The 431233-nt window shown below is 43.2% G+C and carries 386 protein-coding genes, 12 pseudogenes and 2 riboswitches (1 of these 400 only partly in view); of the genes and pseudogenes, 210 read left to right on the plus strand and 188 right to left on the minus strand.

Going from position 1 to position 431233, the window contains the following annotated elements; translation table 11 throughout:
- The 4 genes and pseudogenes from Q0852_RS00485 to Q0852_RS00500 all read left to right on the plus strand — a co-directional run.
- Nucleotides 1-285: pseudogene (locus Q0852_RS00485) on the plus strand (IS1 family transposase); it begins 403 nt to the left of the window's first position.
- Between the two features lie 216 nt (nucleotides 286-501).
- Entirely contained in the window at nucleotides 502-855 is a 354-nt protein-coding gene (locus Q0852_RS00490) for a tRNA-binding protein (protein ID WP_299012915.1), read from the plus strand.
- Entirely contained in the window at nucleotides 855-1202 is a 348-nt protein-coding gene (locus Q0852_RS00495) for a hypothetical protein (RefSeq protein ID WP_299012916.1), read from the plus strand. Before Q0852_RS00490 ends, Q0852_RS00495 begins: the two co-directional genes overlap by 1 nt.
- A 114-nt stretch (nucleotides 1203-1316) precedes the next feature.
- Entirely contained in the window at nucleotides 1317-1793 is a 477-nt protein-coding gene (locus Q0852_RS00500; RefSeq protein WP_299012917.1) for a hypothetical protein, read from the plus strand.
- A gap of 133 nt (nucleotides 1794-1926) precedes the next feature.
- Here Q0852_RS00500 and Q0852_RS00505 read toward each other — a convergent pair whose 3' ends face one another.
- The gene (locus Q0852_RS00505) at nucleotides 1927-3609 is read right to left on the minus strand and encodes an RluA family pseudouridine synthase (RefSeq protein ID WP_299012919.1); all 1683 of its coding nucleotides are present in this window, start codon (nucleotides 3607-3609) and stop codon (nucleotides 1927-1929) included.
- Between the two features lie 230 nt (nucleotides 3610-3839).
- On the opposite strand from Q0852_RS00505, the gene modA reads away from it, so the two are divergent.
- From modA to Q0852_RS00525, 4 genes are all read left to right on the plus strand, one after another.
- Nucleotides 3840-4610, plus strand: a complete 771-nt coding sequence (gene modA / locus Q0852_RS00510) for a molybdate ABC transporter substrate-binding protein (RefSeq protein ID WP_299012920.1) — start codon at nucleotides 3840-3842, stop codon at nucleotides 4608-4610.
- Between the two features lie 2 nt (nucleotides 4611-4612).
- The gene (gene modB / locus Q0852_RS00515; RefSeq protein ID WP_299012922.1) at nucleotides 4613-5305 is read left to right on the plus strand and encodes a molybdate ABC transporter permease subunit; all 693 of its coding nucleotides are present in this window, start codon (nucleotides 4613-4615) and stop codon (nucleotides 5303-5305) included.
- On the plus strand, nucleotides 5299-6378 hold the full coding sequence (gene modC / locus Q0852_RS00520) for a molybdenum ABC transporter ATP-binding protein ModC (protein ID WP_299012923.1): 1080 nt from the start codon (nucleotides 5299-5301) through the stop codon (nucleotides 6376-6378). Before modB ends, modC begins: the two co-directional genes overlap by 7 nt.
- Before the next feature lie 527 nt (nucleotides 6379-6905).
- On the plus strand, nucleotides 6906-7550 hold the full coding sequence (locus tag Q0852_RS00525) for a CAP domain-containing protein (protein ID WP_299012924.1): 645 nt from the start codon (nucleotides 6906-6908) through the stop codon (nucleotides 7548-7550).
- 230 nt (nucleotides 7551-7780) lie between these two features.
- Here Q0852_RS00525 and Q0852_RS00530 read toward each other — a convergent pair whose 3' ends face one another.
- The 3 genes from Q0852_RS00530 to malT all read right to left on the minus strand — a co-directional run bounded on the left by Q0852_RS00530 (nucleotide 7781) and on the right by malT (nucleotide 11774).
- Nucleotides 7781-8062, minus strand: a complete 282-nt coding sequence (locus Q0852_RS00530) for a D-fructose-6-phosphate amidotransferase (protein WP_299012925.1) — start codon at nucleotides 8060-8062, stop codon at nucleotides 7781-7783.
- A gap of 220 nt (nucleotides 8063-8282) precedes the next feature.
- Nucleotides 8283-8960 carry a DUF4336 domain-containing protein gene (locus Q0852_RS00535; RefSeq protein WP_299012926.1) on the minus strand — a complete coding sequence of 226 codons (678 nt, stop codon included), beginning with the start codon at nucleotides 8958-8960 and terminating at the stop codon, nucleotides 8283-8285.
- A 105-nt stretch (nucleotides 8961-9065) separates the two neighbouring features.
- Nucleotides 9066-11774: an HTH-type transcriptional regulator MalT gene (gene malT, locus Q0852_RS00540; RefSeq protein ID WP_299012927.1), complete on the minus strand. Its 2709-nt coding sequence runs from the start codon at nucleotides 11772-11774 to the stop codon at nucleotides 9066-9068.
- 487 nt (nucleotides 11775-12261) lie between these two features.
- Between malT and Q0852_RS00545 the strand changes: the two genes are divergently transcribed.
- The 4 genes from Q0852_RS00545 (at nucleotide 12262) to Q0852_RS00560 (ending at nucleotide 21024) form a co-directional block, all read left to right on the plus strand.
- Nucleotides 12262-14721, plus strand: a complete 2460-nt coding sequence (locus Q0852_RS00545; RefSeq protein WP_299012928.1) for a glycogen/starch/alpha-glucan phosphorylase — start codon at nucleotides 12262-12264, stop codon at nucleotides 14719-14721.
- Between the two features lie 87 nt (nucleotides 14722-14808).
- On the plus strand, nucleotides 14809-16992 hold the full coding sequence (gene malQ, locus Q0852_RS00550) for a 4-alpha-glucanotransferase (protein ID WP_299012929.1): 2184 nt from the start codon (nucleotides 14809-14811) through the stop codon (nucleotides 16990-16992).
- 53 nt (nucleotides 16993-17045) lie between these two features.
- Nucleotides 17046-19193, plus strand: a complete 2148-nt coding sequence (glgB, locus tag Q0852_RS00555; RefSeq protein WP_299013428.1) for a 1,4-alpha-glucan branching protein GlgB — start codon at nucleotides 17046-17048, stop codon at nucleotides 19191-19193.
- Between the two features lie 253 nt (nucleotides 19194-19446).
- Nucleotides 19447-21024 carry a PAS domain-containing methyl-accepting chemotaxis protein gene (locus Q0852_RS00560; RefSeq protein WP_299012931.1) on the plus strand — a complete coding sequence of 526 codons (1578 nt, stop codon included), beginning with the start codon at nucleotides 19447-19449 and terminating at the stop codon, nucleotides 21022-21024.
- Nucleotides 21025-21117: 93 nt separating this feature from the next.
- On the opposite strand, the gene Q0852_RS00565 is transcribed toward Q0852_RS00560, so the two are convergent.
- The 4 genes from Q0852_RS00565 to Q0852_RS00580 all read right to left on the minus strand — a co-directional run bounded on the left by Q0852_RS00565 (nucleotide 21118) and on the right by Q0852_RS00580 (nucleotide 25625).
- Nucleotides 21118-21789, minus strand: a complete 672-nt coding sequence (locus Q0852_RS00565; RefSeq protein WP_299012932.1) for a hypothetical protein — start codon at nucleotides 21787-21789, stop codon at nucleotides 21118-21120.
- A 179-nt stretch (nucleotides 21790-21968) separates the two neighbouring features.
- Entirely contained in the window at nucleotides 21969-22850 is an 882-nt protein-coding gene (locus tag Q0852_RS00570; protein ID WP_299012933.1) for a lipase secretion chaperone, read from the minus strand.
- A gap of 2 nt (nucleotides 22851-22852) precedes the next feature.
- Nucleotides 22853-23767, minus strand: a complete 915-nt coding sequence (locus Q0852_RS00575) for a triacylglycerol lipase (protein WP_299013430.1) — start codon at nucleotides 23765-23767, stop codon at nucleotides 22853-22855.
- A gap of 211 nt (nucleotides 23768-23978) precedes the next feature.
- The gene (locus Q0852_RS00580; protein ID WP_299012934.1) at nucleotides 23979-25625 is read right to left on the minus strand and encodes an ABC-ATPase domain-containing protein; all 1647 of its coding nucleotides are present in this window, start codon (nucleotides 25623-25625) and stop codon (nucleotides 23979-23981) included.
- Between the two features lie 248 nt (nucleotides 25626-25873).
- On the opposite strand from Q0852_RS00580, the gene Q0852_RS00585 reads away from it, so the two are divergent.
- Nucleotides 25874-26113, plus strand: coding sequence for a hypothetical protein (locus Q0852_RS00585; RefSeq protein ID WP_299012935.1), 240 nt, complete (start codon nucleotides 25874-25876; stop codon nucleotides 26111-26113).
- 148 nt (nucleotides 26114-26261) lie between these two features.
- Here the strand turns inward: Q0852_RS00585 and Q0852_RS00590 are convergent, their stop codons facing one another.
- From Q0852_RS00590 to Q0852_RS00600, 3 genes are read right to left on the minus strand one after another with little or no spacing between them, the layout of a single operon-like run.
- A complete protein-coding gene (locus tag Q0852_RS00590) occupies nucleotides 26262-27599 on the minus strand; it encodes an ATP-binding protein (RefSeq protein ID WP_299012936.1) in 1338 nt (445 codons plus the stop codon).
- Complete coding sequence (locus tag Q0852_RS00595; RefSeq protein WP_299012937.1) at nucleotides 27589-28248, minus strand: response regulator transcription factor; 660 nt, start codon at nucleotides 28246-28248, stop codon at nucleotides 27589-27591. The genes Q0852_RS00590 and Q0852_RS00595 overlap by 11 nt, the downstream gene beginning before the upstream one ends.
- Nucleotides 28245-28595 carry a PepSY domain-containing protein gene (locus Q0852_RS00600; protein ID WP_299012938.1) on the minus strand — a complete coding sequence of 117 codons (351 nt, stop codon included), beginning with the start codon at nucleotides 28593-28595 and terminating at the stop codon, nucleotides 28245-28247. Before Q0852_RS00600 ends, Q0852_RS00595 begins: the two co-directional genes overlap by 4 nt.
- A gap of 255 nt (nucleotides 28596-28850) precedes the next feature.
- On the opposite strand from Q0852_RS00600, the gene Q0852_RS00605 reads away from it, so the two are divergent.
- Nucleotides 28851-30743 carry a methyl-accepting chemotaxis protein gene (locus Q0852_RS00605; protein ID WP_299012939.1) on the plus strand — a complete coding sequence of 631 codons (1893 nt, stop codon included), beginning with the start codon at nucleotides 28851-28853 and terminating at the stop codon, nucleotides 30741-30743.
- 61 nt (nucleotides 30744-30804) lie between these two features.
- Here the strand turns inward: Q0852_RS00605 and Q0852_RS00610 are convergent, their stop codons facing one another.
- Nucleotides 30805-31710, minus strand: a complete 906-nt coding sequence (locus Q0852_RS00610; protein WP_299012940.1) for a DNA ligase — start codon at nucleotides 31708-31710, stop codon at nucleotides 30805-30807.
- Between the two features lie 279 nt (nucleotides 31711-31989).
- Here Q0852_RS00610 and Q0852_RS00615 point away from each other — a divergent pair, with 279 nt between their 5' ends.
- From Q0852_RS00615 to Q0852_RS00625, 3 genes are all read left to right on the plus strand, one after another.
- Entirely contained in the window at nucleotides 31990-33042 is a 1053-nt protein-coding gene (locus Q0852_RS00615; RefSeq protein ID WP_299012941.1) for a PTS transporter subunit IIC, read from the plus strand.
- Nucleotides 33043-33338: 296 nt separating this feature from the next.
- Nucleotides 33339-33959 (plus strand): chromosome segregation ATPase, encoded by a 621-nt coding sequence (locus tag Q0852_RS00620; RefSeq protein ID WP_299012942.1) that lies wholly within the window; start codon nucleotides 33339-33341, stop codon nucleotides 33957-33959.
- Between the two features lie 79 nt (nucleotides 33960-34038).
- Nucleotides 34039-34356: a cupin domain-containing protein gene (locus tag Q0852_RS00625; protein WP_299012943.1), complete on the plus strand. Its 318-nt coding sequence runs from the start codon at nucleotides 34039-34041 to the stop codon at nucleotides 34354-34356.
- A gap of 673 nt (nucleotides 34357-35029) precedes the next feature.
- Here the strand turns inward: Q0852_RS00625 and Q0852_RS00630 are convergent.
- From Q0852_RS00630 to Q0852_RS00640, 3 genes and pseudogenes are all read right to left on the minus strand, one after another.
- Complete coding sequence (locus Q0852_RS00630; RefSeq protein WP_299012944.1) at nucleotides 35030-35311, minus strand: hypothetical protein; 282 nt, start codon at nucleotides 35309-35311, stop codon at nucleotides 35030-35032.
- 235 nt (nucleotides 35312-35546) lie between these two features.
- Nucleotides 35547-35726 (minus strand): annotated as a pseudogene (locus tag Q0852_RS00635) (IS3 family transposase); the annotation flags it as partial.
- A 179-nt stretch (nucleotides 35727-35905) separates the two neighbouring features.
- Nucleotides 35906-37408 (minus strand): NAD(P)-binding protein, encoded by a 1503-nt coding sequence (locus Q0852_RS00640; protein ID WP_299012946.1) that lies wholly within the window; start codon nucleotides 37406-37408, stop codon nucleotides 35906-35908.
- Between the two features lie 335 nt (nucleotides 37409-37743).
- Here Q0852_RS00640 and Q0852_RS00645 point away from each other — a divergent pair, with 335 nt between their 5' ends.
- From Q0852_RS00645 to Q0852_RS00655, 3 genes are all read left to right on the plus strand, one after another.
- Nucleotides 37744-38748, plus strand: a complete 1005-nt coding sequence (locus tag Q0852_RS00645) for a response regulator (protein ID WP_299012947.1) — start codon at nucleotides 37744-37746, stop codon at nucleotides 38746-38748.
- 3 nt (nucleotides 38749-38751) lie between these two features.
- Nucleotides 38752-39186, plus strand: a complete 435-nt coding sequence (locus Q0852_RS00650) for a PAS domain-containing protein (protein WP_299012948.1) — start codon at nucleotides 38752-38754, stop codon at nucleotides 39184-39186.
- 226 nt (nucleotides 39187-39412) lie between these two features.
- The gene (locus Q0852_RS00655) at nucleotides 39413-40423 is read left to right on the plus strand and encodes an OmpA family protein (protein ID WP_299012949.1); all 1011 of its coding nucleotides are present in this window, start codon (nucleotides 39413-39415) and stop codon (nucleotides 40421-40423) included.
- A 64-nt stretch (nucleotides 40424-40487) separates the two neighbouring features.
- On the opposite strand, the gene Q0852_RS00660 is transcribed toward Q0852_RS00655, so the two are convergent.
- Nucleotides 40488-41279, minus strand: coding sequence for a M48 family metallopeptidase (locus Q0852_RS00660; RefSeq protein ID WP_299012951.1), 792 nt, complete (start codon nucleotides 41277-41279; stop codon nucleotides 40488-40490).
- 129 nt (nucleotides 41280-41408) lie between these two features.
- On the opposite strand from Q0852_RS00660, the gene Q0852_RS00665 reads away from it, so the two are divergent.
- The 4 genes from Q0852_RS00665 to Q0852_RS00680 all read left to right on the plus strand — a co-directional run bounded on the left by Q0852_RS00665 (nucleotide 41409) and on the right by Q0852_RS00680 (nucleotide 44050).
- Nucleotides 41409-41843 carry a hotdog fold thioesterase gene (locus Q0852_RS00665; protein WP_299012953.1) on the plus strand — a complete coding sequence of 145 codons (435 nt, stop codon included), beginning with the start codon at nucleotides 41409-41411 and terminating at the stop codon, nucleotides 41841-41843.
- 3 nt (nucleotides 41844-41846) lie between these two features.
- A complete protein-coding gene (locus Q0852_RS00670) occupies nucleotides 41847-42077 on the plus strand; it encodes a DUF3389 domain-containing protein (RefSeq protein ID WP_299012954.1) in 231 nt (76 codons plus the stop codon).
- Between the two features lie 403 nt (nucleotides 42078-42480).
- Complete coding sequence (locus tag Q0852_RS00675; protein ID WP_299012955.1) at nucleotides 42481-43377, plus strand: phosphotransferase; 897 nt, start codon at nucleotides 42481-42483, stop codon at nucleotides 43375-43377.
- Between the two features lie 64 nt (nucleotides 43378-43441).
- Complete coding sequence (locus Q0852_RS00680) at nucleotides 43442-44050, plus strand: RimK/LysX family protein (protein WP_299012956.1); 609 nt, start codon at nucleotides 43442-43444, stop codon at nucleotides 44048-44050.
- Nucleotides 44051-44110: 60 nt separating this feature from the next.
- On the opposite strand, the gene Q0852_RS00685 is transcribed toward Q0852_RS00680, so the two are convergent.
- From Q0852_RS00685 to Q0852_RS00695, 3 genes are all read right to left on the minus strand, one after another.
- Nucleotides 44111-44938, minus strand: a complete 828-nt coding sequence (locus tag Q0852_RS00685; protein ID WP_299012958.1) for a DUF2797 domain-containing protein — start codon at nucleotides 44936-44938, stop codon at nucleotides 44111-44113.
- Between the two features lie 104 nt (nucleotides 44939-45042).
- A complete protein-coding gene (gene bcsG / locus Q0852_RS00690; RefSeq protein WP_299012960.1) occupies nucleotides 45043-46659 on the minus strand; it encodes a cellulose biosynthesis protein BcsG in 1617 nt (538 codons plus the stop codon).
- Between the two features lie 177 nt (nucleotides 46660-46836).
- Nucleotides 46837-48318 carry a BcsE family c-di-GMP-binding protein gene (locus Q0852_RS00695; RefSeq protein WP_299012961.1) on the minus strand — a complete coding sequence of 494 codons (1482 nt, stop codon included), beginning with the start codon at nucleotides 48316-48318 and terminating at the stop codon, nucleotides 46837-46839.
- Nucleotides 48319-48717: 399 nt separating this feature from the next.
- Here Q0852_RS00695 and Q0852_RS00700 point away from each other — a divergent pair, with 399 nt between their 5' ends.
- The 6 genes from Q0852_RS00700 to Q0852_RS00725 are packed head-to-tail and all read left to right on the plus strand — an operon-like array spanning nucleotide 48718 to nucleotide 59170.
- Complete coding sequence (locus tag Q0852_RS00700; RefSeq protein ID WP_299012963.1) at nucleotides 48718-48900, plus strand: hypothetical protein; 183 nt, start codon at nucleotides 48718-48720, stop codon at nucleotides 48898-48900.
- 26 nt (nucleotides 48901-48926) lie between these two features.
- On the plus strand, nucleotides 48927-49739 hold the full coding sequence (locus Q0852_RS00705; protein WP_299012965.1) for a cellulose synthase operon protein YhjQ/BcsQ: 813 nt from the start codon (nucleotides 48927-48929) through the stop codon (nucleotides 49737-49739).
- Nucleotides 49720-52326: a UDP-forming cellulose synthase catalytic subunit gene (gene bcsA, locus Q0852_RS00710; protein ID WP_299012967.1), complete on the plus strand. Its 2607-nt coding sequence runs from the start codon at nucleotides 49720-49722 to the stop codon at nucleotides 52324-52326. The genes Q0852_RS00705 and bcsA overlap by 20 nt, the downstream gene beginning before the upstream one ends.
- Nucleotides 52327-54567 (plus strand): cellulose biosynthesis cyclic di-GMP-binding regulatory protein BcsB, encoded by a 2241-nt coding sequence (gene bcsB / locus Q0852_RS00715; protein ID WP_299012968.1) that lies wholly within the window; start codon nucleotides 52327-52329, stop codon nucleotides 54565-54567. It begins immediately after the preceding gene.
- Entirely contained in the window at nucleotides 54564-55679 is a 1116-nt protein-coding gene (gene bcsZ, locus Q0852_RS00720; RefSeq protein ID WP_299012969.1) for a cellulose synthase complex periplasmic endoglucanase BcsZ, read from the plus strand. Before bcsB ends, bcsZ begins: the two co-directional genes overlap by 4 nt.
- Nucleotides 55670-59170: a cellulose synthase subunit BcsC-related outer membrane protein gene (locus Q0852_RS00725; RefSeq protein ID WP_299012971.1), complete on the plus strand. Its 3501-nt coding sequence runs from the start codon at nucleotides 55670-55672 to the stop codon at nucleotides 59168-59170. Before bcsZ ends, Q0852_RS00725 begins: the two co-directional genes overlap by 10 nt.
- A 48-nt stretch (nucleotides 59171-59218) precedes the next feature.
- On the opposite strand, the gene Q0852_RS00730 is transcribed toward Q0852_RS00725, so the two are convergent.
- The 3 genes from Q0852_RS00730 to Q0852_RS00740 form a co-directional block, all read right to left on the minus strand.
- Nucleotides 59219-61588, minus strand: coding sequence for a fatty acid cis/trans isomerase (locus Q0852_RS00730; protein ID WP_299012972.1), 2370 nt, complete (start codon nucleotides 61586-61588; stop codon nucleotides 59219-59221).
- A 134-nt stretch (nucleotides 61589-61722) separates the two neighbouring features.
- Nucleotides 61723-62979 carry a winged helix-turn-helix domain-containing protein gene (locus Q0852_RS00735; RefSeq protein ID WP_299012973.1) on the minus strand — a complete coding sequence of 419 codons (1257 nt, stop codon included), beginning with the start codon at nucleotides 62977-62979 and terminating at the stop codon, nucleotides 61723-61725.
- Nucleotides 62980-63283: 304 nt separating this feature from the next.
- The gene (locus tag Q0852_RS00740; RefSeq protein WP_299012974.1) at nucleotides 63284-63736 is read right to left on the minus strand and encodes a DUF3069 domain-containing protein; all 453 of its coding nucleotides are present in this window, start codon (nucleotides 63734-63736) and stop codon (nucleotides 63284-63286) included.
- A 275-nt stretch (nucleotides 63737-64011) separates the two neighbouring features.
- Here Q0852_RS00740 and Q0852_RS00745 point away from each other — a divergent pair, with 275 nt between their 5' ends.
- From Q0852_RS00745 to Q0852_RS00770, 6 genes are all read left to right on the plus strand, one after another.
- Nucleotides 64012-64950, plus strand: a complete 939-nt coding sequence (locus Q0852_RS00745) for a diguanylate cyclase (RefSeq protein ID WP_299013431.1) — start codon at nucleotides 64012-64014, stop codon at nucleotides 64948-64950.
- Nucleotides 64951-65232: 282 nt separating this feature from the next.
- Complete coding sequence (locus Q0852_RS00750) at nucleotides 65233-65895, plus strand: DUF480 domain-containing protein (protein WP_299012975.1); 663 nt, start codon at nucleotides 65233-65235, stop codon at nucleotides 65893-65895.
- 87 nt (nucleotides 65896-65982) lie between these two features.
- Nucleotides 65983-66309 carry a GIY-YIG nuclease family protein gene (locus tag Q0852_RS00755; protein WP_299013432.1) on the plus strand — a complete coding sequence of 109 codons (327 nt, stop codon included), beginning with the start codon at nucleotides 65983-65985 and terminating at the stop codon, nucleotides 66307-66309.
- Nucleotides 66310-66313: 4 nt separating this feature from the next.
- Entirely contained in the window at nucleotides 66314-66673 is a 360-nt protein-coding gene (locus Q0852_RS00760; protein ID WP_299012976.1) for a hypothetical protein, read from the plus strand.
- Between the two features lie 61 nt (nucleotides 66674-66734).
- Nucleotides 66735-67274, plus strand: a complete 540-nt coding sequence (locus Q0852_RS00765) for a YaeQ family protein (RefSeq protein WP_299012978.1) — start codon at nucleotides 66735-66737, stop codon at nucleotides 67272-67274.
- 92 nt (nucleotides 67275-67366) lie between these two features.
- Entirely contained in the window at nucleotides 67367-68014 is a 648-nt protein-coding gene (locus tag Q0852_RS00770; RefSeq protein ID WP_299012979.1) for a YdcF family protein, read from the plus strand.
- A gap of 126 nt (nucleotides 68015-68140) precedes the next feature.
- On the opposite strand, the gene Q0852_RS00775 is transcribed toward Q0852_RS00770, so the two are convergent.
- The 9 genes from Q0852_RS00775 to Q0852_RS00815 all read right to left on the minus strand — a co-directional run bounded on the left by Q0852_RS00775 (nucleotide 68141) and on the right by Q0852_RS00815 (nucleotide 76748).
- Entirely contained in the window at nucleotides 68141-68809 is a 669-nt protein-coding gene (locus tag Q0852_RS00775) for a glutathione binding-like protein (protein WP_299012981.1), read from the minus strand.
- Between the two features lie 12 nt (nucleotides 68810-68821).
- Nucleotides 68822-69433: a glutathione S-transferase family protein gene (locus tag Q0852_RS00780; RefSeq protein ID WP_299012982.1), complete on the minus strand. Its 612-nt coding sequence runs from the start codon at nucleotides 69431-69433 to the stop codon at nucleotides 68822-68824.
- Between the two features lie 165 nt (nucleotides 69434-69598).
- Nucleotides 69599-70267 carry a thiaminase II gene (tenA, locus tag Q0852_RS00785; protein WP_299012984.1) on the minus strand — a complete coding sequence of 223 codons (669 nt, stop codon included), beginning with the start codon at nucleotides 70265-70267 and terminating at the stop codon, nucleotides 69599-69601.
- Between the two features lie 34 nt (nucleotides 70268-70301).
- The gene (locus Q0852_RS00790; RefSeq protein WP_299012986.1) at nucleotides 70302-71243 is read right to left on the minus strand and encodes an ABC transporter substrate-binding protein; all 942 of its coding nucleotides are present in this window, start codon (nucleotides 71241-71243) and stop codon (nucleotides 70302-70304) included.
- Nucleotides 71244-71331: 88 nt separating this feature from the next.
- Entirely contained in the window at nucleotides 71332-72090 is a 759-nt protein-coding gene (locus Q0852_RS00795; RefSeq protein WP_299012987.1) for an ABC transporter permease, read from the minus strand.
- Entirely contained in the window at nucleotides 72083-72871 is a 789-nt protein-coding gene (locus Q0852_RS00800) for an ABC transporter ATP-binding protein (RefSeq protein ID WP_299012989.1), read from the minus strand. Before Q0852_RS00800 ends, Q0852_RS00795 begins: the two co-directional genes overlap by 8 nt.
- Nucleotides 72868-73704, minus strand: a complete 837-nt coding sequence (gene thiD, locus Q0852_RS00805; protein WP_299012990.1) for a bifunctional hydroxymethylpyrimidine kinase/phosphomethylpyrimidine kinase — start codon at nucleotides 73702-73704, stop codon at nucleotides 72868-72870. The genes Q0852_RS00800 and thiD overlap by 4 nt, the downstream gene beginning before the upstream one ends.
- A gap of 72 nt (nucleotides 73705-73776) precedes the next feature.
- A riboswitch (TPP riboswitch) is annotated at nucleotides 73777-73874 on the minus strand.
- A gap of 229 nt (nucleotides 73875-74103) precedes the next feature.
- Complete coding sequence (locus Q0852_RS00810; protein WP_299012992.1) at nucleotides 74104-74691, minus strand: lipoprotein; 588 nt, start codon at nucleotides 74689-74691, stop codon at nucleotides 74104-74106.
- Nucleotides 74692-75152: 461 nt separating this feature from the next.
- Nucleotides 75153-76748 carry an FAD-binding oxidoreductase gene (locus Q0852_RS00815; RefSeq protein ID WP_299012994.1) on the minus strand — a complete coding sequence of 532 codons (1596 nt, stop codon included), beginning with the start codon at nucleotides 76746-76748 and terminating at the stop codon, nucleotides 75153-75155.
- A gap of 273 nt (nucleotides 76749-77021) precedes the next feature.
- Between Q0852_RS00815 and Q0852_RS00820 the strand changes: the two genes are divergently transcribed.
- Nucleotides 77022-77687, plus strand: coding sequence for a hypothetical protein (locus Q0852_RS00820; RefSeq protein ID WP_299012996.1), 666 nt, complete (start codon nucleotides 77022-77024; stop codon nucleotides 77685-77687).
- A 55-nt stretch (nucleotides 77688-77742) separates the two neighbouring features.
- Here Q0852_RS00820 and Q0852_RS00825 read toward each other — a convergent pair whose 3' ends face one another.
- A complete protein-coding gene (locus Q0852_RS00825) occupies nucleotides 77743-78315 on the minus strand; it encodes a PhnA domain-containing protein (RefSeq protein ID WP_299012997.1) in 573 nt (190 codons plus the stop codon).
- Between the two features lie 383 nt (nucleotides 78316-78698).
- Here Q0852_RS00825 and Q0852_RS00830 point away from each other — a divergent pair, with 383 nt between their 5' ends.
- Nucleotides 78699-79187 carry a hypothetical protein gene (locus Q0852_RS00830; RefSeq protein WP_299012998.1) on the plus strand — a complete coding sequence of 163 codons (489 nt, stop codon included), beginning with the start codon at nucleotides 78699-78701 and terminating at the stop codon, nucleotides 79185-79187.
- Nucleotides 79188-79389: 202 nt separating this feature from the next.
- The gene (locus Q0852_RS00835; protein ID WP_299012999.1) at nucleotides 79390-80556 is read left to right on the plus strand and encodes a trypsin-like serine protease; all 1167 of its coding nucleotides are present in this window, start codon (nucleotides 79390-79392) and stop codon (nucleotides 80554-80556) included.
- An 80-nt stretch (nucleotides 80557-80636) separates the two neighbouring features.
- On the opposite strand, the gene Q0852_RS00840 is transcribed toward Q0852_RS00835, so the two are convergent.
- Nucleotides 80637-81923, minus strand: coding sequence for a cytosine deaminase (locus Q0852_RS00840; RefSeq protein ID WP_299013001.1), 1287 nt, complete (start codon nucleotides 81921-81923; stop codon nucleotides 80637-80639).
- A 349-nt stretch (nucleotides 81924-82272) separates the two neighbouring features.
- On the opposite strand from Q0852_RS00840, the gene Q0852_RS00845 reads away from it, so the two are divergent.
- Together Q0852_RS00845 and Q0852_RS00850 are read left to right on the plus strand one after the other, a co-directional pair.
- Nucleotides 82273-83904: a methyl-accepting chemotaxis protein gene (locus Q0852_RS00845; RefSeq protein ID WP_299013003.1), complete on the plus strand. Its 1632-nt coding sequence runs from the start codon at nucleotides 82273-82275 to the stop codon at nucleotides 83902-83904.
- 747 nt (nucleotides 83905-84651) lie between these two features.
- A complete protein-coding gene (locus tag Q0852_RS00850; protein WP_299013004.1) occupies nucleotides 84652-85311 on the plus strand; it encodes a response regulator transcription factor in 660 nt (219 codons plus the stop codon).
- 40 nt (nucleotides 85312-85351) lie between these two features.
- Here Q0852_RS00850 and Q0852_RS00855 read toward each other — a convergent pair whose 3' ends face one another.
- From Q0852_RS00855 to Q0852_RS00870, 4 genes are all read right to left on the minus strand, one after another.
- Nucleotides 85352-85615 (minus strand): Lpp/OprI family alanine-zipper lipoprotein, encoded by a 264-nt coding sequence (locus Q0852_RS00855; protein ID WP_299013005.1) that lies wholly within the window; start codon nucleotides 85613-85615, stop codon nucleotides 85352-85354.
- A 177-nt stretch (nucleotides 85616-85792) separates the two neighbouring features.
- Nucleotides 85793-86383, minus strand: coding sequence for an SCO family protein (locus Q0852_RS00860; RefSeq protein ID WP_299013006.1), 591 nt, complete (start codon nucleotides 86381-86383; stop codon nucleotides 85793-85795).
- Nucleotides 86380-86841 carry a hypothetical protein gene (locus Q0852_RS00865; protein ID WP_299013007.1) on the minus strand — a complete coding sequence of 154 codons (462 nt, stop codon included), beginning with the start codon at nucleotides 86839-86841 and terminating at the stop codon, nucleotides 86380-86382. Before Q0852_RS00865 ends, Q0852_RS00860 begins: the two co-directional genes overlap by 4 nt.
- Nucleotides 86842-86991: 150 nt before the next feature.
- The gene (locus Q0852_RS00870) at nucleotides 86992-87903 is read right to left on the minus strand and encodes a DUF368 domain-containing protein (protein WP_299013008.1); all 912 of its coding nucleotides are present in this window, start codon (nucleotides 87901-87903) and stop codon (nucleotides 86992-86994) included.
- Between the two features lie 616 nt (nucleotides 87904-88519).
- On the opposite strand from Q0852_RS00870, the gene Q0852_RS00875 reads away from it, so the two are divergent.
- On the plus strand, nucleotides 88520-88918 hold the full coding sequence (locus tag Q0852_RS00875) for a VOC family protein (RefSeq protein WP_299013010.1): 399 nt from the start codon (nucleotides 88520-88522) through the stop codon (nucleotides 88916-88918).
- A gap of 82 nt (nucleotides 88919-89000) precedes the next feature.
- On the opposite strand, the gene Q0852_RS00880 is transcribed toward Q0852_RS00875, so the two are convergent.
- Both Q0852_RS00880 and Q0852_RS00885 read right to left on the minus strand, forming a co-directional pair.
- Nucleotides 89001-89165: a hypothetical protein gene (locus Q0852_RS00880; protein WP_299013012.1), complete on the minus strand. Its 165-nt coding sequence runs from the start codon at nucleotides 89163-89165 to the stop codon at nucleotides 89001-89003.
- 344 nt (nucleotides 89166-89509) lie between these two features.
- Nucleotides 89510-89821: a DUF3081 family protein gene (locus tag Q0852_RS00885; RefSeq protein WP_299013014.1), complete on the minus strand. Its 312-nt coding sequence runs from the start codon at nucleotides 89819-89821 to the stop codon at nucleotides 89510-89512.
- Between the two features lie 256 nt (nucleotides 89822-90077).
- Between Q0852_RS00885 and Q0852_RS00890 the strand changes: the two genes are divergently transcribed.
- Nucleotides 90078-91259, plus strand: coding sequence for an amino acid aminotransferase (locus Q0852_RS00890; protein WP_299013015.1), 1182 nt, complete (start codon nucleotides 90078-90080; stop codon nucleotides 91257-91259).
- A 3-nt stretch (nucleotides 91260-91262) separates the two neighbouring features.
- Here the strand turns inward: Q0852_RS00890 and Q0852_RS00895 are convergent, their stop codons facing one another.
- The 4 genes and pseudogenes from Q0852_RS00895 to Q0852_RS00910 all read right to left on the minus strand — a co-directional run.
- Nucleotides 91263-92996, minus strand: coding sequence for an ATP-binding protein (locus tag Q0852_RS00895; RefSeq protein ID WP_299013017.1), 1734 nt, complete (start codon nucleotides 92994-92996; stop codon nucleotides 91263-91265).
- Between the two features lie 2 nt (nucleotides 92997-92998).
- A complete protein-coding gene (locus Q0852_RS00900) occupies nucleotides 92999-93538 on the minus strand; it encodes a heme NO-binding domain-containing protein (RefSeq protein ID WP_299013019.1) in 540 nt (179 codons plus the stop codon).
- A gap of 165 nt (nucleotides 93539-93703) precedes the next feature.
- The gene (locus Q0852_RS00905) at nucleotides 93704-94216 is read right to left on the minus strand and encodes a hypothetical protein (protein WP_299013020.1); all 513 of its coding nucleotides are present in this window, start codon (nucleotides 94214-94216) and stop codon (nucleotides 93704-93706) included.
- Between the two features lie 82 nt (nucleotides 94217-94298).
- Nucleotides 94299-94700, minus strand: a pseudogene (locus tag Q0852_RS00910) (nitroreductase family protein); the annotation flags it as partial.
- Between the two features lie 589 nt (nucleotides 94701-95289).
- On the opposite strand from Q0852_RS00910, the gene Q0852_RS00915 reads away from it, so the two are divergent.
- The 7 genes from Q0852_RS00915 to Q0852_RS00945 all read left to right on the plus strand — a co-directional run bounded on the left by Q0852_RS00915 (nucleotide 95290) and on the right by Q0852_RS00945 (nucleotide 100475).
- Nucleotides 95290-96321, plus strand: coding sequence for a sensor histidine kinase (locus Q0852_RS00915; RefSeq protein ID WP_299013021.1), 1032 nt, complete (start codon nucleotides 95290-95292; stop codon nucleotides 96319-96321).
- A complete protein-coding gene (locus Q0852_RS00920) occupies nucleotides 96321-97115 on the plus strand; it encodes a LytTR family DNA-binding domain-containing protein (protein WP_299013022.1) in 795 nt (264 codons plus the stop codon). Before Q0852_RS00915 ends, Q0852_RS00920 begins: the two co-directional genes overlap by 1 nt.
- A gap of 275 nt (nucleotides 97116-97390) precedes the next feature.
- Nucleotides 97391-98113 (plus strand): ABC transporter ATP-binding protein, encoded by a 723-nt coding sequence (locus Q0852_RS00925; RefSeq protein ID WP_299013023.1) that lies wholly within the window; start codon nucleotides 97391-97393, stop codon nucleotides 98111-98113.
- Complete coding sequence (locus Q0852_RS00930; protein WP_299013025.1) at nucleotides 98101-98667, plus strand: hypothetical protein; 567 nt, start codon at nucleotides 98101-98103, stop codon at nucleotides 98665-98667. Before Q0852_RS00925 ends, Q0852_RS00930 begins: the two co-directional genes overlap by 13 nt.
- Before the next feature lie 176 nt (nucleotides 98668-98843).
- The gene (locus Q0852_RS00935) at nucleotides 98844-99632 is read left to right on the plus strand and encodes a hypothetical protein (protein WP_299013028.1); all 789 of its coding nucleotides are present in this window, start codon (nucleotides 98844-98846) and stop codon (nucleotides 99630-99632) included.
- A gap of 193 nt (nucleotides 99633-99825) precedes the next feature.
- Nucleotides 99826-100311: an acyl-CoA thioesterase gene (locus Q0852_RS00940; protein ID WP_299013029.1), complete on the plus strand. Its 486-nt coding sequence runs from the start codon at nucleotides 99826-99828 to the stop codon at nucleotides 100309-100311.
- A gap of 32 nt (nucleotides 100312-100343) precedes the next feature.
- Nucleotides 100344-100475 carry a DUF6363 domain-containing protein gene (locus Q0852_RS00945; RefSeq protein ID WP_299013030.1) on the plus strand — a complete coding sequence of 44 codons (132 nt, stop codon included), beginning with the start codon at nucleotides 100344-100346 and terminating at the stop codon, nucleotides 100473-100475.
- Between the two features lie 99 nt (nucleotides 100476-100574).
- On the opposite strand, the gene Q0852_RS00950 is transcribed toward Q0852_RS00945, so the two are convergent.
- Nucleotides 100575-101057 (minus strand): GreA/GreB family elongation factor, encoded by a 483-nt coding sequence (locus Q0852_RS00950; RefSeq protein ID WP_299013031.1) that lies wholly within the window; start codon nucleotides 101055-101057, stop codon nucleotides 100575-100577.
- 116 nt (nucleotides 101058-101173) lie between these two features.
- Between Q0852_RS00950 and Q0852_RS00955 the strand changes: the two genes are divergently transcribed.
- The 3 genes from Q0852_RS00955 to Q0852_RS00965 all read left to right on the plus strand — a co-directional run bounded on the left by Q0852_RS00955 (nucleotide 101174) and on the right by Q0852_RS00965 (nucleotide 104299).
- Nucleotides 101174-101719, plus strand: a complete 546-nt coding sequence (locus Q0852_RS00955; RefSeq protein WP_299013032.1) for a peptide-methionine (S)-S-oxide reductase — start codon at nucleotides 101174-101176, stop codon at nucleotides 101717-101719.
- A 200-nt stretch (nucleotides 101720-101919) separates the two neighbouring features.
- Nucleotides 101920-102282: a cupin domain-containing protein gene (locus Q0852_RS00960; RefSeq protein WP_299013033.1), complete on the plus strand. Its 363-nt coding sequence runs from the start codon at nucleotides 101920-101922 to the stop codon at nucleotides 102280-102282.
- A 439-nt stretch (nucleotides 102283-102721) separates the two neighbouring features.
- Nucleotides 102722-104299: a BCCT family transporter gene (locus Q0852_RS00965; protein ID WP_299013034.1), complete on the plus strand. Its 1578-nt coding sequence runs from the start codon at nucleotides 102722-102724 to the stop codon at nucleotides 104297-104299.
- Nucleotides 104300-104367: 68 nt separating this feature from the next.
- Here Q0852_RS00965 and Q0852_RS00970 read toward each other — a convergent pair whose 3' ends face one another.
- The 3 genes from Q0852_RS00970 to Q0852_RS00980 all read right to left on the minus strand — a co-directional run bounded on the left by Q0852_RS00970 (nucleotide 104368) and on the right by Q0852_RS00980 (nucleotide 107854).
- Nucleotides 104368-105108 (minus strand): 3'-5' exonuclease, encoded by a 741-nt coding sequence (locus tag Q0852_RS00970; RefSeq protein ID WP_299013036.1) that lies wholly within the window; start codon nucleotides 105106-105108, stop codon nucleotides 104368-104370.
- Entirely contained in the window at nucleotides 105108-106988 is a 1881-nt protein-coding gene (locus Q0852_RS00975) for a DUF294 nucleotidyltransferase-like domain-containing protein (RefSeq protein WP_299013037.1), read from the minus strand. Before Q0852_RS00975 ends, Q0852_RS00970 begins: the two co-directional genes overlap by 1 nt.
- Nucleotides 106989-107110: 122 nt before the next feature.
- Nucleotides 107111-107854: a helix-turn-helix transcriptional regulator gene (locus Q0852_RS00980; protein WP_299013038.1), complete on the minus strand. Its 744-nt coding sequence runs from the start codon at nucleotides 107852-107854 to the stop codon at nucleotides 107111-107113.
- Between the two features lie 438 nt (nucleotides 107855-108292).
- Here Q0852_RS00980 and Q0852_RS00985 point away from each other — a divergent pair, with 438 nt between their 5' ends.
- From Q0852_RS00985 to Q0852_RS00995, 3 genes are all read left to right on the plus strand, one after another.
- On the plus strand, nucleotides 108293-109345 hold the full coding sequence (locus tag Q0852_RS00985; protein WP_299013040.1) for a hypothetical protein: 1053 nt from the start codon (nucleotides 108293-108295) through the stop codon (nucleotides 109343-109345).
- 73 nt (nucleotides 109346-109418) lie between these two features.
- Nucleotides 109419-110513, plus strand: coding sequence for a hypothetical protein (locus tag Q0852_RS00990; protein WP_299013041.1), 1095 nt, complete (start codon nucleotides 109419-109421; stop codon nucleotides 110511-110513).
- A gap of 348 nt (nucleotides 110514-110861) precedes the next feature.
- On the plus strand, nucleotides 110862-111596 hold the full coding sequence (locus Q0852_RS00995) for a metal-dependent hydrolase (RefSeq protein WP_299013043.1): 735 nt from the start codon (nucleotides 110862-110864) through the stop codon (nucleotides 111594-111596).
- A gap of 162 nt (nucleotides 111597-111758) precedes the next feature.
- Here Q0852_RS00995 and Q0852_RS01000 read toward each other — a convergent pair whose 3' ends face one another.
- The 4 genes from Q0852_RS01000 to Q0852_RS01015 form a co-directional block, all read right to left on the minus strand.
- Nucleotides 111759-112121, minus strand: a complete 363-nt coding sequence (locus tag Q0852_RS01000; RefSeq protein ID WP_299013044.1) for a hypothetical protein — start codon at nucleotides 112119-112121, stop codon at nucleotides 111759-111761.
- Between the two features lie 70 nt (nucleotides 112122-112191).
- On the minus strand, nucleotides 112192-112506 hold the full coding sequence (locus Q0852_RS01005) for a hypothetical protein (protein WP_299013045.1): 315 nt from the start codon (nucleotides 112504-112506) through the stop codon (nucleotides 112192-112194).
- Between the two features lie 164 nt (nucleotides 112507-112670).
- Nucleotides 112671-113699, minus strand: a complete 1029-nt coding sequence (locus Q0852_RS01010; protein WP_299013046.1) for a DUF2235 domain-containing protein — start codon at nucleotides 113697-113699, stop codon at nucleotides 112671-112673.
- A gap of 122 nt (nucleotides 113700-113821) precedes the next feature.
- Complete coding sequence (locus Q0852_RS01015) at nucleotides 113822-114325, minus strand: prepilin-type N-terminal cleavage/methylation domain-containing protein (protein WP_299013048.1); 504 nt, start codon at nucleotides 114323-114325, stop codon at nucleotides 113822-113824.
- Nucleotides 114326-114724: 399 nt separating this feature from the next.
- Here Q0852_RS01015 and Q0852_RS01020 point away from each other — a divergent pair, with 399 nt between their 5' ends.
- On the plus strand, nucleotides 114725-115357 hold the full coding sequence (locus tag Q0852_RS01020; protein ID WP_299013049.1) for a porin family protein: 633 nt from the start codon (nucleotides 114725-114727) through the stop codon (nucleotides 115355-115357).
- Nucleotides 115358-115486: 129 nt separating this feature from the next.
- Here Q0852_RS01020 and Q0852_RS01025 read toward each other — a convergent pair.
- The 3 genes and pseudogenes from Q0852_RS01025 to Q0852_RS01035 form a co-directional block, all read right to left on the minus strand.
- A pseudogene (locus tag Q0852_RS01025) lies at nucleotides 115487-115904 on the minus strand (IS4 family transposase); the annotation flags it as partial.
- Between the two features lie 163 nt (nucleotides 115905-116067).
- Nucleotides 116068-116589, minus strand: a complete 522-nt coding sequence (locus tag Q0852_RS01030) for a GNAT family N-acetyltransferase (protein ID WP_299013433.1) — start codon at nucleotides 116587-116589, stop codon at nucleotides 116068-116070.
- Nucleotides 116586-116858, minus strand: coding sequence for a DUF1778 domain-containing protein (locus Q0852_RS01035; RefSeq protein ID WP_299013051.1), 273 nt, complete (start codon nucleotides 116856-116858; stop codon nucleotides 116586-116588). The genes Q0852_RS01030 and Q0852_RS01035 overlap by 4 nt, the downstream gene beginning before the upstream one ends.
- Nucleotides 116859-117083: 225 nt before the next feature.
- Here Q0852_RS01035 and Q0852_RS01040 point away from each other — a divergent pair, with 225 nt between their 5' ends.
- From Q0852_RS01040 to Q0852_RS01055, 4 genes are all read left to right on the plus strand, one after another.
- Nucleotides 117084-117389, plus strand: coding sequence for a hypothetical protein (locus Q0852_RS01040; RefSeq protein WP_299013052.1), 306 nt, complete (start codon nucleotides 117084-117086; stop codon nucleotides 117387-117389).
- A gap of 398 nt (nucleotides 117390-117787) precedes the next feature.
- The gene (locus tag Q0852_RS01045) at nucleotides 117788-118078 is read left to right on the plus strand and encodes a YkgJ family cysteine cluster protein (RefSeq protein WP_299013053.1); all 291 of its coding nucleotides are present in this window, start codon (nucleotides 117788-117790) and stop codon (nucleotides 118076-118078) included.
- A 359-nt stretch (nucleotides 118079-118437) separates the two neighbouring features.
- Nucleotides 118438-118692 (plus strand): IS1 family transposase, encoded by a 255-nt coding sequence (locus Q0852_RS01050; RefSeq protein WP_299013434.1) that lies wholly within the window; start codon nucleotides 118438-118440, stop codon nucleotides 118690-118692.
- 501 nt (nucleotides 118693-119193) lie between these two features.
- The gene (locus Q0852_RS01055; protein WP_299013055.1) at nucleotides 119194-120909 is read left to right on the plus strand and encodes a S8 family peptidase; all 1716 of its coding nucleotides are present in this window, start codon (nucleotides 119194-119196) and stop codon (nucleotides 120907-120909) included.
- Between the two features lie 46 nt (nucleotides 120910-120955).
- On the opposite strand, the gene Q0852_RS01060 is transcribed toward Q0852_RS01055, so the two are convergent.
- The 5 genes from Q0852_RS01060 to Q0852_RS01080 form a co-directional block, all read right to left on the minus strand.
- Nucleotides 120956-121708, minus strand: coding sequence for a hypothetical protein (locus Q0852_RS01060; RefSeq protein WP_299013056.1), 753 nt, complete (start codon nucleotides 121706-121708; stop codon nucleotides 120956-120958).
- A gap of 325 nt (nucleotides 121709-122033) precedes the next feature.
- Complete coding sequence (locus tag Q0852_RS01065) at nucleotides 122034-123629, minus strand: BCCT family transporter (RefSeq protein WP_299013057.1); 1596 nt, start codon at nucleotides 123627-123629, stop codon at nucleotides 122034-122036.
- A gap of 334 nt (nucleotides 123630-123963) precedes the next feature.
- Nucleotides 123964-125754, minus strand: a complete 1791-nt coding sequence (locus Q0852_RS01070; protein ID WP_299013058.1) for a Na/Pi cotransporter family protein — start codon at nucleotides 125752-125754, stop codon at nucleotides 123964-123966.
- Nucleotides 125755-125897: 143 nt separating this feature from the next.
- Complete coding sequence (locus Q0852_RS01075) at nucleotides 125898-126152, minus strand: hypothetical protein (protein ID WP_299013059.1); 255 nt, start codon at nucleotides 126150-126152, stop codon at nucleotides 125898-125900.
- A gap of 252 nt (nucleotides 126153-126404) precedes the next feature.
- Complete coding sequence (locus tag Q0852_RS01080) at nucleotides 126405-127901, minus strand: aldehyde dehydrogenase family protein (protein ID WP_299013060.1); 1497 nt, start codon at nucleotides 127899-127901, stop codon at nucleotides 126405-126407.
- 679 nt (nucleotides 127902-128580) lie between these two features.
- On the opposite strand from Q0852_RS01080, the gene Q0852_RS01085 reads away from it, so the two are divergent.
- Complete coding sequence (locus Q0852_RS01085; RefSeq protein ID WP_299013061.1) at nucleotides 128581-129096, plus strand: hypothetical protein; 516 nt, start codon at nucleotides 128581-128583, stop codon at nucleotides 129094-129096.
- 112 nt (nucleotides 129097-129208) lie between these two features.
- On the opposite strand, the gene Q0852_RS01090 is transcribed toward Q0852_RS01085, so the two are convergent.
- Both Q0852_RS01090 and Q0852_RS01095 read right to left on the minus strand, forming a co-directional pair.
- Nucleotides 129209-129421: a cold-shock protein gene (locus Q0852_RS01090; RefSeq protein ID WP_299013062.1), complete on the minus strand. Its 213-nt coding sequence runs from the start codon at nucleotides 129419-129421 to the stop codon at nucleotides 129209-129211.
- A 515-nt stretch (nucleotides 129422-129936) separates the two neighbouring features.
- Entirely contained in the window at nucleotides 129937-130188 is a 252-nt protein-coding gene (locus tag Q0852_RS01095) for a hypothetical protein (protein ID WP_299013435.1), read from the minus strand.
- A 407-nt stretch (nucleotides 130189-130595) separates the two neighbouring features.
- Between Q0852_RS01095 and Q0852_RS01100 the strand changes: the two genes are divergently transcribed.
- Both Q0852_RS01100 and Q0852_RS01105 read left to right on the plus strand, forming a co-directional pair.
- Entirely contained in the window at nucleotides 130596-131003 is a 408-nt protein-coding gene (locus tag Q0852_RS01100) for a hypothetical protein (protein WP_299013064.1), read from the plus strand.
- A gap of 633 nt (nucleotides 131004-131636) precedes the next feature.
- Nucleotides 131637-134273 (plus strand): VCBS repeat-containing protein, encoded by a 2637-nt coding sequence (locus tag Q0852_RS01105; RefSeq protein WP_299013065.1) that lies wholly within the window; start codon nucleotides 131637-131639, stop codon nucleotides 134271-134273.
- Between the two features lie 402 nt (nucleotides 134274-134675).
- On the opposite strand, the gene gcvP is transcribed toward Q0852_RS01105, so the two are convergent.
- The 3 genes from gcvP to Q0852_RS01120 all read right to left on the minus strand — a co-directional run bounded on the left by gcvP (nucleotide 134676) and on the right by Q0852_RS01120 (nucleotide 139509).
- Entirely contained in the window at nucleotides 134676-137573 is a 2898-nt protein-coding gene (gene gcvP / locus Q0852_RS01110) for an aminomethyl-transferring glycine dehydrogenase (protein ID WP_299013067.1), read from the minus strand.
- A gap of 128 nt (nucleotides 137574-137701) precedes the next feature.
- The gene (gene gcvH / locus Q0852_RS01115) at nucleotides 137702-138082 is read right to left on the minus strand and encodes a glycine cleavage system protein GcvH (RefSeq protein WP_299013068.1); all 381 of its coding nucleotides are present in this window, start codon (nucleotides 138080-138082) and stop codon (nucleotides 137702-137704) included.
- A 131-nt stretch (nucleotides 138083-138213) separates the two neighbouring features.
- The gene (locus Q0852_RS01120; protein ID WP_299013070.1) at nucleotides 138214-139509 is read right to left on the minus strand and encodes a serine hydroxymethyltransferase; all 1296 of its coding nucleotides are present in this window, start codon (nucleotides 139507-139509) and stop codon (nucleotides 138214-138216) included.
- Between the two features lie 575 nt (nucleotides 139510-140084).
- Here Q0852_RS01120 and Q0852_RS01125 point away from each other — a divergent pair.
- The 3 genes from Q0852_RS01125 (at nucleotide 140085) to Q0852_RS01135 (ending at nucleotide 142416) form a co-directional block, all read left to right on the plus strand.
- Entirely contained in the window at nucleotides 140085-140720 is a 636-nt protein-coding gene (locus tag Q0852_RS01125) for a helix-turn-helix domain-containing protein (RefSeq protein ID WP_299013071.1), read from the plus strand.
- 139 nt (nucleotides 140721-140859) lie between these two features.
- Entirely contained in the window at nucleotides 140860-141993 is a 1134-nt protein-coding gene (gene gcvT, locus Q0852_RS01130) for a glycine cleavage system aminomethyltransferase GcvT (protein ID WP_299013436.1), read from the plus strand.
- Nucleotides 141994-142143: 150 nt separating this feature from the next.
- Nucleotides 142144-142416 (plus strand): hypothetical protein, encoded by a 273-nt coding sequence (locus tag Q0852_RS01135; protein ID WP_299013073.1) that lies wholly within the window; start codon nucleotides 142144-142146, stop codon nucleotides 142414-142416.
- Nucleotides 142417-142425: 9 nt separating this feature from the next.
- Here Q0852_RS01135 and Q0852_RS01140 read toward each other — a convergent pair whose 3' ends face one another.
- The 3 genes from Q0852_RS01140 to pdsR all read right to left on the minus strand — a co-directional run bounded on the left by Q0852_RS01140 (nucleotide 142426) and on the right by pdsR (nucleotide 146394).
- Nucleotides 142426-143043: a hypothetical protein gene (locus Q0852_RS01140; RefSeq protein WP_299013075.1), complete on the minus strand. Its 618-nt coding sequence runs from the start codon at nucleotides 143041-143043 to the stop codon at nucleotides 142426-142428.
- A 471-nt stretch (nucleotides 143044-143514) separates the two neighbouring features.
- A complete protein-coding gene (pdsS, locus tag Q0852_RS01145) occupies nucleotides 143515-145698 on the minus strand; it encodes a proteobacterial dedicated sortase system histidine kinase (RefSeq protein ID WP_299013077.1) in 2184 nt (727 codons plus the stop codon).
- A gap of 9 nt (nucleotides 145699-145707) precedes the next feature.
- A complete protein-coding gene (pdsR, locus tag Q0852_RS01150) occupies nucleotides 145708-146394 on the minus strand; it encodes a proteobacterial dedicated sortase system response regulator (protein WP_299013079.1) in 687 nt (228 codons plus the stop codon).
- A gap of 229 nt (nucleotides 146395-146623) precedes the next feature.
- Here pdsR and pdsO point away from each other — a divergent pair, with 229 nt between their 5' ends.
- Together pdsO and Q0852_RS01160 are read left to right on the plus strand one after the other, a co-directional pair.
- Nucleotides 146624-147397, plus strand: coding sequence for a sortase-associated OmpA-like protein PdsO (pdsO, locus tag Q0852_RS01155; RefSeq protein WP_299013081.1), 774 nt, complete (start codon nucleotides 146624-146626; stop codon nucleotides 147395-147397).
- Between the two features lie 13 nt (nucleotides 147398-147410).
- Complete coding sequence (locus tag Q0852_RS01160; RefSeq protein ID WP_299013083.1) at nucleotides 147411-147638, plus strand: hypothetical protein; 228 nt, start codon at nucleotides 147411-147413, stop codon at nucleotides 147636-147638.
- Between the two features lie 129 nt (nucleotides 147639-147767).
- Here Q0852_RS01160 and Q0852_RS01165 read toward each other — a convergent pair whose 3' ends face one another.
- Complete coding sequence (locus tag Q0852_RS01165) at nucleotides 147768-148706, minus strand: chemotaxis protein CheV (RefSeq protein ID WP_299013084.1); 939 nt, start codon at nucleotides 148704-148706, stop codon at nucleotides 147768-147770.
- 586 nt (nucleotides 148707-149292) lie between these two features.
- Between Q0852_RS01165 and fdhF the strand changes: the two genes are divergently transcribed.
- Nucleotides 149293-153447 carry a formate dehydrogenase subunit alpha gene (gene fdhF, locus Q0852_RS01170; RefSeq protein ID WP_299013086.1) on the plus strand — a complete coding sequence of 1385 codons (4155 nt, stop codon included), beginning with the start codon at nucleotides 149293-149295 and terminating at the stop codon, nucleotides 153445-153447.
- Nucleotides 153448-153940: 493 nt separating this feature from the next.
- Nucleotides 153941-154324 carry an NADH:ubiquinone oxidoreductase gene (locus tag Q0852_RS01175; RefSeq protein ID WP_299013087.1) on the plus strand — a complete coding sequence of 128 codons (384 nt, stop codon included), beginning with the start codon at nucleotides 153941-153943 and terminating at the stop codon, nucleotides 154322-154324.
- Nucleotides 154325-154503: 179 nt separating this feature from the next.
- On the opposite strand, the gene Q0852_RS01180 is transcribed toward Q0852_RS01175, so the two are convergent.
- Both Q0852_RS01180 and nagA read right to left on the minus strand, forming a co-directional pair.
- Nucleotides 154504-158157, minus strand: coding sequence for a hypothetical protein (locus tag Q0852_RS01180; RefSeq protein ID WP_299013088.1), 3654 nt, complete (start codon nucleotides 158155-158157; stop codon nucleotides 154504-154506).
- A 690-nt stretch (nucleotides 158158-158847) separates the two neighbouring features.
- Nucleotides 158848-159972 carry an N-acetylglucosamine-6-phosphate deacetylase gene (gene nagA / locus Q0852_RS01185; protein ID WP_299013089.1) on the minus strand — a complete coding sequence of 375 codons (1125 nt, stop codon included), beginning with the start codon at nucleotides 159970-159972 and terminating at the stop codon, nucleotides 158848-158850.
- Between the two features lie 305 nt (nucleotides 159973-160277).
- Here nagA and Q0852_RS01190 point away from each other — a divergent pair, with 305 nt between their 5' ends.
- Nucleotides 160278-161045 carry a DmsC/YnfH family molybdoenzyme membrane anchor subunit gene (locus Q0852_RS01190; protein ID WP_299013090.1) on the plus strand — a complete coding sequence of 256 codons (768 nt, stop codon included), beginning with the start codon at nucleotides 160278-160280 and terminating at the stop codon, nucleotides 161043-161045.
- A gap of 108 nt (nucleotides 161046-161153) precedes the next feature.
- Here Q0852_RS01190 and Q0852_RS01195 read toward each other — a convergent pair whose 3' ends face one another.
- Entirely contained in the window at nucleotides 161154-161693 is a 540-nt protein-coding gene (locus tag Q0852_RS01195; protein WP_299013092.1) for a hydrolase, read from the minus strand.
- A gap of 180 nt (nucleotides 161694-161873) precedes the next feature.
- Complete coding sequence (locus Q0852_RS01200) at nucleotides 161874-163418, minus strand: glutamate synthase-related protein (protein ID WP_299013093.1); 1545 nt, start codon at nucleotides 163416-163418, stop codon at nucleotides 161874-161876.
- A 216-nt stretch (nucleotides 163419-163634) separates the two neighbouring features.
- On the opposite strand from Q0852_RS01200, the gene Q0852_RS01205 reads away from it, so the two are divergent.
- Together Q0852_RS01205 and ppiC are read left to right on the plus strand one after the other, a co-directional pair.
- A complete protein-coding gene (locus Q0852_RS01205; protein WP_299013094.1) occupies nucleotides 163635-164321 on the plus strand; it encodes a VC0807 family protein in 687 nt (228 codons plus the stop codon).
- A 147-nt stretch (nucleotides 164322-164468) separates the two neighbouring features.
- On the plus strand, nucleotides 164469-164750 hold the full coding sequence (gene ppiC, locus Q0852_RS01210; RefSeq protein WP_299013095.1) for a peptidylprolyl isomerase PpiC: 282 nt from the start codon (nucleotides 164469-164471) through the stop codon (nucleotides 164748-164750).
- A 31-nt stretch (nucleotides 164751-164781) separates the two neighbouring features.
- On the opposite strand, the gene Q0852_RS01215 is transcribed toward ppiC, so the two are convergent.
- Together Q0852_RS01215 and Q0852_RS01220 are read right to left on the minus strand one after the other, a co-directional pair.
- Entirely contained in the window at nucleotides 164782-165075 is a 294-nt protein-coding gene (locus Q0852_RS01215) for a hypothetical protein (protein WP_299013097.1), read from the minus strand.
- A gap of 116 nt (nucleotides 165076-165191) precedes the next feature.
- Nucleotides 165192-166517: a winged helix-turn-helix domain-containing protein gene (locus Q0852_RS01220; RefSeq protein ID WP_299013098.1), complete on the minus strand. Its 1326-nt coding sequence runs from the start codon at nucleotides 166515-166517 to the stop codon at nucleotides 165192-165194.
- A 355-nt stretch (nucleotides 166518-166872) separates the two neighbouring features.
- Between Q0852_RS01220 and Q0852_RS01225 the strand changes: the two genes are divergently transcribed.
- Nucleotides 166873-168129, plus strand: coding sequence for an autotransporter outer membrane beta-barrel domain-containing protein (locus Q0852_RS01225; RefSeq protein WP_299013099.1), 1257 nt, complete (start codon nucleotides 166873-166875; stop codon nucleotides 168127-168129).
- A 76-nt stretch (nucleotides 168130-168205) separates the two neighbouring features.
- On the opposite strand, the gene Q0852_RS01230 is transcribed toward Q0852_RS01225, so the two are convergent.
- Entirely contained in the window at nucleotides 168206-169330 is a 1125-nt protein-coding gene (locus Q0852_RS01230) for a hypothetical protein (protein WP_299013100.1), read from the minus strand.
- Between the two features lie 304 nt (nucleotides 169331-169634).
- On the opposite strand from Q0852_RS01230, the gene Q0852_RS01235 reads away from it, so the two are divergent.
- Complete coding sequence (locus Q0852_RS01235; RefSeq protein ID WP_299013102.1) at nucleotides 169635-169913, plus strand: hypothetical protein; 279 nt, start codon at nucleotides 169635-169637, stop codon at nucleotides 169911-169913.
- 173 nt (nucleotides 169914-170086) lie between these two features.
- Here the strand turns inward: Q0852_RS01235 and Q0852_RS01240 are convergent, their stop codons facing one another.
- From Q0852_RS01240 to Q0852_RS01265, 6 genes are all read right to left on the minus strand, one after another.
- Nucleotides 170087-171013, minus strand: a complete 927-nt coding sequence (locus tag Q0852_RS01240) for a hydroxymethylglutaryl-CoA lyase (RefSeq protein ID WP_299013105.1) — start codon at nucleotides 171011-171013, stop codon at nucleotides 170087-170089.
- Nucleotides 171014-173224 carry an acetyl-CoA carboxylase biotin carboxylase subunit gene (locus Q0852_RS01245; RefSeq protein ID WP_299013107.1) on the minus strand — a complete coding sequence of 737 codons (2211 nt, stop codon included), beginning with the start codon at nucleotides 173222-173224 and terminating at the stop codon, nucleotides 171014-171016. It abuts the gene before it with no gap.
- Complete coding sequence (locus tag Q0852_RS01250; protein WP_299013108.1) at nucleotides 173217-174056, minus strand: enoyl-CoA hydratase-related protein; 840 nt, start codon at nucleotides 174054-174056, stop codon at nucleotides 173217-173219. The genes Q0852_RS01245 and Q0852_RS01250 overlap by 8 nt, the downstream gene beginning before the upstream one ends.
- A 32-nt stretch (nucleotides 174057-174088) precedes the next feature.
- Nucleotides 174089-175693, minus strand: a complete 1605-nt coding sequence (locus Q0852_RS01255; protein ID WP_299013110.1) for a carboxyl transferase domain-containing protein — start codon at nucleotides 175691-175693, stop codon at nucleotides 174089-174091.
- Nucleotides 175694-175703: 10 nt separating this feature from the next.
- A complete protein-coding gene (locus tag Q0852_RS01260) occupies nucleotides 175704-176873 on the minus strand; it encodes an isovaleryl-CoA dehydrogenase (protein ID WP_299013112.1) in 1170 nt (389 codons plus the stop codon).
- 66 nt (nucleotides 176874-176939) lie between these two features.
- Nucleotides 176940-177317 (minus strand): MerR family DNA-binding transcriptional regulator, encoded by a 378-nt coding sequence (locus Q0852_RS01265; RefSeq protein ID WP_299013114.1) that lies wholly within the window; start codon nucleotides 177315-177317, stop codon nucleotides 176940-176942.
- A gap of 338 nt (nucleotides 177318-177655) precedes the next feature.
- Between Q0852_RS01265 and Q0852_RS01270 the strand changes: the two genes are divergently transcribed.
- The 7 genes from Q0852_RS01270 to Q0852_RS01300 all read left to right on the plus strand — a co-directional run bounded on the left by Q0852_RS01270 (nucleotide 177656) and on the right by Q0852_RS01300 (nucleotide 185512).
- Nucleotides 177656-178885: a thiolase family protein gene (locus Q0852_RS01270; protein WP_299013115.1), complete on the plus strand. Its 1230-nt coding sequence runs from the start codon at nucleotides 177656-177658 to the stop codon at nucleotides 178883-178885.
- 113 nt (nucleotides 178886-178998) lie between these two features.
- On the plus strand, nucleotides 178999-180492 hold the full coding sequence (locus tag Q0852_RS01275) for a CoA-acylating methylmalonate-semialdehyde dehydrogenase (RefSeq protein WP_299013117.1): 1494 nt from the start codon (nucleotides 178999-179001) through the stop codon (nucleotides 180490-180492).
- A gap of 8 nt (nucleotides 180493-180500) precedes the next feature.
- Entirely contained in the window at nucleotides 180501-181670 is a 1170-nt protein-coding gene (locus Q0852_RS01280) for an acyl-CoA dehydrogenase family protein (RefSeq protein ID WP_299013119.1), read from the plus strand.
- Between the two features lie 67 nt (nucleotides 181671-181737).
- Nucleotides 181738-182520, plus strand: coding sequence for an enoyl-CoA hydratase (locus Q0852_RS01285; RefSeq protein ID WP_299013120.1), 783 nt, complete (start codon nucleotides 181738-181740; stop codon nucleotides 182518-182520).
- 88 nt (nucleotides 182521-182608) lie between these two features.
- On the plus strand, nucleotides 182609-183769 hold the full coding sequence (locus Q0852_RS01290) for an enoyl-CoA hydratase/isomerase family protein (protein WP_299013121.1): 1161 nt from the start codon (nucleotides 182609-182611) through the stop codon (nucleotides 183767-183769).
- A 27-nt stretch (nucleotides 183770-183796) separates the two neighbouring features.
- Nucleotides 183797-184708, plus strand: a complete 912-nt coding sequence (mmsB, locus tag Q0852_RS01295) for a 3-hydroxyisobutyrate dehydrogenase (protein ID WP_299013122.1) — start codon at nucleotides 183797-183799, stop codon at nucleotides 184706-184708.
- A gap of 45 nt (nucleotides 184709-184753) precedes the next feature.
- Nucleotides 184754-185512 carry an SDR family oxidoreductase gene (locus tag Q0852_RS01300; RefSeq protein ID WP_299013123.1) on the plus strand — a complete coding sequence of 253 codons (759 nt, stop codon included), beginning with the start codon at nucleotides 184754-184756 and terminating at the stop codon, nucleotides 185510-185512.
- Between the two features lie 79 nt (nucleotides 185513-185591).
- On the opposite strand, the gene Q0852_RS01305 is transcribed toward Q0852_RS01300, so the two are convergent.
- The 4 genes from Q0852_RS01305 to Q0852_RS01320 all read right to left on the minus strand — a co-directional run bounded on the left by Q0852_RS01305 (nucleotide 185592) and on the right by Q0852_RS01320 (nucleotide 188437).
- Nucleotides 185592-185699: a 3-ketoacyl-ACP reductase gene (locus Q0852_RS01305; protein WP_299013125.1), complete on the minus strand. Its 108-nt coding sequence runs from the start codon at nucleotides 185697-185699 to the stop codon at nucleotides 185592-185594.
- Between the two features lie 35 nt (nucleotides 185700-185734).
- Nucleotides 185735-186250, minus strand: coding sequence for an NUDIX hydrolase (locus tag Q0852_RS01310; RefSeq protein ID WP_299013126.1), 516 nt, complete (start codon nucleotides 186248-186250; stop codon nucleotides 185735-185737).
- Between the two features lie 79 nt (nucleotides 186251-186329).
- A complete protein-coding gene (locus tag Q0852_RS01315) occupies nucleotides 186330-187382 on the minus strand; it encodes a GGDEF domain-containing protein (RefSeq protein ID WP_299013128.1) in 1053 nt (350 codons plus the stop codon).
- 125 nt (nucleotides 187383-187507) lie between these two features.
- A complete protein-coding gene (locus Q0852_RS01320; RefSeq protein WP_299013129.1) occupies nucleotides 187508-188437 on the minus strand; it encodes an alpha/beta hydrolase in 930 nt (309 codons plus the stop codon).
- A gap of 250 nt (nucleotides 188438-188687) precedes the next feature.
- Here Q0852_RS01320 and galE point away from each other — a divergent pair, with 250 nt between their 5' ends.
- Complete coding sequence (galE, locus tag Q0852_RS01325; protein ID WP_299013131.1) at nucleotides 188688-189704, plus strand: UDP-glucose 4-epimerase GalE; 1017 nt, start codon at nucleotides 188688-188690, stop codon at nucleotides 189702-189704.
- A gap of 64 nt (nucleotides 189705-189768) precedes the next feature.
- Here the strand turns inward: galE and Q0852_RS01330 are convergent, their stop codons facing one another.
- Entirely contained in the window at nucleotides 189769-190374 is a 606-nt protein-coding gene (locus tag Q0852_RS01330) for a DUF2238 domain-containing protein (protein WP_299013132.1), read from the minus strand.
- A 241-nt stretch (nucleotides 190375-190615) separates the two neighbouring features.
- Between Q0852_RS01330 and Q0852_RS01335 the strand changes: the two genes are divergently transcribed.
- Nucleotides 190616-191956: a DEAD/DEAH box helicase gene (locus Q0852_RS01335; RefSeq protein WP_299013133.1), complete on the plus strand. Its 1341-nt coding sequence runs from the start codon at nucleotides 190616-190618 to the stop codon at nucleotides 191954-191956.
- An 85-nt stretch (nucleotides 191957-192041) separates the two neighbouring features.
- Here Q0852_RS01335 and Q0852_RS01340 read toward each other — a convergent pair whose 3' ends face one another.
- Genes Q0852_RS01340 through pdhA form a run of 3 tightly spaced genes read right to left on the minus strand, consistent with a single transcriptional unit; the run spans nucleotide 192042 to nucleotide 195242 of the window.
- A complete protein-coding gene (locus Q0852_RS01340) occupies nucleotides 192042-193181 on the minus strand; it encodes a dihydrolipoamide acetyltransferase family protein (RefSeq protein WP_299013134.1) in 1140 nt (379 codons plus the stop codon).
- Nucleotides 193178-194161, minus strand: a complete 984-nt coding sequence (locus Q0852_RS01345) for an alpha-ketoacid dehydrogenase subunit beta (RefSeq protein ID WP_299013136.1) — start codon at nucleotides 194159-194161, stop codon at nucleotides 193178-193180. The genes Q0852_RS01340 and Q0852_RS01345 overlap by 4 nt, the downstream gene beginning before the upstream one ends.
- Nucleotides 194154-195242 (minus strand): pyruvate dehydrogenase (acetyl-transferring) E1 component subunit alpha, encoded by a 1089-nt coding sequence (gene pdhA, locus Q0852_RS01350; RefSeq protein WP_299013137.1) that lies wholly within the window; start codon nucleotides 195240-195242, stop codon nucleotides 194154-194156. Before pdhA ends, Q0852_RS01345 begins: the two co-directional genes overlap by 8 nt.
- A gap of 358 nt (nucleotides 195243-195600) precedes the next feature.
- Between pdhA and Q0852_RS01355 the strand changes: the two genes are divergently transcribed.
- Together Q0852_RS01355 and Q0852_RS01360 are read left to right on the plus strand one after the other, a co-directional pair.
- On the plus strand, nucleotides 195601-196032 hold the full coding sequence (locus tag Q0852_RS01355; RefSeq protein ID WP_299013138.1) for a hypothetical protein: 432 nt from the start codon (nucleotides 195601-195603) through the stop codon (nucleotides 196030-196032).
- Nucleotides 196033-197061: 1029 nt separating this feature from the next.
- Nucleotides 197062-198714, plus strand: coding sequence for an EAL domain-containing protein (locus tag Q0852_RS01360; RefSeq protein ID WP_299013139.1), 1653 nt, complete (start codon nucleotides 197062-197064; stop codon nucleotides 198712-198714).
- Nucleotides 198715-198758: 44 nt separating this feature from the next.
- Here Q0852_RS01360 and nagZ read toward each other — a convergent pair whose 3' ends face one another.
- On the minus strand, nucleotides 198759-199763 hold the full coding sequence (gene nagZ, locus Q0852_RS01365; protein ID WP_299013140.1) for a beta-N-acetylhexosaminidase: 1005 nt from the start codon (nucleotides 199761-199763) through the stop codon (nucleotides 198759-198761).
- Between the two features lie 380 nt (nucleotides 199764-200143).
- Here nagZ and Q0852_RS01370 point away from each other — a divergent pair, with 380 nt between their 5' ends.
- The 3 genes from Q0852_RS01370 (at nucleotide 200144) to Q0852_RS01380 (ending at nucleotide 205224) form a co-directional block, all read left to right on the plus strand.
- A complete protein-coding gene (locus tag Q0852_RS01370) occupies nucleotides 200144-200629 on the plus strand; it encodes a DUF1097 domain-containing protein (RefSeq protein ID WP_299013141.1) in 486 nt (161 codons plus the stop codon).
- 317 nt (nucleotides 200630-200946) lie between these two features.
- Entirely contained in the window at nucleotides 200947-202068 is a 1122-nt protein-coding gene (locus Q0852_RS01375; protein ID WP_299013143.1) for an efflux RND transporter periplasmic adaptor subunit, read from the plus strand.
- A gap of 3 nt (nucleotides 202069-202071) precedes the next feature.
- Nucleotides 202072-205224: an efflux RND transporter permease subunit gene (locus tag Q0852_RS01380; protein ID WP_299013144.1), complete on the plus strand. Its 3153-nt coding sequence runs from the start codon at nucleotides 202072-202074 to the stop codon at nucleotides 205222-205224.
- Nucleotides 205225-205297: 73 nt separating this feature from the next.
- Here Q0852_RS01380 and Q0852_RS01385 read toward each other — a convergent pair whose 3' ends face one another.
- Nucleotides 205298-206404: a trypsin-like serine protease gene (locus Q0852_RS01385; RefSeq protein ID WP_299013145.1), complete on the minus strand. Its 1107-nt coding sequence runs from the start codon at nucleotides 206402-206404 to the stop codon at nucleotides 205298-205300.
- A 249-nt stretch (nucleotides 206405-206653) separates the two neighbouring features.
- Between Q0852_RS01385 and Q0852_RS01390 the strand changes: the two genes are divergently transcribed.
- From Q0852_RS01390 to Q0852_RS01410, 5 genes and pseudogenes are all read left to right on the plus strand, one after another.
- The gene (locus Q0852_RS01390; RefSeq protein ID WP_299013147.1) at nucleotides 206654-207088 is read left to right on the plus strand and encodes an excinuclease; all 435 of its coding nucleotides are present in this window, start codon (nucleotides 206654-206656) and stop codon (nucleotides 207086-207088) included.
- A gap of 23 nt (nucleotides 207089-207111) precedes the next feature.
- Nucleotides 207112-207660, plus strand: a complete 549-nt coding sequence (locus Q0852_RS01395; RefSeq protein WP_299013148.1) for a nucleotidyltransferase family protein — start codon at nucleotides 207112-207114, stop codon at nucleotides 207658-207660.
- A 227-nt stretch (nucleotides 207661-207887) separates the two neighbouring features.
- Nucleotides 207888-208190: a hypothetical protein gene (locus tag Q0852_RS01400; protein ID WP_299013149.1), complete on the plus strand. Its 303-nt coding sequence runs from the start codon at nucleotides 207888-207890 to the stop codon at nucleotides 208188-208190.
- A 334-nt stretch (nucleotides 208191-208524) separates the two neighbouring features.
- Nucleotides 208525-208785, plus strand: a pseudogene (locus Q0852_RS01405) (transposase); the annotation flags it as partial.
- A gap of 132 nt (nucleotides 208786-208917) precedes the next feature.
- Nucleotides 208918-209247 (plus strand): DUF1840 domain-containing protein, encoded by a 330-nt coding sequence (locus tag Q0852_RS01410; protein WP_299013151.1) that lies wholly within the window; start codon nucleotides 208918-208920, stop codon nucleotides 209245-209247.
- 35 nt (nucleotides 209248-209282) lie between these two features.
- On the opposite strand, the gene Q0852_RS01415 is transcribed toward Q0852_RS01410, so the two are convergent.
- The 4 genes and pseudogenes from Q0852_RS01415 to Q0852_RS01430 form a co-directional block, all read right to left on the minus strand.
- Complete coding sequence (locus Q0852_RS01415; protein WP_299013152.1) at nucleotides 209283-209924, minus strand: DJ-1/PfpI family protein; 642 nt, start codon at nucleotides 209922-209924, stop codon at nucleotides 209283-209285.
- A gap of 236 nt (nucleotides 209925-210160) precedes the next feature.
- Nucleotides 210161-211696 carry a YfcC family protein gene (locus Q0852_RS01420; RefSeq protein ID WP_299013154.1) on the minus strand — a complete coding sequence of 512 codons (1536 nt, stop codon included), beginning with the start codon at nucleotides 211694-211696 and terminating at the stop codon, nucleotides 210161-210163.
- A gap of 305 nt (nucleotides 211697-212001) precedes the next feature.
- Nucleotides 212002-213892 (minus strand): annotated as a pseudogene (locus tag Q0852_RS01425) (bifunctional UDP-sugar hydrolase/5'-nucleotidase).
- A gap of 287 nt (nucleotides 213893-214179) precedes the next feature.
- Entirely contained in the window at nucleotides 214180-214734 is a 555-nt protein-coding gene (locus Q0852_RS01430) for a hypothetical protein (RefSeq protein ID WP_299013155.1), read from the minus strand.
- 308 nt (nucleotides 214735-215042) lie between these two features.
- Between Q0852_RS01430 and Q0852_RS01435 the strand changes: the two genes are divergently transcribed.
- Genes Q0852_RS01435 through Q0852_RS01445 form a run of 3 tightly spaced genes read left to right on the plus strand, consistent with a single transcriptional unit; the run spans nucleotide 215043 to nucleotide 218798 of the window.
- Nucleotides 215043-216386, plus strand: a complete 1344-nt coding sequence (locus tag Q0852_RS01435) for a diguanylate cyclase (protein WP_299013157.1) — start codon at nucleotides 215043-215045, stop codon at nucleotides 216384-216386.
- Nucleotides 216379-217749: a glycosyltransferase gene (locus Q0852_RS01440; RefSeq protein ID WP_299013159.1), complete on the plus strand. Its 1371-nt coding sequence runs from the start codon at nucleotides 216379-216381 to the stop codon at nucleotides 217747-217749. Before Q0852_RS01435 ends, Q0852_RS01440 begins: the two co-directional genes overlap by 8 nt.
- Complete coding sequence (locus tag Q0852_RS01445; RefSeq protein ID WP_299013160.1) at nucleotides 217749-218798, plus strand: HlyD family efflux transporter periplasmic adaptor subunit; 1050 nt, start codon at nucleotides 217749-217751, stop codon at nucleotides 218796-218798. The genes Q0852_RS01440 and Q0852_RS01445 overlap by 1 nt, the downstream gene beginning before the upstream one ends.
- 75 nt (nucleotides 218799-218873) lie before the next feature.
- Here Q0852_RS01445 and Q0852_RS01450 read toward each other — a convergent pair whose 3' ends face one another.
- The 3 genes from Q0852_RS01450 to Q0852_RS01460 all read right to left on the minus strand — a co-directional run bounded on the left by Q0852_RS01450 (nucleotide 218874) and on the right by Q0852_RS01460 (nucleotide 222556).
- Nucleotides 218874-219962, minus strand: a complete 1089-nt coding sequence (locus Q0852_RS01450) for an endonuclease/exonuclease/phosphatase family protein (RefSeq protein ID WP_299013162.1) — start codon at nucleotides 219960-219962, stop codon at nucleotides 218874-218876.
- 172 nt (nucleotides 219963-220134) lie between these two features.
- The gene (locus tag Q0852_RS01455; protein ID WP_299013164.1) at nucleotides 220135-220929 is read right to left on the minus strand and encodes a family 16 glycosylhydrolase; all 795 of its coding nucleotides are present in this window, start codon (nucleotides 220927-220929) and stop codon (nucleotides 220135-220137) included.
- Between the two features lie 172 nt (nucleotides 220930-221101).
- Nucleotides 221102-222556: a DUF3131 domain-containing protein gene (locus tag Q0852_RS01460; RefSeq protein ID WP_299013165.1), complete on the minus strand. Its 1455-nt coding sequence runs from the start codon at nucleotides 222554-222556 to the stop codon at nucleotides 221102-221104.
- A gap of 555 nt (nucleotides 222557-223111) precedes the next feature.
- On the opposite strand from Q0852_RS01460, the gene Q0852_RS01465 reads away from it, so the two are divergent.
- Nucleotides 223112-223927 carry a hypothetical protein gene (locus Q0852_RS01465; protein ID WP_299013166.1) on the plus strand — a complete coding sequence of 272 codons (816 nt, stop codon included), beginning with the start codon at nucleotides 223112-223114 and terminating at the stop codon, nucleotides 223925-223927.
- Nucleotides 223928-224011: 84 nt separating this feature from the next.
- On the opposite strand, the gene Q0852_RS01470 is transcribed toward Q0852_RS01465, so the two are convergent.
- The gene (locus Q0852_RS01470; protein ID WP_299013168.1) at nucleotides 224012-225001 is read right to left on the minus strand and encodes a hypothetical protein; all 990 of its coding nucleotides are present in this window, start codon (nucleotides 224999-225001) and stop codon (nucleotides 224012-224014) included.
- A gap of 230 nt (nucleotides 225002-225231) precedes the next feature.
- On the opposite strand from Q0852_RS01470, the gene Q0852_RS01475 reads away from it, so the two are divergent.
- From Q0852_RS01475 to Q0852_RS01520, 10 genes are all read left to right on the plus strand, one after another.
- Nucleotides 225232-226491, plus strand: a complete 1260-nt coding sequence (locus Q0852_RS01475) for a fused response regulator/phosphatase (RefSeq protein ID WP_299013169.1) — start codon at nucleotides 225232-225234, stop codon at nucleotides 226489-226491.
- Nucleotides 226443-226775 (plus strand): STAS domain-containing protein, encoded by a 333-nt coding sequence (locus tag Q0852_RS01480; protein WP_299013170.1) that lies wholly within the window; start codon nucleotides 226443-226445, stop codon nucleotides 226773-226775. The genes Q0852_RS01475 and Q0852_RS01480 overlap by 49 nt, the downstream gene beginning before the upstream one ends.
- A 17-nt stretch (nucleotides 226776-226792) precedes the next feature.
- Complete coding sequence (locus tag Q0852_RS01485; protein WP_299013172.1) at nucleotides 226793-227959, plus strand: NDP-sugar synthase; 1167 nt, start codon at nucleotides 226793-226795, stop codon at nucleotides 227957-227959.
- Nucleotides 227960-228020: 61 nt separating this feature from the next.
- Entirely contained in the window at nucleotides 228021-228476 is a 456-nt protein-coding gene (locus Q0852_RS01490; RefSeq protein WP_299013173.1) for an ATP-binding protein, read from the plus strand.
- Between the two features lie 14 nt (nucleotides 228477-228490).
- The gene (locus Q0852_RS01495; RefSeq protein WP_299013175.1) at nucleotides 228491-230641 is read left to right on the plus strand and encodes a glycoside hydrolase family 2 protein; all 2151 of its coding nucleotides are present in this window, start codon (nucleotides 228491-228493) and stop codon (nucleotides 230639-230641) included.
- A gap of 142 nt (nucleotides 230642-230783) precedes the next feature.
- Nucleotides 230784-232646 carry a glycosyltransferase gene (locus Q0852_RS01500; protein WP_299013176.1) on the plus strand — a complete coding sequence of 621 codons (1863 nt, stop codon included), beginning with the start codon at nucleotides 230784-230786 and terminating at the stop codon, nucleotides 232644-232646.
- On the plus strand, nucleotides 232636-233955 hold the full coding sequence (locus Q0852_RS01505; protein ID WP_299013177.1) for a DUF3131 domain-containing protein: 1320 nt from the start codon (nucleotides 232636-232638) through the stop codon (nucleotides 233953-233955). The genes Q0852_RS01500 and Q0852_RS01505 overlap by 11 nt, the downstream gene beginning before the upstream one ends.
- A 23-nt stretch (nucleotides 233956-233978) precedes the next feature.
- Nucleotides 233979-235373, plus strand: a complete 1395-nt coding sequence (locus tag Q0852_RS01510) for a DUF3131 domain-containing protein (RefSeq protein ID WP_299013178.1) — start codon at nucleotides 233979-233981, stop codon at nucleotides 235371-235373.
- 28 nt (nucleotides 235374-235401) lie between these two features.
- On the plus strand, nucleotides 235402-236784 hold the full coding sequence (locus Q0852_RS01515) for a DUF3131 domain-containing protein (protein ID WP_299013181.1): 1383 nt from the start codon (nucleotides 235402-235404) through the stop codon (nucleotides 236782-236784).
- On the plus strand, nucleotides 236781-237956 hold the full coding sequence (locus Q0852_RS01520; protein WP_299013182.1) for a hypothetical protein: 1176 nt from the start codon (nucleotides 236781-236783) through the stop codon (nucleotides 237954-237956). Before Q0852_RS01515 ends, Q0852_RS01520 begins: the two co-directional genes overlap by 4 nt.
- A 53-nt stretch (nucleotides 237957-238009) precedes the next feature.
- Here the strand turns inward: Q0852_RS01520 and Q0852_RS01525 are convergent, their stop codons facing one another.
- The 3 genes from Q0852_RS01525 to Q0852_RS01535 all read right to left on the minus strand — a co-directional run bounded on the left by Q0852_RS01525 (nucleotide 238010) and on the right by Q0852_RS01535 (nucleotide 242788).
- Nucleotides 238010-240433, minus strand: a complete 2424-nt coding sequence (locus Q0852_RS01525) for a hypothetical protein (protein WP_299013184.1) — start codon at nucleotides 240431-240433, stop codon at nucleotides 238010-238012.
- Nucleotides 240434-240435: 2 nt separating this feature from the next.
- The gene (locus Q0852_RS01530; RefSeq protein WP_299013185.1) at nucleotides 240436-241167 is read right to left on the minus strand and encodes a protein-L-isoaspartate(D-aspartate) O-methyltransferase; all 732 of its coding nucleotides are present in this window, start codon (nucleotides 241165-241167) and stop codon (nucleotides 240436-240438) included.
- A gap of 352 nt (nucleotides 241168-241519) precedes the next feature.
- The gene (locus tag Q0852_RS01535; protein ID WP_299013187.1) at nucleotides 241520-242788 is read right to left on the minus strand and encodes an O-acetylhomoserine aminocarboxypropyltransferase/cysteine synthase family protein; all 1269 of its coding nucleotides are present in this window, start codon (nucleotides 242786-242788) and stop codon (nucleotides 241520-241522) included.
- A gap of 159 nt (nucleotides 242789-242947) precedes the next feature.
- On the opposite strand from Q0852_RS01535, the gene Q0852_RS01540 reads away from it, so the two are divergent.
- Together Q0852_RS01540 and Q0852_RS01545 are read left to right on the plus strand one after the other, a co-directional pair.
- Nucleotides 242948-245995: a PAS domain S-box protein gene (locus Q0852_RS01540; protein ID WP_299013188.1), complete on the plus strand. Its 3048-nt coding sequence runs from the start codon at nucleotides 242948-242950 to the stop codon at nucleotides 245993-245995.
- 242 nt (nucleotides 245996-246237) lie between these two features.
- Nucleotides 246238-247200, plus strand: a complete 963-nt coding sequence (locus Q0852_RS01545) for a PleD family two-component system response regulator (protein ID WP_299013189.1) — start codon at nucleotides 246238-246240, stop codon at nucleotides 247198-247200.
- Nucleotides 247201-247316: 116 nt separating this feature from the next.
- Here Q0852_RS01545 and rodA read toward each other — a convergent pair whose 3' ends face one another.
- Nucleotides 247317-248399 carry a rod shape-determining protein RodA gene (rodA, locus tag Q0852_RS01550; protein WP_299013191.1) on the minus strand — a complete coding sequence of 361 codons (1083 nt, stop codon included), beginning with the start codon at nucleotides 248397-248399 and terminating at the stop codon, nucleotides 247317-247319.
- Between the two features lie 76 nt (nucleotides 248400-248475).
- On the minus strand, nucleotides 248476-248970 hold the full coding sequence (locus Q0852_RS01555; protein WP_299013192.1) for a hypothetical protein: 495 nt from the start codon (nucleotides 248968-248970) through the stop codon (nucleotides 248476-248478).
- A 245-nt stretch (nucleotides 248971-249215) separates the two neighbouring features.
- Here Q0852_RS01555 and Q0852_RS01560 point away from each other — a divergent pair, with 245 nt between their 5' ends.
- Nucleotides 249216-249677, plus strand: coding sequence for a glycine zipper 2TM domain-containing protein (locus Q0852_RS01560; RefSeq protein WP_299013194.1), 462 nt, complete (start codon nucleotides 249216-249218; stop codon nucleotides 249675-249677).
- A 116-nt stretch (nucleotides 249678-249793) separates the two neighbouring features.
- Nucleotides 249794-250456 carry a carboxylesterase gene (locus Q0852_RS01565; RefSeq protein ID WP_299013195.1) on the plus strand — a complete coding sequence of 221 codons (663 nt, stop codon included), beginning with the start codon at nucleotides 249794-249796 and terminating at the stop codon, nucleotides 250454-250456.
- A 63-nt stretch (nucleotides 250457-250519) separates the two neighbouring features.
- Here the strand turns inward: Q0852_RS01565 and Q0852_RS01570 are convergent, their stop codons facing one another.
- Both Q0852_RS01570 and Q0852_RS01575 read right to left on the minus strand, forming a co-directional pair.
- Nucleotides 250520-250900: a PH domain-containing protein gene (locus tag Q0852_RS01570; protein WP_299013196.1), complete on the minus strand. Its 381-nt coding sequence runs from the start codon at nucleotides 250898-250900 to the stop codon at nucleotides 250520-250522.
- Nucleotides 250901-250916: 16 nt separating this feature from the next.
- Nucleotides 250917-251546, minus strand: coding sequence for a PolC-type DNA polymerase III (locus Q0852_RS01575; RefSeq protein ID WP_299013197.1), 630 nt, complete (start codon nucleotides 251544-251546; stop codon nucleotides 250917-250919).
- Between the two features lie 604 nt (nucleotides 251547-252150).
- Between Q0852_RS01575 and Q0852_RS01580 the strand changes: the two genes are divergently transcribed.
- Entirely contained in the window at nucleotides 252151-255342 is a 3192-nt protein-coding gene (locus tag Q0852_RS01580; protein ID WP_299013198.1) for an ImpA family metalloprotease, read from the plus strand.
- A gap of 97 nt (nucleotides 255343-255439) precedes the next feature.
- On the opposite strand, the gene Q0852_RS01585 is transcribed toward Q0852_RS01580, so the two are convergent.
- Nucleotides 255440-255862, minus strand: coding sequence for a DUF3859 domain-containing protein (locus tag Q0852_RS01585; RefSeq protein ID WP_299013199.1), 423 nt, complete (start codon nucleotides 255860-255862; stop codon nucleotides 255440-255442).
- A gap of 130 nt (nucleotides 255863-255992) precedes the next feature.
- Nucleotides 255993-256415 (minus strand): Hsp20/alpha crystallin family protein, encoded by a 423-nt coding sequence (locus Q0852_RS01590; protein WP_299013200.1) that lies wholly within the window; start codon nucleotides 256413-256415, stop codon nucleotides 255993-255995.
- 234 nt (nucleotides 256416-256649) lie between these two features.
- On the opposite strand from Q0852_RS01590, the gene Q0852_RS01595 reads away from it, so the two are divergent.
- Entirely contained in the window at nucleotides 256650-257786 is a 1137-nt protein-coding gene (locus tag Q0852_RS01595; protein ID WP_299013202.1) for an ethylbenzene dehydrogenase-related protein, read from the plus strand.
- A gap of 44 nt (nucleotides 257787-257830) precedes the next feature.
- Here Q0852_RS01595 and Q0852_RS01600 read toward each other — a convergent pair whose 3' ends face one another.
- Nucleotides 257831-257983, minus strand: coding sequence for a hypothetical protein (locus Q0852_RS01600; protein ID WP_299013204.1), 153 nt, complete (start codon nucleotides 257981-257983; stop codon nucleotides 257831-257833).
- A gap of 207 nt (nucleotides 257984-258190) precedes the next feature.
- On the opposite strand from Q0852_RS01600, the gene Q0852_RS01605 reads away from it, so the two are divergent.
- Nucleotides 258191-258982: a Mut7-C RNAse domain-containing protein gene (locus Q0852_RS01605; RefSeq protein ID WP_299013205.1), complete on the plus strand. Its 792-nt coding sequence runs from the start codon at nucleotides 258191-258193 to the stop codon at nucleotides 258980-258982.
- Between the two features lie 38 nt (nucleotides 258983-259020).
- Here the strand turns inward: Q0852_RS01605 and Q0852_RS01610 are convergent, their stop codons facing one another.
- Nucleotides 259021-260127 (minus strand): M20/M25/M40 family metallo-hydrolase, encoded by a 1107-nt coding sequence (locus Q0852_RS01610; protein WP_299013207.1) that lies wholly within the window; start codon nucleotides 260125-260127, stop codon nucleotides 259021-259023.
- A 223-nt stretch (nucleotides 260128-260350) separates the two neighbouring features.
- Here Q0852_RS01610 and Q0852_RS01615 point away from each other — a divergent pair, with 223 nt between their 5' ends.
- Complete coding sequence (locus Q0852_RS01615) at nucleotides 260351-261112, plus strand: VIT1/CCC1 transporter family protein (RefSeq protein WP_299013208.1); 762 nt, start codon at nucleotides 260351-260353, stop codon at nucleotides 261110-261112.
- A 92-nt stretch (nucleotides 261113-261204) separates the two neighbouring features.
- Nucleotides 261205-261867 carry a site-specific DNA-methyltransferase gene (locus Q0852_RS01620; RefSeq protein ID WP_299013209.1) on the plus strand — a complete coding sequence of 221 codons (663 nt, stop codon included), beginning with the start codon at nucleotides 261205-261207 and terminating at the stop codon, nucleotides 261865-261867.
- A 102-nt stretch (nucleotides 261868-261969) separates the two neighbouring features.
- On the opposite strand, the gene Q0852_RS01625 is transcribed toward Q0852_RS01620, so the two are convergent.
- Complete coding sequence (locus Q0852_RS01625; RefSeq protein WP_299013211.1) at nucleotides 261970-262254, minus strand: hypothetical protein; 285 nt, start codon at nucleotides 262252-262254, stop codon at nucleotides 261970-261972.
- Between the two features lie 82 nt (nucleotides 262255-262336).
- On the minus strand, nucleotides 262337-262507 hold the full coding sequence (locus tag Q0852_RS01630) for a DUF1737 domain-containing protein (RefSeq protein WP_299013213.1): 171 nt from the start codon (nucleotides 262505-262507) through the stop codon (nucleotides 262337-262339).
- Nucleotides 262508-262793: 286 nt separating this feature from the next.
- Here Q0852_RS01630 and Q0852_RS01635 point away from each other — a divergent pair, with 286 nt between their 5' ends.
- Entirely contained in the window at nucleotides 262794-263006 is a 213-nt protein-coding gene (locus Q0852_RS01635; protein ID WP_299013214.1) for a hypothetical protein, read from the plus strand.
- 103 nt (nucleotides 263007-263109) lie between these two features.
- On the opposite strand, the gene Q0852_RS01640 is transcribed toward Q0852_RS01635, so the two are convergent.
- Nucleotides 263110-263460: a hypothetical protein gene (locus tag Q0852_RS01640; protein ID WP_299013216.1), complete on the minus strand. Its 351-nt coding sequence runs from the start codon at nucleotides 263458-263460 to the stop codon at nucleotides 263110-263112.
- 251 nt (nucleotides 263461-263711) lie between these two features.
- Between Q0852_RS01640 and Q0852_RS01645 the strand changes: the two genes are divergently transcribed.
- The 5 genes from Q0852_RS01645 (at nucleotide 263712) to Q0852_RS01665 (ending at nucleotide 269498) form a co-directional block, all read left to right on the plus strand.
- Nucleotides 263712-263966 carry a hypothetical protein gene (locus tag Q0852_RS01645; protein WP_299013217.1) on the plus strand — a complete coding sequence of 85 codons (255 nt, stop codon included), beginning with the start codon at nucleotides 263712-263714 and terminating at the stop codon, nucleotides 263964-263966.
- A 432-nt stretch (nucleotides 263967-264398) separates the two neighbouring features.
- Complete coding sequence (locus tag Q0852_RS01650) at nucleotides 264399-266297, plus strand: alpha-amylase family glycosyl hydrolase (RefSeq protein WP_299013437.1); 1899 nt, start codon at nucleotides 264399-264401, stop codon at nucleotides 266295-266297.
- Between the two features lie 87 nt (nucleotides 266298-266384).
- Nucleotides 266385-266708: a divalent-cation tolerance protein CutA gene (gene cutA, locus Q0852_RS01655; protein ID WP_299013218.1), complete on the plus strand. Its 324-nt coding sequence runs from the start codon at nucleotides 266385-266387 to the stop codon at nucleotides 266706-266708.
- Between the two features lie 257 nt (nucleotides 266709-266965).
- Nucleotides 266966-268123, plus strand: coding sequence for a phosphotransferase (locus tag Q0852_RS01660; RefSeq protein ID WP_299013220.1), 1158 nt, complete (start codon nucleotides 266966-266968; stop codon nucleotides 268121-268123).
- Nucleotides 268104-269498, plus strand: coding sequence for an MATE family efflux transporter (locus Q0852_RS01665; protein ID WP_299013221.1), 1395 nt, complete (start codon nucleotides 268104-268106; stop codon nucleotides 269496-269498). The genes Q0852_RS01660 and Q0852_RS01665 overlap by 20 nt, the downstream gene beginning before the upstream one ends.
- Nucleotides 269499-269599: 101 nt before the next feature.
- Here Q0852_RS01665 and Q0852_RS01670 read toward each other — a convergent pair whose 3' ends face one another.
- Nucleotides 269600-271246, minus strand: a complete 1647-nt coding sequence (locus Q0852_RS01670) for an electron transfer flavoprotein-ubiquinone oxidoreductase (RefSeq protein WP_299013222.1) — start codon at nucleotides 271244-271246, stop codon at nucleotides 269600-269602.
- Nucleotides 271247-271381: 135 nt separating this feature from the next.
- On the opposite strand from Q0852_RS01670, the gene Q0852_RS01675 reads away from it, so the two are divergent.
- The 3 genes from Q0852_RS01675 (at nucleotide 271382) to Q0852_RS01685 (ending at nucleotide 274603) form a co-directional block, all read left to right on the plus strand.
- Nucleotides 271382-272131, plus strand: a complete 750-nt coding sequence (locus Q0852_RS01675) for an electron transfer flavoprotein subunit beta/FixA family protein (RefSeq protein WP_299013223.1) — start codon at nucleotides 271382-271384, stop codon at nucleotides 272129-272131.
- Nucleotides 272131-273060 (plus strand): FAD-binding protein, encoded by a 930-nt coding sequence (locus tag Q0852_RS01680; protein WP_299013224.1) that lies wholly within the window; start codon nucleotides 272131-272133, stop codon nucleotides 273058-273060. The genes Q0852_RS01675 and Q0852_RS01680 overlap by 1 nt, the downstream gene beginning before the upstream one ends.
- A 157-nt stretch (nucleotides 273061-273217) precedes the next feature.
- The gene (locus tag Q0852_RS01685) at nucleotides 273218-274603 is read left to right on the plus strand and encodes an MATE family efflux transporter (RefSeq protein ID WP_299013225.1); all 1386 of its coding nucleotides are present in this window, start codon (nucleotides 273218-273220) and stop codon (nucleotides 274601-274603) included.
- A 100-nt stretch (nucleotides 274604-274703) separates the two neighbouring features.
- Here the strand turns inward: Q0852_RS01685 and Q0852_RS01690 are convergent, their stop codons facing one another.
- Nucleotides 274704-275108 carry an SPOR domain-containing protein gene (locus Q0852_RS01690; RefSeq protein WP_299013226.1) on the minus strand — a complete coding sequence of 135 codons (405 nt, stop codon included), beginning with the start codon at nucleotides 275106-275108 and terminating at the stop codon, nucleotides 274704-274706.
- Nucleotides 275109-275379: 271 nt separating this feature from the next.
- Between Q0852_RS01690 and Q0852_RS01695 the strand changes: the two genes are divergently transcribed.
- The 3 genes from Q0852_RS01695 to Q0852_RS01705 all read left to right on the plus strand — a co-directional run bounded on the left by Q0852_RS01695 (nucleotide 275380) and on the right by Q0852_RS01705 (nucleotide 277421).
- Complete coding sequence (locus Q0852_RS01695; protein WP_299013227.1) at nucleotides 275380-275763, plus strand: LexA family transcriptional regulator; 384 nt, start codon at nucleotides 275380-275382, stop codon at nucleotides 275761-275763.
- Nucleotides 275764-275776: 13 nt separating this feature from the next.
- Nucleotides 275777-277081, plus strand: coding sequence for a Y-family DNA polymerase (locus Q0852_RS01700; protein WP_299013228.1), 1305 nt, complete (start codon nucleotides 275777-275779; stop codon nucleotides 277079-277081).
- A 196-nt stretch (nucleotides 277082-277277) separates the two neighbouring features.
- Nucleotides 277278-277421: a hypothetical protein gene (locus Q0852_RS01705; protein WP_299013229.1), complete on the plus strand. Its 144-nt coding sequence runs from the start codon at nucleotides 277278-277280 to the stop codon at nucleotides 277419-277421.
- 106 nt (nucleotides 277422-277527) lie between these two features.
- Here Q0852_RS01705 and Q0852_RS01710 read toward each other — a convergent pair whose 3' ends face one another.
- The 5 genes from Q0852_RS01710 to Q0852_RS01730 form a co-directional block, all read right to left on the minus strand.
- Entirely contained in the window at nucleotides 277528-278475 is a 948-nt protein-coding gene (locus Q0852_RS01710) for a putative sulfate exporter family transporter (protein WP_299013230.1), read from the minus strand.
- 103 nt (nucleotides 278476-278578) lie between these two features.
- On the minus strand, nucleotides 278579-278911 hold the full coding sequence (locus Q0852_RS01715; protein ID WP_299013232.1) for a YdbL family protein: 333 nt from the start codon (nucleotides 278909-278911) through the stop codon (nucleotides 278579-278581).
- Nucleotides 278912-278929: 18 nt separating this feature from the next.
- Nucleotides 278930-279145 (minus strand): YnbE family lipoprotein, encoded by a 216-nt coding sequence (locus Q0852_RS01720; protein ID WP_299013233.1) that lies wholly within the window; start codon nucleotides 279143-279145, stop codon nucleotides 278930-278932.
- A 45-nt stretch (nucleotides 279146-279190) separates the two neighbouring features.
- Nucleotides 279191-282493, minus strand: a complete 3303-nt coding sequence (locus tag Q0852_RS01725; protein ID WP_299013234.1) for a YdbH domain-containing protein — start codon at nucleotides 282491-282493, stop codon at nucleotides 279191-279193.
- 300 nt (nucleotides 282494-282793) lie between these two features.
- Entirely contained in the window at nucleotides 282794-283153 is a 360-nt protein-coding gene (locus Q0852_RS01730; RefSeq protein ID WP_299013235.1) for a hypothetical protein, read from the minus strand.
- 318 nt (nucleotides 283154-283471) lie between these two features.
- Here Q0852_RS01730 and Q0852_RS01735 point away from each other — a divergent pair, with 318 nt between their 5' ends.
- A complete protein-coding gene (locus Q0852_RS01735) occupies nucleotides 283472-284125 on the plus strand; it encodes a hypothetical protein (protein ID WP_299013237.1) in 654 nt (217 codons plus the stop codon).
- A 159-nt stretch (nucleotides 284126-284284) separates the two neighbouring features.
- On the opposite strand, the gene Q0852_RS01740 is transcribed toward Q0852_RS01735, so the two are convergent.
- Complete coding sequence (locus Q0852_RS01740) at nucleotides 284285-285088, minus strand: DUF4344 domain-containing metallopeptidase (RefSeq protein ID WP_299013238.1); 804 nt, start codon at nucleotides 285086-285088, stop codon at nucleotides 284285-284287.
- 153 nt (nucleotides 285089-285241) lie between these two features.
- Here Q0852_RS01740 and Q0852_RS01745 point away from each other — a divergent pair, with 153 nt between their 5' ends.
- Nucleotides 285242-286135: a LysR family transcriptional regulator gene (locus tag Q0852_RS01745; protein WP_299013239.1), complete on the plus strand. Its 894-nt coding sequence runs from the start codon at nucleotides 285242-285244 to the stop codon at nucleotides 286133-286135.
- A 47-nt stretch (nucleotides 286136-286182) separates the two neighbouring features.
- Here the strand turns inward: Q0852_RS01745 and Q0852_RS01750 are convergent, their stop codons facing one another.
- Nucleotides 286183-288876 (minus strand): bifunctional acetate--CoA ligase family protein/GNAT family N-acetyltransferase, encoded by a 2694-nt coding sequence (locus Q0852_RS01750; protein WP_299013240.1) that lies wholly within the window; start codon nucleotides 288874-288876, stop codon nucleotides 286183-286185.
- Nucleotides 288877-289072: 196 nt separating this feature from the next.
- Entirely contained in the window at nucleotides 289073-289582 is a 510-nt protein-coding gene (locus Q0852_RS01755; RefSeq protein WP_299013242.1) for a DUF2301 domain-containing membrane protein, read from the minus strand.
- Nucleotides 289583-289732: 150 nt separating this feature from the next.
- Between Q0852_RS01755 and Q0852_RS01760 the strand changes: the two genes are divergently transcribed.
- The 4 genes from Q0852_RS01760 (at nucleotide 289733) to Q0852_RS01775 (ending at nucleotide 292569) form a co-directional block, all read left to right on the plus strand.
- Nucleotides 289733-290350 carry an SPOR domain-containing protein gene (locus tag Q0852_RS01760; RefSeq protein ID WP_299013243.1) on the plus strand — a complete coding sequence of 206 codons (618 nt, stop codon included), beginning with the start codon at nucleotides 289733-289735 and terminating at the stop codon, nucleotides 290348-290350.
- 283 nt (nucleotides 290351-290633) lie between these two features.
- On the plus strand, nucleotides 290634-291623 hold the full coding sequence (locus Q0852_RS01765; protein ID WP_299013244.1) for a D-alanine--D-alanine ligase: 990 nt from the start codon (nucleotides 290634-290636) through the stop codon (nucleotides 291621-291623).
- A gap of 141 nt (nucleotides 291624-291764) precedes the next feature.
- Nucleotides 291765-291938 carry a YhfG family protein gene (locus Q0852_RS01770; RefSeq protein WP_299013245.1) on the plus strand — a complete coding sequence of 58 codons (174 nt, stop codon included), beginning with the start codon at nucleotides 291765-291767 and terminating at the stop codon, nucleotides 291936-291938.
- Nucleotides 291928-292569, plus strand: coding sequence for a putative adenosine monophosphate-protein transferase Fic (locus tag Q0852_RS01775; RefSeq protein ID WP_299013247.1), 642 nt, complete (start codon nucleotides 291928-291930; stop codon nucleotides 292567-292569). The genes Q0852_RS01770 and Q0852_RS01775 overlap by 11 nt, the downstream gene beginning before the upstream one ends.
- An 84-nt stretch (nucleotides 292570-292653) precedes the next feature.
- Here Q0852_RS01775 and Q0852_RS01780 read toward each other — a convergent pair whose 3' ends face one another.
- Entirely contained in the window at nucleotides 292654-293625 is a 972-nt protein-coding gene (locus Q0852_RS01780) for a tyrosine-type recombinase/integrase (RefSeq protein WP_299013248.1), read from the minus strand.
- A 251-nt stretch (nucleotides 293626-293876) separates the two neighbouring features.
- Between Q0852_RS01780 and Q0852_RS01785 the strand changes: the two genes are divergently transcribed.
- Nucleotides 293877-294236, plus strand: a complete 360-nt coding sequence (locus Q0852_RS01785; RefSeq protein WP_299013250.1) for a DUF3319 domain-containing protein — start codon at nucleotides 293877-293879, stop codon at nucleotides 294234-294236.
- A gap of 155 nt (nucleotides 294237-294391) precedes the next feature.
- Here Q0852_RS01785 and Q0852_RS01790 read toward each other — a convergent pair whose 3' ends face one another.
- Both Q0852_RS01790 and Q0852_RS01795 read right to left on the minus strand, forming a co-directional pair.
- Nucleotides 294392-294901, minus strand: coding sequence for a RimK/LysX family protein (locus tag Q0852_RS01790; protein WP_299013252.1), 510 nt, complete (start codon nucleotides 294899-294901; stop codon nucleotides 294392-294394).
- Between the two features lie 150 nt (nucleotides 294902-295051).
- Nucleotides 295052-295660 (minus strand): HAD family phosphatase, encoded by a 609-nt coding sequence (locus tag Q0852_RS01795; RefSeq protein ID WP_299013253.1) that lies wholly within the window; start codon nucleotides 295658-295660, stop codon nucleotides 295052-295054.
- Nucleotides 295661-295780: 120 nt separating this feature from the next.
- Here Q0852_RS01795 and yciH point away from each other — a divergent pair, with 120 nt between their 5' ends.
- Nucleotides 295781-296104 carry a stress response translation initiation inhibitor YciH gene (yciH, locus tag Q0852_RS01800; RefSeq protein WP_299013254.1) on the plus strand — a complete coding sequence of 108 codons (324 nt, stop codon included), beginning with the start codon at nucleotides 295781-295783 and terminating at the stop codon, nucleotides 296102-296104.
- 292 nt (nucleotides 296105-296396) lie between these two features.
- Here yciH and Q0852_RS01805 read toward each other — a convergent pair whose 3' ends face one another.
- Nucleotides 296397-296765 carry a DUF3693 domain-containing protein gene (locus Q0852_RS01805; RefSeq protein WP_299013256.1) on the minus strand — a complete coding sequence of 123 codons (369 nt, stop codon included), beginning with the start codon at nucleotides 296763-296765 and terminating at the stop codon, nucleotides 296397-296399.
- A gap of 119 nt (nucleotides 296766-296884) precedes the next feature.
- On the opposite strand from Q0852_RS01805, the gene Q0852_RS01810 reads away from it, so the two are divergent.
- The 8 genes from Q0852_RS01810 to Q0852_RS01845 all read left to right on the plus strand — a co-directional run bounded on the left by Q0852_RS01810 (nucleotide 296885) and on the right by Q0852_RS01845 (nucleotide 303813).
- Nucleotides 296885-297103: a hypothetical protein gene (locus tag Q0852_RS01810; RefSeq protein ID WP_299013257.1), complete on the plus strand. Its 219-nt coding sequence runs from the start codon at nucleotides 296885-296887 to the stop codon at nucleotides 297101-297103.
- A gap of 2 nt (nucleotides 297104-297105) precedes the next feature.
- The gene (locus Q0852_RS01815) at nucleotides 297106-299199 is read left to right on the plus strand and encodes a replication endonuclease (RefSeq protein ID WP_299013258.1); all 2094 of its coding nucleotides are present in this window, start codon (nucleotides 297106-297108) and stop codon (nucleotides 299197-299199) included.
- Nucleotides 299200-299213: 14 nt separating this feature from the next.
- On the plus strand, nucleotides 299214-299543 hold the full coding sequence (locus Q0852_RS01820; protein WP_064604225.1) for a hypothetical protein: 330 nt from the start codon (nucleotides 299214-299216) through the stop codon (nucleotides 299541-299543).
- 315 nt (nucleotides 299544-299858) lie between these two features.
- Nucleotides 299859-300119, plus strand: coding sequence for a hypothetical protein (locus Q0852_RS01825; RefSeq protein ID WP_299013264.1), 261 nt, complete (start codon nucleotides 299859-299861; stop codon nucleotides 300117-300119).
- A 138-nt stretch (nucleotides 300120-300257) separates the two neighbouring features.
- Complete coding sequence (locus tag Q0852_RS01830; protein ID WP_299013265.1) at nucleotides 300258-301787, plus strand: hypothetical protein; 1530 nt, start codon at nucleotides 300258-300260, stop codon at nucleotides 301785-301787.
- Entirely contained in the window at nucleotides 301787-302179 is a 393-nt protein-coding gene (locus tag Q0852_RS01835) for a DUF2523 family protein (RefSeq protein ID WP_299013268.1), read from the plus strand. The genes Q0852_RS01830 and Q0852_RS01835 overlap by 1 nt, the downstream gene beginning before the upstream one ends.
- Before the next feature lie 2 nt (nucleotides 302180-302181).
- Complete coding sequence (locus Q0852_RS01840) at nucleotides 302182-303600, plus strand: zonular occludens toxin domain-containing protein (RefSeq protein ID WP_299013270.1); 1419 nt, start codon at nucleotides 302182-302184, stop codon at nucleotides 303598-303600.
- Between the two features lie 15 nt (nucleotides 303601-303615).
- Nucleotides 303616-303813, plus strand: a complete 198-nt coding sequence (locus Q0852_RS01845) for a hypothetical protein (protein WP_299013272.1) — start codon at nucleotides 303616-303618, stop codon at nucleotides 303811-303813.
- Nucleotides 303814-303828: 15 nt separating this feature from the next.
- On the opposite strand, the gene Q0852_RS01850 is transcribed toward Q0852_RS01845, so the two are convergent.
- Genes Q0852_RS01850 through Q0852_RS01860 form a run of 3 tightly spaced genes read right to left on the minus strand, consistent with a single transcriptional unit; the run spans nucleotide 303829 to nucleotide 304424 of the window.
- The gene (locus tag Q0852_RS01850) at nucleotides 303829-304023 is read right to left on the minus strand and encodes a hypothetical protein (protein ID WP_064604208.1); all 195 of its coding nucleotides are present in this window, start codon (nucleotides 304021-304023) and stop codon (nucleotides 303829-303831) included.
- Nucleotides 304020-304220 carry a hypothetical protein gene (locus Q0852_RS01855; protein ID WP_299013274.1) on the minus strand — a complete coding sequence of 67 codons (201 nt, stop codon included), beginning with the start codon at nucleotides 304218-304220 and terminating at the stop codon, nucleotides 304020-304022. Before Q0852_RS01855 ends, Q0852_RS01850 begins: the two co-directional genes overlap by 4 nt.
- Before the next feature lie 12 nt (nucleotides 304221-304232).
- A complete protein-coding gene (locus Q0852_RS01860) occupies nucleotides 304233-304424 on the minus strand; it encodes a hypothetical protein (RefSeq protein WP_064604200.1) in 192 nt (63 codons plus the stop codon).
- Between the two features lie 535 nt (nucleotides 304425-304959).
- On the opposite strand from Q0852_RS01860, the gene Q0852_RS01865 reads away from it, so the two are divergent.
- The 3 genes from Q0852_RS01865 to Q0852_RS01875 all read left to right on the plus strand — a co-directional run bounded on the left by Q0852_RS01865 (nucleotide 304960) and on the right by Q0852_RS01875 (nucleotide 306842).
- Nucleotides 304960-305667 (plus strand): phospholipase D family protein, encoded by a 708-nt coding sequence (locus tag Q0852_RS01865; protein ID WP_299013276.1) that lies wholly within the window; start codon nucleotides 304960-304962, stop codon nucleotides 305665-305667.
- 315 nt (nucleotides 305668-305982) lie between these two features.
- Complete coding sequence (locus Q0852_RS01870) at nucleotides 305983-306372, plus strand: hypothetical protein (protein WP_299013278.1); 390 nt, start codon at nucleotides 305983-305985, stop codon at nucleotides 306370-306372.
- A complete protein-coding gene (locus Q0852_RS01875; RefSeq protein ID WP_299013279.1) occupies nucleotides 306372-306842 on the plus strand; it encodes a hypothetical protein in 471 nt (156 codons plus the stop codon). Before Q0852_RS01870 ends, Q0852_RS01875 begins: the two co-directional genes overlap by 1 nt.
- Nucleotides 306843-306981: 139 nt before the next feature.
- On the opposite strand, the gene Q0852_RS23935 is transcribed toward Q0852_RS01875, so the two are convergent.
- Complete coding sequence (locus tag Q0852_RS23935; protein ID WP_367278103.1) at nucleotides 306982-307212, minus strand: DUF3653 domain-containing protein; 231 nt, start codon at nucleotides 307210-307212, stop codon at nucleotides 306982-306984.
- A gap of 399 nt (nucleotides 307213-307611) precedes the next feature.
- Between Q0852_RS23935 and Q0852_RS01885 the strand changes: the two genes are divergently transcribed.
- Nucleotides 307612-307974 (plus strand): hypothetical protein, encoded by a 363-nt coding sequence (locus tag Q0852_RS01885; RefSeq protein WP_299013282.1) that lies wholly within the window; start codon nucleotides 307612-307614, stop codon nucleotides 307972-307974.
- Entirely contained in the window at nucleotides 307965-308276 is a 312-nt protein-coding gene (locus Q0852_RS01890) for a hypothetical protein (protein WP_299013283.1), read from the plus strand. Before Q0852_RS01885 ends, Q0852_RS01890 begins: the two co-directional genes overlap by 10 nt.
- 23 nt (nucleotides 308277-308299) lie before the next feature.
- Here the strand turns inward: Q0852_RS01890 and Q0852_RS01895 are convergent, their stop codons facing one another.
- On the minus strand, nucleotides 308300-308683 hold the full coding sequence (locus tag Q0852_RS01895; RefSeq protein WP_299013284.1) for a DUF3653 domain-containing protein: 384 nt from the start codon (nucleotides 308681-308683) through the stop codon (nucleotides 308300-308302).
- Between the two features lie 204 nt (nucleotides 308684-308887).
- Between Q0852_RS01895 and Q0852_RS01900 the strand changes: the two are divergent.
- Together Q0852_RS01900 and Q0852_RS01905 are read left to right on the plus strand one after the other, a co-directional pair.
- A pseudogene (locus tag Q0852_RS01900) lies at nucleotides 308888-309378 on the plus strand (helix-turn-helix domain-containing protein); the annotation flags it as partial.
- A 133-nt stretch (nucleotides 309379-309511) separates the two neighbouring features.
- Nucleotides 309512-310138, plus strand: a complete 627-nt coding sequence (locus Q0852_RS01905; protein ID WP_299013286.1) for an isoprenylcysteine carboxylmethyltransferase family protein — start codon at nucleotides 309512-309514, stop codon at nucleotides 310136-310138.
- A 61-nt stretch (nucleotides 310139-310199) separates the two neighbouring features.
- Here Q0852_RS01905 and Q0852_RS01910 read toward each other — a convergent pair.
- Nucleotides 310200-311377: pseudogene (locus Q0852_RS01910) on the minus strand (IS3 family transposase).
- A 211-nt stretch (nucleotides 311378-311588) separates the two neighbouring features.
- Nucleotides 311589-311720: a hypothetical protein gene (locus tag Q0852_RS01915; RefSeq protein WP_299013287.1), complete on the minus strand. Its 132-nt coding sequence runs from the start codon at nucleotides 311718-311720 to the stop codon at nucleotides 311589-311591.
- A gap of 947 nt (nucleotides 311721-312667) precedes the next feature.
- Here Q0852_RS01915 and rpoS point away from each other — a divergent pair.
- The 3 genes from rpoS (at nucleotide 312668) to Q0852_RS01930 (ending at nucleotide 314579) form a co-directional block, all read left to right on the plus strand.
- Nucleotides 312668-313543: an RNA polymerase sigma factor RpoS gene (rpoS, locus tag Q0852_RS01920; protein WP_299013288.1), complete on the plus strand. Its 876-nt coding sequence runs from the start codon at nucleotides 312668-312670 to the stop codon at nucleotides 313541-313543.
- Nucleotides 313544-313733: 190 nt separating this feature from the next.
- Complete coding sequence (locus tag Q0852_RS01925) at nucleotides 313734-313958, plus strand: hypothetical protein (RefSeq protein ID WP_299013290.1); 225 nt, start codon at nucleotides 313734-313736, stop codon at nucleotides 313956-313958.
- A gap of 78 nt (nucleotides 313959-314036) precedes the next feature.
- Complete coding sequence (locus tag Q0852_RS01930) at nucleotides 314037-314579, plus strand: DUF1439 domain-containing protein (RefSeq protein ID WP_299013291.1); 543 nt, start codon at nucleotides 314037-314039, stop codon at nucleotides 314577-314579.
- Between the two features lie 104 nt (nucleotides 314580-314683).
- Here Q0852_RS01930 and Q0852_RS01935 read toward each other — a convergent pair whose 3' ends face one another.
- Entirely contained in the window at nucleotides 314684-314830 is a 147-nt protein-coding gene (locus tag Q0852_RS01935; RefSeq protein ID WP_299013292.1) for a hypothetical protein, read from the minus strand.
- A 704-nt stretch (nucleotides 314831-315534) separates the two neighbouring features.
- Here Q0852_RS01935 and Q0852_RS01940 point away from each other — a divergent pair.
- Together Q0852_RS01940 and Q0852_RS01945 are read left to right on the plus strand one after the other, a co-directional pair.
- Complete coding sequence (locus Q0852_RS01940) at nucleotides 315535-316461, plus strand: LysR family transcriptional regulator (RefSeq protein WP_299013294.1); 927 nt, start codon at nucleotides 315535-315537, stop codon at nucleotides 316459-316461.
- Between the two features lie 87 nt (nucleotides 316462-316548).
- Nucleotides 316549-317097 carry an OmpA family protein gene (locus tag Q0852_RS01945; protein ID WP_299013295.1) on the plus strand — a complete coding sequence of 183 codons (549 nt, stop codon included), beginning with the start codon at nucleotides 316549-316551 and terminating at the stop codon, nucleotides 317095-317097.
- Between the two features lie 47 nt (nucleotides 317098-317144).
- Here Q0852_RS01945 and Q0852_RS01950 read toward each other — a convergent pair whose 3' ends face one another.
- Nucleotides 317145-318251 carry a 1-acyl-sn-glycerol-3-phosphate acyltransferase gene (locus Q0852_RS01950; RefSeq protein ID WP_299013297.1) on the minus strand — a complete coding sequence of 369 codons (1107 nt, stop codon included), beginning with the start codon at nucleotides 318249-318251 and terminating at the stop codon, nucleotides 317145-317147.
- Between the two features lie 274 nt (nucleotides 318252-318525).
- Here Q0852_RS01950 and Q0852_RS01955 point away from each other — a divergent pair, with 274 nt between their 5' ends.
- Nucleotides 318526-319212 (plus strand): AraC family ligand binding domain-containing protein, encoded by a 687-nt coding sequence (locus Q0852_RS01955; protein ID WP_299013298.1) that lies wholly within the window; start codon nucleotides 318526-318528, stop codon nucleotides 319210-319212.
- A gap of 64 nt (nucleotides 319213-319276) precedes the next feature.
- Here the strand turns inward: Q0852_RS01955 and Q0852_RS01960 are convergent, their stop codons facing one another.
- Nucleotides 319277-319741 (minus strand): hypothetical protein, encoded by a 465-nt coding sequence (locus Q0852_RS01960; protein ID WP_299013300.1) that lies wholly within the window; start codon nucleotides 319739-319741, stop codon nucleotides 319277-319279.
- Nucleotides 319742-319856: 115 nt separating this feature from the next.
- Nucleotides 319857-320390 carry a nicotinate-nicotinamide nucleotide adenylyltransferase gene (locus Q0852_RS01965; protein ID WP_299013301.1) on the minus strand — a complete coding sequence of 178 codons (534 nt, stop codon included), beginning with the start codon at nucleotides 320388-320390 and terminating at the stop codon, nucleotides 319857-319859.
- Nucleotides 320391-320573: 183 nt separating this feature from the next.
- On the opposite strand from Q0852_RS01965, the gene nadE reads away from it, so the two are divergent.
- Nucleotides 320574-321413 (plus strand): ammonia-dependent NAD(+) synthetase, encoded by an 840-nt coding sequence (gene nadE, locus Q0852_RS01970; protein ID WP_299013302.1) that lies wholly within the window; start codon nucleotides 320574-320576, stop codon nucleotides 321411-321413.
- A gap of 60 nt (nucleotides 321414-321473) precedes the next feature.
- On the opposite strand, the gene Q0852_RS01975 is transcribed toward nadE, so the two are convergent.
- The 10 genes from Q0852_RS01975 to Q0852_RS02020 all read right to left on the minus strand — a co-directional run bounded on the left by Q0852_RS01975 (nucleotide 321474) and on the right by Q0852_RS02020 (nucleotide 330913).
- Nucleotides 321474-321989: an HD domain-containing protein gene (locus Q0852_RS01975; RefSeq protein ID WP_299013304.1), complete on the minus strand. Its 516-nt coding sequence runs from the start codon at nucleotides 321987-321989 to the stop codon at nucleotides 321474-321476.
- A gap of 174 nt (nucleotides 321990-322163) precedes the next feature.
- Nucleotides 322164-322337, minus strand: coding sequence for a YoaH family protein (locus Q0852_RS01980; protein WP_299013305.1), 174 nt, complete (start codon nucleotides 322335-322337; stop codon nucleotides 322164-322166).
- Nucleotides 322338-322403: 66 nt separating this feature from the next.
- Nucleotides 322404-323642 (minus strand): NnrS family protein, encoded by a 1239-nt coding sequence (locus Q0852_RS01985; RefSeq protein ID WP_367278104.1) that lies wholly within the window; start codon nucleotides 323640-323642, stop codon nucleotides 322404-322406.
- A gap of 89 nt (nucleotides 323643-323731) precedes the next feature.
- Nucleotides 323732-324595 (minus strand): DUF2861 family protein, encoded by an 864-nt coding sequence (locus Q0852_RS01990; RefSeq protein WP_299013307.1) that lies wholly within the window; start codon nucleotides 324593-324595, stop codon nucleotides 323732-323734.
- Entirely contained in the window at nucleotides 324595-325260 is a 666-nt protein-coding gene (locus tag Q0852_RS01995; RefSeq protein ID WP_299013308.1) for a response regulator transcription factor, read from the minus strand. Before Q0852_RS01995 ends, Q0852_RS01990 begins: the two co-directional genes overlap by 1 nt.
- The gene (gene vxrA, locus Q0852_RS02000) at nucleotides 325235-326674 is read right to left on the minus strand and encodes a sensor histidine kinase VxrA (protein ID WP_299013309.1); all 1440 of its coding nucleotides are present in this window, start codon (nucleotides 326672-326674) and stop codon (nucleotides 325235-325237) included. The genes Q0852_RS01995 and vxrA overlap by 26 nt, the downstream gene beginning before the upstream one ends.
- A gap of 167 nt (nucleotides 326675-326841) precedes the next feature.
- The gene (gene pntB / locus Q0852_RS02005; protein ID WP_299013310.1) at nucleotides 326842-328218 is read right to left on the minus strand and encodes a Re/Si-specific NAD(P)(+) transhydrogenase subunit beta; all 1377 of its coding nucleotides are present in this window, start codon (nucleotides 328216-328218) and stop codon (nucleotides 326842-326844) included.
- A 10-nt stretch (nucleotides 328219-328228) separates the two neighbouring features.
- Nucleotides 328229-329785, minus strand: coding sequence for a Re/Si-specific NAD(P)(+) transhydrogenase subunit alpha (gene pntA, locus Q0852_RS02010; protein WP_299013311.1), 1557 nt, complete (start codon nucleotides 329783-329785; stop codon nucleotides 328229-328231).
- 451 nt (nucleotides 329786-330236) lie between these two features.
- Nucleotides 330237-330515 carry an HlyU family transcriptional regulator gene (locus tag Q0852_RS02015; protein WP_299013312.1) on the minus strand — a complete coding sequence of 93 codons (279 nt, stop codon included), beginning with the start codon at nucleotides 330513-330515 and terminating at the stop codon, nucleotides 330237-330239.
- A gap of 206 nt (nucleotides 330516-330721) precedes the next feature.
- A complete protein-coding gene (locus Q0852_RS02020; RefSeq protein ID WP_299013313.1) occupies nucleotides 330722-330913 on the minus strand; it encodes a hypothetical protein in 192 nt (63 codons plus the stop codon).
- A 267-nt stretch (nucleotides 330914-331180) separates the two neighbouring features.
- On the opposite strand from Q0852_RS02020, the gene Q0852_RS02025 reads away from it, so the two are divergent.
- Both Q0852_RS02025 and ribB read left to right on the plus strand, forming a co-directional pair.
- Nucleotides 331181-332107: a hypothetical protein gene (locus Q0852_RS02025; RefSeq protein ID WP_299013314.1), complete on the plus strand. Its 927-nt coding sequence runs from the start codon at nucleotides 331181-331183 to the stop codon at nucleotides 332105-332107.
- 166 nt (nucleotides 332108-332273) lie between these two features.
- Nucleotides 332274-332463, plus strand: a riboswitch (FMN riboswitch).
- A gap of 178 nt (nucleotides 332464-332641) precedes the next feature.
- A complete protein-coding gene (gene ribB / locus Q0852_RS02030; RefSeq protein WP_299013315.1) occupies nucleotides 332642-333319 on the plus strand; it encodes a 3,4-dihydroxy-2-butanone-4-phosphate synthase in 678 nt (225 codons plus the stop codon).
- A gap of 619 nt (nucleotides 333320-333938) precedes the next feature.
- Here the strand turns inward: ribB and Q0852_RS02035 are convergent.
- Together Q0852_RS02035 and Q0852_RS02040 are read right to left on the minus strand one after the other, a co-directional pair.
- Complete coding sequence (locus Q0852_RS02035) at nucleotides 333939-335696, minus strand: bifunctional UDP-sugar hydrolase/5'-nucleotidase (protein WP_299013316.1); 1758 nt, start codon at nucleotides 335694-335696, stop codon at nucleotides 333939-333941.
- A gap of 390 nt (nucleotides 335697-336086) precedes the next feature.
- Entirely contained in the window at nucleotides 336087-336482 is a 396-nt protein-coding gene (locus Q0852_RS02040) for a VOC family protein (protein ID WP_299013317.1), read from the minus strand.
- A 225-nt stretch (nucleotides 336483-336707) separates the two neighbouring features.
- Between Q0852_RS02040 and Q0852_RS02045 the strand changes: the two genes are divergently transcribed.
- The 5 genes from Q0852_RS02045 (at nucleotide 336708) to Q0852_RS02065 (ending at nucleotide 342268) form a co-directional block, all read left to right on the plus strand.
- Nucleotides 336708-338378 carry an ATP-dependent endonuclease gene (locus Q0852_RS02045; RefSeq protein ID WP_299013318.1) on the plus strand — a complete coding sequence of 557 codons (1671 nt, stop codon included), beginning with the start codon at nucleotides 336708-336710 and terminating at the stop codon, nucleotides 338376-338378.
- A gap of 160 nt (nucleotides 338379-338538) precedes the next feature.
- Nucleotides 338539-339555, plus strand: coding sequence for a sensor domain-containing diguanylate cyclase (locus Q0852_RS02050; RefSeq protein WP_299013319.1), 1017 nt, complete (start codon nucleotides 338539-338541; stop codon nucleotides 339553-339555).
- Between the two features lie 388 nt (nucleotides 339556-339943).
- Nucleotides 339944-340492 (plus strand): diaminobutyrate acetyltransferase, encoded by a 549-nt coding sequence (ectA, locus tag Q0852_RS02055; RefSeq protein ID WP_299013320.1) that lies wholly within the window; start codon nucleotides 339944-339946, stop codon nucleotides 340490-340492.
- Nucleotides 340492-341787, plus strand: a complete 1296-nt coding sequence (gene ectB, locus Q0852_RS02060; protein WP_299013321.1) for a diaminobutyrate--2-oxoglutarate transaminase — start codon at nucleotides 340492-340494, stop codon at nucleotides 341785-341787. The genes ectA and ectB overlap by 1 nt, the downstream gene beginning before the upstream one ends.
- Before the next feature lie 58 nt (nucleotides 341788-341845).
- The gene (locus Q0852_RS02065; RefSeq protein WP_299013323.1) at nucleotides 341846-342268 is read left to right on the plus strand and encodes an ectoine synthase; all 423 of its coding nucleotides are present in this window, start codon (nucleotides 341846-341848) and stop codon (nucleotides 342266-342268) included.
- Nucleotides 342269-342312: 44 nt separating this feature from the next.
- On the opposite strand, the gene Q0852_RS02070 is transcribed toward Q0852_RS02065, so the two are convergent.
- The 10 genes from Q0852_RS02070 to rlmF all read right to left on the minus strand — a co-directional run bounded on the left by Q0852_RS02070 (nucleotide 342313) and on the right by rlmF (nucleotide 352032).
- Nucleotides 342313-342852, minus strand: a complete 540-nt coding sequence (locus Q0852_RS02070) for a DUF3833 family protein (protein ID WP_299013324.1) — start codon at nucleotides 342850-342852, stop codon at nucleotides 342313-342315.
- Nucleotides 342853-342882: 30 nt separating this feature from the next.
- Nucleotides 342883-344112, minus strand: a complete 1230-nt coding sequence (locus Q0852_RS02075) for a cyclopropane-fatty-acyl-phospholipid synthase family protein (protein ID WP_299013325.1) — start codon at nucleotides 344110-344112, stop codon at nucleotides 342883-342885.
- Between the two features lie 69 nt (nucleotides 344113-344181).
- Nucleotides 344182-344949, minus strand: coding sequence for a DUF1365 domain-containing protein (locus Q0852_RS02080; RefSeq protein ID WP_299013326.1), 768 nt, complete (start codon nucleotides 344947-344949; stop codon nucleotides 344182-344184).
- Complete coding sequence (locus Q0852_RS02085) at nucleotides 344942-346294, minus strand: NAD(P)/FAD-dependent oxidoreductase (protein WP_299013327.1); 1353 nt, start codon at nucleotides 346292-346294, stop codon at nucleotides 344942-344944. Before Q0852_RS02085 ends, Q0852_RS02080 begins: the two co-directional genes overlap by 8 nt.
- A complete protein-coding gene (locus Q0852_RS02090; protein ID WP_299013439.1) occupies nucleotides 346291-347022 on the minus strand; it encodes an SDR family NAD(P)-dependent oxidoreductase in 732 nt (243 codons plus the stop codon). The genes Q0852_RS02085 and Q0852_RS02090 overlap by 4 nt, the downstream gene beginning before the upstream one ends.
- Before the next feature lie 2 nt (nucleotides 347023-347024).
- A complete protein-coding gene (locus Q0852_RS02095; RefSeq protein ID WP_299013328.1) occupies nucleotides 347025-347456 on the minus strand; it encodes a nuclear transport factor 2 family protein in 432 nt (143 codons plus the stop codon).
- Between the two features lie 52 nt (nucleotides 347457-347508).
- Nucleotides 347509-348954: a deoxyribodipyrimidine photo-lyase gene (phrB, locus tag Q0852_RS02100; RefSeq protein WP_299013329.1), complete on the minus strand. Its 1446-nt coding sequence runs from the start codon at nucleotides 348952-348954 to the stop codon at nucleotides 347509-347511.
- Between the two features lie 9 nt (nucleotides 348955-348963).
- On the minus strand, nucleotides 348964-349785 hold the full coding sequence (locus tag Q0852_RS02105) for a MerR family transcriptional regulator (protein ID WP_299013330.1): 822 nt from the start codon (nucleotides 349783-349785) through the stop codon (nucleotides 348964-348966).
- Nucleotides 349775-350722, minus strand: coding sequence for a DUF1722 domain-containing protein (locus Q0852_RS02110; RefSeq protein WP_299013331.1), 948 nt, complete (start codon nucleotides 350720-350722; stop codon nucleotides 349775-349777). The genes Q0852_RS02105 and Q0852_RS02110 overlap by 11 nt, the downstream gene beginning before the upstream one ends.
- 305 nt (nucleotides 350723-351027) lie before the next feature.
- Nucleotides 351028-352032: a 23S rRNA (adenine(1618)-N(6))-methyltransferase RlmF gene (gene rlmF / locus Q0852_RS02115; RefSeq protein ID WP_299013332.1), complete on the minus strand. Its 1005-nt coding sequence runs from the start codon at nucleotides 352030-352032 to the stop codon at nucleotides 351028-351030.
- A 292-nt stretch (nucleotides 352033-352324) separates the two neighbouring features.
- On the opposite strand from rlmF, the gene Q0852_RS02120 reads away from it, so the two are divergent.
- From Q0852_RS02120 to pelG, 7 genes are all read left to right on the plus strand, one after another.
- Nucleotides 352325-355054, plus strand: coding sequence for an endo alpha-1,4 polygalactosaminidase (locus tag Q0852_RS02120; RefSeq protein WP_299013333.1), 2730 nt, complete (start codon nucleotides 352325-352327; stop codon nucleotides 355052-355054).
- 64 nt (nucleotides 355055-355118) lie between these two features.
- Nucleotides 355119-358649, plus strand: coding sequence for a tetratricopeptide repeat protein (locus Q0852_RS02125; protein ID WP_299013334.1), 3531 nt, complete (start codon nucleotides 355119-355121; stop codon nucleotides 358647-358649).
- Between the two features lie 8 nt (nucleotides 358650-358657).
- A complete protein-coding gene (locus Q0852_RS02130; protein WP_299013335.1) occupies nucleotides 358658-359179 on the plus strand; it encodes a hypothetical protein in 522 nt (173 codons plus the stop codon).
- A gap of 28 nt (nucleotides 359180-359207) precedes the next feature.
- Entirely contained in the window at nucleotides 359208-360551 is a 1344-nt protein-coding gene (locus Q0852_RS02135; protein ID WP_299013337.1) for a PelD GGDEF domain-containing protein, read from the plus strand.
- Nucleotides 360514-361482: a hypothetical protein gene (locus Q0852_RS02140; RefSeq protein ID WP_299013338.1), complete on the plus strand. Its 969-nt coding sequence runs from the start codon at nucleotides 360514-360516 to the stop codon at nucleotides 361480-361482. The genes Q0852_RS02135 and Q0852_RS02140 overlap by 38 nt, the downstream gene beginning before the upstream one ends.
- The gene (gene pelF / locus Q0852_RS02145) at nucleotides 361479-362993 is read left to right on the plus strand and encodes a GT4 family glycosyltransferase PelF (protein ID WP_299013340.1); all 1515 of its coding nucleotides are present in this window, start codon (nucleotides 361479-361481) and stop codon (nucleotides 362991-362993) included. Before Q0852_RS02140 ends, pelF begins: the two co-directional genes overlap by 4 nt.
- The gene (pelG, locus tag Q0852_RS02150; protein WP_299013341.1) at nucleotides 362974-364347 is read left to right on the plus strand and encodes an exopolysaccharide Pel transporter PelG; all 1374 of its coding nucleotides are present in this window, start codon (nucleotides 362974-362976) and stop codon (nucleotides 364345-364347) included. Before pelF ends, pelG begins: the two co-directional genes overlap by 20 nt.
- Nucleotides 364348-364438: 91 nt before the next feature.
- On the opposite strand, the gene Q0852_RS02155 is transcribed toward pelG, so the two are convergent.
- From Q0852_RS02155 to Q0852_RS02170, 4 genes are all read right to left on the minus strand, one after another.
- Entirely contained in the window at nucleotides 364439-365212 is a 774-nt protein-coding gene (locus Q0852_RS02155; RefSeq protein ID WP_299013343.1) for a slipin family protein, read from the minus strand.
- A gap of 3 nt (nucleotides 365213-365215) precedes the next feature.
- The gene (locus Q0852_RS02160; protein ID WP_299013345.1) at nucleotides 365216-366643 is read right to left on the minus strand and encodes a nodulation protein NfeD; all 1428 of its coding nucleotides are present in this window, start codon (nucleotides 366641-366643) and stop codon (nucleotides 365216-365218) included.
- Nucleotides 366644-366920: 277 nt separating this feature from the next.
- A complete protein-coding gene (gene viaA / locus Q0852_RS02165; protein WP_299013347.1) occupies nucleotides 366921-368369 on the minus strand; it encodes an ATPase RavA stimulator ViaA in 1449 nt (482 codons plus the stop codon).
- A 14-nt stretch (nucleotides 368370-368383) separates the two neighbouring features.
- Entirely contained in the window at nucleotides 368384-370039 is a 1656-nt protein-coding gene (locus Q0852_RS02170) for an ATPase RavA domain-containing protein (protein ID WP_299013349.1), read from the minus strand.
- 579 nt (nucleotides 370040-370618) lie between these two features.
- On the opposite strand from Q0852_RS02170, the gene Q0852_RS02175 reads away from it, so the two are divergent.
- Both Q0852_RS02175 and Q0852_RS02180 read left to right on the plus strand, forming a co-directional pair.
- Nucleotides 370619-371482: a GGDEF domain-containing protein gene (locus Q0852_RS02175; RefSeq protein ID WP_299013350.1), complete on the plus strand. Its 864-nt coding sequence runs from the start codon at nucleotides 370619-370621 to the stop codon at nucleotides 371480-371482.
- Between the two features lie 286 nt (nucleotides 371483-371768).
- Entirely contained in the window at nucleotides 371769-371939 is a 171-nt protein-coding gene (locus tag Q0852_RS02180; RefSeq protein ID WP_299013351.1) for a hypothetical protein, read from the plus strand.
- A 53-nt stretch (nucleotides 371940-371992) separates the two neighbouring features.
- Here Q0852_RS02180 and Q0852_RS02185 read toward each other — a convergent pair whose 3' ends face one another.
- Nucleotides 371993-372844, minus strand: coding sequence for a sulfurtransferase (locus Q0852_RS02185; protein WP_299013352.1), 852 nt, complete (start codon nucleotides 372842-372844; stop codon nucleotides 371993-371995).
- A 143-nt stretch (nucleotides 372845-372987) separates the two neighbouring features.
- Here Q0852_RS02185 and Q0852_RS02190 point away from each other — a divergent pair, with 143 nt between their 5' ends.
- Nucleotides 372988-373980: a lipid A deacylase LpxR family protein gene (locus tag Q0852_RS02190; protein ID WP_299013353.1), complete on the plus strand. Its 993-nt coding sequence runs from the start codon at nucleotides 372988-372990 to the stop codon at nucleotides 373978-373980.
- A 7-nt stretch (nucleotides 373981-373987) separates the two neighbouring features.
- Here the strand turns inward: Q0852_RS02190 and Q0852_RS02195 are convergent, their stop codons facing one another.
- Both Q0852_RS02195 and nhaD read right to left on the minus strand, forming a co-directional pair.
- The gene (locus Q0852_RS02195) at nucleotides 373988-374638 is read right to left on the minus strand and encodes a hypothetical protein (RefSeq protein WP_299013354.1); all 651 of its coding nucleotides are present in this window, start codon (nucleotides 374636-374638) and stop codon (nucleotides 373988-373990) included.
- A gap of 126 nt (nucleotides 374639-374764) precedes the next feature.
- On the minus strand, nucleotides 374765-376192 hold the full coding sequence (gene nhaD / locus Q0852_RS02200; RefSeq protein ID WP_299013355.1) for a sodium:proton antiporter NhaD: 1428 nt from the start codon (nucleotides 376190-376192) through the stop codon (nucleotides 374765-374767).
- 283 nt (nucleotides 376193-376475) lie between these two features.
- On the opposite strand from nhaD, the gene Q0852_RS02205 reads away from it, so the two are divergent.
- The 4 genes from Q0852_RS02205 (at nucleotide 376476) to Q0852_RS02220 (ending at nucleotide 380084) form a co-directional block, all read left to right on the plus strand.
- On the plus strand, nucleotides 376476-377318 hold the full coding sequence (locus Q0852_RS02205; RefSeq protein WP_299013356.1) for an ABC transporter ATP-binding protein: 843 nt from the start codon (nucleotides 376476-376478) through the stop codon (nucleotides 377316-377318).
- Complete coding sequence (locus Q0852_RS02210) at nucleotides 377315-378259, plus strand: ABC transporter ATP-binding protein (protein WP_299013357.1); 945 nt, start codon at nucleotides 377315-377317, stop codon at nucleotides 378257-378259. The genes Q0852_RS02205 and Q0852_RS02210 overlap by 4 nt, the downstream gene beginning before the upstream one ends.
- Nucleotides 378256-378726, plus strand: a complete 471-nt coding sequence (locus tag Q0852_RS02215; protein WP_299013358.1) for a hypothetical protein — start codon at nucleotides 378256-378258, stop codon at nucleotides 378724-378726. The genes Q0852_RS02210 and Q0852_RS02215 overlap by 4 nt, the downstream gene beginning before the upstream one ends.
- Nucleotides 378727-378896: 170 nt before the next feature.
- A complete protein-coding gene (locus Q0852_RS02220) occupies nucleotides 378897-380084 on the plus strand; it encodes a serine hydrolase (protein ID WP_299013440.1) in 1188 nt (395 codons plus the stop codon).
- A 72-nt stretch (nucleotides 380085-380156) separates the two neighbouring features.
- Here Q0852_RS02220 and sgrR read toward each other — a convergent pair whose 3' ends face one another.
- On the minus strand, nucleotides 380157-381851 hold the full coding sequence (gene sgrR, locus Q0852_RS02225) for an HTH-type transcriptional regulator SgrR (RefSeq protein WP_299013360.1): 1695 nt from the start codon (nucleotides 381849-381851) through the stop codon (nucleotides 380157-380159).
- A 204-nt stretch (nucleotides 381852-382055) separates the two neighbouring features.
- Complete coding sequence (locus tag Q0852_RS02230; protein WP_299013362.1) at nucleotides 382056-382571, minus strand: hypothetical protein; 516 nt, start codon at nucleotides 382569-382571, stop codon at nucleotides 382056-382058.
- 348 nt (nucleotides 382572-382919) lie between these two features.
- On the opposite strand from Q0852_RS02230, the pseudogene Q0852_RS02235 reads away from it, so the two are divergent.
- Nucleotides 382920-385316: pseudogene (locus Q0852_RS02235) on the plus strand (Ig-like domain-containing protein); the annotation flags it as partial.
- Between the two features lie 234 nt (nucleotides 385317-385550).
- Here the strand turns inward: Q0852_RS02235 and Q0852_RS02240 are convergent.
- Both Q0852_RS02240 and Q0852_RS02245 read right to left on the minus strand, forming a co-directional pair.
- Complete coding sequence (locus Q0852_RS02240) at nucleotides 385551-385805, minus strand: DUF3297 family protein (protein ID WP_299013442.1); 255 nt, start codon at nucleotides 385803-385805, stop codon at nucleotides 385551-385553.
- 358 nt (nucleotides 385806-386163) lie between these two features.
- Nucleotides 386164-386403: a nickel-binding protein gene (locus Q0852_RS02245; protein ID WP_075762109.1), complete on the minus strand. Its 240-nt coding sequence runs from the start codon at nucleotides 386401-386403 to the stop codon at nucleotides 386164-386166.
- Between the two features lie 361 nt (nucleotides 386404-386764).
- Between Q0852_RS02245 and Q0852_RS02250 the strand changes: the two are divergent.
- Nucleotides 386765-387076 (plus strand): annotated as a pseudogene (locus Q0852_RS02250) (transposase); the annotation flags it as partial.
- A 34-nt stretch (nucleotides 387077-387110) separates the two neighbouring features.
- Here Q0852_RS02250 and Q0852_RS02255 read toward each other — a convergent pair.
- The gene (locus tag Q0852_RS02255) at nucleotides 387111-387686 is read right to left on the minus strand and encodes a rhomboid family intramembrane serine protease (protein WP_299013365.1); all 576 of its coding nucleotides are present in this window, start codon (nucleotides 387684-387686) and stop codon (nucleotides 387111-387113) included.
- Nucleotides 387687-387848: 162 nt separating this feature from the next.
- Entirely contained in the window at nucleotides 387849-388655 is an 807-nt protein-coding gene (locus Q0852_RS02260; RefSeq protein ID WP_299013367.1) for a crotonase/enoyl-CoA hydratase family protein, read from the minus strand.
- Nucleotides 388656-388888: 233 nt separating this feature from the next.
- Here Q0852_RS02260 and Q0852_RS02265 point away from each other — a divergent pair, with 233 nt between their 5' ends.
- Complete coding sequence (locus Q0852_RS02265; RefSeq protein WP_299013368.1) at nucleotides 388889-390319, plus strand: hypothetical protein; 1431 nt, start codon at nucleotides 388889-388891, stop codon at nucleotides 390317-390319.
- Nucleotides 390320-390427: 108 nt separating this feature from the next.
- Nucleotides 390428-390613, plus strand: a complete 186-nt coding sequence (locus Q0852_RS02270) for a hypothetical protein (RefSeq protein ID WP_299013369.1) — start codon at nucleotides 390428-390430, stop codon at nucleotides 390611-390613.
- Between the two features lie 114 nt (nucleotides 390614-390727).
- Here the strand turns inward: Q0852_RS02270 and arsB are convergent, their stop codons facing one another.
- Complete coding sequence (gene arsB, locus Q0852_RS02275) at nucleotides 390728-391765, minus strand: ACR3 family arsenite efflux transporter (RefSeq protein ID WP_299013370.1); 1038 nt, start codon at nucleotides 391763-391765, stop codon at nucleotides 390728-390730.
- A gap of 40 nt (nucleotides 391766-391805) precedes the next feature.
- Nucleotides 391806-391991, minus strand: a pseudogene (locus Q0852_RS02280) (ArsR/SmtB family transcription factor); the annotation flags it as partial.
- A gap of 176 nt (nucleotides 391992-392167) precedes the next feature.
- Here Q0852_RS02280 and Q0852_RS02285 point away from each other — a divergent pair.
- From Q0852_RS02285 to Q0852_RS02360, 16 genes are all read left to right on the plus strand, one after another.
- Complete coding sequence (locus Q0852_RS02285; RefSeq protein WP_299013371.1) at nucleotides 392168-392686, plus strand: DUF4136 domain-containing protein; 519 nt, start codon at nucleotides 392168-392170, stop codon at nucleotides 392684-392686.
- A gap of 431 nt (nucleotides 392687-393117) precedes the next feature.
- Nucleotides 393118-393315, plus strand: a complete 198-nt coding sequence (locus Q0852_RS02290; protein WP_299013373.1) for a Flp family type IVb pilin — start codon at nucleotides 393118-393120, stop codon at nucleotides 393313-393315.
- Nucleotides 393316-393378: 63 nt separating this feature from the next.
- Nucleotides 393379-393885 carry a prepilin peptidase gene (locus tag Q0852_RS02295; RefSeq protein ID WP_299013374.1) on the plus strand — a complete coding sequence of 169 codons (507 nt, stop codon included), beginning with the start codon at nucleotides 393379-393381 and terminating at the stop codon, nucleotides 393883-393885.
- 21 nt (nucleotides 393886-393906) lie between these two features.
- A complete protein-coding gene (locus Q0852_RS02300) occupies nucleotides 393907-395247 on the plus strand; it encodes an AAA family ATPase (protein ID WP_299013376.1) in 1341 nt (446 codons plus the stop codon).
- The gene (gene cpaB / locus Q0852_RS02305; protein ID WP_299013378.1) at nucleotides 395234-396007 is read left to right on the plus strand and encodes a Flp pilus assembly protein CpaB; all 774 of its coding nucleotides are present in this window, start codon (nucleotides 395234-395236) and stop codon (nucleotides 396005-396007) included. Before Q0852_RS02300 ends, cpaB begins: the two co-directional genes overlap by 14 nt.
- Nucleotides 396008-396025: 18 nt before the next feature.
- A complete protein-coding gene (locus Q0852_RS02310) occupies nucleotides 396026-397543 on the plus strand; it encodes a type II and III secretion system protein family protein (protein WP_299013380.1) in 1518 nt (505 codons plus the stop codon).
- 13 nt (nucleotides 397544-397556) lie between these two features.
- Nucleotides 397557-397805: a hypothetical protein gene (locus Q0852_RS02315; RefSeq protein ID WP_299013382.1), complete on the plus strand. Its 249-nt coding sequence runs from the start codon at nucleotides 397557-397559 to the stop codon at nucleotides 397803-397805.
- A 37-nt stretch (nucleotides 397806-397842) separates the two neighbouring features.
- Nucleotides 397843-399180: a pilus assembly protein TadG-related protein gene (locus Q0852_RS02320; RefSeq protein WP_299013384.1), complete on the plus strand. Its 1338-nt coding sequence runs from the start codon at nucleotides 397843-397845 to the stop codon at nucleotides 399178-399180.
- On the plus strand, nucleotides 399177-399626 hold the full coding sequence (locus Q0852_RS02325; protein ID WP_299013386.1) for a TadE family protein: 450 nt from the start codon (nucleotides 399177-399179) through the stop codon (nucleotides 399624-399626). Before Q0852_RS02320 ends, Q0852_RS02325 begins: the two co-directional genes overlap by 4 nt.
- Complete coding sequence (locus Q0852_RS02330; protein ID WP_299013387.1) at nucleotides 399626-400111, plus strand: TadE/TadG family type IV pilus assembly protein; 486 nt, start codon at nucleotides 399626-399628, stop codon at nucleotides 400109-400111. The genes Q0852_RS02325 and Q0852_RS02330 overlap by 1 nt, the downstream gene beginning before the upstream one ends.
- Before the next feature lie 8 nt (nucleotides 400112-400119).
- Entirely contained in the window at nucleotides 400120-401349 is a 1230-nt protein-coding gene (locus Q0852_RS02335; RefSeq protein ID WP_299013389.1) for an AAA family ATPase, read from the plus strand.
- Between the two features lie 2 nt (nucleotides 401350-401351).
- A complete protein-coding gene (locus Q0852_RS02340) occupies nucleotides 401352-402716 on the plus strand; it encodes a CpaF family protein (protein ID WP_299013390.1) in 1365 nt (454 codons plus the stop codon).
- Complete coding sequence (locus Q0852_RS02345; protein WP_299013392.1) at nucleotides 402716-403687, plus strand: type II secretion system F family protein; 972 nt, start codon at nucleotides 402716-402718, stop codon at nucleotides 403685-403687. The genes Q0852_RS02340 and Q0852_RS02345 overlap by 1 nt, the downstream gene beginning before the upstream one ends.
- A gap of 1 nt (nucleotide 403688) precedes the next feature.
- Nucleotides 403689-404654: a type II secretion system F family protein gene (locus tag Q0852_RS02350; protein WP_299013394.1), complete on the plus strand. Its 966-nt coding sequence runs from the start codon at nucleotides 403689-403691 to the stop codon at nucleotides 404652-404654.
- Between the two features lie 30 nt (nucleotides 404655-404684).
- Nucleotides 404685-405779, plus strand: a complete 1095-nt coding sequence (locus tag Q0852_RS02355) for a tetratricopeptide repeat protein (protein ID WP_299013396.1) — start codon at nucleotides 404685-404687, stop codon at nucleotides 405777-405779.
- A 163-nt stretch (nucleotides 405780-405942) separates the two neighbouring features.
- Nucleotides 405943-407199, plus strand: a complete 1257-nt coding sequence (locus tag Q0852_RS02360; protein WP_299013397.1) for a GGDEF domain-containing protein — start codon at nucleotides 405943-405945, stop codon at nucleotides 407197-407199.
- 95 nt (nucleotides 407200-407294) lie between these two features.
- Here the strand turns inward: Q0852_RS02360 and aroG are convergent, their stop codons facing one another.
- Nucleotides 407295-408359, minus strand: a complete 1065-nt coding sequence (gene aroG / locus Q0852_RS02365; protein ID WP_299013399.1) for a 3-deoxy-7-phosphoheptulonate synthase AroG — start codon at nucleotides 408357-408359, stop codon at nucleotides 407295-407297.
- Between the two features lie 361 nt (nucleotides 408360-408720).
- Between aroG and Q0852_RS02370 the strand changes: the two genes are divergently transcribed.
- The 4 genes from Q0852_RS02370 to Q0852_RS02385 are packed head-to-tail and all read left to right on the plus strand — an operon-like array spanning nucleotide 408721 to nucleotide 412052.
- The gene (locus Q0852_RS02370; protein ID WP_299013400.1) at nucleotides 408721-409458 is read left to right on the plus strand and encodes an amino acid ABC transporter ATP-binding protein; all 738 of its coding nucleotides are present in this window, start codon (nucleotides 408721-408723) and stop codon (nucleotides 409456-409458) included.
- Between the two features lie 6 nt (nucleotides 409459-409464).
- A complete protein-coding gene (locus Q0852_RS02375; protein WP_299013402.1) occupies nucleotides 409465-410283 on the plus strand; it encodes an amino acid ABC transporter permease in 819 nt (272 codons plus the stop codon).
- A gap of 41 nt (nucleotides 410284-410324) precedes the next feature.
- Complete coding sequence (locus tag Q0852_RS02380) at nucleotides 410325-411134, plus strand: transporter substrate-binding domain-containing protein (RefSeq protein ID WP_299013403.1); 810 nt, start codon at nucleotides 410325-410327, stop codon at nucleotides 411132-411134.
- A 27-nt stretch (nucleotides 411135-411161) separates the two neighbouring features.
- The gene (locus tag Q0852_RS02385; protein ID WP_299013444.1) at nucleotides 411162-412052 is read left to right on the plus strand and encodes an amino acid ABC transporter permease; all 891 of its coding nucleotides are present in this window, start codon (nucleotides 411162-411164) and stop codon (nucleotides 412050-412052) included.
- Between the two features lie 48 nt (nucleotides 412053-412100).
- Here Q0852_RS02385 and Q0852_RS02390 read toward each other — a convergent pair whose 3' ends face one another.
- Genes Q0852_RS02390 through Q0852_RS02400 form a run of 3 tightly spaced genes read right to left on the minus strand, consistent with a single transcriptional unit; the run spans nucleotide 412101 to nucleotide 414438 of the window.
- Complete coding sequence (locus Q0852_RS02390; RefSeq protein ID WP_299013404.1) at nucleotides 412101-413585, minus strand: cobyric acid synthase; 1485 nt, start codon at nucleotides 413583-413585, stop codon at nucleotides 412101-412103.
- A gap of 10 nt (nucleotides 413586-413595) precedes the next feature.
- Complete coding sequence (locus tag Q0852_RS02395) at nucleotides 413596-414219, minus strand: histidine phosphatase family protein (RefSeq protein WP_299013405.1); 624 nt, start codon at nucleotides 414217-414219, stop codon at nucleotides 413596-413598.
- 60 nt (nucleotides 414220-414279) lie between these two features.
- Nucleotides 414280-414438, minus strand: coding sequence for a bifunctional adenosylcobinamide kinase/adenosylcobinamide-phosphate guanylyltransferase (locus Q0852_RS02400; protein WP_299013407.1), 159 nt, complete (start codon nucleotides 414436-414438; stop codon nucleotides 414280-414282).
- A gap of 335 nt (nucleotides 414439-414773) precedes the next feature.
- Here Q0852_RS02400 and Q0852_RS02405 point away from each other — a divergent pair, with 335 nt between their 5' ends.
- Both Q0852_RS02405 and Q0852_RS02410 read left to right on the plus strand, forming a co-directional pair.
- Nucleotides 414774-415142 (plus strand): YgiW/YdeI family stress tolerance OB fold protein, encoded by a 369-nt coding sequence (locus tag Q0852_RS02405; RefSeq protein ID WP_299013446.1) that lies wholly within the window; start codon nucleotides 414774-414776, stop codon nucleotides 415140-415142.
- 187 nt (nucleotides 415143-415329) lie between these two features.
- On the plus strand, nucleotides 415330-416130 hold the full coding sequence (locus Q0852_RS02410; RefSeq protein WP_299013448.1) for an alpha/beta hydrolase: 801 nt from the start codon (nucleotides 415330-415332) through the stop codon (nucleotides 416128-416130).
- A gap of 80 nt (nucleotides 416131-416210) precedes the next feature.
- On the opposite strand, the gene Q0852_RS02415 is transcribed toward Q0852_RS02410, so the two are convergent.
- The 4 genes from Q0852_RS02415 to Q0852_RS02430 all read right to left on the minus strand — a co-directional run bounded on the left by Q0852_RS02415 (nucleotide 416211) and on the right by Q0852_RS02430 (nucleotide 419528).
- Nucleotides 416211-417023 (minus strand): alpha/beta fold hydrolase, encoded by an 813-nt coding sequence (locus Q0852_RS02415; RefSeq protein WP_299013408.1) that lies wholly within the window; start codon nucleotides 417021-417023, stop codon nucleotides 416211-416213.
- 118 nt (nucleotides 417024-417141) lie between these two features.
- A complete protein-coding gene (locus Q0852_RS02420; RefSeq protein WP_299013410.1) occupies nucleotides 417142-418485 on the minus strand; it encodes an MATE family efflux transporter in 1344 nt (447 codons plus the stop codon).
- A 10-nt stretch (nucleotides 418486-418495) separates the two neighbouring features.
- Nucleotides 418496-419074, minus strand: coding sequence for a nucleoside triphosphate pyrophosphohydrolase family protein (locus Q0852_RS02425; protein ID WP_299013411.1), 579 nt, complete (start codon nucleotides 419072-419074; stop codon nucleotides 418496-418498).
- Between the two features lie 97 nt (nucleotides 419075-419171).
- Nucleotides 419172-419528, minus strand: a complete 357-nt coding sequence (locus Q0852_RS02430) for a YibL family ribosome-associated protein (protein WP_299013413.1) — start codon at nucleotides 419526-419528, stop codon at nucleotides 419172-419174.
- Nucleotides 419529-420380: 852 nt separating this feature from the next.
- Between Q0852_RS02430 and Q0852_RS02435 the strand changes: the two genes are divergently transcribed.
- Nucleotides 420381-421673 (plus strand): DEAD/DEAH box helicase, encoded by a 1293-nt coding sequence (locus tag Q0852_RS02435; RefSeq protein ID WP_299013415.1) that lies wholly within the window; start codon nucleotides 420381-420383, stop codon nucleotides 421671-421673.
- Nucleotides 421674-421736: 63 nt separating this feature from the next.
- Here the strand turns inward: Q0852_RS02435 and Q0852_RS02440 are convergent, their stop codons facing one another.
- Together Q0852_RS02440 and Q0852_RS02445 are read right to left on the minus strand one after the other, a co-directional pair.
- Nucleotides 421737-422579 carry a PfkB family carbohydrate kinase gene (locus tag Q0852_RS02440; protein WP_299013417.1) on the minus strand — a complete coding sequence of 281 codons (843 nt, stop codon included), beginning with the start codon at nucleotides 422577-422579 and terminating at the stop codon, nucleotides 421737-421739.
- 248 nt (nucleotides 422580-422827) lie between these two features.
- Nucleotides 422828-424678, minus strand: a complete 1851-nt coding sequence (locus tag Q0852_RS02445) for a beta-ketoacyl synthase (RefSeq protein WP_299013419.1) — start codon at nucleotides 424676-424678, stop codon at nucleotides 422828-422830.
- A 119-nt stretch (nucleotides 424679-424797) separates the two neighbouring features.
- On the opposite strand from Q0852_RS02445, the gene Q0852_RS02450 reads away from it, so the two are divergent.
- Nucleotides 424798-425775 carry a GlxA family transcriptional regulator gene (locus tag Q0852_RS02450; protein WP_299013421.1) on the plus strand — a complete coding sequence of 326 codons (978 nt, stop codon included), beginning with the start codon at nucleotides 424798-424800 and terminating at the stop codon, nucleotides 425773-425775.
- 118 nt (nucleotides 425776-425893) lie between these two features.
- Nucleotides 425894-426412, plus strand: coding sequence for a hypothetical protein (locus tag Q0852_RS02455; RefSeq protein WP_299013423.1), 519 nt, complete (start codon nucleotides 425894-425896; stop codon nucleotides 426410-426412).
- Between the two features lie 94 nt (nucleotides 426413-426506).
- Here Q0852_RS02455 and Q0852_RS02460 read toward each other — a convergent pair whose 3' ends face one another.
- The 3 genes and pseudogenes from Q0852_RS02460 to Q0852_RS02470 form a co-directional block, all read right to left on the minus strand.
- Complete coding sequence (locus Q0852_RS02460; protein ID WP_299013424.1) at nucleotides 426507-426788, minus strand: hypothetical protein; 282 nt, start codon at nucleotides 426786-426788, stop codon at nucleotides 426507-426509.
- Nucleotides 426789-426953: 165 nt separating this feature from the next.
- Nucleotides 426954-430991: a pullulanase-type alpha-1,6-glucosidase gene (gene pulA / locus Q0852_RS02465; protein ID WP_299013425.1), complete on the minus strand. Its 4038-nt coding sequence runs from the start codon at nucleotides 430989-430991 to the stop codon at nucleotides 426954-426956.
- 73 nt (nucleotides 430992-431064) lie between these two features.
- A pseudogene (locus tag Q0852_RS02470) lies at nucleotides 431065-431233 on the minus strand (IS982 family transposase); the annotation flags it as partial.

The raw sequence follows: 431233 nt of genomic DNA on the forward strand, positions 1-431233 counted from the left end.
GCTTTTGGTTGACGCAGTGAGGAAACACTGCATACCCTGCTAGAGCTATTAAAACCATTTGCAATCAATTTCTTCTGTACAGACAACTTCAGAGTTTATTCATCAAACCTACCATCAGAAAAGCACATTACTGGGAAGTTATTTACCCAACGTATAGAACGGCAGAATCTTACATTGAGAACAAGATTAAAGCGGCTCAACCGCAAAATTATAGGCTTCTCTAAATCAGAAGATATGCATGACAAGGTGATTGGTACATTCATTGAGCGAGAATTCTACAAATGAGAGTTCAACAAGTTGGCGTCATAACTGAATTTTTTATTCTAAATATTAATTGTCATGTAATCGTCATAATAGTGTCATATTTAATCGTTCGAAGTTGATATTGAGGTTTTTGATATCAGCCTAATTTCTGTGCATCGAGTCATTGAATTTGCATCAAGTTGTATGATAAATGTGTCCTCTTGTTTTTATACTTTTGAAACGGTGATAGGAGGAAGAATGGAAGCTGCACCAATTAAACCGACGATTAGTTTTGATGATTTTACAAAAGTCGATATCCGCGTCGGAACCATAGAGCGGGTAGAAGATGTTGAAGGTGCGGATCAGCTTGTCCGCCTTATTGTCGATTTTGGTGATCACAAGCGTAAGATTCTGTCCGGTATTAAGCAGGAGCGAGAAAATCCGGCTGAAATCGAAGGTTCGCAGGCTCTGTTTGTTGTTAACCTGCCACCAAGAAAAATCCGTGGTGAAGTTTCAGAAGGCATGCTTTTTGATATAGGTTTTGAGGACGGTATCCTTCCAGCTCTGGCAATGCCAGAAAGACCTGTACCAAATGGTTCTCGTTTAGGTTAATGATGGATGAGCTAAGTACATATATCCGGGCTATTCATCAGCGTAATCCTTCGCTAACTGTTAGAAGTCAAGATACAGCCAAGAATAGTTATCAGGATGGTGATATCGAAGTGAACAAGGTAGAAACGTTGTTCACCTTCGACAATGGCGTTGTTCTTTGTTACTCGGTTGAGCGTGACGACGCTTCATTAGATTCTTCTAATGGGGTTAATCAACTTGTATGCGAAGAGTGCTGGATTAGCTATGAAGTTATTGATGGTGCTGAACAGGTTATCCGTCCGCGCCGGAAGATCTTTTACAATGCCTGCCAGGAAAAATTTTACATTAAGTTGCTTATGGGGCGGTAAGTTAACCTATTAAAGGCAAATGATAATTGATATCATTAGTGGCGTTTTTGTCATTCGTTCGCGCTGTGTATGAATGAGTACTGTATACGATTTAATAGGTTAAAAAAATAAGACATGAGAACTGCTTTTTTTCTTCTCGCTATAGTTCTTACTGCATTCCAGGCAAATGCCGCTCTTGAACTTAAAGATGAATATGGAGCCTGGAGTCATTACGAGTCTCAGGATGTAACCACCGGAGAGCCGGTGATCATCGGGGTTTCTGATGCTAAGAGTGACGGTAACGTTGAAACCGTTGCACTTCGCTGTACTTATGAAGGGGTGAATCTTTTATTCTTTAAATCGCTAAAGCGTGAAGAAAACGGTTATCAGGCAAAATCCCATATTGATAATGGCGATACTTTCGATATGGATGTTTGGGTTAAGGGTAGCACCCATTGGGCTACCATTCCCGAAAAGCAAATTGAATCAGCAATTAAAGGAAAGCAGCTAAGCGTTACACTTGAAGGTATATCAGGCAAAGAAGTGGTGACTGTGCCGTTGAATGGTTTCGGGAAAATGTATCAGGCACTGATTCCAACTTGTAAAGAGTAATTGTGAAGTTTGAGCTTAGTGCTTATTCTGTTCATGAATGAAGAACTTCTGTTACTTCTTAATTAAAGACGAAGCAGCCAATTGGCTGCTTCTTTGTTATCCGAGTAGATTAATGTCCATGAAGAAAATGAGATCAGAACTCAGCTTCAACCTGGAATCGCATTTGTTCATGGCTAATAGGGTGGTGTAGTTCTAGCATCTCTGCATGGAGATGAAGGCGATCCGCTTTAACACCATAAAGATCATCGCCAACCATAGGTGTTTGTAATCCCTGGATGTGGGCACAATGGACTCGTAACTGGTGGGTGCGGCCTGTTTTTGGGTATAGATGTACCTTTGTTTTATTGTTTACCCGTTCGATGACTTCCCACGTAGTTTCTGCCGGCTTACCGTGTTGATAGCAAACTAATTGGCGTGGTCTGTCGTTCAGGTCTCCGCGAAGTGGCAGGTTGATGATGCCTGCATCCTGTTCGATAACACCGTCCAGCAGAGCGACATAACGCTTCTGTACTGTGCGCTGGATAAACTGCTTCTGCAGGCTCTTGTTGGCTCTTTTTGTTAGGGCAATGACCATTAATCCCGATGTAGACATATCTAATCGGTGGACGATAAGCGGGCCTGTGGCTTTCGGGAAGCGTTGCTTCATTCGCCGGTAAACGGAATCTTCGATTGTTTTTCCTGGTACAGATAAGAATTCGGCCGGTTTGTTGACCACCGCCATGTCCGCGTCTTCATAAATCACTTCAACCTGCTTACCTTCCCCCGGATTGGTCAGCAGCGGGTTTTCATCAACGTCTAAACCAACCAGCATATGTGCCAGAATCGGCTGGCACTTACCTTGGCAGGCTGGGTAGAAGTTCTTGTGTTGTCTGATTTCCGATTTCGGCGACGAACCCCACCAAAATTCAGCCATCGCCAGTGGTTTCATTCCCCACTTAAATGCATATTGAAGCAGCTTAGGGGCGGCACACTCGCCAGCAGCAGCCGGTGGTACACCCTGCGCGGTGTTGACGAAAAGCTCACCAAGATCTTTTTCCTCACCGAGGATATTGAGAAAACGGTATTGCTCAAATAGTCTTTTCTGTAAATCAGCAGACAGATTTTTGCGTTTTTCTTTAAGTTGTTCGATTTCTTTAGTCAGCAATTCAAGCTGCTGCTGAGCGTGTTGAATACTCGCGTCACATTCCAGCTTCAGATCCCGTAGCTGAAGTTTTTCGATGATACTTTCCTGACTGAGCTGGTTTTTAACTGTCTCAAGCTCTTCACCACATAGTTCAGCTTTCGCTGCCGCTCTTTTCGCCTTTCTGGTTTTTCGGGCTTCGATCATTTTACTGCGGTGAGCTTCAATCTGTTCATTGGCTGTTTGTTGTGCCATAGACAGCGCTTGCGTTAGCTCATTGAGTTGCGGATTAGCTTCCAGCGTTTTTATCTGAGCGTTAATACCGTTGATCTCATCTTGCCCGGTCAGGAAAAAGCTGTTTTCGGTCAGCATGTCGAACACTGGTGGAACAAAATGCGGCAACAGGTTTTTCTCTGCCATTTTGCCGGAAAAAGCCGATAAATAGCCGATCTCACCATGTTTATTCTCCACCAGAAGCACACCAAACATTTTACCGACCGCAGTGCCAGTATCACCATTAAGACCAAAGTTATGCTGCCAGTTGGTTTGAGTTTCCAGGTGCTCTTGAAGCTCTTTTGCTGCCAGCATACATAACGGGTGAGGCTCATAGTAAAACGGGAAAGTGAACCGTTCCGGCATATTGAATGAGTCGATAGTGGCTTTAAAAGGTGTAAAGCAGTGTTCCGGGGAGTGCATAGGCTGATCTATTGTGATGAACGTTTAGCCACACAAGACAATGCTTGATTGGCGATTAAGACTGGCAATTCTAACCTTTCATTGGTGAGATAGCACTAAGGGATGTTTTTCTAATTTAATTCTTCTTAAATCAATCTTTATTTTAAAAATCCAACTCGGATCTGTTTTCAATATGCGATATATACTTTACTATATATCGCATATTGAGTGTACTGACATTAGAGGAAGTTATGAATAAGCGCTTGTTAACCTGCCTGTTTTCTGTAAGTTGTGTTCTTGGTGTGTCGAATCCGGCATGGGCTGCGGATAAGGTGACTATCTTTGCTGCGGCATCGTTGACTAACGCTATGAATGAAGTGGCGGCGGTATACAAGGAAAAAACAGGCATGAAGTCAACGCTTTCATTTGCTTCGTCATCTACCCTTGCCAGACAGATTGCGCAAGGGGCACCTGCTGATATTTATTTATCTGCGAATGAAAAGTGGATGGATTATGTTGAGAAGCAACAAGCCATTGAGCCGCAGTCGCGTAAAAGCCTGCTGAAAAACAGCTTGGTGCTGGTGGCTCCTGATGCTTATCCGGCCGATAAAATTGAAGTAAATGCTTCGTGGGATATAGCTAAGGCACTCGATGGAACGCGTTTAGCGACGGGCGATCCGAAGCATGTGCCAGCTGGTATCTATGCTAAAGAGTCACTGGAAAATATTGGACTATGGCAGAAGGCATCGCCATTGCTGGCGCGGGCAAATAATGTTCGCTCGGCATTGTTATTGGTAGAAAAACAGGAAGCGATGCTTGGGATCGTGTATAAAACAGATGCCTTGATTTCCGATAAGGTAAAAGTGGTTGCTGAGCTGCCGAATAATAGCCATGCTGCGATCACATACCCTATCGCTATAGTGAAAGATAAGTCTGACGAACAAGTTGAAGCTTATTATGAGTTCCTACAGTCTGATCAAGCGCGCGAGATTTTTGAGAAATACGGCTTTGGAGTTAACTAAGCGTGCTAACAGAATACGAGCTGCAGGCCCTGCAGCTTAGTTTGAAAATTTCGGGAGTGGCAGTGCTGGTAAGCCTGCCACTTGGCATTTTATGTGCGTGGATGCTGGCTCGTTGTCAGTTTTATGGAAAAGCAATTTTAGATGGCATTGTTCATTTGCCGTTGGTTCTCCCTCCTGTTGTTATTGGATACCTGCTGCTTTCTTTGATGGGGCGTCAGGGAGTAATAGGTAAAACCTTGTATGACTGGTTCGGGCTAACGTTTAGTTTCAGTTGGCGCGGGGCGGTGATTGCTGTGGCGGTGGTTTCTTTTCCTTTAATGGTGCGGTCTATTCGGCTGGCTCTCGAAAGTGTAGATCTCAAACTGGAGCAGGCAGCCCGTACACTGGGTGCTAGCCCGCTGAAAGTATTTTTCACTATTACTTTACCGCTGACATTACCGGGAATTTTAACCGGTGCTATTCTGGCCTTTGCCCGAGCGTTGGGTGAATTTGGAGCCACGATCACGTTCGTATCGAATATTCCCGGCGAGACACAGACAATCCCTCTGGCTATGTTTTCCTTTATTGAAACGCCGGGAGCCGAAACCGAAGCTGCCCGTTTGTGTGTTATCGCCATTGTTATAGCGCTGGCTTCTCTGCTGGTGTCTGAACTTCTTGCCCGAATTGCCCGTAAGCGGTTGGAAACGCAATGTTAGCAATAGATGTACAAAAACAGCTGGGTGATCTTCAGCTTGATATAAAACTGGATCTCCCAATGCAGGGGATCACGGCAATATTTGGTCGCTCCGGTACTGGCAAGACGTCCCTTATTAATGTACTCAGTGGTTTGAGTAAGCCTGACAGTGGCTCAATTAAGCTTGGCGACCATGTATTGTGTGATAGTGATAAAGGGATTTTCCTACCACCGGAAAAACGCCGTATCGGGTATGTATTCCAGGACGCCCGTTTGTTTCCTCATTATACCGTTGCCGGTAACCTGACTTACGGCTGTCGTGATAAAGATGAAGTACACTTTGACGATGTGGTTCGATTGCTGGGTATTGAGGGTTTATTGCAACGTTACCCTTCATCATTGTCTGGCGGTGAAAAGCAACGGGTGGCTATTGGGCGGGCATTGCTGACAAAGCCGGATATGTTGTTGATGGATGAACCCTTGGCTTCTCTGGATTTGCCGCGTAAGCAGGAGCTGATGCCATATCTGGAGAAGTTGGCGAAAGAAGTGAACACGCCAATTATTTATGTTACCCATAGCTTGGATGAGATTTTGCGACTGGCCGATCATATGGCGATGATTAATCAGGGTAAGGTCGTGATTTCAGGCCATGTAAACAGTGTGTGGGGATCTCCTGAGATGAGGCCATGGTTACCTGCCAGGGAGCAGAGCTCACTGATCACTGCCAGGGTAAATCATAACCATCCGAAATATGCTCTAACTCAGGTGATGCTTAACCATAATGCTTGTTTGTGGGTGAGTAAGCTAAGTCGTGCCCGTGGTGAGTGGGTGAGGGTACGTATTCACTCGAATGATGTCTCGATCACTAAGTTGAAGCCAGGACATACCAGTATCCGTAATATCCTTGACGGTCGTGTTGATAAGATTCTACCTGTTGATGATGATGAAAAGGTGGCAGTTCGCCTGCGTGTGGGTGAAGCCAATATATGGGCGAACATTACGCTTTGGGCGGCGGATGAGCTAGAGCTTACGGTCGGTGATGAAGTGTTTGCTCAAATAAAAGGGGTAAGTGTTACCCAGGATGATTTGGCATAAGGCAATTTAAGACTGTGTTATTCACTCAATACTAAAAAAGTGAGAGACTTTTTTGTATAGACCACAAATAATCACCATCAATTATTTATCGAGGTGTATTATTTTGTGGTCTTTTTAATGCTGCAATATATAGCATAGTGCTAACTTTTAATTTGCCACTTTTATTTTATGACATAATCAAGGATGTCATTTACTATCATTTTATACATCAATGTATAAATTAAAATACATTGTGTGGAAAATAATTTCTTTTAATTAATTGTTTGAATTATATAGTTTTAAAAATTTGTTTTGTGATCTTGAACAATACAATTGTTTGTAAATTGTTTGTCAGGATACTTAAAAAGTAACCGTTGCATATTGAAGTGTTCAGCTCTGAGTCAGTATATTGTCCCCACGTTGATACTGATGCGAATATTAGTATCAAAACTAATCTAAGTTTTCTTAATATACTTTTTTGCTGTTAGATACCCATATAAGTTTATTTTGAAATCATTGGTTCAATAAGACATATACTGGATGTACCCATGCGAAAACTATCACTTCTATTAATTTCGATGTTTGTTGTAACTGGTTGTGGTTCAGGCGGTGGTTCTGAGAGCGGCACAGTTACAGATAATGGTTCATCAAATACAAGCTCTAATGTAGTCAATTCTGGTGATACTAATACCGGTGGTAGCAGCAGCGGTTCTTCCAGTAGCAATGATGGTAATACACCATCTAACCCAACCATTCCAACACCAGATCCAAACAGTAGCTTAGCTGATCAGATGCTAGCTGCGGTGAATGCGGCACGCGCTCAGGCTCGAAGCTGTGGTGGTGAGATGATGCCGGCAGTAGGGCCACTGACATGGGATTACTCTTTAGAGCAGGCTGCATTTGTTCACTCAAGCAACATGGCTAACTACAACTTCTTTAGCCATACGGGGCAAGATGGTACTCAGCCAGCCGACCGTGTAAGCGCTCAGGGTTATAACTGGCGTTCTGTAGGTGAAAATATTGCGGCAGGGCAGAAAGATGTTAGTGCTGTTATGACTTCATGGCTGAACAGCCCCGGCCACTGTAAGAACATCATGAGTGCTAACTATACTCAGATGGGCGCAGCATCAGTGACTAACTCAGGTTCGCAATACGGTATTTATTGGACGCAGAATTTCGCTCGCCCACGTTAATATCCGACAAGTCGTTGAGTAACATTTAGTCTCAACGACTATCCAGTATTATGATTTAAGTGCTTTAGAAAGCAGAATCACTTGGCCGTCACTAAAATAGTGGCGGCTTTTTTAATGGGCGTTGGGACAGAAATAGTATGGAGGGGGGAGATGATATCGAGGTATTTTCCTAATAGGCTGGACATATTTGAGCCTGGAGTTGTTACTCCAGGCCAAACATTGCTTTTAAGTTAGTGGCTGGCACTGGCTTTTCTTGCCGCTTCCAGACGGAACGCTTTGACTTCTGAAACCCATTGCGGACGGTTGATAAATTTACCGATGAAGTAAAACGGGATCAGGAAGACAAATAGCGGGATAGATTCGTGAAGATACGTTGAGGCTAAAGCTTCTTCATGGGAGAAATAATTAAGCACAGCCAAAACGTCAAAAATCATTGCCAGAGTTACTAAAATGGCGGAGATAACCAAGGCGAGGCCAAGAATATCCCTAAAGTACAGCTTAGATGCTTTCATATTTGTTCCCTCAATACATTGCAACTAAATAAATATACCCTCAATCGCATATTAAAAATTGAGATATGTCATACAATAATGAGAGGAAAATGAAAACATAGATTTAACGTATGTTACATGAGCCGCAAAAAAGAGTTATTTGGCTTGTTTTAAAGCCAGAGGTTGTGGGCCTCTGCCTGAGGTTCATTATTGAAATAGGTGGTTTAACGGAAAAATCGGCTTACAGTGCCCATCTGAATGCTTGATGAAATATAGATTTACCATTATTACTGATGACTTGGCCATGTGAGAGGATTACACGGTCAAAGGGCCAGGTAAGTATTTCTTGTAATGATTGCCGCAGACGGGTTTTATCTTTGAAGGTCATCCGCCAGTAAAGAGGCATTCCCGGTGAATGATAGCAGCCATTTATCAGCGCAAGGGCGGTTGTCAGAATACTTGGTGAGGGCTTTAACCAGGCCAGGGTGTCACCGACGATCAAAGTTTGTGACTCGGGATCGCAAAAGACCACCTCCTCCATTTGATCGCTTCCCCTCAGTAGAGTTTGGTATAGCTGGTGGCGCCACAGGGTTGGGGTTTGTGCGCTTAAGGCATCGTCAAACGCCAGATCGGTCCGTTTATGCTGAAGGCCGGGTGGGGCAAAGAAATAGGCTTCCGGATAGGCCAGCCACCATTCTGAAAGGAAAAGGTGGTGGTTCATATTGGGGGTGACAATAGCGTAGACCTGTCCAAGCTTGCTCAGTTCCAACTGAAGTTGGGTCGTGAGTTGAATGGGGGAGTGGATCAGCAGCTTGCCATTACCCAGCCGGATGATGGTCATACGGGCACCGACAGGAATGCCGTTCACTTTGAACGGCATGTCCTGATACCAGATTCGATTGTTGCTCCATTCAATCATAGGTCATCCTTAACCTTTGATACCAATTAGCATAAGTATTTGATTTTTCTTGCGCAACTATCTGAACACCTACTTATCCAGATTGGTATGTTGAGCTTCGAAAAATCAGAAGCCCATTAGCTTGAGTAAGTTTTCCGCTGTCTCTATCGCTTGCTGGCGGTTTGCAATATTCAGCTTTTGGTAGAGGTTACGGATATGAGTTTTAATGGTGGTTGAGGCCACATCAAGCTCAGAGGCAATTTGTTCATTGCTATAACCAGTATAAATCAGCCCGAGTACCTGCCATTCTCGCTGGGTTAGCGGGCTGGTTCGGATGAGTTCAGGGACATCCGGTAGGTTCAGTAGTTTTTCAACAAAACTTTCATCAAAGTGAACCGAGCGATTGCGCTCTTTACTGGTCATTTCCCGTAGCAGTTGTCGCGCTCGGTGTAGTTCAAGTTCGTTAAGAGCTCGGGTGTCAACTAACTCTTGCAGCAGATCGTAGATTTCACTGCCGTCACAGAGGAAAATCCCTACCATCCCCGTGCTATTGGTTAGAATCAGCGCCTCTTTAAGTTGTGTAAGTGCATCTTCGCGACTTCCCATACGCTTGCTTAACACCGCTTGTACCACAAGGTTACGATTTTTGTCTGTGATCAGATTGTGATTATCACAATGTTCCTGCAGCATTTTTAATATGCTTTGCGAGCGTTCCTGCTCACCCACGTTCAGGCAGGCGCGGGCAATATTACGCCACTGGAGCTGTTGGAAGTGGTTGCATGCACCTTCCGGTTCCTCGGCTTGCTTCAGCCAAGTCTGGATACTGTCCACCGTGCCGGTATTTTGCCAGTGGAACAGGTTTGCTAGATCGGTATTGGCACGCCAGTCGATATGGTAATCGGTGCGCTCCATCATGCTATTACAGAGCTCCAGATATCGGGCGGCTTTGTCTTGCTCGCCACGGGTAACGGCGATTCGTGCCAGCATAGAGTAAGCGTGAAGTGATTTGGTCTCATCGAAAGGAGCCAGGACTTCCAGGCTTTTCAGCGCCGCCTCTTCAGCTTCGTCAAGACGGTTCCAGCACCATAGAATTTGGGCGCGGAGGCGTAGAAGGAACTCGTGCAACGGTACTTGTTGCAGGTGTTGTTCCTTAACCAGTTTGAATGCCTGTTCCAGCAGTTCATAGGCAGACTGAACATACCCTTGGGCCAGTAGAATTTCACTCTGCTGAAGGATTGCCCAAAGAGCCTGGTGGTAAACATGATACTGACGAGCCATTTTTTCAGTCTGCTGCATCATTGGCAGCGCCCGGCTAAGGTTACCCAGGCAGTGGTGTACTTCACCGACTACCGAGGTAGCTACGATCCGGCTACGGTAGGTCGTTGAAGGTAGTTGGCCCAAGGCCAGTTCAGACAGAATAAGGGCATCTTCAGGTTTGCTCTGGTTAATTGCAACCTGAGCTCGCAGGGCATTGAATTCCCCTTGTAGCGCATCATCCAGTGTGATGTTGTGCTTATGCATTTCAGCTTCTGCTTCAGCGATAAGATCGCCTACATCGTTATAGCGATGCTGGCTCTGGATCAGCCAAAGTCGAAGCAGGGCAAGGCGGGGAGTGCTGAATAGTTTGTCTCTGCTAAGGGCGTCAATAGAGTCTTGTAACAGCTTCAACTCGCCATGATGGAACATTTCCCAACCGTGTTCGGAGAGGATCTGGATTGATAGCTCTTCATTTTCACTCTTCTGTGCATGTAAAAGTGCTTGTTGCGGAGAGTGTTGTTTCAGCCAGGCTTTGGCTGCCAGGGTGTGAAGCTCAGAACGTTGTTGCGGGATTTGTGAGTAGCGCTGGTGGCGTAAGAATTCTGCAAATAAATTATGGAAACGATACCAGTTATTGTCGCCTTCTAGTGTGTTGAGGAATAAACCAAACCGGTTTAATGACTCCAGCATTGCCAGGGCGTCGCTACGGCCGGTGAGATCGGTGACGAGCTGGGCATTGAACATATCTAATACCGAGCACTGTAATAAGAATTGCTGGGTTTCTTGATCTAGCTGGTCAAAGACTTCTTCTGCCAGGTAATCCCACAAGTGACCTCGGTTGAAGCTGGCGACTGAAACTGCAGATTCAACCAGGTTATTCGGTCGTTGCTGGGCATGAAGGGCAATCAATTGTAATGCAGAAGGCCAGCCCTCGACCTGTTCGCGCAGAGTTTTGAGGACGTCGGACTCAACGGTATTGCTAACGCGCTTATCAAAGAATCGTTCTGTTTCTTCTTCATCGAAGGCTAGCAGGTCGTTGTCGACTTCTATGAGCAAGTCTCTAACCCGCAAGTTAGCCGTGCCCAACGGCGGCAAAGTACGGCTGGTAACCACGAGGGTAATGTTATCAGGCATGTTTTTCAGGAAGAAACGCATTCCGTCATGGATATCGTCGTTGTTAATGACGTGGTAGTCATCTAGAACCAGATAGGTTTGCTCGTGATAATCGCTCAGTTCACTGAATAATTCGCTAAACAGGGTCGACAGGCAGGCAAATTGCCGGCGCTCTGCCATTGCCTGGGTTTTCAGGCATGTGTTGTTACTTGCTTTGTTGATAGATTGAAGCAGGTAATTGGCGAATCGGAATGTGTCGTTGTCGTTCTCGTCGATGTTAAACCAGCCTGTATGAGGATGGTCATTTAACCATTGTGCCGCCATGGTGGTTTTGCCGTAGCCGGCAGGAGAGCGGAATAGCACAAGACGATAAAAAGGAGCCTGCTCAAGTGCTTCCAGCAAACGAGGGCGAAGTATTGCATTATGAAGACGTGCCGGCCGAGTCAGTTTAGATGGTATCCACATAGTCTTGCTATCTTATGTAAGGTTTCAGGTTCCGTTGAAAGCTCTTAGGTATTATTTCCCATCATATTGCGGGGTGGCTTATATGAGCTTTATGCAATGCTGTTTCCAAAATCATGCATGAAATTTTTTTCACGACGTTTGATCTGGGCCATAACTTTAACCCTGTACAACGTGAATTTAGTAATTCTATGTTCTCTCATCCCTGGAAATATGAGCCGGATCACACATGTTGAAATATTCTTTAATAAATAAACTTTTGTTTGCGCATATAATTTAACCTACCCATGTGAAAATGGTTGCACTTTGTTGGGTGGTGGTAGCTATCTCCGCCTCGAAATTTTGCAGGATGTCACACTAGGGGAGGGAATTGGGTAACTACGCCCCTACCACTCATCCCTAATCCTCCCCTCGGTGGGAGGATGTTTTAACTGACAGACGAAGGCAACATAGGCAGCAGTTGGAAATAATCCTAGAGAGAGATTGAACCATGACTACAAATGGTCAGACACAACAATTTGACAAGGCAGCATTCAAGGCGGCTGTAGAAAAACATCTAACAACGACTTATGCAGTTACATCTGAAACTGCAAATTTACGTAACTGGTATATGGCAATGGGCCGTGCGCTGGCTGAAATCAGCACTGGTAACTTGCTGGAAACAGAAAAGCAGCTTGCTGAAGAAAAAGCACGTAGCGTTAACTACCTTTCTCTTGAGTTCCTTATTGGTCGCCTGACAGGTAATAACCTGATCAGCATGGGTCTGTATGAAGACGTTGCGGCTGTAATGGAAGAAATGGGTCAGAACCTGTCTGACCTTCTGGAAGAAGAGCGCGATCCTGCTTTGGGGAATGGTGGTCTGGGCCGTTTGGCTGCATGTTTCATGGACTCGCTGGCTGCTCAGGAATACCCTGCAGTAGGTTACGGCCTGCACTATGAATATGGCCTGTTCCGTCAGTCTTTTGAAAATGGACGTCAGGTTGAATCACCAGATGCATGGCGTGGCATTGAAGGTTACCCATGGGAAGTGGTTCGTCCTGAACTAAACCAGACTGTTAACCTGTACGGTCACGTTGAATCATACATCGACGAAAACGGCAGTACTTGCCGTCGCTGGGTTCCTGCAATGACTGTTGAAGGTGTTGCGTGGGATCTGCCTATTATCGGTTATGATAACAATAGTGTTTACCCACTACGCCTTTGGGAATGCCGTTCAAATGCACCGTTTAACCTGGCGCGCTTCAATGATGGTGACTACGTAGGTGCTCAGTACTCATCACTGGAAGCGGGTAACGTAACTAAAGTTCTATATCCAAACGACAACCACGACCAGGGTAAAGCTCTGCGTCTGATGCAGCAGTACTTCCACTGTGCATGTTCGGTTGCCGATATCCTTCGCCGCCACATCGGTTCAGGTAACAAGATTGAAGATCTGGCAAAGCTAGAAACTATCCAGCTGAACGATACTCACCCAACCATCGCTATTCCTGAATTGATGCGTGTTCTGCTTGATGAATACAAGCTAGGTTGGGATGCTGCTTGGGACATTTGTTCTAAGACCTTTGCTTATACTAACCATACACTACTTCCTGAAGCACTGGAAACATGGTCTGAATCACTGATCGCTCAAATGCTTCCACGCCACATGGAAATTATTTTCGAAATCAACCACCGTTTCATGAAGCTGGTTGAGAAAACCTGGCCTGGCAACAACGAAGTGAAGCGTAAGCTTTCTATTATTGAAGAAGGCCCTCAGCGCATGGTTCGCATGGCTAACCTGTGTGTAGTTAGCACTTATGCGGTAAACGGCGTAGCGGCACTTCACTCTGAACTGGTTAAGCGTGACTTGTTCCCGGAGTTTAACGAAGTGTTCCCTGGTCGTCTGACCAATGTAACTAACGGTGTAACGCCACGTCGCTGGATTAAGTACTGTAACCCAGGCCTTTCTGCGCTGATCAGCGAGAAAGTGGGTGATGACTGGCCGAAGAAACTGGAAAAAATTGCCGGCCTTGAGAAATTTGCTGACGATAAAGCGTTCCAGAAGCGCTATATGGCAGTGAAGAAAGAGAACAAGCAGCGTTTGGCCAACTGGGTTGAAGAGAACATGGGGATCGATTTGGATACCAATGCAATCTTTGATATCCAAATCAAACGTCTGCACGAATACAAGCGCCAGCACCTGAACCTGCTTCACATTCTGTCGCTGTACCACCGTCTGATCAACGATCCGACATTTGATATGCATCCTCGCGTCTTCTTCTTCGGTGCGAAAGCTGCACCAGGTTATGCGCTGGCTAAAGACATTATCTTCGCTATCAACAAAGTTGCAGAGAAGGTAAACAACGACCCTCGTCTGGGCGGTAAGCTGAAAGTTGTCTTTATCCCTGATTACCGCGTAAGCCTTGCAGAAATTCTGTTTCCGGCTGCTGATGTTTCAGAGCAGATTTCAACTGCAGGTAAAGAAGCATCTGGTACAGGTAACATGAAGTTTGCTCTGAACGGTGCTTTGACTATCGGCACAATGGACGGTGCAAACGTAGAAATGCGCGAAGAAGTTGGCGATGAAAATATCTTCATCTTCGGCCTGCTGGTAGATGAAGTACAGAAATTGAAATCAGAGGGTTACGACCCTTACCGTTATTACCACGCTGATAGCTTACTGCGCGCAGCACTGGATTTATTGGAAACTGATGAGTTCACACCAGGCCACCCAGGCCAGCTAGCGGCGATTCGCCATAATCTGCTGGAAGGTGGTGACCCATACCTGGTACTGGCTGACTTTGCCGACTACGTGAAAACTCACGAGAAAATCGATGCTGAATACCGTGACCAGGCTAAATGGGCACATAAAGCAATTCTAAATACAGCATTGATGAGCAAGTTCAGCTCAGACCGTAGTATTCGAGACTACGCCAATAACATCTGGAAACTAGAAGCAGTGAAGCGTTAATTCACCCCTTTGGTGATTTAGAGTCTGAATTGATATCAGCAAAACCCTAACATCGTAGCGGCCGCAAGGCCGCTATCGGAGAGAACGATGAAAGACGATCAAGTATTAAAACAAGTTGCTGACATGGTAGGTCTTGCAGATAGCTATGTCAGTGCTTGGGGAGACGAAGCTAAGGTTGAAGACGAGACGATCCGTTGTCTATTGGCTGCCCTTGGTTATGATACGAAGAACGATGAAGCATTGCTTGAGTCTGCCAACAAGAAGTACCGCCCAGATGTACTGGCAGCGGTACAGGTAGTACGAAGCGGGGAGCCAATGCGCATTGCTATGCACCTTGGCCAGAGTGCACGTATCAGCGATTTCAGCTGGCACCTGGAAACAGAGCAAGGCGAGGTGATGGAAGGCTGGTTGCAATCTCAGTTAATCAGCGATGAGCGTGCGGAAGGTGGCTCGTTGGTATTCGCACTGCCGGATGATCTTCCTTGGGGTTACCACAAGCTGCAAGTGTTCCGTAAGCGTCGTAAATCTCCTTTTGAAATGACTCTGATCGTTACTCCTCAATCTTGTTATAAGCAGGAAGCACTGCTAGATGGTAAGAAAGTGTGGGGAACCAGCGTTCAGCTGTATTCAATTCGCACTAACCATAACTGGGGGATTGGTGATTTTGGTGATCTGAAACAATTGGTTGCTGATGTTGCTGCTCGTGGTGGTGATTTTGTTGGTCTGAACCCGATCCACTCATTATTCCCGGCAAACCCTGAAGGCGCGAGCCCGTACAGCCCGTCTTCCCGCCGCTGGCTTAATCTGATGTACATTGATGTAAGTTCTGTATGTGAATTTGCTCAGTGTGACGAGGCTCAGCAGTTGGTGGGTAGCCCAGAGTTCCAGCAACGCCTTGTTGAGGCCCGTAATTCAAACTGGGTTAACTATAGCGAAGTGTCTTGCCTGAAAATGGCTGTACTTCCGTTGTTGTTCGACACTTTCTGTGAGCGTCATCTGGACAACAACACTGCACGTGCGCAGAAATTCCAGCAGTTTGTTGAAGAGGGTGGCGATAGCCTGCTTCATCAGGCAGCATTCGATGCGCTACATGCTGAACTGAAGAAAGAAGATGATTCTGTATGGGGTTGGCCTGTATTCCCTGAAGAATACCGTCACTTTGACAATTCAGCCGTGCAGACATTTATTAAGAAGAACTTCAAGAAAGTTCAGCTATTTATGTACCTTCAGTGGCTGGCCGATACTCAGCTTGCAGAAGTTCATGAACTGGCAGACGAAAAAGGCATGGTTATGGGCCTATACCGAGACCTTGCTGTTGGCGTCTGTGATTCAGGTGCTGAAACCTGGGCTGACCACGGCGCGCTGTGTCAGGACGTCAGTGTGGGTGCGCCGCCAGATATCCTTGGTCCTCTAGGCCAGAACTGGGGCTTGCCACCGCTAAACCCACAGGTACTGCAAGAAACAGCCTATGACCCGTATATTCAGCTGCTTCGCGCTAACATGCGCAGCTGTGGTGCTCTGCGTATTGATCATGTTCTTGGCCTGTTACGCCTATGGTGGATCCCTAAGGGTGAAGGTGCTAAAAAAGGGGCGTACATGTACTACCCTGTGGATGATATGATGGCCATTCTGGCGCTGGAAAGTCATCGTCACCAATGTACTGTTATTGGTGAAGACTTGGGTACAGTACCTGATGAAATTGTTGAGAAACTGTCTACTGCAGGCATTCACTCGTACAAGGTGTTCTTCTTCGAAACAGCAGAAGACGGCGGTTTCTACTCTCCGGTTCATTATCCGGACCAGTCAATGGCGGCACTGTGTACTCATGATATGCCAACTCTTCGTGGTTTCTGGCATTGTGATGACCTGAAGATGGGTGAAGAGCTAGGCTTGTACCCAGATAAAGAGCAGCTCAACGGTTTGTTCGATGGTCGTGCTGAGAGCAAACAAAAAATTCTTGATAGTTTGGCCTGGCATGGTTATCTTCCTGAAGGTGTTGGGCATAATGCTGCATATGTGCCCATGGACAGTTACCTTAGCGAAGGGATGCAAATGCACTTGGCTGCAAGTTCAAGTGCCCTGCTAAGCCTTCAGTTGGAAGACTGGCTGGAAATGGATAAGCCGGTGAACATTCCGGGTACTGTCGACGAATATCCAAACTGGCGTCGTAAACTATCAACGACGTTGGACGATATCTTTACACGTCAGAATATTATTGATCTAACTAGACGTTTAACTGAAACACGAGAAAAAGCTTCACAAAAACAATAATCAGGAGTAATGCGTTGGACACATCTACCGTGACCCGCAGTGATAAGGAATATATGCAGCTTGAAAGAGCTGCATTTTCGGACCCATTTTCATTTTTAGGCCCTCAATATCAGTCTCAGGAGATTGCACTTCGCGTGTGGATGCCTGGGGCTGAAACTGTTGAAGCATTAACTGAAAAAGGAGAGCGTTTCACGCTGACCCGCGAAGCTGACAGTGGCTTTGTATTAGAAGGTGATACGGATTTTACCACTGCACTATATCAACTTATCGTTCACTGGCCACATGGCGAACAAACCCTTTACGATCCGTACCAATTCCACAATCTGCTGCCATCAGGCGATGCCTTGACTTCTCCGTCTCAAATGCACAGTGAGATGGGTGCACAGCTGATCACTCTGAACAAGGGCAATACGCCTGTATCAGGTGTTCGCTTTCTGATTTTTGCGCCAAATGCGTCAGCAGTGAGTGTTGTAGGTAACTTCAATGCGTGGGATGGACGTCGCCACCCGTTGCAGAAGCTGGATGACGGTTTGTGGGGATTGTTTGTTCCTGGTCTTGAAGAAAATGAGCTGTATAAGTTTGAACTGAAAGATTCTTCAGGTAATGGACTACCGCACAAAGCGGATCCTTGGGGTTATTACTCCGAGCAGTATCCGTCGTTTTCCTCAAAGGTTTATGACCAGTCGCGTTATCGTTGGAATGATGAAAAATGGCAGAACCGTCCGGTGACAGCCAAACACCAGGAAGCTTTGTCATTTTACGAGCTGCATGCCGGTTCGTGGCGTATCAAGGAGAACGGTGATTTTCTTACATACCGAGAGCTGGCTGGTGAGCTGATCCCTTACCTGACGGAAATGGGTTATACCCATGTTGAATTGATGCCGATTTCTGAGCATCCATTCTACGGTTCGTGGGGCTACCAGCCGATTGGCCTGTTTGCACCTTCAAGCCGTTATGGCTCCCCGGATGACTTTAAGTATTTCGTTGATCAGTGTCACCAGGCAGGGATTGGTATCGTGCTTGACTGGGTACCGGCTCACTTCCCTTCGGATGAGCATGGTTTGGCGAATTTTGATGGTACGGCGTTGTTTAATGATCCGGATCCTCGCCGTGGCTGGCATCAGGACTGGCAGAGTTATATTTATGACTATGGTCGTGATCATGTTCGTCGCTTCCTTGTGTCTAATGCACTGTTCTGGTTTGAGCACTACCACATTGATGGTTTGCGTGTCGATGCTGTCGCTTCAATGCTTTACCTTGATTATTCGCGAGAACATGATCAGTGGATCCCTAACCATGAAGGCGGCAACGTTAACTTTGATGCGGTAAGCTTACTGCGTTGGATGAACGAGGAAGTTTACCGTCATTATCCGAATGCGATGACTATCGCCGAAGAATCGACGGCTTATCCTGGTGTTTCTAAGCCGACGGATATGGGTGGCCTTGGTTTTGGTTTTAAGTGGAACATGGGGTGGATGCACGATAGCCTTTCTTATATGAAAGAAGAACCGGTGCATCGCAAATATCACCACAATACAATTACCTTCCCGTTGATTTATGCCTTCAGCGAGAACTATGTTTTGTCTCTGTCTCACGATGAAGTAGTGTACGGTAAAGGTTCGTTGCTGAATAAAATGCCGGGCGATGAGTGGCAGCAGACGGCAAACTTGCGAGCCTTTATGGGCTATATGTATGGTCAGCCAGGTAAGAAGCTCAATTTCATGGGGGCTGAAATCGCGCAAAGTGCGGAATGGGCCCATGAAGGTCAGCTGGAATGGCATTGGCTGCAATATCCAAGACACAGTGGTATGAAAGCGCTGGTAAAAGACCTGAACCAGCTTTACACCTCAACCCCAGCACTCTACGAGCAGGATTGTAGTCCTGAAGGCTTTGAGTGGCGGGTACAGGATGATGCCGAGAACAGCATTCTTGCTCATGAGCGTTTTGCTCTGAATGGCGATAAGGTACTCGTTGTCTCTAACTTTACCCCAGTGTCGCGCGAAGGTTATACCCTGGGTGTGCCGGAAGCTGGTGAATATCAGTTGTTATTGAATACTGATGATGAAAAGTATTGGGGAAGTCAGGCTTCGGTGAAGCAAGTTGCCGAAGTCACTGATGAGCCAAGTCATGGTTTGGAGTATTCGATCAAGCTTGATTTACCACCGCTATCAACGTTAGTTCTTTCTTTTTCCAAGGCATAAGAATGCTTATATGAAACTAGCCCATGATTTATATCATGGGCTTTTTTTGTTATACATATCCCTATTCATTAAAGCAGTTTAGAATCGGCTAATTTGTCAATATTGATTTATTCCTTTGTTACAATTGTGTGCAGGTTGATTTACATCAATTTGTTAAATGGAATAAATATCACAATAGTGCTGAAAATTTGTTTCATGTTTGAGGTTGAGACGATCCAACCTGAAAAGATTCCCAAAAAGATTAGAGATAATAATGACAAAAAATGTAAACCCAGCCTCAATCAACAGTGGAGGGAAGGCTGTTGATTACTTTGCTGAGCTAGATTTAATTTCGACGACTGATCCGAAGAGTATCATTACTTATGCGAACCAGACTTTCTGTGACGTTGCTGGTTACAGTGAAGATGAGTTGGTTGGCCACCCTCATAATATGGTTCGTCATGGTGATATGCCAAAGGCGGCATTTAGACAGCTATGGCAATACATCCAAGCAGGTAAAAGCTGGATGGGTATTGTCAAAAACCGATGTAAAAATGGTGATTATTATTGGGTGTCGGCTTTTGTTACTCCAATTACGGATGAAAATGGCCAGGTTATCGAGTATCAGTCGGTTAGAAGTCGCCCGAGTGAAGAAGAAGTTCAGCGAGCGGCTGAAGCGTATAAGACCCTGGATAATGGTGCGGCGGGGAACCCTTTCCGTTTTCGTCAGGGGGTATGGCTAAATGTAATTCTCGTTCTTGCCTTGCTGGTTTCTGTTGTTCAAGGAATGGTGGATAGTAGCCCTTGGCTGTCAACTCTGGTGCCTGTGCTGTTGCTAGCTGGTTTGGGGATCAGTAGTCATGGACAATCGCGTCTTCATACATTGAAGGAGCATGCCAGAAAAGCGTACGATAACCCGGTAATGGAGCCGATTTATACCGGTAAAAGAGATGATTACTCTGAAGTAGAGTTGGCATTGCGGATGCGCCGTGCTGAATTAAGGGCGATTGTAGGTCGTGCCAGTGAGACTTCCGGTGATATTTTGCTGTCGGCGGAAGATGAATTTGCTAACACTCAGCAGATCAAAACGAATCTGGCCCAACAGGCTGAGGCAACTGAGCAGGTTGGTGTGGCAATGGGACAGATGTCAGCCACAGTGAAAGAAGTTGCCGAAAGTGCTGCACAGGCTTCGGAGTTGACTACCCAAGCTCAGCAAATGGCAGCGAGCGGACAGACGAGTGTTGAAAGTACGATTGAGTCAGTACACTCACTACATAGTGAGTTGGATAACTCAAAACAGGTTATCAATGCTTTGTCTGAAAGCAGCCGTCAGATTGAGGGTATTCTGGATGTAATTGGCTCTATTGCCGATCAGACTAATCTGTTAGCTCTTAATGCCGCGATTGAAGCAGCGCGTGCCGGTGAAGCCGGCCGAGGCTTTGCCGTTGTTGCTGATGAAGTTCGCTCTCTGGCTCAGAAAACCCAGTCTCAGACCGGTGAGATCCACCAAATGATTAACCGTTTGCAAAAAACGGCCAAGCAGGCGGTGGAAGCTGTTGAACGTGGCGGTGATCTTTCTGACCATTGTCGTCAGCAGGCAATAGAAACTGGTGAGCGTTTAAGTGAAATCAATGAAATGCTTAACCTGGTAACTGACAGCAGTCATCAGATTGCTTCGGCGGTAGAAGAGCAGGCGGGAGTGAGTGGTGAGATAGTCCGAAATGTTGAACATATCGGTGAGCTGACATCTCTTACATCTCAGACTAGTGACATGTCTGTTGAAAGTACCCGAATGCTGGTAGAGCGTTTGGAAGCATTGCAACGCCTGATGGTTCAGTTTAAACGCGGTTGAGTCGATTATCGTTAAAGCCAATAAAAAACAGCGGATTTATCCGCTGTTTTCATATGTATTACAAATACCTTAATGCAAATCGCCTGAAATTCGTTATTGCTTCGGATGGGTCTCTGACAGTTTAGAACGGTAACATTCTTCGACACCGCCGATACTATGTTGCGGTGATTCTTTTTCATTACCGATTTTGATTTTTCCGTTAGCCATTTGCTGCTCTGTTATTGAATCGAGCTCTCCTAAATTTTTAAGCTTAGTTGCTGTATCTTGGATTATAGATTCCATTAAAATTATTGATTTGGGTTCTAGAGTCTTATTCTCTTCAGCTTCAAATTGAAATAGTAGTAATTGGTTCAAAAAATTATTAACAATGTCATGGACTGTGTTCATAGTTGCTCGTAGTGTTTTCACTCGTTCTTTTTCCACTTCAAGCTTATGTTTATCTTTGGTTATTTCTCCATGCTCAATGATCTTAGGTAGCCACTTCCGAATACCTATAGCTAACAACATGAAACCCAAAAGGTAGCCAACGCCCTTCTCCAAAAAGGCCTGAGTTTCAGTATCGCCAATGATTACAAATTGGTTTAATTCTTCGAAGTTATCGGTGATATCAATCAATGTACCAAAAAAGATAAAGGCAAAACCGGCCACAATGGTTCGCCACCCGCTAATTTGGCTTAATTCTTTGGTCTGTTGTGCTTTGAGAAGGGAAAAAATTATCCCTCCGACCATAACAGCTCGCAATATTTCGATGATGATATCAGTCATTACTCATCCTTCTTTTTTTAATTGGAGCATATGCACTATAGTTAGTAATGTATTGTTTTTACAAATTGAATACTCGAAAGTCACTTATTAGCCTTTTGATGCCACAAGGTAATAATTTTGTTTACCATATTTTATGGGTAAAGAGTGGAATAATTAATGTAATACTCGTTTTACCGGGCTTACAGAAACTCGGGCAAACCTTCGATGCCTCCTTGCTCATCGTGAATAGATTCAAGTGCTTTTATGCGCCGTTGCTGATTTTGTGAAAAGGTTGTTTTCCTTAGTTCACTAATGGCTTGTTTCTGTTCGTCAGTGGTTAGACTGTCGTCGGCCTGAATCTCTGCCCGCAGAGAGAGGTATTGCGTGAATGAGTGCTGAAATGCTGCTCGTTTCTCTGTCAGTTCTTCTAAACGGTTTGCAGCTTCTGTTCCCACTAGCTCCTGGTTTGCCAGGAAACGCTCTTGTGTATCCATTGTTTTGGTCCCTTGCAACTGTGACAGGAGTTGCGCGTTTTGGTAGCTCTCTTGCAGGGGGAGAGGCAAGTTATCGATTTCCTGTTGCCATTGGTTCTGAAAGTCTTCGAGGCTGTTGGCTTGCTGTTTCAGTTCAAGTTGCTTGAGTGCCAGCGTTCGTAATTGGTTTTCTTCGGCAAATAGCTGGGTTTGTTCTTCTGTGTTGAAATACTGAAGTTGTAACGAGATGATTTGATCATGTAGCCGCCGGAGCGAGGTAAGATCAAGTCGTTCAAATGTTTGCGGCTCCAGAGCCTGAAGGGCTGTTTTGTATTGGATGAATTTTTCGAATAAATGTTTGTTGTGCCTATAGGCTTCAGCTTGCTGGTTGTTATAGGACTGAAAGTGCTGTTTCAGGGTATTTAGATCAGCTTCGCCAAGACCAGAGAGGAAATACTCGAATGTATCACGGGATGATTCGGTATCAACCTTAGTATCTTGTTGCGAAGCGACCTGAATAGCGGGCTCATCGGTTGTAATGGTGTGATAGTAAAAGACCGCACCTGCTGTCCCGGCTATACACAGTAAAACAAATGCGATCTTTTTCATTGTTATAGTCCTTGTTGTTGCAGGCGGTTTGCGTGTTGACGGTAAATCGTTGTTGGTGCCGTTTCGAACAGGTGGGTAATACCTAGCATACCGTTGATTTCATCTAGGTGATTCATCTTGTAGTCATCACGGATCACCTTGCCAAGGTGGGTACTACACTGGCCCACAAGGCCATCATTAGGCTCATCAAAAGCCAGCCCTAGTACGACCATTGCTGCATCAGTAGGATCCAGAAGGTTTGTAAAATTGCTGGTACCGGTCCACGAGTAATAGTACACGCCATTATCTGCCAGGAATTCGCCTTCACCGCAGTAGGTAGATGGCACACCTTCAGGGTATTTCTGGTTGAATTCCATTAGTCCTATGGTGGTTAGTGCATCCAGTGATGCAAGCGGATCCTGAGGAAGGTGGCTGCCGCCTGATAGCAGGTTAATCAGAGTAGTCAGGCCTTCGGCTAGTTTTACTCCAATGCCTTCAGGAAAAGAGCCTTCAGGAACGGTGTTACGGGTAAGATCGGCGATAAGTGAGCCTTTGTTGACACCACCAATGCTGGTGACGGAGGCAACTAGCTCAGGTGCGACAGAAGCAACATAGCGGGTGGTTGGTCCGCCATGGCTATGGCCGATCAGGTTAACTTTTTCGGCTCCGGTAACAGCGAGCACTTCCTGTACCTGAGCGAGTAGTTGTTCACCACGCACTTCGGTGCTGTTGGTGGCTGAAATTTGGGCCACATAAACCTTAGCGCCGCTTTTAGTCAGTGTTTGCGGAATACCGTAGAAGTAATCCATACCAGCCAGAGAGTCAAATCCGAACAGGCCATGAACAAGCACAATCGGATATTTTGTCTGGGTGTAACCTTGTTGGTTTATTCCGTCTGTTGTGGTACCAGCCTGAGAAGCAAAAGAAAATAGCCAGATGACGATAAAAGAAATGAGACGTTTCAATTTTTATTCTCCTTGATAGTTCACCGATGAGTATATTCAATCGTAGTCATATTGGTATTGTCTCGCTGAATAAATGCTCTAATTGTGATCTGTCGCTTACTCTCTGTTATTTAAGTTTTTATAATTTACAAGCATAAAAAAAGCGTCCCTTATTTGGGACGCTTATTCTTTATTAAGCCGGATATTATTTGAATTCGGCTCTACGCATGCGGTTGAGTACTGCCATAACCTCAATAACGCGAGGTTTTGCTAAATCACCGAAGTTTGGCATCATGCGGAACCAGTCATCGTGAAGCATATGCAGGAACGCTTTGCTTGGGTTGTTTTCCCATCCTTTGCCTTGAGAAAGTTGGAACCACAGCCAGCCAACGGCATGAAGCTGGCTTGAATCGGAAACCTGTTCCAGTGCTTGTAGGTCGATAAACTCTCGGCCGAAACGTAATGATGTTTTATCTTTCACCTGAATACGGAATTTACCGTCTTCCATCATGGTTTGCAGGGCTGAGCGGCTTACTTTACGCGTACGCGGTCGGTTGATTTCAGAACTACCTTCAAGCTGGCGACGAGTAGGGTGCGAGGCGACGACTTCACGCGCTTTGGCGGTTACATCGACGGCTTCATAGTTATGCATCTGGATTACAGTATCAGCCACATCCAGGTAGTCTCCTGAGCCACCCATAACTAAAAGTACTGATACATTTAATTGGTCACGTAGGAGCGAGATGCGATCTACCAGCGGTGTAATAGGTTCATCTGTTTTAGCAATCAGGGATTGCATACGCTCATCACGGATCATGAAGTTTGAAGCGGACGTATCTTCATCGATCAGCAAGACTTTGGCACCGGCTTCCAGTGATTCCTGAAGCCAGGATGCCTGAGAGGTTGAACCTGATGCGTTTTGGGTGCTGAATGCGCTGGTATCTTTACCCATAGGCAGGTTGGATATGTAAGGTGTCAGGTCAACTTTGTGCACGCAGCGGCCGTCTTCTGCACGGATTTTGGAAGCCGTATCATCGGTAACGATGAATTCGCGGCCGTCACCCGGAATATGGTCGTAGACGGAGTTTTCAATCGCATTCAGGAGCGTTGATTTACCGTGGAAGCCGCCACCGACAATCATGGTGATACCTTTCGGGATCCCCATACCGCGGACAGTACCCTTATGCGGGGCTGTCAGTTCGATAGCCAGATTGTCCGGGCTGACAAAAGGCACGGCGTCGGTCATTGGCTGATCACAGTTACCGGCCAGACGCGGCAGGATACTTTCATCAGCGACGAATGCCATCAGGCCATTTTCGTCAAGCTGACTGCGCAGTGCTACTTGATCTTCTACTGTTTCACAGTGGCGCTTCATTTCATCGATCGGCAGCTCACGGGCAATCGTGGCACGACGGATGATTTTTGGCATGGTAAAGGTCAGCAGGTTTGCAGTCTTTTTGGCAATGATGGTACGGCCATCTGCTGGTAGGTTGATCCGGAAACGAAGTTCGATGGCATCGTCATCAAAGACGACAGCGGTACGATCCAGGATTGTTTGACCCGGTCGGTCAATTTGAATCTCATTAATTTGCTGCGCAAGATCAGCAAATTGGCGCGCAATAAAATCACGAGCAGCACGCTGGTAATCACCAGATTGTTCTTTTAACCATTCAAGGTCGGTTAATGACCATTTACGGCGAGCACGAACACGTGATGCAGGTGCATAAGGGTCGGCCTGTGTCGTATCGATATAGAAGTCGAAGTCAACGAATTGATATTCTCCGCGTAGGCTTGAATAGCTGCGGTAATTATGACGGTCAATTTTATGTAATTTTGCTTCGAGTAATTGCATATCGCCTCGATATCGTTCGTTGATAATTCCGGGGGCTGGATTCTACACGAAAGGTATAAGTATCGGTATAAATATCTACGGTAAATCTTTAGGCATGAAACACATAGTTGCATCTTCCTTTTTTACGTTTTCTTTTTGCCTTTGGATGTCTTGGCTGATTGATAGTCCTACTTTGGTCTAATTGAATAATTCTTCATGCTCGCGCTATATTGATAATAGAATGAATGCCCAGAAAGAAAGGAGTAGTGATGCTGGAAACGATAACGAATGTTGCGGAGATTTTGTTGCTTGTCTTCGGGCTTATGTTTATCACTATGGGGGTAGGCCAGTATGGCTGGCGTACAGCTGACTGGGGAGGGGTTGTTAAAATGTTCTATCAGCGGATTTGTATGAATACTTCTGAGTATAAATGGTATCGGCTGGGAGTAAGTAGTTTCGTGTTTGGTGTGATTGTCCGGATTGTGAATCTTACCATTTGGCCTGTCTGACCGAGGATAAGCAGCATAAAGCTGCTTTTTTAGGGGCTGCTTATCTGTCATTTTTCGACAGTTTCGGCTTTGAAAGGCGATCGGGCTTTGTGTATGCTGCCGATTGGCTGTGTTCGCGGTAGATTGGTATCTTCACGCAGATATCGCATTAAATACGGGGTAGGGGTAAGGATAGTTCTGCTTTTAGCCCGCCTAGCTCACTGCGACCTAAAGTCAGGTTTCCCCGGTAGCTGTGCGCGAGTTCACTCACTATATTGAGACCTAGGCCAGTACCAGGGGTCGTTTCATCAAGGCGAATGCCGCGTTTGAGTACAGGCTCATACATACTTTCATCAATACCGGGGCCATCATCTTCAATAATGATGGAAACTTGTTGATCGCTGATATCGGTTTGGTGAACCCGAATGAGTTGGTTTGACCACTTATAACTGTTTTCGATCAGGTTTCCAATAATTTCATCGAGATCGCGTTTTTCTACCGCGACGTTGAGATCGCTGTCCAGTTCATTCACAAGTACGACATTGCGATGGGCATAGACTTTATCCATAGCCATAGAAATGGCATCGACCCGAGTTGCGGGAGCGGTTCTTGCTGCCAGAATGTTGGCTGCACCTGCCATACGGGCGCGACCGAGATGGTAGTCGATATGCTGCTGAAGTTGCTGCAGGGGCGGCGTTAGTTTGCATTGTTTTTCCTTCTCAAGTAAGCCGACTTCGTTATTCAATACTGCAATGGGTGTTTTTAAGGCGTGTGACAGGTTTCCGGCATGGTTTCTTGCCCGTTCCAAAAGTTCCTGGTAGTGAAAGAAGAGCGCATTGAGGTCGTCAATGACCGGTCGGACTTCGACTGGGTAGAAACCTGTGAGCTCTGTTGATACACCTTCTCGAACTTGCTTAAGGTTGTTTTGTAATTTTTTTAGTGGCCAGAGCGACCAGCTAACCTGGAGCCAGGTCAGGATCAAAATACCGACGGCCATAATCAGTAATATGATCCACAGTCCGTGGGTGAGCTTCATGATCGTAGCGAGCAGTTTGTCTTGGTTGGCTGCGATAGCAAGCTCGACCGGTTCATCGATTTCAGGTAACAGGAATTTTCGTGTTACAACCAGCAGTGATTGGTTGTTGGGGCCGGTATATCCCTCTTTTTCATTGCCTGTGATTCGGGTATCCCATAGTGATCGGGAACGAAGCTGAGTACCGTTAACAGTTAGTGCCCAGTAAAGGCCACTGTAGGGGGACTGGAATCTGGGATTAGACAGCCTGCTAGGTAGGGAAAAGCGACCGTTGGCGTCGACATCGACCTGTGCGGTGAGTTCATCAAGATAAAGGAAAAGTTGCTGTTTTTCCTGATCGACTAGATAGCTTTTAATAAAGTTGGGTACCAGGTAGCCTGCAGCTAGGATGGTGACAGATAACCAAACAGCCGCTGCAATAAGCAAGCGGCTTCGAAGGCTTGGGAGATGTTTCGTTTTGGCACTAATCAGCATTGATGCGGTATCCGAGACCTCGAACGGTTTTAATCACATCGCCACCGATTTTACGGCGGATCCGCCCGATGAAGACTTCGATAGTATTTGAATCACGGTCAAAATCTTGTTTGTAGATATGTTCAACCAGCTCGGAACGAGAAATAACCTTATCGGTATTATGCATCATGTAAGACAGTACTTTGAACTCCAACGCAGTAAGATCAATGACCTGGCCTTGATAGAGTACTTTGGAGGTTCGGGTATCCAGGCTCACGCCACTTGCCTGGAGAACTGGCGATGCATTGCCGGATGAACGGCGGATTTGCGCTCGTAACCGGGCAACCAGTTCGACCATCTGAAAAGGTTTAGTAAGGTAATCATCAGCACCTGCATTCAAGCCCTCAACGCGTTGGGTTAGTTCATTTCGCGCACTGAGGATCACAACTGGGCAGTTAACGTTTTCATCACGGATGCCTTTAAGAACAGTTAGACCGTCGAGTTTGGGTAACCCGAGATCTAGGACGATTGCATCCCATGGTTCCGATGTAGCCCGATAGAGGGCATCAATACCATCACTTGCCAGTTCGGCGACCCAGCCACTTTGTTCCAATCCGGATATAATTTGCTCGCCTAGAGTAATTTCGTCTTCAACGACAAGAATTTTCATTTTGATACCTTGATGATATTTTCCAGCTTTCGGCCTTTGATTTCGATAATAGAAAGTGTTTTGGCTTCATATTTGACTTTAATAATATTGTTATTGGCGTCGATAAGCTTTAGTTCATACACCCATATATCGTCATCCTCATCGAGTTCGACCTTGATGATCCGTCCGTTTATCTCCCGGGCTACTTTTTCCTGAAGTTCAGAAAAAGGTTGAATCAAACCTTGCTCAACAGCTTTCATGACATCGTCATGGTCTTCCTCTATTTCAAGGTGAGGAGAAGCGTTGGCGTTAAGCGCCAATAAACCTATCAATCCGAGCAATGCAGAGTAACGATATTTTTTCTTCATATTTATTAATTTTACTGGGTGTTTATGAACATCAAATGAATGCCTGATGGGAGGATGTTTCAGGCAAAAAAATCACTTCTTATTGACTAAAAAAACTGTATGATCACCACGAAAGTGGGTCAAAATAAACCCAAAGAGCGATCTTGTGTTCAACGTTTTATACATCTTGCGCTCATCATTTTATACGCCTTGTGTCGTATGTGACACGGTTCATTATATTCGTGAATTAGAATGATAATTCTAATAAGGGAATTTATGCGTCTTAGTTTAAAAATGAAGCTTGTGTTAGCAAGCGTATCACTGATTTTTCTTACCATCCTTGTTTTAGGTGGCATTTCTTACCAAACACTTGAAGATCAAGCATGGTCTGCAATTGAGAGTGAGAGTCACAATACAGCTGATGCATATAGCAAGGGAATCGGTGATTGGTTCGAAGGGCGCCAGAGCGCTGTTTCAGCGACAGTGAATGCCGTTGAACGTGACCCACAACTTGATATTGTTGGACACTTGAAGCAAACCTTAACATCTGGCGGTTTTGGCCTGAGCTATTATGGAACCAAAGAAGGGGTAATGTACCGCCATGATCCTTCTTTGAACAAAGCTGGTTATGATCCTCGCGCTCGCGGTTGGTATAAGCAAGCTTCTTCTGCGGGTAAGCAAATCACTACTATGCCTTATGTCAGCCATACAATGCAGACACTGGTGGTAACCTTGGCTGAGCCAGTATATCGCAGTGGTGAAATGTTGGGTGTCGTTGGTTCGAACCTGGCACTGGGCCACCTGATGAAAGATGTGTTGGATATTTCTGTTCCGGGTGATGGTTATGCCATGCTATTGGATATCCGTAACAATTTGGTAGTCGCTCACCCTAATCAGGACAGGCAGATGAAGCCGCTGTCTGATTTGGGCCAAGGGGTTAATGCACGGAGCCTACAGCAAGTCATTGCTTCAAAAAAATTATATTTTACTAAGCTTGATGGTCGCGAAAAGGCGATTGCAGTAAATGCGATTCCAAATACGTCTTGGGCAATAGCTCTTGTGATGGATAAGGAAACACTGGAAGCACCGTTGAATGCGATGCTGATGAAGCAGTTTTTGATCGGTTTTGGGATCATGCTGTTTGTATCTGCGTTTACAGCTTGGTTGGTTTCCCAGCTATTCCGCGGGCTGAATAACGTATCGGCGGCATTGTCAGATATCGCAAACGGTGAAGGTGATCTGACGGTTCGTATTGATGTTCAATCTGATGACGAAGTGGGTGAGCTGGCGGAAAACTTTAATCAGTTTGTGTCTCGTTTACATACGATGGCATCAAACCTGCGTGATATTACTTTGCAGCTTAACCATTCAGCTGCTGATTCTGCTGATTCTGCATCAGAACGTAGTAATCGTATTCGTTACCAACAGGATGAAATCACTATGGTGGCAACGGCTGTGACTGAAATGGCCAGTGCGACCCAAGAGATTGCCGGTAACGCAGAGAATACCGCAAAAACAGCTGAGCAAGCCGTAGCAATGACTGGGGAAGGTCATGCTCAGGTAGGCCAGAGCCAGTCATCTATCGGTAATTTGGCGAAAGAAGTAAACAGCGCTGTGAATATCATTGAAGATCTGAACGGCCATGCTCTGAAAATTAGCTCTATCCTGGCTACAATCCGTGATATTGCAGAACAAACCAACCTGTTGGCACTGAATGCGGCTATCGAAGCGGCACGTGCGGGTGAGCAGGGACGTGGCTTTGCGGTTGTTGCCGATGAAGTGCGAGTGCTGTCGCAGAGAACTCATACTTCGACGGAAGAGATCCAGAGCATGATTGAAACATTACAGTCAACAACAAGTCAGGCAGTAACTGTGATGTCAGACAGTCATCAGTTGGCTGAAACCAGCGTTCAGGACGTTGATGCTGCGGGCGTGAGTATTAGTAATATCGCTAGTGAGATTAACGTGATCAGTGATATGGCTACTCAGATTGCTTCGGCGGCGGAAGAGCAGTCAAGTGTTACAGCTGAAATCAGCCGCAACACTGAAGGTGTTCAGGAAGTTGCTAACCAGCTGGCGAGTGAAGCTCAGGAAGCAGCAAACCAGGCTGAAGGGTTGAAAGGGTTGGCTGATCAGCTGGAGCAAGAAGTTAAACGTTATAAACTTTAAGTTCTAGTTTACAGTTACTTCTATGATTGAAAGCCGCTCGATTGGGCGGCTTTTTTGATTCTTATATATCAGGTGTAGGGCGGTTTCGGATAAAACGCGCAAAACGAGGAATACCGCTTTTTGTATAGCCGTTATAGCGATAGTTGATGATAGTACCGAGTGCCGGAGGGTTGTCACGATCTGCATCGCTAAAGCCAGAGCCAATTTTGAATTTGATGTTATTTGAGCTCAGAACCCAGACAGCGCCCATCTTCCCGAGGTATTTCCCCTTCCCATTTTCATATCCGATAACGACGGCTTCGGCATCATGAAAGTCTTTGAGTTTCAGAAGATGATCAGAACGACCATGGTGATAAAGGTTATCTTGATGATGCAGCATCAGACCTTCACCGTTATTTTTGCTGATGCTCGCTTGGTAGTCGTTTAGCGCGGTAAGGCTATTAAATTTCTGTTGTGATACAGCCTGAATGTAAGCTCGGTCAATATCGTTAATCAGAGAGGTTAGTTGTTTGAGTCGTAACTCAAACCTTTCGGTGCCTGTGGGGATGTCGAAGACCATGTATTTTATAGCTTGCCATTGTTTATCGTTTGGATGCTTATCCATGACAGTTGCGGCAACTTGCTGGAACTCCCCTCGGCCAGCCCATAGCTCGCCGTCTAGCTCGGTATTTTCCGGAAGGCCTGCGGTAAACCACGCTGGTGCAGATATAACTTTACCCGAACGAGTGATTAACTCACTTCCTGTCCAGAATGCACGGATACCATCGAGTTTTTCACTGACGTAATAGTTGGAAATCTTGTCGCGATTTGAAGCGGTTTCGGAAAAAAAGTCCGGGTCATAGACAGCCGCTTTCATTACATCAGGGACATCTGCCGCTTGAAGCATAAAAGGGCTGACAATAAGGGTAATGGTTGCGGCAAGGCGGCTCAGTGTTAAGTCGGGTTTGATTGGTGGGCAATCAGGCATGATGTTATCTCCGGTGGTATTTGAGGTATCACGCTATGGTTGAGGTTGGACTGAAGTAAATATTGTTGGCAATTAAATTTCGTAATCTGGGGGATAGTTTGAGTTTCTCGTATGTTAACCGCTATCTGCTTGGTATAGCTTGCGAGTCATATCAGATAGGTGTTTTGTCAGTATTGGGTTGAATATGGTTCATTTGTGCATAGTCATGTAGAATTTGCGACTTTGATTTTCACCAGGTCAATATTTTAGAAACAGCTTTTTATACAGTGACGTATTACGATGCAGTTAGCACAGAATCAAATTAGCGGCTTTTTAAGTCGAAAAAACATCGATCTTTCCGCCCGGACTTATTTTGTCCATGCTATGAGCTTTATGGCTCTGGGTTTATTCTCATCATTATTGATTGGTTCAATTCTTAATACCTTGGGCACTAAGCTAGGTATCCCTCTTTTTTCGGAAACATTATGGCCAATAGCCAGGCAGATGACAGGGCCTGCTATAAGTGTAGCCATTGCCTATGCACTCAAGGCTCCACCGTTAGTGCTATTTTCTGCCACAACGGCTGGTGCTGCCGGTGCGGCATTAGGTGGCCCAGTTGGTGCTTATATTGCTGCTGTTGTTGCTACGGAGTGCGGGAAGTTAGTTGCCAATGAAACCAAGATTGATATTTTGGTTACGCCAGCAGTAACCGTTATTGTCGGCGTTGCCGTAGGGAGCCTTGTTGGTCCTCAGGTGGCGGCAGTCATGACGGCATTGGGTGATGTTGTGATGTATGCCACCCAGTTGCAGCCGTTTTTGATGGGAATCATTGTTGCGGTATTGATGGGAATGGCCCTGACTTTGCCAATTAGTAGTGCCGCTATTGCTATTATGCTGAGCTTAAATGGTTTGGCTGCGGGGGCCGCAACTGTTGGCTGCTGTGCTCAGATGGTAGGTTTTGCTGTGATGAGCTACCGTGAGAACCGCTGGGCAGGTGTCGTTGCACAAGGATTGGGAACATCAATGTTGCAAATGCCAAATATTGTGAAGAATCATAAAGTTTGGATTCCGCCAATTTTGACATCGGCTATCCTTGGTCCGATTGCGACATTGGTATTTAAGATGGAAAATACGCCATTAGGTGCAGGGATGGGAACTTCTGGTTTTGTTGGCCAGATCCAATCATTTATCGCACTGGATACTGTCGGATGGCAAAGTGGTGAAATATACACTGTAATTCTGCTGATGCATTTGGTGTTACCCGCCGTGATTACATTGTTTCTTGCTGAAATCCTGCGGAAAATCGGTTGGATAAAACCAGGTGATTTGAAGTTGAATTTGATTTCGAAGTAAGTGTCGAAAAGCAATGGTTGATAGGCGCAAATTAGTTTGCGTCTTTTTCATGAGGTTATGTTTAGTTTCGTAAAACAAACTTAGTAATTTATTACGTTTTATCCCTATTTTGATATAAACATGACACAAAGAGATTATCTTGCTGATATTATTCATATATCGATAGTACCCGGTGTCTTGTGGCTGCTTACATGGGTATGGAAGGTTGACTTGTAGTAATGGAGTGCCTGTTTGGAAGGGCGGGTTCAAAGTATATGCTGAGATCTTGGAAAGTATCGTTATTTGTAGGTTTTGTTGTGGGAAGCGTTTTAGCTTCTGCTGTATGGAATCGAAATCCTGGACCTAGCCAGGAGGAGTATGATCTTTTATTACAAAAGAATGCGCAGTTAGCTGAGAACAAGCAGGCATTGCAGGAAAGCTTCGAAGCTTACGAGACTCAGAAGGCCTTGGAGCTTGAAGATGTGTTTAAGCAACTGGAACAGAAACAATCTGAGCTGGAAAAACAGAAATCTGATTATGAGAAACAGATTGCAAAGTTAAAGCAGCAACAGAAAAAGCTGGCGGTTACTAAGAAGAAGTTAGATACCAAGGTTGTTGAGTTAAAAACTACAGCTGAAAAACAGCAGGTTGTTTTAACTAACTCCAAAGAGCTTTACCAGCAACAGTTAGTGTTGCAAAAGCAGGTCGTCGGTGCTGAAGCTGATGTGAAAAAAGCTCAGGGTGTAGCCAAAGATTTTAAGCAAGCTTGTGATGAGTTCAAAACAGGATCTGGCTGGAACTGGGTTTCTCAGGCCGATTGTGACAAGTATGAAGCGAAGTTGACTTTAGTTGCAGAAGAAGAAGCACAGTTAACTGCATTGAAAGCTGAACTTGAAGCATTAAATAAGAAGATTGAAGTCAGTTTGCCAAAGAATTGATTTATAAATAGACCTAAATATTGAGGTCATTGGCTAATAAAAAGGCGAGGTAATTCCTCGCCTTTTTTCTAGAGGAATTATGATCAACTTATTCAGCAATATCCCGACTAATCTGCCGGAAGAAATTTTTGAAGATATCATCAAAACGCCTCATGTCCGCATTGAGAGAATAATTTCGAAAGGACATACCACTCCTGTTGATGATTGGTACGATCAAGATGAGCATGAATGGGTGTTAGTGGTAAAAGGAGAAGCGAGAATTCGGTTTGCGGATAAAGAGTGTGAAGTCCACCTACAAGAGGGCGATCATATTAATATTCCGGCCCACCAACGGCACCAAGTCTCATGGACAGATCCTGAGCAGGAAACAATCTGGCTTGCGGTGTTCTATTCATAAAGAAGAACGGCTCCATCAGGAGCCGTTTTTTTTACTGTGATCGTTGAGGCGGTACTTCGTTGAAGTATGGATTCGCTGAGGGCGTATTAGAAAGTAACAGCTCCTGTCGTCAGGCTGTAAATCGCACCAGCTGCAAGCAAGGTGAGCAACAATATCCCCATGGCTTCTCGCTTATTTTGGATAAACGATTGTTGTTGCTCTCTTCGTGCCCAGCACATCACAAGCAGGCCTGGGAAATAGAGCAGGGCGACAAGTAGCAGGTAATGCAGGCCTGCTGTATAAATTAATCAGATCCCGTAGATTGTCGCAATTGTCCCACCAGCCAAATCAAGGAAACGTGTTTTTTTGTTTCCCTTATAGCTGTCGTTTTTGACCGCGACTTTCAACCCGTATGCGGCTAAAGCCTGGGTCTCACTTTACTCTGAAGTTGGTTTTATTATCCATACAAAGCAATCAAGGTGACCTGTTACACTCGTCGGTTTTGGTTTGGAGTTCGGTGTGCTTGGCTGGTTCGGTGGGGCACACCTTATTGCGGGCGTTAGCCCGTAATGGTCCTATCGATGATTAATCACAATAAATCAACGTAAGGTTTGACAGTGTCATTTTGCGAAAAGTGTAGTGTAGAAACTGAACATAAGAGAGCATTAAGGTAAAAACATTGAAATTGCTATATTCAAGAAGCAATTCTGTTGTTACGAACAAGAGCTCTACGTATGTTTTTACACATTTTTCCGAATTTCGAGAGTTCATCGAATGTAGGTGGCAATCCGCGATTTATTTGGTGTTGCCAGTAAGTTAATTCAGAATCTACAATTTCCATTAGTTTTTTGGGGCAACCAATACAACTGTTATCTGGGCCGCACACAAAAGTATCGGATTGGTATAGCGGAAAGTCTTGTTTGACTGCATCAATGATTTGCTGCATAGCTGTGATTCTGTCTGGCTTCTTGCTCACAAAATAAGCTCCTAAAGAAGTTCAAGCGAGCATTATAGATTTTATGAAAAATAATACCAGACCGAAAAAGAGTAATTCATTTATAGCGACATGGCAGACAACGACTATGGCGTTAACAGATAAATTTTAAGCTGTTTTTTCACCCCATAAAGTGCCATCTCTTAGCATTGAATTTATGATGATAACCATCTTCCTGACACAGGCAATGATGGCTACTTTGTAGTGGCCAACCATTTCCGGACAGTAAATTAGTTTGATTCTCAGCTTTTGCCGGTGGAATACCTCCATTGTATTTATGAGGTCTGTAATAGCCCATCAGGTAATGGCTGATATCTATTGATGCCTCGGTCTTTGTCATATACCCCATAGCCGGAACCCATTCCGTTTTCAGGCTTCGGAATAAGCGCTCCATTGGCTGGCGCGGACAATGGAGTATTCACTCTAGTGATTCAATGAATTAGCGGAATATGCTGAGTAAGTAGTTAAAAAATACAAATCTATGAATATTTATGGGCTGAAGGAATGTAAAGTCAGGCTTTTATTGATGAGGTTTATACCAATAAAGAGCGGTTTTCAGCTCTTTATTGGTAATTTCTAGATAATTTCGTATCTGACTGGGCGGGCAAGTTCTTCGGGGTAAGAGCGTGAAGATGCAAGTTTTTCCGCCATCACAACAACTGTGTTCAGATCTAACCCCGATGTGACCGGAAGCTGCGCTTCCAGAGCTAGCGTTGATAATTGAGGTATTTTAGGGAGCAGCCCTTCGCATTGCAGCTGTTCTAAAACTTTATCTGCTGCAGATAAAGCTGACGAAGCTTTAACTATTTCACTGCGGGCATAACGTTTTCCGGCAAATGATATATCTGCTGCACGCAGGGATGGGTCACCACCGGGGATTTGTTGTGCTCCGAATAAGGGGTTTCCTCCTACTGTAGCAGAGCGATAGGTGGGAAGTAGTTTAGCCACGTGCTCAATAGCTCTTTCCGTTCTGGTATGGATATCGCAGCTTTTCCAGCCGGATTTGATTTTGCTTGTAAGCGGTTCACTAAGCCGAGGTTGCGCACTGTTGCCAGTGGTTGTGGCGAGTCCCTGCCGAAATAACGTGATATCTTCCGTCATGCCGTGTAGCTGGAAATAACCGCCAGGGTAGGGAGTTAGCTGCGCCATGCCATTCGGAGTGCCACGTTCGCCGTGAAAGATCACTTCTGGCCAGATCCCTTCACATTCTGCCCAATGAGTTACATAAGCCGCTTTAAACTCAACCATTCGTTTACGTGTCAGGTTTGCCATATCATCAATGGTACCGGTCCGATAGCCACAAGCGTTAACAAGGTAGTCAGCACTGGTTGTATGGGTGATGTGATCTTTAATTTTTCTGTCATACTGCTGGTAGGTTATTGACCAAGCGTAACTTTTACTATCTTGTTTAATATCAATAACTTTTGCGTTCGTATGCAGCGAAATGTCTGGTAATTTCTCGGCAGCCAAGTTGGCTATTGAAGCCAGTCGGAAGATACTCAGGCCATATTCCTGTACCAGAATTAAGGGGTATTTAAATTCATTCAGGCTCAGATTTTTAGCAACTGGGATCATCCAGTCATCGAGAGATGTCGGCGTAGTAGGGAGCGGGTACTGGGCTAGCTGCTCAAGATCATCTTGGTAGTACAACTTGAAATAATGTTCTGGCTGACCAAGCACTTGGTTTTTGGGATCGTTTTCGACCAGAGTTTTATAGGTGTTTTGTAACAGATCCAGACGATTAAGAAGAGCCTTGGGATCACCTTGATCACGTTTGGGAATGGCGATAACCGTCGGGCGAATATTTGTTGTTTGTGGGAAAACTCGCAGTGTATCAATGGATTGTTTAAGTAAAGCCTGGCATTGCTGATTTGAAATTTCACGATAGAGGTTACCACCGGCGTGTAAATGACAAATGGGCGGGCCATTAACCAGGCTGCTGCCTTCTTCAAACAATTTTACTTGGATACCAAGTTCAGCAAGGCGGAGGGCAATGGTTGAGCCGGCAATTCCGCCACCGATAACACCGACCGAGAAAGGTTTGTGCCCTTCAACGTGATGGGCTTCATGAACATTCATATAGGGTGACAAGTCGTTTACGTCATATAGTGATAATGGTTAGCATTCTACTGTGCCTTTGTTATGTTTTAAATAGCCGTGTTAATCGGAGAGTTGCCATCAAAGAAATATTTACATTGTAAATATAGAATGCTGTAGCGGTTTCAAAAAGAAGATTTCAGATTGCCGAGCATCGTGACGCTGTCACTTTGTTTCGTGAGGTCTTACCTGAGAGGTATTGTTGATGCTTTTCACGTATTTCAGCAGACCCGATACTATTCAACTGTTATTATCGTTGAGTTACATAAGAATATTAGAAAAGCGCTCCGAGAAAGAAGAAGCGCCAAGGAGCTAGCATGGCAACTTCAATTTTGATCTGCGATGATTCAGCGTTAGCCCGTAAGCAGATGGCCCGTGGACTACCTGCTTCGCTTGATGCTGAAGTTACTTTTGCTGTTAATGGCGTAGAAGCGTTACAGCATTTGAATAAAGAAAAGTTTGCGTTGATGTTTCTGGATCTGACAATGCCTGAAATGGATGGTTATCAGACACTAGAAGCTATCAATCGACAAGGAATAGATATTAAAGTTATTGTGGTCTCGGGGGATATCCAGCCACAAGCTCAGGCCCGGGTTAAGGCCCTTGGGGCGATCGAGTTTTTGAAAAAGCCGATAGATAAGGCACATTTGAAAGACTTGCTCAAGACGCTGATCCCATCCGAACCACTTGCATTTGATGCCGTTATCCAGCGGGTCGCGATACCAGCCCTCCGTCGTCGTGATATCTATCTGGAAGTGGCTAACGTTGCTATTGGCCGTGCCGCGGACTCATTGGCACGACATTTCGATGTTTTTGTAAATCTGCCGCTGCCGAATGTCAATGTCTTTGAAGTTAGTGAACTTCATATGACGATGCGCCACCTGTCGACAAGCAGTACTATGTCTGGGATCTGCCAGGGATTCAGTGGCGAGGGTATTGCGGGTGAGGCACTGGTTTTACTTAGTGATTCCAGTGTTAATGATCTGATGTCGATGATGAAATATCCTGTTGCGGAGGGGGGAGACTCTGAGCTGGAACTTTTGATGGACGTCAGTAATATTTTGGTCGGTTCGTTTCTTAAGGGACTGGGGCAGCAGGCGGAAGTCAAGTTTTTCCAAAGCCACCCTGTATTGTTAGGACAACATATCCCGATTGAAAATATGATTGAGCAAACGGAAGGTAACTGGCGTAGAACCATGACATTTGAGGTGAGTTACGGTATAGAAGGGACAGGCATTAAATGTGATTTGTTACTGATGTTTGTGGATGAATCACTGCCGTTACTTGATAACAAATTGTCGTATTTGATGGATGAGGATTAAGCCATGTTTTCTTTACCAGCCGAGTTTGAGCAGTTTCACTGGATGGTTGACATGGTGCAGCATGTCGATGTCGGGCTTGTTGTACTGGATAAGGATTTCAATATCCATGTCTGGAATGGCTTTATGATCCACCATAGTGGTAAGCAGGCCCATGAAGCGATTGGCAAGAACCTGTTTGAGATTTTTCCTGAAATTCCAGAAGAGTGGTTTGTGGCAAAGTCAAAGCCTGTTTTTGAACTCGGTTGCCGCAGCTTTCTTATCTGGCGTCAGCGTCCGTATTTGTTTAAATGCCGGAATGTCAGGCCAATTACCCAGCAAGCGTCATTTATGTATCAGAACGTGACGCTTAACCCGATGACATCGCCAAAGGGAGTGGTGGATTATCTCTTTATGGCGGTGGAAGATGCTACTGCTGAGGCGTTAGCTGAAGGACGGTGAACCGATAAATAATTACCATAAAAAGCTCACAGTCGTGGGCTTTTTTCTTATCTGCATTATTCATATTTTATTTTCACGTTTACCTGATTATTAATAGCTCTATCACCTTGCTGTATTTTTTGTATATGAAAAAGAAGGATTTTTTTGTGTTTCTATATTTGTAAATTATTTTGTTTAGATCTAGACATAAGGTGTAGTGGCAAAAAACAAATAAAGGACTATTCATATGACAAAGCTATACAAATTCCTCTCGCTAGCCTTGCTTGTTTCTGGCGTTACTCAAGCTGCAACCGATAATCCGTGGTATGTAGGTGCACGAATTGGTGGTACTAACTTTGATAGTTTTGACGGTGCTCTTGATGGTCGTGAAAGTGCATTTGAACGTGATGACTGGGGTGGTGGTGCCTTTATTGGGTATAACTATAATTCCTGGTTTGGCGTCGAAGGTGGCTATACCTACTTGGGCCAGGCCGATTTCAAACAGGGAAATAGCGGTTTTGAAGTTCAAGGGCTAGATCTTGTTGGTAAGTTCACCTGGTCGGCAACGTCCGATATCGATATTTTTGGTAAGGCTGGTGGTTATTTTTTTGATGTTGATAACGGGGTCAACAACGAAGATGAAAGCGGCATTTCCGGCACGGTTGGTGTCGGAGCTGAGTATTTCTTTAATGAGGATCTTTCAGCACGAGTTGAGTACCAATATTATAATCAGGTTGGTGATAACGACCCGGGTGAGAGTGATGTCCATTTTTACGGTTTGAGCCTGGTATATCATTGGGGAGCACAGCCGACAGTCGCCATTGAACCTGCGCCTGAACCTGTCGCAGAGCCAGCACCGGAACCAGAACCTGTTCCTGTTGAGCCTGAAGTTATTGAGATTGAAGCTCTTAGTTTGGCACTACCTTTTGCCTTTGACAGTAACGCGCTTTCTCAGGCTGATATAGATAGATTGAAACCAATAGGTGACCGCTTAGTAGAATATCCAGGCCTTAAATTGTATGTCATTGGGCATACCGATAGTCGAGGATCCGAAGAGTATAACCAGAAACTCTCTGAAGAACGGGCTGCTATGGTTGCCAGTTATTTAGGCACCCATTTCGGTGTTGAGAAAGATCGTGTAATTGTCCAGGGACGTGGTGAAACAGACCCTGTTGCACCGAATGATTCTGAAGACGGTCGTGCCCAGAATCGCCGTGTTCAGGTTTATACACCAGGTTTTGAGTTGACTGAAAGCTAACAAAGCTAGAAGTAAAAAAGCGCCGTTTGGCGCTTTTTTATGTTATCGGTGTTTTGATATATGACTACAGTTGGCACTGTGGATGTGGGGCATTATAAGCCGGTAGGCGTCCGATCTCGGCTTTCAAGTCGCCAATACGCGTCGCATGAGATGGGTGAGTTGAAAGAAGCTCTGGTGGTTGATTACCGCCAGAAGCTTTATTCATATTTTGCCACAGGGTAATACTTTCATTCGGATTGAATCCAGCTTCAGCCATTAGGCGCAGACCGATAATGTCGGATTCAGACTCTTGTGCACGGCCGTAAGGCATCAGCACACCATATTGAACACCAAGCCCGAGTCCGGCCATTGCTGCATCATAATATTCAGTACCGCTTATCGCCATACTTGATAATTGAAGGCCAACATTGGCTAACTGTGTGCGGGACAGGCGCTCGTTGCTGTGTTCGGCCATAACATGGCCGATTTCATGGCCAATGACGCTAGCAAGCTGATCCTGATTATTGGCAACATCTAGTAAACCGGTGTAGACCCCGATTTTTCCGCCCGGTAGGGCAAAAGCGTTGACTTGATCGCTATCAAAAACGACGACTTCCCACTGGCTGAAGCCATTCCTTGGATTTAGTTTTGACGTCAGGGTGTTGGCGACACACTGTACATATTGGTTGGTCTTGGGGGCCGTGTTGATTTTTTCTTGTTTTTTCAGTTCTTCAAAAGACTGCGCACCAAGTTGCGACATATCTTGGTTGGAAAACAGCAAAACCTGCTGACGGCCAGTAGGAGAGCTGGAGCAGGCAGTAAGCGCCATTGTTGAAGCTAGTAGCCCTGTTATGATCAGAGGGTGAAAATGACGCATATGAGTAATTCCTTTCATCCAATTATAGGCAAGATTAAACGCAGGATCATACTATGGCAGTGAGATTGTTTATAGTCGCCAAGGAGCCAGAATGTTATTCTGGTCGGGAATTGGATAACAGGTAACTTCATGAGTATGTGGAAAAAACCGTTCACGTTGGATAGCTTGAACCAGACATCGGTTAATACGTTAGTCGAGCATTTGGGGATTGAGTACTGTGAGTTTGATGATAATAGTTTGAGTGCTGTTATGCCTGTTGATGCCCGTACCCATCAGCCTTTAGGAATGTTGCATGGTGGTGCATCAGTAGTGTTGGCCGAAACACTTGGCTCCCTGGCTGCCAATATGTGTGTAGATGATGGAAAGTATTGCGTTGGTTTAGATATCAATGCTAATCATGTACGTGCTGTACGGAGCGGTATTGTTAAGGGAAAAGCTGTCCCGCTTCATCTAGGGGCAACCACTCAGGTGTGGCAAATTGAGATCACCGATGAACGAGGCCGATTAGTCTGCACTAGCAGACTGACGATGGCTGTGATGAAACATAAGAAAAAAGAAGCTTAATTAATGAATTTAACGTTTTCTGAAGGTCGAATTATTGCCAACCAGCATGAGTTAGTTATTCGCCTGAACGGCAGTGCACGAGTGACATTGCAAGCTTTAGTCGATGATGTGAATTTGATTGGTGGAGCCAATGTGATCACAGCGATGGGAAGTGGTGTTAACTGGTCTGTTCGGCTTGATAATGAAGAGCAATTACGTGAAGTATCTGAAGTTATCGGTATTGCTATTCAGTAATTGTTGATGCCGTGTGCTAATACGGCATTTTAGTTTTTGATTCTGGATTTTTTTCCCGCTATTGTCGTTATCTTCCTGCTTGATGAAAACAAGAACAACGGGTACCTCATATAGGGAAACTGCATATGAAATTCCTTTGAGGTAAGCGAGGTTTTTTATCTTAACTTAATGATTTTAATGTTTCTTTGGTGATGATTATCATTTAATCGTGGTTTGACTTTTCTTGCGCCTGTTTTTTATTCTGCGGTAAATCATTAGATACATTTTAGTGAGAGCGCGAGCTCAGAATTTACTATTTTGACCCAAAATCCTAGCTTGAAGAGGCCAATTGTTGCACTCTAAACATGAGAAACAAGACTGATATTTTGGTGATGAGTGCCGGGTATTTGTACAGGGAATGCTGATGATAAAACCACAACTTAAGCAGATAGCTGAAAGCGCTTATCAGACGATTTTTGGCCAGCGTCCTGATTTATGTAATTTTCAGGAAACATTTTATGGCTGGGTTGTGTTTGTTGCGTCACCACACGGAGCTAAGGTTGTCGTTAAGTTTTCAAGGGAGATCGGTCGCCAGGCGAAAGAGATCCAAGGGTTATCTCGTTTAAGTAAAGTGTTGGCATGTCCTGTCCCTGAAGTCTTGTTTTTCGGACGAGAAGAAGGGTATGACTATATTATGCTGGAGTGGGTCAAAGGAGAGTCTGCACATAAGTTACCCAATGATCCGGCTGCGGTAGAATCTTTTCGTGAGAGTTATACTAATCTATTGCTAGCTTTACATGAACATCAGGCTTCAGAAGGATTCGAAGTAGTCGAGAATGAGTTTACTCCTTGCTTGATAAAAGCCTATGAAAGCTGGATGTCACCTGTATTGCGTTATGTACAGAGTAGTTGTTCACCTTTTTCTTCCGAGCTCAAAGATATCTATTCGACTTTATGGGAGAGAAAAGAAGAGATTTTGTCACCGATAAATCATCATTCTTCTTTGGTTCACGATGATTGTCATGTGGGGAACATACTGTTTGACCAGAAAACTTATCAGGTTTCAGCCATCGTAGATCCGTGTGATGTCGGTTATAAGCATCGTGAGTTTGACCTTTTTCATCTTTATGATGTCCGCCCGGATTTACAGCTTGTTGAAAGATACCAAGAGAGTGTTCAACTAGCTGAGGGATTTGATTGTCGCCGATGGTTTTTAAGTTTATGGGACGATGCCAAACATAGCCGGAATATGGGGTGGTATGACGAGCAGTGGTTGCTGTCGAAGGCAAATCGGTTTGAAGAGAGTTATTCTTGCCGTTAAATTTGCTACTAGATGATTTATCTGCGTATTATTTTTGTAGTTAGATAGCACAAGGGATCGCAAAATGAGAACAGTAGCAGCCTGTTTTATCGCTCTTTTACTGGTTGGTTGCGCCCAGCAGATCTCTCGGGAACCTGAGCCTGTTCCTGAACCTGAAGTTAGTGGTGAAGTTAAGCCTGTAGAGCCTGTTGTAATTGTACCGGAGCCAGAGGTTAAACCTGTTCCGGAAGTGACGCCGAAACCAGAACCCAAACCTAAGCCAGTTCCTGTTGTTACCAAGACGAAAGATGGAAAACTAATTTTGGGGGCAGAGGAGTGGGTATGGCTAGCCCCGGCTAAAAAGCATGTGAGGGTAAAGGTCGATTCTGGAGTAAAACTTTCTACTATTGGTGTTTCTGATGTTCAGGAATTTGAGCGTGATGGTAACGATTGGGTTAAGTTCAAGGCAGGAGGACAGCCTGTAGAATTGCCTGTTGAAAGATGGTTGAAAAGTAAAAATGGCAGCAAGGAAAGGAAGGCCGTCGTTAAATTACGGGCGAAGTTGGGTGAATTGAATGAACTGACTGAGTTTGCTCTTACCGCAGGAAAGGGCATTGTTCTCGGCATTAACTTTATCCGGGATGTTGCAATCGTAGATGGTAATCGTAAATATGTTCAGCCAAAGGTCAAATGAATATAGATATAAACAAGGCGGCCAAGTACCGCCTTGTGTTGTTTAGGAGCCAGTTTAGGGCTATGGTGTTTCGACGCAGACTTCGTAGCTGGTGAATTTACGGATGTTGATCACCCCTGTATCAAAGATAAGGTATTGTCCCTTGATACCAAGAAGAGTACCTTCTACTACAGGCTCTTTATCAAAATTGTGTGAACTAATTTTCGTAGGGTATTGAGTCACAGGGTATTGAATTGCTAAAAGTTCTTCATCGAGCCTTTCAACAGCATCATCACCATACAGTTCAAGCAGTTCATTTAGTCGATTTTCAATGGCCGGTAATAAACGATCTGCTTCTTGTTTTAGGTCAATGTCATTGTTGTCACCTTTGAGCATCGCACGCCAGTTTGTCTTATCCGCAACCATTTCAGCGAGAGCAATTTCGACCAAGCCAGACAGTTGTCTGGTTTTGACTTTCAGGATTGCCAGGCCTTGGGTTGCCCCCTGGTCAATCCAGCGGGTTGGCAGTTGCGTATGACGGGTAATCCCAACTTTTAGCCCTGAAGTATTTGACAGGTATACATAATGAGGGACCATACAGTGAGTATCTCCCCACTCAGGCTCTCGGCAAGTTCCTTTGGCATAATGACAAGTCTCAGGTTTCATTATGCACATATCACAGCGAGCGAGCTTTTTCATACAAGGGTAGCAATGACCTTGTGAGTAGCTTTTCTTCGTTTTTTTACCGCAGGCATCGCAGAAAATATTGCCTGTGTAGCTCACCTTCAGCTTTTTGCCGATTAATGGATTTAAGGGGAGAAAGTCATCACCGACAGGAAGTAGGTATTCCACTTCTTTGTCGAGAGATGATTTCATTTTTTTCAGTGTACCAAGCATGACTTTGCTCATTTATTTGTCATATGTAATCCGATTTTATCATCTGCAAAAAGAAATATCTGAGCAGATTGTAAATACGTTTGTGCATAGTGATCCCTGAATTGTAGGGGAGAATATTATTCTGAGTATTGAATCCAGTTCTTATTGTCAAGGGTCAGATAATAAGAACCTTGAACATTCATCATAGTTGTGCCTTGGTTTTGGGAAAGAAACTCAACATGGTCAAGGTCGTTTACAAGTTCTGTAAGGTGGAATGGTTTTCCAGAAAAAATATCATGAGTAATAATATTTCCGATTAAATCTGAGATGGCTAAATAACTACTAGGTTGATTCAGTTTTATTGAACCACCTTGAAGGTTAAGTTTTGACCCTAAAAGTTTTATTCCAACAGGAACATGAGTGATTATTCTGGTCGGAATTTCTCTCATACCCTGGATCTGCATTTTATCACCGCGAAGGGCCGCTCCATGTTCAGGGACAAAAACAACAACAAAGTTGCGTTGGGATTTTTTTAATTGATCCATAAAGTTATATAAATCGTCTAGAATGTTTTTCTGTTGTTTCTTATAGCTTAATAGACTTCCATTTGTATCATTTCGAATGATTCTATTTCCATCATGCGCAGATATCGAATTATATAACGTTATTGTTGGTGCATTTTGTGGTGAACTATATTCTGTTAACCACTTTGTGAGAATAGTAAAGTCTCGGTAAATACTAGAACCATCAAAACTTTTTTGATAGGGCTGTAGTGATTTTAAGTCGACTTTGGATTTTATACCACCAACATTATTGCTAATGTGAGTCATGAAGTTTCCGAAGTTACCATCGTGATTTAAAATCAGTTCATTTTTAAATCCAATCTTTTCTAGGTTTTGAAATAGTAAGCACTTCTTATTGTTCGGAGGCGAGAATAGATCTGTATGCTCTTGTTGTCCACAGCTAGCACGAAGAAGGCGGATGATTGCGGGTCCACTGTAAGAGGTTGCAGAATTAAAATTCTCAAAAAAAATGTCGAATTCATCAAACAATGGATGGTTAATTTGTCCAGTAAGGTCTAAATCATCCCAAGCTATTGAGCATATATTAAGTAAAAGAATGTCGAAATTGCTGCCTAAGGAAAGTTTGCTATGGAGTGTTGATGTTTTAGACTCTTCATTTATAAAAAAGTCTGATTTTAATTGATTTAAATCTAAATCACTTTGACTCTCGTTTTTCTGTTTAACTAATGTGTTTGTTGTTGACTGTAAAGTGTGTCGAGGTGCCTGCTCTGATTGAATAAAGAATGGCTGAGATTGTTGTATGAATGATATGTATAACATAGCAATAAGTACAAAACTTGTGACTTTGAAAATCTTATTTGCAAGGTAGTATGTGATTGAAAGAAAGGCAAAAAACACTAAAGTGTCTTGGTCGATGAATCTGAACAATATTTCGATGAGATAAGTACTGTCAAACTGTTGCAGTTGTGAAAATTGTTCAACAAAACGAGCAAGTGGCGGTAGAAAAGAATCGTAATATAAACAAGATATAGCCAAACAAAAGCCGATGAAATTTTTAAGTATTTCAGGCATTCCTTTTTTTGTAGGAATGAGAAAAAAAACAAAAAGTGTAAAGTTATATAATGGGGAGAAACCTATAGAACCCTTAATGCTCATTATAAGTTTGGTGATAAAATATAGATTCCAAATACCTATATTAAATGAAAGTGTTTTTATTTTGTCCGGTTCCACAATAAAATCCCTGCCATTATTTCGTTTTATTTACATTATACTCTTTGAAATGTTTGAGCTTTCTACGTTTTTGTTGTTGGTAATTATTGAATTTCACAATACTATCTTTAAAAAAAACACCACAAACAATGCCTAATGATATGCTCACCAATACCGTGAGTAAAAAGTCGCTTAAGTTCATGATGATACCTTATGTTGGACTCTTTCTAATGGGGTGCGTTTAGCATGACGATGATTAATGTTTTTATTATATAATTCACGCTCTCTAATATTGGGGGGGGGGCTTATGTTTTTGGCAGGTGTAGAGTTGAACTTTAGTTTACTTAACTCAATATTGACATCACTACTGTTTGATATAGTGGTTCTTTGTGTGAATAAAAGCTCCGCTTTAAATTTGAAAATATTATATAGTGCTTGGTCTATATCATTGTGTCTCGTGGCACTAAAAAAAATATAAATTCTATTTTCATAAGTTGTTAACAGGTCACCATTGCGATTTATCTGGCATAATGATAAACATTGTTCTGTGGTAATATCTGTGAGAGGTTTTAGTTTGATTAATGCAAAATCCAGGTGATGATTAATATGATAAGAGATCAGTGACTTGACGTGAAACGTAAATTGCTCCGTATCAAAAACTCCACGAGTATTAAATATTGGCTTTCGACTTATTAAGTCGTTATAGCTTATATTACAGGAGATTTGATGAGTCATTCTTTTTACTTGATAGCAGAAATTGATAAGTTCAGAAAATGGTAATAGTGATGGAATTACTAGGTTAACACCTGATTCAAATAAGAAAATCTTGTCAATATAACGCATGCGACAATTAACTTCTCGGACAATTATTCTCATTTCATTACCCAGTGTCATTCTTAACCTGAAGGTTAACTTGGATATTTTATCTATATCATGATGTGACTGATATGGGAAAATTACGAGGGCGTTTTTTTTTGACTTTGCCTCTTTAAATAACTTGCTCTTGTTTTTCAGTGCTCGATATTGTGGTGGTAAAAATTCGTTGTCTTTAAGTAGATCACGTGTCGTAAGTATATGTTCAGCATCATTTTCAATGTAAGGTACAGGTGTTTTACTATTTACGTGAAGTTTTTTAGGCTCTGTTGGATTGTGAGTGGACGGAAGCAATATTATATGTTGTTTATTAGTAGTGATACCTTGTTTTGTATGCTTGAAAATAATATTGTGAATCACTTGGTTAATATTATTGGTATATAATGTAGAAAGGCTTTTAATATAATTGCAAAGGGAATTCATTAACGGTTTTATATGGCTATCAATATTTTGACCGTAGATGAAAAAGGAAAGTTCAGTTTTTGTGTTTTCTAGTAGCTGGTTTAATCCCACAAAAAATTGAACCAGTTCTGTATGTTCTATACCGATAAATATTCTATCTTCAGTTAGTAAGTGAAGATTAACGTTATTATTTGATTTGATAATCTCTAAATCTGCAGCCATTTCCCTAAGAGTGATGATATGTTTACTGTCCGTTGTGAAATAAATTCTATTATACATCGATTCAAGATTATGATTGTTTGCATTAAATGAAGTTATAAACTCTTCAGTTGTCATGTTAACTACTAATGTATCATTATTTATACTCTCAGCTTTAGATGATGAGTCAGTGTTATAGGTAATCATGAAATTGCATATTAACTGCTTGTCGTTGGATGTGATAATTTTAATCATAATCGTGATGATTTTATTGTTGTGTTTTTGACAATAACTTAATGTTAGTCGACGATATAAAAGTTTCCACTTTTGATGCTTATGAAGACAAAAAAATAGGTTTTTTTGAAAAATTATTTTGTGAATAAACATGAAATAGTCTACCAGACTTGGAAAATTCAGCTTTTCTAGTACTAAAGTATAATAAATATAGCAAATTGTGGTTGTATTTGGTGCTTATGCTACGCTTTTATTAATGATTGTTGGTGCTTATTGATAATAATAAAAGTGTGGTTATAAATAAATGATCTATTGGTAGTATTAATTTGATTGAGCTTTTATGCTTATTTATGACAAAAAAAGACTATAAAAATGAATGCTAAATCGGACGTGTTATATATAGTTAATTCGTATTATGTTGAAGATGATGAGTTTGACTATAAAGAAATACTTGAAGATGAGAAGGAGCAGAAGATTAATCGCCGTTGGGCCATTTTTTCCGAAAATAAAAAAGATTATAGTCATGGACTGGTTATTGACGATCTTAATAGCTGAGTGTGTAGCAAAGGGAAGGTTAATATTTGATAAAATTAATAGCAGTTTCAGGTATAAAAGGAGGTGTGGGGGCTGCATCTGTAGCGGCTAATCTGACTTGTGCTTTCCATCAACTGGGTCAGAAGGTTGTTGTTGTTGATCTTGACTGCAGAAATTGTATTCGTACCTCTTTCTCAATGGCAATGTCAGATCAAGATGGTTGGGCTGTACGCCTACACCATCGGGAAGACTGGACGCTAGCATTTCATCAAAGTCCAGAAGGCATATTTTTTCTTCCTTTTGGTGATTTGTCAGAATCTACACTTCGATTGGAACCATGTGAAGGTACGGACACATTTTTTGATGCAGATATGGCCTATAATCTTATTGAAACTCAACCTTCGGAGATTATCGACACATTAGGTTGCCATTTCGATTTTATTATTCTTCACTTACCTACAATTACATTTCATCCTGATTTTAGTGATCTTTTGCGATCTCTGCACATTAGCATTGATTTGCACTTCATGGTGTTAAATCCTGATGTTGCATGCTATTCAATTTTAAATACGAAAGGAAAGTTGTTGCGATGCTTTCCAAATCTTAAGTTATTGTCCAATAGATGTTTTTTGAATAGTAAAGTCAGCGGGGACTTTATCTTTGAATTGCAACGGCATTGGGATGATTTCTTAGTGTCTGAGCATATACATTATGATGAATCATTATCTGAGGCTGCTGCAAATTTGCAAACAGTAGGGTGTTATTCGCCTGATAGTCAAGCGGCTATTGAATTTAAATCACTAGCCTTATGGAGCCTTTCATGTCTTAGCCGGGTTAATCATGTTCAAAAAATTGTATGAAATTAGTACAGGGTTGGTGTTCAAGCCTCTTGAAATAAGACGGCTTCGTAAAAGGTATGCTGTTTATGTGAATGCGGCAAATCCTAGTATTTTAGGTCGACTAACGTTGTGTTTTTGGTTTGTTATATGTTTGGTTTTTTTACAGCCTAGAGTAGGAACACAAAGAACATGGGCCTTACCGATTTATTATTTTCCGCATGTTCAGTTTAAAAAGCCTGGTTTAGTTGATTTATTTAGTTTTGTTTTTCAGTTGTTTTGGTTGTTCTTAGTAAAGCAAGATAGCAAATCAAATATTAACTTTTTGAGTTTTCATAAATATAATTTTTTATCTGGTTGTATTAGTAAGCTTGCAGCATTTATGATGCCAATGATTACATGGTTTATAAAATATTTTGAAAGAGAAAATGATAAAACGAATATAGAGAATAAAAACAAGAGTAAACTTTTTGAAGTGATAAGTTTGTTAGTATTGGCTTCTGTTATGTTGCTTTCTATTTTATTTCTCACTATTCCATTTAATTGGAAGTCTCAAGCTATTTTTGTGTTCCTTCTTTGGTTAGTGGCAATGCTGGTTAAAAATGTTTCTGGTAGACTTCCTGTTTTTCTTTTAATTATACTTTCATTAACAGCCTCATGTCGCTATATATGGTGGCGTTATACATCAACTCTAAATTGGGATGATTCGTTAGATTTGGTTATGGGGCTAATATTATTATTAGCAGAAACATATTCATGGCTGGTATTAGTGTTGGGGTATTTCCAAAATATTTGGCCATTGAAACGAAAGCCTGTTGTTTTACCAGAGGCTACCATAGCCTGGCCTACGATTGATTTAATGATCCCAACATACAATGAAGATCTTGATGTGGTAAAAACTACGGTTCTTTCTGCATTAGGTGCTGATTGGCCAAAAGACAAGCTCAATATTTACATTCTAGATGACGGGCATCGTGATGATTTTAGAATTTATGCTAAGCAGGTAGGAGTCAATTATTTATCCAGGCCGACAAATGAGTATGCAAAGGCGGGAAATCTGAACTATGCCCTAAAGCATTCGAGTGGGGAGTTTGTCGCTATATTTGATTGTGATCATGTACCAACTCGAGCATTTTTTCAGATGACGATGGGAGCCTTTCTTCATGATCAAAAGTTAGCCTTAGTTCAAACACCACACCATTTTTTTTCTCCAGATCCATTTGAACGGAATCTGGCTAATTTTAGAAAAGTTCCCAATGAAGGGCATCTTTTTTACGGTTTAGTTCAGGATGGAAATGACTTATGGGACGCAACTTTCTTTTGTGGTTCATGTGCCATATTACGCCGCTCAGCACTTGAAGAAGTTGGTGGAATTGCTGTTGAGACAGTGACAGAAGATGCACATACTTTTTTAAAGATACATCGTCGTGGCTATAAATCGGCCTACTTAAGAAGGCCGATCTCTGCTGGTTTAGCTACTGAAACATTATCGGCTCATATCGGACAGCGTATACGTTGGGCGAGAGGAATGGCGCAAATTTTCAGGATAGACAATCCGCTTACAGGTAAAGGATTAAAGTGGCATCAAAGGCTGTGTTACTTAAATGCGATGATGCACTTTCTTTCTGGGATCCCAAGATTGGTGTTTCTGGTTGCACCGCTAGCTTTTTTAATATTTCATGCGAATATCATCTATGCACCAGCTTTAGCGATTGTTTTGTATGTTATTCCTCATATGCTTCATGCCAATTTAGCGAATTCGAAAATTCAGGGACAATATCGTCACTCATTTTGGGGAGAGATTTATGAAACAGTTTTGGCTTGGTATATAGCTATTCCGACTACTGTTGCTTTGTGTGCCCCTAAGAAGGGTAAGTTTAATGTAACTGAGAAAGGTGGACTTATCGAACAGTCACATTTTGACTGGAATATATCTAAACCTTATTTATTATTAATATTGTTGAATGTTGCTGGTGTCTGTTTTGGTTTACATCGGATAGGGTGGGGGCCTGATGATGAAGTTGCTACAACCATTATTAATTTACTATGGACATTTTACAATTTGCTTCTTTTAGGTGGAGCAATAGCTGTTGCTGATGAGGTTAAACAAGTTAGAAAGCATCATCGTATTGATGTTGAAATGCCTGCGATTATTAAACTGGAAACAGGACATTTATATCCGGCTACTGTAAAGGATTATTCTTTGGGTGGTTTGCGAGTAAAAATGAAAGATAACCGTATTCTATCTGGCGTGGAAAAGATTGACATAGTATTGAAGCATTCTTCAGACGAGTTTGCATTTCAATGTCATGTTGTTCATTGTGCTAAATATGTCGGTCTGAAGCTTGATCTGCCAACAACACAACAGCAAATAGATTACGTTCAATGTACGTTCGCTAAGGCTGATAATTGGTATAGATGCCAGCAAAGGTATCAAACAGATAGGCCATTAGTTAGTCTTAAAAATGTCATTTTAGTAAGCTTTAATGGATATAAGACTTTGTTTAATAACTGTCCGAAAGTTATTAGGTTGCCATTTACATATGCTTTAGCTGCTTGGGATTTTATTTTATTAACTAGGCCTAAAGTTGTTATGTCTAGAGAGGTTTAAATGGATAGAATCTCTATAAAAATACTCATTCTATTTTTTAGCTTAGTACTTTCTTTGTTTGTAGAATGTAAAGAGAAGAATGATGTTCTTTCTTTTGTCGATAATAAGGAAATTACGTTTTCTCAACTCGGTATTAATCAGTCAATAACATTGGCAGGTAATGCGAGTACAGCATACTTAAGTTTTGGTTCTCGACTAGATGAGATTGTTTCTAAAGCTTCATTAGAATTTAGTTTTATGCCTTCCCCTTCATTAGTTGCTTCTGTTTCTCATATGAAAGTTTATTTGAATGATGAGCTTATGGGCGTGATTGTGATTTCTGATGATAAGTTGGGAGAAAAAGTAAATGCATCATTGCCATTGGATTCTAGGTTTATCAGTAATTTCAACCAGTTGAAATTTGAATTGATAGCCTCAAATAATAGTGTTAATCGACAACGTGATGATTCAAGTATCTGGGTTGATATAAGTAAGTCTGGTCGTGTCAGTCTGCAGGTGCAAAAATCGATTTTAGCTACAGATTTGTCTTTGTTTCCTGTCCCATTTTTTGATGAAAGGGATTTTTCTCATGTTTCCATTCCATTTGTTTTTCCAGTGGAACAAGATGTAGCAGAATTAACTGCAGCGGGAGTTATGGCGTCATATTTTGGCGCTATGGCAAATTGGAGAGGCGTCAGTTTCCCTGTTTATATTGATAAGCTACCTAATCAACATGCGATTGTTTTTGCAACGAATGAACATAAGCCTGCATTTATTCATGATTTGCCTAATGTCTCAGGGCCTATGCTCCAGTTAATCACTCATCCTACGAATGAGTATGCCAAGCTATTATTGGTATTAGGACGTGATGCAAGTGATTTAACGATGGCTGTACAAGGCCTGATTCTTGGGAAGAGTTTGCTAACTGGGCCAATAGCCAGAGTAAATAGTGTAACTGACTTAAAGCCAAGGAAGCCTTATGATGCGCCTAATTGGGTTAGTACCTCTCGCCCCGTGACTTTTGCGGAGTTAGTTGATGGACCTTACCAATTAGAAACTGAAGGGCGTACATCTTCACCGATTAGTGTTTCGTTTAATTTACCACCTGATTTATTTGCGTGGCAGTCACGTGGTATTCCTGTCAAATTAAGTTATCGATATTCACCTATGCATAACGAATCCGGGGCAAGGATGAGTTTTTTGGTTAATGGGCAATTTGTAGAAGCTTTTAATCTTTCAGAAAAGGGAAGAAGCACAGAAGATACAGGGATTCGAATCCCGTTAATGGACGATCTTAGCATTGATAATAACACCGTATCACATATTCCAGGATTTCGTATTGATAGTGAAAATACGATGAAATTTGAGTTCAGCTTTTCTTCTTCGATAAATGCTACTAATTATTCAGCTCGTCAAAGCCATCACTATGCAGTTATGGATGCAGATTCAACATTAGACTTTTCCGGTTTCTCTCATTATATAAAGATGCCTAATTTAAGAGCTTTTGCTAGTTCTGGTTATCCATTTTCACGAATGGCTGATTTATCTGAAACTGTGGTGGTAATGAATGATACCCCGTCGTTACCTGAGATTTCACTGATGTTAGATACATTGGGATTGATAGGCTCTAAAACTGGTTATCCTGCCTTTAAAGTGATGATGCTTAATAACTTGTTACCTGAGTCTTTAAATGACAAGGATATTTTAACTATAGGATCTTTATTGTCCTCGAACACGGATGTAAGTTTCCCTGATGGGGCAAAGTTAATTTTAAATGAAACATCTCGCCAGCTAGCGCTACCTGTTAATAATAATAAGTTAGGTTGGGCGACATGGTTTAAGTCTTTGGAGGAAGACTCTGATATAACTGGTGTTGTTGATGTGACGTCATCCGGGCCATTTGCAAGTATGGTTGCGATGGAATCGCCATATAGCTCTAACCGAAGCCTTATCTCGCTTGTTGCTTCGACAGAAAAAGATTTATCCCTGATTGCTGAGGCGCTGAATGACAGTGGAAAAGTAGCTCATATGTTTGGTTCTGTTGTGACCATTCAATCAGGACAGGTAGCTAGTTTTGATGTTGGAAATACTTTTTATGCCGGGCAGCTACCTGTTGTTGATTTAATCTTATTTCATTTTTCTTTTCATCCGGCTCTACTAGCCTTGTGTGTTCTTGTTATTGCATTTTTGTTGTCGGTAGTCTTGTTGCGTACATTGCGCCAAATTTCAGCACGAAGATTAGCCGCAGGAGGGGAGAAATGAAGCGGTTGACGATACTATTGTTTGGAGTGGTATTTAGTTCTCAGCTCTGGAGTCAGCAGTGTGATTGGCCCCTGTGGGATACATTTAAGACAACCTATATTCAGGATAGTGGCCGTGTTCTTGATGGGTCAGATAAGAGACAGATCACGACTTCTGAAGGTCAGTCATATGCCTTATTTTTTGCTTTAGTGGCAAATGACCCCGATACGTTTCAGCAATTATTTAATTGGACGCAAAAGCACTTAGCTAAAGGGGATTTAACTGCCCGCCTTCCGGCCTGGCTATGGGGGAAAGATAAGCAAGGACGTTACACTATTCTGGATGATAATTCTGCTTCTGATTCAGATCTTTGGATTGCCTATACTTTGTATGAAGCTGGCCGTCTTTGGAATAATGATTATTACCAGAATATGGGATATTTATTGGCAAGCCGGATCTTGAGAGAGGAAACGGTTAAATTAAGTACAGATGAACGCCAATTATTACCTGCACCTGAGGGATTTGTCTTAGGGAGTAATGTCTACCGTTTAAATCCTAGTTATGTTCCCATTCAACTAATTGAAAAGATGGCAACAGTTTTCACTCATCAAGACTGGAGTGCTTTAAGAAAAGGCAGTGAAAACCTTATTATCCAATCAATGCCAAAAGGTTTTAGTCCCGACTGGGTTGTGTATTCATCGAAAGGATATGCCAGCGATAAGAAAACAAAAGGTAAAGGGAGTTATAACGCCATTCGGACATACCTGTGGGCCGGAATGCTCGCTGATGATGATCCATTTAAGCCAAAAGTATTGAAAAAGATGCAACCAATGGTTGCTGCAAATATCCGACAAGGGAAACCACCTCAATTTGTTAATTCACGCAATGGAACTTATAAAGGTCAAGGCTCTCCTGGGTTTTCAGCTTCAATGTTGCCGCTATTAGTATCTTCAGGGAAGGAAGAATTGGCGAACAATCAGTATCAGCTTGTGGAAAAAACGCTTCGAAGTCTTCAGGATGATTATTATTACGATAATGTATTGGCCTTGTTTGGCCGTGGTTGGTATGAAAACCGCTATCGATTTACAAGTGATGGTAGCTTACAAACATATTGGGAGACACAATGCTTGTAAAATATGTACTACGGACGGTTATTGTATCCATCATATTATCTTGTTTTATCTATAGCGGGACGGTTTGGTCATTGTCGGCGAAACAGCGTGCACAAATTTACGCAGACTCATCTGAATCAACACATCCTCCTAGAAATATCGGAACAGTTAAGTCTACTGAATGGTTACATAGTCAGATTTATATTGCCGAGTTAATGTACCGGGATGACATAGTTGAAGCTGCGCTAGACCGCTTATTAGCCATTGATTCGAAGGATGTGATTGGATTAGCTGCTCAAGCTAGGCTGGATGTTCAAAGAAATAACATTACTAATGGGAAACAAGTTTTAATTGATTTATTGAAATTATATCCTAAAAAACGTTCAGTATTGTTATTACAGACATATTTGTCTGCTCATACGGATAATAGTGCTGAATACAGGCAAATAAAATTACTCACTAAGCTTGGGCGCACCCAAGATGCTATAGAAAAGTATGAGGCGATTTTCCCATATGGAATGCCAACAAACCTGATTAAGTTAGATTATCTTTCTTTGCTTGGTGAAAAAGATGCTAACTGGACTCGGGTAAAAAATGAATTGGAACAAATGAACTATCAATTTCCAGGTGTTCCCATTCTGCAGCTACATTTGGCCACTCATTTGAGAAAGCGTGAGCCCGCCAATACTTGGGTATTATCTACATTACAGAGGTTGTCAGTTGATCCGAAATTAGGAAGGCAAGCCGCAGATGCTTGGTTGAGGTCATTGTCTGATATGCCTGTAACGGCCTCATGGGCGAAGTATCATGCTTTGCTAGCAAGTTATTTTCCTGATGATTTAGAAATTCAGCAAGCTAATATTTCAGCACAATCACGTTGGCGTCAAGAGCAGGAATGGTTAAAAGATCCGACGTATATAGCTAAACTACGTGGGATTGCCTTAATGAAGTCTGATGATCCCAAGAAGTTACCTTCTGCTTATAAGCAACTTAGTTATGCTCTGACTACCCGTCCCAAAGATTCTGAATTATTAGAAGCTATGGGGAAATATTATTTACGTAAGGGGAAATCAGAAAAAGCACTTTCTTATTTTAAACGAGCAAAACGTTATGATGACGATCCGGATAATTTAAGCAAATATAATTCACTGATTCATACTTCTCAATATTGGACCTACTTGGAACGCGGTGATTTACAAGTCGAAAAAGGTAACTTTACTGAAGCGAAAAAAAACTATCTAAAGGCTCTGGGCTTATCGCCTAATATTGTCTATGGATATAATCGCCTGGCAAGCCTGGCTCTTTTGGGGTTGAATTACACATCAGCCGTTTCACGTTATAAACAAGCTATAAAAAAGGTACCGCTAAATAAAACCGCGCTACGAGGGATATTAAGAACCTATAGCAAACAGGGGCAGTATAAAACAGCCTTGCAACAGGCTGAAGCCTTCTCAATTGCTCAGAGAAAGGTTGTTCGTGATGATATAAGTGCGCTGAGAGTAAAAATATTAGCTCAGAAATTGCAGGGATACTCAGTTGACGATGACAAGCTGAAAATTGCGAAGGTCATTGATGAGTTAATTAAAGTGAGCCCGAAAGACCCATGGATCAGAGCTGATATTGCAGATTATTTATTCGATAATGGTCTGATAACACTGGCTAATAACTTGATGGAGGATTGGTCGAAATCGAGTCGGGATCCTGAAATGGCTTTTGCTTATGGAGAGTTCTTATCTAAACAGGCACGTTTGGAAGAAGCTATTGTAGTAATGGACGCTGTTCCGAAAGCTCAACGTTCTGTTGAAATGGACGAAACGCTCAAACGCTTTACATTTCAGTTCAAAGTAAATAGTGCAGTTGCCTTATATGAGCAGGAACCCGATAAAGCGGTTGAGCTTTTGCAAAGTTATACACGGCCTGATGAAATAGAAGGCCAATTAGAGTTGGCCTCTGCTTGGATATTTTTTGGCGATCAAGAAAAGGCTAGAGCTGTTATTGGTTCTCCGGACCTTTCTGAAATGAGTACTGAGTTATTATTACGCTACGGCAAAATATTGGTTGATATTGAGGATGAGGAATCTTTTCAACAGTGGCGTCTTGTAGTGAGGGAGCAGCACCCTCTTTTTACTTATGCACATCAGGTGAAATGGGCGACAGTGCTTTACGATGCTAATGAAGGGCAAGAGGCAACACAGTTGTTAGCTCAATTGACAGATCGGAAAGATGGTAGCGTGGTTGATAAATGGAAATCGCTAACTGTCGCTATGGAAAATCAGCAATGGGAAACGGCAGAGACGTTAGCTTATCAAACACTGCTAGCCGACAGGCAGGAAAAGCAACCATTGCCTGAAGGTGAAGGTGAAGGTGAAGGTGAAGGTGAAGGTGAAAAGACATTGTCGCTAGAGACAATGTATATTGAAGCTGATGATTATTGGTTAACTCGAAACGTAAAATCCGATATTGATACATTACGCGCACGGGAAGATGGCCATATAAAAATGGGTTTCGATTTCGGCTTTCAAGATGGCGAAAACCAAGAGCTACAAGTACCGTTTGAGGCAAGAGTTCCATTTTCTGAGTATGACGGACATCTGGTTGTCAAGGTTGATTATGTTCAATTAAGTTCTGGAAAACAGACATTTTACGATAGTGATGTCAGCTTTGATCATGATGATAGCGGGACGGCGGTGGGACTTGGTTGGGAAGCAAACGACTGGCGCGCAGATATAGGAACAACGCCAATGGGTTTTCTAAATACAGAACTAGTTGGCGGTATAGAAAAAAATTATGACCTTGATAGCTACTCTCTTCGTGCTGTCTTGTCCCGTCGCCCTGAAACAAGTACCACGGTGTCATATGCCGGCATGGTTGTAGAGGATTTACAAAGTAGTCAGGAATGGGGAGGTGTATTAAGCACCGGTGTAAATATAGGAGTGTCATGGGATGAAGGAGGGCCTTATGGTGGATGGTCCAGTATTCAATATCATTCTTTATCCGGTGAAAATGTGGCAGATAACACTCGTTTTGCTTTGCTGGGCGGCGGGTATTGGAAGCTAATTAATGATGATGACGAGCGCTTGAGTATTGGAGCCAGTGCGTTTTATATGAGTTACGACAAGAACCTGGGGGAATATGCGCTAGGGCATGGTCCATATTATAGCCCGCAGTCGTACTTTTCCCTTTCTCTACCGATCAGTTATTACGGTCGATATCAGAATATTTGGGCGTATTCTGCTTATGCCTCTGTGTCAAATTCATGGAGTGAATTAGATGCACCATATAAGCTAAATGGCAGTAAAGATACAGGAGGTGGCTTTGGCTATACATTGCGCCTTGCCGTAGAAAAGCGAATTGCCCCGAAGTGGTATTTAGGTGCCATGTTGGATGCTGAGCGTTCTGACTCCTATGATCCAAACCATTTTCAGTTGTATGCCAAGTATACGTTTAGTAATCGCTGGCAGCCTATTCAGAGTCCGCCTGAACCAATTACTTTATATGCGGGCTACTATTGAAAAATAAAAGCCTGTAAATTGCAGGCTTTTATTCGTCAGGCTAAATTTTTAACGGTTTTCGATTCGGTTGTAATCGAGCAAGCCAGATTCAATCGGATAATTAGAGCGGTATAGCTGGTTCAGTTTGTCACTGAACGACCAGAAATCCGAACTGGTTCTGCGTACACCGAACTTATCGAGCAATTCTCGGTAATCATCTTCAGACTGGATCGCTTGAACCTGAGATGCCAACTGAGGCAGTTGTGCTTCAGGGATATGCCAGAACGCCCCCGGATAACTGCCGAGAAGTCCTTTCACTAATGAAACGTTATCATTTTCCGGTAATCGATTTGATTCTTCGTCAAACAGGCTTGAGATGTTCTTGTGGGCACTATTTCGAACCAAAGTGAACAGCTGTGCTTTGACATTGCGGTTGCTTGGTTCAACCATAATGAATGTCAATTCAGGGAATAATGTTGCCTGTTTACCCTGAAGCTTACCGATAGTTTCAAGTGCAGCGATACTGTCCGGTGCTAATTGAGTATTAGTCAGTTCATACCTTTCAGAACTGACGCCATCCAATCGCGCTTGTAGCATACCCAGCAATTCTTTTTTCGGATTGTCAGTTGAGTATTTAACCCCGGTTGGCTGGTTAAATTCGTTGATATCTCCCTGAATAAAATTGCTCAGGTGCTGGTTTGAATCCTGATACCAATCAGCAAGTTCTTCGCGTCTCGTTTCTACCGGTAGTAGTGACAGAAAGTTGGATTCGCCTTCCATTCGAAGGAAGTCCATGTACATCCGGGTTACTAATTGATGGCCGAAGTTACCATAGACATCAAAGCCGGCAACCAGTAGGTAATGGATGCGCTCAAGCAGTGAATAGTCGAGAACCCAAGCTGTTTTGGGTGGCTCACCAACCAAGCCTTTGGCAACAGTGGCGCTGTCAAAGTGGCGTAACACGGTTAGTGTGGCGTTATCGTTGTGGTTATCGCCATCCCAAATTAGTTCGGTTGTCAGGTGCTCACCGTTTTCAAATGCCTGGTTAAGGAGGTTATTTTTGGCTCGCAGGAAACGACCTTGTTGTTTGGCATAGGAAACCCAATTGGTAATCGGTAGGGTTGTACTGTCTTTTTCCGCCGGTAGGCGCAGGTTCTCTGCTTGAGCCTGGTAGAAGCTGTTGACACTAGGAATATCTGCCATATCTGGATCAACGAAGAACACCCAGAAGCGGTCATTAATTACGTTTAATGCCAACTGTCCGCGGCAAACCGGTCCTTTAATGAAGCCCATAATGGTATTTTGCGAATTATCGATCATAAAGCGATAGCGGGCATTTACCGGTAGTTGCTGAAATGACATCAGCGGGTTTGCTGCTAGTTCTGGTGCATAGCCTGGTAGCGCGTGAACAGTATACTCCGGTTCGAAGAACAGTGATTTAAAGCGCATCATTTTTTCTGCACTTAATGCATATGGCATATGGGTTTTGTCGACGATAGTTTCGCGAACTTGTACCAAGCGGTAGTACACTCTGTCAATGCCAGGATCATCAAATGGTCGGCGTGTGGCGATGACATCAACAGGTTTTCCCGGTGCAGTTCGTGAGCGAACGATGTTAAAGAAAACAGGCTCTTTTTCATCAGAAAAATACAGATGCGAGACAAACAAATGCTCGAAGATATAGCGGCTGACGAGTTGCTCTTTCAATGAATCACCGTTGAGGAAGCTTTCCCATTTCTTAACTTTTTCCAGAGTGGCTGTTGAAGGAGGCGCAACACCTGTCATTGGTGATCCGGCAGCCAGCCATTCCATCAGTGTATCGTTTTCACTTTGGCTGATTTGCGGAAGGCCATAAGGCATTCCCCATTCCGGGTAGTCATGCTCATATTGACTCATTTCCTCGATCGTCGGACATTGCTGATCCCTATCCAGCGAGAAGTCCCAGCTATCATGGTCGAGAATTTTTTGATCGGGTAGTGGATGCGCTTGTTTGAGTTGAAGCATTCTGGCCATAACGCCGGCTTGAGTATTGGCTTCGGGCGATTGTTCGCGCTCGTTGAGAATCGGTGTAAATCCTTTCTCACGCCATTCAGCCGTTGACTGAGCATCAATGAACATACGCGTAGTCTTTGCCGCCAGAAGTCGTGTGCCTTCATAGACTTTTTCTTTGTTGGCACCGCGATCGATACCTTCTGCTGATGATAGTTTCAGCTGGCAAGGGGCATCGTAACAGGCATGGCAAACCACGCAGCGGTTTTCAATGATCGGCTTAACATCTCTCAGGTAGCGCTGGGCGACAGGTGTTGATGTCGGGAACATGCGTTCCTGAGGTTCAGGCGTTCCATAGAGCTGGTCATAATTAAAGCCAGCGTAGACGGCACACCCGGAGAAGACAAGTGTAGTTAATATTGCTACGGCACGTTTGGTATGCTTCAACAAGGGTAAACTCATGAAATTATTATGGTTAGCAAAACGGTATAGCTACATTTTATAGGCTGGCTATCAATGATAACAAGTTATTATTGATACGATGTTCAATTAACCGGTTACTGTTCAGGTTTTGATTGCAAACTTTAACCGTTAAACAACTTGTTGTAGCTGGTACTGTTATTAACCCAGTAAATGCCGGTGTCAGCGTAGAAAACCAGATTAAGAAATGGTTGTTGGTACAGTAAGTAGCTGTAGACGATACGCTTTTTTTTGAAATCTTCACGCATTCGGGATTCTGTCATCAGCGCGGTTGATTTGTCCTCGATAATAATATCGTTGGGCTGGTATGCCCAATGGAACATATCAGGCTTCAGTTCGGCGGTAGCCAGAAAAGGAGAGTGGTTTTCAACAACGGAAATTGTTGCAGCCCTTACAGATAAAGCATGGTGAAAATCAGTTTCTTTTTCAGTAATAAAAGACATATAAGAGTAGCTGAAATTACCCGGTGAATTGTTCGATATATAGTAGTGAACAATCTTAGATTGGATACCTGAATCATCCATGTAGTTCATATATACTTGCGACGTTGGTTCCCGCGCCATGTCTGTCTGGATGATAGGCGATTCACGAAAGGTCTGTGTACTGGTGACTAAAAATTGTGAGAATTTTTCCCAGTCGTTCTCTTCTATTGTATATGCGAAATCGGTGTTCGGCAGGCACGCTTTCTCTTTATCTACCTGGCACCATGCAACAGAGTAGATATCATGCCCTTTATAGGCATAGGCTTTAATATTTTGGATTGTAGGCTGCTTGAAACGTGCAGTATGCTCACGATAGATATCGCTAAGCTTTTGTTTTATATCGTTTAGGTCTGTTTGATTGCTGGCAATAAACATCAGTTTGTTATTATCCCAAGCTTCTGTCTCTGTTAGGAAGTTAATTTGTGCGGGTGTTTGGAAATGATTGCCTTTCCAATAAATAGAGGCGCTGGTAACAAGAACTGATGCAGCAAGTAGAGAGTAAGTAACTACCTGTTTTCTTATACGCTTCTGTCGGTCAGTAGCGATTTTTTTCATTGGGTATAGCAGGCGTTCAAATTGGGTGATTTGATAGCCGACACGAGGCAATGTCTCAATTACATCGCCTTTTCGTCTTTCCTGTAGTTTAACCCTTAGTGCACGGATTACCTGAAACAATGAAGCTTCTGAGACAATCCGATCAGGCCATCCGGCCTTTAACAGTTCACCTTTGGTGACTGGCCGATGATTGTTAATCAGAAAAGTGAGGATGTTCTGTTCAGAAAGGTTAAGCTTTTGTGTTGAATCAGCAGATTGGATTATGCCCAGGCTCGGAATGAAGTAAACTTCAGTTCGAAATTTAATCTGTTCGTTGCTTGACATTTATACCTCTGCTTTTCGGAGAAAAAGCGTAACTTTAAATATAAAAGTAGCCCCAATCACTTTAGTGAGGGCGTACTTGAAATTGCCCTTTAACACTAGCGGTTTCAAGAGTGTTAAGTGCGGGGGCATTTAACAAAATATGGGCAATGTTCATTAATGTTTTACGTCGAAAAACAAGTTTACCATGAAAAATTGTGATTGGTATAAGTAGTTTGATTCGTAGGTTTTATTCTAATGAGTCAGTTCGGGATGTTTGTACGGAAAGAGAAGGGAGGTATGTTCCTCCCTTGGGTAAACAACAAGATTATTTCTTGAAGATTTCTTGGAACTCGCGTTTCATTGGCGGGTTGCGACGAGCTTTTTTAAGCTGTTTGCACATGTCTTTAACGCAGTTGAAAAGTACTTTATCCAGCATTACAGCTTTGTACTCTGCGAATTCGTCATCAGACATATCTGCAGGTTTTTCTGATTCCTGCATTTCGCCCAGGAAGTCAACGCCTGAGTAGCTTTGGCTTAGAGCGATTAGAGAGTGAAACTGCTCGAAGTTATCAAGTACGTTTTGCGCACTTGCTGGCAGTTGGTCCCATGCCTGACGAGAAGTGTCTTCTGATGCTTTGTATACGTTTACCAGCATATCCAGAAGCTCTTCTGGCACTTCTTCAAATTCAACAACTTGGCGTAGTTCAGGAGAACAGTCGTCAAGAGTGATTTTCACTTCTTCTACTGTTTGCTCTTCTTTTTTTTCGATTTCAGACATCGCTATTTCCTACAGCATGAATAGTTAAGGAGGGGAATCCTATAGTCCTGTCAATAAAAGTCAACATAGTAATGATAGCGGAGCTTTCATCAGGATAATTTATCCGATGATTTGAATGAAAATACCAACATTGTTTAGAAACTTGTTAACATAGTCACGTTAGTGCAGATGTGGTGAAGTTAAGCTCATATAAACTTTGGTGTTTATATGTCTGTGCTATAAATTAAAGACAGGACAATTGATTCTAGAACAACGGGATGCTTTACATGGAAGCAATGCGGATCTTATTAGTCGATGATGTTCATTTGGAACGTATGCAGCTTGCAATGCGGTTACAGCGTTTGGGGCATGTTGTCGAGGCGGTTGCCTCCGGCCATGAAGCGATAGATAAATATCCGTTATTTGATCCGGATCTGATATTGCTCGATGTCAGTATGCCGGATATGAGTGGAACTGAAGTTGCCGAGCAAATCCGTTTGAATCACCATGACTGGGTGCCGATTATTTTCTTGAGTGGCCATGATGAGCCTGAAATGATTGCCAAAGCGATCGATATGGGCGGGGATGACTACCTGGTTAAACCTGTAAATAAGATTGTACTGGCATCTAAGCTAAAAGCGATGCAAAGAATTGCGCATATGCGTCACCAGCTCAAGGAGACAACGGTACAACTAGAGCAGGCGAATGAGCTGCTATCGCAGCAAGTTAATGAAGATGGCCTGACAAAGCTTGCTAACCGACGTTATCTTGATCAGAAGCTCGTTGAATTTATTGCCTGGCACGGACGTCATAACCTTTCTCTGACAGTGATTATGATCGACGTTGACCACTTTAAATTCTATAACGATTACTATGGTCACCTCGAGGGGGATCGCTGTTTACAAGCCGTTGCCCGAGAGCTGAAAGGGACTTTCAGCAGAGCTGGAGAATTAGCTGCCCGTTATGGCGGTGAAGAGTTTGTCGTACTGATTAGCAATTGTGATAAAACCCGAGCAGTGCGTGAGTGCAGTAGATTAAAGGATTGTATTCAGCAACTTGCTATTCCACATGCCAGATCAACGACGTCCGATGTTCTGACGATTAGTCAGGGGATGGTTTCATGGGTGCCGACAGGTTTGGAGACGATAGAGAATATGTACCAAATCGTTGATAAGGTTTTATATAAAGCGAAAGAGCAGGGACGTAATCGTTTCGTTGCTGCTGAATTCACCTAACCCTTTAACTATCATGTCTTTAATCTCGCCAGTTTCACGAAGTCGTTTTATTTCAATCAGCTGGCGTAATCTCTCAAGAATAATTACCAGTTGATTGATTTTTAGGCGAACAGAGACTGTGGCGCTTGTCGTTCAGGCAAGTCATGCTAATCTCCCTACAGGTCAGTGCTGATCCCATTGTTTTGCATACAGGGCTATAGGTAATACCAAACGGAATAATAACCTGCTGCATAATAATGGAATCAGTATTGGTAAGAAAAATAAGAAGGGTGAGGGAAGATCATGGAAATTTGCTTTTCACAAAATGAAGCGCGTGTGGTTGGCTGCTTGTTAGAAAAAGAGGTCACTACTCCGGATCAATACCCATTGACATTAAATGCATTAACAACGGCCTGTAATCAGAAAAGTAACCGGGATCCGGTAATGTCGCTGGATGAAGCGACGGTACTCGATACGATCGAAGCTTTGAAGGCTAAGCGGATTGTTCAGGAAGTGACGGGGTTTGGTAGCCGTGTTGCGAAGTTCCAGCATCGGTTTTGTAATACCGAGTTCAGTACATTGCAGTTTACCCAGCAAGAAAAGGCAATTCTTTGTGTAATGTTATTGCGCGGGGCTCAAACGCCCGGTGAAATCCGTACTCGAACAAATCGTCTTTGTGATTTCACCGATGTGAAAGAAGTAGAAACAGTGTTGTCTGAGATGGCGGAAAGTGAAAAAGGCCCGTATATCGTCAAACTGCCTCGTGAGGCAGGAAAACGGGATTCGCGATACATGCATCTGTTCTGCGGTGAGGTTGATATAGAAACTTTGGCCACCCAAGCTGCTCCTGAGGCTGTGGGAGTGTCACCGACGATAGAGCGAGTGGCGCAGCTTGAAGCTGAGGTTGCAGAGATGAAGCAGGAAATAGCAGAACTAAAAGAGTTAATTGAATCTCTGACCTCCTAATTAGAAAAAAGAGTATAAAGGGCTTAGTGGCTGCTGAGCTCTTTCTTTATCATGAAAAACATAGCAATGATAAGCGATATTACCGAGATGCCCGCGCTTTTTGAGGTTGTGGAGAAAAAGGATAAAGCCCAACTCAAAGCTGCAGAGTGGTGGGTTTACTTGATTAGAACAGCTTCTGATCACCTCTATTGTGGTGTGACAACGGATGTTGAACGTAGGTTCAGAGAACATCAAAATAGTAAGAAAGGAGCCAAGTTTCTGAAAGGTAAAGGACCTTTGGTGCTGGCCTGGTCGGAGCTGGTGGGCGATAAGAAAAAAGCCATGCAGTTGGAATATCGAATAAAGCGTTTATCCAAAGCTAAAAAAGAGTCGATTGTTGATAAAAACCTGCAAGTAAATGCCCTGATGGAATAAAACGTTGTTTTTAAGCTATGTGCTTGATCACATAAATCGGCAGGTATTAGATAACGGATCACGTATTATTCAGTTATCTATATGTCTGAGGTTTTGGCTGTGTTGGGTAGAGTGTGGTGTTTGTGCTTTCGAGAATTATGGCAAACTTGCCCATGATTACATTCAGGAAGGAAAGCGTCTGCTTAATGAAGAGCTATCCGCTGTTGAAATGATTGGGTGGAAGACCTCACTGGCCAATGCCAGGCAACATTATCAAAAGAAGTTCAGCCAACTGCCGATGCCTGAACTCAAGATGGAATGTCAGCAGCTGGCAAGAGATATGGCCACTATTAATAAGCAGGTTATTGCCTTGAAAAGCCAATAGAAATTGAACTCTGGTCTTATTCTTACTACACTTCAGGCATTTTCAACCTAGGTAATTTGTTATGGCACAGAAAGCCACCATTTATAAGGCCCAGTTCAACGTCGCTGATCTGGACCGACACGTCTATCTTGATAAAACTCACACTTTAGCCTGTCATCCATCGGAGACGATTCAGCGGCTTATGCTCCGCCTTGTTGCCTGGGGTTTAAATGCGGATGAAGAGTTGCTTTTTACTAAGGGACTTTGTGATACCGACGAGCCGGATCTTTGGACTAAAAACCTGAATGATGAAATCGAGTTGTGGATTGAACTTGGTTTGCCGGAAGAAAAGCGTATCCGAAAAGCTTCCCACCGCTCAAAGAAAGTTGTTATTTTTGCTTATGGGGATAATGCTGCGCCAGTTTGGTGGCAACAGAACAAAGGCAAAGTTATGCAATATGACAATGTTTCTGTAGTGTATATTAACGATGCGACTTTGGCTGAGCTTGAAGCGATGGTTGAACGTACTATGCAGCTTCAGTTAACTATCGAAGGTGAGCAGGGCTGGTTAAGTGCTGGTGATGCTAGCTGTAATATTGCCCCTGAATGGTGGCAGCGCTAGCGTTAGACAGCATAGAACAATTCTTTGTAAGGCTCCGTTTTTCGATTGTTAGCATTTACTGATTCGGGATAGGTAAGAGAAGGGATATTTATATGGTTTCAAAGATACACCTACAAGCAAAACGTATCTGGGACTACCATTTGCTCAGTGATTCGCTGGAGAAGAGCGATTGTATTTTTGTGCTGTGTAGTAATGATGTCCGTGTTGCTGAGCACGCTGCTCGTTTGTATCTTGAAGGCTATGCGCCGTATATTGTTTTCTCCGGCGGAGTCGGTGAGTTAACGAAGGGGCTTTATCCCGGCTCAGAAGCAGAATGGTTTGCCAGTATTGCTGCCGATATGGGGGTTCCCCAAGAGCGAATCTTTGTTGAAACGCAATCGGGCAATACCGGCGAGAATGTACAGTTTACCCGGAGCTTGCTGGAAGCCAAAGGGTTGGAGCCGGAGCGTCTGATTCTGGTTCAAAAGCCTTTTATGGAAAGAAGGGCGTATGCCACTTTTATGAAGCAGTGGCCTGGTAAACAAGTGCTTGTCGCATCACCTCCGTTGAGTTTTGATGAATATCCGAATGAGCAATTGACTTACAGTGATGTTATTAATGTGATGCTGGGTGATCTTCAGCGCATCAAATATTACCCTGAGCAAGGCTTTGCGATTGCGCAAGAGATCCCTGATGATGTCTGGACGGCGTTTGAATCGCTGGTCAAGCTGGGTTTTGATGAGCATTTGATAACGGTTTAGCCTTTAGTCGATAAGAATATGAAAAGCCTCGGGCAGATGATGTCCGGGGCTTTTTCTTAAGTGACATTATGGTAGATAATTAATTCAAATTGATTGGAGAAGATCATAGGTCAGCTTGCTATACGTTTAGCGTGTGACCATCTTACGTATTTCTTCCGCTTTTTCTTCATCACTGAGTTCTGATGGTGGCGGAATAAGAATACCTTTCTGGCATGCAGGGCGTTCGGCTATTTCTTTCAGCCAGCGCTGAAGGTAGGGCAACCCGTTGATATCAATTCCGCTCCATTCATAGATACGTACCCACGGCCAGGTTGCTATATCGGCAATAGTATATTCATCGCAGGCCAAGTAGGCATTTTTAGCTAACTGGGTGTCCATGACTTCAAAAAGCCGTCGCCCTTCGTGTTGGTAGCGATCTATAGCTGCCGGGATTTTTTCGGGGAAATAGCGATAGAATACATTGGCCTGACCCATGATGGGGCCGACACCTCCCATTTGGAACATCAGCCATTGAATGACTCTTGAGCGCTTGTCTGGATCTACAGGCATGAATTGGCCAGTCTTTTCTGCCAGATAGATCAAAATTGCACCTGATTCAAAGACAGCAAAGTTGTCGTGATCTGTATCAATGATGGCTGGTATTCGCCCGTTGGGGTTGATGGTAAGAAACTCGGGTTGTTTTTGCTCGCTAGCCATTAAATCCAGTGCATGAACTTGGTACTCCAGTCCCATTTCTTCCAAGGCGATAGAGATTTTATGACCGTTGGGGGTTGCTGCGGTGTAAAGCTCGATCATGGCTATCTCCGGTTAACCTTTTATTGATGGGCGTTCACAAATTTGCTGGTACCATTCTTTGAGGTTGGGGAGGGTATCATCCACTCCAATTTCAAGGTTTTTCATAAAATCGCACAGAACAATGGCAGTGATATCGGCAATGCTAAATTTATCGCCGGCAATAAATGGTGAGGTGGCGAGTTGGTTATCAATGGTTGGCAGGAAGTCGATAAGCCTCTGTCGAGATTCATCTCCCCATTCAGCAATACATTTTTCCCGATCCTGGTAGATGCCGGTGATATTACGAAATGCCTGCATGGCAACTAATAGCCCTCTCAATTCAATTAATCGTTGCCACATTTCGATATGTGCTTTCTCCAGTGCTGTATCGCCAAAGAGGGCGTGATCTGATGGATAGGCTTCATCAAAATAGCGGCAAATTGCAACAGATTCACAGATGGTTGTACCATCATCCAGCTCTAATACCGGTACTTGGCCGTTGAGGCTTTTAGTTTTGAATTCGTCACTAAGATTTTCTCCTCCTAAGATATCGACAGGGATACGTTCCACTTCGATGCCTTTTTCTGCCAGGAAAATGCTGACACGACGAGCACTTGGAGCCGGTCCGAGTTCATAGATTTTCATGATGGCCCTCTTTAATTGAACTGCTTGATTATTCATTTTGGTATTAAAAACTTATGCAGTAATGGGACTATCAGTCAAGGAGAGAGGGAAAGAATATGATTTAGTGGTTGTGACTCATTTATATCAAGGTGGAAAACACACCCTCAAGTGAGGGCGTGATACGAGTTAATTAGTGGAAGCGTTTAGCCCCTGTTGCCAGAAAGCGACTTCCATTCTTGTTGCCGTTTTGAATATCTCGCATAAGCGCTGTCCACGCTGGCTGTGTAATGGAATTTCATTAAGCATGTGGTTAAGGCGTTCAATGGTATCCTGAACACCGGACTGAAATTCTTCGCCACTGTAAAGATCAATCCAGCTTTTATACGGGTTGCCTTCTCTTTTTGTTTCATCCCAGTTTGCCAGTTGGTTTCCTATCTCGGCATAGCCGATAGCACAAGGTGCCAAAGCAGCAAAAAGATCGATTCGATCGCCTGCCATACCAGTATCCAGCACATAGCGGGTATAACAGACAGTACCGAAGTCTTCTGGTTCTGTTTCCATGTCTGATTCAGTCAACCCCCACTTAGAACAGTACTCGATATGGTGGCTCATCTCTGAATTGAGCAGGGCATTTAGTCCTGGCAGTGGTTCTCGCATCTCTTCCAAGGTGTTGGACTTGAAAATTGCCAGTGCGTAGGCGCGCGCATAATGCTTTAAGAAAAGAAAGTCTTGTTTTAGGTAATGAAGATACGCTTTTGCGTTTAGCTCCGCTTTAGCAAGAAGGGTGACAAAAGTATGCTGGGTGTAGTTTCCCCAGTCTTGCTGACAGGCGTTGATTAAATCTTGGTGATTCACAGTCTTTCCTTCGAATTCAAGTAATATCTGGGTGCTAGTACGTCAGGACGTAATCTTTCGCTTTGGGTAAGGTGTTGATGATGTTGTGCTGTTTCATGAACTCGGCATATTCGTCATAACGTTTTAGTTCAGCCGCTCCTGGACGCAGAGCAAAACGAGTCAGGGTGTCTTCCCATGCTCGGTGGTTAAGATCGTTATTCAGGGTTTCTGGCGAATAAGCAATGAATTCCTGCCACGCTTTTTTAGGGTGGTTAATCAGGTAAACTGTTGCTTTTTTGATAGCCGTATTGAATTTCTTGATAGTTTCTGGATTGTATTTATATGGGTTGGTAACAATAATCAGTTCATCGTATGGCGGCACACCGTGTTCTTCAGGAAAGAATGCGGTTGCCTTATAACCTTCAAGTTCCAGCTGATTGAGTTCGAAGTTACGCAAGCCGCCCCAGATAGCATCGACTTTGCCTGAAGCAAGCGACGAAGAAAGTGCCCAACCCACATTAATGATTTTTACTTTGTCCATGCTGATACCGGCAGAACGTAACATAGTGCCGATGGTGGCCTCTTCATTGCCACCGATAGCGACACCAATGTTTTTGCCGCTAAGATCTGCCAATGATTTGATCCCGGATTTGTCCAGAACGATGAGAGAGTTTAATGGCCCCGATATCAGAGTGGCTGAACGCACCAGAGGTAAACCTGCTGCAGCACTTGAAATGAGAGTACTTTGATAGGAAACGGCCATGTCAATTTTGCCGGCAGCAACCAGTTTGTCCGGGATGCTAGGGTCGGCAGGCTCTTGGAGCTCGATTTCCAGTCCTTGTTCGTTAAACCAGCCTTTTTCTTGTGCCAGGATAATCGGGCCGTGGTTAGGGTTTACAAACCAGTCCAGCATCAGGCTCAATTTTTCTGCTGTCGCATTAAATGAAGCCACCGAGAGTAAAAAGGTTGCGATGCTGTGCAGTAACAGTTTTTTCATTAAGTATTCCTTTATATAGTTTTACTTATTAATAGCTTATTGTTATACGAGTCTGAAATTCATATTCACTGTGTTATTTCAGCTAGTGTCATTTGTCTTGCCACGGAATTGCTTTTTTCAAGAGCCGATCGGCAGTGAAATAAAGGCTGATTGAGAAGAATGCCAGGATGAAAAGGGCGGCAAACATTTCATCCACGAACATACGGGCATTTGCCTGAAGCATTAAATAACCAAGTCCTTCGCTGGAACCCACCCACTCGCCAATAACAGTACCAATAGGTGCAACAACGGCAGCGACACGGATCCCGGATGCCAAGGTTGGTAATGCCGCTGGTAATCTGATTTGCCAAAGTAGCTGCCAACGTGTAGCTCCCATGGTTTTAGCCAGATCCAGATAGCCGCTTGGTGTTTGGCGCAGGCCGTCGTAGCAGCAGGTTGTAACCGGGAAAAAGATGATTAAGGCCGCCATGACCACTTTTGATGCTACACCGTAACCGAGCCAGAGCATCAGGATTGGAGCGATCGCAAAGACAGGAATCGCCTGACTGGTTATCAGAATAGGAAGCAGCCAGCGTCGCAACGGAGCAAATAGCAGCATCTGCAAGGCGAAAAACAGTCCCATGAAAAGCCCGAGTAGTAATCCCATTATGATTTCAGATCCAGTCACCATCGCGTGGATCCATAAGATGTCGTAGCGTTCAACAAGTTTGCTGAATACCGCAACAGGCCCGGGTAAGATGAATGATGGAAGTTCAAATAGCACGATGGCGACTTGCCATAGAGCCAACATGCCACTGCCGCTAATTAAAATGCGCAACATGCGTTTCGATAGTCGAAAATCAGCCATAATCCTGCTCCAGTAACTCGATGATAGCTTGCTGATGAACTGCCGTTTCGGCATTAAATGTCCTTGGTGGGGGTGTGAGCGGGACCTCCAGACTGGTTAGCTGCGCGGGCTTACCGGACATAACATAGATACTATGTCCTAGACGTAATGCTTCCTGGGGATCATGAGTGATCAGCAGTACGGTACAACCTTTTAACAGCTGAGCTGAAAGATTCTGCAGTTTATAGCGGGTAACGGCATCTAAAGCAGAGAAGGGTTCATCCATCAGCACCAGCGATTTGTTCTGCATCAGTGTTCTGGCAAGGGCAACCCGTTGGCGCATTCCCCCTGAGAGTTGTTGCGGCATTGCTGATGCGTATTGTTTAAGATCAATAGCTTCTAGTAGTTCAATGGCTTTATCCGTTTCTGATTTCGTCGCTGAAGCTTGGTTTGGACGAATGCCCAACCGTTGACTTAAACATACGTTATCTAACACAGTGAGCCATGGCAGCAGGAGATCTTGCTGTGCCATATAGGCAATACGGTTCGATAATGGTTGGTTATCTGAGGTAATAAGCTCGCCGCTCCAGTTGATCTGAGCGTCGAGCAAGCCAGCAACGTGTCGTAGCAACGTCGTTTTTCCGCAACCACTTTTGCCCAGCAGACATGTCCACTGACCAGAAGGTAACCTCAGGTTAAGATTTGAAAACAGCGCTTGTTCGGAATCATTGTAAGTCAGAGACAAGTTTTTGAGGTGTACATCAGTGGCGAGTCCGGAATGGGCTGATATATGTTGATTCATTGTTGCTGCTCTGGCTTGAAGTGTCCGGCAAAAAAATGATGGACAGGGCCGTGACCCGACCCGACCTCAAGGTTATTTGCATGTTGAATTGCTTGGGTGATATAGGTTTTTGCATGCTGAACAGCGTCGATGAGCTCAAAGCCTTGAGCCAGGAATGAGGCTGTCGCGGCTGACAGGGTACAGCCGGTGCCATGGGTGTTGCGGGTATTGATGCGAGGTGTACTCATACGGAGCACGTCATCAGCAAGGATCAAAAAATCTGTACTGTTTTCTTCTTGTTCAAGATGACCACCTTTAAGAAGTATTGAGCGGGCTCCGACTTTTCGTAAAGCTGCGATCATGTTGCTCATTTCCTGCTCATTTAGTGGCAGATCTGCACCAAGCAGTGCTGCGGCTTCAGGTAGATTAGGGGTGATCACATCAGCAAGAGGTAACAGTTCAGATTTGAGGGTTGAAATGGCCTCTTGGTGTAATAAAAGATCACCGCTGGTGGCGACCATTACAGGATCAACAACCAGAAAGTCAGGTTGGTATTGGTGAAGTTTTTTGGCAACAGAACGGATGATATCGGCATCGCTGAGCATGCCGATTTTGACAGCCTTGATATCAAGATCGCTGAAAACGGCATCAAGCTGTTGTTCGATAAAGCTCGGTTCAACAGGATAGATACCAGATACACCTTGGGTATTTTGCGCTGTCAGGGCAGTGATCACTGAGCAAGCATATCCGCCGGTTGCTGAAATGGCCTTGATATCGGCCTGTATACCAGCACCGCCACCGCTGTCGGAGCCTGCAATTGTTAACGTAATAGGTGTGTTGGATGGAACTGCCATAGCGACTACCTTTTTGTAGTAGTGCGCAGGGTAGCAGGTATCGCAGACAGGGCTGCCTGGAAAGCGCCTGTATTGATACGATTGCTAGTTCCCTACGCCATTATTAAATGGATCAGGTTCAACGGGTCCCACCAGAGTGGTCTCAGCCAAAGGCTCCCCGACTAACATATAAATTCTTTTCTGAACTTTGCAATTATCCCAATTGATATTAAACAGCAGCTTATGCTGTTATCAATTGGTTGGCTATTCTAACCATGTTTTTTATGAGAGGGCAAATAGGAAAGGCGCAAATTGTTGTTCAGTTTGGTATTAATTGAACAAGATGAGGTGTGATTGAGTGATTTTTCGCAGTAGGAAAGAGGCGTTGGGCTGCTAGTGAAACTAGCAGCCCAAGTACGATTAGTAGGCAACTGTTGTGTGTTTGCAGCGGTAGATATCTGCAACAACAGATGTTGGCTTATTACCGTTTGAATCAATAATTTTCGTGATATGGAAACGGTTGCCACCCATCATGTATGTTTCATTAGAAAGTTCAATCTCAAGGTTATCCGGAGATGTTTTTTCAACAACGTGGGTGTTCAGGATTTTACATTCGTTATTTTCAATTTCGGTGAACGTAATTGGTTTTACGCTATATGCTCCAGGCAGAAGTTCAACATTGCCTGCAGGTTTTGCTTTGTATGGTGATGGGCAGTTATATAACTCAGCTACAACACTGCTTGGGCGAGAGCGGTGGGTATCTAATACTGCCACGATACGGTAGCGGTTACCGCCTGCCATGTAAGCTTCGTTTTTCAATTCACGTTCAACGTTATTAGGGTGCGCATCATCGATAGTATGTGTACCAACGATTTGGCAGTTTAATTGTTGTACGCCGATTTCTGAAATTGCAGTAACGGTACGGGCTTCCGGTTTTACTGGTACTTTTCTAGTCACGCACCCCGAAAGAATAAAAGCAGATAGGAGTAAAAGAGTAATTTTTTTCATGTCGAACCTATAAAATAAGATGTATTAGAATACTAAGCACTCAAAAACATCTATGCCCTAACACCGATGCAACCACTGAATTTAGCCAGCCTTACAACGGTAAAGCGCTATTAGCGTGGGTTTACATTACTGTAACAGGCTAATGAGTCATTAATTAGCCTATTATATACATTAATCATCTAATAGAACATTGTTAAATTTGACATTTTTACTAGTGAAGTTGCGTATAAATATGATTTTTGGTGAATTTTTAAACATGGTAGATCCAGCCCTACATGTTTTGGGTTAATTGAACTTAGAAGCTACTTAGTAACATTCCTAATATGGAAAAAAGGCCGGGAGGTAATAGCAATTAGTCTTGTCATGCGTTGGTTACGGGGCTGGGTAAATCGAGCCTCTATCATTTTAATTAGATAGAGGCTTGTCTGTTATTATAAATTGTTTGCAAAGTATCGGTTTGGTTAAATGGTATTACTCAAAGTTGGCTCAGCTGAAGTAACCTTGTTTGTGCTCGATTTACCAATTTTTAGCTTCGAGCCGTTAGATTCTGAGTAGCCGTCTAGCCAGTATTTACCCGGAGACAAAATATGATTTGGATCCAGGGCACTCTTTAGAGTATTGAGAAGCTCGAGATTCGTGTTATCAATATAAGGTTTGATCGCATCAAACATACCTGAACCGCTGCGGTATGGGCAGAAACCCGCTGATAGCAGGGCGTTGTCCAGTTCCTTATGGAAATCTCTGGCTTTCGCTATTTCTTCTTCGCTTTTACCAAACCGGATATTTGCTATCATCACGACGGCACGCTCGTTAACATTAGTCATGCTATATCTTTCTTCATAACCATATTTTTGAAAAACTTGATGGCATATAGACAGCATCTCTTTAATCTCCGTTTTCGAGAAACTGCTGACGGCACAAATCCAACGGAAGCAAGCGGGAAATTCTGAGGTTTTCATTTCAGATGTGGCTTCTCGGTGATCAAGCAGTGTTTTTATTGCGTCATCAGAAGGAATACCTTTTTTAAGGTCTATAACCAGTTGGAGCCCAGACAGGGCTGGGGATTTAAGGTATTGATTTAATTTACAAAGGAACTGCCAGCGGAAATCATCCATCATGAAGACACGGGCATGAGGAATGTTGCGCTTAATTGCTTGCTTAAAGTACTTATAGCGAGCTTTTACAATTGCTTTAGGCCCAGCCAGGGATGTGGTCAGTACCCATGCACCGGCAGCTTTTGCAGCTAACTCACCAACGGCACGCGTCATGCTTACGGTATGTACGCCACTGGTAATCACGCCTTTTAGTTTCAAATCAGCGATAGTCGCAACCATATCAGGGGCATCGGATTCATTTTTGCACATTACCATTACCGTCGTTTGATATTCTGGTTTTGGTTGCAGAGCAATGGTCATCTCAAGCACAACGCCAAGATTTGATTGTGAAAAAAGGCCATTAAGCACTGGCCCAATCCCGTAAGGGTATAGGTGTTCAGCCTTACTTGTCTTGAACATACCCATCCCGGTAGTAATAACTTCACCTGTTGGTAGGAGTACACGCATTGAAAGAACACTACCAAAGCGATCACTGTAGTCAGTATGGCCAAAACCGCGCTCAAGTATGTTACCTACAATACTGGTATGTGAGCCAGCGGCTGTAATATCAAGTTGTAGGGATGAGTTGCTATCGACTAAGGCTTGATATAGCTGGAATTGGGTTATACCTGGTTGAACACGAACATAGGCATGATCTTCGTTAATCTCCAGAACCTGAGACAGGCGGTTCAGGTTGATAATTACTTGGTGGGGCTGAGTGCCTTGTGCTGTACCGTAGCCCCAGTTACGTCCCTGGGCAACCGGGTGAACTTCAAACCCGTGTTCGTTGGCACCTATCACTGTTGCAATTAGCTGTTCTTCTGTTTCTGGCCATACGATGGCAGTAGGGGGAGTGATGCTTCCGTTGAGCGCTAAGCCGTATTCGCGAAGGGTTGCCTCGTCATGGGCTATTTGTTGGTGAGAGTAAATGTTGGAAAGTACTGTGAGTAAAGCAGAATCCATGTTTGATATCCCTACTGATAGTTGTTTCACACATATGCCATGTCGTTTATGTTTTATTTAACAATGGCTTAGTCATGTTATTGTGCCGCAAAATATAAAAGATACAGTTAAAAAAGCAGTGATATGTGAGCTTCTTTGCATAAATGCTGGTAAGTATCTGACAGCAGTAGATTAATTTGGATAATGCAAAGTAACAGGAATAAAGGACAATAAAATCTCGCTGAACAAGCATCTTTAGGTTACTTGGCTATACACTGAAAATTTGGAATTCTTATGCAATATGACAGCCTGACGAACCACGTTTGTCGTACCGAAGAAGAAAAAATCACTGCTTATAATATTCGTTATCAAGCTTATACAACCGTTGGATATAACCCAGTTTGTACGAGAGGGTTATTTACCGACAAGTATGATGAAAAACCGAATAACATATCTTTTTTGCTTAAAGATAATGGTAAGCCTTTTGCTACGGTAAGGGCGAGTATATTGCACCGACCATTGGGGTGGGTCGATATTCCTTGCAAGGGAGGATTTGAATCTGAATTTGCCGAGCTTGAGAAAGAGTATGACACTATTATTGAAATGGGTCGTTTAGCGGTTATACCGGAAAAGCGAGGGTTGGAGTCAGTCGCACCTCTGGCGTTATTTAGTAATATTTATATGATTGATGAGCGATTTGGCCGAACGGCAATAGTTTGTGGTTCAAGTAAAAAACATAAACGGTTTTATGAGCGCTTAGGAATGAAAAGTCTTTGCGGGTTTGCTCCTCGTCCCAATACAGCCATCGATTTGACGTTAATGGCAAAAGATCTGGACCTGGATGAGTTTATTAGTCGCGGTTATTTAGATGAATATACGATTAGACGCCTTATTCCAACGTTTCCTGATGATGTGATAAAAAAAATTAGCCAGCCAGAGCAGCTTGTTGTTGAAGTATGAAAGAAAAAAGGCGCTTAAACGCGCCTTTTTCATACCGTTCTTGCTGTAAATATAATTACATTTTTTTACAGTAAGCTGCGATGATAACCATATTTGTACCAGCTGCTTTACCAGAGACATGCAGAGGGTTATTAGTCAGGCGAATACCACGAACCGCAGTACCTTGCTTAATTACAAGGCTAGAACCTTTTACTGGTAGATCTTTGATGATAGTAACGTTGTCACCAGCCTGTAGTGGAGTACCGTTTACATCTACAGTTTGTACTGAATCAAGTTCTTCAGCCGCGATACCTTTTTCAGCCCACTCAATGGTGTCTTCTTCCAGGTACATCATATCCAGCAGATCTTGAGCCCAGGTTTCAGAAGAAAGACGTTTTAGCATACGGTAAGCCATTACCTGAACTGCAGGCACTTGGCTCCACATGCTGTCGTTCAGACAACGCCAGTGGTTCTGATCCATAGTGTCAGCATTTTCGATTTGACTACGGCAAGTGCCACAGACCATTACACAGCTACCTGCAGTAGTGTCAGGAGAAGCTGGTACTTCAAATACGCTCAGATTGTCTTCAGATGAACAAAGCTCACATTTAGAGCCAGAGCGCTCTTTAACGATATTTTCGATAGTCATAAGGAATAGTCCGTAGATTTGTTGTGGCAATATTATGCCCAGCATTTAGTGATAAGGGAAGAATTCCGGCTAGAGATCACAGTTATTCATCACACATATGTGTTTTTCAGTATAGTTAATGACCATTTTTGACTGTTGGGCTGGTATTTTGTATTAAATGGCAAGAACTGTAATTGTGTAAAAAAAGAAAGTTTAACTCGGTGTTTCTTATCTAAAATAATTAACTGCTCATGCAATTTAGTTTAGGTGCAACAGTTTGTAATTGCGTTGATTCTTGACATTAATGGTGGTTTATATGGCTTGTTGGGGTAAGTTTGGAATAATGTTAAATAAAAGCTAATATTAAATGAGCTAATTAAATATAACTAAACAAGGGAATGATAATGAACAAGGTTGTATATTTATTATCTGTATTGGCGCTAGTAGGGTGTAATGAGGACGATCTTACAGATTTAGTACAAGGGAATACAAAAGTATTTACTGTAACCGGGGCGAATGTTCAAAGTAAGTTGGGAGCTATTGACCCTGGTTATTATGATATTAATTCAATAACAAACGGGATGGGTAGTACACCTGATAATCTACCGGTTGCTTCAAAAGCTACTTTAGAGAATTTGGGTATTAAAGTTGAAGGCGAAGGATGTGGAAAAATAGAGATAACACATCCATTATGTTTCGAAGACGGTAATACTAATAGTTGTCTTCCATCAGAAATAAATATGCTTGGTCTTGCTGTTTATACGATTGATTTAGATAAAGTGAAAATGGCCAGTGATAATGGATTTTATCCAACGCTAGCGACAGATGTTGGTGGTTTGTATGTTGATATAAAGTATCAGGAAGTGAATTGTTCTTATTTAAGTAGTCTGTAATTAATGTATGTCACATTTTAATTAAGAATTAACTCAATAGTAATGAACCAGTTTTTGCGAGAGACTTCTAAGTTGTGGTTTCTTGATATTTTATTTGCAGCAATAGAGAAATGAAGTCGTTCGCATTATTTTTTATTTCATTATCTTAAGTGTTACCTGAGTGATAGTTTGATTGCCATTTCTATACCTTTGGTGGTGCTTAATGAAAATGAAATCGCTGTCGGTCGTTGCCTTATTATCGTCGTTAATACCTAACACTTATGCTTTTGATGCTTCTCCGTTTGTGGTTGGAGGAATGCCGTTTGAACCACAACCAACTGAAAACTGGATGGTTTCGTTACGAGATACAAAAAATGGTAATAGTCATTTTTGTGGAGGTTCAATTATAGATGACCATTGGGTGTTAACCGCAGCGCACTGCGTCGTCCGTCCGAGAGAATCAGGTTATTATGTTAAGCAGCCATCACAAATAAACGTGATGGCTGGTGTATCGGATAACAAAATAACAAATGTCGGAAATCTTTATTCGGTTTCTCATGTTATTGTTCATAAGGATTACTCTCCTGATGTGATAATTCAGCAGCAAACGGTGCCTGGTGGCAGTACTACTGTTGAGTTGAAATCAACAGCGTTGGATAATGATGTTGCGCTGATTCGGGTTGAAAGTCCTTTTACTGATGTTGCGTCTATTAAACTTGCAACTCCCAATGAGGCTGATGAGATAGATAAAAGGCTAGGAAAAGAGTGGAATGAGCATTCCAGGCCTGAGAATACAATTATATCCGGGTGGGGAGCGATAGACACTGCCTCGACAATATTCGAAAATCAATTATTAGCTGCTCATTTGTCTTTTGTTCCTATACTTGACTGTTATAACCGTTTAGAGCTTGGTAGTGAGTTAAATACAATTATCGGCAATCCTGCAATCAAAACTAAAATTTGTACTTTGCCGCCGACAGTGATTAATAGCGAAGAAAGTGATTTAGTTTACGGACCTAGCCCATGTAAAGGTGATAGCGGTGGACCGTTATTAGCGCAAAAAGTCAATGGTGAATGGGTGCAGATAGGAATTGTCAGCGGAGGATCTGCTGGTAAATTAGTGTGTGGTTCTATAACGCGACCAGGTTTTTATGCTCGTGTTGGTACATACCATAGCTGGATTGAGCTTTATAAGGGAACTAAACCACGTAAATCGGTGATAGCGCCAGAGATCATTACTAATAGTAAGGAAAAAAAATGCACTCCTGGTGTCGACGGGATAGCACATACCAATTGTGCAATGATTGAGGGCGATGGTGGTTCGTGGTCATGGATAGGGCTGTTGTTTTTGTCTTTAGTCGGTTTTTATCGTCGTAAACAGCCTTATTAATGTAATCATACCTATAACGATTTATTTTAATGCCACCGCTATTGCGGTGGCATTTCTTTAAAGTCGACTCGTGGTAAAAATTAACGTTTAAATGTCACTATTTCGTTTCTATCGCCAAGATTAAGCTGAGTTATCTGTGGTTGGGTTTGTGCAATGATTTGCCCATAGCGTACTGAATAGCGAACGGGAATCTGGCGGCGTATCGCGTCAAAACCATTATCGGCGGGAAGGATCAGAAGGTTGCCAGGTTTACCTACCTCGATACCATAATGCTTATCTATATTCATTGCTCGGGCGGAATTTCGGCAGATCAAATTAAGTGCATGGTCTATTTGTTCGTATCCCATGATTTGGCAGATATGAAGACCCATGTGAAGTACTTGCATCATGTTAGCTGTGCCCAGTGGGTACCAGGGATCAAAAACATCATCGTGACCAAAACAGACATTAATGTCGGCTGCAAGCATCTCTTTGACTCGGGTAATACCACGGCGTTTTGGGTAGTCATCAAAACGGCCTTGCAGATGGATATTAACCAGCGGGTTTGCAACAAAACTGATACCTGAGAGTTTTAACAGGCGAAACAGTCTGGATGTATAAGCGCTGTTATATGAATGCATGGCCGTCGTATGGCTTGCAGTGACTTTGTTGCCCATGTTGAATTTATGTGCGAGTGCTGCAAGCGTTTCGATGAAACGGGATTGTTCATCATCAATTTCATCGCAATGTACGTCGATCATTCGATCGTATTGTCTTGCCAGTTCAAATACAAAGTGGAGTGACTCAATGCCGTATTCACGGGTGAATTCGAAATGCGGGATGGCGCCGATAACATCGGCTCCAAGTTTTACAGCTTCTTCCAGTAGCTCTTTACCGTTGGGATAGGAGAGAACACCTTCTTGTGGAAACGCAACGATTTGAAGATCTACCCAATCTTTAACTTCTTGTTTTACCTCCAACATGGCTTTCAGGGCCACTAAATCGGGATCGGATACGTCAACATGGGTTCGTATGTGTTGAATTCCATTGGCTATTTGCCATTTTATTGTCTGTTTTGCCCTGATTTTTACATCCTTAACAGAAAGCATGGCCTTACGTTCAGTCCAACGCTCAATTCCCTCGAACAAAGTACCGGAAATATTCCAGTTTGGTTCACCGGCTGTTTGGGTTGTGTCGAGGTGAATGTGAGGCTCACAGAAAGGGGGGATTGCCATTCCGCCTTCACCGTCAAGGCGATTGCCGTTGAATGTAATAGATTCGCTTACAGGCTGGATTTCTTTGATTGTACCGTTTTCGATCAAGATTTGCTGTGGTTTTTCGCTACCTTGTAGGGTGATGTTTTGGAGAAGCAGATTGCCATTTTGCATTTGATCATCCTTGTCGTTGCATAAGCATTTAGGAAGCATGACATATATGGATGTTTGTGGGAGTGAGCAGGATCTCGTGAGAGTTTTTGTATGAAGGATTTAACCTCGCAGAAATATCGCTGTGCAGCATGACTGACACTAGCGACCTTTAGAAAGGTTTTTTACAATGAGTAGTTAATTTTTCTTAAATTTTTTTAATATTTGTCGCTTGAATAGTACGGGTGTCATCATTATTGATAAATGGCATGATAGTATGTGCTCGCCCATCAGGACTTGGCTCAAATTGCACATATATGGATGTATATTGCTCTGACGACTTTGCACTATAAGAATCAAAGGTAACTCATTCATGTTTCTCAAAAATCTTTCTATCGGCAAGAAGATTGCCGTTGCTTTTATGTCTATCGCGGTGATCAACCTAGGCTTTGGCATGTTTCTGGTCAGTGAATTAGGAAAAATTAAGGATGAACTACTTAACTTCACCGACGACACGCTGCCAGCCGTGCAACATGTTGATGGAATAAGAGATAAAATGTCTTATTGGCGTCGTACTCAGTTCGCTTTATTAGCAGTTAACGATTTAGCTGAGGTTAAGCAGACTATTCAGCGTAACGAACGCATTCGTCAGGATATCCAATCTGGATTGGAAGCTTATGGTAAAACTGTTTGGCCGGGTGAAGAAGAGCAAACTTTTAATCGTCTAATGACTAACTGGAACAGCTATGTAGCGACCATGGCCAAGTTCAACGACGCTATGCTTACGATGGATAAAGCGACTGCCCACCCAATTTTATCCCAGTCACTTTCTCGTTTTGAAGGTATCGAGTCAGATATCAATTCACTGATTGATATTCTGCAAGATGCGATGGCGCAAAACCGCGAGACGATTCTGAGCTCAGTGACTGGCCTGAATACGAAGACTATCACCAGTAATATGGCTATCCTCGCCCTGATGGTGGTTATGACATTGCTACTGACTCGCATTATTTGTGGCCCGCTAAGACTCGTTGTTGAACAAGCGAATGCCATTGCTGGTGGTAATCTGGCTAAGCAACTGGATCGCGATGCCATTAGCAATGATGAGCTAGGTGAGCTGGCTGACTCTTCAATCAAAATGCAAAATAACCTGCGTCAGTTGATAGATGAAATTATCTCTGCTGTGACTCAGCTAAGTAGCGCGGTTGAAGAAATGAGTCAAATATCTGACTTGTCAGCCCAGGGTATGAAAGAGCAGCAACTACAGATCACTCAAGTTGCAACTGCAATGACAGAAATGAAAGCTGCAGTTGGCGATGTGGCGCGTAATACTGAAGATACCGCTTCTCAATCTGTGGTTGCTAACGAAAAAGCGCAAGAAGGTGCTCGAGACAACGAAGTAATGGTTGCCTCGATTCAAAACGTTGCCGGCGTTATTGAGCAGGCAGGTGAAACTGTTTCTGAACTGGAACAACAGTCGAAGCAAATCAACGTCGTGGTTGACGTTATTCGCGGTATTGCTGAGCAGACTAACCTGCTGGCACTGAACGCAGCCATTGAAGCTGCTCGTGCTGGTGAATCTGGCCGCGGATTTGCTGTTGTTGCGGATGAAGTACGTACCCTGGCAGGTCGTACGCAAGATTCGACAGGTGAAATTACGTCGATTATTGAAAAACTTCAGCTAATGGCGAAGCAAGCGAAAGATGCAACAGAGCAATCACGCACCAGCATCGAAGCTTGTGTGGATCAGGGCACTCATTCACAAGAAATCATGTTGTCGATCGAAAAATCCATCGCTGACATTGCTGACATGGGCTCGCAGATTGCCAGCGCGTGTAGCCAACAGGATTCCGTTGCTGATGAACTGAGCTGTAATATTGAGAATATTCATGTTGCTTCACAAGAAGTGGCACAAGGCTCAGAGCAAACGGCGCAAGCATGTCGTGAGCTTAGTCAGCTTTCTGTGACACTTCAAAACGCAATGGGACGTTTCAAACTTAACTAATTAGTATCTTTATCCATAGAAAGCGAATACCTAAAGCTTCTTGTGTATATCTTAAATTGTCTCTCAATCCATACCTTGTGCCGATAATTAACATAGCGGTGTAAGGTATGGATTTTCTGCGCTGAACCTATCCTGATAGACCCTTCATCTATTTTTCTTAAATGACAAAATGACGTTGTTGTTTTGGCGGAATTATTTGCCAAAAGTCGCTAACGCTGACAATTGTTGCTCATATAGTTGCTTTCATCGCCATTCGTTTGGTAATTAACTGTCGTTGATAGTGTGAAAAATGGGCGAAATTGTTTTTGGGGATAAGTCCTTTATCCACAAAAGCTGTGAATAACTCTGTGGGAAATGCTAGAAGGCTAATAGCCATGCTGGTTTCGGTAAAGTCAATAGTCGGAGCAATGAAAAACTCATGTAATCTCAGTGACATTGATTTAGTTCAATATAGAAAAATTGCCAGTAAATGGATTGAAAAATGTTGTCAGACCTCTTGTCTACAGTGCTTGATTTTAAGAAGAAAAGGGTCTTCATGCTTCTTTGTGATATTTATAAGATAAAGGTTATCGGGAGAGCCTGGCATGGTTTCTATTACGGTGAGGTGTTTTTGTAACTTTTGCTCAAACTATAAACAGTTGGACGTGGAAATGGGTACATCTCGCTGTGCAACCTGATGTCAGTTATTGCAGGGGAAATTAATATTGTTAATAATGCGAATGGTTTTTATTATTGTGTGAATAAATCGTGTCCCAGATCCTGATTGTTGATGATGATATTCAGCTTTGCACACTTCTTCAGGAGGTGCTGACTGAAGAGGGTTTTGATGTTCATTGTGAGCATTGTGGTGAGAGTGGCCTTGCATATATGCAGAATCATGCTATCGATCTTGTTCTGCTTGATGTCATGTTGCTAAATATTGATGGTTTGCAGGTGGCGCGTCGTATTTGCCAGCGATTTGCGACGCCGATATTAATGTTAACGGCGTTAGGTGATGAACCCTCAATGCTTGAGGGGTTACAGGCCGGCGCTGATAATTATTTGGCAAAACCATTCCGTGTACCTGAGCTATTAGCCCGGATTACGGTAATACTGCGAAGGGTTGGCCTGGAGCGCCAGCGGCAGAGTATTAATCATTGTCAATCATCATTGACTGAGCGAATTGCTCGTTTACCCCTTACAGGTACTGAGTTTGAATTACTGGAGTATTTGCTAAAGAACAATGGTGTTGTGGTTTCTAAGGCTGAGCTGCAAAAAGAGGTTCTAAAAAAAGAGCTGAGCCCGTTTGATCGCAACCTGGATATGCATGTCAGTAATATTCGCCGAAAGATGGTGAAATCTGGTTTGTCTAAACAGCATATCAAAACTGTTCGCGGGAAAGGGTATAGCTTTATTGACCTAGTTTAAAATGAAAAAAGTGGCGCAGCTTGCGCCACTTTTTTCAGTTTTACTTACTGTATGAACTAGCGATATTATCAATACGCTGGTTCGCACGCATTGCTTCTTGGTAGGCAGCGTCAGAAGCAGCACGAGCATCATTAACTGCACCTGCCATTTGATCTTGCTGACTCTGTAAAGCACCTACCTGATCTGAGAGCATATCAACTTTGTTAGTCAGTTGTTGCAATTGCTCTGCTTGCTCTGAGCTAGTACAGCCCATTAGTGTCGCACTCAGAATAATTCCGGTAAGGATAGATAATGAACGGTTCATTTTTCTTTCTTCTCCTTTATTTGCCACTACAAACCGAGTGTTAAAATGTGTCAGTCGGCAGAATTAGTATGGCATATGTTGCTCAAATTTCTTCCTAATTCACCTATCTATCTGTAAAAACAACTCTCAAAATCGAGAAATAAGATAATCACAGACTTAAATACGCGGATTTAGATTTTATGTAGGAGATTCAGTGAGCAGGCGCTCAATAGCCTCAACCAGAATTGCCGGATTTAAGGTGTGTTGGACTTTTTCAACCAAGGTGCCATCTGGTTTTAGGAAATAGAAGTAGGAACTGTGGTCAACGGCATATTCTAGGGCTGAATTTTCTAATTCTGTACGTTGATAAAGAACACCATATTGTTCAGCTAATGCTTTAGTTTGCTCTGCGGTTCCTGTCATACCGATAATGTTTTGATTAAAGTACTGGGCGTATTGCGCGCTTTTTTCCGGTGTATCCCGTTCTGGATCTAAGGTAATAAAAATAGGCCAGAGTCTGCCTAGCTGCTCTTTGTTGATGGTTTTGAGTGCGGCAGACAGTACAGCAAGAGAAGTCGGACACACATCAGGGCAGTGAGTATAGCCAAAGTAAATAACGCGAAGGCGGGAATCTTCTGCATCATAGAGATTAACGGTTTGTTGCCCGCTTTCCAGTAAATTGATGGGTGAAGTTGGTGATGTGGCCGCAGGGGAATCGGCGTCGACAACGATACGGGTGATAACGCCGGCTGTAAGAGCTAAGGCTAAAACAATCCATTGAAATTTCACTTTTCCATCCTTAATGAGACGTAAATTGGCTCAATTTGTTCTGCATTTGAAACGGGCTTAATACTGCCTTTCCAGGTCATTGCATTTGAGGTACAAAATGGAAGAAGCAGCTCACCGGTGAAGTGCTTACTGGTAACTCGAGATAATTTTAGCTGATATACCCCCATCATCATTTCGTGACCTTCAAGGGAAAGCAATAAGCTTTCGGTGCTTGGTGGAAGATCTGGCCATAAAACTCGAATTTCAGTTTCTCGCATCGGATGGATCTTGTCGCTAGAAAGCGTGATGACGGCATTTTTTTGTTTACAGCCTTTTATATTTAGCACGCAATATTCAGAGATATTTCGTTCATGCAGCGTTGGTTGGGTAACAAGGCTGGTAAGTTGAAAGGCGCTGAAACCGACAAGGAAGGCAATCAAAAGCTTAGCAATTGCGGGCCAAGTTGATCGATTTGTCATGAGGTTATCTCTGTTTGTTGCGATTTTGTAATCATAACATTGGTAATGGAAAATCAATCAGTTGGCTGATGGTTTTGTGAGGGGAGTTTGCGAAAGAGGGGTCATTGCGAGTTCGTTGCCCTGTTAGGGACAGGGCAACGTATTAACTAGTTACTTTTCAGCGACTTTTTCTAACCCCCAGACAAGGGCGATGCCAAGGATCATGGCTGCGATAGCGTAGGCTAATAGTGCTGGCTGCCCGGTGATTTGTTCAAAGCTGAAAGGCGATAGGTTTCGCTCCAGAAGCGGGACCTGCTCACCGCTGGAGTTGATTCGCCAGGTTAACGTTTCTTTCCATGGCCAGATTTTTCCAAGAGTACCTAGCATTAATCCGGTTAGAAATGTCAGGGTAATATCCCGGTGGTGGCGGATTGCCCATGAAAGAGCATGGGAAAAGGTGAGTAGGCCAAAAACACAACCTGTAGCAAATGTTGCCAGAGTAATAATGTCGACCGATTTAGCAGCGGCAAGAATTGGGCTGTACATACCCAACAGGAGTAGGATGAAGCTGCCCGAAATTCCTGGCAGGATCATGGCACAGATAGCAATTGAACCAGCTATCAAAATATTGAGAGAAGTTGGTTCAAGGTTGAGTGGGTGGAGTACCGTAATTCCATAGGCAAAACAGGCTCCAGCCAGAACTGAAGCAAAGCGGTTGGCCTTCCAATGCTTTACTTGTTTGAACATATGGTTTACTGAAACGATGATCAGCCCGAAGAAGAAAGACCATAGCGGAATTGGATGGGTATGTAACATCCAAGTGATGAAGCGAGCCAGGGTAAAAATACTGGTAAGGATGCCCGATAGCAGTAAGATTAGGAATGTACCGTTAATATGTTCGAAAGCGGCTTTGAAGCCGTCTCTTTTGATGATACCGATAAGGTTTGGATTAACTCGGCGAATACTTTCTAGCAGGGTATCGTAAATTCCTGTAATAAAAGCAATCGTCCCACCTGACACGCCTGGTACAACATCAGCGGCACCCATTGCCATGCCTTTTAAAAAGGTAAAAACTTTACTCATGGTTTTCCGTATACTTCATTGGTAAATAGCAGAATTTGACAGCATTATAACGTGTTGGTGTGAAAAAAACGTATTGATAGCTGATACGTCGCTGAATATAGCATTGATTTTGCCATTTATATCAATGTTATTAGTCAATTACGTTATTTACAGAAAAAAGGCATATAACCAGAAGACTTTGCTTGGGAAAATCTACAGTGTGAGTTGCGAGCTGAGTCTGAACGTCGAGTTTTAGCCTTTTGTGATGCGATAAATTGACAGTACTAACATGATTATTCATAAGATAATGTTGTTCTGACTTTTTAGGTCTCACATAAACAAACTGCTCGTTCGAGTATCATTGGTGTTTGAACAAGCGATATATGTTTGATGAGAGTTATTTTGCTGCCCGAAATTGTGCATTGAGCAACAAAGCTAACATAGATTTTAGATTAAATTATCTAATGACTTGACGATATGGCGAATAGCTGTGAGAGTATATGTATATCAAACCTTATGTATATGTGGTGTGAGAGCTCACACTTAAAAGCAAAGGTTGAATAGATATTCGGATTGAATTTAAAACAATAACTTTGTAACTATCGCTGCGGAATTATTTTCAAAGGATGATACGGCTATGATACCTAGAGACGCGACACTCCGTGTTGTCAGACCTACCGACAATCTTTATCAAATTACATCTATGTATAGCAAAGCCCTCGGCTTTGAAATGCTTAAGCAGTTTAAAGGTCTTGATGGTTTTGATGGGGTTGTATTAGGTCACCAAAAACATGCATATCATATAGAGTTTGTTCACCAACATGGTATTACTGCTGGTAAGGCGCCGACTCAGGATAACTTAATGGTCTTTTACATTGACTGTAGTCGTGTATGGGAGCGTGCTTGCCGCAATATGATTGATGCAGGTTTTAATGTAGTTGAATCCAACAATCCATATTGGGAGAATGTCGGTAAAACATTTGAAGACATTGACGGCTATCGAGTGGTATTGCAAAACATGGATTGGGACCGCTAATTGTAAGCTGCCGATATGAAGTGTTCGAAACAAAAAGCTCAGGCAAAAGGCCTGAGTTTTTTGTTTATAGGGACTGATGGTTTTAGCGCTTTGCCATGCTTGTGTAGGCGGACTTAAACATCAGAGCAAAACCTTCTTGTGATAATTCTTTGGCTGTCATTTGTGCGGCATTCAAGCGCCGGTAACATTCACCTAAAGCTGCAATGACTATATCGAGTTCGTTTTTATTGAGGTTTTTAATATTCATATTGCTCACTTCCTGATTAAGGCAGTAACAGTGACTAATATATGTCGAATGTTTGGTCTTAACTATAATGATGACGATACAATGCTCATTATGAACGCAAACTGAACGGCATGTGATTAGGTTTTGTCCTTGTTTGATGATGGTAATAGGTTATTGATTTTCAATGTTTACTGTGTCAGGTGACTGTAAAATCAAAGATTAATCTTTTGTTTATTTAGTGGCAGAACAGGCAGGTGCTGGGCTGTAATTATAAATAAGCCCAGTACCATGATTGAAAGTTATCGTTGTGGGTGTTTTGAGGTTTTTAAATTATTACCATTGAATATGATTAGACCAGCTTACACTTAGTATCTTTTATCTATTTCCATTAGTTTGTGAAGGAACTCTTGAATCTGCACTTCGTTATTATTGTGAAAATCTGCAGTTGTTTGATTGATGACCCCTTCAGGATCTTCATTAGCGGTATGGAAGTGATAAGTGTTATGGAAATTTATATCTAGGCTGACATTACTATCAGCAAGATTGACGTAGTAACCGTCAGGATTCTCTGTACAGGTAACATCCTCCAGCTTCATTCCCAGCTCTGTTGGTTTTCCTTGCGTTTTAATTTTTTCGTAAACGCTCAGTAATGTACGCATATCGACATTATTTTTCATTACTACCTCCACCCCAAGTTCAGTTGCTGATGCATTGAAACTTATGCCTTCATTACTAAATTTAGGCATTGCGTAGGTAGCTGCAAGTTAAGTTGCTGGAATGTTAACGATGATCAATGTTTATGCCTGATATGGTTCTCATTTTTGCTAAAAAAACCAGATGATAGTGTTGATATTTTTATTTGTTTCAACGTGATTTTTAAAGAGGTAAGTGATAGGTTGATGAAATGAAGAGCCACTAAATGGAATTAATTTAATGTTTAAGCAGCTAACCGAAGCTCCGCTCGATCCTATTTTGTCGCTTTCAGTCGCTTACCGAGAAGACTCTCGGGCTAACAAAATGGATTTAGGCATTGGGGTGTACCGAAATAGTGAAGGTGATACACCAATTATGAAAGCGGTTCATTTGGCTGAGCAACAGTTACTGGATACGCAGACCACCAAATCATATGTAGGATTGGCAGGCAATGAAGTCTTTAACCAGTCGATGATGGATCAACTGCTGACCGGTACAACTGCACATTCGCGAGCAGCCGCTGTACAGACTCCTGGTGCAAGCGGAGCGCTTCGCATGTTGGCCGATCTGCTTTATATCGCTCAGCCAGATACTACGGTATGGATTTCTAATCCGAGTTACGTTAACCATAGGCCTGTAATGGAAGCGGCCGGGCTGAAAGTGAAGTATTACCCTTATTTTGACTCTGTGACAAAGCAGGTTAATAGCCAGGCAATGTTGACAGAATTGGCCAAAGCCGGGCCGAAGGATGTGGTGTTACTTCATGGTTGTTGTCATAACCCAACGGGCGCCGATATTTCATTTGCTGATTGGCAGGCAGTGACAGAACTGGCAAATAAGAATGGTTTTCTGCCATTTGTAGATATTGCTTATCAGGGATTTGGTGATGGGCTGGAGCAAGATGCGGCTGGCTTGCAGCATATGGCAGATAATATTGAGGAGCTAATTATTGCAACCTCGTGTTCGAAAAATTTCGGCCTTTATCGTGAGCGTACCGGCGCTGCAATTGTGGTAGGAGACAGCCTTAAGCATGCGCAGAAAGCCAAAGGGCGTATTATGACCCTTGCGCGATCGACCTATACCATGCCGCCTGATCATGGCGCGGCATTGGTGGCGACTATTCTTTCTGACGATGCAATGACACAACTTTGGAAGCAAGAACTTGATGAGATGAATCAACGTTTGCTGAACTTACGAGCTGGCTTGACTAAGGCTATTAGAACTCAGGGCTCCGATAATTTTGATTTTATTGAACACCATAAAGGAATGTTCTCTGTGACAGGGTTAAGTCCCGAGCAAATTACACGGCTAAGGGAAGATTTCGGGATCTATGCTGTTAGCGATGGACGGATCAACATCGCAGGCCTTCAAGAACAGCAACTGGATTATCTCGCAAATGCTCTGATAACAGTTTCGAAATAGATATCAACCTGGGGGGCAGTTGGCTCCCCATTTTTCCAGCATCTCTCTTAGTTCCTGTGATTGATATGGTTTGCAAAGAATATCGTCCATGCCTGCTGAAATGCAATCTTCACGTTCAGCGGAGGTCGTCCCTGCGGTTAAAGCCAAAATTGGTTTTGAATAACCGTTTTCACGAAGTTTACGTGTCGCACAGTAACCATCCATAACCGGCATCCGGCAATCCATCAGGATGACATCAAATGGTTGTTTGCTGAGAATATCGAGAGCCTGCTGCCCATTATCGGCAATGGTAGGGGATACGCCCATTTTACTGAGCATGAGTTTGATGAGCATTTGATTGGTCTTTAGATCCTCAACCACCAAGACGTTAAGCGATCCTAGTTTTGGTAACGAGGTAGATAAGCGGCTATCGTTTTCAATTTTGGCTCTATGTATTTTTAAAGGCAGGCTAACCGTAAATGTAGCTCCTTTACCGCAGTCGCTTTCAAGTTGAATTTTCCCGCTCATTTGCTCGGACAGCTGTTTACAAATGGCAAGGCCTAGCCCTGTACCTTCATGAATGCGTTTACTTGAAAGGTCAACCTGGCTGAATGGTTTGAAAAGCTTAAAGTGTTCATCTTTGGCTATACCGCAACCTGAGTCATTGACAGTAAAAAGTAAATTTTCATCATGCCATTCGAGCTCTACTGACACATGGCCTTTAGACGTGAACTTAATGGCATTGCCAATTAGGTTTACATATATCTGTTTGATCCGGTCTTCATCACCGATTAACCAGCGCGGAACTGTGTTATTACAAGTAATCTTAAATGAAAGTTGTTTTTCCGAAGCGCGTAGTTGGAAAATATCTTCCAGCATTCGTGCCATATTGTGGCAGTCGAATGGTTTTTCAATCAGCTCTAGCATACCTGCGTTGATTTTACTGAAATCAAGCAAGTCATTAATGATTGCCCGAAGTAGCTCTCCTGAGTGGTTGAGTGTATTGAGTAACTTTTGTTGTTGTGGTGTTAAGCGGGTATCATCAAGTAGTTCTGCGGAGCCTAAAACGCCGTTTAGAGGGGTTCGGAGCTCATGGTTGATCATTGCCAGAAATTCTCGGGCGGCTTGCTCGGAAGCTTCTGCTCGATTTCTAGCTGTTATGGCTTCTTCCAGGGTGAGTTGCCGGCGGATGGATGTCCGCAGCATTTCGCTGAATAACGTGATATGTTTTTGGATAGTCTGCAGCCAAGAACCTGATGCTTTCATCCGGGTGGCAAAATATCCGTTTACGGTTTGGTTGCTATCGAGCGAAATCCATAAAATACCTTCATCATTGTCCCAATACGTTTTTTGTTTACTGAGTTGTTCTGGGCGTAACCATTGCTGTCGACGGCCAGAAGCATAGCAGATGTTAATGCCGACATCCGGTGTACAGAATATTTCGATACAGCAAGCTGTGACAGAAATACCGTCTACCAGCGAATCGGCAAGTTCCTGAATGAGTTGTTCAGATGGAGGGAGCTTTAGGAAAAGCCGCCCGTATTCAACAAGCATGGTTTCGATTTTGGCTTGGTATGCCAATAACTCAGAGTTAACCTCTGCTCTTGCTCTGAGTTTTTCCATGGATGTTTCGAGTAGTTTTTTCGCATTAAATAGCTCATGGCTTTTTAGTTCGAGTAGCTTTTCAGCTTCTTTTCGGGCTGCTTTTTCTCGCTGTAGCTTTTTTTCAAGCAAAGCAATATGTACTTCCTGATCCATACTTACTCCGCGATTAAATCAAGGTTAAATCTGACGTGACTCTGCTCTTTATTCATGGGTTCCATGCTAACTTGGAGTTGTTGGTTAAAGTGCTTAGCACAGCCTTTGATAAGACCAAGGCAGACATGGGACATACAGCGTGCAGATTTATAGTCCATGATTAGTTGGGTTGATGTTTGTGACAGAAAATCAAATTTTGGCGGAGTTGCATCGGGGTAGAGTTTTTTGACCTCGGTATGAATATGGCTTTCGACATTTCTAATGAAGCTAAAAGTATCGTGGTGTTGCGGTTTTATTGCTGGTAGGGTTTTCAAGAGGCGAATGAACACAGCCTCGCCATAGATTTCTTGTAAATTTTCTGCAGGGACGCCGGTAATTTTGCTGAGTGAGACGATCAATTTTACAAGCGAGCGGTGGTCGTAACTGCCAACCGCTGTATAGACCCCGTCATCTATCGCTTTATCTAGCATTTCCTGGCAAACATCTAATCCAAATGCACTTTCGACGATTTCTAAGAATTCTGTAAAAATGATTCCTTTCACGTCAATTCCTTTCTAACTCTGTCCTTTGAATTAGTATGGTAAGGGAACCAAGTCGCGTCAAAAAGCAATAACAAAGAATGGGTTATTGACAGATATTTTTTATGGGAATGTTATCAAGCGCCAGAAATTTACGAGGTTTTTCTGGCGTTTGCAAGATGGGGGGGGTTAATAACGGCAAAGCACTAACGAATTACCTTCATTAGCTATCATCGTCATTAGGCTATTCTCCATTTCAGAAATGAGTTCTTGTTGATTTGCTAAGGGGAGAGCATGAACATCTGAAATAAGCGCAATATTGCTGTCTGACTGGAAAATCATTCCGCAAGCTGCTGGTTTTCCATTGAAAAAACCGACGTACAGTTGAGCCGGAGAGCCTTCTTCAAACATAATTTGTGTCAGGTATTCGAGTACCGCTTCTTTTTCTTCTTCTTCGTTTTGCCATTTGCTGGCCAGAACCAATGAGTAGCGGATCGTGAGAGGGTGGCAGTCAACGGGATAAATCGAGAGAGAGTTCGAAGTTGCACCAGAAATAGATGATACCAGTTCGCAGGACTGTTGCTGGGATTGATAAAGTGCAAGTCCTTTTTCACTAAGCGGTGTGGGAAATTCCGCTTCGGTAATATGACTGGCCATCCAGGTGTTTTTTAAATTGATGAGTTGTTCAATCTGTGACTGCATATCATCTTTTCTTTATTGGGCTTACCCACACCTTAACCTAATTAACATCGAGAAGGTATGGGCTGGAAGGTTAAGTGGTTAATTAATGACTAATAATATCTTGATTATCGACACGATGCCTGTCACTGTAAATTCCTTCTTCAGTCCGTTTGCCACAACTGATTATCATCGTGATTTCTGCTTGGCTAGAGAGTCCAAGAAGTTTCTTAGCTCGTTTGGAATCAAAGCCTTCCATTGGGCAGGTGTCATAACCTTCGGCACGCATAGCTGTCATGAATGTCATTGCTGCTAGTGAGCTGCTTTTATGCAGGCATACCCTGAGATCACTTTTGCTAACTTCACGTACCATTGGCTTATTGATACCTAGGATAGTACTTAGGAATTTGCGGGCAACACCGAATATGCCGAATCGGTCATTGCGATAAACAAAAGGGATCAGTTTTTCATAATACTTTAAGGCGCGCTTGGCGGTCAAATTCAGTCGCTTGGTCGTACTTTCGGACTGAACGGCGTGAATGAACAAGTTCTTTAAACTGGCTTTGAGCATTTGGCATTGGTGACTTTAATTCTTATTTGACTAGGTTTGACGCAATCATATCAACCAAGTCGATTGAGGCAAATAGTCTTAGGCGACAAATGGGATATACTATTTGTCGCTTTTATTTACCGTTTGTTCAAGTTATTGGCAATTTATCACAAGACTAGTGAAATATAGTTCATAGCAGCTAATCTAAGTATCGTTAGGAACGATATGTTTTGTCCTAATGCTAGAGAGCACTATGGAATTGAATGTCAACATTTTCTCCTTGGCTGCTCTGAATATGTGAACTTATACCGCGAACGTTTTCATGATATCTGGCGAAAAGTTCCTTGGCCGCTGAACTTTTTCATGAGCATATTCAGGCAGCTTACTTTACATTTGCAGAAAATCGAACTGTCGCTATCTCTGCATTGTAATCACATCTTAAGTTTGTCTTAACCCCCATAACTGAAGTAATCGACTCAATTGCTTGTGTGATTTCTGTATAATCCACTGATTTTATATGTTGCTAGTTATGTGTTGTGGTACTTAAATGGATCGTAAAAACTCAAATAATACGGTTAGGGATATTTTTATTAGTATCTTTTTTTGTATTGGTATTGCGTTGATTACCTACATGATTAAAGGGGGGGCGTTTAGTCGCCATCTGATAATTGCATTTGGCTATGGCGGAATTTGCAATGCGATTAGCCTGATGCTGCGGCATTACTCACCGTCTTGGCGCTCATCAATACACTTTATGATAGTGGTTGGTGGTACGCTGGTTTTAGGGACATTACATGCCATCTTATGGTCGGTATGGTATCGAACCCAGGGAGGTGTAAGCGAATTATTAACCCTTGTTAGTTTTGCTCTGTTTTTTTTAACTCTGATTTATTACGTCTTTTATAGCAGGGAAAAGGCTCTGCTTTATGAAAATAAGCTCCGTCAGGCAAGATTGCATCAGGCAGAGCAGGAAAAAGCGTTAGTGGTGAGCCAGCTCCAGGTACTTCAAAGTCAGATAGAGCCTCATTTTCTTTTTAATACATTAGCAAACTTGCAGGTGCTAATTGATGCAGACCCAAGTAAAGCTAAGTTACTACTTGTTCAGTTGACTGAATTATTAAGGATTAGTTTGAAAAAGAGCCGACGTGAATGGATCATGCTGGGGGACGAAATAGAGCTGTTGGATGCCTACCTGGGTATTCAGTCGATGAGGCTCGGTGAACGGCTCTCATATCGGATAGTGGTTGAGCATGGTGTCGATAAGTACTGGAATATCCCTCCTCATATGTTACAGCCGTTGGTTGAAAATGCCGTATATCATGGGATAGAGCCGCTTCAAGAAGGCGGTGAGATAGCAATCTTCATGTCCAGCCTAAATGGTCGGCTACTTGTTGAAATCAAAGATAATGGTGTTGGTTTTAGTGGCGAATCTTTTCAGCAAGGCCATGGCGTAAGTTTGGATAATATCCGCCAGCGATTAAAAGCGCTCTATGGTGATCAAGCCTATTTATCTATTTCTGCGCCAGAAGGGAGCGGCGTAACTACGAAGATTGAGCTCACTCCGGGAGACTACATGTAATGATGGAACAATTAACTATCACAGCCATTATCGCTGATGACGAACCTCTGTTACGTCACCATTTGAATTATTCTCTGGCTGATGTATGGCCGCAACTGGATGTCGTTGCAAGTGAATCGGATGGTAAGGCAGCATTGGAAAGTATTAAGTTGTTACAGCCTGATATTGCCTTTTTAGATATTCGTATGCCGGGGCTAGATGGTATATCGGTAGCGAAGGCATTGAGAAAACTAGATAGGATACCCGTGATTGTATTTATCACAGCCTATGATGAGTACGCGATTCAGGCGTTTGAAGAGCATGCGTTCGATTATCTGCTTAAACCATTGAATGAAAAACGCCTGATGACAACCTGTGAGCGTATTAAGGCGTTTTTAGTTGCAGTGAGAGCCGGGGAGAGTGAAAAGAAAACCGGTGCCGTTGATGCGATTGAACGCTTGGTCGCTAGGATCCAGACGCCGCCAAATCGTTATCTTCGCTGGATCAAGGCAAGTAAAGGCGATGATATTTGCCTTGTGTCTGTTGATGATGTCAATTACCTGAAAGCAGAAGATAAGTACGTTAGCGTCTATACAAGCGATAATGAATATGTTATTAGTACGCCGCTAAAGGAGCTGATTAAGCAGTTGGACCCAGATACATTTTGGCAAATACACCGTGCGACAATCGTTAGGGTTGAGGCGATTGAGCGTGTTAAGCGCGACTTTACCGGAAGAATGTATGTTCATCTCAATGAAGGAAGTACAAAACTTGCAGTGAGCCGGAATGCTCAGGGGCTGTTTAAGCAAATGTAAAGTCATTCATTTTTCTGTTTATCACTCTATATTCCATTCATCTTGTTCAGTCACCATTTATCGCATCGTGTGGTACTCGCTTTTATTCGTAGTTAATCTAGGCCCAAATAAAGCACAGTACTTAAGTTCAGGATGGCCCGAGAGTGTTACAGGAATAACCTTGAGGGGGAGCAAAGGTGCTAAAAAATTTAATAGCAACGTCAGTTGGCAATTAGAGAGTACCTCTTTGGACACATAGGTATATAGGTATATAGGCCTGTCTGCGAGGAGGGCCGATGATAGAGTTTCAGAGGATACAAAAAAAATATGGCCCCAATGTGCTTGCAGGCGAGGCGCTAAAGGGTGTCGATGGAAGAATAGATAACGGAGAAGCGGTTGCTCTTTATGGCCCGTCAGGCGCAGGAAAAAGCGCATTATTGAATATTTGCGGTTTGTTGGACTGTGACTATAAAGGTCGAGTTATTATTGGTGATAATGCAATAACGAAGACTGCAGAATATACCTTGTTAATTCGGCGAAGAAGCGTTGGTCATATTATGCCTGGTTTTAGTTTGGTGCCAACGTATACTGTTTCTGAGAATATTGAATTTCCATTGTTACTGAATAATGTCTCAAAAAAAGAAAGAGATAATTTGATCGCTGATATGCTGGCGAGGCTTAATATAGAGTGTTATGCCCGTTTCAGACCGGAACAGTTAAATTCAGAGATAACGTTGCGTGTTCTTATCGCGAGGGCATTTATTCATCGACCGAGTGCGGTCGTGTTAGATGAACTGCCTAAGAAAGTTGGTGAATCAGAAATGCTTGATACCTTGTCTATTATTAAGCAACTTTCGGATGAATTTGGTACTGCTGTACTTGCAGCGACCAGCAACTCGTCAGTTGCTGATATGTGTGACCGGAAGATACATTTGTGTAATGGTCATATTGTTGAGCATATACCAGTATCTGTTATTCAGCGGAGCGTACTAGCTGAGGCCTTGCCATGGGGACGTTAGCCTTGCCGTTCTTACTAATGAAAAGTCGATTGTTTACCAATTGGCACAGCGGCATAGTGGCATCAGTGTTTGTAAGTTGTACCGCTTTGATTTTATTGATGGTGCTTATTTGGCTTGATTGGGTGATTGAGTTAGCTAATGACCCGCTTAGTTTGATATTTATTTCATGTTTGATTGTTATTTGCTGCCTAGTACTTGTGGTTATGCTGTTCTATCACATAAGTCGAATTATTACCTGCAATGCTAAATTGAGTGTTGCTGAGTTATATGCATTTAAGATCATGGGATTAACTCAGAAGGAACTGTTATTAGTCTTGGCTATTAAAACTGCACTTGTAACAAGTCTCGGGTTGTTATTTGCAGTAGGTATTATTCAACTCTTTCAAAGAGTCTTTAGTACAGTTATTTATGAGACACTGTTAGAACATCCGTATCAATTCTTTGGCTTTTCCCTGGATTGGTTGAGTTTGGGTTACATGACGATCTTGATATTGAGTTTTATATCTATGATTTCAGAACTGAATTCTATTAAGAAAGTACGAGTTTCTGGTTAATATCAGCTTAATATTTATGGGAGTGTCGCACTTATATTAACTGTTGAATTATGAAATAGAAGTACGTAACGAAGTTGAAACAGTTTTTGATTCTTCATGAAATTTTATACGCCAAATCTGACATTTTAGTCTATTAATTTGTATGCATTTTAAACAAATTTCAGGGAGAACGATGGATGGACTGTGAACCAAATAAAAGTGCTTTTATACCACCGCTTTCAACTATGTCGGGTGATGATTATTTAAAGCAAATACAGATAGTTACTTTGCTAGGGAGAGCCGTGGAAGCAATAACGGTTAATCAGGTTCAGCTGCTAATGAAGGGAAGCCATAATCAAACAGCATGGATGTTTGAGCAAATAGATAACAGCTTTGAGCATGCAAGTAAGTCTGTTGATGAGCGTTTGTGCTTTCCTTTTGATGTTATGGATTATGCTAGCCGGAAAGTCACAGATAACTGGCGAACCTTTATGGGCATGGCGACATCTGCTGAACAAGAACTGTCAGAACAGATTGAAAGCCAAAATAAACTGTATTCACAAACAGAGAAACAGTTAAAAAAAGAATTAGCAGAATTAACAAGAAGCATCTTGGATAAAGAGAAGGTGCTAGATGAACAGCAATCAAGAGTTGAAAAGGAACAAAAAGCGAAGCAAACGGTTCAGCGTTCGCAGCGGAAGCTAAAGGCTGAGCTTGAAGCTAGTCGGGAGGAGGTTGTTAAGTTAAGAGCTCAGATAGAAGCAACAGTGGAGAGATACGATCAAAAAGTGTCAGAAAATTCATTACTACAGACACAAATAAAGCAAGAAGCACAGAAAAATAATTCTGAAGCGGAACAATTGGCCAGAAAGATTGAGGCCATGACTGCAGAACAAGAAATACTACTTGCCGAGAAAGACGGCTTAAGCAAACGTATAGAAGAGCTTCAACAGTTGATGGAGCAACCTTCAAACTATACCGAATAACAACTCTTTCACTTTCGTTCAAAGCGCCTCGCTCACAGGGCGCTTTTTTTTGCCAAAGATAAAGGTGATATAAAACAGACTATGAACCTGAGAAGCCTGATTAATATTTGGGTTTATATAAGGTAAAGATAGTGTGTTTGATCTAGAAGCTTATATGATAATTAAGTAACGCTAATGATTTAGGAGTTGCCATATGAGCGGTGGTCAACGTGAAGTGACTTTGAGGTTTCTGGCAGAGCCGGGGGATGTCAACTTTGGCGGTAAGGTTCATGGTGGTGCTGTCATGAAATGGATCGATCTCGCGGCTTATGCTTGTGCCGCAGGCTGGAGCGGTCAGTATTGTATTACTGCTTATGCCGGGGGGATTCGATTTGTAGCACCAATCCATGTCGGCAATCTTGTTGAAGTTGGTGCCAAGGTGATTTACACCGGAACATCTTCTATGCATATAGCAATAGACGTTCAGGCGAGTGACCCTAAAACCCTTGAAAGGCGACTGACTACACATTGCATTGTCATCATGGTTGCTGTTGATGAGTTCGGTAAGCCAAGTCAGGTTCCTGAATGGATCCCACGGTCAGAGGAAGATAAACATTTGCGCGATTCGGCAATAAAGCTGATGAATATGCGTAAGGAAATTGGTGAAGAAATGGAAGCTCACGTTAAGTATATGAAATAAAGTTATCTGATTCTTCAATATTGGCAGAAGCGATGATCAAACGTGCAGATAATTACAATAGTGCGATTGATTTTATCGAAAACCCGCCAGCCGATTGTACTTTGGAAGTGATTGCGCCGCAAAACAGCTTTGCTGTCGGCCGTATAAACGACCGACTTGAATAAGCTCAATGCTGGTTATCAATTAGGAATAGAGGCTAGCTTTCTAGGTACTACATAGATTGAATTTCTTAGACTATGGAGAGTTTGGCTGTTGGGTTAAGCTCAGAAGATCGCAACGATTTCGAAAGTTTTACGTTCGTGACCGATATACACTTCAACTTCATCATCAATGTGTTGCTCCGACAGCGCTTGTCCAAGTGGTGCTGATGGCGTCACGATACTGATGGCTATCCCGTCGAACGTTAGTTTCAGGCCGCCGGCTGCTGGGCCGAGGAAAATATATTTCTCCTTATCCTCCTCATCAACTAACTGGACAAGGCATCCAATAGTGACTTTATCATCCTCAGAAAATGTTCTTGGCTTTAGTTGGGCATATTTTGTTAGTTCGTCTTCGCATTCGGCAACGCGTTGGGCCTGTCCCTGGGCAAGGTAAGAGGCTTCAAGGCTTAGGGTATCGTACTGATGCTCTGGTGCATTTTCTTCGTGCGTGGCGGTTTCATAAGCGCGTGTTGCTGCATCCACTGCAGATTGGTGTACCTTTTTTAGCTCATCTACAATGTGTTTGAGTAACTGCGATTTATCCATCGTTAAACGCTCAATGAATTAAGTGAAGAATGCATCGTACATTAATAACGGCTTAATTTCATATTATGAAACGCCGATGAGTACGAATCCGTTGAACTCAGTTAGGTGTCGCAGTTATGCAAAAAGTTGGTTTGGGTGGTAGCTGTTATTGGTGTACTGAAGCGATTTTTCGTTCATTGGCTGGTGTTGTTAGTGTTTCTCAAGGCTGGCTGAAATCGAGAGAACATGACTCTTTCGCTGAAGGTGTCATCGTCGAATACGATGAGGCGATTATTAATTTGTATGCGATTATTCAAATTCACTTACATACTCATAGTTCTACGTCTGCCCATGGATTACGGGAAAAATATCGCTCAGCTATTTATGTATACAGTTTGGCGCAGCAGCAGAAAGCGAAGGGGTGCTTATTTAAACTGCAGCAGGAGTTTTCTCAGCCGTTGGTAACCCAAGTGCTTGAATATCAATCCTATGAGCCATCTGAAGCTGAATATCATGATTATTACTACGCTGATCCGGCAAAACCGTTTTGTACGAATTTGATCACTCCGAAATTGCAAGAGTTACTTAATAGGTTCGGAGACAGGGTTTCAGATGATGCTCGAAAGGTCATAGAGTATCAGGGTAGTAAGAGATACGAGGGCGATGGATATTCCGGAGGTTGAAGGGAAGGGCGAGCCAGTGCTCGCCTTCTGTTTAGTAGTGGTTGCGCTGTGAAGTTGTCTGATGGCGTATAGCTCCTGGTTACAGCGTCACTGATAGGGTTGGCCGAATGTATCTTTGTCGGCGAGAACTTTTTTTTTGCTCTACAGTATTCAAGGGGCACGTGTGCCTGTTTTTATCTAAATTGCAAGGAGGCTAGTCAATGACAAAAGGTTCGGTGAAATATTGGAATGCGCTATCAGAATCGAATCATTACCGCTGGCATGCTGTCGAGGGGACTGACGGTATGATTGAGCAAGTTACATTGAGTAAGGATGACAGGACAGGTGATTACACTCGTCTTACTCGGTTTAAAGCCGGAGCCGATACAACACCGTTTGGTGCCAATCAGCATACCTATCCTGAAGAAGTCTTTATTGTTTTGGGGCGATTATATGATGAAACCAACAATACATGGTTAGAGCAGGGATACTACGCTAATCGTCTGCCTGGTGAAATTCATGGGCCGTTTCTATGTGAGCAGGAATGTATCGTATTGGAGATTTCGACACCAAGCCAAGCTTAACGCTAATATGTGTTTTCTTGCTAATGATAGATGGGGGTGAGCTTTAGGTTATTCGCCCATGTATTTCACTTCTTTCTGCAAAGTAGCCTGATAAGCTTGTATTTTTAGCCTTAAATGCTGTTTCAAACACCATCTTTCTTATGTTTTATATCAATTAGGTTATTGTTCTTTTGCTACAGTGAACCTGTTTGTTGCTGATTAACCTTTAGGGGAGTAACAATTTAGACATGGAATTATTTGTTAGAGAACGAAATATTATTTTGTAAATTTATCACTATTTTCTCTTTCATCCGCGTGAAAATTGGTTGTTTAATGCGCAAAAGACTATAAATATCAATTAAGCTTGACACTTTAGCTACAGAGATGGTTTTATCTATGCGTTCGAATATTATTTATAGAGCTAAATATTCTTGGCGAAATGTTCGCCGAGTAGGGTTCAATGATGAAAAAAGTTGATAAGTACAGTATAGATAATACTGACTATACGGTTGGGCAGGATAACATCCAGAAGTGGGGGTTTGACGTCCATAATCCGGTTTTTGGTACAAGTGCTGGCTTGATTGTTTTATTTTTGATTGCGGCGTTAATTAGTGATCCGGTAACGGCCAAAGCTGCCCTTAATGGGGTGAAAAACAGCATAATTAATAGCTTCGATGTTCTCTTTATCTGGTCAGGAAATATTTTTGTCATCTTCTGCCTGGCCCTCATCTTTTCTCCTTACGGAAAAATCAGAATTGGTGGTAAAGACGCTGAGGCGGACTATTCACGGACCTCCTGGCTGGCAATGTTGTTTGCTGCTGGTATGGGGATTGGTCTGATGTTCTGGAGCGTGGCTGAGCCCGTCGCTTATTATACCGGCTGGTACGAAACGCCACTGAATGTTGAGGCGAATACACCGGAAGCGATTAAAGTCGCTCTTGGCGCAACCATGTATCACTGGGGCTTCCACCCTTGGGCCATTTACGGTGTTGTAGCTCTTTCTCTTGCCTTCTTTGCTTATAACAAAGGTCTTCCTCTTTCCATTCGTTCTATTTTCTACCCGATGCTTGGTGACCGTGTATGGGGCTGGCCAGGTCATATCGTTGATATCTTCGCCGTTTTGGCGACGTTGTTTGGTTTGGCTACCTCTCTGGGGCTGGGCGCTCAACAGGCTGCAAGCGGTATTGAGCATGTGCTTGGTATCCAGAGTGATATTACCTTGCAGGTTGGTGTGATTGTCGTCGTTACTTTGCTGGCGGTAATTTCGGTTGCTCGTGGTATTGATGGTGGCGTTAAGCTGTTAAGTAATATCAACATGCTGGTGGCAATTGGTTTGTTGGTCTTTGTTGCTATGGTGGGTTTTGCCATCTCCATGGGCTCAATCCCGACTACGCTGGCAGGTTATGCAGAAAACTTCTTCGCGCTGAGTAACCCGCATGGTCGTGAGGACCAGACCTGGATGCATGGTTGGACTGTATTCTACTGGGCGTGGTGGATTTCATGGTCACCATTTGTCGGTATGTTTATCGCTCGTGTGTCTAAAGGACGTACCATCCGTGAGTTTATGATTGCGGTGCTGGTTGTTCCTACGTTGATCACTGTGGTTTGGATGTCTGTTTTTGGTGGTCAGGCAATTGATCAGATTATTAACGGTACTGGTGTTCTGGGTCAAAATGGCTTGACTTCCGTGCCGTTGGCGATGTTTGAAATGTTTGAATCTTTACCTTTCAGTAATTTGCTTTCAGTGACAGCCATTGTGTTGGTAATGGTATTCTTCATAACCTCTTCAGACTCAGGTTCTTTGGTGATCGATAACATTACTGCTGGTGGCAAGTTGGATTCACCTATGCCTCAACGTATCTTCTGGGCGGCAATTGAAGGTGCTATTGCTGCAGTGTTGCTGTATGTCGGTGGTACAGAGGCTATTGAGGCCTTGCAGGCTGGTGCAATTTCAACAGCATTGCCATTTACCATCATCTTGCTTCTGATGTGTGTCAGTTTGCTGATGGGCTTTAGTACAGAACGTTTTCGTGATTAATTGATTAATCATTAAGTACAAGTAAAAACGCCGCTGTAATCAGCGGCGTTTTTTTATGCTAATTGGTATTACTGCCAGATTTCCGATAAAGGTGTATCCGGTGAAAAGTAATAGGCTATCTGTGCTTGTAATAATTCTGCTGTCGCCAAGGCATCTGTCAGTGCATGGTGTGGTTGGTAAGCTGGCAGACCATATCGCTGCCGAGCTTTACCTAAGCGGACTGAGCCCGGTTTATTACCTTTTAGCCGATTCAAAAAACCGCCATAGAGGCGCTGCTGTATTGCGGACTCAATGGCAAGCGTATCAATAACCGGGAAGCGGATACCTTCATTTATTCTTGTCTTGAGTGCTCTGTCCATGAACTCGCGTTCGATTCTCTGGTAGTGGACCACGACAATTTTGCCCGCCAGAGCACCCAGAACTTCTTCCAGAATCCTGAGTAAATCAGGTGCTTCGCTGACGTCAGAATCCGTGATCCCGTGAATAACCACGGATTCTTCTTTTAATGGACGATGCGGGTTAACGACCCAATGTGCCGACTCACGACAACGGATACGATGAAGGTTGAACGGTACCAACCCGATACTGATAATTTCATCTTTCTTTGGATCCAACCCGGTGGTCTCAAAGTCGAGAGCAACAAATTCGACATCTTTCAATGGGGTATCGCCGCTAACAATCTCTGTGCTGTAGTAATGTTTTAATCGCGCATCTTTGGCATTACCAGCCAGTGTGGTATAGAAGGTTGACCAATCCGGCGTACTACGGGTATTAATCAGTGATTGGGTTTTACTGCTTTTGTTGTTCATTAGCGTCTATTGCCCTGATAGCGGAACTTAATGAAGTTCTGAGCATTACTAAGGATCTGGAATGCTGCCTTCAGGTTTCTGCGCTCGAAGTCAGACATGTTCTCCGGTTCGATACTGTTGTCCGCTTCGATACCGGCTTCAACATCCAAAGCCTGGTGGCGGATGCGAACCATGTAGATAAACTCCATCGCATCACGTAGGTCCTGACCTCGACCTTTCGGCAGGATTCCGGCTTCGATAATATCGTCGAGACGTTCGAATGAGTTTTGGGAGCGAGAGCCAACAGCAAGGGCGTGTACACGGATCAAATCCGCTAGCGGAGCTGTACCTCTGCGTTTCAAATTGATTGAGTTGTTGTGTTGTCCGTCTTTTTCCATCACGAAGTCTTTGAAAAAGCCCAGTGGTGGTGTGCGGCGAATAGCGTTGCGTGCCAGGCAGGCTAGGAAGCGGTTGTTCTTACGGGCGCGACGCAAAATAAAACTGTTAAGTTGTTCAGCCCATTTTTCACGTCCCCAGACTCCATCCAAGTCAAAGAAGATTGAGCTGTTAAGAAGGGCTTGAGGTTTTGGGTTATCGATCCAGTCGGCAAAACATTCTTCCCATTGTTGGCGGGTTTTGCGCCATTCCGGATTGGTCGCCATAATCTCACCTTGGCAATAGCTGTAACCACATGCGGCTAGCCCGTCACAAACAAAATTAGCAAGTTTAGAAAAATAATCGCCGTGTTTGCTTTCGTCATAGCTATTATCGAGAATCAGGGCATTATCTTGATCGGTCACAATCAGTTGTTCATCCCGAGCCATAGAGCCCATAGCAAGAAGGCAGTACGGGATAGGTGGTGGACCAAGTTCTTCTTCTGCCAACTCAGCCAGACGTTGTTTGAAGCTGCGGCCGATAACAGACATTGCACTGCCGACCATGTGTGAGTTGGCATCTTCATTAACCATACGGACAAAGCAGTCTTTAACTTGTTCTGATAGGGCCTTTAGGTCTTCTACTGTCTGTTGCTGGAAGATTGCGCTTACCAGCAACAAGCTACTTTGAGATTCATAACGCACGATATCTGTAAGGCCGATGATGCCAATCGGGCGTCTGTTTCGAAGGACAGGCAAGTGATGGACGTTATAACGCAGCATAGTAAGCATGGCTTCGAAAACGTAGGCGTTATAGTCAAGGGAAATGACTTCATTTGTCATCACTTCAGATACTGGTGCCGAGACATCAATACCACAGGCCAGAACTCGGGTACATAAGTCGCGGTCAGTAATAATACCGACAAGATGGTCACCGTCTTCGTCATCAGTATGGGCTTCAGGGTCGACAACCAGCAGGCATGAACTGCTGTCCTCTGCCATGGTTTGAGCGGCAACCTGAATAGATTCATCACGAGCGATCATCAGCGGATCCCTGGTTAGCAGGGTGCGGACTTTGGAGGTTGTAAGATCGTTGGCATCTGTCTGGTTGGAAACCACATTCCTTAAACGCGTGCTTTCTTCTACTTCAACAAAGTCAGCGAAGGAATCAAATTCATCGTAAAGGTTATTGAACACGTCTTCTGGGATACAGTAAACCAAGGTATCTTCGATGGCTTTGGCAGGCATACGAACGCGATTGTTCATCAGTAGACCCATCTGACCGAATAATGCACCTTTATCAATACGGTTGTAGAGTTCACCTTTACGTCGGTATATTTCAACTGCACCACTTCGTATCAGAAAAAGGTCTCGGATTTCATCACCAAAGTTCAGAATCATAGTACCGGCCCGGTAATAAGAGACTTCGATTTGCAACGCAACATGTTGCTGCGTTTCCTCCGGTAAAGAATCAAAGGGTGGGTATTGGCTAATAAAACCAAGAATTTCAAGCTGTTCTGCTTCCATTACAAGATCCGTTTTGGGGCAAATGATAAGTGGGCCTAATGGTGATAAGTATACCTTGATTGGTAAGGGGATGCTTTTATATTCAGCTCGTTAGAAGCTGATTGAAGGATTTGCGTTGTAAGTTAATCACCGCTGTAAATCTTATGCAGAAGTTGGTTCTGATGACGGCAGTCGGTTTTGCGTAGGATGCTTTTGATTTGCGACTTGGTTGTTTCTTTGGATACGCCCCGCATTTCAGTTACTTCACTGCCGTCATAACCCTGGGCTAGTAGGGAGACGACATGGTGTTCAGCTTGAGTCAGGATTTCCGGTAGTTTCATTATGCTTCTGCTTACAGGTGCTGAGCCGTACAGGTTTTCAAGCTTGTCGCGGGCGATGAAAAATTGGCACCAGGGAATCAGTTGGTCAAGCAGCTGCTGCATCAGCCGTTTGCTTTTATGGTTGAATGGCTGATGATAGCGGTGGAAGGTAATTGCCAGCATTTGACCGGGAGCAATAGGGTATAAGCCGCTGATCGAGTGGCGAATACCAAGGCGTGGCAGCATTTCTTCGCGGAACCAGCCGTCATGGATTTGCTTTAACGGCAGCATTTCCTGTAGTAATACCATTTGGCCGGATAAGGCATGGCTGAGGTAGTGTTTTAAATAAGCATCATCGTTGCTGTGGCGTAAATAGAACTGGTAGTCGCCTTCTTCAATACCATGTCGCAGCGTCCAGAATTTCCCCGAACGGGGAGGGCTTCCCCAGAAAAACAGGCTCAGGTCTGCTCCCAGGTGATCGCCGATTTGTTTGAGCACTTTGTTCAGTTCATCTTCTGTCTGGCCTGCTTCCAGTAAGGCTTGCACCCAGAGTCGTGTCCTGTCCATGTTATCAACCTAGCGGTATTTTAATTATTGTGTTTGTTGTTATTAGATTGGTAGATTTCAGCTTGTCGAGCAATTATTTCCTTTAAGGATGTGATCTAAACGAAAAAATATTTCCTTTTACTTTGAAGGTTGTTAATAAAATATATTAGGCGGGTGTCTAACCGTGGTGGAGGTGTAATCGTCAGGGCAGAATAGTGATTGTCATCGCCAAGAGTCCTGCAGGAAGGCTTGTTATTAATAACGTTGAAAATGTGATTCAGCATTTACTACGTGAAATTAAAAGAAGTTATTTTTCATTCGAGAATAACTGAATACTCATTAATGATATTGATAATGTGATCTTTTCATAAGATCTCAAACATAACGTTATTTCTTATTTGTCTGAAATGGTTAGAGCTTCTACTCTTTTTTTGTCCAATAACAACGGAAATAACAAAAATGAAATTACTAACTAAGGGAATTGTTACTGCGTTAGCGGCTTTATCATTTTCTGCAAATGCAGCAATTGGCGAACATCCAATAATATTGATCCATGGATTTCAACCCGGCCAGCTTCAGACAAAACCGGATAGTAAATCGGTTGAGCAAAATGGTGCAGATTACTGGCGTGATTTTTGGCTGGCAAAAGCAGATGGTAGGATTGACTGGCCATCTCAGGAGCGTATAGCCGGAAAAATTTCGACTGACTATATCTGGCCAAAATTGCAGGAATTATCTCGCAATAAGACATGTGCCAACGGTTGTATCTTTGTTACCCATTCTACCGGCGATCTTGTTGCAAGATATGTTCTGGATAATCAGACAAACTGGCTTGAAAATGCGGGTATGGAACCATTAAAAATTGTGGCTACGTTTGATTTCGCCGGTGCCGGTGGCGGTTCAGAGCTGGGTGATTTGGCGGTGAATGTAGCTGAAGGCAGTGGGTGGATGAACTCAGTGCTGAAATCGGCAATCAAACTGTGGCTTGGCGAAATCCCTAACAGTGATAATACAGGTGTGTTAAACGACCTTAAGGTTGCCAATGCTCGCCAGCTCGCCCCGATACCGGATGGTCGTATTCCACGGATCCGCTTTACTGGTGATGGCTCAGATTATTTCAAACTGACCGGTGGATTTCTGCCGGGCCATGATGATGGTGTGGTTGCCAGCCATTCTTCCTGCGGTGCCAGCAGTGTTGGAAGTTTCAGCAGCTGCTCTGTCAGTGTTGATTATGATGGCAAGCTCGGTACGCAGACTCAGGGTGTCAGCGATTTTATGCCGGATCACTTCCCGTTACTGATGGGGGATAGCTACAGTCACAGTGGTTTGATTAAGACTACCCATAGCGGTCAGGTGACGGCTGCGAACCAACTGGCTTTATTAGCCGACGGTACAAAATTGGCAGTAAGTACAACGGATGAGAAATACTGGCTGACAGGTAACTATTACCGCTATGTTGATGGTTCAGACAGCCAGACGATGTCGCAGTTGGCTGCAGGCTTGCTTCAGTAATTCATTGTTTTATTGGCTGGTCAGGGAGTGCTTTTCTTCCTGGCCTTGGTGTGTTCAATCCATTAGAAACTGTATGACTAATCAAAAAACAATCACGCGGTCAATTGCAATTGTAATGCTATCAAGTGCGGCTGTGTCTTACTGGTATCTGGACAGTAATGAAGGCACCAGCTCTCAGCCACAGATGATTGTTGACACGGCTTCAACACCGTTACAGCAAGAAGACAATACATCACTTGCAGCACGGTTTGTTGTGTATGGTGATAAATCACAGCTATCAGAAAGCAAGGAAAAGCCTGTTGACCCAGAAAAAAAACTTGAGCTTGAAGCTGTCAGTGAACAGCTTGCGGCGATATCGAACTCTTACGCTGAAGAAGTGAAATACCCGCCTTATTCACAGCCTATTACCGAAAACAGCTTGAGCTACCTTCAGCCAAATCTCTTTAATGCTGTCGAGGTACCTGTCTTAGGGGGGAACAGTACAGCATCTTTGTCATTGGACAAATTTCGATTTTTTTACCCGGAGCCGGTAACTGTCACACTGAATACAAAGCTGGCTGTCAGCAATATTAAGTTCGAGTTTTATGAGCCGACGACTAAGCAGGTGCTGGCTTCTAAGCAGACAGGAGAAAAACTTGTCACTGTAGTGCCTGATGAGGGTTGGCCTCAGGAAGTGAGAGTGAAAGCGACGGTCGATTTTGAAGCGGGCAGTGATATTTTACTGACTGACTTTAACTTCTTTATTCCTGCTGCTTATCTGCTGTCAGCTGAGACACCAGTGTCACAGGGAGCAGATATGGTGATACCTCTGGAGGTAGATGTAAAACAGGCAGGAATTTACCGTATCCGGGTAAATTTGTTTACTAACGACGGTAAGGTGATTGCAGCCCTGAATGGCAAGTCCCGTTTAACGGAAGGGGAAGGAATTTTTGAGCTCAAAGCTCACTCTAGTGTATTGGGCGGAACAGACGGTCAGTATCAGCTTCGTAATTGGGTGATTGAAAAGATGTCGGGGTTTCCCGGTGAAAAGGCGAGCTTCGGCGTAAGCGAGCAGGATGTCATTAGGCTGGACCCTTTTGATACGGCTTCTCTGAGTCAGGAGCCTTATATACCGAGTCCGGAGGAACAGCAGCGGCTCGATTTTCTGCGCCGGGCCGCAGTTCAATAACTTAAACTTTTGATAGCAAACTCGTTATCGGGCTTTGGTGGTTGGATTGTTTTTAAACAGCTGAGAGCGTTCTGATTGCATCAGATTATTGTTCAGTCTGGTATGACCTGTCAGTGGTTGGTCAATTGTGACTAAATTATATTCACTTAACGTTATAATTGTGGGAAATTATTGATTTTTATTGATGTCACAAAGAATTGATACATAATGCTGTTTATTTATCCAGTTAAAGAGGCAATGACTGTTTTACGGCAGCACTATGCTGGAATAGTTAAAGCTGAAAATAGCTAAAACTGAAAATAGTTAAAACGGTCTTGTTCAGTGTGAATATTTGTGGCTAATTTCAAAATGCATCTTGGATCAGCCGCGCTAACCAGTAGTTTGGCGGCTACCGCATTGCTTTCAGCGGGGCATATTGCCCCGATCACCGCCTTGTGGCTGATGTTTGTCGGTACCATGGGAGGGTTGTTACCGGATATTGATTCGGACAACTCCACATCAATGAGTGCGCTTTTCAGGTTGTTTGGTGGTCTGCTGACTTTTAGTTTTGTCGGGCATATTTATCGTGCAGTTTCTATGTTAGAGCTGATTGTCTATGCCTCTTTCTGTTACTTTACGATACGTTATAACTTCAAATCATTGTTGGAGAAGATCACCGTTCATCGCGGTTGTTGCCACTCACTGGCTTTTATCGCCTTATCTGCGCTGGCGCTGATGTATTTGGTCTATCTTCTCGGTTACAGCGAGATATCAAGTTGGTTGTCAGGCCTGTTTCTGTTTGGTGGCGGGTTGGTTCACTTACTGCTTGATGAAGTTTACAGCGTTGATTTAGCTAATCGAAAAATTAAAATGTCCTTCGGCTCGGCACTTAAGTTGTGTTCGAACCGAAATCCGTTAATCAGTGCATTACAATTTATATTGATCGGCATTCTTGCTGTTCACAGCCCGCCGTTGAGCGAAACCTGGGAGTCATTATCCGATTGGGAAAGTTTTAGGTTAAAACCGCATTGGCTGAACCGCGAGGATATCTCAGAGTTTATTCATGATGTTGTGGATTCAACCAGTGATGCAATGACCCCCTGATGTAATACCAATTAGCATAAGTATTTGAGTGTCTTTACTTGTCAGTGCTATCTGTACACTTACTTATTCAAGGTGGTGTAACTCTGGTTTAAACATAATAAAATCAGGCGCTTACTTATAACAAATAAGTGCCTGAATCACAGTTGATCGTCAACCATTCACCTAATGACGCATTATTTTCGAGTTGGTTTTCTCCGGGTGTTTCATTAAATGGGTATGTCTGTTTGTTGCTGTTTGAGCCATATCATCGATGATCCGGCCAAGATCTGAAGTATGCAGGCATTCAAGAACGGCGGGGTCGCGCTTCAAATTAGTTCCTAACTCGTAGTGACACTCCCGTTCGGGATAGAAGTCGATATCGTTCTCCCTGAATTTATGTGTTTCAGTGATTTCATTAAACATGGACGCAATGGTGTGACAGAAAACATCGTAAACATCGTTGGTGTTTCTGGCCATGTTGATTCGGTTTCGAAAATCAGGAGTGTAGTTTTTTTCAAGCTTGGAGTATGAAATTTGAGCGGTCATATTTCCTTCCCTCCGTTGTCTGTATGTTAACCTCCTTATTAACTATAGGACGTGATCAATACTCGTCAATTTAGCTGTATTCGCCCCAATCACGTTTAACGAACCAATTAGTTGGCCAGACAACAAAATCTTCTGGTAAAAAAATTTCCGGTAATACTTCCATTTTCACGATGCTTTCAGGTAGCAATGAAAGGATGTGATGTCGTTGTTCGCCTTCAAAATCCCAAAGGTGGTATCGATCAGATTGATTTTGCGCGAGACGTTTGGGGCCAAAGTCTATTGGTGCACAGATTTTTGTTGTTACCACACCGTTATCTTTCGATATATAAGTTAAACGGACTTTTTTTCTATGCTGAATCGCATTAACAAAATTATCTTGATACATAATCATATGCTCCAAACATTATGTGTTGCCTAACACATAATGTAAGTGAGCGGTAGCTGAAAAACTGAGATAATACTCAAAAAGTAGAGTATTTACTTAGCTATTTTAGTACAAAAGTGCAAACAGAGAGCAGGGCGAACCTGCTCTGTTATTAGGTAAATAACTTATTTGTCCCAAATCGGTGGCCATTCACCGTATTTGTGGATATAAGACTCGATGGGTTTGCTGGTGTACCGGCCATCGTATCGTTCTTGAACACTACGATGTACCCAGGTAGGAATATGATTTTGATCGGGTATTTCCCGGACATGTTTGCCAAGAAGCAAGTATTTTTTCTTGTACTCGTTATGTTGGCTGGAAAAAGGATTGGTTTTAATCGGTTTTAAGGCGGGATCAAACTCAAGTCCACTTTTTTCTGCTTCTACCAACAGCCAGCGCATGGGGATGTCCGACAAGACAGTACCGTCGGCATCGGGTTTATAGCTGCCTCCGACATCACAGTGAACACCGGCAAACCAGACTTGTTCTAGATCGATTCCTGTTTTGGGTTCCCAGATCGTGGGCTTAAAATCATCCCTTTGCTCATCCAGTGACAGTGCATGGCGTGCTTTGACAATATTACTGCCTAATTTCCGGTCATAGAACAGGTGTATATCGTCAATATCACTAAATATGCTGAACGGCAGTCCCATGGCTCCGACAGTATCCCAGACGCCGATAAAATGAATTTTAACTTTATCTTCGATGGCGTAGTTTTGTCGCCAACTGACAGAGTAGGGGCTTTGTGGCTTGTTATCCTTGTTTTTATAAAGCTCAAAAGCTTCTTCAATTCGGTTGCCGTTAGTACTTTTTAGGATGCTGCAGTTGTTGATCATCCCGGACAGGCTTCGTACGGTGTATGCTCCACGGCTAAAGCCCAAAAGATAGATTTCATCGCCAGGTTCATAGTTGTGAACTAGAAAACGATACGCATCCATGATGTTTTTTTCTAATCCTTTGCCAATGCCTCCTCCGGTAAATTTATCGTGATAGGAGCCTATGCCCCAATCGTAAAAAACGATTTGGCCGACTCCGGTTGTATCTGTAGGACGAATACCGCGAGCAAATTTCAAAACATTGGTTGGGTAGTCGTCTTCACCAAATTGTTCTGGGCGGTTCCATGTACCATCGGAACATATAATTATCCTTTTCATACATGATCCTCAGTCTAAATAACTATATAAAATGTAGTTGAATTTATCTGAGTCTCTAAGAGTTCAGTTCACAATTTAGACAGATGGCTGGTATTTATATGATTAGTTGGGCGTGCAGGGATTTAATTGGCTTTTTTGCGCTTAGTTAACTCGACCTTACCACTGATTTCATGATAGCTGAGGTTGAAGGGGGCGGAGATAAATTCGTAGCTACATACGTTACCGGTTTTGTTATCACCTTGATATTCACCTGTTTTATTAACCGTGTAATCGTCTCTGTTAAGGCTTGAATCGGGAAGCAGGTTTACCAGAATAGTTTCACATTCCTGTATATCTGCGATGATTCTAGGATAACCGTATTTATTGTAATGAAGGTTATAGATCTTATATCCCCATAAACCGTTACGGTCTTCTATGGTGTTGGGGTTTGGTTCGCCATCTATCAGCCATTTGCTGTTAAATAGGGTGACAGCAGTAGAGAATGAACCTTTTAGACTATGAAAGGTAGATGCTCTGGCATCATCTTGTACATTAAGGAATCTTGGTGCTGCGGTTACAGAAAGAACACCAAGCAGAACAACAACGACAACTAGTTCAATTAATGAAAAACCACGCTGAAACTTCATTGAGCCTGCTTCCTGAGCTGTGTTGTCTTTAACAGCGTTAAAAATGACAGTATGTTTTATAGATAAATAAATGACTTACTATAGTATATGTGTGTTTTATTTTATACTTACGAGTTGCATAAAACTGTGACTCAGATGTTGTTTTTAAAATATCGGTCATAATTAACCCTTAGGTTGTGTGCTTGAATTGTCTATTGAGATATTTGTGCCAAGTTATGTCGTAAGTGGTGTTTCAAGCGTGATTTGCTGCGCGCAGTTGGAGAACTTCGATTCATTTCGTTGTGAATAGTTTCGTGAAATAAATTAGATCTGTGGGTATTGTACGCCGTTCTATTGTTTTCGGTGATTTGCTTATATATACTTCGCGCTGATTTTAAAAGTCAGTACAATAAAATAATTATGAAACTGTTCACTCTTGTCACTATTCTTTGTGGGATTTTTGTTGCCTCATCGTCTCAAGCTAATGAGATTCGTGGCTTTTATGTCGGCGCCGGTGTTGGTTCAAGTGGCCTGAATGACCATGATAGTATGTTTGATGAACGTAACGATGTACGTACTGTTAATGACGATGGTAATGCATTTAAATTGATTACTGGCTATCAGATCACTCGCATTATTGCCTTAGAAGCGCAATATACAAATTATGGTGATATTGATATTACTAATCCTTTGAAGCAACATAAAACAAAGTACACTTGGTCACCTGAGACTTTGTCTTTCTCTGCCAATACTGGTTATACTTTTGATAATGGGTTGCGTCCATTTGCTCTTCTTGGTTTTTCGTATATAGATTTGAATGAGTCGAATAAAGTACTAGATAAAGAAAACTATTTTGGTTTTCGCTATGGATTAGGTCTTGAATACACACCACCTGCGTTAAATGGTTTGAGTCTTCGCGCGGGGTATGAGGCAGATTATTTCTATATTGAAGATAAAGAAGAGAGTCACACGAGTATTGGTAAATACAAGTTCTATGAGACATATGATTTTAGCCTCGACTCTTTTTATATTAGTATATCTTATAAATTTTAAATTTCGCCGCGGTTTTACCGTAAATTAAGGCTGTGAATTGAACTATAGCCTTTTTTATGGTTCACGCTAATCCGCAATGAACCTTTTTTATGTGTTCTATGTAAAAACATCCAGCACTGGAGGATCCCCACCGGCAGCGGTCACCAAAATAGGCATGACGTGAGAAGGTAAAACGATTGAGAAATTGGTGATGACTTCGCGGTGAGTTGTATTCGCTAAAAGGGAATGTTTGATCACTACACACCGAACGGCCGTCTAGAGTCTTGGAAGCTCTGAGTACCATTAGGCGTTCATATTCACGGACATCGACCCAGTCAATAAGCACAATAGGCTGAGGGTTGACTGAGCATATTTGATGGTAATGCCAACGATAAATATCGAGTCTGTCACGGTGCAAGTGGGTGTTACCTAATAAACGATTAATGCGCTTAATACAATGCTTTGCTTTTGACAAGAGCGCCCGGCCAAGCGAAGTCAGCGTCAGTGTATCTTCGTTAAGTAGTGCCTGTACTGCATCCATCAGTGATTGAAGTCGCTTTTTATGAATGTAGGGACATTGCTTATCAAGCTACTCGTGTAATATTTGAATATAATGCATCTTGTCTTCATTCTTTTGTTTTTGTGGTGAATCTATTAGATCCGAAGGCAGGGTGCGTGTCTACTTATTGAACAGTAAAGGGTTTTTGTGGGGGATTCCTTAGTGGCAGGCGTTAGCCGCTAAAGGCGATATCTTTAGCGCCAATGCTCACTCTTACATCTGCAATCGTGATAAACAGTTTGTTTTCAGCATCTTGAAATGCAGTGAATCCATATTTTTCGTAGAAGTATTCTGCACCATCTTTAGCGTCAACGATAACAACAGGGAATGCTACAGTTTCACTGGCCATCAGCAATTTTCGAAGTGCATCAATAAGCAACCATTCGCCATAGCCATTACCTTTGTATCGTTCATCAACTGCAAGCCTTGCGATTAATCCGCCAGAGCTGGCATTATGATGCTTCTTTTGTAGTTTCGCTGATAGTGATGTTAAGTCAATTGGTGTCATAGTAAGCGTGTAATAGCCGACAACATGCTCGGTACAGTCTACATCTTCAAGCACAAATGTACGGGTGTTATCTTTCTTGGCTTGTTGACTCGCCATGATTTTCAAATAATTGTTTAGGGCATCAATACCACAATCAAAACGATGACGGTCATGCTTAGCTTTGTCTAATTGTACCGTCTTCATTATTGCGTTTTGTCCTTGTAACGAGCTGCCGCCTGTTGCAGTCGCGCATTAGGTTTAGCTGGTTCGTCAAGCGCATCCATGAGCATCATGGCATCTAGTTGACTTAGTTTAAGTTCTCGTTCTCGTTCCATAATTTGTTTCGCCTTTTCAACAGCGGCACTAAGAACAAATGAGTTAATACTAGACATGCCAGCGATAGCAGCGGCTTGAGATAGTAATTCTTGAGTATCAATGTCAACACGGGCAGTGATACGTGGTAGTGAAGCAGCCATACAAACCTCCATTGAGTGTCAAAGTGGCACATTCAAAGTATGGCATGGTCGTTACTGATTAGCAATTGTTGTGTCACTTTGGCACACGGCTGACAAGCCATCAAGGTAATGCATTACATTCGGCGGTTTTGGTATGGCTCTGGGTAGATAGCTGTAGCTATTGCAGCAAACTACTATAATGCAATTGGGTGTCAGCTTTATCTATGACAATAAGAGGACAACAATATGTCGGCAGAAGATAAGTTAGGTGATTATGCAAGTGGGTTTGGAAGCTTAGATGCTAACGTCATTGCTGCTAATGTAACGGCCGAATATAAGCTTCTCGATAAAAATGGTTCTGTCTATGAAACAGATGATTTGCCTAGATATATTGCTGAGCTCAGAAAATTTGGCGATAAAATGGAGATCTCTAATGTCATGGTTGATGGCGACAAGGCTTGGTGTAAGTGGCAAGTAGGTGAAATTGTAGGGGCTGGCTTAATTACTTTTGATGAAGATGGTGTAAGCCAAGAACAGCTATTTTATTTCTAAAGCTCCAGATTTATATCGCTAATGCTCCATATCAAGATTAGCCAGAGGGACCTAAATCACCTTTTATCCTGGTTGTTTGGCCCCTTCTGGTAACGTTATAGTATGTTTGTCAGTAATATGGTGCAACGCCGTTAGACTCGTTCATAGTTCATCACTATTGTGTTATTTGGTTTTAATGTGCAATGGTTTGACTATAAAGTGATATTTATCCATACAAGGCATCAAGGTGACTTGCTACACTCGGCCGTTTTTGTTTGGAGTTTAGCGGGCTTGGTGAGTTTATAGTGGCGCATCTTATGCCCGGCGTTATGGCTACCAAGTGTATAGGTTCAAATGAGTTTCGTGAAAATGGTCGATTTAGAGTACTATGTTGGTAATTGAGCATAATGTAGTTATCTATGACCATTGAAGTAACAAATCTACCAGAGCCTGAAGTCACATGTACCAACTGCCAAGCCTGCTGTTGTCGTTTAGAAGTTATGATTATTACTGATACTGGTGTGCCAGAAGAACATATTGTAACTGACGCGTGGGGTGGTGAAGTCATGGCACGTTTAGATGATGGTTGGTGTTCAGCTTTAGATCGCGAAACCTTGATGTGTACAATCTACGAAAATCGGCCTTGGATTTGCCGCGAATTTGAAATGGGTTCGTACGAATGCATTAATGAACGTACTGAAAATATGTAACGGCTTTACTTAGCACTAATGGGTAGATGATTTCTTCTTTTTGCGGTCGTCTACTTTTCCTTCGAAATGCAGCATCGTTAAAACCTCCTTCCTATATTAACTGAATATCCTCAGTCTGAATTAACACAACAAAAAAGTGCTTCTAAATCTTATGCATAAGTCTTAAGTGGCGTATGATGTCCAGGTTTACGGCAGAGGTGAAAATTTGTTAGGCGCTAGCGTGCCAAATTAAGCTAACCGTTTGAAATTTAGCCATAACAAACGATTATGGCGTCAACAGATAAATTTTAAGCTGCAGGAGGAAATTATAATCGATATTGATTTTTAAGGGATTTTTATGAAATTAATGCCCCTGTGATATTCAAAATTCGATCGATTGCGACTTCAGAGTTTATTCATCAAACCCACCACTAGAAAAGCACATTACTGGGAAGTTATTTACCCAACGTATAGAACGGCAGAATCTTACATTGAGAACACGATTAAAGCGGCTCAACCGCAAAACTATAGGTTTCTCTAGATCAGAAGGCAGGGTGCGTGTCTACTTATTGAACAGTAAAGGGTTTTTGTGGGGATTCCTATTCCTTAGCATCCAGCATGATTTTATAAATTGAAATCTTAAAATGTTTTTTATCAATAGGTCGGTTTGTTTTGGCTGTGATCATTGTTCCATAAAATGATTGTAATATTAGTTAATTGATTATGGTTAAATAACCAAATGGATATATATCCTATTTGGAACAAATTCAGATCTAGTGCAATTAAAAGTGTGATGCTATGCGCAATAGGAGTATGCCGTGGGTGAATTTAGAGTATTTCAGCGGATTTTTTAATATAGTTATTTGTTTTAACTCAAAAATCTCTATTGCTGAGTCTATGTGGTTTGAATAAAAAAGATAAAAATTAGTTATAACTAAGTGTGATATGTGCCTGTTTTACATCAATCTTCAGAATGTTAATGTCTGTCTCGCTTTAAATTGCAAATAAGAACAATAGCTTAGTCAAGCAGCCTTGTATTGATAGATGCCTGCCCAGAGGAGAGGGGTGTGTTTGATTGTTTATCAATACTTACTTGCTTATTGCTAATAAAGAACCGTTATATAAAGGAAAATATAATGAAAGCCAGACAGTTTTATCTTTCGGCAATTTCTGGTGCCGTAATGGCCGCAATTTCATCACCAGCATTGGCAGCGATTGATGTTGTTCAACCTGTTCCCTTTGAAGAACTAACGACAGTTAAAGGGACTATTATTGAACAGGTAGAACAAGCTCCACAAGTTCAAACTCGTTTTAAGAGAAGCTTTGATAGTGTTTCTAGCCAACTTGAAGGCGATTGGTTCAATTTAGATCCTGAGATGGATGGCATTGAAGGTTCAAGCGTAGATCGTGTCTACGACAATATTACGTTACAGCCAAGTAATGAACCTGTCGTTGTTGCTGTTATTGATTCAGGTGTAGATATTCACCATGAAGATCTTCAGGGAAAAATCTGGGAAAACCCTTATGAGATCCCAAACAATGGATTCGATGACGACTTTAACGGTTATGTAGATGATGTCCATGGCTGGAACTTCATTGGTGGTCGTGATGGTTCTCATGTTGCTTATGATACGCTTGCGGTAACTCGTGAATATAAGCGTTACCTAGCTTATAAAGAGTTTGGTGTTTGGTTAACCCCTGAGGAAAAAACATATTTTGAAGGGATAGAGAAGGAATATCTGACGTTATCCGAAGCTGCAATGAGTAAGTACCAGGGCTTTAAGGCGCTTTATGATGAGGCTCAGGTAAGTAAAGCAGTATTGGAGAATAAACTTGGTCAGACAGATTTCTCATTGGCTGCGATTGAGCAGATCAGCAGTGATGATCCTGAAGTAATTCAAGCTGTTGATTTCTTAGTGAATACATTATCAACTTGGCGTTCATTTGAATATATGAACTCTATGATGGATCGCTATAGTTCAGCGGTTAAGTACCACTATAACCTTTATTATGATCCACGTGCAGAGATTGTAAAAGATCAGCCATATAACCCATGGGAATTTACCTATGGTAATAACGACGTTATTGGCCCGGATGCATCGCACGGTACGCATGTGGCCGGGATTATTGCTGCAGATCGTTCAAATCAATTGGGCGTTCGTGGTGTGGCCGATAATGTGAAGATCATGGCGCTGCGTGTTGTTTCTAATGGTGATGAGCGAGATAAAGATGTCGCAAATGCAGTGCGTTATGCGGTTGATAATGGCGCGAAAATCATCAATATGAGCTTTGGTAAGGCATACTCACCTTATAAAGATGTTGTTGATGAAGCCTTCCGCTATGCATCTCGACGTGGTGTATTGTTAGTTCACTCTGCTGGTAACAGCCATACTGATAACGACATTAAGCCAAGCTATCCAAACCGTTTCTCTCTTTACTATCCGGGTGAACGTATTGGCACTTGGCTGGATATTGGCGCTTCGGCAAATTATAAAGACCAGAAGATGGCAGCCAGCTTTACTAACTTCGGTAAAGATAGCGTAGATTTATTCGCACCTGGTTATAAGATCATGTCAACAACTCCGGGTGATGAATATAAAGCATTTAGTGGTACAAGTATGGCTTCTCCGGTTGTTTCAGGTGTTGCTGCCCTTGCTTTAACATATTTCCCTGATTTGAATGGACATGAGCTGAAGAAGGCAATCCTTGATACGGTAAGAACTTATGAAGGTCATATGGTTCGCAACCCGGCGACACCAGATGTGATGGTTCCATTCTCTGACTTATCAGCAACCGGTGGTGTTGTTGATGCGTATCAGTTGCTACAGCATTTGCAGAACGAGCAAAAGTAGCTTTTAGAAAATAGAACTTAAGTAATCGCTGCGGGTAGGGGAAACCTTACCCGCTTTTTTCCTTATTGCAATCTTGTGCAATTTCCCACATGGCTTGAAACCATTCTCTTGCTAATTTAGTCATTTCGGCTCCTCTGATACGGTAGCGAATTGTTTGTTCAATCAGTGCTGGATCTGAGCGAAACATTAAGAAAACTTCGTCATTGTCAAAAATTATCATGTTGATAAAAGGCACTTTTTCGTCCCATTCGAGCCCTTTAAATTGTCGGTTACTAATATTTAACTGCTTCGTACATTCTTCCTGAAACCATTCATAGGTTGCTTCATTATTTAATCCGACAAGCCGTAAGTAAGTTCGTCCTGATTGTGCATTTGCCCATTGGTCAAGGTCTTCATACCATCCTGCAGCAGCACTGGAATAGTTCGTGAGAATTTTCGGGGTATCAGGGCGAAAACCAGTAGCCCATATCTCTTTTTTTGTATGGGATAGAGCATCGCTTAATTCGCGGAATATTTGTTCTGTCGAGGTGATTGTTTTGAATTCTTGAAACCCTTCTCTTCTGAAGAGCGCGGTGGCCTGTTCCCAGCGCTTGTTAGCCATTTTTCCAGTGTGTTCTACACGTGCGGCTATTACGGCAACAAAGATAAGAACCAGCATCAGAATAGTCTCGGTTTCAAGAATTCCTTTTAGCCGACCAAGTTTTCCTTGTGGAAGAAAGTGGAGCACATATGCGCCTATAAAGATGAAGGTGAGGATGCCATAAACGTAATGATGCCATTCCGACAGGTAATGTAGCACATCTAGCCCCTTACAGACTTGTAATGCTTAGTTGGGTAGGATCATCATTGGGTGATCCTGTATGAAAAATATCTGATGTGAAAGTATAGCTTGAATATAGCTCCCACTAGTGGGAAGTTGAGGGTTGCATTGATTTCAGTTGGTTATGTCTGCCGTTTTTATTGATTACCCCGAACTTTCGGCGGGACGACTTTTCTGATGATTAATTCAAGAAAAATGTAAATTCGTTTGGATCTCTGCAGGGCGGTTGCTATTCATTCGAATAGTAATAAAAAAAAACTCCACCATTTGAGATGGAGTTTTGTTCGGCTATTAGGGTAGGAGCTTAATTATTAGTAGCTACTTTGTAATGAACCATTTCTGTCCGCATACCCATGACTAGGCTTACGCACATTGTCAGTAAGATGATACAGAATGGCAGGGCAGTGGAGATAGCACCTGCTTGTAGCGCCTGAATCGCTTCTTTACCGCCAACCCATAACAATACTGCCGCAATAGCCCCCTCAATCGTTGCCCAGAAAATACGCTGGGGAACAGGAGCATCGACTTTTCCTCCAGCAGTGATGCTGTCGATAACAAGTGATGCCGAATCTGATGATGTAATAAAGAAGATCATAATCAGAATAATCGAAATAACAGAAAGCAGAGTACTTAATGGTAATGTTTCATACACGTAAAATAGAGCCAGTGTGATGTCATTCAAACCATTTGCCCCGAGCTCACCAACCTGATTAACGACCTGATCGATTGCTATACCACCAAATACTGACATCCAAACCAGTGTAATAAGCGTAGGGATAAAGACGACTGCACAAATGAATTCACGTACTGTACGGCCTTTTGACACTCGGGCAATAAACATACCTACACATGGTGACCATGAAATCCACCAAGCCCAGTAGAATACAGTCCAGCCGTGCATCCAGGCTTCATCTTCGCGGCCATGAGGATTACTTAGCGGAATGATATTTTCAATGTAGCCCATCAGTGCGGTTGGTATTGAATCAAGTGCAATAGCGAAACCGACTAAAGTCATGAATAACAGCAGAGCGAAAGCAACAAGTAGGTTCGTATTACTCAGGAGTTTTACACCGCCATCAATACCGCGGACAACAGAGATTACAGCTAAACTGGTAACAAAAATAATGACGCCAATTTGCAGGCCAATTCCCGAATCAAAGCCGAAGACATGTGTAATACCACTTGCTGCCTGTTGTACTCCGAGTCCAAGTGAAGTGGCAAGGCCAAAGAGTGTTGCTATAACAGTCATAATATCAATGACATGGCCAAACCAACCCCATGTGCGATCACCTAAGATAGGATAAAAGATGGAACGCATTGAAAGTGGCAGGCCTTTGTTGAAGGCAAAAAAGGCAAGAGAAAGTGCGACCACAGCGTACATTGACCATGGGTGAAGTCCCCAGTGGAACATTGTTGCACCTAAAGCAAGTTTGGCTGCTTCCGGAGTATTTGGTTCTACACCTAGCGGCGTTTCGTACCAACCAGTAAAGTAAGCGACTGGCTCTGCTACGCCCCAGAACATGAGCCCGATACCCATCCCGGCTGCAAACAGCATTGCAAACCAGGAAGCATTAGAATGTTCCGGTTTGGCATCAGCACCGCCGATGCGAATTTTTCCAAATGGTGAGGCGATTAAAATTAGGCTGAAGATCAAAAAGATATTGCCAGACCACATGATCAAACCGTCGAAGCTATCAATTATTTTCCATTTGATACCGTCAAGTACTGATTTAGCGGTTGATGGATCTGCGGCGAGAACCGCAACGATGAAGAGTATTGTTAGTCCTGCACTAATACCAAAGACTGGGTTATGAACATCAAATCCCCATTTCTGGATGTTGTCCTGACCGACTGTATAGTCAGTGTTTTCGATACTGTACTTATCCTTAACTTGCGCCATTGTCCCTCTCAAGTTAATTAGTACACTAAATATATTTCGTTCGGCTTTGTCTCGCCCTTTGAGTCAATTAGATAGAAAAGATTAGTGTACGAATGAATTTTATGTGCGAAATAATAACAGATATGATGACAAAAGCTAGAAATATGTGATTTACGGCTATTTTTGACTGGCGTTTATTCTTGTTTGTATTGTTTTCTTCTGGTTTTCCATTTGTGGTCTAAAGGTTGTCAGCGAGGTTGTTGCTCTTCACTATAATCGTGGTTGTTAGAGTTCTAAATAAATGTATTTTTGAATGAAATGTCTGCGCTTCATAGCAAGAGGTGATGGACTGCTTTTAGTCTCTAATTTCTGGCGGAACGACTTTTCTGGCGATACGTTTTAGGAAAGTATAAATCCGTTTGAAACTCTCGAGGATTGTCATTTCCATACGCACGGCATCAATTTGGTTTGCACTTATTTTTGCTAAATCTTTACTTTGAATATCAATGGCTTGCTTTATTAGGTGGTCAATATCAGGTTGCATGTTAAGCACTTCATTCGCTGCATTTTGGTCATCTTCCTTTATGGCCTGAATTGTAGCGACGATTGCGTCAATGAGCTTTTCGCCAAGCTTTGAATGGAGGTGTCTCATTGTGTCACTGACCTGAATATTATCGTCTAGTGCTCGGTAGGCGAGGTTGGTCAGATCATATTCAATCACATCACCGATACTTTCGAATTCATCGGCGGTGATCATGGCTTGTTCAATATATGCGCTTTCCTGCTCTGTAAGGCTTTGCTGCCTTATAGCACCAAGATAACGTAATACATCACTTTCAAGGACATCAACCTGATCGTCCATTTCTCGGACCTTCTCAAGCTTGTTACGATCCTGATTTAAAGTACCTATCCGAAATTCAATTAACATGCGATGGACAATTTCGCCCATCCGGGCAATTTCCAGCTGGACTCGCTGTAGGGCAAGAGAAGGCGTTTCGATGAGCGAGTCATCCAGATATTTAGGGCTGATGATTTTTTTTTGTGTGTGTTTTTTATGTGGTATTAACCAAATAACAAGCTTTGCCATGTAGTTAGTAAAGCCAATGAATATAAGAGTATTGATAACGTTGAACAGGGTATGGGCATTGGCAATCTGGCGCGGCACCTCAGCGGCCAGCCGAGTTGCTCCTTCCAGCTCCGGGTGAGAGGGGGAGATATTGACAACCCAGAGAGAGAGAAATGAGACAAAGGGTAGCCAGATAAGCACACCGCCCACGTTGAAAAGCAGATGCACACATGCAGCTCGTAATGCTTCTCTTGATTTGCCGATGGCGGCCAGCTGGGCTGTGATGCATGTACCGATATTAGAACCGAAAGCCAGCAGAATTCCAGCTTCAAGGCTGATTAATCCCTGGCCTGCCATTGTGATCACAATAGCCGTTGTAGCAGACGAGGATTGAACGAGTGCGGTAAAGAGAGCGCCGATCAGTATGGCGAGTAAGGGCTGAACCATTTTATTCATAAGGCCGATAAAAGGTTCGTAGCTACGTAGCGGGTACATTGCATCACCCATCAGCCCCATACCGAAAAAGATCATTCCTAGCCCCATGAGCATACTGCCATAGTGCTTGATGCGATCTTGTTTGGCGGTAAAAAGCATGAGAAAGCCGAAGGCGATCATCCAAAGTGCAATTTCTTCTATTTTGAATGCGACAATCTGGGCGGTGATAGTGGTACCGACATTTGCCCCCATGATAATACCAATGGACTGAGCCATGTTCATCATGCCGGCTGATACGAAGCCTACGACCAATACCGTAGTTATTGAGGATGACTGAACAACCGCGGTGACAAACGCGCCGGTTAAAGCCCCGGTAAACCGGCTTCGTGTTAACCTTGCCAGTAATCCCTTCATTTGATCGCCAAGGGCTGATTTTAATGCATCGGACATTTGATCCATGCCAAAGAGAAACAGTGCCAGGCCGCCCAATAGCCCCATGAACATTTCAGCCCAGTTGATAGTTCCTGTTGGTTCAATGTTAGCGTAAGCGTTGTCTGCAAATAATACGAAGGTACTTGCCCACAAAAGAAGTGAGGGCCTGGGGAAAAGTAGGTTGAGATAAATGAGAACGCGGCTTGTAATCAAGGACTGTTCCTTCATCAGTTTAGTTTTTCGGGTAGTAAGTGTTGCTTTGTAATAATAGTTTAATAGAGGATATTGCCGTTACCGGATTGTTTGGGGGGAAATGTGACAGAAAAGTAATGTTGAAAGTGAATCGGTAGTGCCGTTTATTTTTTTATAAATTCAGTCAATCCATCAACGCCTGCTCGTGCAACAACTTTGGCTGTGTCATCGAAAGCATCGTCTTCATCATATTTAAAGATGTATAGTGTAGCATTGGCAAAAAGGGCAATGGCGGAAAATGCCCCTATAATCATAGGAATAATACCGAGCACATTCATGTAAGAAAGAATTAAACCAGTTGCCATTAATACGGCATTGACTGCTATTCCAAATAGTCTTTTTTTTCTGGTGTTTTTCATCTTATTCCTATTCTTTTTTATTCGGAACAGAGGGCTATTAACTGAGGTGTTAGCTATGGCTGGGATAATAGAGCCGCTCAACTAAATAAACACAGTGTCATAAATGGTCTGCACATATTTTGATGAATATCTTGGTTTGCCTTGTTGAGTTGCTATATGGGCCGGATTTTGAGAAAGGAGGGTAAAATTTATGTCAGGCTTCGGGAATACTAGTTGCCATAGGAGCATCAGCCCCTATGGCAGCATCATTGGTTAAAATAAGCCCATGGCGTCTTTACTGTAAGAGATCAGGATATTCTTAGTATGACGATATGAGTTAAGCATCATCATGTGTGTTTCCCGGCCGATACCTGATTTTTTATAACCGCCGAATGAAGCATGTGATGGGTACATATGGTAACAGTTGACCCAAACACGACCCGCTTCAATGCCGCGGGATAATTTATGGATTTGGTGTGCATCGCGTGACCAGACACCAGAACCTAGTCCGTACATGGTATCGTTGGCGATAGCCAAAGCTTCGTCTTCATCTTTAAAGGTAGTGACGGCCAATACAGGACCAAAAATTTCTTCCTGGAAAATCCGCATCTTGTTGTGACCCTTGAAGATGGTAGGCTTAATATAATTGCCGTTCGGGTAGGTTGGGTTGTTATATTTTTCACCGCCGATCAGGCATTTTGCGCCTTCTTCCTTACCGATGCGAATATATTCCAGGATTGTCTCCATTTGGGCAACAGAGCACTGGGCACCCATCTTAGTCGTTGTATCCAGAGGGTTTTCCTGGGTAATGGCTTCAATACGTTCCAGTACACGTTTCATGAATGGTTCGTAAATGGATTCCTGAATCAGCGCACGGGATGGACAGGTGCATACTTCACCAGAGTTAAAGGCGAATAACACCAAACCTTCAATGGCTTTATCAAAGAACTCATCATCTGCATCCATGATCGATTCTGTGAAGATATTCGGTGATTTGCCGCCCAGCTCCAATGTTGAAGGAATGATGTTTTCAGAGGCATATTGCATGATTAGTTGGCCGACAGCTGTTTCTCCGGTAAAGCCGACTTTTTTGATATCCGGGTGAGTTGATAAGTATTTACCAATCTTACCGCCGGCACCGTTGATAATATTGACTACGCCTTTAGGCAGAACATCCTGGATAGTTTCCATCAGAAGCAAAATAGACATTGGCGTTGCACTGGCAGGTTTTAGTACTACACAGTTGCCTGCTGCAATGGCTGGAGCAATTTTCCATGCTGCCATTAGTAGCGGGAAGTTCCATGGAATGATTTGAGCAACCACACCAAGTGGTTCAAAAATTTCTTGTGAAATAGTATTTTCATCAAGGTCTGAAACTGTGCCTGATTCACTACGGATTACTGAAGCAAAGTATCGGAAATGATCGATGACTAAAGGCACATCTGCATTTAGTGTTTCTCGTACTGCTTTACCATTATCCAGGGTTTCTGCAATCGCCAGATTTTCCAGATTTGATTCAATAGCGTCAGCAATTTTATTTAGCAGGGTACTTCTTTCAATCACTGAGGTGTGTTTGTATGAGTCGAATGCTTTCTTTGCCGCGGCAACAGCCATGTCGATGTCAGCTTCGTTGGATCTCGGAATGCGAGTTAAATGTTCACCGTCTACAGGAGAGATGTTGTTAGAATATTCACCGCTAAGTGGGGCGACCCATTCACCACCGATAAAGTTTTCGAATTGTTCTTTATACTGAGGTTTCGTATATATCATTTTTTTTACCTTAATTGTTTTCGTTATTGATAAAAGCCATCAGCAGATAGCAAATATTAATTATGATTTTTATAATTAGTCGCGTGGTGGATATTTATTCCTTACGACTTACTTGAAATAGTAAGATGAAAAGCATTCACTCAAAGTGATTGTTATTTTCATTACCATCTATGAGATTACAGTATCTTATATTTTAAAAGAAGGTGATGATCACAATCTCAAAATTGAATTTTTATATTGCAGATGTGTTTTTTGACATGCTTTGTAAAATTGGCGGTTTTGATGCCGTAATGACAATTTTAATTGTAGTTTTGCTTATCATTTATTTTAAAAATATAACGTAGCCTGAAATCATAACGCGTAAGATATCGGTGGTAATAAATATTTTTTCGAGTATTAGCAAGAAAAGTAAGTTGAAGTATAAGGTGTGAATCACGATAACATGTCAGATTAAATAGTCAGAAAAGCTTTGATGCCGCATAGGAATACCTTAAACATTGCGCTAATGTTTTGACTGGTATATTGGTGATATATCGGTTGAAATTACAGCCAAATAAATCATTCATCGTCTAAATGTTCATTTGCTTTGGATTAATAAACTTAATACCCACTTGATGAATGCTCGTGATTTTGAAATACCATTCACGCATTGATTTTCTAGGATGAATTTATTTTATGAATGTTTGCGGTAATAAAAATAAGTCAAAAAGAAGATGAGGAAATGAAACGTAGTTTTACTATAACCAGTAGGGGATTTTCAAGAGAAGTCAAGATTACTACTTTAGACGCCTTTGGTGGAGCGTTTACAGTCGCTGATGAAATCGTTATGGGTAAAGCGGTGGTAGCTGGTGTTGATAGTTCAATATCATTAATTAACATTTCCAATACGGAACTCTATATCCGTGATGGTCATAAGAGTCATTTTGTCGTTTATCTTAAGAATGCGATAGGCTTAAATGGTTTTCAGTTTTTCGATACAGATATGTCTGTCTTTGTGTACCATGGAGACAAAGAGTTGTCACGTATGGAACTCGTCAAGCAAGGGTGTTTTCTTCATATAGCCAGACGGATGACTCAAGAACACGGGCAGGAAAGGCGGTACGGAGATTTTAAATTCACGCGTACGACAATTGCTAAAAAAAGATTTGAACTAAGCGTGGGGGTAATTGTTAGAAATAGTCAGAAATGTTTATAGTTCGCAAGAAGGGTATAAATGGTTTTAAGAACAGATAGAAAAGTGGCGTAAATGGTAGTGATACCATTTACGCCGACTTAGAAATTTATAATGCTACAAGGTTAGCAGCAAATTATAGAGCTACAACGTTAGCAGCTTGTGGGCCTTTCTGGCCTTGTTCAACTTCGAAAGATACTTTCTGGCCTTCAGAAAGAGTTTTGAAGCCTTCAGAAGCGATTGCACGGAAGTGAACGAATACGTCAGCACCGCCGTTGTCTTGAGTGATGAAACCGAAACCTTTCTCTTCGTTAAACCACTTTACTAGACCAGTTACTTTGTTAGACATGTTATGTCCCTTATATATTTAAATTCATAAAAAATTCGCAATGATGCGATGCGCTAGAGAGCTTGAATTATTGAATGTGACGATGAAGCTAAGGGAAACACAGAGAATAACGACAATAACGAAGAAATCCTGAGCTTTTACTTTTACTTAATGTTTCATTAATAACTCTTAACAATAGAGCGAGATGAATCATACCTGAGTCCCGACTATTGTAAAGGACTATTTTCAATTTTTTTGAAAACTTTTTGTCGTAACGTTTTTACTCGGACACGATGCATCGTTCTATTTGTGTATTAATGCTTAAAATTAAGCGCTTTTGTGTCGGTGATGTAGACGTTTTGTGTGTACTCTGACCAAATGAGCATGGTGCGGATGTTTGAAGAAAAATTTACTCAAATGTAATTAGCGGTGCAATAGAGTGTCTTAACGGAATACGCCACCAGAGTTTGTCTGGTGGCGTATAAGTACACGAATACTATATGCAGTTTGCAATTCGGGTGTGAAATGCAAAAGGCTTAGTGCATCTGCTTTTTCGGCCCGTGACGAACAAGATCTTTACCGTTTTCGTAAACCTCTTGAGTCACCCAACGCCCCAGAATCAGTTGATGATTATCATCTAAGACTGCAATGAAAGGGCGGCCATCCGCATTACTGGTAGCCAGGGCTACACCTGCAACGTTTGTCAGGCCTAGTCCACCACTTTCAACAGACAGTAGAAAACTCTCAAGTTCGTCAAGGCTGTCAATTACATTTTCATCAAAATACATATGGTTTTCACTTTTGTTAATTTGCAAACCCGCCTGATTATTAGCATATGATGCTTCGTCCATCTTAGATAGAAGCGGGCTGCATTAAGTTGCTTGAATTACTGTTGTTACCTTGGACATCAAGCTTTCAAGGTAATGTTTTTGCGTACTTTACAGTTGATACATGATGATTGGAACCATGAGCGTTTTGATTGCTGTAAAACAGTACAATTTATCAACAGGAAGTGTGAGTAGTTCGTAGTTCTAGCTGCGATTCAGCTCTGCTTCTATCTGGTGGTCTGCGATACCTACTTGCACTATTTTTAAAATTTCGCTGCAAGCCCTTAATTGATATCCATAATTAGTAATAGGCATGGAAAGCCATTGCTGAATCAAGTTATACGAACCTTGCAGGGGAGGGAAACCATATGAGGAATAAAGCGATAGCGGTTATTTTTACGGCTATATTAGCGATTCAGTTATCAGGTTGTGGATTAGTCTTGCACCCTGAGAGAAAAGGGCAGAGAGGCGGAAATATAGATCCGGCCATTGCGGTTTTGAACGCTGCAGGCCTTTTTTTGTTCATTGTTCCGGGGCTGGTCGCTTTTGGTATCGACTTGTATTACGGTACGATTTATTTACCGGGAACAGCTCTGGAGCTGGATGAAGATGAACTGAATCAGCTGAAGGACGTTGATGGCCAGCTTAGATCAGAAGCGTTAGCCCGGCTCGTTTCAGATAAAATCGGCCGGCCAATTGATGCCAATGCTATGGTTCCATACGAAGTCAGCTCTGCTGATGAGTTAAGTTTTTTAGTCAATCACGCTTCATTTTGAATATCTTATAGGCCTGGTATAAATATCATTACCTTCTCTAAAGCAGTGTTCTTATGCCGCATTGCGTTCAGCCACCGCTGAAAGCAATAGGCAAACCCATTCATTCATTAGCTCAACCCAAGTTGTTCATTGAGCTGGTGGATTTCACTTTTCCAAGCTCGCTGCAGTGCAGGTTTTTGATGTTTAACTTTTCTAGCCTTGTCTTCTGTAAGTTTGGTTTCCAGATCAACTAATCTGGCCAGAGTAGTGGTTAAGTTAAATTGGCTACGGTTTTAAACTCATTCCAGAACAACTGTTCTGACTCATTTGGTGTTAGACCACCGTTATATTGATGAGGCTAGGATGCTGAGATTTTTTCGTCGCATTTTACGTGATTTTTAGAATGTCATCCAAGCGACTGTTCTGCCTCAAATTTATTTGCTTCGATTTAACTGTAATGGCTTGTGTTTCGAGAAAGTTCCGCATGGTTAAATGCTCATGATTTTGCCCTGCTAGCCTAGCCCAACATAATCATACCACCTGTATATCATGATTTTTTATGTGATACGCCTTCATTATATGCTGATGAGGAACTGAAATTAATTGCCTTTTTGGTAGTGTCTGTGATTAAACTCACTTTTTCTAGAAAATTGCATGAAAACAATGAATTATAAAAGATTGCTGGGCGTTATAGGCTTGGCCTTTGTGCTGTCCGCCTGTGGTGGTGGAGGCGATTCATCTTCAAAAGGTATACCGGACAGCAAGGGAACCCAGACAACTCTTTCCCCGAAATTTGCCTCTGTATTTACCCAGAAGATATCGGTGGGTGATGCAAGGCAGGGTGCCGAGGCTCGAACGATGGTGTACGCGGATGCCCCGGTGTCGGTGAGCAAACGAGATCAGCGCTTCACCAGTGAGTTGAAGGTGCACGCGGATGCTCCGGTGCCAGCGAGTAAGCGAGACCAGCGTTTCACTGGTGAGTTGAAGGTGACCAATGTCAATACGGGAGAGGCGCAGACTGAGAACTGGTCGGTGACGTTGCGTGCAGACAACACGGTAGAGTCTCACGGTACGATTACCCTAGTTCCGGGTATGTATGATTTCGTATTGATACTGGAGCGGAATAGCACTCAGTACGTAGCGCAGGCGCTGGCTCAGGAAATAAAGGCTGACGGTGATTTCAACATAGACCTGGTGCTATTGCCAAACCTTGGGGATACCATCACGAACATAGAGGATGTGGGCTACCTGTCAACGATCAAGTTCGAGTATCCAGCGTCTGATCTTGCTGGCTTCAGCGAGCCGAAGTTTGGAATGTCTCTGAACCAAGGGGATGAGTATATTTTTGATATCAACAAGGAAGCAGGTGTAACCGAGGTGATTATCAACGCTGAGGCGGGTGAGCATCAGCTTGGTTTGAACTTCTACGAAGGCAGCCTCATGATGGGCAGTAACGAGGACAATGTCACCATCAACTTGGGTGAGGGCGAGGATGTTAAGGTGGACATCATCCCGTTGCAGGCCGATGTGAACTTCACTGTAGACAAATTAACTCAAAACGGTGAGTTTGTGTTTAATATTCCGAAAGCAATTATTGACGAAGTTGACGGTTTGCAGAATGTTGCCTTATTAGTACGGATGACGGCAGATGGTAACCCGATGCAGGAGAAAACTCTCAATGTCATTGATAGCAACGGTACCTTTCAAGCGTCTAAAAACTTTGGCACCTATGGTGAAGAGGTGCTGACCACCTACCTAGGCTTTTATAATGCGAATGAGATTAGCGATGGGTTCAGTGGGGTGCCTTACGCAAGCTGTACTTCGACCATCAATGTAGAAACGCACCAAGTGTTGGGCTGTAAGCTCGAGTTAAGGCGTAGCAGTGTTGTTAGTGGTCGCCTACTTGGCACTCTGATGCTAAACATAGTAGATGAAGATGGAGTGCCAGCAGTAGGCGCAGAAGTCTATCTAAATAATAAGCTAGTCGGTGTGACTGGTGATGTTTACCAAAACGGCTCCCTAAAGACCCATCAAGTTGCGGGTGATTATATTCTTAAGACAAAAAAAGCCGAGGCCAGACATGAATCTAAGCTCCGTTTAGCACCATTAGAAGTACTAAATAAGTCGGTTAAGTTAGAAGTAGACAGTGCTAGTGGGGAATTTCACTTCGTAAATTCCGGGCAAAGGATTAATTCAGGTGGGTTCGACGGTAAACCGACAATCGCTGATTTTAACAACGACGGACATTTAGATATCTTTGAGACCAAAATAGATCATAGTGGCTCAGATATTCTTTGGTTAAATGATGGCAAGGGCTCCTTTAATTCTTTCACCGAAATTAAGAAAGAGGAGTCCAGTAAAACATCTGCAGCAGGTGATCTCAACGGCGATGGTTACCTTGATTTAATTGTTGGAGGCAAAAATTATCGACCACTTACAGTTTATACAAACGATGGCAATGGGAACTTTGAAGTCTTTCACCAAATAAATACTCAAGCGGTTAAGCTTGCTCGTTTGGCTGACTTAAATGGCAGTGGTCATTTAGATTTGGTGACTGTCGATGAAAACCGAGATGGTAAGATAAAAGTGTATCTCAATGATGGTTCATCAAAGTTTAGCTCATCTGCTGACATTATCTTAGCAAATCACGGGTGTTTGCGGGGACGAAACAGCATGGTCGAGAATGAAATTTCAGATATAGAGCTTGTTGATATCAACAACAATGGTAACTATGACCTGATATTTTCATGTCAAGAGACGGTGGTTAATAATGAATCAATACTGAGAAGTAGCGGAATTTACTTTGGTAGTGGTGATGGTAACTTTACGCTCACTGACATACATTTTTCAGGCGCAGGTGCAGCAACTCTCACAATCGGTGATTTAAATGGTAGTGGTTACAAGGATATTATACTTGGGAGTGTCGAATCCTCACGTTATAAAGGGGTAAATAAAGTATTCTGGAATAATGGTGACAGCACCTTTTCTGAAGTTGAGTTGCCAGTTATGTTTAGCGGAAAAAAAGCCCGTTACTTTCAAATAGTAGACATGGATAAAGATGGATCTTTTGAGCTTGTAGGAAAGCAGTACGATAGTAAAAACTATCATTTTTATAAATTCAATCGGGATAGAGAGTTAACTGAACAAGGACAGCTAACAGTCCCAACAACAACTAGGACTGAAGACTTCTACATGGCCGATTTTAATGGCAATGGCAGAACTGATATCTTGGAAATATCTACTTTTGGTAGTACTCCATCGAACGTTTATTTCAACATGCTAGTAGACTAAAATAGTCTAGGCAAAAAAGGCCATCATGGCTAATGCCAGTCAGTTGAGCTGACTGGCATTTCTTTTTTTTGGGGGGGGGATTTGCTAGTTTCTGAGTTTATCATTCCAGGCTAAGCTTAATCTTCTCACCGAGTGGGGTGTTGGCAACACGAGATGATAATCATGTGCACGTGTCGCCAGATGATCGAATTACGCGTAAATAGATTTTATCTGCACCACTGGGTCTGGACACACTACTAAACGACTTTTCTATACTTTAAGTAATTTATGGACAGCTAAATTAGTAAAAGCACTAACTGTTTTTTTCCCTTCTTCTTAACAACTTTAGAGTAATCAAAAAAGCGAACCAAAGGTTCGCCTTTTTAATATCAAGTCAGTTTCCAACTTAGTTATTTGTAATCATCAGTCCTCAACATAGTTCTCAATACCTGGGCAGGAGCAAACTAAGTTACGATCTCCAAACACGTTATCGACGCGGTTGACGGTTGGCCAATATTTGGCGTCTTTGGTTTGAGCTGAAGGGAAGCAGCCAAGTTCACGGCTGTAGCTGCGGTTCCATTCTGCTTCCATCAGATCTGCCTGAGTATGCGGTGCATTTACCAATGGGTTGTCTTTCAAATCCCACGCGCCATTCTGAACTCGGGTGATTTCGTGGCGGATGGCAATCATCGCATTACAGAAGCGATCCAGCTCGGCAATGTCTTCAGACTCTGTTGGTTCGATCATTAGGGTACCGGCAACAGGGAAAGACATAGTTGGAGCGTGGAAACCGTAGTCCATCAGGCGCTTGGCAACATCTTCCTCAGAAATGCCGGAGGCTTCCTTGATTGGGCGGATATCGATAATACACTCGTGGGCAATACGGCCATTGGTGCCGCGGTATAGCACAGGGTAGTGCGGACGCAGGCGTTCCATTACGTAGTTAGCATTCAGGATAGCCAGTTTGGTTGCTTCAGTCAGGCCTTGTTCTCCCATCATCGCAATGTAGGCGTAGGAAATAGGCAGGATAGAAGCTGAGCCTAGGTTAGCGGCTGAAACGGCGTATTGAGGTTGTTCGCTTTCCATATTTTCAACGTGACCCGGCAAGAACGGAGCTAGGTGAGATTTCACACCGATCGGGCCCATACCCGGACCACCGCCACCGTGCGGGATACAGAAGGTTTTATGCAGGTTCAAGTGAGAAACATCAGAGCCGATGAAACCTGGGCTGGTCAAGCCAACCTGAGCGTTCATGTTGGCACCGTCAAGATAAACCTGACCGCCGGCTTCGTGTACCAGCTCGCACACTTCCTGAACGGCTTCTTCATATACGCCGTGAGTTGACGGGTAGGTGATCATGATGCATGACAGGTTGTCGCGGTGTTTTTCTATTTTTGCTTTCAGGTCTTCAACATCAATGTTGCCTTGGTCGTCACAGCCAACAACGACCACTTTCATTGAAACCATTGCCGCAGATGCCGGGTTAGTGCCATGCGCCGAGCTTGGGATTAAACATACGTTACGGTGTGACTCATCATTGGACTCGTGGTAGCGCTGGATGGCAATCAGACCAGCATATTCACCCTGAGCGCCGGAGTTAGGCTGTAGCGACATTGCGTCGTAGCCCGTAACAGTACACAGCATTTCAGAGAATTTATCGGCCAGCTCGACATAGCCTTTGGCTTGGTCGATAGGGGCGAATGGGTGTAATGCACCAAACTCCGGCCAAGTGACCGGGATCATCTCGGCGGCAGCGTTAAGTTTCATGGTACAGCTGCCCAGCGGGATCATGCCGTGGGTTAGCGAGTAGTCTTTGTTTTCCAGTTTCTTCATGTAACGCATCATCTGCGTTTCGCTGTGGTACTGGTTGAAGACTGGATGAGTCAGGTATGGACTGGTACGGCGGCAGCTTTCAGGGATGGCGGCATACTCGTCGCTGGCGATATCTGCGGTGAACATCGATGCTTTCAGATCGTTACCGCTAAATAGCTCTAGAAGTTCTTCGACATCATCAACCTTGGTTGTTTCATCAATGCTGATCCCTAGTTGTTCAGCTTGGCTGTCGGCAGCAGGGTATTTACGCAGGTTAATACCGGCATCCAGGGCTTTACTGTAAAACTCATTGGTTTTCTTGCCGGTGTTTAAGGTCAGGGTATCGAAGAAAGTGTCGTTGTCCAGCTCTATGCCTGAGTTGCGCAGCCCGGTCGCCAGTATTGCCGTAAGGTGGTGGACACGGCGTCCGATTTTTCGAAGGCCTTCAGGACCGTGGTAAAGGGCATAGAATGTAGCCATGTTTGCCAGCAGAGCTTGTGCCGTACAGATATTCGAAGTGGCTTTTTCACGGCGGATATGCTGCTCGCGTGTTTGCATTGCCATGCGAAGCGCCTGGTTCTCTTTTGAATCTTTTGATACGCCGATAACACGGCCAGGCATGGTGCGCTTGTGTTTGTCTTTGGTGGCCATAAAGCCGGCGTGTGGGCCACCGAAGCCCATAGGTACGCCGAAACGCTGGGCACTACCGATTACCACATCGGCATCCATTTCGCCGGGTGATTTCAGCAAGGTAAGAGTCAGTAGATCGGAAGCGACAGCGACCAGAGCTTTCTTGTTGTGTGCTTGCTCGATGATGTCGGTAAGATCGACGATATTACCTGTTGTTCCCGGATATTGAACCAGTGCACCAAATACGTCGTGGTTATCCAGCTCGTCGATAGCGCCTGTGATGATTTCAATGCCGATATAACCTGCACGGGTGCGTACAACGTCAATCGTTTGTGGGTGCAGGTCGTTAGAGATAAAGAAGGCTTTGCTCTTGTTTTTGCTTGCTCGCTGGCACAAGGTCATGGCTTCGGCTGCGGCTGTGGCTTCGTCAAGCAGTGATGCGTTAGCCAGCTCCATGCCGGTCAGATCCATGATCATCTGCTGATAGTTGAGCAGGGATTCAAGGCGGCCCTGGGAAATTTCAGGCTGATATGGTGTATAAGCCGTGTACCACCCCGGATTTTCTAATACGTTACGCAAAATAACGTTAGGGGTATAGGTGTTGTAGTAACCCTGACCGATAAAGCTGCGGTTAATTGTGTTCTTGCCGGCGATTGCTTTTAATGCTGTCAGCATTTCCGCTTCGCTTTGCGGCTGGTCTAGCTTCATGGGCTCCGGCAGACGAATTGCCGCCGGAACGGTTTCTTTAATCAGCTGGTCGACGCTTGCTACGCCGATGGTTTCCAGCATGATTTTTTGTTGTGCTGAATCCGGGCCATTATGACGACCTGCAAATTCCTTATCGTCACTTAATGCATTTAGAAGAGTCATGTCGGTCATGGTTCTTTCCTGAACAGTTACTACCTATTACCTGTGAGCATGAGGTAAATTATGGGAATCATCGAAACAACTGAAAATGGCTTTTAGGCGTTGGATTTATGCCTGTATACCTAAAAGCCAACGTTCGATTAGTCTTCGTCGAGAGTTGCTAGGTATTTCTCGCCGTCGATAAGCGTGCTTAGCTCTTCAACATCAGCAAGTTTGATTTTAGCAATCCAGCCACCTTCATAAGGTTCTTCGTTAACCAGCTCCGGGCTTTCTTCCAGCTCTTCGTTTACTTCAATGATTTCGCCGGTAACCGGGGCATAAAGGTCAGAGGCCGCTTTTACCGATTCGACAAGAGAGAAGGTCTCACCTGCTTCGGTTGAATCACCGACTTCCGGCAGATCTACGAATACAACATCACCAAGCAGGCCCTGAGCGTGGTCTGAGATCCCCATGGTGATTGTGCCGTCACCGTTATTGCGTACCCACTCGTGGCTTTTAGTGAACTTCAATGTATTTTCCATTTATAACTCCTTGCGCAATGTTTCCGCAGATATCGTTTGCTTTTTCTATAGGCCCGGCAGAGAAATACCGGGCCGCTGATTGTTATTACTGGGTATCGACGATGGGCTTCTGAATCGGCGATCATGACGATTTAGTGATAGAGCGGGAAGCGGCCGCAAAGCTTCTGAACTTGCTGTTTTACTCGCTTCTCAACGTCGCTGTTGTCTTTCGGGTTAGCGACCAGCCCGTCCAGAACATCACCAATCCATTCACCGATTTGCTTGAATTCATCAGCCCCGAAGCCGCGGCTGGTACCGGCCGGTGTGCCCAGTCGGATACCTGATGTTACCATCGGCTTTTCAGGATTGAATGGGATGCCGTTCTTGTTACAGGTAATGCCCGCACGTTCCAGAGCTTCTTCAGCCTGGTTACCTTTCAAACCTTTAGGACGAAGGTCAACAAGCATGAGGTGGGTGTCTGTTCCGTCGGTAACGATGTCACATCCATGAGCTTGCAGGACTTCGGCAAGAACTTTCGCATTGCTGATCACATTTTTTATATAGAGCTTGAACTCAGGTTCCAGTGCTTCACCAAGGGCAACGGCCTTACCGGCGATAACATGTATTAGCGGATCGCCTTGCAGGCCTGGGAATACGGCTGAATTGATTTTCTTGTTGATGTCTTCGTGGTTGGTCAGGATCATGCCGCTACGAGGTCCACGTAGGGTTTTGTGGGTGGTTGTGGTAATAACGTGGGCATGAGAAATTGGGCTAGGGTGTTCGCCTGCGGCAATCAGCCCGGCGATGTGTGCCATGTCGACCATCAGGTACGCACCGACTTCGTCGGCAATGGCGCGGAATTTAGCAAAATCAATTTTACGCGGAATAGCAGAGCCACCAGCAATGATCATTTTAGGCTGGCTTTCGATAGCAAGCTCTCGAACCTGATCGTAATTAATTTCACAGCTATCATTGTCAATACCATATTGGACAGCGTTGAACCATTTACCTGAAAGGGCGGGGCGGGCACCGTGGGTGAGGTGGCCACCGGCATCCAGCGACATACCAAGAATGGTGTCGTCCGGCTGGAGGAGGGCAAGCATTACCGCGCCATTGGCCTGAGCTCCAGAGTGCGGCTGAACATTGACGTACTCACATTGGAAAAGCTGTTTAGCTCGGGCGATGGCAATTCTTTCTACCTCGTCCACATGTTCACAGCCACCGTAGTAGCGACGACCGGCGTAGCCTTCGGCATATTTGTTTGTCAAACAGCTCCCCTGAGCTTGCATAACCGCTTTAGATACGATGTTTTCGGATGCAATTAGTTCGATTTGCTGGTTCTGGCGGTTGAGATCCGCCGCGATACCTGCGTTAACAGCCCCGTCCACCTGAGCAAGATCAGTGGAAAAGAACATCTCTAAGTCATGGTTTTGGTATGAAGCTTTCATTTCACGTTATCCTCAAGTCGCGCCCCAGGTAGCGGATTCCTTTTTCCAGAGCTGTTGCGTGTTTTTTTATGGATAATGCTTGCAGTTTAATGTTAGGTGTTGAGCCTGATATGCGCGTAACTTCCTTTGCATGCCTAACAATTGCGTAACATACCTTTCTATAGATAGCCGATCAAACATAAATTTCCAATAGTGGAACATCGTCTACTTTAAGCTCGGTAATTTTGGGCAAACGATTGTGTTGTGGCATTTTATTTTATTGCCCAAGGGATGTTTTTTGTTCGAATTGTGGTTTTGAATGGCGGTTGCTGGATGGTTAAAATTGTAAGCTAATTCAGTGATATTAAGGGGGGGATAATAGTTTTGGGATTTTTTTCTTATTGGTGAATAGAGTGTGCTGCAAACCAAATTTATGACTAAAATCTGGTTGAAGAGTAACCGGATTTTATGATGTTTCCTTTTGGAAACTTTGTTTCAAATATGACGTATCGGTCATACTTTTTGATTCGTATGACTTTTGAGTTTCCTATTGGCTATGCCAGAATGAAGGAACTGAAGTACCAGGGAGAGGTGTAATGAGCGACGAACAACAAGTTGATATTTATCCATCGATGACAGTTGAAAGAGAGCGTGAATCCGAGAAGGCAGAGAAAATCGAGCCTTTACAACTGGGTAAAAGACTTAAGGAAATACGGGTTGCTCATGGTCTTACACTTGAAGAGGCGAGTAAGCGAACCGGTCTGGCACGCTCAACATTATCTAAGATTGAAAACGAACAAATTTCCCCGACGTTCCAGGCCATGCAGAAATTAGCTGGTGGCTTAGAGATTGATATACCACAACTTTTTGCCCCGCCTAAGCAGATTAGAGCAACAGGTCGACGAGATATCACACGGCTCGATCAGGGTAAGCCGCACCCAACAACCACTTATGAACATGAGCTGTTAGCAATTCAGTTGACTAATAAAAAGATGATGCCGTTCAAATCTCGGGTGCGGGCTCGCCAGTTTGAAGACTATTCGGATTGGATCCGTCATGACGGTGAAGAGTTCATGTTGGTGCTATCTGGTGAGATCACTTTCTATTCAGAGTTTTACGAACCAGTAAATCTTTGCGAAGGTGATTCGGTCTATTACGATGCCACAATGGGCCATATGTTAATTTCGGTCAGTGTTGAAGATGCTCATATACTTTGGGTTACGGCGTCGTAACTGTTGGTATAAATTTCCTTTTAACTAAAATTATGCGATGTAGCACGATTTGATCAATAAGAAACTTTGTTTACTATAGGAAACTGGCTGTAGCATAGTTGCAACAAGTTAAATGGAAAGTAGCCGCAGCCCGCAGTTGATGGAGTATAAACATATGTCTCAAGAACTACAGGTAACACCTCTGCACGCACTTCATGTTGAGATGGGCGCAAAAATGGTTCCTTTTGCTGGCTATGATATGCCTGTCCAATATGCATTGGGTGTTCGTAAGGAGCACATTCATTGCCGAGAGGCCGCTGGCTTGTTTGATGTGTCGCATATGGGGCAGCTTCGTCTCCATGGTGTGAATGCAGCAAAAGCATTGGAAGCTTTAGTTCCGGTAGACATTATCGACCTACCTGCCGGAAAACAGCGTTATGCCTTCTTTACTAATGAGCAGGGTGGAATTTTGGATGATCTCATGGTTACCAATTTGGGTGATCATTTGTTCGTTGTTGTAAATGCGGCATGCAAAGAGAAGGACATTGCCCATATTAAGGCACATTTGCCTGACGATGTTGAGCTGGAGCTGATTGAAGACCGTGCCTTGTTGGCACTGCAGGGGCCAAAAGCTGCCGAGGTGTTAGCTCGTTTGAATCCGTCCGTGAGCGATATGGTCTTTATGGATGCCGCTAAGGTTGAATTGTTAGGCGTTGAGTGTTTGGTGAGCCGTTCAGGTTATACCGGTGAAGATGGTTACGAGATTTCAGTTCCGTCGGATAAAGCCGAGACACTGGCTCGCGAATTACTTTCACAGGTTGAAGTTGAGTGGATTGGCCTCGGAGCCCGTGACTCGCTGCGTCTTGAGTGTGGCCTGTGCCTGTATGGACATGATATCGATACCACGTCAACGCCTGTAGAAGCCAGCCTTCTGTGGGGGATCAGCAAGCCTCGTCGTGCTGATGGTGAACGGGCTGGTGGTTTTCCTGGGGCTGAGATTATTCTTGAGCAAATTAAAACTAAAGATGTTGCCCGCAAGCGTGTGGGCTTGATTGGCCAGACTAAGGCGCCTGTTCGAGAAGGCAGCAAGCTGTTCGATGCTGATGATAATGAAATTGGCATTGTTACCAGTGGTATGTTTGGGCCGACAAAGGGTGTGCCTGTTGCGATGGCATATGTCAAAACGGATTTAGCTCAGCTAGGAACAGAAATTTTTGCGGAAGTTCGCGGTAAGAAGCTGCCAATGACAGTCGAGAAGATGCCGTTTGTACCGCAGAACTATTACCGGGGCTAATTAGTATTGGTAAATTACTATCACTAATACACCAAGCAGGGAGCCAATTGGCTCCTTTCTTTTTTTCTTCTCATTAATTTGTTGGCAGAGTGCTTTGCGATCAACTTCACTTATAGAAGTTGGAAGGCGGCGATACAAAGGTTGTAAGCGATGATGAAGATGGGCGTAATACTTGCCGGAGCAGGTTTGGTGGTCATGGCATCGGCGGCACATTCGGACACATTGTTAATGTCATATGAGGATTACATGGGGCGTTGTTTAGGTACTTACGGAGAAGATAAGGTAACAAAAACTGTCTGTGAGGCTCAGTATCAGGCAATGACCAAGAAAGAGCAGGAGTTAATGGCACAGGCTGATGTCAGCGAGACAGATAGGTCACGCTTGCCTGCAGATCAGAGTAAGAGTGCAGATAAAATTGATTGAGAGTCTGAGCTAGTAATTTAGCTCAGCATGAGCCTCTGTATTGAGTGCTGTTTTGAGCATGGTGTTAAAAACACGGCAGGACTGACGATTTAATGAAAGACTTTCTTGCTGGTTGCCAATTAACGATATTAATTTCAGTTCTGCTTCTTTCTTGGCGTTTATTCTTTGATCTGTGTTGAAGTAAGCCAATACCGGAGAGCTGAGGTTATTATCTATGGTTTGTAAATGATAATAGCAGCGATTGATTGCCAAACTTTCAGCTAGAATTTCTTTAGCTTGATTAGTATCTTCAATAATTAAGCTATTGCTATAAATATCTAACAAACGATCCCATTTTTTTGCTGCCAGCAGCCCCATTACGACATATTCAGGCCTTTGATAAATGGACAGTAGCACTTTTTCGTAATCATCTCTTAACTGGTTTTTATTATTATCTTCACCATAAATATCAGAATGAACATTGCTGATGTAGGTCGGGAGTTCTATTGTACTTACTTTCCACTTAGCCAGCAGTTGTAAGGCGTTATATTCGTTGAAAGGCAGGCCAATAGCATTACTTTCAATGGAATAGCTTTGTTTGCTGATAAGCAGGGTTGCAATGAATATATATTTTTTGAGTGAATTCATTTTTTCTGGCTTGATAATTGACGCAATACGAATGCCTATTAATGGTAAGTGTTTATTTATTAGCAAATTATTTGGTTTTACACTGCGAGTTATTACATGGAAATGACAGAAAAGGATGGTTTGACGGATGTTTTTATTTGAGGCGTATCAAGGAGAGTAATAGAACTTTATTTCTGGGGTGCGTTGTTCAGCTTGGATTTAGCCTCTGCTGGTATTATCTGTGCGGTTGTTTGGTAAGAAGTACTTAGTGAGTACAATCGCCAACTTTTTTTCAATGGTTGGATAGTCCATGTTCGATAAGATGTTTGAAGTACTGTTAACCATTGCAGCGATATTAATTGCTATAGGAATATATACAGCGGCGGTAATGGTATAGCAAAATGTAGGTATTTACGGATTTAACCGAAACAAAAAGCACCCGAAGGTGCTCTTTTTGTATGTGTGAAGATGTTTTTTTGTATGAGCTTAGTATTAGCTCTCTTCTGGAGCGATAGGTAAGGTAATCATTGCTTCAACGCCTTTCTGATCTGCACGGTTTCTTAACTTAATCTCACCATGGTGAAACTCTGTAATTAGTCTGGCAATGAATAGTCCCAGGCCGAGGTGGGGTTTGCTCTGTTTGTTCTGGGTTCGAACTGAAACCATGGAATTGAGCAGTTGGTCTGACATGTTTTCAGGCAATAGCGGCCCGTAGTTGCTGACAGTAAGTACGGCTTGGGAGCCATTTCTTGCGAGGATTACCTCAATCGGATTTTGGTTATCGCTGAAATCTTCAGCATTGGCGATAAGTTTATCCAATAATTGAGCTAGGTAATCTGGCGCGCCGTTTACGAATATATCGGAACTACCGGCATGTACCGTGAAAGTTTGGTTTGGAAAGGCCATCTGGTAGCCTTGCAAACAACCTGAAACCAGTTCGTTGAAAGGAAAGCGTTCTTTTTCGGCTCCTTGCAGGCTCTGTTCGATACGGGTTGCTTCTGTCATGCTCGATAAAATGGTGCTTAACCGCTGGACGCCATCCTGTGCTCGGGCGATATAGCGCTGGGAATCATCATCTTGGTTCTGCATCGAAAGGTTTTCCAACGATGAACGTACAACGGCAACCGGGGTACGCAATTCATGGGAGAGTCGGGAGGAGAGGTTCTCAAGATAATGGTTATACTGGCCCAGGCGGGTGACCATTCCGGCCAGACTTCGGGACAAATCACCGATTTCATCGGTATCCTGTGTCGGCGATATAGGCTGTTGGATCCGCCCCTGGCTGTCAATTGCCAGCTCGGCTTCATCACGTAGCTTTCTCACTCGTGAGGATATTTTTGAGGCGAACAGGAAAAGGGTGATAGTGCCGATGGCAATCACAGCTAAGATGGCATTGAATAACTTTTCCAGCGCCCGATTACGTAGGGTTTGGATCCCAACTGTGGACTCTTCGGCTACAACAGCGCCCATAACATTATTGTCCAGCCAAATTGGATAAGCTGCTGTCAGAATCATTACCTTACCGTCTTCTGAACGACGCCAGTGGGAATAACCGCGACCTTGCAATGCCTGAGAGACGTGAACGCCTTTAACCAGTGCCTCGTCTTGTTGTGTGTCGACGAACTCGCTTGGCTCGGTGATTAAGTATCGGTAATAAAGCGGATGCAGTAGTTTTTTCTCAAGGGATGACCACCAGGTGTTATCGTTGTCACCGTATTTGACCGATGACGACCACACACCGTTTGAATCCTGAATATCACCGGTTTGCGCCAGTACGCGCTGATGGCGATCAATAACCCAGATACGGGAGCTGGTATGTCCCATTCCTTTAAGGATTTTTTCGATTTCGGGTGAGGGCACCAGTACGGTTCCTAATCTGTTAAGGTGGGATGTATTGGATGTACCAATGATGGTATCAATTTCCCGGTTCTGGCGGTTGTTGATATCGTAAAAAGCAAAGCCGAGCTTGTTGCCAAGGTATGAGAGTGGAAGCCGCAACTCGATGTTGTAGCCTTTGTCGGTGGTGCGCCAATAGCCCTGGATGTGCTTTTGTTGGATCAGGCTAGCTGAATCGCTGATGCCATCGGTTATTTGCCACGCATTAACCCAGCCATCTTCATAGGCTGAAATAACATAGCGGGAAAATTCGCCGTCAGGTGATGTCATTGCGATCGTCAGGTGATCATTTCGGTCGACGCGCACAGAATCTTTACGTCGCATGATTGGAGCGCTGTCTGAAACTTCAAAGGCCGCGTAAAGATAACCATCATATTTACCGACGATATGACGAAAGCTGATGCTGGTATTGCTGTAGGGAAGACGGCTGAATTGCACGTAATCGCGCCCGTAGTGCACCATTTTATCGTCATAGTCAGTCCAGTCACTTAATTGGCCGTCAAGTGTAATTGGGGTTTGCAATTCATAGGCATATAAATCATGGCCCTTTTTAACTGATTGCAGAAAGCTGGCTTGATCACTGAATAGTTTCGGGCGTTCGTTCAGTGCTGTCGCAACCGCCCTGGTTGTACCGATCAGTGTCTGTTCTTGTCCCTGACGCAACAGTTTTTCCATTTCCAGGATATATTTGTAGCCCAACCAGGGCAGGAGCAACAGGAAGCTGGAAATCAGGATAACTTTGGTTCTCAGACCAATGGGTAATTTGGATAGTCTATTCATTCTTTTCCGTTATGCACCCCAGCGGTAGCCCATGCCATAGACGGTATTGATGCAATCAAAGTTGTCATCATATTGCAGGAACTTTTTGCGGATCCGTTTGATATGGGATGTAATTGTGCTGTCATCAACAACCACTTGGGCTTCGTCCATCAAATCATGGCGGCATTTGACATGCCCCGGTCGTTTGGCTAAGGCATAAACCATCCAGAACTCGGTGACGGTAAGTTCGATTAACTGCTTGTTCCAGAAAATCTGCATCTTATTCTTGTTGATGGTTAACGGACCGCGCTCAATCAGCGTTTCTTGCTCTGCCGGTGCTGCAAGAAGATCGCTGCGGCGAAATAGGGCTGCAATACGCGCTATTAAATGGGGCAGGCTGGTATCTTTGGTCAGGTAATCATCCGCACCCATGCGAAGGCCGCAGACGGTATCGAAGTCGCTGTCCCGGGCAGTAAGGAAAATAATCGGTACGGTTGGCGACATGGCCCGCAGCGACTGGCAGAGCGAAAAGCCACCATCAATTTCATCCTGAAGGCCTATATCAATAATCGCGAGATCAGGGAGCTCTTGCTCAAAGGCTGCTTGCGCTTCAGGGCGGTTATCGTATCCCTTCACACCGTAGCCATGTTTTTTTAATACATCGATATAGTTTTCTCGAATTGCCGTTTCGTCTTCGACAATGACAATATTTCTCATGGATTACCTTCGTTTACGGCCAGGCCCTGGATTGATGTAGTGACTATACAAGAAAAAAAGGCAGAGAAAAGCAGTGATAAGCGATTGCCATTTTTTTGCCACAATTGATCAGCACATTGCCTTTTTTTATCCCCGATATTGCCAGAACTACTTGGTTTAATTACCTCATCGAAACGACAACGACATAAACAACAACGTCAGAACGTGTTTAATGAATGAGGAATTCACAATGAAAAAGCAGCTAATTTCCACTTTGATCGCCACGACTTTAATGACTTCTGTTATTGCTTCTGCCGCTCAGGCCAATACCGTTGTAGAAACTGATGATGCATATAAACTCGGCCAGCAGGAACAATTAATTGGTATGGGCTCAGGCGCAGCATTCGGTGCACTGGTTGCTGGCCCAGCTGGTGTGGTTATCGGCGGTATTATCGGCGGTATTATCGGAACTACGGTTGGCCAGGAAGATCATATTAAAGCGCAAGATGAAGAGGTGCTTGAATTGACTTTGCGTAATACCGAGCTAGAGCGTATCAGTCAGCACTATAACCAGGCGCAACTTGAAATTGCCCGCTTGCAGCAGGATGCGATTCAGCAAGACAGATTCTTGCAGGAAAAAATTGAGCAACACCAGATTGACCTTGCGTTGGAGATGAACGTCCATTTCCGTACGGGCTCTGCCACGATTGAACCGCATTTCCAGACTCAGCTAGATGAACTGGCGGATCTAATGAAGCAAGCACCGGAAGTTAGTTGGGAATTGGCTGGTTATGCCGACCGTCGTGGTAATAGCCAGAAGAATATGAGTTTGTCTCAGCGTCGTGTTGAAGCTGTGCGTGAATACCTGGAGTTGCAAGGGGTAGATGCAAACCAGATTGTCGCTGCTGCCTATGGTGATCAGGAGCCGCTGAAATCAGAGCAGAACTTTGAAGGGGATTTCTTTGACCGTCGCGTTACCTTGCGAAGTAATAATGAGTCAGTTCAGACCGCACATAGCTATTAATAGCGGATGACATATGGCTAAAGCCAATGGCAAGGATACAGTGATGACAAGAAACAATAACAGTGGAGCGCCCGGTTGGGTGCTTCCTATCCTCATCATGTTTTTGCTGGCGTTGCAGTTAACGCTCAGGGCAGAAGATGTAAAAGCGCAGCAGATTGATATTTTGCATGGTGAAACACTTAAGGCATGGAATGAGTTAGAAACGGGTTATGACAAGGAGGCTGTGAATGATTTGGGATGAGCGCTATTGGCTAACAGTGTTGCTGAAAGTGTCTGTACTTCATTTCAGCCTGATATATTGCTAGGAGGGTGGAATGCAGATAGAAAAAAACTCGCCGAAAGGCGAGTTCTTTTTATTGAGAGAAAAGGCTTAAAGAACTTGGCGTAAGCGATCTTGCACGACTTCAACCAGTAAGTCTGGCTGGAATTTCGAAATAAAGCGATCGCAACCGACTTTTTCCACCATGGCTTCGTTGAAACTGCCGCTCAGGGAAGTATTCAGCGCAATGTGAATATCTTTCATTCGTGGATCGTTTCGGATTTCATGAGTCAGCTTATAACCATCCATTTCCGGCATTTCGGCATCGGTAAACATCATCAGGATTTCATCGTTGATGTTTTTGCCTTCATCGCACCATTTCTTAAGCAAGTTCAGTGCCATTAGGCCATCAGTGGCTTCAATGATCTCTAGTCCCAGCTGGGATAAAGTATCACGGATCTGAGCTCGGGCTGTCGATGAATCATCAACAATAAGTATTTTTCGACCATGGAAGTGGTTGACGATTTCGTCGTCTAATACATCTTCAGAAATATGTACGTTGTATTCGATGATTTCTGACAGGACTTTTTCTACATCAATAATACTGACGAGACGATCTACACCGTCACGTTGTAGTTTAGTCAGTGCTGTCAGGTAGTTATTACGACCAACCTGTTTTGGTGGCGGCTGAATATCACGCCAGGTCAGGTTTTCGATATTCATGACTTCACCGACAAGAAACGCCTGAATAGAGCGATTGTATTCGGTGATAATCATATTACTTTCGCCGCTGCCTTCTACGTGGCGCATGCCTATGGCCTGGCGAAGATCTATTACAGGAATAGACTGGCCTCGGATATTGGCGACGCCTGTAATATTGGGGTGCGAACCGGGTAAGCTATTTAGTTTAGGGAGTTTTACGACTTCCTTAACCTTAAAAACATTGATGGCAAATAATTGAGATGTGTTCAGTTTGAAGATAAGCAATTCGAGTCGGTTTTCACCAACAAGCTGAGTACGCAGATCAACAGAATCGAGAATATTGGCCATATTTCGCCCGGAAGTTCAAGAAATTATTAAAATTATCATCGAATTATATGCTGGATAAAGGTGCAAAGTCACGTCTTATGTATGGCTTTATCTTCTTGGTTTCAATAACTATGTGATTGCTATCGATTTATTTCTCTTATGCAGAGTTTACTCGGATTGAGCTCAGCTATGTTTTTTTTGCTTCTTTCAGTGTGATGAGTGGTTGGTTCACCTTTGATTGAGGTTAGAAGAAACAAGTGAAATCGTTGTTTTTACCTCTTTGGAGTTATATGTGAGACGAAGTGACAGAAAATTTAAATAAATTTCAGTATGATTTAGCTAATTAAATAGATACAACATATTTGTCACTTTATTTCGTGCGAAAAATAATTCTCTACAGTGCTCCAAATCAAGGAATTTTATTCTGGCTCTGCTAGGTTGGAGGGATAAGAAAAATGATGATTTCCTACTGATCATCCTTGAGCGCTGTACCTGGCTTTCCCCTATGAACAAGAAGTTAGCTAATACATGAATTCAGGCATTAAATTGCTTTTATCGTATTACTGTTTGCCTTGATGCCGCGCCGAGTTACAGAATGAGGCAATTTATGAAAAATGTCACAATAGACGGACAGGTAGTAACTGCTGATAGTCAGCAGACGTTACTTGAAGCCGCGACGCAATGCCAGATAGAGATCCCATCTTTATGCGGTTTGAATAAAGATGGAGAAAAAGTACCTTGCGGGTTGTGTGTCGTCGAAGTCGAAGGACAAGGCGTACAACGTGCATGCGAAATTAAACCCTATGAAGGAATGAAGGTTACCACTCAGAGTGAAGCGTTGGCGGCGGATCGCCGTAAGGCGCTGAACCGCATCCTGTCGGATCATTATGCCGACTGTGAAGCGCCATGTCAGACAGCATGTCCGGCTGGGGTGGATATTCAGTCCTACCTGTATCACATTGCTCAGAATGATCACCAAAAAGCGATTGAGGTGATTAAACGAACACTGCCGATGCCGCTTTCTATCGGTCGTGTTTGTCCGGCTTTCTGTGAAGCGGAGTGTCGTCGTGGTCTTGTTGATGAACCATTGGCGATCCGTCAGCTGAAACGCCATGCTGCTGATGCTGATTTGGAAGCGCAGGAGCAGTATGTTCCTGAACGTAAGCCTGCCAAGGATAAGTCGGTTGCTATTATAGGTAGTGGCCCGGGTGGTTTGACCTGTGGCTATTATCTGAGTAACGAGGGTTACAGTGTCACTGTATTCGAGGCGATGCCGGAAACAGGTGGTTGGCTTCGTTATGGTATTCCTGAATATCGTTTGCCAAAAGCCATCCTCGATAAAGAAGTTGAGTTGATGTGTCGTAACGGTATGACGATTGAAACCGGTAAAGAGCTGGGTAAAGACTTTCTGTTGTCTGAACTGGTGAAAGAGTATGATGCCGTTTGTCTTGCTGTCGGTGCCTCGAAAGCCGTTGAAATGAATTATACAGGTAGTGATCTTGATGGTTGCTACCTGGGTGTGGATTACCTAAAAGATTATGTCACCGAGAAGCAGTACACCACAGGTAAGAAGGTGGCTGTGATTGGTGGTGGTAACACCGCAATTGACTGTGCCCGTACTGCTGTACGAGATGGTGCAGATACGACACTTATTTATCGTCGAACCCGCGACGAGATGCCGGCTGAAGATTATGAAATCGTAGAAGCTGAGCATGAAGGGGTGAAATTCCACTTCCTGACCAACCCTGTAGAAAATATTACAGATGAAAATGGCCGGGTATGCGAAGTCAAACTGGAGAAAATGGCGCTCGGTGAACCTGATTCATCAGGTCGTCGCCGTCCTCAGCCGACAGGCGAATATTTCACAGAAAATTTCGACACTGTGATTGCTGCAGTTTCGCAAAAGCCAGATCTGGCATTCCTTGATAATGATAATATCGAATTGCCGCTGACGCGCTGGGCAACCCTGGAATCTGATGCCGGCACGATGCATTCTGGCCATGAAAATATCTTCAGTATCGGTGATTTCCGTCGTGGTCCGGCTACTGCGATTGAAGCGGTTGCTGATGGCCGTGTAGCAGCCGAAGCTATTGACCGTTTCTTTAACGGTGACATGGAGAAGATTCCGGTTAAGCCGTTCAATTCCCAGAAAGAAGCCAAAGTTAAGCAAGTTGATCCTCAGCATTTTGCCAACCTTAAAAAGGCGATGCGTTCAGTCATGCCCGAGTTGAGCCTTGAAGACCGTGAGCTGAGTTTTGATGAAGTTGAAAAAGGCTTCATTAATGAAGAAGCGATTCGTGAAGCAGAGCGTTGCCTGGAGTGTGGCTGTCAGGCCAATACCGACTGTAAGCTACGTGACTTTGCGACGGAATACAAAGTTGATAATAACGACTTTGATATGGAAAACCGTCAGAAATTCTGTGTCGATACTTCGTCTGAATTTATTGTTTTTGATGCTAACCGTTGTATTAGCTGTGGTCAGTGCGTTCAGGCTTGCAACGAGAATGCCGTTCATGGTGCGCTGAGCTTTATGAAAAAACCGGATGGCAGCAGTGCTAACCGTCCGCAATGCCGACCTGGTTTCGAAAATGGTTATAGCATGGGCGATTCCAACTGCGTTCAGTGCGGTGCCTGTGTTCAGGTTTGCCCGACTGGTGCGTTGGTTGATGCTCGAGATAAATCACAGGGGCGTATCGAAATGCTTAAGCCTGTCGATACTATTTGTACCTACTGTGGTGTCGGCTGTAAGGTCACCATGTATGTGGATGAGAGCCGTAATGAGATCCGTTATGTACAAGGTGCTAAAGATTCACCAGTGAATGACGGCATGCTATGTGTGAAAGGTCGTTTCGGTTTTGATTTCATTCATAGTCCTGAGCGTCTGAATACTCCGCTTATCCGTAAAGATGGTGAGTTGCAGCCCGCAAGTTGGGATGAAGCACTTTCGCTGGTGGCTGAAAAGCTTGGTGGCATCAAGGAACAAGATGGTTCAAATGCGTTGGCTGGATTCTCATCTGCGAAGACTACGAACGAAGATAATTTCGCATTCCAGAAATTCATTCGCCGTGAGCTGGGTACCAACAACGTTGATCACTGTGCTCGTCTGTGCCACGCATCTACCGTAACCGGTCTGGAAGCGTCGCTGGGTAGCGGGGCGATGACCAATGATATTCCAGGTATTAAACATTCTGATTTGGTGTTTATTATCGGTTCTGATACCACCTCGGCTCACCCGATCATTGCTTCGCATATCAAGCAGGCAATCCGAAAGGGAACCGCTCGCCTGATTGTTGCCGATCCTAAGCGTATTGATATGGCTGAATATGCCGAGCTTTACGTCGCGCACCGCCCGGGTACGGACGTGATGTTGATGAACGGTATCATGCAGCAAATCATTAAGAACGGCTGGCAAAATGAGCAATACATTGCTGAACGTGTAGAAGGTTATGAACAGCTGAAAGCCGAGGTAATGTCTGATGATTATGCACCGGATAAAGTTGAACTGATCACGGGTGTTAAAGCTCGCGATATGATCAAAATGGCCGAGATGATCGGCACGGCTGACCGTACGGCTGTGTACTACTCAATGGGTATCACTCAGCACACTACCGGTCATGATAATGTGCGCTCAATTGCTAACCTGCAGCTGCTTTGTGGCAACTTGGGTATTGAGGGTGGAGGGATTAACCCGCTTCGTGGTCAGTCTAATGTTCAGGGTGCCTGTGACATGGGTGCCTTGCCGAATAGCTTGCCGGGTTACCAGAAGGTATATAACCCTGATGTCCATGCTAAGTTTGCTAAGGCGTGGAATAAGCCTGATCTGCCTTCAGAGTCTGGGCTGACTCTGACTGAAATTATTGATGCTGCTTGTCATAATAAGGTGAAGGGCTTGTACATCATGGGTGAAAACCCGGTATTGAGTGATCCGAATCAGGCGCATGTTATTGAAGGACTCGAGAAGCTGGACTTCCTTGTCGTTCAGGATATTTTCCTGACAGAAACCGCCCAGTATGCTGATGTGGTTCTGCCTTCATGCTCATTTGCTGAAAAATCGGGTAACTTCACCAATACAGAACGCCGTGTTCAGCGTATTTCTCCTGTGGTTAAAGCGCCGGGAGAAGCGAAGGAAGACTGGTGGATTATCCAGAGTATCGCCAATGCCATGGGCAGCGACTGGGATTATCAATCCGTTCAGGATATCACGGAAGAGATCACACAGTTGACACCGCAGTATGCAGGTATTCACTGGGAGCGAATCGGTAGTGAAGGCATTCAGTGGCCGTGTAAGGATGAAAAGCATCCAGGTACACGCATTATGCACGAGCAGCAGTTTGTGCGTGGAAAGGCAGAAATGGTCGCGATTCCGTTCCGCTATGCCGCTGAGCTTCCGGATGACGAGTATCCGCTTGTTCTGACGACAGGTCGTCTGCTGGAGCAGTTCCATACCGGCACCATGACCCGCAAGACAAAAGGTCTTGATAAGCTGGCAGGCCCGCGTGCCATGATCTCGGTTGCCGACGCTGAGCGTTTAGGTATTGGTAATGGCGAAATGCTTCGGGTATCGACTCGTCGTGGTTATATTGATACACCTGCGTTTGTTACCAAGCGAATGCAGCAGGGGGTAGTTTTTGTACCTTTCCATTTCGCAGAATCACCTGCTAACCGTCTGACCATTACGGCCACGGATCCACACGCTAAGATCCCTGAGTTTAAGGTCGCGGCAGTGAAAATTGAGAAGCTGGAAGATGTGCTGACAGCATAACGCAGGTCTTGTTAGAGCTTGATACTGATGAAAACACCCGGTTTTAACCGGGTGTTTTTTTATGTGCGGTTTGGAATTGCACGTTTTTTTCGGCGTTCAGATATATTTTTTTGTCTGATAACGATGATGTTGTTTGTTAAATCTTAAATTCCATATTTAATAATTTAAAATCTTCGAATTGCGATTTCTCATCCTGGTTGTGACGAGCACAGTCCGCTTTTTTTAGCACAAATTTTTACAATCGCGTGTTTGAAAAGATTTCTTACAATTTCAGCTGTGTCCAACATATTTGTAATGCTATGTTTTCTATTTCATTAAAATACAAGACCTTATGGCGTTTTAACATGTAAGCGCCTGAAGTTTGCGTATTAATTATTCGCTGCGGGAATATTGCGCAAGTATGAATTAAGTGTGAAAAGTGTAAAAATAGATATGTCAACGATGATATGGATCGAAATAATCTTTTTCTCATTAGTCATGCTGAGGTGTGTTTATGAAGTTCGCTTTGATTTTTCTGATTTCGTCTCTCGGTGGAGTACTTTCTGGTGAGCATTTTCATTCGTTTATGGCCGGGTTTGGGATTGCTGCTGTAGCTGTTGGTACCGGTTATTGGCTGGCATTTCGTTGTTCTACGCAATACCCGCAGTTAGCTTTACTGATGCTGCTTATGGGTATGATGGCGAAGATGGGGGTTACTATCACTGGCGTTATGTGGGGTCTGGAAGCCAATGTGATTAATTCGCCGATTGTATTTTCACTGTCTTACCTGTTTTTCTCTATCGTTGTTACTTACCTGTATTCGAAACTGCGTGAATTTCAAATGGGTAGGGATTTTGCTGCGAACTTGAAGAATAAGCTTATAGCAAAAACCGCATGATTTATAAGTTTAATAATAAGGGCGAGCATTAAAGTCGCTTTTGTGCATTTACTATTCTTATTTGTTGCGCTTGACCTATAGCTGTAAAAAATGCCAGTCAGATATTCTGACTGGCATTTTTTTATCTTAACTTGCCAATAGCTTGTCAAGAACGTGCTAAGTGGTTTGTCTTGCCGGGATTATTTTGCTTCCGGATAGCTAAATACACCGCCCCACAGATCACCACCGCCATTCGGATTCACACTTTGCCATTCTGTGCTTTGGCTGAATATCTTCAGGCTGAACTGGATACCATTGGTTGAAATAATCGCCAGGTAGTCGTTAGCCGTATGGGCAACACCGCTTACATCAGTGAAGTTGATTTCAATCTTTAAGATGCTGTCTTCGTGGATTGACCAAGTTAGCTGTTCAGTACCATTCTCGGATTCATCACGGAAGGTATAAGTACCTGTTCCGTCGTCATTGAGGCGATATTCTTCATATTCATTGTCACTGCTTGCAGCAAGGACAATTCCACTGCCGATGAAATCGGTGCTGAATTTAGCAATACGGGTGTCGCTTGTACCATTTTGAATGGCCTGACATTCAATAATTGATTGTTTGAATTCCTCGTAACTGCTGAATACCAGCGGACGATTGTTCGCATCATCCCATGGTGAGTTCATGACTTCACATTCAACAAGATTGATATTTGGATCGAAATCCTTGTAATTGGTTTTCCAGATAGCATTGTCTTCGTTGCTGAATACTGCGAATTCCAGTTCCCCAGAGCCTTCATTAATAACACGTAACAGGTCATAAAATTCAGCCGTCTCATTTGCTGCGATTTTTAGTGTACCTTCAGTATCCAGGTTCCAGATTCGGCTCTTAGGCTGACCGTTTTTGTAATAGGTTGCTGTATTATCACTGTGGAAGACATACGCACGGGCCTGGTCAGTGCTGTTAACACGAGTCAGAGCTCCGTTGGCAATATTTGCATAACTTACAGTTGGTAATGTATCGCTACATGCTGCCAGTTGGGTATTGAAACCTTCAAGTGTTGCTCCGGTTTCGACTTCCTGAATATTACACGCAGGCGCTGTGTTTACTGGCTGAAGGTCGAAAACGGTAGACCAGACATAGTTCTCGGTAACCAGGTTATTCTGCTCGTTTCGATAGGTTTCACTATCGTAGAACTTCACAGACCATTGTGAGTCATTGCGGTCAAGCAGTGCCCAGATCCATTCAGAGCTTGCTTCGCCGTTTTCTCCCCAGGTCTCAGTAAGAACAACATAGTTTCCATTAATTGCCCAGTTTTGCTTATAGGCTTCCACGTTATTTTTGTAAACAGAAACTGTACCGTCTGCATTAAAGGTATAATCTCGTTTTTCACCTTCGCTGTTGACGCGGTGGAAGTTTTTGCCGGTGAGCATTTCAGTTGAAATCGGTTCTGATACGCCGCCGCAGTCAGTCAGAGCCTGTTCGAAATCAGCCTTGGTTGCAGCGCTTTTTTCTGAGCTGTCACCTGTCGTGCAAGTTTTCAGAGACGCCGGAGCAGATGACATATCAACCGCTTCTAGCATTGCGTTGTACGCAATGCTGTTCAGCAGTAGGGCAGAGTCATCGTCTTCGGTTGTACCTGCCGGTGTGAATGAGCCGAAACGAATTTTGCCATCATGGTTTGAAAGCAGCAGGTGAGGGGTGTCGTAGTTCCAGTTATTTCCCCATTGTGAGATAACGGCTTCAGGGACGGTGAATTCCAGAATCTCTTCACCATTGATGGTTTTCATGGTCCAACTGTTAGAACCAACCAGAGTAACCGTTCCTTGTTGCCATTGCCAGTTGTAGTAGTTGGCTGTACCGTCTTGAACCAGTTCAACGCCAATTTCGTGACCGAGGGAGATACCTTTCGTTGTACTTACAGGCGCACCATTTCCGGCTGCTGTACTTGATTGAATTTCAGTTAACGAAATTGCATTTTGGCCGTCATCCTGACCGTTGTTACCATGCCAGAACCATGGAGAGTGATCGTCCAGCTCGTACATGTCGGTGTTTGCAGTTAAGGTCAATACAGCACCAGCTGCACCTTGAGGGTAGTGAGCTTGCTGGTTGACTTTCTCGCCCCATTCACCACTGTTGCTGGCGATAAGCTGTTCTGTCAGATCTTTAACGGCTCCGGAAGCGGTATAAGTCATTTCAGGAGCATTGGCCGGGTAGACAGTGATACGATTGTCGCTCATGCTGACAGCAAATTGGTCAGCAATTGTTGTCCAGCCGTTGGCGGTCATGAGCACTTCTGTATGCTCTGATGACGGGTTTTCAGAGAGAGATTTATCGGCATTAACAACATATCGTGTTGCAAGGCTAGCATCAGTACCGTTAATGGTGAATTTTTCAACGACCAGCTTCTCTCCTTCTTGATCATTACCATCAGTGAACGGAACATAAATGTTGCCACTTTCCTGGAAGAAAGCGATGACTTTGGCGATGTCAGATAAACCAGCATTAGGATCGGTTGGTGCGATATCGTTTTCATCGTCGATACCATCGTTATCATCGTCAGTGTCACGGTTGTTGCCGATACCGTCGCCGTCTGTATCTGTTGTTTCAGAGCTGTCTAGCGGGAATGAGTCTTCGGTATCGATAACATTGTCGTTGTCATCATCTGTGTCTGCGTTATTACCGATTTGGTCGCCATCAGTGTCAATGGTTTCAGTCGGGTCAAACGGGAAGGCATCGTGTTTATCCTCGGTACCGTCGTTGTCATCGTCCGTATCAGCGTTATTACCGATTCCGTCTTTATCAAAGTCGAGAGATTCGGTGCTATCTAGTGGGAAAGCATCGTCGTTATCCAGAACGCGGTCGTTATCGTCGTCATTGTCGGCGTTGTTACCGATGAAGTCACCGTCAGTATCGATGGTTTCGGTTGGATCGAATGGAAAGGCGTCAAGTTCATCAGGAGTGTTATCGTTGTCGTCATCGCTATCGGCGTTGTCGCCAGTACCATCACTGTCAGAGTCAAGCCATTCTTCAGGATCGTCTGGTGCAAAGTCGTCGGTATTTGGAACACCGTCAGCGTCGTTATCGCTAACAATGTTGCCTTCTTTATCCATTAGCTGGTTGCTAAGATCCAGCTCTTCACCTTGTTCCTGGGCTTCTTGTTTTTTTTGCTCAACGAATGTTTTGATGGTGGTGTTGGCAGTTGTTGCTTTGGAGAGTAATGTGCCTGGGGCATTTTCATCTGCTTCGGTTTTTAATTCAGCTGGGGTTTTTGGCAGGATTCCGGCGGAAACAAGGTTACGGGCACCGAACGCGGCTTCGCTGTTTTTCTCTTCGATGAAGTCACCCAAGACTTCTTTGTCATCGATACCCAGCTCGCTTGCAACTTCTGCAATGGCTTGTTCTTTATCCAGTGAGCTATTGGTTTCGAGGCGAACGTGGACCAGTGTGGAAAGAGGGGTTACGTGTTGTTCTCCGGCTGGTGCAGACATTACGTAATCGGCTGCGACGGTATTGCCCGTATCTTCATCAAGTGTTTTACCTTTGATTGAGCGGACAATGACTGGGTAGCTCTTCGGATTGTTGATACCGGTTACATCAAGATCAGCTTTACCGCCATCACCAGTAATAGCAGATGGTTCACCTTCATCCAATTGGAAATCACCATCAAGATCTAGCCAGACTTGAGCATTTTTCAGGTAGCCGTCGATAGCGGTAACGCTATATGAGGTCGCTGGTGTGGAAGGTGTTGCTGGATTAACCGTTGAGTTGCCACTGTTATTATCATCGTTACATCCCACTAGTCCCATGGAACTGGAAAGACCAAGCGCGATGACTAAATACTTCTTATTCATCAAACCATCCTTGCTAATTATAATGGTGTTTTATATTGGTATGAATTAAGGTGATTATTAATATATCTATCACCAATGTTTCGCGCGGATGATGACACAAAAGTACTACGTTTTCTAATATCAATAGCACAAATTTATTGTATTAAGTTGAATGAGTTTTGACTTTTTTAGGGACTTTTAATTCTTTATTTTTATGTGAGGTGTTTTATTGCCGATATATCATTGGTTTATATTTTTCATTAAATGGAATTAAGTTTAATGAGTTGTGAAATAATAATTTGATAGTGTCGTGGTTGCTGAGAAATTGGTGTTATGTACTCATGAGTGAAGAGTGATTGGTTGCTATTCGTTCATGGTTGTAGTGTAAGTTGACTGTAAATTGCACTGTAAGCATGTATTTGTATGAGGTGTGGGCTAGCTTACGTGTTGGGATGTGATGTTTTTTGCATGAGGGCTTGGTTGCGCAATGGCTTGTTTACGTAAAAGCTTGAGGGGGGGCTAAAGTTGACTATGTAAGTGAAGTTTACCTCTTGTAGTTGTTTGAATTTTCATATGGTAATGGTTTTTATATGGATGTGATTAATTTAATGATTATATTTTGATTGTGGCAGTTCTTTGTTGTTGGGAATATATCGCAAGCAAAGAAACATACATATTGCTTGCGATTGATTTTAAAGGTTACTTAATAACTTAAATTCGTTTTACACCCATTTGGTAGACGCTGTGGATATCATTGTTTTCTGAAAGTAACGTAATGTTGGCTTTATATCCGGAAACGAGTTTTCCATATTTGTTATCAATATTTAATGCTTTTGCCGGATATAGGGTTGCCATTCGAAGTGCTTCCTCACGGCTGATCCCGACATATTGGATCAAGTTTCGAATGCCATCGAGCATGGTAATAGCAGAGCCAGCGATAGTACCGTCCTCAAAATGACATTTACCGTCGGTAACGAAGGCCTTGATGCCAGCCATATCGTACTCGGTGATATCGGTACCGGCCGGGGTAACCGCATCTGTAATTAAAAATAACTTCTCACCTAGGATTTCATGGGCGATACGAACGGATGCATAGGCACAGTGAATACCGTCTACAATGATTCCGGCATGAGGTTTTTTATCGAAGATATAGCCGACCGCCCCTGGCTCTCTTGAGCCGAAAGAGGACATTGCGTTGTATAAGTGGGTAGCCATGTTAAGACCCACTTTAGCCTCTAATTCGTCATAAGTTGCGTTGGTGTGGCCAAGTGAGACAGTTATCCCGGCTTCTTTGAGGATATCAATAACAGATTGAGAGGTATTTTCCGGCGCAAGGGTGACGATGCTAATTTTGTCTGCATGATCAGCCAGGTAGTAAGCTGTCATTTCATCCAGGTGCCGAATGTGGATTGGGTCATGCGCCCCTTTTTTTTCTTTGCTAATAAATGGACCTTCAAGGTGCAGGCCGAGGATACCGTCAGCCGCTCTATTTTCAATATCACCGATGAGGTCGATCACGTTACGCATGGAGTCATTACCGCTCGTGATGAAGGTTGGTAGATATTGGGTGGTTCCATATTTAAGGTTGGTATGGTTCATGATATCCAGTGTTTTCTTTTGGATATCGGTATTTAGCAGTACGCCACCACAACCGTTAAGCTGGATATCTATGAAGCCAGCTGTTGCCGTAAGGCCTGTGCCATTAAATGTCTGTTCTGGCAACGTGGCTTTTTCCATTGGGACGATATCATGGATGGTATCGCCTTCTACAAGTATTGCTTGATTCTTTTGGGTGCTTTGGCCATCAAATACATCAACATGGGTAATTGCAAACATAGGCATCTCTGCTTAATCAATCAGGGTAACATTAGAAGCCTGGTGACGATGGGGCTGTCACAATACTCCCACCTAAATAAGCACATTTCACTCACTTATTTTTCAATTGAAAATAAGATAGCGATTGATGTTGTTTTAGTCAACTTTTCGGACTGTATTTTATCTTCGAGCTCTGATTTTATCTGTGACTGGTCTCAGTCTGGCAGATTGGTTCTGCTTCAGGCACAATACGCGCTTTTCATATCTAAGAATAATTATCCGAACTCTTGAGGCTGGTGCCTTTAGTGGAATAGAAGAGGTAGACCATGGCTTGGTTTGATTGGCCATTTATTTTATCCAGTGTATTTGCCCAGTTGTCGATTGGTGCATTTTTGATTTTGGGAACCGTGATTTTTAGCGGAAAATTGTGTTTTGGGCAAAGTGATCGCCTGCATCGGACGATGCCTGTCTTGTGGCTTATGTTATTCGCTTCACTGATTTTAAGGGAAGTGAATTTAATGCTGTCACAAATCCACTCAGTTTATAGTTTTAGCTCTGAGGCTATGCTAGTCACCATTTTCTTTGTGCTTGCTCTGCTATATTGGTTTGCTGAAAAAGCGTTGCTGGGAAGTGACAAGCTTAGAAAGGTAATGCTGTTTGTTGTGGTACTTAGCGGTTTGGTTTATCTTGGCCACGGTTTGGTTCAGCGTAGTGAACAATGGCTTGTTGCTGCTCATTTCATTGCAACAACATTGTGCGGTGGTGCTTTGCTTGCTCATGCGTCTTTGGTTAGGGCTGAACATAAAGTGGATGAGGTGAATAAGTACCTGCCACGTCTTGGCGCTATTATTGGTGTTGTCTGTTTTCTGACTGGTGTTCCTCAGTTAGCCGATTTGGCGGCGCGAGCTGAAATACATGATGAGATTGGGCCTTTTGTGGCTCATGTTTTTAGCCTGGGACTGTTATTGGCTGCTGTTGGTGTCTGGTTAATGCCTATCTTGACGAAGAGTAAGCCTGTGTTGAATGTAATGACATTTGCGCTGGGACTGATTTTTATCTCATCATATTGTGCGGGTGTTGGCTATTCAATTTAGTTAGCATTGATAACGGTTTGTCTCGATGAATGTCGACACTGATTAAAGATAACAAAGCCGATGGTTACTCATCGGCTTTGTTGTATCAAATCATTGTTTAGTTTGGTATTACTTAACGATGCTTAGGATTTGTTTGAAGCGATCGCCTTCGGCTACGGCCTGTAATTCAAAAAGCACCATTTCGGTACATGAAAGCTCGGCACCGGCTTTTTGCATTTTGTTTAATGCCACTTCTTTGTTTAATGCATTTCGAGACGATACTGCATCGCTGATCACTTCGACATGGTAACCGGCATCAAGCATTTGTCGAACAGTCTGGTATACGCAGATATGTGCCTCGATACCAACCACTATAACGTTTTTGCAGCCAGTTGCTTCAAGCGCAGTAACAAATTCGGATGATTTGTAGCAGCTGAAGCTGTTTTTAGCGATAGGCTGATGATCTTGTAGTTGATCAGAGATTTGCGGAATAGTCGAACCAAGCTTATCCGGAATCTGTTCAACCCATACGATGGGAAGTTCGAGAACCTTTGCTCCCTTTACAATCGTTTCCAGGTTGCGAAACAGAGTATCTTTCTGGTCCATGATTTGGGCCAGTTTGCCCTGAACGTCAATAATGACGAGGGCAGTATTAGCTGCATCAAGCATTGTAGAATCCTTTGTCCATGTAAACCAAACAGGCTAGGTTATTGTTTTGTTTGGTATAAGTTACCCGTGTGGGTAACAATCTACCAGAATATTAGGAAAATTTCTTTTATCGATAGTGAGTTAGCTGAAGGTAAAGGTAGTTTCCCGCCAGGCGAATTGTCGAGTGGAAGAATATAATTTTCAATCTCTTTGTTTAAAGCCGGAGTATTCGATACCTGCAAGACGTGCCATGTCATGATGCCACGTAGCGAGGTCATCTTTGTTGAATTGGTTGAGATGTGAATGACCGCAGGCTCTTGCTAATACTTGCATCAGTTCTGTAGAGGCGTTCAGGAAGTTAGATAGTTGCTTGGCGGCTTTTTCCGGATTGAGTTTTTGGCGTAAGTCTTTATTTTGAGTTGCGATACCTGCAGGGCAGTTATTGGTGTTACAGATGCGAGCAGATACACAGCCTATCGATTGCATAGCGCTGTTGGCGATGGCGATGCCATCGGCACCCAGGGCCAATGCTTTGACAAAATCCGTTGGTGTGCGAAGACCTCCTGTAATGATCAAAGTTACATCACCTGATACGCCTTGTTTATCGAGGAAATACCGGGCTCTGGCAAGGGCCGGAATAGTGGGAACGCTGATATGATCCCGGAATATTTGTGGGGCTGCACCAGTTCCGCCACCGCGGCCATCGAGGATGATATAGTCAGCACTGGCTTCAAGGGCAAAGCTGATATCACGTTCGATATGGTTGGCACTGAGCTTGAAACCTATAGGGATTCCGTTTGTGATTTCCCGGACGTTATTGGCAAATTCAGCGAAGTCTTTCACCGTTTTTAAATCGGTGAAAGTTGGGGGAGATATTGCGTCTGTACCGGGTTTAAGACAGCGAGTTTGGGCTATCTTGCCAGTATTTTTGATTGCGGGAAGGTGTCCTCCTATTCCTGTCTTAGCTCCTTGGCCGCCTTTGAAGTGAAAAGCCTGGACTTTATGCAGCAGCTCTTCGTGATAGCCGAATTTTGCACTGGCAAGTTCGTAAAAATAACGGCTGTTGGCTTGTTGTTCTTCGACAAGCATTCCGCCCTCGCCGGAGCAAATACCAGTACCGGCTAATTCGGCACCTGTAGCTAACGCAGTTTTCGCTTCCTCGGAGAGCGCCCCAAAGCTCATGTCAGAAATCAATAAGGGAATATCCAAGACAACGGGCTTTCGAGCTTTGGGACCGATCACTAACTCTTTTCCTACGGTGGTATTCTCCGATAAAGGTCTTGTCGCCATTTGAGCGACCATGATCTGAATCTCATCCCAGTCAGGTAGCTGATAGCGTGGGACTCCCATTGCTATCATGGGGCCATGATGCCCCATTTCTGACAGGCCTTCACGCGCAAGTTGATGTATAAAAGCAACGCTTGGTTCTTCTTTGGTGGGTGAGGCTATAGGCATTCCTTCTGATGGCGTCGTGACGCCTGGACCTTCTTGCCCGACATCGGGTGCAGAGAATTTTTTATGTGTACCGTCGCAGAAAGGCGCATTGCTGGTATGTTTACAAACGCATAAATAGGCATCTGCCGTTTTATTTGCTTTGAAAGCTTTTGGAGTGAGGCCTGTTCCAATATGAGAACCATCGCAAAAAGGTTGGTTAGATGAGCGTCCGCAGGTGCAAAAGTGGTATTCCTTATCTTGTTCTAGACTAACTTTTATCGGCTGATTGTTGGCTATAATCGGCTTGGTCATTACTCCACTCCTTGCTTCTTCATAGTTGTTCTGATTTGTTTTTGCTATGTCGATTGAGTATGGGGGAGGTTTGGTGAATTTGCAGGTGGCTAAACAGGCAGAATATCTTGCTTTGTTATGTCAATTTACAGTTTGTAAGAGTAAGACTCTTTACAGATGGGTCAATTCGCGGAACAATGGTCGGGAATTAACTTTTAAGTAACGTTTGAAGAGATTATGGTAGAGAAGAAAGCGAATCCATTTACTGATTTGATTTTTAACGTGATTGTTCCTTCTATCGTACTCATGAAGATGAGTGGTGAGGAGCAGTTAGGATCGGTAGGCGCGCTAGTTGTCGCTTTAGCATTTCCTGTAGTGTTTGGTGGCTATGAGCTAATCAAGTTTAAGAAATTTAACTTTATATCTTTGCTTGGCTTTGTCAGTGTGCTTCTAACGGGCGGTATCGGTTTACTTGAACTAGATACAAAATGGTTAGCCGTAAAAGAAGCGTTAATTCCGGGTTTAATCGGTTTGGCTGTGTTCATTTCAACCTTTACCAAATATCCAGTTGTTAGCAAGATGCTGTTTAATGACGCAGTGTTAAATTTATCGCTTATTAAAGAAAAGCTAACTGAGAATGGTAGACAAGCTGACTTTGACAAGTGTTTGTTGAGGTCTAATTATCTGTTTGCTAGTACGTTTGTGTTCTCATCTGTTATGAATTACGTGTTGGCGACGATGATTGTGACCAGCCCGTCCGGTTCGCAAGCTTTTAACGAGGAGTTAGGTCAATTGACGCTGATGAGCTACCCGATGATAGCGATTCCTTCTATGGCGATGATGATGGGGATTTTTTACTTCGTATGGCGTCAGATCCGTCAGATGACAAATTTGGAAACATCGCAAATCTTTAAGATGCAGTAAGTGATTGAGATCGAGTCGCTAAGCTCTTCCTATGTTTTTATCAATGCCAGCCGAATATAGGCTGGCATTTTTAATTGTTCTTGCTACTTAAAGGGATTTGTCGCACACTTTCCGCGATTTATTTATAGTTAGATTAGGTTTGCTATCATGGCTTCAACAGCAGCAGCGCTTCATATTCTGGTGAAGCACAAAGAACAAGCAGATGACATTCTGAAGCAATTAAAAAAAGGCGCTAAATTTCAAACGCTTGCAAAGAAGCACTCAACGTGTCCTTCAGGCAAGCGTGGCGGAGACCTAGGTGAGTTCCGTAAAGGTGCGATGGTACCAGCGTTTGATAAAGCAGTGTTTACTGGTAAGGTGCTAGAGCCAATTGGTCCGGTTAAAACCAAGTTTGGCTATCATATCATCAAGGTGCTTTACCGTACCTAGTAAGAACATCTGAAAGTACTAAAAAGAGGCATCATTTGATGCCTCTTTTTGTATGTAATGGGATAACGATTTGATTACGACGAGTATCTGCAAAGGCTAAAATCAGAGGGTAATAGTGTTTTATCGTGGCAAGGTAGCCTGCTAAAACGATAAAACCTAAGCTGATGAGATCACTATATTCCTGAACATTTGAGGGGGGGATCTTCAGGAGCAATCCCATACTAGCACCTAGTAGACAAAGCCCGAACATCATAGGGAAAGCCAGATTAAAGAATGGCTGAAAATTGAAGAATATAATGAACAATCCTTGCTTTATCCAATTCATCGGATTTCTCCCAACAAATAATATTACATTAGGTTAACAATTTGTTTGGGTATAACCAATAGGGGATTAGTTTGGAGAGGGTAGGCTCCGGCTATTAGCTAGCCGGAGCTGAGGGGTCAATTACATTCGGGATTAGGGTTTAACCGGAGGAAGTTTTTACATTTGGCAATGGTGCTGAATTCGGGAAAGTCTGAGGTTTCTGAGCCTTGTTTGTTGAACCAATAAAAGCCAGCAGCGTTGGAGAACCAAAGGTACAGTCCGTCCTGACGGTACAGCATAAAGCTATCATAGCCAATGGCTTGTCTGTATAAGCCGTCGAAATAGGTTTCCATTTGACTTGGAAGCTGAATATTCATCTCAGTGAGTTCTTCCTTGGTTTTGATCCAGTAAAAGTATTCCGGTGTTGTGGTTGTCACTGCAATAAACGGTTCTACGTTTGTTTCTTTTAGCCTAAATTCTCCGCCTTTGAATGAAACCGGAACGAACTCTGTTTGTTCATTGTTCATTCGATAGCTGATCCCGGTGAAGTTCCAGTAGTTATTGTCTTTTTTATGAACAAAATACTGGGATAAATTTGGAGAGACTTTACCGTTCTCTAAGAATAAGTTGTACGATTTAGCTGAAGACGTGATAGTGATATCGTCATTAAAGACAGACATACAGCCAATTGATAATGATTCTTCTGTCATGAGAGGCCAAAATGAAGTGAGATCCATATGCTTGAAAGTTAATGCTCGGGCAGAGTTAGGTTCACAGGTGTTTTGGTTGTTTTTGTCGCAAAATGCAATAGAGTAGTAATTTTGCGTCTTAGCAATGAAAAATAATTTATCTTTCAATACACTAGGTGAAATATGTTGATTTGTTCGATTTTGGAGAAATTCAAGGTCTTTTTCGTTTTGAGCTAATAAAATAACGGTGTTGTTATTATCTTTATTAACAACTTTGTGAACAAAGTCTTTCGGTTGTAAATATAAATAGCCTGCTAAACTGAAGACAATAAATAACAAAACGCCGACAGCCAAAATTGATAGTTTTGATTTTTTAATACTTTTTTTTCTTGGGAAATTCGGTAATAAACCAGTGGCTGTAACTTCCGTTGATGGTTGAGGTTCAACGTATGGCGTTATTTTGATTTTGTATCCCAATTTTGGGATTAGCTCAATTATCTGGCCTTTTTCTTCTTCTTTAAGTTTTATCCTGAGGTTTCTGATTGTTTGGAATAACGATGTCTTAGTAACGTTTTTCCGTACCCAGCCTGCGGCCAGTAGATCTGGTTTGGAAACCATACGAGGCGAGTTGATGATCAGGGCGTATAAAACCTCTCTCTCTGCCCGGTTCAGGTCGATTGTATGTTGTTTGGAGGTGAGGCGCTTAGTTGAGCAGTCAAAGTATATAGCTTTGCCTAGCTTTACCATGCGGGTCGCGTCTTGATGATCGGACATGCTCTTTTTGCTCAAGTGAAAGTGACTTTGTTTGGATTGCTTTCAGTAGGTAAAAATAACCGACTGATTTATTTATAATCATTAGTTTTTACTCTCGAATACTGCCATACAATATTTGGATAAGCTAGTTAAAGGTATCTATAAAACCTTCAATATTTCAACTGAGTATCATTATTTTAGTTAAAGATGGTATTCGTTTTTCCTTTTAATAATTTTTTAACCGTAAAAAATATCCAATATGGTTATTTTTGCGACAGGGTGATATTGCACAGGTTCCTATACTGAACTATGTGCCCATTGCTAGACATTAATAATGAATTATAGGGCGCGATGAACGGCAGTTTTTGGGGGCTTTATGGATATAATAACAAAGCGGATCACTGTCATTACACCTGTTCTTATTATAGGCACAATCGTAATTAATCAAGGTGCTTATGCTACTGAGGTAGACAGTTCAGAAACAATAACAGATATGATTTCTGATGAAGTGTATGATGCTATTTCGGAGTTGATGACATTGGCGAGTAACGTAAGAGGCGATAAACTGGGTAAAGGTGAGCTTTCCCATGCCGCTTCTGGTTCTGCTTCGTTGACAAACTTTCGCGGCTTGAGTGGTAATGAGATGGTTCAGCGTGCCAGTAACCTCCGTTTTGCCGCTAAACAGAAGACATTACCATTTGGCTTAAATTTCCAATTATCTGAATTGACGTTATATCAAGATGGGTATTTAAGTGAGCAAAATTATTCTCGCCTAGGGGCATATGTTCGGCTGGATTCTAATTCCATAAGCGCAGCTAATGATAAGGCTTACTTTCTGAATGATGCTAATTCTGAAATAGATGGATACTCGGTGACACTGGGTGGCGACTATCTTTTAAATGACCATTATTTATTTGGCGTTGCTCTTGGTTTGCCATTTAATGAAGTGGAAAGCGAGCATGAAGAAAATGAAATTGATGGTTTGGTTGCATCAGGGTATTTCAGTTATTTCCATGACGATTGGTTCGTTGACTTTACGGCCAGTTATGCGTTGATGGATACGGATATAGAGCGGCGAATTCGCCATTATAGTGATAGTGTCTTTAATGATACGAATGAAGCTGATTCAGATATTTGGGTGTTCTCACTGGGGAGCGGTTATGTCGTAGATTTTAATTATCTTAATGTAGCATTCGAGAGTAGCATCCAGTACACCTTGTCTGATACTGAACGTTATACAGAACGCCCTTCAAAGGGTAACTCTAATTACCTTATTTCTAAAGTTAATAATATTAATAACCTTGAGTCAACTATGGTTATTGCCGGAATGAGTGTGTCCCACCCATTGCGGTCAAGCTTAGGAGTTTTCCAGCCTTATATCAGGGGCTACGTGCATTACGATATAGATAGTGGTTCGGAGCGTATTATTAGCCAGCTTCAGTCGGATAACTCAGGAAGTGTTTTGCCTATTATCGTCAATACTGATGATTCAGTTTACGGTCGTGTTCACTTGGGACTTTCCGGCGCGTTTAACCGTGATTGGTATGGATACGCTGAAGCGAGTTCGTTGGTTGGACTCGATGAGCTTTCTGCTTATACGTTTACGTTGGGTGTTAGCATTTCTTTAAATTAATTATTTTCTATATATTAATGAATAGCTGGTTCGTCGATTATGTCCGAACATATTAAGAGCTTGATTAGGCATTAGGCTAAGGCGAGGGGATGTTTCTTTTCAGTCGATCAATACCGCCTTCTGCTGAGCTGAAATATAATTCAAGTTCAAGCATGATGCCGGGGTTGATTTTGTAGTTAAAGTCTTCCTGAAAATCGAATTCTGGTGTGGCTGTAAAATATAACCATTTCTTGTACAGGCGATGTTTCCAGCTAATTGAGACCCATGAGTTTGTTATCGAATAATTGGGTCTGGAGTCGGCACTAACACCGATTGTATATTGAAGAAGGTTATCTTCATTGATTCTGTCGAATAGTTCAGCTTGCTGCACCACTTCCCAATTATTATCTGTGTCAAGATACTGGGCGTTCACTCCTAGTTTGAGGATGGTTGAGGGAGCCTGGCTAATAGCATGGTAGAAATTTAATGAGGTTAATGTTCCAGGCCCTTTTGATTTATAGTAAAACACCTCTTGTTTCAGGCGACTTGTCCACTCGTAGCTGAGTTGGTCGGTTCGGTATACTTCGACACGAGTAAAAGGATCGAGAGGTAATTTGATTTTTAATCCAAGATCAAAGTTTGTTTTCCACTCTCCGAGTTTTCGCCCCTGAAGTCGGATACCACCAACGGCACCTGTCAGGCTACTTTCACTGTTGGCACTGATCCCTCGCTCTTTATCTTCAAGTCGGTCAAAGTCATCAGGGTCACTTTCAAAAATCAGTTTCCAGCTCTTTTTGGTATGAGGTAAATCCAGTTTCAAGTACACATTGGCATCTGTTTCAAGGTCTTCTCTGTGTGAGTAACGGCTTTTGAATCGAAGCCGAAGGTAACTTCGATTATTGATAGGAACTTCATGATCTTTTTTACCAACAAAATGATCAAATGAGGTGCCATATTCATGAATGCTGTCAGCAATAGAAACCTGGGTGTCATCGATCCACGTTTTTATCCCCCCGATTTGTTCATCATTATTAGTTTCTATTGCTGACTCATCTTCATATTCAGTCGTTTTATGGTTTGCATACAGATAATGTGTCGTTAAGAAGCATGTGATTAAAATTAAATATTCAAGAAGAGTGCTGATATTGAAAGTTCGAAGATGTTCTATAAACAAGGATGAGTAGTTAAAGTGCTTAAATAGGCGAATATCTCTAAGCATCATCAATAACACCATGATTTAATAACATTTTTAAGTATAGCTGTTTTGTGGGATGAAACCAGAAATGAGACTTGATAATTATAATTTGAGATATTGTTCTAGGAAATGAATATTTCAGGAGTGGTTTGTGGTGTCTATACGAACTGTAATTCCATTTTATTTGGTTAGAAATATTGTTTTACTGATAATTTGAGTCGCAATTTTGATGTTGGCTGAATTTTTTGTGTGATAATAAATTTTGACTACAATTGATTAAGTTTAGAAATCTGTACATTGAGGTACAGGGTGGCGATGGAGCGAATGAACGATGGATGGCTCAGACGTAGATGGAATTAAGCGAGATATTTCACTAACTGTTAATAATATCTTTGATTCTTACGAGAAGGTGAATTACTGTCTTCCTACAATGGAGGAGCTCAGGGCACTGTTTTCTGATCATGCTGAAAGCTATATTGGACCAATGAATAAGCTTAGTGTCGAGGGAATCACTAACTTGTTTGATAAACAGCAATCAAGAGAGCAAAAAATCTGGCAAGTGGCGAATGAATTGGAAGCGGAACAACGAGGTTTGAGGTCTCAGCAGTAATCCCGTCCAGATTAAATTAATTTATTTGGCATTTCGTTAGCTCTTTGAAAGAAGCGTTTTACGATGGCTACGACTGTTCGAACGTGGCCGTCGTTTTTTTGTTAGTTATACAATTATATTTAATTGGTTTATATGTTTCGTGTGAATAATAACATGTTAGTTGTTTGCTATTATTATAAATTGATTTTATTCATTCTTCGGTTTCGCGCGTTTAGAGCCTGCGAGGTTTTGGATATGGGGTAACGCCCTAGTTGCTTTGTGATTCTCCAACCAGCCTCGGCGACCTTATTTATATCAATACCAGTTTCGATATTTAGCCCTTGGCAGAGATATAAGACGTCTTCCGTGGCTACATTTCCGCTTGCACCATCAGCATACGGGCAACCTCCGAGCCCAGCGGTGCTGCTGTCGATAACTGAAATTCCCATTGTTAGAGCTTGGTAAATATTAGCCAGCGCTTGTCCCCAGGTGTCGTGAAAATGTACGGCAAGTTGTTTGAGTGGTACTTGTTTGTGTACGGCTTCTATCATAGTTGCGATTCGCAGAGGTGTCCCTGTGCCTATAGTATCTCCGAGAGAAATTTGATAGCAGCCCAGATCAATTAACGCCTTAGCAATATCCGCGACTTGCTTTGGCGGGGTTGGGCCATCATACGGGCAGTCTGCGACGCAAGAGAGGTAACCTCGAACTGGAATATTGTGTTGCTTAGCGAGGAACATGAGTGGCTCAAAGCGTTTAAGGCTTTCGGCAACCGAGCAGTTGATATTGTGTTGGCTGAAGCCTTCTGATGACGAACCAAAAATTGCAACTTCTTCAGCACCAGCTGCAAGCGCTAACTCGAAGCCTTTAATGTTTGGGGTAAGGGCAGAGTAGGTCACACCGTTTTTTCTCTGGATTTGTCTCATCACCTCCAGCGAGTCGGCCATTTGTGGAACCCACTTGGGGGAAACAAACGAACCGGCTTCGATATGACGAAGTCCGCTCATGGAAAGTTGGTTAATAAATTCGACTTTACTGGCGGTGCTTACTTGAGCTTCGTTTTGTAGTCCATCACGAGCGCCTACTTCAACAATGGTGACTTTTTTGGGGAATGATGTCATTTATGCACCTTTGTTTATTGATTTGAACTTGACCAGTTGTTCACCGTGTTCGACTTGATCGCCAAGGGAAAAGTCATAATTAGCAATCGTACCTGCATGCGGAGCTCTGACTGTGTACTCCATTTTCATTGCTTCAATGATCAGTAGCGGTTGGTCTTTTTCAACGTTATCACCTGGTTGGCAGAGGATTGCAGTGATAATACCGTTGAGTGGAGCTAATGCTTGATTTTCTTCATCCTGAATGTGCTGGTAATCGGTGTTATGGCCAATTACAAAATGCTCATACCAGAGCTGGTGGAATACGTGATATTGCTTTTGGCAATGGATGACGGCAAAACGTGCTGATGCTCCATCAATTTCTATATGAAAATCAGTCTGTTTCTTTGAATGGGGCTTAATGGACGCCGATAACACATTAATTTTTTGATTTGTGGAGAATTGCGATTGTTGCTTACGAGATTGTGTGTGAATAGTAACCTGCGTTAGGAAAAGTTTTTTAGTGCCGGTTGAATGTTCTGTGCTTTTTCCTGTTTTGAGGGCAGTCAGAGGGAGCTTGAAACGAAATTGATAGCAGTCCCCATGTGGCAGGCAAATGGGGATGTCCTGATAAGGGGGCTGGTTAAGCCGCCAGTTATGAAAATGTGGCGTTATTTGTGAGGTTAAATTTTCCCCAATAGCAGCAATTGCAGCAAATAGTGCGAGCTTAGGAACGGTTTGTTCTATTTTTCTGCTATTGGATGAATCACAAGTCAGGCGATGTGTTGGTGCATTGGCATTTTCAAAATCGTCTCTGAAATGTTCAATGATATGAGTATTGAGTCTGGCTTCTCTGAATGCTGGATGGCGAATGATTTTCTGTAGATATTGGATATTCGTTGTCAGACCGATAAGGCGGTAATTCGCTAAAGCCGAGGATACTTCATGGGTAGCGAGCTCCCTGTTTTCGGACCAGACAATGAGTTTTGCCAGCATCGGGTCATAATGAGATGTGACAGCGTCACCCTTTCGGATGCCTGAATCTACCCTGATAGTTGAGTTGTGGGTGCTTTGGGGTTTCGGTTCCTGCAGGAGCTGAATGTGTCCGGATGAAGGGATGAAGTCATTCTCGGGATCTTCGGCATAGATCCGAGCTTCAATGGCATGTCCGTGATGGTGAACTTGATCTTGGCTTAGTGGTAATGGGGCACCCTCGGCGACTTTTATTTGCCACTCCACGAGGTCTTGCCCGGTGATTAACTCAGTGACAGGGTGTTCTACTTGGAGTCGGGTATTCATTTCCATGAAGTAGAAGTTATCTTCATTATCGAGTAGGAATTCTACTGTTCCTGCACCGATATAACTAATAGCTTTTGCTGCATTGACAGCGGCTTCGCCCATCGTTTTTCTGAGTGATATCGGTAAATTTGGGGCGGGCGCTTCTTCTATGATTTTTTGGTGGCGTCGTTGGATAGAGCAGTCACGATCAGAAAGATAAATGGTATTGCCGAACTCATCAGCAAAAATTTGGATTTCAATGTGCCTTGAGTTTGGAAGGTATTTTTCGATTAACAGTTTGTCATCACCAAAGGCGGACTTGGCTTCTCGGTGTGCGCTGGCAATAGACTCAGGCATTTCATCACTAGAGTTAACAATGCGCATTCCTTTTCCACCGCCGCCAAGGGCCGCTTTGAGTAGTACTGGGTAGCCAATTTTGTCGGCAATATTCAGTAACGTTTCGACTGTGTTGTCTTCGCCATGATAGCCCGGTATCAACGGAACCTGCGCTTTTTCCATAATCGACTTGGCTTCAGATTTCGAACTCATCGCCAGCATCGCTTTGCTGGGTGGGCCGATAAAAGTAATCGCGTTTTTTTGGCAGGCTTCAGCGAACTGGGCATTTTCAGAGAGAAAACCGTAGCCAGGGTGAATGGCATCAGCTTTTGTTGTTTTGGCTGCGTTAATAATGTTGTTGATATTAAGATATGAATCTGCTGCTGGTGCTTTGCCTATCAGGATCGCGCGATCAGCAATATCAACATGCTTTGATGAACGGTCTACTTCAGAGTAGACAGCTATTGTTTCTATTCCCATCTTCTTCGCTGTGGCGATAACTCTACAGGCAATTTCCCCCCTGTTGGCAACCAATAATCGGCAAATCTTTCTGTTGGTTATGGGATGTTCAGTTTCGTCTGAAGTGACTGGGATGGCGGCCTTATTTGTTGGCTTATTCATGCTTTGCACTCCATGCTGGCGGGCGTTTGGCAAAGAATGCTTTTAGTCCTTCCTGGCCATTGGGCGAGACTCGAATATCAGCGATGAGTGCACTGGTTGTATCTCTGAGCTCTTCATCAATTTCTCGGTTATCACATAACTGGCAAAGTGATTTTGCTTGGGTGAGAGCTTCGGGGCTGTTGTGAAGGAGTTGATCGATAAGGTGAGAAAGAAGCCGTTCAGTTTCTTCGTAGCAGCTTCTTATCTCATGGATGATCCCTAGTTTTCGCGCGGTTGCTGCATTAAGACGTTCTGCTGTCAGCATATAGCGTCGGGCTTGTCTTTGGCCGATCGTGCGACAAATATATGGCCCTATGGTTGCCGGGATCAGGCCGAGCCGGACTTCGCTAAGGCAGAAATGACTTTCTGCGCTGGCTATGGCGATATCACAGCAACAGATCAGCCCAAGGGCACCACCATAGGCACTGCCATGCACCTGAGCAATTGTTGGCGCGGGGAAAGTATCGAGCTTTGCCAGCAGGTTTGCTAGTTGGGTCGCATCATTGTGATTTTCCTGAATGGATTTATCCACCATGGATTTCATCCAGTTAAGATCGGCTCCGGCTGAAAAGTGATGTCCTTTGCCATTGATAACCAGTACACGTATGTCACTTCTTTCCTTAAGTAATGAGAGATAGTGGCTAAGTGCCTGAACGACACCTGCGTCAAAAGCGTTATGTTTGTGGACCCGGTTGAGGGACAAAGTGGCTACGCCTGTATTCGTAACAGTACAAAGTACATCAGCATCAAGTTCTGTATGCAGATTAAAAAGACTTGATGTGGACTGGTTCATTATGAACTCCTTGGCTCGCCACACTGGGCATATTACATCCTGAAAATTCCAAATTGGCTGTCGGGGATCGGCGCGCGCAGCGATGCCGTCAGAGCTAGACCGACAACTTCGCGGGTCTGGCGAGGGTCGATAATTCCGTCATCCCAAAGCCGCGCACTGGCAAAGTAGGGGGAACCCTGTTTTTCATACATTTCATGAATTGGCTGTTTGAATGCTGTTTCTTCTTCCTGGCTCCAGGCTTGCCCCTTACGTTCTTTAATATCACGGGTTACCTGAGCCAGTACTCCTGCGGCTTGTTCACCGCCCATGACTGAAATTCGGGCATTTGGCCACATCCACATCATAGTTGGATTGTAGGCCCGGCCACACATGCCGTAGTTCCCGGCACCGTATGAACCGCCGATGATGACGGTAAATTTGGGCACGTCGGCGCAGGAGACAGCCATCACCATTTTTGCGCCGTGTTTGGCGATCCCTTCTGACTCATATTTTTTGCCAACCATGAAGCCAGTAATATTCTGGATAAACAGGAGGGGAATTTTCCGTTTGGCGCAAAGCTCGATGAAATGTGCCCCTTTCTGGGCTGATTCGGAAAAAAGAATGCCGTTGTTGGCCACAATACCGATCGGATGGCTATAGAGTCGGGCGAAACCGCAAACCAGGGTTTCACCATATAGTGCTTTGAATTCGTCGAAGTCAGAATCGTCGATGATTCTGGCTATCACTTCTTTGATATTGATGGGTTTGTGCAGGTCTGTACCGACAATGCCAAATAGTTCATCCATCGGATAGCGAGGCGGCGCGACTGGTTTTTTAGGGAGCTCTGATGCCGTTAGGTTGCAACTGGCAATAGCCTGACGTGCCAGCTCAAGGGCGTGGTATTCGTCATGGGCAAAGTAATCAGCAACTCCGGATGTTTTGCAGTGTACGTCGGCACCGCCCAGTTCATCGGCGGAAACAACTTCTCCGGTGGCAGCTTTAACCAAAGGTGGCCCGGCTAAAAAAATGGTTCCTTGTTGTTTTACGATTATCGATACATCTGCCATTGCCGGAACATAAGCCCCTCCGGCAGTGCAAAGGCCGAGCACAACGGCGATTTGCGGGATACCTTTGGCCGACATGCGAGCCTGATTGAAGAAAATCCGACCGAAGTGATCCCTGTCGGGGAAAACGTCAGCCTGATGAGGCAGGTTGGCACCTCCTGAATCGACCAGATAGAGACAAGGCAGGTGGCAACGTTCGGCTATTTCCTGAGCGCGAAGGTGTTTTTTGACTGTTAAAGGATAATAGGTTCCGCCTTTTACTGATGGGTCATTGGCGATGAGCATACATTCAATGCCTTCAACGTAGCCAATTCCGGCAACAACACCGGCGCAGGGGATATCCTCGTCATAAACATCCCAGGCTGCAAACTGGCCGATTTCAAGGAAAGGACTTCCTCTGTCGAGTAAGGTATCGACTCGCTCTCGGACGGGTAATTTACCTTTTGCTTTTTGTCTTTCTATAGATTCGTCGCCGCCACATTGAAGGATTTGATGAACTCTAGTCTGAAGTTCATCAACTAGTTCTGCCATGCTCTGCTGATTGAGTTTGAATTGAGCCTCTCCGGGATGGACGTGCGTTTGAATAATTGCCATGATGTTATCCTTATCTTGATTCTTCAAACAATTCACGCCCGATGAGCATTCGGCGAATTTCTGAGGTTCCTGCTCCAATTTCGTAGAGCTTTGCATCCCTGAGTAAGCGGCCGGCCGGAAATTCATTGATGTAGCCATTACCGCCAAGTAACTGAATGGTATCAAGGGCAAGTTGGGTAGCGAGTTCAGCACTGTAGAGGATCACTCCTGCGGCATCTTTGCGGGTAGCTTCACCTCGGTCACAGGAAGCGGCAACTGTATAGACATAGGCACGGGCTGCGTTGGTGCGGGTATACATATCGGCAACCTTGGCCTGAACCAGTTCGAACTCGCCTATCGACTGACCAAATTGTTTACGGTCATGAATATAGGGAACAACGACATCCAGGCATGCCCGCATAATACCTAGTGGCCCAGCGGCTAGGATTACTCGCTCATAATCCAGACCTCTCATCAGCACACTGATCCCTTTATTGATAACGCCTAATACGTTGTTTGCAGGGACTTCACAGTTATTAAAAACTAACTCACAGGTGTTAGAACCTCGCATTCCGAGCTTATCTAGCTTTTGTGCATGGCTGAATCCGGTAAATTCTCGTTCGATGATGAATGCAGAAATGCCATGAGAGGTCGCTTCTGGAGCCGTTTTGGCATAGACAACAAAAGTATCCGCATCAGGACCATTGGTGATCCACATTTTGCTGCCGTTCAGGATGAAGGTATCACTATGTTGTTCGGCTTTGAGTTGCATGCTGACAACATCCGAACCTGAGTTTGCTTCGCTCATCGCCAGTGCACCGACTTTTTCGCCGCTGATTAAATCAGGAAGGTATTTGGCCTTTTGTTCTTCTGTGCCGTTTCGGTAAATCTGGTTAACACACAGATTGGAGTGTGCGCCGTAGCTTAAGCCTACTGAAGCCGAAGCGCGGCTGATTTCTTCCATTGCTATTACATGGGCGAGGTAGCCCATATCTGCGCCACCATATTCTTCGCTGACAGTCACACCGAGCAGCCCCATTTTCCCCATCAATGGCCAGAGTTGATGGGGAAATTGATTGTCTTTGTCAATCTGCGAGGCGAGTGGATCGATGGTTTCCGAGGCAAAGTTGTTGACCTGTTCGCGCAGCATATCCAGTGTTTCGCCGAGACCAAAATTCAGTGGAGTGAACAGATCTTTCATAACATCTCCGGTTTAACCAAGTAGTGATGAATGAGCATGTTTATGGACATGTTTATGGAGTAGAGGCTAAAGATTACTTGAGTCAATCAATGCTTGTTTACAGCGTGCTTTTGCCGTCTGTAATTCGTTCATGACTGCGTTAATGTCATCGAGTTGGCGCTGCAAAATAGCTTGTTTATCATCAATGATCCTCAGCATTTCATGTAGTTGGTTTTTACTCTGGTCAGTATCGTATAGCTCGAAAAGTTCGCGAATTTCTGCCAGTGAAAATCCTAGTCGCTTTCCCCTTAGAATCAGTTTGAGCCGGACTTTGTCCCTGTGTTGATAAATTCGGGTACTGCCTTTTCTGGAGGGATGTAGCAAGCCGACATCTTCATAAAAACGGATACTACGGGTCGTTATATCGAACTCTTTCGCCAACTCGCTGATCTTGAAAGTTTCCATTGTTCGATACCCTCCTGGTAAGGGGTTTTTCAGGTAGTGACACTGGTGAAATGCTGCTGACGGAAAGAAAATGCATGCATTGCTGGCTAGCAGCATTTCGCCTGTGTTTCTATTTTGTTTCTGAATATAGAGCCACTATACCTTCACCAATTTGGATTGTTCTCAAACGGCCGGAATTGCTCTGATTGCCTCAGGTTATTGTTCGGTTTGTTATTAACGTTTACGTAAATGTTAGTGCTATGCTTACGTAAACGTCAAGAAATCGAAATTGTCTAAAATTAACAATTACTGGCATTCGTTTTCGTGCATATTGCTATCGTCAAAGAGAGGGCGGAGTAATGGATAAAAGCGTTTGGATTGTGGCTGCCCGCCGTACGGCTATGGGGAGTTTTCAAGGTCAGTTTTCATCGCTGTCGGCACCTCAATTGGGGGCGTTTGCCATTCGGGGTGTACTGGATAATGCGGGTATTAAGCCTGAACTTATTGATGAAGTGCTTATGGGCTGCGTACTTCCTGCGGGGCTGGGGCAGGCTCCGGTCAGACAAGCGTCATTGGGGGCGGGGCTTCCTGTTTCGGCCGGTTGTACAACGGTTAATAAGGTGTGTGGATCAGGGATGAAGTCGGTCATGCTAGCACATGACCTGATCCAAGCCGGGACAGCAAGGACTGTGATTGCCGGCGGAATGGAAAGTATGTCCAACGCGCCTTATTTGCAAAAGGATGCCCGCAAAGGGATCCGGTTAGGCCACAGTACCTTTTATGATCATATGTTTCTCGATGGTTTGCAGGATGCCTACGAAGGGCAGCTCATGGGTTTTTATGCTCAGCAGATTGCGGATAAATATGGCTATACCCGTGAAGAGATGGATTACTGGGCGGCCCTGTCAACAGAGCGAGCCGTCGCGTCTCAGTTAACGGATGTACACGATAACGAAATTGTTCCGGTTCGGTTGGAAGGCAGTAAGCGTGGCGTCTCATTAATTGAACAGGATGAACACCCAGGTGAAATTAAGATTGAAAAAATAGCGGAATTAAACCCGGCATTTGCCAAAGAAGGAACGGTGACGGCGGCAAACTCAAGTGCGATATCAGATGGCGCGGCAGCGCTGCTGGTGATGGATGCTGATTTTGCCCGACAGCAAGGGTTTACGCCATTGGCCATTATCAAAGCCCATACAACACATGCCCGACAACCATCCGAATTTACTATTGCTCCTGTTTATGCCATCCGTCAATTACTTGAAGACCTTAGTTGGTCTGTCGCTGATGTTGATTTGTGGGAAATCAATGAGGCTTTTGCCGTTGTAACTCAAATTGCTATTCAGGAGCTTGGGTTAGATGAGTCCAGGGTTAATATCCATGGTGGAGCCTGTGCGCTTGGTCATCCGATTGGAGCTAGTGGAGCGAGAATACTGGTAACTCTGATTCACGCACTAAAGAATCTCGCCATCAGTCGAGCTTCAGAGGCTCAGCAAATAACGACTGAGAGCCTTGCGCCAATGAAAGGAATTGCGGCCTTATGTATCGGAGGCGGTGAGGCAACTGCTGTGGCAATTGAGGTGCCTTAGTTGGTCTTTGCTGATAACGCCAAGCAGAGCTGCGTTATTGGATACTGAGTCAGGGTGAAACAGTTCAGGTTGAAAGCTATTCAATAAGGGTGAAAACACGCTGAGGAGCAATTATGAGTCATCATGTTCCTGTCTATATCAATGGTGAATTCCGCCAGTCTATCTCATTGAAGTGGCTGGATGTTACTAATCCGGCGACAAACTCGGTGATTGCGCAACTGCCTTGTGCTACTGAGGATGAAATTGAAGAAGCTATTGCCAGTGCCCGCGAAACATTTAAAAGCTGGAAGGAAGTAGCTGTACCAGAACGGGCGAGACTCATGTTGAATTATCAGCAATTATTGAAAACTCACCATGATGAATTGGCTGAGCTGCTTTCCAGTGAAACCGGGAAAATTTTAGCGGATGCAAAAGGGGATGTTTGGCGAGGAATTGAAGTTGTCGAGCAGGCGGCCAATATCGCCAGCCTGATGATGGGGGAAACGGCAGAGAATGTAGCGGCGGAAATTGATACTTATTCGCTTATCCAACCGCTTGGTGTGTGCTGCGGTATTACTCCATTCAATTTTCCGGCCATGATACCACTATGGATGTTTCCGATGGCGATAGCGGCAGGTAATACTTTTGTGCTGAAACCCTCAGATCAGGTTCCTCTGACATCAATCCGGCTGGCAGAGCTGTTTAAGCAGGCGGGTGCTCCGTCTGGTGTTTTGCAAATAGTACATGGGCAAAAAACACAGGTGGACTATTTGTTGGCTCATCCTGATATTCGGGCCGTGTCGTTTGTCGGATCTGTTCCGGTTGCCCGCCATATTTACCAAACCGGTACTCATCACCTGAAACGTGTGCAGGCTTTTGCCGGAGCAAAAAACCATTTGGTGGTAATGCCGGATGCGAATAAAGAACAGGTGATCAGTAACTTAGTCGGTTCATCAGTAGGGGCGGCAGGGCAGCGTTGTATGGCAATCTCGGTTGCTGTACTTGTTGATGGGACAAAAGAGTGGATACCTGATCTGAAAGTTGAGATGGCAAAGATCAATCCTGGAGCCTGGAATGATGAGAAAGCCGGTTATGGTCCTTTGATCAGCAAGCCTGCTAAGGAGCGGGTACTGAAATTAATTCAGGAAGGGAAGGATCAAGGGGCTGTTTGTGAGTTAGATGGTAGTTATTGTGAGGTAAAGGGATACCCGGATGGAAACTGGATCGGGCCGACACTTTTCAGCGGTGTTACCACCAAGATGTCTATTTATCAGCAGGAGATTTTTGGACCGGTTTTGATCTGTCTTGAAGTCGATACACTTGATGAAGCTATTGCTCTGGTGAATGCTAATCCGTATGGCAATGGGACTTCGATATTTACCGCCAGTGGTGCGGCGGCGCGGAAATTCCAGCATGAGATCCTGGTTGGTCAGGTCGGAATTAATGTGCCCATTCCCGTGCCATTACCTTTCTTTTCTTTTACAGGATGGCGGGGAAGTTTCTATGGTGATCTTCATGCCTATGGTAAACAAGCGGTGCGATTTTATACCGAGACGAAAACAATCACTTCACGCTGGTTCGAAGACGATATCCCAACGGGCCCTAACCTGACGATTCAGTTGCGCTAGGGGGGGCGATGGATTTTGAATTAAATGAAGACCAGCGGGCATTTGCAGCCACGGCCCGGCAATTTGCATTAGAGCAGTTAGCTCCGAATGCCGCCGAATGGGACGAGAAACAATTCTTTCCGAAGCAAGTTTTGAAAAATGCGGGAGAGCTGGGTTTGCTTAGTTTGTATGTCCCGGAAGATGATGGGGGGCTAGGCCTGAGCCGACTTGATGCATCTATTATTTTCGAGCAGCTGGCGATGGGCTGCACTTCAACTACAGCTTTCATGACTATCCATAATATGGTGACGTGGATGATAGCCTCTTTTGCCACTGAATCGGCTAAAGCACATTTTTGCTCGAAATTACTGACTGGAGAGTGGCTGGGGTCATATTGTCTCACTGAGGCTAATGCTGGCTCCGATGCTGCCTCACTTACAACCAGTGCGGCCAGGCAGGGTAATAACTATATTCTTAATGGTGTAAAAGCCTTTATTTCCGGAGCCGGTGATACTGATGTTTTATTGGTAATGGCTCGTACGGGTGGAGATGGCGACAAGGCCACAGGCGCTGGTGGTATTTCAGCTTTCATTGTGCCAGCTGATGCCCAAGGAGTGAGTTATGGCCGGAAAGAAGCCAAAATGGGATGGAATAGCCAACCAACTCGTGCGGTGATTTTTGAAGACGTTGTTGTGCCTGCTGAACACTTGCTTGGTTGTGAAGGTGAAGGCTTTAAGTTTGCCATGAAAGGTTTAGATGGTGGGCGGATTAATATAGCGACGTGTTCTGTTGGTACGGCTCAACAAGCCCTAAACCAGGCCCGGCAGTATGTCACTGAGCGCCAGCAGTTTGGCCAGACATTGTCTCGGTTTCAGTCGGTGCAGTTTAAGCTGGCTGATATGGCCACTGAGCTTGTCGCAGCAAGGCAGTTGGTTCGCTATGCCGCAAGCAAGCTGGATTGTCATCATCCTGAGGCAACGGCCTATTGCGCTATGGCAAAACGCTTTGCGACAGATATTGGATTCAGAATTTGCGATCAAGCTCTGCAGCTATATGGCGGTTATGGCTATATCAAGGAGTATCCGCTGGAGCGCTATTTTCGTGATGTGCGGGTTCACCAGATCCTTGAAGGTACGAATGAAATTATGCGTTTGATTATCGCAAGGCGGGTATTGGCTGACGGTAGTGAATTGCTATGAGTTCGAGTTATTGCCAATTGTCCGGCTTTAGGATCTTGTAAGTCAGCAAGAGAAAGAGGATATCGCGATGCCCAATGATAATGCGCTTTTGCTGGAAATAGATAACCATGTCGCTGTGGTCACAATGAACAATCCTCCGGCTAATACCTGGACAGTTGAAAGCCTGAAGCAGTTAAATACCCTGGTGGAAAACTTAAATAGCAATAAAGATGTTTATGCTTTAGTGATTACCGGTCAGGGTGAGAAGTTTTTCTCTGCCGGTGCAGATTTGAATTTGTTCGCTGATGGTGAGAAATCGGTAGCGGTTACGATGGCGCAAAGTTTTAGTCGTGCTTTTGAAGCCCTTTCTGCTTTTCGCGGTGTTTCTATTGCGGCAATTAACGGTTATGCAATGGGAGGTGGGCTTGAGGTGGCGCTGGCTTGTGATATCCGAGTTGCGGAAACCCACGCTGAGATGGCATTGCCTGAAGCTAAAGTTGGTTTGTTGCCATGTGCAGGAGGCACACAAAACTTGGCTTGGCTGGTGGGCGAAGGCTGGGCAAAGCGCATTATTCTTTGCGGTGAGCGGGTAAGTGCCTCACAGGGGCTTGAGATAGGTCTGGTTGAAGAAGTCGCTGAAACGGGAAAAGGACTTGACCGGGCAATGCAGATTGCTGGTTCCGTCGCTAATCAGTCCCCGTCATCTGTGGCCGCCTGTAAGCAGCTTATTCAGAATTGTCGTGGAGATCCCCTTAAGCATGGCTTACTTAAAGAGCGAGAGTTGTTTGTGCAGCTTTTTGATACAGAAGATCAAACTGAAGGTGTCAGAGCATTTCTGGAGAAACGTCGGCCTGAGTGGAAGAATCAATGAGGTGCAAAATAGCCAGACACCCAGTAGTCAAAACACCAGGTCTGTAGCGATGTTTAAGCTTTATGATTAAAACAAAGTTGAGACGATTATGGCCGGTAATGTGAATTTCAGTGAGCTGAGCTGTAACAGCGGGAACAAAATCGGTGTTGCTGAGCTGGACAACCCTGCATCACTTAATGCCCTGACTCTTGAAATGCTTAAACAGCTTAAAGCGAAGCTCGAATCCTGGGAAAGTGATGATGCTGTTGTCTGCGTGTTTTTGTATGGAGCGGGTGATAAGGCTTTTTGTGCCGGAGGGGATGTTCGTACCATGTATCACATGATGCAGGCTTCTTCGGAAAAGATAAAGCAAGGTCTTCAAGATGGCTCGGCCAAGGAATTTTTGACTGAATATTTTTCTGTCGAATATAGCTGTGACTATCTGATCCATTCTTATAGTAAACCCCTTATTGCTTGGGGAGATGGAATCATTATGGGAGGTGGTATCGGATTATATATTGGTGCCAGCCACCGGGTAATAACACCAAATTCCAGAATGGCGATGCCTGAGATAAGTATCGGCCTTTATCCTGACGTCGGTGGCACTTGGTTTCTTAATCAGTTGCCCTCAGGCATAGGTCTTTTCCTTGGCCTTACCGGTGCGCAAGTTAATGCCAGTGATGCCTTGGATTTGAAGCTGACAGAGCATGTTCTTCTTTCCGAACAGAAACAAGCGGTTTTGCAAAAATTGCAGATGAACCCGTGGCCGTCTGAGGCTGATAATTTCGCTATCGTGACTGATTTACTTTCCGGCTTGGAAGAGGCGGCTTTGCCATTCTATCCATCAAGCCAGCTTATACCTTATTTTGCTCAGATTCAGGCGGCCTGTTTGTCTGGTAACTTACCGCTGATTTATAAGCAAATTGCTTCCATTGATGGGATGGGACGATGGATAGAGCAAGCGAAGAAAACCCTGATAGAGGGGAGCCCGATCACTGCCACTATCTGTTTTAGGCAATTTACTCAATACCGGTTGCTTTCATTGGAAGATTGTTTTCGGTTGGAGCTCACATTGTCAGTTCGGTGTGGTTTATTGGGTGAATTTGAAGAAGGGGTAAGAGCTCGATTAATTGATAAATGTGGCCAGCCAGATTGGCTTTTTAAGCGAGTCGAAGATGTGGACCAGGCGGTGATAGATATGCTTTTTACCCCATTATGGAGTGATGAAGAACACCCATTAGCCGGTTTAGGCAAGCCGAGCCATTCATAAGCACATTGAAAGCAGAGGAGTGTTGTCATGAGCACCATCGCATTTATCGGATTGGGTAACATGGGTAACCCCATGGCCAAGAATTTATTGAAGGCTGGCTGTACTGTCAGAGTGTTTGATGTAAATACCGATGCAGCGAGGCAACTTGAAAGTGAAGGTGCTCAGCTTGCTCTGTCATTGGATGACGTTGTAAAGGGGGCTGATACTGTCATTACGATGCTTCCTGCGGGAGAGCATGTGTGCGCCGTGTATCTTGGCGATCACCATGGTGGGGCTGGTTTGCTGAATCTGGTAAGTGAAGGAACATTTCTTATTGATTCATCCACGATCGATCCTGAATCAGCGCGGCTGGTGGCGAGCGAAGCGGCCAATAAAGACCTTGAGATTGTCGATGCTCCGGTTTCTGGTGGGGTTGCTGGTGCTCAAGCCGCTACTTTAACCTTTATCGTTGGTGGTAGTGATGAAGCCTTTAATAAAGCAAAAAAGGTGCTGCAGCATGTAGGGAAAAACATCTTTCACGCCGGTAAGGCCGGGGATGGACAGATGGCAAAAATCTGCAATAACCTGATGTTAGGTGTATTGATGTCAGGTACATGCGAAGCATTAAGTCTTGGTATAGATAATGGCCTCGACCCTGAAGTGTTGTCCAATATCATGTTGCAAAGTTCCGGGCGTAATTGGGCGTTGGAGCTCTATAATCCATGCCCCGGTGTGATGGAGAAAGTGCCATCGAGTAATAATTATCAGCCGGGCTTTATGGGGAAATTAATGCTTAAGGATCTTGGTTTGGGTATTGATGCTGCTCTGCATAGTCAATCAGCGGTTCCTATGGGGACATTAGCGCGGAATCTCTATGCCTTTCACAACGCCAGAGGGAATGAGCTAAGAGACTTTTCCAGTTTGTTTGAATTTTATCACGATAAAAATGAAAGCGAGTAGTGGCTTGTCTCTATATTGAACTTTGGGAAAGAGGGAGAGGACTATATGGAAGTGAAAAATTGCGTTATAGCGATAACTGGTGCAGGACAGGGACTAGGACAAATGATGGCGGTTACTCTGGCCCAGGCCGGCGCAGAGCTGGCGTTGATTGACCTTAATGAGGAAGGGCTGAAGCAAACAGAGCAACAATGCCAGATGTTGAGTAAAAAGAGCTTGATCTACAAAGCAGATGTTTCAAATGAAGTGCAGGTTGAGGCGGTTTTTAAGCAAATTGCGGATGATTTTGGTCAGTTAAATGGCCTTGTGAACAATGCGGGTGTGTTGAGAGATGGCTTACTAGTAAAAGTTAAAGATGGCGAGTTAAGTAAGATGTCGCTTGAGCAGTTTAATATGGTGATGAATGTTAATGTGACCGGTACATTCCTTTGTGGTCGTGAAGCGGCAGCTCAGATGGTCGCGATGGGGAATAAAGGGGTTATTATCAATATATCGAGTGTTTCCAGAGCGGGTAATATTGGCCAGACTAACTATTCAGCCTCTAAGGCAGCAGTAGCAACCTTAGCCGTTTGTTGGGCCAAAGAACTTGGGCGTTATGGAATTCGGGCGGCCGCTGTTGCGCCGGGTATTATTCATACCGCGATGGCTGAACAGCTAAAACCAGAAGCCATCGAAAGGTTAAAAGAAATGGTGCCTATTCGCCGGATGGGTGAGGCTAACGAGATTGCTCATGCGGTTAAATTTATTATCGAAAATGATTATTTTACCGGTCGAGTGCTTGAGGTTGATGGTGGTATAAGAGTGTAATGAAGATTGTTGTTTTAAGTAAAACGCCTGACACTTTGGTCAGGCATTTTACTTAAAATAGTTGTGTTGGTGTTGAGGGTTAATTACCGTAAACCATTACAAAAAGAGCCATTCCTCCACCAGAGATGAACATCAGCATCGCAATAATGGCCGCGGCTTTGTTAAGAATTGAAAATAATTTGTTCATTAATTTGCTCACCGATATCTGCTTTATCAACCGTGTTAAATTAGCTTCATCATTTTGGCTTTGAAAAAGGTTGCGATGGTTTTGGCATCCTGAATTTGGTTAGTCGCAATCTTCTCTTCAAACTCAGAAACAGACAAGGTGGTGATCTCTATGACCTCGTCCTCATCAAGTTCTCCGTGGCAATCAGATAGTCCCTGTGCATGATATATATATTGAACTTCATCGCAAAAGCCAGGCACTGGTAGTAATTCGCCTAACGATTGCCATTCAGTGGCTGCTAGTTGCACTTCCTCGGCGAGTTCTCTTTTAGCGCATTCTAAAATGTTCTCTTGATCTTCAAGGGTGCCAGCGGGAAATTCTAAAATCCATTGTTTAATGGCCGGGCGGTATTGGTTAACCATAACCAGCTCACCATATTGGTTCACAGGAATGATGACAACGGCCCCAGGGTGTTTAACGGTCGTGAATTCAACTTCGCGGCCATCGGGTAGGGTTTGTTGCGCTTGTTCTACAGAAAAGCACTTCCATTGGCATAGGGTTTTGCTGTTCATAGTTTTTAGATAGTTAATATTCAAAACAGTATGGATGAGTCTAACATGGACTCATCCATACTGTATTTGAGAAAAAGAATTATTGGTTGATTACGACCTGATTGCGTCCCCAGTTTTTGGCTCTTTGCAGAGCACTGTCTGCTTTCGAGTAGTCAAAACTGAACTCCTGATATTCAACAGGTGTTAGGCCAATGCTGATAGTGATTGTGACTGTTTGTCCGTCTTCAAGCTCAAGAGAGCAGTTGGCGATATCATCTTTAAGGCGAATAGCCATCTCTTCAGCTTGGGAAACGGTTGTATTAGGTAAAAGCAAGCAAAATTCTTCGCTGCTTAAGCGGGCGATATGATCTGTTTTACGAATTTTCTCTTTCAGAAGTTTTGACAGCATCATTAACACTTGGTCGCCGGTTTGTAGGCCATAACGGTCATTAATGCTTTTCAGGTTGTCGATATCCAGTAGTAGCATCGAGAAATCACGCATATAGCGCTGGCAGCGAGCGGCTTCATTTTGATATATAGATTCAATACCATGGCGATTTTTTAGGCCGGTTAAAAAGTCGGTAGTTGCTGTTTTTCGAACTTTTGAGATGGCTTCATTGCGATGCCTTGCCAATAAATGGGCCATAATGAAAATCATGGTGTAACAACTGATATTTTGTAAAACGTCAGTGAGTTGCTGCTCTTGGCTTGATATTTCACCAATGCTAAGAACGATGTAGAGCAAGCCAAAACACAAGCTGTAGTACAAAGCATGTTTGTATCTTAGTGAGAAAAAACATAATAAAGGTATTGTCAACGCGATGGTATTACTGACCAGATTGGTGCTATCTGTATAGAACCCATAGCAGCAAACAATGGTAGAGAATCCGATAAAAATCCAAATTAGAAGATATGGGTTGCCTTTACGCATGTTTATCAATGACAGGATATATGACAGCGCGGCTCCAGAAAGAGCAGCCAGAGTGAAAGTGGTTGATATATCAGCGACAAAATAGGTAAAAGCACAAAGCAAGCAAACCGAACCGGTAACCGGAAACAATAAAGAGAGTTGTTTTTGAAGGGTTTGCTCCCGTTTTTCAATATATGTGTAACTGCTTGTTTTAAGCTGGTTACTTTTTATTACAGTAGTCATAGCCAGACTTCACATCCTTGTTGAAACTTAGCCACTTTGCGCAACTTGATGCATTTAATGGTTAGGATAATTCAGTCGGCTATGTCTGTCTAATTTTTTCTGCAAATTATGAAACGAAGTGACTACTAAATGAATGAATTTAACAGTTTTGTTACCAGAGCTGGCTGTTCATTGGTTACACCGTGACCAGTTTCAGGAATAACGATTAATGCAGTGTTCATGTACTGACTGAGCTTGATTCCGTTTGGAAGGGGAAAAATCTGATCACTGTCACCCCAAACTAGCATGCTGGGCGGAAGATCATTCACGGGGTAATCATTAATACGAGCCCGGTCATTAATAAGGCTAGTAATCAGTTGTTGCTTTTTTTCTCTCCAAGGATCGAAGTAATTCTGGTAGATCTGATTGGCAATAAAGTCAGGCATCTGTTTTTTCTTGTAGAAAACATGATCAAACAAACGTCTTACTTCATCACTGTTTTGTGGCACGAATAGTTGTTCTGGTTTTTCAACTCCGGCTCTTTCGCACAACAGCTCAACATCTTGATCACTAAACAGGGGGCCAGGGCTGGCAATGATAACGGATTTTTCAATACGCGCTGGCGTAGTCATCATGTTGTAGGTGATAAAACCGCCGTATGAAATACCAGCGACGTTGATTTTATCAATATTCAGCGAATCAAGTATTTGCCAGACAGCATTGGTTTGCGTGTCCAGGTTAGGAACTCCATTACTGTATGATTCACCAAACCAGGCAAGATCGGGTGCAATAACCATGTAATCTTTGTTCAGGCTAAGCATTTCATTTTTCCAGGTGGAGATGGCCGTTCCGCCAAACCCATGGAGTAGCAGTAGGGGCTTACCGCTTCCACCGACCCAGAATTTCATGACACCACCGTCGGCCAGGGTGAGAAAGTGCTCGGTATAGCCAGCTTCTTGAAGCGTTGTTTTATCTTGTTCGGCCTTCCAACCCACTAATTCACAACCTGTCAGGGTGATCAGGAAGAGGAGGAGAATCACTTGACGGTAGAGCTTAAAAAGAGGTTTAGCGTTCATAATTTAATTCCATTCTGGTTAAAGCTAGACTACTGTACAGTGTTTTATTTGTGTTGTCCTGTGAGATTTTTAAATGAAAGGTAATGCTAATGATTTGACCCGTCTGTATAGATTTGGCTTGTTCATGCAGTATTTTTCGGCATAATCAACTTAATCTAGTGAATGTGTCATTTTAGCTCTGATATAATCATATTCAATTGGTTGGGCATAATTGCCTGACAAAATTTCGAGAATAGACAGGGAGACACCCATGCGTGTTTTGGTGACAGGTGGAATGGGCTATATCGGTAGCCATACCTGTGTTCAGATGATTGAAGCTGGCATGACGCCAATCATCGTCGACAATTTATATAACAGTAAGAAAACCGTTTTGGCGCGAATTGAGAAGCTGACCGGTGTAATCCCTGCATTTTATGAAGGGGATATCCGTGACCGCGCATTTCTTGATAAAGTTTTGGCTGAAAATGAGGTTGAGGCTGTTATTCATTTTGCCGGTTTGAAAGCTGTCGGTGAATCGGTAGAAAAGCCATTAGAATATTACGACAACAATGTACATGGTACTTTGGTGTTGGTTGAAGCAATGCGCGCTGCTGGCGTAACTAGCTTGATTTTCAGTTCTTCTGCGACAGTTTATGGTGATCCTGCTTCTGTGCCTATTACAGAGGATTTTCCTACCAGAGCGACTAACCCGTATGGCCGTAGTAAGCTGATGGTAGAGGAATGCCTGACAGATATTCAGAACGCGTATCCTGAAATGAGCATCACCTTACTGCGTTATTTTAATCCTGTGGGTTCTCACCAGTCCGGCGAGATGGGTGAAGATCCGCAAGGTATTCCGAACAATCTTATGCCATTTATCTCGCAGGTTGCTGTAGGCCGAAGAGAGTATTTGTCAGTGTTTGGTAATGACTACCCGACGGTTGACGGCACTGGTGTACGAGATTATATCCATGTGCTTGATTTGGCTGATGGCCACTTAGCAGCTCTGAATCATAAAGGCAAAGAAGCGGGTCTTCATATCTATAACCTGGGCACAGGCAATGGCTTCAGCGTACTTCAGATGGTTAATGCTTTCTCTAAAGCGGCTTGTGTTGATGTTGCCTACCAAATTGCGCCACGTCGTCCGGGCGACATTGCTGAGTGCTGGGCAGATCCAAGTAAAGCTAAGCGCGAATTACACTGGGAAGCGACACGAACCATTGGTGATATGACCGCAGATACCTGGCGTTGGCAGTCTAATAACCCGAATGGTTATCCTGATGCCTAAGAATGGTTCTTGATAGGTAAGACAAGGTCGCTCGATAATGAGCGACCTTTTTGTATTAATTGGTTTAGTTTGCTTTGTAGGGCTTGTTATAGAAGAAAAAGAGCAGGCTTGTTATTGCCCCAAGGGTATCGGCTAGCATATCTTGTTGGGCATCCCAGATATCGCCTTGCGAGCCTAAAAACTCGATTCCTGCTTCCCCTCCGGCTAAAACGGCGTACCACCACTCAATGATTTCGTAAGCAGCTGCAATGGCCATGATTGCACAAAGTCCGAATAAGGCTGCCAGCATCGGTTTGCAATGGCCTTTTCTTGTTAGGTATTCCGCAATAGGGTAGGCATAAAAACCGATTGAGAAATGGGCGAAACGGTCAAAGTGGTTACGGTCTGAACCTATTAAGTCACTGAACCACTCAAATGGTACATTTGCAAAGGTGAAGTGGGCACCAATTGTATGAAGGACGAGCCAGCAGGCCATGAACAGGTAGGCGCCATTTGAAAACTGAAATCGTTTGAAGGTCGCAACCAGCGGAACAAAGATGAGCAGAATGGGAATGATCTCTGCGAGCCATACTTCCGGGAAGGCAGGGTTAGTACCGGACCAAGCGATAGTGGTTGTGACTAATGCTGCTAGTATTAGTGGAATTTTTGCAGATTGAACAGGCGATTGCATCGTTTATCTCTTAAGTTGCTGAATGGTTTTGCTGTGTTTGTGATGGAATATCATACAATGCGAAATGTCGCCACTATCTTCTTCTGTGATAACGAATAATTCATTTGTAAAGTGGGTGTTTGCTTCAATAATTGTGATATAATTTGCCGCTAACAATTTTCATCCTAATGTGAGTTGGGTCACGTAGGGTAGGACTGTAATATTATCTGCCCAGAATAGGGCAATCTACCGGAGCACCATTTTGCAATTTAAAGATCTTGGATTAGACCAGCGCCTTCTTAAGAAACTGAATCATTTGGCGTTCGATAAACCAACTGAAATTCAACAAACGGCTATTCCTGTTGCCATCCTTGGCAAGGATTTGCTGGCCTCGTCTAAGACTGGCTCCGGTAAGACACTAGCGTTTTTGCTTCCTGCTATGCAGCGTATGTATCGCAGCAAGCCGTTTACCCGTCGTGATCCGCGTATTGTAGTACTGACTCCGACTCGTGAACTGGCGAAGCAGGTGTTCGCTCAGCTTCGTACTCTGAATGCGGGTACGCCGTATGATGGCGCATTGATCGTAGGTGGTGAGAACTTCAATGATCAGGTGAAAGCGCTGCGTAAAGATCCTATGTTTGTGATTGCGACACCAGGTCGTCTTGCCGATCACCTTGAGCACCGTAGCACGCATCTTGATGGTCTTGAAATGCTGATCCTGGATGAAGCTGATCGTATGTTGGACCTTGGCTTTGAAGCTCAGCTACGCCGTATTCATGAAGCAGCTAGTCACCGTCGTCGTCAGACGCTGATGTTCTCGGCAACTCTTGATCATACAGATGTGGTTGATATTGCATCAGATATGCTGAATGCGCCAAAGCGTATTTCAGTGGGCCATTCGGCTGAAGAGCATACAGATATTACCCAGCGCTTTATTTTGTGTGATCACCTTGATCATAAGCAGGCCTTACTTGATAAAGTGCTGGAAACAGAAGAATACAATCAGGTTATTATCTTTACGGCAACTCGTGCAGATACAGATCGCCTGACTAATGAACTGAATGAGCGTAAGCTGAAGGCTGTTGCATTGAGTGGTAACTTGAACCAGACTCAGCGCAATAGCATCATGAGTCAGTTTGAGCGTGACTGCCATAAGATTCTGGTAACCACGGATGTTGCATCTCGAGGTTTGGATATCGATAAGGTTTCGCATGTTATTAACTTCGATATGCCCAAACATGCTGAAGAGTATGTACACCGTATCGGCCGTACCGGTCGTGCAGGTAATAAAGGTGATGCGATTTCTTTCGTTGGCCCGAAAGACTGGAAGAGCTTTAAGAATGTAGAAGCTTTCCTGCAGCAGGAAATCAGCTTTACAGCGATTGAAGGCCTGGAAGGTAAGTTTAAAGGCCTAAAGCCGGCACCCAAGAAAAAATTCGTCAAGAAGAAGCCAACAAATAAGAAGCCAGTGGCTAAAAAGTCAGATTCTTCAGCTAAGCCTAAGAAGAAAATGGATAAGCGTTTTTACGATAATATGTCTGTTGGCGATAACGTTTTTATCCCGAAAAAGAAGAAACCAGTCAATCCGGAAGCAGAAGATTAATCTGGAATATCGATTAGTGTTTTAAGTAAAAATGCCAGTCCGAGGACTGGCATTTTTTATGTGGCTTATATAATTCAGTTTGATATTACTCACCTTGTTCAAGATGCTTGACCATCTCTTTCATAAAGCGTGCAGCTTCACCGCCAGTGCAGGCTCGATGGTCAAAGGTCATTGATAGGGGAAGTGCTTTTATTGAAACAGGCTTGTTGTCATGAAGTTCCAGTTTTTCGATGATGCGACCGGCACCGACAATAGCGACTTGCGGTGAGGTGACGACGGGAGTAGCAAAAATACCGGCAATTGCACCAAAATTAGTTAGTGTGATAGTGGCATGCTGCAGTTGTTCCCGGCCGATTTTACGGTTACGGATCCCTGTTACGGTTTCGTCTAGCCATTGGCGTATTTCACTGGCACAGAATTTGTCAGCATTACGTAATACCGGAACATAAAGCCCGTGCTTGCTGTCGACGGCAATACCAATGTTGACATTACTGTGGAGGCAACGTGTCATGGTTTCAGCATCAAACCAGGCGTTAAGCGCTGGCTCTTGATGGCAGGCTGCAACGATAGCCTGTATCAATCGGCTGGTAATGTCTTCATTATCCGACCAATTTGCCAGCACAGCTTCTTCAGTAATCGTTACGGAAGCGACATTATGATGCGACTCTGTCATGGTATTAACCATGGTTCGCCGGGCACCTTTCAGTACTTCAGTCCCGGGGCGTTGTTTGTCATTGGCCTGATAAACGTCGCTATCAATAATAATTCCTTCTGGGCCGCTACCTTCGATATTGTGCAGATCAACCCCAAGCTTTTGAGCTAGTCGCCGTGCAGAAGGCAAGGCTTGCAGAGTGTCGCTTGGCTTGGGGCCTTGAGGTTGGCCAACCCAAAATTCATCAATGTTGACCTCTTGTGGATGTTGAGAGACGTTACCTACTACTGTTGCCGCATCGGCTTTGCTCTTTGTTGTTTTATCTTGCTTCTGTTTTTCTGTTTCATCGATTTCCAAAAGCAGGCTACCTATACCAATGACATCACCTTCATTGCCGTAACGGTGGACGATTTTCCCGCCGTATGGAGCGGGAACTTCAACGGTTGCCTTTGCTGTTTCGACGGTTAGTATAACTTGGTCAACCTCGACGGTATCACCGATATCTACGTGCCACTCAATAATTTCCGATTCGGCCAGGCCTTCACCAAGATCGGGTAAGGAAAAGGATTTCATTTCCAACCCTCCATCAGCTCTTTAGCCGCGATAGTGATGTCTTCCTCCTGAATCATGAAGTAATCCTCATTGCGATAATACGGCATTACAGTATCCATACCTGTTACGCGTTTAGGCGGAGCTTTCAGTAAGCACATTGCGTGTTCAGCTGTTCTGGCCAGAATTTCGGCACCAATTCCGCATGTTTGGCTGGCTTCATGAACAACAAGTAATCGGCCGGTTTTTTCCAGAGATTTATATATTGTTGCCATATCCAGAGGTTTCACGGTGGCTGCATCAATAACTTCAAGTTCAATTCCCAGACGGGAGAGCTCGGTTGCAGCCTGTAAGCTTTCGACGACGCAGGCTCCCCAGGTTACGAGTGTGATATCTCGACCTTTTCGTAAGGCATAACAGATGTTTAACGGTAGCGCCTCACCATTGTCTTCAACCTCAGATTTTACAGTTCGGTAGATCCGCTTTGGCTCAAAAAACATGACAGGGTCATTACTGCGAATAGCTGCCAGTAAAAGCCCGTATGCACGTTTCGGTGAGGATGGGATAACAACACTGATACCTGGGGTATGTGCAAATAGCGCCTCGACACTTTCGGAGTGGTGTTCTGGAGCATGGATTCCCCCACCAAAAGGCGCGCGAAAAACAGCGGGGCAGGTGAGCCGTCCTCGAGTTCTATTACGCATTCGGGCTGCATGGCAGGCAAGATGTTCCATCGCCGGAAACACAAAGCCCTGGAATTGAAATTCAGCAACAGGCCTTAGGCCTTGGCTTGCCATTCCGACAGTAACACCGCCGATCAGTGCTTCTGCTAGTGGCGTATCGATGACTCTCTTACAGCCATATTTTTCTTTTAGTCCAACGGTGGCCCGGAATACACCGCCGTTATCTCCGATATCTTCGCCAAGTACGATGACATTGGGATCCCTATCCATCTCATGGTGCAGGGCGAGATTAACGGCTTCCAGTAATGTTAACTCAGCCATGGCGCCCTCCCTGCATTCGCATCGCTTTGTTGATAGTGCTATCTCGCTGTTTGCAAAGATCGGCATCCGGTGTTTCATAGAGCGAGTCAAAAGAAGACTCTGGTGGCTGCGGTATTAGCGAGAGGTAATTATCGACGGCATTCTCAACAACATCATGGCAGTGACTGAGCCATTGCTCTTCATCTGATTCGGACCACCACCCCTGATTGATTAAGAACTGTTTTAGGCGGATGATGGGTTCGTATTGCCAGGCTTGCTGTAACTCGTCTTCACTACGATATCGGCTGGCGTCGTCCGCAGTGGTATGGTCCCCCAGGCGGTAGCTGATGGCTTCGATTAGCGTTGCACCTTTTCCTTTGCGTGCTTTATCCAGGCCTTTGAGAACAACATCATACATGGCGATGACATCGTTGCCATCCACAGTAATACCTTCTATGCCAGCACCTTTTGCTTTATCAGAAAGTTTTTCAGCGCCGCATTGTATGGATCTTGGGACAGAGATTGCCCATTGGTTATTGTTGATGACAAAGACCAGCGGGATGTTCCAGATCCCAGCGCAATTCAGGGACTCAAGGAAATCTCCTTTTGAGGTAGCCCCGTCTCCGCAGGTGACTAGTGCTGCATGGTGTTGGCCTTGGATCTTCAGTGCTGCGGCCACGCCAACAGCGTGGGTGCATTGGGTGGCGATAGGGACACAGAATGGCAGATCTCGACAATGTTTATCATTGAAGGAAAAGTTGCTGCCTCGCTCGTCACCTCCCCAGTATTGGAGATTTTTTTCCATTGCGATTCCACGAGCCCACATAGCTGGCATATCGCGGTAGTAGGGAATGAACACATCATTTGGCTGTAGAGCCCGGCCTACGGCAATACCAATCGCCTCTGAGCCAACGTGTGAAGGGTAGGTCCCTAGTTTTCCGGTACGTTGCAGCGCAACTGCTTTATTATCGTAAACTCGGGTTAATACCATATCGCGGTAAAAACCAGTCAGGGTTGATTGGTCGGCCCATACGGGGAGTTGATCGACGGGACTTCCGTTATGATCAATGTATCGATGCATCGGTAAGGCCTGAACATTCATCGCAAGCTCCTTCTGTTGCTGCCTCAAAGTGAGGCGGACAGCAAATGAAATCGATGGCTATACCATAAAAAAAGACTGCTTCGAATATGTTTAAAACGGCTTATCTAGCGATAAGTCTAGGTATAACCAGATAATATTAAGTGTAACTATTTTGTTGAAACTTGCTTCTGCAAATGACAATAGGGTTAGTAAAGAATTCGATACAGGGCTAAATGACGAATGGATTAGCGCGTCTTATTGTTAAGATTCATTAAGTATAAGAGCGCTCTTGTCAAAGTTTTCGCTCATAATTTGACTACTATTGCTGTCCTGAACCTTCTTATGGTGTGCTATGAAGTTGTACAGTGGAATTTTATTTATGTTTTTTGTTGCGGCGTGTACGTCGCAGGAAACAGTGAGTGATATTGCAGGCCAAAAGACAACGTTTATTGATGGGGAGTGTTACGATCGCTCAACCTATTCGCTTAGCGATACATTTGACGAATTTATCGATGAAAGGCAGCAAGAATTGCGGATCTTGCGGCCCGAGTTAACGGCGGAGAACTACGAACAGCTTGATTATGCGCTGAGGCATTTTTCAACATACTGGAATCAGCTCCGTAAAGAGCGGGATCAAGCTTGTGAGCAACATGCAACGTGTGAATTTGTTCGCATAAAAAACTATGATAAGAAATCCTATAACGCTGAACTTTGTGACAGTACAGATTTCCAATATAACGTGAGTCGCGCGAAGATGATTAATTTCTTTAATGATATCGAGCGATTGCAGTTGCAAAAATCGGCTCCGTAACGAATTACGTTTCTCCCTTCAATGAGATACCCATCAGACGTTATTTCTTAACGTGATTGCTAATTTCCCCGGGTGCTTTGCAAGAGTGCGCTTCGCAGGAGTGGTTGATTGATGGATATACTCATCATCTTGCAAAAATAGGCCGACAGTATGATCTCGAGGTAAATATCCTTGTTAAGGATGAGGTTTGCTGGGCCACCAAGCGACTGGATGATAATAGTATTAGATTAACTAATGCTTTTATCAAAGAATTGTTGGGAAAAATTAAGTGGTGATTTTTTTCTAACTCAAGCAAAATATACAGGCTAAGCAGGAACACGATAATGCAGGGAAATGAGCAGTTCAATTTTTATTGCTGTAATTGAGATGTTAATAAAAAATTGTTTTGCATCACCGTCTTATGACTAGAGGAAGGTGCGTTGTAGCACTGTGTTGACAAGTTATGATCATTCTTTTATCACAATTTTATAACTGGCAAGTGCAATGATAACGCAGATGGGCTATCTTGTTTCTAGTCTAAAAATTGCTTCTACTAAGAGGCATTTTTTAGACTACAGCTGAACCCTTAATTTGATATCACTCCCAAAGTGGATGTCATACGTTTTAAATCAAAGCTTTATAAGGTTAATTATGGAAACTCTGTTAGTCATTGCCTTTATTGTCGGCGCTGCTTTAGTCATTATAAAAGAGAAAAAATGCACTAAGGGTATAGACTACTCACGAGACTCATTATAAAGCAGAGGCGCCATTAGGCGCCTTTGTTTTAATGGGGCCAATATAATTGTCGACCATTATATTTTTGTGTTTGTTTGTACTGTATTCCATTTTGATATGTTGCCTTTTGCTTTCATTCCTTCCTGTTAACAATATCTTATCTTATGCAATTGAATCCCTATCTTGATTAAAGCTGTAATTATTCAAGGCGTGATCTGTGTCATCTATTGATTAAATGAACTACTTGTTAATTAGCTTATTAATGAATATCTTTGGGTAACAAATAAATGAACCAAGTTGCACTTGAATGGTAAGGTGATTGCTTTTCAAGAACAGCGATTAAGAGGGAAGGTTCTTCTAAGTATTATGTTATCTGGCAAACGACTTCGACATTTTGTATTACGTTTAACTCAATTTTGTGTAGGAATAAAACATAATTTAGCGTGCTTTGCATTTGTAGTTGGGCTGGCTGTTTTGTTCTCGTTCACAAGTGGTTTTTTTTCCAAATTACAACTGTCATATATCATTAGCACCGATTCAGAGGACTTATTGAATATCCATTCGATGAAGATTAATCGTTTTCCGGAACTTCTTGCTTCATTAAGCCATAATTTTCAGTTTGATTGCAGTGCTTCTGATATCAATTTACTAGAAAGTATTACTTATAATGATTATGTGATTAAGCGTGTTACGATCAAAACGTCAGATGGCAGACAATGTAGTAGTTTCTCTCGGGCAAATATCCAGCCTCACATCGCCCCGTTGATTGAAAATTATACGTCTAATGTTTCGTTATGGGTTGCTTTTGATTCAGATAAAGAACAGAACTTGCTGGTTGCCGAGAGGCAAGAAGAAAGAGGATCGTTCTGGGTTTACATGGAGCCTATTGTTTCTGATACGATCAGAAATAAATATTGTGATAACTGTGTGTTGAGTTCTATTTCTTCGCTGGAAAATCCGGGGATAGCGTTTTGGCGAGGGGATGCAGCTTTGTTTACTTCAGAACCATTATTTACTGCGGACTTAGCTGATGGGCTTCGTGTGGATACTTATGTAAAAAGGGAACTTATTGAGCATTACAAACAACAGTTGTGGCTTCCTTTATTTATTTTTGGCTTAGCGGTTGGTACGTTTTGTATGGTTGTTTACCATCTCGCCGTTAGGCGAAGAATGTCGTTGCATTCATTGGTTGAGCGCGGTTTAGCTAAAAAAGAATTTGTTCCCTATTATCAGCCGATCGTAGATGTTTCCAGTAACTCCCTATATGGATGTGAGATGCTGGCAAGATGGCAGCGTCCGGGCCAAGCTGTCATTTCTCCAATGGAGTTTATTCCTTATGTGGAAAAGAGTGGGCAGATTTTGGCAATTACTGATCAGTTACTTGAAAAAGGAACGTTGGAAATAAGGAAGTTGAATTGGCACATAACTAAACAGATTATCAGTATTAATGTGGTGCCGGATCAGCTTGAAAGTCCGGATATTATGGAGAAATTACTTCGGATATTGAAGGGCTCTGATATTAACCTGAATCAGGTTGCGTTTGAAGTAACAGAGCGGAAGCAGTTTACTGATCTTGCAATGGCGTCTGATGTTATTGAACAACTTCGTTCTAAAGGCATTGATGTAAAGCTTGATGATGCCGGTACAGGTTATGGTGGATTTAGTTATATCCAGCAGCTAAATATCAGAAGCCTGAAAATAGACAAAATGTTTGTCGAGAATATTGGCACCACTGATATTAAAGTATCATTGCTTAATTCGATTATTGCTTTCGGTAAAGAAGCCGGGATGGAAATGATTGCGGAAGGTGTCGAAACTGAAGAGCAGTCTCAGTACCTTGCTGAACAGGGGGTTTACCTGCAGCAAGGATATTTCTTTGGTAAGCCAATGATTTTTAAAGATTTTGCTTATTATTGCAAATCAATGCAACCGCAGCGCAAAGAAGAGCCTATTGTGTGTGTTGCCTGATATAAAATCAGGTGGCATTGTGCCACCTGATTTAAATTTTGCTATTACGCGTTTTTTTCTCGCCAAGTATGGGTAAGCTCACTGATAATTCTATGAGTTTCTAGCCATTTTCTGGTTTTGATGAGATCTCGATATTCACCCGTCGGCTTTTTGCAGAGTGTTTCCAGCTGGAGAACCTGAGTTTGCGGTAGGCCGTCAAGAGCTTGAATAGCACCTTCACGATTGTTGCACAACATCACCATATCACATCCAGCCTGCTGTGCTGCAATTGCCCGTTCGCTATAGCTGCCAAGTACATCGGCACCTTTCATATTCAGGTCATCAGAGAAAATGACACCTTTGAAGTTGAGTTCTTGGCGTAGTATTTCTTTTAACCAGTATTCTGAGCCACTAGCCGGTTGAGCATCGTAGGCATCAAAAATAACATGGGCTGGCATCATTGCATCAAGCAACTCATGTTCAATGAGGTGTTTAAACACTGTCATATCGTGCTGTTTAATGGTCTCGCGAGAGTCTACAGGTGTCTCAAGGTGTGAATCAGCAATAACACCACCGTGACCAGGGAAGTGTTTTCCTGTTGCAGCCATTCCGGCTTGCTTCATACCTTTAATGAATTTGCTAGCGTACTGAATAATTTGTTGAGGTTCATCAGAGAAGGCTCTGTCTCCGATAGCTTTACAGTCGAACCCAAGATCAAGGACAGGTGCCAGGCTAAGATCTATATCCATCGCCAGTAGTTCAGCGGCCATTAGCCAACCGCCTTGTTTTGCCAGTTCAAGCCCGTCTTTGCTTTGTGAAAAAGCTTTGGCAGGTGGCAGCAAGGTAAATTCATTTCGAAAGCGTTGTACACGTCCGCCTTCCTGATCAACGGCGATTAAAAAAGGTCGTTGTGCGGTTTGGCGAATATCTTTGGTGAGCGCTCTAAGCTGCTTACGGTCGTGATAATTCCGGCTAAATAGGATAATGCCACCAACGGTCGGGTGCTGGATAATTTCTTTGTCTTCGGCATCTAGCTCATAGCCAGATACATCAAGCATTAATGGTCCCATATAAACTCCGATAAAGAACGTTCTGAAAGCGCGGAGCGATGATATCGTTGTCTAGCAAGCTGTTCAGAAATAAAAGACGACTAACGTTACCATAGTCTAGAGGAGACCGATAATAGTCTGCCGTGATTTTTAGAGTTAGTTTCGGCATTATCAATTGTTTATCATAGTAAACACTAAGTTGATGGTGTGTGTTATGTGATTATTATTTTCTAGTGTGTATCTGGTACATAATGTTGAAAAAATCGGTATTAAGGTGATCGAGATCTTATATGTAAAAAATGAGTAGCATTGATTACATTGTAACTGTGATCATTATCACTCTAACTTTTAATTCTCTCAATTAAACTGTTTCCTGATTCATAGTTAATTGAGATTTTCACATGTCGGTATTGGTCGCCATTGCTATAACAACAGGTATTCTTTCAGGTGTTTGGGGATGGGTTGCTGTTTCTTTGGGCCTGTTGAGTTGGGCTGGTTTTCTGGGATGTACTACCTACTTCGCTTCACCTAAAGAGGGTCTGAAAGGTCTTGGACTTAGTATAGCGACTAATCTAAGTGGTGTTTTCTGGGCATTGGTGATTATTCATTTATCGACAATGGTTGGTATTGAAATTGTTGGTTATGTTATTACTGCGGTTGTAGCGTTTTTCATGTGTGTTCAGGCTAAAAAATCATGGCTTGAATTTATTCCGGGCACATTCATTGGTTCATGTGCCACATTTGCTGCTGGAGGAGACTGGCAGTTAGTTATACCGTCACTGATTCTTGGTGCAATTTTTGGTTACACCATGAAGGCTTCTGGTTTGTTGCTACAGAAAAAAATGAACCAGCCTAAAAATGATTTTACTGTTCCTGAGCTTGATTAATATTAATCCCTTCTTTTTTTTTTACTGTTTTCTATTTTTATGCTGCCGCTTGGCAGCATTTTTTTTGCCATTTTCTACCGCATTAATTAATCGAATTATCAAAAGCTCTATTTTCTATTATTCATCTGTTTCCGGTTTGATTTGAAATGTTTTGAAACATTTACTCTAGTAAAAAAACGTTACTAATAAAACCTGTTCAGCTTTCGTTAAAGCCTCAATGCTAACGTGGCTTTATTGCTTATATCATTGAATTATTGGCTTTTTCAATATTTATTACGCCAGCAATTTATTTTTATACATTACCTATGGTTAGCAAAATGAATAATAAATTTATGGTTGCCTCACTAATTAGTGCCAGCTTGCTTGTTGGGTGTGGCGATAAGTTCTCTGGACAGAAATCGTCGGCTAACCCTTTGGTAGCAATACAGCCGGTGACTGTTATTGATTATCAGCAAGGCAAAAAGTTTGTCGGTCGTACTGAAGCGATTGAGGACGTGGCTATAACGGCTCAGGTTTCCGGCTATCTGAAAGATCGTTTTTTTCAAGAGGGTGAACTTGTTGAAAAAGGACAGTTACTATTTCAGATTGAACCCGCCGCCTATGAGGCAAAAGTTGCTAGTGCTAAAGCTGAGATAGCACAGGCTGAGGCGACATTGAAACGTGCGGACCTCGACTGGGAACGGGGCAAGAATTTGTTGCCTAAAGGAAGTATTAGCCAGTCAGAGTTTGACCGTTTGACTGCGGAGAAGCTCAATGCTGAGGCGCAGGTGAAAGCTGCAAAGGCGCAATTAAACTCTGCTGAAATTGACTTGTCGTTTACCCGCATTGTTGCGCCGTTTACTGGGCGAATAAGTGATAGTAAAGCCAGCATTGGTGATTTGGTGTCGCCAAATTCGGGTGTGTTGACGACTCTGGTTAGTCTCGACCCGATACAAGCTTCTTTTAACATTAGTGAACGTCAGCGTTTGGATTTAGGAATAGATGAACTGGATGGAAGTGGTGACGGGAAAGGGGATGTCGAGGTCGTGCTGACGCTTAATAATGGTCAGGATTATTCATCTTTGGGTAAAGTTGACTTTATTGGTAACCGGATTGATTTGAATACGGGAACCATTGCAATGCGTGCAAAATTTGCAAACCCCGAGCAGCGTTTGTTGCCAGGTCAGCATGTTCAGGTTTTCTTGCGAGAAAAAACACCCGTAAAGATGAATGTGGTTCCTCGCAGAGCGGTACAAAGTGATCTTGAAGGGGACTTTGTTATGGTGCTGAAAGAGGGAAACATAGCAGAACGTCGTAATGTTCAGCTTGGGGCGCAGGCAGAGCAGGGTGTCATTATTCGTGATGGGCTGAACGCAGATGATGTTGTTCTGACCAAAGGGCTGCAGCGCGTTCGTAATGGAATGACAGTACGATTTGAACAACCGGATGCTAAGGAATAAAAAATGCTAAGTCGCTTTTTCATCCAGCGTTCTAAATTTGCGCTGGTTATATCAATCATTCTGACACTGGCTGGTGCGATCGCACTGATGAATTTGCCTGTTGCAGAATATCCCAAAATCAGTCCGCCATCAGTCAGTGTTACTGCTTACTATTCAGGGGCAAGTGCCGAAGTTGTTGAGGAGGCAATTGCTGATCCTATTGAGGCATCGGTAAACGGTGTCGAGAATATGATTTACATGTCCTCGAAAAGTGCCAATGACGGTTCCTACAATCTTAATGTGACTTTTGATGTGGGTACGGATCCTGATATGGCTCAGGTTAATGTTCAGAACCGGGTGTCACAGATTGAGTCTAAATTGCCAGCGGAAGTCCGTATGGTTGGTGTAACGGTAAAAAAACGTTCACCTGATTTGTTGATGGTATTGAACTTTTATTCACCTGACGGCCAGTATGACGATAAGTTTCTTATTAATTATATAAACCTGAACGTTAAGGATCAGTTGGCCCGCGTTAAAGGAATTAGTGAAGTTAACGTCATCGGTGGTGGTGAATATGCTATGCGCGTGTGGCTAGACCCGGAAAAAATGGCCAACCTTGGCCTGACAACTTCCGATGTTAATACTGCGCTGGCTGAACAAAATGTCCAGATTGCAGCCGGAAAGGTTGGGGCGCCACCATTCAATAATGTCCAGGAAGTACAATTCAACCTGGTAACCAAAGGTAGATTAGAATCTGTCAGCGAGTTTGAGAACGTAGTGCTGAGGGCTAATCCAGATGGTTCGGTTGTTTACCTGAAAGATGTTGCCCGTGTTGAGTTGGGTAAGAAGTTTTACGATGGCAACGGATTGTTCCGTGGTCAGCCTGCATCTATTGTGACCTTGTCACTTCAATCTGATGCGAATGCGCTTGAAAGTGGTAAGGAAGTCATGGCACTGCTGGATAAACTGAAAGCAAATATGCCGGACGGTATGGCTTATGAAACCAGCTATGACACAACGCTGTTTGTTTCTGAGTCGATAAAAGGGGTTGTTAAGACGCTGATTGAAGCGGTGATCCTCGTTATTGCAGTGACATACTTGTTTCTGGGTAGTATGCGTTCGACGTTGATCCCCGTTGTCGCTATTCCGGTTTCACTTATTGGCACCTTTGCCATTATGTTGGCGGCAGGGTTTACCATTAACACTGTGACACTGTTTGGACTGATCCTGGCGATTGGTATTGTCGTTGATGATGCAATATTGGTTATCGAAAATGTTGATACCAATATGAAACGAGATAAGACGCTGACACCACGCAAAGCAACCTTAATTGCAATGAAAGAGGTGACAGGTCCAATCATTACTTCGACACTGGTATTGCTGGCGGTATTTCTGCCGGTTGCCATGCTGCCGGGGATCACTGGGATTATGTACCGTCAGTTTGCGTTGACTATTTGTATTTCGGTGGTGATTTCGTCTATTAATGCGCTGACTTTATCTCCGGCACTGTGTTCATTGGTGCTGAAGCAAGGAGGTGACAATACTGCTCGCTGGTTCCAGACGTTTAACCGGGGGCTGGATAGCGTTACTTTGAAATACGGGGTTATTGCAGGCTTCCTAGTTCGTAAAGCAGGTTTGTTGATCAGTTGTTTTGCTATAGCTGTGATTGCTGTTAGTTTTTTATCAAAAACAACATCGACTGCATTTGTGCCGCAGGAAGACAAAGGAATCTTGCTGGTTAATGTTCAGCTGCCTGATGCGGCTTCATTATCACGTACGGAAGAGACAACGGAAAAGCTTCAGGAAATAGTTGAGCAAGAGCCTGGGGTCGAAGGTATTACTGTTGCTAATGGCTATGCATTCCTGACAGGTGCGGCAGCATCCAATGGCGCTTCGATGTTTATCAAGCTTAAAGAGTGGGATGAACGAAATAGCATGCAAGGGGATCACTCTTCATTTGCAATTACCCAGCGTATTAATGCTCGTGCGGCTGCACAATTGCCAGAGGCGATTGTATTTGCGATGGGGCCACCTGCCGTACCGGGAATGGGGGCTGCATCGGGGTTTGAGTTTGTGCTGGAAGATACATTGGGCAGAAGCCGTACAGATTTGGCTAATGTGATGGGGGAATTGATTCAAAAAGCGAATGCTCAACCTGAGATCCAATATACCTTCAGTACTTTCCGTGCCAACGTACCGCATTATTATGTTGATGTGGATAGGGTAAAGGCGAAGCAGTTAGGGATATCACTGACGGAGGTGTTCCAGACGTTGCAGGGTAACCTTGGCTCGATGTATATCAATGATTTTACTATGTATGGCAAAAACTTCCGGGTAACAGTACAGGCCGACAGTGAATATCGAAGTAACCTGGACTCGTTGGATCGTTTCCATGTCCGTTCTGCAAGTGGAGAAATGATCCCTTTAAGTACATTGGCCACCATTGAGCAGGTATTTGAGCCGGATGTAGCATGGCGATATAACATGTATCGTTCGGCAGTCATTCAGGGAAGCCCGGCAAATGGTTACTCGAGCGGTGATGCCATTGCGGCTATGGAGCGTGTAGCGGCAGAGGTTCTGCCACAGGGTTACCAGTATGAATGGACCGGAATGGCATATCAGGAAGTTAAGGCTGGTAATCAGGCAATTTATGCCTTTGCTCTGGCTTTGATTTTTATCTATCTCTTTATGGTTGCACAGTACGAAAGCTGGAGTATTCCATTAGCGATAATTTTGGTCGTACCGGTAGCAACACTGGGCTCATTCCTGGCATTAGCGGTAACTGGGACGCCTCTGAATCTATATGCTCAGATAGGTTTGGTGCTGTTGATCGCACTGGCGGCGAAAAATGCAATTTTGATTGTGGAGTTCGCCAAGATTGAGCGAGAAGAAAAATCCCTGGATATCGAACAGGCTTCAGTTCGTGGTGGTAAGCTGCGTTTCCGCGCGGTTAATATGACATCATGGTCGTTTATTCTGGGTATTACCCCGTTGATCTTTGCATCGGGAGCTGGCCATATCAGCCAGAACTCTTTAGGTATTTCATTAACCGGCGGTTTGCTCTGCGTGTTACTAGCGGGAACGTTCCTTATTCCTGGATTCTTTGCAATGGTGCAGCGCCATCGAGAGAAATTTCATGGCGGTTCTACTAAATTGGTAGCGCTTGAAGATGAGTAGTTATTCGTAAGGCATGATAAATAAAAAGGGCTTCTCGGAGCCCTTTTTACGTTGAATGTCTTGTTAATCTTTATTAGCACCTTCGGCGAAGCAAGCCAGTAAGAACTAATCCTAACAGGGCTGCGAGAGGCACAGAACCGCCAGATGAGCCTCCAGTTGAAACATGTTCATCTTCTCTAACTACCTTAAACGGGTCGTGGCTAAAGTCTGATGTAGCGATATTATCAAGAGTTAATCCTGTCTTTGTTTCGATCCAGTCACGGTAAGAGGCGAGTTCTGTATATAGGCCATTACTTTGTGAAGCAAGGTAACCCGCATTTTTGAACCTACAGTTTGGTCCGTTACTGGTAACACCTATAACACGAAGACCTAAATCAGCGTCTCCCGCTTTATTTGGATTTTGCCAAATCAGCGGACCGCCAGAGTCTCCGGCACAGACATCTTTCTTAATGGCCGGGTTGTTTGAGTCGGCGCAGACAAAGTGTGAATTAGATGTCGTTACGTAGCTTGAATTACATTGTGACATTGGGATACCACCCAGCTTTACCACTTGAAGTTCATTGCTTGGTTTAAATGACGGGGCCACATCCCCCCATCCAGAGGCAATCAGATTACCGATTGAGTAACCTGTTGCATTCCAAGTGTTGATAAATTGAGTATTTGCCTGGTTTTGTTCTTCTGCAGTGGCTATTTTGATTGGTTTACCAACTGTTATCAGTGATTCTTGGACTCGCATTAAGGCTATATCGTGGTCGACATCGCCAGCGTTGATAGATTTAGTTCCTGAAGTGCTCGCTTTATAACCTTCATGCAAAATCTTTTGCTCAATGGTGAACTGATATTCTGCTGTTAAATCCTTGTTTTTACCTTGCGGAATATAGGTAAGACCTGCAACCAGAGTGTCGCTGAGATTAGCGGCTGCTTCGGCACAGTGGGCTGCCGTTACAACCCAGTGTTCACTGATGATCACGGCGCCACAACCAGAAATAACGTTATCCCTGAAATTGGGTTTTGTCAGGATTGCGGCCTGCCAGGGAAGTAAATTCTCTGCAAGGGCTGATGCGTTTTGACCATTGAGAACTTTAGTTTGCACTGACGGTGATGCTTCATCGGCAAGAACAGTGTTAGATAGGCAGAGAGCTAAGAAAAGTGTAGAGAGGGTAAGTTTTCTGTTATTCATACCGTAAGTCATTATTGTACGCCGTTTTAATGGTTGTTATTATACAGATTACTAATAATGAACTCTATCAAAGTCCGGAATTATTAGATCAATAGCACGGTTTGCCGGATTCTCTTGCAGAATATAGGGATTATGTGCTTGGATTCTATTGAGTCACAATGGCTTGCTGCCTAAATCAATAGCTTATTGTTCTATGAGGTATTGGTGTTTTCGGTATCTCCACTTTTCTTCTAACAAGGATTAAACAAAATGAAAAAGTTACTTATTGCTTTATTGATTAATATCTGCATTTTTCCTTTTAATGCTTTTGCGAAAGATGATATTGCGAGTTACTCCATACAAGATGCGCTAAATTTAGCGCATGCTAAAGAAAAATTAGGCTCGGATATTAAGTTTTATTTTGGTGACCAAAAATTCAGCAAGGTAAAAGAAAACTTTGGTGAGTTTAAAACAAATAAAAAAACTAACGCCTTTAATAAAACTGACTTGGAAGCATGCCAATGGGTATTTTTATCTGCAATGATCACACTTAAAGATCGTGCAGTCAAAGAAGGCGGTAATGCTGTTGTTAATATTAAATCTAACTACAGAGATAACCTGACATCTGACCGAAGCACTTTCCAGTGTGGTTCAGGTACATTTGTTTCTGGTGTTGCTTTGGTCGGTGATGTTGTTCGGCTTTAATTGTTGAGCAAAGAATATATGTGATGAATTATCAAGATCAAACGGCGAAGCTTATCTTGGCCGATAAATATAGAATGGATTGTCTACGCGCGGCAAGAGAGCTAAATCTTCCTGATTGGTATTTAGGGGCTGGATTTTTACGTAATGCCATCTGGGACCATCTTCATGGAAAAGAGCAGATGACCCCGTTGAACGATATTGATTTTGTTTATTTTGATACCAAGCATGTTTGTTTGAAAACAGAACAGCAGATAGAAGCACAACTTCAGCAATGCTTTCCGGTGGTGAGTTGGGAAGTTCGAAATCAGGCCAGAATGCATGTAAAACATGGACATCAACCATATAGTGATACTGTAGCCGCTATTTCACAGTGGATAGAGGTACCGACTTGTGTCGGTGTACGCTTGGAGCCTGATGATAAGCTGGTATTTTGCGCTCCGTTTGGTCTTGGAGAAAACTGGTCACTAAAGGTTAGAATTAATCCCAACAATTCGAGACCTGAGATTTTTAGACAGCGAATTGCTGAGAAAAACTGGTTGAAGCTTTGGTCAAAGCTGCAGATCAATGGTTAGATTTCATCATCACTATAAGGGCGCGAAAGCGCCTTTGTTGTTTTAAACGCTCACTATAATTGAAGAGCTTTAAAGGTTTATTCACTCCTTATCATATACGGCAAAACATTCTCTGATCCATATCAATCAAGATGTTGAATGATTGTGTTGTTTTTGTGAATCCCCATCGAGAGCTGCCTATCTTAGCTAAACTTAACTTGAAGGTGGATTAAGAGTGGAGGCAGAGTATGTTAGCTGTACATCGGCAATTTATCTTGCCTGGTCATAGAGGACTACATGCAGATGTAACAGTTATTCCGACAGGAGAGTTGGAGGTCAATATCAAGGAGAAGAATAACAGCTTGAAAGCCGAATTTGATGAGTTATATTTCTTTTCTGATGGTAAAGCGACTGATGTAGTGTGTCGTGATCCAGTCGGTCCTGATGAGGTACGTTGGCAGTTACACATGGCGAATGATGATGCTCGAGAGTTAGCAAAAATGATCGAGTCTGCGGAAGAAGAATTCGAGACATTAATGCGTGACTTATAAGTAACTGATTTTTTGCATCTGCGTGCAGGCACTAAATCCAAAGCCTTGCTAAATGCAAGGCTTTGTTTTTAAGTAGTTTAGCATAACTGATGGATGAGCCTGATGAAATACTCGAAGCTTTTCGGCAGAGGGTGGTTTTTCTTTTGGTTTATATGAGGATTAGTGTGATCTATGTTGGATAGTTAAAAAGTTTGGAAATTAGATAGGGCAGTGATGATTTACTATCAAAGGTTACCTTTACAGAGAGAATCGCAGGGAATTGGGTTATCAACTAAATTACTGAACAGAGCCTAAGTTACTAGATTTACGTGATGTTTCAGGATGTCTAGTGACGATAGATGCTAAAACTTTGTTAAATGCAACGCGTTCACATTGGCTTGTCGAGTCGATGCATTGGATTCTTGATACCGAATTTGGTGAGGATGATTCACGCAAAAGGGCAGATGACAGAGCAGAGAATTTGGTAAGGATCAGGCAGATGTGTTTGAACATGCTTAGAAGTGAAATAAGCTTTAAAGCGAGTGTTAAACATAAAAGAGCCAAGTGCGCGATGGAAACAGAGTACCTCTCGACGGTTCTCGCAAGGCTTGAATGATGGGGATGTTCATGATTTTTCCGAGGGGACACAGCCTAGAACAAGCAAGAATGACCAAATACTTTATGCTGATTGGTATTAGTTACATAGCTTAATGATCATTGTGGTTGACTGAATCTGTTAGGAGTTCTCATGTTGGTTACTTTTCACTGCAAGGTTAGCGGTAATATCATCATGTTTGGTGATGTCGCGAAGCAAATGCTGAAAATGATGGGGTTTTGTGAAAACATTCCTGGTGCGATAGATGCTGAAGATGTGCCGGTGGCATTGAATAACTTACAACAGGCACTTAATCGGATTCGACAAATTGAAATTGACGCAGGGAATGATCCGGTGATAGATATTGATGATTATGACGAACAGGATGTCGAGCCTGTGGTTGGCGTAAATACCCGCGCATTACCATTGCTAGAAATGCTTAAAGAGGCAAAAGCGGCACAATGCTACATTATGTGGGAGTAGCGTCTTTTATCTGGGCGTTACTGAACAATATGTAGTTACTGAACAATATGTAATGGTGCAAATGGATCTTCACTTGGGTCATTGACCCAGATATATTCAGCTTCAATTGCTGTTTTTCGGGCAACATCCTCATTCAGTAATTGAGAAATAATTGCCAGAGATACATCGATACCTGCAGAAATGCCTGAAGAGGTAAAAATTCGACCGTCTTTTACCCACCGAGCAACCGGATACCAGTTTATTTCGGTTCCGAATCCTGTTACCCAACGGTAACGTTTTTTATTTGTAGTGGCTGCTTTTTCTTTAAGAAAACCTGCTTGAGCGAGGAGAGCTGCTCCTGTGCAAATAGAACAGATATAGCCGGTTTTCGTACTCTGCTGTTGCAGCCAATGCATCAGCACAGGATTGACAATGGCATCCTGAGTACCGGGACCTCCCGGTATCAGTAAAATATCGGTTTGAAAGGAAGTATACATACTAAAATCAGCAACCAGCTGTGGTCCTTGCATACTGCTTACCGGTTGACCGTTCTGTGATACGAGCTGGATAGTGAAATGCTCCGGCAAAAGACCAAACATTTCCAGTGGCCCTGCGATTTCCAGTAAATCAAACTGATCATAGAGTAGCGCGGTAACGGTAAATTGCGGTGTTGAAGGTTCAGATTGGGTTTCCGGCATAGCTTTCCGTATACATCGTTAAAGTAATCCATAAAGCATAGCTCCCGTGGCTTTGCTTTGTGCCAAAAATTGATGAATAACTTATTGTTAAGACAAATAATAGCAATAAGTTAATTCGGGAAAAGACGAAAAAGAAACACCATTGGAGAAGGATTTGTGAGGGCTGTGGGAATAAATAAAAACACACTCAACACCGTGCGATTGGTGTTGAGTGTGTTGGGCTACTTCAAAACTGGTTAGATATAGACATTAATCAGCAGAGTAGCTGCCGATAGTGCGATAAGAATACCAAGTAGAGGCAGGACAAATTTGAGCCACTTATCGAAGGTGACATTGACCATTGCCAGTGAGGCTAGTACCAGTCCAGTTGGTGTGATGAATGCCATCAGACCCATGCCGAACTGATAGGCGCTGACAATGTTATCGCGTGGAATACCCACAACATCTGCAAGCGGAGCCATGATTGGCATAGAAAGTACAGCCAAGCCAGATGATGATGGAACGAAGAACGACACACCGGCAAATAAGAGCATCATTACAACGATGAAAAAGCCTTTATCCATACCGTCAACCATAGAAGCACTGGCGTTAAGGATTGAGTCGCTGATCATACCGCCGTCCATTAGTACGGTTACCCCACGGGCAATCGCAATGATCAGGGCAACTCCCAGAAGGTCGTTGGCACCTTGAATAAATTCGCGGACAAATTCTTTTTCAGGAATTCGGTCTACCAGAGCAATCACAATGGATGATACGAAGAATAGTGTGGTCATTTCTTCAAACCACCAGCCCAGACTGGAAACGCCGTAAACCATAATAAAGAAGGTTGAAGCGAACAGGGTCAGAATGATGGTGTGTTTCTTATCAAGCTTGGTTACTGTTGCGTCCTTATCAATGTTTTTAAGGAAGCGTGCTTCAATTTCTTTCTTTTGGTTATAGATTAAAGATTGCGTTGGATCTTCTTTAACACGCTGGGCATAGCGCATGATGTACAGCATGCAGACAATTGTGCCGACAATCAGTAAACCCATACGGGAGCTAAGGCCTAGTGTCCAGTTAATACCGGCAGCATTCGACGCAATAATCGTACTGAATGGGTTGACGGTAGAGCACATAGTACCGATTGATGAACCCAGGTAGATTGCGGCGAGGGCGACGATGGCATCGTATCCGGCTGCGATAAAGATAGGTACAAGGATTGGGTAGAATGCAATGGTTTCTTCGGCCATACCAAAGCTGGTACCACCTAGGGATATTAATGCCGTAACTATCACTATCAGCCATTTTTCACGCCCAGTCATGACTTGTGACAGGCGGTTGATACCAGCGCCAAATGCGCCTGAATGGTTGACGATACCGATGAAGCCACCAATAACAAGAACGAAAAAGACGACATCAATAGATTGGTACATCCCCTGGATTGGTGCTTTAAACAGTTCAAGAATGCCCTGTGGATTAGGCTCAACTTCGGTATAAGAATTAGGAATACCGACAGGTTTGTAAATATCGCCATTGACGAATTTTTCTAAGTCCGCCTTGATGCCGACGTTGTCCAGTGTTTCCTGTGTGGCGGGAAGTGTTTCGGTGCTGCCATCGGCAAAGGTGATCATGAAACTTTCACCTTGATAGGATAGTTTGTTGTAGACGCCCGCATCAACAAACCAAGTTAGTAATGCCACAATAGCAGCGACACAGAATAGAACCGTATAAGCGGAAGGAAAACTAAGTTTCTTTTTCGCGGGTCTATCGACTGTTGTTCCATCGGTACTCATAACAACCCCTTGTAAATCAGTCTGAGTGAAGTGTGGATTTATTCAGATTAGATGCTCATGTTGTAAAAAATTAATTAAGCTAGCGTAAATATCTATGTACTTGTAACTAATGTGGGATTTTATTGTAAGAAAGCGTGAAAATACGGCTAGATATCACAATCATATTATCTTGATTGCAGATAAGTTCGAAATTGAGACGGTGAGCAAATTTCAAACAGAAGTTGTTCTTTTAGCCTGAAAAAAGCCTCCGGTATGTCCGGAGGCAAGAAGGGAAATAGAAAAGGTTAAAGCGATTAAAGGTCAGTTTAGGCTTGATTAAGCGCTGTGGCGATTATGATGTCGCGCTCGATTTTTTGTTTTTCCGCCGCAGATTTAACGTTTTTTAGCTGCTTTTCAAGCTGGGAAATATAACGGTTGAACTCCGCTTTATCAGTAAAGAGTTTGTCTTTAACATTGATAGAAGCAATGTTGGTGTAACGGCCATCTTTACTGGTTGGGACTTTTATTTTCCCTGTATTGATAAGCTGTTTTACTATCTCACGTTCTTTTTCGTAACCTTGCAGGCCGTCCAGTGTCCAGCGGTGTATTGGTTTGCCTTCATAGTGGCCTTTTTTCACTTCTGTCAGGTAGCGGATAGTCAGATTACGGATAGTTCCATCTTCTTCTCCAAATTCTGCTTCAGTGTCAAACAATACAGGGAATTGGCGACCTTCCAGTACGCCGCCGGCTTTGGTCAGGTGTCCCATACGGTAGCTGTTCATACCGATGCGAATTGGAGTGGAATCAGTGATCATCTTACCATCAGCAAACTGAAGATTTTTGATCCGTTGACCGGCAGGCTCTGTCAGATCGATGGTGTAAGTGACACCGGCGAAGAAATCATTGGTTGAATATTTTGATGAACGACGTTCAGGGGTAAAGCTGTATGTAACATCGCCGTCTTTAACACTGTTGAAATAGCCTGCAGACCATTCCATATAGGTTTTAAGCTCTTTACCCGTCATATCATAAACGGTGATTTCACCGCCTGCGTACTGGTAGTTGTAGGCAATGTCTTTTGCTTTGATTTGGCCAACATCCAGCTCGGCTTTGTCATTATCGATTTGTAGCGCAATAACGTTTGCCATTGGCGCATAGTGCATACTCGCTTCCTGGTACAGCTTGCTGATACCGGTATCCTGAATATGAACCTGAGGTATGCCTTTGATTTCGTTTTCTGGAACAAGATCGACACCGCTTAGCATTTTCACGCAGACGCTTGTGGTATGGGGCGTAAAGCGCTTCCATTTTTTTGTCTGATGTAATGCCTTTGATCTTGTAAGTGAAACTGTCTTTGTTGATTAGCGTATATTCGCCGTTCTTTTCTTCAAATTGCAAATCAATGCGTGACAGTGCGCGGCCATATTTATCCGGTTCGGTGATAATCACACCATTAACAGTCGCTTTGTCGATTCGGGTATGCATATGGCCTGCAACAATGGCATCCAGCTCCGGGTTGTCATTGGCAATGTCACGGACACCGGTTGCTTCGATGTTGTTTTCGTTGTCCAGACCCATATGAGCGACAAGGATGATCGCATCAACCTTATCATCGATTTTCTTAATGACTTTTTTCACTTCCAGAGAAGGGTTTGTGAAAGTAACACCTTCTAAGCGGTTGGTTCCTTCGGCAAAGACCTGGGTCATAGGTGTATCCATACCGATGACGCCGATTTTTATACCTTTCTTTTCAATGATGGTATGAGCCGGCAAGAACGGGTTGCCATCCGGGCGCTTAATGTTGCCAGCAAGTGAAGTGCCTTTGAATTGGGATAGGGAGCGATTGAGGATGTTTAAGCCAAAATCGAATTCATGGTTACCTAATACCCAGACATCATAATTCATTTCATTGAAGCCCAGCATCATAGGATCAACTGGTTCGTCTTTGAAAGTTTCAACAAAGTTGCCCTGAATCGTATCGCCGGCATCAACAAGGATTACGTTCTGCTGTTCGTTACGTATTTTTTTTACCTTGGTTGCAATCTGACTAAGGCTGCCGCGCATATTTAATTTATCGCTGGCATAGTCCCAGGGCATGAAGTGGCCGTGAATATCTGACGTTCCTAAAATAGTGACATCAACGATATCACCATCGGCTGCAATGGATGGTCCCGTTAGTGAAAGGAGGATTGCTGAGGCTAAAAGGTGTTTTTTCATCGTGTCGTTTTTTATTGCTGGAAAGAGTGGGGGCTGATAGTAAGAACAATTGCGGAGTAATTTGTGGATCTAGATCGCTTAAATCATGTAACGGATAGATTTGTCTTACAAAGTGAGAACTGTGTCGCACTTCACGAGGTTGAATATTGAGCGATGAGGTTTTTGTGAATTGAGAGGAATTAGTTTTGAGTGAAAGTCGTTATTTATCAGGGTTATAAAAAAGAACAGCCTATAGCGTTTGCTATATGAGCTGTTCTTTTTTACGACAAGATTTTTTGTTTATTCCGTTAAAACGGGTAGCGAACCGAGACTGCAATGGCGTGATCTTCAATACCGCTGACTCGCCATTCGGCTCCCATGGAGAAAGCATCGCTGGTATGCAGACGTGCCGATACGCTTAATATGTTGTAGTCATCATCTGCGGAGATCACACCGACAGAAGCTCCGGTCTCGAGCTGAGGAAGAATCCATGCATGAAGGCCAAAGTTTAATTCAGTAGCCAGTCGCCCGAATGATTTATCAAAGTCATCATTATCTCTGTTTTTGATCGACAAGATTTTAAGCTGGCCTGTTATATCGGTGAATTGGTTCACCGGTGCATTGAATCCGACACCGCCACCTATGTGCCAGTCATCTTCAAATGTACTTTCTGCTTCAACCATAACATGGGCATTTTCATGAAATTGCTGGCTGACGGCGGCACCTAACCCCCCAGGGCTTAATGGGACACGAACTTCAAGATAGTCATATGGGAAGTTTGCGGCACTAACGGTATAGCTCAGACCGCAGGCGGCAAGTAGCGCAATGCTACGCAGTCGTTTGGTCGGGGATTGGGTTTTCATTGGTTGTATTCATGCTCATTAAGATCGATGTAGGGCGATTATGCCAAAAAAAGCAGTAATTAACCTAATGTAAATTTGTTCAAACCGACACGAACTCATGTTTTTGACCGGTGTTGCTCTCAAAAGACGAAATGAAATTTATATCCTTCTTATATACAAGTCGAATAGAACACGCTTATTAAGCCTAAGCTATTAATCAGCTAAGTACGAAAACAGGAGTGATAACAGTCATCTCATATGGAAGCGGCGAACTGGTATTTTGGACAGTTTAGTTGCTGATGTTCTTTGTGACTTGATAGTGAGGCGTGATGGCGGAAACGGCAAATAACTACATGAATATTCAGGTCATTGGTGAACCAGTGCCTGAACTGACGTCTTGTGTAGAAAGTGTTGAACAATGGGCTGTCGATAGTTATCCCTCAGCACTGCTTAATGTCGACCCCGCTCACCAAGATGAGCTGTTACTGGAAATTCGAAGTGATGAGTCTCGCTGCCTTCAGCCTGTATTTTGTGTTGCTAAGAGCAAGATGTCAGATGCATTGGCTGATGGTTATCTAAATGATATGTGGCAACGTATTCCGCCAACTTTGGATCGCCTGGCGTTGCTTCACTTCACATCGCATCCGGAACCGCTTGATTTGATAGCCTGGTTTTGCTGGCCAAGACCTTATCTGCATATCAAGCCTGTTTGGTCGGGTGTATCCCTGAAAGGTTATTCCTACCCATTACTGGATTGCTTGCTTGGAGAGGAATCTCATTTGACCCTGATGCGGGCAGTTGATCATCACTTGCTTGTTCCTGGTAAGTTAATCGACAGGCTTCGCTTATGTCGCACATGCCATGGGGCAAGGATTAACTATGTCGATGTTTGTCCGGAGTGCAATAGCATTGATATTCATCTTAAGCCCGGTGTTCACTGCTTTATTTGTGGGTATGTTGATGATCAGGATGTGTTCATGCAATCGGGCATTATGCAGTGTCCGAAATGTTCGACAAAATTGCGTCATATAGGGGTTGATTACGACAGGCCATTGGAACGTTACAGCTGCCTGTCATGCTACGCCAGGTTTATAGAATCGCTGGTTAAAGTTCGCTGTCATGATTGCGGAGAGATACAAAGCCCTGATGATTTAACTGTTGCCCCGATTAATGAATTTATGCCGGGGAAGTTGGTACGTCAGATTGCACTGGAAGGCTCCCACCTGTTACACCTTCCGTTGACATGGGGGGCGCCGATCACGGTGGATCATTTGCCTTGGTTGGTGCAATGGGTGAGCTCTAACCAGAGGCGTTACGGTGGTGATAACACCATGATGATGATTTGGTTATCGAACCTGGCTGAAGTAAAGATAAACCTGGGATTGACGAAGTCGCAAGAGAGAATTACAGAGCTGGTTAAGCGCATGCAGGGGATATTTCGGGAAACGGATGTTGTTTGCCAGTATTCCGATGATGTTCTCATTCTTTTGCTGTCACATACCAGTGATAAGGTTTGGGAGGTGCTGAGGGAGCGGATTTCTATCTTAGGTGATGTTGAGGGGCTCGAACAGTTAGAGCTTATTGTTCAGGTTAAAGGGTTGCCGATCCCTGAAGAACAGTCAGCGGAGGATTGGCTAAAAGCATGGCTGGCGGACGTGGTTCATTATGAGTGAATGGTGGTTTGCAGTTCGCTATTTGCTGGTTGATTTGACCGGTAACATTGCCAATATGCCTGTGGTGATGGCAATGATGTTGCCGATGTTGCTGGCCTTTGAATTGCCTTTGATGATTTTGACATTAAGCGGTATTTTGAAATGGTTCAGTCGGCAATATCAGAGTGGTGCGCAAAAGAAAAAAGGTCCGTTGCCAAAAGTATCCTGCATTATTACTTGCTACTCCGAAGGTGAAGCAATACGAATTACTGTTGAGACCTTGCGAGAGCAACTTTATCCGGGACAGATTGAGATTATTGCTGTTATTGATGGTGCTCAGCAAAATGCCCATACCTACCAAGTTGCCCGTTCCTGTATTTATGATTTTGATGGGCTATTCAATCGGCAGTTGGTGCTGTTGCCTAAATGGCAGCGTGGAGGCCGGGTTTCAACACTCAACTCAGGACTGGCAGTAGCAACCGGTGAAATCATTATTAATGTTGATGGCGATACTTCATTTGATAACGATATGGTTGATGAAATTGTTCGCTGTTTTGATGATCCGAATGTTCCTGCTGTTGGTGGGGCGTTGCGTGTGCGTAATCTTGATGACAGCATTGTTACCCGAATGCAGGGAATCGAATACATGATTTCGATGCATGGCGGAAAAACAGGTCTTAGTGAATGGAACCTGATTAATAATATATCCGGTGCTTTCGGCGCATTCCGGCGTGATTTTCTCCGCGGCATTGGGGGGTGGGATACTCATACTGCGGAGGATTTAGATCTTACCGTCAGGATCAAACATTATTTACGTCGATATCCGGCAATGAAAATTGGCTTTGCTGCCAAGGCTGTAGGTCATACTGATGTTCCTAATACAGTCGTGACATTGTGTCAGCAGCGATTGCGCTGGGATGGTGACTTATTATTTTTGTATTTGCGAAAGCATATTTACTCGATGACGCCGAGGATTCTGGGCTGGAAGACATTTATCTATACATTGGTGTTTGGTATTGGTCAGAATATAGTTCTGCCTTTGCTGGTGGCCATTTATTCTTGGTGGCTTGTATTTAGCTATCCATCTCAATTCGTTGCAGCTTTGCTGATTGGTTTGTACCTGATCTACCTGTTCTTTTCTGTTATCAATCTATTGGTTTTTGTTATCGCGATTTCCGAGCAGCCGCTGAAGGATTTAAAAATGGCTCCTTGGCTGGTTGTATATCCGGTTTATACCTTTGCTACCCGAATGTGGGCTGCAGTCGCTATTTTAAATGAACTATTCCGACGAGCTCATGAAGAAAGTGGTATGGCACCATGGTGGGTATTAAAGCGTGGCCAGCATTTCCGTTGGTTGCATTTTCGCCGTGATAAGAGGCCGTAGTGAAAGTTACGTTTAACTCACCTAAACAGCAGGATGCAACCAAAGATGAAGGCGTTAAGGTTCCGTATGCGCCGGCACGGCGAGTGGCGTTTAGTTTTCGTTGGTATCTGATCTTGATTCTGACATTCAGTCCGGTTGTTTTGTTACTTTGGTATGTAGGGCGTGATTGGCTGATCACCACTGCGCCGGGCATTGTTACCACTGAGCCGCAACTTGTTGTTGCGAGTGGAGAAGGTCAGGTTGATGATGTTTTTGTGCTTGTCGGGGATGACGTTGAGGCAGGAACCCCATTAATGCGAGTTAATTCACCGTTACTGCGTGCCGGTATTTCCGAGCGTCGTTTTCAGTTATCTCAGTTGCTATTTGATTGGAAAAGTTACAACCAAGCCAAAATGGCAGCGTTAGATGAAGAGATAAAAATTGCGCGGGAAGGCGCAGAAAACCAGGAGTTGGTATTTAAAGAATACGAGAAATACAAGAAACAACGTTTAGTCTCGAGCGCAGATTTTGCAGCGGTGCTGCAAATCCGTACCCAATCGCAATTGAGTTATCAGCAGGCATTAGAACGTAAAATTGATGAGATGAGGAAAATTCAGGAATTGGCTTCTTCTGGCCCACAGTCAATCGCGTTAAATGAAATCAGGCGGGAGCTGGCAGAGTTGGAAAGTAGTTTGACTCAGCTACAGCCGGTCGCATTTAGCCAAGGACGGATTGTTGATGTTCTTATCAAACCCGGTGATTGGGTATTTGAAGAAACCCCGTTACTATTGATTGCTACTGCCAATGAGTACCAGGTTAATGCATATGTATTACCTAAACATATTGAGAAGGTGCAACAAGACAATAAAGCTGTGATTGAGTTCTCCAGTGGCGAGGCAGTTAAGGCCAGAGTCGGGAGAGGTGTTGAACTTGCTGATAAAATACCGCGGCAGTTAGCAGGTCCGTTTGAAGGCCAGAAGAGTATGCTGAAAGTGAAGCTGATCCTTGAAGAACCGTTACCCGATAAACTGAAAGTTGAGGGCTTACCTGTTATGGTGAGGTTCAATTAGGGTTTCCTCTCATTTTCAGCTAGCACTGCTATATAGATACGGCTGTCTGACGATGCTTTTTACAAAGAACAAAAGCTAACTGCGTAATTTCAGGCTAACCATAATAATGGCGTGATCGGTGCTCTGGCTATCTCGTTCATAGACGGGATTAAGCAGGTGTCGATCATAGGTGTGGTAGTCAACAACTTCCGCGAGGCTTTCTTGATATTCCGGGTCAAATTCGCTGGAGATTAAAATATAATCGATTACGGAGCCTTTACTGCCGTAGTAGTGGCTGTACGGTCGTCTAGGAAGTACATGGCTGTTATCGACAGTCCCAATTTCTGGCGAAGACGTTTGTTGGTTAATTTCGAAAAGTCGCGTTGATTGGAATAACGTCCAGCTATCTTTTAGAAGATAGGGAGCTAAAAGTTCGTTACTGTTTGCTTGGCTCTTGCCTCGAACTGTTTTTGTCAGTAAATGTTGTAATACGCCATTCTTCAGGTCGTCATTAAAATCACCCATTAACAATGCCGGATAACCGGTTTGTTCTCGTCGTTCAATGATGGCGGAAAGTAGTAAGGCTGCTTCGGAACCGCGTTGTACAGACGAAGCCCAGCTACCGGTTACCTCCGTAATGATAGCTTTTACGATATTGGCGTCGTTGCTATCTTCATTTTCAATGGTTGGTCGCTTTGATTTGAAATGCACAACGTAGCAATCGCACAAACCGAGATTGGGTAACTCTACAGAGGCTCGTAATGGCTTGCGGCTAAAGCAGAAGTTGTCGCTGAGACCCATTAAGGAGGACAATTCTGGATTGGCTGTTACCGGAGCGACTGATTGTATTGGGTAGCGGGATGCTATTGCGACAACAGGGCTTTGATAGATGTAATCGCTGATCAATGTCGCTTCGTCAATAACGGCAAAATAAGGGTAGCCTTGTTTCTTGACGAGTTCCCGTAAGGACTCCGGGCTAAACACTTCCTGAAACCCGACAACATCGGGTTGGTATTCAGAGAGGTAGTCACAAATCCAACGCTGCTTTTTCTGCCATTGTTCCGAATCATAGATGTTGTCAAAATCATAGAACGCAAAAGGCGGTTCAAGGTAATTGAATAGATTGAAGGTCGCTATTTTTATGATGTCCGGTTTACTGGCGGTTAAGACATTATCTTGAGGCAAATTGTGATTTCTCGGGTTAGTTGAAATAGAGATTATAAGAATATAGATGTGAATCAGTATATCAGTTTCGTTGCTTGATAATAGTTAGTGTTAAGCAGGAAATAAATGAATTGGTAGCAGCTTTAGGCTGCTACCAGATACGTTGCTAAATCGAATTGTTATGGAAAATCAATCAGTGAGTTATTTTGCAGTTTTTTCCTTCTTGAATGCGAATATTTTTATAGCGGGCAATAAGTTCACTTTCGGTGCTGGTATCAAACTCTCCAGCCCAGTTAGCAATCGCTGTATCGGTTGGCCAGACGTTAGCCATAACCCTTAATTTGCTGTCTTGAGATGAAGGAATAGGATCACTTTGCGTATTGTTTACTTGATGGACGATTTCTCCGTCGATAAACCATTGGATGTATTTTTTTGTCCATTTTATGCCATATCGGTGGAAGTCAGTTGACGCATCAAAATTAAGGTAAATGAGTTTTTCATGGCTTTGAATATAGCTATTATCATTAGTCCAGAAATTTAGTTGAAGAATGTTCGTATTGTTACCAAGAAACTCAATATCGATTTCATTATGCTTGCCATTACCTCCATCAGGGGTATCAAAAGGACCTGCAAACAAGAAAAATGAACTTATAACGCCAGGTTTAGCTATCGGTTTCATTTCAACTTCAAAGCAACCATAGCTATAGAAGTCATGACTACGTAGCTCACCAGAGCTGAAGGCATAGTTACTATACTCGGCGGGCTCTTTAAACAAGACAATTTGCATTCCGTTTGTGTTGTTGCGAATTGAAGTTGCTTCCCAACGGTTATTAAAAGGAAAGCCATTGCTCCAGCCATCGGATTTCCACCATGTTTTGTGATCAAAGCTAGTAAGAGGGTCAAGAATTTTTTCTGAGGCAATTACGCCCCATGAACCTACAATAGCGATTGATAGCAGAGACAGTTTTAAAGTGGGTAATGAAGACATATAAATTCCATTTATGAGTCATGTAAACAAATAAATGTTAGCAGCCAAGGTTGCAACAAATGTCTGAATTTGTCTTAAATTTAAGAAAAACAACTTAAAGGTGATAAAACAAAGGGATTGATTTACTAATGACTTGATTGTTAGTCATTTATTGATATTTTTTTGTCTATTTTTATGAGTTTGAATCATGTTCATTAACTACATCGATTATGGAGCGATAATTTCGGGTTTTAAACCAAAGAGAAACTAAAACAAGTGAATTCGTATTAATGTTAAAAGCTTGGTTCGGAGCATTGTTATCGTAGGTGCCCGTTGGGACAGAGCGTAAGCCAAGGCTATTATTAATAACTTGTTTTTTGATCATTGAGCTGAATTCATCATCGAATAATACACTAAGACTTATCGCTATTTTATTACTAAACACCTGAGGGTTTTCTATAGGTTTTCCTCCTGCAGATGTGCTGAGCCAAGGAGTGCCGTAAAAGTATATATTGTTGTATGAAAACCATGGCGAGTGGCTCATTGCATCTTCGGCAAACACCCATGATTTCCCTGTACGCTTATAGTACTCATGATGAAGCTGATAGAGTTCATCAAGTTGATTCCACCAGCTATCACGCATGTGAAGTTCTATTGCACTAAGAGCATGAGGGTCTGTTGTGAAAAAAGGTAGATTTCGAGTATCAATAAGAAGAGGAACATTACTGACGTTTATCTGTTTGATATTGTTTTTACTGAATGCTTCGGAAACATTATAGCCGTAGAGCTTAAAACCCGTGGCGGCATATTGTAGATAACCAAGCCGACCTTCTTGCCTATACACTCTTCCTGTTCGTGTTTTGAGCTCACCATATAATGTCTTGTTATGGATAGCTGCGCTTAAATCCCATTTGGTTATGATTTGATTTATTTGTTCGGAAAATTGAGGCTTCATTTTTGAGGTGACATGTAACCATATTAAAAGGCGTCCAATGTCTAATGCCGACCAGCCATTTCCATTGGATTTACTCTTACTAAATCGACCAGATGGGAGAGCCGTTTGTGTATTGTATTCACGGTTTGGCAGCTTACCATTATAAAGAGGGAAGTTTGCCAAGGTGGAGAGTGTTTTTTCTATTTTAAATGATGCTTCATTTGAAGGCATCAGTTTCAATGCATCTAACGCTAATAATGCGGCTAGGCTGCTTGCGATATCCCACATTGTGCTATGTGGATACCCTTGCACGGAATCAATTAGCCCTGTATCAGAATTCCAATTTCTTTCAATATAATATCTCGCTTTGTTAGCCAGAATCAGCTCTTGTCTAGTGAGAGGGATAGTCACAGGTTTTGCTAGTGATAAGCCTTTGGTTTCAAATGTATTTTCTGTTGTTGATTTGGACTCTTGGCTTTCAGCACTTGTGGGTATATCGTTTTCTATTGTTATTGGAGGTGCTACCGCTCGTCTTTGGAATCGAATTTCAGGTGTTTTTTGTTCAGGTTTGTGTTGGGTAACAGAGCGGTTTCCATAAAAGCTTGGCGGTTCTTCGTCTGATGTTTCAGATGCTATTGAGTAATAGCTGGAACTACTGATTATGAGCATAGCCATATAAGTGATTGAAAGTTGTCGGCAAAACCATGGCTTCATTTTCATACTTACTGATAAAGCGAACTTAACAACATGATAAGTCAAAAAAATATTAATCGCAGTCAGACTTCGTGAGGTGTTACATAACACGTGGACTTAATCTATGAAGATGTGAGTAGCTTCAAAGTTTGTATCATAAGTTGCTTCGAGTCTGGCTGTGCTAACGATAAAAAGCCTGACAGGGAAATTGAACTGCATATAATCCATATGCAATCGGTATAACTTGTCATGAGTTGGTAAGTATGGGCTTTATCTAAGCCTGGAATCATGTAAAAGAGAAGAATTTCTGGAGTAAGCTATGTTTTTTTGGTTACTTTTTTATTTGTTTTTCTTTTTAGTTTCAGTATGCCTCGGTTATAAAAAAGGCCATTTATTAGCTGGGATATTATTAGGCTACGTATTAGGTCCAGTAGGGGCGATACTCATGTACTTAAGTAAAGATAAAAGACATGTTGAGTGCCCAAACTGCCAGCAAATGATTCTAAGGGATTCGTATATTTGTCCTAAGTGTAAATGTAAAGTAAGAGTTTCAGCTGTTTAGTAAGGGGTAATTAAATGGATAGGGATGTTGCTATAAACTTGAGTGACAAAAGTATGGTTTCTCTACCTGTAGGCAGGGTGTGGGTCTTTATTATTATGGTTGTTACCGTTCTTATTGCTCAAATAACTTATTCTGCATGGACCAATAAGGTAAATGAAAAACTAATAAATGAAAAGGTGTCAATTATTAATTCTCAGAGTTCTAGAATTGATACTTTGGAGTCTGAATTATTGACCTTGTCTGAACAATTAGGTTATTTGAAACAAGAGTTAAATTCGAATAGTGCTATTGTTGTTGATAAAAATAGTCAGGTTGCTATTTTAGAATCGAAGCTTAAACAAGCGAAACGTTATAACAATAAGTATAAAAAACAGCTGATTGCATTTAGGGAAAACTATCAATTACAACTCGATAATGAGTTGGCTTCTGAGAGGTTGAAACTCTCAGAAGCACAAAGTGAGTTGGACAATGAGCTAAGAGATGTGCGTTCACAGAAAGTTGAAATCAGTTCTAAAATAAACGATATAGGTGAATGGGAAAGGAAAAAGCACGAGTTTGATAAATTGTATACGAATTCAGCTATGCAAGCACAAAATGAAGAGCGGGTGAGTAAGCTTATGGACCAGTTTAATCGACTTCGTATTGATTTGGATGTGGTCAATGAGTGCGATAAAGACTATTTGTATCGTTATAACGAGGCGAAAAGTATCTTAAATCATATCCGGACATTTATTCAGAAGTATGAAATGAATCAGGACTATTATTTTTTTGTAATATCAAATGATAGTTTAATTAGTTCGCATAATAGAAAGTTGTGTTTAAGAAACTGAAATCAATTATAAACATAAAAATGACACCTAATATCTTCCTGGATTCATCAGCGAGTGTAGGATATACAATGGCAGTTCCAAGAGTCAGAATGAAAATGAGTAAGCGATGGTAATTGAACCATCTTTAAAGCGTCCAGTACCTGCACTGCGTTTGGAATGATTCCATCGGTTCCCCGAGTAGTTGTTGTACTGAATAGTTATTGTGCCAGGTCGCCAGTCAAAGTAGCCGAAGCCATAGGTAAAGTCCGGGTTCCAGGGCTGCTTTTGGTTGTCGTCAAAATAATAGAATGCAGTGGCGTTGACATACCAGTTACCAATAATTGAATACTTACAGCCAAGGCTCATTGTTCTGTGGCCATTTTTATAGCTTGTTGAGGCTAAATCGAAGTATTCAGGAGTGTAGTTAAAATCGATTTGGCAACCAATAGCCCCATTATCAGTGAAAGTTAGCCAATCATCAAAAGGGGCTGTTACCGGAAACTTCCATCCTATTGACCATGTTCCTTGGTCAAAGTTGGTGACAGGTTGATCTTCTGTTGATGAAAAACGGTTTCCACCATAGTTTGCATACATAAGGCTAAAAGTATAAGGCCGCCAATCATTGTATCCGAAAACATAGGTGAAATCCGGGTTCCAAGGTTGTTGTTGATCTTTGTCGAAATAGTAATAGAAAGTGCTGGCAATAAACCAGTTACCAAGAAGCGTATATTTAAGCGATAGCGTTGCCGCTGTGTTGTTGTTTGTGGGGCCATTGGTTGCATTTGCAGGAATGTTAGCTGCCGGTGTTTCAAGAAGAGGGTAGCCAATTGCCGCATTTCCACTCAGGCCGCTAAACAGGGTTTTATCGTTTTGCACCCATTCTTTAAAAGGGAGGGCAAATGAGCTTGAAACGCCTTTCCAGATTAATTCAGATTCAGTGTTCTCTTTTACATCATCGTCTTGGGGAGATGTTGTGATGTTTGGCGATTTAGGAAGGGGGGCATACTGTTTAGACTTTAATAAATACTCATTAGCATATCCGGGGAACGGGAATGCTAAACAGCAAGCTATTAATAGAGTTATAAAATATACCATGGTGTCCTACTAGTTAGTTAACTACTGAATCACTAGGAGAAGCACAAAAAAATTTGTGATTTATCTTGTATTTCACAGTCCTACAGCAAATCATTTGTATGATTATTTCTACTTTCATGTTGGCTTTACTAGACTCTATGTTGTAAATGTTGAGTATTTAAATTGACAAAAAAAAACGCATTATGCAACATGTTGTTTAGTGGCTGTTATATCTAGCAGGAATTAAGTAAATGGGCGAGATCCTTTTGGTTGATGATAACCGGGCAACGCGGATGTTTATGGCAACAGTGCTTTCCAAGCGAGGTTACACTGTAACAACCGCAAGCGATGGCGCTCAGGCACTTAAGGTTCTTGATGAATGTAAAAATATTCAGTTTGTTCTGAGTGATTGGATGATGCCAGGTATGGATGGCATTGAATTGTGTGATCGACTGAAGTCAGGAGATTATTCTCGTTATATTTTCTTTGTTCTGTTATCTGGTAAAGATGATCATGAATCAATTGTCAGGGGAATTAATGCCGGAGCTGATGATTTTGTTGTAAAAGACACAAAAGTAGAAGAAATCATTGCTCGCATTCAGGCCGGTTTTCGTACTTTGGCCCTTCATAATGAAGTGTTGCATCAGAAGTTAGAATTAGATCAGGCATACGCGACAATAAAGAAAGATTTAGACTCGGCTGCGGATTTAATACGAAAGTTATTACCTTCGAAAAAGAAGTTGAATGGCGTTGAGTTAAGCTATGTCTCTGTACCAAGTGCTCAGATTGGTGGAGATATGCTTGGATATATTCAGCTTGATGATAATAATGTTGCCTTTTATTTACTAGACGTTGCTGGTCATGGTGTATCATCGGCATTAATGTCGTTTTCTGTTCAGCAAAGTTTAAGTGCTCATTCAGAGAAAGGTTCGATAGTAAAATTTCCCATCCCCAAATATCCGTATTATAGAATAACGCCTCCCCATGAAGTATTGAATCAATTAAACAAAATATACCAGAGTGATGATGATAATCTACTCTATTTTACTATGGTATATGCAGTTTTGAATGTTAAAACAGGATTGCTCTCATATTCAGTCGCTGGTCATCCCCCTCCTGTTTGGTTGCATAGTAAAGGTGGAAATGCTGAGTTTGTTGGCCAGGATGGTTTCGTGATAGGCGCATTTGATTTTGTTGATTATACAACATCAACAATTCAATTAGAGCCTGGCGATAAATTTTGGGTTTATTCAGATGGCCTTACAGAAGCTGAAAATGGAGAGCAACAATATACAGAAAAAAGGCTAATAAAAACGATTAAAGAATTATATAAACATCCAACAAGTATGCTTACTGAACGATTGTTCGATAGGGTGAAAAATTGGCAGCAATCAGATCAGTTTCAGGATGATGTAAGTATTCTTGTCATGGAGTGGACTGGCTTTTTAAAAGGAGAGAAATTATGCGATTCGAGATTATCCACCGTGGTCAATGCACGATTCTTCAAATAAAAGAGGCACGATTTGACGCAAAACTAGCACCAGTGTTTCGAGGGGAAGTCGAAAAATTATTAGATACAGTTGGTACGAGTTTAGTTTTGGAGTTGTCTGATGTTCGTTTCATGGATAGTAGTGGTTTAGGTGCAATCATGGGGGTTTATAAAATGCTTAAAGGCAAAAAAATTAGTGTGGTTAATCCGCAGCGTGCAGTTATAGAGTTATTAAAACTAACGCGCATGGAGAAATTAATTAATTGTTATGATTCGATTGAAGATGCCGTAGCAACAGTGGCCTAAATTATAAGGAGCTGAATATGAAAGGAATGATACTGGCCGCAGGCAAAGGAACTCGTGTTAAGCCGATCACTTATACGATACCTAAGCCCATGATTCCTATTTTGGGTAAGCCTGTTATGGAATCAATGATTCAGCTTTTTGCCGCACATGGCATTGATAAAATTGTTGTCAATACAAGCCATCTTGCTGAAGTGATAGAAAATTATTTTGGTGATGGCCATCATTTCAATGTTCAGCTTTCATATTCATACGAAGGTGAAATTCGGGATGGAGAATTTGTTAGCAAGGCACTGGGTTCTGCTGGTGGGATGCGGAAAATTCAGGATTTCTCTGGTTTTTTTGATGAAACATTTGTTGTTGTATGTGGTGATGCCTGGATTGATCTTGATCTGACGGAAGCGATGAGACGGCATAAGGAAAGAGGCGGCATTGCAACTATTATTACTCGTGATGTTGATATTAGTGAAGTGAGTAAGTATGGGGTAGTGGTAACGAATGAGCATAGTCAGGTTACAAGTTTTCAGGAAAAGCCAAGTATAAATGAAGCCTTATCAACCCAAATAAATACGGGGATTTATATTTTTGAGCCTGCCATTTTTGAGTTTATTCCTAGAGGCGAGGAATTCGACATTGGTAGTCAATTATTTCCTCTGTTAGTTGAAAGGAAAGTCCCGTTTTATGCGACTAATATGAGTTTTCAATGGTTAGATGTCGGTAATATCAGCGATATATGGGCGGTGACAAAAGAAATTTTGTATGGAAAAGTACCTGGATACCCGATTCCTGGCACTCAAATGAAACCTGGTGTTTGGGTTGGAATCAATACTGTTTTAAATCTTGATGAATGTAAGTTGAAACCTCCTGTGATTATAAGCAGCGGTTGTGAAGTTCAGAGTGGCTCGACTATTGAAGGGCCTGCTGTTATTGGAGCTAACTGTAAAATTGAAACTGGCTCTGTAATTGTAGAGAGCCTGATAAGCGATTATGTTCAAGTTTGTCATGATGCTTATGTCGATAACAAAATTGTCTTTGGTGATTATTTCATTAGTCATGATGGATATGCTCAATCTTTAACAGAGATGGATGCTGTACATGTATTAAAAGATAGAAGGCATGTTCAACCATTAGCTGGGTTTAATGGTGGTAATCATTTATACCTGACTAAATCTGATGGAGCGGAATGATTTATTTAATAATGAATAATGAATAATGAATAATGAATAATGAGTAAGAAAGGGCTGCATAATGGAGATGTTATTGCATCGTTTTAATAAGCAGTATGAAAGTTCATCTGATATTTCGAGATATATAGCAGATGACATAAGGCAATTTGTTTCGCAACTTGATGTTATTGATGGTGTTGTGGAACAGGTAGAGCTTTGTCTTGTTGAAATTGTCAATAATGCTTATGAACATGCCTATCATTATGTTGATGGTTGTACGATTGAAATATCGTGTTTAATAAATTCAGATGGTGACTTGTTAGTAGCCGTGTCTGATTATGGTAGTTCTATCGCCGAGGATGAGTTTAAACAGTATATAAATTCAGAATTTATAGAGCCAAATCCAGAAGACCCGAGCACTTGGGTAACGTCGGGGAGAGGGCTTATTATTGTTATCGAGCTCATGGACAAACTTGATTTTATCAAAGAAGGCAGTAAAAACACTTTTGTTCTCCATAAAAAAATATCCAGTCGATAGTGTTAAGGAGCATTATGAGAATAATACTTTTAATGTGTGTTTTATTCTCATTATCATCTTGTGCTTATCAAAAGCCGAAAGAGCAGTGGCAAACAAGTAAGCGCTCTTTAGGAGGAACGTGGCAACTTGAGATAATTGATGAAGAACAAGGAAGTTCCGCTTTCCATGATGTTGTGGTTCCAGGTAATTGGACTTCATCTGGTGTTGAACATGCTGGTTCCGGATATTATCAGAAAAAAATTCAAGTAAGTGAAATGTTGCCTAAATCTCGTTACTGGCTTCATTTTGATGCAATAGATTATGAATCAGCCGTTGTATTAAATGGTAAATACCTGGCTAAACATAAAGGATACTTTTCACCACAAGTTGTTGAAGCGACAGGAGCGCTTAAGCGTGGTGGTAATTTGCTAAATGTTTGGGTACATAGCCCAAATGAGAAGCAAAAGCGTGATTGGTCGTTACACAAAACCACAATTAAAGGTGTTATGAGCCATCATGATACTCGTCCAGGAGGGGCTTGGTCAGATAGAGGGCAAGATAAAAATTCTGGCGGTATTTGGGGGGCGGTTTCGTTACGCGAAACAGGACCTGTTGCAATAAAGGCCGTTAAAATAATGCCTATTGTACGGGATGTAGATAAGCAATTAACTTCAGGCACAGTATCAATTGAAATTGATAGTCAGTACCAAGGTGAACTTCAGTTGAGAATTAGCCTTGAGAAGACGGGCAGTGAATTAATGCCTGAAACCTATCAATTGCTAACTGATGTGAAAAGAGGTGAGCAAAAGGTTTCTTGGGATCTCCCGATAAAAGAAAGGCAATTATGGTGGCCTTGGGATTGGGGAGAGCCGAGTTTATATCGATTCGAAGTTGCTGCTTGGGTTGGTGATAGGGTGTCTGACATAAATGAAGCTAGTGTTGGTTTCCGCAAAATTAAGTTAGACGAAGCGGAAGGGAAATTTTATGTAAACGAGATTCCATACTTCATCCGTGGAACTAATTATATCGCGAGTCAATGGTTGGGAGAGATTGCTGAAAAGGACTACCTAGCTGATTTGTTGTTAATGAAAGAAGCCAATATTAACAGCATTCGGGTTCATGCCCATGTGGCTGGTAAGGACTTTTATCATTTAGCTGATCAGCAAGGGTTAATTGTTTGGCAGGACTTTCCATTGCAGTGGGGATATACGGATAATCCTGATTTTGTTGTTGAGGCGGTTACACAAACTCAAGATATGACAAATATGCTATTCAATCATCCTTCAATTGCTTTTTGGTGTGCTCATAATGAACCACCATGGGATGCTGATTGGATGAAATACAAATATAGTAGTTATTCGCCTGAACAAAACAAGGTTCTGACCGAGTCTGTTTACCAGCAGTTACTAAAGGCTGATGATGGAAGAGTTGTAAGAAAAGCATCATACACCTATGAGCACCCTTGGCTCGGTTGGTACTCAGGAACTTATCGAGATTATAAAGATTTTAAAGCTCCGGTTATTGTTAGTGAGTTTGGTGCCCAAGGGCTACCGGAGCTTGATTTGATAGATAAAATTTTAGGCACCCCGTCAGAGTGGCCTTTATCTGAAGAAGTTATTACAAAGCTGAAATATCATAATTATCAGCCTCATGAAACCGTTAGTATTGCTGGCGTTCCGCAAGGTGACTCCTTGTCACAGTTTGTGATTAATTCTCAGGAGTATCAGCGAGTAGTAACAAAATATGCGGCGGAACATCTAAGATTGAAAAAAGAAAAAGGCGTGGCCGCAGTTTATCAATTTATGTTTGTAGATAGCTGGCCAGCAATTACGTGGTCTGTTTTAGATGTTAACCGAAGTCCGAAGCTTGGATACTTTGCGATTAAAGAAGCATATCAGCCTGTGGTTGCTATAGCAGAGCTTGATAGTAATGAAAATGTTTCCAAGCTATCGATAAGTGTTATTAATGATAGCCTGCTAGATTATTTTGATTCAGTGGTTGAAATAAAAAACAAATATGATGGTAAATCATGGCGTATTGACGAGATTGATATAATCAACAATACAATAAGTAATGTTGTGTTAAATCGTGAAATGATAGGTTTGTCACATTATTTTCTTATTAGAGTTATCGATTCTAAAGGAAATGTGATCAGTGAAAATAATTATCAAGCATCAGATATGTAAACAATTAATCAGTCCTCTTTACTAAGGGAACTGTTTTATTAATGAATAAAGAATATGGATGCCGAACTTGATATGGTGGGTGTGAAATTATCATAGTTGATGTCTCTCTATTCAAACTGTTTGAGTTTTCGGAGTAAAGCTAATGGATTCTTATTTTAAGGAATTTGAACATCGTAAACCACCTGAACCAGTTCCTTACAGTCTGTCTAGAGAGTTATTGTATCAGTATCTAGCAACTTGTAATTTAACCTTTGGTATATGGTATTTATGGTGGCGTTGGACATATGCTCTGAACTATGAGGCTATGTGGTTTTCTTTTCCATTGGTGTTTGCAGAGTCTTGTGCGTTTATTGGTTCGGCTTTGTTCACATTTAATTTATGGAAAACCAAAGATGAACCTCGTAAAGCGCCACCTTTTACTATTAATGAGTGTGTGGCAGCAGGTGATCCTGAAAGCAGTAGTACACGGCCAATAAGTGTTGATGTTTTCTTTCCAAGTTATGATGAAGAACCTGATTTGGTTCGATTAAGTATTCTTGATGCACAAAAAATTCGCTATCCCCACGATATAGAGATAAGAATTTTTATTCTGGATGATGGTCGCCGTCCAGAAATGAAAGCATTGGCTTCTGAAATGGACGTTGAATATATTACTCGAGCGAACAATATTGGTTTTAAAGCCGGAAATTTAAGAAATGCCTTAGAACAAACATATGGTGATTTCATCGTAATATGTGACGCTGACACTCGTCCATTTCCTACCATTCTTGAGCATACGCTTGGTTATTTTCGTGATCCTGATGTAGCTTGGGTACAAACACCTCAGTGGTTTTTCGACTTACCGGAAGGAGAGCGTTTACCAAACTGGTTAGAGAGAAAGGTTGGTCGAATTGGTTCAATTGTAGGGTACGGTATTGAGCGGCTTTATGGCCCTGTTACTATCGGGCATGACCCTTTTGTAAGTGATCCACAGATGTTTTACGACGTTATTCAGCGTCGTCGGAATTGGGTGAACGCTTCATTTTGTTGTGGTGCGGGTTCTGTACATCGTCGTGAGGCTGTGATGGAGGCAGCTTTACGTAGTTATGGAGAGCAGATTAGCAAAGAACACACTCAAATAGAGAAGCAGATAAAAAAAATCACGAAAGAGAAAGTTGTTGATAAAGAGCTATCAGATAATATTCGCCAGGAAATTATTATCGACACGGAATTTACACCGTATAAGTTTCATGTCTCTGAGGATATTTACACATCAATAGTTCTTCATTCAGATACAGAACGTAACTGGCGATCTATTATGCATCCACAGGTTGAGAGCAAAATGCTTTCACCTCAGGACTTACAAGCATGGACAGTCCAGAGGTTTAAGTACTCTGGTGGATCAATTGATATCTTCATGAATGACAATCCGCTGTTTCGAAAAGGGATGGGCCTGAAACAGAAACTGATGTACGGAGCAAGTTTTTGGTCTAATTTATCAGCAATCTGGAATGTTATTTTTCTTGCTTGTCCAATCGTTTACTTTCTTACAAGTATCGCGCCAGTAAGCGCTTATGATACAACCTTTTACTTGCACTTTTTGCCTTTTATTCTTACTGCTGAGTTAGCCATGATGGTCGGAACATGGGGAGTTGCTGGTTATAAAGGAAAAACAAACTACTTGTCGTTTTTCCCTGTGAATTTACGTGCATTATGGACAGTACTACGAGGAAGGAAAATAAGCTTTCCTTCAACACCGAAAGAGCGTCAAAGCGGTACTTTTGGACAGTTGGTTATACCGCAAATATTAGTCTTTAGCTTAAGCTTGCTTAGTATGTGTTTCGCTTGGTTCTGTTATCTAACAGAAAGCTACGGTAATTATTCGTTTGGAGGTCTTGTACTGAATAGCTTCTGGATTATCAACAATATGATGGCCATGTGGGGAATGATATATGCGGCATATTGGACTCCTCCTTCAGAACATAGCCAAGAGCAAGAATCAGAGGAATTAGAATATGGAATTTAAAAAAGCATTGATAAATGCTCGTCATCATATTGTGTTTATTGTCGGCTTGTTAACTGCTCTTATAATCGCGTTCAGTATCGAGACTAGAGAATCCGCTCAAACGTTGGGGAATATAACCTTTGAAGCCTCTGAAGCTATTCCTTTGCGTGAAAGTAGGGTATTAACAGAAGAAGAGTTTGTTTGGGCTAGTACGGCATGGAAATATTTTGAAAATAATTACCAAGAAAATACCGGTTTAGTCAATTCAGTTGATGGTTACCCATCAACGACGATGTGGGACACGGCTTCATACCTGATGGGGCTGTTGGCAGCTGAAAAGTTGAATGTTATTAGCAAACCAGATTTTACGTTACGTACTGAAAAAGTACTTCGAACTTTGGCTCGTTTACCTCTTATCGACGGTCAGTTACCTAATAAAGCATATAATACGAAAACATTGCAAATGGTAGATTATGCCAATAAACCGGTTGAAAATGGAATTGGATGGTCGGCAATTGATATTGGACGGATCCTTGTTCCACTTAATATTATGGTTTGGCAATATCCTGAATTTAATAGACTTGTTAATAACGTGCTTGGTCATTGGGATATCGGCGAAATGATAACTGATGGTTACTTATATGGTTCTCGTCCGGATAGTCGTGGCAGTGGCATGGAACTTGTTCAAGAAGGGCGAATTGGCTATGAAGAATATGCGTCGAAGGCGCTATCTTTAATGGGGCGTGATGTTTTTAATGCCATGAAGTACATAGATTATTTAGAGTTTAGAAATATTGATGGAGTTGATATCCCGACAGACTTGCGAGACCCGGCTAAATACCACGCTCATAACTATGTTGTGAGTGAGTCTTATATTCTTGATAGCCTGGAGTTCGGTGCAGACAGTGTTTCAAAGATTTTTGCACATCGTGTTTATAAAGCTCAGGAAAATCGTTATAAGCGTACCGGAGTGCTCACCGCTGTGAGTGAAGATAATGTTGATCAAGCACCGTACTTTGTTTACAACACAGTCTTTTCCGATGGTAAAGAGTGGAATGCAATAACAGATAAAGGGGAAGATGCTTCAGATTTGAAAACACTTTCTACTAAAGCAGCATTTGGATGGTTTGCATTATATGACACAGGTTACGCATCGTTATTGGTTGATGATGCTAAGGAGCTGTTTTCGGAAGAAAAAGGTTGGTACTCAGGTCGCTATGAAAGTGATGGGCGAATAAATAAAGCAATCACTGCCAATACAAACGGCATTGTACTTGAGTCACTCGCTTATATAGAAAATGGTCCACTGCTAAGTGTAGGAATTAATTAAAACGCAATAATAGGGAGTGTTGTATGCGTTATCTTATGGTCTGCCTTATAGCGGTAATGGCAGCTGGCTGCGGTAATAAATACAGTTCTTTTTCTGATGATGTTGTCGAACGTAAAAGTCATTGGTCTGTACCTAAGCCTCGGCAAGGACAGTTGACAGAAAAAGAAATGGATATGGCTAGAATTGCCTGGAAGTATTTTGAGAATAACTATCAAGAATCGACAGGCTTGGTGAATGCCGTTAATAATTATCCATCGGTGACTTGGTGGGATGCTGCCTCATATATGGCAGGCATGGTTAGCGCTTATGAGCTAGAGATTATTGATAAAGAGGAGTTTGATCGTAGGTTGATTCGTATACTTACGACTCTCAATACCCTGGATCTATTTAAAGGCGAGTTACCAAACAAAGCGTATAACACGCAAACCGCAGCAAAAGTAGATTACGGTAACCAGCCAGGGGAGATCGGTTATTCAGCTTTGGACTTGGGACGTTTGCTGATTTGGTTACATATTATTAAGCATCGTTATCCTGAATATGCCACAAGTATTGATTCCGCAGTGTTGCGTTGGAATTTCTGTAATGTTGTTGATGAAAACGGAACAATGTTCGGTGCCTTGTTGGAGAAAGGTAAACCTGTTCAATATCTTCAGGAAGGGCGATTAGGTTATGAAGAATATGCTGCAAAAGGTTTTGAGTTATGGGGATTTGATACGACTCAGGCCTCAATGCCAGAGCCGTATAGTACGATAAACCTTTATGGATATGATGTGCCTTATGACACGCGTGACCCACGTAAGCTAAAAGCGCATAGTTACGTTGTAACGGAGAGTTACGTTCTGGATGGTGTTGAATTAGGCTGGGATCTTCCGGAAGATCGTACTCCTCATGATTATAAATATTCGAATGATTGGATAGCGGAGTTTGCGTTACAAATTTATCGTGTTCAAGAAGAGAGATACAAACAAACCGGGATTATTACAGCAAGAACAGAGCATCAGTTAGCCGGGCCTCCATATTTTGTTTACGATACGATTTACACTGATGGTTTTGCCTGGAATACCATTTCTGAAGTAGGTGAGTTTTTGCCTCAGTATTCTGCTGTTGCAGTGAAAGGGGCAATGGGGATGTGGGTGCTGTGGGATACGGAATATACAGATTTGCTGTTTGAGCACATTTCTCACCTTTATGATCGTAATAAGGGGTTCTATGAAGGGATGTTTGAAAATGGTACAGGTTTAATTAACACTTTCACATCGAATAATAATGGCATTACTCTCGAAATCCTTCTTTACAAACAGCAAGGGAAGTTACTCCAATATAAAGATAACCTACCTCCCAGCCTGTGGGAGAAAGCACTTGAGTCACCGTTCGGTTATGAAGGTCAATGTTTACCGCGTAAGAAGCCACAAAGCTAGATTGTTGTTCTCAATTTAAGGGATGTAGATGTTGAGAAAAACACTATTATTATGCTCGGTACTTTGCTTGTCTTCATGTGGGGTGATTTACCAAGGTGTGCAAAACGGAATTACTACTCTTAGCGAGTCGCAGATGATTCGACAGGGACGTTATGGAACCTTAACTGAGCAGGAACTGGCGTGGGCGAAAACAGCTTGGCAGTACTTTGAAAATAATACAGAGCTTAAAACTGGCCTAGTTAACTCAATAGACCGTTATCCCACAATGAGTCTTTCATCATTAGCTGATTATCTGGTTGCACTGATGGCAGCGCAAGAGTTCGAGTTTATTACGACAAAAGAGCACGATGAGCGACTGTCGCTTGCCATCAGCTTTTTGGCGAAGATGTCTCTGGGTCTAACAGGGGTTCCAAATAAAGTGTATGGAACAGCAACGGGTGAAATGGTTAATTATGCTAATCAACCAGAACAAATCGGCTGGTCATCAATAGATATCGGGCGGTTGCTTATTGTGTTAGCAATGACTAAACAGCGTAACCCTGAGTTTTCTGAATATATCGATAAAGCTGTTTTACGCTGGAACTTTTGTGAACTTGTGACTGAAGACGGAGAATTATTTGGGGCCACGATTAGCGGTCGGCAAGTTCAACGTTATAAAGAAGGTCGTTTAGGGCTTGAAGAATACACATCTTATGGTTATCTCGATTGGCAAATTGTGCCTGCAAAAGCGATGAGGTTGGATCCATATGAGGTGGTGACTATCAATGGTATTGATTTGTTATTTGATGGTCGTGACCCTCGTCATTACGATGTGCTTAGGCCTGTATATAGTACGCCATATCTACTTTTGGGGATGGAGTTTAATTGGGATGATATTGATGATACTCACTCAGCTGATTCAGATCACAGCAATCAGGTACTTGCTGCAATGGCGGATTCAGTTTATCGCCTGCAAGAATCTCGGTGGGATGTAGATCGAATTTATACGGCCCGTGGTGAGCATGTCGTTACGGGTGAACCTTACTTTGTTTACGACAGCCTGTATGCGCTTGGTACGCCATGGATTACGGTCGCAGATGACGGAAGCTCCCATGATGAGCTGGCTTTAGTTTCAACTCGTGTCGCTTTTCAGATGTGGGCTTTGTGGAAAACTGATTATACAGATAGATTGCTGACGCTAGTTAAAGAGCTCTATGATCCAGAACGAGGATGGTACGAAGGACGTTATGAATTAAGTAGTGCCTATGAAAAAAGTATAACGCTTCAAACGAATGCTGGGGTGATGGAAGCGTTGCTCTATAAAGCAAATGGTAAACTCTACCGTCCTCGTAATGTTAAGGAATATCGCGATGTACAGTTTCAGTCACGCTTTTATCACCCTGGTCGCTGCTTAGTGGAGACATTCCGATGAGCAAGAAAATACTACGATGTCGAGAGTTATTTCTTATTGGAATTCTTTTTTCGGGTTCGGCCTATCCTGCGGCTGTATATGTTGAATTGACACCGTACAGTAAAGCGACTTATTTAGTTAATATTGGTCGTAATACGCAGGCATCAGAGCGTTGGCATCAGCTGACAATTACGTTTTTAAGCTCGGAGTCCAAACTTGGACGCCAGAACATGTGGCAACATGCAGGGCTGTCAGAAGCTTTGGCTGCAATTGCAGCAGATAGAGAAAATAACGCTATTGCTTATCAATATTGGGCTGATAGCACTCGATATTTGATGACCGGAGGAACGAACTGGGAGCAAATGCGTAAGAAGTTACACTTGAGATATGAAAGGGCAAATAGGCAGTTATCGACACAACTTCATGTAACGGACTTGGCTGTGAGCTTTGATGATGAGTGGCAAAAAGAACTTTCAATTTTGCAGGTTTGGGATGAAAAATTAGCCATTTTTAGCTTTCAAAGTCCAAAGTTAGGCTTAAGAGATAACACGAATATTGAGCTAGATATAATGCCAACACCACACGGTCAACTAATGGATATATATGAACCCCGTAGTGGTGGCTCGAAGTTAAGTGGGCTTAATACAGAGTTTAAGCAGGAAATGCATCTGATCCCAGTCGAAACAAAGAGTGATGATAAGTCGATAGAGAACTCAATTAATACGAAGAAAATAGTTACTGAACAGAATCAGGAAAAGAAACAAGTCCAGAATGCTTTACATCCAAATAACAAATCAGAAAGTATTATATCTAGACACTTGATAATTGACATTAGCAATGAAAGTCTTGAGGTATTACCGAAATTATCGAAATCAATTAATATCACAAATGGAGCTGACACCTCAAAACAAGCTAGCTTTAACGATGAGCGTTTAAATAACGACAATCTTCAAGATGATAAGCAAAGTGTGATCATTACTCCAATCAATGAATTTCAGTATCTTGAAAAGCAAATGAACACTGTACAAAGTGGAGAAGATAGAAATAATTCCGATTATGAACCTGTATCTTCAGGAGATGAAGGGAAAATTACACCAGTTATAAGAGGTAAACTTGTTGGAGGGGAAGAGCAGGGGATAGAAGCTCGTCAACGTCGTACTTTTGTGCCGATTAAACCTCCTAAAGATGAGTAGCCTAAATTGGATTAGTCGGGATGTGATCTGTCAGTTATTTAACCACGATGTTACTAGATCTGGTTGCTTGCTCCAATTTGATTTGTCCCTGCACCTTTCGAGCAAAGTGCCGCTAATAAGTAAAATACTGTTGCGCAAAGCATAATGGATTGGATACCGAAATGCAGGGCAAGTCCAGCCGCGACAATGGAGGTGAGAACCGAGGCGCATCCGTTTATCGCCCAGGCATAGGCTCGCTGTAAAGGGGTTGTAAGGAGACTGCGCATTCCCAGTGCGAACGGCACTCCCATTAAAATCCCTGGCGGAAAGAGTATAAGCAGAGCGAATAAATAACGAAGAAGCTCGGGTAATCCTAGAAGGTAATCTAGTAGCTGATCTATAAAGATAATAATACCAAGGAGTGCTAGGAGGAGAGTCGTAAGAGAATAGATAACTGCATTCTTCCTCATTTTCTGAGACCACCACCCGCCGATCCCGGAAGAGAGCAGAATACCTGCCAGGACAAAAGTAAAGCTGAGCACCGGGCTGGAAAAGATCAGGATATAGGCCTTGATAAAATAAATCTCCACGAACATGAATCCTGCCCCTATGGAGAAGAAGTAAAACTTCTGCGTTAAAGGAACTTGCTCTTTTCTTCCTTTGGCTAGCAATTTAGGAAGCAATAATAGCAGGGCCGCGACAGTCAGTGCCTCGAAAAAAACCACAGCAATGACGATCTCACCGGACAGAAGCATCGAATAGGGTCTGCTTCCCAAGCTCCGGTACAAATCATCTAACCTGTCCCACTTGATAAAGCGGCCTGGGAATGGTCTGTAGTCATCCTGAGGTGCAGTATCCAGAAGGTAATCATCAAAAAATTGTTTATCCCTTTTTTCGCTGTAATGCTGGATCAGTTTTTCGATGGCAAGGTAATGATGGGGGAGTTCGAAAACATTGAAGCGATTGGCAAGAGAAGGCTGCATATCCCGGATGTAAACAATGTCGAAATTCAGCTTTTCAGCAAAACCCATTGGAATTTCTGTATTTTCGATAGGATTTTTGCTGATGATCAGCGTGAAAATCCCCCAGTTTCTTAATAGAACAAGGTGATGCTGTGGGTCTTTTAGGTCGCGCTCCTGTAGTACATGAAGTGCCGTGGAAAAAAGACGGATCGAGTCGGATGGAGGAAGAAGCAGCTTGCGTGAAATGATAATTATCCCTTTTTCAGAAAGGTGGTTCAGGTACTCTCCGAAGGCTTCTGTGGTAAAAAGATATTCCTGACTCAAAGCCGCTGAGCCAGGCAGGGATGTGCCCCACTTTTCAATATGGATGATGTCGTATTTTTTTTGCGATTGCCTGAGAAATATTCGAGGATTTTCGGACGTCGTGTGCAAATGATAATGTTCCCCTATGGCTTGAGATATGACGGGGCTTTCATGAATAACGGTCAGTTCCGGGATCTCAGCAGAAAGTGCCGCAGGTACGCTGGTCCCTCCCTCTCTTATGATCAGAAGTGCGCTTTGGGGGGAAGGTACAAGATCGTAGCCTACCGCCGGCAAGGTTAATTTCGCAAAGTCGAACGTCTTTAAATTGCCCTCAGCGCCATAGAGAACCAACTGCTCGTCTCCGTCCCGGAAAATGGATTTTTGCACAGGAAGGCTGCCGCTATATTTAAGACTGAGGCCCGGGGCATAACGGATATAAGGGCTGGTTACGGTTTCTATTTTGCCGGTTATGCTGCTCTTTGATTTTGTTACTGTTGAATGTGGAAACTGTTGAAGTTGGCTCAGTGATTTATACGGTGAAGGGGTGACAGCCAGCTGAGCGCTGCCCCATGGGGTGAAGAGCAACGTCGCAGTCAGCACCACAGAACAAACACTTAGTAGGGTGATCACAAGATTCCGGATAGGAAAACGGGAAGCGATGTTGTTTTCATTTTTTATGAAAGCGGCTGCATTTACATAACAAAGGGGGACGATTGCAACGGCCACGACGAGTTTTCCTTCCCCGATAAAAGGTAGTAATAAGGAGGGAAGAATGGTTCCCAGAGCAGAACCGGCCATAGTGGAAAAGTAGATGATTCCTGTGTTTTCCGGCTGCTCTACATAAGCTGTCAGCACAACCAATCCAGCGAAAAAAAACGGTATTGCGAGAAGCGTATAGCTGAGAAAAAGATAGAATGCCTGAATCGACTCCAGTGATAGCCTGAAGTAATCAATGGGAAGCGTGGTAAGAATGATAAAAGAAGTAAGCGTTGAGCAGCTGTAGAGAAGTACTAAAACCGTTGTTGCTTTCTCTGTAGTTAATCGTTTTATCCAGTCACTTTTCCTTGAATCAAGAATACTCAGTACGGTGCCGCTAGCAGCAAAGCCGAATAGCGCGATGCTGATCACCATAAAAGAGAGGTGATTCCATTGACTGATTGAGAAGATCCTGGCGAGAAGTATCTCAAAGGCAAGAGAAGAGAGGGATACCAGGAAAACAGCAAGGAGAGTCATTGTTATTCCCCGGAGGACTGTATTGCGTGTCCGGTCATGGGAACAAAGAGAACACCGGCGATTTGCCAAACCTTATAGTCATCCCCCTTTTTGGTGACGAGCACAAGATTTTGATAGCTGAAGGGGTTTCCCAGAGGAAGAACCAGCAGCCCTCCATCTTTGAGCTGCGCCAAAAGGGGCGGGGGGATATGGTCAACAGCGGCTGTGAGCATTATTGCATCATAGGGCGCTCCCTTATTCCAGCCGAAGTAGCCGTCACCACATTGTACCTCAACATTGGTATAGCCAAGAGAGTTCAGAAGCCTGCTGGCCTTAGTGCAGAGCTTTTCCTTGATCTCGATGCTAATCACCTCTTTTGCTACTTGGGAAAGCACCGCTGCCTGGTATCCAGAGCCGGTTCCTATCTCAAGTACTCTTTCACTGCCAGTGAGTTCAAGTACTTCCGTCATCAGGGCAACAATATAGGGCTGTGATATGGTCTGTCCTTCGCCTATCGGCAGGGGGGAATCTGTATATGCTTTGAAAGCCAGTATCTTCGGGACAAAAAGGTGTCGAGGGAGCTTTTTCATAGCCATCAGCACTCGCTTGTCTACAATGCCACGCTTACTTAGCTGGCTTTGGACCATATTCTCTCGGGCGTGGGCATATTTTTCAGAATCACTCACGGCTAATGCTGCAAGAGGCTGGCTCCCGAAGATGATAAAGGTAATAAACAGAAACAATAGTCTACCCATAGCGTATTCCCTACAGGGTTTTGATATAACTAAATCACTATTGAGTATAGAAAGGTTCGCTAGTTAGGCTTGTGTTGAACGTAATGTGTTCTATTGGCTCAATTCACCATTCTGGAACTGTATATACGAGTTTCAATGGTTCATCGAATTAAGCAGTAAACAAATTAATCGAATGATATCTGCTCTGAATACAAAGAGAGTTGAAAAGGTGAACATGGCATAAGTAGCTCATTTTACTTTGGGGGTTAGGCAGCTAAATCACATTATTACATCTAAATATATCCCTGAATGTGGCAACTGCTATTAGTTGCTACATGTGATTTACACTATGAATTGATGATGTTAAGTCAGGTTATGCGCTTAGCGCCTGCTCAAGATCAGCCAAAATATCATCAATATGCTCGATCCCAACAGAGAGGCGGATCATTTCAGGGCTGACACCGGCCTGCTGCTGCTCTTCTTCGCTGAGCTGGCGGTGGGTAGTTGATGCAGGGTGACAGGCTAGTGATTTAGCATCACCGATATTGACCAGACGCTTAAAGATTTTCAGGCTGTCATAAAAGTGAACACCGGCATTATATCCACCTTTGAGGCCAAAAGACAAAATCGCTGATGGCTTACCATTCATGTATTTTTCAGCTAATGGGTAGAATGGGGAATCGGGCAATCCGGCATAGCTAACCCAGCTAACCTTACTGTGATTTTTCAGAAACTCAGCAACTTTGAGAGCATTTTCAGTGTGCCTTTCCATTCGCAGTGGTAACGTTTCCAGCCCTTGTATCAGCATAAAGGCATTCAATGGTGATAGCGCTGAACCTGTGTTACGTAACGGAACGGTTCGGGCGCGGCCGATAAAGGCGGCCTCACCGAAAGCTTTAGTGTAGATAACACCATGGTATGAAGGCTCTGGCTGATTAAGTACAGGGAAGCGATCTTTATGCTGGCTCCAAGGGAATTTACCTGAATCAATGATAGCGCCGCCCAGAGTGGTGCCATGGCCGCCAACATATTTTGTCAATGAGTGGACGACAATATCGGCACCGAAATGGATGGGTTTGCAGAGTGCAGGTGTCGCAACGGTGTTATCGACAATAACGGGTACACCTTCAGCATGTGCAAGTTCAGCAATACGTTCAATATCGACAATATTCCCAGCTGGGTTTCCGATACTTTCGCAATATACAGCCTTAGTTTTCTCATCAATGAGCTTGGCAAGGCTTTCTGGTTTGTCATCTTCTGCAAAACGAACTTCGATGCCTTGTTTGGGGAGCATATGAGCAAACAAAGTATAGGTGCCACCGTAGAGCTGCGGAGTGGAAACAATATTATCTCCGGCTTCTGCCAGGGTGAGAATTGCGTAATTAATAGCCGCACTTCCGGCACTTACAACCAAACCAGCGATTCCTCCTTCCAGTGCCGCCATACGTTGTTCTAACACATCATTGGTTGGGTTCATTATTCGGGTATAGATGTTACCGGGCACTTCTAAATTAAACAGATCCGCGCCGTGTTGGGCGTTGTCAAATTCGTAAGCCACTGTTTGGTAAATAGGTGTGGCAACAGATTTGGTTGTTGGATCGGTTTCGTAACCGTAGTGTATCGATAGCGTTTCGTCTTTCATTCTTCTTCCTTGATGATGCTGAATGGATATTCATTGCTATTAGTATCAAAGACAGTATGGCAAAGGAAAGTGTGAATACTCAATCAAGCTCAAGAAAAAACGCGTGAAATTAGTACATTGCTAACAAGGTACTATTATTGTTGCATATGTGCTGGTTTGGTGGGGGCTGTTATTAGCTATTTTGATTTTTTTGAACAAGTTATATTGGGTGCGGTTATAGAAGCCCAAACAATTCAGTTAGTAACATTGACCTTGATTTCAGTTATCTTGGTGAGTGTTATGGCTATAGCCGGGTTAATGATTTGGTATGTTATTGCACCGCTAAAAAAACTGGCAAATTGTTCTCAGCATTTTTTCCCACAACAGGATTCTCAATATTCCGAGGATTTAACTGAACATGAGTTGATTTATCGGGCCGCGTTTAGTCAGGCTGCTGTTGGTATTGCTCGGGTTGACATTAGCGGGCGTTGGTTAGAAGTCAATCAAAAGCTGTGTGACATTATTGGTTATAGTAAAGAAGAATTATTGAAGACTAACTTTCAGGCCATTACTCACCCGGAAGATCTGAAGAAAGATCTTATTATGGTCAGGAGGGTCATTGATAACGAGATTAAAACGTACAGTATAGATAAGCGCTTTTACAGTAAAGATGGGCGAATAGTTTGGATTAACTTATCGGTATCGCTGGTTCGTGATTCACTGTTTAAACCTAAATATTTTATTTCAATTGTGGAAGATATCAGTGATCGGAAGCAGTTTGAGAGAGAACTGGAAGAATCAAAGTGGCAACGGGAAGAGTTAATTCGAGGGCGGGATTTAGCATCTGAGGCTGGTGGGATCAGCAATTGGTCTTGGGATATGGTTAATAATGACCTGTCTTGGGATGCGAGGATGTATGAAATATATGGCATAGACAGGGAAATAACCGATCTTGATTATGATGTGTGGCGTGGGCAGGTTCACCCTGATGATATTGATGACACAGAAGTTAAAATAAAAAGAACGATTGAAGATCTTGTTTCATTTTCCGCAGAGTTTCGAATTTACAATAAGCAAACGGGTGACACTCGTTGGGTAAAGGCTGCTGCGGATGTTGTCAGTAAAAATGGCCAGGCTATTAAAATGTTTGGCGTGAACCTTGATATTACAGATGAGCGTTTAACGCAAATAGCACTTAAGAAAGAGGGGCAATTAGCTCGTCAGGCGAATGAAGCGAAGTCGAATTTTTTAGCTGTAATGAGCCACGAAATCCGGACACCGATGAACAGCGTTATCGGAATGATTGACTTGTTGAGGGAAACGTCTCTGAGCCCAGAACAGGAAAGGATGACGGCGACTGTACGGGATTCGTCTTTCTCGTTACTGGAAATTATTAATGGGATATTGGATTTTTCAAAAATAGAGTCAGGCCAGATGGAGCTTGATTTAGCACCAACTTCATTGTTAGCAATTATTGAACGTAGTGCTGAGGCTTTATGGGGGCATGCGATTAATCATAATGCTAAATTATATATCTTACCTGAACTTCATGTCCCTGAACGCTTACTTATTGATCCTGTAAGAATACGACAAATTATCGTGAATATATTAGGTAATGCGATTAAGTTCTCTCAAGACAGAAATAAACAGGGTGTGGTTTTTGTTCGAACAAGCTTGGTTTGTGGCCTTGATGGCGAATTAAATATTGGTATAGAAGTAATGGATAATGGCATTGGGATGAGTAAATCTCAGCAAGGAAAGCTTTTCCAGCCATTCACCCAAGCTGATTCATCTACGACCAGAAAGTACGGTGGTACAGGTTTGGGGCTGACTATTACTAAGTCTTTTGTTGATATGATGAATGGCTATATTGATGTTGAAAGTGAGCTATATAAAGGTAGCTCATTTAATGTTGTCATCCCTATAGAAAAAGACGAAGAGCATAAATGTGAATTATCTAATGTGGATATTATTTCAGCCAATGTATTAGTTGCTTTAATTGATGAATCACTGAATGTGGTTGTTTGTAATGTTTTAGAACAAGTTAAATGCAACTTTAATAATATTGATGATGTAAATATTGAAATGTCAAATACTGACTACATCAATTGGAATGTCGACATTGTAATTGTTGATAGTTTGGATACAGTTGATGAAGTTATGAAAGTATTTGATCTTTCATATATGGAAAAGCCAAATGTTTTGTTATTGGATGAAGAAATATCTTCCGATAGAGGTGGCGTGGAAGGTAATACTTACATAGTTCGTTCTCAGCCCTTAAAACCTTCAGAACTCATTTATGCGCTTTCGATAATGTCAGGTAGCGAGAGTGCTGCATTTGATAAATGGCAGGACAAAGAGTTTTGTAGAGAGCATGCGGGTATGGTGAACCTTGGGGATGTTGATAATAGTGATAGCTTGATCCTTGTAGCTGAAGACCAGCCGACCAATAGGGAAGTGATTGGGCAGCAGTTGTCTAAGTTGGGATATAACTTCGAAATGGCCAATGATGGTATAGAAGCTTTGGGGAAATGGCGTACAGGCCGATTTCATCTTCTTCTAACGGACTGTCATATGCCAAATATGGATGGTTTCGAACTGACATCAGCAATACGAAATGAAGAGGAAATGCTGTGTAGCGGGCACCGCACAACGATTATCGCGATTACTGCTAATGCCTTGGTGGGAGAGGCGGATCACTGTTTGGAGTCAGGTATGGATGACTATGTTTCCAAGCCTGTTGAATTGGATAAATTAAGGAAGATATTATCTGTTTGGGTTAGAAATCAATGCTTGCTGATTGAAAATACCGATGAGCAACCCTTCGTGTTGGAAGGTGATGATAATGAGTGTGATATTAACTCAATGTCGCGACAAGAAAGCCCTGTTAACTTTGATAATTTATCTAAAATTTTAGGTACTAGTGATAAAGAAGTAATAAATACTATTCTGTCTTCTTTTTGGAGCAGTTTAAAAAGTGATTATGATGACGTGTTAAGCGCTATTCACCTTCGTGATGGAGAGTCATTAAGACGTGCTGCTCATACTGCAAAAGGTGCTTCAAACTCAAGCGCAATAATAAAGCTAGGTCAAATATTTGAAGGCATGGAAATGTTTGCTATTGATGAGAGTTGGGGTGAAATTAAAAAACTTGAACAAGAGTTAAGTTTGGAAATTGAACGTCTAAATGATTTTTTCACGAAAGAGAAAATTATTGAAGATGTTTGACTCTTACTTGATTGAACTGTGTTGCTTAAGGTGGAATGATGAAAAGTTGTGATAACGCGAGTGTTGTTGTTTTTTATCACAAAAAGGGATTTATTGACATTGTTAGATATATTTTGTGCCCATATTTTCCAAGCATTCATTTTGAGTGCATTGGAAATAAGCAGAGTGAAAAGCTTATCTCTTTAGCAGAGGATGATAAGCCATTGTTGTTTATATATGCTTTCGAATAAGTTGAAGAGGCTGTGGCAGTAAAACAATTTTTACAAAGCCCTTCAGGTTTTCGAAATATTTTTAGCTTACCTCATGCTTCCTTGTTACTTTGTGATAAACAATACAGAAAAACAGCTTTCTCGTCATGTATTGAAGGTGTTTTTGATTGCTATGAAACCATAAAGCCTATTTATGATAACAATAAAGTTGCCTTTTCGATGATAAAACTCTACGAGTATTTGACTTTGAAAATCCAGACAGATTTACTGGAGTCACAAGCGAAAAAGGTTGATAAGGATATCAAGCATATTACTGATGAAATTGGCGGGTTGAAAACAAAATATCAGTCTGTGGGTAAAAAACATGTCTCTCTAATCGAAAAGATTACCCGTGGTTTTAATGGTATTTTTGGCGATATACCCAATAGCGCATTGAAACGAGAAGTACAAAAACTATTCGATACTCTTGAGGCGGGACAATTAGAAAAACTTCTCGACAATTTGAAAGATAATCAGGTAGGGATACAGCTCGATGAACTGAAAGATCAAAGTGATGTGTTCTTTGGTGAACTGGAATCCGATCTTAGCGAGCAACAGTCAAAATTGGCTAAATCCGGAGGAAATAAGCTTGAGGGTATAACTATTGTCGTGGCTGACGATCAGGAGTTTATGTTGAAGATTATCTCAACGATGCTTGAGCCTAAAGGTATTCATGTAGAGAAGGCATCGAATGGTGTCGAGGCCATTTTAAAATCCAAAGTGATACTTCCTGACTTGGTGATACTAGATATTGATATGCCAATAATGAATGGAATTGAAACATTGGCGGCGATGAAAAATGTGCCACAATTGGCTGATATGCCGGTAATTATGCTAACTAGCTACACAGATATGAATAATTTCCAAAGTTGTTTAGATCTTGGGGCGAATGACTATATCGTTAAGCCGACTAACGCAGATACGATGCTCAAAAAAATTTCGAGTGTTTTGAATTAAGGTTTAATATCAAACTGAAGGGAAATATTGTACAGCATCTGTGCTGATTTCAATGCGGGCTTGCAATAAACGAGCTTGCAAAGGAATGCAAGCCCGTCTGTTATATTGGATGCGGACTATCTTTTCTTGTAAGGCTTGTACAGGCAAAGAGACATGATGATGCCAAAGCAGACGCCTTGGGTGATCATGGCAGTACCGCCGTAGCTGAAGAAAGGTAGTGGGCTTCCCATTACTGGTAAGCCGCCGCTGACCATACCGATATTAATAAAGGCATATAGGAAAAAACTCAGTGCCAGTGCGCCACTTACCAGGCGGTTGAATGGTGATTCACACTGACAAGCAAGCCAAATAACCCGCCCAGTAATGAAAAGGTAAAGGCTCAGAAGAATAACACTACCAATAAACCCCCATTCTTCGGCAAAGGTGGAAAAAATGAAGTCAGTATGGCTTTCAGGTATAAAGCCTAAATGACCTTGGGTTGCATTAGTCCAACCTTTTCCTTTTATACCACCAGAACCGATTGCAATAAGCGATTGGATGATCTGGTAACCGGCACCAAGTGGGTCAGATTCAGGGTTAAGGAATTGAGTCACACGTTTTTTCTGATAAGCCGCCATAACGAAGAACCATAGGATAGGCACCGCTGTTGCTATTGCAGCCAGAAAGGATGAGATGATTTTCCAGCTCATACCCGCAAAATAGAGTACAAATAGTGCGTAAATGACGGTAAATATTGCGCCATCCAGGTCAGGCTGAATAAAAATAAGTCCTGCCGGAATCGCAGTAATCATTAGGCAAGTCATGATTTTCTTTAAATCCGGTCTCCCTGCATCGGTTACCAGCATCCAGGCAATCATCATAGGTACTGCGACTTTTACCAGCTCAGAAGGTTGGAAACGAATGGGTCCAAGAGCGAGCCAGCGTTGTGAACCGTTGGTACTGTCGCCCATGATAATCACACCAAGAAGTAACACGGTGGCTACTCCATATAAATAGGGTGCAATGTGTTGATATTTGATCGGTGGAATGGAGGACATAACTACAATAGCACTTAATGCTATAAGTGCCCTTATTAGGTGTCGCTCCAGCATGGGGTCACTGAATCCACTGGCACTCCAAACAGTCAGGGAGCCGAGGAACATAAGCATTGAGATTGCCATGAGTAAAGGCAAATCAAGTCTAGGTCGATAATTAAACATAGTTTGGGTCAATAGGTATAAATTTTTAGTAAGGCAATGGTCTTAAATTTCAAAAGGTATGGCTGTGATAGCACTATTACACCGGATGGTCATTGAGTGCCCGGTATATTGCGTTACTTTCTTTCCAACCGCCCAATCGGTGTTCAGACGGTGACTGAAACATTATTAGTGCAGGTAATTGTACAGCCTTCATTGCAATTAAGTGCCAAGGCCTTATTTGTTTTATATGAGCTGTTTTTTGCCAGATAAATCGTTTTTCGATGAGTCGGTTATGGATTAACTGGTGTTGAAGTCTCCAAAGGGATTGGCTGCTTGTTGACTGCCGATGCTTAGCCGGCTCAATAATGATTTGCGGTAAAGTTAATTGCTTTCTCTGTAAGTCGGCTGGTGGTTCAGCAGGTAAGAAGGCAAAATCAAAACTATCAGATTTTTCCCGTTTCTCCTCGGAACGATTGGTTTCTCTTACTTCTGTTTTCCAGTGAAATGTGTAAGGGAAGTGGGAATACCCTGGAAGCGTACTGGCAGCAAATAAAAAGAAATAGAGCATTGAAAAAGCAACAGATGTCACCATCAATCGGGTGTAAGGGCTTCGCTTTTTCATCGTTGAATGGCTAAGGTGAATGCGGGAGGTGCATAAAATATCCGTTTTTGGATAAAAATCAATTAAAAAGCGGTGTTTCCGAGCATCATTGAATACTAAATATGCAATTGTTGCTGTTATTACTCTCGGTGTTGATGAGCTTGGCGGGATAAAAAGAGCATCTTGCTATACTTATGGCATTGGGTGTCAATTACGTAAGTCATGCAGGTGATAATGTGAGAATTTTTTATTTTATTGTATTGTTCCTTTCGACTCTTGGCTTCTCAGGCTGTTCTAATAACCCTTATGGCGACTCTTACGGTGTTGCTGATACTCGAACTATTCAGCAAGTGCGCTATGGTACCATTGTCAAAACCGAACCTGTAACGATAGAAGGTGAAGGTCAGGTTGTTGGTGCTATTGCTGGTGCTGCTGTCGGTGGGATCCTTGGTTCGAAAATAGGTGGTGGTTCCGGCTCTGATATTGCAGCTATTGGTGGTGGTGTACTTGGTGGTGTTGCCGGTAGCAAGGCCGCGGAAGGGGTAACACGCCGTAATGGTGTAAACCTGACGATTAAAATGGATAGCGGAGAAACGGTAGCTATCGTTCAGGAAGTTAATCCAAATGTTATCTTTCAGGTTGGGCAGCGTGTCCGGGTGAATATCGACGGTAAAACTGCGCGAGTCATGCCAGAGTAATACAGTTTACTGACGTTACCTGAACTAGTCGTATTTTTAGTATTGGTTCAGGTGTTTGTTTATGAGTTACGGCAGTGTATGGTGTAAAGATTTGATATCAAACTGAAAGATAAAGTATGGAATATTTATCGTGTGTTGAAGTAGAACCAAATGTTGCTGCAACTGCTGCCGTGATCTGGCTTCATGGACTTGGCTCTGATGGACATGACTTTGAAGCGATTCTGCCAGATTTAAAATTACCTCAAAATGCACCTGTTCGATTTATTTTCCCTCATTCACCGTCTTTGCCGGTTACGGTTAATGGCGGGATCGTGATGCCAGCCTGGTATGACATTCTTGAGATGGGCTCAGGGCGTAAGATCAACACAGCTCAGTTGCTGGAGTCGGCGCAACAAGTAACAACGTTGATTGAACGTGAAATTGAACGTGGTATTGCCAGTGAACGTATTATTCTGGCTGGTTTTTCTCAAGGTGGGGCTGTGGCTTACCATGCCGCACTCAGTTTTCCGAGTAAATTGGCGGGATTATTAGCTCTTTCTACTTATTTCCCGACATCTGGAATCATTGAAATCACAGATGCTAATCGTTCTATCCCGCTTGAGGTAATGCATGGTAGCTATGATCCCGTTGTTTTGCCTTCGATGGGAGAAGAGGCGGTAAGTGATTTATCCTTGGCGGGGTTGTCTCCGAACTGGCGCACATATCCAATGGAGCATCAGGTTTGCTGGCAACAAGTACAAGATATATCGACCTGGTTGAAAGCAATATTGAAGTTATAAAATTTGAAAGTATTATGCTGTGATATTCCTGAAGACACAGGAATACCACAGCGTTAAAGGATATTATTTCCCGGCAATTTTCGCAGCCAGTAATCCTTGCATATTATAGATATTGGTTTTGCCATTGAATTCTAAGGCAATCGGAGCGGGTTGCCCTGAAACCCAAAGCTTTAGTTCCGCATCCAGGTCAAAGTGGCCTGTCGATTCAACGGTATACATGGTGATGGACTTGTATGGAACAGAACGATATTCCACTTTTTTACCTGTCACACCTTGCTTATCAATCAAGACCAAACGACGATCGGTTAGCACGATCATATCTCTGATTAGCTTGTATGCTAGCTCTATTTGTTCACCAGGCCCTAAAATCGTTGTGAGTTCTTCCGTTGCTTCCTCGGTGCTCATTTCACCGGCGTTCCCTAAAATTGCATCGAACAGTCCCATTGTTGCTCCTTATTTGTTAGCGGTTAGCCTTTTTCCTGAGGTAGGCCGGAACCGACGCTTTTGCGGTACGTGATAACTTTTGCATGACCGAGAAATCGGGCATACCTAGTTGATAATCTGACTCCAGATCTTCAAGGATGTTCAACCAAAGTTTGGCGGTCATTTCAGAATCGGCCAGCGCTCGGTGAAAAACACCATCGTTATCAATATTTTTGTATTCGACCAGCGTACCGAGCTTGTGATTTGGTGCTTGCTGATACAGGCGGCGGGCAATGAGCATTGAACAGGTAAATTGACCGTTGTAATTACAGCCGATTCGATCGAGTTCCGCATCAAGAAAGCGCTGATCAAATGATGCGTTGTGGGCAACGAGATTGTAATCAGCAATAAAATCGGCGAACTGCTCCATCACTTCGTCACAACCAGGTGCTGATTGCAACATCTGGTTGCTGATGCCGGTGTAGCCTTCAATAAAGCTACTGATTCTGAAACCTGGGTTCATTAGCTGCTGAAAGCGGTCAACAACAATGCCGTCATTCAATTTAACTGCACCAATTTCGATGGCACGATCGCCCATATTAGGGGAAAGCCCGGTTGTTTCGAAGTCGAGGACGATAACAGTATTGGCCGGCTGAGAGGTTGTCACAATAAAGAACCTGTTTGGAGAGTGTATAGAAAGGAGAACATTGTAACCACCTTGCTGAGTGAATCCAATAAATCTGTACTAATGGATAATTGAGAGCACACTCTAGGTAGCTTGTTTCTTTGCTTATACTTGTGTGGTGTTAACTATATGATTTGTTAGGAAATAATAATGATTATGCATTTGATGAACTAGACCTTAAGGTGGTCAAGATAGCCGCTGTGACCGAAAATGTACCTAGCCGAGCAGTGTGCGAGCGACTGGGGATGACTTTGGAAGGTGTAAGCTCCCACGCTGAAAATATTGATAGGAAGATATTGGATCATGCCATCTATGCATACCACCGAGAGAATAATACTAAGCTGAATAATAAATAACCGACAAATTTTTATAGCTTTATTTTATGTTTAGCCCGCTTGCTTGTGAATTACTGACGATTGCCTTAGATAGTCAGTGACTTAAGTTCGTTTCTTTGAATGGGGGGATTGTTAACCCCTGTCCTGATGTCGCACAAACGCTTTGACTCCTTTTTATATGTGCTGTATCAAACAGCCTGATTGCATTTTTTTGCTCAATAAAGAATAACAATATATTGAAGAGGTAATTGATGAGGCATATTCCGTCTTATCAGCGCGCTGTGACTTTGGGGATAGCAAGTCTTCTGGTTGCATGTAATAGCGGTGGCGATAGCAGCTCAACGACATATCAGTTAACGTCGCAAGTAAGTGGTAGCGGAGAAATTTCGCCTTCCAACCAATCTGTGCAGCAGGGTAAGAACCATACATTTACAGTTACTCCTGATGCCGGATTTCAAATTCAATCCGTGACAGGCTGTAACGGGAAATTAAACGGTAATAAATATACGACAGGTGCAATCTCTGACGATTGCAGTATCAGTGCGGCTTTCATTACTAACGTTCAGGCTGCAATTGAGCGTGAAGATCATACGCTTGCTTCAGCTCATGAGCTGATTCAGTTTAGTCAGGGGAAAATCACAGAAATTAAAGCTCAGAGAAAGGCTTTGATTGATACTTTGTATCAGGGGGTAGGTACATCGATATCATGGGATCCAGGCCATCAGAGTGTAACGCTGTCTTCATCCATGCCTGAGAATACACATTTGGTTCTACGTTCTAATCAGGCATTCAAGAAGCCGACTGAGCCGTCATCTCACGGGTTAGTTTATGCTGGCCAGCAAGATGATTACCGTTATGCTGCGATGGCTGCCAACATGTTTTCGGTAGATACTAATCCTGCGACGGATCAGTTCCTGAAAAATACCATTAATTGGCTGATAAAGAATGATGATGCTACTCATCAATTGAAGTTGGTATCCTCGCATGTTCAAGATGGTTATTGGTCGCCGCACAATGTAAAGATGCGCGAATGGCTAGATAAGTACTATCCAAACCAATATTCCATGAATCAGGCAAATAGTTGTGATTACGAGACGTTGTCTACCTGTATAGATGAGCTTAAACCTGATTTAATCGTATTGGGTGATGATGATGATGAACGTGGCTATGCGCCGCTGAAAGCCGCAATTGATAAAGCGAGAGCCTTAAAAATCCCTATTTTGGTTATGAATTATGGCTATGAAGGTAGTCCAATGCATGCGCCGCTTTACCAGTTTATGGGGTTGGATTGGAAGATAAATTACTGGAGCCAGCATATTGCCAAGGATTTACCAGTAACGTCATTAAAAGATGAAAATTCTACATTTCAGGCTGTTGAGGAACTATTAGCACGTTTAGATGCCGGTCAGTTTGATGTTACAGCGTTAGAACAATGCGATACGAATTATATTTGGTGTGAAGACTCTGCTTTTATGGATGCCTTCAAGCGAGCTGCTGATTGGTATCGTCAGATGGCTGTTTGGCTAGATAGCCATAATATAGACGCATTTGCTGCTAACAATCATTCACTGGCTAAAGCTGGCTTGTTGTTGGCTGATAAGTACCGCTCTACGATTGATTACCCCATTGAACATACTGAGCCGGCAGCATGGCAGCAGGCCATGTTTGCAGACTGGGTTGTGAGTTATGCGCGTAAGAATAACCTTGCTCAGCCTGATTTGGGTGTGCACGTCCTTGACCGTTCACAGGTACTCAAGGGAAGTAATGCGCACTATAGCTATCCGGCAACAGTGCAGGAAACTCGAACGATTAGTGTGCCTTATTCAGACCAGTGGACAACAACTGGATGGTATGCGCTGCCTGGGCAAATGGTGACAGTGACCCGAACTGATAATAGTGAAGTGAAGCTGGAAATTAAGCTTAATTATCATCGTAGTAACACCAACCGTGCCTATAAAACGAAAATTTACCGTGGCCCATTAGAGGTGGAGCAGCAACGAATATCAGTTGATGCAGGGGAAACCATCTCGTTTTCGACGCCATATGGCGGTCCTATTTATGCCTATCTGGAAGGAAATGCTCAGCCGGTTCAGGTATCACTATCGGTGAAAGGTGTAGCAAAGCATCCGGCGATTATGGATTTCAGTGATCCGGCTGAAATCACTCGTTTTAATCAGGCAATTGAAAGCACTGAATTGCCTCATGTTGATTTGCGTACGGATGGAGCTGAACAGCACTTACGCCGAGATCGTTTCTTGGGGGCGATAGGTAGTGAGATCCCGACGGTCAATGCATTGCTGAAATCGATTGAAGAAGATCATATAAACAGTGTGTATACCCTTGCCGGTTATAAAATTCAGGGAAAAACACTGGAAGAGTCGCTACCTGCTGATGTGAAAACAATTTGTGGTAAGTTGTTTACCAATAAAGATTGTTTCGATACGTCGCTGCATCAACGTACCATTATTCAGCACGCCAACTATGATCAGAATGCTCACTGTGGCAGTGGTTGTAGTGGAAATCCTTGGGATGCTTCCTGGGTGATATCGCCAACAGGGTGGGGGGATAATCACGAGTTGGGCCATAATCTGCAAACGAATCGTCTTAATGTGCAGTATGTCGAAGCCGCAGATGTTGATGACTGGACTAAATATAGCTCTCGCGCCGGGGAAAATTCGAATAATATTTTCCCGTATTACGTGAAATGGAAGTCTCATTATGTGCGAGATGGCAACACAACGACCATTACTGATGGTCATATGAACAATAAGGATTTGTTTTATGTATTTATGTCTGATGCTGCACAGGTAAAAAACAGTGCCGACCAGCGTGTTGTGCTCAAGAGTAAATGTAGAGTGATGGAGGACGGTGCGACCGATCGCTATACAGCGCCATGGAAGAGCAATGCCTATGCGGTTCATAATGGCTATCGTATGTCTTTCTATATTCAAATGGCATTACGTCTTGATAAGAAAGCGATGGTGACAGGCGATAATCTAGACAATGGTTTCCATGCTTTCACTTTGCTTTATCAGCACAGCCGCATTTTCCATGAGTATGCAAGTAATGAAGCTGAGTGGCTGGAGAACCGGGACAGGCTTGGCTTCAGTGGCTTCCCATATTCAGGTCACGCAGTGTATGGTGGAGAAAATGTTCGTTCGATACCAGGAAATGATTTTATGCTGGTATCTTTAAGTGTGCTGACCAATCAGGATTGGCGTCCGTATTTTGATATGTTCGGCTTGCGCTATTCTAGTTTGGCATCGGCTCAGGTTGGTTTGAATGCTAAAGGTGGCGTTGTTGACACAGGTATGTATGTACTTGAGGATGATTTACCTCCGGCATCAATGGGCACAGGACTCAATTTTCTGCCTCTGTCATTGAACGATGGGACTACGCAATGGCCGCGCGATAATTCAACGCCTGTTAATTGCTCGTTATAAGCAGAAATAAATCAGTTTAGATTTGTTTTCGAAAATGAAAACGGCACCAAGAATGGTGCCGTTTTTGTATTTCTCTATAAGGAAACCTTAATAAGGCTTAATATCCTCGGCGTTTCCAAAATTCAGCCTCGTCACGGGAATAGACTTTGAATGTTTTTTCGGCAATTATTTTGCCGTGCATTTCAATGGTCATTCGCCAATTACCGATTTTGTTTGAAATTGGCTCCCAAATGGTGTCGCCAAGATAAAAGTCCCAATCATTAGTGCGGACGTGGAGTTCGCCATCAAAAGGTTCCATTATCTCACCGGAATCATCAGTGATGTTCGGATGGTAGATACAGTAGCGGATTTTTTCACCGCGGGCTTTTTTGATATTTACCGTAAAGCCAAATTCAATGTCGATTTCTGCAGGAACATCAGTAGTGAAGTTTTTAATCTTCGGCAGATGTTTTGATTCAGCGTCCCATGTAGTGTGAATACCATAGGTTTCGATACTAACAAAAGGTTTTGATTTAGCCATATGAAAGGGAACAGTTAAGTGTATTGGGATATGGGAAAAGTATACCTTAAGTAAGATAACAAAGATAAAAAGGCTGATTTTAAATCAGCCTTGATGGTTACAGCGTAACACTAGGTATGGTGGTAATTCGCTATTTTATTTCAATTTGCTTACTGGCTGGTGGTGTTGGTTCGGCTTTGGGAACTTCTACCCTTAGAACACCATCAGTAAATGAAGCATGAATATCATCTTGCTTCAGGTTATGGCCAAGGTAAAAGTTGCGCATTAGTTTACCTTCATATCGCTCCTTGCGAAGAACCCGATCGCCTTCTTTATGTTCTTCACTTTTTGACGTCGAAGCTTCAATAGAAAGGTTACCGTTGTTAATTTGCACCGTTATGTCTTCTTTTTTTACGCCTGGAAGATCAGCCGTGATCTGATAACAGTTTTCTTTCTCGATAATATCAATCCTTGGGGATAGTGTTTCAATATCGAAAGTATGCCTTAAAGCTGGAAATGCGTTTTCAAACATCTGATTAAAATCAAACCATGAATCGCGTGGGATCAAGCTCATATTTACCTCCTGTCAGATACGCTTTAAGTCCAGTAAAAGTGTAGTTAACTCTTGCTTTTTATGTGGTTAATTTTTCACCTTTTTGATTTTCCGCAATGTTATAGGGTGTGTCGTCAGCTGTTGTTGCGAATAGGAGAGAAAATATCACAGAGGTTGCACTATATTTATACTCACGCGACCTCACGATGCTCCTGTGGGTATTTAAGAGGGTAGTTATGCGGATGGAGAAGAAAGATGAGCAAGCACCAAGTTTTTACGGTGAAGCCCGTATTCATCGCTATCGGCTTTATGACATCGTTGCCGGCTATCGCTGAAATTCCTTTGATCAGTTTCAGAACCCAACAGGCAATTGAGCTTGATGGCGTTGCAGAAGATGCCTGGATAAAAGCGGCGCCATTACGGTTGGTATTGGATAAAACGCCTTATAAACCAAATCAATATGATGGCATTTTCAAGACTAATTACTCGATTCGTTCTCTTTATGATGATGATTATGTGTATTTTTTTGTCCAATGGGAGGATCCAACCAAAAGTGTTGAACGCTTTCCCTGGGAAAAACAACAAGACAATACATGGAAGCGTTTAATGAATAAGGATCAAACCGGCCACGAAAATACTTATTATGAAGATAAGACAAGTATCTTCTGGAATATTAAGGCTGAAGGTTTTGGGATCCAAGGGTGTGATATAGCCTGTCATATGGTGGATGCAGAAGGCAAAGTTGCAGATATTGAAAATCAATATCCCGGTCGGAAATTTACCCGGATAGCTGAAGAAACCATTGATATGTGGCATTGGAAGGCGGTTCGAACCGGGCTGACAGATCAGTTTGATGATCAGTATGTTGATTCGAATATTGACCCCATTGCGAATAAAAATTGGGGCCGTAAAAATGATCAGCAAACCGGAGGCGGATATCGTGACAATATAACTGATGACAAGTTAGGCCCGGCGAAAGGGACAAAGTTATGGAATGACATTGATAGCTATGCTTTGCGTGTGGAAGATCAGGTCGCTTTTCTGGATATATTCAAACCCGGCAATCGCTTATCGTCGGTATTGGTAGAACCCTTTACTGGCTCCCGTGGAGATATTAGTGCCAAAGCTATTTGGGATAGTGGCATGTGGACAATTGAGTTTAAGCGAAAGCGTGTTACAACAGGTGAAAATGCCAAGATTGAAGACATTCAATTTGATGATTTAAGTAAAGAATATCTCTTTGGTGTGGCAGTGTTTGATAACTCTCAGATCAATCACTTGTACACTGAGCAAGTTCAAACCATGGTTTTTGAGCAACCTCGGGAGTCAGAACTTGAGACAGAGAGTAAGGAAAGTTCTGAGAAAACAGAGAACCCAGTCAGGACAGACTAGTGCTGTTTTTGCTCCGGCGACATTCCGCCGCCGGAGTCGGCTTGTTATTGCTCGTTTTCTTTATCGGAAGAAGACCCTCGTGCAATATTTTCTTGTTTGCTTTCGCGCAACTCCTTTTCCTCAGTTTGTTTTTCAACTAAGTTGTCAGTTGTCTCTTCTGGTTTGTGAGAAAAGATGTTTTTTAGCCAATCGAACATAGTCCAACCTTAGTGTTATGGGTTACGGTATTAACACTCTATAATAAGCTTAGTCGGTTATAGGGGGATGTCTGTACAATCTGAGATATCGGGCTGTTGCAGTTTGTATTTTAAGGGTTTACTCCCGTCATTCTAACTCTTTTGCTGATTTACTTGTTTCAGCTAGGGTAATTGTTAGGGATTTGATTTGGATTGAAGAGTCAGCCGATGAAGGACGATCAGCATGCGCCAATTCTTCGTACTGCCTACTTTCGTTTTTACGAAGAACTTAATGATTTCTTGCCTCCAGAACAGCGCAAAGTGGTTTTTTCTTATGCTTTTAATGGCAAGCCGGCGATTAAAGATACGATTGAAGCTATCGGTGTACCTCATACAGAAATTGATTTGATTCTAGTTGATGGGGAGTCGGTTGGTTTTGATTTTAACCTTTGCGGGGGCGAACATATTTCGGTTTATCCTGTGATTGAAGCGTTGGATATTTCATCGGTTATCCACTTACGCGCGGCACCGTTGCGGGATATAAAATTTGTTGTCGATGTGAATTTGGGGAAGTTAGCTCAGAAACTACGCTTACTTGGCTTTGACACCTTATATAGAAATGATTTTACCGATAATGAAATTGTCGATTTGTCACTGCGGGAGAAGCGGATAATCTTAACTCGTGATCGCGGTATTTTTAAATACAGCAATGTCACACATGGTTATTGGGTCCGTAATCACAACACTAAGAAGCAATTGGCTGAGGTCGTTGAGCGTTTACAGTTAGAGCAGAACTTTCGTCCGTTTACCCGTTGTTCCCATTGCAATCAAATCTTGCAACCAATTGATAAAGAAAAGCTTAATACTCATGATGTTGAGCAGGTTCCTAAAGAGGTGCTGCAATTTTTTGAGCGTTTCTGGGAGTGCCAAGGGTGTAAAAAAGTATACTGGCAAGGTTCACATTATGATCGTATTGGAAAATGGATTTGTCAGCTGAAAAGGCGTATTCCTGCAGAATAAGAAACCGAGGCAAAACCCTCGGTTTCTTTTAGTCAGACTTACTTAGTCAGGTAGGTATATAGGAATTCAGTAACACCTACCATGTCAGCAATCTTGATGTACTCTTCGGTAGTGTGAACTTTTGCCATACCGGTAGAAACATTGACGGTTTTAAGGCCTTTTCCGTTGAAGATGTTGGCATCACTACCACCACCCGTCGATTTGGTTTGAGGCTCAACACCGTTGTCGGTAAACGCGGCTTTAACGTTTTCGATGAACGGATCAGCATCATCAATGCGGTAGGCGTTGTAAGCGCGAGTTGATTTGATATCGATTTTAGCACCGTGCTTAGCCGCAACCACTTCAAATGTGCTCACCATGTGCTCAACTTGAGCAGCCAGCTTATCGTCATCCAGAGAGCGCGCTTCAGCTTCAAGGTACAGCTCCGGCATTACAATGTTTGTTGCCTGGCCACCTTTAACAACACCGATGTTAGCCGTTGTTTCATTGTCGATACGGGAAAGGTTCATCTGGCTGATTGCATCTGCTGCTACCGTTAGGGCATTGATGCCTTCTTCCGGAGCCAAGCCTGCATGGGCTGGTTTGCCGGTAATGTTAACTTTCAGGTTTTGCTGACCCGGTGCAACTGTAATGATGGTGCCGATATCGCCACCGGAATCCAGGACAATAGCGTTTTGCGATTTGACATAAGACATGTCGAAATGCTGCGAGCCATGTAGTCCACCTTCTTCATGAACGGTGAAAGCAAGTTCGATTGTTTTGTGAGGAAGATTTTGAGCTTGAATGCAACGAACTGCTTCCATAATGGCTGCAATGCCTGACTTGTCATCACCGCCTAGGATAGTGTCACCTTTTGAACTGATAATACCGCCATTGATTACAGGTTCGATATCATTGCCAGGTGTAACGGTATCCATATGACAGCTTAGTAGAATGCTGCCTTCAAGTTGGCCTGGAAGCTTGGCGTAGATGTTAAAACCGTTTGAGATATCTTCAGGAACAGGTAGTTTCGCAACTTCAAAACCAATCTGACCTAATTGCTCTGCAAGGGCTTCGGCTATTGCTTTTTCATTTCGTGATTCGCTGTTGATTTTGATCAGCTCAATAAAATGTTGGATTAATCTATCTTCGTTGATTATGGTCATAATTATCTTTATCTGTCGGAATGAAGAAAAACCACTTTACCGAAAAATCTCATAGTTTTATGTGAATAGGTCAATAAATTAGCTGATTTAATGGCAAAAAGTAGAGTTACTGTTTGGCTTTTCCTTTATCGATAAAATAAACAACTGCATTTAAGTCTAACATTAGAGTATTGAATTGCTTTGTGAGTCTTTATTGTTAACCATGAATAATGGAGTCTGCCGTATGAAAAAGGTAAAGATTGACGAGCTCCATCGAGACCATCAACCAGATGCTATTCGGCAACGGTTACAGCAGGCACCTAAATCACAAAATATTTCTGATGCTGTATTAGGCGGTATCGATGGTTGTGTTACTACTTTTGCAGTTGTCTCTGGTGCTGTTGGAGCCGGGTTTCCTGCCGGGGTTGCTTTGGTTTTAGGTTTTGCGAACCTGATAGCGGATGGCTTTAGTATGGCCATCAGTAATTACGAATCTAACAAAGCGCAGCAGGAATATGCTGATAGTGTCCGCCAGATGGAAGAACTGCACATTGATACTGTTCCTGACGGGGAGCGCGAAGAAATTCGGCAGATTTTCCGTCAAAAGGGTTTTGACGGGGATATTCTTGAGGAAATCGTTGCAACGCTGACAGATGATAAGACGTTATGGGTTGATACCATGCTGACAGAAGAGCACGGTATTCATAGAACAGTAGCCAACCCATGGTGCTCTGCTGGCGTGACATTTGCTGCTTTTGTCGTGATAGGTACCATTCCCTTATTGCCGTTTCTCTCTACATCATTGTTCATGTCACAGCAGTTTGTTATCAGCGCTGGCCTTGCCGGTGTAATGTTTTTTCTTATCGGCGCACTGAAAAGTATGGTTTTCGGTCAACCTGCTTTTTTATCGGGTCTACGGACTCTACTGACTGGGGGAACGGCGGCAGGGCTGGCATACCTGACAGGTTATATTCTACGCGAAATGGCTGGGGTTGCCGGAATCTAATCACTTTCCTTATCTCGTGACTTTCCATTTCTAGTCAGATTTGATACAACTCACAGCCCATGTTGCTTGGTTCATTCTTTTTTAGGTTATAAATGCAGCTATATAAACAAGATGCCGTAGAGTGGTTGTCGACACTGCCTGCAGGAAGTGTTGATTTGTTGATCACCGATCCGCCTTATGAATCTCTGGAAAAGCACCGAGCGGTTGGTACAACAACCCGCCTGAAAAACAGTAAAGGCTCAAGTAACCAATGGTTTTCAATTTTCCCTAATGAGCGTTTCGAAACCTTGTTAGAACAGGTATACCGAGTATTAAAGAACAATAGCCATTTTTACCTGTTCTGTGACCAAGAGACCATGTTCTATATTAAGCCGATTGCCGAGCAGGTGGGTTTTAAGTTTTGGAAACCTATTGTCTGGGATAAAGTCGCGATTGGCATGGGGTATCACTACCGTGCAAGATATGAATTCATTTTGTTCTTTGAGAAGGGCAAGAGAAAGCTGAACAATCTCGGTATCCCTGATGTATTGGCTGAAAAGCGGGTTTATCGAGGCTACCCGACAGAGAAGCCAGTTGCGCTGCTGGAAACCTTAATTGAACAAAGTAGTTCGGCAGGAGAAGTGGTGGCAGACCCATTCTTTGGTTCAGGCTCTACCATGGTTGCGGCGAGTAATTTGGGTCGAGTGCCATATGGCAATGATATCTCTGATAGCGCCCATGACTATCTTCAGCAGCGCATGGTGCAGACTGCCTGATATTTGTACGGTTATTGTGTGATTTTCCTGTGCGATTATCTGATTACTTACCACGACTGGTTTTACTTGTTCGGGGTACAGTGAGCTTACAGGGTACGTTGCTTAGTTGTCGCGCTGGGTATCAGTCTTGATTAGGTGAAGAATTGCCAAATCGTGCCCGACAGCAAAGGTTGAGTTCCAGACATTAAGCAGTTTGCTTACCGGAGTCGGTGCTTGTTCTGCTAAATTGTTCAGGATCTTATCGGCATCAATAAGGGGAAAGCCGTCGATTGCGCAGATATCTTGTTCTTCAGACCATGCACCTAAGGCGGTTTGCTCATCACTTGCTTCTACCTGCGACATATACGTCGCACCGTCATACTCCAGTATCAGGGTATAAATCGCCATAGGTAACCTCATGAAAGGTGGACTGCAACACGCTATGTATAATCGTCATATTGGTTATATAGCTTTTGCAGTCCAGATTAAATTAGTCATCTTTCATCATCGACTGGGTATACCAGCATGTTATTTCCCCATCAGAACTGATTAAGTTAACAACAATTTCACCGTAGAGTTTCCAGCCTTCATCAAGAAGGGCATTGATTTTATTTTCAAATTCAAATTCATGTTTATCGCAGACAATCTTGTATTTCATCATTTGTCTCCTGCTGGTGTGACGTAAAAACACAGGTACATAACCTGGCTACTGAGTTGATGCGCATGACAAGTGTCAAACGACTGCATAGTAAATAATAGTTAGAAATTAGCAGGCTGTGTTTGGTTGGATGTAATTCTTGGCAAGCAAGATAAGAAAATTATCGAAGATAACCCGTATTCTCACAGTTTGATGGTTGATATTTCTTTATAGTGTCTGTGAATATAAATTAAATGCTACTTGTTGAGCATGTTAAGAACGTTAAGTTCGAACTACAAAGGAGGTACCGGTGAAAGAGGTTGTTATACTTTTAGTTACCGCAGTACTGGCTTGGGCATTAAGGAGTGCTATCGGGTTTGAGTATAATTTATTCTCATGGCCGTTTGATGTAGTCAAAGCACTGGTTAGCCTGGGTTTGTTTTTTGTTATTTACCTAGCCGTTAGCTGGATAGTCGATCGGATTATTGTCTTTGAGCAAACAGCTCAGCAGACGAAGCCTTAACGTTTATAAAATTGGTTTGTTAATTATGAAAAATGCCAGTTGTTAACTGGCATTTTGCTTGAAATTAGCCACAGAGGAGGAAGATTAACCTCTGAGCTGTTGCTCATTTTCTCTTTGGTTGCTGGTACGTGCGACCAGCGGCTTGGTAAACATCTTTCTGTTTAATTTCAAACATATCAAAGAAGAACCAGGCAACAAATTTGATGACGTCATCTCCGTCATTCATGATCCACTCAGCATATTCTTGCTCTTCGCCTTCATCATTTTCTTGTATTGATACATGATAAATGCGCTTTTCACCGTCGATTTCAGCCAGTTTGAATTGGCCAGTCAAAGACTCTGCGGCCTCGACTACTTCTTGTTCTTCACAAGCTTTTAGTGCTTCAAGAACCAGAGGAAGGCTGTCTTTTTCACAAAGAGATTTTACTAGGGTTTCGAATTGATCTTGCTGCATTTTTTATAACCTAAAATTTCAATGGCATTATTGTAACAGTGAGAAGCCAATTTGAAAAAACAGCTTTTGATATTTTTCCTTTTGTATCGTGAATACGTAACGGTAAGCAGATCAGGTTAAAGACATTGTTTTCATAGCATTGTGTATTGAGACTCCCATTTTATTTACTTTTTAATGCTATTTCGGTGTCATCTAGTTTTGGTTTAGGAGCCCGGCTTTATGGACTATCGCTATTAGGAAACAGTTTTTCTGTGACTGGCGGAATGATTATGATTCCGTTTATGTTTGGTATCGGGTTGATATTTTTCAATGGAAAGAATTTTCTGGGTTGGTTGTTAACAGTCGGCGCCTTATCTGCGCTAGTGTTTGGTGTGATTTCAAGTATTCGCTTTAGTTTTAATACGATGACGGCATTTGAACTGATTATGATCTTGGTATTATCGTTCGGTGGGCTTGGGTTATTTTTACGCTCATTGAAGGCGATAGATAGCCGCTATCCGGATTGATAACGAAATTGTGGATGCCTTCACGAATTTGTATAACTTTGGTTTATAAGCTAAACATCTTCGACTTGAGTAACAGTTTGTTTGAGAGATAAATGTTAGCGATTTGGGAAAAATAGTTTCAGCATCTCATTTTGTAGTTTCCTGGCATTTATCATCAGGCAAAATGAACTGATAAACCCTGCTGTATGTTCTCCGCCCCCAGTCTACGCCGGCTAGGCTGTCGATGGGGGATGGTCTCATCGGTTTTAAAGTAATTAATAATCGCGATGTACCTGATAAAAATATAAATCAAGGAGACCATCGTGAACACAAGGAATCTTAAATCCTGCCTTGCCTTGCCTTGCCTTAGCTATTGCTGCCTCACTTTCGGCCTGCGGTAGTTCTGGCTCTTTACCTTCTGCGGAAACACCTGCTTATGCCTGTGATGCAGCTATGACTGCGCAGGCTGATGATTTACGTATTTATCAGATTATGGTTGAGAGCTTTGTTAATGGTGATGATGCCATTGGCCATGGTACCGGCTACGGTACAAGTCACCATAAAGGTGACTTACAGGGTGTGATTGACTCTCTGGATTACATCCAGTCATTGGGGATAAATGCAATCTGGCTGACACCGATTTTTGATTCCGTTCCTGTGGAAGGTCAAGATCACTGGGCAGACCGTTTAGATGCAACCGGCTACTTCACCAGTAACTACTTTGCGATTGATCCACGTTTTGGTTCGATGGATAAAGCTCGCGAGCTGGTGGAGAAGGCACATGAAAAAGGACTTTATGTTTTCTTTGATGGTGTATTCGGCCACCATAAAGGTAATGTAGTGCCTTCACCTCAGGGACATTTGCCTGTGGGTGAAAACAACCCGGTAAGTTATCCGGAAAGTTTGGAGTTCTACAAAGAAGTCGCTACGTACTGGATTAAAGAGCTAAAGATTGATGGCTGGCGTCTGGATCAGGCGTATCAGGTGCCGACTGACGCTTGGAAAGAGCTGCGAAAGAGTGTTGATGAAGCCTCTAAGTCTGTCACTTACACCAATGCCAAAGGTGAAACAGTGAACCCGATGGGTTATATGGTGGCAGAGATTTGGAATAACCAAAATTACATCAATGAAACTGGTTATGGCCCACAAGGTGATCCGGCGTTGTGTTCTGCTTTTGATTTCCCGATGCGTTACCGTGTTGTAGAAACATTTGCGGCTAACGAGAACGCTGTTGGTGGTAAAGGCGGTGAGTGGCTGGCAGAAGGGATGGATTTACATAAGTTGTATCCGGATCATGCCAAACCAAACCTGATGTTGGGTAACCATGACCTAGTAAGACTAGGGGATCTGCTTCAACGAGGTGGGATTGCTTCACCACAGGATGCTGAATACTGGCTACGTAATAAAGCAGCTATTTCATTCCTCGCTGCTTATACCGGACCGATTACCATGTATTACGGTGAAGAAATTGGTGATCAGGTAGAAAAGTATGCCGCGAAGGTAGAGCAGGACTGTGCAGTTCAAGGTTTGTGTGATGACCATGTGGCTCGTTCACACGCTAAAATTGACGGCATGACGGTGTCACTTGATAGGCGTCAGGCAGGGTTTCTGGATTATGTTTCAAAGCTAATGACGCTTCGAGCGGGTCATCCTGCATTATCAAGTGGTAAGCGTACTAATGTGATGGCAACGGATGCGATTTATGTTGATCACAAACAAGCGGACAATGAAGCGCTGCTGTATATGGTCAGCACGACGTCAAGAGCTGATATCATTCCGTTAGATGGTGCTGATATTGGTTCTGAAGGCGTGTTAGTTGATTTGATGTCCGGTAATAAATTCAAAATGCAGGACGGCAAATACTACATTCCGATGACAGCGTTTGAAGCTCGCTTCCTGAAAATTGAAACACCGTCGGCCGCAGGAGTGAAAGTGAAAGAAGCTGCTGCGGTTTCTCTGGCCGGGGAAGGTTTCATGGCTCAGTGTGACAATCCGACCGTTGAAGGCGTAGGTCCGGTAAACGAAACCTTGTATGTTGTCGGTGACTTCGCTGATTCCGGCTGGAAGCATAAGCCAGCCCGAGCTTTCGAATATAAAGGCAGCAATGTCTATCAGGTAGTGAAAGAAGAAAAAGCCGGCGCTTACCGAATGCAATATGCTAGTAAAGACTGGTCGTCTCAGTTCACAGCTGACGGCCTGTCGCTGAAACCGGGTGAAAAAGGGAAGTTAGCACGTGGTGGTTACGGCAAAGATACCGCAGTAACCATTCCTGAAGCCGGGCGTTATGTCTGGAGTCTGGAGTTCAGTGCAGACGGCAAGCCACAGCAGATTATGGTTTCGAAATGCCAGTAAAACCATAACAAGTCTGAATCAAGGGAGCTTTATGGCTCCCTTTTTAGTTTATAATTAGACGGTTACGGGTAGATAAGAGAAATAACAATGACAATGGAACATGAATATTGTGTGGTCATGACGACCTTTGCGAATGAAGTAATTGGTAAGAAAATTATTAACTCTCTGATTGAAAAGCGCCTTGCCGCTTGTGTTCAGGTACAAGCTGTTGAGAGTTACTACCACTGGGAAGGAAAGGTAAATTTTGATCATGAAAAATTGGTGATGATTAAAACCAAAACATCACTTTATGATCAGGTTGAAGCCGATATCCTCGCTAACCATGACTATGACACACCAGAGATTATTCAGATGCCGGTAACAGCCGGATTTACTGATTATCTGAACTGGATTAAGGATGAGTGTAAATAGGTTGTTAATTATAAAATTGCCAATTTAGCCATCAGGTTCCATTAATACTCATTTTGACAAACAATAATGCCTGATTTATCAAATAAATCAGGCATAACTGTGAAAACAGTCACGTTATGTAGATCCGGGCTGTTGTTATTCTTCTTCGGTCTGTTTGACAGTGTCCCTCATTGTTCAAGCTGACGCCATTCTCAAGCAATAACTCTTATTAACCATCAACCTTTTCATTTATCCCGTTGTTTACTTCTTACTGTTAAGTGAAGAGAAGTGAATTATTTGGGCTGAGTCCCGTTTATCTGATATCAGGAATAATAACAATAATGTTAGCAGAACCAGTACAGCGGCGTTTACAATTTGTATTAGACGCCTATCAAAAATACCCGAATGACAATGTCACCCTGTGCTATTTCGGTATGGCCAATGAAGTGTTTATTGTGCCGACCAAAGAGGGGAAATACGTTCTTAAGAACTGCTTTAAAAGCAATACCCGGGAATTAGCCACGAATGAAGTGGCTTTGATTGAGCATTTAAATCGTCATGGCTGTCCGACACCGGCCATTGTTAAAGATAAAAACGGTAACCTGTTTCTGGAGTTCGATGGGCAGTTTTATGTGATGACCGAATTTATCTCGGATATGACTTATAACTGGTCAAGTGATATTCCGGACAAAGCACATCAGGAAACGGTACGAGCATTAGCTGATTTTCACAAAGCCACCAAAAACTTTGATGAACCTTATCCGGGATTACGGGTTGGTTTTCTTGATATGCAAGCTTGTCGTAATTGGTTGTCGGGCCTCCAACAGCAAATTGAGGCAGCAGATAAGTCGAGAACCTCTGTGGCTAAAATGGCGGAGCTATTGCCACAGTATTTTGCCTTGCTTAATAAGCTCGAAGATGAAATGTCGACGCTGGATTTATCTGTGCTTGAAAAGTGCTATATCCATGGTGATTTGCATTGCTTTAATCTTTTTTATGATCAAGAAGGAAACTTCACTCAGGTCATTGATTTTGATTTTTCCCGCTATGACTATCGCTTGACTGATATCTTCTGGAGCAGCCGGATATTCTTTTCTCGTGAATTGAAGAAAAGATATAGCCGTGAAGAGTTGGACTCTGATGATTTCGAGTTAGCTGAAGATGAAGCGGTCGAGATATTATCTAAGATCTGGCGGATGATAATCAGTGAATATCGGAAATCATCCTCACTTTCTGATCAGGAACTTTCTCTTGTTCATCTCTTTGTTAAATCCGTACCGCTTTATATAGTTCGATTCTTCAGTTTAACCAACAGCGAAGAAGAATGTCTGCGACATTTGGAATGGTTTGAATGGGAGTTATCCCGAGGCGACAAGGATGTGCAGTGTTTGCAATCAGTTATCAAGCGAGTAGTCGATGAACTTGATTCAAAATAGTATCCGGCATGTAAGGCCAAATCTGGCGCTTCCTATTATCTGGCTGGCGCTGCCGATTATGATCCAGGGAATTTTGTTCACCCTGATGGGGTTTGTGGATTCCCTGATGATCGGCCAGCTGGGAGAAGGCGCAATTTCAGGCTTGGGTAACTCGAGTCAGCTTTTCTCATTCAGCTTCCTGTTGTTTGCTGCGTTGTCGACCGGGGGAAGTATTTTGATTTCTCAGTATTCTGGGGCGAATCAATCTCACAAGCTGGTGCATGTCGCGCAGAGTATGATCTCCACAGGCTGGCTGTGCGGATTATTACTGGGGGGAATATTCTACTTTTTTGCTGAAGAGCTGATTGCGATTCTGACCACGGATATCTTTCAACTGAGAGAACAATGGTCCGCCGTGCCTGAAATTGCAGGGAGTTATCTGCGCATTGTCGCTTTTGCAGTACCTTGTATGCTGCTTTCACAGATGGTTTCTGCGGTATTTAATGCATCTGGTGATACGAAAACACCGGTTAAGGTTTCTATCTTTTTCAATGTGGTCAATTTCGTCGGTAACTACATTTTGATTTTCGGTCTGAAACTGCCGGGTATTGCTGAGCCATTGTTTACTCCTTTAGGTTTGCGAGGTGCCGCCTTTGCAACTTTGGTTGCCAGTGCAGGGCAAAGCTTCGTTTTACTGACCTTTCTTTTGCGCCGATACACCATTGCGAACTTATTAACGCCGAATCGGGAATACCTGAAGAAAATCATTGAGCTGGGCTATCCGAATACGATTGATGGCTTTTACTGGCAGGGAGCTCGTGTGTTTTACACCGTGCTGATGAACTCTGTCGGTGCTGTCGCTTATGCTGGGTATGTCATTATCCGAACCTTTAAGGGACTGTTTATGTTGCCTGTTGGCGGTTTGCAGCAGGCAACGGCGATTCATATCGGTAAGTTGCTGGGAGCGGGTAAGTTCCGTCAGGCGCAGGCGTGCGCGAACAGTGCCATTATGGCTGGGTTGGCGATTATGACTATTCCGGTTGTGCTATTGCTGTTGTTGGCACATCCGCTGTTGGGGCTGTATAAGATTCAGGCTGAAACTTACGAGCTGGCTTATATCTGTATTTGGGTTCTGGCGTTCTCGCTGTATTTCACTTCTGTCAACTCAGTGATCCCGGGATTACTAAGAGCTGGAGGTGACGCCAAAGCAGTAATGAACATCACTCTGATCAGTTTTATCGTGGTTGGCGCTCCGGCTAGTTTCATTCTTGGTATCTGGTGCGACTGGGGGCTAATTGGTGCTTTTATCGGTATATCTCTGGAAGAAGTGTTCAAGGCCGGATTGTTTATCCGCCGGATGAGGCGTGGTCTCTGGCTGAAAAATCTCGTTCGCTGATTTAATCTTTCTATCCAAAGCAAAAACGAAACGCCATCGCAGTGTTTAGTGTTTATTAGTAAACAGCGGTGGCGTTTTTTATGATATTCAGTTTGGTATAGTTACATATTCGGATAGTTCGGCCCGCCGCCACCTTCTGGCGGCACCCATTCGATGTTCTGCGACGGATCTTTGATGTCACATGCCTTGCAATGGATGCAGTTACTGGCATTGATTTGAAATATATGCTGTTCATCAATGGTGACGATTTCATACACACCTGCCGGGCAGTATCTCTGGCTTGGCTCGTCGTATAGCGGTAAGTGAGAAGCAATTGGTACAGCCGGATCTTTGAGTTTCAGGTGGCAGGGCTGGTTTTCCTCATGCTGAGTAGCAGACAGGTAAATAGACGATGCTCTATCGAAGCTCAGTTGGCCGTCAGGCTTGGGATAGGGGATTGGCTTACATTTCTCAACTGGCTTTAAGCATTCATGATCTGCTTTTTTGTCTTTGACTGTCCAGTGTACATGATGGTTGAACAGGTTATGTTCGAGAGAGGCCAGTGCGCCGCCAATCAAGTTACCGAATTTATGAATTTGTGAGCCGAAATTCCGGGAATCATACAGTTCATCATAGAGCCATGATTCTGCATAAAGACGCTCATAGCCGGGTATGGTCTGATGAAATCCCTGTTTGATTTCTTCAAAAACCGCTTCGGCGGCCAGCATGCCGGATTTCATTGCGGTATGGCTGCCTTTGATTTTGGCAAAATTGAGTGTTCCGGCATCGCATCCGGCTAAAACGCCGCCCGGGAATTGCTGTCGGGGCAAAGAGGAGTATCCGCCTTTGGTTATCGCTCTGGCACCATAAGAAATTCGGTGTCCGCCCTGAAGATATTGCTGGTAGAGCGGGTGGTGCTTCATACGCTGAAATTCATCAAAAGGGCTGAGATATGGATTGTGATAACTGAGGTCGACAATCAGTCCGACTGCGACCTGGTTGTTCTCAAGGTGATACAGAAAACTGCCGCCAGTTGTATCTGACTGGCTCAATGGCCAGCCGATACCGTGAATAACATAGCCGGACTTGTGTTGATCCGGCGGGACTTCCCACAACTCTTTGATTCCGAGAGCGTAGTGCTGGGGATCTTTATCATGATCAAGCTGGAATCTCCCGATAAGCTGTTTGCCCAGATGGCCACGGGCACCTTCGGCAAAAATGGTGTATTTTGCTTTAAGGTCGATACCGGGTTCATAGTTGCTTTTCGGGTTGCCGTCTTTGTCGAGTCCCATATCAGCGGTAGCGATCCCGGCGACAGCCCCCTGTTTGGTATAAAGGATTTCAGCGGCGGCAAAGCCGGGGAATATTTCCACTCCCAGCTCTTCGGCCTGCTCGCCAAGCCAGCGGCAGAAATTTCCAAGGCTGATAACAAAATTACCGTCATTCAGCATCGGTTTTGGCGTGATTTCTTCGGGAATATTCAGATAGTTACTCTGATTGGTCAGCATGCAGAACTTTTCTTCTGATACTGCGGTATGGAGCGGAGCGTTCAGTCTTTCCCAGTCTGGAAACAGCTCATCCAGCGAACGATGCTCGAAGAGGGCGCCGGATAAAATATGCGCTCCGACCTGAGCCCCTTTTTCGACCACACAAACAGACAAGGTCTGGTTCTGCTCCTGAGCCAATTGCATGAGCCGACACGCTGCAGAGAGCCCCGCAGGACCGGCACCCACGATCACCACATCAAACTCCATGCTTTCTCTTTCCATGCCTACCTTCCCGAAAACAATTATCGAGTCATGACAGATACAGCTAAATATAGTCCAGTTGACGTAAACGTAAATTCAACTAGGCTACAAAGTGTAGTTGCCCGGGCTGCATCTCTGTTTAAAAAGGAATGCATTGTGAAAGTATTGGTAGCTATAAAACGGGTCATCGATCCTTATGTCAAAATCCGCGTAAAAAGTGATGGTTCGGGCGTTGAAACCAACAATGTCAAAATGGCCATGAACCCTTTTTGTGAAATCGCGGTTGAAGAAGCTGTTCGGCTGAAAGAAACCGGTTATGCAGACGAAGTTATTGTCCTTTCTGCTGGAGAGACAAGCTGTCAGGAGCAATTGAGAACAGCGCTGGCTTTGGGAGCAGACAGAGCCATTCACATAGATACAGAGTCCCACCTTGAACCGCTGACTGTTGCAAAATTGCTTCGTGCTGTGATGAAACAGGAACAGCCATCACTGGTCCTTCTCGGTAAGCAATCCATTGATTCTGATAATAATCAGGTTGCCCAAATGTTAGCTGCGCTTACCCGGTGTTCGCAGGGTACATTTGCGTCAAAGCTCAGTATTGAAGGTGACGGTGTCACGGTAATCCGTGAGGTTGATGGCGGTCTGGAGACGTTAAAACTGACACTTCCTGCCATAATCAGCACAGATTTACGCCTCAATGAGCCTCGCTATGCCTCTTTGCCTAACATCATGAAAGCCAAGAAGAAATCGATGCAGGTTATCACCCCTGATGAGCTGGGTGTCGGGATTAGTCATCGCCAGCAAATACTGATGATAACGCCACCACCTCAGCGTCAGGCGGGAATGCGGGTCGGCTCGGTTGCTGAGTTGGTTGATAAGCTGAAAAACGAAGCAAAGGTGATCTGATGGCGACGTTAATTATTGCAGAGCACAATAATCAGGTTGTAGCTCAGGAGACGTTAAAGACGATTCAGGCGGGGCTGTCGATTGATTCAACCGTGGCTGTTCTGATCGTTGGAATGAACTGTCGTGTCGTAGCTGATGAGCTGAGCCGGATAAAAGGTGTTGATAAAGTTTTGTTGGCAGATGAGCTGGTTTATGAACATCAATTGGTAGAAAACATGGCTGAGCTGGTTGTGGAAAGTGCAGCTTCTTACAGCCATATTCTGGCGGCTGCCACCACATTCGGTAAGAACCTGATGCCCCGAGTTGCGGCGTTGTTGGATGTTGGGCAGTTATCAGATGTGATTGAGATTCAGAGTCCGGATACTGTTATCAGGCCGATCTATGCGGGAAATGCATTGGCGCAGGTGAAGTCAGAGGATCCGATAAAGGTGATCACCATTCGTAGCGCCGCTTTTGATGCTGCACAGGCCGGAGACAAGCAGGTTGAAATTATCGAACTGGATAAGGTGATCCCGTCGGATCTGTCGGAGTTTGTCAGCCAGCAGATACCAGAAAGTGAAAGGCCTGAGCTGGCAGTTGCGCGGGTTGTAGTGTCCGGAGGCCGCGGGCTTGGCAGCAAGGAAGGCTTTGCTATGGTAGAAACACTTGCTGATAAACTCGGTGGGGCTATTGGCGCATCGCGGGCAGCCGTCGATGCTGGATTTGTTTCCAATGATTTGCAGGTCGGCCAGACGGGTAAGGTTGTCGCGCCTGAGCTTTATATTGCTATAGGTATTTCGGGGGCTATCCAGCATCTGGCTGGAATGAAAGACTCAAAAGTAATCGTAGTGATCAACAGTGATCCGGACGCGCCTATTTTTCAAATTGCTGATTATGGGCTGGTGGGAGATTTGTTCGAACTTCTTCCTGAGTTGATTGAGTCGCTGTGACTTAATTGAGGCTTATTATTCGGTGAATTACCAGTAAAAGCAGGGAAGAAATTGAATTTAATTCCCCTTGTATGACAAAAAAGTCAAAACGTATTAAAAGTTGTTTGAAGTTCAACGTGATAACTCATAAATTACCCTCATAACAAGAGGGGAGTTTATGAAAAAATTGATCAGCCTGGCTGTTCCGCTGATTATTTCGCAGCTGGTTGCGCAATTACTGGTTTTTACTGATGTCTGGATGATGGCCCAACTTAGTATTTTGGCCATTGCCGGAGGTGGTTTAGGTGCTGCGGTTTATTCGATTATTTTTATTATTGCAGGCAGTACTGTCGGTTGTGTCGCGAACTTGATTGCGATTGCTTTCGGGAAACGTATTACCAATCCTGAACGCGGGGATGCCGAAATCCGCTCATCGCTGAAAGGCGGTATTTTACTTGCTGTTATCCTGACTTTATTAGTTCAGCCTATCTTTTTGATGATGCATGATCTTTTGCTGGTAGCCGATCAGGAACCGCAGGCGGTGGTTCTGGCTATTGATTATCTTGATGCACTGAAATGGTCAATGTTTCCGACTTTGATGTTGTTGGTATTACGAAGTCTTGTCAGCGCCTTTGGCGATACCCGTTCTGTAATGATTATGTCGATTGCGACAATTGTGTTGAATGTACCGCTGAGCTACCTGTTTGCTTTTAAGTGGGATATGGGACTGGCTGGCCTTGGCTATGGTACAGCACTGGCAGCTTTCCTAGTGATGCTGGGTTATGGTTACTGGGTTTTTAACCACGCAAAATATAGTAAATACGATCCTTTTGAAAAGCTAGAAGAATATCGGTTCAGTGCCATGATTCCGTTGCTGAAGATCGGTGTGCCAATCATGATTGCTACTTTGCTTGAGTACGCGCTGATTTCAGGGGCGGCATTGCTGGCCGGAACATTAGGTGCGGTATCGTTGGCTATCCATCAGATTGCGTTGCAATGCCTTAACTTCTCATGGAACATCGCGTTTGGTTTTTCTCAGGCAGCCTCGATTTTAGTCAGTCAGCATGTCGGCAGTAAAGAGCCAGATTTAGTCCGTCGTTATGCGATGCTGGGGCTGGTGACGGTGACGTCAACCAGTGCGGTGATCGGCTTACTAGTGAGTGTTTGGCCGGAATTTCTGACCACAGTATTCAGTGTGGAAGGTGATGTGCTTGCCTCTGAGTTGGTTGCAGCTTTACCCGGAGTTATGATTATTGTGGCAATGTGCTTTGTTGTTGATGCATGGCAGTTGGCAGCGATCAGTATTCTACGCGGTATGAAAGTGGTAATAGCGCCAACGCTCTCGACTGTGATTGGCTATTGGTTAATTGGTTTACCTTCTGCCTGGGTGTTGATGAAACTGATGGGCCTTAAAGGTGTCTGGGCGGGGCTTGGAATAGGTTTGGCCGCAACCGGTGTGATGTTAGTGATTTTATTGTTCAGGCACTTGGCTAAGCTCAAAAACCAGTTTGCCGAACAAACAAATCAACCGGAAGACTCGCAGGATTCTGCTTTGTTGATGTAACTTTGATTGGTATTCATAGAATGGTGATATGAAAAAGCCGGAGATAACTCCGGCTTTTTTGATCTTTATTTTCCGTCAGATTTTAGTCCATACAAAAGTGTTAGCGCATACGGAAAACATCTGTTTGTTTGTCGTTTTGTACTTCGGCAAAACTACGGACAAATGGTCCTTGCTTGCGAATACGTGCTGGAAGTCTGTCGATAGCTCGCTTAGCTTCAGCTTTGGTAGCAAAGTCGCCATAGATAACGGCATACCAGCGGTTGCCAAGGCTATGTTTCCAGTTCACCCAAATTGGGGCTTGCCCTTTGATTTCACGGACATAGTCGCGAACGTCTCGCTCTTTGCTCAATGCCAGAACCTGAATTGTGAAGCGGTTCGGGTCAAGGTGTCCATAGGCTTCCTGGGTGGTCATTGCGCCGACACACTGGCTGTTGGTATGTGTAGTTTCTGTTGTTGAACAGCCGGCAAGAAATAACAGCGCGATTAAGGCATAAATCTTATGCATCCAATGTCTCCCTATACGATCCCATATTGACTAGGAATAGTGCTTATGTAGCAAGTCTAACAAGCTGACAGATAAATGATGCATAAAACTAAATAATAGAAGTTGTTTGCTGCTTTTTGCATCGTTATTAGTACGAAATACCATCATTTCCTGAAGCTTGTCTAAATACTGTGCATTTATATAGAAAATACACATAGTGATAGTGACTATTTTATCTCTTCTTGAGTAGTATGTACATGTATATGTATACAGTATTTATTGTGAGTGATATATGGCGGTCTTACCTGTATTTATTGAATCGATTAAATGCGGCTTCCCGTCTCCGGCTGACGGACACCAAGAGGAGCTGGATCTGGATGATTTCCTGATCCGAAATCCGAATGCGACTTTTTTATTGCGAGCTTCTGGTGAATCTATGGTTGGAGTCGGTATTTTTGATGGTGACTTGTTGGTTGTTGATCGGGCTGAGCCTATTGTGCCGGGGCGAATTGTTGTGGCACGGATCTATGATGAATTCACTTGCAAACGCTTGGTGCGGCATAACGATGCCTGGTGGTTAAAGGCGGAAAACCCTGGCTTTAAACCGTTTCCGATGCCGGAAGACTCTGAAATCTTTGGTGTGGTAATTCGGAATATTCATGATTTATTGAGCTAGTAGGCAGAAGACAGTGAGCAAAGCGCTTGAAGGTAACCGGGATCAGGTATGGGCATTAGTCGATGCCAAAAGTTTTTACAGTAGTTGTGAGCAGTTGTTTGAACCGTCATTGGTTAATAAACCGGTTGTCGTGCTTTCGAATAATGACGGTTGCTGTGTAGCTTTGTCCGAGCAGGCCAAAGCATTGGGAATCCAGCGAGGCGCGCCTTGGTTTAAAGTGGAGCGCGAAGCTAAGAAGTTAGGAGTGGCGGTCAGAAGTTCTAATTATACTTTGTATGCCGATATGAGCCGGCGTTTTATTGAAGAGCTTTATCGGTTTTCTCCCCATGTTGAACAGTACTCTATCGACGAGGCGTTTGTGCGCCTGGATGGTTTCAGCCATAAAGAACTGACTGGTTATGGCCATGAAATCCGAGACACCATAGAGCGTCATATTGGGTTACCGGTTCGTGTCGGAATTGGATCAACCCCGACGTTGGCCAAACTAGGTAACCAGGCTGTGAAGCGATATGAAAAAAGGGTTGGTGGTGTTATCGAGATAGATACCGATCATAAACGCCGTTGGTTACTGGAGCGAACGGATATTCAGGATATCTGGGGGATTGGAGCCAAAACCGCGACCCGACTGCGCACGGCGGGGATCAGTAATGCTTTAGAGCTGGCTGATAAAAATTCGGCTGATATGCGACGGATATGGAATGTCGGTCTGGCTAGAACTGTGCTCGAATTGCAAGGGGTTGCCTGTATTTCACCGGGGGATGTTGATGAAAAGCGTAAACAAATTTTGTCCAGTCGAAGTTTTGGTGTCGGGATCAGTGAGCTGGATGATCTTAAGGCTGCACTGGCTTTTCATTGCCAGCGAGCGGGGGAAAAGTTACGTCGTCAGGGAAGTCAGGCGGGGGTTGTCGGAGTATTTCTGCGTACAAACCGTTATAAGGAACTACCGCAGCATAACAAAAGCAGTGTCAGAACTCTGATGTGCCCGAGTCAGGATTCCTATCAATTTTTGACTTCAGCTCTGGAGCAGCTAAATGTGATTTATCGACCTGGGTTCGAATATCAGAAAATTGGCGTGATCCTGGATGAGCTGACCGATGCTGTAAATGACCATTTTCAGTTCGATATGTTTGATACTAGCGCGCTGAAAGAGATGAAGCGACGGGAGCTGATGGCAATTACTGATCAGATGAATGCACGTTTTAAAAATGGCATTAAACCCGCCTCTGTGATTAGTTCAACAAACTGGCATATGCGACAGGCATTTCGCTCGAATCGCTGGACAACCAGGCTGAATGAGTTGCAGGTCGCTAAATGCTAAATAGTTTAATGAGATAAGAAGATCGTTAACCGAACATTCGCAGAAATTAGAACCATTTATCATAATAAATATCACATAACTGCATTTTGGTTATAACCGCAAGGTATTTCATAGAGATAAAGGGTATTTTTCTTTGATTGCTGTGCTTTCCGATAATGAGTTTTATTAGTTACATCAGCGAAGGAAAGAGCAGTTAATGATTAAATGGGTTGGAGGAGTCCTCATTTTGGTTGGGATGTCGTTGATGGCGTCCGGTCTCATCAGCGCCTTGTTGGATTTGGCGGCGTTTTTGCTGCTGACGTATGCCGTTATCAAAAGGTCTCTGCTCAAACAAGAATGAATATTGATTTAACTGTGTTAGATAAAAGTTAACGGCATTATTTAAAAGCCTGATTGGTCACAGACGAATCAGGCTTTTTCTATTTAGGGGGGATTGAAAATTTAAATTAAAAAAGTTGAATATAAGTGAGCGATCCGATCCCAATGCTTAGCCAAAGTAAAATACCAAGCAGCAACGGCTGTAGTCCGGAAGAGCGCAGTTTGTTGACTGTGATTCCTGAACCTATCAAGAACAGGCAGACAACGAGTACCCGCTTAGACATAAAAAACACCTGATCATAAATCGGCTGTAAGTTAGGCACAAAGTGAGCAAACAGGATTGCTACGCAATAGAAAACAATGAAGAACGGAATTCCAATTTTTTTACTGTCTCCCTTGAACATCAGTGAGCTGATAAAAGCGACAGGAATAATCCAGAGCGCGCGGGCCAGTTTCAGTGTGGTTGCTGTTTTCAGAGCTTCATCACCATAAGCACTAGCGGCACCGACAACGGAAGAAGTGTCATGGATGGCAATGGCTGCCCAAGTACCGAATGCATGCTGACTCATGTCAAGCAAGTGACCGATAGCAGGAAAGACAAAAAGCGCGACAGAATTAAGAACAAATACTGTCGCTAGAGCGAGTGAGGTTTGATCGTCCCTGGCATTAATTGCAGGAGCTACTGCGGCGATAGCGCTACCACCACAAATCGCGGTACCGGAAGCAATCAGGTGGCCGGTTTTCTGTTCGATACGTAGGAGCTTAGTCAGTAAGTAGCCAAGTATTAGAGTAAAGAAGATAGAAGCGATGATAAGTCCTAATCCTTGCTTGCTGGCTTCAATTGCCTGATCCAGGTGGATACCGAACCCTAATCCGATAATTGAGTAGGAAAGCAGCTTTTTAGTTAGTGCTGCCAGGTTAAATTGAGTTGGCACTAAGCCAACACTGGCAAGGGTGAAACCGAGGATTAGGGCGACGGGTGAACTAATAAATGGAAGTAGGCAGACAAGAGCGATGATAAAGAAGAAGTAATCGGATGTCTGGCATTTCTTAACGGTGTTGGAAAGCGACAGCATTAGTGAGTCATTAATAGAAAATTAAGAATGACGCGAGTATACGAGGAAAATCAGGTTAGATAGAGTTAAATAAACTGATGGATGGGTTAAGTAAAACTTAACATTAGGGGGATTGTTTCTGAATCCATTTGCCGGCAGCATTCTGGAAGTAATGGCCGGGTTCGGTTTTTTCTATCGCTTTCTTGTATGCCAGACGTCCTACTTCAGCGGTAGTTAAGCCGTGGGAGACGGCAATTTTTTTATAGCGCTCCTTGCGAAGGGCGTTAACGCTTGAGATAAGCTGCCGCACCGCTGATGAGGGGGTAGAAGTCACCGCCGCAACGTAACCAGTGTTAGCTTCACCGATCAAGCCCTGGTTTTTGGCTTGTTGTAAATCCAACGCAAATGCATTGGCTGATATGAAAATAGCAAATAATAAGACTAGAAAATTCTTCATGGCAATCTCCTTGCCGTATCAGAATACATCTTCATCACTGAATAAGTCATCAATTTCCTTGTCAACTTTTATTCGAATTTCGTGTTCGATCTTAACATTGAGGTTTACTTCAATGGGTTTGTCTGATGGTGAGACTTGTACCGTTGGCGTACAGCCAGCAGTACCAATAACACTGAGCGTTGTAGTTAGTACGAAAAGCGTGACGAGGCAGGAAAGTTTAAGCTGAATATCCATGGACTACGACCTTTGTAAGTCATCATCTGTAAAAGCGCAATATTGCTACTCGTTTAAACCAAGCTGCTTTAAAAACAGACTCTCCAGCTTAGATGAATTAATGACATTTAATGTCTTTATTAGCGCTGGTATATCGTCTTCTATGTTCAGGTTTACATTCACAGGGCGACCATTTTGAAAATCTGGATTATGGCCCTTAAACCTTGAACTGGCATTTAATTGTCCTTCTTTAGAATAGTCTATATCAACAGCCAGCGAGTCGTATTTATAATTTTTGAGAATCTTACTGATCACCAACAGGCTATTTTCATCAGCAGCTTCGATGTTCTGATCAATCGCTGACCCTTCTTTGTATCTTAGGATGCCTCCGGGATAGCGGGAGTGTAAAGCCCCGTTTTTTATCACAGGCATACCGTCATGAATTGATATTGGGAAGCGTCCGTCCAGCACGCCGGTTAGCTCAATATCCTCTGGTTCAATAGCTTGTATCAGTTTTTCCAAATCAAGATGATGAACAAGAATAGGAATGTAAGGAATGTTTGCTAATTGGCTGCTGGTTACTCCGTGAGTGCTGATAGAACCACCGAGAGTATACGCACTAGCACGATGAAGCGCATAGTGGTTCTTTTCAGAATCGAACTCAATTAAAGCAAAGATGTTTTCCAGTAATACGCCTGCATGCAAAAGACCGATATGAATACCAATCGGATGTTTGGAGCGAATACCGTGAGGAGTAATACCGGCAGTAACTGAAGCATTAAGATCGGCGAAATGAAAATCATGAGCATTACCGCTTAAAGCATCGGCAAAAATGCTGAATTCTCCGGTAAGTGTGTCTTGCTTAATAATAAGATCGGCATCAAAACTGAGCTTGCCATTATTTAAATCATAATCTACCGGTAAGTGGGGTAAATAGTGTTTTTGCAAAGTACGTTTTGGATTAAAGCTAATGTCATTTCGGTGTAACTGTATTCTGGTTTTTTGTTGTCGCATATTTGAGGAAACAGTGAACTGAATGAGCCGAGCTTGCTTTATATTCTTTAATTCACCAGAAACTCTGAGCATATTAGGTGACAGGCTGAATTTTCCGTTACTACCGAGTGATGGTAAACGCTGGTTATTTTGCTTAAGGTTCAAACTGATTTGGTAATGGGTATCAATTTCTAGCTGTTCGCTTGCCTGAAACAAACTGGTATTGGTTAATTTGAGTTCGACATTGGCACTGTATTTCTGGACAGGTAATCTGTTTTTTTTATGCAGAAGTGTCTTGCGTTCCGTGGAAGATAATGTCTCGTCCATGATTACCTTTTCACCATAGATATCACCGCTAAGGATAATTGCACTTTCGGGCAAAAGCTGAAATCGTTTCTTATCCGGCGTATCGGTATTGGCAACTTGCGCTAGCTTAATGGATGCAACATTAAGCGAAAGATCAGTTATTTCTGTGTTTATGAGTTCTGGATGAAGTGACAGGGTAGCTTTGTCGAGGGTTATTTCCGTATTCTTCAGTTGCACCGCAAGATCGTTTGCTGACCACTGTAATGCGATATCGCTGGAAGCCGAAATGGTTTCCAGCTTTGCTTCAGTAACCGGAAATAGCTGGCTGAGTTTACCTTTAAAATAGGAATCGGTGTGACATTGTAACGACTCGGATATCGTCGGCAGATCGATTTGCAACGAACAGGTGAGCTGCTTGAGTTGAAGAGATAACAAACTGTTATGTTGCGGGCTGGTCATAATGACTTGTTCTGTCGGCTCCGCCAGATTCAACCTTAATGTACCATCTTGGTACTGAGCCCGGAGATTGAGTGAACCATCCGTTTGGAAAGCTAGTGTTGAGACAGGAAACTGTTCCTGTTCCTGTTCCGAGGGAGAAAGCATCGGGTGATGAAAGGCAAATTGATTGAGAGCCAGATCAACCTTGTTTGGTAAGGTTAGTGCTATTTGGTATTCGGCCCCGGCAATATCGATTAAGCGGGAGTGGCTAAGAGCATCGACAGTGGCTTGTTGAGATGTGTTCTGTTTCAGTGCTGTTTGGGTAGCGGTAAATTTAAGAGGTGAATGTAGCACTGCGCTGGGTATGCCATGAAATTTGAGCCTATCTGTCAGCTCCTTGGTATTGTTGAAAGTAACACTACAAGAGAGCGATTGGGGCAAAGGGCTGGCAAAGTAAAAGTCTGCGTTGCACTGTATATCATTGCCTTTGGGGCCTGATATTTTCCCGGAAAAATGGGCATCTTGTTCACTGCGGTGTTTCAATAGAATGTCAATATCATAAGGTTCTGGCCCCAGAGCTTTGCCTGTTAGCTTGAGCTTTGCGTGCTTGTCCGGTTTATTTTCTCTTTTTCGTGGTGTCTCAAGCACCAACAAGGAATGTATGATCAGTTCTCCGTAGCTGAAATCATCAATTTTCAGTTTTCTGATCGGCAGCATTGATAGTTGGCCGATGGCTCGCCCGAGATGTAGCCCCTGGTTTGAATTATCCGGTTTCTCGATAAACTCAGGTAACTGACTCGGCTGGTCGACCCAAAGGTGGTCCGCAGTCAGTTTAATACTGTCTGCTGCATGCTTTAAGTCGAGCTCCAGTGCGATATTTCTCCCTGACTGGTTGTATCCGTCAGTGGTGGTTGGCCATTTAGGAGTCAGGTTTTCAATGTGAACTGATAATGGTGTTCGCTCCGGTTGCCAGCTAATCGAGAAATTGACACTTTCCAAACTTAATGGATAGCGATTTTCAGCTTCATCTCGCGGTATTAACAAGCTTAGGTCTGCTTGGCGGGCAAAGCCGCTGATAACCAGTGTTGGCTGAGTGGTCAGTACCAGATTAATATCATTGATTTGTTGTAGTATCGGATGGTTGTTCTTATCAAAGAGCGAGGCATTTAATTGACTGGTATGGGCGCTAAATACATAAGGTTCTGAAAGGTCGGTAAAATTAAAGGCTGTATCAGAGAAGGAAAGAGCACTGAGTTTTATTCCTCGTTGTCTTAGTGCATTGAATACAGCCGGCGAGAGTATGATTTCTGTTTTTGGGGAAAACAGTCGCCATGATGAGTTCGAAATAGCGCTATCTTCATCGACAAAGTGTTCCAGAGAGAGCTTTTTAAAAGTCAGGGCATTTTTATTAATCGCAATAGAAAGTTCATCTATCACCAGTCCTTTACTGAAGCTGATACCGGATATCGCATTGATTTCAATCCCTTTGGATGCAAGCCATGGAGGTATGATGACTGCCGGAATTATCAGCATACAAAGTAGAATACACAGACCATAAATGAACAGGCGCAGCTTGCGGTAGCGTTTTTTTCCTTTTGCCGCTGTACTTAACTGTTTTTCAGTTTCATTCATGGATTAATAAAAATCTCCTTAGAGATGAAAACGCAGTGCTGAATAAGTACCTCAATACTACTTGGGTACATATCTTAAGCATAAACCTGAAATACACATTTGGCTGGAAACGATTGATTGGGAAGCTGAAAAGATAATATAGAAAATCCCTCGACTGAGGGCGTTCAGGTGTCTGCATATCGGGAAAAAGTAGCCGGTTGGCTATCAGTTTATTTGAAAGATCGTCTGATAGGGTCCCGGCGAGATTCCATGTTGGCTACATATAGTCGTTATTATTAGAATGCTTATTGAGCTTTATGGTTAACCAGCCAGTGCTGGATCGCAAGCCACTTTTGCAATCTTGGCTTCGTGTAATTCTTCGTCTGTTGGTTGAGGAATCGTCACTTCGTTGTTTAAACATTGTAGTGCAGTGAGAAGTGCATCTTTGACAATAGCTTTATCATCACTTTCAAGAGCATGAACAGCGCGGAAGAGTTCTTTTTGAATGCGGGTCGCTTGTTTGGAAGCTTGCTCCAACTCTAGATATTCGATAGAAGCGATTTCATGGATACGCTGTGCTGATGCGTTAAGGTTTGATAAGTCTCGGTTTGTCATCAATTGTGATGAACAATGCTTAAGGTATGAGATGCTTTGCGAAAGCGATTGTGATGGTTGTTCCATATTTGATTTATCCTTAACCGTTGATTTTACAATCAATTTTATATCGTCCCGGACACTTGCTGGCCACTTTAGAGCAAAACGATATGCGATATATTAATGCAGATCAATTAAATCCCTATTCTAAATCACTTTTAAATATGCAACGTAACTACCACTTTTCGCTGTGGTCAATTTTGCTATTTGCTGGCAAATTTAGCTAATAAATATAATAAAAGTGATAGTTATATCCATATAATGCATTGAAAGTTAATAAAAAAGTTTGGCATGCTCTCTGCTTTCAACCTAGTGTTAAGTTAGGTTCATATAAGGAACATGGATATGAAAAAAGGGATTGGCGTACTTGTTGTTATTATTTCATTTTTAATGATAAGCAATATGGTAGCGGCGAAGGATAGCCGTGTATTAACAGGAAAAATTGCATTAGAGCAAAACGGCAATCAGCGGCTTAGTCAACTGGCTCTGGATGTACCTGTTGGAAAAATTGAGGTTAGGGTAGTCAATGGTGACGCTGTTACATATAAAGTGAAAATTGAGGATGATTCATCCAGTTGGTCGTTATTTTCCGTTGATCTGGATACGATAAAAGTATCGGAAGATGTTACTGAGCAAACCGCTTCTCTTAAAATTGATGAAGATGATGTTTCCCAAAAATGGACGTTGATTGTTCCACCTGAATTGGCACTGAGCTTCCGTGTTGGTGTAGGTAATCTGAATGTGGATTCATTTAGTCAGTCGCTATTTGCAGATATTGGCGTTGGTTCTGCTTGGATCAGTGTTGATAGTACCGATTACCGTTCTGTTCTGGCTGAGGTTGGAGTGGGTGAAATCCAGATGAGCGGCTTTGAGCCTGGCGAATTACATAAAGAACGCGCAGTTGTCTCAGAAGAGCTAAGGTATTCAGGGACCGGTGCTCATACTATTGATATCAATATTGGTGTCGGGGATGTGAATCTTAGCCGGCAAACCCTTTAAGTAATATCAAGATGACTGTAATAGAAAGTGAATAGCCAGAATAATTTGGTTATTCACTTTTTTGAATGCTCTATCACTGTAGTGAGAAAATTCTCGGGGTAAATACAATTAATTTTGCATAGAAATTTTACCTGGTGAATAACTCGTTCTCTTGAGCCTCTAGATATTCTCGCTGTTCAAATAAGTCATCCAGTTATGGCTGACTCGCTCAAACTCTTCCTCACAAACGTCTTCCCGCTCAGTTTTGAAGTCTTTCTCGATATCTTCTAGTAACTGGGAGTGTTGCTCAGGATTGCTACCGTAAATAAGGCACAGCGTATAATAGTAGCGCTGGATATCCAGGCTATGTTCATCAATAAAATCCAGGCTATCGAAAGCTTCGATTTGTTGGTCTTCATAGGCGAAAAGATCTGCCGCGCTAATAGCGACTTCATCGCCGCTTTCTATATAGTTGAGCAGTAATACAGTGGCAAAGTTATCGACGGCATCTTCTTCTTTACCAAGCACCGGAATGTTATTGTCGGCAACGAAGGCATGGCCAAGTTCATGAAGCAATGTATGAAGCAGAGTATCAAGAGCGGCTTGTTCTTCACTTATTCCTGATTTTTTATAGTTATTGGATTTAAAGCGCTCAATCGCATGGTTAAAAAAACTGTATGGGATCTGGATCTGATGTTGCTCAGGATCATATAAAGGCCCGTCCAGCGCTCCAAAAACAACCGTAACCGGTTTCGAGAAAACGACAACGGATTGGCTAAGGTCTTGGACTATATTAACGGCATCTGATGACTGGATAGTGTCCAATACTTGTTTATCTACAGCATTTTTCGCTGGTAAATATTGGTATTCAACTGTTGGCTTGGTACTGACTTGTATTGCAGAAGACGATTCAGCAAATGACCTAAACCCAAACAACGAGAGGGTTGTAACAATCCCTAACGGTAAAAAATGTTTTTTCAGCATGACGACGATTGATTTATTGGTTTTGTGTATAGCATGTATCAAATAAAAATTAATGTTTTTTAGCAAGAACTACATTGTCTTTTTCGTGGGAATGGGACATGAACCTATGATACAAAGAGCAAAAGGGATGACAGTAATCCGCCGGGAGTGAATGTGAATAAATTATTGTCTTTTGAAGCGTTATTGGTACTTGATGCAATCGAACGCCGAGGAAGTTTTGCCGCAGCTTCAGAAGAGTTGGGCCGTGCGCCTTCATCGCTGAGTTATCAGGTGCAGAAACTTGAGCAGGATCTTGATCTGGTGATCTTTGATCGCTCCGGACACAAAGCGGCATTTACTAAGGCCGGACACCTATTATTGGAAAGAGGTCGGCAGCTACTAAGTGCTGCTGATGAAATGATCGCTGATGCCAGTGCACTGGCCCACGGTTGGGAGCTGGACATTACGATAGCCTATGATGGGCTGGTCAAGCTGGATTCCCTGCTGCCGCTGGTGGAGGAGCTTTCCAAGCAGAGTAAAACCCGGGTTCGCTTCCGGGAGGAGATCCTGGCGGGATGTTGGGAGGCGCTAGCACAGGACAGGGCTGATATATTAATAGCTCCGGCTCCCAGTGTTGCGCCGCCAGAGGTGAAAATTAAGCCTATAGGTAAACTGGATACAGTTTGGGTAGCCCATCCAGATCATCCAATACACCAACATAAAAATCCGTTGGAACCTTCTGTCAGGCAACAATACAGGGGGATCGCAGTTGCAGATACCGCACGTAACTTGCCTCCTTTGACGCACAATATCCTTGATGATCAGCCATTGCTGACAGTTAGTTCGATGTATGACAAGCTGGTGGCCCTTAAGGCAGGTATGGGGATAGCTACAATGTCTGCCAGCTATGCAGAGGAAGCAATCAAAAATGGTGAGCTGGTGGTGATCGGAGATGATCCTGTCTATGAACTGGAGATCGTTCTGGCCTGGAATCGAAGCCGTATGGGTAAAGCTAAGAGTTGGTGTATCCAGCATATTGAAAGTTTGTGGAAAAGACAGTTTCAATAAATAAGCAACGGCGCACATGAGCCATTGCTTATACTGCTTACTGTTACTTATTTTAGTGGCAGTAGCATTTCGACAATGCCGTCTTCCATTTGGACATCAATTTCAAAGCCGATCTTTTGAGCCAGCATGACCATTCCTCTGTTTGAGGGCATGGTCATTCCGCTTATCCGATCTAGCCCACGCTGCTTACAGTAACGAATAATTTTATCCATCAAGATGCTACCCAAACCAACACCTTTCAGATCTGAGCGAACCAGAATCGCAAATTCGGCATCAATGTTATCCGGGTCGGATAAAGCCCGACAGACGCCGATGATTACTTCTTCGTTTTCACCTTTTTCGTTAGTTATCTGCTGTGTCGCGACAAACGCCATTTCCCGGTCATAATCAATTTGTGTCAGATTAGCCATGGCTTCATGGTTTAATTCACCGACATCTGAGAAGAAACGTTTGTAGAGGTCATCGACAGAAACTTGGGAGATAAAGGCCTTATGTTTGGGTTCATCTTCAGGCAATATTGGGCGAAGCAGGATGGAAGTTCCATTTTTAAGTGTCGCTTGTTCTTCATGTTCTTTGGGGTAAGGGCGGATAGCTAATCTTACTTGCTTATCGCCGTCGAAAGGTTTAATCGTCATTGACGCGTCGATAACCGTCATCTCGTCACCAGCAGCCAGCAACGGATGGATATCGAACTCAATTATTTCAGGGCAGTCGATGATAAGCTGTGAGATTTTGACTAGCAACTTGGACAACGCAGGGATATCCAGTTGCTCCGGCTGACTCCGTTGCTTAATTTTTCCGGTTTTTATCGCATTGATTACCAGATAGCGCGCCAATGTCATATTGAGTGGTGGAATAGCTACGGCGGCATCTTTGTGAATATCCCATTCACCCGTTCCTTCACCAAGTAAGATCACCGGACCGAATACCGGATCATGATGGACTGAAATCCGTAGTTCCTGGGCTCCAGAACGTTTGGCCATTCGTTGAACCAACAAGCCGTCAATTTGTGCGCCGGGATAGTTTAATGAAACCCGGTCTAAAATGGCCTGTGCACTATTTGCCACTTCAGCAGCATTTCGAAGGTGAAGCATGACACCGTGGACTTCGGATTTATGGCGGATATCCGGTGAACGTAATTTTACGGCAACCGGATAGCCGATTTGTTCAGCGATTTGGGCGGCTTCCGCCGGGTCTGATGCAATCCATGTAGGCAACGTATTGAATCCGTAACTTTCCAGAACTGGACGGACTTCATGGATTTTGAGCTGAGTATGGTTCTGCGCGATCAGGTGATTCAAAACATCATGAACGTGACGCGGATTAGCCTGCACTTCACCAAAGGAGATCGGTGTTTCCATTAATTGCTTCTGGTTGCGGCGGTATTCCACCAAATGCATGAAAGCGGATATTGCACTTTCAGGTGTACGATATGCCGGAAAACCCGCTTCAGTAAATAGCTGGCGTGAAGCTGCGGCTTCGTTTTCACCGGACCAGTTACTCAGAATATTAAAGCGTTTGGTTCTAGGGTGGGATTTCAGCAATTCGATCAGACGACGCGCGGTTTCATGTCCCAGTGCGATAGCCGATGGGGAGTGCATAATAAGCAGGGCATCGAAATCATCACTGTCGAGCAGAATTTGAATAACTTTTTCGTACCGATTGATATCGGCATCACCAATAATGTCGATAGGGTTCGAATGGGACCAGCACGAAGGAAGTACCTCCGATATTTTTTCGAGAGTCTCTTCACTGAGGGTTGCAAGTTTGCCGCCGCGTTCGGACAAGGCATCAACCGCCATTACTGCCGGGCCTCCGCCATTAGTCAGAATCGCTAACCTTTCCCCCCGGAGAGGTACTGAATGGGCAAGTGTTTCAACGGCAGCAAATAATTCATGGGTGTTATGTACCCGCAGCATACCGGATCGGCGTATGGCCGCGTCGTAAACAGCATCCAAACCGATTTCACCACCGGTATGAAGATGTGCTGCAGCACTGCCTGCAAGGGTTCGACCGCTTTTTAATACAAGAATACGGCGATTGCGTGCCGCGGCTCTGGCGGCAGACATAAAACGGCGGGCATCTTTAATTGAATCAATATAGAGCAAGATTGCTTCAGTTTTGCTGTCACGGCACAGATAGTCGAGTAGTTCAGCAAAATTGATATCACAGGCATCACCAAGCGAAAGAAAAGTTGAAAAGCCGATACTTTTGTTTCTGGCCCAGTCCAGAATCGTAGTACAGACCGCGGCAGACTGAGAGATAAACGCAATTTTCCCTTTGTTGGCCGGAACCGGTGAAAACGAGGCATTCAAATTGAGCCAGGGTAAGATAATTCCCATACTATTCGGCCCGGCAAGACGCATACCATATTGGCGGGCAACAGAATACATATGGGCTTCTTCGGTTTCACCCCGGTCACTGAAATCTACATTCATTCCTGATGCCAGGATTATCGCGGCTTTGACTCCTTTTTCTCCCAGTTGACGGATAATTTCGACATTACGGTGGGCATTGGTACACACAATTGCTAAATCGGGTATACGGGGTAGGGAGTCAATAGTCGGGTAGGCCAGAACGCCAGCTACAGAGTCATATTTAGGTGTTACCGGCATGATAGGCCCGTGGAAACTACCGGATAGCAGGTTTCTGATAATGATGTTTCCGGCTCGGTTGGGGCTGTCTGAAGCACCAATAACAGTGATCGACTTTGGCTTAAGCAGTTTATCCAGTCCGTCCATAACATCACCAAGCATAAGAAATAGTTATGAAGAGTGTAACGGATGGACGTTGGAGTTTGTGGCTAAAGTCTGCGAGCTGTGATCAAAACCAAGTTGTTTAGATTGATCTGAGAAGGAGTTAATCAGTGGGATAATAAACAGCTGCGAGTTAATGCTATTGCCCACAGCTGCAGGACATTATTAACCTAAGTGACGATTAGATTTGATAACGACTTTTATCACCGATGTCATAATGGATTGGCATTCGCCATTTAGAAAATGCAGCAACGGCTAATAGAATCGAGCCAGCCATGCTAAAAGCAATACTGATTTGGCTTTGACCAAATACCTGACAGAACCAAAAGCCAGCCAGTGCCAGTGGTGTTAACATCAGAACTTTTAACTGGAAACAGAAGTATTCTTTGATTGCCAGTGCACTGAAGGTAAATAAAGCTGCTCCAAGAGCAAGCGGGTTCCAAAGTCCGGTGATGAGCCAGATAGCTGAAAACAAGCTGCTGCCGACAATGAGCAAGCGAAAACGCTTGTCGTATATATGGACGGTATTAGCTGCGATAAGTGCAGCGATGACAAGAGCGGGAGTTGCAAAGCTTGCTTCCCAGGCAATGATAGACATTATTGCGGCAGAAAGCGTCAAAGCGCCGCGGTATAGAATAACAGTCAACCAATCAAGGCGGTCAAGTTCGCTTTGAAAATGTGGATCGGCCATGAAGAGCTCCAAAATGGGAATAATGATGTAGTTTATAATGGAATCCTGTGACGAATGGCTGATAGTTATTGATCTATCTTAAAGTTAGGGTTGATTGGGTTAAAAACCAACGGCAGAATGAAAACAGATTTTAGATTTGGCAGAGTTATAATGAAGAAAGTCGCCGTATTCGCCGTAGTAACGGCATTGGCCGGATGTGTGTCAGATAATGACAATATGCAAATTGTCTCTTCATCATCTGAAGAGGTTTATACTGCAGAGCAGCTTCGCTTGATGGAACGCATTCAGGAAGCAAAAATTCAGGAAGCAAAAATTCAGCAACCAAAAGTTCAACAAGCTCAGATAGAGAAATCTGCACCTGTGGCTAAAAAAGTTGCGATAGCACCAGTACCGGTAAAACTCGCTGTTGCTCCGAAGCCTGAAGAGAAAAAACAGCTTGCCCCTAAACCGGTTTACAAACCAAAACCAGCAAAACCTGTATATAGCGAACCTGAAGGATATACGATTCAGGTTCTGGCTCTGAGCCATAACAAAAGTTTCCGTCCGTATATGAATAAACTGCCGTCCAATCAGCCTGTTTGGATGAACAAAAAGCAACTTCAAGGTGTACCTTGGTATACGATGCTGTTCGGACATTACCGTACTCTCGAAGAAGCCAAACGAGCACTGAGTGCATTACCTCAGGATGTAAAAGACTACGGACCATTTGTCAGAAGCCTTAGCGAAATCAAATCCTCCCCAACGCCTAAGCTTACAAAGCTGAACTAACATTATTTAAAAGAGAGCCATTAGGCTCTCTTTTCAGTTAAATACTTCAATTAAATTAATTAGGTCGTAAACTCATTTTTGTGGGTTTTATAACCAGGATTATTAGTAATTCTGAAGTATTTCACTATTGAGTGCCATATGTGGTGCAATAGTTTGCTTTTTTTTATTACTATTGATCAAGATTTTAGCTTGGGCGCTTCATCATGACTCTTTCTAGCTCCAAGCGTTAACAGATAGTAACTGGTGAGCTTTGGCTACCAGTGTTGTAATACAAGGGATGATAATGAGCTCAATCCATGTTTTATTATTGTGCGGCGGTGGTAGTGCCGAGCATGAGGTTTCACTTGTTTCTGCTAATTACATTGAACAGCAGCTCAAGCAGATCGATGGTATTGCCTATACCCGTGTTGAGATGAAAGAAGATGGCTGGTTTAATCAAAACGGCCGACCGTGCCAGCTAAACCTTGATCAAACGCTTCAGGTTGACGATAAGAAAACAGACATTGGGTATGTTATTCCATGTATTCACGGTTATCCTGGCGAAACTGGTGACCTACAGTCATTTTTGGATATGGCGAACTTGCCGTATTTTGGTTGTGGCGCTGAAGCAAGCACAAACTGCTTCAACAAGATCACGACGAAACTGTGGTTTGATGCTCTGAACATCCCGAATACTCCGTATGTTTTCCTTAGTGAAAATAATACAGAAGCCCATACACAGGCTGAAGCGGCTTTGGATACCTGGGGGCAAATCTTTATTAAAGCCGCTTGCCAAGGCTCATCGGTAGGTTGTTATAAGGTGACAGAAAAATCGGAATTGGCAGAGGCAGTAAATAATGCGTTTAGCTACTCTGAACAAGTACTTATCGAAAAAGCGATCAAACCACGAGAGCTGGAAATTGCCGCATACCAATACGGTGATGAACTGGTTATTACCAACCCAGGCGAAATTCTGAGCCCTGAAGATGAGTTCTATACCTACGAAGAAAAATACAGTGCTGATAGCCACTCGACAACGATGGTTGAAGCTGACAATCTGACTAATGAGCAAGTCGAACAGATTCGCGGTTATGCCCGTAAAGCTTTTGTACATATGAAGTTGAAAGATTTGTCTCGTATTGACTTCTTTCTGAGTGAAGAGGGTGAAATTCTGCTGAATGAGATCAATACCTTCCCGGGTATGACACCGATTTCCATGTTCCCTAAAATGCTGGAACATCATGGTCATCAATTCAAGCTGTTCCTTGAGCAAGCAATTAAAGCCGGTTGTTAACGATTAACTGGCTTTAGAATGAGGCGGGTTGTCTTAATTCTTGAACTAACCGACAACCCAGCTTCTCGTTCTGCGCTAAGCTTATTGGCGATTTCAATACCAGCTGCAATACTGGTTTATAGATGTATAACTAGGAAAACTATGCTGACAAAACAACAAAAACTGGAGCGGTTTAAGGTTTTGCGCGATAAAAATTACCGAGCGAGCCTGCAGCTAGAAGGTTTTGATGTTGAGCCATCTAAGGTGAATGTAGAAGTTAAATCGTTAACCGAAGCCGAGCAAATTACCAAATTGAAGCAGCGTTATGCGAGATAAATATGGAGTGAGTCAGGACCCAGACTGTTATCCAAACACATCGGTCCTCAAAAATTACTTATCCATAATGGATGAAGATGAGCTTGAACTTGCCGAGCGTGACTTTACCCGGGTTCGAGCCGAGCATTTTGAGCCTGAATTTGACCAATTCAACCTTCCTTACCTGCAAAAAATCCATCGCATACTATTTCAAGATTTGTATCCCTGGGCTGGAGAAATCAGACAGGTAGATATTACCAAAGGGCAAACGCGCTTCTGCCATATGCACAATATTGAGCGTGAAGCGAACCGGCTTTTTCGTGAACTGGAAAAAGAAAGCTGCCTTTGCGAGTTAGCATTTGACGCCTTCATTGCTCGAATTTCCCACTATTATTGTGAGTTGAATGTCGTACATCCTTTCCGTGAGGGCAATGGCAGGGTGCAACGGATCTTCTTCGAAATACTTGCAATCAATGCCGGTTATGAACTGTGCTGGGAAGGGATTAATCTCAAAGAATGGGTTGATGCTAATCAGGCAGGGTATTTTGGTGAACTGAAACCGCTCGAGAAGCTATTCGAACGAATCACAGTACATATAGAAAATCCCCATAACTACAGTGGACATTGGGCAGAAAATCCGAGTTTAGATTAATAAAAACATTTTATTTCAGATGATTCTGTAGTTTTAACGCACTATAATTTTTAAGTTGATTCAGCATCATAACCCATAAATTAATTACTTTTCCCAAGGTTTAAGCTTTATATATTTAGCGATTTCCTGGTCATGACGGTCAGTATGACCGGCATACAAAGCTGGCATAGCGGGGCTTTTCCAGCGTCCTTGTTCTTGAATTTCGGTAATAGATAAACCTGAATCAGCCAAATCTTTTGCAGCGCCAACACGAGGTGATTGTCCCGAGAAAAGGTTGGATGACGGTAAGTTTAGTTCGTCACTCGCACGGCGAAAAACGCGATAAATTGATGAATGATCTAATGCTTGCTCGCCAATATTTCCATGGCGATCGATACGACGGAAAATAAACCCATCGTCAATCATCCCGGCAACCAGCCAACGCTGTAGAGCTTTTGATGAAACAGAACTAAGAGCAATCACTTTATCTTCAACATGAATATTGATTAACCCGTTGCTATGTATTTCAAGAGAGTCAATGGTGATAGCTGCCAGTTCACTACGTTTTAGCATAGCCTCAAAAGTGACAGCCCAAATAGCCATATCGCGAATATCTTTAAATTTGGTAGAAAGCTCAAAACGATTGAGTAATTGTTGTAGGTGTTCATCTCGAAATGCAGAAGCATTCCGACAATCATCATGCTTCTCGCGTTGTTGTTTTTGCATTTCAATACGAATTTCTGTATGTGCACAGGGGTCAGTAAGATGGTGGCAACGATGGACCAATGAAATTGTTACCATGTAACGCTTTAAGCTTGACAGCTTTCTCTTGCGGGACATGTAATCTACATATCGGTGAACTGTATCTGAGGTCGCAGGCAGAGCAGTGATTTTGTTTTCGATGCAGAAAGCCAGGAAGTTGTTCCAATCATTCTTGAACGCAACTAAAGTGTTTTTAGCATACTGGTTATGGGTTAGGAATTGCCAAGGTTCAATAGAGTCCATATATTGATTGAAAATCAATAAACTGGCTTTTTTTTGTTCATTGTCTTTTATCGGCTTGATTTTTTTAGTCATAATAGCTGTCAATACCTAGTGCACTATAATTTTAATGATATAATAAAAAACAAAATTTACATATCAAAACCAAAAAAAACTCACTCAAAACCATAAATTTATAAGCATGTCAGGAAGACAAACGTTTAACTTAATGCTTCAATAACAAAGTAAGAAATAAGTATTTGGAAGGAAAATCTCTATTTACTACTGATACTTATTATGTGCTTATGTTTTATACAGCGTTGGCTCAACATCGTTGAGGATCGGAAATGAAGAAAAGATTGTTCCATCGAGGGCATAATATTGAAAATACAACTGGCGAACCGAATGCATGGCGAACTGTCATCAATGGTCGTCCAGTTGAAAACAAATTCACACTGGTCAAAAAGAGCATTGACTGGTGGTGTGATATGAAAACATTCATGCCACCAGAAAAATTCGAAGGCCTCAACTCTCAACCTCAACAGAGTGCGCAGAAGGTCGAAGAGTACAGAGGTTTCAAGCTTATGAATGACAGCGGAACCCCTAACGAATGGTATGTGATTTTGCGTGGTCGCTTATTAAAAGGCTCACCCGTTGCTATCAAAAAGCATTTAGATGCCGTCATTAAAAAATTAAAACAAAAATAGAGTAGGGTAAGTCAATTAAATCTACAGTGAAGGGAATGGTATCAAGCTCGCATGACTCCAGTAACAACTTAGCCTTGCGAATAAAAAACTAAATAAGAATTTTGCCCTGACAGATTTTATCTCTGTCAGGGCTGTTACATTGGTGCGAAGCCAAATTAGTCATCTTCGTCTTTTTTATCGACATCTACCAAATAATCACCGCTTAGCCAGTTGCGGCCGATAAGCAGTTTATAGTCGAGTTTACTGCGATCTCGTAAGTTAACAGCCACAGTCTTATGTTCGCCGTTCCACCCAAGATCCATTTTTACCGCATATCGGCGTTCAACACCTTGAGCATTACGTATCTTACTAACTTTGATGATCTTGCCTTTATACTTTGCCTTTTCACCATTCTCGTTAGTGGCCGTAAATTCAACGATATCTCCTAAGTGATCGCGCATATTATTGCTCTTATCACCAATAACTTTGATGTCAGTAGCATGAATAGAGGTTGTTTTCGCGCCAGTGTCAATCCGGGCCTGAAAGTCCAGGTCAAGTTCATGAACTTTAATGGTTTCAATTTGGCCGACAATTGATTTCTGTTTGTTGTCATTACCATCAGCCATAGCTAGGTTCGCCCCAGTTGAGCAGATCAAGATCAATGCCGGTAACAGAATTTTTTTCACACACAGGCTCCTAAGAGTTTATTTGTTTTCAATATAGACAGTAGATGAATAATTACGTTCATCATCATTAATTAGTGAGTTGAGCACATCATACGTTCTATATTGAATCATATACCAAGAGGCATAATTATCGCTGAACAGCAAAGTCAATTATTCGTAAATTTTCAATATTTCTCTGATTTTGGTGAAACAGGCATCAGTTTGCTCAAAATGAACAACATGAAACCCCAGCTTTTTTGCTACTGCAATATTAGTTGCATTATCATCAATGAAGAGTGACTCACTGGCAAGTAATCCAGATTTTTCAAGCAGTATCTGGTAAATCTGCGGCTCAGGCTTAATCACAAACTCATTAGCTGAAACTATACCGCCAGTAAACAATGAGAAAAACTCATTGCGATCATATAAGGTTTCAAAGAAAGCGTTACTCATGTTGCTAAGATAGAAAATAGAGTAATGGTGACGAACTGCTTGGTAAAGAAGACGTTCTGTTGTGACAATGGGCTGCAAGCTATTTAAAGTATGTTCGATAAAATTTTGCATCCGTGACACTGAAAATCCTGTTCGGGCTGCAAATTTGGGGATCTCTTCAGCGAGTAACATAGTGCCGCGATCGAGAGAAAGCCAATCAGGATGATGGATAACTTCTTTCAACAACATGTTTTGCTCTGCGTGCGAAGAGGTAAAAGTTTGCACGATTTGAACTGGATCCCAGTCAAATACCACAGCGCCAAGGTCAAAAATTACGTTACGAATCATAACCGTTTCCGTTTTACTATCATTTATTGATAATATTCGGAAACTGGTAATCCGCAAGCTCGATTGAAGAACTTATTATCAGGCTCACAAATCCCAGAAAGTAGACGAGATTTATTTCAAATGAGTGATAACAGCCGCTTAGTATTCTCAACAGAAACAGGCCGAATCAAAGAAGAGAAAGCTGCACCTGAACGCCCTAAAGGCGACGGTGTTGTACGCATTCAACGTCAGACTAAAGGTAGGAAAGGCAAAGGCGTATGTATTGTTACAGGCCTTGATCTTGAAGATGCGCAACTCAAGCTGCTAGCTGCAGAACTGAAAAAAGTCTGTGGCTGTGGTGGCTCAGTTAAAGATGGAAACATCGAGATTCAAGGTGATAAGCGCGACATCATCAAAGTGGCACTTGAAAAAAAAGGCCACACAGTAAAGTTAGCCGGTGGTTAACAAAAAGAGCCCGAGTATTTGCTCGGGCTTTTCTTTTTTCTTTGAGTCTGGCGGTTAACTCGGCATTTAATTACTTTTGGTAATTTAAGCTAGCTTTGAAGAACCAGGCAAACTGACCATTTGCAGCAGAGCTTAAAAATAGGTGTTAATTACCTATTTTATGGTAAATAGCCAATACTGTTAAATTGTCCAGTATGCTTGGCGAACTGTGTCGAGAGGGGCCGCTCAATTGAGAGAATATAGCGGCCAGAGCAATCCTCAACGTAAAAGAACCTGTTACTTGAGATTGTATTTAACATAATATACATAATGCGCACTGGGTTATGGAGTTCATGCCAGCCAAACCAGCCAAGGAAATGGCCGTAAAACCAACCCCAAACGATTGAAATCCTTGGCCGTTAAGCTTTTTTGCTATTTCTTCCCAAATCGCTTTGATGCTGCTGTCCTGTGTGCGGTCAGCGTGAACGCCAATCAATGCCTCTTTCTCGTCGATATTACATTCTTGTGCCAGAAAAACTGCTTCATTATCAGATAGATAGCGCTTTCCTTTGCGCATTTCGGAAATTCTAGACTTTGGTAACCCTAAATCAGCCGCAATTTGTTTGTCTTGTATGTAGTTTTTCGCTGATTTGTAGCTGTCTAGCAATTTTGTCTGATACATAAACCCTCCAATTTTTCCTCTATTGTAGCTTGTTAGTTACGCCTGTGCGTACCTTGCAGTTACGGTCGGTAGTAACCTATAGTTACAGCACTTCGTAACTGGCAAGCGTTGAGGAACATATGGCAACTACACTTGAACTTCTAGATGGCGTCCGCTTCTTTGAAAATGCAATTGAAATTGTGGCTGTCTCTGCTGCCTACGCTGAAACCTACAAGAAAACGCATACCTTCATTACCCGCGAAATCGTCGAATACAAAACTCTGTCTGCTGCGTTGGCCACTGGCAAAGCCCTGTGTTGTCACCATGATGCAATCAACCTTTCTGGTAAGGATGCCTAATCATGATGCAGCGAATCTTAGTCCACGATTTGGCAACCGATACCTATGAGTATGTGAACTTCTTGCCAGCCCGAACCCTGTGTACGTCGTACACCAAACCGGACATCAACAACGGCGGTCATCTGCCGGGCTTTGTTGACCATACCCGGCCAACGCAAGATTACGTGTCGTCAATGCTTCAACGACAAGCGTTATCACAACCGATTCATTCGGTTGACGCGTCAGATGATATCAAGCCGTCGTTCGTTTCACCGTGTCAGGACGTGTTGAACCTGACGCGACCACACCGTGCTTTCGGTCCGGTAATGTCCCGGGCCTATATCAACATGGCGAAGAAAGTTGGCCAACTTGATGCCATGCGAGCGTTGGAAGAAGCCAATGAGCGTCTGACCAAGATGGAGTTCCGCTACACCTCAACGGATGAAGAACTGTGTGACTTCGCCAAGGCCAAGTCAGCCTATGTCATGCGTCAGGTCGCGGGTATCAAGGATGTCACCAAGGCATTCAATCGCGCTTGTGACATTCTGGCCGATTACGGCTTGTCATTCCGTCCTGAGCTCATCAAAAAAGCCGAGGAAAACGGCGAACTGAAAAGCCTGATTAACCGCGCAACCAACGAGCTTTGGTGGCGTCGTTCGCTACGCAAACATGCAGCCATTGAGATAGAACGCGCAGCCCGCGACCTGACCTTAGTCCACAAATACGGTCAGGCATATTGCTCGGATTTCTCACTGGGCCGCCGCCGACAACGCGATGCTGACAATGCCGACGTACTCAGGAGCACCATTGCTTACGACGAGGATGACTCTGATAACTGGTTCTCACTTTATGAGCTGTCCGGCAAATCCATTTCCAACCCGGAGATACGCCGCGCTGAAATGTTCGTCCGTTTGAAAGGTTTCGAGAACATCGCCAAGGCCAGTGGTCACGTTGCCATGTTCTATACACCGACATGCCCTAGCCGCTTTCATTCGGTTTCCAAGGGCAAGGTTAACCAAGCATGGCTTGATGCGGGCCGACCAACCACGCAGGACGCCCACAACTACATGACCGACATGTTCGAGAGCTTCCGCAAGGCTTTGGACAAGGCTGAAATCAAGGTGTACGGCCTGCGCGTGGTCGAACCCCACGCTGACGGCTGCCCGCACTGGCATGTGCTGTTTTTTATGGAACAGCAACATTGTGACACTGTAACGCGTTTATTTAGGCACGCTGCCATGGCCGATTCACCAGACGAACCCGGTGCCAGCAAGTACCGCTTCAAGGCCGAGCCGATTGACTGGTCGAAAGGCTCTGCCGTCGGCTATGTCGCCAAGTACCTGTCAAAGAACATCGACGGCCAGCACATCGGCGATGACATCGCCACCGAGCTGGACGGCATTACCGCAGCCGAGCGCGTAGTCACATGGGCCCGGGTCAATGGCATCCGCCAGTTCCAGTTCATCGGCGGCCCGTCCGTCACAGTCTGGCGCGAACTGCGCCGGATAAGGGAAGAATTCACAGAGGACGATACCGTGTTTAAACATCTGGATAACGGCGAATGGATGACACTTGAGAACATCCGCCGCGCCGCAGATTCATCGGACTGGGAGGCGTTCTGCCTTGCCATGGGCGGCGTGTTTGTCCGCCGTGACGACCAGACTATCAAACCCCGCTACCACGTCCCGCACATCATGGAAAAGCTCATCGACGAATACGGCGAAGAGCATCAGAGCACCAAACCACGCACCACCCGCTACGGCGATGTTGCTGGGGCGCGTGTGGTCGGCGTGGTGTTCAAAGCCGCCTATCTGGCCACCCGAACCCGCACATGGAAAACCGAGAACAAGGAAGTCTTCCTGCGCGGCACCAAACGCATCATGACCGGGGTGACGGATGTCTTCGATGCCCTTGAGCGTGAAGGCGAATACCTGCGGATGGCCGACGAGCAATATGAAGAATACCAGCGCTACCTCGACCGCCTTGACGAAATGAACGCCTATGTGTTCGACGAGGCTGATTGCGAGACCGTCTGGAGCGGCCGCGCGAAGGCTGAGCGCGAAGCGACTGACGGGAGCGCAAGCTCCCCTTGGACTTGTGTCAATAACTGTCACTAATAAGGAATTTAACGATGATTGTAACCGCCCGCATCAACGACCTTGATGATATCGAGAAGAAAACCACGGCCAACCCGAACACCGGGGAATCCCGCGATTCCGGCATTGTCCGCCTGCAACTGTTCAACCCGTCCGAGGTGGTCGAATGCCGCGTCTCCCCTGACCTCTGGGATGCCATGGGCGGCGGTGCTGACCTGAAAAAGCTTATCGACAAGAAGACCGACTACAAGATTCAGCACATCGAACGCTCGTTCGCGGGTGACGGTGGTAAGCACGTCAACTTCTCCGGCTGGCACCTGCTCGGCGTTCCAAGCACAACCAACAAGCCCGCCCAAGCGAGCTAACGGGGACACCATGGAATGCAACATCATCGCCCGTTATTACCGACTCCAGTCCGAACACAAGGCACTGCCGATTTGGGTCTGGGACACACACATACTGCCTTACCTAAAAGGCTAACTGGAAACCGAAAACAAAATGCGCTGCTTATCCGAAGGCCACATCACCGATACCCCCGTCCAGCAATGCGCCGGGTACGTGCTGTTGCAACCCGACGATGTGGCCATGTATCAGAACTTCGATAAAGAGCTGTTTATCGAGGTTTCGGGAATGCTTCTGCTGTCGTTCTTCCTCGGCCACAGTGCTGGCCGACTGGTTCGGTGGCTGGGCAAAGCTTAACTCAACGTCAAATAAGGAAATATGTCATGAAAGAGAAATTCCAGAAATATGCACCTCGCGCTGGTGTGGTTGCCACTTCACTGTTTGTCACTGTTGCTGCTCACGCAGGCGACTACACCCAGCAACTGAGTGCCGCAGGCGGTGAGGCCACCGCCAACCAGACCGCAGTAGTCGGTACGGTCGTCGGCCTTGCCGTGGTCGGCTTCGGTGTCGGCATGCTGCTCAAGTGGCTCAACAAGTAATGCCCGCCGTTCCTCCGGAACTCTTACTCGGGATTGCCTCCACCATGACCTTTGTCTACGGCTTTGTGTCCGGGGTGCAATCCCACTAACCACAAGGGGCTTCGGCCCCTTTTTTGATGGCTGACTAAGGGATTGGTTATGCGGTATTTCATTATTTTGCTCACACTGGTGAGTTTTAGCTCTCAAGCTGCTGATTACTACTGGCGGCGAGTTAACCCTTTGGTGGACGGTTATATACATCAGTCTCAATTTTCAAGTTGTGACACTTGGTTTAATAAGAACCAGCCGGATTTTGAGCGGTATCCTAATGCTGTACCTGTCACAGCTCGCTGTGAGCAATCTCCGGTAAAAGACCATCCGTTTTGGTCTGTATTATTATTTTGGGCTGTGCCATCAAAGCAGTGCCCGGAAGGTACAAAACCTGCTGAATACCCCTCAACAGAATGTATTCCGATTTCTTCGGAAGAAAACTACTGCAACACTCCCGAAGCAGCGGAAGCCATGGATGACGCTATCCGCAGCTGCCCCAACCAATCCGGCAACGCTTCCTGTAACCATGACACCCAGCAAATCGAAGTCACCTGCTCCGAGGAGCACGGCGGAGAAGACCCCAACGGTGAAGGTGGTGACAAACCCGGCACGGGCGAAGGCGACGATGAGAATGACGACCCAACGGGCGACAAGCCCGGGACTGGTGAAGAAGGCGGTGATGATACGGGAGGTGTCAAACCGGAAGAGCCCGGGGGCGATGACGGCTCCACCGACCCTGACGACAAACCGAGCTTTTGCGAAGAGTTCCCGGAGCTGTGCAAAGGCTACGAAGACTGCCAGACCCCCGAAGCCCCTTGGCTGTGTGACAAGCGCCCCGACTGCGACCCCGCCGCCGGGGATATCTGCATTGATGAGTGTGACCCTGCGGTGGACGGTGACTGCTCCGGCACCGAAGGCCTGATAGCTGCGATTAACGAAGTCCAGTTCGCCGTTCGTGACCACAATAAGACCTCGTTTGATGTCAGCAGCAACACCAAAATCACGGCGAAGAACACCAAGGCCATTGCCGACAACACCAATAAGGCCAATAGCCTGCTGACCGAAATCCGCGACCTCAACAAATCCGGCAATGACATCCTCGACAACAAAATGACCGAGATGATGAAACACATGGACGGTATCAACGGCGACCTGATTCAGGCTATCCGCGACAAAGGTAATGCGGTTTCACCCGGCAATGGTGAAAGAGGCGGTGAAGGCAAAGGCGACTGCCCCGAGGGTCAGGACTGCGAGCCCGCGGGTGACATCGACTGCAACAAGGAAGAGAACAAAAACAGGCTCATCTGCCTGCGCCTCAACGGCAAAGTCCCGACCGATGGCGAAGACCCGTTTGGGGATGTCCTCGGCAAGGACGCGATTGCCCTGCTCGACCAAGATATCGAAGGGTTGCGCGATGAAATCAGCACCTTAATGGACACCTTTGCCGACAGCCTGGGTGACGTCTCCCTGCCCGAGTCCGGCAACATGCCCGTCTTTTCGGCCAACATCCATGTGGCCAACCGCAGCTTTACCGCCAAGAACGATGCGTGGATAGAAAACAGTGACGCCATCAAATCGGTCGTCCTTGCCCTCGCCTCGCTGGTTGCCTTTTCCATCATTCTCGTCAGGAGGAAATAATGCGCTATCTGCCCCTGCTGTTAATGGCCGTCGCCGTGCCGGCATTGGCCAATACTACCGACAGCACCTTCCAGTGGTTCATTGATGTTGCTGACCACATCGACCGCTTCTTCGAATACACCCCGTCGTTTATCGAGCGGATGTATGCCTACGTCCTGAAATATTCCATCAAGATGAAACTGGTGATGATGCTCGAAAGCATGAAGTTTGCCCACGGGGTCGCTAGCGAGCTGCTTAACGACCTGTCCGTTTACCAGTTCATCGACTCGGCCTTTTCTTCCCTCGACCCGGACGTGCGCAACGCCGCCGCGGCCTACGGTGTCGGCTCGGCCTTCATGCGGGTTATCGAAGCGATGACCACCCGCTTCGTCATGGATTTTATGGGGGTATAACAATGGCAACCATCATCCGACACGGCGCGGCTGGCTCGTACAAATCCGCCTGCGCGGTCTGGTTCGATATCCTCCCGGCCCTGCGCGAAGGCCGCGTCGTTGTCACCAACGTCGAAGGCATGCAGGACATCGCCACCATCGAGAAACGGCTCGGCGAACGCTTCCCGATCACCGCCCGCATCATCCGAATATCTTCCATGAACGAGAACGGCATCCGCCTCTGGCAGCACTGGTATAACTGGTGCCCGATTGGCGCAATGATCCTCATTGATGAGGCGCAGGACATCTACAACAAAACCGCCGGGTTCGACATAGCTAAGAACGTCTTCTTGGGCGTCGAGGCCTTCCGCGACAACCTGCCCAAGGGCTTCGTCGATTTCTACAACAAGGTGCTGGCCGACTTCCAACCGGAAGACGTCGCGTTCGACGATACCGGGGAAAGCATCGTCGATGAGTCCGGCTGCGTTATCCTGCCGAAGAACTTCAACATGGCCTTCATGCGCCACCGGAAATACAACTGGGATATCACCCTCTGCACCCCGGACATCCGCCAGATACCCGCCGAGGTCAAAGGCGTCGCCGAGCTGGCCATCCATCACAGCTCGAAAGACTCATTCTTCCTGACCAAACGTCGCCCGCGGCTATGGGAGCACAACCCGAAATCAACCTCCACCAAACCGACCAAGGATGACACCACCAAGGGCGTGCGCGTTCCCCGGGCCGTCCACCTGATGTATTCCTCCACCGTCACCGGGCAAGTGACCAAGAGCGGTGCGGGTTCGTCCATCCTGCAACAACCCAAGTTCCTGCTGTTCCTTGTCGTCTTCCTGCTCTGCATCTACTTCGTTGGGAATTCTATCTATGAAATCGCTACTCGTGGTAATTCTGATGCTCCAGTACCGACTGGAGAAGCTCAGCCAGCACAAAGCCTTCCGGCTGCTGGCCAAACCGCTGCACCGACTGGTCCCGCTGACACGTTGGTTGGGTATCCGGCTGATGGTGTTCCTCGTGGTCTCGATAGCCCTGCGGCTCCTGCTCAGGGGCGCTACCTTGATATGGCTGTAACCGCATGGCCCTATGACGTCAGCCAGTTGTTTGTCTCCGGCGTCCAAATCAAGGTTTTGAGCGACAAACGCCAGACCCTGACCACCATCATCTTCGAACAGCACAACCCTGACGGCCAGCGCGGCTATGTCTACAGCGACCACCTCCGGCTGATGGGATTTCGCTTTACCGTGCTCGACCCCTGCTTAGTCCAAGTGAACTATGGCGACAGCCAGCAACTGCTGATGTGCAATCCGGTCAACGACATACCGGACATCCGCGAAGAACGCCAGCCGACCGAACTGGCCCGAGAACCGGACTTCTCGGCCATGCCGCTGGCGGGGCTGGTGACAAATGAAAACAACGGTGAAATTTAAAGGGAGAGATTAAAAATGGATTGTATAACGTTGACCAATGAACAATTTTCAGAGTTACTTGATGTGTTAGTCGTCGACATGATTGCGACGACCTTCATGACTGTCTTGTTCGCGTTTATAGCTTGGGATGCTATCAACTACCTGCTGAAAAAGCTGATAGTTATCATCCGGGTCAGATGCATCAAGCGGCTGCGCAATCAGACCCGAACATAACCGATAAAGGTGCCGTCACTGGTGACGGTGCATAGAAACGTACTTCCCGCTGACCACATCACGCAGGCTGTTCAGCGTCAGGTGGTCGTTCTCGACCAACATGTTGATGGCCTGCCGGATATCCGCCTCGCGGTCTTCCGGCATCCACACTGTCACTTTCTTCAACCCTTTGGCCTTCATCCTTGCTTCGTATTCCGCGTTCCTGCTCATTGCTTCGCCCCCCTATCCTTATTGAGGACTGACTCCTTGACGGCTGATGCCTTGGCATGTAGCTGCTCAACCCTGTGTAGGTTTTCTTTGCACTTAGGGTCGGTAAGCGGCAGGTTAAAGTTCTCATCAAGTAGCTTCCCTGCCTCGCGCATGTATTCGTAATACTCATCAGGTAAAACCAGTTTATAAGTGTTCATCGCCCCGCCTCCTTACGCCTTGTTCCATTCGTTCAATGACTGAGTTGATGTGGCTGACAGCGCCCACATCAACGTCACCCGCTTATGTACTCCGGTCGTCCGGCGGTTTACCTGCTGCTCCAGAGTAAAATGGCCATGCTGGTCACGGTGAAGCAACCAGAGTTTCGAAGGGTTAAAAGAATCCGTGCGGTAGAAAGTGGTCATCAGCGCGTTCTCCATGCTAGTGAATGGTGGCGGGCAACTTGTTGCCCATGGCCCGCCATTTACTAGATGGAAGACCCACACTGAGCTGGGGCTGGATTGTCAAGGGTGATGAGTAGGCCGCAGCGGCTTTTGAGCCTGCCCCCTACGGAGCAAACCAAAACAGAGTCGAAATGATCTCTAACTTACAAACTAGATGAATATGAGAGGCTCAAAAACGAACGGGCGTGAAGCTCATCATTCACTTCACCCTTGATAAGCAAGACTTGGCGGTGTACGCGCTGCTCTTGGGTTAGGGGGACCTCTCCTGTCGGTAGGGCTTGGCTGAGATAGCTATCTGTGGTCACGGCTTGAGATAGCTAAGGTGGCCCGTAATACCCCCTAAATTTCACTGCCTTAACCGTGCAAAATAGTGCTTGGAATACAACCTTGTTTGTTGTTCATCGCATTGATCAAAAACACATTTACTCTTTGTGGAATAGATCGAGAGTCAGAAGGTAGGATGCCAAAATGCTTATCATCATAATGGATTTCTGTCATGGCTAAGTTTTTGAATACTAGTGCTACAAACTACTATCTAGAAGAGCTTATTAAAGGAGCTTCAGAAAGGTTGACACTGATTAGCCCCTTTTTGAAGTTGAATGACCGCATTAAAGAGCTGCTCGAAGATAAAGATCGTTTAAAGATAGATGTACGCATTGTTTATGGGAAAAGTGAACTTCAACCTGAAGAAATCAACTGGTTAAAAGAGCTTTCCTTCGTCCGTACCAGTTTCTGTAAGAACCTTCATGCAAAGTGCTATCTAAACGAAGATTCATGCATCATCACCAGTTTGAACCTATACGAATTCAGCCAGGTTAATAATAACGAAATGGGTATCTATGTTTCGCGCAATGCTGATCCTGAGGTTTATAAGGATGCCTATGAAGAAGCACAAAGGATCATTCGCATTAGCGATGAGGTTCGTATCTCACTTGAGAAGATTACCGACCCTACTTCGTCTGCAGATGAAACCCCGCACGACGATGTTGAACATACTAAGCTAACGACTTCTAAACTAGCCAAAAGCCTTGGTCTGAAAACGAATGAGTTGCTAGATAAATTGCTAACTGCTGGTTACTTACAGCTAGTTGATGAAAGACACTTCTTAACGGGTGAAGGGAAATCTGTTGGTGGTGAGTTTAAATATAGTAAACGTTTCGGCCCTTACTTTCTCTGGCCTAAAGATGTACTAGACCACGCATAAGTGTGCTTTCCTGCTTACAGCTCATTATTAGCCTCTTGAGCTGTAGCTTCCCCACACCTCTTCATCGTAATAGCAGTAAAGCTTGGTTTATAAGCTGTTTAGCCAAGTATTGACCTCAAACGGGATACGCTCTAATTGCAGTTATTCTCGCCTTCAAACTGTAGCAAACTTTCACGGCATATCTGCATGGTTTTCTTACCATGACTGTGTAAAATGTCAGGCAGCATACAATATGAAGCTGAGTTGATAGTTTTACTATACAAAATCAGCTATTTAACGTAATTGGTATAAGACGAACAATAAATGGTTTGATAAATGCAAAAAATATCTAAGCTTAAAAAATATGTCGAGTTGTTTAATCGTCATATCTCTCGATACCTAGCTCAAAATATAAGCATCAAGACTGTTATTTATCCTGTTTCTACGTCTGGAGCAGTATTTGAGTTTATTTTTAATGATGATGATGATACGACAATCTCTCGAAGTGATACACGACCAACTGTTGGTGATGTCTTAATCAGCATACCTCAAAGTATGGTCAAAGGTGACATTCATAATTTTACGTTTTCTGGTACTAGTCTCTATCTCGAAAACAATCGAATTGTTGTCATTAAAGGTGAGAATTCATCAAAAGAATGGGATGGAAATGCAGTTATAAAAGATATAGACAGGATCGTTAACTCTTTTAATGGTGAGGGTCGTTAATGAATTCTGATGACCATGAGAAGGTTAAGCAAATCAAAGAACTTGCTGCCGATATTAGAGAGATTAAAGACTTCACACAGAATACAAATTTCGATATGTCGTTTTTTAATTCTGCAGTGAGTCACTCTAACCCAGTGAACCCAGCCCCTGAGATTAAACCTGTTAATATGGGTAACAACAAAGACTGGCACATCATCATCCTTGTTTTATGTGTTCTCGGGCTATTTGGTTTAATTGCAGCGAATGCTCTTTTAACCATAGATCCTAAACTTACAGTGTTACTTATGGTAGCAGGGTTAATAATGATCACCTTTGCTATTATGTCCATTCATTTGAAATTCAATAACCAAGGAGCGACATTAATTGCCGCATTCTTTTTTATTGCTGTTGTACTTATAGGTTTTGAGATCTTCACGCCAAGAGAAATTGCAGATAAAGCTGAAACGTTCTATTCATCAGCATCGCAATAGTGTTCCCCGTCTAGTAATACGGGGTGAAAGTTAATTGTGGTCACCATGTCCTTCAACGCGGTCGGAACTGACAACAATTTCATTAGTTTGGTTATTGTTAGTTTTGTTATTATGCCCCGTTCTATCACGGGGCTATTTATTATCTGCGGGTTGTTGTAGGAAGGTTTTTTAGAAGTCTTGCAGTTTTGATGATTTCTGCTCTGTTTTTACTGTCTTGTTCAGCTCCGATTTCGAGCAAGGCATTTCCTGTGATAATTCTGTCAGGAGTCAAACTCCATCCTCTAGGTGTGATTAATTCGCCTTTTGATAATCTCCATTGTCGCCAGTCATCGCTGATTGGTGATAGTTCTCTGCCGGAATACAGTTTCATTAATCGTCTGCATTCTGGGGGGATTGTTTTTCCCTTATCCCAATTTATGACAGTTCTCACGGTTTTGAAGCATAGATTTGCGGTCTCTTCGATGCTTAAACCGCATTTGTACATTCTGAAAATGATGTTTTCTGTTAGTTTTGACTTATTGTTAGTGCTGTTCATTTCATTTTAAAGAAATGATTATATATGGGTGTGCACTGTATTTAATATGAGCTGCCATAATGTGCACAAGGCGTGAAATCTTATCAAGAGGATTAGAGATGTAACCATTTGTTCATGACGCAGCATGTTGAATTTAATGACCAATTAGTCAAATTAACTAATGATTTGGTGAGACCGCAACTAGCTGTTTTTGTTATCATAGTTACTGCTTCATTATGTCGCTAGGAGATAAAAATGAAAAAAATGGCAGGATTTTTGTCAGTTTTGACACTGTTAGGCCTATCGCTAATTCCTTCTGTCAATTATATCGGAGATACGCTTGAGCGAGTTTTAATCTTTGCTTTAATGTTATCAACTTTAATCTCTATTTCAGCTCTGCTTAGTGTTTATAGAGATGTTAAATTATTCAATATGGCAGAGCTTAAAGTTATAGCGGTTTCTTATCCCTTACTAACAATTCTTGATACAATTTACCCTTTAATAAAGTATAGCGATCAAACGCTTTCCTCTGGCTTGTTAAATATGCAGTTGCTTCTTATTGGGTATGCACTTGTTGTTTCATTTATCATCATTAGGAAGTCAAAAGAGTGTCATTAATCACTGCATTAAAAGAGCTATCTCCATTGACTGCTTTTGCTAAGGCTATGTATGGTCAATTCACAAGTAAAGCAGAGTCAGAAAAAATTTATAGAACAATTGTTCCTATGATTAAAGATAAAATTGAGAGTGGTTCTTCTTTGAAAGACCCTAACATGGAACAAGCCGTAAACCTTCTTGCAGGCTTACCTCCCTTTGGTGCCAAAGGAAGTAACTTTGAACGTCGTTATTTAGTCGATGAAAGAACTATATTAGATCTTCCCGATGACCCAGACAAATTGTCTATTGCATACTGGTGGTAAAACATATACAACGCCCCGTCCGACTAAGACGGGGATTTTGGTAGGTTCTGAAGCTGTCTGGCGGTCTTAATTATTTCAGCTTTAAGTTGCCTGTCACTTTCAGCATTAATCTCTAACAACGCATTACCTGTTATTATCTTCTCTGGGGTTAATGACCAGCTATTAGGAGTTATTAATCTCCCTCCCTTTATACTCCATCCCCTCCACTCATCGCTTAAAGAGTCAAGCTCTAAGCCAGAGTACATCCTCATAAGGCGTTTACACTCCGGTGGGATTGGTTTTCCTTTATCCCATTGCGTGACCGTTCTCACGGTTTTAAAACAAAGTTTAGCCGTATCTTCTATGCTCAACCCACATTGATAAAACCGAAAAATGTAATTTTGAGTAAGTTCATGTCGATTTCGCATTAAATCTTTCTTCCTGCAAAGAAAGGATTTTAACTAATTGATTTATAGCTAGTTATTTGTTTTAACATAAACCACCATAATGCGCACTGAGCTATGGCCACAAAGTTGAAATGTCTCTTTTCTGCAAAGTGAAAATGTCCTGTTTTCCTACGGTGATCAGTACCTATCTGATCTGTGTGAGATTAACAAACGATGTTGGTAACCATGAATGACAAAGAGATTTTACGCCTGAGTGCTATCCGGGATGTTTGTGAAAAACGTATTCGACGAATGGATGCTGCCCGTATACTTTCATTAAGTGTTCGGTAGATCCAACGATTAGCGACACGCTTTCGTCAACTTGGTGCTGCAGGCATAACTCACCAGCGCCGAGGCAAGCCATCACCCAACAAAATTAATGACGATACTCGGCTTAAGTGCCTCAAATTAATTCATGAACACTACCAGGACTTTGGCCCAACACTGGCTCATGAAAAACTCACAGAGCTTCATGGTATTCACGTATCCGTTGAAACCCTGCGTCAATGGATGATTGCTGACGGTTTGTGGGTTCCCCACGCCAAACGGAAACCTCGTGTTTATCAGCCTTGCCATCGCCGCGACTGTCTTGGCGAACATAATATCCAGATTGACGGCTTCCACCATGACTGGTTTGAAGGCCCAGTCCCAAATGTTGCCTGCTAGTCTACATTGACGTTACGAGCTTGAATCCGTCTGTAATTTAAAGCAAAGAAACGCCGCAAGTTAATTAATACAACTTTTACATTTCAACCGATTAGTAGCTACTATTAAGTTAATCGCCCTCCTGCATTATAAAAGGACTTTAGTATGCAAATTTTCAATGTCTCCGCCAGTATTAGGCGAATCGTTGATGTCGCTGAGCAGTTTTTCCTGATCGGATTATATATTTGGTTCTTACTTCGCTTTCTACCTGAAGAATTCCCGCCTCAGGAACTATATACCTCACTAATTTTGTTATCAGAAGGCGTCGTTTTGGTGTTTATCATCTGTCGCCACAGAACAGAAAAAATATCACTTAGCATACGCGACTGGATCATCGCATTAGCAGGCACAATGACACCAATGCTTGTTGATAAAGGAGGAGAACTTTTTCTGCCAACAACCGGAGTCACATTTATATTTATCGGGTTTATGATCCATTTTGGTGCCAAGCTAAGCTTGCGTCGAAGTTTCGGAATTGTTCCGGCTGATCGTGGAATCAAATGTAATGGATTATATAGTTTTATCCGCCACCCTATGTATTTTGGGTATTCTATAACCCATATGGGTTTTCTTCTCGCTGCACCATCGATATGGAATTTTACGATATATTGTTTTACTTGGATATTCTTAGTTACTAGAATAATCTATGAAGAGCGGCTTCTCTCTGAAAATCCGGAATATATAGAGTATCGACAAAGAGTTCACTATCGATTAATTCCTAAACTCTTCTAGCGTGAGCCTATAAGCGTATGAAAGCCCTGTAATGAACTTGTGAGAGTTGTCACTGAAGTGGTCAACTAAAATTGGCCACGGTTTTAGAGTCATCCCAGAACAAGCGTTCTGATTCATTTGGTGTCAGACCACCGTTATATTGATGTGGCCTGATCTCGCTGTAATATCCTGTGATGTACTTCGTAATGAAACGCTGTGCCTGGGCAAAACTCTCATAGCCTATTGATGGTACCCATTCCGTTTTTAAGCTTCGAAAGAAGCGCTCCATCGGGCTATTATCCCAACAGTTCCCTCGACGGCTCATGCTTTGCTCAATCTGATATCGCCAGAGTAATTGTCGAAATTTCAAACTGGTATAATGCGAGCCTTGATCACTATGGAACATTACATTTTGCGGTTTTCCTCTGGCTTCAAAAGCCATCGATAGAGCTTTGCCTGTTAAGTTGGTATCGGGTGATAGCGACATTGCCCAACCGACGGGTTTTCTTGCAAAGAGGTCTATCACCACGGCTAAATAAGCCCAGCGCGTTCCGACCCAAATGTACGTGACATCACCGCACCATACTTGGTTCGGCTCCGTTACTGCGAACTGGCGGTCTAATTTATTAGCGACTTCAACATGTTCTTGAGTGGCTTTCTTATAGGCATGCTTAGGCAACTGACAGCTAACTAAGCCAAGCTCTTTCATGAACTTGCCGGCACGATACCTGCTCAATGGTATTCCTTTTGCCGTAACGATATCTGCGATAGTTCGGGCACCCGCAGAGCCATTACTGATGCGGTACACGGCTTTAACCTCGCTACACAACTCGACGTAATCAGGATTAATCACCTGAGGGCGGGCAGACCAATATTTGTAACTGCTTCGATGGATGCTGAACACATCACAAAGTGTAGAGACACTGTGGCTCTACTTGAGTTTCTCGACTAGCGAGAATTGTTCAGTGAGTCGGACATCAAGAGAGCGGTAGCCTTTTTTAATATTTCATTATGTTCTTCGAGGCGGGCCAGTTTCTTCTTCAACTCACGGATCTCGATTTGCTCTGCTGTCATCGGAGAAGCTTTAGGTGAAATGCCTTGCCGCTCTTCTTTGAGTTGGCGAACCCACTTATCCATAGTGGATTTACCTACATTCATTGCTTTGGCTGCTTCAGCTACAGAGTAGTCTTGGTCAAGGACTAACTGTGCGGCTTCAAGTTTAAACTCGGAGCTAAATGTTCTTCTACTACGTTTTGTCATTGTGTCACCTGTTAACTTCCGAGGTGATGATATCACCTCTAATCAGGTGGCCAAATTAACTATGCCACTTCACACAGGGCATTATATGCACATGAGAAATGAGTATTTAAGGATAGTAGTTACAAAATGATTCTCCATTATAAAGAGTGGAAAGAATTAGCTCAAGATCTATACATACTACTAGTAAATAAAACTCATAACTGATTTATGACTAATGAAAAACAGGCTCTGAAATAATGGCTCCGCAGATACAGGTGACTGTTTCCCGCTCTTCATCAAAGAAGAATTCACTGTCCTGCCCACACTCAGGACATGCTTTTAACTCAACGATTAATTCAGTCACTACATACCTCTCGCACAAGATTCCGCTTAATAAGTATCACCTGAAATTAGAGTTTTGCATCTAATTTTGTAAGAATTTGAAGTATCCCTAAAGAAATAACTCAACATTTTTAGTAGGTTGCAAGCAGTAGGTGTTTTTTGCATGACAGGAACTCTGCTAAAAATATGTACTTTCTCCCAAACATTGATTCTTTTCTACTTTTAGCCCAAAAACTCTTGTAAATTATCGCTATTATCTGACATAAGGTGCTTAGTATGTATCGAATAATTATATTGGTAGGGACTCTTATATTCTCATCACCATTACATTCTAAATCTGTAGAAGATTACGAACGTTTATATCGCTATCTACCCTGCGCCGGTTTACAAAGTAAAGTATTCGATATAAACGCAAAATATAACGGTGGTACTGACCGGCAAAAAAAGAGTTTTGGAAAGCATATAGAGCGATCCGAAATTTATGGGAAAAGAAAGTTTTTTTTGGTCGTATTTAAGTTTCTTACTCTTTAATAAGCAACTCATTGTGACACTGTCACCTATTGCGCACTTGTCATATCTTCTTTCAATCCTCTATCTATTGTTTCTCCACATCGAATAATGTAACAATTCACAACATCGTCATTAACATCATAGTGGTTATAAGTGTTCATCTCTGATAATTCCCACAGCCAAATTGTTTGTTTTGCTAAATTTTGATTAAAAGAACACTCAACATCAAAACCTGCAAGACATATATTCCATTTGAGAATAAAAAGACATGTAACATTGGAAGTTCATGCAAAATCAATCAAATAGCATAGATCTCATACCTTCAAATAACAAAATGTTATACCTGTTTGTCATTTTTCCGTAACCAAACGAATAGAATATGCAACATGTGTATGTTACCGTCTTTAAGGAACAACAATAAATATAAACATCGTTTTACCTGTTATTGAGGGATTAGATATGGATATCAAGTCACAAGAAATACATGGTTTTGATGCGGATGTTATTCATCTTTATCTTCAGGAGATCGCGCAAAAGCCCCTTCTCACCAAGAATGAAGAAATACTTTATAGCCGTAAAAGTTTGTTGGGTGATGAGTATGCCAAGGCGACCATGATTGAAAGCAACTTGCGATTAGTTGTTAGTATTGCCAAAAAATATCGTGGTAGCGGAATGTTACTCAGTGATCTTATCGACGAAGGGAATATTGGTTTAATCACAGCCGTAGACAAATACGATCCTGAGCGAGGTTTTCGCTTCTCAACATATGCAACGTGGTGGATTAAGCAAACTATTGAACGCGCGATTCACAATCAAGCTCGTACTATTCGTCTACCAGTGCACGTGTCAAAAGAAATCAACACGATTTTACGAACACATAAGCAGCTGATGAAGAGTTCTAACCAAGAGCCTAGCCATGAAGACATTGCAGAAAAGCTTGAACGCTCTGTAGATGATATTTCAGGTGTTTTAGCGTATGACGCACCAGTTGTGTCAATTGATCAGGCGATTAGCGATGATAGCAACTCTCAGACAATTTCTGCATTTATTGCTGATGATGGTTCAAATCAGCCTGATACTGAGCTCAACCAGGCAGATATAAGAAAGTTGGCCATTTCAGTATTGGAGAGTCTTAACGAGCGCGATCGTGAAATTATCTGCCGTCGTTTTGGTTTGCTTGGCCATGAAACCCAAACCTTACAGCAGGTTGCTGATGAGGTTGGTCTTACTCGCGAACGTATCCGCCAATTGCAAGTAAGCTCTTTAAACAAGCTAAAGAATGCTCTGAAACGTAATAATTATGATTTCGAACTGCTATTCTCTGAATCAGCATAGCCACAACTATAATGAGTGCTCGAGTAAAACCCGGGCACTTATTTTGATCAAAAGCCAACTGTACAGTAACTATGTGGTCGATTGTTAACTCCTTCTGAGGTTTACTACGAAATGATTTTGCTTTCTGGTATCTGCCTGATGATTCGATATGTAATGTAGGTCACACCATTAATTACTAGAAAGCTTCAGCATGAAAAGAAAAATCACATTATCAGCCCTACTCATACTATTGGTTTTGAGTTTATCTCTTGATGTATTCGCAAAAAGCTCCAAAGCCGAAAAATGCCTTAAAACTCGAGAAAAAATAGAGATGATTCATAAGAAGATGAGGCATAAATATACCTTTAAACAAGGTGAAAAATATCGTAAGAAACTTGAAAAGCTATACAAAGACGAGTTTAAATTCTGCTTTTAGACTGTCTCGGATCTGCAATAGCAAAATCGTTAGATTGATGATAATTTATTGGGAATTTAAATTATCCATAGGTCTATTGTGAAAAATTTTTTTGCATTTACACTGCTCACGCTTTTTCTCTCCTCATGCGCTAGTTACAGCGTCACAGAAAATGAGATCCAAGAATATCTGGATAGCCAGGCTTCTTTTGAACGCACTGTCGGGATAAAAGGCTTGGCCTATGCAAATGTTAAATTTAACGATATTAAGGTTGGAATTGGACGGATATCAAATGAACGTGTAAACCTCGATGCCAATTCTGAAGCTAAGCTGATGATTTCCGGTCAACCGGAACAGGAAATCAACATTGATGTCAGCTTCAGTGCTATTCCCTACTATGACAAAGATGAAGGAGCAATCTTTTTAAACGACTTGGAAGTAGAGTCACTGGAGATCTTGCCAGAAGCAATAACAGGTGTTGCTGGCAATCAATTACTATCACCGATAGTACGATTAATTGGTCAGCTAATTTTAAGCAGACCAGTCTACAGACTTGATGAAGATGATTTTAAGCAAACAGCTCTAAAAAAAGCACGCCCAGAATTGCTGATAAAAAATCACACTCTTGTGGTTCAAATGTAGTCGAAGGTAACAACTATTGCTGCTTAAGCTAAAGGGGCTGTTAAGAGCCTCTTTAGCAAACTTATATGGCAGCCCTACCCACCAAGGCTCATATTTTGGGATTGCTAAAGAATCTTTGTACCTGCGGCTTCATCAATAATATGTATGGCACGTTCTGCTACAAATGCTTTTTTCATTACTTTTGCTGCATAATCACGCGCCGAATCCCTTTGACTGGTAACAACAAGGGCGATAAATAGAAAAACATTCATAACACCAAAAGTAACAGTAAAGACCACTTTTTTTGATAATCTGCTTTTCCGTTTACTGTAGCTCCTTTTGGAACAATTCAAGCACATCATAATTTGTTAAATTCGCCCGAATTTTTTGTATTTGTATCATTGTAGATACCTGAATGGATAGCGACGCAGAACTTTATCAAGTGTTACTTAACATTAGCATAATCAAGCATATCCATGTATTTTTATCTTGCTTAATATTGAGTTTGTAGTTGTGTAAAAATTATTTTTTATAATCATAAAGTTATAGTGCACCAGGCAAATTGTTAGAGCTCACATTATATGTTACTTATTGAATACGAATTAATTAAATCGTTAATCTTGATTTCAACTATCGATAATACTAATTCAACAACAAGATCAGAATGTATGACTAATAACAAAATCAAGCTGTAAGTTAGTTACAAATCTATATCGACTTCATGCACATGAAGAAATAATACCTTTAACCATCTGATTTATAATAATAAAAAGCGACTAACATCTACAGCATAATCCACTACCTGCATCGCATGGCTATATTCACCTTTTTCATGAGAGCTTAAATAAAAGCTACGTTTTAATAGAAAAAAACCGTAGTTTTACTAGGTTATGTTGTGACAGTGTGACCCAGACTTTATTTATTGATTTATAATCAATGGTATAATTCCGCGGTTATTCCACTATGGTTCTTCCCTATGCTAGAAAATCTTCAACAAATGGTGATCCTCGCTACTGTTGGCCACGAACAAAACTTCACCCGTGCCGCTGAAAGACTTGGTATTTCCAAATCACAAGTCAGTAAACAGATTCGCTTTCTTGAAGAACGTTTGGGATGCCAATTAGTACAACGCAGTACCCGAACAGTGGCATTAACGGATATTGGCCAGCAATATTCCGAGTATGGTCAGCAACTGCTTGATACAGTTAATGAAGCTGAAGCCATGGTGGCAGGTTATCGAAATGAAATTAAAGGTGTGCTAAGGATTGGCTTTGCGCAATCTTTCGGTCAGGCGCGCATTACAACGGCTCTTGCAGAATTCCAGCAAGAACATCCAGAACTGGAATTGGAGATCAGTCTGTTTGACCACCGCCCTAACCTACTCGAAGAAGGGTTTGACTGTTGGGTCGCTATCCATGAACATCCTCCAGAAGGTATGGTTGCGAGAAAATTGGCCGACTGTGAATTTGCTGTTGTAGCCTCTCCTGATTATTTAGCTCAAAATGGTAAACCTAATGTACCTGGTGATCTGCGTAAGCATAATTGCATCACTTACCAAAGTCGTGAGCGAAAGTATGTTAATTGGGAATTTACCCGTGACGGTGTTCGGCAATCTATTCGCGCACGAGGCAACTATCGCATAGACAATGCTCCTGCGGTTCTTGATGCTGCAGTATCTGGTTTAGGTGTTGCTTACCTTGCAACTTATCTTATTACCGATGAACTGGAGACAGGTAAATTAGTCAGGCTTCTGCCGGAGTGGAAAGCTGATGTCGAACTGCCTATTTATGCCGTATATCCAAGACGTAAATACCTTGCACCTAAAGTCCGTTCTTTTATTGATTTTATGGCTGAGCGTATGGCTGTTCCTCCTTACCGCACGCCAAACCCAATCACGGTTTAAACAGTGAATTAACTATCTCAACAGTGCAGTTGTGATTCTAAGCAGATGATCTAAACCTAAAGTAATAGCTTTACTTTAGGTTTACTAATGCCACTCATTAACTATCGATACAAATCCTTCATTTCCATCTTTTTATCATGCTTTTTGATAGCAGGATGTAGCAATGGAGGTGACGGCGTCACAAATAATATCAGCCCTTCTCCTATTGCTAATACTAGCGTGGTGCCTAATCCCCAAATTTTACTAACTGAATTGCCCGAAATGCGGCAAGTTATTTATTTTGATTCAAACAGCTACGATCTTAGCGTAAGAAATCAGTTTCTTCTCGACCCTCTTGCAATTCGACTCAGGCAGCACCCCGATAGTTTTATCGTTGTTGTTGGACATAGCGATGACAGTGCAAATGAGGAAGACAATATAATTCTTTCTTACGAGCGAGCATTCAGCGTAGCTATTTATATAGCTTCAGTATTTGGTGTAGAAGAAGAGAGAATTCAAATTGTTGCAGCGGGAAGCAGCGAACGTTTATCAATCGGTAAAAGTGAGAAGGAAAAGCAAGAAAACCGAAGAGTTGAAGTCCTGTCGCCTAAGGCTATCGTCAGAACTTTGAGTGCAAACCAGGACTTGCAGTATTGAGGCAGTGGATATTATTATCCACTGCCTCTCTTATTAGGCCACTGTTATTACTGTTTCTTTAAGGCCGGGAAGGCATACATTTTTTTCAGTATCTCCACAACACCATCAGGTTGTTCATCAAACTTTTTATCGAAGCGAGCTTTCTCAGCATCTGTCACTGATGCATGTTCAAGTTCTGCGGCAACATAGTTTGCAGGGAACAGATGGTAGTTCTGAGTTATCTGGCGATCAACTTCCTCTGCGAGCTCTTCGGGGGTTTCAAAAGATGTTTTAATAACATCACCAAAGCTCACATGGATATGACGTTTTTCACCAACAATGCCCTGGATGATGCTTTCAATATCTTCAAACTCACCTTTTTCATAACTACCAGAAGTTGCTTTCTCGTATAGCTCCTTGGCTTTGGCAATATCACACGGATCATTTTCATAAGAGATCGCAACAGGCACAATGTTTAGCTTAGGCATAAACTCTGCGAAAGATTCCTTACGCTTGCGCCCTTCCATATAAAACATCTTCAAAATTGCCGGATCAGTTTTGTCATTTCCATCTTTAGCACGCCCTTCTTTTTGCGCAATCCAGATAGAATTAGCAGTTTCAATTGAGTTAGAAATGTAGCTTGAAAGCAGACCAAGCGTCTTCATCAACTCTCGAGGTCCTTTTGCTGAACGCTTAACAATGAAGCTTTTATTCAAACGCATCAGCTCTGTCGCGCAAGGCTTCTTCAGTAAGTTATCGCCAATTGCGATACGTACAGATTTAAAATTATGTTCGAACAAACACCAGTTGACCATCGCCGGATCCATTGCGATATCCCGGTGATTGGAAACAAATAGATATGCTTGGTTTGGGTCAAGCTTATCCAACCCTGTGCTAGTTACACCGTCACATGAATGATTTATGGTTGCATTCATATACTTCGCAACCTGTAGCTGAACATCTTCAACCGTTTTGACGTTCGACCATTTTTTGATTAAAAAACGCTTGATTATTGGGATCAGCAACCAGCCCAATACGCCTGATAATTGCGGGAAACGATAATTCAAAATAGCAGTGATGAATTCTTTATCGTTTACAAGACGTTGAATAGCGGCACTAACTTCGTCATCGTTATAAGGACGGATCTCTTTATAAATATCGTTATCTGTTTGCACAATTATGCTTCGTATCAAATAAAAACCGCGTCATTTTACGCAGATTTATCAATTTGCCCAATGGCTAGAAGCTACAACACCAATGGTTGGAGGTCTAACCACATGATTATGTATAAATTTCAAGCAGATTAACCCAAATTATTGGGTTATGTCTGTTGTTAGAGTAGCAATTTCTGCTAAAAAATCGTCAAAAATTGTTGTTAACCACCTCAGTTATTGACCCTTAAGCAAAAACAGAACAATATGTGCGTGCTTTTTTGCTAGAGACTTCACTATGAAACAGGCTATTGAATTTTCACACTGTATCCATAATTATCTGTACGTTGGTTCACGACGTAAAAGTCATACCTCATATATGATTGTCGTTTCCGAAGGTTCTGCACTTATCCGGCTTGGTAAACAAGAATTCTTAGTCTCAAAAGGTAATGGCTTTTGGATTCCGTTCGATTGCCTTCATGCATTAACAGTTATTCCCGGAACAAAATTTGAGAAAGTTGAGTTCTCTGCGCGTCTGACGATACCTGTGTGCCGCAATGCTGGCTTCTTCAAAGTTACGGCACTGGACTCAGCGTTACTAAACGAATTACGTACAGAATCACAAAAAGAAGACTCTCCTGAGCAAGTTCAAGTTGTGACAAATCTGCTTCGTGTTGTAGCAGATCAGGCCACAAAACTAAAAGTAAAAACAAACTCACTTTGCCCTTCTCTACCCAATAATTTTGACCAGTCGCTAAGTCTTCTAATAAAAGGTGACAAGGTAACGGATAAATCAGCTATTAGCGCCATTTCAAATGTTATTGGTGTATCTACCAATGAGTTTGAAGCCTGCATCACAATGCGCGAGGCACTGAAGTTATCACGCTCAGGCAGAAAGCTGAATCAAATCGCAGATAAGCTCAAAATGCCGGCTGATACTATCTCGGCACTTGCAAAGCCGATTCTGGGTGAAACACTGGCTTAAGGCTGCATTACTGAGATAAAAAAAGCGACGTTGATAAGTCGCTTTTTTATCGAATTCAACAGTTTTATTGAATAGGGATTTCTACCTGCAAAAACACATCATCATTATCATCGTTATGCCAACGGTAGTCTAATCTAACTCTGGGAGAGCGACTGTCGTTACCCATCATCCCTAAACTCATTTGCAAGCCGTGGTTTTTAATCCACTCTTCTGCATCCTCGATTCTCAAGATATCAACATCCTCATATTTTTCCGGCATCCATAACCCGACACCATAAAACGTTGAATTAGACTCCGAAGACAATACAGGAGAATCACTTAGACCGAGCCAGTCATCCCAGAAGTCATCATTAGTTTCGCGCTCCTGCTTCCAGGTTAAATGTGCAGTGTGTAATTGTTGTAATGCTTTATCATGCTGAGGGTCAACATAAGAACATAAAGTGACAATCTTCTCTTCATATTCATCAGCTAAAGCAGCAAGTTCACGAATATCATACTGCTGACACGGTATAGCCGATACATCAGACACGTTAACAACTCCGGTGAGTACAATACTAAACAATATTTTCTTGTTTCTACTATTCACAACCAAGCCTTCCACGCCAAAGACCAACACAGTACGAGCTCTATTCTACTACAATATGTCAGTCATGTTCACGAAAACTATAATGAGCCTTATCAGTAAGCATTCTAGCCACTTTTTTTGTTGTCAAATGTGAGATACTGCGACTCTTGACAATATTATCACGTATTATTGTGCTTCTAATCTTAACAGTTTCCGGGCATGCCAAAATCTGCCACTTACTCAAGATTTCGTCAGATTTGTAAAACTTACTAAAGCTTAGAAAGTTGTCTGGACCAACAACAAATGTAAGTTCTGCTTCAGGCATCCGCGTCTGAAGCTCAGTCAGCACAGCAAATGTTGTGATCGATTCATCCCCTACAGCCATTTCCTTCTCTAGCCGTGAGAGCTCTAGATTAGGTAAAGCCAAATCATCGATGAATGCCTCTACCAATTCGCAACGAGCATCGTAATCAATCATCGCCTTACCCCAGGCATGAGCGTAACTAGGTAATAGTAAGACTCGATCAAAGTGCCATAAGCGCTCCAGTACCGATTTGTGACCTAAACTAGGTGGATTAAACGCGCTACCAAACACCGCAATTGATGTTGTCATGACTAGAATGCCCCTTTTTTATACCGATTTCGCACAAATTCAATTTTATTGTGAGTTCAGGATTGATCCTTACTTAGAGTTATCGCATGATTTTATTAAAGGTTTAATGCAAATTTGCCATTTTTTGCATTCGAACAAGCTAAATGACTAGATAGTGGGCAATGCCCTGAGGATTCATTGACTATGGAACAGCTAATTCGCGCTGAAATGCGCGTATTGCCAGAAATTGATACTGACTTTGAAATTCAGCGACGTATCAGTTTTATTCAGCGCAAACTTAAACAAGCAGGTTGTAAATCTCTTGTTCTAGGGATTAGCGGTGGTGTTGACTCCACTCTTTGTGGACGCCTTGCTCAGTTGGCTATCAACCGGCTAAATGACGAAACTAATACTCAAGACTATCAGTTCATTGCCGTACGTTTACCGTATGGTAATCAGCACGATGAAGATGAGGCTCAGCTCGCTCTTTCTTTCATTCAACCAAGCCATGCGGTGAGCGTCAACATAAAAGACGGTGTTGATGGTACACATGCAAACACACTAAAAGCACTGGAAGATACCGACCTTATTCCGGAATGCCATGCAAAGCTGGATTTCGTCAAAGGTAATGTAAAAGCGCGTACCCGGATGATTGCACAGTACGAAATCGCAGGATTAGTGGGTGGTTTAGTCTTGGGTACAGATCACTCAGCAGAAAACATTACTGGTTTTTATACCAAGTTCGGTGATGGCGCGTGTGACCTAGCACCATTATTTGGCCTGAATAAACGTCAGGTTCGCGAGATTGCTGCAGCGCTTGGTGCACCAGAAGTCCTAGTGAGAAAGGTTCCTACTGCGGATTTGGAAGAGTTGGCTCCACAAAAACCAGATGAACACGCGCTAATGGTTACCTACGATCAGATTGACGACTTCCTGGAAGGAAAGCCTGTTGAAACCGAAGTAGCAGAGCGTTTGGTTGAAATTTACCAAGCAACGCAACATAAGCGTCAGCCAATTCCAACTATCTACGATGAAGAAAAATAACAGCTGAAGTTACCAGATTAAAGAGGGGCTAAACAGCCCCTTTCGCTATGTTAAGCCTAATCACGATGCTTCTGACAGTTTCAATAAGTTATCCAACTCCCACCAAATCGCTTCACAGAGCCCTTTACGGTATACTGCTTGCCGAAAAGCCGGATGCTCTTGTTGATACATGGAAAAATACTTTTCAGGACTATGCAGACTCGCTCTGACATTCGCAAGACGGTCGCAAGCCTTGACTATCAATGCGATCCTTCCAGCCTCCTCACTAATATCAAGCGACGAAAGTCGTAAGTTAACGTGAGTTTTTCTCTCCAGGCGATCTTTCAATTTACCATCTGTCATATAGCCGACAGCGTCAGCAATCATATATCCGAAATCAGCAGCAATCTCTTCAACCGTGGTTTCAGTGTCCTCTAACACATCGTGCAGTTGGGCAGCAATCATGGCATCAGTGCCGAAAGGACTTGCTAACCGGGATACAGCCTCAAGATGCACATAATACGGAACATCACCATACAACTGGCCTTTATGTTTTACTCTCGCTAATGTACGCGCCTTCAGGTACCGGTTATTCATCCTGCCCCCTGTAAAATTACCCTTACAAAAACTGAAGTAATATTATTCTATTTCAGCATGCAACTGTTTGCTAAGGTCAGTTAAAACAGATGAGATTAACCGCACATTTTGATGAAAAAACAGGCACCAAAAGGTGCCTATTTTAAAATCATTCGCTAACTAATAACTTGCTAGTTACTGCTCGTCTTCACTCTGTGCCGCATTTTTTTTTGCTTCAGCTTCACGAATTTCATTAGCAACAATCATAATGGCTTCACCACTGCTAATGCCTTTCGCCATCAGTTCATGGATTTTTTCAGCCGCTTTCTGCTGCTGCTCGTGAGTTAGTGTAGGCACGTTGTTGAACATAACTATAAATTCTACTCGACTAAAGGGGTTGCCATTCTATGGATAATTAGCTTTATTGTCACCTCTTTATCCCGGACGACCATCAACTCTTGGCTGAGTTAATACTGGATAGTAAACCATGGAGAATATCAAAAACGCCATTGACCACAGAACAGCAGAAATGATATACGCATTTAGTATCAAAGCTGGGAACAGAACAACCAGCACAGTACGCACAAGAGCCGCAACAAGAAGAAGAGCAAATGCCACAACCATTGCCTTACCCACTTGTAAGCTACGCCCGGTATGTCCCAATGATACCCTGGCAATCATAGCCAGAATCATACAACCTATACCACCAACGGTAATGAAGTGAAGCGCTACACTGTAACTTGCATCACCAGTTAGATAGTTTAAGCCAAGCGCGAATATTCCAACAATCATGAACAGGTACGCTGCATGTAATGACCATAACAAAGGCGTTTTTAACGTCGATAATGTACGCCAACGTGCAAACCGAATCAGATGAGCAATACCTGTTAAAAACAGTAACGTAGCTAAGACCTCATTGTTGATTGCATCAGGTAATGGCAGCAATACGGCAAGCAATAGCAACCAGCTAGGAATCAGCGAGCCTAACTCAATCCCTTTAACACGGGTTATTTGCTCTGTATTGGTTCCGCGCCAGGTGAAGAAAGGGATCACTCTACCACCAACAACAAGGACGATTACGGAAATTACCATAACAGTCATGAACGAAACTGAACGAATCTCACCGCCGCCAAATCCTAGGGCAGCCAAATGATAACGTACATTCAAGTAAGTCAGCAGCAAAATTAAAGGCGCAAAAAAGAAGTTGTTCCACTGCTTACGAATAACAATTGGCTTTGCCAAGAAATAGGCTGCTAATGGCATCCATACTAAATCGGCAATCATTAGCAATACACTAGGTGTTCCGACTAAAAGCCCTACTCGTGCAACAAGCCAAAATAGAAAAATGGTTGCTAATTTCCAGCCCCTGACACCTGGATTACCTGTCCAGTTTTGAACTGCAGTCAGCAAAAAGCCGACAATTATTGCACCGGTAAAGCCAATCAACATTTCATGACTATGCCACCACAACGGATTACCGTACATCAAAGCACTGACATTAAATTTTCCGGACCAAAACGCGGCCCAAATCAGCATAGACACAACAGAAAAAGCACTTGCGGCCAAAAAAAACGGACGGAATGCCAAACGAAAAACAGGTAGGATCCGCTGTTCTTTTTCGCTATCGAGTATCTGCATCATAGATAAATATAAACCTGCACTTAAAAGTTGCATCAATAATACATCTTTTGACGTGCAATTCAAATATCTCTTTTAATGTAAAAAGTGTTCAGTTGAATCAAATTATATTTTTTGATGTAAAATCAGAACCCTGGGTAATCAACTGGTCGAGTAATAGTTTGAATATCAAGAACAGAAACCTCTCCTTGCCACCGACTTTCAATCAACCCGACACTTAGCCAATATCGACCGTCTGGCACATCGATCTTTGGCAAGGTTGTCGGTAGTTTGCCATCAACATCTTCAGTCCAAAGTGGCGTCCAAGACGTATCATTCAGATCATACATACTCATTGAAAGCACTGGCGATGGACAAGCAGGGTTCGGTAATCCCCCCCGCTCTATCCGCCAATTTTTACTGTCTTTCCAGGCAATTCGCTGACGGATAGGTGGCTCAGTAAGCAATACCCAATGATTGAAGTTCTGTTCTTCATTAGCACTAATAACTAGCTGATAAAGCCCTGCTGTAATTGGCTTTTCAAGACGGCGGGTTTCTACAGAAAAATAACCACCTGCACCGATAATCGGTGAATTTGCAATTACCACTTCATCTGGCCACTTAACCAATTTGATTTCAGAAATGTTTTTGTTGCTAACCCCGTTGATCGACAGCGTGAGCATAATTTGATTTAAGTTCTGAATCACTTCACGCTGGATAACTAAGTTAGGTAACCATTCAGGCAAAGCATTTTGCGATAAACTTCGGCCACAATCTTCTGTAATGCCCAGTTTAAGCAAATCGTTCAAGTTATCTCTTTGCTCTATATTGGGTTCTTGCTGCCAGGCTTGAACCATACCTTCAAAGCTGTCTGATGTGTTGCCTTCGAGCAGCCTTTGGTGCGCAACGGTATACAGATCCTGACCCGTAAACCACTTTGCAGCCGCACTCGGTATTGCAAACACCGAGTGAAGCACAAATAAAGCACATGTAAGGGAAACTTTTCTCATTACGATGATGATTTCATTCGATAACCAACACCGCGCAGCGTTTCAATATCAATACCCGGCAATTTCTGCCGTAATTGCAAAATGTGCGTATCTACGGTTCGAGTAGTTGGGTAATGGTTATAGCCCCATACCTGATCAAGCAACTCGTCACGGGTGAAAACCCGGCCGGCATTCTTGGCAAGGAAGACAAGCAGTTCAAACTCAGTACGAGTCAAGGTTATCAATTCCTCCCCCTGCTTCACTTCACGACTATCAAGATCGATAACAATGTTCCCGCTGATTATCGTATTTGCTGATTTCACCTCGGTGCTACTATTACGCAAATGAACACGGATCCGAGCTAGTAGCTCTTCTTCGGCAAAAGGTTTGGTCAGGTAATCTTTTGCACCTGAATCTAAACCAACAACCTTGTCTGTAACAGACACCATGGCCGTTAACAAAATGACAGGCACTTCTTTTATCGTAAGCCAACCATTCAAATAATCTAACGAGTCACCTTCCGGTAACTGACGGTCTAAGACAACCAAATCGGCATTCGCCCATAAGTCTGCAACTTTTGTAGCGCAATCAGCATACAGGCATTCATAGCCTGCTTCTCTCAAGCTCTCGAGTAAACCATCAGCAAGGTTGCGGTCATCTTCAACCAGAAGCAGAGTTTGATTCACACGGTATCTCCAAAATAAATGTGGTCGGAGGGCCGATAAGTTTCATTCTTCCCCCCATTCGACGAATCATCGATTCAACGATTGTAAGACCAAGCCCCAGACCTTTTTCACTCACGAAGGGCCTTCTTAATCTAGCCCAGTCTTTCGAACCGAGCTGTCCTTTGTCTTCAACTCTTACAATTAGCTTTCCGTCGCTGAATGATGACGTTAATGTAATAGGCGCTGAGCCGTATTTCTGGGCATTAGATAATAAATTATCTATACAAGTACCCAGCCAATATATATTTACCTTTGCTGAACGATCCTCACCGAGCTTAAGCGAAACATCATAAGGCTCACTTAAATATTCTACCCACTCATTAAAAGAGTCAACCTGTTGGACACTCAGCTCTTGCTGATTCGCCTGCAAGTAATCTTTACTTGCCTCTGCAAGCTGGCGTAAACGGCGAGAATCTTCTGTTAAACGCCTGAATTCATCATATAGACTTTCTGGCAAAGCATCAAAATGACGCCTGAAGCCTTCAACGGTCATCGCTAGGCTTGCAATCGGCGTACGCAGTTCATGAGTAAGGATCTGTAAAACCAACATCCGCTCCTGCATTGCCCGACGACGAATGCGCAGGCGGTACACTCCCCACCCAACCAGCAATGCCACATTAGCTACCAATAACCCGACCAAAAGGTAAAACATCAGGTGGGATTGATCTTCTTTTTCCCAACAGATGTTACCACTTTTAACCAAACAGAAATCAGTCTGGTTAAGGCGGGTGAAATTGACATCAAATTTATTTAAGGTAAAAGCCCAGGTCGGCTGATCATAAACACGGTATTCATTCCCATTTCTAATCCATAGCTCGCCGTTTGAGATAAATGCTTCAGCCCCTGCAATATAAACCTGAATTTCTTCATTGCTCATACGCTGCAAGCGTCCAAGAATCGTATTCGTCGGAGCAAGCTCCCTCTCTTGAATGTGCAAATACCTATCCAAAACTTCAACAGATTCAGAGTGTTTTTCAAGATAACGAACAGCATAACTTCCGCCGCCTGGATGGATATATCCGGAGCGAACAAACCATCCCTTTGGTAACACCGTGTTATTACAGATAGCCCGGGTAAAAACCACAGGTTGAGTAACCAATGGACTTACAGGCCAAGGGCCTTTACATGTCGTAGCGTTTTTATAAAGATGTTTTAGTGACTTAAGCGGATATACAGCAGACTGTGGAAGCAAGCTTGATGGCAGTAGTAACGGATTGGGGAAACGGCTTTGCAGCTTCCTGAAATCGTATGTCGCCAAAGACTCGTTGTTGAGCAATTCAGAACGTACTGCATTCAAACGTTCAGGCAAATTATCAGCCTCGGCGTGACAAACACCAGAAAACAACAACGAAATTAATAAGACATACTTTTTCATGGGCAAAGTGTATCACTCTATGCGCCGTTAATGTCAGAAAATTATCATTACTTTAATGACATTTAGCAGCAAACTACCAAGCTAGTGCCCTATCATTTTTCAATGGCTTTTCACCAAAAACAAAAAGGGAGCCATCAGGCTCCCTTTGCTATCACATCAAATAACTATTAAAGATGCTCTAGAATCTTGTTGCAAGACTCTTTCGCGTCACCAAATAGCATTTGTGTATTTTCTTTGAAGAACAGTGGGTTCTGAACGCCCGCATAACCAGTGTTCATAGAGCGCTTGAATACGATAACGTGTTTTGAATTCCACACTTCAAGAACTGGCATACCAGCAATCGGACTATTTGGGTCTTCCAGTGCTGCCGGGTTAACCGTGTCGTTAGCACCGATAACCAGAACTACATCAGTTTGTTCGAAATCTTCATTGATTTCGTCCATTTCAAGAACGATATCATAAGGCACTTTAGCTTCAGCTAGCAGTACGTTCATATGCCCAGGCAGACGACCCGCTACAGGGTGAATACCGAAGCGAACATCAACGCCTTTGCGACGCAGCTTATCGGTGATTTCATGTACCGGGTACTGAGCCTGGGCAACTGCCATACCGTATCCCGGAGTGATAATCACAGAACGTGCATCTTTCAGCATTTCTGCTACTTCTTCAGCTGATGCTTCATAGTGTTCACCCTGTTCTTCATCTGAAGCAGCTGCGCTGCCATCAGTACCGAAGCCACCTGCGATTACACTGACGAACGAACGGTTCATTGCCTTACACATGATGTAAGAAAGGATCGCACCTGACGAACCAACCAATGCACCAGTTACGATCAACAGGTCATTTGCCAGCATGAAACCAGCAGCTGCCGCAGCCCATCCAGAGTATGAGTTCAGCATTGAAACAACCACCGGCATGTCAGCACCACCTATAGATGCAACCAAGTGATAGCCAAATGCAAAAGCGATTAGTGTAACCAGGATCAATGCGAACATTGAACCTTCAGCGTTAACGAACATCACCATCAGTAGGAATGAAACGATAACAGCAACCAGGTTTAGCTTGTGACGATGTGGAAGCGTCAGTGGTTTAGATGAAATAACACCACGCAACTTGCCGAATGCAACAACTGAGCCGGTAAAAGTTACAGCACCGATGAAGACACCTAAGAAAATTTCAACAAGGTGGATATTCAGCATCGCACCAGTTAGCTCACCGTGGTCAAGGTAAGTGTTGAAACCTACCAGTACCGCAGCCATACCAACGAAGCTGTGCAGAATTGCCACAAGTTCCGGCATTTCTGTCATTTCAACTTTCTTGGCGAAATGGATACCGATTGCACCACCGATGATCATTGCCAGGATAATCCAGGCTGTTCCTTGGGCTTCTGGACCAAAAATGGTCGCGAAAAGGGCAATTGCCATACCGGCAATACCGTAGTAGTTACCTGCTCGCGCTGTTTCCTGCTTGGAAAGTCCCGCTAGTGACATGATAAACAGTACTGCAGCAACAATGTATGCCGCTTGTACGATTCCTGCAGACATGTGTTACTCCTTATTTATCTTTACGGAACATTTCAAGCATCCGTTTGGTAACAGTAAAGCCACCAAAGATGTTGATGCTTGCAATTAATACGGCGATAAATGACAAGAAGGTAACAACACCAATCCCGTGACCTATCTGTAGCAGTGCACCAACAATAATGATGCCCGAAATCGCATTGGTTACTGACATCAAAGGAGTATGCAATGCATGGGTAACGTTCCAGACAACGTAATATCCCACCACACAGGCCAGTACGAATACCGTAAAGTGAGAAAGGAATTCCGCCGGAGCGTAGTTAGCAACCCAGGCAAAAACAGCCGCACCTGCAGCCATAATGCCGTATTTCTTCATCGGAGAAGTTGGTTCCTCTTCGACAACGACAGGCTGTTCCACCTCTTTTGCAGGTTGTTGAACTTCAACAGACACCTTAATTGCTGGAGCTGGCCAAGTTACCTCGCCTTCTTTGATTACAGTCAGGCCGCGAAGCACTTCATCATCAAAGTCGATATCGATATTGCCGTCTTTCTCTTTACAAAGAAGTTTCAACAAGTTAACCAAGTTAGTACCGTATAGCTGCGAAGACTGAGTCGGCAAACGACCAACCATATCGGTATAACCGATAATCTTCACACCATTTTCAGTCGTAATAACTTTATCGGCTTCAGTGTATGCACAGTTACCGCCATTCGATGCAGCAAGGTCAACAATTACACTTCCCGCTTTCATTGAATCAACCATCTCTTTGGTGATCAATTTCGGGGCAGGACGACCAGGAATCAAAGCGGTTGTAATGATGATATCAACGTCTTTTGCCTGCTCTGCGTATAGACGCTCAGCAGCCTTATTGAATTCATCAGACATTTCTTTTGCGTAACCATCGCCCGTACTTGTGTCTTCCTTGAAATCAACTTCCAGGAATTCAGCACCCATTGATTCAACCTGCTCTTTAACTTCAGGTCGAACATCAAATGCTCGTACAATCGCACCCAGGCTACCAGCTGCACCGATTGCAGCCAGACCAGCAACACCCGCACCTGCAACAAGTACTTTAGCCGGCGGAACTTTACCTGCAGCAGTGATCTGGCCGGTAAAGAAACGACCAAATTCATGAGCCGATTCAACAACAGCACGATAACCAGCGATGTTTGCCATAGAACTCAAGGCATCAAGTGCCTGGGCTCTTGAAATGCGTGGCACTGAGTCCATCGCCATTACGTTAATATTCTTGCCCGACAATTTCTCTAGCAACTCAGGGTTCTGAGCTGGCCAGATGAAACAAACAAGGCTTGCGCCTTCTTTGATCAAGTCAAATTCATCAACACCGGTTCCGTCGTTCACCTGTGGAGCGTTAACTTTCAGAATAATATCTGACTGCCATACTTCCTCTGTTGTAACAACGCTCGCTCCCGCAGACTCATAGGCCGCATCGTCGAAGCTTGCATGAATACCAGCATTATGTTCAACAGCAACGCTGAACCCCATTTTTAAAAGCTGCTCAACCGTTTTAGGTGTTGCAGCGACTCGCGTTTCGTTAGCGAGTATCTCTTTTGGCACACCAATTTGCATTATTATTCCCTGAACATTGGCAAAGAAGTAACAATCTTGTATCCAACCCACAAAGTAAGATCAAGTACTTTGTGGGAATAAAACAAAATCATCTAACATCTACGCTGTAATTAACAACGGATGTTACCTTCTAACAGAAATAAAAGAACGTTTTTACCACCTGGACAGAGGTCAAACCTCGAATTAAATTAACAAAATACACACGATTAGTTGTAAATACGACCAATTCAATCGAGGAAAACCTTATATTGTCCAAAACGGATATCCTGAACACTCAGTACAACCGCTTAAAACACATCAAGAAGAGATATCGTAGTGAAATCAGTTTGGAATTCAGAAAACCCATCTATCCTTGATGAACTTTGCTTGTTAACTACTTCTCAGTAGTCCCACCTGCCTTAGAAAAACAAATATGCTAGCGGCAGGTGCCAGCATATTTCAGTTACTATTTTTAACGAAACATGCCATCGCCTGTCTGGTCGATGAACATCTTGGCTTTCTCAAGCATGAACGTTACCGCATCTTGCTTAGATGCCAATAAATCTGAGCGAATAAATGTATGGGTCTTTATCTCCCCGTCGACTTCCTTGCAGATTCGGCCTGCAATACGGAATTGACCACCTTCGGCAATAGGATCGGGGTAAATCAAATACCCTTCGTATTCTACTGGCTCAACTTCAGCCACTTTAGTTTCTTTGTTCAAGCCAAACAATTTCGATAAAAAACCCACTAAATTTATCTCCGAGGTGCATGCATTTACGACGTCATCATGCCATAGCCAAAAGGAAAATAATTAAACCTAGCTACAATTCTGAGGAAAAAACAATAAAAACAGCCCTATACCCCTATTGACCATTATAAATAAGGTTAATTCACGCATAAAAAAACGCTGGCAATTGCCAGCGTCTTCTTTATGTCCTGTGTTCAATATACTTGTTACCGATAGATACCAATGTCTTTTTGTAGGTGAACCGATAAGTCAGAAACATTGTATTGCTTTGGTGCTTTTGGCGAGCCCCAAAAGATATCCAATGCGTGTGCAATCAATCCTTTGATATTAACCGCATAGGCTTTTTTATCCATTGCGGCAGGAGTTGCGATGGTATTAAAATTTATTGCCTGTGCCATGACTGCCTCTCGTTTAGTCTTATTTTTGAACTGAGATAATTTTATCTGCTTAATTTTCCCTCAAAAAAATGACAATATTTAAACATCAGTATAAGTTTTCCTAATGCGTTAAAAGTTCGTTAAAACAAGTCGTTAATGAACACATAAACAATCATTATTAACGAGTGAATATCCGCCTGACTCTAAACTCAATGCGTATTTTTCCGAGCTTGCAATTCAACCCCAACGTACGCAACAATATCGCAACAAAAGTAAAGAGATAGATTTATGATCAGCCTCTTATCCAGATATTCTTCATTATTACTTATCGTTGCTGCTGCGATAGGTTTTGCATTTCCGGTATTATCAGCGACAGTCTTTCCTTCACTGCCCTATATTCTTTTTTTCCTAATGCTCTTTACCTTACTAGGTATGCCCCAGAGCCTATTGCTCAGCCAGATGGCAGAAATACAGATCTGGATCTATGCCATTTTTCATTCAACGTTACTTACTTTGCTAAGCTGCTTTATTGCTATAACAATGAACGCTAGTGATGACCTGATTTTAGCAATTGCCGCTATTTCTGCGACAGGCTCGCTATTTGCAACACCTGCGATAGCTCGCTCTGTGGGATTAGAACCATTAAAGGCAATGGCAATGACCATTGCCTCTACACTATTAATGCCTGTTGTACTCTACATTAATTTAATGATCTTTCAGGATGAGCAATTTTCTCTGGATATAACAAGTTACCTTCAGCGTCTAGTGATCTTTATCTTGGGCCCTATGCTGTTCTCAGCGATCTGCTACCGTTTAATTCCTTATCACCATTTACACCGGATACACGGAAAGCTATCGCAAGTAACCATCATTCTGGTTCTGGCTTTTCCATTTGGTCTTATCGGCCCTTTCCGGGAGGTTTTCGAACAATCTCTGACAGACGGCTTCTTTTACCTTGCAATTGGTGTCGCTATTTGTAGCTTTTACTTTTTTGCTGGTTATCTATGCTATAGATATTTGGGACTCGATCAGGGCTTACTCGTAGCAATTACTTCAGCTAATCGAAATGTTCTGCTGACTTACACCGTTGCCGGTAGTTACCTTGGTCCAGACTTCCTGGTACTAATGGGTGCTCTCCAACTGCCAACCTATTGCCTTCCTTTAATCATTAAAGGGCTATACCGATACACAGAAAAAGTGAGTACAGTAAAATAGGCTCAGGAATAAATTGTTCCCTTTAATCCAACTCAACAGGCATTGAATATCGACATGAACAGCCAATAATCGCTTAGAAAGCAACCGCCCTGTTCATAACTTCAAATTTACAATAAAAAATCAGCACTTTTCCTTGCGTCTACATGTTGATTTACCTAAGATTTCCAAGAATTCTCAGGGCGGGGTGAAATTCCCCACCGGCGGTAGTTCAATGCAGCAATATATCGCATTGAAAAGCCCGCGAGCGCTTAATGGTGATTTAAACTCTCTGTTAAGGTCAGCAGATCTGGTCCAGAGCTTAGAAATAGGCACGATTCCAGAGCCGACGGTTATAGTCCGGATGAAAGAGGATCAGTGGAGGCCATACGCCTCTTGCTTTTACACTACAGAAGCTATGTCATACCTGCGATCAGGTTATCGCCCGTAGGCATAATTATTTTACCGTGTATTACTGTAAAGCTATTTCAGCTAAGCTGAGACACTGTCATTTCACGCCCTGATTCTGGTATCTTTTTATTTGGAGTATTTATTACCATGAATCAGTCTCTACTATCCCCTTATGGTACGCCTTTCGAGCGTGTTGAAGCCGGCCTTGACGCTGTCCGTAACGGCCGTGGTGTTCTTGTTGTTGATGATGAAGATCGTGAAAATGAAGGCGATATCATTTTTGCAGCAGAAACACTTACCCCTGAACAAATGGCCATCATGATCCGTGAATGTTCAGGTATTGTTTGCCTTTGTTTGACCGAAGAACGTGTTCGTCAGCTTGAGCTACCAATGATGGTTGAGAAGAACACCAGTGCGAACCAAACAGGCTTTACAGTAACAATCGAAGCCTCCGAAGGTGTAACGACAGGCGTTTCTGCAGCTGATCGTGTTACCACAATCAAAGCCGCAATTGCAGACGGCGCCAAACCATCAGACTTGAACCGCCCAGGCCATGTTTTCCCGCTAAAAGCCAATCCTGAAGGTGTCCTTGCTCGCCGTGGTCATACTGAAGCAACTATCGATCTAATGCGCCTGTCGGGCATGAAACCTTATGGTGTGTTGTGTGAACTAACCAACCCAGATGGCACAATGGCTCGCCTACCTGAAGTTATTGAGTTCGGTAAGAAATTCGACATGCCAGTGCTGACAATTGAAGATCTTGCCGCTTACCGACTTGCAAATGAAGTTGCCAACACTGAAGAGCCAGAAGCCGCTTCAGCTTAAATAAAGCCTTGATCAAAAAAGCCGAGACTTATCTCGGCTTTTATACACAATTAAACAGCTCTGCGTACCAACGACAGGACACAATTAGTCTAAATATAAACATCAAATTATTACTTTGTTGAAAGTGTTTTATATGCTGACGCTTAAACACCTGCTGCAGGAATAAAGTAAATTAAAGCACTCCAAGCTGAAATCCAGCCTGTAACCATAGCAATATCTACCCAGTCTTTATTCATTGAAACCACCTCTACACAATAACCTTGCCTTTCAATAATACATATCGACAGTTTTAGAAAAACCTTTAAACTTTTCTTAATTTTTATTTATAACAAAATTGATAGACATATTACTGTTGAATACAAAATAAAATCAGAAAACAAAAGCGCCAACCAAATGACACTTAAATATTGCTGGTGATATATTTTTTGACGGAATAAAAATTTAAATATCTATAATCAGTTTTAAACAGCCTGGCTTATAACGAGCTTATTTAAAATGTTTATTAATATCAATCTATTCCCAGATCCCCCGGTTGAAGTGGCATAGCTAATTTGCCAGAATGTGCTCCTTACGAGTGAGTCTCATTCTGGCCCAATCCGTACTTCTGGTTAACCTTGTTTCAGGCTACAACCTGTTCACACCCACACGGGATATAGGATACTAATGCTTCGGAAGGCGCTTCTAAAGACTCCATCATCCTCGCATAACGTTCAAAGGCTTCTGCCATTGTTACATTCAACGCCTTTGGCTCGACAACACAATCAAGCAGTGCTCCGTAACCTTCTTTACCAGTCGCTGTATAGCCTGAAGAAATTGATGTATAGATCAAGTCATCCTCAACATCTACCCAGACACCGCTTTTACACGTTTGTAAGTTCTCAATTCTATTGCCCGGCTCTGAACAACAACGATAAGTAAACCTCAAGTGTGAGGTATAAGGGAAACTACCACTCCCGGTTCCTTCTACTCCATTATCTATCGCATTATTGATCGCACCTTCTAGCGCTTCGCGAACTCGTTTACCTTTGACCTGATATACCATTAATCCAATAGCAAACGGCAATAGCTTTCCGGCAATATCTGCCGAAGTCAGAGGGCCAGGATTGAGTGACGATCTCACACCACCAGCATTATGAATGGCAAAATCAATATCATGCCCAAGTTCACGCCCCTGCCATACAAAACTATCAACCACCAGCGGGGCTATCTGGCTTCCGCCACGATGATCTGGAATTCGGACATGTCGTAGTGGCTCGCTCGCTTCAGCAATATGCTGTGTCTGTAACTCACGTACTTTCGGGCGATATTCCGTGTTCAGTATGTTTTCGATAATCGGATCTTTAGCACAAAAGCGTACATTATCTTGGGCCTTAAGATACTGTTTTACAGCGTCATGACTATTATCATCCAGATGTTCGCTTCGGCTGGCATCAACCGTAAACTGACGACCAAGCAAAAGCTGATTAACACCAGTGGCTCGCTCCACCGTACCATCAGCATTGAAATCCAACTCAAGTTGGCCCAACGCAAGTGCATTACAGCCAGCCTGTACAACACAAGTTCCATTTACCATTGTTGCGTAGCTATCTGTGACGCCGTAACCCAAGTTGCTAAAGTCACCCTGCATCGTATGAGTGTGGCCTCCTATAATTGCACCAATCCCCTCGATCTGTGAAGCCAGCTCCAGATCTCGTTCATAACCGAGATGACTCAGTAATACAATCTTATTAATTCCCTGTTGATGAATCGCAGCAATGGTACTGTTAGCCACATCGACAACTTTAAGGAAATGCGTATCCGGATCCGGGTTAGCAATGCCAGCCATATTTTCAATAGCCAAGCCAAAGAGTGCCACTGGCTCTCCGTCTACCTCTTTAACAATGAAACGTCCATGCTCTAATTCACTATTAAACACATAGACATTCTCCTTGCCTCGTAATGGATTTGACTTACTTTGATCTTCCTCAGACAAGTCCCAGTTGGCTACTAACATTGGAAAATTTGCCTGATCCATAAAGTCAGCCACAATGTCATTGCCCATATCCAACTCGTGGTTACCAAGCGCCATCGCTTCTATACCAATTGCATTAAGCAATCTGGCATTCGCCAATCCCTTATATAAAGAGAAGAAAAGCGTTCCCTGAAAGCAGTCACCGGCATGAACAAACATAAATTCACGCCCTTTAAGGTGCGCCTGCCTTTTAACATCCTTAACCGCCGAAGACACACGCGAGAAACCTCCACAACTTGCGTAGACTGACGTTTCCGTATCAAGAACATCTTCAGGCAGCGATAGTGAAATTGAAGAGGGTTCAAAGTGTGAATGTGTGTCATTGATGTGTGCAAAAGTAATCTTCGCTGAGCGGTGGTGTGTCATATATGTTTGATGTTCCCTGGTAACGCGGTGTTCAGATGAATCAATTAAATATGATTCAGGTCACATACCTTATAGTTGATTGCTCTAGGTTAAACCCAAAATGTGACAGAAAACAACACCTAAAATTAATTTTCTATTCTTCAACTCGATTTTGTCTTGGTTAATTAGCAATAAAGCCTACAGGTGATGATCAATAATCGCAATGAAGAGGTTATATAGTTATTTAATACACAATCACGATAGATTTATGACAAGCATTCTCGTGTAAAAAAACGGATTATATATGGTTAGAGGTGTGCAGGTATCATTATAGGAGTTGGTGCATGCTTAATCATCGCCACCACCATTCAAACAACTCTCTGGTGATGGCAGGAATAAACAAGGTCTAAACTATTGGTAACGACCATGTCGTTGTAAAAATTCGATTTTGTAACCATCCGGGTCTTGAATAAAAAAGAACTTCGCCAACAACTGACCATTACGGAAGAATTCTTTGATCTCTGCAGGTTCATAACCCAGACCAAGCAGTTTCTCATGCTCAACTTCTAGGTTATCGACTGCTACAGCCAGATGACCATAACCAGAGCCGTGAGTATATGTTTCTTCCGTACCTTCATTCCATGTAAGCTCAAGCTCCATATCATTCTCGTCATTACGCAGATAGACAAGGCTAAAACCTTCAAAGTCCAGACGCTCCGCAATATCAAGATCCAGTGCTTCTTTATAAAATTTCAACGAGTTATCCAGTTCCAAAACCCGAACCATTGAATGAATAATCTTAGCCATCTGACATCTCCTGTAATTACATTTCTTTTCTTGCTAAGCAACTGAACATACCACTAATTGCCTTGCTATTTATGGTCACGGGACTATAGCAATCACAATTCCCGACCTCAACCTTTTCCACAGGAACCATTTTGTCATTAACTATCAATAGCTTCTTATTAATCTGTGATATCGGCATACCCATCCCGAATCAAGGTACTGTAATCTTATTACTAGAGGTGAGATATGCTGCTAAAAAGAATTGAAGTATCCGGTTTCAGAGGAATCAAACGATTATCACTAACATTCGATGAGCTAACCGTACTCATTGGTGAAAATGCATGGGGTAAATCATCATTACTTGATGCGCTTAGTATTGCCCTATCTCCTGATGCTTTATTCTACAATTTTAAATTCTCAGACTTCCATGTCGATTACGGTGCAGGCCATGAAAAAATGGCCCAGCTTCAAATCGTTCTCCACTGGAGTGAAGATTATCAGGGTGAATATAAAGCACGGCGATACAAAGCCTTTGAGCCTCTCTGGGTTACAGGAGAGAACGAGGTCAAAGAACTCTTTTACCAGATAAACAGTATTGTTAAAGACGACAAAATCATTACCCACCGCTCTTTTCTGGACAGCAGAGGGAAAATCATTGACTGCCCTGACACCGATAGAATAGCGAAACAATTAATGACCCTGCATCCAATCGTCCGTATCCGAGATGCCCGGCGCCTTCGAAACCACTATCAAAACGGCAATGGAAACGGTAAAAACGGAAATGGTCAGCATGAGCGAGATAACAGCGAGAGTGCCCGAATCCAACGCAGGCTTGATAATACATGCCAACGCCTACTGACGCGCCCAGGTCATGTCAGTTCTGATGAGATTAAAAGCAGTATCAATGCACTGCGAACCTTAGTTGATCACTACTTCGCATTTACACCCCACAATCGATCTGCCCAGTTTAACCGCGCTCATTTCCCTACTAGAGCACAATATGCAAAGAACCCGCTAGAGCAACTTACCCAGCCCCATATGACTAAACAAGGACGATTGATTCTAATGGGGTTACTCAATGCGTTTATCCGCGCTCGTGGCCCAATCGAACTGAAACGTATCTCCCGCCCGATAATGATCCTCGAGGATCCTGAAGGCCGATTACATCCAACCATTTTACATCAGGCATGGACGTTCATCACCAACATGCCAATGCAAAAAATCTTAACAACGAACAGTTCCGATCTTACATCTGTCGTTCCGTTACAAACCATCAAAAAATTAATCCGTGAGCCGGATCGTACCCATGTGTATAACATCAAGAACAGAACTCTCTCTCGGGATGAAGAGCGGCGTGTCGCCTTCCATGTCCGGCTTCACCGCCCCAATGCGCTATTTGCCCGTGCCTGGTTATTAGTTGAGGGGGAAACCGAAGTATGGTTATTCAATGAATTCGCGCGCATCTGCGGTTATAACCTCGCTGCCGAAGGTGTTCAGATTATTGAGTTTGCCCAGAGCGGGCTAAGGCCGCTGATCAAAGTAGCCAGAGGATTGGGTATCGAATGGCATCTGGTAGCCGACGGCGACCAGGCCGGTAAAAAATATGCCGATACAGTACGTAACCTATTAGGTAATGATGCCGAACGACACCGCCTCACGGTTCTTCCTAACCGTGATATTGAGCACTTCCTATTTAATCAGGGTTTCGAACCACTGTTCCGGCGACTGGCCAGGATCCCACATGACAGCCCCGTTGCACCTAAAAAGATTATTGCAAGGGCGCTTAAACGCCACGCTAAGCCAGATGTCGCGCTGGCTATTGTCGAATTCACCGATGAAGAAAACGTTGATGAAATTCCAGTGTTGCTGCGCTGGATCCTAAAACGAATTGTTGTTATGTCACGTGGGGTCAGTTAATAAAGTCAGATATCCTCATGGCGAATACCGAGTTCACATTTTCAAAATAAATATCTATCTAAAGCTGACTACTCTTTGTTGGTTACTTTTTATTCTATAAAATCAAGTTAAACAATAATTTAAAACACCTAATAATAACAAAGCCTGATAGGAATGCATTTTGATCAACCAACTTCTTCATGCGCACAGAGCTTTTAATAAAATCCTGCGTATGCTCGCGCTGGGACAAGGCAAGCAGGAAATGCTGGAGCAACTCATTCATGTGACGGAAAGGATATACAGTGACAGACAAACGTCAATCCTGTTATTAAATCATGATAGCAATACGCTGCATTGTGCTTGCGCGCCCAATTTGCCTGATATCTATAATCAAGCCATAGAAGGTGTCGCTATAGGGCCCAATATTGGCTCTTGTGGCGCAGCGGCTTATTCCAAGCGAAAAGTCATTACTGAAAATATCAATGAACATGACAACTGGATTGAATTTCGACAAATCGCACAACAAGCCAAGTTAATCTCCTGCTGGTCAGTTCCGATTCTGTCATCAAAAGATAAGGTACTGGGGACATTTGCGACTTATAGCCACTACCCTGCTTCTCCAACGCCTTTTGAACTGGAAGTATTGGAAATGGCTGCTTCTGTTTGTGCTGTTGCTTTAGAGAAGCACGAAATAGAGCAAGAGCTGCTTCAGTTCGCTAGCTACGACTTCTTGACGAATGTCTTCAATCGTCGGGCATTTTGCCAAAAGCTTCAGCAAGAACTCGATGACGTTATCAAAGAAGGTTTATTGGCGCTTTTCTATATCGACATTAATCAATTCAAAACCATCAATGACCAACATGGTCACCTCATTGGTGATCAAGTTTTAGTCGAAACTGCAAGCCGGCTAAGACAAATTGGCCGCGATTCAGATATTGTTGGCCGTATAGGTGGTGATGAATTTGTTCTGCTTGCCAGTTGTTCAAACCAAGATGAGTTTTCGGAGCTTTATCATCAATTACTGATAAATATTGGTGACAAACTATCAATTAAAGATATCCATTTTTCAGCTTCTATTGGCTATGTCGCGATAGACAGAAATGAAGCATTTTATTACGACATACAATCGCTGATCAGTGAAGCAGACAAAAACATGTACGAATGTAAGCAACAAATTAAACACTGTTTAACGCATTAGTTTGAGTGTACTCATGTGATTACCGAGGGAGACTGACTGTGTGATACGCAGAAAAACGCTCCCCCTTCAGGTGTGATCCAACCAGCCCACTTCTGTGTCAAATGCACTCGAAAGGAGCAGTCATTCCTTCACGCGTTTTCCTTGAGTTGAACTGGCTGGCATCACTCTGAATCCTGCATATTGAGGTAAGCTGGGTATAAACTCATTCATATCCTTCTTGCCATAACCATCCCTCAGAAACATTAAATTTTCATGGTTGGAACTTAACTGTTCTTTCGTCTGCTATATTTAGTGCTCGAAACAAAAAAACCATAATGAATATTAAGCACCAGGTCAAAGCGGCTTATATGCGCCCGCACCCAATATTTTCAATGGAGATAATACTTAGATGTCTAATCAATCTCTTATCTACCATCAGGAGTGTTCTGCGTCTTCATTACAAAATGTTGTACTAAGAGCACCTGAACTCAAAGATGGTATGGCTGTTTTCCGCTTAGTGGAACGTTGTCCGCCGCTAGACATAAATTCCAGCTACTGCAACTTACTTCAGTGCGGGCATTTCTCAGATACCTCGGTAACTGCGGATATGGATGGTGAATTAGTAGGGTTTATTTCCGGGTATGTGGTGCCAGAACGAACAAATACACTGTTTATCTGGCAAGTGGCTGTTGCCGAGCAAGCCAGAGGCCTCGGCCTGGCATCCCGCATGTTGGCACATATTCTAACTCGCCTAGCCAGTCAGAATATCAATTACTTAGAAACGACTATTACGCAAGACAATCAAGCATCCTGGGCCTTATTTAAAAGCATAGCAACGAAGTTATCAGCAGATTTCCAGTCATCAGCATGGCTGGACAGAGAAACTCACTTTGATGGATTACATCACTCGGAAATGCTTGTGCGCATCGGCCCTTTTAGAAAATTAAGAGAAATGTAATGAAAATCTTTGATGAAATCGAATCCGAAGTTCAGAGCTATGCCCGTTCTTTTCCTCGCATATTTAGTCGAGCGAAAGGTGAATTCATGTGGGATGAAGACGACAATCAATATCTGGACTTTCTAGCCGGAGCCGGAACCCTTAATTACGGCCACAACAATCCAATTTTCAAAGAAGTGCTGCTAAATTACATCGAAAACGATGGCATTACTCACAGCCTTGATATGCACACCAAGGCCAAGGGTGATTTTTTACAGACATTTAACGACAAAATTTTAAAGCCTCGTGGCATGGAGTATATTGTCCAATTCACTGGGCCAACGGGCACTAATGCCGTCGAGGCGGCAATGAAAATTGCCCGTAATGTGACAGGACAACAAAACATTGTGACCTTTACCAATGGATTCCACGGAGTAAGCCTTGGCTCACTGGCTGCAACGGGAAATTCACATCACCGTGATGCCGCAGGAGTAAGCTTAACCGGTACGCACCGTATGCCATACGATGGTTACTTGGGCGAAAACATTGATACGACCGAATATCTTGATAAGGTTTTATCTGATTCTAGCAGTGGTATCAATTCTCCAGCCGCTGTTATTGTCGAAACCGTCCAGGGTGAAGGTGGCATTAACGCAGCCAGTTTTGCATGGTTACGCAACCTTCAGACTATTTGCAAAAAGCACGGCATTTTATTGATTGTTGACGACATCCAAGCAGGTTGTGGCCGCACGGGCGATTATTTTAGTTTTGAAGAAGCTGGAATCGAGCCTGATATCATCACCTTATCTAAATCTTTGGGTGGTTACGGCTTACCGTTTGCTGTTGTGTTGATGAAACCAGAATTAGATCAGTGGAAACCAGGAGAGCATAACGGCACCTTTAGAGGTAATAATCTGGCATTTGTTACCGCTAAAACGGCCATCGAGCATTATTGGTCTAATAATACCTTTTCAAAAGAGATCAAACGTAAGGGCCAATATATCTCAAATCGTCTAAAAGACATTGTAAGCAAGTATGGTAGAGGCAACTTTACAACTAAAGGACGCGGAATGTTTCAAGGCATAAATTGTGTCAATGGAGACATTGCGGGGAAAATCACAAGTTGCGCGTTTAAAAAAGGGCTCATTATTGAAACCAGTGGTGCCGAAGATCAAGTTGTGAAGTTCTTGTGCCCCTTAATTATCTCTGATGACAACCTAAAAAATGGAATTGATATTGTGGAATCAGCGATTAAAGAGGTATGTGCAAAAGAGACACAAATTCCAGAAGAAAAAAACTATTTCAATAAAAGTTAACTTTAACAGGCACCCCATATTCATTGTGACCAAGAAAATCTAAGAATAAGGCAATCATATGATCATACGAAATTTATCTGATGCAAACCAATCTAAGCGAAGAGTTATTTCACCTGATGGAAACTGGGAAAGTACTCGCCTGTTATTGAAAGAAGATAAAATGGGATTTTCTTTTCACATTACCACAATTTATGAAGGGGCTGATTTCCAAATGCATTACAAGAATCATTTGGAATCTGTCTATTGTATATCTGGTGAAGGTGAAGTGGAAAATTTGGATGACGGCATGAAACATCCGATTGAACCAGGCACAATTTATATTTTGGATAAAAATGACAAACACGTTTTACGCGCGTTTAAAGAAATGAAAATGGCTTGTGTGTTTAACCCACCTCTGAATGGAAAAGAAGTGCACAATGCCGAAGGTGCTTATGAATTGGAAGCAAAAACAATTACGGATTTAAATCAATATTATGAATAATATCTACCAACAAGCTAATTCGTTCATTGATGCTCCCAATTCCTTTAATCATGAGGAACATTAAATACCCTTTTATCATCCTGCCGAAACATCCTGTCATCAAAGCTAATATCATAGCTAGTGCTACCAACCGGAACCCGCAACACATACTGCCAATTCAGAGCGTTGCCAGTAACATGGCCGGTTGCTTCACCGATAACATCCTCAGCTCGCCCGACATAATACCCATCCATATTTTTAGTAATAACCCAGGTCCGGTGTTGCTTCATGAAATAGGGAGAGTAAAACGCTATTACCTGCCGTATTACCCAAACAAATGAGCCGAAGCCAAGCCATAACAACGCCAACCAAACAGGGAAAAATGACTGTGTGAAATGAAACACCCCCAGCTTGTTTAACATCAAATCCATCAGGATACCGGCTCCGCCAAGAAGTAGTGAAAACCGCCAGGTGTCGCTGTAATACCACCAACACATCAGTAGCAAAGTGACCAACAACCAAATAAACTGGCTTTGGCCTACCACGGATACCAGCCAGTACATATTAAATAACACGCCTACAATTAATAGCTCACGTAAAGGCATACCATACCTCCGCTATCTTCTGTGTCTACACTAATCGGTTCTGCTGGCAACCAGCTGTACCGTACTGATCCGGCGCTCTAAAAAACCACCTTCACAGTAACTAAAGTAAAAGCGCCACATTCGAATAAATCGCTCATCAAACCCTTGTTTATTCAGAGTGTCGATACTGGCATTAAACTTCTGATGCCAATCAGACAAGGTTTTTGCGTAATCAAAACCCATATCTTTAATATCTCTGATGACGAAATCCGTGTGCATGGTCAATTGATTGGCCAACATTGTAATTGAGGGTAAAAAACCACCTGGGAAAATATGTTTCTGGATGAAATCAACACCCTTGCTGTAACTCTCGTAACGCTGATCTGCTATCGTAATAGCCTGTATTGCCAGCTTACCCTGCGGTTTCAACAAAGACTGGCACTTTTTGATGTAGGTAGTCAGGTATTCCTTACCGACCGCCTCAACCATTTCCACCGAAACAATCTTGTCATATTGACCTGTTAAGTCCCTGTAATCTTGCTTAAGCAAAATGATCTTGCCGGTAAGCCCTTCCTGCTCAATTCGCGATTTCGCCCAATCGTACTGCGCATCAGAGATGGTTGTCGTTGTCACCATGCAGCCATAATGTTTAGCCGCATGAATCGCTAATGCCCCCCAACCTGTACCAATCTCAAGTAAATGTTCAGAACTACACAACTTTAGCTGACGGCATAATCTGTCCATCTTATTAATTTGTGCCTGAAAAAGACTTTCGTGATTCTCATCATAGATGGCCGCAGAATAAAGCATGTTCGGGTCTAAAAAGGTACGGTAGAAATCATTGCCGAGATCATAATGCGCCAAAATATTTTGCTTCACCACGGCTTTACTGTTTCTCCTTCTTCGATGCAGCCATTTATATTGCATTGCTGTCAGCCAGCTCATTTTCTCTTCCAGGCGATCAAGCAGCGTCAGGTTCCTGGCTATCACCCTAACCACCTCAGTTATATCCGGCGAATCCCACCACCCGTCGATGTATGCTTCTCCGGCTGCAATGCTCCCACCTTTCAGCACTCGTTTGTAGAAGGCCGGATTGTTCACAATAATATACGCCTGCTGATTTGCATGAGCGTCACCAAACTGAAAAGAATCACCATGGTGATCTATGAGTGTCAAGCCTACTCCTTTAAGCTGTTTAAGCACCCGAAAAACGGCTCGCCGTGCAAGGAAATCCGTACCTCTTACCGACAATTCAAATCGACTAACTTCACTCTTCAACATATTTACACCCTCAATTCATTCTTCCGTATTTGGTTTTGACGGTACATTCTTTTTGTATCAACTTCGCCATCAGCTTGCAGGGTGGCTGTAAAAAGGTACTTTCTTGAACCACAAACGCAGAGCTTGCCAATAAATCCCGATAACGACTTTTGCCGTCTGTACCGGTGTTCTGGCAATAAGCAACCAAAATTCCTTACTGGTGAAAGGCCGACGCTTCATAACCAGCGTGGCATCAAGTACTTTCTGGTTATCGTCGCTGGAATGGATATCAAGATGGATCAATAACTGGCTTGCAGGATCCTTAAGACGCCAATAGTAGTTTTGACTCATCGGATTAAATGGCGATACATGAAACGCCTTCTTCTCTAACCAGGTATCTTTCTGCCAGCGCATCTTTGCTGGCAACGCATAGTAATGACGCTCATTCCAGGGTGTATTACTAACCTCAGCCAGAACCCAGCGCCAATTATCATGTTGGTCATAAAGGTAATACAGATTCAGCGGACTGAAATAGAGCCCGGCATAACGAAGTTGGCAAAGAAGCATGACCCTTCCATCCACTCGCTCTCCTGTCAGCTCCTCAACTTTATCAACCACAGCCTGCTTCAGTGCTCCTGCAGCACTTGGAAATGCATTAGTGTTATGATCGTTAAGATAATCTTCCGCTCGAAACCGGGCAAAATTAAGCAGATTTTGCCCGAAGCCCACGACAGATGCCTGTAACTCTTCCAATTCATCAAGATCAATCAAAGGCATAAACATCGGATAACTAAAACTATGCCTGACAGGTGTAAAACGGCGATGCCGTACACTGCCTACAAAAAGTGCACTATTCATATTGCTGCTCCCGATAAGCTGTATGCAATTCCTGTTGCTCGCTCTTAGCATCTGCCGAAATCGCTCCGATTATAGTCGTTTTGTCACTAACATTGACGATTGCATCAACAACATCCAAAGCACTACGAACCCCATCTTCATGAAAACCGTTATACCAATAAGCACCGCAGAACCAGGTATTACGACAACCGTTAATCTCCGAACGGGCCTGTTGCGCCAACATACTTTCGGTAGTAAATACCGGATGGGCATAGACAAAGCGCTCTAGGATCGCTTCTTCGGCAATGGCTTCGGTCTGATTTAACGTTACACAAAAGGTTTCTGGTGCGTTTATCCCCTGCAAAATATTCATGTTATAAGTCAGCGAAGCTAGCTTGTTATCTCGATGCTGACCATTATCTATTTCAGGACCAAGATGGTAATTCCAGGCAGCCCAGGCAGAGCGAGACTGCGGCAACAGATTGGTATCGGTATGAAGCACAACTTCATTATCCTGATATGCCATCGCCCCCAAAATTCGCTGTTCATCGGCTGTGGCATCGCCCAGCATTGCTAATGCCTGATCGCTATGGCTGGCAAAGATGACATGGTCAAAAGTATCAATACCCTGAGCCGTCACCACGGTAACCTTTCGGTTCCTGCGAAGCACACTTATTACAGGGTGATTGAGCCGGATATTGTCAGCAAACGGTCTAACAAGACGTTTGACATACTCTCTTGAGCCTCCGGGTATGACATACCATTGAGGACGATTGATCACTTCCAGCAGGCCGTGGTTTCGGAAAAAGCGAATAAAGAAAGCCAGAGGAAAAGATCGCATATCCGACAGTGTTGATGACCAAATAGCCGCGCCCATCGGTAATATATAGTTTTCGGCAAAGTAATCACTAAAAGCGTAGTGCTGCAGAAATTGTCCCAGAGTACGGCTACTCTCTCCGGCTAAATCTACTTTCCTTGCCAACTTATTAAAGCGAAGTATTTCGAGAATAAAATTATAAAAGCGCGGATTTAGCAGGTTACGTTTCTGAGCAAACATCGACGCTAAACTATTACCGTTATACTCAAGCCCGCTGTTATCATTGTGAACGCTGAAGCTCATTTCTGTAGGCTGGCCAACAATACCGATTTCGCCCAATAAGTTCTCGAAGTTAGGATAAGTGCGGTCATTAAAGACAATAAAACCAGTATCAATTGCATATTTACCGCTGGTAACTTCAACATCAATTGTTGCAGTGTGCCCACCTATATAATCATTGGCTTCAAAAACTGTAATATCGTGGTTCTGATGTAGGTGCCACGCACAAGTTAAACCTGAAATTCCGGATCCGATAATGGCAATTTTCATTGTTTCCTCCTTGTCATACGTTTTATGGCAGCCAACTGCATACCGGTAGGTAACAGAGATATGAACTTGAGCAATAAACTAAACTTAACCGGAAAGTGAATTTCGGCTTTACCCTCAGCAATGCCTTGACGGATTTTTTTTGAGGCATACTGAGTTGATACCAGCATAGGCATTGCAAAGTCGTTTTTGTCGGTAAGTGGTGTTTTGACAAATCCGGGGCTTACCAAGGTGACTTTCACCTTTTGAGGCGCTAGATCAATCGCTAATGAATTAGCAATATAGGCAACCGCTGCTTTCGATGCGCCATATGCCTCTGCCCGTGGCAAAGGAACATAGGCAGCTGTAGAGCCGACAATAACCAGGTGCGTTGATTTACCAAAATGAGATTGCAATGCCTGAATACAATTAAGTATCCCGAAAACGTTGACATCAAAAATGCGCTTAAATAAATCAACATCTACCTGACCATGTTCAATATATTCACAGGTACCGGCATTGAGGATAATTAAGCCTGGAATAGGATTTATACCAGAGAAAGCCTGGGTAACTTGATTTATCTCAGTGATATTGCATTGAATTGGCTGAATATTTTGATTGGCTTCGCTTAGGCGATTTAACCGTTCTTCAGACTGGCCACAGGCAAATACCAATCTCCCCTCCGCAGCATAATCCTTTGCCAACTGCTCACCAATTCCGGAGCTTGCTCCAGTTATTAATACGCTATCCATAATCATAAGCTCTCTTTTAAACGGCGAATCAATCCACCTAGAACAGGGATCCCTTCATAGAGCATTTCTCCCATATCGAAATAATCCCGGTGGTAAATCACCAAATCATCCTTGAATTTAATGCAAGAGCAGCCCTTTACTGCACGAGACTTACCACCTGCTAAACGCGGATGGCGAAAAGTCATCGTCCATTGAATAAAAGCTATATTTTGTTCAGAACTTGTTTCATGTATTTCGAACTGACAATCTATTACCGACTTTAAAAGACGTTCAAAATAATCATTAAGATTTTGCCAGCCAACAACCTTGTGCGCAGGGTCTTCAAAAATAATATCCTGATGATATAAAGCTTTGAGTTCAGCCAAATTGTGTTTTGTAAGTTGACTGTAGACTTCTGAAAATTTGTCTGTCAAATAACCTGACTTTTCTGCCATATATCCCCCTGATGTACTTAGGTGTTTTTTAATCCGAGTCAGAATAAAAAAACTACGAATGTTTAAAATATTCTTTAGCCTGTTTGAACGCTTCGATGGCACGAATACGCGCTCTTTTATGGTCAACAATAGGTTGCGGATAATTCAAATTAACCGCGCCAGACCATAAATGCGGCTGATGGATATATTTATCCGGCACATCTTTTAATTCATTTACCCAAGTACGAATAAACTGACCATCAGGATCAAAACGCTCCCCTTGTGTTGTCGGATTAAATACCCTGAAATACGGTTGTGCGTCCGTACCAGTGGAAGCCGCCCACTGCCATCCACCATTATTGGCAGCTAAGTCGCCATCTATCAGTTGCGACATAAACCATTGTTCCCCCTCTTGCCAATGAATAAGCAGGTCCTTAGTTAAAAAACTTGCCGTTATCATCCGCAGACGGTTGTGCATCCAACCCGTTTCTTTTAGCTGTCGCATTGCTGCATCGACAATAGGGAAACCAGTTCTTCCTTGCTGCCAGGCAAGTAAATGAGACTCTGATTGACGCCACTGAACATAGCGGGTCCATGGTTGAAATGGCTGCTCTCTGCTCAGTTGAGGCCAGGCAACCATCAAATGACGGTAAAATTCACGCCATATGATTTCGTTTAGCCAACAAAACGCACCACTTTCCAGCTGTTCTGTAGATTCAGGGTAAACTTCCAGCAAGGCAGTAACACATTGGCGAGGTGACAATGCACCTATTGCTAGAAAAGGCGATAAACAGCTGGTTCCATCAACAGCAGGAAAGTCCCTTCGCAGGTGGTAGCAAGCCACCTTATCCCGACAAAACATCCGTAATCGCTGACGAATAGCTTCTTCATCTACCGGCCATTGCAAACTGTCTTTTCGCGGATAAGTCAGCTCAATCTTTTGTTCAGAAAAAAGCGATGATATTTGGCTCGTACTCTTAAACGGAGTTGGCATTCCCTGAACCTGCGGCCTTTCACGTCGGAAAATCTTAAGCCACTCTTTTCGAAAAGGTGTAAACACTTTAAAGGTATCACCTTTCTGTGTAAGCACTCTGCCAGGAGAAATAACGCAAGCATCATCAAATACGCTAAATTTAATATTCTGTCGGCTTAACAGGCTTCCTAAGAGTTCATCTCGCTGATGCTCATTCCATTCATATTGTTTATTGCAATAAACATGGCCAACGTGATGCTTAATTGCCAACTGGTTTATGGTTTGAGCAGCCTTAGTAAAGTCGGCAACTTCTTCTATCAATAACGGAATTCCTAACTTAGCTAGCTGAGCTCTAATGACACCAAGCCGTCGTTGAATAAAATTCACCTGGATGGGTGATACATTATGTTCATGCCACTGCATCGGCGTCGAAATAAAGACAGCTATAACCTGCTCGCTTCTATGGCAAGCTTCCACCAACGCCGTGTTATCAACAACACGAAGGTCGGCGCGAAAACAAACTAACCCAGTTTGATGTGGTGCCATCGTTATCTCCTAAAGGTTATAACTGCCCTTAAAGTCTGCATGGATTTCGGTAATATCACCGTCAAATTCACATTCACAATTTAGGCTTCTGGCTAAAACCTCTAACTGAGTCAAATTTGCGGCAACTATATTGTGATCACCAAAAACAACAACTTTGTCTGTTTTCTGCTTCGCTATTGCCGCGATCAATGCCGACAGCTTACCTTCAAGAACAGGCATAACAGTGACACCGTAACCCTTATTGGTAAGTATCCATGCCTTTAGCCATAACCGATAATTTGTTTGTTGTTCAAAGCTCAGCAAAAAACACAGCTTGGTCGCCTGTTTTCTCATCTGAGAAATTATGGCAATACACCTTTCCGTAATCACTGACTGCCAAAGTGAATGCTGAATATTCGCTATCGGGTTTTCAGGATTATTTACTTCTTTTTCAACTGCATTCACCACTTGATCAATAAACACATCCACCGGATACTCTTTCATTATTTGAATTAGCTGCTGATCAAGCTTGCTACGATTACAGTCTGCTAATGCAGCCATAAGCAAGGCTACTGTCTTTTGATTCTCCGATGCTTGATTATCTATCTCACTAGCCAGCAGTGAACCATCAATAAGCGGCCGCACTTTGCCAATTGCAACACCTTTCTCTAACCATGAAAGGATCTTTCGGATTTTTTCAATATCATTATCTGAATATAAACGATGGCCTTTTTCTGTCCGTTTCGGATTTAAAAGCCCGTACCGCCGCTGCCAGGCTCTTAATGTAACGGCATTCACACCGGTCATCTCTGATACATCTTTAATCGGGTAATACTGTACTTCACAACCCATAACGCAATTTCAACTCCTGAGGATATGGTTCTAAAAATGTTTGTAACTGCAGGTATGGATCCGGATATTCACTTAAGTAATGCTTTATTAATGCCAAGGGTGCCAAGATTGGTTGATGGCCTTCTCGATAACTGTTGATTAAATCAGACAGTTCCTGCTTCTGGCTTTTAGTCAACGAACGCTTGAAATACCCCTGCAAATGCATCAGGACATTCGTTTTATTGTTACGACTTGCCCTGATTTTGATCGCATCCATCAATTGCTGACGGTACTCAAAATAAAACTCATCTAAATCCCAGTCTTTAATTAAGGCAACTAACCGTCCCATTTCCTTATATGCTATTGGACTATGCGCCATAAGAACCAGCTTGTAACGTGAATGGAATCGTATAAATGCGCCCGGGCTTCTGTCATCTTGCAAAGACTTATAGAAATCATTCAGTGTAAAAATACGAAAAACAAAGTTTTCCCTCAGCACAGGATCTTGCAGTCGACCATCTTCTTCTACAGGTAACCAGGGCATCTTCGCCATCAGCTCACGAGTATAAATACCAACACTGCCGCAACGTACCGTATTACCATTGGTAATATGAAGCTTGACCCTTTCCATCCCACAAGTAGGTGATTTGGCACACACCACATAACCGCACAATGCATCAAAATTCGAAACTTGCCGTTGAGCAAAATCTTTCATTTTCGCCGTATAGTCTGTTTCATGCTCTTTACTATCGACTAAGCGCTCATCACCACTTGGCAGTTGCAAAAGGCGAATTGCTGGACGAGGAATAGTCATACCAATTCCGATTTCAGGGCAAACTGGCTTGAATTCAACATAGTTAGACAGCTCATCAACAACAAAACGGTTTTGCTTATGCCCACCGTCAAAACGAACTTTATGACCAAGTACGCAAGCACTGATCCCAACAGGAATAGACATTTCGCACCACCTTGTACAAAACAATAATCTTGTACAACTAAAGTTAGTATATACACTACAGTTGTACAAAAAATATTTTTGTACAACTGTATTTCTTATTGCTCGTCAATTAGTAGCTAGTAGCATTGCTCACTCTCAATACTTGAACTCACCATCGATACAACGCAAAAATTGATCCAAAATATCAATAACAAGCTTCGTACTAAGTAATGCCTTGAAACCCAGCTACAGATGTAAAAAAAGCGGCCAAATGGCCGCTTTATCAATTCGTGCTATGTTCTATCTGAAATCAGTATTACCAGGCATTATCTCATCCAGCGTTCTTCTCGCCATTCTTTCTGCTGTTCACTTGTCAGGAAAGTCCATGCCACCACACGGGTCAATTTCTGCCCCTGTGCCATATCAATGGTACGAACATCCACAGCACCTACTTGTTTCAATGCTTTATAAATTGCAGAAAGATTCTCTTTTTTCGACACCAGAGTTGTAAACCAAAAACATTGCGATGCTGTTTCTACGCTCTGCTTAATCATCCGATTGATGAACGCCGCTTCGCCTCCCGGGCACCATAGCTCTGCTTTCTGGCCACCAAAATTGAGAACACCCGATTCATTCTTTTTCGGTTTTTCAAAGCCACGCGTACCTTTCTTTCTGGCATTGGCACTTAGATTTTTCACTTTTCGCTCACTGCCTGCAGTCGCTTCTTCTAAAGAACGATGAAACGGCGGATTGCACATAGTGAAATCAAAAATATCGTTGCTATTGATCATTCCTTCAAAAATATGATCTGGATTCTTCTGCAAACGGCATTTTATGCCACCAGCCAACGTGGAATTAGCCTCAACAATGAACTTAGCCGATTTAATCGAAAGCGGATCAATATCAGCGGCCACAAAATTCCAGCCATATACCCTGTGACCAACAATCGGATAGGCACAATTAGCGCCGACACCAATATCCAACCCTTGAACCTGTCGCCCTTTCGGAATTGCTCCCTCATTGGATTCAGCCAGTAAATCAGCGATGTAGTGCAAATAATCCGCTCTGCCTGGGATCGGTGGACAAAGGTAGCCCGGTGGTATATCCCAATGCTCAACTTGATAAAAGTGCTTAAGCAGCGCCTTATTTATCATCTTAACTGCATCGGGATTGGAAAAATCAACAGACAGATCTCCAAACTTGTTTTCGCTGACAAATGGCGCAAGCGGCGGACAACTTTCAATCAACACATCAAAGTCATAACGCTGGCGATGAGGATTTCGTGGATGCAATCCCTTCTTCAAAGTCTGTTGCGGTTTCTTCTTGGTCATTTATCTTTCACTATGTTTTTGAAACGGCCAATCTGAAGGCTGACCGGACTAACTTAATCGCTATTTTACAGCATAACCACTGCCACAATAAGACCGGCGTTCCACTAATACCCTCCACAGCCGTTCGACAGCATACCAATACAATCAGGCAACATTATTGGCTAAACCACACTGCACATCACAAAAAGCATACAAATTACCAAACAAACCCTTAACGACACATTAGCTTAGGCTTAAAGTAGAAATTAAGCATACCGGATCAGTTGCTTATAACCGCTAAAAGGATTTTATTATGCGATTCTTACTAACAACATTGCTGCTATTGCCAATGTTCGTCTCAGCCGAAACGCCATCTTCAATCGCATTCTATTACGGGAAAATTGATTCTGTTCGTGAACTAATGAATTACGAGCGTGTTGTCGTTACGCCCAATTTAATCACAGCAAAACAAATTGACACTCTGCACCAGGCAGAAACCGATATATATGCTTATCTCAGTATTGGCGAATATGGCAAGCAGACGCTTCCTCCCAATTTACAATCTGCTTCTCTCGCTAAAAATACGAACTGGCAAAGCTATGCCATGAATTTATCGTCCCCTGCATGGAAACGCCATTTAATCGACAAAGCATCAGATACCCTTGCTAAAGGGTTTGATGGTTTATTTCTAGATACTCTCGATAGCTATTATCTTTTTGCTGACAATGAAAAGCAGCAACAACGCCAGCAACGAGCCCTTACCGACATTATTAAATCACTCGCAGAGTTAAATAATCGCCCGAAGCTCATTCTTAATCGAGGCTTTGAGGTTATTGATAATACTGCCAAACGTGTTGAAGCTATCGTAGCCGAATCACTTCATCACAGTTATGACCCAACCACCAGCAGTTACCAAAGGGTAAAACCTGCTGACACAGAATGGTTGAAGGTTCAGTTAGATAAAGTGAAATCATTCGGGCTTGAAGCTATTGTCATTGACTATATCTCTGCCAGTAACCGTGAAGCACAAAAAGCGGCAGCAAAACGACTTATCAATGAAGGCTACACCCCCTATGTCAGCGACGGAATGCTTTATGAATTTGGCGTCAGCACCGTTTTACCTGTACCAAAACGAGTCTTGGGATTTTATGACGGCCAATACCATCAATTAACAGAATCTCCATGCCACAGAATGATGTCTATGCCGCTGGAATACTATGGTTATGTCCCTGAATGTCGCGACATTCAAACCACTAATTTTTCGGCAATTGACCTAAGTCGCTATGCTGCAACTTTTTTATGGCTTGAAGATTCATCCTATCAATACAACACATATCTACAGAAATGGCTTAATCAAGCAATTGATAAACATCCAATACTATTTATCAATGCATTACCGACAGATAAAACATTACATTACAAACTTGGTATTGATGAAACTGGTGAAATTACGGGGAAAATTGAAATAACCAAAGGGAGAAACTGGTTAGCTAACCACTATCCTGCTCCTTTCAACCAATTCGACACGTATCCACAATGGACTCCCCGTAACTCAACTGTTGAATCACTTATCGAGGTTAAAAATGAAGCCGGTAATACATCTTCACTCCTGATCAAAGCACCCTGGGGGGGAGCGATTCTTTCACCGTTACCGGTTATAACTCTTGCTAATGAGCTAACGGTATGGCTCATTGACCCTTTCAACCTTATCGAGAAAACCTTATCTCTTCCTGTCATTCCAGTAGCTGATGCGACAACAGAATCAGCTCGAAGAATATTAACAAGCCATGTTGACGGTGATGGCTTTCCATCAAAAAGCTGGTTCCCAGGCAAACCTTACACCGCAGAAGTACTGCTAAAACACGTATTTTCGAAATATACCTTGCCGCAGACGGTCTCTGTCATTGAAGGTGAAGTCGGCAAACGTGGCCTGTATCCAAACGAAAGCGATGATATGGAAGCCATTGCAAGGGAAATCTTTAAACTTCCAAATATTGAAATAGCCTCCCACACCTTTAGCCACCCTTTTTTCTGGGATACCAATAAAACCATCAAGAAAAAACAATATGGCGATCATATACCGATACCTGGTTATAAGCTCGACTACGACAACGAAATTATCGGTAGCACCAACTACATCAACAACAATCTTGCTCCAAGCAATAAAAAAGTGAAGCTTATTCTCTGGTCAGGCAATGCCGATCCTAAAGAAGATGTGCTTGCCATAGCCGATAAAGCCGACTTATTGAATGTTAATGGTGGTAACACCTATGTTGTTCATGGCGACAATAACCTTGCACATATATCTCCTACTATTGCCTGGCATCCGTCAGCCGTTCAAGTTTATGCACCTGTCATGAACGAAAACCTCTATACAAATTTATGGAGCGAACACCATGACGGTTATAACCGAGCAGTTGAAACCTTTGAGCTCCTCGGGAGCCCACGCCGACTGAAAAGTATCAGTCTTTATTACCACATGTATTCTGGTGCTTATCCGGCTTCACTTAACGGACTAATTAAAGTCTATGACTGGGCGTTAAACCAAAAAGTGACCCCTCTTTATTTAAGCGAATATGCTTTACGCGCCCGCACCTTGTATGAGACTGGAATAGCAAAAACACTTAACGACCGTTGGCAAATAACCAGTTCTGGCATACGAAGTGTCCGACTTCCCAGACAACTCGGTTTCCCATATATGAATAAGAGCAATATCGCAGGCTGGGATAATGGCCCTGACGGCAAATATTTGATCCTGAATAACGCAAGAAGTGCTGTCTCGACTTCCCAATCGCCAGATAGAAACATTCGGCTCAAAAATGCAAATGGCCAGGTCATTAACTGGGAAATTGACGGTAAAAACGTTCGGTGGACACTCACAAGCAACGTCCCCCTTGAGTTTGAAGTGGCCAATGCTTCCGGCTGCCAGCTAAAAACCCAAGACAAGCTTAAACGTATGGCAATAAACAACAATGATATTCGTTTTAAAACCGAGATGGCTGGCACTTTCTCCGGTTCATTTGTTTGCCCAAATACTCTTTGAAATAACGCGGCATCATAATCACATAAAAACCGATAAGAACTAAAAGGTAACCGTCTCAGACAACATGACATTATTTAGCGATAAACCACAGACGAATAAACCAAAGAAGCCAAGGCTAAGGCTGACCAATACGCTTACTTTGGTGATTTTAACGCTCACATCTCTATGGGCGTTGTGGCTGGTTGCGCCCAGTAAAGACATGTTAACCAAACTGATTGAACGTTCAACTTCACCGGAGGTCTCACTAGCATTTCTTCATGAAATGTACATCAGGGAGCCTGAGAACAGAGAAATCATCCAGCAAATCATCAATAACTACCAGCAACTTGGTGAACTTGATGACGCACTGGAACTAACAGCCAACATACTCACTAAAGAAGATGGAACCAAAGACTGGGCAGCCTTTGACGTCTATCTTAGCTTACTGCTTGAAAAAGCTTACCAAGAAAAAACGGATAGCAAGACAAGCGCAAACAGAGAACTACGACACTTAATTAAATCGATCCAATATATTCCTGAAGCCGATTTAGCTCGTAAATATGCAGATGCTGCAATTTCGCTTTCAATGACGGAAAAAGGGTTCGAGCTGTTAATCCCACACTTACACAGCGGAGAAACAAGTTACAACGAGTTAATCAAATTAGCACTGCAAAGTTCAGATTATGAGAATTCACTAAAGCTGCAGTTTGATGCTTTCAGGGAATTTGAAAACCTCGATGAAGCCCAGAAGTTACTAAACCTATTCGTCACATCTGATTCCCCGCAACTGAGTAAGCAATTTATTAACGCGTATAAAGGAAAAATAAGCTTAGATCCTGACTATCTCAAACTAACAATTGACCACTCCAAATTGATAGGCAACCCTAATGTCGCTTTACGACAATCACAAAAACTACTGGATATTGAGCCAACCGATAAATTACGTGCAAGTACTGCCGAGCTTGCTCTAAATAATGGCAATATTCACATGGCTGTGTCTCTGTTAAACCAAATAGTGCAAAACAGCGACTCGCCTTCTGCGATAACCAGACTACACGACCTCTATCGCTGGCAAGGTGATATCGAGAATGCATTAACCCTTAGTCATAAACTCTTGGCTTATCACCCAACAGACCATCAACTTCGTGCGGGTATTGAAGAATCACGGGCACTAGGTGATATCTATTTCGAGAGTGTGTTTTTTGAGCGCCTTGTAAACAGAAACCAAATCAAACGTTCGGAATATACCAACTGGTTAAATGCACTTGAAAAAGCTCAAGGAACCGACCGTGCCCTCTCAAGCGTAAAACGCCTTGCAGCAATGCGCCCACAAGAGACAGAACTTATTAACCATCAGGCTCGCCTATATGAATACAAAGGAAACTACAATGAAGTCATAAAGCAATGGCAACAGCTTACTCGCCTTCGTGAACCAACAACTAGTGAGGCACTACGTTTTTCAGATGCCTATATAAGAACTTTTCAGCCCAAACTGGCATTAGCTGCTTTAACTACACCATCAAAATGGCGCGATGCTGATGAAGATTATCTCGAAGCCGTATTATCACTCGCTTGGGAAACGAGTAATCGAGAGATTGCCAAACAGGCTCAACATCAATTGATGGAAACCAATAGCGACAATATCGACTTATACCGATATTTACGTATCAATGCCCCTCTTTCTCGTAAAAACATTGACGATTTAATTACGCTATATCATCGCCAAGGTAACCAAGACGCCTTCCTCGCAGCATTAAGGGCTACTGAAAAACAAGATGACTCTTCACTTTTTTATGAATTGCTTCATCTGGCAAGTTCCGACAATAAGCTGAGTAACATAACTGACATATTGCTCTACCGCGCTCAGGAAGCAATCGCAAACCATAAACCTGACAAAGCCTTAGCTCTTTATCAACAAGCTCTCAAGCAGTCACCGCAAAATGCATCTGTCATCAATGGTATTCTCTGGCTGACAATCAACACAGATAACCATCAAGAAACCGCAAAAACGTATAACCACTACAAAACAGAGTTACGTGGTAACGAAAGCTTATGGCTTGTTTTTGCCACCGCAGCCCAGCAATTAGGCAGAAATCAGGAAGCTGAAGCCTGGTATCAACAACTATTACTTAATAACAGACAAACAGATGTTGCCGTTATCCTCAACTATGCAAGCTTACTAGATATTCAAAGCCAGTATGACAAGGCATTCAAGCTACGCCGATATGCCGCTAACCAACTTGTCGATGAATTACTAAAGCTAAAAGATGGCGATATCTCCTATCGCTCATTGGTAAATATATTTGCTGGAGAGCAATTTGCAGAAAGGCTTGCCGCTCAAGCTGCATTAGAAGCTCCAAGCCATAGCCGCACAGAAGAGTTTTTCCAGTATTTCCTTGCTAATAACCAAGCCGATAATGTTCTGTTTTGGCACAGGAGAACAGCGCTTAAGACCTACAAACTTCCAGGCTGGCAACAACTATCTATCGCAATTCAACAACAAGACCGCGCCACTATGGAAGAGTTGCTGGTAAACAGCCTGAATCTACCCGTAGCGGACAAAAACCGAGCGCTTCAATTAATCGGTCAACACCAGAAAGCATGGCAACATGGCCAGAATAATTTGGGAAATCAGGCCGATCAAATAGCTGAAAATCAATTACTGAAAATCCATGTCAACCAGCACCCAAATAAAAATCACAGCATTCGCTCTCAGGTCAATCACAACAGCCAATGGGACATTACCCGATTCAGCCTTGATTACTATTCACCGCACAAACACGGCAATTGGCGCCTGGGGACAGACTTCCAGTCCGCTGGCACACCGGAGCAGTTACAAGGAAACGATATCACCAGCGAAACTCGCCTGCGTGGCCAATACCAATATCAACAACTTGATGCCTCATGGAAAGTTGGCTTTGATGTTGCCGAAGGCCTTGGTGATCAACGTCTCGGTTTGACTGCAAGTTATGAAGCGCCTGTCGATAATTACTGGAATGCTGCGGTCAATCTTGGGATTAATAGTCATATAGAGGCGAGCCAGCTCATGGCTATTGCTGGTCAAACGAACAAGCTAGGGCTTTCTCTTGGTTATCAACCTACCGCACGCGAGTCAATCGCACTACAACTGAACTGGCACGATCTTTCAACCCGATTTAATGATGAGATCGGTCAAGGCTGGGATTTCAACATCCGAGTAGCTGAACAATTTTTCTTCGCTGATCCGGCTTGGCAAATCTATGGTTCCCTTAGCATGCAAAAAGTCGATTTAAGCGATAAGCCACTAAACAGCGTTAACACATGGCATCAAGGGCAAACCAAGCTAACCAGTCGTGATTTCATCGAAGATGAATATCAACGTTTAGCATTGGGCCAACGGGTATGGCATGGCGAACCCGGCATTCCCGGCGCTACTGTCCCGTCTCCACGGTATTGGATTGATAGTTCATTGGGTTACAACGTTACCAACAGTCAGCTAGATATGACCTTAAGCTCTGGACTCGGCTGGCGTGTGGTTGGCAATGATGAGCTTTTCTTATCTGTAGACTGGCAAAGCCAAGACAGAAATGGCGATCAGTCTCTCAAACTTTCAATGGGTTATTACTACAGCTTCTAAGGAAAAACATGATGAAACGGACACTATTGATCGCAACTTCATTGGCACTCAGCGCCTGCTCCAGCTATCAGGTGCCTGAAAGCCCTGCCTTTAAGGCTGATAGCAACTGGGCTGTTATGCCAATGGTTAACAATTCCAACACCCCACTTGCATCAGAGAAAGCAGAACAAATTCTTAATGCACAACTCTATGCTAAAGGCATTAATGCTCTGATGTACCCTGCCAGCCAGTCCAATGATCTCGCAAGTATTTTAGATACCATGGAAAAACGGCGTGCAGCACAAACCTGGCTGGCCTCCCAACCTGTCGACTACATCATTACCGGCTCTGTTGAAGAATGGCATTATAAAAGTGGCCTCGACGGTGAACCTGCCGTAGGCATAACCCTAGAAGTAAAATCAGCCAAAAGTAAAACCACCTACTGGCGTGCCACAGGAACTCGTGGAGGATGGGGAAGAGAAAGTGTCAGCGGTACCGGCCATATCGTTATTGAAGAATTACTGGAAGGCCTGAACATCGAACAAAAATAATGAAATAAGCCCCACTAAAAGGTCACCAATGAACAAATTATGGCACCGGTTTCTTATCGGTTTTAAACAGGAAGGCTTCGCCTGGCTGGAAACGACCGTTGTTTCGGTCATATCTATCTATGTCTGGGCACAATCGGATTTTCTCACCCCGACATTGGACCAACATAAGTTCTTCTGGCCTATGTTTGGACCTCTGCTCATTGCTCTTAGATATGGATTTGCCAAAGGTATTATTTGCTCCCTGCTAATGAATGCCGGTTTAGCCAGTATTATGAATATCACAGGTCATCTCGAATATTTCCCTTTCTCGATAGCCGTTGGAACAGTATTGGCAACAATGATTACAGGAGAATTTCACGACTACTGGCGCAATATTAATCAAAAACACATTCTTGATCATCAGTATATGAATCAGAGGCTTGACAGCTTTACCCAACACTACCATTTACTAAAAGTTTCACACGATCAGCTGGAGCAACGCACAGCGGGCCAAACTGTCAGCCTTCGCGCCAGTATTAATGAACTCCAGAAAATTGCCAGCCAATATGGTGAGCATCGACTCGATCAGCTCGGCCTGCCGCTACTCAACCTGCTTGCAAATATTGGTGGTCTTGAAGTAGCCGGTATCTATAGAGTCATTGATGGAAAAGTGGATGATCAAGCACAAGCTATATTGGGAGATCACCACCAGATGATTCCTGACGACCCAATGCTGCTCGACATGCTGAAGTGCGGAAAACTATTGTCTCCAGCAAAGCTGGGCGAGAACATGACCCATAAATCCCGTTACCAATTATGTATCCCATTACTGGATACACAAAAAAGACTACAAGCTATTGTTCTTGCCGAAAGCACGAAGTTCTATATGTTAACCCCTGCCAACATTGCTTTACTGTCGCTGGTGGCAAATCATGCCGCCGATTTACTTAGCGATGCTATCGTCGCTCCCGTACTTCAACGCCATCAAAATAACTTATTCTTGCGTTATCTGGATCGGGCTGAATATAACAAACGTCATTACGGTGCCAATACAGCACTGGTAGCCTGCATTGACATCCAAGGGGATCACAAGGACATCCTGGATTCAATAATCAACTATCGCCGTGGTGCGGATGTGTACTGGAGTTGCCAAACTAATCAAGGGCAACCCGCCCTAACGGTATTACTTCCTCTGACCACTACTTACGATGCCCAGCAATACGTAACACGGCTACGTGAAATATTAAAGAGCCATCTTCACGAGAAACATAATGACATCGACATCCTCGGCCCATTTTCACTAGATCAGGATAACAAACAAATTAAATCTCTAATGAACGAATTAGGAGCCTTTGATGAAGACCTGGCTATGTATTCAGACGATAGCTTTTGAAGGTATTAGCTTCTATGTCGTCTTTGATTCCGAAATGACTACTGCCATGTGGCTCACCTTCTTCGCGTCACATGCTATCGCCTGTGCCAGCTTTGCTGCATTAAGCTGGTTATTGCTGCCTAACAAATTCAAATTTCCACTGTTTGGCTCTGCGTCATTTTTATTTTTGATTAACTTCCTGCTGCCACTCTTTGGCATTATCGGCACTGCTTGTTCATTATTGATTGCACTCCATCTGCCAAGAAAACAAAGCCCGGTTACATGGCAAGAATGCGAAGAAGCACCATTACCGCAAAACCCCGGGGAACTTCTGGATGTACAATTCGGTACCGGAGCCCTCCGCGATATCCTGCTCTACAATAATGACCCGGACAGGCGACTTCTTGCCGTTGGTGCTATCCGCCATTTACCCCGTCAGCAAGCGGTTCCCTTATTGCAGTTAGCTCTAAAAGATCTTTCTGATGACGTGCGACTCCTCGCCTATGCTTCATTAGAAGGCGTTGAAGCTCAAATCAACGAGTCCATCGTACTTTTTAAAAAGCAGCTAGAGCACAAAAGACACCCAGGCAAAGCCTTCGACATCGCTCAGCAATACTGGGAGCTTTGTTATTTAGGTATCGCTGAAGGAATTATAAAGAAACACTACCTTGAACAAGCTGAGCACTACCTTAAATTAGCCAATAATATAGAAAACCGGGCCTCTTGTAATTTATTGCTAGGCCGAGTAATGCTAGAACAGAAAAGAGCCGCAGAAGCCATGATTTATCTGACTGAAGCTCTAAATGGCGGGTTGTTGGTAAAACAAGTAGCACCTTATTTGGCCGAAGCCGCCTACATCACAAAGGACTATCAAAAAGCAAGGTATTACATTTCATTCTTTCCCAAACAAAAAGGCGAGCAATTAAGCCAAATTAAGGAGTATTGGTCATGACCAAAGATGTCGATATTTGTCTTTTGCTCGAAGGTACATATCCATATGTTCGAGGCGGTGTATCCAGCTGGGTACATCAGATTATCAGTGGGCTCCCCGAATTTACCTTCCATTTAATCTTCCTTGGAGGCCATCCTGATTTTTATAGTGGCCCTCGTTATGAATTTCCCGATAATGTTGTAGGGTTCGAGGTTCATTACTTACTATCTAGTCAAGAAAAAATCAAACCTAAACCCCGTTCCGGCAAAACCAATCAATTTCAGGTTTGGAGCCGATTCCTTTCATATTTTACAAAAGAAAAAACACCAATCCCCAATGAATTATTAATAACAACAGCAAACCTGTTAGGAAAAGATAGCCAGCTCAGTTTAGCTGATTTTCTTTACAGCCGGGCATCATGGGATGTGCTAACAAATCAGTATCTCGAATCTGCCGAAAACCAGTCTTTTGTCGATTACTTTTGGACTTACCGTAATATTTTTCAGCCTCTTTTTATTCTATCCCAGATTTCACAGAATCTTCCCAAAGCTAAGGTGTTTCACAGCATCTCGACAGGTTATGCTGGATTCCTGGGTTCCCTGTGCCGACAACAAACCCACCAGCCATACCTGCTTACTGAGCATGGTATTTACACTAAAGAGAGAAAAATAGATCTGGCACAGGCTAACTGGATCAAAGATCGACACAACCTTATCGATATCAGTATGCATAAAGATATGGATATGACACGAAAAACCTGGATTCGCTTCTTTGAACAACTGGGTTTATCCGCCTATCACCAGGCAGACAGGATTGTTGCACTGTTTGAAGGTAACAGACAGCGCCAACATATTGATGGTGCACCAGAAGATAAAACCAAGGTAATCGTCAACGGCATTAACACCCAACGTTTCCATGAAGCATACAAACAAAGGCCAGACTCCCCACCTATGGTTGTCGGCTTGGTAGGCCGAGTTGTTCCAATCAAAGACATTAAAACCTTCATCCGAACTATTCGCGGAGCTATGGAAGAGATACCGACACTCGAGGGCTGGATTATCGGCCCCAAAGAGGAAGACCCAGATTATGTCCATGAATGCGAACTGCTGATTGAAAGTCTGGGACTAGACAACAACATCAAAATGGTAGGAAGCCAGAATGTCGCTAAAATGTTACCAAAACTTGGCATTATGATGCTCACATCAATCAGTGAAGCCCAGCCACTGGTACTGCTTGAAGCTATGGCAGCGGGTATCCCTTGTATTGCAACTGAAGTAGGTGCTTGTCGAGAAATCATTGATGGTGCCGCCGGTGAAGATGCCGCAATTGGCTCGGCTGGTGAAATCATTCCTATTGCCAGTCCAATTGATGGTGCCCAAGCGATTGCAAAAATACTGAGTGACAAAAACACCTGGCTCAAAATCGGAGATATAGGGAAAGCCCGTGTCACCCGTTTCTACGACGAAAGCTTGATGTACGATGCTTACCGACGTTTATATAAGGAGGCTATTCATGGCTGGCATAGGGTTTGAGTTGAGAAAAATACTCAAAAAAAAATCACTTTTTTCCATAGTAGAAGCCTACGGACTGGCAGGACTGATCAGTTCTGGCCCATGGGTACTCTCTATTCTGGCATTGCTAGTCATCGGTATACTTAGCCTCGGGGTTATTTTTCCTAATGACGTTATCATCCAGTTTCTGGTTATTGTGACCTATCTAATGGCCGGCTCTTTGATCATTAGCGGCCTCTTCCAGCTTTTACTGACACGATTTATATCAGATTTGATTTTTTCCCGACATGAGCACCAAATTGTTCCCAACCTTCTTGGTTCCATGCTGGTTACCAGCCTTATTGCGGGAATCATTGGGGGAGGCATACTGGCAATGTCGCCAGAAATTGAACCCGCCGTCAGAATTACGATTTTCACCTCGTTTATACTGCTCTGTAATCAATGGCTGATTATCATTTTTCTTAGTGGTATGAAGGAGTATTACCGTATCTTTTTCACCATGGTAATCAGCTACAGCATGATGATCTTTTTAAGTTTGGTTCTTCCACCTTTCGGTTTATTAGGCTTAATGCTGATATTCTGTATCAGCCAGGCATTACTGACATTCGCTTTTCTCTACCATGTTATCCGAGATTTTCCTGCAGAACGCCTTATTTCATTCGACTTCCTTAGCCGCAAAAAAACTTTTTTCTCCCTCATTCTTTGCGGCTTACTCTATAACCTCGGAGTCTGGTTAGATAAATTCGTTTTCTGGTTTCGTGAAGAAACCTCCCATCAAGTTATAGCACTTTTCCGTGCGTCATACATTTATGACCTTCCTATATTCATTGCTTATCTGGCAATTGTACCTGGCATGGCGGTTTTTATGCTGCGTATGGAAACCGACTTCGCTGATGCCTGCCTCAAATTCTATGATGCAGTGCGGGAAGGCGCGACGCTCGATTCCATCTACTTGCTTAAAGACAAAATGGTACTTGCCTGCCGGCAAAGTATTTATGAAATTTTCAAAGTTCAAGGGATGACCCTGGCACTATTACTACTGTGGGCTGAAGATATTCTGTTGGCACTGGATATAGATCTCGCCTATCTGCACCTACTACACGTAGATTTAGTCGGCGTTAGCCTGCAAGTACTGGTAATGGCAATTCTTAACGTCATGTATTACTTAGATAAGCGGTACGCAGCCCTTATCCTCACCGCGTTGATGGCAGCCAGTAACTATTTCCTGGCGCACTACAGCATAGATTTAGGCCCGGTTTATTATGGCTATGGCTTCGCGATAACTATGCTGCTCACAACAATCGCTGGGCTTATTCTATTAGACAGGCAGTTTGAGGATTTGGAATACCAGACATTTATGCTGCAAAAATCATGAGGAAATTCAGCTTACTTTGCCGGCAACCATTCATGGATTAATCAATATGTTGTATTAGCCAATACATGGTCGCCAGCAAAATTATTGATCGTTAACCGCCTTTTTCTTCTTTAGGCGAAACAAATGCAGCAGACAGCTTATCAACCATATCTATTGGCATAGGGAAAACGATTGTCGTTGTCCTGTCATTCGAAATTTCAGTCAGTGTTTGCATATAACGAAGCTGAACAGCATTCGGCGCCTTGTTCAAAACTTTCGCCGCCTCCTGAAGCTTCGCTGATGCTTCAAGCTCACCGGTTGCATGTATCACCTTCGCACGACGTGAACGCTCGGCTTCAGCCTGGCGAGCTAATGCTCGTACCATACTGTCATCAAGATCAACATGTTTTATTTCGACATTAGAAATCTTGATCCCCCAGTTATCAGTGTGCTGATCCAGAATAACCTGCAAGTCTTTATTGAGCTCTTCCCTTGCAGACAACAATTCATCCAGCTCATGCTGGCCAAGAACAGATCTCAATGTCGTTTGGGACAACTGACTCGTCGCCTCTAGGTAATTTTCTACGTTATTGATCGCCATTTTAGGGTCAACAACCCGGAAATAAACCACTGCGTTAACCCGCACTGACACGTTATCCCGGGTGATCAAATCCTGTGTCGGCACATCCAAAACAATGGTACGTAAATCTACCCGTACCATTTGCTGGATGATTGGAACGATGATGATCAAGCCTGGTCCTTTTACCTGATAAAAACGCCCCAGCAAGAACACCACTCCACGTTCATATTCGCGTAACACTTTAAACATGCTGATGATTAAAACCAACACCAGCACGATTATCGTTGCAAATGAATAAGTAACCATAAATTATTCCTTATCAATGCCTGTTGAATCACAGTAACTATCTTCAACGTCTAGATGTAACCCCGACACTTTCTTAACCGTTACTATTTGTCCTTTTTCTAACGGTCGTTCACACCTTGCCTGCCAGATTTCTCCATCTACCAATACCATGCCATTACCTGGAAAGCCGCTAACAACGGTCGCGTGTTGGCCGAGTAACATCTCAACACCAGTCGTTACTGGCTGACGTCGCGTTTTCAACAGCAAAGCAAGGATCACAAAGGTAAACATCGCCGATACCACAGTCAGCCCGACAATTAACGGAACGGCAATTTGATATCCCGGAGTTTCGGTATCCATCAACATGATTGATCCCAGCACAAAGGCTACGACGCCCCCTAAACCGAAAATGCCAAAACTCGGGCTGAAGGCTTCAGCTATCATCAGGGCAATACCGAGCAACAGCAGCCCTAGCCCGGCATAACTAACCGGCAGCATTTGTAGTGCATACATTGCCAGTAGCAGGCAAATTCCGCCAAGAACGCCAGGAACGCCAACTCCGGGGTTATAAAATTCCAGCAACAGGCCATAGATACCGATCAGCATCAAAATATAGGCAACATTAGGATTGGTAATAACGGAGAGCAGCTGAAAGCGCCAATCTTGTTCTCGCTCAATATAAGCAACATTAACAAGTTCAATTTTTGCTTTCAGACCGTTAATTGTTGTAGTTCGACCATTGGACTGATTAATCAGGCTGTCTAAATCCGCTGAAATAAAGTCAATCACGTTTTTTTCCAGCGCGCTTTCTGCATCCAGACTGGCAGCTTCAGTCACCGCCTTGGCTGCCCACTCTTCATTTCTGCCATGAAGCTTTGCCAACCCCTGAATGTAAGCAGTGGCATCATTGATGACTTTCTTCTGCATTGCTGTTTTTGCAGTAACACGCTCATCATCTTTAGCCGCTTCATCGGTATTTCCGTCGTTAGCCGCTTCCTCTTCTTTTTGCTCTTTCTTCTCTTTTTTTGGAGCTAAAGGGTTACTGCCTTCATCCTGCTCCTGTCCCGGACCTGTTAGCGAAACCGGCGTTGCAGCACCCAGGTTTGTACCCGGAGCCATCGAAGCGATATGGCTTGCCAGTAATATATACGTACCGGCACTGGCTGCCCGTGATCCAGAAGGGCCAACCCATGTAGCAACAGGCAGTGAAGAGGTGGTGACAGCGCGGATAATGTCCCGCATCGAGGTATCAAGTCCGCCGGGAGTATCCATCTTAAGCACAATAAAAGAGGCTTGTTCTTTCCCGGCCTGCTCTATTTCACGCGCAACATAATCGCTGGTTGCCGGGCCGATCCCCCCTTTTATTTCTATAATCCACACGTCATCGGCATGTGCAGAAAAAGCTGTCATGAGCAATGCAAATACCAGCGCACAAAAAGAGAAAAGCTTCATCTAACTTCCTCCACATCAGAAAAAACTCAGCCGGATCATAGGCTCAGCTCTTTCCTTATTTTGTTATCAACTGCTATAAGCATAGCCCACACCCATTAACAATCTGCTAGATGCATGTAATTACATTCAAAAATAAGACTGGCATATATTATTGATAGGCAAATTACTTTAATAAAGGCCCAATACCAGCCACCAGCCCCCAAAAGAGACGCTTTATGAAGAAGCATAAAAAAAGCGACCATTCGGTCGCTTTTCTTCGTTTACTGCCAAACAAGCACTATTTCCATTTGAACAACCGACCTAGCTTAGACGGGTGATATGACCAACAATGGTCAAAAATTGTCATCAGCTCCGGGTTACCATATTTCGATAGATTGACGGCGTGAAAACGGTTCCTTTTCTCTTTGAGCTTTTTAATCCGCTTCATCATCTCTTCCGGCTGAGAAGGCGCAATAAAATCTGAAAGAACAATCAAGTCTGCATTCTGATACTTTTCACTACTCATCAACGCTATCGACTGATCCAACACCGGTCCCAGATCAGTACCACCATGGAATGAGTAAGACAAAAAGTTCAGCACCTCACTCAAACCATCCTGTTTTGTCAGCTCATAAGTAATTTGCTGGGTCGAAAACATAATGACATAGCACTCACGATCTTCAGCCAGAGCAATCTGCATTAAGCCATAAGCTAGTGCTTTAGCGCATTGTTCGGGAAAACCATTCATCGATCCTGAAGCATCAATACAAACAATAAACGGCCCTTTGTCCTGTTCTACCTGCTTGGTCTGGCGCTTAAACGCTTTAACCTTACGTAGTTTTCTCTGGCTACCCTGCACCCGGTAGTTCATGAGACGTTTATCAACCAAGTGCTTATAAAACACAACTTCCAGTTCGGGATAGGCAAGGAACATCGCTTCATTTGGCAATAATTTGGATAAATCATCGCTTTCGTGCACACCGACAATATCATCAGCGACACTGTCACTCCTTTCCTCAACCATCTTCAGTTCTTCAGAGCGAACACGTTCCTTGCTTGGATCATCAACTTCATTAGCCATTCGCCCAAGCTTTTCGGCTATCTCCTGAAGTCCATCATTTTTCTTCAAAAACTTGGCGATAGATTTCAGACTATCAACATCTGTCCGAGTTAATTTGGCTTTGGCCATATCCCATAAACGGCCAGCTTTCTTTTCATCACCCGCTTCAGTGACTTCCTGCATCTGTTGCATTGTTTCGATACGCTGATACAAGTCGATAAGCAGCTTTTCCTTATGCTGCTCTAATTCGGTTTGCTGGGCTTCAATTAACGCTTTGGCTAAGTACTGATACCACTGATTACAGAAGTAACTCTGAAACATTGGATTGTGCTTCTGGTTTTCCCGGTCAATCAGACTCTTCGCCTTGAAATAAAATGAAGAGTGTCCTTCCAATCGCTTAACGAGCGTATCAACTTGCTCGGCGAAAAATTCCGGGTCCCATTGGCTTGCCTCGTGATACAACTCAACCTCCCGGTGAATGCAATCTTCTACATTCACCTTAGTGATGCGTTGTTGTACCTGACCTCGCCACTTGATGATCTGATTCTTCATCGCCGACTTAATGTCGGGGTTAGACTCAGCCGCCATCAGCAGCTGAGGGCGCATCATCAACTCATGAACCGCGTTATCAATGATGCCTGACTCAGAGATCATCAATGCGAGGTTTACACTTTCAGAAACTGGCATCGTCTATCCCTCGCTTAAGCAAAATATTCCGAGAGATGAGAAATGCGAAAAGCACTTTTTTCTATCACAAGCTTCAACTCTGCTACCGATTCAGATGCAGTCACAATACTCTGTTCAATCAGGGCAGGTAGATCCGCTGACACAAAATTATGAGGAAGTGCACCGCGGAAACTACTACGTGAGATTTTTAAACTATGTTCGGCATCAACGATCTTAGCTGCGGCCTTTTCTGCTTCAACCTGCCACAATTGTTGCTTGGCATCAGAGATCCTTTCTGCTCCCGTAACACCAACCAATACAGAACGATTTGCTATATCTTTGATCACCAGGCGATGCTGGGCATCAACTTCAAACTGCAAGCGACACAGGTGTGTATTCTTGTTCACGAAGCCGTAAATATCGCACTGACCCGTTTTGATTTTCTTCTCGAAATCATCGCCATCGACGTACACCCAACGGCTATCTCCTTTCTCCTGCTCTGAGACCGATGGGTTTTGCTGCAACATAACTAACTTAATCATCCGCGGATTATGGTTGATGTTGTAACGCCTTGCGCCAGTAAAGTCATACTTGCATTGTTCCTTGCGCATCTTCATTTCACGAGAAAATGTCACACACAATTCACTGGCAATTTCATCATGCACATCATCTATAATCTTCTGTGCTTCATTAGCATTTTCTTGAGCCGCTTCCTGGTTGAACGCCTTATGAGTAGCAAAATCCCGGATAATGGAGCGCACTACATTTCGCGATTCAGGGCTATGCCACAAACAATCTTGCAGCAACAGTAGGTCAAGTGGGTTGATTGAGTCACGGCCGCTATAGAAAGCACTGGCTTTTAGCAGACGTGCCGCCTTTTTCCAACGTCGATCAGAGATGTACAAATCGCTATCTTCAGACGCAAAACCGTCGCCTTCATCAGCTCGCTGCTCAATCATTGTTTTCAACTGATAAATTTTTTCAAAAATCTCATCAGTTAAGCTGATGTCATCAATATGAGCCTGCCAGCTTTCATATTCTTCGTCAGTAATTGCAAGGCCTGGTTCAAGCTCCTGATCCGAAGGCCCATCCCCCATCAACATGGACTTGAAGTTTTGTTTCTCCTGGATACGGTTAACAAACACACGCACCAGCATGCGGTCATAGAGCGCTTCAAGACCACTATCCTCATCGGGCAACTCATTGGAAGCAGTGATCAGTAAGCGCATCGGAACAGGGAGAATGTTCTGGCCGTTTTTAAACGTACGTTCATTTACTACAGTAAGTAGTGTATTCAGAATCGCCGGGCCAGCCTTCCAGATTTCATCAAGAAAAACCACTTGCGCTGTTGGCAGGTAACCATCGACCAATCGAACGTATTTACCATTGTCTTTCAATTCTTGAATAGATAAAGGGCCAAACACCTCTTCAGGCGTAGAAAAACGAGTCATCAAATAATCGAAAAACTTACTATTATCAAAAGCCTGAATCAGTCGTTTAGCAATTAAGCTTTTGGCTATTCCGGGAGGCCCTAATAGAAAAACACTTTCACCAGCTAAAGCGGCAAGCAAGCACAATTTTATTGTTTCTTCTCTTTCATAAACGCCATTGGACAAAACCTTGATGAGCTTTTGTATCCTTTCAGATATTAAGGCTTTGTTCGGCTGCGCCCGTCTTGCCATTGTCAGCATAATTCCGACCTCTCTAATTGCCGTGTCTATGTGCTTGTAGCACAACAATTCCTAGTCATTTTTAGGATAGACACAAACAGCAAAGTGTTACAATGCTGTTAACTGAAATAATTTGTTACAAACCCTGTATATCAAAGAGTTCGTATTACAACCAGAAGTGAAACTATGATTGCAAAAATGCGCACTTATCGAGTTACCTATAAATATGCTTCGAAAAGCAGCAATCTATAAGTAAATTATTTATATCTTGATAGTTAAATACAGAAACCCCAGAACGGCCTCTAGCCAACAAATTTCGCAATAATTGAAACAGCTCACACTAGAAGTTGAGCTTAAGCGTAATAACGGTTATTTACCCCCCATATTTCTCATGACTCCTTGCAGGAAGATCATATTTCTTTTGTATAAAATGTTAAAATCTCGGGTCAAAATCACCCCACACGAAAATATCAATTTTCCTTTAGAAAGATCGAGGTAAAATTTCGCGCCAGAATAAAGTAAATCACTTGTTTGGATGAATACTCTTTGAGATTATGTCAGACAAATAATCCCCCTAATTTTTAGCTGTTTTCAGGGTCTATGAATCGTATCTCCCAACTTCCGCCAAAACTAATTGTTTTAGTCTGTATCGCAGTACTCCTTTTAAGCTTTATCCCGTCAAACGGAAACCTTAAAACAGTCATTTCAATTTTGACCTTAGTGCTGAGTATTCAGTTAGTTCGAGAGGATTTTGGTACAGGTATGCGGGGGTTGTTACTCCTATCACTGGGTAGCTACGGTATAGGTATCACAACTGATTTACTCGACGATATCCCCGAGTTGAATAACCATTGGTATCTAGATAATACCGAAGATATTTTCATGCATGTTGGCGTATTTATGGTTTGTTTCTGTTTTATTAAGATACTTCACCAATACCGCCAACTTATCGACGACCTCAACATTCAAATCTCCAAAGCTCGAAATCTGGAACAAAAGCTGAGCCGACAAGCGCTACATGACGATCTGACAGGCCTACAAAACAGGCGAGCTCTATTTTGCCGCTTCGACCAAATGGCAATCGAGCAACAAAAAGGTATGCTGGCCTACATCGATCTCGACAACTTCAAGCAAGTAAATGACAATCATGGCCACCGATTCGGTGATAAGCTCCTCATTGATATTGCGACGACTCTACTTCGGGCAGCACCAACTGGCAGCCAAACTTATCGAATCGGTGGTGATGAGTTTGTTGTCTTACTTCCTAACGGAGAAGAGCGAACAAGCCAAGAATGGGTAGAGATGCTTTACGACACTACCCATGAGGCCCGTGAAGAATTTAATATAGGCATCAGCATTGGCCTTGCCCCTTACTACCCTGGCAATCTTAGTGAGCCAGACTCTATTCTGGCCATGGCTGATCAGGAAATGTACAGTCATAAAGAAAGAGCTAGTTACAGATAAATTAGCCAACAATTCACACCAGAGCGAATAACAACCCAGCCCACCGGGTTATTATTCAGCGTGGTGTTATTAACTATGACTTTCACACAAATGAAATAATACCCCCACAAGTATAATCAGCGACTATTTCTGGTTTATTTTGGAGAAAGATAATGTTAACCGGGGCCACTATCGTATGTGCGTTGCTCGCCGGCCTTGCATTCAGTGTTCATGCAAAGGAAACCATAACGGTTTCAGGTTCCACATCAGTCATGTTGTTGAACTGCTTGCTGAAACATATTCAAATATGAATAAAGAAGCCTTCATTGCCGTTCAAGGGGTAGGGTCATCAGCGGGTATCGCTGCCGTCAAAAATGATGCGGCTGATCAAAAGCATTTATCGATTTTGTTATCTCGCCTGAAGGGCAAAGCATTATTGAACAACGCGGTTACCTCTCTATTAAATAGTCAAATCTAAACAATATACAGAAAGGCCAGCAAATGCTGGCCTTTCTGTTATTCATATCAGTATTAACGTACAACCGGATACTTTAGCTTGCGCCCCCACTCGCTCCAAGAACCATCATATACCGTTAATTGACTCCTACCCGTAAGTTCAGCAGCCAGAGCGAGAATACAAGCCGTCACCCCAGAGCCACAGCTGAAAATCAATTTCTGATCGGGCTCTGTTAAGGCATCAAACCGCTTGGAAAGCTGTTCAACATCAAGAAAATAGCCATCCTGAATTAATTGTGAAAAAGGCAAACTTTTCGCATTAGGCATATGACCACTTCTTACCCCTTGCCTTGGCTCTGGCTGAGTTCCATAAAAACGGGAGGCGGAACGGGCATCAAGCACAACGGTATCCTGCGCAGCTAAACGTAAATTAAGTTCATCAGCATCAATTACCCATTGAGATTGATAAGTCGCCTGATAATCTGTCATATCAGGCTGTTCTGCAGTGCCGCTCTCAAAGCCTAACTCCGCTTTCTCCCAAGCAGGTAAACCGCCATCAAGTACAGCAACCGAATCATGCCCCATAGCCCGAAACATCCACCAAACCCGCGGAGCTGAAAACATCCCTTGTGAATCATAAACCACAATTGTGTCATGCTGCTTGATCCCTAACTCTGATACAGCATGAGAAAACAATTCAGCGGAAGGAAGCATATGGGGCAATTCAGTATCCGGGGCCGCAATTTTGTTATCAAAATCGAAATAACGCGCACCGGGAATACGTTTCTCCCGCCATTCTTGTTGCGGATTGCGATCAGATCCCGGTAAAAACCAGCTAGCATCCAAAACCACGACATCCGGAGTATTTAGATACTCAGCCAGCCACTGAACCGAAACCAACGAGCAAGGCAGTAACGCTGAAGACATAATAAATTCCTTCCACTTTCCATATCCACATCACACTAGGTCCACTTCAATGCACTTAGTACAATATTATAACTAGCGATCATTAATACCCATTAGGTAAGATAAATCAATAACCATCCTGACGTTGTTGCAAGGGACTGTAAATGAAGCATATTTCAGCTGGTATTATCACCCTTACCATCCTGCTATCACCGACAGCACAAGCTTATCACTCAGGAAGTATTTCTTTTTCGATCGATAATGACGGCATCGTTGGAACTGACCAAAATTACACCAATGGTATTTTTCTGGAGTATAACTCCTCGTCAACGACTAAGTTGGAGGTCATCGCCCCTAGCTCTGTCCGCTATATCGCATCTTTGCTGCCTCTGGATAAAGCAACGTTCAAAGGCTGGAATGTCCGCCTCGGGCAACAGATGTGGACACCAGAAGACATAGAGCAACCATTACCGATTGAAAACGAAAGACCCTACGCCGGGTTGCTTTTTCTTGAGTCAGGGATCTACCAGTATTCTCCGAAACTTGTTGATAAATACACAGCAATGATCGGCGTTGTCGGCCCGAACTCTTTTGCAGAAGACGGACAAAAATTCATCCATGGCATAATCGGTTCAGACGAACCCATAGGATGGGATTATCAAATTGAAAATCAAGTAGTTTTCAATCTTGGGTATCAAAGGCACCGACTTCTCAGTCGTAATGATGCTGTTGGATTCGAGCAATATGATCTCAGTACCGTGGGACGCATTAACGCAGGTAATTTTCAAAGTGAACTTGCCTTCGGCTCAATTGCACGATGGGGGAACAGACTCGAGACTAATTTCGGTACAACCGGCTTTTCTCCTGGCCGTTTTGTCGATATCAGTGTGCTATCTGCCAGCCCCAAAGGCTATTTCCTCTTTGCAGGTATAGAAGGCCGCTACCGTTTTAACGATATTACGGTTGAAGGCGATCGTCCTGATGAAGTACCAGATAACCGTATAGAACATATACAGGCAACGGCTGTCCTTGGAGGCGTCTTCTATCAAGCTCGCTGGGGAGTTAGCCTCAGCTTTGCCACCAGCAGCCGCGAATATAAAGAAGACCAACACTCGACCAATTCAATTGGATCGCTGGAGTTATTCTGGCGTTTATAAGGCCAGACTAAAACCGATATCCTAAGCCGATTGATGATAAAGCATGCCTGACTTTGACATTTTGATCATCAACTCTTGTTGGAACAACCATCCGTAATCCCAACTCCCACTTTTTGAAATTCACGACAACCCCAAGATGAGAATTAAAGCCAAACCCAGTATTACCAAATCTCAGTTTTTCACCATTTTCAGCTGTCAAATCACCTTCTGAATTCAAATAATTGACTCCAGCTCCCAGCTCTATTCGCCAACTTTTACAGTGACTGCACAGCTCTTTATCCCCCCACTGATAAAACAGTACAGGAGTTACAGACAAGGAGTACCCTTCAAAATCACCATCGCGATAACGCAAATCATCTTCGTCATAATCCAGCAAAAAATAAGTCGTGCTGATCTCCGTATGATATCCCCACCGTGTTTCATCTAAAAAATAGGCTGGTGGCTGAATAAGCGTCAACACAGGTGTAACCAAGCTTGATGAACTGAAAGGTACTTTATCAAACTGGTCTTTACTTGAGACTTTGATATTACCCGTGCTCTTTACAATAGCCAGCTTAACCGAAGGCGATCTAAAAAATGTTTCAGCATCTATAGCTATAACCTGATGCATTGGGCTTAGCACTATAATGCTAAAAAAAATCCATATTCTTTTTTGCATTTGCTACCCCTTTTTGTTCATCCTTTCCTAAAATTGTACAAATGAACGTTCAATAGGTACAAATTAACAGAGCAATCTATCTACTTAAGTTTCACTAAGCCCACAGAACCAAGCAGAAAGCCACGGTTAGAACAAATGACCGTTAAGTAACAAGTGACATATGATGCTTGCCACATAACCGAGTGCAATTACAGGCAACCATTTCAAATGACCAAAAAATGTATATTTCCCATGAGCTGCTCCCATCAACGCAACACCAGCAGCCGATCCTATCGACAACAAGCTACCACCGACTCCAGCCGTCAACGTCACAAGCAACCAGTTCCCCAAACTCAAATCTGGCTGCATCGTTAAGACCGCAAACATTACCGGAATATTGTCGACTATTGCTGATAGCACACCCACCATTATATTTGCCCACACCGGATCCCACTGGCTATACATAATATCTGAAACTACCCCCAGGTACCCTAACAAGCTCAGGCCACCCACACACATCACAACGCCATAGAAAAAAAGTAATGTGTCCCACTCCGCATGAGAAACTCGTTTGAAGACATCAAACGGCACGACAGATCCCAATCGACTCAATGCGACTTCATCTTTCTGAGCCATTGCTCTCGCCCTTTTCTTGGCCAGCGATTTCGGTAATGTTTTAACCAGAAAGAAACCAAAGAACTGCAAATAGGCCAGTCCCATCATCATCCCGATAACCGGAGGAAAATGAACCCAGGCGTGGAAGGCAACAGCAGTCATAATCGTTAGAATAAACAATGCGACTATTCTGCGAGCACCGCGTTTAAGCTCAATGTATTCCCCTACCGTATCAGGCTGAGTTTTGGGTACAAACAACGACATAATGAATGCAGGTATCAGGTAATTAATTAATGAAGGTACAAACAGATCCGTAAATTGAATGAATGAAACTAATCCAGCCTGCCAGACCATCAAGGTTGTAATATCACCAAAAGGGCTAAAGGCTCCACCAGCATTAGCGGCAACCACAATATTAATACAAGCCAGATTAATAAAACGTTTATTGTCCCCGCCAACTTTCATCACCACAGCACACATCAAAAGCGCAGTCGTCAAATTATCGGCAATGGGAGAGATAAAAAATGAAAGGATACCAGTTAGCCAGAATAGCGTTCTGAAATTAAACCCCTTACTCACCATCCAAGACTGAAGGGAATCAAACAGTCGGCGCTCTTCCATTGCATTGATATAAGTCATCGCCACTAACAAGAACAACAGTAACTCTGCATACTCCAGCAAGTTATGTTCAAGGGCATTTTTCGCTAAATCAATTTGGCCCTGCTGCTGAAAAACAAAGCCGATCATCAACCAGATAATACCTGCAGCTAACAATACCGGCTTCGACTTACGCAGCTGTAAATACTCCTCCCCCATAACAAGACAGTAAGCCAGTCCAAAAATCAGTAACGACGTATAACCTATGGTTGACTGAGTTAAATCCATTCCCGGAGTTGCGGCCAGTACCGGCGTTGCCAGCAACAAAGCTGCGAAGGTAAATACAACCTGCTTTACTTTCATTTGTCTCTCAGCTCCCTTGAGAAATAAATACTTTGGACAAATCTAAACACGGTAAACAATTGTTAACGTGAAGACTAGCAACAAGACAAACAAAAATACAACACACCCTTAACAGGAAACTGTTTTTTCAAGATTTCGGCAGATCGAGTTCGCAAATAATGAAACGATTAATAAATTTTTGTCGAGTTCATCACCTACTGCATCTCTTTGCTTTACCTTGAGCGCGAATGATAATAATTTGCAATGCGCATTAACGCTATTATCTTGTTTTAGGGAGAGAACCATGGAACAGGCATTTCACCCCGATCCATTGGTAAAAGTGAGAGAGCTTGAGGTCACCTATATCACAAACAACGGTGACTTTCGCGCAGTCAAAAAAGTCAGCTTCGATATCGGTAAAAGTGAAATTTTCGGTCTCGCAGGAGAATCAGGCTGCGGCAAGAGTACGATAGCTTTTGCAATTAACCGGCTACATAAGCCGCCTGCACTAATTACCCACGGTGAGGTTCATTTCAACAACACAGATCTTCTCAAGCTCAGTGATAAAGAGATGGGGGTTATTCGTTGGAAAGAAATTGCAATGGTCTTCCAGAGCGCCATGAACTCACTTAACCCGGTACTCCCCCTCAAAGAGCAATTTGCCGATGTAATGAGGCACCACCTTGGTTGCAGCAATGAAGAGGCTTATGCCAGAGCAGAAAAACTCTTGGATCTGGTCAATATTCCACGCGACCGCTTATCTGAGTATCCACACCAGTTCAGTGGTGGTATGCGTCAGAGACTAGTAATCGCTATTGCATTGAGCCTCAACCCTAAGCTGATCATTATGGACGAACCAACAACGGCACTGGATGTTGTTGTTCAGCGTGAGATCCTTCAGCAAATCTACCAGCTACGAAAAGAGTTTGATTTTTCCGTTCTCTTTATCACCCATGATCTCGCCTTAATGAGTCAGCTTTGCGATCGCATTGCGGTAATGCGTCACGGACAGATAGTTGAAATAAATAGTGCCCGAGAAATAAGAAACAACCCGCAGCATCCGTATACGCAACAACTTTGGGCCTCTTTCCCGAATATTCACGAAGAATCAGAGCACATTAAAGTGACAGAGGACATCACAGCATGAGCCAGCCAATCATTGAAGTAAAAAATGTAACCAAAGAGTTTTCAGCTGGTGGCGGATTCGCTTCCAAAGAGATTTTTCGCGCATTAAACGATATCAGCTTTAAACTCTGCAAAGGTCGTACACTCGCCCTTGTAGGAGAATCCGGTTGTGGAAAAAGTACCTGTGCAAGGCTTATAACCAAGGTTCACACACCAACTAACGGCGATATCCTGTTCAAGGGCAAGAATATTGCTGATATATCATCTCGCAAAGAAGTGCTCGATTATCGCAGCAGAGTTCAGATGGTCTTTCAGGACCCCTTCGGCTCCCTTAATCCAACCCTTACCATTGAGCATCACCTGACGCGACCACTGATGATCCACAAACAAGTTAAAAGCAAAGCAGAACTCCCGAAAAAACTTGAAGATCTGATGAACCTGATTGAACTGCCTCTATCTGATTTGGCAAAGTATCCCCATCAGCTCAGTGGTGGCCAACGTCAGCGTATCAATCTTGCCCGAGCCATTGCCGTTGGTGCTGAAGTCATTCTCGCAGATGAGCCGACATCAATGCTTGATGTCTCTATCCGCCTTGGCATCCTTAACCTGATGAAGGAAATGAAAGAGAAAAAAGGCATTGGCTTTTTGTACATAACCCACGATCTGGCAACTGCTCATTACATTGCGGAAGAAACAGCCGTTATGTATCGCGGTCGCATTGTAGAATGGGGAGATACACGCGCCATTCTAAGAAATCCAACCCACCCTTACACAAGGTTATTAATTTCTGCAGTTCCGGATCCCGATCTTCCATTTCACCAACTTGTTGATTCTGAGCCAAACTATTCAGTAAGCGCCGACAAAATTCGCTCACTCAGCCTGATTGATGTCGGTGGCTATCAACAAATCGGCGACAACCATTTTGTCGCAAACTGGGAAGATAACAAGGAAGATGTTGCATGAATGAACTTCAGTCATGGCTCACCAACATAAAGAGATGGTACCAACCCCGAGAGCATCGGAATACCAACATCTTGGTTAATGCGATCAGCAATGCGCCCAACGCTGTTTTTGGGCCAATAGAGACCAACGAGCACAGTGAAGCTCTGGCTTATTGGCTAGATGCATGCCATCGCCTTAGTACTTATTATCAAAACAAATCCGGGCTGGATAAAGCGTTCAGTTACTTACAGTTTCCATATGCCAAACTGCAAGAAATGGCCTGTAATCCGGAACTTGATATGGTGATGAAACGCTGGTGCCTGAAAAAACTGGATCGTATGATTGTTGCCATGACTGAGTTCTGCCAACGACAACCAGATACAAGATGGCAACATGAGAACGCTCAATTGATAGAGCTTCATGTTTCTTTTATGCAAGGGCAGAACGACCTTAACCTGTCATACTCTTCTCTAGCCGGAAGCAATTAACACCGTATTCAATGCAACAGCCATAAAATATTAAATTCTTTCTATGATCAGCCTTATTATCCCAATAAGGCTGATATGAATTTTACCCTTCTCTTCACATGTTTTTACTAAGCTCAATATAGCGATATTTAACAGCTATCAAGGGTTGTAAAATAATGATGTTGAAGACAATGAAACCGCTCCTCTTCCTAGTTATTCTGTTATGTACCACCAGCTGGCTCACACCTGCTCGCGCAGAGCCCATGCCAAGTCCCCCTCAAATAGCTGCGAAGGCCTGGATATTGATGAGCTATCACTCTGGCCAAATTATTGCCAGCGAAAATGAACACGAACAATTAGCACCGGCAAGCCTCGCAAAAGTCATGACAAGTTATGTTGTCGGTCAGGAACTGAAAGCTGGCCATATTGCTGCCGACGATAAGGTCATTGTCAGCGAAAATGCATGGGGGAAAAAATTCCCAGGCTCTTCAAAAATGTTCCTCAATGTCGGAGATGAAGTAACTGTCGCCGACTTAAACCATGGAGTAATTATTGCGTCCGGAAATGATGCAACCGTAGCCCTGGCAGAACACGTAGCCGGACATCAATCTGCGTTTGTCGAGATGATGAATATACATGCGCAAAGAATCGGTATGAAAAATAGCTATTTTGCCAATCCGCATGGGCTGGATTCCGAAGGCCAAGTTACCACAGCTTATGACATAGCATTGCTGACCCGCTCACTCATTCATGAGCTGCCTGATATTTACCCTTTATTTAAAGAGAAATCATTCAAATTCAGAGATATAAAGCAGGGTAATCGCAACGCGCTACTTTGGGATACCACGCTCAATGTCGATGGCGTAAAAACCGGCTACACCCAAGATGCCGGATACAGCCTGATATCTTCCGCACAGCAAAATGATCAGCGCCTGATAGCTGTCGTAATGGGTACAGAAAGTGCAGGGGCCAGACGAACAGAAAGTAAGAAACTTCTTACCTGGGGATTCCGTTTTTTCCAGGACATCACACCACAATTCAGTGATAAAGAACTGTCCCCTCTCAAAGTTTGGTATGGCTCCCCTTCAACCATCAAACTTGAAGTCGCAGATAGCGGCATCATCACAGTTCCGCGCCGCCAACGTAAAGAGCTTGAATACAGAATCAGTTATAACCATGAACTAGAGGCACCTGTCAGCAAAGGGCAACTGGTTGGGAAAGTCGAATGGTATTTAAATGACAAGCTCTTAACCGAACAGCCTATCCTTGCAGCAGAAAATGCAGAAGAAGCCCCTTGGTACAAAAAGATCCTTGATATGGTTTGGCGTCCAATCGGTCAGTGGTTTGCCAGCAGAAACTGGGGAATTGGCGACGAATAATACCATACGAAAAAAACAGGCTGTTTAGCCTGTTTTTCTATAATTACGGGCCTGAAGTTTAAAGCCAGAACCTTAGTGTTCGGGCTTCATCCAGACCGATTTAAAATCAAACCAGCCCATCGAATTAGATTGCATACCCTGAAGCGAACCGGTGTCGTCAACACCCAGCCAATTATGGAATAGTGGCATAATTTGCCCACTTTGAACCAGTTTAGCCCCAATATCCTGGCAAGGTGAATCTCTAACCGGATCTGCTCGCCATCGCATTACAGCACGCTCTAACTCATCAAACTCATCCTTTGGCATGACCCTGGCAATATGATCAAAATTGAAAAACCAGGATAAAATCGCATCATCTCGGTAGTTGGTAAGGCTCATCCCTCCCAGCCAGATATCAATTTTATCCGCATGTTTGCCGGATAAAATATCCATTGTAGAGAGCTCTAAAACTTTCAGTTTCACGCCGTCTTCTGCCAATACAGTACGAATGGTCTCAGCGACATGCGGATAAACAGGATGCTGCCGCGGGAAAGCCAGTGTTACCGTTCTTTTCGCCGGAGCCGATATCACTTCAGGCTGGAACGGAACATGCGCCCAGCCCGGCAAAATACCGTACGCATTGGTCAGCCGGAAATCCCCGATCTTATCTTTATCCAACAAGCGCAAAATATTCAAAGCCGTTAATCGCCCCTGAAAATAGCTGAGCCACTCATCATTATTGCTTAATCCGGTAACCCTGTTTAATAACAGGTAGTTACACCCTTCATCCAGTTTTAAACGAGTAGACACACTCAGGCCACTGAACTGATTGGTGTCAGATCCAGGCTGCAAATAACAAGCTGCGACTTCCGATAGCATCCAAATGTCAACAATATCGATTAACGCCCGGAAGCCAAAATACTGGTCGAAAGCTTCAAGCTTAAAACGCTGCTTATCGTTCTGAATCACCCTATACGGGCCGGTGCCTATAGGAAATAACTCATTATCTTTAGCGAAATCTGTATCTGCAGGCTGAATCACCGCCTGCAGGTTAGTCAACAACTCAGGCAAGCGATAATCATCACAGCTCAAGTGAATATCAATGGTGTTCGCATAAGGACACTCTACGTTCTTAATGTGCCTGAACAAACGATGCTTCTTTACCTGTTGAAGGGTGGCGATAATATCGGCACAATCAAGCAACTTACCATCATGAAACCTTACTGCCGGGCGAATGTAGAACCGCCAGTGACGCGGTGAAAGTGATTCCCAATGATGGGCCAAATCACCTTCCACTTCCTCTTTTTCCTCATTAATCCGGGTTAACCCATTAAAAATTTGTCTCACCAAATGCTGCTCAGATCGACGCAGAGGGCGTAGCGGGCTAAGGTTGCTAAACGCACGATAATAAGGCAAACGAACAATCTGCTTACCTTGAGCGGTTGTATGCCCAAGTTGTTCCTGGATCAACTGAGCAAGCTTGTCCGCATTATTTTCCAAGGCATCCAGTGCAGGCTCCAACTTACCTTCGGCCACCAGCTTTTTGGCATGCATATACTGCAATTCACTATCAGAACTATGGAAAACCAGCTTTGACAGTTTTCCTCTCCCGACGGCTGGTTGCCAGTCAATCCAGCCCTTATCAACCATTTTATTAATGACCATACGCACATTGCGTCGGGTGCAAAAAAGCACTTCTGCAATATCCTGCAAATTTGTTTCGCAATCTTCACCGGAAAAATGGTTATAGAGTCGTTGAAACTGAATTTTCAACCTTTGACTGCTCATAAAAGAGGAACCTTTATAATTAATTTGTTCTGTTTTTAACTTCCTATTTTACAGCAATAATAAACAGGAACAAAAGAATCCTCTTTGATGGTGGCCAGAAAATAGAATTACGCATTTATACCCCCATTCAAATGCACGTCTTCTGAGTGAATGCTGGTCACCATCTTTTTCATATTCACCTAGCTCACTTTCTAAACAATCCAGTTAACCCAATAACTTCATTCCTATCGATACTGCTACTGTGATTCCCATAAACCAAGCGCCCATCGTCAGTTCTTCGTAAGCAAGCCTGAGATTCCTCTTTTTCTCACTAATCACTTCCGAAAGCTTTGCAATCGCGTCAATCTCTTCAGCCGTCGAATTGCGCTTGATACCAACAGGATTTTCGGACATAACATTTGAGCTAGCTTGGTTATTTTGAAACTCGCGTAATTCGATCTTCAATGCAAGTAAAGTATGCCCCCAACCACAAACAAACGAAAATACCGCCAGCAACAGTGCCACCAGCCTAATCCATTCTATAGGCAAAGCCGGAGTAAAAAGGCTCTCGCTCTTTAGCAACATCGCTACGCCCAATGCCACGAGGATAACTGTCTGCACCACAAGCAATTTTGAGCCTGCATTATCAAGTTGCGCTAAATGAAGGAGTTCATCCGCATACTTACTTTTGTGTTCACTTACTTTATCTATAAGGGTATCTCCCTGATTGTCCTTTCCCACAGCTCGCCAAAGTCTATGAACCTTTCCCTATATTCGTTTAAACATTCAGTTCTACCCATTAAACATAGACTAATAAAATGCATAATTAACAGTCAGTTCACCAATTTCCTTCCCTTTAAAATCTTCGTTTAACTCGCAAATTACCAACTAATATTTCGTACGCATTTCGCTTTCCTGTGATAGCCGCTCAGAGGATAAAACAATAATCTCGAAATCCCACTAACGCACTCTTAAAGGGAATAAAATTATCACGTTTAACTTGAAGTAAACATTTGAAATAAAGGGAACAATAACGAAACAAACCACATTAAACTTAATGATCTAATGATGTTTTAATAAGGATATTTTATGCAAAAATCATTAATAACCTTCGCGCTAATGCTAAGCTTCAGTGCTGTTGGGCAAGCCCATACTGTAGACTGCTCTCAAATTGAACAATGGCAGCATGACAGTATCTATACCTGTGGTACTTCAATACAACATAAGAATATTACATACCAATCTAACTGGTGGAATATAGGTAACGACCCGGCAGCTCATTCAGGTCCTTGGCAAGAATGGAAAGAGCTTGGTACCTGCACTTCCGGTAACCAAACACCTAGCGTGACTCTCATCTCCCCCCTAAACAATACGAAATTTACCGAAAACAGCGTTATTGTTTTAACTGCCAAAGCCAGCGATCGCAATGGCACAATAGAAAATGTTGAATTCCTGCTTGGCCAACGATCCCTGGGCACTATCACAACAGCACCTTACAGCCTTAACTGGAAAGCTGTAGCCGGCAACCACCGTATTAACGTGCGTGTTACAGATAACGAAGGTAAAAAAAGCCTTGATTCTGTTGATATTTCCGTAGTCAGCGCATCTAATAACCAGCCTCCAGCAGTGAATATCGCTCACCCTACACCGGAATCACAAATTAAGACCGATGAAACCATAATGATTGCCGCAAATGCCCTGGACGCCGATGGCACCATCATGCAAGTTGATTTCTATCTTGATGATCAGTTAATTGGCTCAGATACCAGTGCACCTTTTGAGTTGAACTGGAATGCTCAGGAAGGGCCTCGTAATTTCATGGCAAAAGCCATCGATAACCAGGAAGCCTCGACTATCAGTGAAACGGTGACGGTAGCTGTAGCAGGACAAGCAAACAGCGGAGGCTGCGCTGGAGTACCGACCTATAAGCTCGGCCAGGCATATCAAAACGGAGATATAATTCAAAACCTGAATAGCAAATATCGCTGTAATATTGCCGGCTGGTGCTCATCTAATGCGTCATGGGCTTACGAGCCAGGTAAAGGGCTGCATTGGACCGATGCCTGGAGCGACCTAGGTGTATGCGCCATTGTCCCTGAAGTCAACATCACTTCACCAGCCGACAATAGTATCATTCTTGCTGGCAGCAATATTACTGTCGAAGCTAATGCAACCGACAGCGACGGCAGTATTAATCAAGTTCAGTTCTTTGCAGGCAACACTGACCTCGGCACAGATCTCAGCGCACCATACTCGGCTAACTGGGTGGCTACCGGTGTCGGTGATGTGTCGTTAAAAGCAATCGCAACGGATAGCGAAGGCAACGCCGCTGAATCATCAATCCTGGTAAGCATCAGCGACCAGGCACTGGTAACCAGCCTGACCTCACCAGCGAGTGGCACAACCGTTAGTCTAGGTAAAGCGTTTACCCTATCAGCATCAGCATCATCCGTTAACAGTGCCATCCAAAAACTCGACTTCTTGGTAAACGGCAATATAGTCGCCAGTGACTCCACCGCACCATACAGCACGAACTGGACGGCAGGCTCTGCCGGCAGTTACACCGTCACTGCAATAGCAACTGATACGCAAGGCAACACCGCCCTATCCTCTGCTTCATCTGTCAAAGTTATCGAGCAGTCAGTAACCAAGCACAAACTAATTGGTTACTGGCACAACTTTGTCAATGGTGCAGGTTGCCCTATACGAATACGTGATATTTCTCCAGCCTGGGATGTTATTGACATCGCTTTTGCAGATAACGACCGCAACAGCGATGGAACCGTTCACTTCAACCTGTACGCTGGTGACATCCATAGCACTTGTCCAGCACTGAATCCGGAACAGTTCAAGCAAGATGTTCGCGATCTACAAGCACAAGGCAAGATCATCGTGCTGTCTCTAGGAGGGGCAGAAGGAACCATTACCCTTAATACCGATGCTGACGAAACAAACTTCATCAAGAGTCTGACCGGTATCATTCGGGAATGGGGATTTGACGGGCTGGATGTTGACCTAGAAAGCGGTTCTAACCTGCTTCATGGTACCCAAATTCAGGCTCGGCTCCCTCGGGCTCTGAAACAGATTGAAGCTAACACAGGCGGTAACATGTACCTGACGATGGCTCCAGAACATCCTTATGTACAGGGTGGGATGATTGCCTACTCAGGTATCTGGGGGGCCTATATCCCAATGATCGACGAGCTCAGAGGGACGCTCGATCTATTACACGTCCAGCTATACAACAATGGAGGGCTAGCTAACCCTTATATGCCGGGTGCAGCACCTGAAGGTTCTGTCGATATGATGGTTGCTTCAGCTAAGATGCTGATTGAAGGCTTTGAACTGGCCAACGGTACAATGTTCAAGCCTCTTCGTGATGATCAGGTTGCTATTGGTTTACCATCAGGCCCAAGCTCTGCTAACTCAGGCCAAGCGCCAACTCAAAATATAGTCAGTGCTCTGGACTGCCTAACCTTAGGTACAAGTATGGGCACGAAACAAGCCAACTAAAGTCAATATAACATTACTTAATAACTCTGTGAGATACGTGATAATTAAGATAGACTCAACCAAAACTGCCGAGTCTAATGCGTCACACTTGATGGCCTTGTTATATGCGCTTTTCAAGAGCCATAGAGGATATTTATGAAAAGGATTAGAACACAATACATAGAGCAAACACAGCCCTATGTATTGATATAGCCAGCAAGAAACCAACTATTTGTAGAATGCTTCTACTTCACCTTTTAGTGTGATCAGCATTGGATTACCATAGCGGTCTTTTGCTTTAGGTGAAGGGATTTTTACCCATCTTTCACTAATACAATATTCCTCGACATCAGTACGCTCTTTGCCATTAAGACGAATACCAATGTGGTGTTCAAAACACTCTGCTACAAAATGTGGACTGCGAGGATTACCCGATAAATGATCTGGCAAAGTTGGTTTTGAGTTAGTGTCGCTCATTTTTATTACCTGAAGTAAATTAAGGTGTGACATTGTAGACAATACAACACGATGCGACAAGACAGCGATACCCCTTACGAATCATCAGATCCACAAACTGGACATTCACCATGAATTCTTTCACTTATGAGTCACTATTTCTATGATTTAGTCAAAGCATATAACGTCAGGGATAAGGTGCGCCACGTTGAACTTACCAAATCCGCTGAACTCCATACCAAAACGCCGAGTGTAACGCGTCACCCTGATACCTTTGTTATGGCTGCCAAATTCATGTAATTTAATCCTAGCCACCAGCTTCCTGAAAACGATGATTGATTTGTGAAAACTAGAGAGGCTTTCGCCTCCCTATATCAAATCCACTTTATTCGCGTGTTGACTGTACTTCACAGACCCAATCACATTTGATCCCAGCCTTCTCATGATGCTTATGGATCGCTTCTGCATTCGGGGCATCCAAAACACAATATATCTTGTTGTCTTTCTCACTGAACAAGATGTCGTGATGAGTCACCCCGAATTCATCCGGGGCCGCATTTTGTAACTTCTTCAATTCATCCGCGGTGAATGGTTCCATGGGATGGGTATCAATAAACTTAGGCATGATTTTCACCTCCTCCCGCCTGAATAATACAGACCTTACGAGCGCCTAACGGCGGAAGATGAAAGGCGTTCTATTCTTGTTTCCCTTAGCGTCTGTATCCCGTTAGAACAACTATAGAAAGGATATGACGTATAAGCGAACATGTGATGTTTCAGAACAAGATGCAATATGCATCTTGTTCAAGACAGAATACATACTTACTGCCTAACGCCTGCAATAAGGTGTACCTCTCAAAACCAACAGAGCACACCAAACTTCAAACCAAAAGCTCCCGCGCCCATAAGACTGCCGCGGGAGCCAAAAAAACGGTTCAGTTCGATCTGAGACTCATGCGCTTGGTCGCTCACGAGGCGGTTTTGGCACCAAAATCCATTTGGCAACAGACTTGAGTGGTATCCCTTTAGCCGTGCAAATCAGTGCCGGACAAGACAGTAAAATTCAGCCTGCCCGTCAACTACTTAGACAAATTTCAGTACAGCGGAGAAATGGTTTTATCAAACGCACTCCCAAAGCACTGCTTGCGGATAAAGGTTATATATCACTGTCATTCCGAAAGGAACTCAGACGTCGTCATATAAAAGTTGTGATTTCAGATAAATGCAATACCAAGCGCTATTTAGAAGGCAGAGTAAAGTTTGATAAAGTCTTGTATCGATTGAGGGACACAGCCTAGAGTGTATCCCTGCGCAATAATCTGAACACTTAACTTATCCTGATTGGTATAACTCTCGCCTTTTATCTCTTTTAGCAAAAGAGAATCCAGCCAAAATACCAGCCAATGCGCCGAAAAAATGACTTTCATAGCTCACCCAGCTATGTGCGGGAATAAAGCCCCAGATCATCGAACCGTAAAAAAACATAACTATCATGGCAATGGCTATCGACTTAACGCTGCGATACATAATGGCATACACCAACAAATATGCCCACAAACCATAAATTATTCCGCTCAGTCCAATATGATAATGCAAGCGTCCAAACACCCACACACCAACCCCACTTCCAAACCAGCTAATCAGAAACACCGACATGAAGCGCGCCAGACCAGAGCGAGAAACTAAATACCCAAGAACGATAAAAGAAATAAGGTTGCTGATTAAATGTCCCCATGAACCATGCAAAAACGGATAGGCAACTATTCCAACAAAATGGGTGAAGTGACGTGGTAACAAGCCAAAGTCATTCAATTGCCCCCGGAAAAAGACATTTACAATATGGATTACGAAAGTAAACAGGCAAATAAACCCAATCACTTTCAACGCATCTTTATCACTTTGCCGCAATTACCTTTCCTCAATCGGCAGTTATAACTCTTAGTATAAGGTGTTAAAGCACAGTATAAGATGTCGAAGCGCAATATAAGGTGCCAAAGCGGTTGCAACAGTGATAGATGATATCAAGAAGCAAAAACAGAGGTGATCTACACCTCCATTTTCAGAATGTTATTACCAAAACGACTGACGATGCTGATAATCAATATCAGTCTTTGAACGCTGCCGTTTACCGGCAATAAAAAAATTTCGCCCCAATAACAAACGAATTTGGCTCAATGTCTCTCGGGCAAGAAGCCGACGTTCACTACCACTCCAACAACGATTAGTCGTATGTTTAATTGCTGCCAGCGCATCAGGTGAAGCTTGTTCAATTTGGCGACAAAACTCCAGTGCAGTAGCCATTGGATCATCACTGACCTCAGTAACCAACGCGATTTTTTGTGCCTGTTTCCCAGAAATAATTTCACCGGTCATGGTAAGCCTCATCGCTACATCCTTCGACACAACCTCCCTTAACGATAACAAACCAGCCATATCGGGAACCAACCCCCAGCGCACTTCCATAATGGATAATTCACTATCCGGTGTAACAAACCGAAAGTCTGCGCCCATCACAACTTGCAGCCCGCCGCCATAGCAGCGTCCTTCAATCACCGCTATCACAGGTACCGGGATCAATCGCCAATTACGGGATACCCGTTGAGCCAGGTTAGCATTACCAGGCAATGCCTTTGCCAGCAAGCGCAAAACTTTTTGCTTTGATGTCGCTACACTTTTGATATCCAAACCACTACTAAATGTCCCACCGTTGCCGGTTAAAATAACAGCACGGATATCTTTGCGTTTTCTCAGCTGCTTACTCACCAAATCCAGCTCTATAAACATTTCCATATCAAGAGCATTTAATTTATCAGGGCGATTTAGCGCGACGGTTACTATCCCCTGCTCTTCTGTCACTTCCAATTTGTTCCAGGTCATAATGATTACCCTTATCTGGTCAGTCCAGTTAACGTTAACACATCACCAACAAAAGACTAAATAAACGCAATCATCACAACATTACCGCAACAGAGTAAACACCTATAAAAGCAAGGGCTGTTGAGACTTTTTTGCACATTAAGACCACAGACCAACACAAACGGGTTGCATATAGTTCATTTCACAGTACACTCCACTTTATGCGAATGAAGTACGGTTAGGCTACACAATAAATGAACATCATTAGTAAACTAAGCTTATTATCTGTCCTTTGCGGCCTTGTGACATGTAATGCGGAGAGTCAGCTTGAAATCAATTCATTCAATACGGAGCAGGATCGCCATGCTGCAATCGTAAGTGGTTATGTGATCACGGATCAAAATGACCTGCTATCCGTTCCTGAGGAATTCATTCATATCCATACACTCTCACACCACCTACTCGAACAACATTGGCTTCAAAATCCCAACTTCATTGGGGATGTAACAGAATTAAAGCGACTATTCCGAGAGACCCAATTACCGGAGGCTGCATCTTTTATTGCCACCTTAGAGGCAACAAAAAAGCGTTATCTCAATAATTTGGATAATGTAAATGCCATTGCCAACTCCATGCAGCGTGAAATTGATAAGGATCTGGACTGTTATAATCTCACTATTGATAAGTTACAGTACAAAATTCAGCTACTAGAGACTCCAGAGGAAACATATCAGGCAAAGATCCAAGAGCTTGAAAACGAGATCAAACTTCACTCACAGCACTACAGCCAACTGAGCAAATCGCTACATCAATCTTTACAGCAAACACTTGAAAAGCATGCGCTTAACACTCAATTGATCCATGAACTGAAATTTAACTATGAAAAACAACCACATGCCATTTGCCGACAATTTAAAGGCATGTCGGAACTCGTATCGACAATCCAGAATAACTGTGTCTACATCAACCGTGATCAGCTTTTATCCGCTTTTCCGACAGACTTAAAGTCCGATGCTGAAAAAATCATTGATGCCTACGCTCCTGATATCTGGCAAACGATGACCCGACTCAATGGTTATTTCGACACATCAACAAACAGGCAATACTTTAAGAATAACCTTAAGCGTCAATTGGCAAAGGCTCGACAAGCATTGCGCGAAAAGAAATACATAGACGAAAAGCAGTCTACTCTGTTATTACAGAAGTTCCGTCAACAACTGGCACAGGCTGAACAAAAGCGCAATGACACCATTGATGTCGGTTATCTTGATCAGCACTTTCGGATTGATACCAGCTCCAAAGCATTCGTCCGGTTGATGGAAAATGCCCAATCACCGACTGAACCATTTTCGGAAGTTTACTCAGCCTCCGATATCAAACAAAACTTTACGGATGCCTATGCTAAAAAGCTGCTTATGGAATATCCAGCTGAACTGTATTTCACCGTATCGTCGAACGGTCTCTTTTCAATACCTAAACAAACAAGCGCACAACAGCTTGTTTTTAACTTTGCTAACAATAAAAAATTCCTGACCTATAATGTGGCAAAACAGAGCAACCTTCCTCATGTTATCCGCTCAGACAGTGAACATGTTGAATTAAGCTCTCACTCTTTGCTTGATGAGCTAAACACCCAATTACAAAAATACTGGAGCTCTATGGCTATCGCTTCTACGGCTTACTAAGAGCGAATGATTCGACCTGAGATAATCATAAAAGTATCTCACAGTTAACACACTTCACTCAGCATCAGCCCCCTACACTCTGCTTAACAAGCTATTGGGGGCCATTTAATGGAAGACAAAATACTCATTGCTGATACCAAAGATATTCTGGAAGCATTCGTCGATAACGGACTACACAGGGAGTTTGAAATCTATTGCCAGTTTCCCCATTCAAGTAAAGTCGTTAACGATATTCGACTAAGAGACGTTCGTTCCATCGAGTTCAACGACGGATTCAGGCTTCAAAATAAATAATGACTTCCGGCCCAAAGGATTAGAAGCCATTGAATTCACAACTTACTCTCAACAGACATCAAAGTATTAAACATAAAGTACGCTATCGCCAGCCAGACACAACGGGGACGTCCCTTAAGCAACGTCAACTTTCTGTTTTTCGTCTGGAACAAATTGATGTTTCGTTCTATTCGCATAAGCAACCAGAGACAGCATAACCGGCACCTCAACCAGTACACCAACCACAGTCGCCAATGCAGCTCCCGAGTGAATACCAAACAGACTAATCGCCACAGCCACAGCCAATTCGAAAAAGTTCGACGCACCAATCATACTGCCTGGTGCTGCAACACAATGTGGCTGTTTCCATTTTTTCATCCATAAGTAAGTCACGGCGAAAATCAGATATGTTTGAATCAATAGAGGAACAGCAATGAGCACAATATCAACCGGATTATCAAGGATTGTCTGTGCCTGAAAACCGAACAATAAGATCACCGTTCCAACTAATCCCATAATAGACAGCGGCTTCATTACTATTGAAAGCTTATTTAATTGCGCCTGACTACTAACAACTTTTCGTGTCAGAGCGCCTGCAATTAATGGAATGACAACAAACATGGCCACAGATAACAACAAAGTATCCCAAGGTACTGTCACATCTGTCACTCCCAACAAAAAGGCTGCGATAGGTGCAAACGCAACAACCATAATCAAATCATTAATCGCAACCTGGACAACGGTATAGTTTGCATCTCCTTTTGTAAGCTGGCTCCAAACAAAAACCATCGCAGTACAAGGTGCAACACCAAGCAAAATCATACCGGCGATATATTCTTCAGCCAGTGTAGAGCTGATCCAGTCACCAAATGCGTAGCGCATAAAGAACATGGCCAGCAAAGCCATTGAAAACGGTTTTATCAACCAGTTAACGACAATGGTGATGATTAGCCCTTTCGGCCTGCGGTGAATATTACGCACGGCACGAAAATCAACCTGCATCATCATCGGATAAATCATTAGCCAAATCAGAACCGCAATCACCATATTGATTTGTGCATACTGCAAATTACCAAGAATCGAAAAAACTCCGGGAAACAATGATCCGCCAACAAGGCCAACCACCATCCCAAGCCCAACCCATATACTTAAAAAACGCTCAAAAATTCCCATATCTTCACCAAACATCAAGAAACTAACAATGCAGCAAATAGCTTATCGTCGATTGCGCTAAACCCAATTCATTAACCAAATCACTATTGAGACATCCCTTTTGCCTGGTCAGAATACGAAGGATCCGTATCCTTGCTGGATGCGATAAAGCCTTGGCCGCGCTGACCAACGCGAGCTCCTTGCTTTCATCAATTTCAATACCATCCAGAACCGTTACACAAGCCATTCTTGCATCTCTTTCGGTAATCGTCGAAAGACGATGGTGGCGACTACAACCAAATATTGTCAACTATTATTACTTTTGATGAGAAACCAATCTCCCAAGCAATCCAAAACACAACCAAAATCAAAAAAAAAGGCTTTGCTATACTTACGTCCAGTCGACTTACTAGGACATTCAATATGAGTGCTGTAATTCGTACAATTGTACTAAGCTGCACTATCGCTGCATGTAGTACTGATGTCGTCACTGACTACAATGTTCAGCTAAACTACAGCAAGTTCAAAACCTACCAATTTGCCCCGCGTCCTGCTAACAGTGTTATCACATTGGACTCCGCACGGGTTGAAAATGCAATAGCCTCAGAACTAGGCAATAAAGGACTAGAACAAACAGAATCAACAGCCGATCTCACAATTAGACATTACATCCAACAACAGTCCGATTTTCGTTCGTACGGCACATCGATCGGTTTTGGCTATGGATACCGAAATGTTGGTGTGGCTTATAGTGCCCCTAGTCAATTTCGCGAATACCAATATGGAAAACTTGTTGTAGAGCTTATCGAAAATAACAACAATAATGTTATCTGGCGTGCAATCTCACAGCGAAAGCTAACAGAAAACATGACACCCAGTTCAAGAGAAGAGTTCATTGACGAGCAGATTTTTAAAATGTTCAAAAACTACCCACCGCAATAAATATGAAAAGTGTTTTATATTTATTGTTTTTCTATAGATAAGAGTCCTTCTTTATTAAGAATAAAGAATATCTTTTACTCTCCAAACATCATTATCATTCGCTAGTCTATAAAGATCCCCCTGTCAACCAAATAAATAAACTCATGCGCATATCAAACATGTCTCAGAATTAAGAAATACAAAAAAGTTATTAGTAAAAAAAGTACTAATAAAATCATTATCAGCTTACTTAAAACTAACTAGCCTTATGGTTTAATCAAATAATCATTTATATACATAAACTTAGGCAACATATTCACTTATCACTAAACACGATATTAATTTTTTTGTCTTTTTTGGTTTTTTTTAACCTTTGAGCTAAGTTTAAATTGTCTTAGTGATAAGGCATTTAATGACTAAGCTCATTATTTTTTAATCAAGGAGTATTAAGCATGAATAACTTGAAGAATTACTTAATCGAATTTTGCCGTGATGAAGAAGGTCTAACAACGGTTGAATACGCTGTTGCAGGTTCTCTTGTGGCTGCAGCGGTTGTTACTGCTTTTGAAGAACTAGGTACTCAAGTCGGAACTGTTATTGATGACATCAACACCGACCTTGGAGGTACACCAACGGGTGCTGGTGGTTAATATATAACTATCGTATTCCCGACTGATGAACACCATCAATCTATAACTATTAAGGGAATGAAGATGAACATTGTAGTTATAACTATCATAATGTATGCCGCGATGTATGACTTAAGGTTTTGTAAAATCCCTAATCAGACTGTCATTGCGATCATTATAATTGGGCTAACGCAGTCAACTATAACTACTTTTGGTTTATTTCCAATTCATTCCATTTCTTTAATTGATTCATGCCTTGGTTTTTCCTCCGGGCTAATAATCTGTTTATTCCTACATTATGTAGGAGTATTTGGCGCCGGAGATGCTAAATTATTAGCATCTCTCGGCACTATTGTTGGGTTCCCATATATTATACTTCTTATCTCGGTGGCAATATTTACTGCTGGTTTTTTGTCATTATTAAGATTAACTTGCTATGGTGAATTTAATGACTTATGTCGTCGCTGGTGTAATGCCATCATTTATAAAAACTATCAAGCACCCAAAATAAACTCCGTAGCGTCAAGTGCCGTACCAATGGGCGGAGCTATATTACTCGCAACCATGTTCTGTCACTTTTATTTGCTCTAATTTACAACCAGAGGAATAATTATGTTGAATTCCACATCCTCTAAGTTCGAACGTTGCGATAGCAATGAGCCCAAACGTTTAACGGCTAAACCCAGAACTCTGGAACAGACAGGGATCCCTCTTCGAGTTCTTGAGTCATTAGTGATCAAGCACTTATCACAAACGACTGACCTTGATCTGATCTCGCTATCCGAAAAAATAGGATTACCAGGAAACTTAATTGAACAACTCATACAAAAACAAAAAAGTGAAGCTTTAGTTGAGGTTAGAACTGATGGCCGTTTTGGTAGTGCCATGCGCTTCGGTCTAACACAAAAGGGAATGATTCTCGCACAGCATGAGTTAATGCGTGACGGCTATCTTGGCCCGGCACCAATCTCTCTCGAAAGTTATAAAAAACTTGTCGTCAGCCAATCCTCAAAACAAGAATCCGTCACACCTGACATTCTAAGGGAAGGTCTTAACGACCTTATTTTACCTGAAGACATTGTCGGCCAGGTTGGTCCTGCACTAAATTCAGGCAGAGCCATTTTCATTTACGGCTTACCCGGCACGGGGAAAACATATATATCACGTCGTTTGGTACGCCTGTTCCAATCCGATGTCTACATTCCCTATGCGGTATGTATCGGGAATCAAGTTTTACAAGTATTCGACCCAATCATCCATAATCCGGTACAAACAAATAAGCAAAAAACACTACGGTTAGATGACGGATACGACAATCGGCTCGTGCTATGTTCCCGCCCTGAAGTTGTTGTCGGTGGTGAACTCACATCAGAAATGCTTGAAGTTACTGTCGACCCGACATTTCGCATCAACCGAGCCCCATTACAAATGAAAGCCAATAACGGCATTTTGCTAATTGATGATTTAGGACGACAAAAAGTCTCGGTCGATGCCATCTTAAACCGCTGGATTATTCCCCTTGAAGAAAGCATCGATTATTTATCAATGGCTTCAGGCGAACATTTCGACATACCTTTTGAACAAGTTCTGGTCTTTTCATCAAACATTCATCCAGCAAAACTCGCTGATGACGCATTCTTACGACGTATCGGCTACAAAATTAACTTCGGCCCAATAACTGAAGATGACTACACCTATCTATGGCACCAGGAGTGCGAAAAACACGGTATTACAACTACTAATGAAGGACTTAACTTTGTTCTAAATCAGCTTCATAAGGTTAACAACATCCCACTACTGCCCTGCTACCCGCGAGATTTAGTGGCGATGTGTAGTAACCAAATTAGCTTTTATCAGCACCCACCGCTCATTAATCCACAGTTAATCGAGATCGTCTGGGGTTGTTATTTCGTCGACCATGACGAGGCAGGAGGAAACTATGGCGAAGGGTAAACTATTTCTAATGCTATTTGTGTCAATTCTGATGGGTACCGGCGCATTATTGCTGGCTAATAACTGGATCCAAAAGAAACAAGCAACGTTAACAAACCCACCATCTGAACAACAAGTAGTTGAAGTCATTAAAGAAGAGCCGCGTGTTGCACGAGTCGTAGCCCAGCAAAATATTCCACTCGGCACCAAACTTGAGTTAAAGCATATCAAGCTCGAATACTATCCCGAAGAACTCGTTATCGACACCGGGTATAGCACCACAGCTCAGGTAATTGGAATGCTGACTCGGAATGAAATTTTCGAAGGGGATATCCTACGACAAGAGCGCCTGGCCTTACCCGGAGAAGGTACCACTCTTGCCGCACTTATTTCACCTAAAATGCGAGCAGTCACCATCCGCGTTAACGATGTCATTGGTGTGGCCGGATTCCTGCTCCCCGGTGACTATGTTGACGTTATCTATGCACAGGAAAAGGTCAACAGAGCCCATACTGTTTTGAAAAAAATCAAAATATTGGCTGTAGACCAAACTGCACGTACAGATGAGTCCAAACCCATTATTGTCCGAGCTGTAACACTCGAACTAACTCCTAAGCAAGCGGAATCACTGATCACAGCAAAATCAAAAGGGAATTTGCAGCTTTCACTGCGTAACCCAAATGACCCAGAGGAGAAACCAAAGCGAATTTACCGCCGAACCACTGAATCTGTCACCGTCATCAAAGGCACCGATACAAGCCGTGTCAGTGTAAGAATCTGATAACAGGGAGTAAATGACATGGAAAAACAACCAATTAAAATAATCAGCATAAATTGGTTATTGGTCATTTCGGTAGTATTAACAAGCATTGTATTTAGTGCCTACAGCTTTGCCGCTCGAACTCAAAGTGTCGCTGTACCACAAAATAAATCTCGTCTTGTTGAGATTCCCGGTAGCGCGAAAAAAATCTCGGTGGGTAACCCCGCCGTTGCCGACATACTTATCTTGCGCTCAAATAAAATTTATGTGCTTGGTAAACAACTCGGAACAACCAACGTTATTGTTTGGGATTCAAGAGATCGTTTAATTACTGTTCTCGATGTGGAAGTCACCCACGACCTCAATGCGTTAAAAGCCAAACTTTATGAATTCATGCCGAATGAAAAAATTTCGGTTTTTACCAGCCAAAATAAGCTCGCGCTTAGCGGTGAAGTAAGCAGCGCGGAGAAAATAGCAACAGCCGTCGAAATTGCCAACACATTCACAGGTAAAGACACCGGTATAATTAACTTAATGAAAGTCAGCGGCTCTCACCAAATTATGTTGGAAGTAACCGTTGCTGAAGTCCAGCGCTCATTGGTACGCGAATTTGATTCGAAATTTATTTTTGCTCGAAATGGTAGCAATTGGACCTGGGGGGGGGTTAACGGCGGTGCAAGTTTCCCCGATGCTATAGCAACTGATGGTAGTCGCTTTCCTATCTTTAACCCAGGTAATGGCGCGGTTGTCGGGCCGGTGGTTGATGAATTAGCCCCTAACCCACTGAATATTGATGATAACGGCTTATTTGCTAGCTACTTAAGTGGCAATACCCTATTCACTGCCGCTTTTAATATTGCTAAAACCAATGGGCTTGCAAAAGTACTAGCCGAACCAACGTTAACCTCACTCAGCGGCGAGCAGGCCGAGTTCCTGTCTGGTGGTGAATTTCCAATCCCTGTCCCCAATGATGAAAATGTCACTATTGAATTCAAAGAATTTGGTGTGGGATTAAAATTTTTACCAACAGTTGTATCCGCTAACAGCATCAACTTGGCTTTAAATATTGAAGTCAGTGAAATTGCCAACCAAAATGCTGTCACTATTACTCCAACAGGCACCGGTTCACAGTTCTTCATTCCTTCTTTAACCAAGCGTGGGGCAAAAACTACCGTTGAACTGGGTAATGGCCAAACTATTGGTATTGCAGGCTTATTAAATGAAAACATCACTGACGTCGTCGATAAACTACCTGGTTTGGGCGATCTACCAATCATAGGTCAACTATTTCGCAGCCAGGCTTTCCGTAAAGGTGAAACAGAGCTAATCATTCTGGTCACACCTCGTCTTGCCAAACCTATCCGTCGTCAGGACATAACATTACCAACTGATAACTTCGTTGAACCCAATGACTGGGAGTACTACCTACTCGGACGAATGAGTGAGCTTAAGAAAAAAGATATATCAACGAATACTTATTCCCAAGCGACAACAACTTCACCCACGACACTTTCACCAAATTCCGGCTCCGAAGGTCAATTTGGCCATAGCTTATAAGAGGTATTCAACGATGAAATATATATTTATTACGTGCTTAAGTTTGTGGGTCTGTAGCCCAGCCGTAGCCAATGAATTGCCACTAGGAGATAGCCTTAACCAGTTAGTTCGGCTACAAACCGTTGACCCTTTAGCAGAAAATCGCGTACCGACAGGCTCACCACCTTTTAGTGGAAAAAAAGCCAATAAATCAATTAACACCGAGCAAAAAGGTGTTAAATCAGAAAAAGTTAAAAACAAAAAAATTATTGTTGATAACTAAGTAAAACACCTAAACAGCAGATAGGCGGAGGTGAAAGATGGCAACGAGACACAATATGGCCTCACCACTTAAAACACAAAAAGGCATTGTTGCTATTTTTGCAACGCTGGCTATGGCTGTAATGATTGGCGCAGGCGCTCTAGCACTCGATATTGGTAACCTTACTTTGTCTAAAGGTAAGCTACAAAACCTTGCCGACTCAGCCGCCCTCAGTGCGGCTAAAACAATCGATTTAGGTGGAGACCATAGCGAAGCTATAGCAGCCGGCAACCAAACAATCACAGATAATTTAAATCTCGATGGATTTGATTCTATATCTATTAGTGATGCCAATATTACTATCGAGTTTTCCGAAACCTTGCCCTTTGATACCAGTACGGCAACGGCAACTTCTCCCTATGTTCGAGTACGACTCGAAAATATAGATATCCCCGATTTTTTAGTTTCAGTATTTAGTGTCGATCTCAATACCAGAGCATCAGCCGTTGCCGGGCCAAGCACAAGTGTAGAGAGAGCCTGCAATATCGCCCCATTAAGTATTTGTGAAGGTGATAGTGCAAGTACAGTATCAGGTTATTCAAGTAACAGCTTGCATGTACTGAAAGCCTCTTCATCAACAGATTCAAGTGTTGGTTCAGGTAACTTTCAACCTGTTGCCCTAACCGATAGCGAAGGAAATCCACTCTCTGGAGCCAATTCTTATAAAGATGCCTTGGCCGGTAGTTTTGATGCCTGCCTCAATGTCATTGAAAACGAACCTATCTCTACAGAGCCCGGCAATATGGTTGGCCCTTCTTTGGGAATAGATACTCGCTTTGGCATTTATAAAGGTGATTTAAAGAAAGATTCAGCCTTATATCCGCCCGACATCGATTCATCCTACGCGTCTGATTACGTAAAAGTTAAAACAGAAGTCCAGGTTGATGCAGATGGTAATACTATGATTGATACTGATGGTAATGCCATAAACAAATATGTCGCCAATAAAAGTTATAACGACATGCATAACTACAGTAAATACACGACGACCTACTCTAGTATTGACTACGAAACTTGCCTGGCTTCATCGTCATGCCAAAGCCAGGGGTACTATCGCCGGATTATCACCGTTCCAATTCTAAAATGTGATGAGGCCACTAAATCCGGCGGACGTATGGATATTCCACTAAAAGGTCTTGCCTGCTTCTATCTGGTACAACCCATGAGTGTCACCGAACATGAAGACGATAATGGCGGTGGCGGAAACGGTTCATGGCTCATTGGCGAATTTATCTCTGAATGCCGAATTAATACAGGTAATCCAGGCCTGAATCCTAATGAAGATGGTCCGTACAAAATAGTGCTATTCAAAGATCCCGATAGCGAGGACTCATGATGAAAAACGTATCATCTGTACATGGCCTGGCAATGGTTGAATTTACCATTTTATTACCTATTTTCTTGGTAATACTGCTATCAACAATGGAGCTTGGGCGTGCTTTTTATACCTATACAGAACTGGAGAAACTGACCAGAGATAGCGTTCGGTATATATCAAGTACAATAATTACCGGTGATACTGGAACTATTAGCTTAACTCAAGATCACATTGATAAGACAAGTAACCTTATTGTCTACGGTAATATTGAAGGCGGTGACAAATCTTTACTTCCTGCACTAACAACAGATCAGGTCAGCGTCACTCTAATCGATAATCATATTCAGGTTGAAATCATTTACCCCTATCAACCTGTCCTTGCTGAGATCCCTGATTTTTTTAATAACGGTGCCATCTCTCTTAATTTCAATATGACATCGAGCTATATCATGAGGGTGTTGTAATGAAAATATTAAGCCTAAAAAAACAACAAGGTACAACTATAGTTGAATTTACTGTCGTTGCATCCTTATTTTTTATTCTTATCTTCTCTGTCATTGAGTTTGGTCGATTATTATTTACATGGCACGTATTAAATGAAACAAGTCGACGCGTTGCAAGACTTGCCAGTGTCTGTCAGGTAACAACGACAGAGCAAGCCGATACCATTAGCGCAGGTATTGTAAACAGCGTCCCGCTTCCTAATTTTACCGCTAATAATATTAAAGTTCGCTATCTCGATGCTTTTGGTACAGAAGTCGCACTTCCATTAACAACGACCAGTAACTACCTTCAGATTCAATTTGTTGAAGCTAGTATTGATAGCTATCAAATTGACTTAACCATTCCCTTAGCCACTTTTGGCTTGAACTTTACTGCCCCTGAATTTAAGACGCTACTACCTAGGGAAAGCTTAGGGGTAACAAGAACCGGCTTTACAGACTGCTAAGGTGATTTATGAATAGTATCAGCACGATTTCCATAAACGATAAAGCGGCTAAGCAACCGCTGGCCACCCTTATTGATGGCTGGGTCATAAGTGATAATGAGATTTTCGTAAAACCTTTTGAGACTTACGTCTCACAGTGGCCAAATACGCGATTTAGCCACTTAAATAGTTTTGAATTTCGTTCTCAACTACTAACAATAGACAGTCAATCTCCACCAGATATGATCATTCTTGATGGTAAAACTGATTGGGTGGCTGCCGCAGAGCTTATTAAAACAAAACTCGGAAATGAAACTCAAATTATCCTATTAACTGAAAACTCTGATACAACAACACTGAGGCATGCCTTAAAGGTTGGATTTAAGGATGTACTCACCATTCCCTTTGACGAAGCAGAACTTGATCAGCATCTTTATGACTGTGCGACAGAAAAACGGAATAATCAAAATCAAGGACAAGTCAGTGTTTTTATCAATTCTAAAGGTGGAATGGGCGCAACTATTCTTGCAACCACAGTAGCGCACCTAATTGCATTAGAAAAAACAACTAATACAGCTCTAATCGATACAGATGCTCAGTTTGGTTGTACTGCGAGCCTACTTTCAACCTCACCTAAGTTCTTACTGAGCGATGCACTTGATCAGGTCGATGATATAGATGAATTTGCCTTAAATGGTATGCTAACTAAACATGAATCAGGGCTCAGGTTTATAACAAGCCGTTCAGAAGAGCTCGTTGACAACCTTCCTGAATTTAAATCTATAGCTTTTAACCGATTTCTACTTCAAGTAAGAAATAATTTTGATCACGTAATTGTTGACCTTTCTAGAGGACTTGAAAATGCAACCCTTCCAGCTGTAGCCGAAGCTAATAATATATTCATTGTTGTTCAGCAGTGCATTCCAGCGATCAGCGAAGCTGCTACGTTAATAAAACAACTAAAACATCTGTTAGGAATCAATCAAAAAAACATCAAAATTATTGTCAATCGCTATACCAAGAGCAATGAAATCAAACCAGATGAGATCAAAAAATCATTACATGTTGATGAGCTAATTTTAATTCCCAATGATTATCAATCCGTCAACTCATCAACCAACTTAGGAGAATTGCTTGCTACTTATTATGAAAAAAAACCGATAGTTAGGAAATTAAGAGAAACCTCTGATTTCATTATGAACAAACAGTCAGAAGAAGCTCATGGACTGAAACGCCTCTTCTCATTTCTAAGGAGTTAGCTATGTTTTTGAAAAAAAATACAACAACTATAGAAACAAGTCATGACAGTAGAGAAAACAGCCATGACCAAGCTAGCTCTCAGCACCACCAAAATAGCAATGAACGTCGCATTAAGCAGCAACTTCTTGACTCGCTGTTTAATTCGTTAGATTTATCTTTACTTGAAACTCTTCCAGAACAACAGGCACGCAGCCAAATATCAGAGACCGCAGCACTATTACTCCTTGAGCAAGATGTCCCTCTCAATGCTGAAAGTCGCAAAAGAGTGATAGACGAAATTGGAGATGAAATACTTGGCCTTGGACCATTAGAACCCCTGCTTAAAGACAAAAGCATCTCCGATATTCTTGTAAATTCTCACAGCCAGATATACGTAGAACGTAAAGGTAAACTTGAACATACTGATGCCTCATTTCGAGATGACAGCCACTTGCTCAATGTCATTGATAGAATCGTATCTCAAGTTGGACGTCGCATAGATGAAAGTTCTCCCATGGTCGACGCTCGCCTGAAAGATGGTTCTCGTGTCAACGCTATCATTCCTCCATTGGCTATAGACGGGCCATCACTTTCAATTCGTCGTTTTGCCGTCGAAAAACTTCAAATGGAACAACTCCTTGATTATGGAACACTGAACGCCGAAATGGCGCATTTCCTTGAAGCAATTGTTCGGGGCCGACTCAACATTCTCATTTCAGGTGGAACCGGCTCAGGCAAAACGACAACCTTGAATGTATGTTCAGGCTACATACCAAAAAATGAAAGAATTATAACTATCGAAGACTCAGCAGAGTTACAACTCCAGCAACCACACGTGGTCCGTCTTGAAACCCGACCACCAAATATCGAAGGTCGTGGCTCAATTACCCAACGAGAACTGGTTATTAACTCACTCCGCATGCGTCCTGACAGAATTGTGGTAGGTGAGGTTCGTGGTGGTGAAGCTGTTGACATGCTGGCAGCAATGAACACAGGCCATGATGGCTCAATGACCACTATTCACGCTAATACCCCGCGAGATGCACTAGGCCGAATAGAAAACATGTTCGCGATGGCCGGATGGAATATGCCAATTAAAAATGTCCGAGCCCAAATTGCTTCGGCCCTCCATGTTGTTGTTCAGCTTCGTCGAATGGAAGATGGCAAACGCCGCATTACCAGTATCGTCGAAATTAATAACATGGAAGGTGACGTTATCACGATGACCGAACTATTCCACTTTAAACGAATGGGAATTGACGAAGAAGGTAATGTGCTTGGCCATTATCAAGCGACAGGAAATATCCCCTCGTTCATGGAAGCATTCAAACACATGGGAATTGATCTTCCATACTCTTATTTTACCGCACCTAACGGGGGCCTATAATGGATCAGAACCTCCAGCTATATCTACTGATATTATTTATCGCTGTAGTGATCATTTCACAAACACTTTTAATATCAACTACAGGTACAAGAGCCAAGCGTTCACGCTTGCTAAAAAATCAACTGAATCTTATTGCAGAATCTGGTAACGTTCATCAACAATCACTGTTACGGAAAAACTATCTAGATCAATTATCCAGAACTGAACGCTGGTTAGAAAATAATAAATTAGGTGAATACCTTGGTGAAAAGTTATCTCTTGCGGGCCTTGACTGGAAAGCCTATAAGGTAGTTATCTGGCTAACCGTCGGGATAGTGGTTTTTAGTCTGGCTGTATTTCTTTTTACGCGCAGCCTTCAATTTACTCTGCTCACTCCTCTAGCTGTCCTAATCATGTTTAGTTTATGGCTTCGCCAAAAAGCTGAAAAGCGCCTGACACAATTCGAAGAGCAGTTTGTCGAGGCTTTAGATGTCATGAAACGAGCTTTACTCGTCGGTTACCCTTTCACAGAGGTAATGAAAACCGTCAGTGAGCAAATGCCGCCACCAGTATCAACTGAGTTTGGAAAAACATTTGTTGAGCTCAATTATGGTATCGACCTAAAAATAGCACTAGCCAATCTGGCTCATCGAAATCCATCAGTAAGTGTCCTTGCCTTTAATAGCGCAGTCATTATTCAAAAAGAAACCGGTGGTAATCTTGCGGAAACACTGGAAAAACTATCAGATGTCATCAGAGGGCGCTTCAGGCTTATGCGAAAAGTAAAAACACTTTCAGCAGAAGGTCGTATGTCAGCCTGGATTTTAATGCTAGTTCCTTTCGTTCTGTTTTTAATGCTTTACATTAACAACCCTGGCTATATAGCTCCGCTGCTTGAATCAGAACGAGGGGCTACCGTGCTAACTGTAACCGGTGTCAGCATGTTTGTAGGGCTACTATGGATACGAAAAATATTACGTATCGAGGTGTAATATGGACTACATCATCACACTTATCAATAGCATTGTTGAAAATGAAACCTATTCAAAATGGCTTTTCCTTGGTTTGGCGTTTCTCAGCGCTGCGGCACTCACAATTAGTGCGGAGATTTTGTTTTCAAACCTATTCAATCCATTAAAAAAACAATTAAATATCATTTCAAGCAACAACAAAAGACCTAATGATGACGAAGCAAAGCAACAGTTTGATAAGACACTAGAATCTATTGAAAAATATGTCACTCCACATTCAATTAAAGAGAAACATAATACCAGACAACTACTGATGCATGCAGGTTATGAAAAAGAAAGTGCCCTTACCTCTTTCTATGCAATAAAGATAATTCTTGTGATTTTTGCGTTATTCGGTTCTTTAATTGTCACTCGTTTTTTCCCGGAACTTAGCAGCCAGAAAGTAATCATTTACACTGTGATCGCTATGGGAGTGGCAACATTTCTGCCAAACTTTGTCATTAATCGCATGGCTGAAAACAGAATTAAAGCACTAAAAAACGCCTTTCCTGATGCATTAGATTTACTAGTTGTCTCATCTGAAGCAGGCCTTGGCTTCCTTGCAGCTCTCAACCGAGTGGCAGTAGAAATCAATTCTGTTTCACCATCACTTAGTCACGAACTCCAACTTATCGGGCAAAAGGTTAGGGTCGGAATACCAATGCCTATCGCTTTAAACCAGTTTGTAGAAAGAACTGGACTGATTGAGCTTCAGGGACTAATTAGTATTATCAGTCAATCTGTCAAACTAGGTTCAAGTATGGGGGAAACTCTACGAGAATACGCTGAGGAATTTCGTGACCGCCGGATGCAAAAAGCTGAAGAAGAAGCAGCAAAAATCGGAACCAAGATGATCTTCCCTCTGGTTACCTGTATTTGGCCTGGTTTTTTTGCCGTCGCAGTTGGCCCCGCCATTATCAAAGTATTAGATATGTTCGCAGGGAAGTAATAAGTAATCATTAATTGAGGGACACATATTATGCGCTTGGTAAATTCAAAGACAAAAAGCATGGCTTATAGTCTGCTGCTTTTCACCGTCGTCCTAGGTGGCTGTGCCTCAAGTGAGGAAACAGCCAAAGACCAAAATATCGATTTCAACCATGAATTATATAATGGTAAGCCTACTCTAAGCTTATCAAATGAGTTTCCTCCTGAGACCCCTCAAGAAGCGATTATGAGAGGTGATAAAGCCTATCTAGCCAATGATCCTGACTTAGCCTTATATGAATTTATTCGCGCACTAAGTTTCCCATCACAGGATAACGCAGATCAGGCCTACTACAAGATTGGCTACATCCACCAGCAACGTAAAAACTATGAACTAGCAAAAGTGGCATATTCTCGTGCAGCGTTAATTGATGAAGACAATATTCAATATGCAGCTTCGATTGGTATTGTCGAGTTGAAATTAGGAGAACAAGACAACGCAAGAAAACAACTATTGCGTACAGTACGAATGGATCAAGAACGTCAGGGAAACAAAAGCTTCGATCAAAATAAAGATACTTTTGCTCGCGAACTTACCGTTGATAAAAAATCTCCACTCAATGCTTATATTGGGCTTGGGATCCTCGCAGATCTTGACGCAAGGCATAAACAGGCTCAGCAAATCTATCAAACCTGCCTAAGAGTTGATGGGAAAAGCTATAAAGCACTAACTAATCTTGGGTATTCCTATTACCTGGATGGCAACCTCCACCAGGCAGAAGTAATTAACCGTCGTGCGACAACCTTATACCCTAACGATTCAAGAGCATGGGCGAACCTTGGTCTGACTTATATTAAAGCCAAACGCTACGACGATGCAGTTGACACCCTATCCAGGATAATGAAAAAAGAAAAAGCATTAAATGACATTGGTTATTTTGCAATGCTCGCCGGTGACTACGAGACTGCAGTCAATTATCTTGAGCAAGCGATCAACGCCAGTCCAACCTATTACGCAAAAGCATACCAAAACTTAAAAAGAGCCAAAAAATTACAAATTACAGCGCCTCCGGTAAGGCTCACTAACAAACGAGATGCTGAACAGTCTCAAGCAACAGTATATACAATCACTGACACTACTCATTAAAAAACAATGTTAAAGAAAAACCTGATCTTGTTTCAGGTTTTTCTTTATAGAACATAACACAACAATAAAACCATAATAACTAAGGTTGATAATCAACCAACAAAAACGTTCTATCTTCTTGTTTTATCCAAGATCTTTATTATCCTTAAAACAGGATATCAATATGAAACGTAGTGCAATCAATATGTTGAGACCAAATACATTAAAATCTACGTTTTTACGTTTCTTAATCCCGATTTTAGCAGCCATATCTGTAATTTTGGGAAGTGATTGGATATCTAAATTTTGCATCACAAATCACGACATCGTCACAATCACCCCCTATCTGCTTCTCTTTCTCGCAGCAATACTTAGTTATGCCATAAAACAAATGAGCACAGGGTTAGCTTGCGGACTCTTATTTGGCACTTATTATATAATCCAAAATCAACTACAAACCCCTCTTTCTGAAGACACTAATTGGTTAAAGTTCGTATTACTTGCAAGCCTATTACCACTTAACCTTTTAAAACTTCACTTATTTATTGAGAAACCTTTTCTATCAAAAACAACTTTAGCTTTTATATGCAGCATTTTAGCTCAGTTATTCATCTGTGATTTACTAATAAAGAACCTAGATTTGTCGTACTTTTTGACTATACAAAAGCCCTATTTTCATACGCTAAATGATCTATCTCCCCTTCCTTTAGGCATTATTGCAATTCAAGTTCTATTTCTGGCCATAAGTAGTCTTGTCGTATTGAAAAGAAACCTTAGCTCTGATCTCTCACTCTTCATCTCTCTTCTTCTCACAAGCTTAACCTTCACCTTTTTCCACCTCAATTACATTTCAACGGTTCTTTTTACTCTAGCTGCAGCTTTACTCATTTTTAACCTGATTTTTTACAGTCATGAACTTGCTTTTGATGATCCTCTGACAAAGATTCCAAGCCGTAGAGCACTGGAAGATGATCTCAAGAACCTAGGCAACAAATACACAATCGCAATGCTAGATATTGACTTCTTTAAAAAATTCAATGATGTATACGGCCACAGCACTGGTGATAATGTTTTGAAATTAATTGCCTCATTGATGAGCTCAACAAGAGGAAACGCCAGAATATACCGTTACGGCGGTGAAGAATTTACAATATTATTCAAAGGAAAAGAGGCACATGACTGTATTGAATACTTAGAAGAACTTCGCTCTAAAATTGCTAACTATGACTTAGTACTCCGGGATAATTCGTTTCGCCCTGAGGATGAATGTATCGGCAAAGAGCAACGTCATAGCAGTACAAAAAATCAATCAATAAACATCACCGTTAGCATAGGGGTTGCTGACAACTTTAAATTAAATACCCCAATTGATGTTCTAAAAGCAGCTGACCAAGCGCTATATCAAGCCAAAGAATCTGGACGAAACCAAGTCAAATGCTAACTTAATGCTAAAAAGCCTGGTAAAAAACCAGGCTTTTTGTATGTTGTAGTGTTTTTCAAGGTCGTTATCTTACCGTCCTCATTACCAATTCTATATTAAACAGACTTGTGTAATTTACGACGTTTCCTAACATCTTCAGCAAGCTGGTGAAGCACTTTTTCTGTATCTTCCCAGCCAATACATGCATCAGTAATACTCTGGCCATAGGTTGTCACTTTGCCATCAACAATATCCTGACGCCCTTCGATCAAGTGGCTTTCGATCATGACACCAAATATAGCGTCATTACCTGATGCGACCTGCTGACCAACATCTTCAGAAACCACCATCTGACGCTTGAACTGCTTCAGGCTATTTGCATGACTGAAATCAATCATCACTTTTTTACGTAAACCGGCTTTTTCCAACTGGTCAGTAATAGCATTAACGTGCTCAGCACTATAGTTAGGCTCCTTGCCACCACGAAGAATAATATGACAATCCTCATTACCTGCCGTAGATACAATCGCCGAGTGCCCGTACTTAGTTACGGATAAAAAATGATGGGAAGCACTGGATGAGCCAATAGCGTCTGTTGCTATTTTAATATTACCGTCAGTACCATTTTTAAACCCAACCGGGCAAGAAAGGCCAGATGCCAACTCGCGGTGTACCTGAGATTCTGTTGTACGAGCACCGATTGCACCCCAGCTGATCAAATCGCCCGTATACTGCGGTGTAATCATATCCAAAAATTCACCAGCAGTTGGCATTCCCATATCAGTCAAATCAAGCAACAGCTTGCGAGCAATCCGCAAGCCATCATTTAACTTGAAGCTGCCATCCATATATGGGTCATTGATCAGCCCTTTCCAACCAACGGTTGTTCGCGGTTTTTCAAAGTAAACACGCATAACAACTTCAAGTTCACCCTGTAATTCTTCTCGCAGCGCTTTTAAGCGCTGTCCATATTCCAGAGCGGCTACCGGATCATGAATCGAACAAGGTCCCACAATCACTAATAAGCGATCATCATCATCATTCAAAATCTTATGAATCGACTGACGTGCTTGAAAAACGGTTTCAGAAGCACTTTCAGTTGTAGGGTACTTCTCCAGCACAGCAACTGGTGGTAAAAGTTCTTTAATCTCACGAATGCGTACGTCATCTGTCTTGTGCATGCTTATTACTTCCTGTGTTACTCCACCGCCGACCGTAAGAAATAATTTACACCAGCAGTTGACAGTATTTCCCGATTCCAATTGACTTTAACTTATCGAGTTATTTGGGGTTGTGCAAACGCTATTTGTAATTTAACTACATATTTTTCTTCAGAATTCACTTTTCAGAGCATTTTCACCAATAATATCCACCAAACTTATTAACCGATTACACAATAAAATCCTACATCCATCGCTTTCTCTCGAGCAAACAATGAGCAACAAATTGCATTTTTCATCTTTTGTGGCTCAGAACTTTGAAATAACCCTACGAAAGCAATAACATAAGCTCAACAATTAAAAGTATTCTGAGGTCAGTTCTGTGTCTGACAATGAAGTCATTTCTTTTAGAAATATAGATAAATGGTATGGTGAATTCCATGCTCTCAAAAACATCAATCTGATCATCCAACGTGGCGAACGCCTCGTTATCTGTGGTCCTTCCGGATCCGGAAAGTCCACGCTCATTCGCTGCATCAATGGACTTGAGCAGTTCAACTCAGGTCAGTTGCTAATCGCTGGTCAGTCCCTAGATAATAAACACTTGCGAACAATTCGCGGCAAAGTAGGCATGGTTTTTCAGCATTTCAACCTTTTTCCTCATATGACAGTTTTGGAAAACCTTACCCTTGCCCCTCGCCGTACGCTAAAAATGAATAAGGTTGAAGCAGAAAAAATGGCCCGCGAGTTCCTTGAACGCGTCCACATAGGCCATCAGGCAGATAAATACCCTGCACAGCTTTCTGGCGGACAACAACAGCGCGTAGCTATAGCCCGTTCCCTTTGTATGAAACCAGATATTTTACTGTTTGATGAACCAACCTCAGCGCTAGATCCAGAGATGATCCGGGAAGTTCTTGATGTAATGAAAGAGCTCGCCAATGAAGGCATGACAATGGTGTGCGTCACCCATGAGATGGGTTTTGCACGGCAAGTAGCCGATCGTGTAGTCTTTATGGATGAAGGTGAAATCGTCGAAATAGCCCCACCATCTCAACTTTTCGATCATCCAAACCAACCTCGTACCCAGCAATTCCTAGAACAAATACTGAGCTATTAATTTCTCATGTTGAAGAATATTCACCTTACATCAACCGGTAGAAAGGTTCTTAAACCGGTAGTATCTGGGCTATTGCAGATAGGAATGGTGGCTGTAGGTTTATACTGGTTGCTCAATAGCGGTGCCGAAGCGATAAACTATAAATGGCAGTGGTATCGGATCCCCCAATATCTCTGGTTTATAGAAGATGGCGAATGGTTTCCTGCCGAGTTGCTTGAAGGGCTACTCATTACCCTTAAAATATCCGCTGTCAGCCTGATATGCACCTTAGCTATAGGCCTGACTACAGCACTGTTACGATTGTCTGACTCTATTATTGGCCGGGCTTTAGCTCGGGGATATATTGAGCTGATACGCAATACACCACTATTAGTACAAATCTATCTGCTGTATTTCGTTTTCGGGCCAGTACTCGGTTTAGAACGCTTTACCACGGCAGTATTGGCACTATCGCTATTTCAAGGGGCATACACCGCAGAGATCTTTCGCGCCGGACTGAGCAGTATTACTAAAGGACAGTTTGAAGCCAGCCAGAGCCTTGGGCTATCACAAACAGACAGCTATCGATTTGTCATCCTGCCACAGGTAATTAGACGCATTCTGCCACCACTGACTAACGAAGCCGTTTCACTCGTCAAGAATTCATCGATTGTCAGTGTGATGGCGATTTTCGACTTGACGACTGAAGGGCGCAACATTGTCGCCGACACCGCCATGCCATTTGAGGTGTGGTTCACTGTTGCCGGCATTTACCTATGTGTAACCCTGATACTGTCCGGTTTCGCAGCTTGGCTGGAGCACAAGCTCAATGTACCGGCACATTAATTCAAAGAACAACTGGCTATAACAACAAGGAGAGAGGAAGCATGAAGCGCCTGTTAACAATATGCTTGGCTGTATTTACATTAATCATGGGCTCATCGGCTCTTGCTGCTGATAAAACAGCCCTTACTGAAATCAAAGAGCGCGGTACATTACGCGTTGGACTATCGACCTTTGTCCCTTGGGCTATGCGAGACAAGCAAGGAGAACTCATTGGTTTTGAAGTCGACGTTGCCCGTCGGCTGGCCAAAGATGCCGGCTTGAGAGTCGAATTTATCCCGACAGCATGGGACGGTATTATTCCCGCTCTGCTTGCCAATAAATTCGATGTTATTATCGGTGGTATGTCAATCACACCAACTCGAAATATGAGCGTTTTGTTTACGGCTCCTTACGCCCATTCAGGTGTCCAGCTTGCTGCCCACAAAGAAAAGTCGGCAGAAAAGACAAACATTGAAGATTACAATAAGCGCAGCGTTACTCTGGCTGTCCGTCGCGGAGCCTTCACGGTACAAACAGCAAAAAAATATTTCCCGAAAGCAAAACTTCGCCAGTTCGATGACGATGCGCAGGCTTTCCAGGAAGTCTTAAATGGTAATGCTCATGCTGTTCTTGCGTCATCACCTAAACCTGAACAGATGTCTATTCAATACAATGACAAACTGTATATCCCGCTAACTGAACGCCTCAGCCGTGGCTCAGAAGCCTTTGCTATTCGTCATGGTGAATTTGACCTGCTTAACTTCTTCAACAACTGGATCCTGCTTCGCACCGAAGACGGCTGGTTGAAAGAGCGCCACGACTACTGGTTCACAACACTGGACTGGCAAAAACAAATTTCAAAAGGACAATAAGTCTTGTCGCAAAGTCACACACAAACAATGCCGGGTAAAATAGTCCCGGCATTCTCCCGCTTTAATAAACTTGATCTGCTGTTGGTTGTCATTATCTGCGGCTTTCTCGGCTGGTTAACATTCCACTCCTCTGCCGGTATTCATTACCAATGGAACTGGGACAAAGCCTTAGAACTTATCTTTACGAATGGTAAACAAAGCGAGCTTCCCTATTTCTTCCAGGGCTTTATTACCACCATACGCCTGAGCTTCTGGGGAATGATATTCGCTGCAATTCTAGGTGTACTACTCGGTTTAGCCCGTCGTTCACCTATCACTGCACTGCGCCTACCTGCGCAGGCTTATATCCAACTTGTCCGTAACATTCCACCGCTGGTTTTTGTGTTTATCTTTTACTTCTTTATCTCAAACCAGCTGGTACCAGCTTTAGGGCTTGAAGAAGTACTACGTCATAGCAACACCGATATTAATGGCCTACAGGCTTTCTTGTTTGGCCCTTCCCGCTTATGGGAAAATCTTTTTTCCGGCGTATTGTGTGTTGGGTTAATTGCGGCGGCCTATATTGCTGAAATCGTTCGCTCCGGCATTGATGCTATCGCAAAAGGACAATGGGAAGCAGCGGATTCCCTGGGGCTATCGCGTTGGGATCGCTTCCGCTACGTTATTTTTCCGCAGGCTTTGGCAGGTACCGTTCCGCCTCTGGCTGGCCAGTTTATCTCACTGGTCAAAGACTCTTCGATTATCTCATTAATATCGATTCAAGAACTGACTTTTGTCGGCAGTGAAATTGCCAATTCTTCCGGTCTGATTTTTGAAATATGGCTGCTTGTTGGTGTCGGTTACCTTTTCCTCTGCCTTGGGCTATCTCTACTATTTAGCCGGCTTGAAAAATATAGCCAAAAGCACCTTCAGCGCTAATCCCCAAATGAAACGCAAAAACGGCTCAAAATGAGCCGTTATCTTTCACTAAATATTTAAATCAAACTTCCCGGCCCATTCAGGCCATAGTTTATAAAGATCCATATGCTGTTCTATCGCATCAGCGACACGGTCGATTCCTCTTTCCCGCATCACGTCAAAGTCCGGTGTCTGGATTGCCTCTAAACCAGCCCAGCACAAAATAGCATCACACGCTTCTCTCTGCTCAAAAATACCGTGTAGATAGGTTCCAAATACCTGGTTTTCAATTCCAAGTTGTCCATCCGGTACGCCATCTAAATGTAACGGCGCATCAGCTCTAACGCCTTCAGTAACACCAGCATGGATCTCATACCCCCGAACAGGCACTTCACTTTGTTCGGGAAACTTGAGCACTCCTGTTACTTGTTTTAGCTGCTTCTCCGGAACCAATACGGTTGATGTCTGAAGATAATCTAAACCTTGGCTTTCTCCTGCCTCACCTTCAATGCCGTCAGGATCAGCAATGGTTTCACCTAACATCTGATAACCGCCGCAGATCCCCATCAGCTTTCCCCCCAATCGGATATGACGGGCAATTTGTTTATCCCATCCCTGTTCGCACAAAAATGCCAAATCACTTCGGACACTCTTAGTTCCGGGAATAATGATCAAATCTGCAGGAGGAAGCGATTGCCCTTTACTAACAAATTGCAGGTTGACCTGTGGATGCATACGTAATGGGTCAAAATCGGTATGATTACTCACCCGAGTCAGGACAGGAATCACAACGTTTAATTGCTCACCTACAGCTTCTACCTGCTGAACATTAATCGCATCTTCTGCTTCCAGCATCAAACCATGGAGATAAGGCAGCACACCTAATACCGGCTTACCGGTTTTCTCTTCCAGCCAGTCCAAGCCTGATTCCAGCAACTTGATATCACCGCGGAACCGGTTAATCACAAAACCTTTCACGCGTGCCTGCTCGGACTCAGAAAGTAACGCCAATGTGCCATAGAGGTGAGCAAATACGCCTCCACGATCAATATCAGCAACGATGATCACAGGAATGTCTGCCTTCTCGGCAAACCCCATATTAGCAACATCGTTTTCCCGTAAGTTGATCTCAGCCGGACTGCCGGCACCTTCCACAATCACAGTCTGATATTCCTGCTGCAAAACAGAAAAAGACTCCATGATAGGACCCATCACCACTTTCTTATAATTGTGATACCCGACCGCATCCATATCAGCCAAAGCCTTCCCCTGCACAATAACTTGTGCGCCGATATCCGTATTTGGCTTTAATAACACTGGGTTCATATGCACGGTAGGCTCAACTCTGCAAGCCTGTGCCTGTACTGCCTGAGCTCTGCCGATTTCGCCTCCATCTCGTGTTACCGCACTATTTAATGCCATATTTTGAGATTTAAAAGGCGCAACTTTGATTCCCGTCCTCGCCAATACCCGACACAGCCCGGCAGTTAATACGCTCTTCCCCGCATCAGATGTCGTTCCCTGCACCATGAGGGCTTCAATTGTTGATTGCATTTTCTTCTCGTCAAAATTGCTGCTGCACCGGCCATTGGAGCTGTGGCCAATGCACACCATTTTTATCATGAAAAACCGTGACACGGTAACGCGCCGCGTAAGGTAAATCGAGACGGTGTAAATAACCGGCATTTTCAGGCATATCTAGCAAAATACGCAGTAATTGCTTCATGACTCCCGCATGTGTCACAAGTAAAACACGCTTGCCACTATTTTGATGAAGTAAATCTTGCCAAGCCTGTTGAATGCGTGAATCGAACTCACGCAGTGTTTCGCCACCATGAGGATTGGATAGCCAGGGGTTCTGCCAATATTGATGAAGCGTATCACCATAAGTCTCCCACAACATGTCGCGACTCTGGCCATCCCAATGACCGAAATTCATCTCTTGCCAATATTCAAGCGGCTCAATAGGTAATGAAAAACGACACGCAAATTGTTCAGCAAACTCACGACAACGCGACAATGGAGAAGTCAGTACCTTTTCAATATCCGCTAATCCGTCAACAGCAAGCCACATCTGCTCCATACCCTTCGTCGTAATAGGAAAATCGGTATGGCCCCGCAAACATCCATCCCCTTCAGGCAACCCATGACGAAGAAGGTCAATACGTGTCGTTGTAGTCTGAACCATGCTCAATCCCTCTCTTCGTTTATAGTGTGGAGCCTTTCAAAACCTGAGGTATTCCCGCTGTCACAAAGATGACCCTATCCACCTGTTTGCAATAGCTTGATGCAGCCAGCCACTTTCATCAACAAACTGACGGGATATTTCCCCCATAGGCACAGCTCCCTGCTCGACTTCATTACTCACCATAATAATACGTCCTGGAGCCTCTGAAAGTGCGGCCAAAAAATCCTGCTTGCTCTCTTGCCTGGATATTGCCTTTTCTTCGCAATCAAACAGTGAATCAACAAGTAGTTATCTGGGTGACTATGTTTACGGATAACCTCAGCCATTGTATGAGAGTCTTCAGGGTTTCCCAATCGATAACTCATTATAATTACACTCTAATTTTACTTATCAGGCACCAAACAGTAACCATAAATATCAAGTTGTAGCCAGCAATTCACAACGATGATTATGCACTTTTTATAATATGAACGAATTCTGAATACTTAACTCATCATTAGTTCAGAACAACTGTCGTTTAATAGAACCATCAACACAGAGGAGACCAACTCATGATTAAAAAAACTATCATTGCTATCGCAACCATTGCCGTAATGGCCCCTACTATGGCTCTTGCTAACGAACACGACAACAACAATGCTATTTCTTATTCCGGCCCGGTAGATACCATCACCGTGGCTGAACTGCTAGAAAACACCAGCATGTTCACAGAGCGTAATGCAATTGTTGAAGGCAAACTTATCAAACAAATCGATGCTGAAACCTTTATCTTCAGTGACGGTACAAAAGAGATCCAAATCGAACTTGATGACGATATACGCATGCCGCAGACTATCGATGCAACCACAAAACTACGTTTATTTGGAGAGTACGAAGGCGGCACAACGCCTGAGATTGAAGTTGACCGTCTACAGCTACTATAAGCATCTATTTCAGCCAGCCCAATCCAAGGCCCCGAGCTCAGGGGCTTTCTTTCCCTAAGGTGTGTTCCTAGTCATCCGATGACATCTCAATTTTTATTGATGGAGCCTAAATCCATAAAAAGTCATGTTAAACTCCGGTTCAGCCGCTGATTGTTAACTTATCAGCAGTCTAAATTTAGAGGTCATGATGTCAGATAAGTTGTTGTTCCATAAAACCTACCTCCATCCTTCGAGTCAAGAATGGGTGGTATTTGTACACGGAGCAGGAGGCAGCTCCTCTATCTGGTTTAAACAACTTAAAGCCTACAAAGAACATTTCAATCTACTGTTACTCGATCTTCGAGGACATGGCCGCTCTAACAACATGTTCCAGGACATGATCAAAAGTCCCTATACTTTCAAAACTGTCACCGCTGATATTCTTGAAGTGCTCAATCATCTCAAGATCCAATCAGCACATTTTGTCGGTATCTCGCTAGGCACCATTATTATCCGCAATTTAGCCGAGCTCGCCCCTCAGCGCGTCAGAACGATGGTGCTAGGCGGGGCTGTTACCAGGCTGGATGCCAAATCACAGGTCCTGGTACAATTGGGCAACCTATGCAAACACATCATTCCCTACATGTGGCTCTACGGCCTATTTGCTTACATCGTGATGCCACAAGAAGCACAAAAAGAATCGCGGAGCCTGTTTATCCGCGAAGCAAAAAAGCTTTGCCAAAATGAATTCAAACGCTGGTTTAAACTCGCCGCAGATGTAAACCCGTTAATGAAATATTTTAAAGAGAAAGATCTCGCTATACCGACTCTCTACCTGATGGGTAGTAATGACTATATGTTCATCAAGCCAGTAAAAGAAATGGTCAACAAACATCAACATAGCTACCTGACTGAATTCGAGAACTGCGGCCACGTTTGTAATGTCGAGCGCCCAGATGAATTCAACCAACACTCCATCCAATTTATCCAGCAACACCAGGCTTTCTGAGAATTTTCTCTCCGAATAACAAAACAAAAACAGCTGGCCATTATGGCCAGCTGTTTAATATCTCAGCGACATCTAAGAAATTAGATAGATTTTTCCATAAACTCAATCAGCTTATTAGTAACTACCTCAGGCTGCTCCAGGTTACTGATGTGACCCGCCTTCGGAATCACAACATATTCGCTGCCATCTATCGCATCATGCATCAACTGTGCTTCTAAAGGTGGGCGCGGCATATCTTCGACACCAACCATAATTAAAGTCGGCAACGTCAGCTTTTCAATATCTTCGAAAGTATCTCGTCGGCCAAACACCATGCGACCAATTCGTGTTACATCTACCGCTCGTTCACCTTTCAGGTTCTCAAGGAATTCTCGGAAATTAGCAACAAGCTCCGGATTATCCTGAACCGCGTTTTTGGCGAAGAACATCGGCGTGATCACATCAACCAGCGGTGCAGGAACAGCCTGTTGCTCGGCAATTGTATCCAGCATCCCGAAATACTTAGCATGGGTAACTTCTGGTTCATAACCTATAAAAGTATCCATCATCACCAGAGCCTTAACTCGCGCAGGTACTTTAAGAGCCAACTCCGCCGCCCACATACCACCGACTGACAGGCCGATCACTGAAAATTCTTCTATATTAAGGTGATCGAGCAATGCCAGAATATCATCCGCATAATCACGTAACGAACGGGTCTTTTCCGGAGCAGCATCAGACTGACCGTGAGCCCATAAATCAGGCACAATACAACGGTAATGCTGGCTCAGCACTTCAATCTGTGGTGCCCACATTGTGTGATCCCACAAATAGCTATGACCCAAAACGAGTACAGGCCCTTCACCTTTATCCAGGTAGTTCATAACCTTTGAGTCGATAGTAAATGTACCCATTTGTTCCGGTTCCTTTTCTATTTTATATTCGGACAGCATAATACCAATCGGTATCTAGTCCTCAAATACAAATTCGCCCGGTAATACCAAACTGAATAATAACCGGGCGAAACTAAAACTAGCGATATTTCACAGCAATTTGCCTGATCCCCTGTCGATACAGACACCAGGCAACCATTCCTGCTGCAATATTACCGAGCATTGCACCAATAAACAGCCCTTGCAAACCAGCAAGCTGCGTCCCTATCCATATAACAGGCAAGAAGCAAACGAATAGCCGCAAACCTGAAATCAACAGTGCTCTCATCGAAAGAGCCAACGCATTGCAGATAGAAACCATCAGCATACATACACCCAGAGGGCCTAAACTTAGCGGAACCCAACTAAGATGAACGGACAATACATCGCGAACTGATGCTTCGCTGGAAAGCAGCTCTGTCAGGAAAGGTGCCGTCACAAATAGCACTACCGCGATCACAAGCTGCCACATCAGCACAAATTTCACAGCCAGATTAATCAGAGCTTCTATTTTTCTGATGTCTTTCGAACCCAGCAACCTACCGACCATCGGAGGCATTGACATTGTCAGTGCCAAAATCACCACAATCGAGAAAAATTCTAAGCGAGATCCCAATGCCCAAGCCGCTACCGTCGCCGCACCAAAACCGGCAACCAGCTTTGTTGCCAACATCGAAGACAACGGCGGTAACAATTGGCTCAGCATTGCCGGAGCCATAATATTGAGCAGCTCTTTTACCGATTTAACGACATCCAAACCATGCCAGTCAAAACTCATCCAATGTCGTTTAATCACTGACGGATATACGACCAGGATACCGATAGCAAAAGCCGTTACGGTTGCCCATGCAGCCCCGACAAGCCCCATATCAAACGTAAAGATATAAAGTGGGTCCAGCACCATATTCATCAGGCTGGTTACCATCATCATACTACCGGGAAGCATGGTATTACCGTTCGCCCGGCATAGACTGTAAGCAAAATAAAGCATGGCGCCAGACCATGAGCTTACCAGCCAAACCGGCCAATAGCTGTCAATAACAGGTAGTACTTCATCCGGCGCGCTCAGTAAACTGAGGATAGGTGCTCGTAAAAACCAGATGCACAGGCAAATTAAAAACACACTAGCGGCGCCGGTCAATACCACCAGCCCACCAAGCTGTTTGGCTCGCAAAACCTGCTCGGCACCTAATACTCTCGATATCAATGAGGTAGTCGCAATGCCCAAGCCAACTTGCAGGCCGATAATGACCATTTGCATCGGCAAGGTAAAACCCTGAGCAGCCAATGGCAAAACCCCTAGTTGACCGATAAATGCACTATCAACAAGTTGAAAACTCATTAACGAGAACACACCAAACAACATCGGCCATGTCATAGTGAATAGTTGGCGACCAAGCTCTGGATAAGCCTCGCGGGAATTTTCCAAGATCTGAGAATCCATCAACCTGTTCTTATCGAATAACGAGTTTTACCAAATTCGCGGGACGGTAATAAACAGACTTCAATACCTTACCCTGGCGAATGCTCTTTCCTTCCAAATCGACATCCTTTGCACATTTGGCAATGATGTACTCACCTTTTTGGCTTCCTACAATCTCAACACCCTGACTAGCATAGTGCGACTCTGTATCAGCATACTCCTGCTCATTACGGCACACTTTGCTCATGTTGCTCGAATGCACTTCATTCCAGCACGACACAAAATCAATCTCCAAGCGCTGGGCAATTTGTAACAGTAAGTCAATCAGGTAGCTAATACCCAGATTTGCTTCAACCTGCTTGTCACCAAGGTGAACAAGTCGTCCCATCAGAACGTAAACAGAATCAACAATCGCATCAGCTTGTTCCACCAATGAATCAGCTTCTGCCAACTCTGTCAGCTCTTCAACGGCCAGAGACGTATGAAGCGCATCATTTTTTTCATTCAACGTCGATGGGTTTTCAATGTCCAAATCAAAGGTTGTACGAAATTCATGAATATCACGGTAAAGAAGGTCAAATAATGGCTGTTCCAGAACGGCAAGCTTCATTCAGCGATTCCTTTTACATAATAAATAGAGAGAAACACAAAAAAAATCAGCGCCAGCAGGAACACTACAAGCACTGATCATATTGTTTAAAACAGGCTTAAAACGCCTTTGGCGCAAAACCGCTCACTTCTTTAATACCCATTTCACGGCCAAGCGCCGTCATTGGGTGCACCACTACCAGGCCTTTAACTGACTTTTTTAGTTTACCCATATCAGCCTGCTCGGTTTTAGTCAGAGCACGATTAAACGGCAGAGAACTAACATCGCTCCCTTTCTTACTTACCTGGCGCTTCTGCTGAGCTTTTGCTTTATTGATTTTCTTAGTGAGCGTTTCAATCTCTTGCTGAGCCTGGCCGGAAATTGCCTTGTCACCACGCTCCTGCGCTCCAGCCAGTTTACGACGTAACTTGTCTAAACGATTGTTCATCTGCTGAAGGTCTTGTTTTAAATTCATGTTGCTACCTTAAAAATACACTTACACAACTTCACACATCACTGGTGCGCCTCACCAGTAAAAAGTTGTCCAACGGACAGTATATAACAGGATACCTTCACTTTTCATCGCCAAGTGAAAAGAAGTTCAGTATTCCCAACAAGATAAAACGCCCAATTGCATGACAGTGTCACTAACGTTATGTACTCGCCTCTAAAACAACATCTTACAACACATTCCTTTTACACATAAACCTAGGATTATTAAGATAATTTCCTTTTAAAATAGTGTATTTTTTATTTATATGCGAGCAATGTCACAGAAACAACACTAAAACTAACTATACTTTGCCGCTCAATTGGCTAAGGTTAATCAATTTCGTTATGTGCGAAAATTGCAAAACTAAAACAAAAACAAAAACATACCGAGTAAAACGAAACTTTCTGGAACGAGCTATCACACATAGAAACCACCAGAAATACAAATGTGCTGGTTGCGACCAACACTTTTACATCAAAATCGGTTCGCAGACTGTTCCCCAATAACAGCAGCGATAAAAAATATACAAGGCCACTGCAACGTGGCCTTATTTCATTCATATTCCCGCTTTAAGCTCTCCGATAAACTGACCTTCTTATCTTTGATTGGACTTGATTTGGATATCTCTGCAATCAACCGCCTTGTATCTATGCGCTTTTTCTTTAAATTTCATATATAGCTATGTAACTACAAGGTGAAATAGTAACTTCTATATTTAAAAATGAACAAATATCGGCCAAACACATAAATTTGTCGCCACAGCGGGTCATTATTCCTCTATAATCGGCGACCGTATTTTTGGTCAGGCTCTGCCGTCTGCTTTAGGAACAAAGAATGTCATTTTCATCACAAAGCTTTTCTCAGGAAATTGTGCGTGCTCTTACCGAGTGCGGCTACGAGAAATTAACGCCAATCCAGCAGCAAGCGATTCCACATGCTCGTCGCGGTCACGATATTCTTGCGAATGCGCAAACAGGTACCGGCAAAACGGCTGCCTTCGCTTTGCCTATCATTCAGAAAATTTGTGACAATCCGAAGCCACGCAGCCGCTTCAATGTCCGTGCATTGATCCTTGCTCCAACTCGTGAGCTGGCCGCACAGATTGCCAAAAATATCGAAGACTACACCAAGTACGTTTCCATCAATGTCGCCGCTATCTATGGTGGTACCAAGATGGCTTCCCAAGAGAAGAAACTTGAACAGGGGCTAGATATCCTTGTTGCAACTCCGGGACGTCTGATTGAGCACATGGAACTAAACAACGTTTCTCTGGCTAACCTTGAATTTCTTGTCTTCGATGAAGCAGACCGCATGCTGGATATGGGCTTTATTGCCGATATTAAAACAATCATGAGTGATATCCGCTCACAACCTCAGACTATGCTGTTCTCTGCCACTTTCTCGACCCAGATGAACAAACTTGCCAATGAAATCCTTCGCAAGCCAAAACGTATTTCAGTAAGCCCGGAAAATGCGACTGCAGATACTGTTGCTCACGTAGTTTATCCTGTAGATGATGATCGTAAGCGCGAATTGCTATCTGAACTTATCGGCAAGAAAAACTGGCAGCAAGTACTGGTTTTCGTTAACTACAAAGAAACAGCCAACGAGCTTGTCAAAGAATTGAAGCTTGACGGCATCAAAGCGGTACTGTGCCATGGTGACAAAGCACAAAGTGCCCGCCGCCGTGCTTTGGATGAATTTAAGGAAGGTAAAGCTCGCGTAATGGTTGCAACAGAAGTTGCAGCACGTGGCCTAGACATCCAGGGACTACCGCATGTTGTTAACTATGATATGCCTTTCCTGGCTGAAGACTATGTTCACCGTATTGGCCGAACTGGTCGTGCCGGACAAAAAGGCCATGCTGTTTCTTTCGTAAGCCGCGAAGAAGAGCTGACTCTGGTACAAGTGGAAAACCTCATCCAACAGCGCATCCGCCGTATCCAGCTTGCAGGTTATGAGCCAGCCAACCGTGATGCTCTTTTACAAAAAATGCATACCAAACCTGCATTTAAAAACCGTGGTGGCCGTCAGAATAACCCAACAGATCAGTCTGATGCTGAGCGTCGTCTGCGCCTTCGCCGAGCAATCAAAAACAAGGCAAAAATCACTAAGCTGAAGAAGTAATTTCAGTAACTCTATAAAAAGCGCAGGTAAATTTACCTGCGCTTTTTTTATCCGGAGACTAGTTCAAACAGACATCAAGTATTGCTTTAGTGCCTCACCCGGTATTGAGCTTTCCGTTGCAACTGCAAATGAAGCCCATCGAGCTCCCTCTGCCATTGCATCCTGGATTGAGAGCTGATTAACAAGCCCATTTATCAAGCCTGACGCAAAAGCGTCACCAGCTCCCGTGGTGTCTACCACATGAGAAGTAACGGCTGGAACAGAAAAAAAACCTCCAGCAGTATAAGCTGTCGCCCCTTCCGCGCCATCGGTAACAACAAAATAGCGCAGCTGATCACCGGCAATCGTCACACCGTACTCCCAGACAGACAATTCACTTCGACCTTCAAGATCTGACTTAGATGTAATCAACACATGACATGGCCTTGAGCGTTCATCTTTGGCCAATTGCGCAACGACCAGCGTTTTATCCAAGGCTGCTTCCGCCCATAGCTCACAACCAATAGCAGAAGAGTTTATATACAGTGCATCCCACCGGATAAAATCAGGTGGCGTGCCTAATTTAAACTTAAGCCGCTCAGGTCGAATAATTGTCCTTTCACCATCCGGCGTCATAATCAACAACAATTCTGGCGTCCCCACATCATTACGGTGTAACAACCCGCAATTCAAGCCATGTAAACTTGCTTCTGCCAATAACCAGTCTGCGGTTTCATCACTGCCAACCTGACTTACCAATGCCACGTTATGGCCAGCCCATACCAAACCTAAACCTGTATTGGCTCCCCCGCCACCAAGACGACGACCGCTATCCTTATAATGATGACGGCCTCCTGTCGTCAATGGTTTATCAAGCAATAAAACCCGATCACAGTTCAGGTTGGCAATTAACATAATATTTGCCAAGTGAAACCTCCCTAGCCTGGTTAACTTTGTAATTATTTATCATTCTTTCAAAGAGCATGATGAGGCTATTCAACCGAAAATATGCGCAGCTTACTTTCATTTAATACTGATATCCAATCGAATAAACTTCTATTTTGCTTATCCCGATTGGTATAAAACATAGTCTTATTACAAATAAAAAAGCGTGAGGTGGTTAAATTAACCACCTCACGCTTACTCAAATGCTTTAAGAATGCTATCGCCTATAGTTAACTATAATCGGCGTAAGGATTCACTTGAGGTAATGCAATAGCATGCTCAAATTCCGACAACTTAATAACATCCTGAGTCATTGCTACTGAACCATCATCCATCACACTTTCACCGAAATGATAACGGATTGTTTCCACTCCATTACAAGCGGCTTTATCGTTCTTTTTAGCAACAACTCTAACTTTTTCATTCTTGTCATGGTAAGCCAGCATCGTCTTCTCACCATACTTGTTGCTCAGCATCGTCATGGTCTGTGCTGGTGACAACACCAAACCTGTTGCATTATTACCACCAAAACCTTTGGCATTTAGGAGAACGGCTTTGTAATCTTCTCCTTGCTCGCCGGCAAAGGCGTGTTCAGTCAAAATATTCAGGTTCGACTGATGAACATCATCGGCAATATGGTCTATCGTCTTAATACCTGGGATCCAGCCATATTGCCATACACCCAGAGAGGCGATGAGCTGATCTCCTGCCGCAGCACCCATAGAGTGACCAACGTAAGACTTAATGGCAGTTACAGGCCAATTATCAATTGAGAAAGTCTTGGCAACTTCATTCAAAATATGGCTTTCCGTAATACGGTTTTGCGGTGTTCCCGTGCCATGAGCCTGAACATAAGTCCGCTTCACACCCTCTTCGCCAAGAATAGCTTTTGCCAGTGCTGTTGCCTTCGCCATGGTGACGTAATTGCCAACACCCGGCGCAGAAATAGATTTCTTGTTCGCGTCAGCATTCACAAAAACGTCAGCAACCGAACCATAGACAGTCACACCAAGTTTTAGCGCTAATTCATCATCCATCAGCACCACAAACTGTGATGACTCTGACATCGTAAAACCAGCGTTTTCAGAAAATGGACGACATGCGCGGCGGTTATCCACCACATCACTATTATCAAGCGCCTTCAGCTGCTCATCTTCAGCCAAAGCTCCCATCACACGGAAGCCTTCCATGATCTCAGCAACTACTGGCGCTTCAGCATTACCGACGACCACAACTTTCGATTTACCATGCTGGATGTCATACATTCCCTGACGCAGGTTGTACAGGAAAGTCGCACATGCCCCCATGTTGGTACCGGTTGTACCAACACTGTTGATCACGTAACCATTAACAAAATCTGCCGGCATTTCTGCCAAAGATAATGCCATCATTTTTGAACTGACCCGCCCGCCAGTTAACGGTGCAGCCAGCATTCCTGACAACGACTGGTCGTCAACCTGAGCCAAAGCACTGCCAGCATACACCGACACTTCGTCAGGCTTAATATGCTTCATGACTTCAGACCAATCCACTCCTAACGAATTCAACGCATCCGATGCTCCATAGACAGTGAGTTTAAGACCTCGAGGGTGAAAGCGAGAATTGTATAGCTTACCCGGGTCAAAACCTGCAGGAATATTGCCGCCACTGCTGACCGGAAACGATACCCGATCTTCCAATAATGCATCCAATGCTCCGTTAACGGTGATTTTCACCTTGCTGCCTTGCTCTTCGACCGTCCAGTTATCAGGGATCATCGTCGGTAGTTTTGACTTACGGAGCGTAAAAGCAATCTGCTCGCTATCCGTACTGAAACTTGCTTTATACTGATAAAGCAGGTTGTCAGGGTCAAAAGAATCAATACGCCGCACCAAAGTACCAGCTTTAATTGCTTCAATAAGTTCAGGATCTAGATCATCACTGTTAGCCAAGCCCATGCGGTTTGCGAGATCTTGCCAAGTGGCCTCCATCTCGCCATCAGACAATACATCAGAAACCATACGCTTATAACTATGAAACCCAGAGCTACGACCAGCAGCGTTAATTCCACCAAATCCAACAATTAACGGTAACTTTGTCATCCTAAACCTATCTTATTTATTGCAGTGGGTATAGGTTACCAATTTACACTGTTCAATCACCTTGCATATATGCCAAAATCACTGCCAATCAGGCCACATTAATGTAAGTGATTCAAACTATGAAAGTTGCTTTCGCACTCTACCACCGAGCATTAATCACTGGTATATCGCTAGCCGCCGAGATGCTAAGCAGTGCTGCCAGCCTACGCCCACGTCAACAACAAAAAAAGGCTCCATTTGAAATCAAGCTGGTTGCCCCTAGCACTGAGCCACCAGAAGTACCTGCAGGCCTCAAACTGCAACCGGACATCACATTTCAAAATCAACAGGCATTCGACATCATCATTTTGCCTCCGATGTGGGGAAACCCTCTGGTAACTCTTCGCCAATCTCCGGAAATTATTCCGTGGTTAATAAAGCAATATCAGCAAGGTGCAAAGTTGGTTGCTACCGGCACAGGAGTAATTTGGCTTGCCGAAACCGGCCTGCTTGATAATCAAGTCGCAACAACACATTGGTATTACTATGACAAATTTGCAGCTCGCTATCCCAACATCAGACTAAACCGACAAGCATCAATTACCGCCGCGAACGGGCTTTTTTGTACAGGCAGTATCAACTCTCAATCCGAAATGATCCTCTACCTGATCGCTGAGAGCTTCGGTCAAAAAACAGCCAACATTATTGAAACTCACTTTGGCCATGAAATTTCAAAATCCACCCAACAGCCGTTTTACCAAATCGGCGGACAAGTACAGTTTGATGAATCTATAGCCTTGGCTCAGGACTGGGTAAAACGCAACCTGTCAAAAACGATAACCGCACAAAGCATTGCTGATCATTGCGGACTACCGCTACGTAGTTTTAATCGCAAATTTAAAGATCAGGTTGGAGAGTCACCACACCAATACCTGCAAAAAGTCAGGATGGAAGCGGCACAGCAGTTGCTCCGGGACTTTGGCATGTCCGTACAGGATGTTGCCGAGCAAGTGGGATACAAAGATGCCTACCACTTTTCTACCCGATTCCAGCAACAGTTCAGTATGACTCCAAGCCAGTACCGACGAATGGTCAAAGCTAAAATTTACAACCCATAAGTTATGGGTATTTCGTTTTCCATTAATAATTATTCAATCTGTTTATGAAATGATACACATAGCAACAACCATCATTCACTATTATTTTGTTTAATCTTCAAGGATGGAAATATGTTGTATGTCTTATTTCACTTTATTGTTTTGGTTTATCAATGCGTTTTTTGCTCTCTTTTGCGCACCACTACTGGCTGCTTTACACCCAACCAGTGCAACAGATATTAACGATAAACAGTGCAGGCTGGATGTCTTCCACCTTTTCAAAAATGATCAAAAGCAGTACGAAAGCAAGCTGCAATTAGCCATGATCACCGACAAGCTCCATCGGCAACGATACATTGCCATTAAAGCAGATATCAATCACCCATCCGGGTTTGAGAATATTAGCTACTACCGTTCAGGCCAACCGATAGAAATTTTTACCGCAAACTGGCGAAAAAATGGCAACAAACACAGCGTAACGCGATTGGTCATGCTCGGAGGTGCCAGCGACAAGCAGGCTTTTGATGTGTTTACCAAGCTGGTTGAACAAGATAACGGACACTTCGAAATCAAAACGTCAGGTAACCGTTATCGCTTCAATGCAGAAAAGCAAGATTTAACGGATTTTTTCAGCTGTATACAACAACGTGAAAAGTAGCTTTTTTAAAATAAATGTCTTAAACAGAAAAGCGCCAGAAGTACTCTCTACTGGCGCTTTCCTTAAAACTTAAATATCACAATGTATGCATGACCTATAACTGGGTAGCATGACGGAACGAATGTGATTGCGGCTCTTTCTTAGACCTGTCTGTAATATCATCATACTCGCCATCAATCACCGTTCTTGTTGGATTACTGGCCTTCGCATGTCCTTGCTGTTTAATCACTTCCTCATATACAGCTGCCACTTTTTTCTTAATAAATGGCCGTGCGATTAAAGCCGAAATCCCGACAAACAGCCCCATTACGGCTGCCAGTATTAAGGTGAAAAAGCCGATAATAAGTGCAACGACACTCGCAACAAAATTTTTCATAACGTGCCTCTTTCATCTATTGATATTTTCATCTCTTTGGCTTGCATTCTACCCAAACAAAAATGAATCAATCATGAACGAAGGAACAATAAAGCCGAAGCTAATGCTTCGGCTTTATTGGGACCCCATGTAAAGGTCGCTACTTCTAACTTCAATCAGAGGGGGTTATTGGCATTGCTCAAATTTTAACATGCCCTGTTTATTGTCTTTCGCACTAAATGTCAGCTTCACACTGTAAGTAGCGGCTGTCAGGTCAATCGTATTGTTACTGCCATCTCCTTGAACAACCGGGTACTCAATACTCTCATTCAGCTTATCAGCATCAGTAACTGTATATTGTGTTTTCCAATCTTCATCTGCAATTTTAAATCCGATGCCTTTGATTGCAGTGTTCAAAGAAAAATACGCCTGGTAAACATTGTTACCTTTGTATTTCAACTGATACGCGTCCTGAGCTTCCCATCCAGAGTGACTACCTTTCATAAACAGCTTTGTTGCGCCTAGCGGGGCTGCCTCCGAGCTATCTGCAAGTTTAGAGCACTTTGTAATATCAATTTCTTTTACCAATACCACACTTACAGTCGGTTTCTTCGCATCAACAGAAGCATCCAGAGTAAAGCGATACAGTCCTTTAACTGCTGCGGTAAAACCAATGTTGCCACTGTTTTCTACCAATGGCAGCGAACCTGTACCTAACTCTATTTTCTCCATACCAAAGTCAGTTTCATCACTCCACTTAGCATCTGCAACCTTAAATACCTGGTCACCTTTACCAAGCGCCATTTGAAGGCTGTAGACTCCATTTGCGAACGTCATCGCATTTGTATCGCCCCAGTCATTGTTAATACCTTTCAAATAAAGTTCAGTATCACCAAAAGTTGGCAAATTAGAAGTATCTTTTTTACCAACAGGCAGCCCATTACCCTGCAAGCCAGCTTGTTTTTTGACAAAGACTGCCGTTGTCAGCGCCGGAACCGTAAACTTTTCTTCCGCAAAAGATGAACCCTGGACCACATCATCAACACCATTGGCCTGCATCTCATGCAGTTTGAAATCACTCGCTCCCGCTACAGTCATCGTCTGAGAATTAACCGTAGCATTTAGCACAGCCACAACCGCATCGTAATTCGGATCCAGATCCTCCAACCCAATGCCATCATCAATGGACATTACGATAACACCCGGAACCTGCTCTTTACCGGTGTTATGAAAATCTACACGCTGATTGATCTGGTCTGCAGTATCAAGACGGAATAGCTTGCTTGTTGTGCGCACTTTCAACAACTCTTTGAACTGCTGATCAGCAAAGAGTAAATCTTCACGGTGCGGTTTCTGGACATTATCAATCGCTAACTTAATATACGGATAGTTTGTTCCGTCCTTATCCCAGCGCGGCAAACCGACATTCCAGTTATTCGTCAGATCCTGATTATCTAAATCAAAATCAACCTTGTTAAACCAATCACCAGAGTTATAACTATCACGCTGCATTGACTTAGAACGCAGTAACGATACACCAAGCTGGAAGAACGGTACCCCTTGTGCCAATAGCACTGTACTGTTAGCCACATTCTGAGTGCGGATGCGTTCATCCAATGACGCTTTTTTGTCGATCTTGTACTGGTTGATATCCCACAAAGTCTGATTATCATGCTTGGAAATATAGTTGACAGTTTCTTCCGGGTTGTCCGCATATCCTGCGCGCTGATCACCATACTTAATATCCTGACCACGCTTAGTTTCACCGTTTTGATCTACCAACAAATAGTTTTTCAGGTTAGCAGCCATACCCAGGCGAACCAAGTCAGTCAATCGATTGAGTTCTTTAACTTCCTTTGCATCGTTATAAACTGGGCCGGCATTGGCAAAACCTTTGCGGGTTGTCATTGTCTCGCCACTATCGCTATAAACGGTACCACGAACAGAATCACGCAAACGGTCACTAAATGTACCGTAATGGGTTCCGGCCATATTCCACTGGGAGCCATTCACACCAAGACGGTTTTTCTCTGTTTCACCGTAATCCCAAGCTTCCATGTAGAAATAACTCGTCGGGTTTTGCTCATGAACTTTATCCCTAGCCTTTAGCATGTTCGACTTCATATGGAAGCCAGCCAAATCAAAGCGGTAGGAATCAATCTTATAATCACGCGTCCACATCGCCAGTGAATCAATCATGACTTTTTCCATCATGGTATGCTCGGTTGCTGTATTATCACAGCAAGTTGACCGCTCAACGACCCCAGACACTTCATTCAGGCGATGATAGTAACCCGGCACAAGTTTATCTAGCACCGATTGTTCAGCCAGCCCGGATGCATTAGTGTGGTTATATACCATATCCATAACCACCTTCAGCCCCATATTATGGAGCGCCTGTACCATTTCACGGAACTCCCGGATCCGGGTTGTTCCTTCAGCATCAGTCGAGGTACTACCTTCCGGCGCATTGTAGTGATATGGGTCGTAACCCCAGTTGAATGAGTCAAAGTCACGGATATCATTCATCAGCGCCTGTGCAGAATCTGATTTTGGGTCAAAACTTTCCAGCAGTGATTTTAGTGTCTGGTTATGATCGACACTCTTGCAGACACCCGCTGTCGCATTCAATTTGCAAAGATCGCCAACTTTGTTATTCAGATCGATGCGCTTAGCCGGATCTTCGTTAACCGTACCGATATCAAACGTCGGCGTCAGATGAATGTAGCTCAGGCCCGACTCGACCATGCTTTTCAGGTGCTTAACACTTTCACGCTCTTCTTCAGTAAATGCCATATATTTACCGTTATATTTAGGCGTACCATATGTATCATTAACACTGAAATCACGAATGTGAACCTCATAGAGTGACGCATCTGTCGATTTAGCATCAGGGTCAAACTTATAGTCGTTCCAACCATCGGGTACCAGCTCAGGATCGTTCATATTAACAACCTGCGAGAAATGGCTGTTGGTTGAGAAACTCTGCCCATACGGGTCAGTTGTCTCAAACAACTCAATATCATCACTGACCGGATGGTAAACCTTGACGCGATAACGATAATAGCTGCCTGAAACAACATCCTTCGGACTCACCTTATAGACTCCGTCACCATCTTGATCGAGCATTTGCTGAGGATAACCTTCGGCCATTACCGGATTATCTATGTCGCTGATATCTTTATAAACTAGTAATTCCACACTTTGTGCCGTTGGCGCCCACACCGCAAAAGTTACATTCCCGGCTTCATCAACCACGGCGCCAAGTGTTTCCAGATCTGCATTCCGATCTTCTTCGCTAGCTTTACCACCGGTATAAAGCGCATCAAGAACACCTGGAATTTGAACCTTGGTGATCATCATTGGCTTACCAGCAGCATCACGCGCCACAGCGATCAACTGCCCTTTCAAAATATCGCGCTTAAAATCAGTATCTCCTGAGATATCAAATGCCGTCCAACCTTTTAACAGCGGGAACTTTTCACCCGTGGTTTTGCTAACGGTACCATCAGACAGCTTAATTGCTGTTCCGCCAGAAAGTTTCTGAGTTTCATCATCAAACTTGATATTGGCTGTTTGGGAATAATACAACTCTACTGATGTTGCCTGTTTTGCTTCACCCCAAACCAAAGTATCCTCATCAATCCAATGCGCGGAGGCCCCTTTCAAAGTGACAGGAACAAGGTCATTGGGATTATCTAGAATTGATGTGTAATCAACAGGCACAAACGCCTGACGATCCTTGATTGTTGAAAAATCAATCTTTAAGCTTGGCGACTGGCTTCCATCGGAAGTACGAATAATAAAATTAACGCAATCACTTTCAGCCTGACTCTTCAGTGGCAGCATCCAATAATAACCAATACCGTCGTGACCAGTGGCAGGTAAACCACCTTTAGCCCAATCAAGATCTGCCTGCTTAGTTCTGAAACCAGTAATTTTCCCACCATCTAATGCACTACACTCACCGTTATTCCAAATATGTAGCGTTTTTTCACCGTTATCAGCAGCCTTAGCAACAACAGAACTAACTGGATCCATCGCATAAATCACAACTTCCATATCGTTTGGATACGTGCCTTGATTCGGAATTGGAGTTGGCTCAACTTTTACTGAATCTGAATCCGACGAATTACAACCGACTAATAAAAAAGAAGTGACTAATGCCATTGTGCATATTCTAGGCATTGTTGATAATGCCAGACTACTGAGCTTATTACTCATTATGTTCTTTCCTTGCTAATTGAATAATTATTATGGTGAATAAAACATCTAACCTAATTAACCTCAGATCGGTTTAAGCCATCGCCATCAAACCAGTTTTTTCTGTGCTGGTTATATTAAGCGATGGCTTTTCTGGTTTTAAGCAGTAGGCAATCAAGCCACCGAGTAAATTCAACATAAAACCGTGAAGACTACGGTGCCGAGAATGTTCTATTTGGGAGATATTTTTCAACTGGTCGTTG

The sequence above is a fragment of the uncultured Photobacterium sp. genome (assembly GCF_947502415.1).
Classification (GTDB): Bacteria; Pseudomonadota; Gammaproteobacteria; order Enterobacterales; family Vibrionaceae; genus Photobacterium.

Bases quoted from the DNA above. Each gene is read 5' to 3' on its own strand.
- Q0852_RS01400 (WP_299013149.1), top strand. From the start codon at position 207,888: ATGTTAGCTGTACATCGGCAATTTATCTTGCCTGGTCATAGAGGACTA.
- Q0852_RS01830 (WP_299013265.1), top strand. From the start codon at position 300,258: ATGCGGTATTTCATTATTTTGCTCACACTGGTGAGTTTTAGCTCTCAA.
- viaA (WP_299013347.1), bottom strand. From the start codon at position 368,369: ATGCCAGTTTCTGAAAGTGTAAACCTCGCATTGATGATCTCTGAGTCA.
- nagZ (WP_299013140.1), bottom strand. From the start codon at position 199,763: ATGGGACCATTAATGCTTGATGTATCTGGCTATGAGCTAGATGCCGAA.
- Q0852_RS02390 (WP_299013404.1), bottom strand. From the start codon at position 413,585: ATGCAATCAACAATTGAAGCCCTCATGGTGCAGGGAACGACATCTGAT.
- Q0852_RS01885 (WP_299013282.1), top strand. From the start codon at position 307,612: ATGAAAAAAATGGCAGGATTTTTGTCAGTTTTGACACTGTTAGGCCTA.
- Q0852_RS01370 (WP_299013141.1), top strand. From the start codon at position 200,144: ATGTCGGTATTGGTCGCCATTGCTATAACAACAGGTATTCTTTCAGGT.
- Q0852_RS01095 (WP_299013435.1), bottom strand. From the start codon at position 130,188: ATGTATTTTGATGAAAATGTAATTGACAGCCTTGACGAACTTGAGAGT.
- Q0852_RS01870 (WP_299013278.1), top strand. From the start codon at position 305,983: ATGCAAAAAATATCTAAGCTTAAAAAATATGTCGAGTTGTTTAATCGT.
- Q0852_RS00685 (WP_299012958.1), bottom strand. From the start codon at position 44,938: ATGAGCAAAGTCATGCTTGGTACACTGAAAAAAATGAAATCATCTCTC.
- Q0852_RS01190 (WP_299013090.1), top strand. From the start codon at position 160,278: ATGGCTTGGTTTGATTGGCCATTTATTTTATCCAGTGTATTTGCCCAG.
- Q0852_RS00845 (WP_299013003.1), top strand. From the start codon at position 82,273: ATGTTTCTCAAAAATCTTTCTATCGGCAAGAAGATTGCCGTTGCTTTT.
- Q0852_RS02110 (WP_299013331.1), bottom strand. From the start codon at position 350,722: ATGTCTATTCCTGTTGGGATCAGTGCTTGCGTACTTGGTCATAAAGTT.
- Q0852_RS00925 (WP_299013023.1), top strand. From the start codon at position 97,391: ATGATAGAGTTTCAGAGGATACAAAAAAAATATGGCCCCAATGTGCTT.
- ectB (WP_299013321.1), top strand. From the start codon at position 340,492: ATGAAAATCTTTGATGAAATCGAATCCGAAGTTCAGAGCTATGCCCGT.
- Q0852_RS01120 (WP_299013070.1), bottom strand. From the start codon at position 139,509: ATGAAAGCTTCATACCAAAACCATGACTTAGAGATGTTCTTTTCCACT.
- Q0852_RS01515 (WP_299013181.1), top strand. From the start codon at position 235,402: ATGTTGAGAAAAACACTATTATTATGCTCGGTACTTTGCTTGTCTTCA.
- Q0852_RS01385 (WP_299013145.1), bottom strand. From the start codon at position 206,404: ATGAATAACAGAAAACTTACCCTCTCTACACTTTTCTTAGCTCTCTGC.
- Q0852_RS00505 (WP_299012919.1), bottom strand. From the start codon at position 3,609: ATGCACTCCCCGGAACACTGCTTTACACCTTTTAAAGCCACTATCGAC.
- Q0852_RS02075 (WP_299013325.1), bottom strand. From the start codon at position 344,112: ATGTTGAAGAGTGAAGTTAGTCGATTTGAATTGTCGGTAAGAGGTACG.
- Q0852_RS02135 (WP_299013337.1), top strand. From the start codon at position 359,208: ATGAACAAATTATGGCACCGGTTTCTTATCGGTTTTAAACAGGAAGGC.
- Q0852_RS00865 (WP_299013007.1), bottom strand. From the start codon at position 86,841: ATGACAAATCGATCAACTTGGCCCGCAATTGCTAAGCTTTTGATTGCC.
- Q0852_RS01160 (WP_299013083.1), top strand. From the start codon at position 147,411: ATGGCTAAAGCCAATGGCAAGGATACAGTGATGACAAGAAACAATAAC.
- Q0852_RS01620 (WP_299013209.1), top strand. From the start codon at position 261,205: ATGCAGCTATATAAACAAGATGCCGTAGAGTGGTTGTCGACACTGCCT.
- Q0852_RS01875 (WP_299013279.1), top strand. From the start codon at position 306,372: ATGAATTCTGATGACCATGAGAAGGTTAAGCAAATCAAAGAACTTGCT.
- Q0852_RS01685 (WP_299013225.1), top strand. From the start codon at position 273,218: ATGAAAAAATTGATCAGCCTGGCTGTTCCGCTGATTATTTCGCAGCTG.
- Q0852_RS01945 (WP_299013295.1), top strand. From the start codon at position 316,549: ATGCCACTCATTAACTATCGATACAAATCCTTCATTTCCATCTTTTTA.
- Q0852_RS02450 (WP_299013421.1), top strand. From the start codon at position 424,798: ATGAAAGTTGCTTTCGCACTCTACCACCGAGCATTAATCACTGGTATA.
- Q0852_RS02270 (WP_299013369.1), top strand. From the start codon at position 390,428: ATGGAAGACAAAATACTCATTGCTGATACCAAAGATATTCTGGAAGCA.
- glgB (WP_299013428.1), top strand. From the start codon at position 17,046: ATGCAGCTTGAAAGAGCTGCATTTTCGGACCCATTTTCATTTTTAGGC.
- nhaD (WP_299013355.1), bottom strand. From the start codon at position 376,192: ATGAAAGTAAAGCAGGTTGTATTTACCTTCGCAGCTTTGTTGCTGGCA.
- Q0852_RS02175 (WP_299013350.1), top strand. From the start codon at position 370,619: ATGAATCGTATCTCCCAACTTCCGCCAAAACTAATTGTTTTAGTCTGT.
- Q0852_RS02160 (WP_299013345.1), bottom strand. From the start codon at position 366,643: ATGAAGCTTTTCTCTTTTTGTGCGCTGGTATTTGCATTGCTCATGACA.
- Q0852_RS01355 (WP_299013138.1), top strand. From the start codon at position 195,601: ATGTTTTTTGTTGCGGCGTGTACGTCGCAGGAAACAGTGAGTGATATT.
- Q0852_RS00920 (WP_299013022.1), top strand. From the start codon at position 96,321: ATGATGGAACAATTAACTATCACAGCCATTATCGCTGATGACGAACCT.
- Q0852_RS01850 (WP_064604208.1), bottom strand. From the start codon at position 304,023: ATGAGCAGGAACGCGGAATACGAAGCAAGGATGAAGGCCAAAGGGTTG.
- Q0852_RS01105 (WP_299013065.1), top strand. From the start codon at position 131,637: ATGAAAACAATGAATTATAAAAGATTGCTGGGCGTTATAGGCTTGGCC.
- Q0852_RS01770 (WP_299013245.1), top strand. From the start codon at position 291,765: ATGCTGACAAAACAACAAAAACTGGAGCGGTTTAAGGTTTTGCGCGAT.
- Q0852_RS01275 (WP_299013117.1), top strand. From the start codon at position 178,999: ATGAGTCATCATGTTCCTGTCTATATCAATGGTGAATTCCGCCAGTCT.
- rodA (WP_299013191.1), bottom strand. From the start codon at position 248,399: ATGTTTAATTATCGACCTAGACTTGATTTGCCTTTACTCATGGCAATC.
- Q0852_RS00905 (WP_299013020.1), bottom strand. From the start codon at position 94,216: ATGCAGTCACAGATTGAACAACTCATCAATTTAAAAAACACCTGGATG.
- Q0852_RS00895 (WP_299013017.1), bottom strand. From the start codon at position 92,996: ATGGATCAGGAAGTACATATTGCTTTGCTTGAAAAAAAGCTACAGCGA.
- Q0852_RS00815 (WP_299012994.1), bottom strand. From the start codon at position 76,748: ATGGATTCTGCTTTACTCACAGTACTTTCCAACATTTACTCTCACCAA.
- Q0852_RS02265 (WP_299013368.1), top strand. From the start codon at position 388,889: ATGAACATCATTAGTAAACTAAGCTTATTATCTGTCCTTTGCGGCCTT.
- Q0852_RS00530 (WP_299012925.1), bottom strand. From the start codon at position 8,062: ATGAAAGCATCTAAGCTGTACTTTAGGGATATTCTTGGCCTCGCCTTG.
- Q0852_RS02455 (WP_299013423.1), top strand. From the start codon at position 425,894: ATGTCTTATTTCACTTTATTGTTTTGGTTTATCAATGCGTTTTTTGCT.
- rlmF (WP_299013332.1), bottom strand. From the start codon at position 352,032: ATGACCAAGAAGAAACCGCAACAGACTTTGAAGAAGGGATTGCATCCA.
- Q0852_RS01615 (WP_299013208.1), top strand. From the start codon at position 260,351: ATGAAAAAGGTAAAGATTGACGAGCTCCATCGAGACCATCAACCAGAT.
- pdsS (WP_299013077.1), bottom strand. From the start codon at position 145,698: ATGAATAGACTATCCAAATTACCCATTGGTCTGAGAACCAAAGTTATC.
- Q0852_RS00950 (WP_299013031.1), bottom strand. From the start codon at position 101,057: ATGGATAAATCGCAGTTACTCAAACACATTGTAGATGAGCTAAAAAAG.
- Q0852_RS01495 (WP_299013175.1), top strand. From the start codon at position 228,491: ATGAGAATAATACTTTTAATGTGTGTTTTATTCTCATTATCATCTTGT.
- Q0852_RS01860 (WP_064604200.1), bottom strand. From the start codon at position 304,424: ATGACCACTTTCTACCGCACGGATTCTTTTAACCCTTCGAAACTCTGG.
- Q0852_RS01100 (WP_299013064.1), top strand. From the start codon at position 130,596: ATGAGGAATAAAGCGATAGCGGTTATTTTTACGGCTATATTAGCGATT.
- Q0852_RS00700 (WP_299012963.1), top strand. From the start codon at position 48,718: ATGAATGCTAAATCGGACGTGTTATATATAGTTAATTCGTATTATGTT.
- bcsB (WP_299012968.1), top strand. From the start codon at position 52,327: ATGGATAGAATCTCTATAAAAATACTCATTCTATTTTTTAGCTTAGTA.
- Q0852_RS02300 (WP_299013376.1), top strand. From the start codon at position 393,907: ATGTTGAATTCCACATCCTCTAAGTTCGAACGTTGCGATAGCAATGAG.
- Q0852_RS00775 (WP_299012981.1), bottom strand. From the start codon at position 68,809: ATGATCGAGCTTTACACCGCAGCAACCCCCAACGGTCATAAAATCTCT.
- bcsZ (WP_299012969.1), top strand. From the start codon at position 54,564: ATGAAGCGGTTGACGATACTATTGTTTGGAGTGGTATTTAGTTCTCAG.
- Q0852_RS00610 (WP_299012940.1), bottom strand. From the start codon at position 31,710: ATGCCTGATTGCCCACCAATCAAACCCGACTTAACACTGAGCCGCCTT.
- Q0852_RS00970 (WP_299013036.1), bottom strand. From the start codon at position 105,108: ATGAACAACAAAAGCAGTAAAACCCAATCACTGATTAATACCCGTAGT.
- Q0852_RS00770 (WP_299012979.1), top strand. From the start codon at position 67,367: ATGGTTTCAAAGATACACCTACAAGCAAAACGTATCTGGGACTACCAT.
- Q0852_RS01375 (WP_299013143.1), top strand. From the start codon at position 200,947: ATGAATAATAAATTTATGGTTGCCTCACTAATTAGTGCCAGCTTGCTT.
- sgrR (WP_299013360.1), bottom strand. From the start codon at position 381,851: ATGAGCAGTCAAAGGTTGAAAATTCAGTTTCAACGACTCTATAACCAT.
- Q0852_RS01565 (WP_299013195.1), top strand. From the start codon at position 249,794: ATGGAATATTTATCGTGTGTTGAAGTAGAACCAAATGTTGCTGCAACT.
- Q0852_RS01195 (WP_299013092.1), bottom strand. From the start codon at position 161,693: ATGCTTGATGCAGCTAATACTGCCCTCGTCATTATTGACGTTCAGGGC.
- Q0852_RS01940 (WP_299013294.1), top strand. From the start codon at position 315,535: ATGCTAGAAAATCTTCAACAAATGGTGATCCTCGCTACTGTTGGCCAC.
- Q0852_RS00645 (WP_299012947.1), top strand. From the start codon at position 37,744: ATGGCAACTTCAATTTTGATCTGCGATGATTCAGCGTTAGCCCGTAAG.
- Q0852_RS01255 (WP_299013110.1), bottom strand. From the start codon at position 175,693: ATGGCAATTATTCAAACGCACGTCCATCCCGGAGAGGCTCAATTCAAA.
- Q0852_RS01990 (WP_299013307.1), bottom strand. From the start codon at position 324,595: ATGAGAAAAGTTTCCCTTACATGTGCTTTATTTGTGCTTCACTCGGTG.
- Q0852_RS01815 (WP_299013258.1), top strand. From the start codon at position 297,106: ATGATGCAGCGAATCTTAGTCCACGATTTGGCAACCGATACCTATGAG.
- Q0852_RS00735 (WP_299012973.1), bottom strand. From the start codon at position 62,979: ATGTCAAGCAACGAACAGATTAAATTTCGAACTGAAGTTTACTTCATT.
- Q0852_RS01665 (WP_299013221.1), top strand. From the start codon at position 268,104: ATGAACTTGATTCAAAATAGTATCCGGCATGTAAGGCCAAATCTGGCG.
- Q0852_RS02085 (WP_299013327.1), bottom strand. From the start codon at position 346,294: ATGAAAATTGCCATTATCGGATCCGGAATTTCAGGTTTAACTTGTGCG.
- Q0852_RS02045 (WP_299013318.1), top strand. From the start codon at position 336,708: ATGCTGCTAAAAAGAATTGAAGTATCCGGTTTCAGAGGAATCAAACGA.
- Q0852_RS01980 (WP_299013305.1), bottom strand. From the start codon at position 322,337: ATGTTCAACAACGTGCCTACACTAACTCACGAGCAGCAGCAGAAAGCG.
- Q0852_RS00605 (WP_299012939.1), top strand. From the start codon at position 28,851: ATGCGTCTTAGTTTAAAAATGAAGCTTGTGTTAGCAAGCGTATCACTG.
- Q0852_RS01925 (WP_299013290.1), top strand. From the start codon at position 313,734: ATGAAAAGAAAAATCACATTATCAGCCCTACTCATACTATTGGTTTTG.
- Q0852_RS01965 (WP_299013301.1), bottom strand. From the start codon at position 320,390: ATGACAACATCAATTGCGGTGTTTGGTAGCGCGTTTAATCCACCTAGT.
- Q0852_RS01000 (WP_299013044.1), bottom strand. From the start codon at position 112,121: ATGACCGCTCAAATTTCATACTCCAAGCTTGAAAAAAACTACACTCCT.
- Q0852_RS02345 (WP_299013392.1), top strand. From the start codon at position 402,716: ATGGATCAGAACCTCCAGCTATATCTACTGATATTATTTATCGCTGTA.
- Q0852_RS01340 (WP_299013134.1), bottom strand. From the start codon at position 193,181: ATGAAATCCTTTTCCTTACCCGATCTTGGTGAAGGCCTGGCCGAATCG.
- Q0852_RS01750 (WP_299013240.1), bottom strand. From the start codon at position 288,876: ATGGACGGACTGGATAAACTGCTTAAGCCAAAGTCGATCACTGTTATT.
- Q0852_RS01300 (WP_299013123.1), top strand. From the start codon at position 184,754: ATGGAAGTGAAAAATTGCGTTATAGCGATAACTGGTGCAGGACAGGGA.
- Q0852_RS01740 (WP_299013238.1), bottom strand. From the start codon at position 285,088: ATGCTGAAAAAACATTTTTTACCGTTAGGGATTGTTACAACCCTCTCG.
- Q0852_RS02310 (WP_299013380.1), top strand. From the start codon at position 396,026: ATGGAAAAACAACCAATTAAAATAATCAGCATAAATTGGTTATTGGTC.
- Q0852_RS00990 (WP_299013041.1), top strand. From the start codon at position 109,419: ATGACTAATCAAAAAACAATCACGCGGTCAATTGCAATTGTAATGCTA.
- Q0852_RS01975 (WP_299013304.1), bottom strand. From the start codon at position 321,989: ATGAATAACCGGTACCTGAAGGCGCGTACATTAGCGAGAGTAAAACAT.
- Q0852_RS00675 (WP_299012955.1), top strand. From the start codon at position 42,481: ATGATAAAACCACAACTTAAGCAGATAGCTGAAAGCGCTTATCAGACG.
- Q0852_RS02420 (WP_299013410.1), bottom strand. From the start codon at position 418,485: ATGGATTCTCAGATCTTGGAAAATTCCCGCGAGGCTTATCCAGAGCTT.
- modC (WP_299012923.1), top strand. From the start codon at position 5,299: ATGTTAGCAATAGATGTACAAAAACAGCTGGGTGATCTTCAGCTTGAT.
- Q0852_RS02330 (WP_299013387.1), top strand. From the start codon at position 399,626: ATGAAAATATTAAGCCTAAAAAAACAACAAGGTACAACTATAGTTGAA.
- Q0852_RS01305 (WP_299013125.1), bottom strand. From the start codon at position 185,699: ATGAACAAATTATTTTCAATTCTTAACAAAGCCGCGGCCATTATTGCG.
- Q0852_RS00660 (WP_299012951.1), bottom strand. From the start codon at position 41,279: ATGCGTCATTTTCACCCTCTGATCATAACAGGGCTACTAGCTTCAACA.
- Q0852_RS01955 (WP_299013298.1), top strand. From the start codon at position 318,526: ATGAAACAGGCTATTGAATTTTCACACTGTATCCATAATTATCTGTAC.
- Q0852_RS01725 (WP_299013234.1), bottom strand. From the start codon at position 282,493: ATGAATGAAACTGAAAAACAGTTAAGTACAGCGGCAAAAGGAAAAAAA.
- Q0852_RS00890 (WP_299013015.1), top strand. From the start codon at position 90,078: ATGTTTAAGCAGCTAACCGAAGCTCCGCTCGATCCTATTTTGTCGCTT.
- Q0852_RS00935 (WP_299013028.1), top strand. From the start codon at position 98,844: ATGGACTGTGAACCAAATAAAAGTGCTTTTATACCACCGCTTTCAACT.
- Q0852_RS01180 (WP_299013088.1), bottom strand. From the start codon at position 158,157: ATGAATAAGAAGTATTTAGTCATCGCGCTTGGTCTTTCCAGTTCCATG.
- pntA (WP_299013311.1), bottom strand. From the start codon at position 329,785: ATGCAAATTGGTGTGCCAAAAGAGATACTCGCTAACGAAACGCGAGTC.
- Q0852_RS00570 (WP_299012933.1), bottom strand. From the start codon at position 22,850: ATGAAAAAGATCGCATTTGTTTTACTGTGTATAGCCGGGACAGCAGGT.
- Q0852_RS00765 (WP_299012978.1), top strand. From the start codon at position 66,735: ATGGCACAGAAAGCCACCATTTATAAGGCCCAGTTCAACGTCGCTGAT.
- Q0852_RS01985 (WP_367278104.1), bottom strand. From the start codon at position 323,642: ATGCAACTTTTAAGTGCAGGTTTATATTTATCTATGATGCAGATACTC.
- Q0852_RS00800 (WP_299012989.1), bottom strand. From the start codon at position 72,871: ATGAATCAACATATATCAGCCCATTCCGGACTCGCCACTGATGTACAC.
- Q0852_RS01845 (WP_299013272.1), top strand. From the start codon at position 303,616: ATGGATTGTATAACGTTGACCAATGAACAATTTTCAGAGTTACTTGAT.
- gcvP (WP_299013067.1), bottom strand. From the start codon at position 137,573: ATGACCGACATGACTCTTCTAAATGCATTAAGTGACGATAAGGAATTT.
- Q0852_RS00580 (WP_299012934.1), bottom strand. From the start codon at position 25,625: ATGCAATTACTCGAAGCAAAATTACATAAAATTGACCGTCATAATTAC.
- Q0852_RS01780 (WP_299013248.1), bottom strand. From the start codon at position 293,625: ATGACTAAAAAAATCAAGCCGATAAAAGACAATGAACAAAAAAAAGCC.
- Q0852_RS02035 (WP_299013316.1), bottom strand. From the start codon at position 335,696: ATGACACACCACCGCTCAGCGAAGATTACTTTTGCACACATCAATGAC.
- Q0852_RS00495 (WP_299012916.1), top strand. From the start codon at position 855: ATGATGGATGAGCTAAGTACATATATCCGGGCTATTCATCAGCGTAAT.
- Q0852_RS00995 (WP_299013043.1), top strand. From the start codon at position 110,862: ATGCATCTTGGATCAGCCGCGCTAACCAGTAGTTTGGCGGCTACCGCA.
- Q0852_RS01525 (WP_299013184.1), bottom strand. From the start codon at position 240,433: ATGACTCTCCTTGCTGTTTTCCTGGTATCCCTCTCTTCTCTTGCCTTT.
- Q0852_RS02410 (WP_299013448.1), top strand. From the start codon at position 415,330: ATGTCAGATAAGTTGTTGTTCCATAAAACCTACCTCCATCCTTCGAGT.
- Q0852_RS00525 (WP_299012924.1), top strand. From the start codon at position 6,906: ATGCGAAAACTATCACTTCTATTAATTTCGATGTTTGTTGTAACTGGT.
- gcvH (WP_299013068.1), bottom strand. From the start codon at position 138,082: ATGGAAAATACATTGAAGTTCACTAAAAGCCACGAGTGGGTACGCAAT.
- Q0852_RS02065 (WP_299013323.1), top strand. From the start codon at position 341,846: ATGATCATACGAAATTTATCTGATGCAAACCAATCTAAGCGAAGAGTT.
- Q0852_RS01055 (WP_299013055.1), top strand. From the start codon at position 119,194: ATGAAAGCCAGACAGTTTTATCTTTCGGCAATTTCTGGTGCCGTAATG.
- Q0852_RS01820 (WP_064604225.1), top strand. From the start codon at position 299,214: ATGATTGTAACCGCCCGCATCAACGACCTTGATGATATCGAGAAGAAA.
- malT (WP_299012927.1), bottom strand. From the start codon at position 11,774: ATGTGGATACCATCTAAACTGACTCGGCCGGCACGTCTTCATAATGCA.
- Q0852_RS00820 (WP_299012996.1), top strand. From the start codon at position 77,022: ATGCAATATGACAGCCTGACGAACCACGTTTGTCGTACCGAAGAAGAA.
- Q0852_RS00975 (WP_299013037.1), bottom strand. From the start codon at position 106,988: ATGGAAGCAGAACAGCTTGAAATTCTTGGTTTTATTAGCCAATACCCA.
- Q0852_RS00855 (WP_299013005.1), bottom strand. From the start codon at position 85,615: ATGAACCGTTCATTATCTATCCTTACCGGAATTATTCTGAGTGCGACA.
- Q0852_RS00960 (WP_299013033.1), top strand. From the start codon at position 101,920: ATGACAAAAGGTTCGGTGAAATATTGGAATGCGCTATCAGAATCGAAT.
- Q0852_RS00725 (WP_299012971.1), top strand. From the start codon at position 55,670: ATGCTTGTAAAATATGTACTACGGACGGTTATTGTATCCATCATATTA.
- Q0852_RS00985 (WP_299013040.1), top strand. From the start codon at position 108,293: ATGAAATTACTAACTAAGGGAATTGTTACTGCGTTAGCGGCTTTATCA.
- Q0852_RS02395 (WP_299013405.1), bottom strand. From the start codon at position 414,219: ATGGTTCAGACTACAACGACACGTATTGACCTTCTTCGTCATGGGTTG.
- pdhA (WP_299013137.1), bottom strand. From the start codon at position 195,242: ATGAATGTTCAGGCCTTACCGATGCATCGATACATTGATCATAACGGA.
- Q0852_RS01315 (WP_299013128.1), bottom strand. From the start codon at position 187,382: ATGACTACTGTAATAAAAAGTAACCAGCTTAAAACAAGCAGTTACACA.
- Q0852_RS01905 (WP_299013286.1), top strand. From the start codon at position 309,512: ATGCAAATTTTCAATGTCTCCGCCAGTATTAGGCGAATCGTTGATGTC.
- Q0852_RS01080 (WP_299013060.1), bottom strand. From the start codon at position 127,901: ATGATATATACGAAACCTCAGTATAAAGAACAATTCGAAAACTTTATC.
- Q0852_RS01250 (WP_299013108.1), bottom strand. From the start codon at position 174,056: ATGAACCAGTCCACATCAAGTCTTTTTAATCTGCATACAGAACTTGAT.
- Q0852_RS01600 (WP_299013204.1), bottom strand. From the start codon at position 257,983: ATGTTCGATTGGCTAAAAAACATCTTTTCTCACAAACCAGAAGAGACA.
- Q0852_RS01265 (WP_299013114.1), bottom strand. From the start codon at position 177,317: ATGGAAACTTTCAAGATCAGCGAGTTGGCGAAAGAGTTCGATATAACG.
- Q0852_RS02360 (WP_299013397.1), top strand. From the start codon at position 405,943: ATGAAACGTAGTGCAATCAATATGTTGAGACCAAATACATTAAAATCT.
- Q0852_RS01895 (WP_299013284.1), bottom strand. From the start codon at position 308,683: ATGCGAAATCGACATGAACTTACTCAAAATTACATTTTTCGGTTTTAT.
- Q0852_RS02285 (WP_299013371.1), top strand. From the start codon at position 392,168: ATGAGTGCTGTAATTCGTACAATTGTACTAAGCTGCACTATCGCTGCA.
- Q0852_RS01235 (WP_299013102.1), top strand. From the start codon at position 169,635: ATGGATGGCTCAGACGTAGATGGAATTAAGCGAGATATTTCACTAACT.
- Q0852_RS00875 (WP_299013010.1), top strand. From the start codon at position 88,520: ATGATACCTAGAGACGCGACACTCCGTGTTGTCAGACCTACCGACAAT.
- Q0852_RS01530 (WP_299013185.1), bottom strand. From the start codon at position 241,167: ATGGGTAGACTATTGTTTCTGTTTATTACCTTTATCATCTTCGGGAGC.
- Q0852_RS01760 (WP_299013243.1), top strand. From the start codon at position 289,733: ATGAAGAAAGTCGCCGTATTCGCCGTAGTAACGGCATTGGCCGGATGT.
- Q0852_RS00565 (WP_299012932.1), bottom strand. From the start codon at position 21,789: ATGACTGATATCATCATCGAAATATTGCGAGCTGTTATGGTCGGAGGG.
- Q0852_RS02375 (WP_299013402.1), top strand. From the start codon at position 409,465: ATGTTGAAGAATATTCACCTTACATCAACCGGTAGAAAGGTTCTTAAA.
- Q0852_RS00670 (WP_299012954.1), top strand. From the start codon at position 41,847: ATGAATTTAACGTTTTCTGAAGGTCGAATTATTGCCAACCAGCATGAG.
- Q0852_RS02315 (WP_299013382.1), top strand. From the start codon at position 397,557: ATGAAATATATATTTATTACGTGCTTAAGTTTGTGGGTCTGTAGCCCA.
- Q0852_RS02040 (WP_299013317.1), bottom strand. From the start codon at position 336,482: ATGGCTAAGATTATTCATTCAATGGTTCGGGTTTTGGAACTGGATAAC.
- Q0852_RS01460 (WP_299013165.1), bottom strand. From the start codon at position 222,556: ATGAAGCCATGGTTTTGCCGACAACTTTCAATCACTTATATGGCTATG.
- Q0852_RS02080 (WP_299013326.1), bottom strand. From the start codon at position 344,949: ATGAATAGTGCACTTTTTGTAGGCAGTGTACGGCATCGCCGTTTTACA.
- Q0852_RS01040 (WP_299013052.1), top strand. From the start codon at position 117,084: ATGTCGGCAGAAGATAAGTTAGGTGATTATGCAAGTGGGTTTGGAAGC.
- ppiC (WP_299013095.1), top strand. From the start codon at position 164,469: ATGGCTTCAACAGCAGCAGCGCTTCATATTCTGGTGAAGCACAAAGAA.
- nagA (WP_299013089.1), bottom strand. From the start codon at position 159,972: ATGTTTGCAATTACCCATGTTGATGTATTTGATGGCCAAAGCACCCAA.
- Q0852_RS00790 (WP_299012986.1), bottom strand. From the start codon at position 71,243: ATGAAAAAACTGTTACTGCACAGCATCGCAACCTTTTTACTCTCGGTG.
- Q0852_RS01695 (WP_299013227.1), top strand. From the start codon at position 275,380: ATGGCGGTCTTACCTGTATTTATTGAATCGATTAAATGCGGCTTCCCG.
- fdhF (WP_299013086.1), top strand. From the start codon at position 149,293: ATGAAAAATGTCACAATAGACGGACAGGTAGTAACTGCTGATAGTCAG.
- nadE (WP_299013302.1), top strand. From the start codon at position 320,574: ATGGAACAGCTAATTCGCGCTGAAATGCGCGTATTGCCAGAAATTGAT.
- Q0852_RS01865 (WP_299013276.1), top strand. From the start codon at position 304,960: ATGGCTAAGTTTTTGAATACTAGTGCTACAAACTACTATCTAGAAGAG.
- Q0852_RS01320 (WP_299013129.1), bottom strand. From the start codon at position 188,437: ATGAACGCTAAACCTCTTTTTAAGCTCTACCGTCAAGTGATTCTCCTC.
- pelG (WP_299013341.1), top strand. From the start codon at position 362,974: ATGGCTGGCATAGGGTTTGAGTTGAGAAAAATACTCAAAAAAAAATCA.
- Q0852_RS01840 (WP_299013270.1), top strand. From the start codon at position 302,182: ATGGCAACCATCATCCGACACGGCGCGGCTGGCTCGTACAAATCCGCC.
- Q0852_RS01020 (WP_299013049.1), top strand. From the start codon at position 114,725: ATGAAACTGTTCACTCTTGTCACTATTCTTTGTGGGATTTTTGTTGCC.
- Q0852_RS00915 (WP_299013021.1), top strand. From the start codon at position 95,290: ATGGATCGTAAAAACTCAAATAATACGGTTAGGGATATTTTTATTAGT.
- pdsO (WP_299013081.1), top strand. From the start codon at position 146,624: ATGAAAAAGCAGCTAATTTCCACTTTGATCGCCACGACTTTAATGACT.
- Q0852_RS01650 (WP_299013437.1), top strand. From the start codon at position 264,399: ATGACTGCGCAGGCTGATGATTTACGTATTTATCAGATTATGGTTGAG.
- Q0852_RS00780 (WP_299012982.1), bottom strand. From the start codon at position 69,433: ATGAAAATCTATGAACTCGGACCGGCTCCAAGTGCTCGTCGTGTCAGC.
- Q0852_RS01855 (WP_299013274.1), bottom strand. From the start codon at position 304,220: ATGAACACTTATAAACTGGTTTTACCTGATGAGTATTACGAATACATG.
- Q0852_RS00650 (WP_299012948.1), top strand. From the start codon at position 38,752: ATGTTTTCTTTACCAGCCGAGTTTGAGCAGTTTCACTGGATGGTTGAC.
- Q0852_RS01805 (WP_299013256.1), bottom strand. From the start codon at position 296,765: ATGTATCAGACAAAATTGCTAGACAGCTACAAATCAGCGAAAAACTAC.
- Q0852_RS02105 (WP_299013330.1), bottom strand. From the start codon at position 349,785: ATGGGTTGTGAAGTACAGTATTACCCGATTAAAGATGTATCAGAGATG.
- Q0852_RS01290 (WP_299013121.1), top strand. From the start codon at position 182,609: ATGGCCGGTAATGTGAATTTCAGTGAGCTGAGCTGTAACAGCGGGAAC.
- Q0852_RS02430 (WP_299013413.1), bottom strand. From the start codon at position 419,528: ATGAATTTAAAACAAGACCTTCAGCAGATGAACAATCGTTTAGACAAG.
- Q0852_RS02210 (WP_299013357.1), top strand. From the start codon at position 377,315: ATGAGCCAGCCAATCATTGAAGTAAAAAATGTAACCAAAGAGTTTTCA.
- Q0852_RS01075 (WP_299013059.1), bottom strand. From the start codon at position 126,152: ATGAAAAACACCAGAAAAAAAAGACTATTTGGAATAGCAGTCAATGCC.
- Q0852_RS01505 (WP_299013177.1), top strand. From the start codon at position 232,636: ATGGAATTTAAAAAAGCATTGATAAATGCTCGTCATCATATTGTGTTT.
- Q0852_RS00490 (WP_299012915.1), top strand. From the start codon at position 502: ATGGAAGCTGCACCAATTAAACCGACGATTAGTTTTGATGATTTTACA.
- Q0852_RS00885 (WP_299013014.1), bottom strand. From the start codon at position 89,821: ATGAAAAATAATGTCGATATGCGTACATTACTGAGCGTTTACGAAAAA.
- Q0852_RS02220 (WP_299013440.1), top strand. From the start codon at position 378,897: ATGAAACCGCTCCTCTTCCTAGTTATTCTGTTATGTACCACCAGCTGG.
- Q0852_RS01270 (WP_299013115.1), top strand. From the start codon at position 177,656: ATGGATAAAAGCGTTTGGATTGTGGCTGCCCGCCGTACGGCTATGGGG.
- Q0852_RS02025 (WP_299013314.1), top strand. From the start codon at position 331,181: ATGATCAGCCTCTTATCCAGATATTCTTCATTATTACTTATCGTTGCT.
- Q0852_RS01640 (WP_299013216.1), bottom strand. From the start codon at position 263,460: ATGCAGCAAGATCAATTCGAAACCCTAGTAAAATCTCTTTGTGAAAAA.
- Q0852_RS01395 (WP_299013148.1), top strand. From the start codon at position 207,112: ATGAATTATCAAGATCAAACGGCGAAGCTTATCTTGGCCGATAAATAT.
- Q0852_RS01245 (WP_299013107.1), bottom strand. From the start codon at position 173,224: ATGAATAAGCCAACAAATAAGGCCGCCATCCCAGTCACTTCAGACGAA.
- Q0852_RS01480 (WP_299013170.1), top strand. From the start codon at position 226,443: ATGCGATTCGAGATTATCCACCGTGGTCAATGCACGATTCTTCAAATA.
- malQ (WP_299012929.1), top strand. From the start codon at position 14,809: ATGAAAGACGATCAAGTATTAAAACAAGTTGCTGACATGGTAGGTCTT.
- modA (WP_299012920.1), top strand. From the start codon at position 3,840: ATGAATAAGCGCTTGTTAACCTGCCTGTTTTCTGTAAGTTGTGTTCTT.
- Q0852_RS00595 (WP_299012937.1), bottom strand. From the start codon at position 28,248: ATGAAAATTCTTGTCGTTGAAGACGAAATTACTCTAGGCGAGCAAATT.
- Q0852_RS00945 (WP_299013030.1), top strand. From the start codon at position 100,344: ATGATCAAACGTGCAGATAATTACAATAGTGCGATTGATTTTATCGAA.
- Q0852_RS01475 (WP_299013169.1), top strand. From the start codon at position 225,232: ATGGGCGAGATCCTTTTGGTTGATGATAACCGGGCAACGCGGATGTTT.
- Q0852_RS02195 (WP_299013354.1), bottom strand. From the start codon at position 374,638: ATGCAAAAAAGAATATGGATTTTTTTTAGCATTATAGTGCTAAGCCCA.
- Q0852_RS01490 (WP_299013173.1), top strand. From the start codon at position 228,021: ATGGAGATGTTATTGCATCGTTTTAATAAGCAGTATGAAAGTTCATCT.
- Q0852_RS01670 (WP_299013222.1), bottom strand. From the start codon at position 271,246: ATGGAAAGAGAAAGCATGGAGTTTGATGTGGTGATCGTGGGTGCCGGT.
- Q0852_RS02095 (WP_299013328.1), bottom strand. From the start codon at position 347,456: ATGGCAGAAAAGTCAGGTTATTTGACAGACAAATTTTCAGAAGTCTAC.
- Q0852_RS00755 (WP_299013432.1), top strand. From the start codon at position 65,983: ATGCCCGCGCTTTTTGAGGTTGTGGAGAAAAAGGATAAAGCCCAACTC.
- Q0852_RS02260 (WP_299013367.1), bottom strand. From the start codon at position 388,655: ATGACCTGGAACAAATTGGAAGTGACAGAAGAGCAGGGGATAGTAACC.
- aroG (WP_299013399.1), bottom strand. From the start codon at position 408,359: ATGCACAAGACAGATGACGTACGCATTCGTGAGATTAAAGAACTTTTA.
- Q0852_RS00560 (WP_299012931.1), top strand. From the start codon at position 19,447: ATGACAAAAAATGTAAACCCAGCCTCAATCAACAGTGGAGGGAAGGCT.
- Q0852_RS00740 (WP_299012974.1), bottom strand. From the start codon at position 63,736: ATGTCTGAAATCGAAAAAAAAGAAGAGCAAACAGTAGAAGAAGTGAAA.
- Q0852_RS02190 (WP_299013353.1), top strand. From the start codon at position 372,988: ATGAAGCATATTTCAGCTGGTATTATCACCCTTACCATCCTGCTATCA.
- Q0852_RS01510 (WP_299013178.1), top strand. From the start codon at position 233,979: ATGCGTTATCTTATGGTCTGCCTTATAGCGGTAATGGCAGCTGGCTGC.
- Q0852_RS01440 (WP_299013159.1), top strand. From the start codon at position 216,379: ATGAGTGAATGGTGGTTTGCAGTTCGCTATTTGCTGGTTGATTTGACC.
- Q0852_RS00590 (WP_299012936.1), bottom strand. From the start codon at position 27,599: ATGCTGATTAGTGCCAAAACGAAACATCTCCCAAGCCTTCGAAGCCGC.
- Q0852_RS01140 (WP_299013075.1), bottom strand. From the start codon at position 143,043: ATGAATTCACTCAAAAAATATATATTCATTGCAACCCTGCTTATCAGC.
- Q0852_RS00500 (WP_299012917.1), top strand. From the start codon at position 1,317: ATGAGAACTGCTTTTTTTCTTCTCGCTATAGTTCTTACTGCATTCCAG.
- Q0852_RS01580 (WP_299013198.1), top strand. From the start codon at position 252,151: ATGAGGCATATTCCGTCTTATCAGCGCGCTGTGACTTTGGGGATAGCA.
- Q0852_RS00640 (WP_299012946.1), bottom strand. From the start codon at position 37,408: ATGAATGTTCATGAAGCCCATCACGTTGAAGGGCACAAACCTTTCTCG.
- Q0852_RS01380 (WP_299013144.1), top strand. From the start codon at position 202,072: ATGCTAAGTCGCTTTTTCATCCAGCGTTCTAAATTTGCGCTGGTTATA.
- Q0852_RS00655 (WP_299012949.1), top strand. From the start codon at position 39,413: ATGACAAAGCTATACAAATTCCTCTCGCTAGCCTTGCTTGTTTCTGGC.
- pelF (WP_299013340.1), top strand. From the start codon at position 361,479: ATGACCAAAGATGTCGATATTTGTCTTTTGCTCGAAGGTACATATCCA.
- cutA (WP_299013218.1), top strand. From the start codon at position 266,385: ATGACAATGGAACATGAATATTGTGTGGTCATGACGACCTTTGCGAAT.
- rpoS (WP_299013288.1), top strand. From the start codon at position 312,668: ATGGATATCAAGTCACAAGAAATACATGGTTTTGATGCGGATGTTATT.
- gcvT (WP_299013436.1), top strand. From the start codon at position 140,860: ATGGAGTATAAACATATGTCTCAAGAACTACAGGTAACACCTCTGCAC.
- Q0852_RS01045 (WP_299013053.1), top strand. From the start codon at position 117,788: ATGACCATTGAAGTAACAAATCTACCAGAGCCTGAAGTCACATGTACC.
- Q0852_RS01435 (WP_299013157.1), top strand. From the start codon at position 215,043: ATGGCGGAAACGGCAAATAACTACATGAATATTCAGGTCATTGGTGAA.
- Q0852_RS02180 (WP_299013351.1), top strand. From the start codon at position 371,769: ATGAATAAAGAAGCCTTCATTGCCGTTCAAGGGGTAGGGTCATCAGCG.
- Q0852_RS01420 (WP_299013154.1), bottom strand. From the start codon at position 211,696: ATGAGTACCGATGGAACAACAGTCGATAGACCCGCGAAAAAGAAACTT.
- Q0852_RS01225 (WP_299013099.1), top strand. From the start codon at position 166,873: ATGGATATAATAACAAAGCGGATCACTGTCATTACACCTGTTCTTATT.
- Q0852_RS01165 (WP_299013084.1), bottom strand. From the start codon at position 148,706: ATGGCCAATATTCTCGATTCTGTTGATCTGCGTACTCAGCTTGTTGGT.
- Q0852_RS02385 (WP_299013444.1), top strand. From the start codon at position 411,162: ATGCCGGGTAAAATAGTCCCGGCATTCTCCCGCTTTAATAAACTTGAT.
- Q0852_RS02290 (WP_299013373.1), top strand. From the start codon at position 393,118: ATGAATAACTTGAAGAATTACTTAATCGAATTTTGCCGTGATGAAGAA.
- Q0852_RS00980 (WP_299013038.1), bottom strand. From the start codon at position 107,854: ATGGACAGGACACGACTCTGGGTGCAAGCCTTACTGGAAGCAGGCCAG.
- Q0852_RS01415 (WP_299013152.1), bottom strand. From the start codon at position 209,924: ATGCCGGAAACCCAATCTGAACCTTCAACACCGCAATTTACCGTTACC.
- pntB (WP_299013310.1), bottom strand. From the start codon at position 328,218: ATGTCTGCAGGAATCGTACAAGCGGCATACATTGTTGCTGCAGTACTG.
- Q0852_RS01775 (WP_299013247.1), top strand. From the start codon at position 291,928: ATGCGAGATAAATATGGAGTGAGTCAGGACCCAGACTGTTATCCAAAC.
- Q0852_RS00615 (WP_299012941.1), top strand. From the start codon at position 31,990: ATGCAGTTAGCACAGAATCAAATTAGCGGCTTTTTAAGTCGAAAAAAC.
- Q0852_RS02245 (WP_075762109.1), bottom strand. From the start codon at position 386,403: ATGCCTAAGTTTATTGATACCCATCCCATGGAACCATTCACCGCGGAT.
- vxrA (WP_299013309.1), bottom strand. From the start codon at position 326,674: ATGAAAAAGTATGTCTTATTAATTTCGTTGTTGTTTTCTGGTGTTTGT.
- Q0852_RS01710 (WP_299013230.1), bottom strand. From the start codon at position 278,475: ATGCTGTCGCTTTCCAACACCGTTAAGAAATGCCAGACATCCGATTAC.
- Q0852_RS01590 (WP_299013200.1), bottom strand. From the start codon at position 256,415: ATGAGCTTGATCCCACGCGATTCATGGTTTGATTTTAATCAGATGTTT.
- Q0852_RS01520 (WP_299013182.1), top strand. From the start codon at position 236,781: ATGAGCAAGAAAATACTACGATGTCGAGAGTTATTTCTTATTGGAATT.
- Q0852_RS01015 (WP_299013048.1), bottom strand. From the start codon at position 114,325: ATGAAGTTTCAGCGTGGTTTTTCATTAATTGAACTAGTTGTCGTTGTT.
- Q0852_RS02130 (WP_299013335.1), top strand. From the start codon at position 358,658: ATGATGAAACGGACACTATTGATCGCAACTTCATTGGCACTCAGCGCC.
- Q0852_RS01310 (WP_299013126.1), bottom strand. From the start codon at position 186,250: ATGAACAGCAAAACCCTATGCCAATGGAAGTGCTTTTCTGTAGAACAA.
- galE (WP_299013131.1), top strand. From the start codon at position 188,688: ATGCGTGTTTTGGTGACAGGTGGAATGGGCTATATCGGTAGCCATACC.
- Q0852_RS00625 (WP_299012943.1), top strand. From the start codon at position 34,039: ATGATCAACTTATTCAGCAATATCCCGACTAATCTGCCGGAAGAAATT.
- Q0852_RS02435 (WP_299013415.1), top strand. From the start codon at position 420,381: ATGTCATTTTCATCACAAAGCTTTTCTCAGGAAATTGTGCGTGCTCTT.
- Q0852_RS00665 (WP_299012953.1), top strand. From the start codon at position 41,409: ATGAGTATGTGGAAAAAACCGTTCACGTTGGATAGCTTGAACCAGACA.
- Q0852_RS01755 (WP_299013242.1), bottom strand. From the start codon at position 289,582: ATGGCCGATCCACATTTTCAAAGCGAACTTGACCGCCTTGATTGGTTG.
- Q0852_RS01285 (WP_299013120.1), top strand. From the start codon at position 181,738: ATGCCCAATGATAATGCGCTTTTGCTGGAAATAGATAACCATGTCGCT.
- Q0852_RS01715 (WP_299013232.1), bottom strand. From the start codon at position 278,911: ATGAAGAATTTTCTAGTCTTATTATTTGCTATTTTCATATCAGCCAAT.
- Q0852_RS01935 (WP_299013292.1), bottom strand. From the start codon at position 314,830: ATGAATGTTTTTCTATTTATCGCCCTTGTTGTTACCAGTCAAAGGGAT.
- Q0852_RS02460 (WP_299013424.1), bottom strand. From the start codon at position 426,788: ATGAAAAATTTTGTTGCGAGTGTCGTTGCACTTATTATCGGCTTTTTC.
- Q0852_RS01680 (WP_299013224.1), top strand. From the start codon at position 272,131: ATGGCGACGTTAATTATTGCAGAGCACAATAATCAGGTTGTAGCTCAG.
- Q0852_RS02215 (WP_299013358.1), top strand. From the start codon at position 378,256: ATGAATGAACTTCAGTCATGGCTCACCAACATAAAGAGATGGTACCAA.
- Q0852_RS01390 (WP_299013147.1), top strand. From the start codon at position 206,654: ATGAAAAAGTTACTTATTGCTTTATTGATTAATATCTGCATTTTTCCT.
- Q0852_RS01345 (WP_299013136.1), bottom strand. From the start codon at position 194,161: ATGGCTGAGTTAACATTACTGGAAGCCGTTAATCTCGCCCTGCACCAT.
- Q0852_RS02125 (WP_299013334.1), top strand. From the start codon at position 355,119: ATGACATTATTTAGCGATAAACCACAGACGAATAAACCAAAGAAGCCA.
- Q0852_RS02350 (WP_299013394.1), top strand. From the start codon at position 403,689: ATGGACTACATCATCACACTTATCAATAGCATTGTTGAAAATGAAACC.
- Q0852_RS01535 (WP_299013187.1), bottom strand. From the start codon at position 242,788: ATGAAAGACGAAACGCTATCGATACACTACGGTTACGAAACCGATCCA.
- Q0852_RS00680 (WP_299012956.1), top strand. From the start codon at position 43,442: ATGAGAACAGTAGCAGCCTGTTTTATCGCTCTTTTACTGGTTGGTTGC.
- Q0852_RS02170 (WP_299013349.1), bottom strand. From the start codon at position 370,039: ATGCTGACAATGGCAAGACGGGCGCAGCCGAACAAAGCCTTAATATCT.
- Q0852_RS01610 (WP_299013207.1), bottom strand. From the start codon at position 260,127: ATGACCATAATCAACGAAGATAGATTAATCCAACATTTTATTGAGCTG.
- Q0852_RS01205 (WP_299013094.1), top strand. From the start codon at position 163,635: ATGGTAGAGAAGAAAGCGAATCCATTTACTGATTTGATTTTTAACGTG.
- cpaB (WP_299013378.1), top strand. From the start codon at position 395,234: ATGGCGAAGGGTAAACTATTTCTAATGCTATTTGTGTCAATTCTGATG.
- Q0852_RS00940 (WP_299013029.1), top strand. From the start codon at position 99,826: ATGAGCGGTGGTCAACGTGAAGTGACTTTGAGGTTTCTGGCAGAGCCG.
- Q0852_RS01200 (WP_299013093.1), bottom strand. From the start codon at position 163,418: ATGACCAAGCCGATTATAGCCAACAATCAGCCGATAAAAGTTAGTCTA.
- Q0852_RS02020 (WP_299013313.1), bottom strand. From the start codon at position 330,913: ATGGCACAGGCAATAAATTTTAATACCATCGCAACTCCTGCCGCAATG.
- Q0852_RS00745 (WP_299013431.1), top strand. From the start codon at position 64,012: ATGCGGATCTTATTAGTCGATGATGTTCATTTGGAACGTATGCAGCTT.
- Q0852_RS01735 (WP_299013237.1), top strand. From the start codon at position 283,472: ATGAAAAAAGGGATTGGCGTACTTGTTGTTATTATTTCATTTTTAATG.
- ribB (WP_299013315.1), top strand. From the start codon at position 332,642: ATGAATCAGTCTCTACTATCCCCTTATGGTACGCCTTTCGAGCGTGTT.
- Q0852_RS00545 (WP_299012928.1), top strand. From the start codon at position 12,262: ATGACTACAAATGGTCAGACACAACAATTTGACAAGGCAGCATTCAAG.
- Q0852_RS00965 (WP_299013034.1), top strand. From the start codon at position 102,722: ATGATGAAAAAAGTTGATAAGTACAGTATAGATAATACTGACTATACG.
- Q0852_RS01215 (WP_299013097.1), bottom strand. From the start codon at position 165,075: ATGAATTGGATAAAGCAAGGATTGTTCATTATATTCTTCAATTTTCAG.
- pulA (WP_299013425.1), bottom strand. From the start codon at position 430,991: ATGAGTAATAAGCTCAGTAGTCTGGCATTATCAACAATGCCTAGAATA.
- Q0852_RS01220 (WP_299013098.1), bottom strand. From the start codon at position 166,517: ATGTCCGATCATCAAGACGCGACCCGCATGGTAAAGCTAGGCAAAGCT.
- Q0852_RS00535 (WP_299012926.1), bottom strand. From the start codon at position 8,960: ATGATTGAATGGAGCAACAATCGAATCTGGTATCAGGACATGCCGTTC.
- Q0852_RS00830 (WP_299012998.1), top strand. From the start codon at position 78,699: ATGAACAAGGTTGTATATTTATTATCTGTATTGGCGCTAGTAGGGTGT.
- Q0852_RS01280 (WP_299013119.1), top strand. From the start codon at position 180,501: ATGGATTTTGAATTAAATGAAGACCAGCGGGCATTTGCAGCCACGGCC.
- Q0852_RS00930 (WP_299013025.1), top strand. From the start codon at position 98,101: ATGGGGACGTTAGCCTTGCCGTTCTTACTAATGAAAAGTCGATTGTTT.
- Q0852_RS01585 (WP_299013199.1), bottom strand. From the start codon at position 255,862: ATGGCTAAATCAAAACCTTTTGTTAGTATCGAAACCTATGGTATTCAC.
- Q0852_RS01630 (WP_299013213.1), bottom strand. From the start codon at position 262,507: ATGATGAAATACAAGATTGTCTGCGATAAACATGAATTTGAATTTGAA.
- Q0852_RS00825 (WP_299012997.1), bottom strand. From the start codon at position 78,315: ATGACTATCGAAAATATCGTTAAAGAGCGCTCTGGCTCTAAATGTGAG.
- arsB (WP_299013370.1), bottom strand. From the start codon at position 391,765: ATGGGAATTTTTGAGCGTTTTTTAAGTATATGGGTTGGGCTTGGGATG.
- Q0852_RS01035 (WP_299013051.1), bottom strand. From the start codon at position 116,858: ATGGCTGCTTCACTACCACGTATCACTGCCCGTGTTGACATTGATACT.
- phrB (WP_299013329.1), bottom strand. From the start codon at position 348,954: ATGGCACCACATCAAACTGGGTTAGTTTGTTTTCGCGCCGACCTTCGT.
- Q0852_RS01005 (WP_299013045.1), bottom strand. From the start codon at position 112,506: ATGTATCAAGATAATTTTGTTAATGCGATTCAGCATAGAAAAAAAGTC.
- Q0852_RS02090 (WP_299013439.1), bottom strand. From the start codon at position 347,022: ATGGATAGCGTATTAATAACTGGAGCAAGCTCCGGAATTGGTGAGCAG.
- Q0852_RS00750 (WP_299012975.1), top strand. From the start codon at position 65,233: ATGGAAATTTGCTTTTCACAAAATGAAGCGCGTGTGGTTGGCTGCTTG.
- Q0852_RS02325 (WP_299013386.1), top strand. From the start codon at position 399,177: ATGATGAAAAACGTATCATCTGTACATGGCCTGGCAATGGTTGAATTT.
- Q0852_RS01835 (WP_299013268.1), top strand. From the start codon at position 301,787: ATGCGCTATCTGCCCCTGCTGTTAATGGCCGTCGCCGTGCCGGCATTG.
- Q0852_RS02340 (WP_299013390.1), top strand. From the start codon at position 401,352: ATGTTTTTGAAAAAAAATACAACAACTATAGAAACAAGTCATGACAGT.
- Q0852_RS01065 (WP_299013057.1), bottom strand. From the start codon at position 123,629: ATGGCGCAAGTTAAGGATAAGTACAGTATCGAAAACACTGACTATACA.
- Q0852_RS01795 (WP_299013253.1), bottom strand. From the start codon at position 295,660: ATGATTCGTAACGTAATTTTTGACCTTGGCGCTGTGGTATTTGACTGG.
- Q0852_RS01135 (WP_299013073.1), top strand. From the start codon at position 142,144: ATGATGAAGATGGGCGTAATACTTGCCGGAGCAGGTTTGGTGGTCATG.
- Q0852_RS01730 (WP_299013235.1), bottom strand. From the start codon at position 283,153: ATGGAACAACCATCACAATCGCTTTCGCAAAGCATCTCATACCTTAAG.
- Q0852_RS01455 (WP_299013164.1), bottom strand. From the start codon at position 220,929: ATGTCTTCATTACCCACTTTAAAACTGTCTCTGCTATCAATCGCTATT.
- yciH (WP_299013254.1), top strand. From the start codon at position 295,781: ATGAGTGATAACAGCCGCTTAGTATTCTCAACAGAAACAGGCCGAATC.
- Q0852_RS01430 (WP_299013155.1), bottom strand. From the start codon at position 214,734: ATGAAAACCCAATCCCCGACCAAACGACTGCGTAGCATTGCGCTACTT.
- Q0852_RS00870 (WP_299013008.1), bottom strand. From the start codon at position 87,903: ATGAGTAAAGTTTTTACCTTTTTAAAAGGCATGGCAATGGGTGCCGCT.
- Q0852_RS00795 (WP_299012987.1), bottom strand. From the start codon at position 72,090: ATGGCTGATTTTCGACTATCGAAACGCATGTTGCGCATTTTAATTAGC.
- Q0852_RS23935 (WP_367278103.1), bottom strand. From the start codon at position 307,212: ATGAAACTGTATTCCGGCAGAGAACTATCACCAATCAGCGATGACTGG.
- Q0852_RS01785 (WP_299013250.1), top strand. From the start codon at position 293,877: ATGAAGAAAAGATTGTTCCATCGAGGGCATAATATTGAAAATACAACT.
- Q0852_RS00810 (WP_299012992.1), bottom strand. From the start codon at position 74,691: ATGAAAAAAATTACTCTTTTACTCCTATCTGCTTTTATTCTTTCGGGG.
- Q0852_RS00600 (WP_299012938.1), bottom strand. From the start codon at position 28,595: ATGAAGAAAAAATATCGTTACTCTGCATTGCTCGGATTGATAGGTTTA.
- pdsR (WP_299013079.1), bottom strand. From the start codon at position 146,394: ATGAGAAATATTGTCATTGTCGAAGACGAAACGGCAATTCGAGAAAAC.
- Q0852_RS00955 (WP_299013032.1), top strand. From the start codon at position 101,174: ATGCAAAAAGTTGGTTTGGGTGGTAGCTGTTATTGGTGTACTGAAGCG.
- Q0852_RS01125 (WP_299013071.1), top strand. From the start codon at position 140,085: ATGAGCGACGAACAACAAGTTGATATTTATCCATCGATGACAGTTGAA.
- Q0852_RS00840 (WP_299013001.1), bottom strand. From the start codon at position 81,923: ATGCAAAATGGCAATCTGCTTCTCCAAAACATCACCCTACAAGGTAGC.
- Q0852_RS01465 (WP_299013166.1), top strand. From the start codon at position 223,112: ATGGATAGGGATGTTGCTATAAACTTGAGTGACAAAAGTATGGTTTCT.
- Q0852_RS02155 (WP_299013343.1), bottom strand. From the start codon at position 365,212: ATGGTTACTTATTCATTTGCAACGATAATCGTGCTGGTGTTGGTTTTA.
- Q0852_RS01175 (WP_299013087.1), top strand. From the start codon at position 153,941: ATGAAGTTCGCTTTGATTTTTCTGATTTCGTCTCTCGGTGGAGTACTT.
- Q0852_RS01765 (WP_299013244.1), top strand. From the start codon at position 290,634: ATGAGCTCAATCCATGTTTTATTATTGTGCGGCGGTGGTAGTGCCGAG.
- bcsA (WP_299012967.1), top strand. From the start codon at position 49,720: ATGTTCAAAAAATTGTATGAAATTAGTACAGGGTTGGTGTTCAAGCCT.
- thiD (WP_299012990.1), bottom strand. From the start codon at position 73,704: ATGGCAGTTCCATCCAACACACCTATTACGTTAACAATTGCAGGCTCC.
- Q0852_RS02120 (WP_299013333.1), top strand. From the start codon at position 352,325: ATGCGATTCTTACTAACAACATTGCTGCTATTGCCAATGTTCGTCTCA.
- Q0852_RS02415 (WP_299013408.1), bottom strand. From the start codon at position 417,023: ATGGGTACATTTACTATCGACTCAAAGGTTATGAACTACCTGGATAAA.
- Q0852_RS02140 (WP_299013338.1), top strand. From the start codon at position 360,514: ATGAAGACCTGGCTATGTATTCAGACGATAGCTTTTGAAGGTATTAGC.
- Q0852_RS02070 (WP_299013324.1), bottom strand. From the start codon at position 342,852: ATGCCTTTACGTGAGCTATTAATTGTAGGCGTGTTATTTAATATGTAC.
- Q0852_RS02185 (WP_299013352.1), bottom strand. From the start codon at position 372,844: ATGTCTTCAGCGTTACTGCCTTGCTCGTTGGTTTCGGTTCAGTGGCTG.
- Q0852_RS01410 (WP_299013151.1), top strand. From the start codon at position 208,918: ATGTTGGTTACTTTTCACTGCAAGGTTAGCGGTAATATCATCATGTTT.
- Q0852_RS01240 (WP_299013105.1), bottom strand. From the start codon at position 171,013: ATGACATCATTCCCCAAAAAAGTCACCATTGTTGAAGTAGGCGCTCGT.
- Q0852_RS01555 (WP_299013192.1), bottom strand. From the start codon at position 248,970: ATGGTGACATCTGTTGCTTTTTCAATGCTCTATTTCTTTTTATTTGCT.
- Q0852_RS02205 (WP_299013356.1), top strand. From the start codon at position 376,476: ATGGAACAGGCATTTCACCCCGATCCATTGGTAAAAGTGAGAGAGCTT.
- Q0852_RS01485 (WP_299013172.1), top strand. From the start codon at position 226,793: ATGAAAGGAATGATACTGGCCGCAGGCAAAGGAACTCGTGTTAAGCCG.
- Q0852_RS02380 (WP_299013403.1), top strand. From the start codon at position 410,325: ATGAAGCGCCTGTTAACAATATGCTTGGCTGTATTTACATTAATCATG.
- Q0852_RS02355 (WP_299013396.1), top strand. From the start codon at position 404,685: ATGCGCTTGGTAAATTCAAAGACAAAAAGCATGGCTTATAGTCTGCTG.
- Q0852_RS01570 (WP_299013196.1), bottom strand. From the start codon at position 250,900: ATGGGACTGTTCGATGCAATTTTAGGGAACGCCGGTGAAATGAGCACC.
- Q0852_RS01690 (WP_299013226.1), bottom strand. From the start codon at position 275,108: ATGCATAAGATTTATGCCTTAATCGCGCTGTTATTTCTTGCCGGCTGT.
- Q0852_RS01330 (WP_299013132.1), bottom strand. From the start codon at position 190,374: ATGCAATCGCCTGTTCAATCTGCAAAAATTCCACTAATACTAGCAGCA.
- Q0852_RS02445 (WP_299013419.1), bottom strand. From the start codon at position 424,678: ATGACAAAGTTACCGTTAATTGTTGGATTTGGTGGAATTAACGCTGCT.
- Q0852_RS02295 (WP_299013374.1), top strand. From the start codon at position 393,379: ATGAACATTGTAGTTATAACTATCATAATGTATGCCGCGATGTATGAC.
- Q0852_RS01720 (WP_299013233.1), bottom strand. From the start codon at position 279,145: ATGGATATTCAGCTTAAACTTTCCTGCCTCGTCACGCTTTTCGTACTA.
- Q0852_RS00835 (WP_299012999.1), top strand. From the start codon at position 79,390: ATGAAAATGAAATCGCTGTCGGTCGTTGCCTTATTATCGTCGTTAATA.
- Q0852_RS00585 (WP_299012935.1), top strand. From the start codon at position 25,874: ATGCTGGAAACGATAACGAATGTTGCGGAGATTTTGTTGCTTGTCTTC.
- Q0852_RS01260 (WP_299013112.1), bottom strand. From the start codon at position 176,873: ATGAAAGATCTGTTCACTCCACTGAATTTTGGTCTCGGCGAAACACTG.
- Q0852_RS01230 (WP_299013100.1), bottom strand. From the start codon at position 169,330: ATGATGCTTAGAGATATTCGCCTATTTAAGCACTTTAACTACTCATCC.
- Q0852_RS02425 (WP_299013411.1), bottom strand. From the start codon at position 419,074: ATGAAGCTTGCCGTTCTGGAACAGCCATTATTTGACCTTCTTTACCGT.
- Q0852_RS01085 (WP_299013061.1), top strand. From the start codon at position 128,581: ATGTTTGCGGTAATAAAAATAAGTCAAAAAGAAGATGAGGAAATGAAA.
- mmsB (WP_299013122.1), top strand. From the start codon at position 183,797: ATGAGCACCATCGCATTTATCGGATTGGGTAACATGGGTAACCCCATG.
- Q0852_RS00880 (WP_299013012.1), bottom strand. From the start codon at position 89,165: ATGAATATTAAAAACCTCAATAAAAACGAACTCGATATAGTCATTGCA.
- Q0852_RS01625 (WP_299013211.1), bottom strand. From the start codon at position 262,254: ATGGCGATTTATACCCTGATACTGGAGTATGACGGTGCGACGTATATG.
- Q0852_RS01595 (WP_299013202.1), top strand. From the start codon at position 256,650: ATGAGCAAGCACCAAGTTTTTACGGTGAAGCCCGTATTCATCGCTATC.
- Q0852_RS02320 (WP_299013384.1), top strand. From the start codon at position 397,843: ATGGCAACGAGACACAATATGGCCTCACCACTTAAAACACAAAAAGGC.
- ectA (WP_299013320.1), top strand. From the start codon at position 339,944: ATGTCTAATCAATCTCTTATCTACCATCAGGAGTGTTCTGCGTCTTCA.
- Q0852_RS01705 (WP_299013229.1), top strand. From the start codon at position 277,278: ATGATTAAATGGGTTGGAGGAGTCCTCATTTTGGTTGGGATGTCGTTG.
- Q0852_RS02335 (WP_299013389.1), top strand. From the start codon at position 400,120: ATGAATAGTATCAGCACGATTTCCATAAACGATAAAGCGGCTAAGCAA.
- Q0852_RS01010 (WP_299013046.1), bottom strand. From the start codon at position 113,699: ATGAAAAGGATAATTATATGTTCCGATGGTACATGGAACCGCCCAGAA.
- Q0852_RS01500 (WP_299013176.1), top strand. From the start codon at position 230,784: ATGGATTCTTATTTTAAGGAATTTGAACATCGTAAACCACCTGAACCA.
- Q0852_RS00695 (WP_299012961.1), bottom strand. From the start codon at position 48,318: ATGATTACCTATAACACTGACTCATCATCTAAAGCTGAGAGTATAAAT.
- Q0852_RS01810 (WP_299013257.1), top strand. From the start codon at position 296,885: ATGGCAACTACACTTGAACTTCTAGATGGCGTCCGCTTCTTTGAAAAT.
- Q0852_RS01090 (WP_299013062.1), bottom strand. From the start codon at position 129,421: ATGTCTAACAAAGTAACTGGTCTAGTAAAGTGGTTTAACGAAGAGAAA.
- Q0852_RS01605 (WP_299013205.1), top strand. From the start codon at position 258,191: ATGAAGGACGATCAGCATGCGCCAATTCTTCGTACTGCCTACTTTCGT.
- Q0852_RS01470 (WP_299013168.1), bottom strand. From the start codon at position 225,001: ATGGTATATTTTATAACTCTATTAATAGCTTGCTGTTTAGCATTCCCG.